The 425,983-nt window shown below is 43.2% G+C and carries 411 protein-coding genes, 9 pseudogenes, 1 riboswitch and 1 other annotated feature (1 of these 422 running past the window's edge); of the genes and pseudogenes, 342 read left to right on the top strand and 78 right to left on the bottom strand.

Going from position 1 to position 425,983, the window contains the following annotated elements; all coding sequences use genetic code 11:
* Positions 1–118 carry the 3' end of a PQQ-dependent sugar dehydrogenase gene (locus tag E4U82_RS00275; RefSeq protein WP_245183476.1) on the top strand. 1,049 nt of this gene lie to the left of the window's left edge, so the window shows 118 of its 1,167 coding nt (coding positions 1,050–1,167); its start codon lies beyond the left edge, outside the window; it ends in the stop codon at positions 116–118.
* A 301-nt stretch (positions 119–419) separates the two neighbouring features.
* On the opposite strand, the gene E4U82_RS00280 is transcribed toward E4U82_RS00275, so the two are convergent.
* From E4U82_RS00280 to E4U82_RS00290, 3 genes are all read right to left on the bottom strand, one after another.
* Complete coding sequence (locus E4U82_RS00280) at positions 420–2,663, bottom strand: outer membrane protein assembly factor BamB family protein (RefSeq protein ID WP_135108035.1); 2,244 nt, start codon at positions 2,661–2,663, stop codon at positions 420–422.
* Positions 2,664–3,326: 663 nt separating this feature from the next.
* Positions 3,327–3,821: a YusW family protein gene (locus tag E4U82_RS00285; RefSeq protein WP_135108036.1), complete on the bottom strand. Its 495-nt coding sequence runs from the start codon at positions 3,819–3,821 to the stop codon at positions 3,327–3,329.
* A 330-nt stretch (positions 3,822–4,151) separates the two neighbouring features.
* A complete protein-coding gene (locus E4U82_RS00290) occupies positions 4,152–5,210 on the bottom strand; it encodes a DUF4097 family beta strand repeat-containing protein (protein WP_167751280.1) in 1,059 nt (352 codons plus the stop codon).
* A gap of 743 nt (positions 5,211–5,953) precedes the next feature.
* On the opposite strand from E4U82_RS00290, the gene E4U82_RS00295 reads away from it, so the two are divergent.
* Together E4U82_RS00295 and E4U82_RS00300 are read left to right on the top strand one after the other, a co-directional pair.
* Positions 5,954–6,337: a UPF0175 family protein gene (locus E4U82_RS00295; protein ID WP_245183477.1), complete on the top strand. Its 384-nt coding sequence runs from the start codon at positions 5,954–5,956 to the stop codon at positions 6,335–6,337.
* Between the two features lie 20 nt (positions 6,338–6,357).
* Positions 6,358–6,678, top strand: coding sequence for a hypothetical protein (locus tag E4U82_RS00300; protein ID WP_135108038.1), 321 nt, complete (start codon positions 6,358–6,360; stop codon positions 6,676–6,678).
* A gap of 143 nt (positions 6,679–6,821) precedes the next feature.
* Here E4U82_RS00300 and E4U82_RS00305 read toward each other — a convergent pair whose 3' ends face one another.
* A complete protein-coding gene (locus E4U82_RS00305; protein ID WP_135108039.1) occupies positions 6,822–8,171 on the bottom strand; it encodes an MATE family efflux transporter in 1,350 nt (449 codons plus the stop codon).
* Between the two features lie 128 nt (positions 8,172–8,299).
* Here E4U82_RS00305 and E4U82_RS00310 point away from each other — a divergent pair, with 128 nt between their 5' ends.
* The 4 genes from E4U82_RS00310 to E4U82_RS00325 all read left to right on the top strand — a co-directional run bounded on the left by E4U82_RS00310 (position 8,300) and on the right by E4U82_RS00325 (position 11,040).
* The gene (locus E4U82_RS00310; RefSeq protein WP_135108040.1) at positions 8,300–8,641 is read left to right on the top strand and encodes an ASCH domain-containing protein; all 342 of its coding nucleotides are present in this window, start codon (positions 8,300–8,302) and stop codon (positions 8,639–8,641) included.
* Between the two features lie 26 nt (positions 8,642–8,667).
* The gene (locus E4U82_RS00315; RefSeq protein WP_135108041.1) at positions 8,668–9,723 is read left to right on the top strand and encodes an LLM class flavin-dependent oxidoreductase; all 1,056 of its coding nucleotides are present in this window, start codon (positions 8,668–8,670) and stop codon (positions 9,721–9,723) included.
* Between the two features lie 201 nt (positions 9,724–9,924).
* On the top strand, positions 9,925–10,668 hold the full coding sequence (locus tag E4U82_RS00320) for a Fic family protein (RefSeq protein WP_135108042.1): 744 nt from the start codon (positions 9,925–9,927) through the stop codon (positions 10,666–10,668).
* A 60-nt stretch (positions 10,669–10,728) separates the two neighbouring features.
* Positions 10,729–11,040 carry a TIGR04104 family putative zinc finger protein gene (locus tag E4U82_RS00325; RefSeq protein ID WP_135108043.1) on the top strand — a complete coding sequence of 104 codons (312 nt, stop codon included), beginning with the start codon at positions 10,729–10,731 and terminating at the stop codon, positions 11,038–11,040.
* Positions 11,041–11,126: 86 nt separating this feature from the next.
* On the opposite strand, the gene E4U82_RS00330 is transcribed toward E4U82_RS00325, so the two are convergent.
* Positions 11,127–11,576: an Lrp/AsnC family transcriptional regulator gene (locus tag E4U82_RS00330; RefSeq protein WP_135108044.1), complete on the bottom strand. Its 450-nt coding sequence runs from the start codon at positions 11,574–11,576 to the stop codon at positions 11,127–11,129.
* A gap of 207 nt (positions 11,577–11,783) precedes the next feature.
* Here E4U82_RS00330 and nikB point away from each other — a divergent pair, with 207 nt between their 5' ends.
* The 16 genes from nikB to E4U82_RS00410 all read left to right on the top strand — a co-directional run bounded on the left by nikB (position 11,784) and on the right by E4U82_RS00410 (position 25,972).
* Positions 11,784–12,725 (top strand): nickel ABC transporter permease, encoded by a 942-nt coding sequence (gene nikB / locus E4U82_RS00335; RefSeq protein ID WP_135108045.1) that lies wholly within the window; start codon positions 11,784–11,786, stop codon positions 12,723–12,725.
* Between the two features lie 15 nt (positions 12,726–12,740).
* Positions 12,741–13,634, top strand: a complete 894-nt coding sequence (locus E4U82_RS00340; RefSeq protein ID WP_245183478.1) for an ABC transporter permease — start codon at positions 12,741–12,743, stop codon at positions 13,632–13,634.
* A 21-nt stretch (positions 13,635–13,655) separates the two neighbouring features.
* Complete coding sequence (locus E4U82_RS00345) at positions 13,656–15,200, top strand: glutathione ABC transporter substrate-binding protein (RefSeq protein ID WP_135108047.1); 1,545 nt, start codon at positions 13,656–13,658, stop codon at positions 15,198–15,200.
* A gap of 8 nt (positions 15,201–15,208) precedes the next feature.
* Positions 15,209–16,210, top strand: a complete 1,002-nt coding sequence (locus E4U82_RS00350; RefSeq protein ID WP_135108048.1) for an ABC transporter ATP-binding protein — start codon at positions 15,209–15,211, stop codon at positions 16,208–16,210.
* Positions 16,173–17,150 carry an ABC transporter ATP-binding protein gene (locus E4U82_RS00355; RefSeq protein ID WP_135108049.1) on the top strand — a complete coding sequence of 326 codons (978 nt, stop codon included), beginning with the start codon at positions 16,173–16,175 and terminating at the stop codon, positions 17,148–17,150. Before E4U82_RS00350 ends, E4U82_RS00355 begins: the two co-directional genes overlap by 38 nt.
* 25 nt (positions 17,151–17,175) lie before the next feature.
* Entirely contained in the window at positions 17,176–18,789 is a 1,614-nt protein-coding gene (locus E4U82_RS00360; RefSeq protein WP_135108050.1) for a gamma-glutamyltransferase family protein, read from the top strand.
* Entirely contained in the window at positions 18,780–19,388 is a 609-nt protein-coding gene (locus E4U82_RS00365) for a chromate transporter (RefSeq protein WP_135108051.1), read from the top strand. Before E4U82_RS00360 ends, E4U82_RS00365 begins: the two co-directional genes overlap by 10 nt.
* Entirely contained in the window at positions 19,388–19,915 is a 528-nt protein-coding gene (locus E4U82_RS00370) for a chromate transporter (protein WP_135108419.1), read from the top strand. Before E4U82_RS00365 ends, E4U82_RS00370 begins: the two co-directional genes overlap by 1 nt.
* A gap of 328 nt (positions 19,916–20,243) precedes the next feature.
* Entirely contained in the window at positions 20,244–20,627 is a 384-nt protein-coding gene (locus tag E4U82_RS00375; RefSeq protein ID WP_135108052.1) for a GntR family transcriptional regulator, read from the top strand.
* A gap of 16 nt (positions 20,628–20,643) precedes the next feature.
* Positions 20,644–21,525 carry an ABC transporter ATP-binding protein gene (locus E4U82_RS00380; RefSeq protein ID WP_167751281.1) on the top strand — a complete coding sequence of 294 codons (882 nt, stop codon included), beginning with the start codon at positions 20,644–20,646 and terminating at the stop codon, positions 21,523–21,525.
* A 9-nt stretch (positions 21,526–21,534) separates the two neighbouring features.
* A complete protein-coding gene (locus E4U82_RS00385; RefSeq protein WP_245183489.1) occupies positions 21,535–21,999 on the top strand; it encodes an ABC-2 transporter permease in 465 nt (154 codons plus the stop codon).
* Positions 22,000–22,235: 236 nt separating this feature from the next.
* Positions 22,236–22,997, top strand: a complete 762-nt coding sequence (locus E4U82_RS00390) for an ABC-2 transporter permease (RefSeq protein WP_135108055.1) — start codon at positions 22,236–22,238, stop codon at positions 22,995–22,997.
* Positions 22,998–23,062: 65 nt separating this feature from the next.
* Complete coding sequence (locus E4U82_RS00395) at positions 23,063–23,782, top strand: ABC-2 transporter permease (protein WP_135108056.1); 720 nt, start codon at positions 23,063–23,065, stop codon at positions 23,780–23,782.
* Positions 23,779–24,483, top strand: coding sequence for an ABC-2 transporter permease (locus E4U82_RS00400; RefSeq protein WP_135108057.1), 705 nt, complete (start codon positions 23,779–23,781; stop codon positions 24,481–24,483). Before E4U82_RS00395 ends, E4U82_RS00400 begins: the two co-directional genes overlap by 4 nt.
* A 177-nt stretch (positions 24,484–24,660) precedes the next feature.
* The gene (locus E4U82_RS00405) at positions 24,661–24,990 is read left to right on the top strand and encodes an ArsR/SmtB family transcription factor (RefSeq protein ID WP_135108058.1); all 330 of its coding nucleotides are present in this window, start codon (positions 24,661–24,663) and stop codon (positions 24,988–24,990) included.
* Positions 24,991–25,033: 43 nt separating this feature from the next.
* The gene (locus E4U82_RS00410; protein ID WP_135108059.1) at positions 25,034–25,972 is read left to right on the top strand and encodes a cation diffusion facilitator family transporter; all 939 of its coding nucleotides are present in this window, start codon (positions 25,034–25,036) and stop codon (positions 25,970–25,972) included.
* 117 nt (positions 25,973–26,089) lie between these two features.
* Here E4U82_RS00410 and E4U82_RS00415 read toward each other — a convergent pair whose 3' ends face one another.
* Together E4U82_RS00415 and E4U82_RS00420 are read right to left on the bottom strand one after the other, a co-directional pair.
* Positions 26,090–26,290 carry a hypothetical protein gene (locus E4U82_RS00415; protein ID WP_135108060.1) on the bottom strand — a complete coding sequence of 67 codons (201 nt, stop codon included), beginning with the start codon at positions 26,288–26,290 and terminating at the stop codon, positions 26,090–26,092.
* Positions 26,291–26,607: 317 nt separating this feature from the next.
* A pseudogene (locus E4U82_RS00420) lies at positions 26,608–26,700 on the bottom strand (YjcZ family sporulation protein); the annotation flags it as partial.
* A 233-nt stretch (positions 26,701–26,933) separates the two neighbouring features.
* On the opposite strand from E4U82_RS00420, the gene E4U82_RS00425 reads away from it, so the two are divergent.
* Positions 26,934–27,656, top strand: coding sequence for a class I SAM-dependent methyltransferase (locus tag E4U82_RS00425; protein ID WP_135108062.1), 723 nt, complete (start codon positions 26,934–26,936; stop codon positions 27,654–27,656).
* A 98-nt stretch (positions 27,657–27,754) separates the two neighbouring features.
* Here E4U82_RS00425 and E4U82_RS00430 read toward each other — a convergent pair whose 3' ends face one another.
* Both E4U82_RS00430 and E4U82_RS00435 read right to left on the bottom strand, forming a co-directional pair.
* Positions 27,755–28,198 (bottom strand): Hsp20/alpha crystallin family protein, encoded by a 444-nt coding sequence (locus E4U82_RS00430; protein ID WP_135108063.1) that lies wholly within the window; start codon positions 28,196–28,198, stop codon positions 27,755–27,757.
* Between the two features lie 205 nt (positions 28,199–28,403).
* Positions 28,404–28,802: a hypothetical protein gene (locus E4U82_RS00435; RefSeq protein WP_135108064.1), complete on the bottom strand. Its 399-nt coding sequence runs from the start codon at positions 28,800–28,802 to the stop codon at positions 28,404–28,406.
* A gap of 239 nt (positions 28,803–29,041) precedes the next feature.
* Here E4U82_RS00435 and E4U82_RS20435 point away from each other — a divergent pair, with 239 nt between their 5' ends.
* Positions 29,042–29,914, top strand: a complete 873-nt coding sequence (locus tag E4U82_RS20435; RefSeq protein WP_135108065.1) for a TetR/AcrR family transcriptional regulator — start codon at positions 29,042–29,044, stop codon at positions 29,912–29,914.
* A complete protein-coding gene (locus tag E4U82_RS00445) occupies positions 29,911–31,383 on the top strand; it encodes an MDR family MFS transporter (protein ID WP_135108066.1) in 1,473 nt (490 codons plus the stop codon). Before E4U82_RS20435 ends, E4U82_RS00445 begins: the two co-directional genes overlap by 4 nt.
* Before the next feature lie 336 nt (positions 31,384–31,719).
* Here the strand turns inward: E4U82_RS00445 and E4U82_RS00450 are convergent, their stop codons facing one another.
* The gene (locus E4U82_RS00450) at positions 31,720–32,673 is read right to left on the bottom strand and encodes a nucleoside hydrolase (protein ID WP_135108067.1); all 954 of its coding nucleotides are present in this window, start codon (positions 32,671–32,673) and stop codon (positions 31,720–31,722) included.
* A 333-nt stretch (positions 32,674–33,006) separates the two neighbouring features.
* Here E4U82_RS00450 and E4U82_RS00455 point away from each other — a divergent pair, with 333 nt between their 5' ends.
* The 3 genes from E4U82_RS00455 to E4U82_RS00465 all read left to right on the top strand — a co-directional run bounded on the left by E4U82_RS00455 (position 33,007) and on the right by E4U82_RS00465 (position 34,893).
* Complete coding sequence (locus tag E4U82_RS00455) at positions 33,007–33,435, top strand: hypothetical protein (protein ID WP_135108068.1); 429 nt, start codon at positions 33,007–33,009, stop codon at positions 33,433–33,435.
* Between the two features lie 64 nt (positions 33,436–33,499).
* Positions 33,500–34,282 (top strand): hypothetical protein, encoded by a 783-nt coding sequence (locus tag E4U82_RS00460; protein WP_135108069.1) that lies wholly within the window; start codon positions 33,500–33,502, stop codon positions 34,280–34,282.
* Positions 34,283–34,344: 62 nt separating this feature from the next.
* Positions 34,345–34,893, top strand: coding sequence for a stage III sporulation protein AF (locus tag E4U82_RS00465; protein ID WP_135108070.1), 549 nt, complete (start codon positions 34,345–34,347; stop codon positions 34,891–34,893).
* A gap of 100 nt (positions 34,894–34,993) precedes the next feature.
* Here the strand turns inward: E4U82_RS00465 and E4U82_RS00470 are convergent, their stop codons facing one another.
* Positions 34,994–35,188, bottom strand: a complete 195-nt coding sequence (locus tag E4U82_RS00470; protein ID WP_135108071.1) for a YjcZ family sporulation protein — start codon at positions 35,186–35,188, stop codon at positions 34,994–34,996.
* 35 nt (positions 35,189–35,223) lie between these two features.
* The gene (locus E4U82_RS00475) at positions 35,224–35,328 is read right to left on the bottom strand and encodes a YjcZ family sporulation protein (RefSeq protein WP_083838364.1); all 105 of its coding nucleotides are present in this window, start codon (positions 35,326–35,328) and stop codon (positions 35,224–35,226) included.
* Positions 35,329–35,528: 200 nt separating this feature from the next.
* Between E4U82_RS00475 and E4U82_RS00480 the strand changes: the two genes are divergently transcribed.
* Positions 35,529–35,801, top strand: a complete 273-nt coding sequence (locus E4U82_RS00480) for a hypothetical protein (protein ID WP_135108072.1) — start codon at positions 35,529–35,531, stop codon at positions 35,799–35,801.
* A 37-nt stretch (positions 35,802–35,838) separates the two neighbouring features.
* Here E4U82_RS00480 and E4U82_RS00485 read toward each other — a convergent pair whose 3' ends face one another.
* On the bottom strand, positions 35,839–36,630 hold the full coding sequence (locus E4U82_RS00485) for a DUF2268 domain-containing putative Zn-dependent protease (protein ID WP_135108073.1): 792 nt from the start codon (positions 36,628–36,630) through the stop codon (positions 35,839–35,841).
* A 470-nt stretch (positions 36,631–37,100) separates the two neighbouring features.
* Here E4U82_RS00485 and E4U82_RS20575 point away from each other — a divergent pair, with 470 nt between their 5' ends.
* From E4U82_RS20575 to dacB, 13 genes are all read left to right on the top strand, one after another.
* Positions 37,101–37,301, top strand: coding sequence for a YppG family protein (locus E4U82_RS20575; RefSeq protein ID WP_425339501.1), 201 nt, complete (start codon positions 37,101–37,103; stop codon positions 37,299–37,301).
* A gap of 38 nt (positions 37,302–37,339) precedes the next feature.
* Positions 37,340–37,780, top strand: coding sequence for a GNAT family N-acetyltransferase (locus E4U82_RS00495; protein WP_135108075.1), 441 nt, complete (start codon positions 37,340–37,342; stop codon positions 37,778–37,780).
* Positions 37,781–38,070: 290 nt separating this feature from the next.
* A complete protein-coding gene (locus E4U82_RS00500; protein WP_135108076.1) occupies positions 38,071–42,012 on the top strand; it encodes a S8 family serine peptidase in 3,942 nt (1,313 codons plus the stop codon).
* 67 nt (positions 42,013–42,079) lie between these two features.
* Positions 42,080–42,628, top strand: a complete 549-nt coding sequence (locus E4U82_RS00505; RefSeq protein WP_135108077.1) for a SipW-dependent-type signal peptide-containing protein — start codon at positions 42,080–42,082, stop codon at positions 42,626–42,628.
* Between the two features lie 28 nt (positions 42,629–42,656).
* Positions 42,657–43,211 carry a signal peptidase I SipW gene (sipW, locus tag E4U82_RS00510; protein ID WP_135108078.1) on the top strand — a complete coding sequence of 185 codons (555 nt, stop codon included), beginning with the start codon at positions 42,657–42,659 and terminating at the stop codon, positions 43,209–43,211.
* 43 nt (positions 43,212–43,254) lie between these two features.
* Complete coding sequence (locus E4U82_RS00515) at positions 43,255–43,842, top strand: CalY family protein (RefSeq protein WP_135108079.1); 588 nt, start codon at positions 43,255–43,257, stop codon at positions 43,840–43,842.
* Between the two features lie 255 nt (positions 43,843–44,097).
* Positions 44,098–44,910, top strand: a complete 813-nt coding sequence (gene fdhD, locus E4U82_RS00520; RefSeq protein ID WP_135108080.1) for a formate dehydrogenase accessory sulfurtransferase FdhD — start codon at positions 44,098–44,100, stop codon at positions 44,908–44,910.
* A 114-nt stretch (positions 44,911–45,024) separates the two neighbouring features.
* Positions 45,025–45,204 carry a YozQ family protein gene (locus E4U82_RS00525; protein ID WP_135108081.1) on the top strand — a complete coding sequence of 60 codons (180 nt, stop codon included), beginning with the start codon at positions 45,025–45,027 and terminating at the stop codon, positions 45,202–45,204.
* A 260-nt stretch (positions 45,205–45,464) separates the two neighbouring features.
* Complete coding sequence (locus E4U82_RS00530; RefSeq protein ID WP_135108082.1) at positions 45,465–46,775, top strand: IS91 family transposase; 1,311 nt, start codon at positions 45,465–45,467, stop codon at positions 46,773–46,775.
* A 259-nt stretch (positions 46,776–47,034) separates the two neighbouring features.
* Complete coding sequence (locus E4U82_RS00540; RefSeq protein WP_135108084.1) at positions 47,035–47,253, top strand: hypothetical protein; 219 nt, start codon at positions 47,035–47,037, stop codon at positions 47,251–47,253.
* Positions 47,207–47,503: a hypothetical protein gene (locus E4U82_RS00545; protein WP_135108085.1), complete on the top strand. Its 297-nt coding sequence runs from the start codon at positions 47,207–47,209 to the stop codon at positions 47,501–47,503. The genes E4U82_RS00540 and E4U82_RS00545 overlap by 47 nt, the downstream gene beginning before the upstream one ends.
* 138 nt (positions 47,504–47,641) lie before the next feature.
* The gene (locus E4U82_RS00550; RefSeq protein ID WP_135108086.1) at positions 47,642–47,884 is read left to right on the top strand and encodes a stage VI sporulation protein F; all 243 of its coding nucleotides are present in this window, start codon (positions 47,642–47,644) and stop codon (positions 47,882–47,884) included.
* Between the two features lie 634 nt (positions 47,885–48,518).
* Positions 48,519–49,874 carry a D-alanyl-D-alanine carboxypeptidase/D-alanyl-D-alanine endopeptidase gene (gene dacB, locus E4U82_RS00555; protein WP_245183479.1) on the top strand — a complete coding sequence of 452 codons (1,356 nt, stop codon included), beginning with the start codon at positions 48,519–48,521 and terminating at the stop codon, positions 49,872–49,874.
* Between the two features lie 58 nt (positions 49,875–49,932).
* Here the strand turns inward: dacB and E4U82_RS00560 are convergent, their stop codons facing one another.
* Entirely contained in the window at positions 49,933–50,220 is a 288-nt protein-coding gene (locus E4U82_RS00560; RefSeq protein WP_135108088.1) for a hypothetical protein, read from the bottom strand.
* Positions 50,221–50,424: 204 nt separating this feature from the next.
* On the opposite strand from E4U82_RS00560, the gene E4U82_RS00565 reads away from it, so the two are divergent.
* Genes E4U82_RS00565 through E4U82_RS00575 form a run of 3 tightly spaced genes read left to right on the top strand, consistent with a single transcriptional unit; the run spans position 50,425 to position 54,051 of the window.
* Entirely contained in the window at positions 50,425–51,903 is a 1,479-nt protein-coding gene (locus E4U82_RS00565) for a spore germination protein (RefSeq protein WP_135108089.1), read from the top strand.
* On the top strand, positions 51,900–52,988 hold the full coding sequence (locus E4U82_RS00570) for a GerAB/ArcD/ProY family transporter (RefSeq protein ID WP_135108090.1): 1,089 nt from the start codon (positions 51,900–51,902) through the stop codon (positions 52,986–52,988). Before E4U82_RS00565 ends, E4U82_RS00570 begins: the two co-directional genes overlap by 4 nt.
* A complete protein-coding gene (locus tag E4U82_RS00575; RefSeq protein WP_167751282.1) occupies positions 52,978–54,051 on the top strand; it encodes a Ger(x)C family spore germination protein in 1,074 nt (357 codons plus the stop codon). The genes E4U82_RS00570 and E4U82_RS00575 overlap by 11 nt, the downstream gene beginning before the upstream one ends.
* Positions 54,052–54,144: 93 nt before the next feature.
* Here E4U82_RS00575 and E4U82_RS00580 read toward each other — a convergent pair whose 3' ends face one another.
* A complete protein-coding gene (locus E4U82_RS00580; protein ID WP_135108092.1) occupies positions 54,145–54,798 on the bottom strand; it encodes a DNA-3-methyladenine glycosylase family protein in 654 nt (217 codons plus the stop codon).
* Between the two features lie 349 nt (positions 54,799–55,147).
* Between E4U82_RS00580 and E4U82_RS00585 the strand changes: the two genes are divergently transcribed.
* From E4U82_RS00585 to E4U82_RS00610, 6 genes and pseudogenes are all read left to right on the top strand, one after another.
* Positions 55,148–56,362: an NAD(P)/FAD-dependent oxidoreductase gene (locus E4U82_RS00585; RefSeq protein ID WP_135108093.1), complete on the top strand. Its 1,215-nt coding sequence runs from the start codon at positions 55,148–55,150 to the stop codon at positions 56,360–56,362.
* 259 nt (positions 56,363–56,621) lie between these two features.
* Entirely contained in the window at positions 56,622–56,873 is a 252-nt protein-coding gene (locus E4U82_RS00590) for a hypothetical protein (protein WP_135108094.1), read from the top strand.
* Positions 56,874–56,975: 102 nt separating this feature from the next.
* Complete coding sequence (locus tag E4U82_RS00595) at positions 56,976–57,800, top strand: VanW family protein (RefSeq protein ID WP_135108095.1); 825 nt, start codon at positions 56,976–56,978, stop codon at positions 57,798–57,800.
* A gap of 130 nt (positions 57,801–57,930) precedes the next feature.
* A complete protein-coding gene (locus E4U82_RS00600) occupies positions 57,931–59,034 on the top strand; it encodes a tetratricopeptide repeat protein (protein ID WP_135108096.1) in 1,104 nt (367 codons plus the stop codon).
* Between the two features lie 518 nt (positions 59,035–59,552).
* Positions 59,553–60,560, top strand: a complete 1,008-nt coding sequence (locus E4U82_RS00605; RefSeq protein WP_135108097.1) for an ABC transporter substrate-binding protein — start codon at positions 59,553–59,555, stop codon at positions 60,558–60,560.
* Between the two features lie 4 nt (positions 60,561–60,564).
* Positions 60,565–62,590, top strand: a pseudogene (locus E4U82_RS00610) (iron ABC transporter permease).
* A gap of 837 nt (positions 62,591–63,427) precedes the next feature.
* On the opposite strand, the gene E4U82_RS00615 reads toward E4U82_RS00610, so the two are convergent.
* Both E4U82_RS00615 and E4U82_RS00620 read right to left on the bottom strand, forming a co-directional pair.
* The gene (locus tag E4U82_RS00615) at positions 63,428–65,386 is read right to left on the bottom strand and encodes an aconitate hydratase (protein WP_135108098.1); all 1,959 of its coding nucleotides are present in this window, start codon (positions 65,384–65,386) and stop codon (positions 63,428–63,430) included.
* A gap of 479 nt (positions 65,387–65,865) precedes the next feature.
* On the bottom strand, positions 65,866–66,402 hold the full coding sequence (locus tag E4U82_RS00620; protein ID WP_135108099.1) for a YceI family protein: 537 nt from the start codon (positions 66,400–66,402) through the stop codon (positions 65,866–65,868).
* Positions 66,403–66,573: 171 nt separating this feature from the next.
* Between E4U82_RS00620 and E4U82_RS00625 the strand changes: the two genes are divergently transcribed.
* From E4U82_RS00625 to E4U82_RS00690, 16 genes are all read left to right on the top strand, one after another.
* Entirely contained in the window at positions 66,574–67,029 is a 456-nt protein-coding gene (locus tag E4U82_RS00625; protein ID WP_135108100.1) for a DUF6884 domain-containing protein, read from the top strand.
* 137 nt (positions 67,030–67,166) lie between these two features.
* Positions 67,167–67,496, top strand: a complete 330-nt coding sequence (locus E4U82_RS00630; protein ID WP_135108101.1) for a hypothetical protein — start codon at positions 67,167–67,169, stop codon at positions 67,494–67,496.
* Between the two features lie 130 nt (positions 67,497–67,626).
* The gene (locus E4U82_RS00635; protein ID WP_135108102.1) at positions 67,627–67,890 is read left to right on the top strand and encodes a phage holin; all 264 of its coding nucleotides are present in this window, start codon (positions 67,627–67,629) and stop codon (positions 67,888–67,890) included.
* Positions 67,891–67,938: 48 nt separating this feature from the next.
* A riboswitch (TPP riboswitch) is annotated at positions 67,939–68,043 on the top strand.
* A 116-nt stretch (positions 68,044–68,159) separates the two neighbouring features.
* Entirely contained in the window at positions 68,160–68,732 is a 573-nt protein-coding gene (thiT, locus tag E4U82_RS00640; RefSeq protein ID WP_135108103.1) for an energy-coupled thiamine transporter ThiT, read from the top strand.
* Between the two features lie 137 nt (positions 68,733–68,869).
* On the top strand, positions 68,870–69,004 hold the full coding sequence (locus E4U82_RS20440) for a hypothetical protein (protein ID WP_280687083.1): 135 nt from the start codon (positions 68,870–68,872) through the stop codon (positions 69,002–69,004).
* A gap of 149 nt (positions 69,005–69,153) precedes the next feature.
* Complete coding sequence (locus E4U82_RS00645; RefSeq protein ID WP_135108104.1) at positions 69,154–70,575, top strand: hypothetical protein; 1,422 nt, start codon at positions 69,154–69,156, stop codon at positions 70,573–70,575.
* Positions 70,576–70,675: 100 nt separating this feature from the next.
* Positions 70,676–72,055, top strand: a complete 1,380-nt coding sequence (locus tag E4U82_RS00650; protein WP_135108105.1) for a Glu/Leu/Phe/Val family dehydrogenase — start codon at positions 70,676–70,678, stop codon at positions 72,053–72,055.
* 17 nt (positions 72,056–72,072) lie between these two features.
* Complete coding sequence (locus tag E4U82_RS19725; protein WP_167751283.1) at positions 72,073–72,246, top strand: hypothetical protein; 174 nt, start codon at positions 72,073–72,075, stop codon at positions 72,244–72,246.
* Positions 72,247–72,654: 408 nt separating this feature from the next.
* A complete protein-coding gene (locus E4U82_RS00655) occupies positions 72,655–73,926 on the top strand; it encodes an L-lactate MFS transporter (protein ID WP_135108106.1) in 1,272 nt (423 codons plus the stop codon).
* A gap of 181 nt (positions 73,927–74,107) precedes the next feature.
* Complete coding sequence (gene fdhF, locus E4U82_RS00660) at positions 74,108–77,059, top strand: formate dehydrogenase subunit alpha (protein WP_135108107.1); 2,952 nt, start codon at positions 74,108–74,110, stop codon at positions 77,057–77,059.
* Positions 77,052–77,519: a helical membrane plugin domain-containing protein gene (locus tag E4U82_RS00665; protein ID WP_135108108.1), complete on the top strand. Its 468-nt coding sequence runs from the start codon at positions 77,052–77,054 to the stop codon at positions 77,517–77,519. The genes fdhF and E4U82_RS00665 overlap by 8 nt, the downstream gene beginning before the upstream one ends.
* 176 nt (positions 77,520–77,695) lie before the next feature.
* A complete protein-coding gene (locus E4U82_RS00670; RefSeq protein WP_135108109.1) occupies positions 77,696–79,441 on the top strand; it encodes a carbon starvation CstA family protein in 1,746 nt (581 codons plus the stop codon).
* A gap of 127 nt (positions 79,442–79,568) precedes the next feature.
* Positions 79,569–79,826, top strand: a complete 258-nt coding sequence (locus tag E4U82_RS00675; protein WP_135108110.1) for a cory-CC-star protein — start codon at positions 79,569–79,571, stop codon at positions 79,824–79,826.
* A 55-nt stretch (positions 79,827–79,881) separates the two neighbouring features.
* Positions 79,882–80,814, top strand: a complete 933-nt coding sequence (locus tag E4U82_RS00680; protein WP_135108111.1) for an ArsA family ATPase — start codon at positions 79,882–79,884, stop codon at positions 80,812–80,814.
* Positions 80,815–80,818: 4 nt separating this feature from the next.
* Positions 80,819–81,802, top strand: a complete 984-nt coding sequence (locus E4U82_RS00685; protein ID WP_135108112.1) for a zinc-binding dehydrogenase — start codon at positions 80,819–80,821, stop codon at positions 81,800–81,802.
* 19 nt (positions 81,803–81,821) lie between these two features.
* Positions 81,822–82,286, top strand: coding sequence for a hypothetical protein (locus tag E4U82_RS00690; RefSeq protein WP_135108113.1), 465 nt, complete (start codon positions 81,822–81,824; stop codon positions 82,284–82,286).
* A 9-nt stretch (positions 82,287–82,295) separates the two neighbouring features.
* On the opposite strand, the gene E4U82_RS00695 is transcribed toward E4U82_RS00690, so the two are convergent.
* The 7 genes from E4U82_RS00695 to E4U82_RS00725 all read right to left on the bottom strand — a co-directional run bounded on the left by E4U82_RS00695 (position 82,296) and on the right by E4U82_RS00725 (position 86,172).
* The gene (locus tag E4U82_RS00695; RefSeq protein WP_135108114.1) at positions 82,296–83,153 is read right to left on the bottom strand and encodes a DUF421 domain-containing protein; all 858 of its coding nucleotides are present in this window, start codon (positions 83,151–83,153) and stop codon (positions 82,296–82,298) included.
* A gap of 237 nt (positions 83,154–83,390) precedes the next feature.
* Positions 83,391–83,594, bottom strand: coding sequence for a DUF1657 domain-containing protein (locus tag E4U82_RS00700; RefSeq protein WP_135108115.1), 204 nt, complete (start codon positions 83,592–83,594; stop codon positions 83,391–83,393).
* 7 nt (positions 83,595–83,601) lie between these two features.
* A complete protein-coding gene (gene spoVAE / locus E4U82_RS00705) occupies positions 83,602–83,952 on the bottom strand; it encodes a stage V sporulation protein AE (RefSeq protein ID WP_135108116.1) in 351 nt (116 codons plus the stop codon).
* Positions 83,949–84,965, bottom strand: a complete 1,017-nt coding sequence (gene spoVAD, locus E4U82_RS00710; protein ID WP_135108117.1) for a stage V sporulation protein AD — start codon at positions 84,963–84,965, stop codon at positions 83,949–83,951. Before spoVAD ends, spoVAE begins: the two co-directional genes overlap by 4 nt.
* A complete protein-coding gene (gene spoVAC, locus E4U82_RS00715) occupies positions 84,965–85,444 on the bottom strand; it encodes a stage V sporulation protein AC (RefSeq protein WP_135108118.1) in 480 nt (159 codons plus the stop codon). Before spoVAC ends, spoVAD begins: the two co-directional genes overlap by 1 nt.
* 16 nt (positions 85,445–85,460) lie before the next feature.
* Positions 85,461–85,916, bottom strand: a complete 456-nt coding sequence (locus E4U82_RS00720; protein ID WP_135108119.1) for a YhcN/YlaJ family sporulation lipoprotein — start codon at positions 85,914–85,916, stop codon at positions 85,461–85,463.
* Between the two features lie 49 nt (positions 85,917–85,965).
* Positions 85,966–86,172: a DUF1657 domain-containing protein gene (locus E4U82_RS00725; protein ID WP_135108120.1), complete on the bottom strand. Its 207-nt coding sequence runs from the start codon at positions 86,170–86,172 to the stop codon at positions 85,966–85,968.
* A gap of 422 nt (positions 86,173–86,594) precedes the next feature.
* Here E4U82_RS00725 and E4U82_RS00730 point away from each other — a divergent pair, with 422 nt between their 5' ends.
* On the top strand, positions 86,595–87,038 hold the full coding sequence (locus E4U82_RS00730) for a hypothetical protein (protein WP_135108121.1): 444 nt from the start codon (positions 86,595–86,597) through the stop codon (positions 87,036–87,038).
* Here the strand turns inward: E4U82_RS00730 and E4U82_RS19730 are convergent.
* A complete protein-coding gene (locus E4U82_RS19730; RefSeq protein WP_167751284.1) occupies positions 87,024–87,194 on the bottom strand; it encodes a hypothetical protein in 171 nt (56 codons plus the stop codon). The two genes, E4U82_RS00730 and E4U82_RS19730, sit on opposite strands and share 15 nt — an antisense overlap.
* Before the next feature lie 222 nt (positions 87,195–87,416).
* Between E4U82_RS19730 and E4U82_RS00735 the strand changes: the two genes are divergently transcribed.
* The 5 genes from E4U82_RS00735 (at position 87,417) to E4U82_RS00755 (ending at position 93,809) form a co-directional block, all read left to right on the top strand.
* A complete protein-coding gene (locus tag E4U82_RS00735) occupies positions 87,417–88,688 on the top strand; it encodes a molybdopterin molybdotransferase MoeA (RefSeq protein WP_135108122.1) in 1,272 nt (423 codons plus the stop codon).
* Positions 88,689–88,753: 65 nt separating this feature from the next.
* Complete coding sequence (gene moaA / locus E4U82_RS00740) at positions 88,754–89,779, top strand: GTP 3',8-cyclase MoaA (protein ID WP_135108123.1); 1,026 nt, start codon at positions 88,754–88,756, stop codon at positions 89,777–89,779.
* 27 nt (positions 89,780–89,806) lie between these two features.
* Entirely contained in the window at positions 89,807–90,217 is a 411-nt protein-coding gene (locus E4U82_RS00745) for a YwpF-like family protein (protein ID WP_135108124.1), read from the top strand.
* 262 nt (positions 90,218–90,479) lie between these two features.
* Positions 90,480–91,841 carry a TrkH family potassium uptake protein gene (locus E4U82_RS00750; RefSeq protein ID WP_135108125.1) on the top strand — a complete coding sequence of 454 codons (1,362 nt, stop codon included), beginning with the start codon at positions 90,480–90,482 and terminating at the stop codon, positions 91,839–91,841.
* Between the two features lie 24 nt (positions 91,842–91,865).
* The gene (locus E4U82_RS00755) at positions 91,866–93,809 is read left to right on the top strand and encodes a sensor domain-containing protein (protein WP_135108126.1); all 1,944 of its coding nucleotides are present in this window, start codon (positions 91,866–91,868) and stop codon (positions 93,807–93,809) included.
* A 58-nt stretch (positions 93,810–93,867) separates the two neighbouring features.
* Here E4U82_RS00755 and E4U82_RS00760 read toward each other — a convergent pair whose 3' ends face one another.
* The 4 genes from E4U82_RS00760 to E4U82_RS00775 form a co-directional block, all read right to left on the bottom strand.
* A complete protein-coding gene (locus tag E4U82_RS00760) occupies positions 93,868–95,010 on the bottom strand; it encodes a S1C family serine protease (protein WP_135108127.1) in 1,143 nt (380 codons plus the stop codon).
* A 22-nt stretch (positions 95,011–95,032) separates the two neighbouring features.
* A complete protein-coding gene (locus E4U82_RS00765; protein ID WP_135108128.1) occupies positions 95,033–96,193 on the bottom strand; it encodes a zinc-ribbon domain-containing protein in 1,161 nt (386 codons plus the stop codon).
* A 268-nt stretch (positions 96,194–96,461) separates the two neighbouring features.
* Positions 96,462–96,989: a signal peptidase I gene (lepB, locus tag E4U82_RS00770; RefSeq protein ID WP_135108129.1), complete on the bottom strand. Its 528-nt coding sequence runs from the start codon at positions 96,987–96,989 to the stop codon at positions 96,462–96,464.
* A 52-nt stretch (positions 96,990–97,041) separates the two neighbouring features.
* Positions 97,042–97,398, bottom strand: a complete 357-nt coding sequence (locus E4U82_RS00775) for a PilZ domain-containing protein (protein WP_135108130.1) — start codon at positions 97,396–97,398, stop codon at positions 97,042–97,044.
* A gap of 120 nt (positions 97,399–97,518) precedes the next feature.
* On the opposite strand from E4U82_RS00775, the gene E4U82_RS00780 reads away from it, so the two are divergent.
* A complete protein-coding gene (locus tag E4U82_RS00780; RefSeq protein ID WP_135108131.1) occupies positions 97,519–97,698 on the top strand; it encodes an aspartyl-phosphate phosphatase Spo0E family protein in 180 nt (59 codons plus the stop codon).
* Between the two features lie 399 nt (positions 97,699–98,097).
* A complete protein-coding gene (locus E4U82_RS00785; protein WP_135108132.1) occupies positions 98,098–98,247 on the top strand; it encodes an FbpB family small basic protein in 150 nt (49 codons plus the stop codon).
* A 350-nt stretch (positions 98,248–98,597) separates the two neighbouring features.
* Here the strand turns inward: E4U82_RS00785 and E4U82_RS00790 are convergent, their stop codons facing one another.
* On the bottom strand, positions 98,598–99,485 hold the full coding sequence (locus E4U82_RS00790) for a DMT family transporter (RefSeq protein WP_135108133.1): 888 nt from the start codon (positions 99,483–99,485) through the stop codon (positions 98,598–98,600).
* Positions 99,486–99,599: 114 nt separating this feature from the next.
* Between E4U82_RS00790 and E4U82_RS00795 the strand changes: the two genes are divergently transcribed.
* Positions 99,600–99,935 (top strand): hypothetical protein, encoded by a 336-nt coding sequence (locus tag E4U82_RS00795; RefSeq protein WP_135108134.1) that lies wholly within the window; start codon positions 99,600–99,602, stop codon positions 99,933–99,935.
* A gap of 35 nt (positions 99,936–99,970) precedes the next feature.
* Here E4U82_RS00795 and E4U82_RS00800 read toward each other — a convergent pair whose 3' ends face one another.
* The 4 genes from E4U82_RS00800 to E4U82_RS00815 all read right to left on the bottom strand — a co-directional run bounded on the left by E4U82_RS00800 (position 99,971) and on the right by E4U82_RS00815 (position 102,869).
* On the bottom strand, positions 99,971–100,174 hold the full coding sequence (locus E4U82_RS00800) for a hypothetical protein (RefSeq protein ID WP_135108135.1): 204 nt from the start codon (positions 100,172–100,174) through the stop codon (positions 99,971–99,973).
* Positions 100,175–100,254: 80 nt separating this feature from the next.
* On the bottom strand, positions 100,255–100,743 hold the full coding sequence (locus tag E4U82_RS00805; RefSeq protein WP_135108136.1) for a YkyB family protein: 489 nt from the start codon (positions 100,741–100,743) through the stop codon (positions 100,255–100,257).
* Positions 100,744–101,100: 357 nt separating this feature from the next.
* Entirely contained in the window at positions 101,101–101,676 is a 576-nt protein-coding gene (locus tag E4U82_RS00810) for an SCO family protein (protein ID WP_135108137.1), read from the bottom strand.
* 332 nt (positions 101,677–102,008) lie between these two features.
* Positions 102,009–102,869, bottom strand: coding sequence for a metallophosphoesterase (locus tag E4U82_RS00815; RefSeq protein WP_135108138.1), 861 nt, complete (start codon positions 102,867–102,869; stop codon positions 102,009–102,011).
* A gap of 162 nt (positions 102,870–103,031) precedes the next feature.
* On the opposite strand from E4U82_RS00815, the gene fadH reads away from it, so the two are divergent.
* The 3 genes from fadH (at position 103,032) to E4U82_RS00830 (ending at position 104,874) form a co-directional block, all read left to right on the top strand.
* Positions 103,032–103,799: a 2,4-dienoyl-CoA reductase gene (fadH, locus tag E4U82_RS00820; protein WP_135108420.1), complete on the top strand. Its 768-nt coding sequence runs from the start codon at positions 103,032–103,034 to the stop codon at positions 103,797–103,799.
* Positions 103,800–104,033: 234 nt separating this feature from the next.
* A complete protein-coding gene (gene cbpB, locus E4U82_RS00825) occupies positions 104,034–104,492 on the top strand; it encodes a cyclic-di-AMP-binding protein CbpB (RefSeq protein WP_135108139.1) in 459 nt (152 codons plus the stop codon).
* A 130-nt stretch (positions 104,493–104,622) separates the two neighbouring features.
* Positions 104,623–104,874 carry a YkuS family protein gene (locus tag E4U82_RS00830; protein WP_135108140.1) on the top strand — a complete coding sequence of 84 codons (252 nt, stop codon included), beginning with the start codon at positions 104,623–104,625 and terminating at the stop codon, positions 104,872–104,874.
* Positions 104,875–104,913: 39 nt separating this feature from the next.
* Here the strand turns inward: E4U82_RS00830 and E4U82_RS00835 are convergent, their stop codons facing one another.
* Complete coding sequence (locus tag E4U82_RS00835; RefSeq protein ID WP_135108141.1) at positions 104,914–105,750, bottom strand: mechanosensitive ion channel family protein; 837 nt, start codon at positions 105,748–105,750, stop codon at positions 104,914–104,916.
* A 144-nt stretch (positions 105,751–105,894) separates the two neighbouring features.
* Here E4U82_RS00835 and E4U82_RS00840 point away from each other — a divergent pair, with 144 nt between their 5' ends.
* The 4 genes and pseudogenes from E4U82_RS00840 (at position 105,895) to E4U82_RS00855 (ending at position 110,892) form a co-directional block, all read left to right on the top strand.
* Entirely contained in the window at positions 105,895–106,347 is a 453-nt protein-coding gene (locus E4U82_RS00840; protein WP_135108142.1) for a redoxin domain-containing protein, read from the top strand.
* A 387-nt stretch (positions 106,348–106,734) separates the two neighbouring features.
* Positions 106,735–108,483, top strand: coding sequence for an ABC transporter ATP-binding protein (locus E4U82_RS00845; protein ID WP_135108143.1), 1,749 nt, complete (start codon positions 106,735–106,737; stop codon positions 108,481–108,483).
* Between the two features lie 17 nt (positions 108,484–108,500).
* Positions 108,501–110,336 (top strand): ABC transporter ATP-binding protein, encoded by a 1,836-nt coding sequence (locus E4U82_RS00850; protein ID WP_135108144.1) that lies wholly within the window; start codon positions 108,501–108,503, stop codon positions 110,334–110,336.
* Between the two features lie 239 nt (positions 110,337–110,575).
* Positions 110,576–110,892: pseudogene (locus E4U82_RS00855) on the top strand (MmcQ/YjbR family DNA-binding protein).
* 106 nt (positions 110,893–110,998) lie between these two features.
* Here E4U82_RS00855 and gltC (E4U82_RS00860) read toward each other — a convergent pair.
* On the bottom strand, positions 110,999–111,901 hold the full coding sequence (gene gltC, locus E4U82_RS00860) for a glutamate biosynthesis transcriptional regulator GltC (protein ID WP_135108145.1): 903 nt from the start codon (positions 111,899–111,901) through the stop codon (positions 110,999–111,001).
* Between the two features lie 139 nt (positions 111,902–112,040).
* On the opposite strand from gltC (E4U82_RS00860), the gene E4U82_RS00865 reads away from it, so the two are divergent.
* The gene (locus E4U82_RS00865) at positions 112,041–112,301 is read left to right on the top strand and encodes a biotin/lipoyl attachment domain-containing protein (RefSeq protein ID WP_135108146.1); all 261 of its coding nucleotides are present in this window, start codon (positions 112,041–112,043) and stop codon (positions 112,299–112,301) included.
* Positions 112,302–112,846: 545 nt separating this feature from the next.
* Here the strand turns inward: E4U82_RS00865 and cydC are convergent.
* From cydC to E4U82_RS00885, 4 genes are read right to left on the bottom strand one after another with little or no spacing between them, the layout of a single operon-like run.
* Positions 112,847–114,565 (bottom strand): thiol reductant ABC exporter subunit CydC, encoded by a 1,719-nt coding sequence (gene cydC, locus E4U82_RS00870; protein WP_135108147.1) that lies wholly within the window; start codon positions 114,563–114,565, stop codon positions 112,847–112,849.
* Positions 114,562–116,295 (bottom strand): thiol reductant ABC exporter subunit CydD, encoded by a 1,734-nt coding sequence (gene cydD, locus E4U82_RS00875; RefSeq protein WP_135108148.1) that lies wholly within the window; start codon positions 116,293–116,295, stop codon positions 114,562–114,564. The genes cydC and cydD overlap by 4 nt, the downstream gene beginning before the upstream one ends.
* A gap of 36 nt (positions 116,296–116,331) precedes the next feature.
* Positions 116,332–117,345: a cytochrome d ubiquinol oxidase subunit II gene (locus E4U82_RS00880; RefSeq protein ID WP_209300518.1), complete on the bottom strand. Its 1,014-nt coding sequence runs from the start codon at positions 117,343–117,345 to the stop codon at positions 116,332–116,334.
* Positions 117,342–118,691 carry a cytochrome ubiquinol oxidase subunit I gene (locus tag E4U82_RS00885; RefSeq protein ID WP_135108150.1) on the bottom strand — a complete coding sequence of 450 codons (1,350 nt, stop codon included), beginning with the start codon at positions 118,689–118,691 and terminating at the stop codon, positions 117,342–117,344. The genes E4U82_RS00880 and E4U82_RS00885 overlap by 4 nt, the downstream gene beginning before the upstream one ends.
* A 216-nt stretch (positions 118,692–118,907) precedes the next feature.
* On the opposite strand from E4U82_RS00885, the gene E4U82_RS00890 reads away from it, so the two are divergent.
* Positions 118,908–119,573 (top strand): potassium channel family protein, encoded by a 666-nt coding sequence (locus E4U82_RS00890; protein WP_135108151.1) that lies wholly within the window; start codon positions 118,908–118,910, stop codon positions 119,571–119,573.
* Positions 119,574–119,813: 240 nt separating this feature from the next.
* Here the strand turns inward: E4U82_RS00890 and rnjA are convergent, their stop codons facing one another.
* From rnjA to def, 3 genes are all read right to left on the bottom strand, one after another.
* The gene (gene rnjA / locus E4U82_RS00895; protein WP_135108152.1) at positions 119,814–121,481 is read right to left on the bottom strand and encodes a ribonuclease J1; all 1,668 of its coding nucleotides are present in this window, start codon (positions 121,479–121,481) and stop codon (positions 119,814–119,816) included.
* A 4-nt stretch (positions 121,482–121,485) separates the two neighbouring features.
* Positions 121,486–121,695 (bottom strand): DNA-dependent RNA polymerase subunit epsilon, encoded by a 210-nt coding sequence (locus E4U82_RS00900; RefSeq protein WP_135108153.1) that lies wholly within the window; start codon positions 121,693–121,695, stop codon positions 121,486–121,488.
* 614 nt (positions 121,696–122,309) lie between these two features.
* Entirely contained in the window at positions 122,310–122,861 is a 552-nt protein-coding gene (gene def / locus E4U82_RS00905; protein ID WP_135108154.1) for a peptide deformylase, read from the bottom strand.
* Positions 122,862–123,040: 179 nt separating this feature from the next.
* Between def and E4U82_RS00910 the strand changes: the two genes are divergently transcribed.
* From E4U82_RS00910 to lpdA, 5 genes are all read left to right on the top strand, one after another.
* Complete coding sequence (locus E4U82_RS00910; protein WP_135108155.1) at positions 123,041–123,772, top strand: YkyA family protein; 732 nt, start codon at positions 123,041–123,043, stop codon at positions 123,770–123,772.
* A gap of 391 nt (positions 123,773–124,163) precedes the next feature.
* Positions 124,164–125,246 carry a pyruvate dehydrogenase (acetyl-transferring) E1 component subunit alpha gene (gene pdhA, locus E4U82_RS00915; RefSeq protein ID WP_135108156.1) on the top strand — a complete coding sequence of 361 codons (1,083 nt, stop codon included), beginning with the start codon at positions 124,164–124,166 and terminating at the stop codon, positions 125,244–125,246.
* 3 nt (positions 125,247–125,249) lie between these two features.
* Entirely contained in the window at positions 125,250–126,227 is a 978-nt protein-coding gene (locus E4U82_RS00920) for an alpha-ketoacid dehydrogenase subunit beta (protein ID WP_135108157.1), read from the top strand.
* 22 nt (positions 126,228–126,249) lie between these two features.
* Entirely contained in the window at positions 126,250–127,548 is a 1,299-nt protein-coding gene (locus E4U82_RS00925) for a dihydrolipoamide acetyltransferase family protein (protein WP_135108158.1), read from the top strand.
* Positions 127,549–127,551: 3 nt separating this feature from the next.
* Entirely contained in the window at positions 127,552–128,958 is a 1,407-nt protein-coding gene (gene lpdA, locus E4U82_RS00930; protein WP_135108159.1) for a dihydrolipoyl dehydrogenase, read from the top strand.
* A 201-nt stretch (positions 128,959–129,159) separates the two neighbouring features.
* Here the strand turns inward: lpdA and E4U82_RS00935 are convergent, their stop codons facing one another.
* Positions 129,160–130,746, bottom strand: coding sequence for a BCCT family transporter (locus E4U82_RS00935; RefSeq protein WP_280687126.1), 1,587 nt, complete (start codon positions 130,744–130,746; stop codon positions 129,160–129,162).
* Between the two features lie 464 nt (positions 130,747–131,210).
* On the opposite strand from E4U82_RS00935, the gene E4U82_RS00940 reads away from it, so the two are divergent.
* From E4U82_RS00940 to E4U82_RS00970, 7 genes and pseudogenes are all read left to right on the top strand, one after another.
* Positions 131,211–132,095 carry a polysaccharide deacetylase family protein gene (locus E4U82_RS00940; protein WP_245183480.1) on the top strand — a complete coding sequence of 295 codons (885 nt, stop codon included), beginning with the start codon at positions 131,211–131,213 and terminating at the stop codon, positions 132,093–132,095.
* A 174-nt stretch (positions 132,096–132,269) separates the two neighbouring features.
* Positions 132,270–132,374, top strand: coding sequence for a GapA-binding peptide SR1P (locus E4U82_RS00945; protein ID WP_135108160.1), 105 nt, complete (start codon positions 132,270–132,272; stop codon positions 132,372–132,374).
* A 106-nt stretch (positions 132,375–132,480) separates the two neighbouring features.
* Positions 132,481–133,437, top strand: coding sequence for an NAD(P)H-dependent flavin oxidoreductase (locus tag E4U82_RS00950; RefSeq protein WP_135108161.1), 957 nt, complete (start codon positions 132,481–132,483; stop codon positions 133,435–133,437).
* Between the two features lie 18 nt (positions 133,438–133,455).
* Positions 133,456–133,734: a UPF0223 family protein gene (locus tag E4U82_RS00955; protein ID WP_135108162.1), complete on the top strand. Its 279-nt coding sequence runs from the start codon at positions 133,456–133,458 to the stop codon at positions 133,732–133,734.
* Positions 133,735–134,292: 558 nt separating this feature from the next.
* Positions 134,293–135,009 carry a dihydropteridine reductase gene (locus tag E4U82_RS00960; RefSeq protein ID WP_135108163.1) on the top strand — a complete coding sequence of 239 codons (717 nt, stop codon included), beginning with the start codon at positions 134,293–134,295 and terminating at the stop codon, positions 135,007–135,009.
* Positions 135,010–135,439: 430 nt separating this feature from the next.
* Positions 135,440–135,568: pseudogene (locus tag E4U82_RS00965) on the top strand (SDR family oxidoreductase); the annotation flags it as partial.
* A gap of 54 nt (positions 135,569–135,622) precedes the next feature.
* Positions 135,623–136,369 carry an SDR family NAD(P)-dependent oxidoreductase gene (locus E4U82_RS00970; RefSeq protein WP_245183481.1) on the top strand — a complete coding sequence of 249 codons (747 nt, stop codon included), beginning with the start codon at positions 135,623–135,625 and terminating at the stop codon, positions 136,367–136,369.
* A gap of 155 nt (positions 136,370–136,524) precedes the next feature.
* Here E4U82_RS00970 and E4U82_RS00975 read toward each other — a convergent pair whose 3' ends face one another.
* The gene (locus tag E4U82_RS00975; RefSeq protein ID WP_135108164.1) at positions 136,525–137,142 is read right to left on the bottom strand and encodes a YktB family protein; all 618 of its coding nucleotides are present in this window, start codon (positions 137,140–137,142) and stop codon (positions 136,525–136,527) included.
* Between the two features lie 310 nt (positions 137,143–137,452).
* Here E4U82_RS00975 and E4U82_RS00980 point away from each other — a divergent pair, with 310 nt between their 5' ends.
* Both E4U82_RS00980 and E4U82_RS00985 read left to right on the top strand, forming a co-directional pair.
* A complete protein-coding gene (locus tag E4U82_RS00980) occupies positions 137,453–137,647 on the top strand; it encodes a hypothetical protein (protein ID WP_135108165.1) in 195 nt (64 codons plus the stop codon).
* Between the two features lie 207 nt (positions 137,648–137,854).
* Positions 137,855–138,664 carry an inositol monophosphatase family protein gene (locus E4U82_RS00985; protein ID WP_135108166.1) on the top strand — a complete coding sequence of 270 codons (810 nt, stop codon included), beginning with the start codon at positions 137,855–137,857 and terminating at the stop codon, positions 138,662–138,664.
* Positions 138,665–138,677: 13 nt separating this feature from the next.
* Here E4U82_RS00985 and E4U82_RS19735 read toward each other — a convergent pair whose 3' ends face one another.
* The gene (locus E4U82_RS19735) at positions 138,678–138,848 is read right to left on the bottom strand and encodes a DUF5325 family protein (protein ID WP_167751285.1); all 171 of its coding nucleotides are present in this window, start codon (positions 138,846–138,848) and stop codon (positions 138,678–138,680) included.
* Positions 138,849–139,009: 161 nt separating this feature from the next.
* Here E4U82_RS19735 and E4U82_RS00990 point away from each other — a divergent pair, with 161 nt between their 5' ends.
* Positions 139,010–139,315, top strand: coding sequence for a YlaH-like family protein (locus tag E4U82_RS00990; protein WP_135108167.1), 306 nt, complete (start codon positions 139,010–139,012; stop codon positions 139,313–139,315).
* 251 nt (positions 139,316–139,566) lie between these two features.
* Here E4U82_RS00990 and E4U82_RS00995 read toward each other — a convergent pair whose 3' ends face one another.
* The gene (locus E4U82_RS00995) at positions 139,567–139,770 is read right to left on the bottom strand and encodes a YlaI family protein (RefSeq protein ID WP_135108168.1); all 204 of its coding nucleotides are present in this window, start codon (positions 139,768–139,770) and stop codon (positions 139,567–139,569) included.
* 134 nt (positions 139,771–139,904) lie between these two features.
* On the opposite strand from E4U82_RS00995, the gene E4U82_RS01000 reads away from it, so the two are divergent.
* Complete coding sequence (locus E4U82_RS01000) at positions 139,905–140,210, top strand: hypothetical protein (protein WP_135108169.1); 306 nt, start codon at positions 139,905–139,907, stop codon at positions 140,208–140,210.
* A gap of 89 nt (positions 140,211–140,299) precedes the next feature.
* On the opposite strand, the gene E4U82_RS01005 is transcribed toward E4U82_RS01000, so the two are convergent.
* Together E4U82_RS01005 and E4U82_RS01010 are read right to left on the bottom strand one after the other, a co-directional pair.
* Entirely contained in the window at positions 140,300–140,902 is a 603-nt protein-coding gene (locus tag E4U82_RS01005) for a YhcN/YlaJ family sporulation lipoprotein (RefSeq protein WP_135108170.1), read from the bottom strand.
* Between the two features lie 114 nt (positions 140,903–141,016).
* On the bottom strand, positions 141,017–141,514 hold the full coding sequence (locus E4U82_RS01010) for a hypothetical protein (RefSeq protein ID WP_135108171.1): 498 nt from the start codon (positions 141,512–141,514) through the stop codon (positions 141,017–141,019).
* Between the two features lie 162 nt (positions 141,515–141,676).
* Between E4U82_RS01010 and E4U82_RS01015 the strand changes: the two genes are divergently transcribed.
* The 3 genes from E4U82_RS01015 (at position 141,677) to pyc (ending at position 147,022) form a co-directional block, all read left to right on the top strand.
* A complete protein-coding gene (locus E4U82_RS01015; RefSeq protein ID WP_135108424.1) occupies positions 141,677–141,958 on the top strand; it encodes an Fpa/YlaN family protein in 282 nt (93 codons plus the stop codon).
* A gap of 448 nt (positions 141,959–142,406) precedes the next feature.
* A complete protein-coding gene (gene ftsW / locus E4U82_RS01020) occupies positions 142,407–143,612 on the top strand; it encodes a putative lipid II flippase FtsW (protein ID WP_135108172.1) in 1,206 nt (401 codons plus the stop codon).
* Positions 143,579–147,022 (top strand): pyruvate carboxylase, encoded by a 3,444-nt coding sequence (pyc, locus tag E4U82_RS01025; protein WP_135108173.1) that lies wholly within the window; start codon positions 143,579–143,581, stop codon positions 147,020–147,022. The genes ftsW and pyc overlap by 34 nt, the downstream gene beginning before the upstream one ends.
* A gap of 368 nt (positions 147,023–147,390) precedes the next feature.
* On the opposite strand, the gene E4U82_RS01030 is transcribed toward pyc, so the two are convergent.
* Positions 147,391–148,296: a COX15/CtaA family protein gene (locus E4U82_RS01030; RefSeq protein ID WP_135108174.1), complete on the bottom strand. Its 906-nt coding sequence runs from the start codon at positions 148,294–148,296 to the stop codon at positions 147,391–147,393.
* A 474-nt stretch (positions 148,297–148,770) separates the two neighbouring features.
* Between E4U82_RS01030 and cyoE the strand changes: the two genes are divergently transcribed.
* From cyoE to E4U82_RS01065, 7 genes are all read left to right on the top strand, one after another.
* Positions 148,771–149,712 carry a heme o synthase gene (gene cyoE, locus E4U82_RS01035; protein WP_135108175.1) on the top strand — a complete coding sequence of 314 codons (942 nt, stop codon included), beginning with the start codon at positions 148,771–148,773 and terminating at the stop codon, positions 149,710–149,712.
* Positions 149,713–149,776: 64 nt separating this feature from the next.
* A complete protein-coding gene (gene coxB, locus E4U82_RS01040; protein ID WP_135108176.1) occupies positions 149,777–150,826 on the top strand; it encodes a cytochrome c oxidase subunit II in 1,050 nt (349 codons plus the stop codon).
* Between the two features lie 33 nt (positions 150,827–150,859).
* Complete coding sequence (ctaD, locus tag E4U82_RS01045; protein WP_135108177.1) at positions 150,860–152,713, top strand: cytochrome c oxidase subunit I; 1,854 nt, start codon at positions 150,860–150,862, stop codon at positions 152,711–152,713.
* 1 nt (position 152,714) lies between these two features.
* Complete coding sequence (locus E4U82_RS01050; protein ID WP_135108178.1) at positions 152,715–153,338, top strand: cytochrome (ubi)quinol oxidase subunit III; 624 nt, start codon at positions 152,715–152,717, stop codon at positions 153,336–153,338.
* 3 nt (positions 153,339–153,341) lie between these two features.
* Positions 153,342–153,665, top strand: a complete 324-nt coding sequence (gene ctaF / locus E4U82_RS01055; protein ID WP_135108179.1) for a cytochrome c oxidase subunit IVB — start codon at positions 153,342–153,344, stop codon at positions 153,663–153,665.
* Positions 153,666–153,849: 184 nt separating this feature from the next.
* On the top strand, positions 153,850–154,776 hold the full coding sequence (gene ctaG / locus E4U82_RS01060) for a cytochrome c oxidase assembly factor CtaG (protein ID WP_135108180.1): 927 nt from the start codon (positions 153,850–153,852) through the stop codon (positions 154,774–154,776).
* A gap of 38 nt (positions 154,777–154,814) precedes the next feature.
* A complete protein-coding gene (locus E4U82_RS01065) occupies positions 154,815–155,270 on the top strand; it encodes a DUF420 domain-containing protein (RefSeq protein ID WP_135108181.1) in 456 nt (151 codons plus the stop codon).
* Between the two features lie 102 nt (positions 155,271–155,372).
* On the opposite strand, the gene ytvI is transcribed toward E4U82_RS01065, so the two are convergent.
* Together ytvI and E4U82_RS01075 are read right to left on the bottom strand one after the other, a co-directional pair.
* Entirely contained in the window at positions 155,373–156,431 is a 1,059-nt protein-coding gene (gene ytvI, locus E4U82_RS01070; RefSeq protein ID WP_135108425.1) for a sporulation integral membrane protein YtvI, read from the bottom strand.
* A 354-nt stretch (positions 156,432–156,785) separates the two neighbouring features.
* A complete protein-coding gene (locus E4U82_RS01075; protein ID WP_135108182.1) occupies positions 156,786–157,151 on the bottom strand; it encodes a YugN family protein in 366 nt (121 codons plus the stop codon).
* Positions 157,152–157,574: 423 nt separating this feature from the next.
* Between E4U82_RS01075 and E4U82_RS01080 the strand changes: the two genes are divergently transcribed.
* The 8 genes from E4U82_RS01080 to coaD all read left to right on the top strand — a co-directional run bounded on the left by E4U82_RS01080 (position 157,575) and on the right by coaD (position 161,781).
* Positions 157,575–158,636: a CAP domain-containing protein gene (locus E4U82_RS01080; RefSeq protein ID WP_135108183.1), complete on the top strand. Its 1,062-nt coding sequence runs from the start codon at positions 157,575–157,577 to the stop codon at positions 158,634–158,636.
* Between the two features lie 100 nt (positions 158,637–158,736).
* A complete protein-coding gene (ylbD, locus tag E4U82_RS01085; protein WP_135108184.1) occupies positions 158,737–159,132 on the top strand; it encodes a YlbD family protein in 396 nt (131 codons plus the stop codon).
* Positions 159,133–159,142: 10 nt separating this feature from the next.
* Positions 159,143–159,376 carry a YlbE-like family protein gene (locus tag E4U82_RS01090; RefSeq protein WP_135108185.1) on the top strand — a complete coding sequence of 78 codons (234 nt, stop codon included), beginning with the start codon at positions 159,143–159,145 and terminating at the stop codon, positions 159,374–159,376.
* Between the two features lie 59 nt (positions 159,377–159,435).
* The gene (locus tag E4U82_RS01095) at positions 159,436–159,870 is read left to right on the top strand and encodes a YlbF/YmcA family competence regulator (protein ID WP_135108186.1); all 435 of its coding nucleotides are present in this window, start codon (positions 159,436–159,438) and stop codon (positions 159,868–159,870) included.
* A gap of 57 nt (positions 159,871–159,927) precedes the next feature.
* Positions 159,928–160,203, top strand: a complete 276-nt coding sequence (locus tag E4U82_RS01100; protein ID WP_135108187.1) for a YlbG family protein — start codon at positions 159,928–159,930, stop codon at positions 160,201–160,203.
* A gap of 167 nt (positions 160,204–160,370) precedes the next feature.
* Entirely contained in the window at positions 160,371–160,559 is a 189-nt protein-coding gene (locus E4U82_RS01105; protein WP_135108188.1) for a hypothetical protein, read from the top strand.
* 173 nt (positions 160,560–160,732) lie between these two features.
* Complete coding sequence (rsmD, locus tag E4U82_RS01110; protein WP_135108189.1) at positions 160,733–161,284, top strand: 16S rRNA (guanine(966)-N(2))-methyltransferase RsmD; 552 nt, start codon at positions 160,733–160,735, stop codon at positions 161,282–161,284.
* Positions 161,285–161,301: 17 nt separating this feature from the next.
* Positions 161,302–161,781 carry a pantetheine-phosphate adenylyltransferase gene (gene coaD / locus E4U82_RS01115; RefSeq protein WP_135108190.1) on the top strand — a complete coding sequence of 160 codons (480 nt, stop codon included), beginning with the start codon at positions 161,302–161,304 and terminating at the stop codon, positions 161,779–161,781.
* A 125-nt stretch (positions 161,782–161,906) separates the two neighbouring features.
* On the opposite strand, the gene ylbJ is transcribed toward coaD, so the two are convergent.
* A complete protein-coding gene (gene ylbJ / locus E4U82_RS01120; protein ID WP_135108191.1) occupies positions 161,907–163,115 on the bottom strand; it encodes a sporulation integral membrane protein YlbJ in 1,209 nt (402 codons plus the stop codon).
* 383 nt (positions 163,116–163,498) lie between these two features.
* Here ylbJ and E4U82_RS01125 point away from each other — a divergent pair, with 383 nt between their 5' ends.
* Positions 163,499–164,521 (top strand): SepM family pheromone-processing serine protease, encoded by a 1,023-nt coding sequence (locus tag E4U82_RS01125; RefSeq protein WP_135108192.1) that lies wholly within the window; start codon positions 163,499–163,501, stop codon positions 164,519–164,521.
* Between the two features lie 63 nt (positions 164,522–164,584).
* Here the strand turns inward: E4U82_RS01125 and E4U82_RS01130 are convergent, their stop codons facing one another.
* The gene (locus E4U82_RS01130; protein ID WP_135108193.1) at positions 164,585–165,793 is read right to left on the bottom strand and encodes a nucleotidyltransferase; all 1,209 of its coding nucleotides are present in this window, start codon (positions 165,791–165,793) and stop codon (positions 164,585–164,587) included.
* A 244-nt stretch (positions 165,794–166,037) separates the two neighbouring features.
* On the opposite strand from E4U82_RS01130, the gene E4U82_RS01135 reads away from it, so the two are divergent.
* The 3 genes from E4U82_RS01135 (at position 166,038) to E4U82_RS01145 (ending at position 167,453) form a co-directional block, all read left to right on the top strand.
* Positions 166,038–166,565, top strand: coding sequence for a YceD family protein (locus tag E4U82_RS01135; protein ID WP_135108194.1), 528 nt, complete (start codon positions 166,038–166,040; stop codon positions 166,563–166,565).
* Between the two features lie 28 nt (positions 166,566–166,593).
* Positions 166,594–166,770 carry a 50S ribosomal protein L32 gene (gene rpmF, locus E4U82_RS01140; RefSeq protein ID WP_135108195.1) on the top strand — a complete coding sequence of 59 codons (177 nt, stop codon included), beginning with the start codon at positions 166,594–166,596 and terminating at the stop codon, positions 166,768–166,770.
* 203 nt (positions 166,771–166,973) lie between these two features.
* Positions 166,974–167,453 carry an RsfA family transcriptional regulator gene (locus E4U82_RS01145; protein ID WP_135108196.1) on the top strand — a complete coding sequence of 160 codons (480 nt, stop codon included), beginning with the start codon at positions 166,974–166,976 and terminating at the stop codon, positions 167,451–167,453.
* 126 nt (positions 167,454–167,579) lie between these two features.
* Here the strand turns inward: E4U82_RS01145 and E4U82_RS01150 are convergent, their stop codons facing one another.
* Entirely contained in the window at positions 167,580–168,059 is a 480-nt protein-coding gene (locus E4U82_RS01150; RefSeq protein ID WP_135108197.1) for an N-acetyltransferase, read from the bottom strand.
* Between the two features lie 247 nt (positions 168,060–168,306).
* Here E4U82_RS01150 and bshC point away from each other — a divergent pair, with 247 nt between their 5' ends.
* The 27 genes from bshC (at position 168,307) to E4U82_RS01285 (ending at position 199,460) form a co-directional block, all read left to right on the top strand.
* Complete coding sequence (gene bshC, locus E4U82_RS01155) at positions 168,307–169,932, top strand: bacillithiol biosynthesis cysteine-adding enzyme BshC (protein WP_135108198.1); 1,626 nt, start codon at positions 168,307–168,309, stop codon at positions 169,930–169,932.
* 406 nt (positions 169,933–170,338) lie between these two features.
* Positions 170,339–170,770 carry a division/cell wall cluster transcriptional repressor MraZ gene (gene mraZ, locus E4U82_RS01160; protein ID WP_135108199.1) on the top strand — a complete coding sequence of 144 codons (432 nt, stop codon included), beginning with the start codon at positions 170,339–170,341 and terminating at the stop codon, positions 170,768–170,770.
* A gap of 89 nt (positions 170,771–170,859) precedes the next feature.
* Positions 170,860–171,840: a 16S rRNA (cytosine(1402)-N(4))-methyltransferase RsmH gene (gene rsmH, locus E4U82_RS01165; protein WP_135108200.1), complete on the top strand. Its 981-nt coding sequence runs from the start codon at positions 170,860–170,862 to the stop codon at positions 171,838–171,840.
* A complete protein-coding gene (gene ftsL, locus E4U82_RS01170) occupies positions 171,837–172,211 on the top strand; it encodes a cell division protein FtsL (RefSeq protein ID WP_135108201.1) in 375 nt (124 codons plus the stop codon). Before rsmH ends, ftsL begins: the two co-directional genes overlap by 4 nt.
* 16 nt (positions 172,212–172,227) lie before the next feature.
* Positions 172,228–174,411, top strand: a complete 2,184-nt coding sequence (locus E4U82_RS01175; protein WP_135108202.1) for a penicillin-binding protein — start codon at positions 172,228–172,230, stop codon at positions 174,409–174,411.
* A 149-nt stretch (positions 174,412–174,560) separates the two neighbouring features.
* Complete coding sequence (locus tag E4U82_RS01180) at positions 174,561–176,495, top strand: stage V sporulation protein D (protein WP_135108203.1); 1,935 nt, start codon at positions 174,561–174,563, stop codon at positions 176,493–176,495.
* A 244-nt stretch (positions 176,496–176,739) separates the two neighbouring features.
* Positions 176,740–178,209 carry a UDP-N-acetylmuramoyl-L-alanyl-D-glutamate--2,6-diaminopimelate ligase gene (locus E4U82_RS01185; protein WP_135108204.1) on the top strand — a complete coding sequence of 490 codons (1,470 nt, stop codon included), beginning with the start codon at positions 176,740–176,742 and terminating at the stop codon, positions 178,207–178,209.
* A 1-nt stretch (position 178,210) separates the two neighbouring features.
* Complete coding sequence (locus tag E4U82_RS01190) at positions 178,211–179,581, top strand: UDP-N-acetylmuramoyl-tripeptide--D-alanyl-D-alanine ligase (RefSeq protein WP_135108205.1); 1,371 nt, start codon at positions 178,211–178,213, stop codon at positions 179,579–179,581.
* A gap of 39 nt (positions 179,582–179,620) precedes the next feature.
* A complete protein-coding gene (gene mraY, locus E4U82_RS01195) occupies positions 179,621–180,601 on the top strand; it encodes a phospho-N-acetylmuramoyl-pentapeptide-transferase (RefSeq protein ID WP_425339502.1) in 981 nt (326 codons plus the stop codon).
* The gene (murD, locus tag E4U82_RS01200; protein ID WP_135108207.1) at positions 180,598–181,947 is read left to right on the top strand and encodes a UDP-N-acetylmuramoyl-L-alanine--D-glutamate ligase; all 1,350 of its coding nucleotides are present in this window, start codon (positions 180,598–180,600) and stop codon (positions 181,945–181,947) included. Before mraY ends, murD begins: the two co-directional genes overlap by 4 nt.
* A gap of 79 nt (positions 181,948–182,026) precedes the next feature.
* Positions 182,027–183,139: a stage V sporulation protein E gene (gene spoVE, locus E4U82_RS01205; RefSeq protein WP_425339496.1), complete on the top strand. Its 1,113-nt coding sequence runs from the start codon at positions 182,027–182,029 to the stop codon at positions 183,137–183,139.
* Between the two features lie 441 nt (positions 183,140–183,580).
* Positions 183,581–184,378, top strand: coding sequence for a cell division protein FtsQ/DivIB (locus tag E4U82_RS01210; protein WP_135108208.1), 798 nt, complete (start codon positions 183,581–183,583; stop codon positions 184,376–184,378).
* Between the two features lie 196 nt (positions 184,379–184,574).
* Positions 184,575–185,855, top strand: a complete 1,281-nt coding sequence (gene ftsA, locus E4U82_RS01215; protein ID WP_135108209.1) for a cell division protein FtsA — start codon at positions 184,575–184,577, stop codon at positions 185,853–185,855.
* A gap of 107 nt (positions 185,856–185,962) precedes the next feature.
* Positions 185,963–187,102, top strand: a complete 1,140-nt coding sequence (gene ftsZ / locus E4U82_RS01220; RefSeq protein WP_135108210.1) for a cell division protein FtsZ — start codon at positions 185,963–185,965, stop codon at positions 187,100–187,102.
* 286 nt (positions 187,103–187,388) lie between these two features.
* Entirely contained in the window at positions 187,389–188,309 is a 921-nt protein-coding gene (spoIIGA, locus tag E4U82_RS01225) for a sigma-E processing peptidase SpoIIGA (RefSeq protein WP_135108211.1), read from the top strand.
* A 72-nt stretch (positions 188,310–188,381) separates the two neighbouring features.
* Positions 188,382–189,101 carry an RNA polymerase sporulation sigma factor SigE gene (sigE, locus tag E4U82_RS01230; protein WP_135108212.1) on the top strand — a complete coding sequence of 240 codons (720 nt, stop codon included), beginning with the start codon at positions 188,382–188,384 and terminating at the stop codon, positions 189,099–189,101.
* Between the two features lie 120 nt (positions 189,102–189,221).
* On the top strand, positions 189,222–190,001 hold the full coding sequence (sigG, locus tag E4U82_RS01235; protein WP_135108213.1) for an RNA polymerase sporulation sigma factor SigG: 780 nt from the start codon (positions 189,222–189,224) through the stop codon (positions 189,999–190,001).
* A gap of 755 nt (positions 190,002–190,756) precedes the next feature.
* Complete coding sequence (locus tag E4U82_RS01240) at positions 190,757–191,029, top strand: YlmC/YmxH family sporulation protein (protein WP_135108214.1); 273 nt, start codon at positions 190,757–190,759, stop codon at positions 191,027–191,029.
* A gap of 56 nt (positions 191,030–191,085) precedes the next feature.
* Positions 191,086–191,898, top strand: coding sequence for a peptidoglycan editing factor PgeF (gene pgeF, locus E4U82_RS01245; RefSeq protein WP_135108215.1), 813 nt, complete (start codon positions 191,086–191,088; stop codon positions 191,896–191,898).
* Between the two features lie 21 nt (positions 191,899–191,919).
* A complete protein-coding gene (locus E4U82_RS01250; RefSeq protein WP_209300519.1) occupies positions 191,920–192,591 on the top strand; it encodes a YggS family pyridoxal phosphate-dependent enzyme in 672 nt (223 codons plus the stop codon).
* A gap of 15 nt (positions 192,592–192,606) precedes the next feature.
* Entirely contained in the window at positions 192,607–193,041 is a 435-nt protein-coding gene (locus tag E4U82_RS01255; protein ID WP_135108216.1) for a cell division protein SepF, read from the top strand.
* Between the two features lie 3 nt (positions 193,042–193,044).
* Positions 193,045–193,308 (top strand): YggT family protein, encoded by a 264-nt coding sequence (locus E4U82_RS01260; RefSeq protein ID WP_135108217.1) that lies wholly within the window; start codon positions 193,045–193,047, stop codon positions 193,306–193,308.
* Between the two features lie 12 nt (positions 193,309–193,320).
* Positions 193,321–194,097, top strand: a complete 777-nt coding sequence (locus E4U82_RS01265; protein WP_135108218.1) for a YlmH family RNA-binding protein — start codon at positions 193,321–193,323, stop codon at positions 194,095–194,097.
* A 91-nt stretch (positions 194,098–194,188) separates the two neighbouring features.
* A complete protein-coding gene (locus E4U82_RS01270; RefSeq protein ID WP_135108219.1) occupies positions 194,189–194,704 on the top strand; it encodes a DivIVA domain-containing protein in 516 nt (171 codons plus the stop codon).
* A 48-nt stretch (positions 194,705–194,752) separates the two neighbouring features.
* Positions 194,753–194,980 (top strand) — a binding site (T-box leader).
* A 225-nt stretch (positions 194,981–195,205) separates the two neighbouring features.
* Entirely contained in the window at positions 195,206–197,962 is a 2,757-nt protein-coding gene (gene ileS / locus E4U82_RS01275) for an isoleucine--tRNA ligase (protein WP_135108220.1), read from the top strand.
* Between the two features lie 132 nt (positions 197,963–198,094).
* Entirely contained in the window at positions 198,095–198,589 is a 495-nt protein-coding gene (gene lspA, locus E4U82_RS01280; RefSeq protein ID WP_135108221.1) for a signal peptidase II, read from the top strand.
* A complete protein-coding gene (locus tag E4U82_RS01285) occupies positions 198,558–199,460 on the top strand; it encodes an RluA family pseudouridine synthase (protein ID WP_135108222.1) in 903 nt (300 codons plus the stop codon). Before lspA ends, E4U82_RS01285 begins: the two co-directional genes overlap by 32 nt.
* A gap of 90 nt (positions 199,461–199,550) precedes the next feature.
* Here E4U82_RS01285 and E4U82_RS01290 read toward each other — a convergent pair whose 3' ends face one another.
* Positions 199,551–200,132 carry a Uma2 family endonuclease gene (locus E4U82_RS01290; protein WP_135108223.1) on the bottom strand — a complete coding sequence of 194 codons (582 nt, stop codon included), beginning with the start codon at positions 200,130–200,132 and terminating at the stop codon, positions 199,551–199,553.
* A gap of 266 nt (positions 200,133–200,398) precedes the next feature.
* Between E4U82_RS01290 and pyrR the strand changes: the two genes are divergently transcribed.
* The 16 genes from pyrR (at position 200,399) to E4U82_RS01370 (ending at position 217,574) form a co-directional block, all read left to right on the top strand.
* Positions 200,399–200,941 carry a bifunctional pyr operon transcriptional regulator/uracil phosphoribosyltransferase PyrR gene (gene pyrR, locus E4U82_RS01295; protein WP_135108224.1) on the top strand — a complete coding sequence of 181 codons (543 nt, stop codon included), beginning with the start codon at positions 200,399–200,401 and terminating at the stop codon, positions 200,939–200,941.
* A gap of 732 nt (positions 200,942–201,673) precedes the next feature.
* The gene (locus E4U82_RS01300) at positions 201,674–203,062 is read left to right on the top strand and encodes a solute carrier family 23 protein (protein ID WP_135108225.1); all 1,389 of its coding nucleotides are present in this window, start codon (positions 201,674–201,676) and stop codon (positions 203,060–203,062) included.
* Between the two features lie 24 nt (positions 203,063–203,086).
* Positions 203,087–204,010, top strand: a complete 924-nt coding sequence (locus E4U82_RS01305) for an aspartate carbamoyltransferase catalytic subunit (protein ID WP_135108226.1) — start codon at positions 203,087–203,089, stop codon at positions 204,008–204,010.
* Positions 203,970–205,253 carry a dihydroorotase gene (locus E4U82_RS01310; RefSeq protein ID WP_135108227.1) on the top strand — a complete coding sequence of 428 codons (1,284 nt, stop codon included), beginning with the start codon at positions 203,970–203,972 and terminating at the stop codon, positions 205,251–205,253. The genes E4U82_RS01305 and E4U82_RS01310 overlap by 41 nt, the downstream gene beginning before the upstream one ends.
* Positions 205,246–206,340 carry a carbamoyl phosphate synthase small subunit gene (locus E4U82_RS01315; RefSeq protein ID WP_135108228.1) on the top strand — a complete coding sequence of 365 codons (1,095 nt, stop codon included), beginning with the start codon at positions 205,246–205,248 and terminating at the stop codon, positions 206,338–206,340. The genes E4U82_RS01310 and E4U82_RS01315 overlap by 8 nt, the downstream gene beginning before the upstream one ends.
* Positions 206,333–209,533 (top strand): carbamoyl-phosphate synthase large subunit, encoded by a 3,201-nt coding sequence (carB, locus tag E4U82_RS01320; protein WP_135108229.1) that lies wholly within the window; start codon positions 206,333–206,335, stop codon positions 209,531–209,533. The genes E4U82_RS01315 and carB overlap by 8 nt, the downstream gene beginning before the upstream one ends.
* On the top strand, positions 209,530–210,282 hold the full coding sequence (locus E4U82_RS01325) for a dihydroorotate dehydrogenase electron transfer subunit (RefSeq protein ID WP_135108230.1): 753 nt from the start codon (positions 209,530–209,532) through the stop codon (positions 210,280–210,282). The genes carB and E4U82_RS01325 overlap by 4 nt, the downstream gene beginning before the upstream one ends.
* Entirely contained in the window at positions 210,279–211,193 is a 915-nt protein-coding gene (locus tag E4U82_RS01330; RefSeq protein WP_135108231.1) for a dihydroorotate dehydrogenase, read from the top strand. Before E4U82_RS01325 ends, E4U82_RS01330 begins: the two co-directional genes overlap by 4 nt.
* Positions 211,190–211,906: an orotidine-5'-phosphate decarboxylase gene (gene pyrF, locus E4U82_RS01335; protein WP_135108232.1), complete on the top strand. Its 717-nt coding sequence runs from the start codon at positions 211,190–211,192 to the stop codon at positions 211,904–211,906. Before E4U82_RS01330 ends, pyrF begins: the two co-directional genes overlap by 4 nt.
* A complete protein-coding gene (gene pyrE, locus E4U82_RS01340) occupies positions 211,890–212,504 on the top strand; it encodes an orotate phosphoribosyltransferase (RefSeq protein WP_135108233.1) in 615 nt (204 codons plus the stop codon). Before pyrF ends, pyrE begins: the two co-directional genes overlap by 17 nt.
* Positions 212,505–213,190: 686 nt before the next feature.
* Entirely contained in the window at positions 213,191–213,817 is a 627-nt protein-coding gene (locus tag E4U82_RS01345) for a TasA family protein (protein ID WP_135108234.1), read from the top strand.
* A 148-nt stretch (positions 213,818–213,965) separates the two neighbouring features.
* Positions 213,966–214,829 carry an amyloid fiber anchoring/assembly protein TapA gene (gene tapA, locus E4U82_RS01350; RefSeq protein WP_245183492.1) on the top strand — a complete coding sequence of 288 codons (864 nt, stop codon included), beginning with the start codon at positions 213,966–213,968 and terminating at the stop codon, positions 214,827–214,829.
* Positions 214,813–215,412, top strand: a complete 600-nt coding sequence (gene sipW, locus E4U82_RS01355) for a signal peptidase I SipW (protein ID WP_135108236.1) — start codon at positions 214,813–214,815, stop codon at positions 215,410–215,412. Before tapA ends, sipW (E4U82_RS01355) begins: the two co-directional genes overlap by 17 nt.
* A gap of 33 nt (positions 215,413–215,445) precedes the next feature.
* Positions 215,446–216,099 carry a TasA family protein gene (locus E4U82_RS01360; protein WP_167751286.1) on the top strand — a complete coding sequence of 218 codons (654 nt, stop codon included), beginning with the start codon at positions 215,446–215,448 and terminating at the stop codon, positions 216,097–216,099.
* A gap of 117 nt (positions 216,100–216,216) precedes the next feature.
* Entirely contained in the window at positions 216,217–217,077 is an 861-nt protein-coding gene (locus tag E4U82_RS01365) for a LysR family transcriptional regulator (RefSeq protein ID WP_135108238.1), read from the top strand.
* A 65-nt stretch (positions 217,078–217,142) separates the two neighbouring features.
* Positions 217,143–217,574, top strand: coding sequence for an organic hydroperoxide resistance protein (locus E4U82_RS01370; RefSeq protein WP_135108239.1), 432 nt, complete (start codon positions 217,143–217,145; stop codon positions 217,572–217,574).
* A 271-nt stretch (positions 217,575–217,845) separates the two neighbouring features.
* On the opposite strand, the gene E4U82_RS01375 is transcribed toward E4U82_RS01370, so the two are convergent.
* Positions 217,846–219,552 carry an Rqc2 family fibronectin-binding protein gene (locus E4U82_RS01375; RefSeq protein WP_135108240.1) on the bottom strand — a complete coding sequence of 569 codons (1,707 nt, stop codon included), beginning with the start codon at positions 219,550–219,552 and terminating at the stop codon, positions 217,846–217,848.
* A 251-nt stretch (positions 219,553–219,803) separates the two neighbouring features.
* On the opposite strand from E4U82_RS01375, the gene E4U82_RS01380 reads away from it, so the two are divergent.
* The 14 genes from E4U82_RS01380 (at position 219,804) to spoVM (ending at position 235,649) form a co-directional block, all read left to right on the top strand.
* Positions 219,804–222,458 (top strand): calcium-translocating P-type ATPase, SERCA-type, encoded by a 2,655-nt coding sequence (locus tag E4U82_RS01380; protein ID WP_135108241.1) that lies wholly within the window; start codon positions 219,804–219,806, stop codon positions 222,456–222,458.
* Between the two features lie 306 nt (positions 222,459–222,764).
* On the top strand, positions 222,765–223,031 hold the full coding sequence (gene remA / locus E4U82_RS01385) for an extracellular matrix/biofilm regulator RemA (RefSeq protein WP_135108242.1): 267 nt from the start codon (positions 222,765–222,767) through the stop codon (positions 223,029–223,031).
* 11 nt (positions 223,032–223,042) lie between these two features.
* Positions 223,043–223,657 (top strand): guanylate kinase, encoded by a 615-nt coding sequence (gmk, locus tag E4U82_RS01390; RefSeq protein ID WP_135108243.1) that lies wholly within the window; start codon positions 223,043–223,045, stop codon positions 223,655–223,657.
* Position 223,658: 1 nt separating this feature from the next.
* Positions 223,659–223,862, top strand: a complete 204-nt coding sequence (gene rpoZ, locus E4U82_RS01395) for a DNA-directed RNA polymerase subunit omega (RefSeq protein WP_135108244.1) — start codon at positions 223,659–223,661, stop codon at positions 223,860–223,862.
* Between the two features lie 101 nt (positions 223,863–223,963).
* The gene (gene coaBC, locus E4U82_RS01400) at positions 223,964–225,172 is read left to right on the top strand and encodes a bifunctional phosphopantothenoylcysteine decarboxylase/phosphopantothenate--cysteine ligase CoaBC (protein ID WP_135108245.1); all 1,209 of its coding nucleotides are present in this window, start codon (positions 223,964–223,966) and stop codon (positions 225,170–225,172) included.
* A complete protein-coding gene (gene priA / locus E4U82_RS01405; protein ID WP_135108246.1) occupies positions 225,169–227,577 on the top strand; it encodes a primosomal protein N' in 2,409 nt (802 codons plus the stop codon). The genes coaBC and priA overlap by 4 nt, the downstream gene beginning before the upstream one ends.
* A gap of 603 nt (positions 227,578–228,180) precedes the next feature.
* Complete coding sequence (gene fmt / locus E4U82_RS01410; RefSeq protein WP_135108247.1) at positions 228,181–229,122, top strand: methionyl-tRNA formyltransferase; 942 nt, start codon at positions 228,181–228,183, stop codon at positions 229,120–229,122.
* Positions 229,123–230,469 (top strand): 16S rRNA (cytosine(967)-C(5))-methyltransferase RsmB, encoded by a 1,347-nt coding sequence (gene rsmB / locus E4U82_RS01415; RefSeq protein ID WP_135108248.1) that lies wholly within the window; start codon positions 229,123–229,125, stop codon positions 230,467–230,469. It begins immediately after the preceding gene.
* 50 nt (positions 230,470–230,519) lie between these two features.
* Positions 230,520–231,275: a Stp1/IreP family PP2C-type Ser/Thr phosphatase gene (locus E4U82_RS01420; RefSeq protein ID WP_135108249.1), complete on the top strand. Its 756-nt coding sequence runs from the start codon at positions 230,520–230,522 to the stop codon at positions 231,273–231,275.
* Positions 231,275–233,308 (top strand): Stk1 family PASTA domain-containing Ser/Thr kinase, encoded by a 2,034-nt coding sequence (gene pknB / locus E4U82_RS01425; RefSeq protein ID WP_135108250.1) that lies wholly within the window; start codon positions 231,275–231,277, stop codon positions 233,306–233,308. Before E4U82_RS01420 ends, pknB begins: the two co-directional genes overlap by 1 nt.
* Positions 233,309–234,190 (top strand): ribosome small subunit-dependent GTPase A, encoded by an 882-nt coding sequence (gene rsgA / locus E4U82_RS01430; RefSeq protein ID WP_135108251.1) that lies wholly within the window; start codon positions 233,309–233,311, stop codon positions 234,188–234,190.
* Between the two features lies 1 nt (position 234,191).
* Positions 234,192–234,854, top strand: coding sequence for a ribulose-phosphate 3-epimerase (gene rpe / locus E4U82_RS01435; protein WP_135108252.1), 663 nt, complete (start codon positions 234,192–234,194; stop codon positions 234,852–234,854).
* The gene (locus tag E4U82_RS01440) at positions 234,832–235,506 is read left to right on the top strand and encodes a thiamine diphosphokinase (RefSeq protein ID WP_280687201.1); all 675 of its coding nucleotides are present in this window, start codon (positions 234,832–234,834) and stop codon (positions 235,504–235,506) included. The genes rpe and E4U82_RS01440 overlap by 23 nt, the downstream gene beginning before the upstream one ends.
* Positions 235,507–235,565: 59 nt before the next feature.
* Positions 235,566–235,649 (top strand): stage V sporulation protein SpoVM, encoded by an 84-nt coding sequence (gene spoVM / locus E4U82_RS01445; RefSeq protein WP_135108429.1) that lies wholly within the window; start codon positions 235,566–235,568, stop codon positions 235,647–235,649.
* A gap of 378 nt (positions 235,650–236,027) precedes the next feature.
* Here spoVM and rpmB read toward each other — a convergent pair whose 3' ends face one another.
* Positions 236,028–236,216 (bottom strand): 50S ribosomal protein L28, encoded by a 189-nt coding sequence (rpmB, locus tag E4U82_RS01450; RefSeq protein WP_010530496.1) that lies wholly within the window; start codon positions 236,214–236,216, stop codon positions 236,028–236,030.
* A 222-nt stretch (positions 236,217–236,438) separates the two neighbouring features.
* On the opposite strand from rpmB, the gene E4U82_RS01455 reads away from it, so the two are divergent.
* Positions 236,439–236,801, top strand: a complete 363-nt coding sequence (locus tag E4U82_RS01455) for an Asp23/Gls24 family envelope stress response protein (RefSeq protein WP_135108253.1) — start codon at positions 236,439–236,441, stop codon at positions 236,799–236,801.
* Between the two features lie 60 nt (positions 236,802–236,861).
* Positions 236,862–238,520, top strand: a complete 1,659-nt coding sequence (locus tag E4U82_RS01460; RefSeq protein ID WP_209300520.1) for a DAK2 domain-containing protein — start codon at positions 236,862–236,864, stop codon at positions 238,518–238,520.
* A 324-nt stretch (positions 238,521–238,844) separates the two neighbouring features.
* Here E4U82_RS01460 and E4U82_RS01465 read toward each other — a convergent pair whose 3' ends face one another.
* The 3 genes and pseudogenes from E4U82_RS01465 to E4U82_RS01475 form a co-directional block, all read right to left on the bottom strand.
* Complete coding sequence (locus E4U82_RS01465) at positions 238,845–240,128, bottom strand: NCS2 family permease (protein ID WP_245183482.1); 1,284 nt, start codon at positions 240,126–240,128, stop codon at positions 238,845–238,847.
* A gap of 192 nt (positions 240,129–240,320) precedes the next feature.
* Positions 240,321–240,746: a site-specific integrase gene (locus E4U82_RS20580; protein ID WP_135108255.1), complete on the bottom strand. Its 426-nt coding sequence runs from the start codon at positions 240,744–240,746 to the stop codon at positions 240,321–240,323.
* 313 nt (positions 240,747–241,059) lie between these two features.
* A pseudogene (locus E4U82_RS01475) lies at positions 241,060–241,556 on the bottom strand (IS1634 family transposase); the annotation flags it as partial.
* Positions 241,557–241,645: 89 nt separating this feature from the next.
* Between E4U82_RS01475 and dapD the strand changes: the two are divergent.
* From dapD to E4U82_RS01495, 4 genes are read left to right on the top strand one after another with little or no spacing between them, the layout of a single operon-like run.
* Complete coding sequence (gene dapD, locus E4U82_RS01480; protein WP_135108257.1) at positions 241,646–242,377, top strand: 2,3,4,5-tetrahydropyridine-2,6-dicarboxylate N-acetyltransferase; 732 nt, start codon at positions 241,646–241,648, stop codon at positions 242,375–242,377.
* Between the two features lie 2 nt (positions 242,378–242,379).
* Entirely contained in the window at positions 242,380–243,591 is a 1,212-nt protein-coding gene (locus tag E4U82_RS01485) for an aspartate aminotransferase family protein (RefSeq protein WP_245183483.1), read from the top strand.
* Positions 243,588–244,721: an N-acetyldiaminopimelate deacetylase gene (locus E4U82_RS01490; RefSeq protein ID WP_135108258.1), complete on the top strand. Its 1,134-nt coding sequence runs from the start codon at positions 243,588–243,590 to the stop codon at positions 244,719–244,721. Before E4U82_RS01485 ends, E4U82_RS01490 begins: the two co-directional genes overlap by 4 nt.
* Before the next feature lie 51 nt (positions 244,722–244,772).
* A complete protein-coding gene (locus E4U82_RS01495) occupies positions 244,773–244,979 on the top strand; it encodes a YkuS family protein (protein WP_135108259.1) in 207 nt (68 codons plus the stop codon).
* Between the two features lie 31 nt (positions 244,980–245,010).
* Here the strand turns inward: E4U82_RS01495 and dapF are convergent, their stop codons facing one another.
* On the bottom strand, positions 245,011–245,880 hold the full coding sequence (dapF, locus tag E4U82_RS01500) for a diaminopimelate epimerase (RefSeq protein WP_245183484.1): 870 nt from the start codon (positions 245,878–245,880) through the stop codon (positions 245,011–245,013).
* 545 nt (positions 245,881–246,425) lie between these two features.
* Between dapF and E4U82_RS01505 the strand changes: the two genes are divergently transcribed.
* Positions 246,426–247,616 carry an AGE family epimerase/isomerase gene (locus E4U82_RS01505; RefSeq protein WP_135108261.1) on the top strand — a complete coding sequence of 397 codons (1,191 nt, stop codon included), beginning with the start codon at positions 246,426–246,428 and terminating at the stop codon, positions 247,614–247,616.
* On the opposite strand, the gene E4U82_RS01510 is transcribed toward E4U82_RS01505, so the two are convergent.
* The gene (locus E4U82_RS01510) at positions 247,611–248,510 is read right to left on the bottom strand and encodes an SDR family oxidoreductase (protein WP_135108262.1); all 900 of its coding nucleotides are present in this window, start codon (positions 248,508–248,510) and stop codon (positions 247,611–247,613) included. The genes E4U82_RS01505 and E4U82_RS01510 overlap by 6 nt on opposite strands.
* A 444-nt stretch (positions 248,511–248,954) precedes the next feature.
* On the bottom strand, positions 248,955–250,217 hold the full coding sequence (locus E4U82_RS01515) for an ammonium transporter (RefSeq protein ID WP_135108263.1): 1,263 nt from the start codon (positions 250,215–250,217) through the stop codon (positions 248,955–248,957).
* 490 nt (positions 250,218–250,707) lie between these two features.
* Here E4U82_RS01515 and E4U82_RS01520 point away from each other — a divergent pair, with 490 nt between their 5' ends.
* Positions 250,708–251,037, top strand: a complete 330-nt coding sequence (locus E4U82_RS01520; protein ID WP_135108264.1) for a MerR family transcriptional regulator — start codon at positions 250,708–250,710, stop codon at positions 251,035–251,037.
* A gap of 141 nt (positions 251,038–251,178) precedes the next feature.
* Here the strand turns inward: E4U82_RS01520 and E4U82_RS20585 are convergent, their stop codons facing one another.
* Entirely contained in the window at positions 251,179–251,472 is a 294-nt protein-coding gene (locus E4U82_RS20585) for a hypothetical protein (RefSeq protein ID WP_425339497.1), read from the bottom strand.
* Positions 251,430–251,671 (bottom strand): annotated as a pseudogene (locus E4U82_RS20590) (hypothetical protein). The gene E4U82_RS20585 and the pseudogene E4U82_RS20590 overlap by 43 nt, the downstream one beginning before the upstream one ends.
* 47 nt (positions 251,672–251,718) lie before the next feature.
* Here E4U82_RS20590 and E4U82_RS01530 point away from each other — a divergent pair.
* A pseudogene (locus tag E4U82_RS01530) lies at positions 251,719–251,931 on the top strand (ammonium transporter); the annotation flags it as partial.
* A 37-nt stretch (positions 251,932–251,968) separates the two neighbouring features.
* On the opposite strand, the gene E4U82_RS20595 reads toward E4U82_RS01530, so the two are convergent.
* The 3 genes from E4U82_RS20595 to gltC (E4U82_RS01540) all read right to left on the bottom strand — a co-directional run bounded on the left by E4U82_RS20595 (position 251,969) and on the right by gltC (E4U82_RS01540) (position 253,541).
* Complete coding sequence (locus tag E4U82_RS20595) at positions 251,969–252,136, bottom strand: hypothetical protein (RefSeq protein ID WP_425339503.1); 168 nt, start codon at positions 252,134–252,136, stop codon at positions 251,969–251,971.
* A 35-nt stretch (positions 252,137–252,171) separates the two neighbouring features.
* Positions 252,172–252,390: a hypothetical protein gene (locus E4U82_RS20600; protein ID WP_425339498.1), complete on the bottom strand. Its 219-nt coding sequence runs from the start codon at positions 252,388–252,390 to the stop codon at positions 252,172–252,174.
* A 248-nt stretch (positions 252,391–252,638) separates the two neighbouring features.
* On the bottom strand, positions 252,639–253,541 hold the full coding sequence (gltC, locus tag E4U82_RS01540; RefSeq protein WP_135108265.1) for a glutamate biosynthesis transcriptional regulator GltC: 903 nt from the start codon (positions 253,539–253,541) through the stop codon (positions 252,639–252,641).
* A gap of 135 nt (positions 253,542–253,676) precedes the next feature.
* On the opposite strand from gltC (E4U82_RS01540), the gene gltB reads away from it, so the two are divergent.
* From gltB to glnA (E4U82_RS01555), 3 genes are read left to right on the top strand one after another with little or no spacing between them, the layout of a single operon-like run.
* The gene (gene gltB / locus E4U82_RS01545) at positions 253,677–258,230 is read left to right on the top strand and encodes a glutamate synthase large subunit (protein ID WP_135108266.1); all 4,554 of its coding nucleotides are present in this window, start codon (positions 253,677–253,679) and stop codon (positions 258,228–258,230) included.
* 45 nt (positions 258,231–258,275) lie between these two features.
* Complete coding sequence (locus E4U82_RS01550) at positions 258,276–259,763, top strand: glutamate synthase subunit beta (RefSeq protein WP_135108267.1); 1,488 nt, start codon at positions 258,276–258,278, stop codon at positions 259,761–259,763.
* A gap of 28 nt (positions 259,764–259,791) precedes the next feature.
* Positions 259,792–261,117 carry a type I glutamate--ammonia ligase gene (glnA, locus tag E4U82_RS01555; protein ID WP_135108268.1) on the top strand — a complete coding sequence of 442 codons (1,326 nt, stop codon included), beginning with the start codon at positions 259,792–259,794 and terminating at the stop codon, positions 261,115–261,117.
* Positions 261,118–261,271: 154 nt separating this feature from the next.
* Here glnA (E4U82_RS01555) and asnB read toward each other — a convergent pair whose 3' ends face one another.
* Together asnB and E4U82_RS20605 are read right to left on the bottom strand one after the other, a co-directional pair.
* The gene (gene asnB / locus E4U82_RS01560; protein ID WP_135108269.1) at positions 261,272–263,119 is read right to left on the bottom strand and encodes an asparagine synthase (glutamine-hydrolyzing); all 1,848 of its coding nucleotides are present in this window, start codon (positions 263,117–263,119) and stop codon (positions 261,272–261,274) included.
* Positions 263,120–263,316: 197 nt separating this feature from the next.
* A pseudogene (locus E4U82_RS20605) lies at positions 263,317–263,541 on the bottom strand (RNA degradosome polyphosphate kinase); the annotation flags it as partial.
* On the opposite strand from E4U82_RS20605, the pseudogene E4U82_RS01565 reads away from it, so the two are divergent.
* The 10 genes and pseudogenes from E4U82_RS01565 to rnc form a co-directional block, all read left to right on the top strand.
* Positions 263,513–263,791: pseudogene (locus tag E4U82_RS01565) on the top strand (transposase); the annotation flags it as partial. The pseudogenes E4U82_RS20605 and E4U82_RS01565 overlap by 29 nt on opposite strands.
* 310 nt (positions 263,792–264,101) lie before the next feature.
* On the top strand, positions 264,102–264,764 hold the full coding sequence (gene sdaAB, locus E4U82_RS01570; protein WP_135108270.1) for an L-serine ammonia-lyase, iron-sulfur-dependent subunit beta: 663 nt from the start codon (positions 264,102–264,104) through the stop codon (positions 264,762–264,764).
* A 146-nt stretch (positions 264,765–264,910) separates the two neighbouring features.
* Positions 264,911–265,786, top strand: coding sequence for an L-serine ammonia-lyase, iron-sulfur-dependent, subunit alpha (gene sdaAA / locus E4U82_RS01575; protein WP_135108271.1), 876 nt, complete (start codon positions 264,911–264,913; stop codon positions 265,784–265,786).
* Between the two features lie 16 nt (positions 265,787–265,802).
* Positions 265,803–267,836 carry an ATP-dependent DNA helicase RecG gene (recG, locus tag E4U82_RS01580; protein WP_135108272.1) on the top strand — a complete coding sequence of 678 codons (2,034 nt, stop codon included), beginning with the start codon at positions 265,803–265,805 and terminating at the stop codon, positions 267,834–267,836.
* Positions 267,837–268,022: 186 nt separating this feature from the next.
* The gene (gene fapR, locus E4U82_RS01585; protein ID WP_135108273.1) at positions 268,023–268,583 is read left to right on the top strand and encodes a transcription factor FapR; all 561 of its coding nucleotides are present in this window, start codon (positions 268,023–268,025) and stop codon (positions 268,581–268,583) included.
* 78 nt (positions 268,584–268,661) lie between these two features.
* Positions 268,662–269,663 carry a phosphate acyltransferase PlsX gene (gene plsX / locus E4U82_RS01590; RefSeq protein ID WP_135108274.1) on the top strand — a complete coding sequence of 334 codons (1,002 nt, stop codon included), beginning with the start codon at positions 268,662–268,664 and terminating at the stop codon, positions 269,661–269,663.
* A gap of 1 nt (position 269,664) precedes the next feature.
* Entirely contained in the window at positions 269,665–270,606 is a 942-nt protein-coding gene (gene fabD / locus E4U82_RS01595) for an ACP S-malonyltransferase (RefSeq protein ID WP_135108275.1), read from the top strand.
* Positions 270,606–271,346: a 3-oxoacyl-[acyl-carrier-protein] reductase gene (gene fabG, locus E4U82_RS01600; RefSeq protein WP_135108276.1), complete on the top strand. Its 741-nt coding sequence runs from the start codon at positions 270,606–270,608 to the stop codon at positions 271,344–271,346. Before fabD ends, fabG begins: the two co-directional genes overlap by 1 nt.
* An 85-nt stretch (positions 271,347–271,431) precedes the next feature.
* Positions 271,432–271,668, top strand: coding sequence for an acyl carrier protein (gene acpP / locus E4U82_RS01605; RefSeq protein WP_135108277.1), 237 nt, complete (start codon positions 271,432–271,434; stop codon positions 271,666–271,668).
* A gap of 94 nt (positions 271,669–271,762) precedes the next feature.
* Positions 271,763–272,446, top strand: coding sequence for a ribonuclease III (rnc, locus tag E4U82_RS01610; protein ID WP_135108278.1), 684 nt, complete (start codon positions 271,763–271,765; stop codon positions 272,444–272,446).
* A 179-nt stretch (positions 272,447–272,625) separates the two neighbouring features.
* Here rnc and E4U82_RS01615 read toward each other — a convergent pair whose 3' ends face one another.
* The gene (locus tag E4U82_RS01615) at positions 272,626–272,850 is read right to left on the bottom strand and encodes a DUF1128 domain-containing protein (protein WP_135108279.1); all 225 of its coding nucleotides are present in this window, start codon (positions 272,848–272,850) and stop codon (positions 272,626–272,628) included.
* 152 nt (positions 272,851–273,002) lie between these two features.
* Here E4U82_RS01615 and smc point away from each other — a divergent pair, with 152 nt between their 5' ends.
* From smc to ylqF, 12 genes are all read left to right on the top strand, one after another.
* The gene (gene smc, locus E4U82_RS01620; RefSeq protein ID WP_135108280.1) at positions 273,003–276,569 is read left to right on the top strand and encodes a chromosome segregation protein SMC; all 3,567 of its coding nucleotides are present in this window, start codon (positions 273,003–273,005) and stop codon (positions 276,567–276,569) included.
* Positions 276,570–276,584: 15 nt separating this feature from the next.
* On the top strand, positions 276,585–277,586 hold the full coding sequence (ftsY, locus tag E4U82_RS01625; RefSeq protein ID WP_135108281.1) for a signal recognition particle-docking protein FtsY: 1,002 nt from the start codon (positions 276,585–276,587) through the stop codon (positions 277,584–277,586).
* Between the two features lie 69 nt (positions 277,587–277,655).
* Positions 277,656–277,973, top strand: a complete 318-nt coding sequence (locus E4U82_RS01630; protein ID WP_135108282.1) for a putative DNA-binding protein — start codon at positions 277,656–277,658, stop codon at positions 277,971–277,973.
* Positions 277,974–277,986: 13 nt separating this feature from the next.
* The gene (ffh, locus tag E4U82_RS01635; protein WP_135108283.1) at positions 277,987–279,333 is read left to right on the top strand and encodes a signal recognition particle protein; all 1,347 of its coding nucleotides are present in this window, start codon (positions 277,987–277,989) and stop codon (positions 279,331–279,333) included.
* 416 nt (positions 279,334–279,749) lie between these two features.
* On the top strand, positions 279,750–280,016 hold the full coding sequence (gene rpsP / locus E4U82_RS01640; RefSeq protein WP_135108284.1) for a 30S ribosomal protein S16: 267 nt from the start codon (positions 279,750–279,752) through the stop codon (positions 280,014–280,016).
* Positions 280,017–280,037: 21 nt separating this feature from the next.
* Positions 280,038–280,265 carry a KH domain-containing protein gene (locus E4U82_RS01645; protein WP_135108285.1) on the top strand — a complete coding sequence of 76 codons (228 nt, stop codon included), beginning with the start codon at positions 280,038–280,040 and terminating at the stop codon, positions 280,263–280,265.
* 323 nt (positions 280,266–280,588) lie between these two features.
* Positions 280,589–280,978, top strand: a complete 390-nt coding sequence (locus E4U82_RS01650; protein ID WP_135108286.1) for a YlqD family protein — start codon at positions 280,589–280,591, stop codon at positions 280,976–280,978.
* A gap of 11 nt (positions 280,979–280,989) precedes the next feature.
* Positions 280,990–281,502 (top strand): ribosome maturation factor RimM, encoded by a 513-nt coding sequence (gene rimM, locus E4U82_RS01655; RefSeq protein ID WP_135108287.1) that lies wholly within the window; start codon positions 280,990–280,992, stop codon positions 281,500–281,502.
* Positions 281,502–282,224, top strand: coding sequence for a tRNA (guanosine(37)-N1)-methyltransferase TrmD (trmD, locus tag E4U82_RS01660; protein ID WP_135108288.1), 723 nt, complete (start codon positions 281,502–281,504; stop codon positions 282,222–282,224). The genes rimM and trmD overlap by 1 nt, the downstream gene beginning before the upstream one ends.
* Before the next feature lie 125 nt (positions 282,225–282,349).
* Positions 282,350–282,694, top strand: coding sequence for a 50S ribosomal protein L19 (gene rplS, locus E4U82_RS01665; protein ID WP_135108289.1), 345 nt, complete (start codon positions 282,350–282,352; stop codon positions 282,692–282,694).
* Between the two features lie 212 nt (positions 282,695–282,906).
* Entirely contained in the window at positions 282,907–283,467 is a 561-nt protein-coding gene (gene lepB, locus E4U82_RS01670) for a signal peptidase I (protein WP_135108290.1), read from the top strand.
* A gap of 11 nt (positions 283,468–283,478) precedes the next feature.
* On the top strand, positions 283,479–284,333 hold the full coding sequence (gene ylqF, locus E4U82_RS01675) for a ribosome biogenesis GTPase YlqF (RefSeq protein ID WP_135108291.1): 855 nt from the start codon (positions 283,479–283,481) through the stop codon (positions 284,331–284,333).
* A 22-nt stretch (positions 284,334–284,355) separates the two neighbouring features.
* On the opposite strand, the gene E4U82_RS01680 is transcribed toward ylqF, so the two are convergent.
* The gene (locus E4U82_RS01680) at positions 284,356–286,224 is read right to left on the bottom strand and encodes a DUF2207 domain-containing protein (protein WP_135108292.1); all 1,869 of its coding nucleotides are present in this window, start codon (positions 286,222–286,224) and stop codon (positions 284,356–284,358) included.
* A 187-nt stretch (positions 286,225–286,411) separates the two neighbouring features.
* On the opposite strand from E4U82_RS01680, the gene E4U82_RS01685 reads away from it, so the two are divergent.
* The 98 genes from E4U82_RS01685 to glnA (E4U82_RS02170) all read left to right on the top strand — a co-directional run bounded on the left by E4U82_RS01685 (position 286,412) and on the right by glnA (E4U82_RS02170) (position 389,099).
* A complete protein-coding gene (locus tag E4U82_RS01685) occupies positions 286,412–287,179 on the top strand; it encodes a ribonuclease HII (protein WP_209300521.1) in 768 nt (255 codons plus the stop codon).
* Positions 287,180–287,193: 14 nt separating this feature from the next.
* On the top strand, positions 287,194–288,669 hold the full coding sequence (locus E4U82_RS01690; RefSeq protein WP_135108294.1) for a hypothetical protein: 1,476 nt from the start codon (positions 287,194–287,196) through the stop codon (positions 288,667–288,669).
* A complete protein-coding gene (locus tag E4U82_RS01695) occupies positions 288,666–288,938 on the top strand; it encodes an EscU/YscU/HrcU family type III secretion system export apparatus switch protein (RefSeq protein WP_135108295.1) in 273 nt (90 codons plus the stop codon). Before E4U82_RS01690 ends, E4U82_RS01695 begins: the two co-directional genes overlap by 4 nt.
* Before the next feature lie 299 nt (positions 288,939–289,237).
* Positions 289,238–290,398: an ADP-forming succinate--CoA ligase subunit beta gene (gene sucC, locus E4U82_RS01700; protein WP_135108296.1), complete on the top strand. Its 1,161-nt coding sequence runs from the start codon at positions 289,238–289,240 to the stop codon at positions 290,396–290,398.
* A 504-nt stretch (positions 290,399–290,902) separates the two neighbouring features.
* Positions 290,903–291,805: a succinate--CoA ligase subunit alpha gene (gene sucD / locus E4U82_RS01705; RefSeq protein ID WP_135108432.1), complete on the top strand. Its 903-nt coding sequence runs from the start codon at positions 290,903–290,905 to the stop codon at positions 291,803–291,805.
* Between the two features lie 75 nt (positions 291,806–291,880).
* Positions 291,881–292,768 (top strand): DNA-processing protein DprA, encoded by an 888-nt coding sequence (dprA, locus tag E4U82_RS01710; RefSeq protein WP_245183493.1) that lies wholly within the window; start codon positions 291,881–291,883, stop codon positions 292,766–292,768.
* 104 nt (positions 292,769–292,872) lie between these two features.
* The gene (topA, locus tag E4U82_RS01715; protein ID WP_135108298.1) at positions 292,873–294,951 is read left to right on the top strand and encodes a type I DNA topoisomerase; all 2,079 of its coding nucleotides are present in this window, start codon (positions 292,873–292,875) and stop codon (positions 294,949–294,951) included.
* A gap of 570 nt (positions 294,952–295,521) precedes the next feature.
* Positions 295,522–296,430 carry a tyrosine recombinase XerC gene (xerC, locus tag E4U82_RS01720; RefSeq protein WP_135108299.1) on the top strand — a complete coding sequence of 303 codons (909 nt, stop codon included), beginning with the start codon at positions 295,522–295,524 and terminating at the stop codon, positions 296,428–296,430.
* A gap of 24 nt (positions 296,431–296,454) precedes the next feature.
* Complete coding sequence (gene hslV, locus E4U82_RS01725; RefSeq protein WP_135108300.1) at positions 296,455–297,000, top strand: ATP-dependent protease subunit HslV; 546 nt, start codon at positions 296,455–296,457, stop codon at positions 296,998–297,000.
* 18 nt (positions 297,001–297,018) lie between these two features.
* Positions 297,019–298,413, top strand: coding sequence for an ATP-dependent protease ATPase subunit HslU (hslU, locus tag E4U82_RS01730; RefSeq protein WP_135108301.1), 1,395 nt, complete (start codon positions 297,019–297,021; stop codon positions 298,411–298,413).
* A gap of 30 nt (positions 298,414–298,443) precedes the next feature.
* Positions 298,444–299,223: a GTP-sensing pleiotropic transcriptional regulator CodY gene (gene codY / locus E4U82_RS01735; RefSeq protein WP_135108302.1), complete on the top strand. Its 780-nt coding sequence runs from the start codon at positions 298,444–298,446 to the stop codon at positions 299,221–299,223.
* A 592-nt stretch (positions 299,224–299,815) separates the two neighbouring features.
* A complete protein-coding gene (gene flgB / locus E4U82_RS01740) occupies positions 299,816–300,214 on the top strand; it encodes a flagellar basal body rod protein FlgB (protein WP_135108303.1) in 399 nt (132 codons plus the stop codon).
* Positions 300,215–300,216: 2 nt separating this feature from the next.
* Positions 300,217–300,675: a flagellar basal body rod protein FlgC gene (flgC, locus tag E4U82_RS01745; RefSeq protein WP_135108304.1), complete on the top strand. Its 459-nt coding sequence runs from the start codon at positions 300,217–300,219 to the stop codon at positions 300,673–300,675.
* 99 nt (positions 300,676–300,774) lie between these two features.
* Complete coding sequence (gene fliE / locus E4U82_RS01750; protein ID WP_245183494.1) at positions 300,775–301,044, top strand: flagellar hook-basal body complex protein FliE; 270 nt, start codon at positions 300,775–300,777, stop codon at positions 301,042–301,044.
* Between the two features lie 204 nt (positions 301,045–301,248).
* Positions 301,249–302,856: a flagellar basal-body MS-ring/collar protein FliF gene (gene fliF / locus E4U82_RS01755; RefSeq protein WP_135108306.1), complete on the top strand. Its 1,608-nt coding sequence runs from the start codon at positions 301,249–301,251 to the stop codon at positions 302,854–302,856.
* Positions 302,857–302,870: 14 nt separating this feature from the next.
* Positions 302,871–303,881: a flagellar motor switch protein FliG gene (gene fliG, locus E4U82_RS01760; protein WP_135108307.1), complete on the top strand. Its 1,011-nt coding sequence runs from the start codon at positions 302,871–302,873 to the stop codon at positions 303,879–303,881.
* Positions 303,874–304,638, top strand: coding sequence for a flagellar assembly protein FliH (gene fliH, locus E4U82_RS01765; protein WP_167751289.1), 765 nt, complete (start codon positions 303,874–303,876; stop codon positions 304,636–304,638). Before fliG ends, fliH begins: the two co-directional genes overlap by 8 nt.
* A complete protein-coding gene (fliI, locus tag E4U82_RS01770) occupies positions 304,635–305,948 on the top strand; it encodes a flagellar protein export ATPase FliI (RefSeq protein ID WP_135108309.1) in 1,314 nt (437 codons plus the stop codon). Before fliH ends, fliI begins: the two co-directional genes overlap by 4 nt.
* Positions 305,948–306,397 carry a flagellar export protein FliJ gene (gene fliJ, locus E4U82_RS01775; RefSeq protein WP_135108310.1) on the top strand — a complete coding sequence of 150 codons (450 nt, stop codon included), beginning with the start codon at positions 305,948–305,950 and terminating at the stop codon, positions 306,395–306,397. The genes fliI and fliJ overlap by 1 nt, the downstream gene beginning before the upstream one ends.
* 13 nt (positions 306,398–306,410) lie before the next feature.
* Positions 306,411–307,001, top strand: coding sequence for a MotE family protein (locus E4U82_RS01780; protein ID WP_167751290.1), 591 nt, complete (start codon positions 306,411–306,413; stop codon positions 306,999–307,001).
* A gap of 31 nt (positions 307,002–307,032) precedes the next feature.
* Positions 307,033–308,367: a flagellar hook-length control protein FliK gene (locus E4U82_RS01785; RefSeq protein WP_167751291.1), complete on the top strand. Its 1,335-nt coding sequence runs from the start codon at positions 307,033–307,035 to the stop codon at positions 308,365–308,367.
* A gap of 9 nt (positions 308,368–308,376) precedes the next feature.
* Positions 308,377–308,862 (top strand): flagellar hook assembly protein FlgD, encoded by a 486-nt coding sequence (gene flgD, locus E4U82_RS01790; RefSeq protein WP_135108433.1) that lies wholly within the window; start codon positions 308,377–308,379, stop codon positions 308,860–308,862.
* Between the two features lies 1 nt (position 308,863).
* Entirely contained in the window at positions 308,864–309,238 is a 375-nt protein-coding gene (locus tag E4U82_RS01795; protein WP_135108313.1) for a TIGR02530 family flagellar biosynthesis protein, read from the top strand.
* Between the two features lie 93 nt (positions 309,239–309,331).
* On the top strand, positions 309,332–310,126 hold the full coding sequence (gene flgG, locus E4U82_RS01800; RefSeq protein WP_135108314.1) for a flagellar basal body rod protein FlgG: 795 nt from the start codon (positions 309,332–309,334) through the stop codon (positions 310,124–310,126).
* A 50-nt stretch (positions 310,127–310,176) separates the two neighbouring features.
* The gene (locus tag E4U82_RS01805) at positions 310,177–310,392 is read left to right on the top strand and encodes a flagellar FlbD family protein (RefSeq protein WP_342447713.1); all 216 of its coding nucleotides are present in this window, start codon (positions 310,177–310,179) and stop codon (positions 310,390–310,392) included.
* On the top strand, positions 310,379–310,804 hold the full coding sequence (gene fliL / locus E4U82_RS01810) for a flagellar basal body-associated protein FliL (RefSeq protein WP_342447711.1): 426 nt from the start codon (positions 310,379–310,381) through the stop codon (positions 310,802–310,804). The genes E4U82_RS01805 and fliL overlap by 14 nt, the downstream gene beginning before the upstream one ends.
* 33 nt (positions 310,805–310,837) lie before the next feature.
* Positions 310,838–311,833, top strand: coding sequence for a flagellar motor switch protein FliM (fliM, locus tag E4U82_RS01815; protein ID WP_135108317.1), 996 nt, complete (start codon positions 310,838–310,840; stop codon positions 311,831–311,833).
* Positions 311,826–312,968 (top strand): flagellar motor switch phosphatase FliY, encoded by a 1,143-nt coding sequence (fliY, locus tag E4U82_RS01820; protein ID WP_135108318.1) that lies wholly within the window; start codon positions 311,826–311,828, stop codon positions 312,966–312,968. The genes fliM and fliY overlap by 8 nt, the downstream gene beginning before the upstream one ends.
* Before the next feature lie 23 nt (positions 312,969–312,991).
* The gene (locus E4U82_RS01825; RefSeq protein ID WP_135108319.1) at positions 312,992–313,354 is read left to right on the top strand and encodes a response regulator; all 363 of its coding nucleotides are present in this window, start codon (positions 312,992–312,994) and stop codon (positions 313,352–313,354) included.
* A gap of 15 nt (positions 313,355–313,369) precedes the next feature.
* Entirely contained in the window at positions 313,370–314,020 is a 651-nt protein-coding gene (locus E4U82_RS01830; RefSeq protein WP_135108320.1) for a flagellar biosynthetic protein FliO, read from the top strand.
* Complete coding sequence (gene fliP / locus E4U82_RS01835) at positions 314,013–314,678, top strand: flagellar type III secretion system pore protein FliP (RefSeq protein ID WP_135108321.1); 666 nt, start codon at positions 314,013–314,015, stop codon at positions 314,676–314,678. Before E4U82_RS01830 ends, fliP begins: the two co-directional genes overlap by 8 nt.
* A gap of 15 nt (positions 314,679–314,693) precedes the next feature.
* On the top strand, positions 314,694–314,963 hold the full coding sequence (fliQ, locus tag E4U82_RS01840) for a flagellar biosynthesis protein FliQ (RefSeq protein WP_135108322.1): 270 nt from the start codon (positions 314,694–314,696) through the stop codon (positions 314,961–314,963).
* A gap of 3 nt (positions 314,964–314,966) precedes the next feature.
* On the top strand, positions 314,967–315,746 hold the full coding sequence (gene fliR, locus E4U82_RS01845) for a flagellar biosynthetic protein FliR (RefSeq protein WP_135108323.1): 780 nt from the start codon (positions 314,967–314,969) through the stop codon (positions 315,744–315,746).
* Between the two features lies 1 nt (position 315,747).
* Positions 315,748–316,833, top strand: coding sequence for a flagellar biosynthesis protein FlhB (gene flhB, locus E4U82_RS01850; RefSeq protein WP_135108324.1), 1,086 nt, complete (start codon positions 315,748–315,750; stop codon positions 316,831–316,833).
* A 508-nt stretch (positions 316,834–317,341) separates the two neighbouring features.
* Complete coding sequence (gene flhA / locus E4U82_RS01855) at positions 317,342–319,375, top strand: flagellar biosynthesis protein FlhA (protein WP_135108325.1); 2,034 nt, start codon at positions 317,342–317,344, stop codon at positions 319,373–319,375.
* On the top strand, positions 319,372–320,481 hold the full coding sequence (gene flhF / locus E4U82_RS01860) for a flagellar biosynthesis GTPase FlhF (protein WP_135108326.1): 1,110 nt from the start codon (positions 319,372–319,374) through the stop codon (positions 320,479–320,481). The genes flhA and flhF overlap by 4 nt, the downstream gene beginning before the upstream one ends.
* Entirely contained in the window at positions 320,474–321,337 is an 864-nt protein-coding gene (locus tag E4U82_RS01865) for a MinD/ParA family protein (protein WP_342447712.1), read from the top strand. Before flhF ends, E4U82_RS01865 begins: the two co-directional genes overlap by 8 nt.
* 148 nt (positions 321,338–321,485) lie before the next feature.
* A complete protein-coding gene (locus E4U82_RS01870; protein WP_135108328.1) occupies positions 321,486–322,256 on the top strand; it encodes a FliA/WhiG family RNA polymerase sigma factor in 771 nt (256 codons plus the stop codon).
* A gap of 18 nt (positions 322,257–322,274) precedes the next feature.
* Positions 322,275–322,712 (top strand): DUF6115 domain-containing protein, encoded by a 438-nt coding sequence (locus tag E4U82_RS01875; RefSeq protein WP_167751292.1) that lies wholly within the window; start codon positions 322,275–322,277, stop codon positions 322,710–322,712.
* A 173-nt stretch (positions 322,713–322,885) separates the two neighbouring features.
* On the top strand, positions 322,886–323,650 hold the full coding sequence (rpsB, locus tag E4U82_RS01880; RefSeq protein ID WP_135108330.1) for a 30S ribosomal protein S2: 765 nt from the start codon (positions 322,886–322,888) through the stop codon (positions 323,648–323,650).
* Between the two features lie 94 nt (positions 323,651–323,744).
* The gene (gene tsf, locus E4U82_RS01885; protein WP_135108331.1) at positions 323,745–324,638 is read left to right on the top strand and encodes a translation elongation factor Ts; all 894 of its coding nucleotides are present in this window, start codon (positions 323,745–323,747) and stop codon (positions 324,636–324,638) included.
* A 95-nt stretch (positions 324,639–324,733) separates the two neighbouring features.
* Complete coding sequence (gene pyrH / locus E4U82_RS01890) at positions 324,734–325,456, top strand: UMP kinase (protein WP_135108332.1); 723 nt, start codon at positions 324,734–324,736, stop codon at positions 325,454–325,456.
* A 2-nt stretch (positions 325,457–325,458) separates the two neighbouring features.
* Entirely contained in the window at positions 325,459–326,016 is a 558-nt protein-coding gene (frr, locus tag E4U82_RS01895) for a ribosome recycling factor (RefSeq protein ID WP_135108333.1), read from the top strand.
* Positions 326,017–326,322: 306 nt separating this feature from the next.
* Complete coding sequence (locus tag E4U82_RS01900) at positions 326,323–327,084, top strand: undecaprenyl pyrophosphate synthase (protein ID WP_135108334.1); 762 nt, start codon at positions 326,323–326,325, stop codon at positions 327,082–327,084.
* 15 nt (positions 327,085–327,099) lie between these two features.
* Complete coding sequence (locus E4U82_RS01905) at positions 327,100–327,894, top strand: phosphatidate cytidylyltransferase (RefSeq protein ID WP_135108335.1); 795 nt, start codon at positions 327,100–327,102, stop codon at positions 327,892–327,894.
* 83 nt (positions 327,895–327,977) lie between these two features.
* Positions 327,978–329,237, top strand: coding sequence for an RIP metalloprotease RseP (gene rseP, locus E4U82_RS01910; RefSeq protein ID WP_135108336.1), 1,260 nt, complete (start codon positions 327,978–327,980; stop codon positions 329,235–329,237).
* Between the two features lie 375 nt (positions 329,238–329,612).
* Positions 329,613–333,905 carry a PolC-type DNA polymerase III gene (locus E4U82_RS01915; RefSeq protein ID WP_135108337.1) on the top strand — a complete coding sequence of 1,431 codons (4,293 nt, stop codon included), beginning with the start codon at positions 329,613–329,615 and terminating at the stop codon, positions 333,903–333,905.
* A gap of 434 nt (positions 333,906–334,339) precedes the next feature.
* Complete coding sequence (rimP, locus tag E4U82_RS01920) at positions 334,340–334,810, top strand: ribosome maturation factor RimP (RefSeq protein WP_135108338.1); 471 nt, start codon at positions 334,340–334,342, stop codon at positions 334,808–334,810.
* A gap of 15 nt (positions 334,811–334,825) precedes the next feature.
* A complete protein-coding gene (gene nusA, locus E4U82_RS01925; protein ID WP_135108339.1) occupies positions 334,826–335,938 on the top strand; it encodes a transcription termination factor NusA in 1,113 nt (370 codons plus the stop codon).
* A gap of 101 nt (positions 335,939–336,039) precedes the next feature.
* The gene (gene rnpM / locus E4U82_RS01930; protein WP_135108340.1) at positions 336,040–336,324 is read left to right on the top strand and encodes an RNase P modulator RnpM; all 285 of its coding nucleotides are present in this window, start codon (positions 336,040–336,042) and stop codon (positions 336,322–336,324) included.
* Positions 336,314–336,613, top strand: a complete 300-nt coding sequence (locus E4U82_RS01935; RefSeq protein ID WP_135108341.1) for a L7Ae/L30e/S12e/Gadd45 family ribosomal protein — start codon at positions 336,314–336,316, stop codon at positions 336,611–336,613. The genes rnpM and E4U82_RS01935 overlap by 11 nt, the downstream gene beginning before the upstream one ends.
* A gap of 20 nt (positions 336,614–336,633) precedes the next feature.
* Positions 336,634–338,787: a translation initiation factor IF-2 gene (infB, locus tag E4U82_RS01940; protein ID WP_135108342.1), complete on the top strand. Its 2,154-nt coding sequence runs from the start codon at positions 336,634–336,636 to the stop codon at positions 338,785–338,787.
* On the top strand, positions 338,784–339,062 hold the full coding sequence (locus E4U82_RS01945) for a DUF503 domain-containing protein (protein ID WP_135108343.1): 279 nt from the start codon (positions 338,784–338,786) through the stop codon (positions 339,060–339,062). The genes infB and E4U82_RS01945 overlap by 4 nt, the downstream gene beginning before the upstream one ends.
* A gap of 35 nt (positions 339,063–339,097) precedes the next feature.
* The gene (gene rbfA, locus E4U82_RS01950) at positions 339,098–339,439 is read left to right on the top strand and encodes a 30S ribosome-binding factor RbfA (RefSeq protein ID WP_135108344.1); all 342 of its coding nucleotides are present in this window, start codon (positions 339,098–339,100) and stop codon (positions 339,437–339,439) included.
* Between the two features lie 167 nt (positions 339,440–339,606).
* Positions 339,607–340,503 carry a tRNA pseudouridine(55) synthase TruB gene (truB, locus tag E4U82_RS01955; RefSeq protein WP_135108345.1) on the top strand — a complete coding sequence of 299 codons (897 nt, stop codon included), beginning with the start codon at positions 339,607–339,609 and terminating at the stop codon, positions 340,501–340,503.
* Between the two features lie 21 nt (positions 340,504–340,524).
* Positions 340,525–341,478, top strand: coding sequence for a riboflavin biosynthesis protein RibF (gene ribF, locus E4U82_RS01960; RefSeq protein WP_135108346.1), 954 nt, complete (start codon positions 340,525–340,527; stop codon positions 341,476–341,478).
* Between the two features lie 277 nt (positions 341,479–341,755).
* Entirely contained in the window at positions 341,756–342,025 is a 270-nt protein-coding gene (rpsO, locus tag E4U82_RS01965) for a 30S ribosomal protein S15 (RefSeq protein ID WP_135108347.1), read from the top strand.
* Positions 342,026–342,145: 120 nt separating this feature from the next.
* Positions 342,146–344,266, top strand: coding sequence for a polyribonucleotide nucleotidyltransferase (gene pnp / locus E4U82_RS01970; RefSeq protein WP_135108348.1), 2,121 nt, complete (start codon positions 342,146–342,148; stop codon positions 344,264–344,266).
* A gap of 368 nt (positions 344,267–344,634) precedes the next feature.
* Positions 344,635–345,588 (top strand): polysaccharide deacetylase family protein, encoded by a 954-nt coding sequence (locus E4U82_RS01975; protein ID WP_135108349.1) that lies wholly within the window; start codon positions 344,635–344,637, stop codon positions 345,586–345,588.
* A gap of 222 nt (positions 345,589–345,810) precedes the next feature.
* On the top strand, positions 345,811–347,040 hold the full coding sequence (locus E4U82_RS01980) for a M16 family metallopeptidase (protein WP_135108350.1): 1,230 nt from the start codon (positions 345,811–345,813) through the stop codon (positions 347,038–347,040).
* Between the two features lie 56 nt (positions 347,041–347,096).
* Entirely contained in the window at positions 347,097–347,339 is a 243-nt protein-coding gene (locus E4U82_RS01985; RefSeq protein WP_209300522.1) for a YlmC/YmxH family sporulation protein, read from the top strand.
* A gap of 153 nt (positions 347,340–347,492) precedes the next feature.
* The gene (gene dpaA, locus E4U82_RS01990; protein ID WP_135108352.1) at positions 347,493–348,380 is read left to right on the top strand and encodes a dipicolinic acid synthetase subunit A; all 888 of its coding nucleotides are present in this window, start codon (positions 347,493–347,495) and stop codon (positions 348,378–348,380) included.
* A complete protein-coding gene (dpaB, locus tag E4U82_RS01995) occupies positions 348,377–348,982 on the top strand; it encodes a dipicolinate synthase subunit B (RefSeq protein ID WP_135108353.1) in 606 nt (201 codons plus the stop codon). The genes dpaA and dpaB overlap by 4 nt, the downstream gene beginning before the upstream one ends.
* Positions 348,983–349,016: 34 nt before the next feature.
* Positions 349,017–350,063: an aspartate-semialdehyde dehydrogenase gene (gene asd, locus E4U82_RS02000; protein ID WP_135108354.1), complete on the top strand. Its 1,047-nt coding sequence runs from the start codon at positions 349,017–349,019 to the stop codon at positions 350,061–350,063.
* 14 nt (positions 350,064–350,077) lie between these two features.
* On the top strand, positions 350,078–351,310 hold the full coding sequence (dapG, locus tag E4U82_RS02005) for an aspartate kinase (protein ID WP_135108355.1): 1,233 nt from the start codon (positions 350,078–350,080) through the stop codon (positions 351,308–351,310).
* A 71-nt stretch (positions 351,311–351,381) separates the two neighbouring features.
* A complete protein-coding gene (gene dapA, locus E4U82_RS02010) occupies positions 351,382–352,251 on the top strand; it encodes a 4-hydroxy-tetrahydrodipicolinate synthase (protein WP_135108434.1) in 870 nt (289 codons plus the stop codon).
* Between the two features lie 127 nt (positions 352,252–352,378).
* Complete coding sequence (locus E4U82_RS02015; RefSeq protein ID WP_135108356.1) at positions 352,379–353,113, top strand: ClpP family protease; 735 nt, start codon at positions 352,379–352,381, stop codon at positions 353,111–353,113.
* A complete protein-coding gene (locus E4U82_RS02020; protein ID WP_135108357.1) occupies positions 353,113–353,316 on the top strand; it encodes a YlzJ-like family protein in 204 nt (67 codons plus the stop codon). The genes E4U82_RS02015 and E4U82_RS02020 overlap by 1 nt, the downstream gene beginning before the upstream one ends.
* A 230-nt stretch (positions 353,317–353,546) precedes the next feature.
* Positions 353,547–355,844: an FtsK/SpoIIIE family DNA translocase gene (locus E4U82_RS02025; RefSeq protein ID WP_135108435.1), complete on the top strand. Its 2,298-nt coding sequence runs from the start codon at positions 353,547–353,549 to the stop codon at positions 355,842–355,844.
* A gap of 233 nt (positions 355,845–356,077) precedes the next feature.
* Complete coding sequence (locus E4U82_RS02030; protein WP_135108358.1) at positions 356,078–356,803, top strand: GntR family transcriptional regulator; 726 nt, start codon at positions 356,078–356,080, stop codon at positions 356,801–356,803.
* A gap of 325 nt (positions 356,804–357,128) precedes the next feature.
* The gene (locus E4U82_RS02035) at positions 357,129–358,253 is read left to right on the top strand and encodes a BMP family lipoprotein (protein ID WP_135108359.1); all 1,125 of its coding nucleotides are present in this window, start codon (positions 357,129–357,131) and stop codon (positions 358,251–358,253) included.
* Positions 358,254–358,428: 175 nt separating this feature from the next.
* Entirely contained in the window at positions 358,429–359,955 is a 1,527-nt protein-coding gene (locus E4U82_RS02040; protein ID WP_135108360.1) for an ABC transporter ATP-binding protein, read from the top strand.
* A complete protein-coding gene (locus E4U82_RS02045) occupies positions 359,955–361,001 on the top strand; it encodes an ABC transporter permease (RefSeq protein ID WP_167751293.1) in 1,047 nt (348 codons plus the stop codon). Before E4U82_RS02040 ends, E4U82_RS02045 begins: the two co-directional genes overlap by 1 nt.
* On the top strand, positions 361,002–361,961 hold the full coding sequence (locus tag E4U82_RS02050; protein ID WP_135108362.1) for an ABC transporter permease: 960 nt from the start codon (positions 361,002–361,004) through the stop codon (positions 361,959–361,961).
* A 118-nt stretch (positions 361,962–362,079) separates the two neighbouring features.
* The gene (yfmF, locus tag E4U82_RS02055; protein ID WP_135108363.1) at positions 362,080–363,369 is read left to right on the top strand and encodes an EF-P 5-aminopentanol modification-associated protein YfmF; all 1,290 of its coding nucleotides are present in this window, start codon (positions 362,080–362,082) and stop codon (positions 363,367–363,369) included.
* Positions 363,362–364,645 (top strand): EF-P 5-aminopentanol modification-associated protein YfmH, encoded by a 1,284-nt coding sequence (gene yfmH / locus E4U82_RS02060; protein ID WP_135108364.1) that lies wholly within the window; start codon positions 363,362–363,364, stop codon positions 364,643–364,645. The genes yfmF and yfmH overlap by 8 nt, the downstream gene beginning before the upstream one ends.
* A 9-nt stretch (positions 364,646–364,654) precedes the next feature.
* Positions 364,655–365,377 (top strand): elongation factor P 5-aminopentanone reductase, encoded by a 723-nt coding sequence (gene ymfI / locus E4U82_RS02065; protein ID WP_135108365.1) that lies wholly within the window; start codon positions 364,655–364,657, stop codon positions 365,375–365,377.
* A gap of 68 nt (positions 365,378–365,445) precedes the next feature.
* Positions 365,446–365,703, top strand: coding sequence for a DUF3243 domain-containing protein (locus tag E4U82_RS02070; RefSeq protein WP_135108366.1), 258 nt, complete (start codon positions 365,446–365,448; stop codon positions 365,701–365,703).
* Between the two features lie 130 nt (positions 365,704–365,833).
* Complete coding sequence (locus tag E4U82_RS02075; protein WP_135108367.1) at positions 365,834–366,622, top strand: YmfK family protein; 789 nt, start codon at positions 365,834–365,836, stop codon at positions 366,620–366,622.
* A gap of 17 nt (positions 366,623–366,639) precedes the next feature.
* The gene (locus E4U82_RS02080) at positions 366,640–367,554 is read left to right on the top strand and encodes a helix-turn-helix domain-containing protein (RefSeq protein ID WP_135108368.1); all 915 of its coding nucleotides are present in this window, start codon (positions 366,640–366,642) and stop codon (positions 367,552–367,554) included.
* Positions 367,555–367,738: 184 nt separating this feature from the next.
* Entirely contained in the window at positions 367,739–368,317 is a 579-nt protein-coding gene (pgsA, locus tag E4U82_RS02085; protein WP_135108369.1) for a CDP-diacylglycerol--glycerol-3-phosphate 3-phosphatidyltransferase, read from the top strand.
* A complete protein-coding gene (locus E4U82_RS02090) occupies positions 368,314–369,561 on the top strand; it encodes a competence/damage-inducible protein A (RefSeq protein ID WP_135108370.1) in 1,248 nt (415 codons plus the stop codon). Before pgsA ends, E4U82_RS02090 begins: the two co-directional genes overlap by 4 nt.
* Before the next feature lie 177 nt (positions 369,562–369,738).
* Entirely contained in the window at positions 369,739–370,788 is a 1,050-nt protein-coding gene (gene recA, locus E4U82_RS02095; protein WP_135108371.1) for a recombinase RecA, read from the top strand.
* Positions 370,789–371,116: 328 nt separating this feature from the next.
* Positions 371,117–372,682 carry a ribonuclease Y gene (rny, locus tag E4U82_RS02100; protein WP_135108372.1) on the top strand — a complete coding sequence of 522 codons (1,566 nt, stop codon included), beginning with the start codon at positions 371,117–371,119 and terminating at the stop codon, positions 372,680–372,682.
* A 176-nt stretch (positions 372,683–372,858) separates the two neighbouring features.
* Complete coding sequence (locus tag E4U82_RS02105) at positions 372,859–373,656, top strand: TIGR00282 family metallophosphoesterase (RefSeq protein WP_135108373.1); 798 nt, start codon at positions 372,859–372,861, stop codon at positions 373,654–373,656.
* 168 nt (positions 373,657–373,824) lie between these two features.
* Positions 373,825–374,085 (top strand): stage V sporulation protein S, encoded by a 261-nt coding sequence (locus E4U82_RS02110; protein ID WP_135108374.1) that lies wholly within the window; start codon positions 373,825–373,827, stop codon positions 374,083–374,085.
* Positions 374,086–374,613: 528 nt separating this feature from the next.
* Positions 374,614–376,194 carry a tRNA (N6-isopentenyl adenosine(37)-C2)-methylthiotransferase MiaB gene (miaB, locus tag E4U82_RS02115; protein WP_135108375.1) on the top strand — a complete coding sequence of 527 codons (1,581 nt, stop codon included), beginning with the start codon at positions 374,614–374,616 and terminating at the stop codon, positions 376,192–376,194.
* A 1-nt stretch (position 376,195) separates the two neighbouring features.
* Positions 376,196–376,624 carry a YlbF/YmcA family competence regulator gene (locus E4U82_RS02120; RefSeq protein ID WP_135108376.1) on the top strand — a complete coding sequence of 143 codons (429 nt, stop codon included), beginning with the start codon at positions 376,196–376,198 and terminating at the stop codon, positions 376,622–376,624.
* 144 nt (positions 376,625–376,768) lie between these two features.
* Positions 376,769–377,335, top strand: a complete 567-nt coding sequence (locus tag E4U82_RS02125) for an outer spore coat protein CotE (protein WP_135108377.1) — start codon at positions 376,769–376,771, stop codon at positions 377,333–377,335.
* Between the two features lie 373 nt (positions 377,336–377,708).
* Positions 377,709–380,279 (top strand): DNA mismatch repair protein MutS, encoded by a 2,571-nt coding sequence (gene mutS, locus E4U82_RS02130; RefSeq protein ID WP_135108378.1) that lies wholly within the window; start codon positions 377,709–377,711, stop codon positions 380,277–380,279.
* A gap of 18 nt (positions 380,280–380,297) precedes the next feature.
* Positions 380,298–382,136: a DNA mismatch repair endonuclease MutL gene (mutL, locus tag E4U82_RS02135; RefSeq protein WP_135108379.1), complete on the top strand. Its 1,839-nt coding sequence runs from the start codon at positions 380,298–380,300 to the stop codon at positions 382,134–382,136.
* 148 nt (positions 382,137–382,284) lie between these two features.
* Positions 382,285–382,644 (top strand): Dps family protein, encoded by a 360-nt coding sequence (locus tag E4U82_RS02140; RefSeq protein WP_342447714.1) that lies wholly within the window; start codon positions 382,285–382,287, stop codon positions 382,642–382,644.
* Positions 382,645–382,664: 20 nt separating this feature from the next.
* Complete coding sequence (gene miaA / locus E4U82_RS02145) at positions 382,665–383,600, top strand: tRNA (adenosine(37)-N6)-dimethylallyltransferase MiaA (protein ID WP_135108380.1); 936 nt, start codon at positions 382,665–382,667, stop codon at positions 383,598–383,600.
* Between the two features lie 37 nt (positions 383,601–383,637).
* Positions 383,638–383,862 (top strand): RNA chaperone Hfq, encoded by a 225-nt coding sequence (gene hfq / locus E4U82_RS02150; RefSeq protein WP_135108381.1) that lies wholly within the window; start codon positions 383,638–383,640, stop codon positions 383,860–383,862.
* Between the two features lie 266 nt (positions 383,863–384,128).
* Positions 384,129–385,049, top strand: a complete 921-nt coding sequence (spoVK, locus tag E4U82_RS02155; protein ID WP_135108382.1) for a stage V sporulation protein K — start codon at positions 384,129–384,131, stop codon at positions 385,047–385,049.
* 85 nt (positions 385,050–385,134) lie between these two features.
* Positions 385,135–386,370 (top strand): GTPase HflX, encoded by a 1,236-nt coding sequence (hflX, locus tag E4U82_RS02160; protein ID WP_135108383.1) that lies wholly within the window; start codon positions 385,135–385,137, stop codon positions 386,368–386,370.
* Positions 386,371–386,377: 7 nt separating this feature from the next.
* The gene (locus E4U82_RS02165; protein ID WP_135108384.1) at positions 386,378–387,625 is read left to right on the top strand and encodes a methionine gamma-lyase family protein; all 1,248 of its coding nucleotides are present in this window, start codon (positions 386,378–386,380) and stop codon (positions 387,623–387,625) included.
* A gap of 136 nt (positions 387,626–387,761) precedes the next feature.
* Positions 387,762–389,099, top strand: coding sequence for a type I glutamate--ammonia ligase (gene glnA / locus E4U82_RS02170; protein ID WP_135108385.1), 1,338 nt, complete (start codon positions 387,762–387,764; stop codon positions 389,097–389,099).
* 417 nt (positions 389,100–389,516) lie between these two features.
* Here the strand turns inward: glnA (E4U82_RS02170) and lexA are convergent, their stop codons facing one another.
* Positions 389,517–390,140, bottom strand: coding sequence for a transcriptional repressor LexA (gene lexA / locus E4U82_RS02175; RefSeq protein ID WP_135108386.1), 624 nt, complete (start codon positions 390,138–390,140; stop codon positions 389,517–389,519).
* Positions 390,141–390,656: 516 nt separating this feature from the next.
* Between lexA and E4U82_RS02180 the strand changes: the two genes are divergently transcribed.
* The 8 genes from E4U82_RS02180 (at position 390,657) to E4U82_RS02215 (ending at position 396,973) form a co-directional block, all read left to right on the top strand.
* Positions 390,657–391,295, top strand: coding sequence for a YneB family resolvase-like protein (locus tag E4U82_RS02180; RefSeq protein ID WP_135108387.1), 639 nt, complete (start codon positions 390,657–390,659; stop codon positions 391,293–391,295).
* A gap of 83 nt (positions 391,296–391,378) precedes the next feature.
* Positions 391,379–391,612 carry a DUF896 domain-containing protein gene (locus E4U82_RS02185; RefSeq protein ID WP_135108388.1) on the top strand — a complete coding sequence of 78 codons (234 nt, stop codon included), beginning with the start codon at positions 391,379–391,381 and terminating at the stop codon, positions 391,610–391,612.
* A 92-nt stretch (positions 391,613–391,704) separates the two neighbouring features.
* A complete protein-coding gene (tkt, locus tag E4U82_RS02190; protein WP_135108389.1) occupies positions 391,705–393,708 on the top strand; it encodes a transketolase in 2,004 nt (667 codons plus the stop codon).
* A 375-nt stretch (positions 393,709–394,083) separates the two neighbouring features.
* Positions 394,084–394,545, top strand: a complete 462-nt coding sequence (sirA, locus tag E4U82_RS02195) for a sporulation inhibitor of replication protein SirA (protein ID WP_167751294.1) — start codon at positions 394,084–394,086, stop codon at positions 394,543–394,545.
* A gap of 44 nt (positions 394,546–394,589) precedes the next feature.
* Positions 394,590–394,814, top strand: a complete 225-nt coding sequence (locus E4U82_RS02200) for a YneF family protein (RefSeq protein WP_090232820.1) — start codon at positions 394,590–394,592, stop codon at positions 394,812–394,814.
* A gap of 233 nt (positions 394,815–395,047) precedes the next feature.
* Positions 395,048–395,755, top strand: coding sequence for a cytochrome c biogenesis CcdA family protein (locus E4U82_RS02205; protein ID WP_135108391.1), 708 nt, complete (start codon positions 395,048–395,050; stop codon positions 395,753–395,755).
* Positions 395,756–395,849: 94 nt separating this feature from the next.
* Positions 395,850–396,275, top strand: a complete 426-nt coding sequence (locus tag E4U82_RS02210; protein ID WP_135108392.1) for a Na(+)/H(+) antiporter subunit B — start codon at positions 395,850–395,852, stop codon at positions 396,273–396,275.
* Between the two features lie 218 nt (positions 396,276–396,493).
* The gene (locus E4U82_RS02215; protein ID WP_135108393.1) at positions 396,494–396,973 is read left to right on the top strand and encodes a CcdC family protein; all 480 of its coding nucleotides are present in this window, start codon (positions 396,494–396,496) and stop codon (positions 396,971–396,973) included.
* A gap of 151 nt (positions 396,974–397,124) precedes the next feature.
* Here the strand turns inward: E4U82_RS02215 and E4U82_RS02220 are convergent, their stop codons facing one another.
* A complete protein-coding gene (locus E4U82_RS02220) occupies positions 397,125–397,601 on the bottom strand; it encodes a DUF2621 family protein (RefSeq protein ID WP_135108394.1) in 477 nt (158 codons plus the stop codon).
* Between the two features lie 269 nt (positions 397,602–397,870).
* Here E4U82_RS02220 and E4U82_RS02225 point away from each other — a divergent pair, with 269 nt between their 5' ends.
* The 6 genes from E4U82_RS02225 to E4U82_RS02250 all read left to right on the top strand — a co-directional run bounded on the left by E4U82_RS02225 (position 397,871) and on the right by E4U82_RS02250 (position 403,507).
* Positions 397,871–398,989, top strand: a complete 1,119-nt coding sequence (locus E4U82_RS02225; protein WP_245183485.1) for an ATP-binding protein — start codon at positions 397,871–397,873, stop codon at positions 398,987–398,989.
* 189 nt (positions 398,990–399,178) lie between these two features.
* Positions 399,179–401,893 (top strand): aconitate hydratase AcnA, encoded by a 2,715-nt coding sequence (gene acnA / locus E4U82_RS02230; protein ID WP_135108395.1) that lies wholly within the window; start codon positions 399,179–399,181, stop codon positions 401,891–401,893.
* A gap of 244 nt (positions 401,894–402,137) precedes the next feature.
* Positions 402,138–402,284 (top strand): FbpB family small basic protein, encoded by a 147-nt coding sequence (locus E4U82_RS20445; protein WP_280687327.1) that lies wholly within the window; start codon positions 402,138–402,140, stop codon positions 402,282–402,284.
* Positions 402,285–402,425: 141 nt separating this feature from the next.
* Positions 402,426–402,644 carry a small acid-soluble spore protein Tlp gene (tlp, locus tag E4U82_RS02240; RefSeq protein WP_135108396.1) on the top strand — a complete coding sequence of 73 codons (219 nt, stop codon included), beginning with the start codon at positions 402,426–402,428 and terminating at the stop codon, positions 402,642–402,644.
* A 138-nt stretch (positions 402,645–402,782) separates the two neighbouring features.
* Positions 402,783–403,208, top strand: a complete 426-nt coding sequence (locus E4U82_RS02245) for an acyl-CoA thioesterase (RefSeq protein WP_135108397.1) — start codon at positions 402,783–402,785, stop codon at positions 403,206–403,208.
* Entirely contained in the window at positions 403,208–403,507 is a 300-nt protein-coding gene (locus E4U82_RS02250) for a hypothetical protein (protein ID WP_135108398.1), read from the top strand. The genes E4U82_RS02245 and E4U82_RS02250 overlap by 1 nt, the downstream gene beginning before the upstream one ends.
* 298 nt (positions 403,508–403,805) lie before the next feature.
* On the opposite strand, the gene yidD is transcribed toward E4U82_RS02250, so the two are convergent.
* From yidD to plsY, 3 genes are all read right to left on the bottom strand, one after another.
* Positions 403,806–404,030: a membrane protein insertion efficiency factor YidD gene (yidD, locus tag E4U82_RS02255; RefSeq protein WP_135108399.1), complete on the bottom strand. Its 225-nt coding sequence runs from the start codon at positions 404,028–404,030 to the stop codon at positions 403,806–403,808.
* 8 nt (positions 404,031–404,038) lie between these two features.
* A complete protein-coding gene (folE2, locus tag E4U82_RS02260; protein WP_135108400.1) occupies positions 404,039–404,980 on the bottom strand; it encodes a GTP cyclohydrolase FolE2 in 942 nt (313 codons plus the stop codon).
* A 97-nt stretch (positions 404,981–405,077) separates the two neighbouring features.
* Positions 405,078–405,659 (bottom strand): glycerol-3-phosphate 1-O-acyltransferase PlsY, encoded by a 582-nt coding sequence (gene plsY, locus E4U82_RS02265; protein WP_135108401.1) that lies wholly within the window; start codon positions 405,657–405,659, stop codon positions 405,078–405,080.
* 174 nt (positions 405,660–405,833) lie between these two features.
* Between plsY and E4U82_RS02270 the strand changes: the two genes are divergently transcribed.
* The 15 genes from E4U82_RS02270 to E4U82_RS02340 all read left to right on the top strand — a co-directional run bounded on the left by E4U82_RS02270 (position 405,834) and on the right by E4U82_RS02340 (position 425,924).
* Positions 405,834–406,901 carry an ABC transporter ATP-binding protein gene (locus tag E4U82_RS02270; RefSeq protein WP_135108402.1) on the top strand — a complete coding sequence of 356 codons (1,068 nt, stop codon included), beginning with the start codon at positions 405,834–405,836 and terminating at the stop codon, positions 406,899–406,901.
* Positions 406,901–408,427 carry an ABC transporter permease/substrate-binding protein gene (locus E4U82_RS02275; RefSeq protein WP_135108403.1) on the top strand — a complete coding sequence of 509 codons (1,527 nt, stop codon included), beginning with the start codon at positions 406,901–406,903 and terminating at the stop codon, positions 408,425–408,427. The genes E4U82_RS02270 and E4U82_RS02275 overlap by 1 nt, the downstream gene beginning before the upstream one ends.
* A gap of 15 nt (positions 408,428–408,442) precedes the next feature.
* Positions 408,443–408,856, top strand: a complete 414-nt coding sequence (locus tag E4U82_RS02280) for a CoA-binding protein (protein WP_135108404.1) — start codon at positions 408,443–408,445, stop codon at positions 408,854–408,856.
* Positions 408,857–409,060: 204 nt separating this feature from the next.
* Positions 409,061–411,013, top strand: a complete 1,953-nt coding sequence (gene parE / locus E4U82_RS02285; RefSeq protein ID WP_135108405.1) for a DNA topoisomerase IV subunit B — start codon at positions 409,061–409,063, stop codon at positions 411,011–411,013.
* Between the two features lie 50 nt (positions 411,014–411,063).
* Positions 411,064–413,508, top strand: coding sequence for a DNA topoisomerase IV subunit A (parC, locus tag E4U82_RS02290; RefSeq protein ID WP_135108406.1), 2,445 nt, complete (start codon positions 411,064–411,066; stop codon positions 413,506–413,508).
* A 427-nt stretch (positions 413,509–413,935) separates the two neighbouring features.
* On the top strand, positions 413,936–414,556 hold the full coding sequence (locus tag E4U82_RS02295) for a TetR/AcrR family transcriptional regulator (protein WP_135108407.1): 621 nt from the start codon (positions 413,936–413,938) through the stop codon (positions 414,554–414,556).
* Positions 414,557–414,625: 69 nt separating this feature from the next.
* Positions 414,626–415,768 (top strand): acyl-CoA dehydrogenase family protein, encoded by a 1,143-nt coding sequence (locus E4U82_RS02300; protein ID WP_135108408.1) that lies wholly within the window; start codon positions 414,626–414,628, stop codon positions 415,766–415,768.
* 97 nt (positions 415,769–415,865) lie between these two features.
* Positions 415,866–417,227: an acetyl-CoA carboxylase biotin carboxylase subunit gene (locus tag E4U82_RS02305; protein WP_135108409.1), complete on the top strand. Its 1,362-nt coding sequence runs from the start codon at positions 415,866–415,868 to the stop codon at positions 417,225–417,227.
* Between the two features lie 3 nt (positions 417,228–417,230).
* Positions 417,231–417,443 carry an acetyl-CoA carboxylase biotin carboxyl carrier protein subunit gene (locus tag E4U82_RS02310; RefSeq protein WP_135108410.1) on the top strand — a complete coding sequence of 71 codons (213 nt, stop codon included), beginning with the start codon at positions 417,231–417,233 and terminating at the stop codon, positions 417,441–417,443.
* A gap of 260 nt (positions 417,444–417,703) precedes the next feature.
* On the top strand, positions 417,704–418,486 hold the full coding sequence (locus E4U82_RS02315) for an enoyl-CoA hydratase (RefSeq protein ID WP_135108411.1): 783 nt from the start codon (positions 417,704–417,706) through the stop codon (positions 418,484–418,486).
* A 21-nt stretch (positions 418,487–418,507) separates the two neighbouring features.
* Positions 418,508–420,037 (top strand): acyl-CoA carboxylase subunit beta, encoded by a 1,530-nt coding sequence (locus E4U82_RS02320; protein WP_135108412.1) that lies wholly within the window; start codon positions 418,508–418,510, stop codon positions 420,035–420,037.
* Between the two features lie 227 nt (positions 420,038–420,264).
* Positions 420,265–420,732, top strand: a complete 468-nt coding sequence (locus E4U82_RS02325) for a CBS domain-containing protein (protein WP_135108413.1) — start codon at positions 420,265–420,267, stop codon at positions 420,730–420,732.
* A gap of 117 nt (positions 420,733–420,849) precedes the next feature.
* On the top strand, positions 420,850–424,497 hold the full coding sequence (locus E4U82_RS02330) for a dynamin family protein (protein WP_245183497.1): 3,648 nt from the start codon (positions 420,850–420,852) through the stop codon (positions 424,495–424,497).
* A complete protein-coding gene (locus E4U82_RS02335) occupies positions 424,494–425,366 on the top strand; it encodes a 5'-3' exonuclease (protein ID WP_135108415.1) in 873 nt (290 codons plus the stop codon). Before E4U82_RS02330 ends, E4U82_RS02335 begins: the two co-directional genes overlap by 4 nt.
* A 138-nt stretch (positions 425,367–425,504) precedes the next feature.
* Entirely contained in the window at positions 425,505–425,924 is a 420-nt protein-coding gene (locus E4U82_RS02340) for a PALP domain-containing protein (protein ID WP_209300523.1), read from the top strand.
* Positions 425,925–425,983 lie beyond the last annotated feature (59 nt).

Raw genomic sequence — 425,983 nt, forward strand, 5'->3', positions numbered from 1 at the left:
GATTGATGAGAATGCATTATTTACCATTACGAATAATCACGATGATCGCGGTAATCCAAGTCAAGAGGATGACCGTTTGATTCATATTTCATTAACCGGTGAAGTGTCCGGGGATTAATTGATTGAATACAGTTTTAATTATCCTCCTTTTTGAACAGTATTTAAACAGGAAAAAGGTTATCCCATTCGTCGGGATAACCTTTTTTGAAAGATAAGAAAGTATAAATTTTTGGCTATATTAAGCTCTTTGTCAGCAATAGCCATGTCCAGCTCCAGCGCCCAGCAACTAGCAAACTTCACACTCCTCCACTACGATAAGTCAACATCGGTTCGCTTCCAGCTCACCGTGTTTCCTTTATCTCATTGCGAAGTGCTCCAGTTTGTACGTTGCTAAACGGGCGCTTGCGCTTTTCTTATAATTAATCGTTTGTTTGCTTAAGGCCTTTTAAATAATCGATAACCGAATTGATTTCTTCTTCGGACAGTGTGCCTTCAAATCCTGGCATTCCGCCGCCACCGTTTTTGATTTGTTTAATCAATTGTTCCTGGTTCATGTCTGTTTGTTGTAAATTTGGACCATTGTGGCCGCCCGAACCATCTTCACCATGGCAGGATAGGCAGTTGTTTTCGTAGACATTTAAGCCTTGATCGACTGCATTGTTACCACTATCCGTGTCTTTACCCTGCTGGAACTTCATTTTGTCCTGTACAGGTGAGACATTGATTTCGTCTTCAGGCATGTCTTCTGCGGATTCATAGTCACCTTCCAATGAAAAGGTGTAGATTTTATCACCATGCTGTGTGCCGGCAAGTGAGTTTCCGGCTGAGAATATGGAAATGTACTGTTTCCCGTCTGCTTTATACGTGATTGGTGGTGCATTGGCGCCGGCATCTGTCATAAACTCCCACACCTTTTCACCATTTGTTGCATCATACGCAATGATACGTCCGTCATTATGGCCGGTGAACATCAGGTTCCCGGCAGTGGTTAAAATGCCACTGTATGCCAGGGTATCCCAATCATTCTGCCACACAATTTCATTGGTTTTCACATCAATGGCTGTGACGGTTCCCCGGCTTGGTGTATTCTCTACAGGCTGCCAGATGCTTCCCAGCCATTCTTTTCCTTGTTCAAATTTATTCTCTTCATTTTCTGCATAATGGGCATAGGAGAAATAGTTGTCATTCCCCAAAACATAGAACAGTTCCGTGTTTGGATTGTAAGCTGATGGCGGCCAGTTTGCACCTCCTTGTGGTGAGGGTTTTACCGTTAGCGGTTCCTCCCAGAAAGGTGTAAAAATGTCACCATATGGTCCATCAAAGTCATCGGATAAATCTTGTTCGATATCTTCCTTTGTAATAGTCTGAGGGACAAAAGAATCTCCTTTTGGAAATGGTTGGGTAGGGGACGTCTTTTGCTTGTCAAGTTGCGGAACCGGCTTTTCCTCAATACCGACGAGTGGTTCCCCGTTGGTTCGATCCAACAGATAGACCCATCCGGTTTTACCGGCTTGGGCAATTCCTTTTCGTGTCTCACCATCCATCTCAACGTCAAACAGCACAACGGGATTGGCCGGATCATAATCCCAAATATCGTGATGGACCTCCTGGAAATGCCATGCATGTTCACCTGTGTCCGCGTTAAGAGCGATTACCGAATCGGCATACAGATTATCACCTTCACGGTTACTGCCATCTAAGTCAGGTGAGGTATTGCCTGCTGCGAAATAAATCAGCCCCTCTTCAGGATCAACTGCCGGTGTCATCCAAATCGGCGCACCCCCGGTCAGCCAGTTTTCATTGTCCTCGGGCCAGGTTTCAGACCCTTCTTCCCCCGGAGCCGGCAGGGTATGAGACTTCCAGATTTCTCTGCCGATAGCTGCATCATAGGCTGCCATATAACCCCTGATGCCGTATTCACCGCCGGCAACACCGGTATAGATTTTTCCGTCATAGAACAGTGGAGCACTTGTAATGGTGTAACCTTTTTCCCATTCATCAACCTGTGTTTCCCAGACGACCTCGCCGGTTTTTTGGTCGAGGGCCACCAGTCGTGCATCCAGGAGCCCAACAAACACTTTTCCATCACCCAGCGCCACCCCACGGTTTGCCCAGCCGCAACAGAGTGTATCCAGGTTCTCAGGAAGTTTGGGTTTGTATTCCCATATCATCTCACCGGTTGTAGCATCCATGGCTACCACATGATTTTCGCCCGTAATATTAAACATCACGCCATCATAAACAAGTGGTGTGGATTCTCCTGAATATTTGAATTCAAGACCTGTTCCCATACGGGTCACCCATTCCAGCTTCAAATCACCGGCATTGGACGTGTCAATCTTGTCGAGCGGGGAGTAGCGGTCATTATAAATCGTTCCGCCATTCGTGATCCAATTATTCGTCGGTTTTTTCGTCAGTTCCTCAGCCGAGAAATCCGGAGCCGCTTCGCCTGGGTAGTCTTGATGCTGAGCGGAAAAGTGGCCGTCTCCTGCAGCATTATTCTGTTGCTTAACGTTCGGTTCCTTGTCGCCATTTTGCTCCTCTTCATCTGGTGGGGATTTTGCGGTTTCATTACCAGGGGTTGCATATTGAAAAATCACGATACCGACAACACCGATCAACAACATCCCAGTGATGATCCATACGGCTATTTTATTGTTCATACATAAAAGCTCCTTTCTCAAGAACGCTATAGTATTGCAGGAAGGAATACTAAACTTTCCTGGCTATAAAGGTGTATTTTAATCCTGGTGATAGCCAGTTTTCTAATAACATGCCCTCGATTGGCAGAAATACTTATCTGAATAGGGAAAGATCTGTTGGTAAATGGAGGAATAGCGAGGTAGTGAGATGCGGAAAATAGAAAAAGGGAAACGGCAGCTCCGTTTCCCTTTTCGTTGAACGATATGAAAAGTATAAAATTTTTGGCTATATGAAGCTCTTTGTCAGTAATAGCCAAGTCCAGTTCCAGTGCCTGCCCCCTCGAGGTCTTAAGCAATCATTTTACGTGGCAAAACCCGCCACTGCAAATTCTTGCTTAAGCTTTTCGGGGGTGAACAAGGCGTCCCGCGCTTTTCTTAAACAATTGCTAAAAGTTGTTCAAAAAGTCGGGTAAAAATGACACGTCGTTAGAGGATCTTCTGCTAAAAACGTCCACGTCAATCGCCAACTGGAGAAGTCACCACATCCTGTGGAGGCCCGTGCTCAAAACTACGCCACTTTGAACTATGACGCGATTGACATAATAATATCGGCGTTGCGACAGGACGTTGCGAACTTAGCCGATGACGGTCCTTTTATCCTCCTTTTTGAACACGCACTTCAAGTTACATTTCATTCTTTTTGACTTCAAAGATTTTTTCAGTTCCATCCTGGAAGATGACAGTTAGTTCTGCCTTCAGAAAATCATCCGGAATGTCAAAGGATTCAAGAGCGGTCGCAACGGCATCCTCATCTGTCATATCCTTGTCGATTTTCATGTCCTGGAAAATGGGGAACAATGCATCAAAAGCAGCGGCTCCACGTTCGTCCATACCGTTAACCGGATCATAAAATTCTGCTTCGATTAACCCGTCGTCTTCTTTGATTTGACCTTCAAATTCTTTCTCAGAATATAAAACATCAAGGTCAATACCGGCATAATCCAGTTCTTTCATTTTCTTCAGCATGTCATCCTGTGTCATGTTGATGACTTGCTCGCTTTTTACCGCTTCATCCGTCTGTTCCTTGTTTTCGGATGTATTCTCATCATCTCCGCCCCCGCAAGCCGTTAAAGCGAGTGCAGCCAGCGAAATGAACATTGCTATCAATGTTTTTCTCATCAATTTTCACCTCTTTAACTTTGAATTGTTAGCATTATGGACAGATTTATGCGAATATAGTCAAAATTTTACAAGGGTAGGGAAAAACTGTGTAAAAAACGTTGGATATGAAAGAAAAAATTCGTTGCTTCATACATATGACGCAGAGTCGTCAGGAAGGTTATAGATGGATTTTTATAATGGATAAAGAAGGGATGAAGGGATACATGTAGGCGTATCCCTTGAATAGAATTCCCAATTGCTTTTGCAAGAACATCACATAACGATGCTTTGCTATTTGAAACTTCCAACTGTTTTTCTGAAAACATGTCAAAACTTGGATTAAGTCATTTATTTATTGCACAAAATCTCCACATCCCCGGAATTGCTTCGCAGGCGGACGGAATGCTTGCCTTCTCCAGTCATCCCGGTCAGTTGTTTGCCGGATTGGCTGGAGATTGTCATAGGAAGTCTGCTTGTGATGTCGCCTGAACGTGTTGTTATATTTACGCTTGCGTCCGGATTCTGCCCGGCAAAAATCATGGTGACATCCCCACTGCTTGTCCCAAAATCAACGGTACCATTTTCGGCAAATGTAAACAGCGCGTCACCTGAACTGGCATGTCCTTTAATATTTCCTGAAAACTTCCGGTATTCGAGGTCACCTGAGGATGCTGTCGTATAGAGTTTTTCTGTTGTCATGTCATCTGCAGCAATACTGCCGGATGTGGCCTGACAGATTGCATGACTCGTCCGGATCTTCCGCAAATGGATATCACCGGAAGTGGTTTTGATATCCAGCTTCTCGCCCTGTAGCGATGACAAAACAACATCGCCCGAGGTGGATGTGCCGGCGGTATTTCCGTATACATTCATAAATTCCACATCACCGGAAGCCGATTGAAATTGCAAATCATTCACTTTTAAGTTTCGCGCCGTTATGTCACCCGAAGCTGTTTTTGCATAGCTTTTCACGGCAATAAGATTGGACAGAATAACATCACCCGAACCGGAATTGACCTCCAAGGATTCAGCGGTAAGATCGCTTAATGATATATCTCCCGATCCTGATTCTGCATCCCATTCCTTGACTATATCACCAGGTACAGCAATGCGCAGTTGACAATAAGGCACTCGCTGGAAAAAAGAAAATGTACGCGGACGCGGACTTTCTACAATGATCTCCCCATTGCGATTGGAAAGGTCCGTCGTTAGTACAGGTCCATTCTCATAAGTTTCCAGAACAACGTCAATAGTCGGATCCTTATGGACGGAGACTTTTATATCCACATCGTTTGTACGAATATGTAAACCTGTCAATTCGCTGATGTCCAGTGTTTCTTTTTCTGTTAGAGTATTCTCGCTGCCCTGCTTATCCATTAAAGTCGGCGTGATTTTTTCTTCTTTCATCGTGTGACATCTCCCTGAATTAAATTTATCCCGCCTTAACGGGCAGGCCGACAATAACGCGACATCCTGTCGCATTGTCGGCACTAGCACGTCCTGTGCGTCGTAAGCCCCCCACTTCAGGATTTCGAGATGGACCCGAAAAAGATAAGTGGGGGCGGGCTTCCCGTAAAGGTCCGATTCTGTTCTGGCCTGCAGGACGCAGGGCACAAAGGCGTTGCAACAGGACGTTGCGAACTTAGCTTTGTTCCTTTACTTCAGTAGGGGAGGAAAGGAAACCCCCACTGAATGAAGTTTCACTTTATGAATTTAATTTTACATGATTGGTTTACTTAGGGAAACATGCTGAGGATGGTTTTTTCCTCCAACCGGAGACTGTCATTTCCATAACCCCTCATACCCCTATAATCGAAACAAATCCGCAAAAGGGGGTATGTCTGGCGAAAATTTTATCGATGTAATCCCACCTGAAGTGTATTATAATAGGGGAGAGTACCTGTTGTAGTGTTTACGGGGGTGAGCAATTTTTCATTTCACAGGCCTATTGGCAGTGAGTCAAGAGTTCACCCAAAAATGAAGAACAATTTATTTCCTATTGAGGAACGTTGTCCGAATGTCAATTAAAAAAATTTAAAGAGCAGGTGTAGGGCAGCCGCTGCTTTTATCAAAGATGTCCCTCATGAAGCATTTAAAGTAAACGACGAATAGGGTGAATCAATATATCAAAAGAATCGTTCCAAGTCGATTTGCCTAAGGAATTCTTATCCATTATCAATACCATGGAGGGAACCGATACTGATAGTAAAGTTAAAGAAACACTTGCAATCGGTTTATTTGTTGAAAAACAGGTGATGCTTGCAAGGGCAGCTGAATTAGCGGGGAAACCCTTGAGTGATTTTATTGAATTGTTGCGTTCAAAAAAATCCCATGGATGGAATATGCGGAGGGCAACTATCTTAAAGAAATGGAACGAGGAGAAAAATCTGAAAACAGGTTTGGCGGAGATTAATGCTCTGACTGGTTATGGAATTGATGACGATGCAGGATTATACTTTGAGAATGAAACACTTTTAGAAACAGAGGGGAACTTTTATACGTTTAGGGTCAGCAGACAATCTTTTTCCGGTTAGTTAAAAAGGTGGGGGTCTAGATGAAAAGAAAAAAATCGACTCAACAACGTTCGATTTTCTTCAGCAAAATGTATTGGATATCACAGATCTCACAAGAACCAACAAACTATCGGAGGTCCTTAATAAATACGTTTTCCGCAAAGGAATCGAATGAAGTTTATATTGTTCAGGATCATAAAAATAAAGATGCTACGGGTGTTCTTGTAGACATGCGGCGCTATGCAGAAGAACGAAAAGACGATGTTGCCGATATTCCACTAAGAGCTGTTATTGAAGACGATGGGGACGTTGACTACGAGTATATTTTTGATAACCTCGATAAAATTGATATAGAGGATTAGAATAGTGGGCTTGACTACGTTTGACCAAAAACCGTGGTCATATAACGCGACGGTTTATTTTAAGCAAAAATGCTTATGGGGATTTCAAATCATTTTCAGTTGATTTGAAAACAAAGTGACTTGTTTTTTTAAAAGATTCGACCTCAATACCCACGCACCCCCAACTGCCGGTTCACCACACCCCGCCTTGCAAACGTCACCAGGAATATTGCCGTCAGTCCTTCTGCAGCCGGAAGCGCAAGCCATATGCCTGTTGTGCCGAGCCAGAGCGGCAGCAAAATAAGTGCGGCAATTAACAGGATGAAACCGCGGAATAGGGTGATGCCGATTGACGGCCGCACATAGGCGGTCGATTGATAATACGTCATGTAGATAAAATTGATTCCCATGAACAGATAGCCTGTGAAGAAAAGCGGGATACCTTTCATCGCCAGCTCTCGTATGGCTTCCGTTTCCACCCCGAAAATTGAAACAAGGCCGCCTGCTCCGAACCAGCCGATCGCGAGAAAACTGACCCCCAGAACAATACCGGTGATTTCAGCAATCCTTACCGTATTTCTGATCGATTCATAATTTTTGGCGCCATAATAAAAACTGATCATCGGCTGGATGGACGTGCCGATTCCGATAAATGCCAGGAACATAAAGGTATGCAAATAGTTGATGACCGAGAATGCTGCCAGACCGGTTGTTCCCGCATAGTAGGAGAGGGCGATATTGTATCCGATCACGAAGACGCCTGTTCCTGCCTCTGACAGAAAGTTGGGGAATCCTAACTTGTTAATCATCTGAATATCGTCTTTTTTCCATACAGGCCTGACGAATGTTAAGCCGGATTCCTTCTTAAAGAAGTGAATGGTATAAATCAGTAAGCCGGCTGCCGTCGCGATGACCGATGCCAACGCTGCTCCTGCCACTTCCATATCCAGGATAAAAATCATCCAGTAGTTCAGGATAATATTGAGTAAAGCAGACACGACAAGACCCGCCATGGCGAGCTGCGGGCTGCCGTCGTTCCGGATGAAAATACTGAGCGCGTTTTCCCAGCCGAGGATCACAGCCCACATAAAAATGATCTGCATATAGTCCACGGCATAACTTAACGTTTCCGCGTTCGCCCCAAATAAAAGCGCAAGCGGTTCAGCGGCTATATAACCCGCCAAACCGATAACTGTCATCACAATCGTTACAAGCACCATAGCGATTGTAAATACCCGCTTCGCCCTGTCAGTGTCGCGACCGCCGGTAGCAATGGAATAGAGTGTTCCTCCGCCAATACCAATCAGGAGCGAAATGGAAATGATGACGGACCAGACAGGGACGGCCACATTGACACTCGCAAGTGCAACCGAGCCAATGCCATTACCGACGAAGATTCCATCAATCACAATATTCGCTGACATCAGCATCATGCCGATAAGAGTGGGAAGTAAATATTGAAAAAAGCTTTTCGTGACGCTCTGGGTTAAGAGCCGTTGTTCTGCTATACTCATAATGTCGCTCCTGACTTTTATACTTTATGTCCATTTTATAATGTTATTGTATGGAAATCCATTACGGAGAGCTGAATCATTCGTTTGACAATGCACAAACCGGGAAAAATACGAAGGGAGATGATAACATGGAAATGAATAAACAAAACTGGCCTGAAAAATATGATATCGCCAAACTCGTCACTATTCAGGAAGATATCCAAAAAATCATGAGCGGCGATAAAACGTCTGTACGGCGCAACGACCGGTATGCTGATCCTGGAGACAGCGTTGAGCTCAACGGACACACCGTTAAGGTTGAAGATGTGTATCCCCAAAAGCTTGGAGAAGTGACAGAAGAAGATGCACAGCAGGAAGGATATGAAAACCTTAAAGAATATAAACAGGGTATTACCAGAATTCATGGCGAACAAGTCTGGAATCCTGACCTGATCGTCTGGGTTCACATATTGAAGCCGGTGCAACATTAATACGGCTAAGAAAGGCTGACAAATAAATGGAAAACTATCGGATTGATCCAAGTAAAGGACTTGAGTTTGGACTTTATACATTAGGTGATCATTTACCGGATCCGGGAACGGGGGAACGCATTTCAGCAAAGCAGCGCATTCATGAACTTATTGAGTTGGCACAGCTGGCTGAACAGGCAGGTATCGACTTCTTCAGTGTCGGGGAAAGTCATCAGGACTATTTTGCCACTCAGGCACATACGGTCGTGCTGGCAGCGATTGCTCAGGCGACGGAAAACATTAAGATTTCCAGTTCCTCAACGATTATCAGCACGCTGGATCCTGTGCGTGTTTATGAGGATTTTGCAACGATTGACCTGATTTCGGAAGGACGTGCCGAGATTGTTGCCGGACGTGCGTCAAGGGTAGGCGTTTATGATTTATTGGGCTATGATCTTCGTGATTACGAAGAGCTGTATGAAGAAAAATTTGATCTTTTGAGAAAAATTAATGAAGAGGAAGTTGTCAATTGGCGTGGCGAATTCAGGGCCCCGCTCAGAGACGCCAGGGTTTTGCCACGCCCGTTGAATGGTTCATTGCCGATTTGGCGTGCTGTCGGCGGGACACCAGCGAGTGCGATAAAAGCAGGACTTGCCGGGGTTCCAATGTATATGGCGCACTTGGGCGGCCCGGTATCTGCTTTCAAACGAACAGTGGATGCTTACCGGGAGGCACTGCAGCAAAGCGGATTTGACCCGGCCCAGCTGCCTGTTGCCACAGCCGGATTTTTCTATGCGGCTGAGACAACACAGGATGCTTTGAGAGAGTATTATCCACATATAAATGAAGGTATGAAGAAAACAAATGGCCAGGGTTTTCCGAAACGGGGATTCGCCCAAGCCATGGATAAACATAGTATCATTAATGTCGGCAGCCCGCAGCAAATCATTGAGAAAATCCTCTATCAGCATGAGCAATACGGGCACCAGCGCTACATTGCTCAAATGGATTTCGGCGGGGTGCCATTTGATAAATTAAAGCAAAATATTGAACTGATCGGCACGGAAATTTTACCGACTGTTAAGAAATATACAGCGAAATAGCGGAACATAGGAACATACCTATCGTACGAATTTTTGCATTGAAAAGGGAGGGCGCTTCCTCCCTGAAAAAATTCTCAAAGGAAAGAACTAAATATTATTGCTATAGGGTATAAAGATTTAAAGGATATGTTGCTTTAACGTAGAATAGATAATGTAAACTGCCAGCAGATAATGAATAAAATGAAATGAGAGCGGGGATTTATGATGAATTTCAGTCATATTAACAAGTTAAAGAACGAATTGGATCAACTTAGACCGCTCCCCCCAGAAGCTATTAAGAATCTTTCAGAAGTATACCGGGTCGAATGGACATATCATTCCAATGCGATCGAAGGGAATACGTTATCACTTAATGAAACGAAAATTGTACTTGAAGAAGGATTAACCATTGGTGGAAAAAGACTTCGGGAACATCTGGAAGTTATTAATCATTCGGAGGCTATTGACTTTGTCACAGAATATGTCAGTCAAAATCAACCTGTAAATGAAAATGCCCTTAGAAAGATTCATTATCTTATTTTAAAAAACATTGATAATAAAAATGCAGGTGCTTATCGGCAAGTTAATGTAAGAATATCAGGAAGTGAACATAAGCCGCCACATTTTCTCCAAGTTCAAAATGAAATTGAAAAACTTTTTACCTGGTATGAAGAAAAGAAAGGTTTACTGCATCCAGTGGAATTAGCAGCGTTTTTTCATTTTAGATTTGTATACATTCATCCTTTTTCGGATGGAAATGGCCGAACCGCCAGACTATTGATGAATTTCATTTTAATGAACAACGGTTATCCCCCTGCTATTGTGAAAGCCGAGGATAAGCAACGGGCCAGGTATTACAAAACATTGGAAATGGCAAGTGTTGATCAAAATGCCGAGCCCTTTATCGGATTGATATCCGAGTGTGCAGAAGACAGTTTGAATGACTATTTGAATACTGTCAGATAGGCAGATGGTGGGGTTAAGCCATTGAATCAGGTTGCATAAAATGCCAAAGGAGTTGATCAAATGCCAACGTGTCAAAGTTGCCATAAAAAGTGGACTTGGAAACAAACGATGAAAGCGATGTCCATCCTGGATATAAGGCTGACCTGCCCGTATTGCGGAAACAAGCAATATCTTACAGCGAAGGCTAGAAAGAAAACCAACATTGTTAATTTTGTCATTCCTTTGGCGATCCTTCCCGGTCCTGTATTTGATCTGGCGCCTTTAGCCAGTATTGGTATTTTTATAGGAGCAGCTATGCTAGTCGTCGTGATAAATCCATATTTGACGGAATTGTCCAATGAAGAAGCACCGTATTGGACAATAAATTCATGATGCATTTAAGGATAAAAATCCACAAAAGGCTTTCCGCTGTTTTCAGAAGTCTTCTGGTCTGAAGCAATGGGGAGCAATATCGTAAGTTACAGTTTAAAGCCTGTCCGGCTCTTAAACCGCTTCAGGATGACACTGCTCTCCACCCGTGTAATCCCCTGCACGGAATACAATTCACTGTTAATAAAATTCTCCAGCATCAAAAAATCTTCAACCAGTACGTGCATATGTAAGGTACTTGGTCCGGTCATCTGGTAGATACTGGCTACATTTGGATGATCGGCAAGATTCTGCGCGACTTCCTGAAACTGATAAGGCTCCACGTCCACCTCAAAAAAGGCTGAAACCGTCTTTCCGAATTTCTCCGAGTTAATGACCGCCGTGAACTTTTCGATAATGCCTTTTTCTTTCAGATTATTAATCCGATCCTTCACAGCTACCCGTGATATACCAACCTTTTCCGACAGTTCCACATATGAAGCCCGTCCATCTTCAACCAGTTCTTCCAGTAACTTTTTATCGATTGCATCTACCTTCATAGGCCACCTCCGGGCATAATCTTATGAATATTATAACATGTACCATAATATGTAACTAGTCAAACATAAAAAATATATAATTGTAAGCGTTTTTTATTTTTATTATTATTTTTGTTGAATAAATATATTGACAACTAACGAATTGTAAAATAAAATAATCTTTAATTTATAATAAAAAATAAGAAAATTGTAAAAGGGGGTGAGTAAATGGTTGGCTTGATAATTCGACGTTTTTTGCAGCTGATATTACTTTTGTTTGGTATTTCATTTCTGGTATTCATGAGTATGCATATTGCACCAGGGGATCCGGCGACTATTATAGGTGGTCCTAATGCTACAACCTCTGATTTGGAAGCAATTAGGGAGGAAATGGGACTTAACCGCCCAGTATTAGTCCAATATGTTGATTATCTTAGAGGAATCTTACAGGGGGACTTTGGCTATTCGTATCAGACAAACCAAGCGGTAACGGAGGCCATTATTACGAGGTTTCCGACCACAGTAAAACTAGCGATAACCAGTATGATTGTGGCAGTCATTATTGGTGTTTTAGCTGGGATTATTTCTGCCAGAAAACAAAATTCCTGGGCTGATGTAACGAGCACTACTTTTGCATTAGTAGGTGTTTCGATTCCTAACTTTTGGTTGGGCGCAATGCTTATTCTTATTTTCGCAGTGAATTTTCAAATTTTACCTGTAGGTGGTTTGAGCTCACCATTTTATACACTTGAGGGCATGAAAGAATTAATATTGCCCGCTATAACATTGGGGACAGCTTCAGCAGCCTTAATTGCGAGAATGACGAGGTCTTCTATGCTTGAGGTTATTCGTTCGGATTATATCCGGACTGCAAAAGCAAAAGGTGTTAGAAAACGGCCGTTAATATGGGTACATACGTTAAAAAATGCAATGATTCCAGTTGTAACAATTATTGGCATTAATTTTGGAACATTGCTCGGTGGAACGATTGTTACCGAACAGGTTTTTGCAATAAATGGTATTGGAAGGTTAATGCTTGATGCTATTGCAGCGCGTGATTTTCCGGTTGTACAAGGTACAGTGTTATTAGTAGCAGCGATATTTGTGGTTGTTAATTTAATTGTTGATATCATATACGCTTTAATTGATCCAAGGATTAGTTATGACTAGAAAGGAGGTATTATAGTGTCTACAGTAGCTGAGACAGAAAATAATAATGTAGAAAAGAAGAATAATAGCCGTCTTGCCGAGATAGCTAAAAGTCTCGTAAAAAATAAACTATCCGTTTTCGGGTTGGTTATTATTGCGTTGATCTTGCTAACAGCGATATTTACACCCTTGATTACGGACTATGGTCCATATGAGCAAAATCTGGAAAACACGAAATTAGGCATAGGTTCTGAAGGACATATGTTAGGTACAGATAATTATGGGCGAGATGTGTGGTCGAGAATCGCGCATGGGGCAGGAATATCTTTACTGGTAGGTTTAAGTTCGGTAGGGTTCGGATTAATCGGTGGCATTATACTAGGCCTACTTGCTGGATATTATCGTAAATTAGACGGGATTGTTATGAGAATAGTGGATTTGTTGTTTGCTTTTCCAGGTATTTTATTGGCGATGTTAGTTATTGCAATGTTAGGAACGAGCCTTGTAAATGTTGTTATTGCTATAAGTATCTGGTCGATTCCCGGGTGTGCGAGAATTGTTCGGGGGAGTGTGTTGTCCATTAAAAGGCAGGAATACATTCTTGCTATGAAAACAGTAGGAGCCAGTGATTGGAGAATACTATTCAAGCATATTCTCCCGAACTGTACGGCCCCATTGATTGTTTATGGGACGATGCGGATGGCTACTGCTATTTTGTCAACATCAGCTCTAAGTTATCTTGGTTTAGGCGCTCAGCCGCCAACGGCAGAATGGGGAGCAATGATAGCAGCCGGACAGGATTTCATGTGGGAAGCACCGCACTTAGCAGTTATTCCGGGGATAGCCATTATGTTAACGGTTTTTTCATTTAATGTTGTTGGTGATGGAGTGCGTGATGCGCTGGACCCCAATATGGATTTAAATAATTAAGATTAGGAGAGGTGTTTTTAAATGAAAAAACAGAAGTTTATTAGTTTAACATTGCTTATTTTTACAGGGATACTTTTAATGGCTGGTTGTAGCGATAAGGGTAGCGGGGAAGGGACCTCAGGTAGTCGTGAGGCACCGTCGGAGATTACATATGCGACGACCTCTGACGCAGCAGGACTCTCACCAATTGACACAAATGATTCGGTTTCTTCCAATGTAACTTATCAGGTATATGAAACCTTGTTCAGACAAAATCCTGAAACGCTTGAGGCTGAACCATTATTAGCCGAATCTTACGAGACCCCTAATGAAAACACATGGGAAATTAAATTAAAAGAAGATATTACTTTTCACGATGGCACACCGTTTAATGCCGAAGCAGTGAAGTATACTTTTGAACAGTTAAAGGACCCTGAAAGGGCTGCCCCGCGTGCGTCATTACTTGAACCGGTTGAATCAATTGAGGTTAAGGATGAGTATACAATCGTTTTGAAAACCGAAGAACCATATGGACCTATGCTGGCTTCTCTTAGTCATACGAATGCTGCAATTGTAAGTCCCAAAGCGGATAAAGAAGGAAATATAAATAAAAAGCCGGTCGGTACAGGGCCATTTGTATTTGAAGAGTGGGCTGAAGGAGACCATATTACATTGAAAAAAAATGAAGATTATTGGCGTGAAGCTCCGGAAATTGAAACAGTTACATTTAAAGTGGTCCCGGAAGTCTCTACTGCCATTTCAATGCTTGAGACCGGGGAAGTTCAATTTATTGATAAAATACCTTCAGACCATATAAGTCGTGTAGAATCAATTAATAATGTGGAAGTACAAAAAGCGGAAGGGACTCGAGTTTCCTATTTAGGATTCAACATGGAAAAAGAACCATTCAATGACTTGAAATTCAGACAGGCTGTTTCCTATGGGTTGAACCAGGAAGCATATGTATCCCAGCTTAATGGTCTTGGACTCCATAATGAAAGCATAATCGGCCCGAAAGTTTTTGGATATAATGAAGAGGCTAAATCAGCTGGTTATGAATATGACCCTGAAAAAGCGAAGCAAATAATTCAGGAAAATGGTTATGAAGGCCAAGAAGTAACACTCCTGGCAGCCAATCGTGATAATTACATGAAAATGGCTGAAATCGTTCAATCACAATTAACGGAGATCGGGATAAATGCTTCCATAGAGACAATGGAATGGGCCAGCTTTTTGGATACTGCCAGACAAGGTGATTATGAGATGACTTTTCTTGGATGGGCTAATAGCACAGCGGATGGCAGTGAACTACTGTATCCAAATTTACACTCTGACAACATTGGTTCATCAAACTATATGCGCTATGACAATAGTGAGTTTGATCAGTTAGTTGAAGAATCCAGAACCTCAGTAGATCAGGAACTTAGGAAAGAAAAATTGCACGAAGCTAATTTATTCGCCATAGAAGATGCTCCTATGATCGTTATGGATCACGGCATGGTGACTTTGGCCCATCACGAATCAGTCGACGGATTGGTTGTCGACCCAACCGGTATGTGGTCTCTATATCCTGTGAACAGAAAGTAGGTGTTGATATGTCAAGGTTACTTAATGTAGAGAACTTAGAAACTAACTTTCGAACAGCTGATGGCGAATTGCCGGCTGTTCGAGATATTTCGTTTTCTGTAGATAAAGGAGAAACACTATGCATCGTGGGAGAATCCGGTTCAGGCAAAAGTATTACTTCATTATCAATCATGGGCCTTCTACCACCGAACGGTTACATTAACGGTGGATCTATCTATTTAGAAAATGAAAACCTTACCGGAAAACAGGAAGAAGAGATGGAACAGTTAAGAGGTAATAAACTCTCCATGATTTTCCAGGAGCCAATGACTGCCTTGAATCCGGTGTTAACGATCGGTTACCAGTTAAGAGAGCCGCTGACCATTCATAAAAACATGTCTAAAAAAGAAGCCAACCAAGCGAGTATTGAACTTCTGGATAAGGTTGGGATACCAAATCCCAACGAAAAATTAACTCAATACCCTCATGAATTAAGTGGCGGGATGAGACAGCGGGTTATGATAGCCATGGCATTGGCATGTGAACCTTCTCTATTAGTTGCGGATGAACCGACCACAGCATTGGATGTAACTATTCAGGCTCAAATATTAGACTTGATCAATGAACTGAAATCCGAAATTGGTATGGGTGTCATTTTCGTCACGCACGATATGGGTGTTGTTGCTGAAATAGCTGATCGTGTTATGGTTATGTATGCTGGTGAAGTAGTGGAGATGGCGGATGTTGAAACCATATTTGAACAACCACAGCATCCATACACACAAGGACTCCTTGATTCGGTACCGGATGTAGATGATATGACTCAAGAATTGAAGGTTATTAAAGGCTCAATGCCGGGTCTCAATGATGAAATAGGGGGATGTCGATTTCATCCCCGCTGCCCGTTGGCGATGGAGGTCTGTAAGCAAAAAGAGCCTCCTGCTTTTGAAGTAACGTCTACTCACTATAGTAAATGCTGGCTTCAGGAGGTGAATCAAAGTGGAAAACCAAACGCAATTACTCAAAGTTAAAAACGTTAAAAAACATTTTCCTGTAAAAGGTGGTGTTTTTCAAAGGCCCAAGTCTTTTGTAAAAGCAGTTAATGGTGTCGACTTAACTGTATTTGAAGGTGAGACTTTAGGAATTGTAGGTGAGTCCGGTTGCGGGAAGTCCACACTCGGTAGGTTAGTTATAGGATTGGAAAAACTTACAGAAGGTATGATCGATTTTGGTGGAGAATCTATCGGTGGTTTGCCGGATCGGCAGTTGAAAAAATACAAAAAGAATTTACAAATGATTTTCCAGGATCCATTTGCATCCCTTAACCCTCGGCAGAAAATCGGTGATGCATTGGAAGAAGTTTTTATTATTCATTCGAAACTAAATAAATCTGAATGTAAGACGAAGGTTAAATCACTCCTAAAGGAAGTTGGACTGAAGGAGGAACATTATGATAGGTACCCTCATGAATTCAGCGGCGGACAACGACAAAGGGTAGGAATCGCACGAGCGCTTGCCCTCAATCCTTCTTTGATTGTGTGTGATGAAGCAGTTTCTGCACTTGATGTGTCTGTCCAGGCCCAGATTATAAAACTTCTAAAAAGTCTTCAGGCCAAATATAATTTGACATATCTATTTATTTCACATGACTTGGGTGTTGTAAGGCACATGAGCGATCGAGTTCTTGTCATGTATTTGGGGGCTCAGGTAGAACTGGGTCATTCAAATCAAATTTATAACAATCCACTCCATCCATATACAAGAGCATTGTTGTCTGCTATTCCGCGGCCGAACCCAAAACATAAGCGGGAAAGGATAAAACTCGAAGGGGATTTGCCAAGTGCCTCTGATTATCCCACAGGGTGTCCATTTCACACGCGGTGTCCAATAGCTCAAGACCATTGCGCGCAAGTTGTACCTGAGTGGAGAGAAATAGAAGAAAACCACTTCGTAGCATGTCACGAAGTTTAATTAAATGAAGGAAGGAAGATGGGGAATGAAAGGTCTAAATCATCTCAATTACCCGTATGCATCGCCAAGATTGTCTGCCTTTGCAAAGAATGGAATGGTCGCGACTTCTCAGCCACTTGCTTCTCAGGCAGGACTGGATATTTTACGAAAAGGCGGAAATGCCATTGATGCCGCTATTGCAACAGCTGCTTGCTTGACAGTCGTGGAGCCGACATCGAACGGGATCGGTGGCGATGCGTTTGCGCTTGTTTGGACGAAAGGTAAATTACATGGGCTGAATGGAAGTGGGCGTGCACCTGAATCCATTTCAATCGAAGCTGTCCAAAAAAGAGGATATGATGAACTCCCCAAATACGGTTGGATTCCAGTAACGGTGCCCGGGGCCCCGGCTGCCTGGGCCGATCTTTCCAGAGAGTTTGGTAAGCTGCCGTTTCGGGATGTTCTGCAGCCTGCAATCGATTACGCATGGGAAGGCTTTCCGGTCTCTCCGACATTGAGCCGATTTTGGAAAAAAGGTTTCAATACATTTAAGAAAAATATGACGGATGAGATGTTTTCCGACTGGTGTGAAACATTTGCACCAGATGGAACGGTCCCGAATCCTGGCGACATCTGGTCTTCACTAGGGCATGCCAAGACCCTGGAAAAGATAGCCGAGTCCAACGCCGAATCCTTTTATCGGGGCGAACTGGCAGATACGATTGCGTCGTTTTCCAGTCAAAACGGCGGATTTCTGTCAGCTGACGATTTAGCCGCGCACCAGTCCGAATGGGTCGATCCAATTAATGTCCATTATAGAGGCTATGATGTGTGGGAAATTCCGCCCAATGGCCAGGGGCTCGTGGCGTTGCAGGCGCTTAATATTTTAAAAGAGTTTGGTTTCCGAGAAAAAGAATCTGTGGATACATACCACAAACAAATCGAAGCAATTAAACTGGCATTTGCCGATGGGCAGGCGCATATCACCGATAGCTATCATATGCGGTATAGTGTAGAAGAATTGCTGAGTGAGGCGTATGCGAGAAGCAGAAAGCAGCTGATAGGTGAGACTGCCGGGCTGCCTGAAGCAGGTGAACCGTCTCAGGGTGGAACGGTTTATTTAGCTTCTGCCGACAATGAAGGGAATATGGTATCATTTATCCAGAGCAATTACATGGGATTTGGTTCCGGTCTGGTTGTTCCGGGGACGGGAATAGCCTTGCAGAATAGGGGGCATAATTTTTCCATGGACCCGAAACATGTTAATGCGTTGGAAGGCGGTAAAAGAAGTTACCACACCATCATCCCGGGGTTCATGACCCAAGGGAGGCAGCCAGTTGGGCCGTTCGGTGTTATGGGAGGCTTTATGCAGCCACAGGGCCATGTCCAGGTTGTCATGAATACCGTTGATTTCGGTTTAACACCACAGGCTGCATTGGATGCGCCAAGGTGGCAATGGTTGAAAGATCGAAACATAGAAGTGGAGAACCGCTTTCCGCATCATCTTGCTCAAGGGTTGGCGGAAAAAGAGCATGACGTGTCCGTTCAGCTGGAGCCAAACGGTTTTGGCAGGGGACAGATTATTTGGCGTGACCCGGATACCGGTGTCCTTGTCGGCGGTACGGAAACACGCACAGATGGCGGGGTTGCTTGTTGGTGAATAACGAAGGGGAAGTGAACGAAAAAAAGAATATCGGAAAAAACCAATTGAATCTGTTTCTTGCTTTTTTCCGAGTCGGCATTTTTGGATACGGCGGCGGTCCCGGGTCAATTCCGCTGATCCATAAAGAAGTTGTGGATAACTATCAGTGGCTGACTGATGAGGAATTCGGTGATGTTTTGGCGCTTGGAAATACGCTTCCAGGTCCGATTGCGACAAAACTGGCAGGCTATATTGGACACCGCGTATCCGGCATTACAGGGATGATCAATGCGATCATTGCTGTGATATTGCCAACGATTTTTTTAATGATTGTCCTTCTGATGTCACTATCATCTATCAGGGACTTTGACTGGGTAAACGGGATGACTGCCGCTGTCCTGCCTGTCGTCGGTGTCATGTTGGCTGTACTGACTTGGCAGTTTTTTAAAAAAGCGGGTAAAGGAATGGGCTGGATACAGGCGATTGTCATGAGTGCAGTGGTTTTGGTCTTATTGGAAGCAGTGGGGGTTCATCCTGGTATTGTCATAGCAGTTCTCATCGCTGCAGCGCTGCTAAAACCTGATAAAGACCGTGCAAAAGAAGGTGATAGGTCATGATGCTTTACTGGAATATTTTCGTCGCTTTTTTTATCCCCGGAATTCTGGGATATGGTGGCGGTCCCGCATCGATTCCACTGATTGAAAATGAGGTTGTCCAGCGTTTCGGATGGATGTCCGTCCAGGAATTCAGTGAAGTGCTGGCGCTTAGCAACGCGCTCCCTGGGCCGCTTGCTACTAAAATGGCCGGGTATATCGGATTTGAGGTTGGCGGAATCCCGGGCGCCATCGTGGCTGTATTTGCAACGGTTGCGCCATCGTTGATACTAATGATTTTGTTGCTCGGACTTTTGTATAAATACAAAAACTCGCCAAAAGTAAAAAGGCTTACGTTATATGTGCGTCCGGTCATTGCCATTTTGCTGGGCATGATGGCATGGCGTTTTTTCGTTGATTCGTATGACGGGATCGGTATCTGGCAGACGGCTTTTCTTATCGTGGCCGGTTACCTGCTGCTGGAGCGGGTCAAAGTACACCCAGCCTTTGTGATTGCGGGAACGCTGGTGTACGGCGGGTTTGTACTGTAATCCATTCACGGTCGATGAAAGTACCATATATGGATGTGGATGGTTCTCACACGAGTTTAAGGGAATCCTGCACGCGTTCGGGGATCATCCATAAGACGATTTGGTCGGGTTTAATTGCTATATTTCCATTCTTGTTTATTGTGTCACGGACGCATTCCTTTTATAGGGAGTGCGTTCTTTTTAATTTTCGTGGCTTTCAGCAACAAAATCATATAAACGTATTGCTTTGTTCTGTTTTATCTTGTATACTGTGTATATCATATAGACACAGAAGAGGATATTTGTGAAAGGATACGGAACGATTTATTTAGCAAGGGGGTGTTCTGATGTGCTGATACATATTTCGCAAACGAGTTCGACACCGATGTATGAACAAGTATTATCGGAAATACAGCGGCTGATTGTCATGGGACATATGAAGCCGGATGAAATGCTGCCTTCGATCCGCGAATTATCAAAAGAGCTGATGACGAGCGGGATTACGATTCGGAGAGCATACCAGGAGCTGGAACGATCCGGGTTTATTTACACACGAAAAGGAAAGGGCAGTTTTGTATCAACATTAAGTGAGGAAAAACTGGCCAAGTGGAAGCTGGATCAAGTGCGGGTACCCCTTTTGGAATCGGTTGTGCAGGCGAAAAAGTTAAACCTGGAGGAAGAACAGTTCCAGGATCTGATTAAACACATATGGCAGGAAACGGATGAACACTGACAGGAGGGAAAAAACGATGAACAATCATGATGAGCGGACTTTATTGGAAGTGAATGGTCTCACTAAATCGTATTTAGATTTTCAATTACGGGACGTTAATATTCAAGTGCCGGCTGGAACGATTATGGGGTTTCTCGGTCGGAATGGTGCGGGGAAGAGTACGATGATGAAAGCCATTATGGATCTAATCAAGCGGGATGAAGGTGACATTCGAGTCCTGGGCATGTCCATGCCAGAAGAGGAGGTGGCTGTGAAAGAACAGGTGGGCTATGTCGGGGATACGCCGCTTTTGAACAATGCATGGACAATGGAACGGACACTAAGTTTTGCCCGTCATTTTTATCCGAACTGGGATCAGGAAGCTGTCGACCGGAATTTAGAGCGATTTCAGGTTCCATTTGATAAAAAAATAAGTGAGCTGTCCAAAGGGATGAAGGTCAAGGCGTCGCTTATACTGGCAATGGCCCACCAGCCGAAATTGCTGCTGCTTGACGAACCGACATCCGGACTGGACCCTGTTGTGCGAACAGAAGTTTTGGAACTTTTACTGGATTTTGTTCAGGATGAAAGCCGGGGTGTTCTGTTTTCATCTCATATAACGTCCGATGTGGAAAAAATCGCGGACTGGGTGACGGTCATTAATGATGGTGAAATTCTTTTTAGCGAAGATAAGGAGTCCCTTTTGGATCGGTACCGGCGGATTGTGATTCCCGGAAACGGTGGTGGAAAAGCGGTGGAAACCCCATTGCTTTTTAATTGTCAGTCAACTATGGGTGGTTATGTTGGCTATACGGATCGTTTTGACAGGTTTCAAAAAGTTGCCTCAGGAAAGTGGCGTTCGGAACGCTTGACATTGGAGGAATTGTTCGTGCTGCTGACGGGACGGAAGGGGGAGTAAACAGTGAACATGTTAATGCAACGGGAAATGGAAGGGGACGTTGCTTCTGGTTTTGGGGATAAAGCTGTAAGCTATATGCTGTTTGGAATCATATCGATTTTATTAACGTGGGTTCTTGGTCCAAAGGTTACAGGTGTATTCGATATAAATAGCATGAATCAACTTGTATCCATTATGTGTCTGCTGATCACGGTCAGTAGTATGAGTAGTAAGTTAGAGGAGGATCACGCCAATCGGCAACTATCCTTTTTACAAACATTGCCCGTAAGTAAACGTCAAATCGTCCATGTCAAGTTTCAGCATTTACTTTTGAACGGGTGTCTTATGTTTGTTTGGCTGTCTGTTGTCACGTCTGTGAATTTGTTTATAAGCAAAAGTTGGACCCTGGAATCGTGGATACAAGTATGGGGGTTTACTGTTTATAGAAACAATGGTCCTGCTTCGCTTTTTTTGGAGAGGTTATCAGGGCCTTAAGGGGGTCTTTTATTTATCCGCAGCAGTTTGGGCGATTCCCTTGGGTCTGACGGCACAGACTGTTCTATCAAGCGGTCTGGTTTGGGGGATGGCTTTCGTAATAGCTGTTATTCTATATCTTTTTAGCTGGTGGCTCGCAGTACGAAAAATTAACGCAAAAGGATTTCCTGAAGAAAACAGCGATAATTCCTCTACAGAAGAGATTTCTTAATTCCGGAAGAAAGGGGGTTTGCCCAATGTGGCCATTAATTCGACGTGAACTTGATGGCATGGTGACCATCAGTTTAAAGAAAAGCTTTCAGACATATACCGTATTTGGCCTCGTATTGGTGCTGCTCATGTGGCTGTTTGGGCCAAGCGCAATAGATTACTTGGAGAAGGACCTTATCAGTCTGCTTATATTTTTAATAGGTATGTTATCGGCTGGAATGAACATGTTATCTGTGATGGAAGATGACGCCGCTAGTAAGCAACTTGCATTTTTGCAAACATTACCGGTTCGGGAATCAGATATTGTTCATGCAAAATTTCTGAGTACGCTTTTGCTGGGCGGTTTTATCTTTGTTTGGGTGTCTGTACTTGTTTCAGCAAATTTAGTTATAAATGACGTTTGGACAATTGAATCGTGGATGGTTGTATTTCTTTTCCTGGCTGTTCTTGTGTTATTGATGGCTGGGAATCTGCTTTGGTATTTTTGTCGGGGTGGTTTGCATAATGGATGGATGAATTACCTTCTGTTAGTCGCTGGAGCATTGGTTTTACTATATTTAGGTTTCTATAGACCATCTGGAATATCGCAACCTTTTTTATATGGAATGTCACTCGGCTTTTCTGTTCTTGCTTACCTTATCTGCTGGTGGGCAGCAACTACAAGGGTGAACAAAAAAGGATTTCCAAAAGAAGTGGACGATCCGGAACGGGAAAAAATGAAAGAACATGCTGAGGAATTGAAAAGACGTTACGCTGAGCGCCAGTCTGAAAAGAACCATGGAAAATAGATTGCAAAATGGGGATTAAAAAAGGCAGTTGTTTTTTTGATAATAGTTTGAAGGAGGCCTAATCGATGGGGGCATTAATCAAACGGGAACTTAGAGCACTAAAGCTAGGAAATGATAACAATCCCGCACTTTATGGATTTTTTGTGATCGGAATTCCTGTTATTATGTGGCTGCTCGGTCCTGAGTTTACAGGTTTTTATGATGCTGAAGGTTTTAAAACATCTATGTCGGTTGTTGGGATGGTTCTCGTTATGCAAATAGTGTCTTATAGTCTGGAGCGAGAGGAAGCAAACCGACAGATGACTTTTTTGCAAACTTTGCCTGTAAAAAAAAGCCAAATTGTGAGTGCCAAGTTTATCAGCGTCCTGTCATTGAGTGGCATAACGATAGTCTGGATTAATCTTGTCATCATACTAACCATGTTCATAAGTGAGCACAGGATGGAAGAATCCGGATTACTTTTGAGTTTTTTCTCTTCGCTGATTATATTTATAGAAGCTTCAACTTTACTGACATATTTTTTCAAAGGTTCACGGGGGAATTTTATAATAGGAATCATTTCCATTTTTATTTGGGGTGGTTTTCATGGTCTTTCAGGGCTCTTTTTGAAAAGTATGGGAATGGAGCCAGGCATTGAAGTTTTCGCAGTATATATGAGTTTATCATTGGCGATCTATTTGATTTGCTGGGGTCTATCAGTACGAAGGGTAACAAAAAAAGGTTTTCCTTTAAACAAAGAGCATAAAACAGATCAGATGAAGCGATCGGGAGGGGGAGCAAAATGAGGTCAGATGTTATTATTAGTTTCATTAAAGAAGAATGGTACGGTCAGCGTCGCATGCTGTTTTGGTATTTCGTTGTATCCCTCGCCCTTGTGTTATTGATGATCTTTCTCAGTCAGCTGGATTGGGTGCTGAACCAGGTGAAGCAGCATTCGGGGCTTGATTTCGGAGAGTTTTCGATGACTGTTTTGGCTCTTATATTTATGCCATATGCGGTAGGGTGGATGATCCTGGTGAACAGGACTGATCGGGAAAATCGAGCTGGGTTTTATGAGTATTTACATATCATGCCTATCACTGTAAAAGAAATTGTCACCGCCAAATATATAGCCGCTCTTTTGATGAACGTGCTGATGGCCGGCTGGCTGTGTGGATTATGGTGGGTTTATGATCTGGTATTTCCGCGCGCTGCATCCGTGACAGCATGGACAGCGCTATGTATGGTCGTTTTTCTTTTTGCATTCAGTGTGCTGGCCCTTCAGCTGGGGTGTTTCTTTCGCTGGGGCAGCAGCAGTTTGGTCTTTTTCTTTATGTTTGTGCTGATTGTGATAGGCCAATTTGAATTCACCGACAAAATAGCTGATCAGACAATTAATTGGATGGATCGGTTTCCATTTCTGTTATGGGGAATTGCTGTGTTCCTAACGACTTCCATTTGGATCATTTGCTGGCGCTGGTCAGTGGCGGCTTACCGGAAATATTAAGATATCTCCTCTTGCGGTTTTCGACATGTTTACCGTCAAGAGGTATTTTTACTTTTGCAGTTGACAACATTCATTAACATTTTTATAATATGAACACATGCTAATATAAGCACATAATATAAAACGGACTGCGAACTTACGTATAAAGAATTTAAAATGGCGAGGGAGGGGATTGTAATGGGTGAATACAGTGACAATACGGGAATTGGCGAAAACGAAGACCTGGATGAAGAGACACTGTTTGTTGTATCACAGACATTCAAGGCATTAGGGGATCCTACCAGAATTCGAATTCTCCATTTGCTTTTCCAGCACGAATATTCGGTTAATCAGATTGCTGAGAACCTGCATCTCAGACAATCAACCGTATCACATCAATTACGGTTCCTGAAAAATTTGCGTTTAGTGAAAAATCGCAGGGAAGGGACGACATTATTTTATTCGCATGATGACGAACATGTTATCAATCTGCTGAAACAAACAATCGATCACGCTTTTCACAGTTAACAAATTCGTTTCATAGTTAAAGTTGTTGATGGGAGGCATGCAAATGGGACACGATCACGGCCATGATCATACACATGGCGCTAACAAAAAGGTATTAGCAATCAGCTTTATCATTATTACGACCTATATGATCATCGAAGTCGTCGGTGGTTTTTTAACCAACAGTCTGGCGTTATTATCGGATGCAGGACACATGTTAAGTGACTCAATTTCCCTTGGGGTTGGCTTGCTCGCTTTCATATTCAGTGAAAAAGTAGCCAACTACAGTAATACGTATGGATATAAGCGATTTGAGATATTAGCGGCGGTCTTTAATGGAATTCTGCTTATATTGATCTCACTTTATATCTTTTATGAGGCATTCCAGCGTTTTATGGAACCGTCTGAGGTGGCATCGGGCGGCATGCTGACGATTGCGATTATCGGCTTGATGGTCAATATCGCTGTCGCATGGATTTTAATGCAGGGCGGTGATACGGAAGAAAATTTGAATCTGAGAGCAGCTTTTCTGCATGTACTGGGTGACTTACTCGGCTCGGTTGGTGCCATTACGGCCGCTTTACTGATTATGTTTTTCAATTGGGGCTGGGCTGACCCGCTGGCAAGCGTTATTGTTGCGGTGCTTGTGTTGATAAGCGGGTGGCGTGTTACCAAAGATGCTCTTCATGTGCTAATGGAAGGTACCCCCAAAAATGTCGATTTGGATGATATTGTTTATACAATTGAAAATCTGCCGGAAATTGTTAATATCCATGATTTACATGTGTGGTGTATTACGAGCGGGCAAAATGCGCTTTCCTGCCATGCAGTAGTCAACGGAGATTTATCGGTCCATGAAAGTGAGCAGCTACTGCAGACTATTGAACATGAACTAGAACATAAAGGCATTGGCCATGTGACCATTCAGATGGAAAGTGAAAAACACCCGCATGATGAAAGACTTTTATGCAATCATGAATTTGAACCACAAGGCGAGCAATAAAATCGAAAAACGTGCACGGAAGTTAAAATGGGCATCCATGCACGTTTTTATTCCGTCAGGGGGGGAGTCGCCAACTGTTGTTGGTTCATTCACGATGGGAGACACAGACTTTTTCGGTTATATGGCGTTGAAGTCATATTCCTGTAATGTGCCAACAATTCGTTTTCCCGAAATTTTTTCTTCATCAAATTCGATCCTTACTTCGCCATCGTCAGTATCCGCTAAGACGCGTTCAATTCCATCCATCTGCATCAAAAATTGCTCAATTTGCTGCAGTCCGGAACCTGTCTTGTCGGTGAAAATGGTTACTTCAGCCATCGTCATCACTCCTTTCAGATTACTTTATTGTTCATTCATTAAAATCGTTAATCCTGAATAATTGCAAGGGGAAGGAAAGGTGTCCAATCCAGAGCGATCCCGTTAATTTTTTCTGGAATTAGTCTTCCTTAATGGATGAAAATTATGTTCCTCGGGTTTAAGATATACGGGCCGTTGCCTTAACCATGTTCATCGTTCCGGAAATGACAAAAGGCTTACGGTAGTGTTCCATAAGCCTTTCGTCATCGTATTCAGTTGGAAAAAAGGACTGACGGGGTAACTTAGCAGTAACCGCCGCCGAAGCCTCCACCGAAGCCGCCACCAGCGTAGGCAGTACCAACGATGATTAGAAGAATAAACAGCACGACAATCAGGGCGAATCCGCCGCCCCCTCCATATTCTGCACTCATGAAAAAGCACCTCCTTAGCGTGGATAGTGTTATACTATGCATGTGTGAACAGATGGTGTGGACAGCAATCCAACACCATTTGAATATCCTCAAATGTACACCGTTCAGGGGATTGTCGATAAGGAAGTGCGTAAGGCATCAGCTTCTCTGCCCGTAGTCAAAGACAGTCTGAGGCACTGAATGGATATCCGATTCATAAAATACCTAAGTAGGCGAATAAAGGCGGAATAGAATTGGAAAATAATCGGTATCTTGAGGCTTTAGCATTAATGGGCGTCGGGGGCGCGCATCCCGGTGGTTTGCATTTAACGAAAAGTAGACTGGCAGCAGAAAACATAGATTCTCGGATGGCTATTCTTGAAGCGGGTTGTGGCACGGGGCAGACAGCGGCTTATATTGCCGAACAATTCCAGTGCCATGTGACAGCCTTGGATGCCAGTGAAACGATGCTGGAAAAGGCGCGGGAACGATTTTTAGCCAAAAATCTCCCTATTGAACTCAGACAGGGGAACATTGAAAACCTGCCATATCCACATGACCACTTTGACATGGTTGTAGCTGAATCGGTCATCGTTTTCACTGACATTGCCCGATCAATTGCGGAGTTTAAAAGGGTTCTGAAACCGGATGGTGTCCTTTATGCTGTTGAAATGGTACTCGAAAACAAGCTGCCAGAGCACGAAATGAAACCAATCCTGGATTTTTATGGTGTTACTCGATTATTAACTGAAACTGAATGGCGTAACCTGTTTTACCATGTCGGCTTCCAGGATGTACGTGCAGAGGTATTCACGATACCATCAGGGAAAACAGGTTTAGACAACACACCAGACTTTTTATTATCGGAAAACGTGGATAGTGGATGGTTTGACGTCATTCAAGAACATGAAGAGCTGACAACGCTATATGAGGAGCGACTCGATTTTCGCATATTCAGATGTTCGCTTGATAACTAAAATCAGTTGAAGCCGGTAACCCAACGTTAAGGTTACCGGCTTCTTAGCGGATGAAGAGGGTTCTGTTCAGAGGCTGCCTATTGATACGCGGGCCTCATCTATTCGTCAATCTCCAGATACTTTCTGTCGGAATCTTTTTTTGGGGCCGTAACTTTCAGCAGCCCATCATGAAAGGACGCTTTTGTTTCTTTTTCCGGAATTGGAAACGGTAGTGTAATGGTTCGCTCCATTCGCTGGAATGATTGGCTTTTGTTGTGACTGTTTGGTTCTTCATGAGTGGAACCGCCCTGTGCAGCAATCCGCAATTGATTTCCAATCATCTCCAGTTCGATTTCATCCCATTTAAAGCCTGGCAGTTCCGCTGTGACGATGACTTCAGAATCGCGCTCATTGACATCAACCCAAAATGGCCGGAAGTTAAAAACAGGATTCATCTGTTTGAACGACTGATTAAAGAATGTGTCCATCTCATTCATCAGATCCCTGAATGGTGACATATCAATATCAAACCGGCCAGGCCGGTTACGCTTGTTTGAATCCACCTTACTCACCCCTTTATGAAAAGTTACACTAATAAAATATGATGAATATATAAAGAGTGGTGGGCGGATAGCAGTTCAGTAAAATGGCTGTCATCTTGTTTAAGATGAACAGCCCGATTTAAGATAAGTCATTTGTTTTGACTATTTGTTGCCGAATATACATTAATGTCAGTCAAAAGTCCTTATTTATTAAAATCCGAACCCGTTATAAAGCATGGTCGTTGTAATTGTATGCATTCGATTCATGGACATTTTTGAAGACGTTGACAATGAAAACCACAACACCTGCTGCAACTGCTGTGCCGCCGCTAAAGGTGAAGATATGCGCAAAAGACAGCGGTATTTGCACCATAAACATACTTAAAAGCAGAACCGGCATGCCCAGATTATATAGCCAGAAGTGCCACTTTCCCAATGTACTGCTGCCGGCTTTCGGGTATATCGAATACACAACCCCCGTGATGCCAATCGATGCCCATCCTGCCAAATTCACATGCGCATGCGCAGCTGCCCACTGGAGTTGAAGCGTTGACGACATAAACATACCAATCGCAATACCTAAAATAAAATAAATTACAGCAATTTTAATCCATTTAGCCCCCATTACGTTCCCCCCTTATTTTAATATTTAGAGACCTTTGATTTAATATAATATCAGCGAAAGTCGCTCATTAGTCAATATATCGAGCAGTTAACAAGAATATGACATATTTAAAAAATCACTTCAGGGTGCTTTTTGAACATCTTCGCTCTGCTTGTTTCTTAAATTCCAGGATGTTATGATAAGCAATGACTGTAAAGTAACCAAAGGTAAATAGCTGGTCAAAAGTCAGGAGGCTTGTAATGGCACAACGAAATGAGGAACTTCTGGATGCAGCGGTTCAGCTATTTCAACAAAACGGTTTTTACACTACTTCTGTGGAAGATATTACGAACGCTTGCGGGATATCAAAAGGTGCTTTTTACAAACACTTTGATTCTAAAGAAAGTATGATTTTGGAGCTTCTCGAGCGCTACTATGATGACATGTTCAGGGAAGCGGACCGGTTTGCCGAAGACTTACAACAGTCCCCGTTATCGGTATTGAAAAGAAAAATCACGGTTGAACTGGAAAAATCAATTGAATACAGGTCTTTTTTTCTTGCTTTAGCAACCGAGTTTTCCCCTTACGAAAAAGGGCAAATACCGGAATTTTTGGATCGGATCCAGAAGACCCATCACCAATGGCATAAACAGGCGTTAATGGATGCATTCGGTCCAAGGGTCAAAGCGTATGTAAATGATATGGCCGTTATTATGGAAGGAATCCTCCATAGTTATTTAATGCGGATTATTTGGAGAGAATCTGCTTTGCCCCTGGATAGATTGGGGGATTTTATCGCTGAATGTATCAAGGCGGTTGTTGAAAATGATGATGCGATATCCCCGATGCTACCGGTTTATAGTGACGATGAATCGCATGCTTCTATTATCGAAGGCATGAACCATGATTTGAATACATTACGGGCAGAACTGGAGAATAAAGCAGAAAGAAGTGGTTCGCTGGAAAAAGACTTACAAACAATTGATGCCCTAACGGAAGAATTCACAAAGGAAAAACCGAGGGAATTTCTGGTGGATGCACTGCTTACGCAACTGCACCGCCGTTCCTATTTAAAAGTACGAACAACAAAAATAATGAGCGTATGGGAAGTATGGAAAGGGGATTTAACATGAGTGGAACAGCAGCTTCCTGGGATTTGCCGTCAAAACAAAAAGCATTAATGATTACGGCTCTCCTGACAGGTGCGTTTATGGGAATTATTAATGAAACATTACTGGCAACAGCACTTCCGTCAATTCAGGATGCATTCTCTATTACACAGGGAGAAGTGCAATGGATGACAACAGCATTTTTAATGACAAATGGGATTATGATACCTGTTTCAGCATTTTTAATTGATCGATTTTCAACCAGAGGATTATTTTTAACTGCCATAGGTTTATTCGGCGCGGGCACGGCCATCGCAGCTATAGCAACTGCTTATCCGGTACTCCTGTTGGGCCGTGTTGTGCAGGCTTCGGGATCCGGGATCATGCTGCCGCTTTTGATGACCGTACTGCTGGCAGTTATCTCCGTTGAACGGCGCGGAACCGCAATGGGAATGATCGGGATTGTGATTGCGTTCGGCCCTGCAATCGGTCCGACACTGTCCGGCTGGCTGCTGGAGCATTTCACCTGGCGTTCCTTGTTTATTACGGTTCTTCCAATTGTAGCGGTAACCATTACGATTGCGGCACTTTTTCTGCGGAATGTGACCGATCTTCGGAAACCAAAGATCGACGTGTTATCGATTATCTTGTCGTCAGTCGGGTTCGGTTCATTTCTGTATGGATTCAGTATTGCTTCTGAGAGTGGCTGGGGCAGTCCAGTGGTCATCACCTCGATTGCAACAGGCATCATTGTGATTGGTATATTCATTTGGCGCCAGCTCGTCCTGGATACGCCCATGCTGGAATTCAGGATATTTCAATTCAGGATGTTTACCCTGGCCATTTTAATCACGATGACGGTTCTGGTTTCACTAATCGGCGCCGAAACATTGCTGCCGCTGTTTATGCAAAATGTCTTACAGTTTTCGCCATTGGAGTCCGGTCTGATGCTACTTCCAGGAGCTATCGTAATTGGAATCCTGTCCCCGATAACCGGCAGGCTGTTTGACAAATATGGAGCAAAGTGGCTTGCTTTGATTGGTCTCAGTATCGTGACCGTTACCACCTTTATGTTTACCAGATTGTCACTGGAAACGTCATTTACGTATCTGGCGGTTATTTATGCCATCCGCATGTTTGGCTTGTCGTTTGCGTTGATGCCGGTGATGACATCAGCATTAAATCAGCTGCCGCCAAAATGGTATGCACATGGATCGGCTATGGCCAATACCTTACAGCAAATTTCCGCATCGATTGGTACAGCGATACTTGTCACACTGGTAGCTATGGGGACCAATCACTTTGTACCGGATTCAAATACATCTCCTGAACTGATTGGCCGGCTTGCACAGGTTGTCGGGTTTGAATGGGCGTTCATGGGAAGCACGATCCTTGCCTTTATCGCGTTAATTTTGGCATTGTTTATGCATCCGCCCAAAAAGGAAAAAGAAATTGTCCGGCAGATTCATGGTCAGGATGCCAGTTTGAGGTGATTTGTACTCCATTTTTCAATGATATGACAGTGACTTGACGGATTTTATAACAATGACGCTTTACTTGGTGAAAAAATCTCTGCCCGGAGTTATTTGAGGTAGTGACCAATGAGTAAAGGCGTTACTTAGGTATTTACTATTTGTAAAGCAAAAGGGCTTATTAAATTATTGAATAGGAAGGCTTCCTTTTCTGAATTGGGAAGAAGAGTTGAAGAAAACAATAGGTGTCCACTACACCCGTCCAAAAGACGGCGGCTAACTGTCCTTAAATGCCCGATTCTGTTCAACTAACAATCAGTGGGGGTAACGTAACCCCCCACTGATTGCAGTTTTACTTTACCTATCATTTGTTAAGATTTTAAGGACGTTCGACACAAAGATATCTTGATTAATTTTCATTGTAATACGTGTACATGTTGGTCCAAAACAATCACCCGCCCCTGGTCGGAAGTCAGCGATGCTTTCACCGTATGCAAAGTTCCCTTCATATTCAACCTTCACCTCTCGTTTTTTGTACTCATACAATCCGTCAATATCAAGTGCAGCCATTAAAGCAGCCAAATCGTGCTGCGGTGTGCCGGCAATGCCTGGCTCTTGTTGTTGATAGACTTCATAATAGTAATCTAAGATCGGTTTGATTAACTCTTCTAATGGAGAATCGGAGCGAGTATCGATGAAATGGACATCTCCTGGCGTCAATAAGGCATTTCTCGTTACATTTAAAGGTACGATTGTCAGGTTAGCTACATGCCGGCAAACATAATTAGCGGCAATCGGATCACCGTAAAAGTTTGCTTCCGCTACTTCGGTCGCATTGCCAGGCTCCAGGAAAGCTCCTCCCATCAGATAGGTTTCTTTTACATCTTCCATCACTTCAGGACTTAAATAATGGGCTGTAGCCAGAGAAGTGCACCGTCCGACATTAACGATGGTTACGTCATTGCGGTTGTTCTTGATTAAATCGAACAGCTTACTGAAATTCGAGCGATTCGAATAACGTTCTTCGGGAATGGGAGGATTAATTGGACCCAATCCTTCGATGCCATGGATGTCAGGAAAAAAGGCAGGCTCTTCACCGCTCAGGGGACGTGTAGCGCCGGCGATAACAGGAATATCTGTTCGGCCTGCCAGTTCCAGCAAGTACTCGACATTCCTATACGTCTTTTCCCGTTCGATATTACCGTAGCCACTGACCACGCCAAGGAGATCTACCTCGGGATTCTTCAGCGCATAAGTCAACGCGATAAAATCATCTATACCTGTATCGGCAAATAAAATTATTTTTTTCATTTTAACCACCTCAACCTACCCTATGAAAAAAAGACAGCTTTGTTTGTATGTTTGTCTGATGAAGTCTTCTAAAGAGGGGAAGATGGTTAAATGAATGAGAATGGGCGCTTTTATTGGATTTTAATCTCATAAAGAAGACTAGCACGATCAGCAGAACATCACCCATCAAGAGAACTGTTCATCTAATAAAATGAACAGTTCTTTTTTTGTGATCTTACCGTTCTTCATAAACAATAATTATCAGCCTGAAAACTAGGAATATTGTTCGGTATCCTGAATACATTTACTCATAGAGGTGGACAAGCTTTACGTAACCAAGAAAGGATGTGTGATTTGCGAAAGTTTAAGATTCCCATTTTAACACTTATTTTATCGTTGGGGTGCGGATCGGCCATGGCATTTTCACAAGCAGAATCAGGTCTGACAGACTGGTTTCAACCTTCATATGAGCACGAAAAACAAGGTGTGACAACAGTTTTAATGGATGACAGCAGCGCTATCGAAGAACAAATGCTGCAGCACCTTGACGCTGAAGTGAATAACATAAAGCAAGAGGCCGACCAGAAGAATAAGACGCATGTATTGCATGCCGAGCAGCAGCTGGATAATTACAAAAAAGACTATTTGAACCATTTGGCAGTAATTCAGGAGACGCTTGAAAACAAGGATTTTGAAACATACAGGAAAAACAAAGAACAGGAAATACGTCAAACGATCAGGACAGATGTTGAAACGTATCTTGATCAATTATTGTCGGACTGATGTATAGGTTGAATCACTTTCGATTTAACGATATATAAAATAATAGACAGGGGGAATTTTTCAAATGAAATTCAATTTAAAGACAGTTAAAGGGAAAGTAATGGCAGGATCAGTGGTAGTTGTTCTGGTATCAGGTACAAGTGTAGCATTGGCAAGCACGGATGCCGGACAAGCACTCAAAAATTGGTATGATCAGGCATTTGGTCAAACTGTAGCAGATTCCACCGAAGAGGCTAGGGAATATGGGGAGGGTAAAATCCCGGGAATTGCTGAAGAGTATGCTGGTGTGAAAGATGACGCGTCAGCTGATATGGATGCAACGAGGGCTGATGAAACGAGCAGCTCACTTCATGAAATCGACGCCGCTAAAGATGGACATATCGAATCAGTTGAAAGCACCAAAGAAGAGATTTTGCAGGGAATGGAAAAGGAATTTTATGATATCTACATGGCGGGATGGCTGGATATTCAAGAACTTGGTGATGAAGCCATTGCATTTGCTGATGACGACCTGACGCAGTACACCGAGGATGCGGGTGACAGAGCTGTGGAACAAGTTACGACTGATTTGACAGATGCTAAGGATGAAGCTGTATCGGAGCTGGAAGACGCGATTGAAAATGCGAAGGGTGAGTTGACAGCAGGTTTGGATACGCATGGTGAAATCCTGACAGGGAATCTGACAAACCAGATTGATTTTGAAATCGAGGAAGTACGGACTGCCGTTGATGATATCGTATCCGAACTTGTCCAGGAGCAGCAAGCTATCATTGCTTCGAAAGCACAGGAATTGGAGGATGATGCCAAACAAGCTCTGGATGATGTTGTGACGGGTATCAGCAACTAATTTGTTGAAAAACGGCAGGAGCTCCTGAGCGGGGTCCTGCCTCTCAGTCAGGAGGGCGTGCCTTGAAAAACAGGTATCAGATTCAGCGGAAAAAACGCCGGTTGAAAGCCATCAGAACCATGTTGGGCCTTGTTTTGATATGCACTGTTCTGGGAAGCAGCATAGGGATCGTTTCTGCTGAACAGGACATTGGTTCCATTTTGTCAAATTGGTTTGATAAAAAAAGTGAGGAATCAATAAGTGAAATTGATGAGGCAATTTCAAAGGAACGAAAAGCGCAAACCGAACGGCTGAAAAAAGAACTAAATACGAATATAGAAAATGCCAATAAGCAATTGGAGATATACGCAGAAGCCGAAGCGGAAAAAGCTGTTTCCGAACTTGAGCAGTACGCTGATAGCTTATTGGCCGATTTGAATGGTGATCATACCAGTGCAGAAAACGAGGTGGCAGCTGAATTGGCCGGTATTGTGCAGGACGCCAAAAATCGGATGGCAGAAGTAAAACGTCATAGGAAACCGACTAACAGCGGGGAAAAGGATGTATCAGGTATGCCGGATACTGATGATTCAGTGGAAAAAACACCTGCAAAGGAGAACGAAACTGAGTAGAAATACTGGACTGATTTAAACAACCTTTATTATAACAAAATAAGCTGCCGGGAGAATCCGGCAGCCCATTTTGTTTATTATGATATTTTCCCGGCTGTTACTAGCACCACGCTGCGCCGACGATGATAAGCAGGATGAATAATACAACGATCAGCGCAAATCCTCCTGCACCGGAACCGCCGCCATAGCCTGCGCCACCATAGCCGAACCCGGCACCGCCTTGGCAGCCACCGCCATAGCCGGCTCCTGCAACATTACCACCATAGCCACATCCACATCTAGGTCCAAATCCCATTTATAGCCCTCCTCAAAGGTTTTGTTTTTATTACATTAATAGCCTACGTAAGCAACGCCTACAATAATTAACAGGATAAATAGAACTACGATTAAGGCAAAGCCTCCACCGTAGCCTGCTCCGCCAACATATTCACTCATTCATCAACACCTCCATTATCGTTTGTTAGTAATATATGTAGTAATAAGCAGATTGATATGGGTACTCTCCCAATTTACGAGAATTGGGCTTAATTTGGGCTGATGTATTTTCCGCCGATGCCTCAGTGTATTTGTCCTTTACTGAAAGCTTTCCACATACATATAATGTCGTATGTTTCAGTGAATATGGAGGTGAAAGAATGTCGGTTGGTCATTTTTATGATTTATGCTGCAAATATAAAGGGCGGCCTGTCAGAATAGCCACACGTGATGGCAGGGTCCACCGTGGTGTCATCAATCACGTCGATCATGATCGTGTGTTCATACAGCCCCTTCGTCATGGTGCAGGTTTAGGCGGCTTTGGATATGGTGGTTTTTATGGACCAGGTTATGGATATGGCACCGGATTTGGCTATGGCATTGCATTAGGAGCGATTGGTACACTGGCTTTACTTCCATTTTTCTTTTGGTAAAGGCTCGTATTCCCTTAACTCGAAAAAACAGACGAAATCAGGATTCGTCTGTTTTTTCGATTATTTTTTCTGATTTAACAGGTAATAACTCTTGTGATGTAACGTCTGCTTTGTTCATATATTTTTTCACCAGGTGATATCCCGCACAGTAGCCTGCCATTTTGGGGTAAAATCCAAGCCCATATAACAACTGCGAATGTTTGTGTCCGGATTTTGGGGTGTCCCGATTGGGCAGTAGCAAGTTTGTGCAGATTTTTTCCAACACGGCATCCGAATAATAGGACGTCCATTTGCCTGTATATTGATCACCGAGTCTTTCACGGACTGCGTTTTCCGCTAAACCTTCCAGAATAACGGTATCCAGTAACGTGTAATCTGCTTCTTTTTTTCCGTATTTGGATAACCGGCAGACGTGATGGTATTCATGTGTAAGTAGTGCGCGGATTTCCTTTTCCGGGTTGTCTTCTGAAATGAACAAAAAGAGTTTGTCAGGGAAGGTTAGTCCTGATTTCCCGTTTTGTTCCTGTCTCAATTTCCGGTTAGTCGGGTCAGCAGGAAATATAAAAATCGGGATATCCGGTCCGTCCCACTCTTTTTGCAGTTCCTTTGCCTCCTTCTGTACAATGTGCCAAATGCGCTGTTTCTGTAATGTTTTAATTAGTTCATCCCCGTTTTTGAGAGGAGCGTGGTACATTCCGTGCATGGTTAAGTGCTGATAGATATCGGTGGCTGAAACCCCTTTGTCAAATAGGCTTTTCAATTTTTCACAAAGATCCAGTGGTTTATCATAATTATCCAGGAGCCATTTGTCGGTTCGAATAACACGCATATGCATACTCCTAACCTGTTCTATCTAAATAGTATGCGTTCAAAAAGGAGAATGAAAAGGACGGTCATCGGCTAAGTTCGCGATATTCCGTCACAACGCCGATATTAACACGTCAATCGCGTCAAAGTTCTAGTCGGTGAAGTTTTAGCGGGCCAAATGTATGCATTTAGATACATGAGTAGCAGAGAAAAAGCCAACGAGCTTCTACACGATGTGGTGACTTCTGCGTTGGTGATTGACGTGGGCGGTTTTAGCAGAAGATCCTCTATCGGTGCGTCATTTTCCCCGGACTTTTTGAACAATCTCTAATAGATTATGTTCTTTACCATGTCCATGTTACAAAACTTTCAACCGGGAAGGACCGTGAGTTAGACAAATACCTTTTCATTTCGTCCGTTGTATGAATAGGATATAGCAAAACGAATCAGGGAGGTGTTAAGATGATATATCTTGGAAGACCGGGGAGACCAATGCCGCCGCGACAACCTCCGATGCGCCCACCCCGCCAGCCGGTGCAAGGGCCGCGGCGTCCAGCAGGGCAAAACATCCTGAATCATTTCCGGGACTCTGAAGGAAATGTTGATATTGACAAAATCACAACGACAGCGCAGCAAGTAGGTAAACTGTATGGTCAGGTCAGCCCGCTAATTACAAAGTTTATAAAACGGTAATTGACGGACAGTTTTTTTCATGGGGGGTGGGAAACCGGATGACCATTCGGAAAGCAACAAAACGGGAAACCCGACAAATTTTAAGCCATTCATTGGAGGTATTAAAAGAAGCAAGCATGGGGTATATCCCGGCGAAACAGGAAAAAGCGCAGCAAATGGTCACTCCATTTTTGGCGTCGGGAGGCTATTATTTGGTTTACACGAAAAATAATAACCTGCAGGGGTGGATAGGCATCGGACGAACAACGGACTATTATACAGACGAACCAGTAGGCATGATTCCGGAACTATACGTGCTGCCGGAACACCGGCACGTGGGGATCGCGAGGATGCTATGTGCGGAGGCATTACGAAGATTACGAGACTCAGGATATGCGACTGTCCAGCTCAATGTGTTCGCCGGCAACTCTATTAGACAACTTTATCAGAAGCTTGGTTTTGAGGAAGTTGCAACATTAATGAAAAAACGGCTGGATTAAACCGATCAGGGACTGTCGTCATAACAAATGACGGCAGTATTTTTGGGCTATGGCCGCATCATGGGGATCTTTCACTGATGCGGCCATAATTAGCGCAATATTCAACTAATATAATTTAAATAAAGCTTTATAACTAGTAAACGCTTTATGAAGAAATATAATTAGTTCTTTTTAATCTAGTATAAAGATTCAAAAATCTATAATATTGAGTTATAACTGAATATTAAAATCCATTATTAAAGGGGGGAGGACTAAAAACTTACGAATTTATTTTGATAAGGGGGAGGAACATGGTTAAGAGAATTTTAGTCGTTTTACTGGCATTTATGCTGACACTCAGTTTTGCCTTGCCTGTGAGCGCTGCGGGAATCACAGGCAAGACGCTTCAGGAGAACACGGAAAAAAAGGTGAATACAGATACAAAAGAGCTGGAAGAAACGACAGACCCGGATGAACAAGTGAGAGTTATTGTCGAATTGAAAGAGGAGGCACCGATCGAGAAGGCAACGAAAAAAGGTGTTACGTTTAAAAGCCTGAAGCCAACTGAAAAAAAGCAGATGCAGAACCAGGCAAAAAAAGCGCAAAAAACTGTTAAAAACGAAATGAATACGGAAAAAATTGAGGCGGATTATCTTCAGGAATTCGCGACAGTTGTCAATGGATTCAGTGCTGAAATCAAACAGGGTGATATTGCGTCTATCGAGAACATATCCAACGTCGATAAGGTACATATCGTCAATAAATATAAACATCCTGAGGCAACACCGGATATGAAGTACAGCAAGGAATTGGTTCAAGCACAAGAAACCTGGCGGGACTATGGTTATAAAGGTGAAGGCATGACGGTCGGCATTATTGATACCGGGATTGACCCGTCTCATCGTGATATGGTCTTGTCAGAAGAAACAAATCCGGCGCACACGGAATCGTCGGTTGAAGAGACCATTGCCGATCAGGACTTACCTGGTCAATTTTATACAGAGAAAGTCCCGTATGGTTACAACTATATGGATGAAACCGATGAAATTATTGATAATGCTGCAGGCGCATCGATGCACGGCATGCATGTTGCCGGAACAGTCGGAGCGAACGGGGATGAGGACAACGGCGGCATCATGGGAATTGCTCCGGAAGCACAGCTGTTGGCATTAAAAGTTTTCGGCAACGATCCGGAAGTCCAGTTCACATATGGCGATGTTTATGTTAAAGCCATGGACGATGCCATTAAGCTTGGCGTGGATGCATTTAACTTGAGTCTTGGGTCACCATCGGCATTCGTGAATGCAGATTCACCTGAGCAGCAGGCAGTGAAGCGTGCGGTTGATAACGGTGTGTTGGTTGCCATCTCGGCAGGCAACTCGAATATGTTTGCTGACGGATTCTATTATCCGCTTGCTTCGAATCCGGACTACGGGCTTCCCGGGTCACCAGGTGTGGCTGAAGACTCGCTGCAAGTAGCTTCATATGAAAACACCTATATGGACGTTGATGCGGTTGATTATGAGATTGATGGAACAGAAGAAAGTGCGCCGTTCCTTTCAGCCGGTAATACACTTCCGTCCGATTATGTAAAGAAATCTTTTGAAGTGGTGGAAGCAGGACTTGGCGCCCCTGAGGATTTTGCAGGAAAGGATGTACAGGGTAAATATGCTCTGGTTCAGCGTGGGGAGCTGGCATTTACCGATAAGGCACTCAATGCGCAAGCTGCAGGTGCTGAAGGTGTGATCATCTATAACAATACGGATGGAATTGTCAACATGGCAACAGACGATGCGATTGAAATCCCGCAACTGTTCATGCTGAAAAATGACGGGGACAAGCTTGCTAAAGCGCTGAAAGACGGCCAGGATGTAACATTACATTTCAATGGCGGCACAGCAACCATCAATAACCCGGATGCTGGTAAAATGAGCGCATTCTCATCATGGGGACTGACCCCGAACCTGGACTTTAAACCTGAAATCACAGCACCGGGCGGGCAAATTCTGTCAACGTTGAATGATGATGAATACGGTCTGATGAGCGGGACATCGATGGCATCTCCTCATGTAGCAGGCGGTGGAGCACTTGTCATGCAGCGGATTGATGAAGCTTTTGGACTTGAGGATGCCAATCGAGTTTCCTTGGTTAAAAATATTATGATGAATACAAGTAAGTTAGTGGAATTGGATGGTTCTTATGTATCACCAAGAAGGCAGGGCGCAGGAATGATGCAGCTGCATGCAGCGATGGCTTCACCTGCAGTCGTAACAGATGCGGAGACAAATGAAGCAAGCGTGGCCTTAAAACAAATTACGGAAAATAAAGCGACATTCGAATTGACTGCGAAAAACCTGAGTGATGAGGCGGTCACCTATGACGTCAAAGCCAATGCTCAGACAGACCAACCTGTTGTGGATGGAGCGGACACCATTGTCGCACCAAATCAGTTTGCGGCACTGGAACTTGACGAAGCAGCTACCGTTAATGGTGAAGATGTGAGTCAAATCGAAATACCGGCCAACGGAGAAACGACCATTACGGTTTCAATCGATGTCAGTGATGCGGATGGCCAGTTAAAAGAATTCTTTACAAACGGCTATTGGCTTGAAGGGTTTGTGACCCTGACAGATCCGAATGATATCAACCCGAAAATTTCGGTCCCTTATGCCGGGTTTAAAGGCGAGTGGGATGATGCGCCGATCATGGACAAGCCGATGTGGGATGAGGACACCTATTACGGGATGACCGGTGTTGCCACTTCAAACGGAACAGACGCAGACGGCGATCCGCAATTTGATTTCCTTGGACAGGACTTTGAGACAGGTGATATGAATCCGGAAAACATTGCTTTCTCACCAGATGGAGATGGCGATCATGATGATGCATTGCTGGTCACATCGTTCCTGAGGAATGCCAAAGAAGTGAAATTTAACGTTTTAAATGAAGATAAAGAAAAAGTGCGAACGATTGCAACCGAGTCGTATATGGCCAAAAGTTACTACGATTCCGGTGCGGCACCAATGTATTCACTGGATGCTTCAAGAATCTGGGATGGTCAACTTGATGGTGAAAAAGCACCGGAAGGAACGTATTACCTACAGGTTGAAGCCATCATCGACTATGAAGGGGCCGAATGGCAATCACTTGAAATTCCGGTTAAATTGGATACAACAGCCCCCGATCTGGATGCTGAATTCAAGGCGGATTCCCAGACAGTGAAGGTTGATGCGGCGGATAATCAGGATGGTGCTGGTCTGGCATACTGGGACGTAAGGGTGGACGGGGAGTCTATACTGGATGATCCGTATGCAGGCGATGAAACCGAGCATCAGCTGACAAAAAAACTGAAGCCGGGACAGACTTTAAGTGTCGTTGCTGTCGACTATGCCGGCAATGAAGCCAAAGAGGTTGCCTCAGAGGGAGCGGACACTACCATACCTGAGCTTCATCTGCAGAGTCCGGAATTCCAGGGAGTCAATACGACAAGGGAAGTGGAATTCTCAGGCTATGTGACGGATCAATCAGCCATTGATGAAGTGACCGTTGACGGCGAGCAAGCCGAGGTTGTCTATAACGAAGCAGAAGAACGCTATGATTTTTCGGTCACCATTGATCATGACCATGACGGCTACTTCCTGAAGCATATCAAAGCGGTGGATGATGCCGGCAACGAAGCGGAAATTGGCCGGAGATATTTTGTGGATACGCAAAAAGCCGGGCTGCAGGTGGATTCACCCGAGAAAACGGAAGCTGGTTCGATTAATGTATCCGCAACCATTACCGACAATTTTGATGATATCCGCTTGTATGTGAACGGCAGCGAGGTCTATCGGCACGATCAGTCCGAGCCGTATGGTATGAACGGTTTTGAAGAGACCATTAACGATATCGAATTGGATCTTGAAGCAGGCATGAATGAGTTCGAATTCAAAGTGGTCGATCTTGGCGGGCATGTGACGACAAAGACGATCGAAATTGAGCAAGAGTCAAGTATTGAGGGAATGCTATCACTCGTCGATGAATATGAAGCGGATGACGAGATTAAGAGTTCTCAGGCAGCAAGACTTATGACCATGCATTTAACGACTGTCGGCCATTTCGTTGACAGTGGGGCAACAGATAAAGCTGTTAAACATATGAACAGCTTCAAGCAAATGCTCAATCAATTTGAGAAAAACGACCAGATCACCGAAGATGCTGCAGCTGAACTGCGGACACACACTGATCGTCTGCTGGAAGAGTGGTCATAAAAATTAACTCACCTCTGCGGTAGCCCTCGTTTACCGCAGGGGCATGCTTTAACTGGAGGTTTTGAAGATGAGACGTTTTTGGCGGAGGAGAAGGGAACTGAAAGGGAATATCATTTTCCCACTCACGGGCTTTTATCTGTTGTTTCTGACAGCTGCTCTCATAACGTCCCCGACAACAGCCTATTTCACCGATACGGCTACTGTGGAAGGGAGTCTGACTGCTTCCGACCAATTTGCTGAAAACAACGTCAAAAACACAGATGAACAGAATGAAGAGGACGAACAAGAAGCCGGGCAACTGGATACAGACCTGAATGGTGAGGCAAAGCCGCAACAAGATGAAAAGCAACAGAATGACAAACAAGAACAAAACGAGCAGGATCAGCGTTCAAAAGAAGAGGCGGAAAAAGAGAACAGCAGCCAGGACACAGACGCTGATTCCGATGCCGAGGCAAGTCAAGAAGAACAGGATAAGGACACACAAATTGAAAAAGGGAAGAATGCTCATAAACAAGAGCGCGGGCAAACAAGTCATGACGAACAAGAGACGGAGACATCACAGTCATCCGGCATAAAAGGCCAAGGCGAAAAAATAGATGACAGCACGAATGAATGATTAAGATTGGTATCGGGGTGAAATGGATATGAAAGGAAAACGAATGTTGAAGGTGCTGAGTCACTTCACAACTACCCTATTATTTATTGTACTGCTCGTTACCTTGTTCTCGGTCATAGCCATGAAAGCATCAGGCGGAGAAGCCAGTGTGTTTGGTTATCAACTCAAGACAGTGCTTTCCGGATCCATGGAACCTGAGATACAGACTGGATCCATTGTAGCCATTAAGAACGCTAATGGACAGGTCACGTTTCAAAAGGGCGATATCATAACATTCCGGACGAATGACGATATGATTGTGACACACCGGATCGCGGAAGTGGAGGATGGGCAGTATGTGACAAAAGGGGACGCGAACGACGCAGCTGACGCAGAGCAGGTATCACAGGAAAATGTTATCGGAGAATATACCGGATTCACCTTGCCATATGCCGGCTATGTGATGAATTTCGCCAATTCCAGTGAAGGCGGCGCCATACTGCTTGTGTTACCGGGTGTCGGTCTGTTGCTCTATTCCATTATCACGATTTGGCGTGCTTTGAGAAAAATCGATCAGTCCGGGCAGGAAGCGAAGACAGATTAGTAGCAGAATGACGATTCAATTAAAACAGAGAGGGGAAATGAAAATGGGATTAAAAAAACAGCTTGGTATGGGTGTAATGTCAGCCGCTTTGGGGTTAGCGTTGGTAAGCGGGGGGACATACGCCTATTTCAGTTCAAGTGAAACGACCAATAATACATTTGCTGCAGGAACATTGGACATGGCCGTGGAGCCGACAACGCTCATTGAGGTGGACAGCCTGAAACCGGGCGATTCAATCACGCGCGATTTCGAGTTGCAGAACAGCGGCTCATTGAATATTGACAAGATTCTACTTGAGACTGACTATAGCGTTATTGACGCGGATGGCGATAATAGTGCGGATTTTGGTGAGCAAATTCAGGTTGAGTTTTTATATAATGCCGATAAGATGGATGAGGTCATTTTTGAGACAACTCTGGCAGAATTGAAAGACATGGAGCCGGAAGCCGTCAATGAGCATATATTTGGGCCGATGTTCGGAGAGGATGGCCTCGAATCTGAAACCCATGATGATTTTGTTGTTGAGTTTAGTTTTGTCGACAACGGCGAGGAGCAAAACCAATTCCAGGGTGATTCATTAAACCTGGAATGGACGTTTAATGCTCAGCAAACAACAGGTGAAGAACAGTAAGAATGCGGGGCTAATCTTTTAATGAAAAAGGCACGTGTATAAAGGTTTACGTCAAAACCGCCGGATCAGGTTCTCTTGAATTTATAACTTGGTCCGGCGAAATGTGTTTGTCCGGTTTTCATAGAATACAAAAAGCTGGATCATTTGCCATTTAGTCTCTTTCATGGTAGTTTTAATTAACAGAATATAGAAAATACGGTGTATGAAGTCTTATGTTTGGACTACCGAACATAAGATAACCTGGAGGATGATTGAATGGACCATACACAGCATAATTGGCAGGTCATCCGGTTTGACGGGCAGGACGCACTATCGCTGGATGACGAAATCGCCATCGAATTTCCCTTGACCGTTATACTAAATGGTGAGGAATTTGCCACAATGGTATGTTCCCCAACAGATTTAGAAGAACTGGCAATCGGTTTTCTGGCTTCAGAAGGCGTCATTCGTTTTTATGATGACATCATCAGTCTGTCAATCGATGAGGGGAAAGGGTTTGCTTATATAGACATCAACCATAACATCGGTTCCATCCAACAAGACCATTCGAAACGTTTTATTGGTTCTTGTTGTGGGAAGAGCCGGCAGTTTTATTTTAAAAGTGATGTCAGGACCGCTCGGACTGTTTACAGCCGACTGTCTGTATCTGCCCGTCAGTGTTATACCTTAATGGCGCAATTGCAATCGGAATCAAAGCAATTCATCCGGACTGGTGGGGTTCATAATGCTGCCCTGGCAACACAGGATGACATGATGGCCATCCGGACTGATATCGGCAGGCATAACGCCCTTGACAAAATTTACGGTCACATTTTGCAAGGACATATTCCTGTGAAAGACAAATTAATTGTGTTCAGTGGCCGGATTTCCTCTGAAGTGTTGCTTAAAGTATCCAAAATCGGAGCAGGGATTTTGCTTTCCAAGTCCGCACCGACTGATTTGGCACTTCAGCTGGCCGATGACTTGTGCATTACGGTGATCGGGTTCGCCAGAGAGGGTAAAATGAATGTATACACGCACCCGCAACGGGTAGTTGAAGCAACAGAGGAAAGGCTTATGGAAGAATAAAACCGTTCGTCCAATGAATACTTGGGTAACCGGTTTTTCGTTTCCCAAAAAGGGTCAATATAACTAGGGATTTTTGCACAACCTAATATAGATAAATCGAATGGAGGGTTATGCATGCCAAAAAAGCGGAATAAAGTAAACCCTGAGAATAGCAGTAACATTGGCGGGAGGAATTATGAACCAGCGTACTATCATGGCAATACACAATTTGAAAAGGGGATCTCGGAAACGTACGAACAAGTATCAGATGATTATAAAGAAGGAACGATTGATCAGAAACTAGAGGACGATTGACTTGCTATTTAGTAAACAATCCAAACCCGTGTGTCAAGCGCCTTTTTTATGGTATGCCACACAATCGCCCTGGCAAAACAACCACTAAGGCGTATCGTATATTAACCGGCTATAGGGCATGAAAGAACAGCGCTCATTCAATTCTCACCTTAACGAAAGATGGGGTCTCTTTTTGTAAAGAGGCTTCTTTTTTTAAAAGATAAGAAAGTATAAAATTTTAGTCCCTACCATGGTGACGTTCACTGTGGTATTTTTAATATATGGAGAAAAACATTTTGAAACGCATTTTATTTGATGAAAATCAGCATTGGGAGTCATTTAAAGAGAAACATGGAGACAGGATCCGTCCAGTAGTCCTCAAAGAGGTGGAGAGGTTTCGTGACTGCGGGAATCCGAAAAATGGATTTAAACTCTTTGTTTGCGAAGGCTGTCATAATGTTCGGAGAGTACCATATCGATGTAAAGGCCGCTTTTGTACAACGTGTTCACTTGGAGAGAGTGAAGAATGGAGCCGTCTACTAACGGAAGATGTCTTACAAGTGAACCACCATCATGTCATCTTTACGATAGATGAGGGGTTACGTGATATATTTTTGTTGCATCGACATCTCTTAAAACCATTAATGGATGAGGCCGCGAAACTGATCTCGGATTATTTTGGAAAGAAGGCCAAAGTTAAGCCGGGAATTATCGCCGGCCTGCATACATTTGGTTCCAGAGTAAACTTCAATCCGCATGTTCATATGTTGGTGACAATGGGAGGTATAACGAAAAAGGGAAAATGGAAAGGATATGATTTTATCCCTTTCAAAATGCTCCGAAAGCAATGGCAGACAGTGGTATTAAAGTTAATTAGAAAAAACCTGACACCGAAAGAAAAGAAACAAGTTCAATCCCGCTTACAAAAGGCTTTTTCCGAAAATGGGGAAGGCTTCTATGTGTATGCGCCAAAACAACGAGGAAAAATAAAGGAACAATTGCGCTACATTGGCCGTTATATGCGTCGACCAGCGATTGGAATCAATCGGATTGAGGCATATGATGGACAAACTGTCACGTTCAAATATATCGATAAACAAGATAAACAGGAAAAACACGAAACCCTGACTGTTGAAGCGTTTATTAGCCGTTTGATCCGCCATATTCCGGATGAACAATTCAAAACGATTCGTTATTATGGTATGTATTCCAGAAGAAGCAAAAGCTTAAGCAAAAAGATGCTGGCTGCGTGGCAGCAAGGGAGAAGACGCTGGATATTAAAAGTGAAGAAAACATTACGACGCCAAACCTGGAGAGAGCGTATGATTGCCAGTGGCCAAAAAGATCCCATGATATGCCCACACTGCGATAATTATTATGAATACATGGGAGAAGTCTGTCCTGAAAATGGCAAGCTGGAATTAAAAGTGGCGTTAACCGCTGAAGCAAGAAACTATTTGGAAAGGGTGATCAACCATCTCGAAGGTATCAGGCAAGAACCGCAAAAAAGACAAGAGAAAAAAGAAAAAAGGAACCAACCACTTACGTCCGAAGAAGACATTCGTCAAATATCATTGTTTGACGTGTCATGAGGAAGAGGAAATCCCATATGACGTTGTGAGGGATTTTGATTTAATGGATGGGGGAGATCCAACCACCCCACCCAGGTTCAGCTGCGAGCAATGTGGAGAAGAAATGTATCCGGCGTATTATAAAGGAGTACATGGACAGGAATACAAATTATCGGATATTCTCTAATGAAGATAGAAAGAAAAGGACCGGGCCGTACTTTGCCCGGTTTTTCTTATGCAAAAAACCGGCTAAAACGAGCAGGAAAGAATGAACATCAAGATGGTGGAGGGTCGAACATCAACGGTGTCGGGAGCCAACATCAACGGTGTCGGGTCGAGCATCAACGGTAGGAGCACCAACATCAATGGTGTCGGGTCGAGCATCAACGGTACGGGAGCCAAGATCAACGGTGTCGGGTCGAGCATCAACGGTACGGGAGCCAAGATCAACGGTGTCGGGAGCCAACATCAACGGTGTCGGGTCGAGCATCAACGGTAGGAGCACCAACATCAATGGTGTCGGGTCGAGCATCAACGGTACGGGAGCCAAGATCAACGGTGTCGGATTGAGCATCAACGGTACGGGAGCCAACATCAACGGTATCGGGTCGAGCATCAATGGTGTGGGAGCCAAGATCAACGGTGTCGGGTCGAGCATCAATGGTGTGGGAGCCAAGATCAACGGTGTCGGGTCGAGCATCAATGGCAGGAGCGCCAACATCAACGGTAGGGCAGCGGTAACCAGGTAATTAGCACATTTTTTTGTGAAGCGACACATGCGCCTTGTCCCTTCTGACAGTGATTCATAGGATACTGTATAACGGTGGATGAAGGCAGTATCTGCTATAACCACTCCTTATGAATCGAATCGGCAGGAGGTGAACGCGATGGATGATATGCTTAAAAAAGTCGAACGGAAAACCGGTGTTAAAGGCAATGATATCAAGAATCTGGCTCAATCGCTGAATGGTACTGATCTATCGAATGAAAAAAATATAAGAAGGCTTGTTAAACAGGTTTCCACAATGGCCAATAAAAAAGTTCCGAAAAGCACGGAAGACATGATAGTGGAAACACTGGCGAAGAAAAAGGGAAAAGTCGATCCTTCGACCATTTCAAAAATGTTATAACTGGAACGGGTCAATAAAAATCCCCCATTATCATGATAATGGGGGATTTTCGATTGGCATTAAAACCTTGTTCTCTCAAATGTATAAACCATTCTATAAACCATTTCACCTGCGTCCATCATTTTGGAGAGATATTATAAAAAGCAGGATTCAATGCCGTCAGCAGCGAAATATATTTATAAAGCAGGGGGGCGATGGAATGACCGCAAAACATCATAGCTTTGGAATGCTTTTTCTTATTCGATTGGTATTGATAGGGGGCGGTCGCTATACATCAACCGGACAGTTAAAACCCTGCCCACATATTATTATGATCATGGTCTAAAATGGTCAAAAGTTTATAATGTCTGATTTTTGCGTGAAACAGACTCGAGACCGTTTCTCGAAGCACTTTTGACATGGATTTTTGCGTGAAACAGACTCGAGACCGTTTCTCGAAGCACTTTTGACATGGATTTTTGCGTAAAACAGACTCGAGACCGTTTCTCGAAGCACTTTTGACATAGATTTTGCGTAAAACAGACTCGAGACCGTTTTTCGAAGCACTTTTGATTTTCTTTTTTGTAAATTGACCGTGAGATAAATTCTTGATATGCGCGTTTATTCAGATCGCGGGGAAGGGGAACACTTTACGATGGAAGAGAAGCTGAATCATTTGATTGAACATGAACTGGAACTGAAGGGAGCCATCGCGGGGGTCAGTATCCGTGATGCGACAACAGGTGAAAAAGTTTATGGTCATATGGGCGATATCAGACTAAGGCCTGCATCCAATATGAAATTATTGACAGCAGCAGCGGCACTGGCTGTATTGGGTGAGGACTATACATTTACCACAGACGTGCTGACAGAAAGTTCCATAATAAATAATCAATTGAACGGAGATCTTTTTCTTAAAGGAAAGGGTGATCCAACATTACTGCCTGAAGACTTTGATAGGTTTGCGAAGAAAGTGAAGGCGAACGGAATCGATGTGATTGACGGGGATATTGTGGCTGATGATACGTGGTATGATGACGTGCGATTGTCGCCTGATCTTGTTTGGAGTGATGAGCACTGGTATTATGGAGCGCAAATTTCCGCATTAACGGCGTCACCTGATGAAGATTTTGACGCTGGGACTGTCATTGTTGAAGTGGCACCGGGGGATGCCGGGGATCTGCCGGCGGTCGCGGTGACACCTGATACGACATATGTGCAGGTCGAAAATAACGCCAAAACTGTTGCCTCAAGTGGTGATGAGGATTTGACACTAAACCGGGTTCACGGTAAGAACACGATTACGATTAATGGTACTATCCCAGCAGGATCTGCCAGTGTAAAGGAGTGGATGGCTGTCTGGGAACCAACCGGCTATGCGCTTGATCTCTTCAGAAAAGCACTCGAAAGGCAAGGCGTCTTATGGACTGGTGAGTTGAAAACCGGCCAGGCTCCGGAAAAAGCTGATGGAATATATACAAACGAATCAATCACGCTTTCCGAACTGCTCGTTCCGTTCATGAAGCTAAGCAACAACACACATGTGGAAATACTTGTCAAAGAAATGGGGAAGGTCGTGCATAATGAAGGCAGCTGGGAAAAAGGCCTTGAGGTTGTTGAAACAGAAATGGAAAAACTCGGACTCAATATGGATACGTCTGTCATTAGGGATGGATCAGGCATCTCGCACATGAATCTTCTTGCGCCTGACGAGATATCTATCTTGTTACATAACGTACAGGGCGTGGAGTGGTTTCAGGCGTATCTGAACGCCCTCCCGGCTGCCGGAAAGCCAGACCGGATGGAAGGGGGGACATTACGCGGCCGGATGAACGATAGGGATGTCCAGGCAAAAACCGGAACGATTGAGGGTGTCAGTACGCTCTCTGGTTACCTGAAAACAGAAGGTGGCGGTGAATTTATCTTTTCGATTATGCTGAATAACTTGCTGGATGAAGAAAATGGTCCGGCGGTAGAAGATAAAATCGTGGCAGTTATCGCCAATCAATAACAATAACAAAAGGGAGCCCATAAGCGGACTCCCTTCTTTAATCCCAGCAATTTCACAATTATTGATTGTTGTTTTGTTGGGCTTGTTGTTGTGCTTGTGTCGCCTGTTGACGAGCCTGTTGAAGCTGCTGCTGTGCTTGTTGAATTTGTTGGTTTTGTTGTGCCTGCGCACTAGCTTGTCCTTGCACATTCTGCAATTGCTGTTCAGCTTGCTGTACCTGCTGCTGAGCCTGCTGCAACTGTTGCGGATCAGCACTGGCTTGAGCCTGCTGTACAGCCTGCTGAGCTTGCTGAGCCTGTTGAACTGCCTGCTGCAGCTGTTGCTGCTGTTGGTTTTGTTGTGCCATACGTATAACCTCCGATTTAAAATATTGAGCCGAAAAAGAGCTCGGTATTTAGCGTGGCTTATTGTTTGGAAAATATGTGTTGAATTTAATACTTTTTTCCATTTGAGGAGGTTTTAAAGTCTATTCATCAATCCAATGAATAATAAATTCCTTAACTTTTCATACTACACGTATCACGCTTATCTATTTCAAGAGGATGTTCCCATGAATAAGAAAACGTCACAGAAAAAAATACAACGGGATTTTGAAAAGCTGTTAAGAGAATTGAAACAGAAAGATGCTTTTATTCATTATCAGCGTGAGCATGAAACAGGCCCGATTCATTTAGGCTATCTAAAAACAGCTATTGACACCGATAAGCTGGAAAAATATATCATGCCGCGGCTCCAGGAATATATGTATCAGAATTTGAACGAACTGAAGGACCATATTCCGTTTACCAAAACCGAATTAACGGATGATGCTGATCAGATTCCGGATAAGCTTGTGAAAAGCTTTGTTTTTATTTACATGGCGAATGTCAGCCCATCGTATTTGCTGATTCCGCTCCCGCTTGACGAAAAACGGCAAGTCTCCGTTCCTGAAGTAGAATTCAGTGTTGTTGGTCCTAAAGAAGCATTTGTTGAAGATATTGATACCAATTTGAATTTGGTTCGAAAACGCTTGGCCATTCCTGAATTAAACGTTAAAAAATTAAGAGTCGGCACCATCACGAAAACCGATGTTGCCGTTGTCTCGATAGCCGGGATAGCCGATGAGGATAATGTGAAGACGGCGGTGCAACGTATTAAGGATGTGGACATCGATCAGGTTGTTGACAGTTCGTTTATCCAGCAGACCATTGCTGATAACAAAAATTCACCCTTCCCGCAGCTGTTGGATACGGAACGGCCTGACCGGATTGCTTCCATATTAGTCGAAGGAAAAGTGGCCATCTTTGTGAACGGCTCGCCGCATGTGTTACTCGGGCCAACCACTTTGATCGAATTTTTTTCCGCATTTGAGGATTACTTTTTAAATTGGTTGACAGCCTCATCATTCCGGCTGATTCGATTAATCGCTGTCTTTTTCTCAATTTTAATCACACCACTGTATGTTGCCGTCCTGACACATCATTTTGAAATCGTACCGCAAACCATGTTGACTACGCTGGTCAATTCCAGAATGCAAGTACCCTTTCCACCAATAATTGAGGCACTCGTGCTGGAGTTTGCCATTGAGTTGTTGCGTGAAGCTGGTGCCAGATTACCGACCAAAATCGGGCAAACAATCGGTATTGTTGGTGGTATCGTGATCGGAACCGCAGCGGTTGAAGCAGGGATAACAAGTAATGTTCTGCTGATTTTGGTTGCCTTGGCAGCATTAGGGTCCTTTACAACACCGGTGTATAAAATGAGTAACACGATCAGGCTTATCCGTTTTCCGCTGATTATTGTTGCATCGGTTTATGGGCTGATTGGTCTGGCGATTTCCATTGCCTATATTATGGTGCATCTCTTAAGACTGACGTCGCTCGGAAGGCCGTTCTTTGCGCCGATTTTCCCGTTCCGGTTTGCTGATTTCAAAGATGCCTTAATCCGTCTGCCATTCAGCATGCAAAACAAACGTCCGTTTCAAGTCCGTCCCAGTAAAGTGAAGCGACCTGTTGCCAATGAAAATGACAAGTTGAGGGATAGCCGATGATTTCACTCGATGATAAAGTATCAGGGCTGATGGTGTTGTTTCTCATCTCAGCCTCGCAATTAGGTGTAGGAGTACTTGGATTTCAAAGTATCATTAACAAATATGCCGGCCATGATGCCTGGATATCTGTAATGATCGCCGGGATTGCTGTCAGTGGCGTCATATGGCTGATGTATCAGATGCTGAAGAACGATGAAAAAGGTGATATTGTTGCAATCCATGAGTTCACGTATGGCAAGTGGCTCGGAAACTTTCTGACCACTCTATTCGCCATCTATTTACTGTTGATGGCCATCGTTGTGCTCCGTACGTACATCGAGATTATTCAGGTGTGGATTTTCCCGCATCTAAAAGTCTGGGCCTTCTTATTGCTGCTGATTCCGCTGTTCTATTATACAATATCCGATCAATTCCGGACGGTTGTCGGGGTATGTTTCCTTGGTGTCGTCTATCCGGCTATTTTAAATCTGGCGCTGTTTTTTTCGGTGCAATATGCTGACATCGACAATATATTGCCAATCCTGGACCACACCATCACGGAATTGCTTCAATCGTCATCGTTGGCCGTCCTTGATTTCATGGGATTTTCGGCACTCCTGGTTTTTTATCCGTTCATAAGGGAAGCAGGCAAATCACAAAAATATGCGCATTACGGCAATCTATATACGACTCTAGTATATACGGCGGTTTGTCTGATTTCATACCTTTATTATAACCAAAGTGAATTGGACAGTGTCATTTGGGCATCCCTGGGACTCTGGAAGATCATTGAAATGCCTTTTTTGGAACGCTTTGAATACTTTGGGATTGCGACATTGTTCTTTATGATATTGCCGAACGTCGTACTTTATATGTGGGCGGCCACACGCACGGTGACCCGCACCTTTGGTTTTGACCATAAAAAGGTGGCGCTTGTTCTCTTGGGGATTCTATTCATCACCTCTGCCATTTTCACGGGCAGGGAAGGTGTTAATCTATTAAATGATTCAGCCTCCAGGATTGGGCTCGTGTTCCTGTTTATTTATATCCCTGTCCTGTTTGTCATCAACTTCATTTGCAGGAAGGTGCGGAAAAATGTATCTTAAATATATTGTTTTTTTCGTGTTTGTGACGGCAAGTTTACTGCTGAATGCTTTTATGCCGTCCAAAATCATCGATCAGATTCAAATGATTACCGTCATCGGATTCGATGCAACGGAAGAGGAAAGAGTGCAGGGAACTGTAGCGTCGCCTAAGTATCAGCAGGAAGGACAAGTTGAAGATTTTATCTATACGGATACCGCTGATACCGTGTACGAAGATTGGGTCAAATTAAATGCGAAAGCGACCGAACGACTCCTGAACGGTAAGATAAAGGTTGTGTTCTATAATCAGAAATTGGCTGCAGAGGGTATCAGTGACTTTATCGGATTTTTAACAAGGGATCCGTCCATTGGCGGCAACGTAAGCCTGGCCGTAACAGAAGGGTCGACACTTGACGTGATCAATTCCGCCACAACCACTAAAGGCAGAGGCATCTTTTTTGCTGATTTATTTGAACACAACATACGGCACGGTAATTTGCCGCAAATAAATTTAAAAATATTTGAATCCGCATTGGACAGTGGAACTCAAGATCCGTTTCTGCCGATGCTAAGTATTGAAAAGGAAAGGCCGGCACTGACAGCGATTGCGTTCTTTAAAGGTGATCAGTATGTTGATAAGTTGCCGATCGAACATGCGGATGTGTTTAAAATGCTGTACGAAAAAAATGTCAGCGATGGCGAATACCAGTATAAAAGTGAGGAGTATATTGCAGCCGTTGAAAATATTGAAACAACCAAAGACGTGGTTTTTGAAACAAACGGTGGAAGCGGCACAGTTACGATTAATGTGAATATTAGGGGTGCAGTCAGGGAATTTACCGGTCAACTGCCAACAACCCAAAAAGAAAAAATTGAACGTGATATAAAACAGGATATTGAAAAGAAAGCGAATCGATTAGTCAGCCGGTTTCAAGAATTGGAAATTGACCCGCTCGGTATTGAAGACGATATTAAAAGTGGTAACAGGACTTACAACCAGAAGCACTTTAAATCGGCTTACCCGGATATGCCGATTCGTGTCAATGCTGAGGTTAAAATTACGGGATACGGCATCATGCGCTGACAGAAGGAAAGGATGATGACCGAAGTCCCAGCGGTATCCCCAACGGTTCAGGGTGCAAATTGATGAGTGCTGGTAACGGATTGCGCAGACACATTAAATCATGTCATCTATCGACTGATATGTTTTATCAAACCCTAAATGAACCACTTCCCATAAATAAAACGAAGCAATGGTCAGATAGGGTTCCCAGACAGGGCGTTTGTCGATTAAAATCCTGCGGCGTTCGGACTTGTCCACTTCATACAGCCATCTAGCCCCACGCTGAATTCCGATATCGTCAACAGCGAGCACATTCTTTCGGCCGAGTGAAAAAATCAGAAACATTTCAGCGGTCCATTTTCCGATGCCCTTAATGCTTGTCAGTTGTTTGAGGACCGAGGTGTTATCCTTATCAGCCATTTGTTCAAAAACAATAAAGTTATTATGCACTTTCGCAGTTAGATCGCGCAAATAGTTGATTTTTTGCCAGGACAAGCCGATCGTCCGTAATTGTTGATCAGATACGTTCAAGATCCCCGCCGGCTCAATCCGATGTTCCAGTAAAGTTTCCAGTCGTCCGAACACAGCACGCGCTGCCGCTACGGAAATTTGTTGGCCAATGATGGAGCGAACCAATGATTTAAAATAGTTTGGTCGCATCGTAACCGTCACATCCCCGACAATGGCAATTAGTTTATTCATTTGGCTATCGGCATTACCTAATGCCATAACAGCTGGATTATTTTGGTCAATGACGAATTGTTCCATAGGTCACCTCGAATCCCAGTTTATCCCGCCTTAACGAGCAGTAAGATCCCGCTTCAGGATTCCATAGCGACCCGGAAGGATAAGGAGGGAAAAGGTCCGATTCTGTTCAACTATAACATTCAGTGGAGAAAAGCGCTCCACTGAATGTAGTTTCACTTTAAATGATGTCTCGATTTTTGACAAAACACGCCTTTGATGTATTGAATTGCTAGCCTAAAAAGAATAGTTTTGATATGATATTCATGATATCAATTAGTTGCATCTTATCGAACAGGGAAGCTTTAAGTGCGTGTTCAAAAAGAAGGATGCTTTTTGAATAACATAACCAATCAGGAAAGGTGGAAGTTATATGTCTAAGCCAAAAATTGTCGTTCTTGGCGCTGGTTACGCCGGAATGATGACCACGAAAAAGTTAATGCAAAAATTAAGCCCGGAAGAAGCGGAGATTGTGCTGGTTAATAAGCATAACTATCATTATCAGACAACATGGCTCCATGAAGTGGCCGCCGGGACCGTCAATCAGAACCAGGCACGTATGATGATCAGCGATGTGATTAATCCAACTCGCGTCAATCTGATTTATGATGAGGTTGTTGAAGTGAAGAAAGACGATAACCGTGTCGTACTGAAGAATAGTGAGATTACATACGATTACCTGGTGATTTCGCTCGGATTTGAAACGAATACATTCGGCATCAAAGGCATGGAGAAAAATGCGTTTTCCATTACAGATATCGATTCAAGCCGTATGATTCGTGAGCATATTGAGTATCAATTTGCCAAATACAGTACTGCCACTAATCCAAAAGACGAGGATCTGGCTATTCTGGTCGGCGGCGGCGGGTTTACCGGAATCGAATTTGCCGGTGAATTGACTGAGAAAGTACCGGAACTGTGCAAAAAGTATGATATTGCCCGCAGCAAAGTCCGTATCATTAATGTTGAGGCAGCACCACGTGTCCTGCCGGGATTCGATGATGATCTTGTCGCCTATGCCAAACAATCACTGTCTGAACGTGGTGTTGAATTCAGGGAAGGCGCCAAAATTTCTGAGTGCAAGAAAAACAGTTTTGTTGTCGGTGAAGGCGATGATACCGAAGAAATCAAAGCTGGCACCATCGTTTGGACAGGCGGTGTGACGGGTAATTCCATCCTGTCGAAATCCGGTTTTGAAATTACAAAAGGTAAAGTGACGGTAAATGGTGACATGCGTGCACCTGGTGAAGAAAATATCTTTATCCTGGGCGACTGTGCATGGGTCATGAACGAGGAAGACGGAAAGCCGTTCCCGCCAACTGCACAGGCAGCTATGCAGCATGCTGATACTTGCGCGAGCAATCTAAAAGCGCTGCTTCGTCATGAACCATTAAGTAAATTCGTATTTGATGATAAAGGTACCGTCGCTTCCCTTGGCGAGAAAGATGCAATGGGAACGGTATTCAATGATAATAAATTGTATGGTAAGCCTGCAGTATCCATGAAAAAAGTAATTGACAACCGCTACCTCTTCCTGCTTGGCGGACCGAAACTTATCTTGAAAAAAGGAAAACTACGCATGTTTTAATTAATCGAGGAGGGACATTTTCATGAAGAACGGAACATTATATGTATTTTTGCTGGCACTGGCGACTATTGTAGGGTATACAGTGGCAACACGTACACTTGAAGACACAAGGGACTTCCGTTAAAAAACGGAAGCCTGCGCAAAAGAACCATCCTAGCCTGACGGGCGGGGGTGGTTCTTTTATTTGTTATGAAATTGTGATATTCATCACTGTTTTCATAATAGAATTCATATATATTAAGGGAGAGGAGGGTTTGTTGTGAGTATTGGATTGCTTATTTTCCTTGTCGTATTATTTATAGCCGCTTTGGGTGGGACGTTTTTTGCATTTAAACAGGAAGAAAATAAGATGAAAAAATATGAAGAAGAAGGGGACACCGTTGAAGATCAGTTAAGGCGGTCACATGAATATGAATCCTCATCTCTTAAATCAAATGTTCCGTTACAGTTGGTTATTTACGGGGTTACCATTACCGCTTCCCTGATTGTTTTTGCCATTTACGTGTTTTAATCTTTTCGAGTGATTTGTGATCATGTTAATGAAGTGATCTTTGAAATACAGCATTCATGTTTTTATCCGATTGCCAAATACTACGGGACAGGAGGTGGTTAGATGCTAGCCGTTATCTTGTCTTTTTTATTAGCGGCAGCTCCTCTGACTGTGACAGAGGATGATCATGTGGTGGACAAAATCGTGAAAGAAGACTTTGAACTGCTTTATGTTGACAGATTATGGGTGGATGACATGAAACTGAAACTGCAAATGGATATACTTGATGAGAAATTGTATGAGAAGCCCACCAATGCCAAATTGGATGACAATGGCCAAATCATAGAAGAAGAACCTGGAAGAGCACTTGACCGGCAAAAGTTCCGTCAATTATTTCTCAATTATTTTTATCAGGGAACTCCCGAAAGGACAGCTTTGCCTGAGCGGAAGATCTATCCACGGGTAGACAGCGAGCTGCTGGCAGAAATCCGCGAACATAAAATCGGAAGTTACACAACGAATTTTAAACAAAGCAATGAAGAACGATCACGAAATATCGAACTGTCAGCAGAGGCAATCAATAATCATGTTGTCTTTCCGGGAGAACAGTTTTCGTTTAATGATGTTGTTGGCAAACGGACAGAAGAGAAAGGCTACAAACGTGCACCAGTGATTGTAAAAGGTGAGCTGGCCGAGGATATTGGAGGCGGCATTTGCCAGGTTTCCTCAACGTTATATAACGCAGTCGACTTAAAAAACATTGAGATTACAGAGCGCTATTCGCACAGCCGCAGTGTCCCTTATGTACCGCCTGGCCGGGATGCTACTGTGAGCTGGTATGGACCGGATTTTGCTTTTACCAACAAGTCGAAACAGCCAATCTTAATACGTGCATCCGCTGACGATGGGAATATGACGATTACCATTTTATCCTCTGAACCGTTATAGTTGACACCGCCTGTTCCGGTTCAGTTACTTGGAGCGCATTTAGGTTGCTTTGACAGACAGGAACCCTCCTGTTTCGCTTTTATTCCACATACAATTTGGTTAAAATTTAAGAATAGAGAGGGGATTGGTTATGGATATATTGAATGTAAATGAGCATTTTCAGGATAATCTGTCATCGAAATATAAAGAGCAGCTTGAGGAACTCTTAGACGAATTTAACCGTGGACACTATCCGAATGTTCTGTCAAAGTCAGCGGTGCTTCGGTCTGAAAGAGATTTGGACAGGCATCTTGCCGATAAACTAAAAATGGTGGACGCGATTTGCCACTCGGAAATTGGGGAAGTAAAGGCAGCATCATCTATCATTTCTGAGTTATATCACCATTCAGACATTGAATGGATGCTGCTTGGTGAATTAGCGTTCATGTGTGACTTTAAGCTGGCGCGCCGTATTTTAAGCGCAGCCGTCAAACAAATGGAAGACGATGGTGAAGCCGATCGGATTAAGCTGGCGCGTGGTTACCTGGTGCTTGCTGAAGCTGAGGAAAACCTGGAAAAATACGTGCGTGCCATTAAATATTTTAAGCAAGGTCTCGGCTATTTTCAGGATGACGAAACACCTGATCAGTATATGATTTTATACCTTCATTTCAAAATCGGCATGATGTATTCCATGAAAAATGAAGCCGAAGAGTCACTACACTACCTGAGTAAGGTGATTGACATGGCCGGTGATACGAATCCGGACCTAAAAATCAACAGTCTGGTGACGATCGCCAAGACCTATGGCAGCAAGGATGATAACGAAAGGGCTTATCCATACCTGAAAGATGCACTGGGATTGCTGGAAGGTTCGTCACTGGAAAATGGAGTGACACATGCAGAGTCACTGACGGAAATGGCGTTCTATTATTTTGACCAGTCCAAACTGACTGAGGCAGTGCCCTACTATCAGGAAGCGATTGCCGTCTATGAGAAGCTGCCACAGACCTCCCATCGTAAGCTTGGTATGGTTTATATGCAATATGCTTTCTGCCTTGAACATATGGAAGAGAACAATATTCGGGAAGCAGGCATTTGTTATGAAAAAGCCATTAAACAGCTAGAACTCACAAAAGATCGGGAACTGCAGGAGAATGCACTTGCTGATGTAATTGCTTTTTTCGATCACACGGACAATCATAAGAAAAAACGCGAATATGAAAATAGATTCGTTAAAATGACGAATGCTTAAAAATTTCTTGACAGGTCAGGTCATCCGACGTAATATTATAATTGATAATGAGAATCTTTTTCATTTATATCACTTTTACAGGCAGCGAGACCTCCGCTTTAATATTTTAAATAAACGAGTAAAGCTAAACAGGGTCAGTTGTCCGTAAATACCCGGAATTAAAACGTGCCCGCCAATCTTATGATCGGTTTTTCCAATCTGTTCCACACCATGCACTTTTCTATATAGAAAAGGAAGACGATGGTGGATACCTGGATGATGAGAATTGTGCAGCGGTATGTGCATTCATTCAGAATTTCCAGCTTGCAGGATGGGCGAAGGGGATTGGGACAATGTGGACTGCCAAACCAACACTTCGAGATTAAGTATTCATCAACGACATCGGCCTGTCACCTGAAAACATCGGCTGGTGGCAGTTGTACAAACTGGTTATCCCAACTAACCCCCCCGCAGCAAAGGCCGGATGCCTGTGGAGGAATCCATCGAATGGTTTAACTACGGTTAGAGGAGCGTGATTCATGAAGAAAATAGCGATTTTAGTTCTATTATTGCTCATCGGGTTGTTAGCTGCATGTGGCAATAACGAGAGCATTGAACGGGAAGACAGTAATAAGGACAGCGGAGGCAGTGAAGACAGCAGCCAGTCAGTAACGATAGAAGATGCGATGGGTACCCAAACGATTGAACAAACACCTGAAAACATCGTTGCACTTGAATGGTCATATGCTGAAAACCTGCTTGCTTTGGGTTTTCAACCGGCAGGTGTAGCCGATTTGGACGGCTTTGATCAGTGGGTGAATATCGATAAAGAATTCGATGAAAGTGTAGAAGACGTTGGGACACGGCAAGAACCAAATCTGGAAGCGATCAGACGCCAGGATCCGGACTTAATTATCGCGGTAAAATTCCGCCATGAGCAATATCTGGATCAGTTGAAAGAAATTGCGCCGGTGGTTACGTTTGCGCCCTATGGTGAAGAGGCAATTCAGGATCATTACGGCAACATGCTTAGTGAATTTAAAACAATGGCAAAAATAGTCGATAAAAAAGATGAGGCTGAGCAGGCTATTTCAGATTTAAATACATTTATCGATGAGCAAAGCCAGCGTGTTGCAGATGCAGGGCTGAAAGGATCGCAATTTGTCGCAACACAGGCGTTCACGGCACAAAATACGCCGACATTACGCTTGTTCACAGATAATTCCATGGTAGGCAAAGTGATGAATAAACTCGGGTTTGAAAATGCTTATTCGGTCGATGAGCCGGAAGTATACGGGTATAGTGAAGTAACGGTGGAAGCACTGCAGAACTTTCAGAATAAAGAGGACCTGCAATTTCTGTATATTGTTCAGGAGGAAGACAATATTTTTGAATCTGACTTTAAAGGAAACCCTGTTTGGGAAAATCTGAGTTTTGTTCAGAACGGCAATACACATCAACTGCCTGGTGATACGTGGACTTTCGGAGGTGTATTGTCAAATCAGGTGTTGGCCAAACAATTGGTGGATGCCATGGTAAAAGAGTGATTTGATGACTAATAATTTACGGAACTTAGTGACAGCGGTTCTCGCCTTTGGAGGTGGAGCCGCGCTTTTGTGCATACTTACATTTATACATATTAACCAGGGAAGTGTCTCGCTAACGCCCAGCACAGTTATTGATGCGATTATTGCCCCTAAGAATAATTTAGAACATCATACAGTCCGCACATTACGTCTGCCGCGTGCTATGATGGGCGTTATTGCCGGTGGTTCGCTTGCTGTGTCGGGGGTCGTTCTGCAAACAGTAACGCGAAACCCGCTGTCATCGGCAAGTACGCTGGGAATTCATTCAGGTACGTATTTTGCAGTTGTATTCTGTACAGTGTTTTTCCCGGCAGCATTAATCGGGAATGGCATTATTGCGGCATTTTCCGGTGGTGTGATGACATTTTTAATTGTATTCATTCTCTCCGGCGGTAACAGGGCATCACCGGTTCGCATGGTATTAGCCGGTATGATTGTAACGTTTCTGTTTTCATCACTGACGAGTGTTCTGCAGATTTTTTATGAAAATGAAACAGCCGGCTTGTTTTTATGGGGATCCGGTACACTTGTGCAAAATGATTGGAGTGGTGTCCAATTTTCACTGCCGATTGCGGCAGCCGGGCTTCTGGTTATTTTATTAATGACTTTCAAGATGGACACGCTTATGCTTGGTGATGATATTGCGACCGCACTGGGGCAGAATGTGCACACAGTTAAATTTATCGCAGTTGGGGTGGCCGTACTGTTAACATCTGTTACAGTCAGTGTTGCTGGGCCGATTGGGTTTGTCGGACTTGTAGCACCACATATCATTAAACTGATCGGCTACCGGAAACATTTGCCGCTTGTGATAGCGTCGTTTATTTGGGGAGCAAATGTCCTGCTGTTCGCGGATGTTTTGGCCCGTATTATTGACCCATCGTTTTCCGAATTGCCTGTTGGTGCCATCACCGCACTTATCGGAGCGCCGTGGCTGATTTATTTGGTTATGCAGATGAAAGGAACTAAGTATGGAGATGAAAATACGTCTGTCATTGCCGGCAGAGCAACGGCAAAGATGTCGCTGAAAGTTGTCATCCCCATTTTAGCTGTTATTATAGCTGTAACGATGTTCGTTAGTCTGGCATCCGGTAATTACGGGTTTGAACCGGTTCTACTATGGAACGCACTATTTGGAGGATCAGACGGTTTTATGCTTGGTCTGGTGATGGATTTACGCTTGCCCCGCGCTTTGGTCGCCTTGATCAGCGGGATGATTCTTGCTGTCAGCGGCTTGCTTTTTCAGGGGGTTCTGAGGAATCCGCTGGCAGATCCCTCGGTAATTGGCATTACTTCTGGTGCAGGAGTCGGGGCGCTGCTGACTATGTATGTCTTCAGTTTGTCAGCTGTCTGGATTCCGATCGGAGCCATGGCCGGTTCATTGGTATTCTTCCTGTTTGTAATGCTTATTGGCCATACGGGCACAATTTAAGCCGACTATCTTAGCGTTGCTCGGTATTGGTGTGTCGGCTTTTGGTTCGGCAATTATTCAAATATTGGTCGTTCAGGCCGACATGGGTGTTGCTTCCGCTTTAACGTGGCTATCAGGAACGACTTATGCCAGAGGTTGGTCAGAACTCATTAATCTATTGATTTGGCCTATTCTCATTTTGGTGCCGTTGTTATTTATGCGGATTCGCATCCTTGATACATTATCTCTCGGGGATGATACGGCGAAAGGGCTTGGGGTCAATGTCATGCGCACACGGTTTCAGCTCGCATTAATAGCGACAGTGCTGGCGGCGTTCAGTGTAGCAGCCGTTGGGTCGATTGGATTTATCGGATTGATTGCGCCACATCTGTCCCGGCTGCTTGTCGGCTCATCAAACCAGCGGCTGCTGCCCGTGGCGATGCTCGTCGGGAGTGCGCTGCTGGTGGTATCTGATGCACTTAGCCGCACACTGCTCGCACCAAATGAAATCCCATCCGGTATTTTGGTTGCCATTATCGGCGCACCATACTTCTTATGGTTAATGCGAAAACGGTCGTAAGTATAGCTGACATGAATAATGGAATTGAAAAACCCGTCTGCTCCCATTGAAAGGGAACAGGCGGGTTTTCTAGGTTAGGCTTTTTTCGTAAAAAGTGTTGCTTCTTCATAGTTGAGATAAACTGCGACGTAATGTTCCATGAGTGTTAAACTGCCGCTGCGGAAATACACTTGGTGCTCGTCGTGTTGGAAGTTATTTCGGGGGAGTAGCACTCCTCGCAACTCGCAGCTAACTCGGCGGATGTTTTGCTCGTCGCTTTCCGTGGGCTCACCACGAGCCTCCTCGCTCGCAAAGACCGCTCACTGCGGGGTCTCTTAGCTCCGACGCACAGGACGCGCTAGTGCAGGCGTTGCGACAGGACGTCGCGGTTTCAGCCTGCCTGTCCCACAGGAGTCTCGCATATTCCAGCTGCTGGGTGTAATGGTTATCAAAACTCTGCGCTATCCATCTTAAAGGATTATCCAGATGCAATGAGCGCAACACCAGCGAAGAAAATATACTGAAACACTTATCGGAAAGAAAAGAGTATTTCCTCCGTTGATTTCCTTTTATAAACGATTAGCTGAGTAGTAATCGTTAAAGGAAAAACATAAAACCACTTCACAAGTCCGGGTGAGCGTAGGGCGGTGACTCCTGCGGGAAAAGCAACAGCTGAAGATCCCGCAGGAAGCGGTTTTTGCTTCCGAGGAAGCTGAAGCGTTGCCCTAAGGTGCGCATCCGCCCGTAGCGATCCCGGACGGTGGACTGAAAAGTTACTTATAGAAAACATTCCAGCACTTGTGTCGCAGTTTATGGACTTTGCGTCAAAGCAACAATTTTTTAGAAAGCAACCTTATATTATGACGTTGTATTTTGCTGGCGCTCTTTGATCCAGTTGATTAATCCGCCTCTCAGGACGACCTCGCGCTGACGTTCGGACAGATTATGTTCTGCAGTAATTTCATCACCGCTGTCTACTACAGTCAGCTTGATACGATCATTGTTTTTCACCTGGCTGCGCAGATTTTCAAAATGGAGCACTGTTTCACTTTCAAGTTTTTCATAATCATCTTCGTTTGCAAACTTAAGCGGAAGGACACCAAAGTTGACCAGATTTTGCCAATGGATCCGGGCGAAGTCTTTTACAATTACAACCCTCAGGCCTAGATATCTCGGTGCCAGTGCAGCATGCTCACGGCTTGAACCTTGACCATAGTTGAAACCCCCGACGATGGCATGCCCCGATTTTTCTTTTGTAACCATCGCTCTGTCAACATATGATGGGTCCACATTTTCATACGTGAACTTACTGATCTCCGGCAGATTGCTTCGATATGGAAGAACCCGTGCACCACCGGCAAGAATCTCGTCTGTTGAAATGTTGTCGCGGACTTTCAGCAGTACCGGTATATCGAGTTCATCAGGCAATTCATCCATGGACGGAATCGATGCGATATTCGGCCCTTTGACGAGTTCTACTTTTTGTGCCTCTTCTTTCGGCAGCGGTTTTTCGAGAAGCCGGTCGTCCACGCTTGGTTCTGCAGGATCATTCACTTTCGGGTATGCGAAATCCATTGTTCGCGGGTCGGTAATCGTGCCAGTCAAGGCAGAAACTGCTGCTGTTTCCGGACTGGACAGGAATACACTGTCTTCTTTTGTGCCGGATCTGCCCGGGAAGTTACGCGGTGTAGTCCGCAGGCTGTTCCGTCCCGTGGCAGGAGCCTGCCCCATACCGATACAGCCGTTGCAACCCGCTTGGTGAAGTCGAGCTCCAGACTGCAAGAGGCTTGCAATGTGCATCTCTTTCACCAGATTTGTGAGCATTTGTCTGGAAGTCGGGTTGATATCGAACGATACGCCGTTTGTGATATTGCGATTTTTTACAATTTCAGCAGCAATCGCAAAATCCCTGAATCCAGGATTGGCTGATGAACCAATGTATGATTGATAGATTGGGGTTCCGGCAATTTCTCTGACAGGAACAACATTTCCCGGGCTTGAAGGTTTAGCGACCAATGGTTCCAGTTGGGAAAGATTGATTTCTTCGTGGATGTCATAGTCTGCATCACCATCTGCGGTCAGTTCGATCCAATCATCCGCGCGGTCCTGCATGCTCAGGAAGTGCTTGACTTCATTGTCTGAAGGGAAAACGGTGGCAGTTGCACCAAGTTCTGCTCCCATGTTGGCGATAACGTGGCGATCCATGACCGATAAGTCGTCAAGCCCCGGTCCGTAATACTCGATAATTTTCCCGACGCCACCTTTAACATCGTGACGTCTGAGCATTTCCAGAATGACATCTTTTGCACTTACCCAATCAGGCAGTTTACCAGTTAACTTGACCCCCATCACATCAGGCATTTTAATATAAATCGGTTCTCCGGTGATGGCCATAGCAACGTCGATTCCACCGGCGCCCATTGCGAGCATCCCCATACATCCGTTGGCACATGTGTGACTGTCCGATCCGAGCAGCGTTTTACCGGGTATAGCCAAACGCTGCATATGAACAGGATGACTGACACCATTCCCGGGTCTTGAAAAATGAAGTCCGAACCGTTGCGCTGAACTCTCAAGAAACAGGTGGTCGTCGGGGTTCTTATTATCTTCCTGGATTAAGTTATGGTCAACATATTGGGCAGAGGCTTCGGTTTTGGCATAGTCCAGTCCCATTGCCTCCAGTTCCAGCATGACCATCGTCCCGGTAGCATCCTGTGTCAGCGTTTGATCGATTTGAAGGCCAATTTCCTCACCAGGTTCCATTTTACCGGATACAAGATGGTCCTTAATCAATTTTTGTGTAACATTCAAAGCCAATGTATATCCTCCTTTGGAAATATGTCTATAATAGTCCATACCTCAAAACTGGTGAAATCAAACAAAAAACCTGGAATGATTATTAAAACTCAACTTTCATAGCGCCAGCTCGAGGAGGCTCATCAGCCACCCACGGAAAGCGACGAGCAAAACATCCGCCGAGTTAGCTGGGAGTTGCGAGGAGTGCCACTCCACTGAAAGCACTTGCAGCATGACGAGCACCAAGTGTATTTCCGCAGCGGCAGTTTAACACTCATACAACGTTACGTCGCAGTTCATTTCTAAAGTGGATAAAAAAAGAGGTTACAAATTTTACCTAAATCAATTACTAACTTTTCTTACATGCCGTAGTTCACAGTTTGAGCTTATTTGATTGACCGAAAGTGGAGTTAAAGCAGGTTCTGTTTATAATGAATGAGTGATTGATAGCATCTATAAAAAGAAAATGCCACCTTCAGGGTGACATTTTTGCCATGGTTTTATGCAGCTTTATGTGCTTCGATTTCGAACGTAATCTTCACGTCTTCTCCAACGAGTACGCCGCCTGTTTCCAATGCAGCGTTCCAAGTCAGACCGAAGTCTTTACGGTTGATTTTTGTTTCACCGCTAAAACCGGCTACAATATTCCCACTCATTGGATCCTTGCTTTGGCCTTCAAATTCAACATCAACTTTAATTGGTTTTGTTGTGCCCATAAGTGTAAAGTCACCTGTTACTTCATAGTTGCTGTCTGATTTTTTCTGAATGTCCGTTGCAACAAAAGTTGCTTTCGGGTAGTTTTCAACATCGAAGAAATCTGAAGAACGCAAATGATCATCACGATCTTTATTTTTTGTATCAACGCTTGACGTATCAATGTTGAATTCAATCTTGGAGTCTGTAAGATCATCAGGATCTGCTTCGATGACAGCATCAAAGTCATTAAAAGAGCCTTTTGCCTTAGAAATCATCATATGTTTTACTGTAAATCCTATTTCGCTGTGTACTGTGTCTACATTGAATGTTTCTCTTGCCATGTAAATAATCCCTCCAATAGTTACTTTATGTAACTTAGTATAGAATAATAAATAAATAATGTCAAGTAATTATTCAATCTTTATTTTTGAATTAAAGTTATTTTTTTGTCCAATTGCCTGTCGCTAAACCGGCTGGCGTGCTATACTGATTATAGATTTGGAGTGACCTGAATGAAGGATTTAAGTATTATCCCGTGCGGCAGGAAAAAAATTTGGGATAAACAGCCTGAACTGGGTGCGGTGCCAGCAAAAAATGCCTATATCGGTACATTGCATAAACGATGCCGGCAATATGCGGAGATGTTCACAGATCAATGGGTGATTTTGTCTGCCAAGCATGGTTTTTTGTTTGCGGATGACATGGTTGACGGTCAGTACGATGTCACGTTTGGTCAGAAAAGCAACGAAATCATAACATTTGATCAGTTAATCGGGCAAATGAAGCGGAAACAGCTGGATCAATTTGACCGGCTTGTTGTTCTGACGGGGAAAAAGTATCGACCCATTATCAACGGAACATTCAGTGAGGATATGCCCAGCATATTTCCTTTATTGGAGTACCGCGGAATAGGCTTCATATTGCAGGCGCTGAAGCAATCGGCAGAAACGCAAACGCCCATTCATTAAAAGTGAAACTTCATTCAGCGGGGCGGTCACTTCTCGCTGAATAATCGTTAAACAGACTCAGGCATTTACGGAGAAATTATCTTCTGTATCGCAGGAGATTAGTGTCCGTTACATGCGGGATAACAGGAGCAGATAACATGACACGACCTTTACTCATCACACTTGTTTTAATTGCTTATATGATATATGTTGCGTTTAAGCATAAGGAAACTTGGAAGAAATTAACAATATTGCAGATGGCTGGTGTTTTCGTCACATTTGTCGGTATCATCAGTGTTGCAGCGGTCATTCTTTATTATGGCAGCCGTTATATCACGTCTATCATTTCGGGTGATATTTTCGCTTTTATCGTTCAGTTCCCAGCCATTATTATCATCATTGCTGCTGCAGGGATTGGATTTGCCGTCGTCGCTAGTAAAATAACGAACGGGGTTATTCCAATTCAGCGAAAAAACTCAAAAAAATAACAAAGAACTTCGTTGAGCGTATGGCTGCGGAGTTTTTTACGATTACTCATTTTCTGGATTTCAGCCGTTCCAGAAAGCTGTCTGTCTGAACAGATTAATAGTAGAATCTGTTCAGGCAGGGGGGACAATCGTGGACAAAGGCACTGTTATACGAACGGCAGTACTGGCCGTAGCACTTATGAACCAGTTGCTCGTCATGTTTGGGAAATCGCCGCTCCCAATTGACGCCGAAATGGTCGAACAGACGATTTCGTTTATCCTTATCGTGGTCACGTCCGTATGGGCGTGGTTCAAAAACAACTATGTTACCAAAACCGGTAAAAGGCAAAAAACGGTTTTAATCGAGAATGATTGTTTCAAGGGCAGCATTAAGTCAAGCCATAAACATTTGTAAATGATCCGGTTATACGTTATAATACAGGTAGCATAAAAAGCATAGATAAAAGCCTGCAGGGGGAGCCGTTTAGGCTGAGAGTGAACAGGTTGCTGTTCTGACCCTTCGAACCTGTTAGTTAATACTAGCGTAGGAATGGTGGCTTTTTTGATGGAATAAATAGCAATGTGAGCGGATTTCCCCATCAGGAAGCTTCCCCTTTGGCATTGCTTTTTTTGTGTACAATTTTAGCAGGTGGTGTGACACCGCCGGCAAAGGGGAGGATTATGATGCGTTCGAAACGTACGTTATTTTTGATTGAAGTGGCTGTTTTTACAGCGCTGGCATTGATGCTGGATATCATTCCATTTTTATCGATCAAGCTTTGGGCTCAGGGCGGTTCAGTGTCGCTGGCGATGATTCCGGTTTTTATTATTGCCTTTCGATGGGGCCTTAAAGGTGGCCTCTTGTCCGGATTTTTATGGGGAATTCTGCAAATAGCTGTTGGCACTGGATATGTGCTGCATCCGCTACAGGGTTTCATAGACTATGCTATGGCCTTCACCGTGATCGGGTTTGCCGGCATTTTTGCGAAACAGGTTCAAGAGGCTGTTCAATCAGGAAACTCCAAAGTCTATCTCACCTATATTACGCTTGGGGTCATTTTGGGGAGTATGCTTCGGTTGGCGGCACACTTTGCGGCAGGGGTTGTTTTTTTTGAATCGGCTGTTGAGGGGCAGTCGGTCTGGGTGTATTCATTCCTGTATAACGTTTCCTATATTGTTCCATCGGCCGTGATTAGTGTGGTGGCGGTCTTTCTGTTATTTCACAAACAGCCGCGGACGTTACTGATGGCTGCATAAACCTTCACAAAGCCGCTCACAATCGGTCGGCCCGGCAGCAAGCCCCGGCGAAGCGTTTAAAATTGCAAGGAAAAATAGCCTTTTGGATGAAAAAGGCTATTTTTTTCGTATATACTGAAAATAGAGGAGGGGATTGCATGCATGAACTTATCGGACAGTGCCAGGAATGTGGAAAAAATGTCTACTGTGAGAATGGTTTTTTTGATGGAGCTCAGGAAAATGGCAAATTGCTGTGCAATGAATGTGCCGATGACAAAGAATCGACATCATAACGACATTCTGGGAGTGACATTTACCCTTCTGTACTGTAGTTCACGCTTCCATATCTGATATTCACTATCCACTTTTGTCCACCACTTTCTCACCGCTTCCTTTCGATGTGCATAGGCTATATTCACAGTTCAGAAAGGAAGTGTTTGTCGTGGAAATAACGCTTTCCCATTGGCTATATGGTCTTTTTACATTAACGATTATTTTAACGATGATTTTCCGTAAAGGGGTTGTCCTGCCAAGCTTGCTTGGAACGTTTGTCATCGCCGGCATTTACCAGGGCAGCCTTGTGGATGGATTCACCGCCATCTTTAATGCCAACCTCGTTGCAGCCAAAGAACTCTTCAACATATTTCTGATCATTACCTTTATGATCGCGTTATTGCACTCGTTGCGCGATCTGGGTGCTGACCGGAAAATGATTCAGCCCATCCAGAAGTTAATGGTCAATGGTCACGTTTCGTTTTTTATATTGGTTGCGGTAACCTATGTCATTTCCTTATTCTTCTGGCCGACACCAGCCGTACCGCTCATTTGTGCACTGCTTGTACCGGCAGCCATCCGATCGGGTCTGCCGGCGATGACTGCTGCTGTGGCAGTCGCGTTGGCAGGTCAGGGGATGGCACTATCCTCCGACTACATTGTGCAGGTAGCACCGAATATATCCGCAACATCCGCCGGCATTGATACAGCCATCGTCACGGATAAAGCACTTGTCTTATCACTTATTGCGGGTGGTGTTGCTATCGGCTTGGCTTACATTTTATATAGAAAAACGATCCGCTCAAAAGATCATGAGCTGAATGAAATTGAAATGAGCCGGATGCAAACAGAAAAGGAATCTGAAAACAAGGCAAAATCAGCCCATTTGAACACGTGGAGCAGAGTATTTGCGGTATTGGTGCCGCTATCCTTGCTGGCTGTGGTTGTTTATATGATGTACTCAAAACTTAATTCAGGGCGAATGACTGGATTTGAAGGCGGTGACGGTGCGGCTTTTGTCGGAGGAGTTGCGGTTATACTGCTGCTTCTGTCAACCATTGCATTCGGGCGACAAAATGCTTTGGATTACATTACAAATCATATTACAGAAGGGTTTGTCTTCGCCTTTAAAGCGATGGGACCGGTTATTCCGATTGCGGGGTTCTTTTTTCTGGGCAGTTCAGATTTCTCCGGAAGCATTCTCGGTATTGAAGAAAAGGCGCCTGGATTCCTGTTTGATATCGTTGAAGCATCACAGGGATATTTACCGCAAAGCGCACTGCTTGCAGCCATTAGTTTATTAGTCATCGGAATCATTACAGGACTTGATGGCTCCGGTTTCTCAGGCCTGCCGCTCACAGGTGCACTGGCAGCCTCCCTGGAAAATGGGGGTGTTGATGCTGGAACTCTTGCTGCCATCGGACAAATGGGGTCAATCTGGACCGGTGGCGGAACGATTGTTGCCTGGTCTTCACTGATTGCGATTGCTGGATTTTGTGGCGTATCTGTTATGGATCTGGTCAGAAAAAACTTTATTCCGGTCATCATCGGGTTGTTTGTTGCCGCTGTATTGGCTCTCGTCATATTCTGATTCTGAATAATCAATCTTAAACATGTTAATCTTTCCGGCAGAATGGTAATATACAATGGGAAGACGGTTTCAAATAACATGGAGAAACGGAGGTCGCAGAATGGGAGACAGTACGAAACAAATTATCAATGAATCATTGGAAGCGCTGATGGATGATCACACTTTTCTGCCGGAGTTAACAGGTTCAGCGCGAAAGAAAGCATTTTCTTCTTTGCTTTCAATCTTATCCACACCAAATCATGTCAGTAAGTCGTTTTTACGTGTGGCACTGGAGGATGGCAGGGTCAAACGTGTCCCGTCATTTCTGGTTCAGCATAATAATATATTAGGGCCTTATAAGGGCGGTATCCGTTTTCACGAATCCGTATCAGAAGCGGAAGTCGAGAATTTGGCTTCACTGATGACCTTGAAGAATGCCTTGCATGAAGTACCGTTTGGTGGCGGAAAAGGCGGCGTTGTCATTGATCCCAGGGAATATTCGGTCAAGGAATTGAACCTGATCAGCCGGAAATATGTTCAGTATTTCAGTGAAATCCTTGGTCCGGATAAAGATATACCGGCACCGGATGTCGGCACGGGCGATCGGGAGATGGACTGGATGATGGGTGAGTACAAAAGCATTCGTCCCGGCCTGCCCTACAGAGGCAGTTTTACCGGCAAAAGTGTCTTGAACGGTGGATCTCTGGGGAGGAAAGAGGCAACCGGTAAAGGTGTCTATTATTCATTGCGCTATATGCTGTATGATTTTGCTAAAGAGCAGGAAAAATGGCTTTCCGAACGCGATAATCCTTTTGCCGAAACCGCTTTAGAACATATTGATCAGACCCTATCCATTGCAATTCAGGGATTCGGAAACGTGGGTTCGACTGCCGCACTTGAGGCATATCAATGTAACTATCTGAAAAATAAAATCGTTGCAGTCAGTGACCGGAATGTAACGCTGTATAATTCGGATGGTCTTGATATCCCGAACCTTGTTGAGTTTGTTCAGACGAATACAGGGGATTTGCCGTCAGATGAGACGCAGCTTGAAGCGGCTGACGTCAAGGCAACAATCCTTGATCGTGATGACTTACTTACGCTTGATGTGGATGTGCTGATATTGGCGGCACTCGGCGGCCAGGTCAATCAGGAAAACATGAAAGATGTGAAAGCACGGATCATAGTCGAAGGAGCCAACGCACCTGTTACAAGTGAAGCGGATAAATTCTTGAGTGAAAATGCTGTGATCATTATTCCGGATATTCTCGCAAACGCCGGCGGTGTCATTGTATCCTATCTTGAATGGCTGCAGGGAAGGGAAACACAATTCTTTAGTGAAGAAAAAGTGTTCGACCGGCTGTTTGAGAAGATGAAACACACGTTTGACACCATTTATCCTGAATTTTTCGGGGATCCTTTTCCACTGCGGCAAAATTGTTATATTCATGCTGTCATGAAGATCTCAACGATTACTTTTCGGCAGGGTAAATTGTACTAAACCATAACAGGAAAGACGTGAGAGGATCAGCATCAATGGTGGAGGTGCTGGTATCAACGGTAAGAGGTGCAGCATCAACGGTGGAGGTGCGTATATCAACGGTGGAGTTGCTTGTATCGACGGTAAGAGGATCAGCATCTACAGTTGAGGCGCCGGGTATCAATGGTAGAAAGCGCACCATCAATGATTGAGGCACGTATATCAACGGTAGAGGACGCACCATCAACGGTGGGGAAGCGAATATCAACGGTAGAAGGTACAACATCAATGGTAAGAGTGCAACCATCCACGGTGAAGTCGCTGGTATCAACGTTAAGAGCACCAGCATCAACGGCAGTGGCGCTACCATCAACGATAGGGAAGATCAACGAGAGTCCTGTGAAGAAAGGCATTCTTTTTTACGGAATGTCTTTTTTTAGTAAGTACTTCCCATGCCATAAATCTCAAGGAGGGGATTGACATATTAATTTTTTGTGATATTGTACTTTTTAAATAGTTTAGAAAATAGGATGTATTGTGAAAACATAATGCTAGAGTGACCTTTTGCAATGAGGTTTGCATTTGGTTATATTGCAATCATTTTCATAGGGAGGGAAAGAATGGAGAAGGTAAAAAATCGGTGGCTGATTGCTTTGTCGGGAGTTGGCATCCATATTTGTATAGGATCAGCGTACGCCTGGAGTGTATTCACCAACCCTATGGCTGATGCGTTTGGCTGGAGCACAAGCCAGATTTCATTAGCATTCAGTATTGCCATCTTTCTGCTTGGATTCTCCGCGGCTTTTATGGGTAAGTTCGTTGAGAAAAGAGGACCGCGGATTTCTGGGATGTTATCCGCCGTGTTTTTCGGTGTTGGTGTTATGGGCACAGGACTTGCGACAGCTTTCGAATCATTAGCTTTAATGTACTTTTTTTATGGTATCGTTGGCGGGATCGGTCTTGGAATCGGTTATATTGCACCAGTATCAACGTTAGTAAAGTGGTTTCCTGATCACCGTGGTCTGGCGACAGGGCTTGCAATTATGGGGTTTGGCTTTGCATCGCTGATCAGCGGTCCGGCGGGTGAGGCTCTGGTCAGTTCAGTTGGTATTTCAAATGCTTTTTATATTTTGGGTGCAAGCTATCTGATCATCATGATGGCTGCATCACAATATCTGGCTCCACCTCCCGAGGGCTGGAAACCTGAAGGGATGCACAAAAGTAAGGCTGGCGAACCAAAGAAAGAAAAAGAAGATCTTTCCCAAATGACGGCCAATGAGGCGATTAAAACCAAGCCTTTTTGGATGTTATGGACGATGTTGTTTCTGAACGTTACCACAGGTATTGCCATTATCTCGGTTGCATCGCCGATCGGACAGGAAATTACCGGAATGTCGGCCGTTACCGCAGCCACAATGGTGGGAATTATGGGGTTATTCAATGGTGCCGGAAGACTTGGCTGGGCAACCATTTCGGACTATATAGGCAGGCCGAATGTGTATACGATATTTTTTATCATCGGAATTGTTTCTTACTTTTTGCTCCCGGTTATTACATCAGTCATCCTATTTCAAATTCTTGTCTATGCCATCGTCTCGTGTTACGGTGGGGGATTTTCGTCCGTTCCGGCTTATATTGGGGATCTTTTCGGCACAAAGCAGTTGGGGGCGATACATGGTTATATTCTAACTGCTTGGGCAGTAGCTGGTGTGGTGGGCCCTATGCTATTGTCATTAATCTATGATAATACAAACAGTTATCACCTGATCTTAGTTATATTCGGTGTCATGCATGTTATTTCGTTACTGATTTCGTTTTGGATAAGGGCAGTTATGCGGAGAATGAAAGAAGAAAAATGGCATGTAGAGACTGAACAGACTTCGAATCTTTAAAACCGGGAATGACATACTTGTACCGAATGTACTTCTGCATAGATCTGAAAAAGGAATATTTTCAGTATAGTTTGCTTTTTCTTTTCTTATAGTATGTTAAGCTATAAAAAAAGTATATTTTGAACTGAAATGATATACACATTTGAAAAGGTTTACGATCATTTTCGGGGGAGGGAATAATATGCAGGAGCAGGAACATGTTGTGGTGACCATTAATGGGGAAGAGTATCTGGCTGCCCCTGGTCAGAATTTGCTGGACTTAATCAACACGACAGGCAAATTTGTGCCACAGATCTGCTATAACGAATCACTCGGACCTGTGCAGACATGTGATACGTGTATGGTGATGGTTGACGGAGAGTTTGCACGTGCCTGTGGGACGACAGTGAAGGCTGGTATGGACGTGAATACCGAGTTGGAAATCGTTAATGCAGCACAGAAGGAAGCGCTTGACAGAATTTTAGAGAAGCATGAATTGTATTGTACCGTTTGTGACTACAATAACGGCACTTGCGAGATTCATAACACCGTGGCGGAATTTGGTCTTGAACACCAGTCAAGGCCATTTGAGTCAAAACCTTATGAAATCGATAATTCAAGTCCGTTTTATCGCTATGATCCCGATCAGTGCATTCTATGCGGACGTTGTGTGGAGGTCTGTCAGGATGTTCAAGTGAACGAAACGCTTCTGATTGATTGGGAGCGTGAACAGCCGCGTGTTGTTTGGGATAATGATGTGCCGATCGATCAATCATCGTGTGTCAGCTGCGGGCAATGTGTCACGGCTTGCCCGTGCAATGCGCTGATGGAAACATCAATGGTCGGAGAGGCAGGCTATATGACTGATCACGAGCCAGGATTACTAAGGTCCATGATTGATGTAACGAAGCAGGCGGAGCCAGGCTATGGACCGCTATTTGCTGTTTCTGATACGGAGGCGTCCATGCGCGAGGAACGTATTGAAAAAACAAAAACGGTCTGTACATACTGTGGTGTCGGATGCACTTTTGATGTCTGGACAAAAGACCGTAAAATATTAAAAGTGGAGCCACAGCAGGATTCCCCGGCGAATGGCATTTCGTCTTGTATAAAAGGAAAATTCGGCTGGGATTACGTGAACTCGGACGAACGGCTGACAAAACCACTCATCCGTGATGGGGAATCGTTTGTGGAGGTTGACTGGGATGTGGCACTTGACTACACAGCTAGACGATTTTCCGAAATCAAGGCTGATGAAGGTGCTGACGCTTTAGGGTTTATTGCTTCATCAAAGGCCACAAACGAGGAATCGTATGTCATGCAGAAACTGGCACGGCAGGTGATCGGTACCAATAATGTTGATAACTGTTCACGTTATTGTCAGTCTCCAGCGACGAAGGGACTTTTCCGGACAGTCGGACATGGCGGAGACTCCGGTTCCATTGATGATATTGCGGAAGCGGATATGGTCATAACGATCGGCTCCAATACAGCTGAGTCCCATCCGGTGTTGGCCTCACGGATCAAACGCTCACAAAAATTATTCGGGCAAAAGCTTTACGTGTTTGATTTACGGAAACATGAAATGGGGCAGCGTGCTGATAAGTTTTTCCAACCAAAAAGCGGAACAGATCTTGTATGGCTTTCCGCCGTCACAAAATACATCATTGATCAGGGCTGGGAAGATCGTGAGTTTATTAATCAATGGGTCAATCATTTTGACGATTACAAACAATCATTGGAAAAATTCACCCTTGACTATGCCGAAAAGCTGACAGGGATCTCCAAAGAAGAATTGGTCAGCATTGCTGAACAAATCACAAGTGTTAATAAGCTTGCGATTTGCTGGGCAATGGGTGTCACTCAGCATCAGCTTGGCAGTGATACAAGTACAGCCATCTCCAACTTATTGCTCGTTACTGGTAATTATATGCGGAATGGCACCGGTGCTTATCCACTGCGCGGTCATAATAACGTTCAAGGCTGCAGTGACTTTGGGAGTATGCCGAATTTCTTCCCAGGCTATGAAGAAGTTGCTGACGATGATGTCCGGAAGCGTTATGAAGACGCATGGGACGTAGAGATTCCTGCTGAGCCCGGCAAAGACAATCACGAAATGATCGGGGCGATTCATGAAGGTGACCTGCGTTCCCTGTATGTCCTTGGTGAAGACACTGGGATTGTTGACGCAAATATTAATTATGTGACAGCCGCTTTTGAAAAGCTGGATTTTTTCGTTGTGCAGGATTTATTTCTAACCGAGACAGCGAAATACGCTGATGTCATTCTGCCTGCTGTTCCAAGTTTGGAAAAGGAAGGGACATTCACGAATACAGAACGTCGTATTCAGCGTTTGTATCAAGCGCTGAATCCTGTGGGCGACGCACGGCCGGACTGGAAAATTATCATGGATCTTGCGGCGAAAATGGGTTATGACTGGCGATACGACAGCCCGGCGGACATTATGGATGAATCAGCTTCCCTTGCACCGTTATTTGCTGGTGTCAGTTATGACAGATTGACCAATTATAACAGTCTGCAATGGCCGGTTGCAGCAGATGGCACGGATTCACCCCTTCTGTTCATTGATGGGTTCCCGTTTACGGATCATAAAGCAAAGCTGTATCCATTGGATTATGAACTGATGTATGATACAAATAACGAATATGATTTACACGTTAATAACGGCAGGGTGCTTGAACATTTTCATGAGGGCAATATGACCTATAAATCAAAGGCCATCTCTACTAAAATGCCGAGTGGATTTATTGAAGTATCACCGGAACTGGCAAAGGAACGTGGTATCAACGAGGGTGCTGAAGTGAAATTGATGTCTGAATCAGGTGAAGTGACCGGGCAGGTCCACATTACCGACAGAGTCAGCGGCAGGGAATTGTATTTGCCATTAAATGATAACGGCAAAACTGCCGTCAACTATTTAACCGACAATCGGGTTGATAAAGATACAGATACACCAGCTTTTAAAGAAATAGCAGTCAAAATGGAAGTCATCAAGAAAAAGGGTAAAAGCCCGCTGCCTCCGAATAATTACCGGCGAGGAAATCCGCAGCCGCAAATTGGAGTCAATCCAGAGCGCAAATGGAATCGCGGGGACTATATTTTCCCGGGAAGTCAGGTGAAACAAAATGGCTGAAAAAATAACCGGAATTAAACGCTTGGAAATTTCTGAACAAACCATTCAGGAAAGGAACCTGGATGATGTTGTAAAGTCCGTCGGTGACAATAAGGAAGCCATTTTAAAGGGGATTGAGTTGCTTAACACCTTGAACCAAAGCGGGACACTGGATACGGTGAATGCCTTTGTTAAGCATCGTGAGGACGCTCTGGAAAATGTCATGCGAGAGTTAAACAAACCGCAATATGCGGGGGTTCTCGAAAACCTGACGAACCTTATATTGTTGCTGGGAGATATGGATATGGCTGAGCTGCAGACGTTTACTGACCGGCTGAATCACGGCGTAAAGGAAGCAGCTGCCTCCGAAGCTTCTGAAAAAACGTCGTATATGGGTTTGATCAAGGCATTGAAGGATCCTGAAATTAACCGGAGTATTACCATGCTGCTGCAATTTTTGCGTGGAATGGGAAAAGAATAGCCAGATTATTGCCTCGACAATGTACCTTTGTTGGGGCAATTTTTAAAACAAAAATAGTTCATAATATTTACTTTTAAAATAAAATAGAGTTATACTAAATATACGCAATTAAGCATAAAATTTAGACGGGAGTTTTGGCTGAATTTTTTGAAAAAACTAAAAGGGAGGCAGGGAAATTGAACAGTATCTTCATTGCAATTATTGGTCTTGCTGTTTTTGCATTCGGTTATCGCTATTATTCTAAATTTGTAGCGGAAAAGATATTTCGGCTTGATCCCGACTATGTGACACCGGCACACAAGTATAAGGATGGCGTCGACTTTGTTCCGACAAACAAGTTTGTCTTATGGGGACACCATTTTACATCTGTTGCCGGCGCAGCGCCCATAATGGGTCCTGCGGTAGCAGTTTACTGGGGATGGCTCCCCGCACTATTGTGGGTGTTACTGGGAACTGTGTTCGCTGCTGGCGTCCACGATTTTGGCACATTGGCTATATCAATTCGCAATAAGGGGCAATCGATCGGAACCCTGGCCAACAAGCTGATTGGACAGCGGGCAAAAATCTTGTTTTTATTTATCATTCTTATTCTCCTATTAATGGTGAATGCCGTCTTTTCCTGGGTTATTGCAAATTTATTTGTTTCCTTCCCGGCAAGTGTCCTGCCGGTGTTCATCCAGATTCCGCTTGCCATATGGATAGGTCATGCAGTGTATAAGCGTAAGACAAAAATGCTTCTGCCATCTGTCATCGCGCTTGCTGTCATGTATCTGGCAGCAATTGTTGCCAGCCGTGTCGAATTTTTGCAGATAGACCTGGTGCAATATTTTGGCGGCGAGGGTAGTTCAGGCATATTTGGACTCGGAGCCGTTAATAGTGCTTTTTTCATTTGGATTCTGGTTTTAATGATTTATGTTTATATCGCGTCGACGCTCCCGGTCTGGAAGCTTCTCCAGCCTAGGGATTTCATAAATTCACACCAGCTTGTCGTCGGGCTTGCCGTTCTATATTTGGGTTTACTTTTTACCAACCCGGAAATTACCGCCCCCGCTACACACTCGGGAGCTGATACATCGTGGTTCCCGCTTTTGTTCATTACGATTGCATGTGGGGCCATCTCCGGATTTCATGGCCTGGTGTCGAGTGGAACATCATCCAAGCAGATCAGTAATGAGGCTGATGCACGTTTTGTCGGATACTTCGGGGCTGTCGGTGAAGGGATACTTGCACTAGTCTCCATCCTGGCGGTCGTGACATTCTTTGGCAGCACTGAAGAATTTTTGGGAACGTACAGCAGTTTTACAGCAGCAAACGAGGCGGGACTGAATGTGTTTGTTGAAGGTGCAAGTGTTCTGGCTTCGGGTCTGGCAATTCCGCCTGATATTGCAACAACAATCGTATCGATCATCGTTGTAAGCTTTGCAGCTACAAGTCTTGATACATCTGTACGACTGATGCGCTACATCGTTTCGGAGCTGGGTGTTGAATATAAGGTGCCGGCACTTTCCAACACGCACGTGGCCACATCTGTCGTCGTTGTTGCAAGCGCGTTTTTGGTCTTGATGCCTGAAGGATCCAAAGGCTTTGGTTCAGGCGGTTATTTGCTCTGGCCGTTATTTGGAACGTCGAACCAGCTTCTTGCAGGGATTAGCCTTCTGCTCGTTTCGATTTGGCTGAAACGGCGGGGAAGCAATTATCTGGTGACACTGATACCGATGATTTTTGTCATGTTTATGACGCTGTGGGCCATGTTTAAACAAGTTCTGTTTGAATGGTCATGGTTTGGCAGTGATCCGCAAATGCTGCTGTTTGTCCTCGGCGCCATTATATTTGTTTTTGCGGTCTGGATCGTTCTGACAGCCTTCAGTACATTAACAGGTCAAATGGATACGCCGGATGATTTAGACCAAAACACCAAATAGACATCCCCGGTTGATGCCGGGGGCCATTTTACTATCAACTCCTTACATATTTGATAGTACTGGCTTACTAAAAAGGGATCATGCAATATGATGATCCCTTTTAGGAATTTTATAAAGAGGTGAGATCATGATTGAGCAGCTGAAGAAACTTGCGGCGTTTTATGAAGAAGTCTTAAGTATGCCGCATCGTCAGGAAATCGCAAGGGAACTGCGGGATCAGGACGATTTATTTTTATTGCTGTTATATTCGGAAATGATCGGTATCCCGAACCCGGTTTATTATTATACGCTTGAATTGTATCCCTATATGATTGAGGATTTTCATGACTGGCATTTGCGGATGGGTATGGATAAATCACCGCTGACCGGAATCCGGTGTTGTTAGCAGATACCACCTGAGTGAACCAAAACCGCAGCGAACAGAAAGGAAGTCTGATGAGATGCAAGTTTTGGATAAAAAAATCATTTTCGTTGGGGGAAAAGGGGGTGTTGGAAAATCGACTTCTGCCGCGGCCATTGCCTGGAAGGCGGCGAATGCTGGCAGCAACACACTCTTAATTTCCACTGATCCGGCCCACAATTTGGCTGATATTTTCGGTGAGCCGATCGGCGGCAGGATAACGACTATTTCAAAAAAACTTGACGCGCTGGAAATTGATCCGGCCGTAGAAACGGAAGAATATATTAAAGGGGTCAAAGACAATATAAAAAATGTTGTGCATTCGAGCAGGATGGAGGAAGTTCACCGTCAGCTGGATACCGCTAAAGCGTCACCCGGTGCAGATGAAGCAGCTTTATTCGATAAACTGATTTCCATTATATTGGAAGAAAGCAATCGCTACGATAAGATTATATTTGACACAGCCCCGACAGGTCATACCATTCGGCTGCTGTCTCTGCCTGAATTGATGGGGGTGTGGATTGAGGGCATGCTGAAAAAGCGGCAAACGACAAATGAAAATTACACCCAGCTGCTGAATGATGGCGATCCTATTGATGATCCAATTTATGATGTGTTGAAAACGCGTAAGGAACGGTTTTCCAAAGCGAGGGAAATCATGCTGGATGGACAGGTAACCGGTTTTGTCTTTGTTATCAACCCGGAACGTCTGCCGATTGTGGAAACGGAAAAAGCGATCAAATTGCTTGATCAATACCACCTGCATGTGAAAACATTAATCGTAAATAAACTGCTGCCTGAAGATGCAGAAGGAGAATTTTTACTGAAGCGGAAGGATCACGAACAGCAATATCTTGATATGATCAAGGAAACCTTTGCTAATCAGGAAAAAATTTATGTTCCTTTATTCCCCCACGATATAACGGATAAAGAGCATCTGGAAGCATTCAGTAAATATTACTTGGAGGGGTAGGAAAATGAAAGCATTTGTACATGAACATGGAAAAATGAAACTGAAGGAGATGACAGACCCGTTTGCCGATCATGGACAAGTTGCCGTTTCCATCCGGACGGCTGGGTTGAATCGCCGGGACGTGGCAGTCCCAGGGCGTAGAGGGGAAGATGCTGATGCATTAATTCTTGGTTCAGACGGGGCCGGCGTGATTCAGTCTATCGGGGAAGGTGTATCCGAGTTTTCAGTTGGGGATGAGGTGATCATCAATCCGGCACTCGGCTGGTATGAAAACAGTGAGGCACCACCGGAACAGTTTGATATTCTGGGCATGCCTGATCATGGGACATTCACAGAACTGATTGTGTTACCGGCAGAACAGGTTGAGAAAAAGCCGGAGCATTTGTCCTGGGAGGAGGCGGGTGTGCTTGTTCTGTCAGGTTTAACCGGGTATCGGGCATTGTTTACAAAAGGGGATATTCAAGATGGTGAAACACTTTTCATGCCTGGCGCCGGAAGCGGTGTAGCAACCTATTTGATTCAATTTGCTAAACAAGCCGGGGCGCGTGTTATTGTGACCTCCCGAAGTGAAGCAAAGCGAAAGCAAGCGATTGAACTTGGCGCTGACAGAGCATTGGATACAAACAGCAGTTGGCCGGATGAGCTTAGGGAGGAAACGATTGATATCGTGATTGACAGTGTCGGTCGAGCAACGTTGAACCGGTCGCTGGAAGTGCTGAAAAAAGGCGGCCGCCTCGTATCATTTGGTGCAACGACGGAAGATACAGTCGAATTGAATCTGCGCAAATTTTTCTATGGACAATATAAGCTGATTGGCTCGACAATGGGAAGTCAGGAAGAGCTCCGCGCCATGCTCGCGTTCATTGACAAATATCAGATTCATCCGATTGTTGATCAGACGTTTTCATTGGATGAAGCCCATGACGCGATGAATTATTTGAAAGACGGTAAACAGTTCGGAAAAATCGCTCTAAGAATTCGTGAATAAGAGGATAAACAGGCTCTCTGTGTCGGAAGGAGCCTGTTTTTATATTTTATCAGAAAAGATGGCAATATCGGCTGAAGAGAGAAAGTATCGGCAGAAAGGAGAAAATATCGGCAGAAAGGAGAAAATATCGGCAGAAGGGAGGAGATATCGGAAGAAGGGCGAAAGTATCGGCAGAAGGGCGGAAGTATCGGCAGAAGAGCGGAAATATCGGCAGAAGAGCGAAGATATCGGCAGAAGAGCGAAGATATCGGCAGAAGAGCGGAAATATCGGCAGAAGAGCGAAGATATCGGCAGAAGAGCGAAGATATCGGCAGAAGGGCGGAAGTATCGGCAGAAGAGCGAAGATATCGGCAGAAGGGCGAAAGTATCGGCAGAAGGGCGGAAGTATCGGCAGAAGAGCGAAGATATCGGCAGAAGGGCGAAAGTATCGGCAGAAGAACGGGAGATGACGGGAAGGAATCAGTGTGCCCGGCCATATAAATAACGCCGCATCTTATTGTAAATACGGCGTTATTTTATCAATGGCCTGCTGCATGCGCTCACTGTTTTTCTGATACAGGTCTTTAGACTCCTGACTTTCTGTTGCCAAAGCGAATAACTCGAGATCAGCCTGGCACTTTTTCATCGAAGCAAGAAGTAGCGGTTTTTCAGTTGGTTCGGGAACAGCAAGTTTATCATCATACAAATCAACCGTTAATTGCCCATCACTGTCAACTTGACCGAGGAAAACATTTTCAATACTGACATTCATTTTAGTTAATTCAGTTTCCAGCCAGTTCGTATTCAGTGAGGCGTTCGCCAAAGGTTCCAATAAGGCATTTCCGTCCATAATCACCGTTTGTGATTCTTTTTCCGGTGAAACGTTTGTACCGAGTATTTTTGGCGTAATCGGCTGGTTCTCTTTTTTAGGGAGCAGGTTGACTTTTCCTGTCGGCTCAAGAACCGCAAACTCGACATCGGCTGCATTGAAGACTTGATTATTTCGTAATTCTTCAAGCAAATTGTCAGTGGTGAATCGCTCTTTCTTCATGTTGTCTTCCATAATCTTACCGTTTTGAATGAGGACGGTTCCTTTACCTTGAAAAATATTACGGAAACCTTTGCTTTTCAGTGCCAGGAATTCCACTGTTACTGGAATCAGAAACCATACCGCCAGTGCAAGAATTCCATAAACGGGATTTGTCGCGACATCTGTTACATGAATCGCAACGATACTGCCAATGACAATTCCTGTAATATATTGAAATATATTCAGTTGTGACATCTGTTTCTTGCCGAGTCCTTTGGTGATCAGAAATAAAACGATTAAAAAAACAAATGAACGAACTAAAATTTCTGCCCATCCTGGCATGAAATCATTCCTTTATTATGAGTGTGCTGATATCTTATATGAGTCAAACAAAGCCTGGTTTTGGCTTCATCCTATGTGTCGGTACTCGAACCGGGGTGGAATAAGGCGCTCCCATTTTTGCACCCGCACCATGCTCGAGCCTCCGGAACATATTCGCGATGTCCCGTAGCCCAGGTTTCTTTTCTCGCCAACCGGTTGTTTACGCTGACGGTACGAAACACTGAAAAAGCGTTACAATCAGCTTTTATATTGCGGTTCTTCTTTCGTAAGGTATATTACCTGGTTTTCTAAATCGTTTTTGACCGTTTTTAATGTATGTTGTACTTCTTTAAAGATCTGTTCTGTCTCTTGATCGTTCGTTTTCACTGCCAGTGTTTCAAGTGTTGCTTCAGCACTTTTAATGGATGAAAAACATCCTTTCACCTGTGAACTGACCGTCATCATTATCCTATCCTTTCGGTTTAAAAATAATCGCACCAATGACACCAAAGATAATAGCAGCTGAAATACCTGCACTGGTCACTTCAAATATCCCGGTTACAACACCAATAATTCCGTGTTGCTCAGCTTCCTGCATGGCACCGTGCACTAGCTGATTACCAAAGTTTGTTATCGGGACGCTTGCCCCTGCGCCGGCAAAGTCAATTAAAGGGTCGTATAATCCTAAACCGTCTAAAATGGCTCCGGCAATCACAAAAATGGTGAGAGTGACGCCTGGATTCAATTTAAAAACATCAAACAAAATCTGTCCGATGACACAAATAGTGCCACCGACAACAAATGCCCAGAAAAAAATCATTGGTTATCACTTCCTGACTCAATCGAGACTGCGTGGGCGATACAGGGGATGGAATCATTCTGCTGTACACTTAATGGCGAATGAAGTGACCCTGTTGCAACAACCAGAATTCGATTTACTTGCTGTTCCTTGATTAACTTTAAAAAATGACCGTAAGTGCCGACCGCTGAACTTGCTGTACCACTTGCACCTGAAAGGACCGGCTGACCTTCGCGGTAAATGGTGAGACCACAGTCCCGGTACATTTCTTCAGGTATATCGATATTTTTTTTCTGTAAAAGATCCATTGAAACTTCCCGGCCGATATGACCAAGGTCACCTGTAATGATCAAATCATAATACGTTGGGTCAACATTGCGTTCTCTTAAATGGGTTTCAATCGTATCAACAGCGGCAGGTGCCATTGCTGCTCCCATGTTAAACGCGTCCGTTATGCCCATATCGACCACTTTGCCAATGGTCGCTGAGGTAACTCTTGGACCTTCTCCATTTTTGGCAACTAATGCACATCCGGCTCCTGTTACTGTCCATTGGGCAGTTGGAGGCTTTTGGCCGCCATATTCTGTTGGGTAGCGGAACTGCTTTTCCGTTGCGGCATTATGACTGGCGGTACCGCTTAAGATATAGTCTGCACCATCGCCGTTGATAATGAATGCACTGAGTGCGAGACTTTCCATTGATGTCGCACATGCGCTGAATAACCCGAAATAGGGTATATCAAGTGTTTTGGCTGCAAAATTGCTTGGGGTTATCTGATTAATTAGATCCCCGCTTATGAAAAATTTGACCTGTTCTTTTTGAATCAGACTATTTTTAATGGCAATTTGAGCTGCTTCCTCCATCATGGTCCGTTGTGCTTTTTCAAACGATGATTGTTTCAGCCACATATCATCATGGAGGATATCAAAAGCATCCGGTATATTGCCATTGGCTTCAAACGGGCCGCCGACAGTTCCGGTTGAAATGATGACAGGCTGATTATTATAAATCCACGTCCGGTGTCCCGTTAACATTATAAGCCACCCCATTGAGTTAGGATTGTTTTAATTAAGGCAATAATAAATGCCGAAAAAACACCATACACGATGACAGGGCCTGCCAGTTTGAAGATATTGCCGCCGACACCTAATATAAAACCCTCTGAACGGTGTTCGATTGCCGCTGAAATGACGGAATTTCCAAAACCGGTAACAGGCACAGCAGATCCGGCACCTGCAAATTGACCAATCCGATCATAGACGCCAAAACCGGTCAGGAACATGGTAATAAAGATGAGCGTGGCAACAGTCGGGCTCCCTGCCGTTTGTTCGGTGAAATTAAAGAAATAAACATATATGGTGGAAATGATTTGGCCGATAAAACAAATAAAGCCACCAATCAGAAAAGCTTTGATACAGTTCTTTAGTAAGGGGCGTTTGACTTCCCGCTGTTTGGCGAATGTTTGATATCGTTGAGCAGTTGGTGGTGAATTTTTCTTTTTCTTATCTGCCATACATCTCACGCTTTCTTCAAGTTTTTTCCTTCATGAGTTTAATCAGGCGGTCAACCTCTTTTTTTAATTTTTTGTTTGAAATTTCGTTTTGGTTGATTTTTTCCTCAAGCTCATCGATTTCAAGAACCAGTTTTTTATCAGTTGAGACCTCAGCCTTATGATCCGAAAATGCTTTTTGCATATTTTTTTGCACTTTTTTTTCGATATCCGCTAACTGAAACCGTTTCTTATGTTCGATTTCAAATGCAATGATTAATTTTTTGTCTGTATTGACGGCATGGACTTCTGTGACTGACGCTCGCCGGTTGATGCGTTTTTTTGCCTGGTTGGCTGTTGATTGGTCCATAGCATTACTGGTCGAGATCATGTCAAAATTGGCATCATGCCTATTTTGCGATGTATCATTATTGGATGTGCAGCTTATCAGGGAAATCGCAATTCCCAGCATCAACAGAATGTTTAGTGCCCTCATAGAATACCTCCAGATTGGCGAGGCTGGCTGATTAGGCCAACCTCGTTACTTAAAATCCTTTGTATTGTGGTTCTTCCTGTTCAATTTGCTGCACACGCGGTTGGACAGTCTGCAAAATGGTTTGCGTTTGTTGGGCTGCATCCTGATAAACCTGCTTTGCTTGTTTGTTTTCAGTCTGGAGGGCGAATTGTTCAAAACTCGCCTGTGCACTCTTCAGACCGGCAATTGTCTGTTTAACCTGGGATGAAACAGTCATTGTGGTGAATCCTCCTTCAATCAGGGAAAGCATTTTTTGTTGTCAAAAGTAAATAGAAAAAACACTTGTCTCTGGACTTGGATTTTTTCTATGCACTTCACTATTTATAATTTTAATGTAAGCCGTTATTTATGCTTTCTATTTTTTACCTTTTTACAGTGATTGTGGAACTTTCGGGCGGGGAAATTCGTCATATAAGTACGTGTTCAAAAAAGCGGATAAATAGAGACCGTCATCGGTTGAGTCCTCGGGTGACAACCGCCAACGCCAATATTAGCGCGTTAATCGTCTCAAAGTTCGAGGCAGCGCGACTTACCGAGTTGGCGATTGATGTGGACGGTTTTGAGCAGAAGATCCCGTATCGAAGCATCATTTTTACCGGACTTTTTGAACAACCTCTATATAAGAGGGGAGAGATGGGTATGCGAAAATGGATCGGTATGATAATTGGGGTAATTTTGATCATATTCGTATCGCTTTATTGGCTTAATGGACAAGCATTCACCGAATTGGCAGACAATAAAACAATGGCGGTACAAGAAGGTGACTTTATTTTACATATTCGAGCAGAGGGCGTTGAGGGCGGTTTTCAAGTATTTAAAGCCATTCAATACGTCGGGGACGAATCGATTGAGATCAAACACCAGACTCCACTCGTTTCTGTATCAGTCAATCATCCCAATCACGATTATACCGGCTCAGAAGTTACCAATATGTTGAATACTGGAAATAGTTACCACCCACAGAAATCGAAAACATTTAAAATACCAGAGGATGGGACTTACACGTTATTTTGCGAGGCGAGATTTGCGGCTGATGGCGAACAAATGACCATTACCCATCAGGCGGAATTAATCTTTCAGTAAAAAAGATTTCCTGTATGGCAGGCTGCTTTTTAGCTGCTTATTTTCCATTCGCGTTAAGTGTGATCTCAACCTCTTTTGTGATTTGACAATCACCGGCTCTTCCGTACATGCAGCCAGGATCGTCAGCATCATAAAAACAGAAATGGTCTTCCACATGTCAGTTCCTCCAATTGCGTCGTGTTTAAGTACATTATACTAAAAATAAATGACGGATGAAGCCTTTAAGAAGAAAAAACAGCCGATTCCACGGGCTTGTTTTTCAACATACCTGTCTACACTGATTCCAAACATTTGATGACAATATGGCGTCGATGATATCAATTTTCTGTCATCTTTGTTAAACTAGTGGTACATACACTTAGGGAAGGTAGATAGCAGATGGTAGAGATGCGAAAACCGATACCGGTTGAAGAAGCGATTCATCGTGTATGGGAGCATCGATTCACAGGTGAGAAAGAATGTGTTTCCATTCATGATTGTGATAATAGGAGACTGTCAGAAACCATTATCGCTAAACACCCTGTTCCGCCGTTTCCGAAATCACCTTATGACGGATTTGCATTAAGATCAGAGGATACCCTGGAAGCAAACCGGAATAATCCGGTGCCATTTAAAGTTGTCGAACATATCGGGGCAGGTCAGGTACCTGAAAAAAGCTTACATAAAGGTGAGGCAACCCGTATCATGACTGGTGCTAAAATACCCGACGGCGCGGATTGTATCGCCATGTTTGAAGTCTGCCAGACGTATGAACAGGATGATCATTCCTATATGTCCATTAAACGAACAATGGAATCGGGTCAAAATATTATCGGGAAAGGTTCGGAAGTTGCAGAAGGCGAAAAGCTGATTGCACAAGGAACTATGATTAATCCAGGTGTAAAAGCTGTTTTAGCCACGTTCGGTTACAGTCAGGTTAATGTTGCGAAAAAACCTGTGATTGGTGTGATTGCTACCGGTACGGAATTGCTGGATGTCGACGAAGAACTACAGCCCGGAAAAATCCGCAACTCCAATGCCCACATGATTGTCTCACAAATCATCAGGGCCGGAGCAGACTATCGGTATTTTGGTAAACTGGCAGATGAATTTGATGAAAGCTACGAAACGATCACACAGGCATTGGAACTGGTGGATGTTCTGATTACAACGGGCGGTGTCTCTGTTGGTGATTTTGATCTAATGCCGGCCATTTATGAAAAACTTGGGGCAGACGTCTTGTTTAACAAAGTGGCGATGCGCCCTGGAAGTGTCACAACGGTTGCGGCAAACGGGGAAAAGATCCTGTATGGCTTATCAGGTAATCCTTCCGCTTGCTATGTCGGTTTCGAACTGTTTGTCAGGCCATTAGTACAACACGGCCTGTCGAATCCAAATGCGTTCCCGAAGCGGATTAAGGCAACCCTGGCAGATGACTTTCCAAAGCCGAATCCGTTTAAACGGTTCGTCCGCATCTATTTAACATTTGAATATGGCAAAGCATATGCGAACCTGGCTGGAATGGATAAATCCAATGTTGTCACCTCACTGGCACACACAACAGGCCTGATGGTACTGCCCGGCGGGAGCCGCGGTTTTCAGGCTGGTGACGAAGCAGAAGTTTTGTTGCTTGATGGTGAGCAGGGTCAGCGTGAATTTCAGCTCATATAGAGAGAGTGTTCAAAAAGTCCGGATCCTCTTTTTTTGAACACGAATGATAGGAAGGAGAGGTTATTATGCAAAATGAACCGGAACCTATCAAAGACCACTTCGGGAGAGTACTTAAAGACCTTCGCATATCGGTCATTGATAAGTGTAATTTCCGGTGTACTTACTGTATGCCTAAAGAAATATTCGGCGAGGACTACGTATTTTTATCGGAGAAAGAGTTGTTGAGTTTTGATGAAATAATCCGGCTTGCCGAAGTGTTTGCAAAGCTGGGCGTGGAAAAAATCCGGATTACCGGCGGCGAACCACTGATGCGCAGAAATCTGGACGAATTAATTGCCAAGCTCTCAGACATTCCAGGCATAAAAGACATCGCTTTAACAACCAATGCAGTTATGTTGTCTAAACAGGCAAAGAAATTGAAAGCAGCGGGGCTGAAGCGTGTCAATGTTAGTCTTGACGCAATTGAAGATGTTGTGTTTAAGGAGATCAACGGAAAAGGTGTTGGCTCCAGTCCAGTTCTGAAAGGAATCGAATCCGCCAAAGAAGCAGGTCTTGGTATCAAAGTCAACATGGTTGTCAAAAAAGGGATGAATGACAGCCAAATTTTACCAATGGCTCGCTATTTTAAAGGAAAAGATATTATTTTACGCTATATTGAATTTATGGACGTTGGCAATCATAATGGCTGGGATTTTAAACATGTCATTTCCAAACAAGACATAATCAACAAGATTGACCAGGAGCTGCCAATTGAACCGGCAGAAGAAAATTATTACGGTGAAGTTGCATCCAGATACCGTTATAAGGATGGCGGGGGAGAGATTGGTGTTATTTCCTCTGTGACCGATGCTTTTTGCGGTACATGCACCCGGATTCGGCTGTCAGCAGATGGCAAATTATATACGTGTCTTTTTGCATCAGACGGGTTTGATATACGTGAAAAAATACGCGGGGATGAACTCTCAGACAGTGAATTGGAACAAGAATTGACCAGTCTATGGGGCAGACGAAAGGACCGTTACTCGGAAGAACGTACAGAAGAGACACGGAAACACCGAAAGAAAATTGAAATGTCCTATATTGGCGGCTAAAACCATTTGAGCCACAGGGGTGATTGTGTGAAAACATTTCAACTGAAATCATTAAAAATCATTGATAACGAAAGTGCTGACATGCTGCAGCAATCGATTCCCCTTGTGGATGGTTTGATTATTGACAAAGAAGATGAAGAAAACCACTGGGTGATCGAAGCATATGTTGAGAAGACATATGCTGATTTTTTTCAAAATCTTCGCAGCCATCATGAAGAAGTCATGGTACAGGTGAAAATTACAAAAGAAAGTAACGATCCTGCAACGTTTATTACAGCCATCACAGGAATTAATGATATCGGAGACAGAATGAATGTTTTGTTTATTGGATCCATTGTCGATCAGCGAAAAGAAATCATTGAAGCAAAGTTAAAGATGTTAATTGATCAGGGGTACCAAGGTGAAGAATTACTGCAAAAGTTCAAGGAACAGATTTAATGTTTGCCTATCCTCCTTCATAAGCTTACCGACGTCCACTTTTAGGGATTAAGTAGAGTGAACGCCGGTTTCTGAATCTCCCTTCCGCTGCTGAATTGTCCTCCCTGGGACCGTAAATCGATGATTACAGGCCTGCCAACTCTCTCATTTATTAGTTGAAATTTGTCGAAACCAGAAGCATTAAACACAATTGACTGTTATAATGGTGTTAAGTTTTTTGGAAAGCAACCGATAATAGGATGGAGGGTGCCAGGGGTATCGTATGTTTAATCATTCGTTTTTTCATTGGATCAATCGGTTATCACCGGTACAACTTATTTTCCTGTTTTATTTTATAGCAGTTATTGCAGCTACTGCAGTTCTGGCACTTCCGGCAGCCCATCAGGATGGTGTCAGCCCGCCATTCATTGATGTCTTATTTACGGCTGTCAGTGCACTTAGTGTTACCGGACTGAGTACGCTAACGATTGCCGATACGTTTAGCACAACAGGCATCATCATGCTTGCCATTATTCTCCAATTAGGCGGGGTAGGGGTGATGGCTGTTGGAACATTCATCTGGATGATCATCGGCAAAAAAATTGGATTGAGAGAACGCCGGTTAATCATGGCTGATCAGAATCAAACCTCTTTTGCAGGCATCGTCCGGCTAGTGAAAGAAATTTTACTGGTTATTTTAATCATTGAACTGATTGGCTTCCTGATTCTCGGGACTTATTTTTTACAATATTTTCCAACGGCGGAAGAAGCTTGGTTTCAGGGATTTTTTGGAGCCATCAGTGCCACGACAAATGGCGGGTTTGATATTACCGGACAGTCGCTGCGAATGTTTCGGGACGATTATTTTGTCCAGTTTATCAATATGCTGCTGATTATTTTTGGAGCAATCGGATATCCGGTTTTAGTTGAAATAAAAGCATTTTTATTTGGAAGAAGTGACAGGCGGAATTCGTTCAGATTTACCCTGTTTACAAAAGTCACGACATTAACTTTTTTAGGATTGGTTTTAGTTGGCGCAATTTTTATCATGCTTTTGGATACAGGTGGGTTTTTCACGGACAAATCGTGGCACGAAGTACTGTTTTATTCCCTGTTCCAGTCGGTTACAACGCGAAGTGGCGGACTAAGTACCATGGATATTAGTCAATTGTCAGAGCCAAATCATTTGTTCATGTCTGCACTCATGTTTATCGGGGCTTCTCCGAGCAGTGCCGGCGGGGGAATCCGGACAACTACATTCGCGTTGGTTATCATATTCATATTTACGTATGGCAGAGGGAAAGGGAATATCCGGCTTTTTAACCGTGAAGTCTATGAGGACGATCTCTTAAAAGCCGTAACGGTGACAATGATGGCCTTTATATTTGTGTTCACCGCAACGCTTATCATGTCAATCGTGGAACCATTTGACCTGACACAAGTCTTGTTTGAAGTAACGTCTGCATTCGGGACGGTCGGGTTATCACTTGGCATAACGGACAGCCTTTCAACCTTCAGTAAAATCGTTCTTATGTTCTTAATGTTTATCGGAAGAGTTGGGATCATTACGTTTCTATTTATTTTCAAAGTTCATAAAAAAAGCGGAAAATACCATTATCCAAAAGAGAAAATTATCATTGGATAATTGCTGTCCATTGGGGAGGATATCATGATCAGGGAAACTGACTTACCAATTAATGATCACATTTTAACAAAGCTGAAAGAAGCTATCGTATTTGTGCGGCAAAATGGTGACATCGTCCGCGGGAATGATGCTGCATATGACTTATTGAAGATGGAGAAGGGGATTGGCAGGTCTGTGCATGACTATCTCGACTTCGGTCTGTTAAAGGAAAATGATGAAACCCATCTGTTAATGGAGATAAAAAATCAACACGGATTATTGGCAGAAGTGAAATCGATTCGTACCGCAGAAGATATGTTTTGTCTGATCATCAGTGAGTTGTCCATCAATGACAAAACAGATGAAATAAAGAAGTATATCAATAGTCAGGTCTATGCTGACTTAGAAGGCATCGTGATGTACGAAAGAGACCGGATTATTGATTGTGATCAGGCCTTTGCAGATATGTTTGGCTATACAGAATCTGAAATAAAAAACATGTCGTTTTCCCGGCTGGTTGACGAGAATAGTTTTTATAAATTTTCTGATATCCATCACTATCCTGACAGGCCGCACGCGTTAACGGGGGTCCGGAAAGACACATCGGTGTTTCACTTTGAAATGATGGGGCATCCCTATAACAATCTTGGAAATATTGTCCGAGTTGCTGTTATAAAAGATGTTACCAGCCGAATCGAAAGTGAGAAACGAATTGAGTATATGGCCTATTATGATGAGCTTACGGACTTGCCCAACCGGAACTATTTCAATAAAGTGTTAAAAGAAGCCACGGCTGAGGCGGAAAACAATCAGGAGATGCTGGCCGTCTATTTTATTGACTTGAATTATTTTAAAGAAATCAATGATACGCTCGGCTATGCTTTTGGTGATAAGTTATTAAACGCTTGCGGGGAACGGTTTAAAACATTTTTGAATTCGAACACATTTATTGCCAGAATGGGCGGGGATGAATTCCTTATTCTGCAGCGATGCCCCAGCGATCAACAGGCGGTTGCTGCATTTGCGGAAAGCTTAATGACGGCGTTTGAGAAACCAATAAAAATTGATGATTATGAGATATTTACATCCATCAGTATTGGAATCAGCATTTATCCTGAAAATGGTAAAACGGCAAATGACCTGATTAAGCATGCTGATTCAGCCATGTACGTGATCAAGGAGAAATATGGCAGCAACTATAATATTTTTGAATCCGCTATTTCGGAAAAATTTAAAGCCATGTTAACGATGGAGAGTGAACTGCGGAAGGCTTTAAAGGATGGCCAGTTTGAACTCCACTACCAGCCGCAGAAGAACCTCAATTCGGATGAAATTGTCGGAATGGAGGCGTTGCTACGCTGGAAGCATCCACTGAAGGGATACATACCACCTGATGATTTCATTGGTCTGGCTGAAAAAACAGGGCTGATTATTGATATTGGTGATTGGGTGTTACAGGAAGCCTGCAGACAAAACAAGGCCTGGCAGGATAAAGGGTTTCAGCCTGTAGTAGTTGGTGTTAATTTATCAGCCAAGCAACTTTATCAACGGGAATTAGTCGGCAAGGTCAAAAAAATATTGGATGAAACCGGACTGGCTCCGGGATATTTGGAACTGGAAATTACAGAGACCATGGCTATGACCAATGAGGAAAATATTCTGGAAACAATACAGTGTCTTCGCCAGCTTGGTGTCATGGTCTCAATTGATGATTTCGGTACCGGCTATTCATCGTTCAAATATTTGAGTGTTTTTCCGGTAACGAAATTAAAAATTGATAAAATGTTTATCAATGAAAATCGGGAACAGAATCAGGCGATTGTCAAGTCTATTATTCACATGTCTCATTCATTGAATATGAAAGTCATTGCTGAGGGCGTTGAAACTGTTGATCAGCTGCGATTTCTGACGGATGAAGCGTGTGATGAAATGCAGGGTTTTTATTTCAGCAAGCCACTGCCCCCGGAGAAACTGACAAAATTGTTATGAACCGTAACCTGAATGAACCGGAGCCACATGTGGTCAGTGCAGGGCTCCGGTTTGACCGTTAATCTTTACCGGATTTGCTGATGTCAAGAATTTTTAGTTGATCATTTTCGTGTCCAATCGTAAGCTGATATGTCATACTATCCTGTTTTGTTTCTTTTTCATCAGGCGATTTTGTCTCTGCGGTAATGGTCACGGTCGTTTTGACCTGCTCATCTTCTGTAACAGTGCTTGACAGTTCTGAATAGTCAAGGTTGTTGTATTGGACATAGTCTTCACGGAAGTCCGAATAAGTGTTGGCTGACTGCATAGCACTTCCCAGCAATGTATAAGCGCCGACATAGTCTCTGATACTGATACTTTCAAAAAAATAATCTGCGACGTACTCTGCATCCTCGGTCAACTGCTCCGGATCATCAGAAGCACTGATATCATCCGCGCGTTTATAGTCCAGCTCGTCGTTTTGTGCTTCGTTTGACCATGTTGTTGCTTGTTCATAAATCTCACTTGCTGGAATACTGAAACCAATTGTGCCGTCGTTTGTGCCGACCGAATTAATACCGATTACATTTCCGGTTCCCCGGTTAATCAACGGTCCGCCGCTATTCCCGTCTGTGATTTGCGCGGAAATCTGGTAAACATTTTCATAATTGAATCCATCAACGGAAAAATTCCGTTCCGTTCCGGAGACAATGCCCAGTGTGACGGTATTTTGAAAGCCATGAGGGCTGCCCAAAGCGATGACTTCATCGCCTATTTCAGCTTTTATGCCCTTTTCGATCGTTAACGTGTTTTGGTTAGCGAGCTGCTGAACACGAATAACGGCAATATCAGTGTTTTCGCCCGTTCCAACGACGGCTGCAGGGTAAATGTGACCGTTGGCTGTCCGAACATTAATCACGTCTGCCTCTTTGACAACATGGGCGTTCGTCATAATATCGCCTTTTTCATTAAATAAAAAACCGGATCCGGTGATCGTTTTCTCGTCATTTTGGCCCTCAATCTGCACAACGCTTTTCTCGGCGTTGTGGATAATTGATTTCAGATCAAGGCTCCCGGTGTTTGATTCCACTTTGTTAATCGTGGGGTTGTTTACCGAAACAGGATTCGATTGCCACACATTATACATGACATACCAAATAATCATTCCGGCTGCAACAAGCAATACCGAAACAATTATCGGCCCCCGCTGTTTTTTGTCCATATGTTCACCCCATTACAGTTATTCACTGATCGGTATACCATCTGATTTGATCCACTTTTATGTCAATATTGTTTGCGTTTTGGTCCACATCAAAATGGGTGAACTCAAATTCACCGGTTTCACCTGGATAAAGTGTCTCCGGGTAAACGTATACTTCGTTTGATAAAAAACGCTCATCATTTGTGAACAATTCATATTCGACCAAAATAGAATTGATCGGAATGGTGGCGACACTTTCTACTTTCCCTTTTATGACAACTTTTCCTTGTTCATCACTTTCGACGTCGACTGAAATTAGTTCAATGGCATCATTTTCATTTAATTTCCGTTCTTCCTCAGCCGAACTGATAGCCTTTTCGATTCGTTGACGCTGCGCCGTTTCAAATGCTGTTTTCTCTTTATCAATGGTTGTCTTCAGACTTTGCAGTTTTTCGGCTTCCGGGGCATATTTTAACCCGTCCTCGACAATTAATTGGGCGTCTGAGAATTGTTTACTGTTTAATTGTTCACTTGCCCGTGAAAAGGTATATTCGACAATACGGCTTCGAATGGCACCCGTGATATCAGCAGCCTCATCAGTAGGAATGCCATCACCTTCCCATAATAACGCTTTTAATTTATTGATGTCTGGATCCTGGTCCAGTTCATATTTAAGCTTTTCCAGTTTTATCATATTTCGTTTTTCTGTCAGTTTATCGATTAGCGGTGTAACAGCGTCACCACTATAATCGCTCAAACTGCTTTCTGCTTCATTGATAAGCGTTAAGGCATCCTGGAATTCCTGATTTTCCAAGTTTTTGGCTGCTTGTTCCATATTTGCTTCGGCGTCTTTTGCGGTTTGGACAAAGCTAAAGGCTATATCAGCTTGGGTAAACGACTGGTTATGTTCAAGGGCAGACTTCAGGGATTCGCCTGCTTCCTGGTATTGCCCTTCAATAGCGTGTTCCTCACCTTTGTTATAAAATTCTTTTGCCTGGGTTGTCTGATGCTGTAAAAATATATAATAAACACCAGCAGTCAGAAGAATGAATGCTAGAATAGCGATTGGAACATACCAGTTTTTATTGAATGCTTTTTTGTTTTCAAGCCGCTCATATCGATCTTCCGGCAGTTTTTTGCCGCATTTTATACAATAGGATTCATTATCCCGGACATTTGTGCCACAATAAGGACAATGGTGCATGATCACACCTGCTTTCGTTGACAGCGGGTTATACGCTTCTTCTGTCTTAAGTTTATCATATTTTTGCTTCCATTAGGATGGGGAAATTGGTATGATAGAAGTGGAAGAAATGGTATTCACAAAAAGGGGGTACACATATATGGAAGTATGGGAAACAGCTTTTGGAATTCTTTGTTTCGGGTTACTTGCCCTTAATATCGGCTATTGTATATTTGATAATGAATAAAAGTAAGGGTCAGACGATATGTGGCATAGTCTGACCCTGTGTTCACTTTGTTAAGGACCATTCGTTTATAGGAAAAATAACAAACTCTGATTTTCCGGCAATGTTCTCTTCACTGATAAAACCGAGCCCGTTTCTGCTGTCTTTGCTTATCTTTCTGTTATCCCCCATCACAAAATAACTGTCTTCTGGCACTTTGACGGGGTCAAAACGGCCAGTTCCATCTTTAAATGTTTCCGTAATAAACGATTGTTCGTATTTCTCACCGTCAATATACAATGTCTGATTCTCTACTGAAATGGTCTCGCCAGGTAAACCGATAATGCGTTTTACATAATTTTTTTTGGATCGATTAATGATGACAACGTCTCCTCGCTGGACATCATTGAACCAATAGGTGAATTTATTGAATAGGACCACCTCTCCATCCTCGAGGGTAGGAACCATACTTTTTCCTTCAACGACTGATGCGACAAAAACAAACGACCGGAGGAAAAAAGCGATTAAGACGGCTATCAGAATCGGCTTCAGCCACTCCCCCCATCCACCATTTTTCTTCTTTGATTTTCCCACATGACGACATCCTTTCGTTGTTTATATACAGTGTGCTAAGGGGATAAAATATTTACTGGTTTTGCTTTTCCTGTTTAGCAATTTGTTTTAGTTCACGTATCATGCTTTCTTTGTATTCATCGTCTGTATTCAAATGGACACCCAATTCAGTAGACCGGGGGAACTTTTTTATCCATACAATGGCACCCATTGCTTGAAAAGGGGTGGCATTCAGGTGAAAAGCAAGGGAGATTTTTGTGTCTTTGGTCAGGCTGAGTGGATTTTGACAATACAATTTTGCTCCCTTGTTACTAACGTCAAGAACTTGTACGTCCGTTGTGACCTTATCGTTTTTTTCGATTTTTGTCAGTCTTCCGGCAACATCCCGGCCAAATGCAAAACGGTAAGATTCATTGCGTTTAAAATACATGTTGATCTCCCTTCAAAATAAAAGAATTTTTTCCATTAATTTGAATTGAAACTTGTCATTTTTTGTTGAAGTGTGCTAAAGTTAAGTAAGCTATATAATGGAGGTGCTATCTAAATCACCATGTGTGCTGCCGATAAACTCTTGAAACGCATCGAATATTTGCGAAACAAAATGACAGATGTTGCCATGGAAAAAGGTTTTACAAGTCCGGAATCCATCGCAATCAGTCAGGAGCTGGACAGGCTGTTAAACCTTTACCAATCCATGAAACAAACGAATAACCGGAAAAAAGTCAAGTGACGTGAAACTCAGATCATTTTTTACATCCTTAAAAATGATTCAAGCGAATCAGGACCTGTCCTAATGGTGTCTATACCATATGCATCTGACAAATGCATAGAGCCTTCCCCAATCGAAGAAAACGAACTGTCTGGCATTAGCGCCACTTTTCCTTTTCGCACCAAATCAATTCCAAACTGTAAAGACGAATAGTTCATAGAAAATGCCGGGAAAATGCGCCGTCCAGTTTATAGGCTTTAAGTCCTATGAACATAGAACCTCCATAAGAAAATGTTAAAAATGTTCAAATAATTTTGATTAGCAAGGTAAAAAATAAGGTATACTATCATTAGGACTGAAAAAGGTTTACAATTTAGTCCCCCTTTTTTGGAACGATCATACATGAAGGAGTTGACTAACATGCGTCCGAAATATCAGAATTTTGAAGAATTGGTTAAACAAAATAAACAAGAACTGCTTGAAGATGAACAAAAAATCAAGCAGATCGAGCAGCGGCTTGATAAAAAAGCTACTAAACAAAAAACTGATAAAATAAACCAACTATCGTAAATCTATTTTATCACAAATCGATGGTGTGAACCATGTTCAAATTTGTGGAAAAGAAAGAGGGGCATCCTGAAATGCTCCCTTTTTTTGTTTAACTTCTCAATTGTTTGAACAATACATGGTTTTCCTGATGGGTGTGCTGGTCTGCCAGCTGCGTATAGGTGGTTCGGCGAAAAAGTGAATCAACAGAAGAGCGGGAGAATCGGCATAAAAGGGAGAACTTCTGCTAAAACAGCTCACGCTCCGTGGCGGGCGCACCAATCACCTCTCGGGCTCGCACCGTCCCAAATTCTGAGGCGATTAAACGTGAGGAATGTGGGTCTTTTTCAATCTCCATTCTGAACTCGCACTTTTTAGGTTGTTTTCGTCTGCCGGGGGTTTAGCTGGATGATGATGACAGCTCCGATAATACACGCCATGCCAATCATTTGTACGGCTGAAAATGCTTCCTGAAAAATAAATACGCCAATCAATGTTGCAACAACCGGTTCTACCGTTGTCAGAATAGAGGCTTGCGATGCTTCAGTCTGGTTCAGGCCATATGTATAAATGATATAGGCGAACGCTGTCGGGAGAAATCCCAGCCCAATCGCGAAAAATAAGACACTCGGATCCATTAGTAAATAAATTTTGTCCTGAAAAGGGAAAAATGGCAACAGTGAAATAGCTGCTATGATAAACGTATAGGCGGTAATACTTAAACTCGTGTATTTTTTCAACGCGAACTTGCTGAAAATGCTGTAAAGAGCATATCCAAATCCGGACCCCAGGCCGAACAAAATGCCGGTCAGCTGAAAAGTGTTCAGATCAAGCGGAATCAGCCCAACGACCAGAGCGCTTCCGATGATGGTAATAATAAGGGCTGTTATTTTGGGCTTTGTTAATGGTTCGTGAAATAAGACGAACGATAATATAGTAACAAACGCTGGTCCCGTATAAAGTAGGGCAGTTGCAATCGGAATAGTTGATAAATCAATTGCGGTAAACATGCAAAAGTTGAAGAAAATAATGCTGAATATGCCAGTTCCAATAAAGTATTTCACGTCATAAAAGGAGGCCAGTTCCAGTTTTTTCGGCTCCTTGATTATTAAAAATAAAACTAATAAAACGGCAGCAGACCATACCCTTAGCGTAACCACTTCCATCGGTGTGAATCCGTACGCATACAAGTTCTTCACATACCAGCCGATCGTTCCCCACAGGGCGGCCCCGAGTATAATGAAGAAAAATGCTTTATTCAAGACAAACCCCCCCCGAACATCTTTATTACAGTTATTATATCAAATAGTTGATACGTATAATACGAAATGGATTGGTTTATATTGAATAGTAACTTGACGGGGAGGATGATGCAAGTGTTTGATTGGTTTGGGACAATGAGGATGGCGGATTTGCTTCCGGAACAAATGGATGTCACATACATATTCGTTTTTACAGGAATAGCTGCTGTCTACTTCCTTATTCGGCCACTCATAAGATGGATTGTTGTATCAAAATCAGTTACATTATTAAACTATGCCATGAGCAGTTTGCTGATATTGGTATTCCTGTTAGGAGGGATGGTTCTGACAACTGTTTTCCAATTACCTTTATTGGAGGTTGCATTGCGCAGTATTGCAGTATTCGGGGGTTCTCTGGGGATTATCCATTTGTTTCAATATATTTTCCGCAACAGAAAGAAGCGCGCATGACCTATACGCACTTCTGCGCTATTCATTTCTGCTTGTCATTCGGTGTTTTTCTGCATTTGTCGAAGCCATTCAACGGCTTTTTGGTGTGCTTCATCGGGCATTGGGCCGTCAAATGGGGCGATAGCGGAAACTTTTTCCCGTTCCGTCGGTGTTAGGCGTTCATAAGCATCCTTGAAAATATGTGTCTGTTCGGTATAATTTTTAAGTTCATACAAAAAGTCCTCCAACTCGATAGTCATCTATGAAACCTCCTTTTTATACTATACCCCGACTGATACAGCGGTTAAACCTGAAAGAAGCACTTGGCAGGCAAGCGCTTTTAACGTGTTCTTCGTTTCGTTTTACCGGGGGGCCAGTCCATTTTTCCCAAAGAAGAAGGGGTGAAATAGGAAGATCTGTATTTTGTCTTTTTTGGGATGTTCTGACGCCTATTATCCGGCTGCCAGTCTATATAGCGGTAGACGATTTTTTTTGCCTGTGAAAGTGACATCTTTGTTGGAGGATTCCGGTAGTTTTGATCCAGTTCACCCAGATGTTCCAGTTTTTTGAAGTCGTCTTTCGTTGGGGGGATATGAAAAAAATACTTGTCCACTTTAACTAAAAGTGTCGAGTGCTGGTTACTGAACCTGGGATTGCTGGAAAAGTGCAAGCCAATTTTTTCGGCACGTTTTTCGTTTAATAAGCGGTTAATTGATTTCTTCTTAATATAATAAAGGTGTTTGGGATCCGGAGCTGTTTTAGCGTGGCGGTTGATGGTAAAAAGCGCCTTGCCTAGCTCGTCAAGCGGTATTGATTCCTTTTTATACATGCAAAGGATGCTCCTTTCTATTTAAATAGTCTTGCTTATCTAGCGTACCTTATTGCCAGTCTAAATTCAATATAAAAAGAGCGGGCAGTTATACCCGCTCAAGACGTATTATGCCGCACGTCCGTTATTGTTTAGCTCTGAACCTGCACGATGCAAGTCACAAAAGCGTTGCCAATCCGGAACTTAGCCTTTGTTCCTTTACTTCAGTGGCGAAGGGCTCCACTGAATGGGATTTCCCTTTTCCCCGCATCTAATGGACAGTAATCCGCCAAAAAACGGCGGCTGACTGTCCATAAATGCCCGATTCTGTTCAACTAGCATTCAGTGGGAAAAGCGCCCACTGAATAAAGTTTCCCTTTATTTCATAGCCTGGATGTCTTCTACTATTTTTTCCATATTTGCAGCATTCCGGCCATCATAGTTTTTAATGGCATTTCCTTCAGGGGTGACGATGAAAAAGCTCGTTCCGTGCATGACCTGATCTGAATCAGGTAGTTGTTCAACCGCTGATTTAAAAGATTTAACGGAAAATTCTTTGATGGTCTCAAAGTCGTAACCTGTAAGAAGGTTCCAGTTTCCAAATGTTCCGCCGCGTGAAGCAGCATATTTTTTTAGAGTTTCCGGATTATCATTAGCAGGATCAACACTGAATGAGACAAGCCTAACATCTTCAAGGCCTGCTTCTTTCAGCTGATCCTGCAAAGACGACATATTGGCGGTCATGGGCGGGCAAACAGTTGTACAATTGGTGAATATAAAATCAGCAACCCAGAATTCGCCTTCCAAGTCACTTTTACTGACTTCTTCGCCATCCTGGTTTGTAAATGCGAAGTCTTGTATTTGATAGGAAAAATCACCATCATATTGATCGCCGCAAGCACTTAAAAATGTAACAAATAATAACAGCGGAAAAACCCATTTCAATTGTGCCATGTGTTTTCCTCCTAAGGATTGCTCAAAAAGTCCGGTAAAAAGGACACATCAATGGGGGATCCACTGCTAAGACCACCCAAGCCAATTGTCAACTGCAGAACTTACTACAAGCACGAGAACCCCGCGTTCGGAAGCTCACGCCGCCTTGAAGTTTGACACAATTGACGTGCTAGTGCTGTAATTGGCGCCCGAGAACTTAGCCTGCCGATCCTTTTTATCTTTCTTCTTGAACCTGCACTTCTAATTGTAACTATTTTTAAGTGTAGCATGTTTTTGGGCAAAAAACTATGAACAAAGTGTTACGAATGTGCGCTGATAAAGAGTTGCAGCTGTTATGTTGTGCCGCCAGCTTTAAGTGTGAACGTATGAATTTCCGGTTTGCACAAAAATCGGTACGGCAGCCGGGTTGTGCCGATACCGCGATTAACAAACAACGTCAGTTTGCTGTTTTGAAATGTGTGTTTACCCTGCACATATTTATGCGCATAAAGCGGGGTATACAGGTGACCAATCAATGGTAAACGGACCTGGCCGCCATGACTGTGGCCTGACAGTTGGACGTCAACAGGGAAATGAACGGTATTATCCGCATAGTCTGGTTCATGCGCAAGCAATAGGGTATATAATTCCGGGTTTGCATTGGATAACGTGCTTTCAAGGTTCGGTTTTCCCAGCATCACATCATCAATCCCTGCCAGCGTAATTTGCTGATTGTCAATTTCTATAGTGGTATAATCATTTTGCAGTAAGTTGAATTCAGCCTTGTCCATCACATTTTTGACAATATCCGTCCCATAACCACCATGGTCATGATTCCCATATATCCAGTACTTTCCATATCTTGCATTTAAATGCCGAAGTAGTTGGATGATTTCGTTATCCCACTGATAGGTATGTGGTTCGTCAACAAGATCGCCGGTAAACAGAATTAAGTCCGGATTTTGAGCATTAATTGTACTGACGAGTTCCGAAAATTGTTCGATTGTGTAATGATAACCGATGTGTGTATCAGAAAACTGAACCATTTTAAAATCATGGAAGGCTTCTGGAATTTTGCCGGATGCAAGGTTGACATGGTTTATGTCAAGCATACCTGGTTCTATATCGTGTGCGTAGTAATACGTGCCGCCGCTTAATCCAAGGAAGGTAAGCAGACTTCCAATTGATCTCTTTAAGAACGTGCGTCTGTTCATACGTTTCTACCTTTCAGAATCAGTATCATACTTATTTTAAATCGAATTGATATAGGATGCCAGTGAAATTTAATAATGTTATAAACTGTTAATATTTTGACTTCCTAATCAGGGGAATTTATGATAATGATAGAGAGATTTAAAAGACAAGAGGTGGATACGATGAAGTACAGCACGGTTATTGTGACAGGCGGCTCAAATGGTATGGGCAAATATATGGCTGCGAAATTTGCTGATGAAGGTGCCAATGTAGTGATAACAGGCCGGGATGAAGAACGGCTGCAGGCAGCACGACAGGAACTGGAAAAAACGGCAAACGGAAAAGTGTATCCGATTTCAATGGATGTGCGTAAGCCGGAAGATGTTGAGCAAATGGTAGCGGAAACGGTCGGCCAGTACGGTGGAATAGACCATCTTGTAAACAATGCTGCGGGAAATTTTATCGCCCCAGCTGAAGACTTGTCTGTCAATGGATGGAACGCTGTCATTGATATCGTATTGAACGGAACTTTTTATTGCAGCCGTGAAGTCGGCAAGTACTGGATTGATCATGATGTGAAGGGGTCTATCCTGAATATGGTTGCGACGTACGCGTGGAGTGCGGGTGCAGGTGTAGCTCATTCATCTGCGGCTAAAGCCGGCGTGCTTAATTTGACACGAACACTGGCGGTCGAATGGGGGAGTAAATACGGCATCCGTGTTAATGCCATTGCGCCAGGGCCAATTGAACGGACAGGCGGCGCTGGTAAGTTATGGCAATCAGAGGAAGCTGCAGAACGTACGATTCGTTCTGTTCCATTGAAGCGACTTGGCAAACCTGAGGAAATTGCGGAACTGGCTTATTATTTATTGTCTGAAAAGGCAGCATATATAAATGGGGAAGTCGTTACAATGGATGGAGGGCAGTGGCTCAATCACCACCCATTTTAGAAATAGGTATACAGGACATTCTTATTTTCAATTTAAATGTGCATAAGATACAGTAAGTGATGATAGAAGTCACCAATGTTATAGCTGAAATATTGACCATTGCTGACTATCGTTTATGGAAGCGATTGCAAAGAAAGCGGATAATGTTATAACGGCATATACTATGGTAAACTGTAAATATGGTCAATATAATAAACGCCTGACTGATTGGGATTTGAAAAGGAGCGTTTTATTATGAGTACAACACAGGATAAGAAATTAACAGATATTGTGATTGACGATTTGATGATCTCCTCAGAAAAAGTAGCACATGTCCAAGTCAATAACCCTTTGGAACATGCTCTGCTCATACTTGTGAAATCGGGATACTCCGCCGTTCCTGTTTTGGATTCATCTTATAAACTGGTTGGCACAATCGGCAAAACACGCATTTTAAATAAGGTGTTGGGGTTGGAGCGGTTTGAAATGGAACAATTATCCGAGATGCAAGTACACGAAGCGATGTACTCGGATATTCCATGTCTGTCAAAATCGGACACGTTTATGGAAGGGTTGAAAGTGGTTATCAATTACCCATTCGTCTGTGTCGCTGATGAGAACGGCTATTTTGATGGCATACTGACCAGACGTGTTATTTTAAAGCAATTGAAACGGGATTATTATACATTTAAATCGTATAGTAACATTCAATAAAAGGCACTCCTGGCGGCTGTTCGTTGGGGGATACGATTCACGCTATTTCCGGTTAGATTCCCGCATATCTTATTCTGTTTGAGAAAAGCTACCTGTGACACGATTTTTGAAACAGAGGAGGTATGGAACAATGGCGCGTATTGGCGTGGAAGAAACACTGAGCGATGTGAAAGAAGCTCTTGCAGAAATGGGACATGATGTGGTTGACTTACAATCAGAGGATGACACCGCCTATTGTGATTGCTGTGTCATTTCGGGGCAGGATAAAGATGTTATGGGCATGTCAACAACGAGTATTGCCGGCACAGTCATCAATGCAGACGGCTATAATGCCCAGGAAGTTTGTCAAATGGTGAATGACAGATTACATGAACAGCAATAGTAAAAAGCTTCGGTTCGATTGCAACCGAAGCTTTTTAAATTATTCCTGATTATTGCGGATGGTAATTTGCTGTGGAAATGGTGTTTCAATACCTGCATGATCAAAAGCTGCTTTAATTTGTTTCCGCATAGCACGTTCACATTCCCATTGAAGGCCGTTCTCAGTCTGGCCGACAACACGCAGTACGATATCAGTTGAACCAAAACTTTGAACCCCGATTGCATCAGGACCTTCCTTGAAACGATCATCTTCTTTGAATTCAGCACATACTTGCTCCAGAACGTTAATGGCTTCATCAACATTGTCATTATATCGAATACTAATGTCGACAAGTGCACGCATGTTGCCGCGGGAGTGATTTGCCACGCCTTCAATATAGCGGTTCGGAACAAAATTCAAGGTCCCGTCAAAACTGCGGATTTTTGATGTTCGTAAACCGATTTCCTCTACAATCCCATCATAGCCTGCTGTTGTTACATAGTCATCGATCTCCAGTTGTCGCTCCAGCAGAATAAAAAATCCGGTAACAACGTCACTGACAAGCCCCTGTGCGCCAAAGCCAATAGCGAGTCCAATAATACCTGCACCGGCCAGCAGTGGTCCGAGTGGGATATTGAATATGCCAAATAGCATTAAAACAAATACAAAAAACATGACATAGGCAAATAGGTTTTGTAATAACTTTTCCAATGTCTTAACCCGTGTTGGGGCTATTTTTTGATTTGATCCGGCTTTATTGATGGCTTTTTTTATCAACTTTTTGCCAATTGGCAGCAGGATAATAAATGCCAGGATTAGCAAACCGATTTTTAATACAGCAGGCACAACAGTCTCCAGTAAGCCTGCTGGACTGATATCAATCCCGAAAATTTCCATATGTATCCTCCTTCAACCTGCATAGATGATAACAATTTACCCTAACTTCAGCAAATAAAAACATGCTCCGAATTTTCAGTTACAGGAATAAGCTATCCAGCATATACAATATAGGAAACATATCAATAAATGGAGGTCATCAAGGTGAGATTAAGAAATGAGATGCCGGAACTGGATGGTGCAACGAAATGGCTCAATAGTAGACCACTGTCCAAACAGGATGTTACCGGCAAGAAACCGGTATTTATCTACATTTGGTCAGTCAGCTGTGATACGTGTAAAAAAACGATACCAAAGGTGAATGAATTGTGTGATTTTTATCAGGGTCAACTAAACACGATTGCTATTCACATGCCACGGACGGAACGCGATAAGGATTTAGCTGAAGTTCGACGTGTTGCAAAAGAACACAACATGTCACAGCCAATATTTGTCGACCATAACGCTACATTAACGAATCAATTCAATAATAGGTATGTACCGGCTTATTATCTGTTTGATACAAGCGGAAAACTAAGATTCCGGCATTCAGGGAATGGCGGAATACAAATGCTCCAGAAACGGGTTAACCGGATTCTTAACGAAACAGAAAATTAAATGATCAAGTGTGTGTTCAAAAGGAGGATGAGAAGGACCGGCAGACTAAGTTCCCGGGCGGCAATAAAAGGTTCCTGCACTAGCACGTCAATCGCGTCAAAGTTCGAGACAGTGCGAATTCTAGGGGTGGCTTGGGCGCTCGTCACAGAGCGTGGGCGGTTTTAGTAGAAGTTATTCTATCCATTGTCATGTTTACCGGACTTTTTGAACAACCTCTAAAAACGAAAATGACGCTTCTGCTACATCAGGCAGAAGTATTTTTTTGCTGCAGCTGCGTGACCTATTATGCAATTAAAAAATTTAAAAAAATGTGTAAAAGGTGTAGCATTTTATTTCGGAACCCGTTATATTAGATATTATGAAAAGTCATCGGGGAGGGAAAACACTATGGACACTTTCAAAAAATTAAAGCAATTCTACTGGCCATACAAAAAATATTTCTTCACATCGCTGTTCTTTTTGTTTTTCGTTGTATCCATTACCATTGTTTATCCGATTGTGTTGCAACTAACGATTGATGAAGTCGTGCTCAAAGAACGATATTCACTGATCCCGTATATTGCAGCAGGATTCTTTTTCATTATGCTTATAAAAGGGGTTTCTTCGTTTTTTCACCAATATCTGGGTGATTTATTTGGAATAACTGTTGTTTATAAGCTTCGGGAAGCATTGTATGAAAAATTGCAGGTGTTATCATTTAAATATTATGATAATGCCAGAACAGGAGATCTAATGTCCCGTAAAACGACGGATGTAGAAGGTTTCCGTAATTTTATTTCATTTGGTATCTCTGATCTTATTGAGATCTCCATGCTTATTCTTCTCAGTTTAGGGGTTATGTTCTATTATTCAATCCCGCTTGCATTGATCACGATGGCTGCCATGCCTTTTTTGGCGATTGTTGTTTATAAATTTGATAAACGGGTTCATCCGGCATTCAGAGGAATTCGTAAATCATTTGGCAGGCTGAACACACGTGTACAGGAAAATATTAGCGGTATGAATACAGTAAAGTCATTATCAAAAGAGGATTTTGAAGTCGGAAGGTTTTCGGATAGCAATGATAATTATCGTCAGAACTATTTGTTTACTTCCAGTATATGGGCGAAGTATTTTCCGGTGATGGAATTCATCGGAAATGCCAGTGTGGTGCTGCTCTTGGCATATGGCGGTTTTCTGGTTATTAACGATGATCTGACGCTTGGTACTCTTGTGGCCTTTTTCAGCCTCGTATGGTATATCATGGGACCGCTGATGAATCTTGGTTTTGTGATTAACATGTTTTCGCAGGCAAAGGCATCCGGGGAAAGGATTCTTGAAATTTTGGAAGCAAAAGAAGATGTGACTGAGAAGGATGGTGCAATCGATAGATCAGTCGCCGGTCATGTCACATTCAAAAATGTCACATTAACGTATACGGAAGATGACGATAAGGCACTTAAACATGTCACTTTTGATGCACCGCCAGGAAAAGTCATCGGTCTAAGTGGACCAACCGGTTCAGGCAAAACGAGTATTACACAGTTGATCCCCCGTTTTTATGAACCTGAAAAAGGTGAGGTTCTGGTTGACGGAAGGCCGGTTTCTGATTATCAGCTAAAAACACTGCGCAGGCATATTGGCTTTGTTCTGCAGGAATCATTTCTGTTTTCAACAACCATTAGGGAAAATATCCGGTATGGCAACCCCGAAATTCCGGAAGAGCAGATTATCGATGCCGCCAAACGAGCACAGGCCCACGACTTTATTATGGAAATGCCGGACGGATACGATACGATGCTGGGCGAACGCGGGATGGGATTATCCGGCGGACAAAAACAGCGCATTGCCATTGCCAGGGCTATCTGTATTAACCCGAGTATTTTAGTGCTTGATGATGCGACTTCGGCGGTTGATATGGAAACGGAATTTAAGATTCAAAAAGCTTTAAAAGAGGTCATGAAAGGGCGGACCACTTTTATTATTGCGCATCGTATCTCGTCGCTAAAGCATGCCGATGAAATACTGGTTCTGGAGGATGGGGAAATCGTCGAACGCGGCAGGCATGACGACTTAGTGCATCATAAAGGCCCATATGAACGGATCTACAATATTCAGTATCAGGATCGGGAGCAAATTATGGACACAGCAACTTAAGAGGGGGGAGAACGCTCATGTCAAAACAAACATCACAGAAAAATCGTCACTTAAATCGGTTTTATTATACGGTCGATCACGCGGTGGAAAAACCGTTCAACTGGAAGCAAATGTGGCGTCTGTTAACGTATTTGAAACCATATTCCAAAACATATCTGCCTGGTGCTATTATCGCAATGTTCATTTCGACTGCTGTACGGCTGATTGTGCCGATTCTGATTGGTAAAATTGTCTTTGATATTGTCATTGCCAATGAAGATCTGACAATGCTTACGTACATGGTGATCGGAATTGCTGTCATGTATCTTTTGAGCTACATTGGAAATGTTTTTCGAATCAAGTGGGTCAACATATTAGGTCAGAATGTTATCTATGATCTGCGGCAGCATTTATTTTCGCACATCCAGCGGCTGTCACACCGTTTTTTTGATAAACGTTCCGGTGGCTCGATTATTGTGCGGATTATGAATGATACCAACTCCCTGCAGGAATTATTTACAAATGGGATCATTAATCTGCTGATGGACGCTGTGACGCTTATCGGTATTATTGTTATCTTATTGGTGCTGAGTCCGAAACTGGCACTTGCCATCATGGTTATCCTGCCAATCATGTTTTATATTTCAACCAAGCTGAGACGGAATATTCGGCGTTCATGGCAGGATGTGCGTATTCAGCAATCACGCTTAAATTCTCATCTTAATGAAAGCATTCAGGGGATTCGGATTACCCAGTCATTCTCTCAGGAAAAAGCCAATCAAGAATATTTTGAGGGCGTAAATACCGATAATTTTAAAAGCTGGCGTATCGCCGAAAAGAAAAGCGCAATGTTCGGTCCGTTTGTTGAAATGAGCAATGCGCTCGGCAGCATTATTTTGATTGCTTATGGTGCTTATCTAATTTTGCTTGGTGAGGCAAATGGAGGTATTGCGATTGGAACGTTTGTATCATTCGGTTTTTATGTCGGTATGTTCTGGGAGCCGATTTCCCGGCTCGGCCAGATGTATAATCAGCTGTTGATGGCCATGTCGGCGTCCGAACGTATTTTTGAGTTTCTGGATGAACAGCCGAACGTTGTAGACAAGGAAGATGGTAAAGATTTAAAGGATATGAAAGGGCACATTGAATTTGATCATGTGGAATTTTCCTATGATGCCAAACGGACGGCGCTGCATGAAATATCATTGGATATTAAGGCAGGGCAAACGGTTGCCCTGGTCGGCCATACGGGGAGCGGCAAATCGACAATTGCCAATCTGATCAACCGTTTCTATGACCCGACAAAAGGTGCTGTCAAAATTGATGGGCACGATTTGCGTGATGTTAGACTAAATAGTTTGCGCCGCGGGATCAGTGTTGTGCTGCAAGATACGTTTATTTTCTCAGGCAACATTATAGAAAATATCCGATTCGGCAGGCCGGATGCAACGGATGAAGAAGTCATAGAGGCGGCCAAAGTGGTCGGAGCCGACGATTTCATCCAGCGACTGGCAAACGGATACGAAACAGAGGTAGAAGAACGTGGCAACATTCTTTCGGCAGGGGAGCGCCAATTATTATCATTTGCGAGGGCATTGCTGGCGGATCCCAAAATATTGATTCTTGATGAAGCGACTTCAAGTATTGATACCGAGACCGAAGTGAAAATCCAGGCTGCCTTGCAAAGACTCTTGAAAGGGAGGACGGCAATCATTATTGCGCACCGTCTGTCAACCATCCGGGAATCCGATCAGATCTTTGTACTGGAAAATGGGAAAGTACTGGAATCAGGCAGCCATGATGAACTGATGGGGCAGCATGGTGAATATTTTGGGCTGATTAAATCACAGTTTGAAATGCTGGATGCGATGTAGGGGGGAGCGCATACATTTTTCATGCCTTGCCTTGCGAAACACTGATAGCTCAAATATTTGCAGAAAATATATAGTGTTTTATAGCGACAAGGTGCGACTACCCTTACTGGATAGTCGCACCTTGTGCTACATGAACTAAAGGGGCAGAGTTTTTCAATTTATTAGCATCAAAGGTATTCTTGATCTGCCACAACAGGGTCATTATTTGGAATAAGATTTAAATTTTTAGGAGGTTCGCTATGTTAACTAGAGAAGATATCTTTAAGCACGTCAAAGAAAACTATGGTACATTGCCTGATTATCCGTTTAAGAAATTTCCAAACTATGCTGTATTGAGACATGCATCCAACGGAAAATGGTATGGTCTTGTGATGAATGTCCTCCCGAATTAAATGGCAGTTTACGAAAACGACGAGATATTTTACCTGGATATCATATGAATAAGGAACATTGGATCACATTTGTTTTAGAACGTACCGATATAAAAGAAGGGATTTATGATTTGATTGAGTTGAGCTATAATTTAACCAGGAATAATGAGGAGTGTTCCTCCTAATCGGGTCTAATGTTGAAAAACCAATTCAGAATCGCAATTCATTTATACTATCGGCACTAATGTATATAGAGTACAAGAAATGCAAATCCCCTAATAGAAAAGGAATCTATTGGAATTGCTGTAACCGTGAGAAAAACTGCTTTACAAAACTGTAAAACACTTCTTCTGATGGTGCCAACGTATGTTTCTTTGGTTTAATGATTCCAACAGTTCGCCTGATTTCCGGAAGCTCGAGTGGTATTTTAACAGTCATTCGTGGGGTGGTCTCATCAAATGTGCTCTCCGGTAAAAGGGTAACACCAATCCCCGCGGAGACGAGCCCTTTAATGGCGTCAAGGTCTTCTCCCTCTGCAGAAATAGCAGGGGTAAAGCCTGCTTGTCTGCACGCATCGATTGTTATTTTATTCAGGACATACCCATCAGGAAAACTGACAAATGGTTCATGTTTCATATCATTAAGAGACACACCTTCTCTTTCAGCAAAAGGGTGATTGATCGGCAGTAATGCCAGGATGTGTTCGGAGTAAAGGATGTGGGATTCGATGTCAGGTTCATTCTTGGGCACCGGCCCAATAAACGCTACTTGTATGTCTCCTCTTTTGACGGAATCGATCAAATAACGATACGAGCCCTGGCGTAATTGAAACCTTGCTTCCGGGTATTCATCTTTAAAAGCTGAAATCACACTGGGCATAAGATGACCGGACAAGCTTGTTGGAAAGCCGATTTTGATTGTTCCGCGTTCAGGATCCAGATATTCATCTATTTGCTTTTTGGCATTGTCAATCGCCTCCATGGCAAACTTTGTATGTGTATAAAAAGTTCTTCCAATCTGGGTTAATTTAATGTTTCTTCCTTCACGCTCGAATAAATCGACTTCAAGTTCGCGCTCCAGGTTGGTAATTTGCCTGCTTATTGCTGATTGGGCAACATGTAAATTGACACCTGCCTCGGAAACGTGTTCCCGTTCTGCCACTTCCATAAAATAGCGTAGTTGACGCAATTCCATCCCTGTCATCTCCATTCATATCATAAACAGATTGATTTAATCTAAATTATATATTGTTTCGATTGATTTGAAAAGCTATAATTATTAATATACAGGAAATATTGAATTGTACGATATTTTTAAAGGAGATGAATCTAAGATGAAATATGAAGTATTCCCGAGACGGTGGGGTTACGAAGAAATTATTACGGCTCCGGTTAAAGGAAATGTGGAAAGTATTAAGGTCGAATCAGGAGAACAAGTTCACGAACAACAATTGTTAGTAATGATTCGTGCAGAACAAGGGCATGTGAAACATATTCTGACGGGGGCAAGCGGAACAGTCGAGTCATTAACTGTGAAAGTTGGGGACAACGTAGTCCAAGGTGATGTTCTCTTTTTTATAAAGGATGATTTATAAAACATATGATTTACCGGCAAGAATACATTTTACGTCAAGTGCCACCAACGCTTCAGAAACATGGCCTGCAGAAATCAATGAAGCGTCGTGATAAAATCTATTCCTCATTGGTGAAACCTTATCTTTTGACCCGAACGTTACTTGGAAAATCAGGAAACTCCTTATTTTTAATGTTGCAATCATTTTACTTATCCCTCACTCACTTTCGCACCAATAAAATAAGCTCAAACTGTGAATTGCGGCGTGCATGCAAAGGTTTTCCTGACAACCTTGGTACAATTTGCAACCCAGTTTTTTTATGCACTTTAGATATATACTGCGACATAAGTTTGAGAAGTTTCACTTAGTGAGGCTTTCACGCCCCGCAGATGGAATATACTTACGTTCCCATTCTTTTTCGCCGGGACAGAGCTTCTCACGATGATTTATAGCTTAAATCGATCTCCTTTTCATCGAGACAACCGGATCAGTATATTATTCACTTCGCCACCAGCACTTTTCTTTCCCGAAACTGATCCTATTATATAAACAGAGAGTTATCTTTTTTACAGCAAATCCTTTTCAATCTGTTTCATTTCATACAAGTATCCTTGCTGCTGCATTAATTCGGCAAATGTACCGGATTCGATGATGGCACCTTGATCCATGACGATAATTTGGTCCATTTCTTCCAGGTTTGCCAGGCGGTGGCTGACAAGGACGAGGGTATCGTGCTCAGCCTGGTTGAAAAGATGCCGGTAAATAGCTGCTTCGGTCAGAGCATCAACAGATGAGGTAGGTTCATCCAATAGCCAGAGATGAGCATCTTTAAGCATCGCCCGTGCTATCGCGAGTCGTTGTTTTTCTCCGCCAGAGAGATTGTCGCCCTTTTCATACACCGCTTCATCCAGTGACAGGTAATCAAGCTCAACCTTAGCTAGTGCGACTTCCATTTCCTGATCGTTTAAAGTATCACCAGCAAGCAGCAAATTAGTCCTGACCGTTCCATAGAAGAAATGGTTTTCCTGGAGGACGGCATTCGAATTTGCCCAAATCGATTCCTGGTCAATTTGATCGATTGACAGCCCATCCAGATGTATAGAGCCCTGATCGGGAGGATTCATGTTCAACAGTAGCTGCAGTAACGTCGATTTTCCAGAACCGCTCGGCCCCACAATGGCTGTCTTGGAACCTGCAGGCAGTGTCAGACTAATGTTTTTAAGCGTCTGACGCGGCTCATCCGGGAATGAAAACGAAACATTTTCCATATGAATCTTGAAGGCCTGATCCGACTGCAATGTCTCTTTATCACCGTCAACGGTGTTACCTTCATTTTCTTGTTCCACGACTGCCGATAGACGGTTAGCGGCTCGTTTACTGTCCTGATAGTGGATTGGGAAAGCAGCCATAGGCCCGGCATCCTCAAAAACCGTTAGGGAAATCATGACAAGCATAGCGAGCAGTACACCTTCAAGCTGACCATCAATCACGAGGAATCCCCCTAATGCCAGCACAAACCAGGATATAATCAAGGTTATGAATGCGTTAACCGATTGACTTGATAGCTTATTCGTATTTTCCTGTTCTTGCGCCCTGATATAGGCATTAGATGACTGAACCAGGTCTTGCTCTTTATCATTCAATTTCTGATATATTTTTAAATCGCGGAAACCGTTTAGGAATTCAGTAGCTTCTGTTGATAATTTACCTCTTTGTTCCCGCACACGGCGATCAATGGTCACTTGCTTTAGTGCAAATAAAGCCGGTATGACAAACACCGTCAACAATAGCCCCACGAACAAAACAATGGCCACATAAATGGAAAAGAACGCGGTAAACAGGATCGTACTTATAAAGACGAGCATCAATACGATAGGTGGGTAAAAGACCCTCAGAAAGAAATTTTGCAGTGTTTCAACATCTCCAACAACCCGGGATAACAAGTCGCCACTTCGATATTTTTGAAAGATCCCGGGAGCTAATGGTTCGAGTTTACTAAAAAATGAAACACGCAAATTGCTTAAAATTGTAAACGTCGCCCGATGAGAAAAATACCGTTCTGCATAACGGGCGATTGCTTTGGTGATCCCGAGCAATTTCACGGCTGATGTTATAATAATCAGTGTATAAAAAGGCGGAGTCAAAGCAGATTTGGAAATAAGATAGCCACTTGCTGCGAATAAGCCGACAGCTGTTATTCCCGCTATAAATCCAAACAACACCGAATAAAGAATATCCTTTTTTTCCACCATCATTAATTTGATAACCATGGTTAAATTTTTCATTCTGCTTTCACTCCCCGCTGTACAGATACCATGTTCCGGTATTCCGGAGTTGTTTCAACCAATTCCTGGTGTGTTCCTTCGCCCACCAAGCGGCCCTTTTCCAGAAATAAAATATTTTCAGCATTCCTGATTGTGTGAAGGCGATGGGCAACAGTAATGACGGTCGCATGTTGTGCCAATTGGTTTATAGATGATTGCAGGATGTGCTCTGTTTCAAGATCAAGACCTGTTGTCGGCTCATCAAATAGAATAACGGCCGGTTGTTTTAAAAATGCTCTGGCCAGCGCAAGACGCTGTACTTCCCCGCCGGAAAGCCCGCGTCCTGCTTCACCAACATCGGTATCGTAGCCATTTTCCAGCGTTTGAATCAGATTGGCGATCCCCGCCTGTTCAGCTGCGCGTTCAATTTCTTTACGGCTGGCGTTGGAGTTACCACCAATTGCAATGTTTTCCGCAATACTCCCCGAAAAAAGATAGGGTTGCTGTGAGATATAACTCAATTGTCCGAACCAGTCGCTTTCAGTGTAATGTGTCAACGGTTCTCCATTAACGATCATCTCTCCTTCTGAAGTGGGGAGGAGGCCGGCAACCAAGTGGAGGAGAGTCGTCTTTCCGGAACCGCTCCGACCGGCAATAGCAATCTGTCCGTAAGGCGGTATGGAGGTCATGATATTGTGTAATGAAAATTGACCATCGCCATAGTTAAAACCGGCATGGTTGAGATAGATAGCAGGCGGCACGGATTTAGCGGGAAGATTTTTTCTACCCCATTGAACTTGCTGCTCTGCCCGGTTCAACTCTTCTGTGATTTTCCTGGCAGCGCCCATGCTGCTTCGGCCGTTATGAAACGTACTTCCCAGCTCTTTTAGTGTTGAATAGAATTCAGGTGCGAGCACCAACAAAAAGAATGCAGTAAAGAACGGTATTTGTTCATAGATGATTAGCTGGATGGCTAACTCAAGGGCAATAATACCAACGCTGAGCATTGAAATCAGTTCCAGCATAAACGAAGATGTAAAAGCGACTTTTAATATTCCCATTGTGGCATCTCTGAAGCTCAGGCTGCTTCTCCGGAGGGTGCCTTGCTGGTCCTTTGCACGTCCGAATAATTTAAGGGTGGTAAGCCCTTGGAGTGTATCCAGAAAGCTGCCGGAAAATGCAGCCAGTTTTTCCTGCTGTTCTTCTGATTTGCTTTTCGTTTGCATGCCGATAATGATCATGAAGACCGGAATGAATGGAGCTGTGATAATCATAATCAGGCCGGTGTTCACATGCAGAGTAAAGACAACCGCTAAAATCAAGAGGGGGATGACCGATGTCTTGATTAGCTGTGGGATGTATGCACTGAAATAGCTGTCCGTTTCATCGACTGCATCCAGCATGACACTGACTTTGCTGCCTGACTGGCCTTCCAGTGATTGGCTGACCGGTGTTTTGGAGAATTTATGCAACAATGCCTTGCGATACGCAGCTTTGACGTTTGCCGCCATTCCGATACCCATACGTCCATTGGCATAGGATGCTGCTGTTCGAAGCAATAAAACAGCTAATAACCCCAACAGCATCCATATGATTTCAGAAAGTCCCTTCTCCTGCAGAAAAATATGATCAACAATCGTTACGAGAAAATACGCCTGCAGAATCACCATTACGGCGGTTATGACAGACAGGATAACCAGGAACGCCATATGCCGTTTATATTTGAAAGCGATCTTTGTCAAACTGTCCATAGTTCTGCAACCCTCCAGGAGACATTTGTCGGTCAGCTATTTTTTACCTTTAACATAGTCAGCGTTAAATAAAAACAACCGCATTAATAAAATCAATGAAGGAACGAGAAGTAGCAAACCGCCTATAAATGCTATGACAAGAGCAATCCCCATCGATTCATGTGTGGCACTTTCATGAATGGAAATATAAGGATCAAGCAAATACGGATAATGCCCGATGCCATAACCGAAAAAGGCGAATAAATATTGCAGCATAATACTGACAAATGCAATACCGTAGAGCTTCCCACGATACAGCAGCCAGATGGCAATCATGAAAAATCCGACAGACAGACCGAACATCCACCACAGGTCCAGCATGCTTTCATAATGCCTTTCGTTATGTTGACTCAAAAAAATTAGTGTCGTCATAGCAGCAATGATAGCGGGCGTACTCCAGAACAAAGCAAAGTTGCGCACCAGTTTTAATGCCGGGTAATCCTTGGCGCGCGCTGCGTAAAATGATAAAAAGGCTGCACTAATAAATAATACGGATACAATCGCAAGGGCGACAATACTCCAGGACAGTGGGCTTGTGAACAATTCCAAGTACTGCAATGAGACGGTTCCGTTTGTTTCCTTAATAAATCCGCCTTCCGACAATGTTAAGGCAACTGACAAAGAAGCAGGGATCAAAAGCCCTGTTGCACCATACAGAAAGGTATAAACAGTGCTTTGTTTGGAGCCGTAATTTTCAAATGCATAAAATGAACCACGGATCGCCAGTAAAATGATGGCGATGCTGCCCGGCACCAATAAGGCTGTCCCATAATAATAAGCCGTTTCCGGGAAGAATCCGACAATCCCGACAAAGAAGAAGACGAAAAACACGTTCGTCACTTCCCATACAGGTGACAAATAGCGTGCGATCAGCTGATTTACCACATGGTCCTGTTTCGTGACTTTCGCATAAAATGCAAAGAACCCGGCACCAAAATCAATTGAAGCGACAATCAGGTAACCATAGAGGAAAATCCATAATACCGAAACACCGATTATTTCATAACTCACGATTTATCACCCTTTTCAACAGATGGATAGAGTTTCTCCAATTCTTCTTCGGCAGGGTTGTCCCGAAAGACTTTTCGCAAAGTCACGATACACAATGTACCGAGGACAACATATAACGCAAGGAAAAGGAAAAACATCAGTCCGATATGAGGTGAGGAGGTAGCAGCTTCCTCTACCGTCATATAGCCTCGTATAATCCATGGCTGCCGGCCCTCCTCGGCATAAATCCAGCCGAATTCAATTGCCAGCATTGCTAATGGACCGCTCAGGACAATCAATGAGAGCATCCCTTTGTTATGCTCATCACGTTTTTTCAGTTTGCTTAAAATCAAATACAGTAAGGCGACAGCAGGCAGGAAGAATCCGATTGTCACCATCAGATCAAACATGTAATGCACCCAAAGCGGCGGCCAGTATTCATCGGGAGTCTCTTCCAGTCCTGCCACTTCAGCATTGAAATCCCCATGGGCAAGAAAACTTAAGAATTTCGGAATGCGGATTTCACCGATTGCTTCGTGTGCATCGTTCAACCAGCCGAACAAAAGCAGATCAGCACCTTCTTCGGTTTCAAAATGCCATTCAGCTGCAGCCAGTTTTTCCGGCTGATGTGCAGCCAGAAACTTGGCAGACGAATCACCTGCAATTGCTGTTATGACGGCAAATATAAACGTTAATGTCAGGGTAAGTTTCAACGCTTTTTTGTAATAAGCCGTTGTTTTCTTTTTCAGAATCATGAAAGCCGTGATGGCGGCAAGAATAGCTGCACAGGTCAAGTATGCTGAACTTAGGACGTGGAACACTTTGGTTGGAGTTGCCGGGTTCAGCATGGCTGTAATCGGATTAACAGCTGCAAACGTTCCATTTTCCACGGTAAAGCCATCCGGTGTGTTCATAAACGCATTGACAGTGGTAATAAAGACGGCAGAAAATCCGCCCCCGATGATAATCGGTAGTGAAAAAAGCCAATGGATATACTGGTTTTTAAACCGGTCCCATGTGTATAAATAAATACCCAGGAAAATCGCTTCAAAGAAAAAGGCAAAGACTTCCATGAACAGCGGTAAGCTGATGACATTCCCCGCAACTTGCATGAAATTCGGCCACACCAGCGATAATTGCAGACCAATAGCAGTCCCGGTCACAACACCGACAGCTACACTGATGACAAATCCGCGGGTCCAGCGTCTTGCCAGAAGCCGGTAGTATGGATCTTTCTTTTTAATCCCAATCAACTCAGCAATCGAAATCATCAGTGGAACCCCTACACCAAGTGTTGCAAAGATGATGTGAAATCCGAGTGTCATGGCGGTAAGTAGCCTGCTCATCAGGACTGTATCTAATTCCATTGCTAAAACCTCCTATTTGACGCATCCTTATATGGTGAACCATAGTTTTCCCTATATATATAGTATAAAACATTACAACGCGGTCACGTACTTATAACTGTGACAACAGAATGAAAACTTTGTAGCAAAATGGTTAACACGAACTCGCTTTGATGTTAGATTGCCGAATAATATGGTAGACTGTAAACAGCTATATTGAAGTATGGGGGGACCGGTATGAAGCGGGATTATGCAGTAATCGGACTGGGCCGTTTCGGTGGCAGCATCTGTAAAGAACTCAGTTCAGAAGGAATGCAGGTTTTGGCCATCGATGCGGATGAAGATAAAATAAATGAATATAAAAATATCGCGTCACATGCGGTTATCGCTGACTCCACAGACGAAGCTACATTAAAGGATTTAGGCATCAAAAATATTGATCATGTGATTGTTGCGATCGGTGATAACATACAGGCAAGTATATTAACAACGGTCGTTCTAACGGACCTTGGTGTCCAATCAATTACTGTTAAAGCACAAAATGACTATCACGAGAAAATTTTAAACCGCATTGGCGCCCATCAGGTTGTTCATCCTGAACGGGATATGGGAATACGGATTGCCCACAATATTATCTCTAATAACATACTTGATTACCTTGAGTTGTCGGACGATCACAGTATTGTTGAGGTAAAAGCAGGTGCAAAAATGGGTGGCAACTCATTAGTTCAACTGGATATTCGGGCGGAATACGGGTGTAACGTTGTCGCCATCAAACGGGAGGGAGATATCAATGTCTCTCCTGCCGCGGATGAGGTGATTAAAGAAGAAGATATTCTTATCGTAATTGGAGCAGACAAAGATATATCCAGATTTGAAAAACACCTTGTCATCGACCGGTAACGGTTTAAATCTGTTTCACCCCTATAATCGTATTGAGAACAGAAAAAGGGACATGAAATTTAATTTTTTTCATGTCCCTTTTTTTAAATTCTTTTCGATTATAGTAGTGAATAAGTGTTTTCGCACGTTCAGCTCCAGCGCCTTAGAGCACATTCGGACGAAGCGAAAGTATCTTCTATTTTAAGAGGACGTGCCAAGCTACCCGGTCGTTCTTGTAACCGGGCGCTTAAGTTTCTGGTATTAAACTTCCATAATAATCGGCAAAATCATAGGTCTGCGTTTCGTTTTTTCAAAGAGGAATGGTGCAATTGTATCGGTTATTTCATTTTTAATTTCAGACCATTGACTTGTCTTCTTCTCCATTACCTTGTCCAGATGTTTTGCAACAAGTTTCTGGGCTTCATTGATCAGGTCTTCTGATTCGCGCATGTAAACAAATCCGCGGGAAATAATATCAGGACCTGATGCAATTTTAAACTGTTTCATGTTAATGCTGACAACAATCATGACAAGGCCTTCTTCGGACAGGATGCGACGGTCACGTAAGACAATATTTCCGATGTCGCCAATCCCGTTTCCATCAACATAAATGGAACCTGACGGAATTTTCCCGGCAATCATGGCATTGTCGTTGCCCAATGCAAGCACATCCCCATTATCCATAATAAATGAATCATCCGGATCAACACCACACGCTTCGCCAAGCTTAAGATGTTCTTTCAACATCCGGTATTCACCGTGGATCGGCATAAAGTATTTTGGTTTCATGAGTCTGAGCATTAACTTTTGTTCATCCTGGCTGCCGTGACCGGAAGTGTGAATATCACTTAAAGGACCATGGATGACATCTGCCCCGGCCCGATATAATTTGTTAATCGTCCGGCTGACACTCACCTTATTTCCTGGGATTGGTGATGATGAAAACACTACCATATCACCGGGGATAATCTGTATTTGACGGTGAGTCCCATTTGCTATCCGCGACAATGCCGCCATTGGTTCACCCTGGGATCCTGTACAAAGGATGGTTACCTTGTGTGCAGGGAGACGGTTGATTTGGTTCGGTTCAATGAATGTATCCTTAGGTGCCTGGATGTATCCCAGTTCCTGACCGATACGGATTGAAGATTCCATACTCCGCCCAAATACAGCCACTTTACGGTCATATTTGACAGCTGCCTCAACGACCTGCTGTAAACGATAGATGTTGGAGGCAAATGTTGCAAAAATTAACCGACCGTCAACCTTTCCGAAAATGTCATGGATGTTTTGACCAACGACACGTTCGGACATTGTAAACCCTGGCACTTCACTGTTTGTACTGTCTGAAAGCAGGCAAAGCACGCCTTCTTTGCCGATCTCAGCCATTTTCGTTAAGTTTGCAGGATCGCCAACCGGTGTAAAATCAAATTTAAAATCACCAGTATGAACGATATTTCCAGGTGGTGTTTTAACTACGATACCATATGAGTCAGGAATACTGTGAGTCGTACGGAAAAATGAAACAGACGTCTTACGGAATTTGATAACATCATCTTCCTGGATCGTGTTCAGTTTCGCATTCCGCAAGAGGCCATGTTCCTCCAATTTATTTCGAATTAAACCGATTGCAAGTTTTCCGGCATAGATAGGCACATTTAGTTCACGCAACAGATAGGGGATCCCTCCGATGTGATCCTCATGCCCGTGCGTTATGAATAATCCCTTAATTTTATCCTGGTTTTGTGTCAGGTAGGTGTAATCGGGAATAACATAATCGATTCCAAGCAGTTCGTCTTCCGGAAATTTAATACCAGCATCGACGAGGATGATCTCATCTTGAAATTGAATACCATATGTGTTTTTGCCGATTTCACCAAGTCCGCCTAACGCAAAAACTGCCGTCTGATCATTTTTGACAAATTTCATTCTATCAGACGGTCTCCAGTTTAAAATGGTCGGATTTTTTCTCGTAGGCTAAATGTGCATCATCCAGTGCCTGGATAAATTCAATGTTATAGTTGCGGCCGGAAAGCTTATTGCGTACATCTCTTTCAGAATCACCTTCTATATAGAGGCTTTTCGTTCGTTCACGTACAGGAATTTCTTCAGAAAGTTCCTGATATAATACTTTAAAAACCATTCTTTATCGCTCCTGACATTTCAATTCTTTTTGGTCAATCACAGTTTGTTTCCGTATTCCTGTTCCAATTGGTAATAATTTTTCTCCATTACAAAACACTGACGGCAGCAGGCTATATAAACGTAGTCTTCCATTATCGCCCATTGTGCGGCCGTACAGTATCCTAATGGACTTTATTTTCGCAGTAAAACGCATTGACTCAGGGTCTATCCTGCATCATTGACCTAATCAAAGTAGTCCTTTTCAAAGGTTGTAGGTACACGTCCTCTTCCCAGAAAATCTTTCAAGCGTTTTTTCAGCTTTTCTCTCAGGCGCTTCAACATGAGATATGCATCTCCTTTCGTTGTTTAAGAAAAGCAATAAAAACGTTCTGCCGATCCAATCCCTCTTATCTATAGTATAATACGATTGGCGTCAATTTGAAATAAAAAACACTGCATTTGTTTGAAAAAGATCTGCTTTTCGCTTTGCAGAGGGTTTCAACGTGAATGATTAATGGTTATTTTGAGCTGTTTACATAAAATTATGCAGGAACCTATGGTTATAGATTCCTGCATCATTCCTCCGCTACTTCCGGCAGCAAGCTCTTCACCAAACGATGATTCACTGTGCAATCACCCGATTGGTTTGGAATGGTCCGGGATGGCAAATGGATTGCTCTGATTAATATGGTCATAGAACATGACACCATTTAAGTGATCAATTTCATGCTGGACAACGATGGCAGCATAATCTCTTAATCGTAATTTCAGTTCCTTGCCATCCAATCCAATGGCTTTAACAGTGATTCGGGCATTTCGGGGCACATAGCCTTCCACATCACGGTCGACCGAAAGACAGCCTTCCCCTGCTGACAGGTAAGCTTGTTCAACTGAATGACTAACGATTTTAGGGTTAATCAACCCATAACTGTACATTTTCCCCTTCAAATCCTCAAAGTGAACAGCACACATCCGTTTATTGATTCCTAGTTGTGTAGCGGCAAGTCCAACACCGGGGCGCAAATGATATTCATCAGCTATTTTTTCATCCTGACTGTTTTTAATAAATGTCAGCATATCATTTAATAATTGTCTATCTTCATCAGAAGGGGGGATGGGTACCTCCTCAGCTTTTTCACGTAAAGATGGATGTCCTTCGCGGACGATATCATCCATTGTTATCATGATTTGACACTCCCTAGTATAATCAGCGAATAATGGTATTTTAACATAATATGCCCTAAAGCATCATAAATTTGCTGTAGGAGAGGCAAAATTCTACACAACTCATCCGAATTTACCGATGATATGTTATACTAAAGTGCAATATATATTCTGCAGCTGAATTGAAGGAGGAAGTGGTAGTGGTATGGAAAAAGTCGTCATATATTAGTTTATTTATCCTGGTTATTTTTCTATCTGCCTGTAATGGTACAGCAACGTCTGAACAAATTTACAATCATCTGGAAAAAGCGGTTGAACTTGAAAACACATTTGAAGAGCAGCAAGACCCAATCGTTAAACTTGAACAGAAAGAGCAGGAAATATACAGCCAAATCATTGATCTGAGCATGGAAAAATTCGATGAAATGAAGAAACTGTCTGGACAAGCTCTCGACAATATTGAAGCACGAAAAGAGAAAATCAATTTGGAAAAAGAAAGCATAGAGGCTTCAAAAGAAGAGTTCTCCAATGTTGAGGGTATGATTAAGGATTTAGAAGAAGATGCTACGAAAGAAAAGGCCGATGATATGTACAGTGTCATGATGGACCGTTATGATGCCTATGACAAACTTCACCAGGTCTATACTGAGTCATTAACGCTGGAAGAAGAACTATATAAAATGCTGCAGCAGGAAGACCTCGAACAGGATAAATTGTCAGAGCACATAACCAAATTGAACGAAAGTTATCAAAAAGTGATTGATGCCAATCAAGCATTCAATGAACTTACAACTGAGTACAATGCTTTGAAAGAAGAATTTTATAAAGCCGCTGAGATTGACGTGGAATATGAAGGGAATGCCCCAAAGGAACAGGAAAAAAGTACAGAGGAGTCAAATGAATCAGGCCAGGAAAAGGACCCGGATGAATAAGTCATCCGGGTCCTTTTTTTTGGATTTTTAATACGATTTACTAATACAGTTTAGTGTTTTGGTTATAACAGATCATTCATTTCAGAGCTCAAAAACAGTGTAAACGCTGCCAACCCCGGGAAAAAATAAAAAATAAAGCAAAGTGATTGACCAAATGGTTATATATGGGCTAAACTTTAAACTGAATCATAAATTGTACCAGTGAATTTTGTCTATAAAGTGTAACAGTTCTTTTGTTTTGTTTGCGGTAGGATTATCATCCGTGAAAAAGGGGAACATGTTTTAAAGGATTTCCCCGCATTTTAAGGCAAATGGGTGCAGATTTTTTCATATTTCGGGAAGACTGGAAAAGAATATAAACAGTTAATCAGAAAGGAAGAGGTGAACCATTTTGAAAGACGTACTTGAAAATATTGAAGGACAGTTCGAAATGTTCCAGGTTCTTGATGAAAATGGTGAAGTCGTTAATAAAGACTGGATGCCTGATCTTTCAGATGATGATCTGAAGGAACTGATGCGCCGGATGGTTTATACACGCGTGCTTGACCAGCGTTCAATCGCTCTAAATCGTCAAGGGCGTTTAGGATTTTATGCACCGACAGCAGGACAAGAAGCTTCTCAATTGGGGAGTCACTTTGCGTTGGAGGAAGATGATTACATTCTGCCGGCGTACCGGGACGTCCCACAGCTGATTTGGCATGGTCTTCCGTTATATCAGGCCTTCCTGTTTTCACGAGGCCACTTCCATGGCAACCAGTTCCCTGAAGGTGTGAATGCTTTGAGTCCGCAAATTATTATTGGGGCACAAATTACACAGGCAGCTGGCGTTGCGCTGGGTATTAAAAAACGTGGCAAAAAAGCTGTTGCCGTTACATATACCGGTGACGGCGGAACCTCTCAAGGCGATTTCTATGAAGGGCTCAACTTCGCAGGGGCGTATGATGCGCCGGCGATCTTCTTTGTGCAAAATAACCAGTTTGCCATTTCAGTCCCAGTTGAAATGCAGACAAATGCAAAAACATTGGCGCAAAAAGGTGTGGCAGCAGGTCTTCCAAGCTACCAGGTTGACGGCATGGACGTTCTGGCAGTTTATGCGGCAACCAAACACGTTCGCGAACGTGCTGTGAACGGAGATGGCCCTGCGCTGATTGAGACGGTAACATATCGTTACGGCCCGCACACCATGGCCGGTGACGACCCGACACGTTACCGTACAGAAGACATGACGAGTGAATGGGAAAAAAGAGACCCGCTTGTCCGTCTGCGCAAGTTGCTTGAAAAGAAAGATCTCTGGTCAGAAGATGATGAAAATAAAGTGATTGATGATGCCAAAGAAGATATTAAAAAGGCGATTAAAAAGGCTGATGATTATCCAAAACAAAAAGTCACAGACTTAATCGATATTATGCATGAAGAACTTCCAAACAACCTGCAGGAGCAAATGGAAGAATATAAAGAAAAGGAGTCGAAGTAAATCATGGCACAAAAAACAATGATTCAAGCTATCACCGACGCGATGCATCATGAATTAAAAAATGATGACAATGTGCTTATTTTCGGTGAAGATGTTGGCCAAAACGGCGGCGTATTCCGTGCTACAGAAGGATTACAGGATGAATTCGGGGAAGAACGGGTATTTGACACGCCGCTTGCTGAATCGGGAATTGGCGGCCTTTCACTTGGTCTTGCACTGCAGGGGTTTCGGCCGGTGCCGGAAATTCAGTTTATCGGGTTTACTTATGAAGCGATGGATGCAATTAATGGCCAAATAGCACGTATGCGTTATCGCTCAGGCGACAGCAAGTCTGCGCCAATCACGATTCGCACGCCATTTGGGGGCGGTGTCCATACGCCGGAACTTCATGCAGACTCATTGGAAGGGCTTATTGCGCAGCAACCGGGTATCCGGGTTGTGATTCCTTCGACTCCTTATGATGCAAAAGGGCTACTGATTTCATCGATACGCAACAATGATCCGGTCTTCTTTATGGAACACATGAAACTGTACCGTTCATTCCGTGATGAAGTTCCCGATGAAGCCTATACAGTAGAACTTGATAAAGCTGATGTTAAGCGGGAAGGCAAAGACGTGACCCTTATTGGATATGGTGCCATGGTTCATACCGCATTAAAAGCCGCCGAGGAACTGGAAAAAGATAATATCGAGGCGGAAGTGATTGACTTGCGCACGGTATCGCCTATTGATACGGAAACCATTGTAGAATCGGTTAAAAAGACAAACCGTGTTGTCGTGTTGCAGGAAGCACAACGACAGGCAGGAGTTGCTTCAAATGTGATTTCGGAAATTCAGGAGCGTGCCATCCTGCATCTCGAAGCCCCGATTCTGCGCGTAACGGCACCTGATACCGTTTATCCATTTTCACAGGCAGAAGAAGTATGGCTGCCAACGCATAAAGACGTAATCGACAAGGTAAATGAAGTCATTAACTTTTAATGAATGATCGGAGGTCGTAAGTATGGCGTATAACTTTAAACTCCCTGATATTGGTGAAGGCATACACGAAGGTGAAATTGCCAAGTGGTTCGTTAAAGAAGGCGACGAGGTTAAAGAAGATGACGTATTGTGCGAAGTTCAGAATGATAAAGCCGTCGTCGAAATTCCTTCACCCGTTGATGGGACAGTAACAAAAGTGCATGTTGACGAAGGTGAAGTAGCTGTTGTCGGAAATACCCTGATCTCATTTGATGCAGAAGGCTATGACGACGAGGAAGATGACGGCGAGGACGAACAGGAAGAAACGGAAAAAACTGAAGCAACTTCTGAGTCAAACGAAGGAACTAAAGATGAAGAAAAAGCAAGTCACGAGCAAAAATCAGATGAAATGAATGAAAAATCTTCTGATGACAAACGCGTTATTGCTATGCCGTCTGTTCGCAAATACGCCCGTGATCATGATGTGACTATCCAGGACGTACAAGGATCTGGTAAAAACGGCCGTATTCTTAAGGAAGATGTCGATAAGTACTTAAGCGGCGACCAGCAAGCAGGCGAGTCCGCTGAAGCCGATGAACCATCACAACAGCCTGCAGCTGCACAATCGTCACAAGGCGATTATCCGGAAACACGCGAAAAAATGAGCGGTGTCCGGAAGACAATTGCGAATGCAATGGTCAATTCCAAGACGAAAGCACCACATGTCACACTTATGGATGACGTGGATGTTACCGAACTCGTGGCTCATCGGAAGAAATTTAAAGAAGTTGCCGCAGAGCAGGACATTAAACTGACTTATTTGCCATATGTGGTAAAAGCACTGATTTCAGCATCGAAGAACTATCCAATATTAAATGCTGCAGTTGATGATGATACGAATGAAATCATCTATAAACATTACTACAACATTGGTATTGCTGCCGATACAGACAGAGGATTAATGGTACCAGTCGTAAAAGATGCGGACCGTAAATCAATTTTCACCATCTCACAAGAAGTGAATGAATTGGCAGTAAAAGCCCGGGATGGTAAACTAACACCGGGAGAGATGAAGGGTGCTTCCAACACAATTTCAAACATCGGTTCAGCCGGTGGTCAGTGGTTTACGCCGGTACTTAATTATCCGGAAGCGGTCATTCTTGGCATTGGGCGCATTCAGGAAAAACCAATTGTCCGTGACGGCGAGATTGTTGTAGCTCCGGTATTGGCAGTATCTCTTAGCTTTGATCACCGTATTGTTGACGGCGCAACTGGCCAGCTGGCACTGAACCAGATTAAGCGGTTGTTGAACGATCCACAATTAATTATGATGGAGGCGTGAGTTATGGTAGTAGGAGATTTTCCAATTGAAACAGACACTCTTGTGGTGGGGGCAGGACCTGGCGGCTATGTAGCTGCCATCCGTGCTGCTCAATCCGGTCAAAAGGTAACTATTGTTGAGAAAGGTGATTTAGGCGGCGTTTGCCTGAATGTCGGCTGTATCCCTTCTAAAGCATTAATTGAAGCCGGACACAAGACACAAGCTGCTCAGGGTAATGCAGATTTGGGAATTACGACGGAAAATGTTTCGGTTGATTTTTCCAAAGTTCAGGAATGGAAAGGACAAGTGGTCAACAAACTGACATCCGGGGTTGAAAGTCTGTTGAAAGGCAATAAAGCGGATATTGTGAAAGGTGAAGTTTACTTTGTCGATAAAAATACGGTCAAAGTAATGGACGAAAAAAATTCACAGACGTACACCTTCAATAACTGTATTATTGCAACCGGCTCGACACCTATTGAAATTCCGAACTTCAAATATTCCGACCGCGTATTGGATTCTACCGGTGCGTTAAATCTTCAGGAGATCCCTGACAAAATGGTTGTTGTCGGTGGCGGCTATATCGGGATTGAACTTGGCACTGCTTATGCAAACTTCGGAACAGAAGTAACCATTCTGGAAGGTACAAAGGAAATTCTTGGGACGTTTGAAAAGCAGCTTAAACAGCCTGTTAAAAAAGGTCTGAAGAACAAAAATGTTAATGTAGTCACCGAAGCCATGGCGAAGGGTGTCGAGGAATCAGATGATGGTGTGAAAGTTACGTATGAAGTCAATGGAAAAGAAGAAACGGTTGATGCGGATTACGTTCTCGTTACCGTCGGACGTCAGCCAAATACAGAGGAGATTGGCCTCGAGCAGGTTGGAATTGACGTAGACGATAAAGGACTTATAAAAATTGATAAGCAATGCCGCACAAATGTGGACAACATTTACGCGATTGGTGATATTGTTGAAGGACTCCCGCTTGCTCATAAAGCCTCTTATGAAGGCAAAGTGGCTGCAGAAGCAATCAGCGGTGAAAAATCAGAAATAGATTATCTTGCTATTCCTTCTGTTGTTTTCTCTGATCCAGAGCTTGCCAGTGTCGGTTATACAGAGACGGAAGCGAAAGATGCCGGATATGATGTAAAAGCATCTAAATTCCCATTTGGAGCTAATGGCCGGGCACTATCACTGAACAATACGGACGGATTTATGAAATTGATCACCAGAAAAGAAGACGGTCTCGTGATTGGGGCACAAGTTGCCGGCCCTAATGCAAGTGACGTGATTGCTGAAGTAGGTCTTGCAATTGAAGCAGGCATGACAGCAGAAGACATCGCTCTTACCATTCATGCACATCCAAGCTTGGGTGAAACGGTTATGGAAGCAGCGGATGTTGCATTGGGAACACCAATCCATACGATGTAAAATAGTAAATACAAAAAACAAGTGAAGACCTGCATATAAAATAAACCCACGTCCCGGTGTTTGACGGGCGTGGGTTATTTTTGTGTAAATGCCTGGTATTTATAAAGTGAAACTTCATTCACTGGGGTTTCTCTCCCCGTTAAGGCGAAACAAATAAAGCTGTCCAGGGGAGGGGCATCCCTCTCCGGACAGCTTTGTGTATTAAAGTTCTCTATCATCTTCAGCATCAGGAAGTGTTTTCTTGAATCCTTTACGCATTTTTCTTAGTTCCTTTTGTTGGCTTTCCCGGAATTCAGGATCATGTTCGCGTTGTTTGTGTTCCATCATTAAAATTCCATGTTCGTTTTTCAATGCTTTGAGTAGTGAAATACACATAAAGATCATTAAAATCGCAAACGGGAAGGCTGCGATCAGCATGGCCATTTGGAGTGCATTTAGACCGCCTGACCACAATAAAACTGCTGCAGTTCCAGCTAGGACAATGCCCCAGATAACTTTAACACTCATGCCTGGATTTAACTTGCCGCCTGTTGTCAGCATACCAAGCACAAACGTGCCGGAATCGGCCGAAGTGATGAAAAAGCAGGAAATCAGGAGCACAGCAATACCGATGATAACTGCTGCCAAAGGTTGTGATTCAAGGAATGCAAACAATGCCACTTCATTTCCCATTTCGTTCATTAACTGATGGATAACGCCGCCTTCAGCTACATCCATTTCCAATCCGGCAATTCCAAAAACAGAGAACCAGAAAGCACTGAATAATACCGGTATGGCCGTTACCCCGATGACAAATTCACGAATCGTCCTTCCTCTTGAAACCCGGGCTATAAAGGTACCAACAAATGGCGACCAGCCAATCCACCAGGACCAGTAAAAGAGTGTCCATGAATTCAGAAACTCCCTGTCACCGGTAAATGCATTCATACCAAATGTCATATTGGGCAAATTTTGTATATAGTTCCCCAGTGTGGTTGTAAACGACTCAATCATTTGTACAGATGAGCCGAGAATGAACACAAAGAGCATCAATGCCACAGCAAGAACAATATTTGTCCAACTAAGATAGCGGATGCCCCGATTGATGCCTGTCGTGGCAGAAAGCATAAATAACAGGGTGATAATTAAAATGACAATCAGATTGGTTACCAGTGTATTCGGAATACCATCGAATGTAAAACTTAAACCGGCTGTAATCTGTGTTGCTCCAAGGCCAAGAGACGTGGCAATACCAAATACAGTAGCGAAAACGGCAAGCGTATCAATCGCAACTCCCAGACCGCCTTTCGATCGGTCGCCGATCAACGGTGCAAAAATGGAACTGATCAAAGCAGGTGCCCGGTGGCGGAATTTAAAATAAGCCAGTGCTAATGCGAGTACTGCGTATGTAGCCCATGGATGAAATCCCCAATGGAACAAGGTGTATTGCATGGACTCTTCTGCAGCAGCTGTGGTTTCAGGATCAGCAGAAGAAGGTGAATAGTAATGTGTTACAGGCTCCGTTACACCGTAGAATACGAGACCGACCCCCATACCGGCCGTGAACAAAAATGCAAACCAGGTGAAATAACTGTATTCCGGCTTGTCATCCGGCTTTCCAAGCTTGATTTTACCGTATGGTCCAAAAATCAAAAACAATGCCAGCACAATGAACCCTGTTGTGACCAGCAAATAAAACCAGCCAAAAGTGTCTGAAATAAAACCGTCAATCAAGCCTAACACATATTCAACATTTGATGGAAAAAACGCTCCCCATATGATAAATACCAGTACGATTGCAATAGACACCCAAAAAACAGATGTAAATGTTTTGGATTTAATAATAAGACCTCCCTGTAATTTAAGTCAAAACTCTTGTAGTATAACATGAATAGACAGCATGTCAATTTTTTCGAGATTGGAAGCCCCGAAATCGAGCCTGTTGTAGCATCTCACTGTATATGTTTGGGATCAGACGCTAATTTGCACCTCCTGTTCATCCATCTTTCTTTTTTATTGTTGCTCAACTTTACCCCTTTTTTTATAACATTAACCTTGGTCCCGGGTAAAATGTTGTACTCGTTCGTCTCTTTATTGATTTTTTGATGGTTTCAACGATTTGAGTGGAGGGTATATTTAGTTTGTCCCAATTGATAAATAATAACCGTTACCGATGATCGGAATAGCAGTTTAAAAAACAAAAACCATAGTCAAGCAGCTATGGTTTACGATATAATGACATTAGCATCGAAGAGTATAAGGAGGACAAAACTGTGAAAAACATCTTGTGGGTTTTATTCGCCATAGTTCTGCTGATGTCCGCCTGTACAGATGATACAACAAGTACAGATAAAACAAAAGGTCAGCAGGATGACAGTGAAAAAACGGAAGAATCAGAAGCCAATACACCAGATTCTGATGAAAATGAAGCTGAAGATACTAAAAAGGAGAACTCCGAGCCAGAGCAGCAGGAACAAGATAAGGAAAAGGTCGCAGAACCGGTTTATAAAATCAATGAGAATTCTTCTATCGTCCCAATCGGTGAGAAAGGCGAAGAGAAAACAGTGTTGTTAACAATTGATGATGCACCTGATGGCCATGCTTTGGAAATGGCAAAAACGCTAAAGGATTTAGATGCAGGTGCGATTTTTTTCGTTAACGGCCATTTTCTGGAAGCGCCAGAGGAAAAGGAAGTGCTGCAGAAAATCCACGATATGGGATTCGCAATCGGCAATCATACATATAATCACGTCTATTTACCTGACTTGCCGACCGATGAGCAAAAAGTGGAAATCACCAGCTTGAATGACACCGTTGAGGATATTATCGGGGAACAGCCGAAGTTTTTCAGAGCGCCAAATGGTGCCAATACTGATTTTACGAAACAGTTGGTTAAAGATGAAGGTATGGTTGCGATGAACTGGACCTACGGATATGATTATTTCGAACCGTATATGGATGCTGAAAAACTGACCAAGGCTATGATAACAGGAAAAGGACCGGAAGTGGATGTTCCTCAAAGTCTGTTGAAACCGGGAGCTAATTTGCTGATGCACGATCGTGAATGGACGGCTGCAGCATTGGAAGACATTGTACAAGGGCTACGTGACCAGGGGTACAAGATAGCAGATCCATCATTGATTCAAACAGTTGAATAAACAACCAAGCCAGCTGCAGCAATTACAGCTGGTTTTTACTGACGACAAAAGCACTATTCTATACACGTTAAAAACATATTTTTGAATATGATATACTAATTAGTATTTGACAGCCGAAATGTGTCATACTATAATTTTATTAAAATAAGTGCTAAAGAAAAGGGGATGGATCAGGTGGGTACAATTGTTTGTCAGGATTGTCAGCGAATCATTGAATACTTTGATGATGAAAAAGTTTCGACCCTTTTTGGTACATGTCCGACTTGCGAGCAAAAATGAGGCCGCTTTCACTTGAAAGGGGGTAGGGACAAATGTCCCGCCCCCTTTTGTATTAGCCGTGATCAATGATTCCTGATATGATAAAGGAAAAAGGGGAGGGTTTTCTGTGAGATGGGAGACAGAGATTACCAAGTTGTTACATATTCAATATCCGATTGTGCAAGGGGGGCTGGCTTATTTAGCTTATGCTGATTTGGCCGCCGCTGTTTCAAATGCCGGCGGGCTTGGGCAAATTACGGCTATGAGTCTTGACTGCCCGGAGGCATTGCGTGCAGAAATACAAAAAGTGAAAACCATGACAGACAAACCATTTGGGGTGAATTATGCTATCGGGCAGCATGGCAGGCCTTACGAGCAGATGGTGCAAGTGACCATAGATGAAAAAGTGCCGGTTATATCCGTCACAGGCGGCAATCCAAAAGGTGTGCTTGACATGGTTAAGGATTATCCGATCAAAAAACTGGTGTTAACAGCAGCTCGAAGACAAGCGGAAAAAGCAGCAGAACTTGGTGCGGACGCTGTCATGGTTGTCGGTCAGGAAGGAGGCGGTCACCTCGGTCGTGGTGATACCGGAACGTTCGTGCTAACGCCACAGGTAGCTGATTCGGTGCCTATTCCAGTGATTGCCTCAGGAGGCATCGTTGATGGTCAGGGGATGATGGCGGCGCTTGCCCTTGGAGCGGAAGGAATTGAAATGGGGACAAGATTTATTGCCACCAGAGAATGTGTTGACGCTAACCCGGCATACAAACAGGAACTCGTTGATGCGGATGAAAATGCAACCGTCGTGATCAAACGGTCACTGGGGACACCAGCCAGAGCATTAAAAAACGCATGGACAGAGGAAATACTGGAACTTGAAAGGCAATATGGTGATTACGAGTCATTGAAAACACATATCAGTGGCGAAGCAAACAAACAGTATATTCATAAAGGGGAAGAGACTGCCGGGTTTGGTTGGGCCGGCCAGGGCGCTGGAAGAATCCACACTATCCCGACAGTGAAAGAATTGATTGATTCTATGGTGGAGGAAGCTGCAGCTATACGCAGCAAATGGTGTTGAATGAGGTGAATAACAACAATGAATTACCATTATCCATTGGATGACGCATGGTCGAAACAGGAAGTTATCGACGTCGTTCATTTCTTTTCGTTAGTGGAGCAAGCATACGAAAAACAGGTGAAACGGGATGATTTTTTAGCAGCATACCAAAAGTTCAAGCAAGTTGTCCCGGCGAAAAGCGAGGAAAAGACGTATTTCAGGGAATTTGAACAAGCATCGGGATATGCTAGTTTTCCGGTTGTTAAAAATGCAAAGAACAGTGACCAAAAAATAATTAAAATGCCGCCCGTCAACTGACCTTTAACTAAGAATAAAAGGTCAGTTTTAGAAGAGAAAATATAACATAACATTATATTTAGGGATACAAAACCACAGATGATTTTGTATCCCTTTTTTGGCTATATGAAGCTCTTTGTCAGCAATAGCCATGTCCAGCTTCGACGTACAGGACGTACTAGTGCCGGCGTTGGCACAGGGCGTGCCGAACTTAGCCGGCCAGCGCCAACCCTCTCGAGGTCTTAAGCAGTCATTTTACGTGGTAAAACCCGCCACTACAAATGCTTGCTTAAGCTTTTCGGGGGTGAACAAGGGACCCGGCGCTTTTCTTATTGTTGTAACAGTCTAATATTTAACTTGTGTAACCATATCATGAACGAATTACCATACCCGTTAGCGGGAGTCTAAAAACTTATGAACATTAGTTTTATACCTGTCAGGTGCAACGCATTTACTGAATTTCGTAAACTTAAGGCACATAAATTATCTGAAACGTTCAACCCTTTTAATTGATAATCGTTATCACTTATTATATAGTATATAGTAACGTTACCTATAATTGAGTGAGGAGAATATAGAATGAAAATATACTGGACGAAAATAAATAAGATCATTGAAGAAACACCTGACATTAAAACATATCTGCTTGATTGCCCGGAAGGCTTTACTTGGGAAGAAGGCTCCCACACTCACTTTGCACTGGAGGGTTTTAATGCCGGAGAACATCCAAACCGCAGCCTGATTCGCCACATGTCAATATCCACTTTACCGCACGAAAATTCAATTGGAATCACTACACGTATTAGAGAGCAGTGTTCTGAGTTTAAAACGATTTTAAGAAATCTTGAAGTCGGCAATAAAGTTGCGCTGTTTAAGACGTATTCGAATGTGCCACTAAAAAGAGAAGACAAAAATGTTTACCTGCTGTCATCAGGTGTCGGCCTGGCCACTTTCAGACCGCTTGTCCTTGATTATTTCCAACGTGCCGACAACGTCAAACAAATTCATTCCCTGAATATCGATTCTTCAAAAGAATTCTTATTCACGAATGTTTTTGAATCCACACCTGACAAGAAGTTCACATCGCGGTTCGTCGATAACCGTAAAGACTACTATGAAGAGTTGAAAAGTCTTGCTGAAGACAAGGAGGGACTCTTCTATGTTGTCGGCAGCGACGAATTCCTTATGCAGAACATTGAAGTATTGCGTGAGCACGATATCAAGCCGGAACAGATGATGCTTGACAAGCACGAACAAGAACTGCCCGAGTTTTTACCTAAGCAAAAAATACTTTAACGGGCGTGAAACATGTTCCGCTATAAACGCTCTGCAGTGTGAATGTGCGGGGGTTTTACCAGAATTTCTCCGTTACAACGGAAGATGGGAATGATGGAACCAATTTTTCTGAAATCATCCCCTCAACAAATCCTGTCTACGCTTACGTTGTCAGGCAATTCTTTAGTAGTCCTCCACACCTTGACTTATAATAGATAGTGTAGACAATCAAAGGAGGAATCACCATGAAAGGCTGGCAGTTTGTTGAAACAAATGAACCGTTAGAATTAGTAGAAAAAGAGGGTCCAAAGGTTGAAACTGACAAAGTTGTCATCAGGCAGTTCAGCAAGTAATGCTTTCCATCCTAAATCTCTTAGAACGCCAACATCAATTTACATAATAGAGGGCGGGACATAGCGAAAAATTCAGCACAAAAACCGGACAGCTGTCGGGGCGTATTGGACAACCAGATGAAATCGCCAAGGCTGTAGCATTCCTTGCTTCTGATGAAAGTTCTTATTGCACGGGCACCGAGATTGTTGTTGATGGGGGAATGACACTTGGAACTGCTGATGAATAAATAAACTTTGTCGAACAGGGTCATTATATTAAATAAATAAAAAGGAACGTTATAATGACAAACCAAATGAAGCGTTTTGAAAACAAGGTGGCATTGGTAACAGGCGGACGGTCGGGGATTGGTCGGGCCATCGCTTGCCGTCTGCGTGATGAAGGGGCAATCGTGGTTACTGCACAGCGCGGTGAGGATGGGGAATTTGACTGGATCGCGGCAGATTTCTCTGATCCTAATACACCGGATCGGATTGTGAATGAGGTCATCGCCCGTACAGGACGGCTTGACGTCTTGGTCAATAACGCTGGCATGATGCAGGAAGCCTTGATAGAAGAAATGAGTCTTGAGGATTGGCAGCGCAATCTCAACGTAAATCTGACAGCTCCCTTTCTGCTGATTCGTGCGGCGCTGCCTCACCTGCGCGAAACGCGGGGTAACATTATTAATATTGGATCGGTTGAAGGATTAGCAGCGAATCCCGAACATGCGGCTTACAGTGCCACTAAGACGGGCATTCATGGATTGACGCGTTCAGTGGCGGTGGATCATGGTCATGAGGGCATCCGTTGCAATGCGGTGGCCCCGGGCTGGATCGACACGGACTTGAATCTTAATTTAATTGAAAGGGAGCCTGATCCAGAGGCGTTCCGACGCGACATAAATCGTATCCACCCTGTAGGTCAGACAGGGACCCCCGAAGACGTGGCGGCGCTAGTGGCTTTTCTAGCTGCTAGTGAGGCTGGGTTTATCACAGGACAAGTCTATACGGTGGATGGGGGCAGGGCATCAAAATTGAGCCTCCCTTAGGAATTTAAAAACGCTCAGAATAGAAGTTTGAGCGTTTTTATTTGCTATATTATTCGTTGACAGATGAAAAGAATGCTAGTTAGTGCGAATTGTTCCTTGATCTTATCATTTTTATCATCCAGAACTGAGTCCGTTACACAAAAAAGGTCTATTATCTAACCCATTGAGATTTTGTAAAGGGGTGTGAGTGTTTCAAATGTGCTCCTGGCTTCGTTTAAAAATGCGCTGCCATCAGAGAGTATTGGGTCATCCGGTTTGAAGGACCTACCGATCAGGAATTCAGCTTTTTTGACATTTTGCAACCGTGTCAATGCTTTTTCTAAGTCTGTTTCAGATAACTTTACGGCTTCCTTTTTGGTATGATCCAGTGAAATGACGTAGTGATCAGGTATAGAACCCCTTATGTCATCTATTTGGTTCAGGAATGACTTAGCAACCTCCTGTTTACCCGGCATTTCATAAATATAAGCAAGCCACATAAATAAATGGTCGTCCCATAGACCAATCTGAAAATGGGGATGTTTTTTATACCCGCGCTTATTGTGGCAAAAAGCCATCCATGTATCAGTCGGCGGGTTTTTGGTTCTTCTGGCGTGCTGTGCTATATGCACATGCATGTCGTTACCAGTCATATCCGACAAGTTATCGGAGAGTTCTTCGCCGATTGTTTTGAATTTAGGCTGGATATTTCCTCGTATAGCTTCCATGCGTTCTTCAAGACCGTCAATGGAGAAAATACTAAAGTCTTTTTCCGTAAAACCTGTAAAATTCATTGATACCATCCTTTCAATCGTATAATGACTGCTGGTCCACGAAGGCGTTGACGAGCTAAGCCTTTGTTCAAAGATAAGAAAGTATAAAATTGTTGGCTTCAGTGGAAAAAAGCGCTCCACTGATTGAAGTTTCACTTTGTAATTATTATTAGACAAAAACGTCATCCGGTCAAGCTTAACATTTCAAATTAAAATGTTTAAAAATTACAAAATAGGGGAATGTTTAAATAGCTGGTTTACGGTGTTCATGAACAAATTACAGCAGGGAAGCATATAAATAATAAAAGCCATTTGAAAGGTTGTGGGTAACATGAAATTTGTCATAGAGGATCTTAGGAAAGACATCGATCGTAAAAGGCTGCCTGTTATCCGTATTGAAATTGATTATGAATTAATGACATTATATGATGCCATACAAGCAAATGATAGCGTCCAAATCATCAAATCAAAGGAAAAGCTGAAACAGTTGCGTCTGCAGTTAATGGAACTGACAGCTGGTGAATAGAAGCTGTTCCAAAGATTTTCTTTTATTCTTGCCTTCTGACTAACGTCTGTCCCCAAAATTTACATACACTGTACTGGTTCATGTACTTATTTGGGGTGGTTTTTTCCTGGGTTTCTGATGTTTTTAAACACATCATGACCCCTGAATATGATTCTTGTCCTTCAATTTGATATCATGGTACCAGACTGAAAAACTGGAGGCCTATAGATGAACGAGACATTTCGCGAAAAATTATATCAGCAGGCAAAAGAATGGGTAGTCGAAGCGGGCACAACAATCCGGGAAAAGATAAATGATCCGCTGACAATCAGCACGAAGTCAGACCGGAATGATCTTGTGACCACGATGGACAAGGACACAGAATATTTTTTTATGACAAATATCAAACGAACTTATCCGGACCATTTCATAATTAGTGAAGAAGGTTATGGTGATGAACTGCAGTCACTCGGTGGTACTGTCTGGATTATTGACCCCATTGATGGAACAATGAATTTCGTACATCAGAAGCGAAATTTTGCCATATCGGTTGGGATTTATCAGGATGGTATAGGTGAAATTGGTCTTATCTATGATGTGATGGCTGATGAATTATACAGTGCGAAGCGGGGGGAGGGGGCCTTTAAAAATAATATGGCATTATCCCCGCTTCCTGAACAGAAAAGTCTTTATGATTCTATTTTGGGCTTAAATCACTTCTGGCTTTGTGAAAATCGGCTGGTTGAAGAAAAGGTCATACAGGAATTGGTGAGGACTGTCAGAGGCTCGAGGACGTTCGGATCAGCGGCTTTGGAATTTGCCTACGTTGCTGAAGGGATAATGGACGGTTATATGACAATGGGTCTCGCCCCGTGGGATATCGCAGCAGGGATTGTTATTGTGAATGAAACAAGGGGCAGAACGACGGATGCATTTGGCGGTTCACTCAATCTTCTGCAGAAAAGTTCTGTTTTAACCTGCAACCCGGCTATACAGGAGCAAATTGTCAATGAATATATGATAAAAGGAAGAAAGTGACTCCGTTGTGAAGTCACTTTCTTTTGCGCTTTAATGATAGCCCGTATCCCATAAAAACGAAACCGAGCACAATAAATAATAAAATAAGCCAAATGTTACGAAGAGCGATTGCAACCCCGACAAGCACAAACATTAAAATAACGAGGGTTGCCAGCAGCAGCATGGGTAAATCAAGTTTTTTCATTATTTACACCCCAATTTCCATAAACCAGTATATAACATTAAGCGTTTATGTTCAAAAGTTGTCGATTTTTCAACTGGCGCGGGAGTAAAAGATTTAGTATGATGGTTAAAGAAAAGATTAAGGCGATAGTAATTTCAATGTTGCGGTAACGGGGGATATCAATGGATAATAGTTTCAGTCTGGTTTTTGAATTTATGGTTAATTATCGGGACAGTATCAATGTTTTTTGGACATTCTATGTGATTAATCTAGTTCTGGCAGCTATAGCTTATAAACTTGGATTCGCCAAAGAATTGCCTGTTTTAAAATCAGTTCTGGTTTACATCATGCTTGCATTTGGAATGCTTATTTTAAATTTATTCAGTATTGTCGGCTATCCGATTACAGACAGTCTGATCGTCATTTGTATTGTTCTGGCTATTTATCGTTTCAGGCTGCATCTTGAGCGCAAATCCAAACAGGCTTAAAAAAACTCCCGGTCAGGGAGTTTTTTAAAAGGCGGTTCAAAAAATCCGGTGAAACTGACACGTTAACAGAGGATCTTTTGCTACACTGGCCCACGTCAATCACCTATTAACGAACTCACCACGCCGTGTGAAAGCCCGGCCGCCAATACTGCACCGCCCCGAACTTTCAACGCACAGGACATGCTGACGCAGGCATTGGCAATTGTCGTCGCGCCGTTGACCTGCCAGCCCCCTCTTTTTGAACATGCACTTTAAATTAAATCTTTTTTCTTTTTCTTTGGGTCATACAGTCGAAAACTGCCTGTCGCATGTCTTCTTTTTGTCTTATCATCAATTCGATCGTAGCATTCGGAGCATAAGTACATATAAATTCTGCGGTTGCGCAGTCTTTTTGCCTGCAATGAGTCATCTTTTATATCGTGTACTGTGTCGCATAACACACATTGTACTTTCATAACATGTCACCTCGAACGTTGGACTCTTCCACAACTATAACATGGCAGAGGGCTTGTATGAAAGTGGATGTTTGATGGTAAGGTCGTCTGGGAATAAGATAATTAATCGTAACGTTAAAGGAAAGGGTGATGATATGAAAAAACGGTATGTTGCTTCAGTTGCCGGGGCGATAGGGGCTGGGATCACCGGATATTTACTGAGAAATGAAGAAAACAGGCAAACGCTGAAATCAAAAGTAAAAAACAACACTGCAAAGATGAGAAATTTTTATGCGGACAATCAAACCGATTCAACATTGGAAGATGCAGGAGCGCCGGATCAGGTGGCATCAAAGGACTTTGCACAGCTGGAGAATTCAAGAATGGTGTCAGAAGGCTCCCAGTTCGGTGTGCAATATTATAATAAAGTGAAAGAAGAAGACGGCAAAATGGATACATGAAATCAACAGGTGCCTTTCGGTTTTATCCGGGCAGGCACCTGCTTTAATGAGTCTCACATTGTTTGCTTTTCTGCATATTCACGTAGTTGCTACTCCTGATTTTGTTGATTGGATTGATTTTCTTCCACGTCATCTAACTGCTGTTCTTTATCTTTCGGGATTGATTTCTTATTTTGATCACCTTCATCCGGTCGGTCTTCATTAATTGGAAAGTCAGGCATGTAACGGCCCACAATGGCTGACAACTCGTCTATAAACCCTTGCACGGGATAGCCTTGTGCTATTTTGTCGCCCATTGACCGGATTCGTTCAACAACATCACCGTCAGCTACTACTACTGCAGTTTTTCCATATGGATCTTTTTGCAATGCTTCAAGAACCGAATATTTGATGGTGCCAACACGCGAACGATCCAGGTCTTTATCGACATCAATGCCAACAACGGCGTATGGACCAGCGACCACAGAGGCTGCATCTTGTACATCAGGGACATCACTTGCCACATTTGCTAAATGGGAGGCAATCTCAGTATTGGATAAATTTTGCTGTTTAACAGGGTTAGAGTCTTCCACTTGGATAAAACGGTCATTATTACCGGTTTCGTCAGGCAATGATTGTTCTTCCTGATTTTGCTGGCATCCAACTAGAAGTGTGAAACACAAGAAAGACAGTATTCCTAAGCGTAGCAGCATGTATACTCCTCCTTTAAGATAAACACGGAATGGACTGTCTTTCTAGTCTGGTTCATCAATCATAAATTATACGAAAAAAAGGCTGTTCATCCCGGAAGAATGAACAGCCTGAAATCAGTTAACAGTAATTTTTTGAATGCCTTTAATCGGATTTTCCTGATTAGACCCATCACTGTACAATAATTGAACGGGGCCCTCCTCTTTCAGTGGTTTACCGTCCAAGGAAAATAACAGATAACTTTTTTCCAGCGTTGTCAACGAAATCGTTTCGTCTCCGTTTGCTGTTTCAAGTGTGACGCTATTGGCATCTTTCTTTACTTCGGCGTAGCCCAGGAAAGTTGCTATTGGCATAACATAAGAATTCTCGAGGATTTTCTCGCGTTCTTTACGTGGTATACCTTTATTAATTTTATTGATGGGCGGTTTAAGATTTTGCTGGAAGACTTCCTGGCTGAAACGGTCAGAAGCCTTGGCAAGGTCATCTTTTTCGTCCTTTTCTTGTACATCGGCGTTAAACGCATCCTCAAGCAGTATTTTCCGGTCGTCAAAGATCCATACTGTCGGATCCAATGTTATCGTGTATGTAACGTTACCAGTTATTGGAACAATCATGCATAATCACCTCTTTTATGACGTATTCTCATTAAGAATAGCAGACATGATATCATTTTTCATCATAAAAACATACCCGCATCCTGAATTTTATTTGCATTTTCGATGTACAAACGGTAATATAAACTATAAGGAAGTTTTTTTAACGGAGGGATATGATTGATTCCTGAGGTGACTGAAACACATCGCGAAAAAGCTTACGCCCTTCTTCAGGCAGATGCTGGTAAGATCCTCAAGCTGATAGAAGTGCAGATCGAAAATTTAACGATGCCCCAATGCCCTCTGTATGAAGAGGTTCTGGATACCCAAATGTTTGGACTTTCAAGAGAAATTGATTTTGCAGTGCGACTGAATTTAATCAGCGAATACGAGGGAAAAGCACTTCTTGAAAATTTGGAAAGGCAGCTCAATAGGTTACATGAAGCAGCACAAAATTCTGTGTGATGATTTTGGTGTGTCACAGTAAAAACTTTGCCTGATTGGATGGTGGCAAGGTTTTTTTAAAAGATAAGAAAGTATAAAATTTTCGGCTATATCAAGCTCTTGGTCAGCAATAGCCATGTCCAGCTCCAGCGCCCAGCAACTAGCAAACTTCACACTCCTCCACTACGATAAGTCAACATCGGTTCGCTTGATAAAGGAAGGCCGACTAAGAACGGCCTTGCCGGCCAACGTCGGCATACCCCTGATGCAGGGGCATGTTTCCTTTATCTCATTGCGAAGTGCTCCAGTTTGTACGTTGCTAAACGGGCGCTTGCGCTTTTCTTATTTAACAGGCCATAGAAATTAATATGGCAGATGGGACGCGTATATGTTACACTATTTCAAAATATGTTATACGAAATAAAATTCCGTTCATCTGCTGTGATTACATATTCTGGGGAGAAGTAGGATGGTTAAGAAATTAAAGAATTATGATTTTACACTGATGATTACACCAATCCTATTAACAGCGTTTGGAATTGTCATGATCTATAGTGCAAGTATGGTTTTGGCAGTAATGGAGGGACAAGGAAGCACCTACTACATGACGAGACAAATCCAATGGTTTTCGCTGGCGATGATTGGATTTATCATGACAAGTATTTTCCCGTATAAATATTATCAAAAGTTAATCAAGATTATTATGCTAGCCGTTGTTGCCTTGCTGGCAGGTGTCCTTATTTTTGGGAATACCGCCAATAATGCCAGATCATGGTTCGACCTTGGACCGATCAGCATGCAGCCGGCGGAATTTGCTAAACTGGGGCTAATAATCTATCTTGCTTCTGTTTATTCCAAAAAACAAGAATATATTAACGAGTTTAATAGAGGTGTGTTACCGCCATTAATACTAACTGCCGTTACATTGGGTCTCATTGTGCAGCAGCCTGATATCGGAACTGCTGCCATTATTTTTCTGATAGCCTGCGCCGTCATATTCAGTTCAGGCATCCGTTTTAAGCACCTGTTTATACTCGCATTTGTTGGATTGGCACTCGTGGCCTTAGCCATCCCCAATATGATAACAGATGAACGAATCAGCAGGTTTGCCGGTGCCTATCAACCATTTGAAGACCCTGGCGATGATGGGTATCATTTGATTCAGTCTTATTTGGCAATTGGCGATGGCGGGCTGATTGGTGAAGGGCTCGGCCAGGGCGTTCAGAAACTTGGTTACCTCCTGGAGCCGCATACAGATTTTATTATGGCTGTCATTGCCGAAGAATTAGGTTTCGTTGGTGTGGTCATTACCGTGGGGATGCTGGCAATCATTGTTTTGCGAGGATTGTTTATCGCGAGGAAGTGCTCGGACAGTTTTGGGGCATTAATGGCTATTGGCATATCGTCAATGGTGGCTATCCAAACGTTTGTTAATTTAGGGGCTATCAGCGGTCTTATCCCCATTACGGGGGTTCCGCTTCCGTTTGTCAGTTATGGTGGTTCGTCACTGCTTGTTATGATGGTTGCAATGGGAATTCTGAATAACATTGCAAAATCAGTTAAACAAAAAGAACAGGAACCTGTACCTGTGAATAAAGAAGGTACTGAAAATAGTATATTTCGTAATAGAGGAGGAAGAACATGGGAGAGAGAAAACGGATCAATAAAGTTTTAGTAGCAAATCGCGGAGAAATCGCTATACGTGTTTTTCGTGCATGTACAGAGCTCAATATTCGGACAGTTGCGGTTTATTCAAAGGAAGATACCGGTTCCTATCATCGGTACAAAGCTGATGAGGCTTATCTGATAGGTGAAGGCAAAAAGCCGATTGATGCTTATTTGGATATTGAAGGAATTATTGAGCTTGCAAAAAACGTGGGCGTCGATGCCATTCATCCGGGTTACGGATTTCTTTCGGAAAATATTGAATTCGCTAGACGTTGTGAAGAAGAGGGCATTATTTTCATAGGACCGACAAGTGATCATTTAAATATGTTCGGTGACAAAGTAAAGGCCAGAACACAGGCAATCAATGCAGGCCTGCCGGTTATCCCTGGAAGTGACGGTCCTGTTTCATCTCTTGATGAGGTGGCCAGCTTTGGAGATCAGCATGGTTATCCGATCATCATTAAAGCATCACTCGGCGGTGGTGGTCGTGGTATGCGGATTGTCCGAAATAAAGAAGTATTGTCGGAAGCATTTGACCGGGCAAAATCCGAAGCAAGAGCAGCCTTTGGCAGTGATGAAGTGTATGTGGAAAAATTAATCGAACGTCCGAAACATATTGAAGTCCAGGTTATTGGGGATACCCACGGAAATACGGTTCATTTATATGAACGGGACTGTTCCGTGCAGCGCCGTCATCAAAAAGTGGTTGAAGCTGCACCAAGTGTCTCCCTGTCCGATGAATTCAGGCATGAAATTTGTCATGCTGCTGTGAGCCTGATGGAAAACGTCAATTATGTGAATGCCGGTACTGTCGAGTTTCTTGTCACGGACGACGCGTTTTATTTTATTGAGGTTAATCCGCGCGTTCAAGTTGAACATACGATTACGGAAATGGTCACAGGTGTCGACATTGTACAGACGCAGATTAAAATAGCGGAAGGGCAAAATATTCATGACACATCGATCGGTATACCGCACCAGGAGGAGATTGCAACGTTGGGATACGCTATCCAGTCCCGCGTTACAACAGAAGACCCGCTAAACAATTTCATGCCGGATACCGGAAAAATCATGGCATATCGGACTGGCGGCGGTTTCGGAGTTCGCCTCGATGCGGGAAACGGCTTCCAAGGTGCAGTTATTTCACCGCATTATGATTCATTGCTGGTCAAAGTGTCAACATGGGCTCTGTCCTTTGATCAGGCAGCACAAAAAATGGTCAGAAACTTAAAAGAATTTCGGATCCGCGGCATTAAAACGAACATTCCATTCTTGGAAAATGTTATTTCACATGAACAGTTTTTATCAGGTGAGTACAGCACTACATTTATTGACCAAACACCGGAGTTATTTGTATTTCCAAAACGAAAAGACCGTGGAACCAAAATGCTGAGCTATATTGGGCATACGACTGTCAATGGTTTTGAAGGGATTCCAAAAAGAGACAAGCCGTCATTGGTTACGCCACCGATACCAAAGATCAATCAACGGGAGGAAATACCTGCAGGAACAAAACAGATACTTGATGAGCATGGGCCTGAATATCTGGCAAATTGGTTAAAGGAACAAGAAAATGTCATGCTGACTGATACAACGTTCCGCGACGCCCATCAATCATTGCTTGCAACCCGAATCAGATCAAAGGATTTAATCCATATTGCGGAGCCGACTGCCCGTTTACTGCCACAGCTGTTCTCAGTGGAGATGTGGGGAGGAGCAACGTTTGATGTTGCCTACCGTTTTTTGAAAGAGGACCCGTGGCAGCGTTTATTAAAACTGCGCGAAAAAATGCCGAACGTTTTACTACAAATGTTATTACGTTCGAGTAACGCCGTCGGATATAAAAACTATCCGGATAACCTAATCAAAGAATTTGTTGAAAAGAGTGCAACTGCAGGTATTGATGTATTCCGGATTTTTGACAGTCTAAATTGGGTGGAAGGTATGAAACCAGCTATTCAATTCGTACGTGAAAATAATAAAATTGCCGAAGCGGCGATGTGTTATACCGGTGACATTCTTGATGTTGGACGTTCGAAATATGATCTGGATTATTACAGAAATCTGGCCGTGGACCTGGAACAATCCGGCGCACATATTCTCGGTATAAAAGATATGGCCGGACTATTAAAACCGGAAGCAGCCTACCAGCTAATTTCGACTTTAAAGGAAACGGTTGATGTTCCGGTACATCTGCATACACATGATACAAGCGGTAACGGCGTTCATATGTATGCACGGGCCATTGATGCCGGAGTGGATGCTGTTGATGTTGCCAATGCACCGATGGCAGGGATGACATCACAACCGAGCGCCCAGTCTCTATATCACGCACTGGAGGGAACGAGTCGTCAGCCGCAATTGAACATCGATTCCTATGAAAAGCTGTCCCATTACTGGGAAGGTATCCGGGATTATTATCAGGATTTTGAAAGCGGCTTGAAAGCACCGCATACCGAAATTTATTTTCATGAAATGCCTGGCGGGCAGTACAGTAATTTGCGACAGCAGGCCAAAGCAGTCGGGCTGGAAGAACGCTGGAATGAAGTGAAATCCATGTACAGACGCGTAAATGAAATGTTTGGTGATATTGTTAAAGTGACACCTTCCTCGAAAGTGGCAGGTGATATGGCATTGTTTATGGTGCAAAATAATTTGACTGAAGACGATATCTATGAACGTGGTGAATCGATTGATTTTCCGGAATCAGTCATTGAGTTTGCGCAAGGTTACATCGGACAGCCATATCAGGGCTTTCCAAAAGAATTGCAGCGGATCATTTTGAAAGGGAAAGAAGCCATTAAAGTGCGGCCAGGTGAATTGCTTGATCCGATTGACTTTACGCAAATGCGTGATTCCCTTTTCAAGTCACTTGATCGGCAGGTAACGAGTTTCGACCTGATTTCCTATGCGCTCTACCCGAAAGTGTTTATGGACCATCATAAATTTCATGAGACATATGGTGATGTGTCCGTTCTCGATACGTTAACGTTTTTCTATGGTATGGAATTGGATGAGGAAATTGAGGTGGAAATTGAACAAGGGAAAACACTGTTTGTCAAGCTTGTTTCCATTTCCGAACCACGCGCTGATGGAACGCGAGTTGTTTATTTCGAATTAAACGGCCAGCAAAGGCAGGTCATTGTAAAAGATGAAAGTGTCCAATCAACCATTGAAACAAGACCAAAAGTTGACGAGAATAATGAAAAACAAATTGGTGCCTCGATGCCTGGTACCGTCGTGAAAGTGATTTGTGATAAAGGGGAAAAAGTTCAAAAAGGTGACCACCTTTTAATCAATGAGGCCATGAAGATGGAAACAACCGTTCAGGCGCCGTTCACCGGTGTCATAAAAAACGTTTATGTCAAAAATGGTGACACAATTGCCGTCAACGATCTGCTGATAGAATTTGAATAAAAAAGAAAAGGGTAACGGGTTATTTCCGTTACCCTTTCTCAAAAGATAAGAATGTACAAAATCTTTGGCTATATTAAGCGCTTTGTCAGCAATAGCCATGTCCAGCTCCAGCGCCCAGCGATTAGCAAACTTCACACTCCTTCACTACGATAAGCCAACATCGGTTCGCTTGATAAAGGAAGGCCGACTAAGAACGGCCTTGCCGGCCAACGTCGGCATACCCCTGATGCAGGGGCATGTTTCCTTTATCTCATTGCGGCTAGTGGGGAGGATCGGCTAACCCCGCCGCGATGCGCGGCAACGCCGACCCACCTGTGATGCACAGGCGCAGTTTGTACGTTGCTATACGGGTGCCCTGCGCTTTTGTTCTATTTGGCACTTCTCGATGAAAGTAATACAAAGTAACTGAGCATCGCAAAGTAACATGAGATAACAAATGCGTGCATTAATGCGATCCACAGATTGACCATTGTAAAGATAATCATGGCCCCGAAAAATGCCTGGAAGATGATCAATAACATGGCAGTGATCCATCCCCAGTACATGACACGATTGGTGTGATACTGTTTCATTAGTCTAACAGCAAGGGAAATTGTCCATATGACGAGGATCCCTGCAGCCAGTCTGTGTCCCATCTGAACCCATTGTTCAAAGCTGTAATTTCCCAATGCCAGTGGAGATTGATTGTTACAAAACGGCCAACTTCCGCATACCATATTCGCCTCGATGTGCCGAACTAATGCACCGGTATAGACAACAATAATGGTATACAGCGTTAGCATGTATATTTCAATCCGATGTTTTTTTTCAATGATTAACGATGATGCATCAAATTTTGTATCGATCTCAAAAATCAACAGCATTAGAAGAAATACAGCTGCAAACGAGATGAGTGAGATTCCAAAATGAGTTGCCATAATAAAATTAGACTGGTTCCACATGACGGCTGCTGCCCCGATTAACGCCTGCAGAATCAGAAAAAACGATGACATGAATGCAAGAAACTTCACTTCTCGTATATGCCCAATAAAGATCCATGAAAGAATTGATAATGCTAAAACAACAAACCCCATGATACCGGAAATCAGGCGGTGACTGAGTTCAATGACCAGTTCAGGTGTCACGTCCGCAGGGAAAAGCTGTCCTTCACAAAGTGGCCAGCTTTCACCGCACCCCAGTCCGGAACCCGTCTTTGTGACAAGAGCACCCCCGATTAAAACAAATACCATCCCCAATGAAGCAACGACAGAGAGCAATTTTAAAGTCTTAATCATAAGAATTGCCTCACTTTATACCAAGATGTATTACACTTCTATCATAATATCATGGTTCAGCCGCATCGGCCAAAATAAATTACTTTTCATATTGTATCTTTATCTGTTATCACCACATAAATATAAAAAACCCTTGCATTACAGGTCGTTCTTTGCTAGAAATAATATAGGGGATATAAGTTTGGCTTCATACCTTCATCCTTGTTTCCATGGGAAAACTACATATGTTGCATGTCATCTCAAAAAAGGCTTTTACAGACTTTCATTTTATTTCGGCATCTTTTTCACAAATTTGTCACATCTATTAAGCCCGAAAAAGTACATACACAATGTTGTTGAATAGATTGCATTTAAATTCCATGGTACAATTAGGATAGTTTGAAGGATATTTTTGGGATTACTTAGCCATGATAAGTATGTTGCCTGTTATTGATTAAGTGCCTCTTGTTGGGATGAAAAGGGGGGATAATGACAATGGATAAAGTGGAGACAACTTCTTCACCGATTATTGACAAATCCGCTGAGACAAGAAAAAAAGTCACCACATTTTTAGCAGAATTTAAAGCCCTGACAAAAGTAGGGATTGTGAATTCAAACTTAATCACAACATTTGCCGGTTTCTGGCTGGCAATTTATTTCACAAACGCTTCTTTTATCGCTAACTGGGATATTTTTTTGTTAACGATGGCGGGGAGCGCACTGGTGATTGCAGGCGGATGTATAATGAACAATTGGTATGATGTCGATATCGATCCGATTATGTCGAGGACAAAAGACCGCCCGACAGTGACAGGGGGTATTTCGCTTAACCGTGTTCTCACGACAGGCATTTCGTCAACTGTTCTCGGGCTGGTTCTTCTGATGTTCACAACAATGGAAGCTGCAATGATTGCGTTATTTGGCTGGTTTGTTTATGTCGTCTTATATACAATGTGGTCCAAACGTAAGTATACATTGAATACCGCAATTGGCAGTTTCTCAGGAGCAGTGCCACCGCTAATCGGATGGGCAGCTGTTGACCCTGGTCTGCAAAGAATGGCTTTCGTATTATTCCTAATCATGTTTATTTGGCAAACGCCGCATTTTTTGGCACTGGCCATGAAGAAAGCCAAGGAATATAAAGCTGCTGGTGTCCCAATGCTACCTGTTGTACATGGTTTTGAAATAACCAAACGGCAAATTGTCGTGTACATTGCATGTTTGTTGCCGCTACCATTTTTCATGGCTTCACTGGGCACCACATTCGTGATTATTGCAACACTACTGAATGTCGGCTGGCTTGTGATGGGCATAAGCGGGCTTTTTATGAAGAATCATCTAAAATGGGCAAATATGATCTTTATTTATTCATTGAACTATTTAACGATTTTGTTTTTAATGATGGTTGTCGTAACATTAGAATTCCCCTTCAGTTAAGCTTGTTTTCGTATAAATACTATATGCAGTAGTAAGTTATAAGGAGAAAGAGAGGTATGAATACATGAAAGGTTGGATGGGAAAAATCCGGGCATTTTGTCTGTTAGGATTGACGGCATTTGTGCTTTCAGCATGTGGTAAGGAGAACTTGACAGCTCTTGATCCAAAAGGTTATGGGGCGGACCAATCATTTAATTTAATTATCCTGACGACCATTGTAATGTTGTTTGTCCTTGCTGTTGTAATGGTTGTGTATACAATTGTGCTGATACGTTACCGTAAAAAGAAAGGACAGAAGGACTATATTCCTAAACAGGTGGAAGGCAATAAAACGTTGGAGACAGTCTGGACGGTTATTCCAATTATTTTGCTGCTCATTATTGCAGTGCCAACTATAACGGCTACTTTTGATTTAGCTGATGAGTCCGCTGCAAGTGACAGTTTGAACGTCCAGGTTACTGGTAATCAGTACTGGTGGCATTTTAATTATGAGGGACAAGAAATTCAAACAAGTCAGGATCTCTATATTCCAGTCGGTGAAAAGGTATACTTAAACATGAAATCTTCAGATGTGATTCACTCGTTTTGGGTACCAGCGATATCCGGTAAGATGGATGTAAACCCCGAAAATGAAAACACGATGTATATTGAAGCACATGAAGAAGGTGTTTACTGGGGTAAATGTGCGGAGTTCTGTGGCCCGTCCCATTCACTCATGGACTTTAAGGTGGTAGCCGTAAGTCAGGACGAATTCGATCAATGGGCGCAGGATATGCAGAACGTTGATCCGGAAGCAGAGCCTGAAGATGCTGTAGCACAGGAAGGCCAGTCATTGTTTCAGGAAAAAAATTGTATGTCCTGTCATGCAATTGGCTCTTCACCTGCACAAATCGGACCAAATCTGACTGACTTTGGAAACCGCTCAAAACTTGCGGGAGTAGAGGATCTGACAAAAGAAAACCTGGTCCAGTGGATTACAGATCCGGAGTCGATTAAACCTGGAAACAAAATGACTGGAAATTATCCGGAAGTTTCCGACGATGAAGCGGGTAAAATTGCAGAATATCTATTGCAATTAAAGCCAACTGACATTACGCCGGAAAGTGCACAATAAAAAGGGATAAAAAATTAGAGGGAGGTTAATATTGTGAGTACAGCAGCTTCTCAAAAAAGGGGTTTCGGCACTGTTTTGTGGGATTACCTGACGACTGTCGATCATAAAAAAATAGCACATTTATATTTGTTTGGCGGCGGTTTTTTCTTTCTGCTCGGTGGACTCGAGGCTCTGGCTATTCGTATACAATTGCTTCAACCGGAAAACGACTTTGTCAGTGCCGGTTTCTATAATGAAATTCTGACAATGCATGGAACAACAATGATTTTCCTTGCAGCCATGCCGCTGATCTTTGCAATTATGAATGCGGTCGTTCCATTGCAGATAGGAGCAAGGGATGTGGCGTTTCCATTTCTGAATTCGTTGGGATTTTGGCTGTTTTTGTTCGGGGGACTTCTCTTGAACTGCAGCTGGTTTCTGGGCGGTGCACCTGATGCCGGCTGGACTGGATATGTGCCGCTGTCGATTACGTCGCCGGGACACGGTGTTGATTTTTATGTGATGGGGCTGCAGATAGCAGGTGCAGGTACATTAATCGGCGGCATTAACTTTCTGGCAACGATTGTTACTATGCGCGCACCTGGTATGACGTATATGCGTATGCCATTATTCTCATGGACGACTTTTATTACAAGCATATTGATTTTATTTGCTTTTCCGGCTTTGACGGTAGGCCTGTTTCTTCTCATGTTTGACCGCATGTTCGGCTCAGCGTTTTTTGATGTCGGTCTTGGCGGAAATGCAATCATTTGGCAGCATTTATTCTGGATATTTGGTCACCCGGAAGTTTATATTTTAATACTGCCACTGTTTGGCGTATTCAGTGAGGTTATTTCGACGTTTTCCAAAAAGCGGTTGTTCGGTTATACCGCCATGGTATTTGCAACAATCCTGATTGCCTTTTTAGGGTTTATGGTTTGGGCACACCATATGTTTGCGGTTGGTTTAGGCCCTGTTGCCAACTCGATTTTTTCGCTTGCAACAATGGCAATTGCAGTTCCGACCGGGATCAAGATATTCAACTGGCTGGCGACGATGTGGGGCGGCCGGATTACAATCAACTCGGCGATGCTTTGGACATTAGGATTTATCCCTACATTTACAATTGGTGGTATGACAGGTGTCATGGTTGCATCAGTTGTTGCTGACTACCAGTACCATGATTCGTATTTCGTTGTGGCACACTTCCACTATGTTATCGTCGGTGGTACCGTATTTGGTATCTTTGCAGCACTTCATTATTGGTGGCCGAAAATGTTTGGACGCGTATTGAATGAAGCCATGGGTAAACTAACTTTCTGGACGTTTTTCATCGGCTTCCATTTGACATTTTTTATTCAGCACTTCCTCGGCCTAATGGGGATGCCACGCCGGTATTGGACATATCTTGAAGGTCAGCAGCTTGATTTAGGTAACCAGATAAGTACAGTAGGCGCCTTCTTTATGGCATTTGGTGTGATCGTATTCGTGATTAATGCAATTTACACAGCTGTTAAAGGTGAAAAAGCAGCCGACGACCCTTGGGATGGACGTACACTCGAATGGTCAATTGCTTCACCACCGGCACATTATAATTTCAAACAAATGCCACTTGTCCGTGGATTGGATGCGTTGTGGATCGAAAAAATGGAAGGAAAGGGTAGATTGACACCCGCAGAACCATTAGGCGATATTCATATGCCGAATTCATCGTTCCTGCCGTTTATGATGTCTCTCGGATTGTTTATAGCCGGGTTGGGTTTCATCTATCAGGTGAACTATAATTGGGCGTACATCCTGCTATTTGGTGGTATGGCCATCATGCTGGGATCGATGCTTGCGAGGTCACTAAAAGATGACCATGGTTACCATATACCAAAAGATGAACTTGAAAGGGAGGTCGACTAATATGAGTCATGATCATTCCTTGAATCCGGAAACGATGCCGAGTGAACCGGAAAAGGCTACACAGGAAGGCAAAAATAAATTCATCGGTTTCTGGTTCTTCCTTGGTGGTGAAACGGTTCTTTTTGCCGCTTTATTTGGCACATACATTGCATTGCGTAATTCAACAGCTGACGGTCCGACGGCCAATGAGTTGTTTGGGCTGGAACTTGTTTTCATTATGACAATTCTGTTATTGACAAGTTCCCTGACAAGTGTTTATGCCATGTATCATTTGAAAAACAATGACTTTAAAAAAATGCAGTTGTGGCTGGGGATAACAGCTATTCTGGGCTTTTCCTTTTTGGCATGTGAAATTTATGAGTTTACGCATTATATAACGGAGTTTGGTTTCACGTTCCGCTCATCTGCATTCGGGTCTGCTTTCTATGCATTAGTCGGCTTCCATGGAGGCCACGTAACGTTTGGCATGGCATGGCTGATTGCATTAATGCTCCGTAATGCAAAACGCGGGCTGAACTTGTACAATGCACCTAAGTTTTATGTGTTCAGTTTATACTGGCACTTTATTGATGTTGTATGGGTGTTCATTTTTACAGTTGTCTATCTAATGGGAAAGGTGGGTTAATGGATGGCAGATAATACAAATTCCAAAGACGTTAATCCATTTCAAAAGCAAAAAAACAAAGAAGAAATGCAAAAACAGCTGATTACGTTCGCGTTGATGATCGTGTTTACCATCATTGCTTTTGTTGTTGTGGCAGCAGGAGTGATGGACAGCATGTTTGTTATCCCTATCCTGTTGATTTTGGCAGTTGTGCAGGTAGGGTTCCAGTTTTACTACTTTATGCACTTGAAGGATAAAGGTCATGACATGCCTGCTGTCATGATTTATGGCGGTATTTGGGCGGCATTGCTCACATTGGCTGGACTGGGGGTTATCACCTGGTGGTAACTGTCTAAAAGATCGGGGGTTAACTCCCGATCTTTTTAAATGCAAGCTGGCTTCCAAAGTAGCAAGCTGGATGAACGCTCACGCCATTGTTCTTAAATTGTCACATGAGCGTTGTGTGTCCTGCAGGAAAATACGTTATAATATAATCAGCTGGATGATATATCCGTATATGGAGTGAGTTTTTATGTGGCTAAATCTGCAGATATTTGGCTTTCGTGGATTATGGAGTCCTTATTATCTCCTGTTTGTTCTGGCACTCGCCTTACTATATTACCTGATCACCGGCCCATATCGTCATAAATTTGGCGGAAAAGGACAGAAAATGCCGTCCGTGAAACAGCATTTTTTCTTTTATGGGGGCCTCGTCTTATTATATGCGGTGAAAGGCGCCCCGGTGGATCTGCTGTCCCATATCATGTTGACAGCTCATATGATTCAAATGGCTATTTATTACATCGTATTTCCTATTTTTATCATAAAAGGGATACCTGCATGGTTATGGGAAAATGTTGTAAACCGACGGATTATTAAACCGGTTTTGAAGTTTTTTTCTATTCCACTTATCTCGCTATTCTTGTTTAATACACTGTTTTCGTTATACCACTTACCAGTTATATTTGATTTTGCAAAGACATCACAAGTGGCCCATACGTCTATATCCACCATTATTTTAATAGCAGCATTTATCGTATGGTGGCCTGTGTTGAGTCCTTTGAAGGAATTTGACCGAATGCCGCCATTGGGTAAGATATTTTATATTTTTGCCAATGGTGTATTGATAACGCCAGCATGTGTCCTGATTATTTTTGCCGATACACCGGTCTATGCAACTTATACACAGCAGGGAGCATGGCTTCAGGCATTGGCGCTTTGTGTTCCGGGCGGTGTTCTGCAGGGGTTGAGTTCAGGGATATCTGGACCTGAAATGTTCTCGCCTATGTCAATACTGGAAGACCAGCAATTAGGCGGTATCATTATGAAAATCATGCAGGAGATTACGTATGGCATTGTTTTGGCAAGGGTCTTCTTTGGTTGGTTTACCAGAGAAAGCCTGCGCGTTGATCCATTGCCTGCGGGTACGAATGAAGTAAGTACGAATGAACACGGTTAGACATTATTCACAATGGGATAGAGAGGGATTATGAATTTATGCCATTTTTGCCTACAATAAGTACGTTCTTTATTGTCCTGAGCGCTGTGCTGGTTGCAATTGGCTGGCGCTTTATATTAAAAGGGAAGCCTAAAGCACATAAAAAAACAATGATTTCTGCCGCTGTGAGTGCCCTGTTGTTTTTTATTATTTATGTGTCGAGGACGGTTTTTATTGGAAACACGAGTTTTGGTGGTCCGGAAGATATTGAAATTTACTATACCATCTTTTTAATTTTCCATATTGTCCTGGCTACCACAAGTGCTATATTCGGTGTGGTTACAATCACTTTAGCGTTAAAGAGAAAGATACGTATCCATCGGAAAATCGGGCCGGTCACAAGTGTTATCTGGTTTTTTAGCGCAGTTACGGGAGTTATGGTCTATCTGCTACTGTATATCATTTATGATGGCGGTCAAACAACCAGTATGATTAAAGCCATATTAGGCGGTTAAGAAAAGCGTGAGGCGCCTTGTTCACCCCCGAAAAGCTTAAACAAAAATTTTATACTTCCTTATCTTTTAAAAAAAGTGTGCTGAACATATTTGTCAGCACACTTAAATTTTAATATTCCATTTGATAATTCCTGCTTCTCTCGCAGAATTGAACGCTATCAGAAGTAACGGCCCAAGGATAAATCCGAGCAGTCCCAGCAGTTTTATCCCCAGAAACATGGCAATCAGGGTGGCAAGCGGTGAAAGGCCAATATGCTGCCCCATCACTTTAGGCTCTACGGTTCTTCGGATAGCCAGCAGAACGATTGCCAGAATCGATAATTGCATCCCCAGTAATGTATCGCCTGCAATGAATGCAAAGACCGCCCATGGACCCAACACGGCAATTGACCCGATAATTGGGACGAAGTCGACCAGCCAAATAATCAGTGACATAATAATGGCTACGTCCGGGGTAAACAGGAACAGCCCGATAAGTGTTACAATAAAGATAATGATACTGACAAGAAACTGGGCTTTAAAGAAACCTAATATAACATCTGAAAGCCGTCTATTCATGAATGAAACTTTTTCAGCGGTCTCTCTTGTCATCAGATTATAAAATTTTGATTTAAGAACCGGCAGTTCAAGCATAAATAAAAATAAAGCAATTAAATAGACCAGAAAACTGATCAAATATTGGGGGATCTCAGCAACAAACTGTGAAATTCGTTCGATGGTAATGGTTTCTTTTAATGTTTCACTCATTGAAGCAAGCTGTGATTCGATTGTATTGGTTACCTGGTCATAAAATTCTTCTGGAAGATTTTCCGTGTATTTTTCAAATCCGGATTCCCATTTGCCATAAATCGTGTTTAATTGCGTCACATATGAAGGAATGTCCTCAACAAAATTAACGACTTGCGTTACTGCCTTCGTTACAATCAGTGTCCCGCTTATCCCCAAAAATACCAAAAATAATAGAAAAACAATAATGACAGCTGACTTTCTGCCTAACTTCACTTTGCTCTGTATAAACCGAACGAGGGGATTCAGAATTAATGCCGTAATCAACGCAAGGACTAAAGGAATGGCTATTGGTAATACGAAGAATAAAATGAGCAGCAGAAAGATTACAAGAATAATGACTGTCCATTGGCGTTTCGTGATCGACCCAATCAATGTAAATGGAACTCTCCTTTCGATCATACATGAATGGCATCATGTATTGTGTCTTTTTAATGTATTTTCATTTAAAAAGTCTTTGCGCTTCTATGATTTACTGTATTGAAAAAACGCTATGAGGCTGGGACATAAGTATTTGTACCAAGCAAAAATCCGAACAACAAAACTGGATAACCCGCTATGGAAATATACTTCGTTAAATCAATTAATTGTCCGGTTTTTGTGCTGAATTTTTCGTTTTGTCCTAGTCTCGTTCAGGTGATTTCGTTATGAAAAAACCAACCGCTCACTCGTTTTAAAGCAGTTGGTTTGGTTAAAACGGTATTCGAAAAGTACCGGCATTTTGAACCGTTATTTTTTATAGTTGTCAATTTCATCTTTAACTTTTTTTACGAGGCTGTAGGCACGATCCACAAGGTTTTCCGGAAATTTTTCATCTTCCCCGTATTCAACACCATGCGGGTAATAGTGTTTGCCAAGAAGTGGTGTCTTCAGCTGAATGACTGCATTTTCCAGATCCACATCTCCTTCGACTGCATAGCCTTGTATCCGAATATAATATGTAATGTTTTTTTCTTTGGACCCAATTTTATAATCGTATGTCACACGTTCATAATCCCATTGTCCTGCTCGGATGAAAGCGTGATTTCCCATCAATCGGTCTAAGGGCTTTATATTGACAATAGCTTCTTCAATTCCTGTGTTTTCCAGTTCCATATTAAACACCTCACAAAGTTATCCTAACATCTTTATCATAATAAAAAAGCGTTCAACATGCAATCGAAAAGGAATGAAATAGTCGTAAAAGATATTTCGCTGTTTATCGAAAGGAATATACGTTATATGAAGTAGGGGAAGCCCCCCTTAAAGACATTTTAGAACGGCCTGCACTCCAATAACCAAGCATGTGGCTGGGGATAAATGTCGGATTCTCATAGTATAATGAAAGCAATTATATAAGCGGTTGTTTTTGTTATAATGTTAAGAAGTCTAAATTACGGAGGCCCTTATAGGGAAACGCCACATTTACTAGAGTACAGGTGAATGCAAGTTTTTCCAATGATTCATACATGTATTGACGGGGCGATACATATAGATAGTTTAAACAGATTCACAAGTTTTAATAGAAGGGGAACTTATATGCGATTCATTCGAATAGCGGTATTATTATTGGTAATCGGGTTCGGCGTTTATTATTTATTAGACAAAAGTGATTTCCTTACAGAGAAGCCTAACGAATATGCCACTGGGGGTTTAGTACAAAAAGATCACAAACTTGAATCAAAGGAGATACCGGAAAATCGTACGGCTATTCCTTTAGAAGGAGATACGTATCAATGGATGAATAAGACAACAAATCAATTGGAGGACCATTTCGGAGAACCAGTGCGGAAGGATCCAAGCGCTTACGGGTATGAATGGTGGATGTATACAAACAAGCAGGGACAGTATATCCAATTTGGAATTGATCATAACAAGGTTAAATCGGTTTATGCCCTTGGTAATGATTTATCACTTGAACCCGCTAAAATTGGACAACAATATGAAGCCGTGAAAGACCAGTTGTCTTTCGAGCGTGAAGTGACCTATAACAAAGAGCTTACCTCTTATACATTCCGGCTGAGTGATGAGGAATTACAGGAGCGCCCTTTGGTAAAGGTGACGGATGATATTTTCCTGCAGCTTTACTTTGATACATTTACAAGGGAATTGTCTGCTATTCGGATGTTATCTGCTGACGTTCTGCTGCTCCATCGCCCGTATGAAATCCAGTATCGCGGGAAGTTGACGGATAAACCGGAACTTTCTGATGAACAGTGGGCCCGAATTGAAGAAGGAGCAGAACAGCAAATCTTTCACATATCCAATGTACTCCGAAACCAGCATGGTAAATCAGATTTGTCATGGGATGATAGCATCAGTGAGGTGGCCTATCTGCATAGTAAAGATATGGCAAAAAATAACTACTTTTCCCATTATGGTCAGAATGGTGTTGGGCTAAAAGAGCGACTGGCTGCGAAAGATGTGTTCTACCAGGCTGCAGGGGAAAATATAGCCGCTCAATATCCGGATGCGCTGGCAGCTATCCATGGCTGGCTGAATAGTGAAGGCCATCGGGAAGCATTGCTGAACAATGATTTTACACACTTAGGAGTCGGGGTTTACCAGTTTTATTACACGCAAAATTTTCTGCAAAAATAATAAAAATAGCTTTGAGAAGAGTGACCGGCATTCGGACACAATGTATGCCCATTATTCATAAAATAATCAGTAACAGACAATGTTACTGAGGTGAGTGGTTATGAGTGATAATCTCCATCCAAGTGTCCAGGAATTTAAAGCATTTCTGCAGCGGCATCCCGAGCTGGTGGAAGAAGTGAGGAAAAACGGTAGAGGCTTTCAGGAGTACTATGAAAAATGGGCTTTACTTGGGGAAGATGATCCGTATTGGGATTCATATAAAAAAGAAGAAACCAGCAAAAAGGACAACAAGACAAAACAGGGAAAAGCAGAATTGATGGAACGACTGGTCAAAATGTCGGAAAATATAGACTTGGATAAATTGCAAAAACAAGTGGGTAACATTAATAATACCATTACAACCGTTCAGGGATTGCTGGGTCAATTCCAATCGACGAAGGGACCTTCGCAACAGCCGTTTAGAAACAACAATCTATTCAACGGTTTCAAGGATTAGGGGTGGTATCATGCAGGAAACCGTCTATCACTATTTAAGCCAGCGCCCGGAATTAGCTCATTTCGTCCGGTTTAATCCTGAGTGGTACCGCTTTTTAACAAGGGAACCGCACAGGGTAGAGGAGTTGGAAAAAGCATCAAAGGTATTTTATGGTAAAACATTTTCCCAGCAGGTTGACAAAATCAGCGGCCATGTACAGATGCTCAATATGCTTATCAATTTTACCGAAGCTATGAAAGACTAAACGCCCCCCCTGTTTTAATCAGGCGTATTCCATGGTAAGATAGTGGTGGAGGTGAAATGATGATAGGCACTATTGAATATGCAGACATCCTTGATCATTCCGAGTTAGTAAGTAATATGGTCTTAAAGTCTGATGTTATGGAATCCTATGAAGACGCCCGGAAAACGCTACATGAAGACACGGAGGCACAACAGCTGATTAAGGCTTTTAATGATATAAAGGAACAATACGAGGAAGTCCAGCGCTTTGGCAGATATCACCCTGATTATAATGAGATTATGAAAAAGGTGCGCTCGTCAAAACGTGAGATGGACATGAATGGTAAAGTGGCGGCATTTAAAGTTGCTGAACGTAATTTACAGAAGATGCTTGACGAAATAAGCGAGTATATCGCTTTAAGTGTCAGTGGTGACGTTAAAGCGCCAAAAGATGGTGCAGCACTGACCGACACAGGCTGCGGCCATGGCGGAAAATGTGGCTGTAAAGTATCTTGATGTCCTAATTAGATTCTGGTACACTGATGGCAAATGGAATGATAGCGAGGATAACTGATGAGAACGAAACGCCGGGGACTGATCGTCTGGTTTCAGCATATGAAAAACATAAAACATATTAAGCGGTACGGCCACTTGCTTTATTCATCCAGAAAACTTAAGTATGCAGTTGTATATGTAGATCAGGAAATTCTGGAAAACGCAGAATCCAAATTGCTGAAACTGCCATTTGTGTCAAAAGTGGAACGTTCCTATAAACCTTTTTTGCGTACCGACTTTGAAAATGCCAAGCCGGATAAGGCTAAACAGTATGATTATAAAATGGGCATTTAACCTTTGCAGTGATACATATCAGAACTGCAAAGGTTTTTTCTGTTTGGGTAAGAAAAGCCAGAGCGTCTTGTTCACCCCTGAAAAGCTTAAGCAAGTATTTGTAGTGGCGGATTTTGCCACGTAAAATGATTGCTTAAGACCTCGAGGGGTAGACGCTGGATCTGGACATGGCTATTGCTGACAAAGAGCTTCATGTAGTCAAAAAATTTATACTTTTTAATCTCTATAAAGAAAAAACCTGCAGAAATATTTCTGCAGGTCCCTTTGTTTTCTTGTCAGAAAACAAAAAGGCAAAGGGAGAGGAGAAACCGGAGGAAGAACTTATGGGGAAGTGTAAGTCTTCTCCGAGTTTTTGAAACAGCCAAGCAATTTTGAACTGCTTCACTAGGTTATTATGGACAGAAGCAATTTTTATATACATATTTTCTTATAAAAAATAGATCTTTTAATGCCAAAGTACCTTTATATTCCTAATTGATGCTTGCGGATTTTTTTTGATGGCATTATTATTAATTATTGAGGTGGTTGTATGCGTGTAATAGCCGGTTTCCATAAAGGACGTCAGTTAGAAGCGGTGCCGGGTAAAATAACCAGGCCCACATCAGATAAAGTGAAGGAAGCTGTTTTTCAGATTATAGGGCCTTTTTTTGAGCGGGGTTTTTGTCTTGATTTGTTTGCCGGCAGCGGCGCATTGGGGATTGAAGCGTTGAGCAGGGGCTTGGATAAAGGGATATTTGTTGATAAACATCCAAAGGCTATACATACGATAAACGAAAATATCCGGAAACTAAAATTGAAAGACAGTGCTGAAGTATTTCGCGCAGATTCTTTTCGGGCGTTGAATGCTGTAGCTAAAAGGGGCCTTCAGTTTAATCTGATATTACTGGATCCCCCTTATCAAAAGGTAAGTTACGAGAAATTGCTGGAAGAAATTGGACAGCTGCACCTATTAAGGGAGAATGGCATGATTTACTGTGAACATAATGCCTCTGAACAATTACCAGGGGAAGCTCGTGATTTGTATATCATGAAACAGGAAACCTATAATGATACCACAGGCATAACCATCTACAAAAGATAAAAGAGGGGGGATTTTAATTGAACCGATTAGCGATCTGTCCAGGGAGTTTTGATCCGGTTACAAATGGCCATCTTGACATTATAGAACGCGGAGCAACTGTATTTGATCAATTGATTGTGACAGTCTTTAATAATCAGTCCAAGGAACCGTTATTTTCTGTTGAGGAACGGGTGTCATTATTGGAACAAAGCACCAATCATTTACCAAATGTTTCAGTTGCTACAAGCAAGGGATTATTAATTGATTATGCAAGAAAACATAACGCAGATGCCATATTACGCGGATTAAGAGCCGTCAGTGATTTTGAGTATGAAATGCAGATAACGGCTATGAACAGGAAACTGGATGATCATATTGAAACATTTTTTATGATGACGAACAATCAGTACTCTTTCCTTAGCTCAAGTATTGTCAAGGAAGTTGCCAAATATAAGGCCGATGTCCATGATTTGGTGCCTCCTCCTGTTGTGGATGCATTGCGGGAGAAGTTTCAATAGTACGTATAAGAGGCTGGGACAAAACGCCGCTAGTGAAACACCTATCATTATATAGTAAAAGTCCGAACAGATTATAAATTTCTCTAAGGATTTTTATTTTGATGCTATAATTTTGTCCCAGCCTCTTATATTTTTCGCAGTCGTCTTATGATGATAAGCGCAGCGATTAATAATGCCGAAAAGGTTATAAAAGGCCCTATATCGGTTAAGTGAAGTAAAAAATCCTGCCATGATGATTGCTGAGCGTCATTTGAGACCGGTACGCCCTTAAAATCAAATGATGTCCGGTTTAAATATAAAGGTGTATAAAATATGACTGTCAGAATAGCCGCAAAAAACCCATGAATGATTCTGGCAAAAAAGTAAGGTGCGAATCGGATATCAGTCGGTGCGATAATGCTGGCGACTTGCGCTTGAACTGAAAGCCCGTTAAATCCCAGTATAAAACTGACAATAATGATTTTCTCCAATAAATTGGCTGTTTCGTCCTGGGAAATTAAATTTGATCCGAGTGTTATTTCAAATAGACCGGATAATAAAGGCAATGCCAGATCCACTGGCAGTGTGAAAAGCTGCAGGATATATTGGAACAGTGATGCAATAATCGGTGACACCCCTGCTATATAAAGCAGCTTTGTGAAAACGGAAAACAGGATAATGAATCCCCCGACCATGACTAAGGTCTTGATTGAATTCAAAACGGCGTCACCCACGACTTTTCCGAAAGGGCGAGGGTCATCGAGTCTGGCATGATGCATTTCCCTGAAGGCTCTGACAATTGATACTTTTTTCTTGGCCGGCTTGGACGTATGCTTCTCGGCTTTCCGTCCGTAAAATCGCATACATACACCGACAAGTGCATTGCCGATATAATGGGAAGCGGCTAATATGACACCAAGCTTCACATCATAGAAAAAGCCGACTGAAACAGCACCAAATATAAACAACGGACTGGAGGCATTCGTGAATGAGACAAGCCTTTCCGCTTCAATTTGCGTCAGTTGTTTTTCCTCCCGGAGGCGAGCTGATATCTTCGCCCCTGTTGGATAGCCGCTTGCCATGCCCATCGCCCAAGCAAAGCTTCCGACACCAGGCACATTAAATAATGGACGCATAATGGGTTCAAACAGCACACCAATAAATTTTACGAATCCGAAACTGATCAAAAGCTCAGCCGTTATAAAAAACGGCAGCAGTGATGGAAACACGACCTCCCACCACATGTTTAAGCCGCGTATGCTGGCCTCTAATGACTGATCCGGGTACTTAATAAGCGAAATGGCAATAAAAACTGTAACGCCTGACAGGGATAGTGTTTTGATGATTTGTTTCAATGTGAAGCCCCCTTTAGAAGCAGTTCAAAAATTTTGGTGAAAAGGACACGTCGATAAAGGTTCTCCTGCTAAGTCCAATCATGGCAATCGCTAACTGCAGAACTCACCACGACGCAAGAAGCCCGCTCTCAGGAACTCATTCTGCCTTGAACTTCCGGGTCCTTTTCATCCTCCCTTTTTGAACACGTACCCATAGAATGATGGGTGGCCCTGTACTTCTCTTTTTGATAGTAGTAAAATAATGCTAGTTTCATTTACGTCAATTGGCAGTAAAATTGTTGTACGAGTCTATACCAATATACGCACATACATCATGTTTTTATGACATACACTTTTGACAGACTGCAAAATAGGCGTGCCATCTGAGCGAAAGGGGTTTTCCGGTGAAATTCACAAAGAAGCATTTGATTTATTTAATCCTGGTTATTGGGATTGCGTTTTTTATTTCAGCATATAAACTTCCCTTTTACATATATAAGCCCGGTGGAGCAGACGCTCTTAATCCGATTGTAGAAGTGGAAGACGGTTACCAGAGTGAAGGGGACATGCATCTTGTTACCGTTCGTGGAGGACAGGCAACCCCGGTCCAGTATTTATGGGCGAAAATACTCCCGCATCAGGAGATCATGCCGCTTCATGAGGTGCGGCCGGAAGGTGTTTCGGAGGACGAATATTTTCATGCACAGCTACAAATGATGGAAAGTTCCCAGGAGGCATCAACCGTTGTCGCTTATCAAGCAGCTGAAGAGGATATTTCAATTGATTACAATGGGGTCTATGTCGTTTCTGTTGTGGAAGGTATGCCGGCGGAAGATTACCTTAAGACAGGTGATCGTATCGTTGGGATTAATGATAGCACAATTGAAGAATCCAAGGATTTAATTGAATATGTTGACAATAAACAAGCGGGAGACACCATAACCGTTGATGTTGTCCGTGATGAAAAACAGCTTGAAGAAGAGATCACACTCAAGGCCTTCCCTGAATTAAACAACAAAGTCGGAATCGGCATCCAGCTTGTTACCGATCGGCGTGTGGAAGTTAATCCGGAGGTGAACTTTTCCAGTGGCAGTATCGGAGGACCGAGTGCCGGGCTTATGTTTTCACTGGAAATATATGATCAATTAACAGAAGAAGACTTAACAAAGGGTTACCAGATTGCCGGTACCGGAGAGGTGGATTATCAGGGAAACATACTGCGGATTGGCGGTATTGATAAAAAAGTGATAGCGGCCGATCAAGAGGGCTGTGACATCTTTTTCGCCGCAAATGAAAAGGGCGCGGAAGATTCGAACTATGAAGGGGCTTTAAAAGCAGCAGAAGAAATCGGCACGGATATGGAAATTGTCCCTGTTGACACATTTGATGATGCACTAAAGCACTTGCAGAATCTTGAACCTGCTTAAAACGGTGAAAGGGGGCGGGTGTTTCTGCCCCCAAATGCGGGATCATGGAAGTGGAGACGAGCTTTACATCATGATTGGCGGTTCGAGTTCCTGATGAAAGAACTTTTTCTTTTCACCGGGAATAATGCTGTAATAGGCACGGCTGGCTCTCTCTTCAATGGTCAAAAGTGAATCCTTTCCCCCGGCAAGTGTCGAAATAAGCGGTACGTTCATCTCTTTTTTTCGGGCATTTAAATAGGTTTGTCCGGTATTTGTCATACCTAAAAGTCTTACATATGGGACGGTTGCAGCTTTTTGGACATGCGCTGCGTCAGTCTTTGTTGTATTTGTTAAAATATGTACAAATATGCGCTGCAGTCTTGTCCATGTATACCGTTTTGTTTTAATCTTGTTGATCCATTCATGAAAAGATGTCGCGTCTCGAGCTGTTTGTTTAATACGATTTTCCAGACCCTCAACAACGCCATGAATAGCTGCAAGTTCCTGTTCAGTCATTGTCATCACGCGATAATGGACCAAATGGAAATAATCTTCCCATGAATGCCACACGCCTGCTTCTTGTTTATACGCCCACAGTTGATGAGTTGTTTCTTCGGGAAGCGAGACGGCTACAGCTTCTGATATGTTCTGTTGTTTTAGAAGCTCTCGGCGAATGCTTGTTGCACTTGCAATCGAACCGGTAATAGTCTGGTCGTGATAATCACTTTTTGTTCGAGTAATGGTCAAGGGATCTATCGACAGCCCATTATCCAAAATCGCTTTCACATAACTGAACCCAAGAATATTATTGGGTTTTGTCAAATCCATCCCCGAGGCGGCCAAACCTATTTCCTGGTAAGCCAGACGGCTCGCTTCCGGGAAGGAAATACCAAGGTCCATTTTTTCCTGAAGGGTTGTTTGGTATGCCGAATTCTTCTGTTGAAAAACGTCATAAGCTCTGGTGAAGCGGGATATATCACCGGATTCGCTTCCAAAACAAATGCTTGAAGCACCAATCTCATGTAAGGTTTGGACAGACCCCTTAGCAAACAAGTCACTGCTCTGGACAGCATACAAGTAAGGAAGTTCCAGAACGATATCCACCCCTCGTGACAGTGCTGCTTTTGTTCGGTGAAACTTGTCGATGATAGCAGGTTCGCCGCGTTGCAAAAATGAACCACTCATCACCGCGATCAGACAATCAGCGCCAGTTGCTTTCCTGGAACCTTCTATATGAAACACGTGTCCATTATGAAACGGGTTATATTCAACGATTAAGCCACAAGCTTGCATATATTCAAATCCTTTCTTACATGTAACGGGTAGTAAGTCCGCCACAATGATATGATGGCGTGAAACGAGGCGGGGGATCATCATCAGTTGAATGTTTTGTATTATTGTATCAAAAAAAATGGTATGACGCATGGTTCTTTGTAAATAAAACGGGTATGCTGATAATAGAGCACCTGTAAAGAAAATATATTGACAAAATGCCATTTTCCTTTTAAAATAACTCTTGTTGCCTTGAGGTGATATGATGAAATTTTCATTAGGCCGAATTAAGCGAAATGCAAGTATTGGACCCTATTCTTTTGATGATCATGTTGATGTTTCCGAATTGGAAGCGATGAATAATGATATCCGGAAAATTGGTTCTGTTCGTGTTAAAGGAACAGCGATGGATGAGGGCGATGACGTCGTTTTTACATTTACAGTTGCCGGAACCATGATATTACCATGTGCCCGTACATTGGTAGATGTGTCCTATCCGTTTGAAATAAACGCGGTTGAAGTATTTTCAGAATCGCCATATGAAAAAGATGATGCAGATGACGACATTCATCCGATTGAAGGAGACGTACTTGACTTAACGCCTTTAATAAAGGAAAATATTTTACTGAACGTTCCTTATCGTGTGTTTTCGGATGATAAAGATGCTGTCAGCCAGGCCCCATTTGAAGGGGAAGGTTGGGAACTTGTTTCAGAGGACAAAAACGAACAAAAACCGGATCCGCGTTTAAAGAAACTGGAATCTTTACTGGAGAAAAAAGAGGAAAAGGAATAGGTTTTCCGTAGTTGAAGGGGGTGTAAGCATGGCAGTACCAAAAAGAAGAACGTCCAAAAAGGTAAAAAACCAACGTCGTACTCATAAAAAATTGCACGTACCTGGTATGGTGGAATGCTCGAATTGTGGTGAATTGACGAAACCACATCATGTATGTAAATCATGCGGGCATTACGATGGCAGGGAAGTCGTAGCAAATGACTAAATGAACAGCAGGTCAGCCAAACAGATCACTGAGTGAAGTGATCTGTTTTTTTTATATTTATATAGGAAACAGTAAAAAAGAATGCTCCGGCAGATCTTTTCTGAACGAAGACCGGATAATATTTTCTGAAAAATTGGCTGTGAACGATTCTATCACACCTACCTTTTGCATACATTGATAGCAAATGCGTAAGGAGGGATGTTATGAATGCAACACGCCAGGATGCATGGACGAAAGATGAAGATATATTATTGGCAGAAACCGTTCTTCGTCATATAAGAGAGGGCAAAACACAGCTTGAAGCATTTAAGGATGTGGCAAAACAGTTATCAAGGACATCAGCTGCATGCGGGTTTCGCTGGAATGCTTCTATCCGAAAGCAATACCAGGAAGCTATTGAAAATGCAAGGGAAGACCGGAAACAGCATAACAGGCAACAGTCGTTGGTTCACTACGACACACAAGCTAACGGAAATCCGGATCCGATAGATACGGCTATTTCCCTGCTTGAGAAGATACGGACTCATCCCAATGGTGATAACCAATTATTCCATAGCGAAGAGGAAACACAAGAACATCTGTTGAAAGAAAATGAAGCCCTGAAAGCACAACTGAGCCGTTATGAACAGGCATGGACAGAAATGGGAAAATTATGGGCCTGGGTCAATGAACCGCAAAACTGAATTAAAAAGACATGAATGATCGTTTGCCATTCATGTCTTTATTTTACGTCAATAGAATTAAACCATATAGATTTGCTGGTGGCTCTCGCATTTCATCGCTTATTTTCACGTTAACAGTTTTGCGAATTAGGCATCTTTTTCTTTAACGCCCTCAGGCATCCATATAAGCGGATTTTCCCCGAGATCTCTTTCCATTTCATATTTTGCTTTTTGGAACCCCATTTTTTCCCAAAACCCGTGGGAATTAATCCGCGGATTCGTTTTGATTGGCAGCTGAAAACGCTTGGCAAAGTCAACCAATGCTTTGCCGTAATGTCTTCCCCGATAGTCAGGCAGTACCTCAAGCTTCCACAGCTCCAGATAATCCTGTGGCGGTTCAAAATAGGCATCATATTTCGCCCTGACCCTATAGAGACTCATGCGTGCGATAAGATTGTGTCCTACATGGATGCCGTAAAATGGCGATTCGCTGTCATTCTCAATAATATTGTTTTGCAAATCCTCTAACATGGAAAGTTCCTGATTCCCATATTCCTTAAACCGTTTAAATTGCTCCAATGTTTTATAATTGATCAAAAGTTTCCCAACATTTATACCATCAGTCATGTTATCCTTCCCCCTTAAACAGAAGTATTTAAAAATCCCTCTATTATTAATTATAATATAAAAAAGCCGGAAATGGAATGAAAGAACATAAGATGGACCGTAAATCACTGTTTAACCAGCGTTGTTCATTCTTTGCAGAAATGGCTTTTTGAACAACCTTTTAAAACAGATTGAATGCAATCCACCTTTGATTTATGTAAAATGTGTTATGGACATATACGATTATGGTTAAAGGAGCATGCGACCAATGCGGATCACGCCCATTACATTACACAAACAAACTGCATTAATAGATGATTACCGGCATCAGCAACTGGAGATTCTGGAACATTTTGATTATGATCCATACCTTGAATCAACCTATCAGCAAAGAGCAGAAGCTTTACAAGACAAACAAATTGACCGTGGCCGGCTGACCGAGGCTTTAGTTACGATGAACAGGCGATGGGATGCTCCTCAATCTGTATATCATAATATCGAACGGTTAAACGAACATAATAGTGTTGTGGTTATCGGCGGCCAACAGGCAGGTCTTTTGACTGGGCCGATGTACACCATTAACAAGATCATATCCATTATCCAATTTGCGAAACGCCAGGAGTCCGAGCTGCAAATTCCAGTTGTACCGGTTTTCTGGATAGCTGGTGAGGATCATGATTTTGATGAAATCAATCATGTTTATTTACCGGAGAAGAATCGTATGAAAAAACACACGTTGCAGCAGCGGGTGACTGATAAGCGCCCCGTTTCAGATATTCCGATTGATCAATTCGCTGCCGTTCAATGGGTGGATCAGTTATTTGGCCAGCTGAAGGAAACTGAACAGACACAAAACTTGTATCGGACCATACAGGATTGTTTGCAGCAATCGGTTACATATGTGGACTTTTTTGCAAGGGTTATTTATCAACTCTTCGATGATGAAGGAATTGTTCTTGCCAATTCAGCCGATCCCGCGATGCGCGAAATGGAGCGGGAGCATTTTATGACGCTGATTGAAAACCAAAGGGAAATCAGCTCGGGTGTCCATAAAGCACTGCAGCAACTGAGTCAAAAAGGGTATACGGTTTCATTGGATACCGAGCCTGATGAAGCACATCTCTTTTACCATCAAGGAAATGAACGGATACTGCTTACACGGGATGATGAAGGGAACTGGGCAGGCAGGCAGCACGAGGTTCTTTTAACAACAGAAGAAATCATGGATATAGCAAAGCATCATCCGGCAAAACTAAGCAATAATGTCGTGTCACGGCCGGTCATGCAGGAAAGTTTATTTCCGACGTTGGCATTTATGGGCGGTCCCGGAGAAGTTGGTTATTGGTCAGCTTTAAAGCCTGCTTTCCATGCAGTTGGTATGGAGATGCCACCGGTGCTCCCGCGGCTATCCTTTACATTGATTGATCGTCATCTGGAAAAATCATTACGTACCTACGGGATTGATGATGAGAATGCTGTGAATCATGGCATCGAATCGCTTAAAATCCGGTGGTTGGCTGGACAGAGTGACCAGCCTGTACAACAGGTTGCTGCCGAAATCAGGCAGGCTATTGAGTCAGCGCACAAACCACTAAGGGATATCGCCCGGGGCATACGCTCTGATTTAGGTGAACTGGCCGATAAAAACCTGTATTATTTGAATGAAGATATTAACTATCTGGAAGACCGTATTATGAAAGGCTTAGAGGATCGCTATACGAAACAGCTGAATGAATTTGACCGGATCCAAAACACTCTACACCCACAAAATGGCCTGCAGGAACGGATGTGGAACCCGTTCATCTGGCTGAACGATTATGGTACCGGGTTTATCAAAGAGCTGACAAGCCAATCGTTTTCATTTCTTGATGGCCACCATATTGTTTATTTGTAGAGACATGAACTTATAGTTTCAGTTAGCCCCTATTTCAAGCTCTTGGAGTGGCCCCCAAAAAGGTAAGCGGGGATCAACTGCTCGCAGAGGCCCGATTTTGTTAACGAACATTCAGCAAGGAAAACAAAACTCCCTGCTGAATGAGGTTTTACTTTATGACTCCCCACCTTCCTCCACTTTATCTGAAAAGTGGAGGAAGGTGGGGAGTTTTTTTATGGTAAATACTCTGAGCGGCTGCTATTGCAGTGTTTGGGGTATGCGACGATACGGTTTTCTCCCGACTGATTTCATTGGACTTTAGCTCGTTAGCCTCATTTTCAACATTCATGGAAAAAAAATTAAAAATTAAGTGGTGAAATGTGGGGGAATGTGGTAACATGGTGTATAAGAAAGTGGGGCATAGGCTATGTTCATGGGCGAATTCCAGCACAATATCGATACAAAAGGACGGATTATTGTGCCTGCCAAGTTTCGCGAAGGGCTTGGGGATAACTTTGTCGTTACCCGTGGACTTGATAAATGTTTGTTCGCCTACCCCATGAATGAATGGAAATCGCTTGAAGAAAAGTTAAAAAAACTCCCGTTAACTAAAAAAGACGCCCGTGCTTTTACGCGTTTTTTCTTCTCCGGTGCTATTGAATGTGAAGTGGACAAGCAGGGCAGAATAAACATTCCGCAGCCATTGCGCCATTACGCCGGTCTGGATAAAGAATGTGTTGTCATTGGTGTTTCCAACCGGGTTGAATTCTGGGCCAATGAAAACTGGGAAGATTATTTCAACGACTCAGAAGAATCGTTCAGTGAGATTGCCGAGAATCTAATGGATTTTGATATTTAACCGAATAAGTTCGAGTTCCACAGAAGGAATTCGGTGTGTGATATTCACCGGACTTTTTTGAACAACCTTTAATAGACAGGGTGTCGTCGATGTTTAAGCATTACAGTGTATTAGAAGAAGAAGTGCTGGAAGGAATGAATATCAAACAGGAAGGGATCTACGTGGATTGTACTGTCGGCGGTGGCGGTCACGCAGAACGTATTGCTTCCCGCTTAAATGAGAAGGGGTTGTTGGTCGCAATTGATCAGGACAAGGAAGCATTGGAAGCAGCCGAGCAACGACTGCAGCCTTTTAAAGACCGGACACTTTTTATCCATGCGAACTTCAGGCAAATCGAGGAACAATTAGCCAGTCGCCAAATCGGATCCGTTGATGGTATTCTGTTTGATCTTGGTGTATCCTCACCACAGCTTGACCATAGTGAAAGAGGTTTTAGTTACCAGCATGATGCCAAACTTGATATGCGTATGGATCGGGACCAGTCATTGGACGCCCGTGAAATTGTTAATGACTGGTCGTATAACCGGTTAGTTAAGATTTTTTTCAGTTATGGTGAAGAGAAATTTTCGAAGCAGATTGCCCGGAAAATTGAGAGCACCAGACAGAAAAAGCGGATTGATACGACGTTTGAATTGGTTGAGATCATTAAAGAAGCCATTCCTGCTCCGGCACGCAGAAAGGGCGGGCATCCGGCAAAACGAGTTTTCCAGGCATTGCGGATTGCTGTTAACGATGAATTGTCCGCTTTTAATGATGCGCTTCACCAGGCAGCACGCGTTGTTGACAGAAACGGGCGAATTGCCGTCATAACGTTTCAATCGCTGGAAGACAGAATTTGTAAACAAGCATTCAAAAAATGGAGTACTGCAAAACCGGTACCCCGAAATTTACCGGTCATTCCGGAAGATCATAAGGCCCCTTTTAAATTAGCCAATAAAAAACCGATTATGCCAAGTGAACATGAACTTGGTGATAATCGACGATCCCGCTCAGCGAAGTTGCGAATTGCTGAAAAAATAGAGCAATGGAATGAAGATTTTACATATGAAGAAGGGTGGAAAAAGTCATGAATGAAAATCTTGCCCGCAGCTGGAAACAGTCATACGTGTCAAACGAAACTAAACAGGAACAAACGGTCATTAAAGTACATAAGAAGAGCTGGATAACAAAAGGTGAAAAATTGTTGTATTCGGCAGTCGGAGGGATGCTTATTGCCGCCAGTATTTATGTCGTATCATTTGCCTCCTCGACAGATACATTGAATAGAGAAATGGAATCCCTTGAACAAACTGTACAGAACCAGGCTGTTACCAATGAAGGTTTGATTTATGAAAAAAAGCAGCTGGAGAGACCTGAACGCATCACTAGAATTGCAAAGGAAAATGGTTTGAAAATACAGGATGCCCGCGTAAAACAAGCAACAGCATATCATAACAACTAATCAAGGCGGATGTATGATGAAGAAAAACAAAAAAACACATGTCATGTCCGGCGTTTTGATCGTTTTATTTGTCGGTATATTCATGATTATTTCCGGGAGATTCCTGTATATTCAGGCTACCGGAGAGATTGCCGGTGTTTCTTTGGAAAACTGGAGCGAAGAAAAACGGACTGCATCTTACACCCTGGATGCAGAACGGGGCAAGGTTTATGATCGGAACGGGATGACGCTGGCATATGATCGCCCTACGTACCGCATTCAGGCTATTGTAGGAGAATCACACACACAAAACGAAGAGGAGCCGCTGCATGTCGTAAATGAGGAAGAAACGGCAGAAAAGCTGGCTCCTTTACTGGATGCGGATGAAAGCTATCTGCTGGACCAAATGGAAGAAGGGGTTCAGGAAGACCGGTTTCAGGTAGAGTTTGGAAGTGCCGGTAAAGAACTGTCTCAGAATACAAAGGAAAAGATAGAGGAACTTGAACTCCCTGGAATCAAATTCACAGAGGAGCCCATTCGCTATTATCCGAATGGTATGTTCGCGTCGCAGATTATCGGGTTTGCCCAAAAGGAAGAAAATACGATTACAGGTGTAACTGGAATCGAAAATGAGATGAACCAATTGTTGAGTGGTAAAGCGGGGTCTATCTCATATGAACGTGATCAGTATAACGCTAAATTATTAAACCCGAATGAAGTGATCAAAGAGCCGGAAGATGGTGGGGATGTTTACTTAACCATAGACCAGAAAATACAGACCTTACTTGAAGATGTTATGACGCAAATGGATGAGGCTTATAACCCCGAACGTATGACAGCTACTGTGATGGATCCCAAAACTGGTGAAATCTTGGCTATGAGTAATCGTCCAAGCTATAATCCGAATAATCCGTCAGACGTTGAAAACTGGTACAATGATGCCATTGCAACACCTTTCGAGCCGGGATCAACAATGAAAATATTTACATGGTCGGCAGCCATTGAACAGGGTGTTTACAACGGTGACGAATGGTTTGAATCCGGCTCATATAAGATAAGTGATCGTGTTGTGCCTGTCAGAGACCATAATGGTGGTGAAGGCTGGGGCTCCATCACATATGATGAGGGATTTGCCAGGTCATCGAACGTTGCCGCGGCCAAACTATTGTGGGAAAAGATCGGGACTGAGGAATATCTGGAATATTGGGATGCATTCGGTTTTGATGAAAAAACTGGCATCGACCTGCCAGGCGAGCAAGCAGGTCAGCTCGTTTATAACTACCCCCGTGATAAAATTTCGACAGCATTTGGTCAGGCGAGCACCGTCACACCGATACAGCAAATGAAAGCGGCTAGTGCTATCGCCAATGACGGAAAAATGGTCAAGCCATATGTCATTTCCAAAACAGTTGATCCGTCATCAGGCAAAGTCATTGATGAAAAGTCACCGGAAGCGGCAGGCGAACCTATTTCAAAAGAGACATCGGAGCAAATGAAGGACCTGCTGGGATCAGTTGTTTCCTCTGAGGATGGTACCGGCGCTGAATATAAGCTTGACGATTATTCCGTTGCAGGAAAAACCGGAACAGCCCAAATCTATGAAAATGGTAAGTTATTAACCGGTCATGGAAATAATATGTATTCCTTTCTTGGCATGGCTCCCAAGGAAGACCCGGAGCTGATGATGTATGTTTCGGTCAAGCAACCTGACATTAAAGTGACTGAGACCGGTTCAGAGCCTGTATCGTTCATATTTAAAAATGTCATGCAGAACGGCCTGCATTATTTGGATATTGAGCCTGATAAAGAAGCGTCCGGACAGATTGATACTGTCCAGCTGCCGGAGATGACAGGACGGGAAACTTCCAAAGTCCAAAATGAGCTGAAAAAGAAAGGTGTGAACGTGTCGGTCATCGGATCTGGGGATACCATTAAAAAGGCAAGTGCTGCAGAAGGTGACGAGTTGCTACAGGGCGACCGGATTCTTTTGATAACGGATCAACCGGAGATGCCGGATATCACTGGGTGGTCATTACGGGATGTCATGCAATTAGCTGATTTGACGGCTTTGGAAGTGGAAGCAATTGGCAATGGTTATGTTGTCTCACAAAGCATTGAAAAAGGCAAGCCTCTTAAAAAGAACGATAATTTAGAAGTTGAGTTTGAACAGCCTGCACTCGATGCGGGAGGGGAAGCCGAATCAAATGGTTCAAGTGAATAGTAAAAACGAATTATCAGTAATGCCACGTCCGGTTTAAAACTTGAGGGCGTGGCTTTCTGTTTCTGCCTGAGGAGATCGTGTTCTATTCTATTTTCAGTATTCATATAGTGTATACAAGCCTATCTATGAATATGAAAAGGGGATAGTATATGAAACGCGTATCTTCTGTCACTGTACGAAAACGAATGATTGCTGCTTTTCTTACTGGTTTATTATTCTTCCTGATTATCGATGCCAGACTTGGCTTTGTTCAGTTTTTGATGGGAGACGAACTGATGAAGCTTGCTGATGAATCATGGAGCAGGGATATCACATTTGAACCTGAACGGGGGAAAATATTGGACAGGCAGGGTGAGGTGCTGGCGGAAAATGTAACGGCCCCATCTGTGATTGTTGTACCAAGACAAATTAAAAACCCTCAGGAAACAGCCGGTAAAATCGCTGACATATTAAACATACCGGAACAGGATGCATATGAATATGTAACAAGGGACGCTGTCTATACACGTGTACATCCGGAAGGAAGAAAAATAAATAATGACCAGGAAGAGGCATTCAGAACGTTGAACATGGACGGTGTCTACCTGGCGAAAGATTCAAAGCGTCACTACCCGTTCGATGATTATTTATCGCATGTATTGGGTTTTGCGGGTATTGATAACCAGGGGTTGATGGGACTTGAACTGTATTATAACGATAAATTGGATGGTGAAGAAGGAAGTCTTTCATTTTATTCCGACGCGAAAGGGACAAAGCTTAAGCAAATAGCGGATGATTATAAAGCGCCGGAAGATGGTCTGAATTTAGAAACGACGATTGATTCCAAAGTTCAGACAATCATGGAAAGAGAACTGGACCTTGCTGAATCACAATATAACCCGGACGGTGCCATGGCAATTGCTGTCGATCCGGATACCGGCGGGGTTTTGGGGATGGCGACGCGGCCGAATTTTCACCCGGAAAATTATCAGAACGTTGACCCGGAAATTTATGATCGGAATATGCCCATATGGAGTACCTATGAACCAGGATCAACCTTTAAAATCATCACATTGGCAGCCGCTCTTGAAGAAAATACGGTAGATCTCCAAAAAGATGAATTTCATGACGATGGTGATATAACAGTAGGCGGAACAGAATTGCATTGCTGGAAGAGCGGCGGACATGGTCATCAAACTTATCTCGAAGTTGTGCAAAATTCCTGTAACCCAGGATTTGTTCAACTCGGAACTGATCTCGGTAAGGAAAAATTGTTTAGTTATATTAAAGATTTCGGATTCGGAAAAAAAACGGGGATTGATTTGCGCGGAGAAGGAAATGGAATCTTATTTGACCCGGAAAATATTGGCCCGGTTGAGGTGGCCACGACTTCTTTTGGGCAGGGCGTTTCCGTAACGCCTATCCAGCAAGTTATGGCCGTTTCTGCAGCAGTGAATGGCGGGAAGTTATATGAACCGTTCATTGCAAAGGAATGGATTGACCCGCAGACGAACAAATCCGTTGAAAAAGTGGAGCCGACGTTAAGGGAAAACATTATTTCCGAATCAACGTCAGAGGAAGTCCGTAAAGCGCTTGAAAGTGTCGTTGCTAAGGGAACCGGCCGCCCTGCATACGTTGACGGCTATCGTGTCGGCGGCAAAACAGGTACAGCCCAAAAAGTCGGTCCTGACGGCAATTACCTGACAGATAATCATATTGTCTCCTTTATGGGATTTGCCCCGGCTGATGACCCTGAAATCGTTGTTTATGTTGCCATTGATAATCCGAAAGGCACGGTGCAGTTCGGTGGCCCTATTGCAGGACCGGTCGTTGGAACCATTATCGGGGACAGTTTACGTGCAATGGGTGTCGAGCCGCGTAAAGGCGGTCTTGATAAGGAATATACCTGGCCGGATCAGCCACCGATTGAAGTACCGGATTTGATTGGTCAGAAGAAGGAAGATTTAATTGAATATCAGACGAACTTGTCGATTGAAACGAGTGGTTCGGGGGACTACATCATTGATCAGGCACCAAGTCCGGGAACAAAAATCGAACAAGGGGAAAAAATAAGAATTTATTTATCTGAGAAAAATTCATCGTGAACAAGCTAAATTTTTGCTATAATGTAAAAGGCTTATCTGTTTTAAGTACACGTTCCAACATCTTGAAACAGTTGCGGATCAATTTAATGTGTGACCAGAGCCGGCTTATGAGCTGGTTCCACGACTTTTTAAGAGATAAGAATGTATGAAATCAATCAGTTTATGCCAGCGGGAGCCATACCCGGCTTCTGCGCCTTTTTTAACTTGTGAACTGAGATTAACATTGCAGAATAGGGTGTTTGAAATGAGATTATCAGATTTACTGACCGTATTACCGTTTTATCATGCTTCAGCAACACTGGACGATATAGAGATCAGCGGGGTTGAGACGGATTCCAGAAATATTGCAAACGGAAACCTGTTTATTTGTATTGAAGGTTTTACAGTTGATGGTCATGATTTTATCGACCAGGCGATTCATAATGGGGCATGTGCCGTATTGACGGAGAAAGAAGTGAAAGCTTCAGTTCCGGTGATTCAAGTTGATGATACATCGCGCGCCATGGCGATCGTCGCTTCAAGGTTTTATGACGATCCGACCCGGCAATTTCCGCTTATTGGTGTAACTGGAACAAACGGCAAAACGACGGTCACTTACCTGTTGGAATCGATTTTTCAGCAATATAAGAAAAAAACCGGTCTTATTGGCACGATCCAAATGAAAATAGGCGGGGATGCTTACCCCGTACATAATACAACCCCTGACGCATTATATTTACAGAAGGCATTCCATCAGATGAACAAGCAAAATGTTGAGACGGCTATTATGGAGGTATCATCCCATGCGCTGGACATGGGGCGTGTTTACGGCTGTGATTTTGATATCGCCGTATTTACGAATTTGTCACAGGATCATTTGGACTATCATAAAGATATGAACGATTATTTACATGCAAAAAGTCTTTTGTTCGCACAGTTGGGGAATACCTATAATGAACGGCAGAAAAAATTTGCCGTCATCAATGAGGATGATCCGAATTATACGTTTCTAAAGAGAAGTACAGCACAGCACGTGATCACATATGGCTGTCAGAACGGTGCGCAGGTAAGAGCAACAAATATACATCTTGATGTTACGGAAACAGCGTTCACCATGGATACGCCAATCGGAACTGTTCAGATAAACAGCCATCTTATCGGCAAATTCAATGTATATAATATGCTGGCGGCAAGTGCGGCTGCCATATGTGCGGATATACCGCTCAAGGTGATTAAGGGTGCACTTGAAACTGTTCAGGGCGTAAGTGGAAGGTTTCAGGCTGTGGATGGCTCACAGGATTTTGCTGCAGTTGTAGATTATGCACATACACCTGATTCACTGGAGAATGTACTGCAAACGATCAAAGGATTTGCGGAAAATCACGTCTATGTTGTGGTCGGCTGCGGCGGCGATCGTGATAAGACAAAACGCCCGTTAATGGCCTCAATTGCGCTGAAATATGCGGATCAGGCAGTGTTTACATCAGACAACCCCCGTACGGAAGATCCGCAGGCGATACTGGATGATATGACGGAGGGCCTGCATGCCGATCATTATCAGGTCATTGACAACCGTAGAGATGCCATATTTCATGCAGTAGATCTGGCTGAAAAGGGCGATATTATATTAATTGCCGGAAAAGGGCACGAAACGTACCAGGAAATCGGCCACACCCGTCATGACTTTGATGACCGTGAAATTGCAAAAGAGGCCATTCAGGCTAAGGAGAATTAACATGTTATTTACCACTCAATGGCTTACAACTCTATTTGCTGATTACCAAGGTGCTGCAAAGGAATGGATTGACATTGCTGAAGTGGCGACAGACACCCGTAAAAAATTTAATCATGCATTGTTTGTTCCGCTAGCCGGTGAAAACTTTGATGGTCATGCCTATATGAAAGATGCCTTTGATCAGGGAGCTGCTGCCGCGCTTTGGGATAAACAGAAGGATCTGCCAGAATTTTTACCGGCAGATTTCCCGGTATTCCTGGTTGAGGATACATTAGCAGCACTACAGGAACTGGCGGCAGCCTACAGGGAAAAGGTGAATCCAACTGTCATCGGCGTAACAGGGTCGAACGGTAAGACAACGACGAAAGATATGACTGCCTCAGTCGTCGGCACAACATTTAAAACGCACCATACAAAAGGGAACTTAAATAATCAGATCGGGGTCCCGCTCACGATTTTATCCATGCCTCCGGAGACAGAAGCATTGGTTGTCGAAATGGGGATGAATCATTTTGGTGAAATTGAAACACTGACAAAAATCGCGAAACCTGATTATGCTGTCATCACGAATATCGGTGAGTCCCATATTGAATATTTAGGGTCTAGGGAAGGAATCGCCAAGGCAAAACTTGAAATCACCAGTGGGATGACTAAGAACAGTTGCTTAATGATTGATGGTGACGAAAGACTATTAAGGGAGATGCGTCACCGCGATCAGGTGATCACATGCGGTTTTGATCCCCATAATGATGTCATGATCAAAAAGGTCACTATATCCCGGGAATCAACACAGTTTGAACTTTCAGATGGTGAGAACTATACGATTCCATTGCTTGGTAATCATCATGCACTGAATGCGGCGTTTGCTATAACCGTTGCCAGTCAGCTTAAGGTAGCAAACGATAAAGTGAAGCAGGCATTAGTAGGATTGGAATTGACAGGGATGCGATTTGAGTTAATAAGCGGTCAAAACGGTTCATCGATTATTAATGATGCCTATAATGCTTCACCAACGTCGATGAAGGCAAGCATCAACGCTGTGAAACAGTTGGAAGGGTTCCGGCAAAAAGTACTGGTGTTAGGTGACGTTTTTGAACTTGGTGTACACGCAAAACCGCTTCACCGGTCGGTTGCAGACAGCATCGATGATTCAGTAACGGCTGTTCTGACGTTGGGCGAAGATGCAGAGGAGATATCATCGCGTGTTAAACAGCAGTATCCGGCAATGGATTGTCGCCATTTCACATCAAAAAATACACTCCGAACGGCTTTGGAGGAATATGTGACAAGGGAAACCCTGATCTTATTCAAAGCTTCACGGGGGATGCAGTTTGAAACACTTGTTCATTACGTGAAAGATCCATCACAATAAATACGGACGGTTGCTGCAAGAGGAGGAGAAACAGTGAATATGTATGTTTTAATCATGACAATCGCCATAGCATTTCTGATTACCGTCCTTCTATCACCAATTTTCATTCCATTTTTACGTCGTTTGAAGTTTGGTCAAAGTATTCGGGAAGAAGGTCCACAGTCACATATTAAGAAAACGGGAACCCCAACCATGGGCGGTATCATGATTGTTGTCAGTGTTGTTGCCACGTCAATCATCATGATCAATAAATATAATGGAGGTTCGATCGGCTACGAAATGTGGCTGCTCATTTTTGTGCTGGTCGGATACGGATTGTTAGGTTTTTTGGATGACTTTATTAAGGTGGCCATGAAACGGAATCTCGGTCTGACGTCTAAACAGAAAATGGCCGGTCAATTAGTCATTGCATTTATCTTTTATTTTATTTTGCACTATAATGATTATGCTACTTATATTCAAATACCAGGAACATCGATCCAGTGGGAGCTTGGTTGGGGGTATGCACTCTTAACGGTTGTTATGCTGGTTGGCGCATCCAATGCCGTAAACTTAACCGATGGACTGGATGGCCTGCTTGCGGGGACTGCAGCCATTGCGTTTGGTGCATTTGGGATTTTGGCCTGGTATGGATTTCCACAAAATGAGATAACTATTTTTTCATTAGCAATGGTTGGTGCCCTCTTAGGATTTTTAGTATTCAATGCTCACCCTGCCAAAGTATTCATGGGCGATACGGGGTCATTGGCATTAGGCGGGAGTCTTGCCGCAATAGCTATTTTGACAAAGCTGGAAATCATTTTAATCATTATCGGTGGTGTATTTGTCATCGAAACGCTTTCGGTCATTATCCAGGTTATTTCGTTTAAGACAACCGGCAAACGAATCTTTAAAATGAGCCCGCTTCACCATCATTATGAGCTGCTTGGGTGGTCTGAATGGCGTGTCGTGACCACCTTTTGGCTTATAGGTCTAATATTTGCGGCGCTTGGTGTTTATATCGAGGTGTGGATAGCTTGAAACAACTGACAAACTTTCCTTATCGTCATGTACTTGTGTTAGGCCTGGCTAAAAGCGGTACCGCTGCTGCCAGACTTTTGCTGGAAAGCGGAAAACATGTCCGTGTGAATGATCGGAACGCGGGTGACGCTGATCCGCTTGTTGATGAATTAACATCAATGGGTGCTGAGGTGGTTACCGGTTCTCATCCATTATCAGTACTGGATGGGATGGAAATCATCGTTAAGAATCCGGGTATCCCTTACGATACACCTTTACTGTTGGAAGCATCCAGGCGCGACATACCCATTATTACTGAGATAGAACTTGCCGGCAAGTTATCAGAGGCGGCTATGATCGGTATAACCGGATCCAATGGTAAAACCACGACAACAACGCTAACGACTGAAATGCTCAAGAAGAGTGACCAGGCCGTCAAAATAGCGGGCAATATTGGCTATGTCGCAACTGAAGTCGCCCAATCACTAAAAAAAGATGAAAAAATGGTCTTGGAATTATCGTCGTTTCAATTGTTGGGTGTTCAAACATTTAAACCGAAAATAGCCGTTTTGTTAAATATTTTCCAGGCACATCTTGATTACCATAAAACATTTGAGAATTATAAAAATGCCAAATGCAATATTTTTGCCAACCAGACAGCTGACGATTATCTGATCTATAACGCAGACGATCCCACTGTGACAGAAGCCGTCATTTCCGCAAAATCGGTTAAAATTCCATTTTCGTTAAAACAACAGGTGGAGAACGGCGCCTGGGCAGACAAAACCAGTGTCTACTTCAAGAAAGAAAAACTGATTGATAAAGAAGACATCGTTCTGGCAGGCGATCATAATCTTGAAAATATCCTGGCCGCTGTTTGTGCAGCAAAACTAAGTGGCGCGACGAATCAAGCCATTTATAACACACTGACGACGTTTTCAGCTGTCAGGCACCGACTTCAATTTGTTGAAAAAATTCATGATCGTGTGTTTTATAATGATTCCAAAGCAACCAATATGCTGGCAACACAAAAGGCATTATTGTCTTTTAAGCAACCCGTCATCCTGCTTGCAGGAGGACTTGACCGTGGTAATGAATTTGATGATTTAAAGCCGTTTTTACAAAATGTGAGAGGGATCGTCCTGATTGGTGAAACCCAGGATAAACTGAAGCGGGTGGCTCATGAAACCGGCGTACCTTCCATAAGAAAGGCTGGAAATATGAATGAAGCGGTCATTCAAGCATATGACCTGTCTGAACCCGACGATGTCGTATTACTGTCTCCCGCCTGTGCCAGCTGGGATCAGTACCGAACATTTGAAGAACGGGGTGACATGTTTATACAAGCCGTGCATACACTAATGTAGGGGCTTGTCTAATCAGAAGTCTGAGGTCAGAAAATGCTGAGAGCCCCTATTCCAATTAATCTGGAAACGGGGTGTTTTTTTGTTTCAAAAACTGTTCAGAACTCGGTATGCACCAGACTATACGTTGTTTGCTGTTATCCTGTTGTTGCTGTTACTCGGCGCTGTCATGGTTTACAGTTCTTCATACGTATGGGCTGAGTATAAGTATGCAGACCAATTTTTTTATTTAAAACGCCAGTTGTTGTTTTGTGGCGTCGGCGTTATTGGCATGTTCTTTTTTATGATCATTCCGTATGGCAACTGGAAGAAATACAGTAAAATCATTTTACTGGCCTGTTTTCTATTATTGCTGGCAGTCCTTATTCCAGGAATCGGCATGGAACGGGGGGGAGCTCAAAGCTGGATAGGGGTTGGTGCCTTCAGTGTCCAGCCGTCCGAGTTTATGAAACTTGGGTTAATCATTTTTCTAGCAGCCTATTTGTCTGTTCAGCAAAAGTATATAACATCATTTAAAAAAGGGTTTCTTCCATCACTTATATTGGTATTTACTGCATTTGGGCTGATCATGCTGCAGCCTGATCTGGGTACGGGTGTTGTGCTGGTCGGAACGTGTATGGTTATGATTTATATTGCCGGAGCAAGACTCTTGCATTTTGTGGGGCTTGGTGCGATTGGTGCTGCAGGGTTTCTTCTGCTGATCCTGTCAGCACCATACCGGATCAGCCGAATTACTGCATTTATAAATCCTTGGGAAGACCCGCTTGGGGACGGGTTCCAGATTATCCAGTCATTGTATGCAATCGGTCCCGGGGGATTGATGGGACTTGGTTTAGGGGAAAGCATTCAAAAATATTTTTACTTACCGGAACCGCAAAACGATTTTATTTTTGCCATCATAGGAGAAGAACTTGGATTTCTGGGTGGCACCTTTGTGATCGGTTTGTTTGCACTGCTGTTTTGGCGCGGAATGAAAGTGGCATTGGAGGCACCTGATGCTTATGGACGGTTTTTGGCTCTTGGCATCGTATCTATGCTGACGATTCAGGTCATGATCAATATCAGCGTTGTCATCGGATTGATTCCCGTCACGGGCATCACGCTTCCATTTTTAAGTTACGGTGGTTCCTCATTAACCTTAACACTTTGTTCTGCGGGAATTTTGTTAAATATTAGCAGGTATTCAAGACTCTGAGCCTCTCTGTATTGAAAAACCACGATGCTCGTTCACCTGTGTAAGGTTGAAGTGATGAAAATTTTATTGAATCTGGTACAAGTTTACTACGTATTCCTCTGAAATCTATGATATAATTCGAATAACAGTTGATGAACGGCATTGCAAGGTGCCGTTTTCTTCTTGGCAACTTTACAAGAGGCTGTTCAAAAAGTCCGGTAATAATGACACATCGACAGAGGATTTTCTGCCAAAACCGCCCACGTCAATCGCCAACGCAGGAGTCACCACATCGTGGCCCGTGCTCAAAGCTACGCCGTCTCTAACTTCGACGCACAGAACGTGGTAATATCGGCGTCGGCGATTGACGTCGCGAATTTAGCCGATGACGGTCCTTTTTATCCTCCTTTTTGAATACTTGCTTTAATGTTTGACAAATGATAGATAAAGGAAGAAATGGAAATGGGGAAAAAGAGAGTTGTTTCAATAGAAGACCGTATACCAACGCTGAAACAAGAGCGTAAAAAGAAAGCGAATCGCCGTCTCATATTTTATCTTTCTATTTTTTTCTTTTTAATCTCCATTATTGTTTATCTTCAATCACCGCTGAGTCATGTGAGAACAATTGACGTTCACGGGAATTCGTTGATACCGGATGAAAAAATCGTTGGGCAAACGAGTATTGCCAAAGGTAAGAATATATGGTCAGTAAGTGAATCGGACGCAAGCCAGGCTATTAGTGATCATCCGGTTATTCAGCGTGCTGAAGTGGATCGAAAACTCCCGTGGGCAATCGAAATCACGATAACCGAATTCGCACATGTCGGTTATACTCAAAAAAATGAAAACTATTATCCCATATTAGGTAACGGCAAGGTTCCTGAAAATATGAAACAACAAACAGTCAGCGGTGATGCGCCGCTTTTGATTGGTTTTTCTGATGAAGCTTACTTAAAAGAGATGACAGAGGAACTGAAAAATTTGCCGGAAAGTATTTTGGAACTGATATCGGAAATTCATTGGCAGCCAAGCGATGAGAATAAGCGAAAAATTGTACTGTATATGAACGATGGATACATCGTTGACGGCACCATCAGAAATTTCGCCGCTAATATGAGCGTTTATCCATCAATTGTTTCACAGTTGGACCCTGAAAGTAAGGGAATTATACATATTGGTGCCGGTGCTTATTTTGAAGAATTTAACACGGCGGAAGAGAATAGCGATACGCAGGAATCCGACGATGAAAATGAACAATAAGCAAAATTTTCCTGAACAAAAATCACGAAAATAAAAGGATTTTACTGGTTTTTTATAGAATTAACCAATAGATATTTTCTTTTTGTACGTATTCCTTTAAAATAATGGATTACAGGCTTTTAAATAGAAGTGAAAAAACCATCTGAATAATTAAAGGCAATATATCAGATGCTTCTGAATCAGGAGGTGCCTTTCCTTGAACAACAGTGAAATACTAGTGAGTCTTGATATAGGTACATCAAAAATTAAAGTTATTATTGGCGAAGTGTTAAACGACTCTCTGAATATTATAGGGGTCGGTACTGCAAAATCGAATGGTATGAAAAAAGGAGCAATTGTTGACATCGACCAAACTGTTCAATCGATCAGAAATGCGGTAGAGCAGGCAGAAAGAATGGTTGGGATGCAAATTGACAGTGTTATAGTGGGTGTTAACGGAAATCATATACAATTGCAGCCCTGTCACGGGGTCGTGGCAGTTCAGAGTGAAGACCGGGAAATCGGTGATGAAGATATCAAACGGGTGATTGACGGTGCACAAGTTGTCTCCATTCCACCAGAGCGTGAAATCATTGATGTCATCCCAAAACAGTTTATCGTTGATGGGCTTGATGAGATAAATGACCCCCGCGGCATGATTGGTGTGAGACTGGAAATGGAAGGGACCATCATTACGTGTTCCAGAACAGTGTTACATAACCTGTTGAAATGTGTGGAACGTGCCGGCTTAAAAATTTCGGATATTTGTTTGCAGCCTCTCGCTGCCGGGACGGTTGCTCTATCCGGTGATGAGAAAAACCTTGGCGTGACATTAATCGATGTCGGCGGTGGTTCTACGACAGTTTCTGTTTTTGAAAATGATCATCTTGCCGGCACAAGTGCTATTCCATTGGGTGGCGACAACATTACCAAGGATCTATCCATTGGATTACGAACATCAACAGAAGAAGCAGAAGATATCAAGTTGAACTATGGACATGCTTTCTATGATGATGCTCAGGAAGATGAGACCTTTGAGGCATCGATCATCGGCAGTAACCATCGGGAAACGTATAATCAACTGCAAATTTCCGACATGATTGAAGCAAGACTTGAAGAGATTTATGCATACGCAGAACGGGAAATACGCCGGATGGGCTACCAGCAATTACCTGGTGGATATGTTCTGACAGGCGGTACAATGAAAATGCCGGGTGTTATGGAACTTGCACAGGACTTATTTCAGTTAAACGTCCGTGTTGCGATTCCTGACTACATAGGTGTAAGAGAGCCACAGTTTACAGCTGGTGTAGGTATCTTGCAATTTGCTTATCGTAATGCGAAAATACAAGGAAAAGAGCTTTTACCTTCTGTAGCAGCTAACCAGGGCGAACCGAAACCAAAACGTACTAAAAAGTCGGGAAGCTCGGATGCACCGGCTAAACCAAAAAAGAAGGAATCCGGGATCGCCAATTTGTTTAAATATTTCTTTGATTAAACAAAATGACATGTACTTAATCTATTAACGCGCTTTTCAGGTATGTCCGGCCATCAGGGGATAGTAGTTAATGCGTTGTAATTCAGCATATTAGGAGGAACGGTTGTATGTTAGAGTTTGAAACGAATATGGACCAGCTGGCAACAATAAAAGTTATTGGAGTAGGCGGTGGCGGCAGTAATGCTGTTAACCGCATGATTGAACATGGCGTTGAAGGTGTTGAGTTCATTGCTGTGAACACAGATGCACAGGCTTTGAATCTATCAAAAGCGGAAACGAAACTGCAGGTTGGCGGTAAATTGACACGCGGATTAGGAGCCGGTGCAAATCCGGAAGTTGGCAGGAAAGCTGCTGAAGAGAATAAAGAACAGCTGGAAGAAGCCTTACAGGGTGCCGATATGATTTTCGTGACAGCCGGCATGGGCGGGGGTACTGGTACAGGTGCAGCGCCTGTTATTGCCCAGATTGCCAAAGAACTTGGTGCACTGACAGTAGGTGTTGTGACGCGTCCATTCACATTTGAAGGCAAAAAGAGATCAACACAGGCAGTATCGGGAATCGAATCACTGAAATCGGGTGTGGACACACTGATTGTCATCCCGAACGACCGCCTTCTGGAAATTGTCGACAAGAATACGCCGATGCTGGAAGCTTTCCGTGAAGCAGATAATGTATTACGTCAAGGTGTACAAGGTATTTCCGACTTGATTGCCAAGCCTGGTTTAATCAACGTGGACTTTGCCGATGTGAAAACGATTATGTTTGATAAAGGTTCTGCTCTAATGGGGATTGGTATTGCAACTGGAGAAAGTCGTGCCACAGAAGCAGCCAAGAAAGCCATTTCGTCACCACTTTTGGAAACATCTGTGGATGGAGCACATGGCATTCTCATGAACATTACCGGCGGCACCAGTTTAAGTCTTTACGAAGTTCAGGAAGCAGCTGATCTGGTTACATCAGCTGCTGATAGTGAAGTGAATGTTATCTTTGGCTCGGTTATTAACGAAAACCTGAAAGATGAAATTATTGTAACGGTGATTGCGACGGGTTTTGATGAAAATCAACGGGACGATAGTCAGCCTCGTCAACGCCCGGTTATCAACCATAATCAACATGCAGCGACAAAGTCAACAGAAGAGCCGCAGCGTGAACAGAAACAACAACAGGTTCACGAAAGTCGTCCGACTACACAGGATGATGAATTGGATATTCCGACCTTTTTACGGAATCGGAATCGGAACCGCTAAAAAGTAATAATGAATTGAGAAAGAGCAATCAGACGCCAACTGGTTGCTCTTTTTGTATTTAATAAACACATTTAAAAACGATGTGACAAATTCATTGATAAGTCGTTAAAATTAGCCCCATTTATCCTTCATGAAATGACAGACTTTGCTCTTCAATACCACTATACTTCCTAGTAGAGACATTCAAAAGTAACTTTCAGTAGAACGAAAATATTGAAGTCTCATTTGTACCGGGTTTTTCGACCATCCGGTGTTAAGAAATTAATAACAGGAAAGGAAGAACAGTGTGACGATCTATCTTGATGCTGTCTGGTTATTGAATTTTCTTCTGGATATGATGCTGCTGATGCTGACACAGGCACTGGCAAAGGACAGCACAAGAAAGCGCAGGGTTATTTTCGGTGCCTTTATAGCTTCATTATTGGTGCCGATCACCATTTATTATCCCGATTCATTTGCTAATAGTATGCCAGGCAAGCTGATCTATTCAGTTATTATTATTTTATGCAGTTTCAACATTTATTCGATCTATCGGATGATCAAGTTATGGCTCTTATTTTACTTTACAACATTTTCGATAGGGGGAGGATTGATAGCGGTACACTTTCTTTTTCAGAATCCTGCAGATGTGTCTGCAAATGGGATTCTCACATTTAACAGCGGTTATGGCGCCCCTGTCAGCTGGCTGTTTGTCGTCATCGGTTTCCCGTTGAGCTGGTATTTCACCAAGAGACGTATGGACAGGCACGCCACCGAGAAAATCCGTTACGATCAATTATGTGCGGTTACGATTCAAATTCAACGGATCAATCACTCAACGTCAGCTTATATTGACAGTGGTAACCAGCTGACAGACCCATTGACCAAGAAACCGGTTATTATTTGTGACGAATATTTTTTAAAACAATGGTTTACGGAAGCTGATTGGGCGATGCTGAAAACAGCTCATGATACGCTCAATTTTGAAATGCTTCCGGAAGGCTGGGAAAAGCGAATACACATTGTTCCGTTTCAGGGCGTTGAAGGCAGCCGCAATTTTATGCTGGCTATTAAACCGGATAACATCACCATTGATTATGACGATAACGAAATTATGACACATAAGGTGTTGATCGGTATCCAATTTGCCGAGTTGACGAAAGACGGGTCTTATCATTGTCTTTTACATCCGCAAATTATAAAGCTGGCCTCATCTGTTTCGGCTTAATATGAGAAAAAACTTGCCAAAGCGGATTAAAATTCTATATATACCAAAAAATCCAAAAAGGAGCGACTTGCATTGAAACTATTCAGACTTCGTATACGTTTATGGTGGTATAAAATACTGTTTAAACTTGGCGTCAAAACAGACGAAATTTATTACATAGGCGGCAGTGAAGCGCTACCGCCGCCTTTATCAAAAGAAGAAGAAAAACGTCTCCTGGAACTGCTTCCTGAAGGTGATAAGTCTGCCAGAGCCATGCTGATTGAACGAAACCTGCGTCTGGTCGTTTATATTGCCCGAAAGTTCGAAAACACCGGAATCAATATTGAAGACCTGATCAGCATCGGTACAATTGGATTAATTAAAGCTGTCAATACGTTTAACCCTGAAAAGAAAATAAAGCTTGCCACGTATGCTTCAAGATGTATTGAAAATGAAATATTAATGTACCTAAGAAGGAATAATAAACTGAAGTCCGAAATTTCCTTTGATGAACCGCTGAATATTGATTGGGATGGCAACGAATTATTGCTGTCAGACGTTCTTGGCACAGAGGAAGATATCATCACAAGAGATATCGAAACAAATGTCGATAAACGTTTACTGAAAAATGCCCTTTCACAGCTGAATGCCCGGGAAAAACAGATTATGGAACTTCGCTTTGGACTGATTGGCCATGAAGAAAAAACTCAAAAAGATGTGGCGGATATGCTGGGGATTTCACAATCTTATATTTCCCGCTTAGAAAAGAAAATTATCAGACGCCTGCAAAAAGAATTTAACAAAATGGTTTGACTTACTCTGACATGATTTGAAAGCATTTTAATACGCTTCATAAGACATACCTGATTGCATAAAAACCCTCCTATGGGGAGATACTTCTCTTGAACAGCATCTCCACCGGGAGGGTAGAATATGACAAAACATAAAGTAGAAATTTGCGGAGTAGATACATCCAAATTACCTGTACTGAAGAACGAGGAAATGCGTGAATTATTCAAACAAATGCAAGCTGGTAATATCACAGCAAGAGAGGAACTGGTAAATGGTAATTTGCGTCTCGTGTTAAGTGTTATTCAGCGCTTCAATAATCGCGGTGAATATGGTGATGATTTGTTCCAGGTTGGTTGTATTGGACTCATGAAATCAATTGATAATTTTGATTTAGGACATAATGTTAAGTTTTCCACTTATGCTGTACCGATGATCATCGGTGAAATCAGACGATACCTGCGTGACAACAATCCAATCAGGGTATCAAGGTCTTTGCGGGACACGGCCTATAAGGCTCTTCAAGTCAGAGAAAGATTAATCAGTAAAACGTCTAAAGAACCGACAGCAATGGAAATAGCTGAAGAAATGGATGTTGACCATTCCGATATTGTGTTTGCGATGGATGCCATTCAGGACCCGGTATCACTATTCGAACCAATTTACAACGATGGTGGCGATCCAATCTATGTCATGGATCAACTAAGCGATGATAAAGATAAAGATTCCCTTTGGGTTGATAAGCTCTCACTTAAAGAGGGCATGTACCAGCTTAATGAACGTGAAAACACAATCCTGAACAAACGATTTTTTCAAGGGAAAACTCAAATGGAGGTGGCTGAAGAAATCGGGATATCCCAAGCTCAGGTCTCCCGTCTTGAAAAAGGGGCTATCGATCAAATGAATAAAGAAATGTTCGAATAAGTAGAAGAACAATATCCGTTGGTTGTAATTGCCGGCGGACATTTCAAAAAACAAGGGGGCTAACCACGACCATCAACACAACCGTATATCTCTACACCTAAAACGACGCCAAATCTTATTTGGGGTCGTTTTTTTAGAAAGATAAGAAAGTATAAAATTTTCGGTTATATCAAGCTCTTTGTCAGCAATAGCCATGTCCAGCTTCGACGTACAGGACGTACTAGTGCCGGCGTTGGCACAGGACGTGCCGAACTTAGCCGGCCAGCGCCTACCCCCTCGAGATCTTAAGCAATAATTTTACGTGGCCAAACCCGCCACTGCAAATTCTTGCTTAAGCTTTTCGGGGGTGAACAAGGCGCCCCGCGCTTTTCCTATTGTTTTTTTAAAATTTGGATCAACATCAAAATCTATGGTTGAAATGAATGAATAAAAATGATAATGATAAGCTGGTTAGCGGAGGAAAAACACGAAGACTCCTGTGGGAATGCGCAGTGTGAAGACCCCGCAGAAAAAGTGCTCTTCTTTTTCGAGGAGGCTGAGGACAAGCCCACGGAAAGCGTAGTGTTTTTCCGTAGCGGTCGCCTACATCAAATATTCATCTAACTTGTCAACCTTAGATTTTGGTTAAGAGCCAAAAATTTTGATTTCTGATGCCCCTTTTTAGGATTGGATTTCGATTATATTAAAAAAGGGAAAACATAATATTTCTGGTATCTGTCTGCATATAAATGTCTAATAAGAGGCAGGTGAGACAGGTGGTAACGTTATCCGAACTGCAAATTAAAGAAGTTATCGTCATGAACGACGGCAAGCGACTGGGCCATATAACTGATTTGGAAATTGACGGGGAGAATGGGAAGATAACAGCGCTGGTGATTGTCGCAAAAGACAAGAAATCAGGTTTTTTCGGAAAATCTGATGAGCTCATTATTCCCTGGAACTATATTGAGGTTATCGGTGCTGATGTCATATTGGTTAAAGAGGTAAAAACGCCTTCGCTTTATTCGGAACAACAATTGCTCGAATAATGGCGAAAATATGATAGAATGGAACAAGCACTTAACGCCGATTAGGAGGAAAGCGAATGACAGAACCATTCCGGCAGCTGACAGCATCAACTTTAGAATTGGGAAAATGGCAGCAGTTAAGATCTGGTCTGAAGGCGGGTTTCACTACAAGAAATGGCGGTGTTTCTGCAGCTCCTTTTGCTACATTGAACCTCGGTTTACATGTACCGGATTACACAGAAGATGTATTGGCCAATAGACGAAAGCTGGCGGAAGCCGTTCATATTCCAATGGCGTCCTGGGTATCCGGAGAGCAGATACACCAGACGAACGTTCATATTGTGACCGATGATGACAAAGGGAAAGGATCACGTCAGTACGATACATCACTAAAGCAAATTGACGGGCTGATGACGAACCGACAAGGTATTTTGTGTACCGCGTTCTTCGCTGATTGTGTCCCGATCTATTTTCTTGATCCATCATCTGGATATGTTGGTATTGCCCATGCAGGTTGGAAAGGAACGGTCAATCGAATTGGGCGAAAGATGGTTGAAGCATTGCAATCGGCTGGGGCAGATCCGGCTGACATACATGTCGCGATTGGTCCAAGCATATCGGGTGATGCCTACGAGGTTGACGAGCGAGTGGTGAACCATATTCCGGACGCATTTTTTGAAAGAACTGTCACCGATCAAGGAAGTAATCGTTTTTTGCTTGATTTAAAGCAATTAAACGTTGAAATCCTTTTACAACAAGGTGTTTTACGTCATAATATAGATATAACACATTATTGCACATTCCGTGACGAAACCTTATTTTTCTCGCATCGGCGTGATCAGGGTAAAACAGGCAGGATGCTCGGCTATATTGGTTACGAAAATGATTGAATGGGGGAGGACAGGGATATAATGGATGTAGCAGATAACTTGACCCATATCAGACAAACGATTGAACAAGCCTGCAAAAATAGTCATCGAAATCCTGATGAAATAACCATAATTGGCGTAACGAAATATGTTACAATAGAGCGAACAGAGGAAGCCATCAATGCAGGAATCAAAAATCTTGGCGAAAATCGTATGGAAGGATTACTGGAAAAACACGATTACATACAGGACAGAGCATCTTGGCACTTTATCGGCACATTGCAATCGAGAAAAGTGAAAGACGTGATTGGTAAAGTTGATGCCATTCATTCGTTGGATCGGCTGTCGCTTGCCAAAGAAATTAATAAGCGGGCAGCAAGACCTATTGATTGTTTTATCCAGGTGAATGTCAGCGGTGAGGAATCGAAACATGGTCTTAGCCCTGAAGATACGCTTTCATTTATTAAACAATTGGAACGGTTTAAAAACGTCCGGATCGTCGGATTAATGACCATGGCTCCACATACTGACGATGAAGATCGGTTGCGGGCGATTTTTAGGCGATTGGTCTCGTTGAGGGAGACCATAAAAGCCGAACATCTGGCATATGCGCCATGTGATAACTTATCTATGGGCATGAGCAATGATTACCGGATTGCTGTAGAAGAGGGCGCCACACATATCCGAATCGGGTCTGATCTGGTTGGATCCTAAAAACGGGGTGAAATGATGAGTATTAAAAACAAACTTAAAACCTTTTTTACAATGGAAGATGATTATGAGTATGTTGAGCAGCAAGACGCTGTTAATCAGGACGCTGCGACACATCACACGAACAATAACGGGAATGTTGTCAGTTTAACCAGTATGCAGGGACCGACATCAAAAGTCGTGTTATCCGAACCGCGCAATTACTCAGAGGCACAGGAGATTGCTGATAATGTTGTTAATAAACGGGCGGTCGTCATTAATCTGCAGCGGGTTGACCATCAGCAGGCTAAACGTATTGTTGATTTTTTGAGTGGCACCGTGTATGCGATTAATGGTGATATTCAAAAACTTGGTGCCGGGACATTTCTATGTACAGCAGACAATGTTGATGTGTCAGGTTCCATAACAGAATCACTTGTTGAAGAAGACGAATATAATAAAGGATGGTCGTAAACGATGCAGTCATTACTTGTTCTATTATCACTGGCATTGGAACTGTACAGCTTTGCCTTGATTATTTATATCTTTATGTCCTGGTTTCCGGGAGCTCGTGAATCGTCATTTGGCGGCTTTTTAGCCAAAATATGCGAACCTTATCTTGAGCCATTTCGTAAAATCATACCACCGCTGGGCATGATTGATCTCTCCCCGGTAGTGGCCATACTTGTCCTGTTTTTTGCCAGAACGTATGGGTTGAGTGTTCTGTTCAGTTGGTTTTGATGGGTGAAACTTATGGAAATATATCAACATTTCAGAAAAGATGAGCATCCATTTATTGACCAGGCTTTATCCTGGGTTGATCATGTCGAAACAACCTGGCAGATGAAAGTGAGCGATTTCCTGGACCCGCGGCAACAGCAAATTGTGGACACGCTCGCAGGGACAAGTATGGCGGAGCTGAAGGTGTACAAACACGGAGGCAGTCACAATGCTGAAAGACAGCGCGTGATTATCGCGCCGTTCTATGAAGAAGTGACAGAGGATTCTTTTCAGCTTACATTACTGCAAGGCTCCTACCATGACAACTTTGTATCGATTAGCCATCGGGATGTCATGGGGGCATTTTTGTCTTTAGGGATTAAGCGTCAAAAGCTGGGTGACATCATGGCTGAAGACGGATTGGTTCAAATTGTTATGGCTAGTGAAGTCGCGCCATACGTGCTTACTAATTTGACTGCCATCAAAAAAGCCAGGATAAGGCTGGAAGAACAGCCGCTTTCATCTGTTGTGGAAAAGACGGTCAATTGGGTTGAATCCGATCAAGTCGTATCTTCACTTCGGCTAGATACCATTGTCAAAGCGATATACCATTTGTCCCGGAAAGATGCAGCAGAAATGATTGGAAAAGGTCTTGTTAAAGTAAACTATAGGGTTACCGACGACCGCAAATTCATTTTGGAAGCCGGTGACATGCTTTCTGTGCGAGGGAAAGGGAGAAGTAAATTGACCGGGGTCAATGGCCAGACCAAAAAAAATAACATTAGCATCACAACTGCTCGTTTAAATTAATAGAAATAATTTTGCAGGATTTTTGGTCTTTTTGTCGAAATAACATACTATATGGATTTATAATAAAGTTGTACTTAAGGAGGTGGCCTGTGTGTCATTAACACCACTGGATATTCATAATAAGGAATTCACAAGAAGTTTTCGCGGCTATGATGAGGATGAGGTTAATGAATTTTTGGATCAGGTTATCAAAGATTACGAAATGACCATCCGCGAAAGAAAAGATTTACAGGAAAAAGTTGAACAGTTAAACGAAAAACTGGGACACTTCACGAATATTGAAAGTACATTGAATAACTCAATTCTGATTGCACAGGAAACGGCAGAAGAGCTTAAAGGCAATGCCCAGAAGGAAGCCAAATTAATTATAAAAGAAGCCGAAAAGAATGCAGATCGGATTGTGAACGAAGCATTAAACAAATCCCGCAGAATTGAAATGGATGTTGAGGAATTAAAAAAACAGGCTAAAGTGTTCCGCACCCGTTTGAAAATGCTGGTGGAGGCACAGCTTGACGTCATCGATGCAGGGGACTGGGAGGATTTATTTGACGAAGAAACGGATGCCGAAGCGGATGAAGCGCCGGATTACGCCGAGACAAAGGCATAGGCCTTGACGTCCTGTGGCATTTTACATATAATTTCTATATATCGAATATGCTTTATGATGACGGAGATAGTATGGATGTATTCCAGTTCAGCGAATCAGGGGTCGGTGGAAGCCTGATATGGTAAGCATCTTGAACATCACTCCTGAGTATCCATTCTGAACCTGAGTAGGAATGGACGGATTATTCACGTTACGAATCACGAGTGAATTTAAAATGAATCGACAGCCGATTTTTAAATTTATAAGGGTGGTACCGCGAGTCTTCTCGTCCCTTTTCAGGGATGAGAAGACTTTTTTATTTTTTACTTTGTTAATAATAGTTGATTTCAGCTCTGGACGCTCACTTTCCGTGGGTTCGTGCCAAGCCTCCCCGCCAGCTCATTACTTCGCTGCCTCGGAGACTTGGACTGTCTCGCTTTCCCGCAGAGTCTCGCGTCTTCCGCTTCAATCAAGTTCGTTTAACATCGCTTAACTTACAGGGACGATAAGGAGGAAAACAGATTGGACTATAAAGATACTTTACTGATGCCAAAGACGAAGTTCCCGATGCGCGGCAATTTGCCGAATAAAGAACCTGAGCGACAGAAGCAATGGGATGAGAATCGCATTTATGAAAAGGACATGGAACGCACGAAAGGACGGCCATTGTTCATTTTGCACGATGGCCCGCCGTATGCGAATGGTGATCTGCATATTGGCCATGCGTTGAATAAAATATTAAAAGATTTTATTACACGGTATCGGTCAATGAGCGGCTATCACGCGCCATATGTACCCGGCTGGGATACACACGGTCTGCCGGTTGAAACAGCATTAACCAAAAAGAAAAAAGTTGACCGCAAAAAGATGAGTGTTGCCGAGTTCCGGGAAAAGTGTGCCGAATATGCCATGGGACAGCTCGATAATCAGCGCAACCAGTTTAAAAAATTCGGTGTCCGCGGTGATTGGGATAACCCATATATAACGTTGAAAAAAGGTTATGAGGCGGCGCAAATCAGGGTGTTCGGTGAAATGGCCAAAAAAGGGTATATTTACCGGGGGCTTAAACCTGTTTACTGGTCACCGTCTTCTGAGTCGGCGCTGGCGGAAGCGGAAATTGAATACTATGATAAACGTTCACCTTCCATCTATGTGGCATTTAACGTCAAGGATGGAAAAGATGTACTTGATGGTGATGAAAAAATCATCATCTGGACAACGACACCATGGACAATCCCGGCAAATCTGGGCATCGCCCTGCATCCGGAGCTGGAATATGCGGTCGTTGCTGTTCGTGGTGAAAAATATGTGATTGCTCAAGAGCTGCTGGAGACGATTGCCAAAGAACTGGAATGGGAAAACCCGGAAGTTGTTAAAACATTCCAAGGTGCGGAAGCGGATAAAGTCGTTGCCAAACATCCGTTTTATGACCGTGATTCACTTGTGATGCTTGGGGACCACGTGACAACAGATGCTGGTACGGGGTGTGTTCATACAGCGCCTGGTCACGGGGAAGATGACTTTTATATGTCACGATCGTACGGTATTGAACCACTGTCACCTGTTGACGATCAAGGTTATTTTACTGACGAGGCACCAGGCTTTGAAGGCGAATTTTATGATAGAGCCAATAAATCGGTAACGAAAAAGCTGGATGAGACCGGCTCACTCTTGAAGCTGACATTCATTACACACTCGTACCCCCATGACTGGCGTACAAAAAAGCCGACCATTTTCCGGGCAACGTCGCAATGGTTTGCATCCATTAAGGACTTTCGACAGGATATTCTGGATGAAATCAATCGGATTAGCTGGTATCCGGCCTGGGGTGAAACACGACTGTATAACATGGTTCGTGATCGTGAAGACTGGTGTATTTCCCGGCAGCGGACATGGGGCGTACCGATTCCGGTGTTCTACGCAGAGGATGGTACACCGATTATTAATAATGAAACGATTGACCATGTTTCCAAATTGTTCGCTGAGCACGGTTCGAATGTCTGGTTTGAACGGGAAGCTGTTGATCTTTTGCCTGAAGGATTTGCGTCCGAACATAGTCCAAATGGCAAATTCACGAAAGAAATGGATATTATGGATGTCTGGTTTGATTCCGGCTCTTCCCATGAAGCTGTGTTAGTGGAACGGGAGGATCATAGACGGCCGGCGGATGTTTATCTGGAAGGAAGCGACCAATACCGCGGTTGGTTCAACTCATCCATCTCAACAGCTGTGGCAACTACCGGCAGGGCTCCATATGAGGCGATTATTAGTCATGGGTTTACGTTGGACGGTAACGGTCGGAAAATGAGCAAATCACTTGGCAATGTCATGGATCCGTTAAAAATTCAAAAACAACTTGGAATCGATATTCTGCGTTTATGGGTTTCATCGGTTGATTATCAGGCCGACATGCGGATTTCCCAGGAGATTTTGAAACAAATTTCCGAGGCTTATCGTAAAATCCGTAACACGGTCCGGTTTATGCTTGGAAATTTAGCTGACTTCGATCCGGAAAAAGATGCGGTGCCTGAAGCGGAAATGGAAGAGGTCGACCGCTATATGCTGCACCGGCTGCAGAATTTAGTGAAGAACGTCCGTGACAGCTATGATCATTATGAATACTCGCCGATTTATTCGTACATTCATAATTTCTGTACGATTGACTTGAGTTCGTTCTATCTTGATTTTGCCAAAGATATTTTGTATATCGAGGCAGCGGACAATCATCGCCGCAGAAGCATTCAGACAGCTTATTATGAGATTGTGACAACGCTGGTGAAGCTCCTGACACCGATCATTCCGCATACGACTGATGAAATGTGGGAGTACATTCCCGGCGTTCAGGAAGAAAGCGTCCAGCTGACCGACATTCCGGACCCCCGGCAAATATCCGGCTTTGACAAACTGTATGAAAAATGGGATCACTTCATGAATGTTCGCGATGACGTTCTGAAGGCATTGGAAGAAGCAAGAGAAGATAAAGTCATCGGGAAATCATTGGAAGCGAAAATTACGGTCGTGCCGAAAGACAGCCACACAAAAGAAGTGCTTAATGGCATTGCCAACGTCCATCAGCTTTTCATCGTTTCAGATGCAGAGATAACGGATGATGCATCAGATGCGAAAGAGTACCGGTATGTAGACGTTAACGTTGAGAAGCACCCTGGTGATAAATGTGCGCGCTGCTGGACCGCCGCAGAAACAGTAGGCCAGGATCAGAACCATCCGGATTTATGCTCACGGTGTGCGGCTATTGTGAAAGAACATTACAGCGCATAAACCTGAACACATCGGAGGCGCCTGTCCCTTTGAAAAATTCATTCAAGGGGTAAGGCGCTTTCTGTTTTTTTGTGGTAAAATGCAAAAGGAACCCTTAAAATGTTAAAGGATAAGATAAACGGAGGAACCGGCATGTACCTGTATTACATAGTGGCAATACTTGTAATTGCGCTCGATCAACTGTCCAAGTGGGCTGTCATTAAAACCATGGCGCTTGGTGAACAAATAACGGTCATCGGGGATTTTTTCTATTTAACATCACATCGGAATAGTGGGGCGGCATGGGGAGTCCTTCAAGGGCAAATGGGCTTTTTTTACGCTATCACAGCCATTGTTGTTGTTGGCCTGATTTACTTCATGCAAAAATATGCCAGGGAGAGTCAATTGCTGGCGATCGCTTTAAGCCTGATTCTCGGCGGTGCGATAGGAAATTTCATTGACCGCCTGTTCCGGAAAGAAGTGGTTGATTTTTTTGACTTCATTATTTTCGGGTATGATTATCCAATATTCAATATAGCGGATTCTGCTCTGGTCGTCGGTGTGATTTTGGTCATTATTATCACCATTATGGATGAACGAAAGGAAAAGCTGCAAAATGACACAACAGCACAACGTAACGGAAAGTGAAGCGAATATACGGGTTGATAAATTGCTGTCCACAATGATGACGGATGCCTCGCGTTCAGAAATTCAATCATGGATAGCAGATGGGTGCGTAAGAGTCAACGGGCATCACGTAAAGGTGAATTATAAATGTCAGAATGGTGATGTCATCGAATGGATGGTCCCTGAACCGGAAACGTTGACGATTGAACCGGAGAACATCCCGCTCTCGGTGGTTTATGAGGATTCTGATCTTCTTGTTGTCAATAAGCCAAGAGGAATGGTTGTCCATCCTTCCGCGGGCCATCATCATGGGGCCCTTGTGAACGCACTGCTCCATCATTGTGACAGCTTATCACATGTGAATGGTGAGGAGCGGCCGGGCATTGTTCACCGGATTGATAAAGATACGAGCGGACTGTTGGTGGTCGCCAAAAATGACGAGACACATATTCATCTCGCCGAACAACTGTCTGCCAAAGAGATGGAGAGGCAATATGAAGCGATTGTCCATGGCGTGATTGAACATGAAACAGGGATGATTGACGCCCCGATTGGCAGAGACCCAAATGACCGGAAAAAGATGGGCATTGTCGGAAACGGGAAATCCGCCATAACGCATTTTCGTGTGTTGAACCGTTATAGAGATTTCACCCATGTTGAATGCCAGCTGGAGACAGGTCGTACCCATCAGATTCGTGTCCATATGAAATATATCGGATTCCCGGTTGTCGGCGATCCCAAATATGGGCAGAGAAAGACGAGGGCTGTCGGTGGTCAGGCGCTCCATGCCAAGTCTCTTGCATTCAAGCATCCGACAACCAATGAGCAGCTGCATTTTGAAGTAGAAGCACCGGCTTATTTTCAGGAGCTGCTGTCAGAATTTGAGAGCTGATTGCGGTAAACGGGGATGCTTAAAGTGATGCCAAAGAAAGGCGGAGACGTCCCCGTTTTTTTATCTGCTCGAAGGTTCTCAAGGCTAAAATCACTTCCGAGAGCCATCGGATAGTCCGATAGACGCTAAATCCACCTGAAAGCCAGCAAACAATTTAGATACAACGTGACCTTTATTAATTTGCATATCATACTGCTCATACATATTTTCGTCATCGAGAGCATACACCGTAATTGCGTTCAGCATCGGGTTAACAACCCAATATTCCTTGACACCATAATTCATATAAAGGTTCAACTTTGTAATAAGATCATGCGACTGATTGGAAGGACTTAAGATTTCAACGATCAGGCTGGGGACACCAACATATCTGGCATCTGTAAATCCACCTTTATCACATATAATGCTAATATCAGGGATAATAATTTTCGATCCCTCCATATTTTCATTTTTTAACTCAATGTCATAAGGTGCAGAAAATAATTCGCAGGACCCCCCTTCAAGAAAATTTCCAAATTTAATTTGCAGCCTGCTTGATATACGCTGATGTTTTGTGGATGGCGATGGTGACATGTAAACCGTTCCATCGATATATTCCAGCAATGCTTCTGAGTTTTCGCGGATTTGAAAGTACTCATCAATCGACATAACATCATTACGATATGGACGCATTTCGTTCATCCCCTTTGGCTTCCATTGTTCATTTTATTTTAACATGTTTTGCATTGGATGCGTACGGTGGAATGCTCCGTTACGCTAAAAAAACCGTTGACAGGAGACAAGAAGTCTGACATAATAAACAGAAATGAATAGCGACCCTTTAACATAGTCCAGTGAGGCTAAAAAGGTACCGGAAAAGTAACTTTACTTGTTACGTCTGCCCAAATCCCTTATCTTCACTGGAGAAAAGGGATTTTTCTATGTCTGGAGTGATCGATTTGCAGAAAAAAACAGTATTGCTGGATGGGGCAGCAATGGGGAGAGCCCTGACGCGGGTTGCGCATGAAATCGTCGAGAAAAATAAAGGCGGTGACAATCTGGTACTGGTTGGAATCAAAACGAGAGGCGTACCACTGACAAAACGGCTCCAGGAAAAGATTAAACAAATCGAAGGCGTGACGGTGCCGACTGGTGAGTTGGATATCACTTTATACCGGGATGATTTGGAAAAGGTGACATCCAATGAAGATCCTGAGTTGAAGGCAACGAGAATTGATGTCGACTTGAAGAATAAACATGTTGTTTTAATCGATGACGTACTCTATACAGGGAGGACAGTCCGGGCAGCAATGGATGCTGTCATGGATATTGATCGCCCGTCATTGATTCAGCTTGCGGTCCTGGTTGACCGGGGCCATCGTGAATTGCCAATAAGGGCAGATTACGTCGGCAAAAATATTCCGACGTCTGAAGAGGAAATCATCGTTGTTCAACTGGAAGAAATCGATCAGCTCGAAGAAGTGAGCATTTACGAAAAATGAATTAATTGACCTTTAATTAGATCCCGAGAGATTTACAAGGTCGCTTTGGAAGACGTGTATTCACAACACGTATACCTCTTTGCGACCTTTCGCAAAGAGGTTTTTTTGTGGGAAGGTGTATTTATGAAAAAAATTTTGTTATAACGGCACATTCCATAAATCTTGTTGCTTATAAAGTCCCACAGTCGAGACAAACAGCGACGTAACGTTTTATGAGTGTTAAACTGCCGCTGCGGAAATACACTTGGTGCTCGTCGTGTTGCAAGTGATTGCGGGAAGCAGCACTCCTCGCAACTCGCAGCTAACTCGGCGGATGTTTTGCTCGTCGCTTTCCGTGGGCGGCTGATGAGCCTCCTCGAGCTAAGCACTAAGGGGTCTCATCCAGGCCTTTGCTCCCACAGGAGTATCCGTGTATTTCCTCCGCTGGTTTTATTGACTGGTCCAGGGGTCGTGATAGAAATACGTTTAAAACCACTTCACTAGTCCGGGTGAGCGGAGGGCGGTGACTCCTGCGGGAAAAGCAACAGCTGAAGATCCCGCAGGAAGCGGTTTTTGCTTCCGAGGAAGCTGAAGCGTTGCCCTAAGGTGCGCATCCGCCCGTAGCGATCCAGGACGGTGGACTGAAAAGTTACTTATAGAAACCATTCCAGCACTTACGTCGCAGTTTATGAATTTTGTGTTAATAAGACTTTTTTAGCAAACTGTACTGAAAACAAAATGGAGGGTATCAAGATGAATAAACAGGAAATGGTCATGGATGTTCAGGAAGCACCAAAATTACAAAAATGGATAATGTTGAGTCTGCAGCATTTATTTGCGATGTTCGGGTCGACGATTCTTGTTCCGTTCCTGACAGGGTTGTCACCTGCGGTCGCGCTGATATCCAGTGGTCTTGGAACGATTGCTTATTTACTGATCACCAAAGGAAAAATTCCGGCATATTTGGGTTCAAGTTTTGCATTTATTGCCCCGATCATTGGAGCCAGCACTGCCGGCGGTCCGGCGGGCGCGATGATCGGCACATTTTTGGCAGGAGTTGTATACGCGGTGGTGGCCTTATTCATACGATTTTTAGGCTTAAACTGGCTGATGCGGATTTTGCCACCGATTGTTGTCGGTCCTGTCATTATTGTGATCGGCCTGGGCCTTGCATCAACTGCAATTGATATGGCCATGTATGTCCCCGGACTGGATGAAAATGTGTACAGTGGCACACATTTTAGTGTCGCGCTGTTCACGCTTGGTATCACCATTATAGCGTCGATTTTTTTCAGAGGGTTTCTGGGGCTGATTCCGATATTAATTGGCATTGTTTCCGGGTATACGTTTGCCCTATTCCAAGGAGTTGTTGATACCGCGGCAATCAAAGCGGAATGGCTTGCCATAACGTCGGCCGGGTCAATCGGTGAATTCTTTACGGCGGTTTTTAAATCGCCTGACTTTATTGTACCGTTTGTGGATTACGCGCCGTTTGACATCATTAGTGGTGAAATTGTACTGCTGATGGCACCTGTCGCACTCGTCACGATTGCTGAACATATTGGTGATCAGATGGTCCTCTCTAAAGTTGTCGGGAGAAATTTCATTAAAAAACCCGGCCTGCACCGGTCTATTATGGGTGATGGCGCAGCAACTGTAATTGCTTCTTTTCTTGGCGGACCACCGAATACAACATACGGAGAGAATATCGGTGTCTTGTCGATTACGAGGGTGTTCAGTGTGTTTGTTATTGGCGGTGCTGCAGTTTTCGCCGTTTGCTTTGGATTTGTCGGCATTATAACAGCAACAATCAGTTCAATTCCATCGGCCGTGATGGGCGGTGTTTCGATTTTGCTGTTCGGGATTATTGCCTCAAATGGTCTGCGTATGCTAATTGATAACCAGGTGGATCTGAGTGATAAACGGAATCTTGTCATTTCATCTGTGATACTAGTCATCGGTGTCGGTGGCGCATTTATCCAACTGTCAGACAATCTGCAAATTGCCGGAATGGCCTTGTCAGCAATCATTGGAGTTTTACTAAATCTGATATTGCCCGGAAAAGAAAGCGGATATGGAAACGGGATGATGTTTGCTGACAGTGAACTCAAACAAAACAAGAAGCAGGACAGTGCAGCCTAGACTGAATGGAAAGGATGATGCATGATGTGGGATTTTCTATCAACACGGGATCTGTCAGCTGCCTCGATTGATAACATTTTGAATTTATCTGAGGAAATGCGGTGTAATCAAGTATCACTTTCTGGAAAATATTTTGCCGCCAACCTGTTTTTTGAATCGAGCACACGGACCAAAATGAGTTTTCAAGTTGCCGAAAAGAAGTTGGGAATGGATGTCCTGGATTTTCAGATGGAAACTTCCAGCATGGCAAAAGGTGAATCTCTTTATGATACGGCGCGAACGTATGAAGCCATCGGGGCAGATCTGTTAGTCGTCAGGCACGCGTTTGACCACTGGTATGGTGAACTAGCCGGAAAACTATCAATCCCCATTATCAACGCTGGTGCCGGTAAAGGAGAGCATCCGACACAATCAATGCTGGATTTGTTGACCATCTACCAGGAGTTTGGTTCATTTAAGCATTTAAATGTTGCGATAGCAGGGGATATCAAGCATAGCCGTGTAGCACATTCCAACGCGCATGCCCTGACAACAATGGGTGCGAATGTATACTTCGCGGCAGCTCCGGGATTTGAAGATGATTCACTGGATTTTCCATACGTGTCAATCGATGAAGCATGTGGCATGTGTGATGTGCTGATGTTGCTCAGGATTCAGCATGAACGGCATGCAGCAGCATCCTATCAAGCGACGTCATACCTTGCTGACTACGGTCTTACGATGGAGCGTGAACGACGCATGCAGGACCATGCCATTATTCTGCACCCGGCACCTGTCAATCGCGGTGTTGAAATGGATACCAGATTGGTAGAGTGTGCGCGTTCCAGGATTTTTAAACAAATGGAAAATGGTGTTTATGCACGAATGGCCATCATGTCAATTTTATTAAACGAATGGGGGGTTAATCATGAAAATATTACTGAAAAATGTCAGGCGATTGCTACATGACAGTCAAACAGAGCCTTGCGATATTTTCATTGAGAACGGAAAAATCAAGAGACTGGGAGCTGATCTCAATGAATATGCCGATAAACGGATAGATTGCGAGAATCATATGGTGTTTCCGGGTTTCATCGATGTGCATGTTCATTTGCGTGAACCGGGCGGCAAGCATAAGGAAACAGTTAAGACTGGCACAAAAGCAGCTTCACGGGGCGGCTTTACGACCATATGCGCGATGCCGAATACCAATCCTGTTCCGGATAATACCGGGACATTTCGAGCACTACTGGAAAAAATCGGACGGGACGCCTGTGTACGTGTGCTGCCGTACGCATCGATTACGAAAGGGTTAAAAGGTGAAGAACTGACGGACATAACCGGCCTTGCCAGGACGGGCTCTTTCGCTTTTACCGATGATGGTGCTGGTATTCAGACAGCTGATAAGATGCTTGCGGCTATGCGTGAGGCGGCTGCTGCAGGACAGCCGATTACAGCACATTGCGAGGATAATTCACTTGTGCATGGCGGTGTTGTTCACCATGGTCTGGTAAGTGAACGATTTGACTTGCCGGGTCTCTCATCATTGAGTGAGTCGGTCCAAATTGCCCGGGATGTGCTGCTGGCTGAAGCAACCGGATGTCATTACCATGTCTGTCACGTCAGTGCAAAAGAATCGGTCAGAGTGATCAGGAATGCCAAGCGTGCTGGTATTCATGTAACTGCTGAGGTAACACCGCATCATTTGCTGTTGAACGAAGAAGCAATTAAAGAGAATGACGCTCAATTTAAAATGAACCCGCCATTGCGCAGTAAAGCGGATCAGCAGGCATTACTCGAGGGTCTCCTTGATGGGACTATCGATGTAATCGCAACCGACCATGCACCTCACACAGAAGCTGAAAAAGCCTCAGGTTTGCGTGAGTCCCCATTCGGGATTGTCGGGCTGGAGACAGCTTTTCCCCTCTTATATACATACCTGGTCAAAACGAAAAAAGTGACGTTAAGCGCTTTAGTTGACTGGCTGACTGTTCAACCGGCTAAAACGTTTCAGTTACCTTATGGTGTTTTACAGGAAGGAGCTGCTGCCGATCTTACGATAGTGGATTTGAATAAAACAGCCTGTTTAGATAAAAACACATTTTATTCAAAAGGAAAAAATACGCCTTTCCATGGCTGGCAGGTGCAGGGCATTCCTTTAGTGACCATTGCACAAGGAGAAATTGTTTACAGGGAGGGGTTGGATGCCTAAACGGCAGCTGATTTTAGAAGACGGGACCATTTTCAACGGGAATGGCTTTGGAGCTGAAATGGAGTCGGTGGGTGAAGTCGTTTTTAATACTGGCATGACGGGGTATCAAGAAGTTATAACAGATCCGTCATACTGTGGTCAGATCGTGACGATGACCTATCCGCTCATCGGGAATTATGGCATTAATCGTGATGATTTTGAAACCGTAACCCCATTTATCCATGGGCTTGTGGTTAAAGAGCTAACGGAGTACCCGTCCAGTTTCCGCAGTGATGAAACATTGCATGGCTACTTGCAAGCAAACGGTATTCCCGGTATTTCAGGAATTGATACACGGAAACTGACGAAAATCATCCGCAGACATGGAACCATGAAGGCAATGATGACAGACGCGGATAGGCCGGCTGAAGAACTCATAGAAAAAGTGAAAGAACAGCCACACTATACTGATCAGGTCAAACAGACTTCAACGGTAAAGCCTTATGTCGTTCCCGGCCGCGGCAAACGAATCGTGTTGGTGGATTTTGGCATGAAGCATGGCATACTTCGTGAATTGACGAAACGAAACTGCCATGTGACCGTTGTGCCATACAATTATAGTGCTGGAAATATTCTGCGTCTAAAACCTGACGGGGTCATACTGACAAACGGGCCGGGTAATCCCAAAAATGTCCCTGATTCGATTGCAATGATCAAGGCCATTTTAGGGGGAATTCCTCTCTTTGGCATTTGCCTTGGCCATCAGCTGCTGGCGCTTGCCTGTGGAGCGGATACGAAAAAAATGACATTCGGCCACCGTGGTGTCAATCATCCGGTTAAGGATTTGGAAAAAAATAAAACATTCATGACGTCACAAAATCATAGTTACGCGGTAACACATGAATCGTTGAAGAGGACAGAACTGACCATAACACAATTTGCCCTGAATGATAACTCAGTGGAGGGGATCAGACATAAACTATACCCGGCGTTTTCCGTGCAGTATCATCCGGAAGGTTCGCCAGGCCCGGAAGATACCCCGCAATTATTTGATGATTTTTTACTGATGGTGTCCGAATTCAGACGGAAGGAGCATATCTATGCCTAAGAATCCCAGTATTGAAAAAATTCTTGTTATCGGGTCAGGACCGATTGTGATTGGACAGGCAGCCGAGTTTGACTACTCCGGCTCACAAGCTTGTCAGGCGCTGAAAGAGGAAGGTTATACGGTCGTGCTGGCCAATTCCAATCCGGCAACCATTATGACGGATGAAACAGTGGCGGATCAGATTTACATGGAACCTTTGACAACCGACTTTTTAACGAAAATTATCCGGAAAGAACAACCTGATGCAATCCTCCCGACGCTGGGCGGGCAAACGGCTCTCAATCTAGCGGTGGAATTGGAACAGACAGGAACATTAGCCGAATACGGTGTGGCATTACTTGGAACACCGCTCAATGCAATCGAGCAGGCGGAAGACCGGGGGAAATTCCGTGTTTTAATGCGGGAACTTGGTGAACCTGTACCTGACAGCGACATTGTCCAGTCCGTTGATGAGGCCTGTGCATTTGCACGTGACATCGGCTATCCGGTTATCGTACGTCCTGCTTATACATTGGGTGGGACCGGCGGGGGTATGTGTTATAACGAACCGGAACTGCAGGCGATTACGCGCAACGGATTGGCCTTGTCGCCGGTCAACCAATGTTTAATTGAAAAGAACATCGCGGGATTCAAGGAAATCGAATATGAAGTCATGCGCGACAGACATGATCAGGCAATTGTCGTCTGCAATATGGAAAATGTTGATCCGGTCGGCATTCATACTGGTGACTCTGTCGTGGTTGCTCCATCACAAACGCTCAGTGATCGAGAGTATCAGCTGCTGCGGAATGCATCACTGAAAATCATTCGCGCATTGGATATTGAGGGTGGGTGTAATGTCCAGTTGGCACTCGATCCGGACAGTTTTACCTACTACGTGATTGAAGTGAACCCGCGTGTCAGCAGATCGTCAGCACTGGCGTCGAAAGCAACAGGCTATCCGATCGCCAAAATGGCGGCAAAAATTGCAGCAGGTCTAACGTTGGATGAGATCGTCAATCCCATCACAGGAACGACGTACGCCTGTTTTGAACCGGCGCTCGATTATGTGATCACGAAAATCCCGCGTTTTCCGTTTGATAAATTCACATCCGGTAACAGGCATCTCGGAACTCAAATGAAGGCAACCGGCGAAATTATGGCAATCGGACGTCATTTTGAAGAATCACTTCTGAAGGGTGTCCGTTCGCTTGATACCGGAGCAGAAGGACTTTTGTCCCCAGACCTGGCTGATGGAACAGTTGAAGAATTAAAAACCCGCCTGCAAAAAGCAGATGATGAACGGTTATTTGTACTGGCGGAAGTCTTTCGCCGCGGAATGACGGTTGAAGAGGTATGGCAGCTGACAAAAATCGACCGTTTCTTTTTAGTCAAAATTGAGCAGTTGATCCACTTGGAAATGAGATTGACCGCAAACCAATTGGTCCCAGAAGTATTAACTGAAGCAAAGCACAAAGGGCTGTCTGATGCTCATATAGCACAACTGTGGCACACAACGGCCGATAACATCTATGAACTGCGTATGAAACACGTTATTACACCGGTTTATAAAATGGTTGATACATGTGCAGCGGAATTTGAATCGGAAACACCTTATTTTTACAGTACATTTGAGGAAGAAAATGAGTCTGTTTCATCCGGCCGGGAGAAAATACTTGTTCTCGGATCAGGCCCAATTCGAATCGGGCAGGGGATTGAGTTTGACTATGCAACGGTCCATTCCGTTTTGGCAATTAAAGAAATGGGTTATGAAGCGATTATTATGAATAATAACCCGGAAACGGTCTCAACCGATTTCAGCATTTCAGATAAGCTTTATTTTGAACCATTGACGCTTGAAGATGTGATGCATGTGATAAACCTGGAACAACCTAAAGGAGTGATTGTGCAGTTTGGCGGTCAGACAGCTATTAATCTGGCAGAAGGGCTCGAACGCCGGGGAGTGGCGATTTTGGGGACAAACCTTGAGGCGATTGGCAAAGCAGAAGACCGTAATCAATTTGAACAGCTTTTGAATGATCTGGAATTGCTGCGTCCTGAAGGAAAAACCGTCTTAAAATTTGATCGAGTGGAAGAAGCAGCACATGCTATCGGCTATCCTGTGCTGGTAAGGCCCTCATACGTCATCGGCGGCAGCCGTATGGAAATCGTTTATGACGATGATGAGCTCCGTCACTATTTAGCGAAATCAAATGGTGCGGATGATACACATCCTATCCTGATTGACAACTATATGACGGGCATCGAAGTGGAAGTGGATGCTGTCAGTGACGGCGAAACGGTTATCGTTCCCGGGATTATGGAGCATATTGAACGTTCGGGCGTCCACTCGGGAGACTCAATTGCTGTCTATCCACCACAGCGGCTCAGTCAATCTGTGAAACGGGAATGTATGCAAGCAACAGAAAAAATAGCCCGTGAGTTACAGGTGAAAGGACTTATCAACATTCAATTCATCATTCGCGATGACGGCGTTTATGTGCTTGAAGTTAATCCGCGGGCAAGCCGGACGATTCCATTTCTGAGTAAAATCACCGGTGTAACAATGGCTAATCTGGCAACCCGGTGCATTCTAGGTGAGACATTATCAGGCATGGGATATGATTCCGGGATTTTACCCGAACGTGATTTCGTGTCTGTCAAAGTACCTGTTTTCTCATTCGAAAAACTGCGCAGCGTCGATACCACACTCGGACCTGAAATGAAATCAACCGGTGAGGCAATCGGGCACGACAAAACATTGGAAAAGGCATTGTACAAAGGTTTGATAGCTGCCGGGTTATCGGTCCCACAAGAAGGGGCGGTGCTCCTGACGGTGGCGGATAAAGATAAAGCTGAAGCACTGACGATTGCCGAACGGTTTCACCAGCTCGGGTTCAAATTGTATGCAACGGAAGGAACGGCAGCATATATGGATGAAGCGAATATACCCGTCACGAAAGTCGCCAAAATAGGCTCATCGGAACGAAACGTCCTGTCCATTATCGAAAATGGAGATGTCCAGTTTGTAGTCAATACCCTTACATCAGGTAAACAACCGCGATCTGATGGGTTTATGATCCGTCGAGAAGCAGTGGAGCATGGCATCGCGTGTTTAACGAATCTGGATACAGCTACGGCTATTTTGAATGTGATTGATGTGACAACGTTCAGTGCTAAGCCAATGATGAACAAAAGGAACGTTTTATCATGAAAAAATGCGTTGAAATGACAGTTCACTCCATACAACAGGTTGCCTTTAATACGTTTGAAATGACATTAAAAAATACTTATATTGCCCAAGTAGCTATGCCTGGCCAGTTTCTGCATTTAATGGCGGAAGGCCATACGTTGCGAAGGCCTCTTTCCATTGCGGATATTGACCGGCGGCAGGAAACCATTACCATTTTGTTTAAGCAAATTGGTCAAGGAACGAAACAATTAGCTGACTGTCGGGAGGGGATGAAACTGGATGCCATCGGACCCGCCGGGTATGGATTCTCGTATGATAAATCTATGAAAACAGCTTTACTGATTGGGGGCGGTGTTGGTATTCCCCCTTTGTATTTTCTTGGAAAAGAACTTAGAAGGCACGGGGTACATGTGAAAGCTGTGCTCGGTTTTCAGTCAGAAAAGCACGTATTTTATGAAGAAAAATTCCAGGGAATGGGGGAAACATATGTGATGACCAATGATGGCAGTTACGGAAACCGGGGTTTCGTGACGGATGGGGTGGACCTGTCCGGCACCTTTGTACAATATTTTTCCTGTGGCCCAATTCCAATGCTGCAAGCCATTACGAATAAACTGAAAGATCATCCAGGATCCATTTCACTTGAAGCACGTTTGGGATGCGGTGTCGGTGCTTGCTTTGCCTGTGCCATTCCCGCGAATTTGGAAGGCGGCTACCGGAAAATTTGTACGGATGGTCCGGTTTTTGCAGCAGGTGAGGTGGTACTATGACGAATTTGGCTGTTGACCTGCCGGGCTTAACCTTAAAAAATCCGGTCATGCCTGCATCAGGGTGTTTTGGTTTTGGCAGGGAATATAGCGAATTTTACGATTTGAACCAGCTTGGTGCGGTCATCATGAAGGCTGCAACAGGAGATGCCAGGGATGGGAATCAGATACCAAGGGTTGCGGAAACAGCATCAGGTATGCTAAATGCAATCGGCCTGCAAAATCCGGGCGTGGAAAAAATTATTGCGAATGAAGTGCCTTTTCTGTCTGGGTATGATGTGCCGGTTGTGGCAAATGTAGCCGGGAGTACAGTTGGCGAATATGTGGCGGTGGCATCAACCTTTAACAAGGTAAAGTCAGTGAAAGCATTAGAGCTGAATATTTCCTGTCCAAATGTGAAAGACGGAGGTATTCAGTTTGGCACAAATCCCGACATGGCTGCCGGGATAACAGAGAAGGTAAAGGAAGCCAGCAATCTCCCGGTCTATGTTAAACTTTCACCAAACGTATCGGATATCGTGGCGATGGCAAAGGCAGTTGAGCAGGCAGGAGCGGATGGACTATCGATGATAAATACGATAACTGGCATGCAAATTAACCTGTCCTGTGGGAAACCTTTATTGGCCAATCAAACAGGCGGACTGTCCGGTCAGGCGATTAAGCCAATCGCGATCCGAATGATCTACGAAGTCAAGCAACAAGTTAATATTCCAATTATTGGAATGGGCGGTATATCCACTGCAGAGGATGTCCTGGAATTCCTGCTGGCTGGGGCTAGTGCTGTAGCTGTCGGGACAGCTAATTTTCAAAATCCATATGTCTGCCCGGAAATTATTAAGGATTTACCAGATATTTTGCAACAATATGGTTTTGATTCCGTAAATGATGCTATTGGAAAGGGGCATGTGGCATGAAGGGGAACGCTTATCTGGCGTTGGATTTTCCGGCATGGCCGGAAGCGAAGGATTTTCTTGAGCGGAATGGCCTTCAAGGTGTGCCTGTCAAAGTGGGAATGGAACTTTTTTATAACGAAGGCCCTCGCTTCATTGAATGGTTAAAAAAACATGATCATGACATTTTCCTTGATTTAAAACTTCACGACATCCCGACAACTGTTAAGCGAAGCATGAAAAATCTTGCCGGCCTCGGTATTGATATGGTAACTATTCACGCGCTTGGGGGCAGTGAAATGATTAGGCAAGCGAAAGACGGGTTAATGGCTGGTTCATTAACGGGTTACAAGCCAAAATTGCTTGCCGTTACCATACTGACGTCATTCGATAACAAAACTGTGAATGATGAGCTGGGGTTACAAGGAGAATTGCAGGACAATGCCGTGCGCTTTTCCGAATTGGCTTGTCAAAATGGTGCGGACGGTGTTGTCTGTTCGGTTCATGAAGCGAAAAAGATTAAGGTGGTTTGCGGTTCACCATTTTTAACCGTTACCCCGGGTATAAGATTGCCGGATTCTGCGGGTGATGATCAAAAACGCGTTGCGACACCGGCACTTGCCCGTGCAAATGGGGCAGATATTCTTGTTGTTGGACGGACCGTTACAAATGCCGATCATCCAAAGGCAGTGTACGAACAAGTGCAAAAGGAGTGGGAACATGGGAGTAAGCCATGAAATTGCTAGAGATCTGCTCAATGTAAAGGCTGTGCAGATCAGTCCTGATAATAATTTTACCTGGACGTCGGGAATGAAATCACCGATCTACTGTGACAATCGGCTGACGATGTCGTATCCGGGAATACGGGATAAAATTGCTCGTGCATTTGTTCAGCTGATTGAGCAAATGGAATGGAAACCGGATATGATCGCCGGGTGTGCCACAGCAGGTATTCCGCATGCTGCCTGGGTAGCAGATAAACTTAGTCTGCCAATGGTCTATGTCCGTGCAAAGCCAAAAGGACACGGTAAAGAGAATCAGATTGAAGGAAGGTTTGAAGCGGGACAGCGCGCCGTTGTCATTGAGGATTTAATCTCGACAGGAAGTTCCTCAATTGAAGCGGTCAGCGCATTGGAACGGGAAGGTGTTGATGTATCAGGAGTGCTTGCTATTTTTACATATGGACTAAAAAAAGCGAAGCAGCAATTTTCAAATGCCAGATTAACGTGCCAGACAATCACTGATTATGATGAAATTCTAAAGCTATTGGTTGAAGATGGAACAATAAGTATTGCTGAACGCCAACAACTGGAAGAATGGCGCCATAAGCTTTAATTAGCTTGAGTCGTGACCGGTTTGCGCCGGTCATGATTTTTTTAAAAGATAAGAATGTATAAGATTTTTGGCTATATGAAGCTCTTTGTCAGCAATAGCCATGTCCAGCTTCGACGTACAGGACGTACTAGTGCCGGCGTTGGCACAGGACGTGCCGAACTTAGCCGGCCAGCGTCTACCCTCCCTCGAGGTCTTAAGCAATCATTTCACGTGGCAAAACCCGCCATTACAAATGATTGCTTTAGCTTTTCGGGAGTGAACAAGGCGACCTGCGCTTTTCTTATCTTGCGAAAATATAACCCTTCTAATGAACTCTCCTATTAAAGCCTTTTCGATTCTTTTCATTATACTATAATATGTTTGTAATCTTTATATAGAACAAATTGTTCTTAAAAAAGTATAAAATTGTACGAAATAACGAGCGAATGCGAGATAATTGCCGTAAAATGTTCTTGATAACGTATATTTGGCTGATTTTGAGGTTTTGCAAAAGCGTATCAAAAGATTATACTCATAACAGCAAATTCGTAATAAAGAACAGTGGTGCATGATCAAAGCAATATTCAGCACCAGCCAACCATATTTATCTGCTTTTTGTTCTTTATAAAATTACGAATTCATTACCATTGATTTTGTCTCTCTCAGAAGAGTTCAAAATAAAAAAATAAATTTAGGGAGGAAACAAAATGAGCTTTAAGAAGAAACTTGGTCTTGGCGTGGCATCAGCAGTACTCGGAATTTCACTAGTGGGAGGAGGGACATTTGCGTATTTTAGTGATACAGAGGCATCCGAAAATACGTTTGCAGCAGGTACACTTGATTTGACACTTGATCCAGTGGAAATTTTTAATGTAGATAACTTAAAACCGGGGGATTATATGCCGAGAACTTTCCAATTGGAAAACAGTGGATCTTTAGACATTGCGAAAGTTCTTTTGGATACGTCATATACTGTTAATGACGCAAAAGGAGACAATGGTAATCAAGATCTTGGTGAACACATAGAAGTAAAGTTTATTAAGAATGAGGGGCATTCTGAGCACTGGTTCGATAATGATGAATATACAGTTGTTGCTAACAAAAACTTGAAAGAACTTTCGCAGTATACACCTGATGAACTCGCCGTAGAACTGGAAGACGGTGGCATATTCTGGGATTATAAAAAAGATGGAATTCCGGCTGGAGGAGCAGATGACCTGCGTGTGTTAATTGAGTTTGTTGACAATGGGGAAGACCAAAATATTTTCCAAGGAGATTCCCTGGAGCTAACATGGGAATTCACTGCTGAACAGGAAGACGGAGAGCGCAGATAAATGAAGGAAGGAGAAAGGTAGGGTCTTTCCGCCTTTCTCCCTACATATCATTAACTGCATTTATTTTGTTTTATTAACTATTTCAATAGGCTATTGAATGTTTAATAAAGCAAAATAATATACCAATTTAGGGGGGAACACATTGCGCATGAGCCGCCTGCGGAAATTTAAGAAAAGAAAAAAGTTGATATTAGCAAGCAAATTGTTGGTCAGCTGTTATATGTTAATTTTTGCATTTGGGTATCTGACTTCCGGCACCGGTGCTTATTTTAATTCCCAAAGTAATGATAAACAAGTGATACAAGCCGGGACATGGTGGGATGGCAGTGAACTTGTATTCCCAGGGTCAAATACACAAAATATTAAAGCCTGCCCTCCCGAAAAAATAGCGGTCGATATTAAAAACAAAGGATTCAGCATGATTCAGTCCAGTGATTATGAGGTTTATTACGTTAAAAATGGAAATCCGGGAAATAATGGAAGAAAAATTGCGAATGGAACGATTGAACCTATCAAAGAAGGCGAAACCATCTCCCTGATATTTGAAGCTGATCAAGTAGGGAGTTATATGCTTAAAGTCTCTCAGCATCCTGAATATAACGGGGATAATCAGGATCCATGGAGTGAAAAAATTATGGTGAAATGCATTGAAAATAAACCGCAAGCGGAACAAGAAGAGAAAAAAGGGACGGATGAACAAAATACGGCAGCAGATGAACCGAAGAATAGACCTAATCAGGAACATGGCGATGATGAAAGCAAAGGTGCAGAAGAAAAAACTCAGGAAAACACAGAGGTAAAAGATGAGCAAAACCAAAAAGATGATCGGGAAAAGGATAAAGACCAAAAGGATGATGAACAAAGTAACAATAAACCAGAAGAGAAAAAAGGCGTCAAAGAAAACGACGAGACAATTAATGAGAACAAAAACTCAAATGAGAAATCTAAGGATGGAAGCAAAGCTTCAGAACAGAAACCAGAGGGGAGGCCGGGAGATGAAGAAGCTCAATAAGAAAAAACTGTTAAACTGGATCAATAACATCGCAACCACCATATTATTTGCTGCTTTAATCGGAATGCTATTCGTGGTTGTTTCTGCCAAAGCGTCCGGGGGTGAGCCAGAAATCTTTGGCTACCAATTAAAAACGGTCCTTTCCGGATCGATGGAACCTGATATCCAAACAGGGTCGATCATTGCCGTCAAGCCTGGTGGCGATATGACGCGCTTTCAAAAAGATGATGTCATCACATATATGGAGGAAGAGGGGAAACTAATCACCCACCGTGTTGTAGAGGTTATGAACAACGGAGAACATGTCATGTACCGAACGAAGGGGGATAATAATGACGCCCCTGATTTAACCCCCGTTCTTTCTGAAAATGTCATGGCGGAATATACCGGTTTTACGATACCTTATCTCGGTTACTTGGTCAGCATGTCTCAATCACAGAATGGTGCATTTCTGTTGCTGGTACCGGGCCTTCTACTGCTTTGTTATTCCGGGTTTATTATCTGGAAAGCTTTCAAAGAAATCGAACCTGACAAATCCAGGGAACAACATCAGGACAGAGAAAACGAAAGCCTTTCGTCATAAAAATACCGTTTTGACCTGATGGAGGGGAATGGGATGAAAAAATTTATATATGTGATCACTTTTCTGGCTGTTATCAGTCCAGTGGTTTTGCCGGCCATGAGTGACCCGGCGGCAGCTGCACCAAATGCCGAAATTGATATCAATGTAAATCCCGAAGAATACTTATTTAATATAACGAATATGAAGCCAGGAGACTGGGCACCCAGAACCATTCAAGTTCAAAATGAAGGTACGAAAGCATTTAAATACGTTGCAACCGTCCAAAATAATGGTGGTTCAGAGAAATTGTTTGATGAATTATGGCTGGAGGTAAAGGGTGCAGATAGTGATTTATATGACGGGAAACTTGCGAAATTCGATGGGTTTTTGCCAAGAAATCTGTCACCTTCAAGTGAAGAAGATTTAACCTTTTTTATCAGATTTCCGGAACATCTGGGAAATGAATTTCAGGGTCTTGAAACGAATTTTATACTGACCTTCCAGGCAGAAGGCAATGTCGATCATGATCAGGCTGCCAGCGCGGGAAAAGTTGGCGACGGGGGCTCTCCATTACCGAATACAGCAACAGATATGTTCACCTGCATGCTCATTGGAATCGCATTTGTTGTCACTGGGGGAATCGTCTATTTTCTGTATCGAATCAGACAAAACAATCGAAAAAGCCTGGCTGGCCCTGATATACAATGATGGGGGGTCAGCTTTATTTTGGTTCGAAACCGCCCGGAGTAATCCGTGTGCAATAAGCTATATCTTACGTTACAATAAAAACGGATAATGATTACTTATTAAATGAGGTCCTTTTTCATGAAAATAGACGATTATGAATTATTATTAAAACTCAATGATATTGGCACTATCCGCGGTGCAGCAAAAGCGATACTTATTTCCCAGCCTGCTGTGACACAACGGCTGAAATATATTGAAGACTACTTCGGGGAGACAATCTTTATCCGTACTTCTAAAAGTCTGGTGCTCACGCCGGCTGGTGAACTGATTCTGGAGCATGCCAATAAGGTGATCCAGGAAGAAAAGGTGATAAAGAATGCTCTTGCACAGTCGAGCGGGGAAGTGCAGGGCTCGCTATCGATTGCTTGTTCGTCCCTTGTGAGTCAACGTTTTTTGCCCGCAATTCTCGGCGATTACACGAATGCATATCCAAAAGTTGCGATTGATCTGGTAACCGGCATCAGCGAGGATATTAAACGGGAGCACAAAAACTATCATGTTTGTATCATTCGTGGTGAAAGGTTAAAAGAAACGGTAAGTGAACTATTATTTTCAGACCCATTATACATGTTTGATACCGAGCCGTTTCCCACAGACAAGCTGAAGGAACGTCCGTTGATTTCGTTTAAGACCGATGACAGCATGCATGAGCTGGTCGACAATTGGCTTTACCATCATCAAAAGCAAATTAAACCGATTAAAATGCTTCATGTCGATCAGATTGAAACGTGCAAGCAATTTATGCAGCAGGGACTGGGCATGGCAGTACTCCCGAAAAGTGTGTCTGACAGCATGATGGATGATTATCCGCATATTCCGCTCCAGCTTGACGGTGATCCTGTCACCCGTGACACATGGGTTTCTTATCAGGAAGGTGTTCGCAAGTTGCCTCAAGTTGACCAATTTTTATCAGCAATCCTGGATAAAAAATTCCTTTGAGTGTTTAAACTGTTGAAAGAAAAGGAAGACAGGTTATATACAAATCGTTAAAGGAGTGAACATCCATGAGTGATGTTATTTTCACATCAAAAGCGACGGCAAAAAATGGACGGGACGGACACGTTCGGTCGGCTGACGGGTTAATCGATCTGGAACTGGTAAACCCTGCAGAAAATAAAGAAGACAAGGGTTCCAATCCGGAACAGCTTTTTGCGGCAGCTTATTCAGCATGTTTTGATGCCTCTCTTCATCTGGTAGCATCTAAACAAAATAAAAAAATTGACTCGGAAACGACCGCAGAGGTTAGTTTTATGAAGGATTCAGAAGATAATGGCTTTAAAATAGCCGTTACGATGAATACTGAAATCGAAGGGGTTAATCCGGAAGAAGCGGAAGAACTGGCTGAGGATGCACATCAGGCTTGCCCGTATTCGAAGGCAACACGCGGCAACATTGAAGTAACGTTAAACCCTAAGGCAATGGAAAAACCGAGCTGAGTCAGTATTAAGAAAAGCGCAGGGCGCCTTGTTCACCCCAAAATGCTGAAGCAAGCATTTGTAGTGGCGGGTTTTGCCACGTAAAATATTGCTTAAGACCTCGAGGGTGGGTAGACGCTGGCCGGCTAAGTTCGGCACGTCCTGTGCCAACGCCGGCACTAGTACGTCCTGTACGTCGAAGCTGGACATGGACATGGCTATTGCTGACAGAGAGCTTAAGCCGTGATGGTTTCTTATCTTTAGAAAAAGACGGAGGGTCCATATAAGTGGGTCATCCGTCTTTTAAGTTTTCAGCCGTATCTTTTTCAGGTGTCACAAATAATGTTTTTTGGCTGTCGTATGTCACATAACCTGGTTTTGCACCGTTCGGCTTACGCACGTGTCTGACTTTAGTATAGTCCACAGGTACAGATGATGACTGGTGTGATTTACTGAAATACGCGGCCAGCTGGGCTGCTTCCAGTAGTGTCTCTTCACTCGGTTCGCTTGAACGAATAATGACGTGTGAGCCTGGAATATCTTTTGTATGGAGCCACATATCATCACGGTGGGCCAGTTTCATGGTCAAATACTCATTTTGTTTATTATTTTTGCCGACAAGTATGGTGGTTCCGTCAGTTGCCATAAATTTCTCAGGGGTCGGCTTTTTAGGTTTCCGTTTATTTTTCCCTTGCTTTTGCTTCTTCAGGTAGCCTTCCTCACGCAGCTCATCACAGATTTCTTCTATATCAGCTTCCCGTGCAGAATCAATCTGTTGAAGCAATTGATCCAGATAGGTGATTTCGCGATTGGCTTTTGTGATTTCATGTTGGACTTTTTCTTTTGATGTTTTCAATTTCTGATAAGTTTTGAAGAAACTCTGGGCGTTTTCACTTGGTGTCTTATTCGGATTTAACTCGATCATGATTTCATTTTGATCAGGATCATAATAATCAATAACGTTCGCTGTTGTATCGCCCTGCTTCACCTGGTGCATGTTTGCTGTCAGCAGTTCGCCGAGCCGCTGATAGGTGACCGCGTTTTCCGCTTTGTTTAATGTCTTGTCGTGTTTTTTCAGTTTTCGGGTGTTTTTATCCCGTTCATTTTTAATAAATTGATACAGGTCTTTTGCTTGCTGTTTGACCCGGTCGCGTTCAGCTTTACCAGAATAAAAGGAATCGAGCATCGTATTGGTGCTGGTGAACGTTTCCTGCTGGCCCTCCGGATGTGTCATCGGCAGCACATGAAAATCTTCTTTGCCGTTTCGATAAATGGCCGGTGAATAACGATTGTACCTGACCATCTCCTGTGTGTATTCAAATTTCTCTTTATATGCTTCGATGGCGCTAAGCTTCGCCTGGTACACAATTTCGTTAGCTATGAACGGGGATATGCCAGTCAAAGTCCGAACAATTTGTTGACCCATTTTTCCTGCATTGAAGTCCATTTTACGAATAAACGTTTCACTGTCGATTTCCAACGGATTTAACTTATTTTGACTTGGAGGAAGCTTGTATGTGAATCCTGGAAGTATCGTGCGGTAGCGGTTTTGGGAAGCAGAAATATGCTTCATGCTGTCCAGAATATGTTCTTTTTCCCCATCGATAAGCATCACATTGCTGTGTTTCCCCATCAGTTCGATTATAAGCTTTTTGGTTTTGACATCCCCGATCTCATTTCGTGATTGGACCGAGAATGTGATAATGCGTTCCATCCCGTATTGGGTGATAGATTCGATAACCGCTCCTGAAAGATGTTTCCGGAGCAGCATGCAAAACATTGGCGGTTCCTTAGGGTTGTTATAGGAGTCCTTTGTTAAGTGCATCCGTGCATAGACAGGGTGTATTGATAACAGAAGTGAATGGTTCTGCCCTTGGCTTCGTATGGTGAAAACCAGTTCTGTATCTGTTGGCTGATAAATTTTGGCAATTTTTCCTGGTATGATATCTTCATTTAGTTCGTTCGTTACGGCGCGAGTAACGATTCCATCAAATGGCATACAATCACCTCTTTCTGCATTTGGCGCACTCCATTCAGCTCCAGCGCCTACCCCCTGGAGGTCTTAAGCAATCATTTTACGTGGCAAAACCCGCCACTACAAATTCTTGCTTAAGCTTTTCGGGCGTGAACAAGGCGCTTTCGCTTTTGTTCTTATTATAGCATTTTTTCGGACGAGTCTGCATAGATATCGATATATAAGTATTGTGCGTAAAAGAGATTTCATGTGGATGAATCTGGAGGGAATGCAGGATGAAATGGTATCAGATGGACGTTGATGTAGTCGAGCAAAAATTGCATGTCACAACAAAACATGGTCTGACAGATAAGCAAACGGACGGGCGCCGGAAACAATATGGGCCAAACCGGTTGGAATCCCAAAAAAATACATCCAAGTGGCTGATTTTCCTGAAACAATTTCAGGATTTTATGGTGTTAATTCTGCTTGCCGCCACATTAATCGCAGGAATGCTGGGTGAATATGTCGATGCAATAGCGATTATGGTCATTGTTCTGGTAAATGGTTTTTTGGGTTATTTTCAGGAACAAAAAGCAGAAAAGTCATTGACCAAATTAAAAGAAATGTCAGCACCTGTCGCAAGTGTGCTGCGTGAGGGCAAGTGGGAGAAGATTCCGTCTCAGGAAGTGGTTGTTGGGGATGTTGTTCGGGTCAAAAGTGGTGACCGAATTCCTGCAGACATCCGAATAACCAACTCAAGCAGCCTGGAAACGGAAGAATCAGCACTGACCGGTGAATCACTTCCGGTCATGAAACATGCAACAAGCATCACAGGGGACAAGCTTGATGCCCAGGATCAAGTCAATATGGGTTTTATGAGCACATTAGTTACGCGAGGCTCAGGTACAGGCATTGTCGTTGGAACTGGCATGAACACAGTCATGGGGCAAATCGCCTCATTAATGGTCAAAACGAAAAAAACGACCACGCCGCTTGAACACAAGCTGGCTGAATTGGGGAAAATCCTGATTGCTGTTGCACTGCTTTTGACCGCTTTAGTTGTACTAGTGGGGGTGTATCAGGGCCATCCGGTATACAATATGTTTCTAGCGGGTGTTTCGCTGGCTGTCGCAGCCATTCCAGAGGGGTTGCCTGCGATCGTAACCGTTGCATTGTCATTGGGCGTTCAGCGTATGATCAAAAAGAAAGCAATCGTCCGGAAACTGTCAGCTGTGGAAACCTTGGGATGCGCCTCGGTCATTTGTTCGGACAAGACCGGAACAATGACGGAAAATCAAATGACAGTGAAAGAAGTGTTTTTGAATGGTAAATTGTTATATGTGACAGGGGACGGCTACGATGTAAAGGGAACCGTTTATCTGAACCAGGATGTACTCGACCGGGATTACCCGAATCTTGAATCAATGTTTTTATATGGCATGCTTTGTAATAATGCATCATTAATGACCAAAAAGGGAAGGTACTATGTTGATGGTGACCCAACTGATGGTGCTTTGCTTGTTGCGGCACGGAAGCTGGGCCTGTCGAATCAGCTTCACGACAATTACCGTATTGTCCAGGAACTGCCATTTGATTCCGAACGAAAACGGATGAGTATGGTCGTGGAAGATGATAATAGAATGCGTTTTTTGATAACGAAAGGCGCACCGGATGTACTCGTTCCCCGCTCCAATTATGTCATGAAGGAGCAGGGAAGAAAGCTGATGCGGTCTGAAGATAAACAGGAAATCAACCAATCAATCAATCATATGGCAGATAAAGCTTTACGGACATTGGCCATTGCTATGAAACCATTGGCAAAAGACGAATCATTGAATTCTGCAGCATTGGAAAAAGACTTAACACTTATCGGTGTATACGGGATGATGGATCCGCCAAGAAAAGAAGTGAAAACGGCTATTGAAGAATGCCGTGAAGCCGGAATCAAGTCGGTGATGATTACCGGTGATCATGAAAAAACCGCCCGCGCTATTGCAACACAGCTCAACTTGCTTCCGGAAGATGGAATGGTTTTGGACGGGTCACAGCTGAATAATACGTCTGTGGAAGAACTGCGCGATATCATCGATCAGGTTTACGTCTTTGCCAGAGTCACCCCTGAGCATAAATTAAAAATTGTGAAGGCATTTCAGGAAGAAGGGCATATTGTCGCTATGACAGGTGACGGTGTTAATGATGCCCCAGCGATAAAAGCCAGTGATATCGGCATCAGTATGGGGGAAAGCGGGACCGACGTGACCAAGGAAGCTTCTTCACTCATCTTGATGGATGATAATTTTGCCACCATAAAATCGGCCATAATTGAAGGACGTAATATCTATGAGAATATCCGAAAGTTTATCCGCTATTTATTGGCATCCAACGTCGGTGAAATATTAGTGATGCTGTTTGCGATGCTGCTTGCTATGCCGCTGCCGCTGGTGCCCGTTCAAATCCTATGGGTCAACCTTGTCACAGACGGACTTCCCGCTATGGCACTCGGTCTGGATCAGTCAGAAGATGACGTGATGAAAAACGGACCAAGAAATTCAAAAGAAGGTATTTTTTCCAGAGGGTTAGGATTCAAAATTGTCAGCCGTGGTATAGTGATCGGTCTCGTTGCATTAATCGCGTTTATGATAGCCTATCAGGGCGATCCGGATAACCTGAATTATGGACAGACAGTCGCGTTCACCACATTGGTGATGGCTCAGCTGATTCATGTGTTTGACTGCCGGAGTGAACATTCGATTTTTTCACGGAACCCATTTGAAAATAAATACTTGGCTTTATCTGTCCTGTCATCTGTTTTGCTATTGTTAGTGGTCATCTACTGGGAACCTTTACAGCCCGTTTTCCATACGCTAGCCTTAAGTTTCAGAGACTGGATGCTGATTCTTGCCTTGAGTTTTCTGCCAAGTGTTCTCTTTGGTTTCACCAAAAAGTAGGTATTATCAAGCCCTTCTGTCAAAGAAGGGTTTTTATTTTTGCTGCGGAATTGTTATAATGACATTTCAGATGTGCGTAGCAATTTCCCAATTTGCTGACCGATAAGTCCTATAATAGGACGTCATGTCGAGAAAATAAAAGAATAAGCCCAAATTACACAGCAAATGGTTGTGTTTTCGTTTTTATTTACACTATAATGGATTTATCCCACATGTTATTGGGAGTAAGACACGCGTGCGTAAAGCTTCACGTAATGATATTTATAGACTAATATGAATGGATAGTGTTTTGAAGGGGGAGCCAATTTGAGTTTAGCGTTAATCAATATAGGGTTTGGGAATGTGGTGTCGGCCAATCGGGTCATTTCGATTGTTTCGCCGGAATCAGCACCCATTAAGCGAATTATAACAGTTGCTCGTGACAATAATAAATTAGTGGATGCAACTTACGGAAGACGGACAAGGGCTGTTATCATCACAGATAGCGATCATGTTGTCTTGTCGGCTGTACAGCCGGAAACGGTCGGGCAGCGTGTAATCAGTCATGAGGAAGATTCAGACGAAAATAACTAGGAGGAAGCGTTGTGATTGATGAAAACGGCATTTTGTTCATTTTATCCGGACCCTCAGGTGTCGGTAAAGGCACTGTCAGACGGGAACTTTTCGAGCGTGCAAATGACCTCGCATATTCCATTTCCATGACGACAAGGGAAAAACGCCACGGAGAATCAGAAGGTGTGGATTATTTTTACAAAACAAACGCGGAATTTGAGCGGATGATCGAATCGGGTCAGCTTTTGGAATATGCCCGTTTTGTCAACAATTATTACGGAACACCGAGAAAATATGTGGAAGACACATTACACGGCGGTAAAGACGTCTTTCTGGAGATCGAAGTGCAAGGAGCCATGCAGGTGAAGGAAAATTTCCCGGAAGGTGTTTTCATCTTTTTATTTCCGCCGAGTCTTGAAGAATTAAAAAATCGGATTGTCGAGAGAGGTACCGAATCACAGGAATTAGTGCTGAAGCGTCTGAAAGAAGCCCGAAAAGAGATTGAGATGATGGACGCCTATGATTATGTTGTTGTCAATGATGATGTTGATGCAGCCGTCACGAAAGTTCAATCAATCATTCAAAGCGAGCACTGCAAACGGGATCGAATTGCAAAACAATATAAACAGTTATTGGAGGATGAATAATATGATGCTTGAACCGTCCATTGATGATTTACAGACAAAAATAAAATCCAAGTATACACTCGTTACGATAGCTGCCAAACGGGCGCGTCAAATCCGGGAAACGGAAAAAGTGCTTGTTGATAACCCGAAATCAAATAGATACGTTGGGCTGGCGCTTGAGGAAATTATGGCTGAAAAGCTGTTTGTAAAAGAAGATAGTAAGTAATGCTGATGACCCTCGCTTCTTGATTTCGTTTGCGGGGGTCTCAACTTTTTTCGGTGGATGTTGACCGGCAGTGATATTTTCAGGGAACGAGGGGATGTAAAATGATTCAGAATAAACATGTACTGCTGGGTGTTACGGGCGGTATCGCCGCGTATAAAGCGTGTGCTTTAACAAGTAAATTGACGCAGCAGGGGGCAGATGTAAAAGTCATCATGACCGAAAATGCAGCGAAATTTGTGTCCCCGCTGACATTTCAGGCTTTATCAAGAAACCCCGTCCATATGGATACGTTTGATGAAAAAGATCCTGCGAAAATTGCCCATATTGATCTGGCTGACTGGGCTGATATCACCCTGCTTGCTCCGGCGACGGCCAATATAATCGGCAAACTGGCTAATGGGATTGCTGATGATATGCTTTCAACTGTACTGCTTGCCACTCAGTCAAGTGTTTATATCGCACCGGCCATGAATGTACATATGTACGCACACCCTGCCGTTGTGGAAAATATGAAACAGCTTGATGCCTGGGGTTACCATTTTATCGAACCTGGCGCAGGATACCTCGCCTGTGGGTATGTCGGCAAAGGGCGGCTGGAGGAACCGGAAAGCATTATTGCAGCAGTTGCACAACATCAGTCCGGACAAACTTTGCTTTCAGGAAAAAAGGTACTGGTATCTGCAGGCCCAACGCAGGAAAAAGTGGATCCGGTCCGGTTTTTCACGAACAGGTCATCAGGCAAAATGGGATTTGCATTGGCTGAGGCAGCGGCGAATGCAGGTGCTGATGTGACATTAGTTACAGGTCCCGTTAGTCTGGAGGCTGAGAATAAACGTATAGAGCGGATCGATGTTGTGACAGCCGAGGATATGTATCAGACTATGCACGATCACTTCGGGACGAGTGACATTGTCATTAAAGCTGCTGCTGTTGCCGACTACCGGCCGAAACAGATTTATGATGAAAAGATGAAAAAACAGCCTGATGACTGGCATGTTGAAATGGAACGGACACAAGATATTCTGATGTCGCTCGGTGAACGAAAGGAGCACCAATTTCTGACGGGGTTTGCGGCTGAAACCACCAATCCGGTTGACTATGGCATCAGCAAATTACGGAAGAAACATCTTGATGCGATCATCATTAATAACATCGCAGCTGAGGGGGCCGGCTTTGGCGGTGATACCAATATGGTCACGTATGTGAACAAATCAGAGGAAAAGGAAGAGATGACACTGCGTTCAAAACAGGAAATCGCCGATGAAATCGTGATAAAGATCGCCCGTGATATGAAGGATGAAACAACGTGACTATTGCAAAAGTGATTGTTGATGTTCCGGCTAGTTCCATCAACCAGACCTTCGATTATATAATCCCGGAACGATTCCAGGATATACTGCAACCGGGGATGCGGGTTATCGTTCCATTTGGACCGAGGAAAATCATGGGATATGTCGTTGCAAGAGTAAGTGAATCTTCTTTCAATCGGTTAAAAGAAATTATTGATATACTTGATTTAACACCAATTCTGACACCTGAATTGCTTGATTTGGGCAAATGGCTGGCAGAAAAGACATTAAGTCTGTACATTACAGCTTTTCAGGCCATGCTGCCACAGGTACTGAAAGCAAACTACAAAAAAGAATTGGAACGGCTGACCGATGCTCCCCTTTCCGAAAAGCTCGAAATATTTTTTGCCGGGAGGGATTTTGCCTCCTATGAGGAACTGGAAAATGGCGGAGTCAGCTTTTATCATGTGCAAAAAGCGATCCAGGCGGGTGACATTGCTGTTCATTACTTGGTCAAATCAAGAGTGACGAAAAAGTATACAACATTTCTGAAACCGGCACGTGATGGACATTTGCTGGAAGAGGCATTACAGGATATGTCCAACAAAGCCAAAAAACAGCAGGAAATACTTGCTTTTTTTATTGAGCATCCAGAAGAAATCGAGCTTAATAGCGTCATAAAGCAATTTGAAACAACGCGATCGGTTATAAACGCATTGCTGAATAAAGGATTCCTTACGCTATTAAAGAAAGAGGTCTATCGAAATCCGTATGATGACGATCAATTTGAACAGACAAATCCTTTAGAGCTGACGGAACAGCAACAAGCTGCTATTGAACCAGTCAAGCAACACATTAAGGACAACGTGCATGATGTATTTCTACTACATGGTGTAACAGGCAGTGGAAAAACAGAAATCTACCTGCAGGCCATCCAGGATGTGATTGATAAAGGTGAAGAGGCGATCGTACTTGTTCCGGAGATCTCCCTGACACCGCAAATGGTCAGAAGGTTCAAGGGGCGCTTCGGATCAAATGTGGCTGTCATGCACAGTGCATTGTCCCATGGAGAACGATATGACGAATGGCGGCGGATTCACCGTAAAGAAGTGCAAGTAGTAGTTGGTGCCAGGTCAGCCGTCTTTGCGCCGTTTGAAAACCTTGGCATCATTATTATTGATGAAGAACATGAAAACAGTTATAAACAGGAAGATTCACCGCGCTATCATGCACGTGATGTGGCCATCCAGCGCGGAGAGTATCACCGGTGTCCGGTCATCCTTGGCAGTGCGACACCGGCACTGGAGTCATATGCCAGGGCTCAAAAGGGTGTCTATAAACTGTCGACTTTGACAAAACGTACTAATGAAAAGGCGATGCCCGAGGTCAATATTGTGGATATGCGGGACGAACTGCATGCCGGCAACCGCTCGATGTTTTCGCGTAGCCTGAAAGATAACATTGCGAAACGCATCAGTCGCGGCGAACAGGTTGTCCTGCTATTAAACCGGCGGGGCTATTCAACGTTTGTGATGTGCCGGGAATGTGGTCACGTGCAAGAATGCCCGCATTGTGATATCGCACTGACTTTCCATAAGCATAGCAACCAGCTTAAATGTCATTATTGTGCGTATGAAGAGCCAATGCCAATGGATTGCCCGTCCTGCAGCAGTGATTTAATCCGCTTTTTTGGAACGGGAACACAGCGCATAGAAGAGGCACTGACGCAATTGATTCCGGAAGCAAGAGTATTACGGATGGATGTGGATACAACACGGCGAAAAGGTGCACATGAAAAACTGTTGAATCAATTTGCCGAAAAGCAGGCAGATATATTGCTGGGGACTCAAATGATTGCCAAGGGGCTTGATTTTGAAAATGTGACGCTTGTCGGCGTGCTGACTGCCGATTCCATGTTGAATCTGCCGGATTTTCGTTCATCTGAAAAAACGTTCCAGCTCCTGACACAAGTGAGCGGTCGGGCAGGAAGACACGATTTGCCTGGTGAGGTCATTGTCCAGACCTATACACCGGAACATTATAGTATTGAATTGGCAGGTCATTATAATTTTCTGCAGTTTTATCAGCAGGAAATGCAAGTGCGCAAACAATTTCAATATCCGCCATATGTGTATTTGGCATTAATAACGGTGTCCCATCAGAATCATGTCAAAGCCGTTCAGTCAACCCAAAAAATCGTGAAAAGCTTATGGAAACATGTGCAGCAGGATACAGTCATTTTAGGGCCGACACCATCACCGATATCGCGGATAAAGGATAGATATCGGTATCAATGCATGGTAAAATACAAGCAAGAACCCGGATTAAGAACGTTACTCAGTAAAATTATCCGACAATTTGATGACGACGTGCGTAAAGATGATTTACAAATCTCGGTGGATATGCAGCCATACCAGTTGATGTAGCCATACAATGCGAATTGCCCATTTAAAAAGTTGGGTTTTTGACACAAAATCCATAAACTGCGACGTAAGTGCTGGAATGTTTTGGATAAGTACGTCCGCTTTTCACCACCGTCCGGGATCGCTTCGGGCGGATGCGCACCTTAGGGCAACGCTTCAGCTTCCTCGGAAGCAGAAACCGCTTCCTGCGGGATCTTCATCTGTTGCTTTTCCCGCAGGAGTCACCGCCCTACGCTCACCCGGACTAGTGAAGTGTTGATAAACGTCTTAGACCAGTCAATAAAACCAGCGGAGGAAATACACGGAGACTCCTGTGGGAGCAGAGGCCTGGATGAGACCCCTTAGTGCTTAGCTCGAGGAGGCTCATCAGCCGCCCGCGGAAAGCGACGAGCAAAACATCCGCCGAGTTAGCTGCGAGTTGCGAGGAGTGCTACTCCCCCGAAATAACTTCCAACACGACGAGCACCAAGTGTATTTCCGCAGCGACGGGAAGTGAACCAACTTGAACCTAGACTTACGTCGCTGTTTATCTCAACTGCGTATAAAGCACCAAAATTTACGATTAGCATCTTGTGAAAACGACTAAAAAGAAAGGAGCAATAGATGATGAAAAGACTTGTTTTTATGGGGACCCCGGATTTTTCTGTGCCTATTCTGGAAACACTGATACAGACAGGGTATGAACTTGTTCTGGTCGTCACACAGCCGGACCGTCCCAAAGGCAGGAAAAAAGTCATCACTCCACCTCCTGTTAAAGAAACAGCTGAAAAATATAATATTCCGGTGCTGCAACCTGAGAAACTGAAAGATGACTATGAAAAAATTCTTACTTATGAACCGGATATCATCATAACGGCAGCCTATGGGCAAATTTTGCCGAAAGAACTGCTCGAAACACCTGAATTCGGCTGTATTAATGTCCATGCATCATTATTGCCCGAACTCAGAGGTGGTGCGCCGATTCATTACGCTATATTACAAGGAAAATCCAAAACAGGTATTACTCTCATGTATATGGCAGAAAAACTGGACGCCGGTGATATTATCGCACAGCAGACAGTACCGATTACGGCTGTTGAAAATGCCGGGACATTGCACGATAAACTATCCGCGGCGGGCGCAAGTCTTTTGACGGATACATTGCCTAAACTGTTCGCCCGGGAAATAACACCTGTCAGTCAGGACGAACGTCAGGCAACATTTGCTTCCAATATCAAACGCGACCAGGAACGAATCGATTGGCAAAATCCAAACGATATGATTTATAATCACATTCGGGGCTTGCATCCTTGGCCAGTCGCATTCACGACGTATGACGGCAAGGTGATGAAAATCTGGTGGGGTGAAATGGATGATCATACTTATCAGGGAACACCTGGTGAAATTGTTGAAGTCATTGACCACCAGGCTTTCGTTGTCGTGTGCGGCGATCATAAAGGAATCCGGGTGACAGAAATACAGCCTGCGGGGAAAAAACGCATGACGGTGAAAGAGTATTTGCAAGGATCGCCGGATCGGATTCAAACAGGTATTGTAATGGGTGATTAGATGGAAAATGTTCAGATAAGGGAAGTCATTGTTGAACTGCTCGTGCGAATTGAACAGGATAGTGGTTTCAGTCATTTATTAATTGATCATGAAATCAAATCCAAGAACATACCACCAAAAGATGAAGCGCTGATGACGGAGATTGTCTATGGTACCATCCAGCGTAAATTAACTCTGGATTATTATCTGGAAGGTTTCGTGAATACAAAGAAAACATTAAAGCCATGGGTGCGTATGTTGTTGCGTATGTCCGTTTATCAGATGCATTTTCTGGACAGAATCCCGGCTCATGCCATCATTCATGAAGCAGTTGAAATCGCCAAACACCGTGGACACAAGGGAATTGCTTCATTTGTTAACGGGGTGCTCAGAAATATGCAGCGTAAAGGCGTCCCGGATTTGGAAGCAATAGAAGGACAAGCAGAACGGCTGGCAGTTGAAACGAGTCATCCTGAATGGCTTGTGAAGCGATGGATAAACATGTATGGTTATGACATAACTAGCGGGATGTGCCGCGCTAACTTAGAGCGAAAACTCTTGTCAATCCGTGTTCAACCATTAAAAATAACACGACAGGCGGCAATGGACGAACTTCGAGAACTTGGATTTGAAACAAGGATGTCCGACTTTTCCAGCCAGGGGATTATTGTGGGCCGAGGCAATATTTTGCGGTCAAGACTTTTCAACGAAGGTTATGTCACCATCCAGGATCAAAGTTCAATGCTGGTAACGGAAATGCTTCATGTCGAACCTGGCATGACCGTTCTGGATGCCTGCAGTGCACCAGGAGGCAAAGTGACACATACAGCTGAAAAAATGCAAAATGAAGGTTCTATTTTCGCATACGACCTGCATGCCAAAAAGGCACAACAAATTCAAGAAAAAGCCGCTGCACTTGATTTAACGATCATCAATGCCAAAGCCGGCGATGCACGAAAGCTGCAGCAAAAACATGAAAAGGAAAGTTTTGACCGTATATTGATTGATGCCCCATGTACAGGCTTTGGTGTGATACGCGGTAAGCCGGATATTAAATATAATAAAAAAGAAGACGATATTGCCCGTTTAGCCAGCATTCAGACAGATATACTGAATCATGTGGCACCGTTATTGAAAAAGGGCGGACTGTTGATATACAGCACTTGTACGGTTGACAAAACGGAAAATGACGGTGTAACAGAAACCTTTTTGGAACAACATCCAGATTTCGCATTGGATTCGACTTTTTTTGATCAATTACCATCAGTGATTCAACAGTCACCAGATTGTTCCGAATTCGGTTTGCAATTATTTCCACAAACATTTTCGACTGACGGGTTTTTTCTAACAAGAATCAAACGCGTGTAACCAGCTGAACTGGATAAAAGTGGACTACCAGCTGTTGAGAGGTGAAAAAGGTGAAAGCACATTTTCAGACAGATCAGGGACAAATCAGAAGTCACAATGAGGACGCCGGGGGGGTTTTTTATAATCAGACAGGTCAGTTGCTGGCGGTGATTGCTGACGGTATGGGCGGCCACCAGGCTGGCGATGTAGCCAGCCAGATGGCAACCTCCATGATTCAGGTGAAGTGGGAGAATACTAAGGTTTTCCATTCTTCCGAAGAAAGTGAATCATGGTTAACCGAAATCCTTCAGGAGACAAACCGTACCCTGTTGGATCATGCCCAGAATAATGAAGCGTGCGCAGGAATGGGGACTACCGTGGTTGCTGTTATTTGTACAGACGAATTTTTTGCTGTTTCGCATGTTGGTGACAGTCGATGCTATAAGCTGGATGATGACGGGTTCAGACAAATAACGGAAGATCATTCATTGGTCAACGAACTTGTTCGCTCCGGGCAAATCAGCAAAGACGATGCTGAACAACATCCACGTAAAAATGTTTTGCTGAAAGCGCTTGGAACTGAAGCAGATATAGCTGCTGACAGCCAATCGATTGAATGGGAATCAGACAGTAAGCTTCTGCTATGTTCGGATGGATTGACCAATAAACTGACAGACGATGAACTTTCATCGTTTATTCATACAGACCGGGATCCGGAGTCAATCAGTAACAGGATGATTGAACTCGCTAATGACCGGGGCGGTGAGGATAATATATCCCTCATTATTGTCCATCATGATACAGTCATGGAAGAGGGTGAGGCATAATGCTGGACGGGCGTCTGCTGAATGAACGTTACAGGATAAAAGGATCGATTGGCGGCGGTGGCATGGCCGACGTTTACCTTGCAAGAGATACGATTCTGGACCGTGACGTGGCGATTAAGGTATTGCGTCTTGATTATGCCGACGATGAGGAATTCATTGCGCGGTTTGACCGTGAGGCACAATCAGCAGCAAGTTTGTCCCATCCGAACATTGTCAGCGTATATGATGTAGGAGAAGAAGACCGTATTTTATTCATGGCGATGGAATATGTGGATGGAATGACGCTTAAAGAATACATACAACGCTACGCACCACTTGATGTAGGCGTTGCGTTGGACATCATGAAACAGATCGCATCAGCTATCGCACACGCTCACGCAAACGATATCATACATCGGGATATTAAACCGCAAAATATTATGATTGATACATACGGTCAGGCGAAAGTGACTGATTTTGGGATTGCGATGGCATTGAGTTCAACGGCTTTGACCCAAACCAATTCAATCCTTGGTTCGGTCCATTATTTATCTCCTGAACAGGCACGCGGGGGTACGGCAACAAAAAAGTCGGATATTTATTCGCTGGGGATTGTTCTATTTGAATTATTGACAGGAAGACTGCCTTTTTCTGGTCAGTCACCTGTTTCAATTGCGTTAATGCATCTGCAAAGTGATACGCCATCTGTTAAACGGTACAACCCGGATATTCCGCAAAGTGTTGAAAACGTCGTGCTAAAGGCTACTGCTAAAGCCCCCTTTCACCGTTACGACTCAGTGTATGACATGGAAGATGGCCTCGAAACAGCACTTGATCCTGACAGGCTGGATGAAGAAAAATTTGTTCCGCCGGCGGAAGAGGGAGAAGAAACGAAAGCCATTCCCATCATAACTGACGATCAAACCGATGAAAATCCGAATGGGGATACGATTGTCAGTCAGCCGAATGAAAACGGTAATACCAAGGCACATACTGCTAAGGGTAAAGCTCAGGATGTAAAAAAGGGAAAAAAAGGAAAAAAAGGAAAAAAGAAAAAACCGGGCAGAAAAAAATGGCTGATCCTATCCGGTGTTTTATTAATATTATTAGCGGCAGGCATTGCGGCACTATTAATTCCTGGACTTTTCCAGCCCAAAGATGTTGATGTCCCTGATGTGAGCGGTCTGGAATATGAAGAAGCTTTGGCCGATTTACAAGAGTTGAATCTGGATACAGAACGTGAAGAAGCGTATTCAGATGAAGTCGATGAGGGTGTTGTTATCCAAACAGATCCGGAAGCTGGAAGTACTGTACAGGAAGAGGATACCGTTACAATCGTTGTCAGTCAGGGAAAAGAAGCAGTCGCATTCGAGGATTATACCGGTCAAAACTTTGATCAGGTTAAACGTATTCTTGAAAATAAAGGGTTTAAAGATATTACAGCTAACGATGCCTATTCAGGTGACTACAACACAGGTGAGGTTATGAATCATGTTTATCCTTCTCCGGGTACAGAAGTCATCCCGGACGAAGCTGAAGTGATTTTTGAAGTCAGTAAGGGACCTGAACCAATCAGTTTAAATAACTTGACAGGCATGGCGGAACAGGAAGCCATTAATTCTTTGGAAAATCAGGGCTTAAACGCTTCGATCAGCGAAGAGAACTCTGACAGCACACCTGAAGGCGAGGTGATTCGTCAGGAACCAGAAGCTGGTGCTGAAATGGCAGAAGGTGATACGGTTAATGTATATATTTCGACTGGTCCTGAGGAAAAGCCGCCGCTGAATCATGAAGAAACGTTCACGGTTTCTTACAATCCACCTCAGGAATCTGATGATAGTGATGAGCCGGTTGAACAAACGGTAAAAATTTATATCGGGGATAATAACCGTTCGATTTCAGAGGTCTATGATGAATATACCATAACCGAAGACAGGGAGTTTACAATCCCGCTGACGATAGCACCCGACAGTGTCGCGGATTACCGGGTTATCCGTGATGATGAAGTGGTCATTGATAAGTCGATTCCATATGAGAAAGTGGAAGGTGAATAAATGGCTGAAGGCAGAATTATGAAAGCAATAAGTGGATTTTATTACGTGAAATCCGATGATACTATTTTTCAATGCCGGGGAAGAGGTGTATTTCGCAAGCAAAAGATCACCCCGCTTGTCGGTGATTTTGTGGAATTTGATGCTGATAACCCTGAGGAAGGTTATGTTCTTTCCATCGAATCAAGACGGAATATGCTTGTGCGTCCTCCGGTAGCGAATGTTGATCAGGCTGTTATTGTCAGCTCAGCCGTTATGCCTGACTTTAATCCACTCTTACTGGACAGATTCCTTGTTCTAATTGAATCGAAGGACATCAAGCCGGTTATCTTTATGACAAAGAAGGATCTGCTGGCTGCACAAAACTTGGAAAAGATTACCGAATACCAAACGTTATATAAAGAAATCGGGTATTTAACTGAACTCGTTTCGTCTAAGGGGTTAGAAGATCCTGAGCATTTAAAAAGTTATTTTACTAATCATGTCTCTGTCATTGCCGGACAATCCGGTGTCGGCAAATCATCGTTATTAAATGCTGTCAATCCCACGCTCGAACTAAAAACGGATGACATATCTGAAAGTTTGGGGAGAGGAAAACATACAACAAGACATGTCGAGCTGGTTGAAGTGGGCGGCGGACTTGTAGCTGATACACCAGGGTTCAGTGCACTTGATTTCAGCGACATTGCAGCCGATGAATTAGGTGATTATTTCCCAGAGATAGCCGAACGTAAGGCAGATTGCAAATTTCGCGGCTGTCTTCACAACAAAGAGCCAAAGTGTGCGGTTAAACAGGCGGTCGAGGACAAGCAAATTGCCTCCAGCCGCTATGACCATTATCTGCGTTTTTTAAATGAAATCCATTCACGAAAGCCGAGGTATTAGTATGACAAAAATAGCACCTTCTGTTCTATCATCCGATTTTTCGCAGTTGGGTAGGGAAATCCAGGACGTCGACAGAGGTGGTGCGGACTATATTCACGTTGATGTGATGGATGGGCATTTTGTCCCAAATATCACGATAGGGCCACTGATTGTTGACGCCGTTAGGCCGCATACCGAGTTGCCATTGGATGTGCATTTAATGATTGAAAACCCTGATTCCTATATTCCAGCCTTTGCCGAGGCAGGTGCATCGATCATCTCGGTTCATCAGGAGGCTTGCCTGCATCTGCACCGAACGATACAGCTAATCAAGAACAGCGGAGCAAAAGCTGGGGTGGTCATAAACCCGGCTACACCTGTTGACATGATCCGGGAAAGTTTACACGATGTTGATCTTGTATTACTGATGACTGTTAATCCAGGGTTTGGCGGACAATCGTTTATCCCACAGGTCCTTCAAAAAATAGAGCAGGTTGCCTTGTTGAGAGAAAAACAACAATTACGATTTGAAATCGAAGTTGACGGCGGCGTCAATCGTGACACGGCAAAATTATGTGCGGATGCCGGGGCAGATGTACTGGTTGCTGGGAGCGCCGTTTTTAAACAAGGTGACCGTAAGCAGGCTATTCAGGAAATTGCCCTTGCTGCTGGAAGGACGGAGTAGTACCGTGTCATATGTTGCCATTATAGGAAACGGCCCACAGGAGTTGATGCCTGATCTCTCTGGATACGAAGCCATTATAGATGTGTGGATAGGTGCTGATCGAGGTTCCTTGACATTGGTGGAAAACAACATAACACTGGATTATGCTGTGGGTGACTTCGATTCCATGCGTGCAACAGAAAAAAATATCGTGCAGAGTCAGGCTGACGTATTCGAACAACACCCCTCTGAAAAGAATCAGACTGACCTGGAAATTGCACTGGAAAAGGCATATGCATTGAATCCGGAAAAAATTTATTTGTTCGGGGTGACTGGGGGACGCTTAGACCATTCATTAATCAATATTCAGCTACTTTATTCAATAATGGGAAGGGGTATCCAAGGGTTCATTGTGGATGGTCAAAATCAACTTACATTATCAGAACCCGGCAGGCATAAAATCTGCCATGATAAAAACTATTCGCACATCTCCTTTATTCCATATACCCGATATGTAACAGGCCTGACGCTGGAAGGATTTTATTATCCATTAGCTGAAGAAACGATTTCCTGGGGTTCAACACGCTGTATTTCAAACAAGCTTATTTCAGATTTTGGTACTTTTTCGTACAAAGAAGGCATACTATTAGTAATAAAGAGTCGTGATGTTTAGTCAATGCGATGTCATTTTCTTTGAAAGCTTTGTTTGTAAACAGAGGAGGCGGAGAACTCATGAAATTTTATACTATTAAGCTCCCGAGGTTTATCGGCGGATTTGTCAGAGTTGTTGCAGGCGTTTTTAAAAAAGATAAGTGATCATGTCAATTCGCTTTTGTCATATTTTTGGCAGAAGCTTATTTTTTGGCAGTTAGGAAGCATAGATGGACATTTCTTCTGATGCCAACATAGCCCAATAAAAAAAGTTTGTTCACCCCCGAAAAGCTTAAGCAAGAATTTGTAGCGGGTTTTGCCACGTAAAATGATTGCTTAAGACCTCAAGGGGGGAGGCGCTGGCCGGCTAAGTTCGGCACGTCCTGTGCCAACGCCGGCACTAGTACGTCCTGTACGTCGAAGCTGGACATGGCTATTGCTGGCAAAGAGCTAAATATAGCCGAAAATTTTGTGAATTCTTGTCTTTAAAAAAAGCATCCAGTCTTAGGGATGCTTTTTAGTCATGCACTTCATTTGTATTCATTAAACGCGTTGTACTTTGCCTGATTTTAAGGCACGGGCAGATACATAAACACGTTTTGGTTTCCCGTCTACCATAATACGAACTTTCTGTACATTCGCTTTCCAGTTGCGTTTATTTGCATTCATAGCGTGGGAACGATTATTTCCGCTGCGGGTTTGTCGTCCGGTCACGGTACATTTTCTGGCCATTGCAATCCCTCCTGTAGATACTAGTGTCCTATAATTACTTATCCAATTTATCATAATTGACTCTGTTATGCAATTGCCGCTGAATAACATAAAGAAAAACTGCTTGACAGAACGGTATTAATCATCCATTGTAATAAGAGGCGATAGCGCATTAAATGCTTTTAATCATCGTATGCTTATAGTAAAATATCCTTATAGTGCGTGTTCAAAAGGAGGATCATGATGTCCATAGAATTGAATACAAACGATGGTCAGGTAACGATCACGAACGATGTGATGTCTGCAATTGCCGGTGGTGCGGCTGTTGAATGCTATGGAATTGTCGGGATGGCATCGAAGAGTCAAATCAGGGATGGTATTGCTGAGATTCTCAGGAAAGAAAACTTCTCAAAAGGTGTTATTGTCAGGCAAGAGGACACCCACCTCCATATTGATATGTATATTATTGTCAGTTATGGTACGAAAATTTCAGAGGTTGCGCATAATGTCCAATCACAGGTGAAATATACGTTGAGTAAGTCATTAGGTCTGGAGATTGATTCAGTGAATATTTATATTCAGGGTGTCCGGGTCGCAAAAGATTAACCACAGCACCCCCAGGCTACGTGCTTTTGGCTTATTGTTGTTATGAGGGAGGAAAGTATTGTGACATCAGAAACGTTAAATGGTGCGACCTTCACGCAAATGGTATTGGCGGGGGCGCACCATCTGAAAAACAATGCGGAAAAAATAGATACATTAAATGTTTTCCCTGTTCCGGACGGGGACACCGGTACGAATATGAATTTATCGATTACTTCCGGAGCTGATGAAGTCAAGAAATTAAACAGTGGTAATATATCAGAGGTTGCCACCGCTTTTTCCAAAGGATTGCTGATGGGAGCACGCGGGAATTCCGGTGTTATTTTATCCCAGCTTTTCCGTGGATTTGCAAAAGGGATCGATCAGAAACAGTCACTTTCAGCAGAAGACTTTGCCAATGCGTTTGACAATGGCGTTAATACAGCTTACAAAGCGGTCATGAAACCAGTGGAAGGAACGATTTTAACGGTTGCCAAAGATGCCGCAGAGACAGCAGTCATTGAATCAGAAACCGAAAAGGATGTAACCGCTTTAATGGAGAAAATCGTTAAAGAAGCAAAGGCGTCATTGAAACGAACGCCGGAGCTCTTGCCTGTCCTGAAAGAAGTGGGTGTTGTTGATTCGGGTGGACAGGGCCTTGTGACGATCTATGAAGGTTTTCTGGCGGCACTGAAAGGTGAAGAAGTGCCTGAACCGGATACCGACGATATTGAGATGGACGCAATGGTCAATGCTGAACACCATAAAATTGCTCAGGATTTCATGGATACTTCTGAAATTGAGTATGGCTATTGTACGGAATTCATGGTCAGATTTGAATCGGACAAGCTTAAGAAACATCCATTTGATGAAGAAGCTTTTCGTCAGGAACTGAGCGAGCATGGTGATTCACTGCTGGTTGTTGCAGATGACGAATTGGTCAAAGTGCATGTCCATGCGGAATACCCAGGTGAAGTGATGACCCTTGGGCAGCGTTTTGGTGCGCTGACAAACATGAAAATTGAAAACATGCGTGATCAGCACACGGCCATTGTCGGTGAAAATAGAACTATTCCACAGGAGAAAACGGACTATGCGATTGTAACCGTAGGAATGGGTTCGGGTGTAAAAGAATTATTTCAAAGTCTTGGGGCAGCAGTTGTCATTGAAGGCGGCCAGACGATGAATCCAAGCACTCAGGATATCACCGGCGCTATTCAGGAAGCGAATGCAAACAATGTCCTGATTTTGCCGAACAACAAAAACATCGTCATGGCGGCAGAACAGGCAGCAAAAATGGCTGAGGTGAATGCGGCGGTTGTACCGACGAAGACGATTCCACAAGGAATAAGTGCGATGCTCGCTTTCCATCCGGAAGCAGCCATTGATGAGAACCGGCAATCGATGGAAGCGGCCGGCAAAGAAGTGAAAACCGGACAGGTTACATATGCCATCAGGGATACGACAATTGATGGTATGACAATTGAAAAAGATCATTTTATGGGACTGGCCGATGGGTCGATCAAAGCTTCCAATCAGGATAAACTCGAAACAGTTAAGTCATTGCTCGCTGAAATGATCACCGACGATGATGAAATCCTGACGATTCTTCAGGGTGAAGATGCCAGTGATGAGGATGTCAACATCATTGAGCAATATGTTGACGAAACATATGAGGATATTGAAGTGGAAGTTCACAAAGGCAACCAGCCGATTTATGCGTTTATTTTTTCAGTGGAATAGAAATAAAAAAGAGGCTGGAACAAAATATCCTTAAGTTGGTGCATATAACCCGCTCCGGAAATATACTTCGCGCACCTTAGGGCGACTGGTGAGCCTCCTCGTGCTGGCGGGGGTGCTCGTCGTGTTGCAAGTAATTTCCATGAAGCAGCACTCCTCGCAACTCGCAGCATACTCGGTGGAAGTAACGCTCGTCACTGCGGGGTCTCACCTATGCCTATCCTCCCGCTGGGGTCTCCGTATATTTCCTCCGCTAAAGCGGTTTAATGTTCCTCTTTATAGTTATGTTTAATAAAAAATGGCCTCCCTAGCATAAGGAGGCCATTTTTAAATGCCGATTATTTTCATGATAAAATAAAACAGGAACAAGGCAGAAGTCGTCAGCAATATTCCGGATAGTTCTTTCTGTTTGCCCATAGCTGCTTTCACAACCGGGTAAGCGATAAATCCGAATGCCATACCATCAGCAATGCTGTACGTGAACGGAATCATGGCAGCAATCAGAAAGGCAGGAAGCGCTTCTGACAGATCATCCAGGGGCACATTCCGGAGATTTTGTGCCATCAGGACGCCAACAATAATTAATATGGGGCTGATCGCCGCATTTGGAATCATGGAAATCCACGGTATAAGCAGCAGCGTTGCCAAAAATAACAGGCCCGCTGTTACAGCAGCTTTTCCCGTTTTCCCGGAGGAGGTAATGACAGCCGCATTTTCTGCTGCTGATACGGTTGGCGATGTTCCGAAAAACGCACTCAAGAGTGACGAAAAGGCTGTCGTCCTGTAAGCCTGATTATAGCTGTTTTGCCGTTTCAGCATATGAAGTTGACCGTGCAGGAGTCCCATATTTTCAAAAATAAGAATAATCGTCAGCGGAAAAACAGCCAGCCAAAATTCCGGATCATTCACTGCTGAAAACGAAGGGATGAACAACATATCGTTCATACTGATTTGAATTGAACGTTTTGTTGTCTCAAGCACGCCAAACATGTAAGCAAGAATCGTTCCGACAATCATCGTCACAAGGAAATTGGCCCGGATATTTTTCATGAATAAAAATATCGCAATAAATAATGTCAGCAGGCTGACTATAAACTCAGGTGATGTGAAGTCACCGATCGCTATAATTGTTTGCTCTCCGCTCGTGACCAGACCGCTTTTTTCCAGGCCAATCAAAATAAGGAAAAAGCCGAGTCCAACTGTAATCGCGTGTTTTAACGATTCAGGGATGGCCGCTTTTAGCACACTCCCAAGTTTTGTGAGCGCTGTTACCATAAACAGGACAGAAGCAACGAGAACAACTGCCAGACCTTCCTGAAATGAAAGCCCCGTGCCTTCAACAATGGAGTAGGCAAACAAGGCGTTAATCCCCATTCCCGGAATCAGGATTAATGGCAGCTTTGCGTACAGACCCATGAGAATGGTTCCGGCAAAACTGGCAAGGATGGTAGCCGTCATCCCGCTTTCCAGCGAAACACCGGCCTCACTGAGTATCGACCCATTGACCACCACAATATAGACAGTCGTCAGATAGCCGATTAATCCGGCAGTCATTTCAGTAAGCCATGTTTTTCTCTTGTTTTGTAACGTCCTGCTGTCTTGATAGGACATGTGAAGTCACCGTTATTCGATTGTCCCTCTCCCGCCCGATCGTACATTTTTCTGCTATACAATCCACAAGTGAATATTATAGAGGTATGATATTAAGAAGTCAATCATATCAGTGTTTATGAGGGCTTTAGAAGTTAAAAATTAGCCGTTTGCCACCGTCCTGCCATCGTAATTAGTTTTTCGATGGCACGTCTAATTGTTCATGATATCTACGGTTTTATCACTTATTTTTTCGGTTAGATGTGAATAAGTATCTAATGTAAGACTGGTTTTCTTATACCCTAACCGTTTCTGTATATCTTTAATGGGCGCACCCTGCTCTAATAACAAAGTAGCATGGGTGTGCCGCAACCCATGGAAGTGTAAATCCGTACCAATTTGCTTATTCATTTTATTTAAATAATATTTAACATGTGTCGGGCTGGGAAAATACCCGTTTTCTTTTGTGCAGAGGAAATCACTGTCAAAATAAAACTCACCGTATTTTAGCTTGTTTTGTTTCTGCCATGTCTTATGGCGTTTTAGTATACTAATGAGTGTATCCCCTATTTTAATATCGCGATACGACGACGCTGTTTTAGGGGTTCCAATATCCCATCTGCCATTATGGTCTATCATCGTACTGTCAATTGTAATAGTACCTTCCTCCTAATCTACACAGCGCCACTTTAAAGCACAGACTTCCCCGAGCCTTGCGCCGGTATTCAATCCGATGTGAAAAGGCAAACCTCATTTAAATAGCTTATAATCTGTTTAATGGACTGCATGTCCAGTATCTTCAAATCATCCCGTGTGGACTTTCTCTGTTCCTGTCTGGGGAGTTGGACATATTGAATCGGATTATCTCTCAATAACTGGTACGGAAATACAGCTGCTTTAATGTTCGTTGCATTACAGCGCGTATTAATCAATGTCCGGTGTTTGTATCATGCGCGCTATCGCAATTCCAATCAAGATCAAACCGACCGTTTCTTTTTTCATACACTGACACATTAAGAATACGGTTACATTGTTATCCTTGTATAATTCGTTCGATTTCCTGGTCAAGTGGTTCTCTTTTTCGTTTGCGAGCTCGTGGATTGTTCAATTTATCCTTGAGTTCCTGCAATTGCTGTTTTTTTTGCTCAACGCTTGATACAGTCCGTGAATCTGACCCGCACGTAATCGTTCACTAACATATAGAACCAGAGATTTTTCTTTGCCCCACACCTCCTTTTTTGCGAGATAACAAGATACTTTCTTTTCCCCAACGTCAAGCTGTGTATAATCCGAAATGGGGATGTTTAACAAATCCTCATGATACGCTGGCGACAACGATGCCACATAAGGAACTTCGGAGGCATCCATTTCTGCAAAGTTCTTTTTTGTATTGCTCCCTTTGTCAAAGACGACAGTAAATTCCTCAACAGCCAGCTGTAATTCGGTCAATGGTAGCGGTCGGTTCATTCCATGGACCTCACCGCCAATTTTTGGTACGATGAATGAAGCAAGAAAACGAATGGGAAGGATGAAAAACAATAAAAATGATGGATGCAGAAGAAATTATCTCTTTTATACAAAACAGTGAAAAATCGACGCCGGTAAAGGTACATATAAAAGGGGACCTGGATGGAATCGATTTCGGCGAAAATACAAAGGCGTTCATTACCGGAAACACGGGGGTGCTTTTCGGGGAGTGGAAGGAAATTAAATCGGCGATTGAAGCAAACAAAGATAAAATAAAGGACTATGTGGTAGAAAACGACCGTCGCAACTCGGCGATCCCGCTGCTTGATCTAAAAGATGTGCCCGCGCGAATCGAACCGGGGGCGATTATTCGCGATCAAGTGGAAATCGGTAAAAACTGTGTCATTATGATGGGGGCTTCTATTAACATCGGTTCTGTCATCGGCGAAGGAACGATGATCGACATGAACGTGGTTCTTGGCGGGCGAGCAACAGTTGGAAGAAACTGTCATATAGGAGCGGGCTCGGTGTTGGCCGGTGTTGTAGAACCACCTTCCGCCAAACCAGTCATTGTGGAGGATGAAGTCGTTGTCGGTGCCAATGCTGTGATTTTGGAAAGAGTTACCGTCGGAAAAGGTGCGGTCGTGGCTGCCGGTGCAGTGGTAACAGAAGATGTACCGGAAAATGCGGTCGTTGCGGGCGCCCCTGCACGCATGATCAAGCGAATGGATGAACAAACCCGTGGCAAGACGGAGATCAAGCGGGAACTTCGGCAGTTGAAAGAAGATGAAAGGAGAGACTAACTGTGACAGACTGGCAGGAGCTTGACAAAGCTTATGTTATGCCGACGTACAGCCAATCAAAACTGCCGATTGCCATCGAAAAAGGCGAGGGCAGCTATTTATACGACACAGAGGGAAACCGTTATCTCGACTTGTTTGGGGGACTGGCCGTGAATGTTCTTGGCCATTCCCATCCAGAGGTCGTTAAAACGTTGAAGGAACAGGGCGAAAAATTCCTGCACATTTCCAACATATATTTAAACCAGCCTGCCATTCAGTTGGCGAAAACACTTGTTGACCATTCAATCCGCGGGAAAGTGTTTTTCGCCAATTCGGGTGCAGAGGCAACTGAAGCTGCGGTCAAGCTGATTCATAAATGGAGAATGAAGCATGCACCGGAGCGAAACGGGATCGTTGTTCTGGAAAAAAGCTTCCACGGACGCACGCTTGGCGCATTGAAACTTACACGCCAGCCCGGTGTGCAGCAGGACTTTCCGCAGCCAGATTTTGAGGTCATCGAAGTTGAAAAAGAAAATTTAACAGAAATGGAAAAAGTGATCCAGGAGCGTCAGCCGTTGGCGGTACTGATGGAACCTGTACTTGGTTCCGGCGGCATTTTGCCCCTTTCGGAAAAATATTTGCAAGAAGTTGAGAAACTTTGCCGCCAATATGAAGTGCTGTTTTGTATGGATGAAATTCAGACGGGTATGGGCCGAACCAGCAAACTGTTCGCTTACCAGCATGCCGGGGTGAGCCCCGATTTAATTTTATTTGCAAAAGGGATTGGCGGTGGTTTGCCGCTCAGCGGTATCATCGCAGGAGAAAAGCTGGAAAACAGTTTCAGCTCGGGCGATCATGGTACGACGTTTGCGCCGTCTCCACTTAGTGCGGCCCTCGGAAATACTGTCTTACGTATTTTGCTTGAGGAAGGACAGTTACAAGACGGACGTGAAAAAGCCATCTATTTATGGGACAAGTTGACGGACCTGAAAGAACAGTTTCCGGAAACCCTCGCTAGCATCCGCGGAAGGGGAATGATGATCGGCATTGTTTCGAATAAAGATGCCGAGTTCGTCGCCGAATTAAGAAAAACCATGGTTGAAAAAGGTTTTTTGATTGATGTGACACAGAAAACAATCATTCGGCTTTTACCGCCACTGACTTTGACGGAAGAGGAAATTGACACATTTATTGCGGCCTTGCAGCAAACGATCACGGAGTTGATATCGTCATGAAGTATGATTGGATCGAAATCCGCCGCCAACTGCATCAAATTCCTGAGCTCGGTTTTGAGGAAGTGAAGACACAGGCGTTATTGCTCGATAAGATCAGGCAGTTTCCGCAAAAGCATCTGGAGATACAAACGTGGCAGACGGGGATTTTTGTGAAAGTGAACGGAACCAATCCGTCAAAAACCATAGGTTGGCGTACCGATATGGATGGGCTGCCGATTACCGAGGAAACAGGCTTTGATTTCGTATCGTGTCATGAAGGTAAGATGCACGCGTGCGGGCATGATGTTCATATGAGTATTGCACTCGGGGTATTGGCACATTTTGCCCAACATCCTGGCCGGGATAACCTGCTGTTTCTATTTCAACCCGCTGAGGAAGGACCGGGCGGGGCACTGCCGATGATTGAAAGTGTGCCGTTCAAAGAGTGGCGTCCGGATGAGCTGTATGCATTGCACATTGCGCCTGATTATCCGGCAGGAACTGTAGCAACGAAGAAAGGCTTATTGTTTGCAAACACCTCAGAGCTTTTTATTGATTTGAAAGGCAAGGGCGGGCATGCAGCCTATCCGCATACAGCCAATGACATGGTGGTTGCCGCCAGCCATCTCGTTACACAGTTGCAGACCATTGTCTCAAGAAACGTTGATCCGCTTGATTCAGCTGTTGTAACCATCGGAAAAATTACAGGTGGCACAAGACAAAATATCATTGCCGAAAAGGCCCGCATTGAAGGGACCATTCGCTCGTTGTCGCAAGAATCGATGAAACAAGTCAAACAGCGGATTGAAGCACTTGTTGGTGGAATTGAAGCCGGATTTTCCTGTGAAGCTGTCATTGATTATGGATCCAATTATCTTCAGGTGACCAATGATTCGGAGTTGACTCATGATTTTATCCTTTTTTGTGAAACGTACCCGGACATGACGCTTCATATTTGTGACGAAGCAATGACTGGCGAAGATTTCGGTTGTTTTTTAGATGAAATTCCCGGGATGATGTTTTGGCTGGGTGTTCATTCAGAATACGGCCTACACTCCGCAAAATTAAACCCGAAGGAGGCGGCTATTCCGAAAGCTATCGGTTTTCTTACGGGATTTTTGACACATAAAGCCGATGGAGGGAATAATTGAAAAAACGGTTGGAGCATTAACGATTGAGCACAAAAACAGGAAGATGATAGGATGGCCAGAGTTTGGCGTAGAACAACCGATGTTCAACAACCCCTGAAGGAACGGGAATTTGATGTGGTGCCCTTACAAAGTGAAAACGATGCAGGCGAATGTGATAATTACGGACAAGATATTCAAAACGTTGCAACGCAAGGATTCGTAATTGAGGTACGAGGCTTGCGCAAGGAAGACGTTTGCCAGGAAGTGGAGACCGAATGATAACCCGATGAACGTGACGGTATGCTGAGCGTCACGTTCCCATTAAGTAAAGACCTTCACAAATTGTTACCGCTGGGCCCCTCATATACACTGAACCTTCATTTGACCAAAAGATTTTCATGTCTCCACCGAGCAAATGGACGGTGATTTCTTTACCTTGCTCTACATAATTGTTTAAAACGGCAGCGACGACGGCGGCACATGCTCCGGTTCCGCACGCCCGGGTAATGCCCGATCCGCGTTCCCACACACGGAATTGCAGTTCATGAGAGTTAACGACCTGAACGAATTCAACATTAAGTCCTTCGGGAAACAGCCGATGATGATCAGCCAGAATCGGTCCGTACGATTTCACGGGTGCCTCCTCAATATCATCGACAAAAAATACTCCGTGAGGGTTTCCCATAGACACACCTGTCATTAACGCAGTGTCCCCATCCACTTCAATGGGCACACTAACAAGGTCCTTCTCAGTTGTTCCACCGGTCATTGGCAGGTCACTGCTTTTCAACTTCGGCGTCCCCATGTCCACTGTAACTTCATCGACTGTTCCGTTTACCACATGTACGTTGACTCGAACTAATCCGGATAACGTTTCAATGTGGAATGTCGTATTTTTAACCATCCCCTTTTCATAGACATATTTGGCAACACAGCGCAGGGCGTTGCCACAGTTTTTCGCCTCAGACCCGTCTTTGTTAAAAATACGCATTTTTACCTCAGCCGTCTCCGAGGGAGCCATAACAATCAAGCCGTCAGCACCAATGCCGGTATTTGGGTCAGATACGTTTCGAGCCAGTTCGGGCAGCCGTTTCCCTGACAAAGCTTGTTCAAAGCCGTTCACATAAATATAGGAATTTCCCAGTCCATGCATTTTTGTAAAGGATAATTGTGCTGGCATTTCTCTCACCTCTAAATATAAAGAAAACGCACTGTCCATACAGTGTCGCTAGATGTTCAATTATTGGATATTCTTAAAGTATACTTAATCTGCTTGTAATAAGTCAATGATACGCAATCACTCATGTAAAATGTTACTTAAAGGAAAACGGCCAACTCACATCGAAATGTTACCGAGGGGATGTGAATGAATATGTCGTATTCCAGCCGACAAGAGTATCTGAATGTTCAAAGAAGCCGTTATGCCAAGGCTTCATCTCGTCAGGAAAAAAGTCGAATAATCGATGAAGCAGTCAGTACACTTGGATACCATCGCAAACATGTGACCCGTGAACTAAATCGCTCTTTTGCAAAACGTGAAATAAGATCGAGCTTATATACAACAATTTTGTCACCACTGCGTGAGAATTTAAAGGATCTTCTAGTTGGGCTTATCTGTCACTTTGGATGTTATTTTTGCCCGTTGATGAAATTGCTATCTGATTTCCTACTCTCATGTCTATGTTTCGAGGTCGTTTCATAAAGTATACAAGAAGGGGAACTAAGGTGAAGTGTGGATTTCCAAATTTTTCATCAACATATTTTCTAACACAGCATATCCTTGATACGGTGAACTTCTATGCACCTCGATGTATAGATAACGTTTTCGGTGGATATATCAACTGCATTCTCGATGACGGAACAATATGTGATTATGAAACTAAACAGCTTGTGGGTCAAGCAAGGTTTGTGTTTATTTTCAGTGTGGCATCGATGTTGATGCCTACCCAAGAGTACCGAAAACTAGCAGAGCACGGTATTTCATTCTTGCAAAATCATCAACGCGACCGCAAGCATGGTGGGTACTATTGGGAATTGAAGGGCCAATCTGTAAATAATTCAGCTAAAAAAGCATATGGTCATGCCTTTGTTCTGTTAGCTGCAGCTATGGCATCTAAAGCAGGTACACCATCCGCTGTTTCCATTATAGATGATACATTCGATGTATTAGAACGCTACTTTTGGAGGGAAAAAGAGGGGCTTTATCTTGATGAAATCTCAGCCGACTGGTCCGAAATATCTCCTTATCGTGGGCAGAATGCTAATATGCATCTATGCGAGGCCATGATAACAGCATATGAAGCAACCGGGAACAAGCGGTATCTTGAGCGGGCGAAACGCATTGCTGAGTCGGTAATGTTTCGTCTTATTCCTCAATCAGGAGGCCTAATTTGGGAGCACTACCATGAAGACTGGGAAATCGATTGGACGTACAATTATGGAATGACGAAAAGCGAGCTTCGTCCCTATGGCTTTATTTTGGGTCATTCAATTGAATGGAGCAAGCTGTTGCTGCTTATTGAACGACTTGATCCCAGCAATTGGCGTGGACCGATGGCGAAATCCTTATTTCAGTATGCTATTCGCTTGGGTTTAGATCGTAAAAATGGCGGGATATACTTTAGCATGGCTCCTGATGGGCGCATCATCGACTCTGATAAGTACTACTGGGTTATGGCAGAAGCGTTAGGAGCATCAGCCCTGTTTGCTGTATATGACCGCCACGAACTATATCTGTACAATGATTTATTTGCCTATAGCTGGACACATTTTGCAGATCAACAAAGAGGGGGGTGGTATCAGCTGCTTAACAGGTTCAATCACCGTTACAGCAATATAAAAAGCCCGCCTCCCAAAACAGATTATCATCCCATAACGAATTGCCTTACAGCATTAACGTCCTTTTACCGACTATGAACCGACAAAACCACCACCGTTAATATGAATTGTCTGTCCCGTTATATATGAGCCATCGCTTGAAGCAAGCAACACATAGACAGGCGCAAGCTCATATGGCTGGCCTGCTCGTTTCATTGGTACATCACTTCCAAACGTTTTAACCATATCAGGTGTAAAAGTAGCGGGGATAAGTGGTGTCCAGATTGGGCCTGGTGCAACAGCGTTCACTCGAATGCCCTGGTCGATGATATTTTTGGCAAGGGCTCGTGTAAAGCCAACGATTGCCCCTTTTGTCGTCGTGTAATCAATCAAATCCTTCCGACCAATATAAGCATTAATCGACGTTGTATTAATAACGCTGCTTCCTTCAGTCATATGAGGGAGCGCAGCCTTCGTCATGTAAAAAAACGGATGTATATTTGTGTCAAACGTCGTATGCCACTGTTCATCGCTAATATCCAAAAAACGATCCTGAATAAATTGAACTGCTAAATTATTGACGAGAACATCTATTCTGCCGAACTTTTCAAGGGTACAAGAGATAACATACTTACAGTGACTCTTGTTGCGCAAATCTCCCGGAATTAAGAGACAACGCTGTCCCAATTGCTCAATTGCCTGTTTAGTTTCTGTAGCATCTTCATGTTCATCAAAATAGGCGAGGACTAGATCTGCTCCTTCTTTCGCAAACGCTACTGCTACAGCTCTACCGATTCCACTGTCACCTCCACTGATTATCGCAACCTGGTTGTTTATTTTTCCGGTTCCAATATAGTGGGGGTTATCATAAATAGGTCGAGGAATCATTAAATATTCCAATCCTGGTTGTCTGGCCTGTTGTTGGGGTGGAAATGTATTAGAGACTTCTTCACATTTAACTTCTGATCCGAAATAGGTGTGCCTTGAATCCATGATAACACCTCTTTATCATTTTACCTGTAGTATATTCAGATTAAAAAATAACGTTAATGCACCCAGACTATGACATATTAATGGAGTATGGATAATCACAGACTACATCTAATACTTTTGGAAAAAAGGGGCAGGGAGAGCCGGCTTACATACATTGGTCACGAAGATTAAATTAAAAAAGTTTCCTGCGACGCAGAAGGAATAAGGAAAATGTTATATGCGGTACACTAAATTAAATACTATTCTGTTCAAGGGGCGGTTTTTCAGGAATATTTAATAACTCCATCCTTCAGCTTAATATTTATCCTGCCAAATAAAAAACTGTGTGAGCAAGAAACCATACGCATTTTCTCGCTTACACAGTTTATATGACAAACTTTCCTGTTACAATGCTTTCTGTTCATATTTTTCCAAACGAACATTATCCCTGGAACGTAAAGTACTCTAGGCACTAGATCTATCATACGGTTTAGGGATGCTCTCTGGGTACCCATAACTACCGTGTTCACTTAAATCAAGGCCAACAATTTCTTCTTCCTTCGATACACGCAAGCCACCCATAATTTTATCCATCACTTTAAGGATTATAAACGCTACTACGAACGCATAAATGCCACTGCTAACGACACCCAACGTTTGAACACCCAATTGTGTAAATCCGCCGCCATAAAATAAACCTGCCTGTCCAACGGTAGCTAATTCAGGTGTTGCAAAAAGACCATTGGACAATGTTCCCCATACACCCACCACACCATGAACTGATAAGGCAAAGATAGGGTCATCAATTTTAGCTTTATCAAAGAATCTCATACTAAAGAAAACAATCAGTCCACCGACTAAACCAATTATGGCTGCTGCCCAGGGTTCCACAAACGCACATGAAGCGGTAATAGCCACGAGCCCGGCCAGCGTACCATTTAAAGTAGTAGGAACATCTGCCTTTTTTGTCACTGCCCATACAATAAGCACCGCACCAATTGCCCCCGCACCAGCAGCCAGTTGTGTATTAAGAGCAACATAGCCAAAAAATGCATCAGCTACTCCAAACGTACTGCCCGCATTAAATCCAAACCAGCCTATCCAAAGAATAACCACACCTAAAACAGTAAACACTTGGTTGTGGCCAGCTATATCATTGGAAGTACCATCTTTGTTATATTTGCCAATGCGTGGTTTTAATATTATTGTTGCAGCTAATGCAGCCATCGCTCCTGTTAAGTGTACAACCGTGGACCCTGCAAAGTCTTGTTTTCCATGCTCAGCTAACCATCCACCACCCCAAATCCAGTGGGCAATCACAGGATAAATTAATACTGAAAATAATACGGCGAAAATAACATAGGCGGATAACTTGGCCCTTTCAGCAAAGCCGCCGAATGCGATAGTCATTGCAATTGCCGCAAAAGCTAGTTGGAAGAAAAAGTCAGTTGATCCGGCTAAACCTTCTCCCATTGTTGTTGCATCACCAAAAAAGAATTCTGAAAAGCCTATGAAAGCATTTCCTTCACCATAAATTAGTCCGTAACCGAATGCCCAAAAGATTATAGAAACAATCCCCACTGTAAAAACTGTTTTACTTGCGATATGGCCGGCATTTTTCATCCGGACCGATCCAGCTTCAAGTAAAATAAATCCACCCTGCATCAATAAAACTAAAACTGTACAAACAACGATCCATACATTATTCATTAGAAAAACTGTATCCATTGTATTCAATTCCCTCCTGTTTGATAAATATAATGTACCAATCTGAAAATTTTTAGGCAATCCTCTTGTTAGATTATCTGACATGGTTTTTGAGAAACGAGGAAATGGCTATTAAAAATTCTGTAGTTCTTTTGTGTTTTTAAAAAAAGAGATTATGAAATTGATTCACTGTCAAAAAAGATGAGATGAGGTTAAATGTTTAGAATATAATTAGGGGTTTACGAAAAAATTATTCTTATCAAAAAAGTATCAAACCTCTTATAATAATCTGCGGTGTGTTTTTATGAATAGTAGGAAGTAGTTCATTACTTTTAAACGCGATTTCAGGGTAACTCTAATTTTTGAATAGTATGGTATGACAATACCAAGGCTAGCATACCTGAGCTTTTTTTCCTAAAAAAAATATATTTGTTAGATTATCTTACATAACAATGGTGTTACATCGGAGTATCCACTATAATCATGGAAAGACCTTTTGTGAGGTGAAAAAATGACAGGTCAACTTTCTTATAAAAACAGCAAAGTCATCACGATAGGAATTGTCAGTGAATTAACTGGATTGACAATAAGACAAATCAGGTATTATGAGAAGAGGAAATTAATTTTTCCAGAAAGGTCAGAACAGGGCAATCGGAAATATTCCTTTAATGATGTCGAACAACTGATCAATATCGCCAACAAACGAGAAGAGGGAGTGCAGACGTTTGAAATTCGTCAGGACATGTTGAAGGAGAAAAGAAAGAAAAGTGGCAGCCAATTAAGAGACGAAATGCTGCGGGGACAAATCAATGCCCAGTTTGGTGTTAACAAAGACAGGTAGATCTTCCCCTTCAGACCACCATAAAAAGGAGCGGGTAGGTATGCCCGAACCCGCACCTTCAAAATAGCCATCATTTGCTTTTATCACAGAGCTTCCGGGGAATGGTTTTCAAAACGAAAATAGTCCTGGATGCAAAATGTTTTAAGCATTGGATAGATCATACGATTGAGGGATGTTCGCCGGGTACCCGTAACCACCGTGTTCGCTTAAAACAAGACCAACCATTTCTTCTTCCTTCGATACACGCAAGCCACCTACGACTTTATCCATCACTTTAAGGATGATAAACGCTACTAGGAACGCATAAAGACCGCTGCTGACGACACCCAGTGTTTGAACACTCAATTGTGTGAATCCGCCGCCATAAAATAAACTAGCTTGTCCAACGGTGGCTAATTCAGATGTACAAACAGACCATCTGACATTGTTCCCCATACACCAACGACGCCATGAACTGATAAGGCAAATATAGGGTCATCAATTTTAGCTTTATCAGAGAATCTAATGCTGAAGAAGACAATCAGTCCATCCATTAAACCAATTATAACGGCTGCCAGGGTTTCACAAAAGCACATGAAGCGATAATGGCAAAGAGACCTGCCAGAGTACCATTTAAAGTAGTCGGGACATCCACTTTTTGTTACAGCCCATACCACAAGCGCAGCACCAATCCAACCGCCAATGGCTGCATTTGCCGCAACGATTATATTGAAACCACGCATTGGTAAATATAATAAAGATGGCATATCCAATGAAATAGCTGGTCACAACCAGGTATTTACTGCATTGGGGGTTACTATTCTTTGGATAGGATGGTGATTTAATGCGGGAAGTACCTTTGGCGTAGTTGATGCATTTTTTGGCTATGTTGTTCTTAATACACAATTGGCTGCCGGCTTCCGTGCTAGGCTAACCATCCGTCGCCCCAGATTCAGTGGGCAACCACAGGATAAATCAGAATTGAAAATAGTACCGCGAAAATAACATAGGCGGATAACTTTGCCCTTTCAGCAAAACCGCCGAATGCAATAGTCATTGCAATGGCAGCAAACGCTAATTGGAAAAAGAAGTCTGTATATCCGGCTAATCCCTCTCCCATTGTTGTTGCATCACCATAAAAGAAATTTGACAAACCTATGAATGCAATGCCCTCACATAAATCAGTCCGTAACCGAATGCCCAAAAAACTAAAGAAACAATACCAACTGTAAATACTGTTTTACTTGCAATGTGGCCAGCGTTTTTCATTCGTACCGATCCAGCTTCAAGTAAAATAAAGCCGCCCTGCATCACTAGAACTAAAATGGCACAAATGACAATCCATACATTATTCATCAGAAAAATTACATCCATTGTATCCAGTCCCTTCTGTAATGATTGTTAAATGTAATTTGTCAATCTTAAAATTTTTGGACAATTCCTTGCCAGATAATCTAACATAGTATTTAAATAAGAGTGAATGGCATCATGACATTATTGATAAGTTGCAGACTATCAGTATTTTACAAGCTAAGAATTGATTCGGAGTAGAATTGCACACCGCAAACAGGAAGGTCTTTATGCTTTACGTCCAAATCGCCCAAACCCACATCTGAAAAAATCTATTGAAATTGCTGTAACCGTGAGAAAAGCTGCTTTACGAAATCGTAAAATACTTCTTCTGATGGTGAGAGTGTTTTTCCTTTTGGCTTAATGATTCCCACTGTTCGATTGACTGCCGGAAGCTCGAGTGGTATTTTAACGGTCATTCTTGGGGTTGATTCATGAAATGTGCTTTCCGGTAACAGTGTGACACCAATCCCTGCAGAGACGAGACCTTTGATGGCGTCAAAATCTTCTCCCTCGGCAGAAATCGTTGGATTAAAGCCTGCTTGTCTGCATGCATCGATCGTTATTTTATTCAGGACATATTTTTCAGGAAAACTGACAAATTGATCATGTTTCATATCAGTGAGTGATACACCTTTTCTCTCGGCAAAAGGGTGATTAATCGGCAGCAATGCCATGATCTGTTCGGAAAATAAAATGTGGGATTGAATGTCCGGTTCATCCTTAGGGACCGGTCCGAGAAATGCTACTTGTATGTTACCTTTTTTGACGGAATCGATCAGGTAGCGATACGATCCCTGGCGCAATTGAAACCTGACATTCGGATATTCATCTTTAAAAGCGGAAATCACACTGGGCATCAGGTGATTGGATAAGCTTGTTGGGAAGCCGATTTTGATTGTTCCTTGTTCAGGGTCGAGATATTCATCTATTTGCTTTTTGGCATTTTCAATCGCTTCCATGGCGACCTTTGTATAATCATAAAATGTCTTTCCGATCTGGGTTAATTTAATATTTCTGCCTTCACGTTTAAACAAATCGACTTCAAGTTCACTTTCTAGATTGGCAATTTGCCTGCTTACGGCTGACTGAGCAATATGTAAATTAAGTGCAGCTTCCGAAACGTGTTCCCATTCTGCTACTTCCATAAAATAGCGTAGTTGGCGCAACTCCATTCCTATCATCCACCTTTATAACAATAATCGATTAATTATATCTAAATTATATATTGTTTCGATTAATTTGAAAACCTATAATGATCAATACACAGTAATTACGGAATTGAATGACAATCCTGGGAGGGATGAATGATGCATTACAATCAAATACCAAAAGCTCAGGGTTTGTATCGCCCCGAATTGGAACATGATGCATGCGGCATTGGGCTATACGCGCATATGCGTGGTATTCCCACTCATGACATCGTTAAACAAGGCCTGCACATGCTGTGTCAGCTTGACCATCGCGGTGGCAATGATGATCCCACAATGGGAGACGGCGCCGGATTGATGGTCCAAATTCCGGATAACTATTTCCGGCAAGTTTGTCCGGATATAGGTCTGCCGGAAAAGGGCCGCTATGGTGTTGGAATGATTTTTTTCCGGAATGATACGGACAACCGCGCATTTTTGGAGAATGAAATCAATAAGCTGATTGAACAAGAAGGGCAGACGGTTCTCGGATGGCGAACAGTCCCTGTGAACGTTAACACAATCGGTGAAAAGGCGATTGCAAGCTGCCCGGTCACACGCCAAGTATTTATTGGGGCTGATGATACCGCTGGTGAGACAACCGCGTTTGAACGAAAATTATATGTTATCCGTAAACAGGCGGAAAAAATAGCACTGGAACAAAACGAGTCGATTTATTTTTCGAGCCTGTCGAGTCAGACGCTTGTGTATAAAGGTTTGCTGACGCCTGGACAGCTGGAAACCTTTTATATCGATTTGCAGGATGAACGCTTTACATCGGCATTTGCGTTAGTCCATTCCCGTTTCAGCACGAATACGTTTCCGAGCTGGTCGCGTGCACACCCGAACCGCTATTTAATGCATAACGGGGAGATTAATACACTTCAGGGGAATAAGAGTTGGATGCAGGCACGCGAGAAACAGTTTGTGTCGGAAGCGTTTGGCGATGATCTGGAAAAAGTGCTGCCGATCCTGGACACTGAAGGAAGCGATTCGGCGATGCTGGATAATGCACTGGAATTTTTGGTTCTTGCCGGTCGAAAACTGGCTCATGCTGCCATGATGCTTATTCCAGAACCATGGGCAAATAATTCGTCTATGTCAAAAGAGAAGAAAGCATTCTACAAATACCACAGTACGCTGATGGAGGCTTGGGACGGACCTACCTCCATATCGTTCACTGACGGTAAACAAATTGGTGCGATATTGGATCGTAATGGGCTGCGTCCAGCGCGCTATTACGTCACAAAAGACGATCACTTAATTTATTCCTCGGAAGTGGGCGTCATTGATGTTGGGGAAGACGAGGTTCTGTATAAAGACCGTCTCAGCCCCGGAAAGATGCTGCTTCTTGATATGGATGAAGGGCGCATTATTTCCGATGAAGAAATTAAAGAGGAAATGGTTGCTGAAAAACCGTATCAAAAATGGCTGGATGAGCAAATGATAACCATTGATAATGAAGCGGAAGTAACGGAACCTCATCAATTCGCTGATTTAGCCAAACGGCAAAAAGCATTCGGTTACACTTATGAAGATGTCCACAAATATATCAACCCGTTGATTACAGGTGAGAAAGATCCAATCGGTGCCATGGGAAATGATGTCCCGCTTGCGGTCTTATCCGATCACCCGCAATCACTTTTTTCTTACTTTAAACAGTTGTTTGCGCAAGTGACGAATCCACCAATTGATGCCTATCGTGAGCAGCTTGTCACCTCGACAATGACAATGCTCGGATCGGTTGGCAATATTCTTCACCCCAATGAGGTAAATTGCCGTAGACTTCAGGTCGATACACCGATTTTGTCCAACCATCAGCTGGACTTATTAAAGGACGACAGCTATGACGGTTTCAAAACTGAGACGATCGATACGTTATTGGACGCTGATTTGGAAACGTCATTGGAACGTATTTTTCAGCAAGCAGACCAATTGATTGCTGATGGGGTAAGTATTCTGGTCTTGTCAGATAAGAATATGAATCACCAGACACCTGCGATTCCGTCGCTGTTGGCCGTAAGCGGCTTGCATCAATACCTTATCCGCACCGGCACGCGTACGAATGTGAGTATCATTGTTGAAACAGGTGAGGCAAGGGAAGTGCATCATTTTGCTGCATTAATCGGTTATGGAGCGGATGCGATTACGCCATATCTCGCTTATGCGACATTGAATCAAGCGATTGATGATGGCCACCTATCACTCTGCTACCAAGATGCTGTTAACACCTATATTAAAAGCGTGACAGAAGGTATCGTCAAAGTCATGTCCAAAATGGGGATTTCAACCATTCAAAGTTACCGTGGCGCACAAATATTTGAAGCGATCGGTATCAGCAAAGACGTCATTGACCATTACTTCACCGGAACGGCTTCCCAGCTTGGCGGAATAGGCATGGATACAATTGCCAAAGAAGCACGTATGCGGCATAAAACAGCCTATGAAAACCACGTCGATTTTTCATTGGATCCGGGAAGTGACTTTCAATGGCGAAAGACTGGGGAGCATCATGCGTTCAACCCGACAACCATCCATAAACTGCAATGGGCATGCCGCAGAGGCAATTATGATTTGTTCAAGGAATATTCCTCAGCAGCAAACGAGGAACGGCTTAATTTTTTGCGGAACCTACTGACATTTAAAGATCGGCGTGGGATTTCAATTGATGCCGTAGAACCGGTCGAGTCGATTGTTAAACGGTTTAAAACAGGCGCCATGTCATTTGGTTCTTTAAGTGAAGAAGCGCATGAATCATTGGCAATTGCCATGAACCGCATCGGCGGCAAAAGCAACAGCGGGGAAGGCGGTGAAGATTCACGCCGCTTTGTCAAAGATACAAACGGTGATCTGAAGAGAAGTGCCATTAAACAAATCGCATCAGGCCGATTTGGTGTCAAAAGCCATTACCTGGTCAACGCAGATGAACTTCAGATTAAGATGGCTCAGGGTGCCAAGCCGGGTGAAGGTGGACAGTTGCCTGGAAGTAAGGTGTATCCATGGGTGGCTGGTGTGCGCGGTTCAACCCCTGGTGTTGATCTGATTTCACCACCGCCGCATCATGACATTTATTCCATTGAAGATTTGGCACAGTTAATTCACGATTTAAAAAACGCGAATCGAGATGCTCGCATCAGTGTAAAACTTGTGGCCAAATCCGGTATTGGCACCATCGCATCAGGTGTTGCCAAAGGGAAAGCCGATGTTATTTCCGTCAGTGGTTATGATGGCGGAACCGGTGCTTCGCCGAAAACAAGTATCAAGCATGCGGGACTGCCGTGGGAACTCGGTCTTAGTGAAACGCATCAGACGCTGAAATTAAACGATCTAAGAAAGCGGGTGGTGTTGGAAACGGATGGCAAATTAATGACCGGTCAAGATGTGGTTATGGCAGCCTTGCTCGGAGCCGAAGAATTCGGATTTGCAACAGCACCACTGGTTGTGCTTGGCTGTGTCATGATGCGGGTGTGCCATAAGGATACATGCCCGGTTGGCGTGGCCACTCAAAACCCTGAACTCCGCAAAAAATTCATGGGTGATCCTGATCATGTCGTCAATTTCATGTTTTATATCGCCGAGGAAGTGCGGGAGATTATGGCTCAACTTGGCTTCAGAACGGTTGAAGAAATGGTCGGCAGGTCTGATGTTCTAAAAGTCAGTGATCGAGCGAAGGCACACTGGAAAGCGGGTGAATTGAATTTATCAGCGTTGCTTCATCGGATTGAGGGGCCATCGACCTGTCAGACAAAACAGGATCACGAGCTTGATAAGTCATTTGATTCGAGAGAAATTTGGCCGGATGTTAAACAGGCAGTTGAACTCAAGCAAAAAGCAGACTTTTCCTATTGGATTAAAAATACGAACCGTGCTGTCGGGACGATTACAGGAAGCGAGATTTCCAAGCGATATGGTGAACAAGGAATGGAAGAAGATTCAATCACATTGCGATTCACGGGCTCAGCGGGCCAGAGCTTTGGTGCTTATGTACCAAAAGGTATGTCACTCTATTTGACTGGAGATGTCAATGATTATGTCGGAAAAGGCTTATCCGGCGGGAAAATCGTTGTCTCATCGCCAGCGGAAGCGCAAATCGCTGAAGCGATCAATGTGATTGCCGGGAACGTCGCATTATACGGTGCTTCATCAGGTGAGGCATATATTAACGGTTATGCCGGCGAACGGTTTGCAGTGCGCAACAGCGGCGCGCATGTCGTTGTTGAAGGCATCGGTGATCATGGCTGTGAGTATATGACAGGCGGACGTGTCGTTGTCTTGGGCGAGGCTGGTAAAAACTTTGCAGCCGGTATGTCGGGCGGCATCGCCTATGTTTATGCCAAAGACAAAGAAGCATTCAAGCAGCTGTGCAACCAGGAAATGATTGGATTTGAAACGCTGTCTGATCCTGCTGAAGAAAAAGAAGTCAGACAGATGATTAAGAAGCATTTTCATTATACCAACAGCCAAAAAGCCCAACATGTTTTGGAATACTGGGAACGATGCTTCGACGATTTTGTTAAAGTAATTCCGAAAGATTATAAGAATATGCAGAACACCATACAGACTTATAAAAATGACGGCTTGACAGATCAGAAAGCAGCAATGCGTGCATTTCAATCAAAAAACGAGGAAACGGCTCCTGGGAAACCAAAAGAACCGGAAAAAATACCATTGTAATCCGGGATTCCAGAACCGGAAAGAACCAACGAAAGGGGCGATGACATGGGAAAAGCGACAGGATTTATGGAGTATCAGTGTGAGGAGACCCAAAGACGCGATCCGCTTATTCGGACAAATGACTGGCGTGAGTATGATACCTCCTACTCTGATGAAACATTGATGACTCAGGGCGCCAGATGTATGGATTGCGGCACGCCTTTTTGTCAGATTGGAGATGTCATTAACGGTGCCACAACCGGCTGTCCGATTTACAATTTAATACCGGAATGGAATGACCTGGTCTATAAGGGCAGATGGAGAGAAGCGCTGGAGCGGCTGTTAAAAACGAACAACTTCCCTGAATTTACGGGAAGAGTATGTCCTGCACCGTGTGAAGGATCCTGCACACTTGCCATTTCAGATCCTGCCGTTACCATTAAGAGTATCGAACGGACGATAATTGATAAAGGATTTGAAAATGGCTGGATTACACCGCGGGTTCCGGAAAACAGAACATGGAAAAAAGTTGCTGTCATTGGTTCCGGTCCAGCCGGGCTGGCCAGTGCCGACCAATTGAATCAGGCCGGCCATCACGTTACCGTATATGAACGCCAGGACCGGGCGGGAGGCCTATTGATGTACGGTATTCCTAATATGAAACTGGAAAAAGAAGTGGTCGAGCGCAGAGTCCGGCTTCTTGAACAGGAAGGGATTGATTTCATTCTGAACACAGAAGCGGGCAAAGACATCTCCTTTGAGGCATTAAACCGTCAATATGATGCGGTTATCCTATGCATCGGTGCACAAAAACAGCGTGATTTGCCTTTGGAGGGAAGAGACACAGAGGGTGTTCATTTTGCGATGGATTATCTGACAGCTTCCACGAAGCAATTGCTGCAGGATGAAGACTATATCGATGCTAAAGGGAAAGATGTCATCGTCATTGGCGGCGGTGACACAGGGGCAGACTGCATCGCAACAGCGCTTCGTCAAGAGTGCAACAGTGTGGTGCAATTCGGAAAACATCCAAAACCGCCATCAGCAAGAACCGGAAGCAACACGTGGCCTGAATTCCCAAATGTTTTCACCGTCGATTATGCTCATAAAGAAACAGCCGCTAAATTCGGGGAAGATCCGCGTCAATACTGTATTCAGACAAAGCGATTTGTTACCGGTGAAGACGTTACGCTGAAAGAAGTGCATACCGTGGAAATGGAAAAAACAACTGATGAAAATGGCAAGGCAACATTTCGGGAAATACCCGGAACAGAACAGGTTTGGCCGGCCCAGCTTGTCTTTATTGCCATCGGTTTTGAAGGCCCCGATGCAAAGCTGAAGCAGTATGGCCTGCATACTGAAAATGGTAGCGTGAAAGCAACATACGGTGACTTTAGGACCAATATCGATAACGTCTTTACAGCAGGTGATGCCAGACGCGGCCAAAGCTTAATCGTCTGGGCCATCAATGAAGGGAGGGAAGCAGCGTATAAAATTGATGACTATTTAATGGGAAGCTCCGCACTTCCGTCGTATCTGAAAAAATCAGTGTAATATTTTGTAGAAAAGGATGAATACTGTTATGAACAAACAAGATATTTATAAAATAATTGAGGAAGAAAATGTGCAGTTTATCCGGCTGCAATTCACGGATATGCTTGGGACGATTAAAAATGTCGAAATCCCATTTAGTCAGCTGGAAAAAGCATTTGACAATAAGATGATGTTTGATGGGTCATCAATCGAAGGATTTGTCCGGATTGACGAATCAGACATGTATCTCTACCCTGATTTGGATACATTCGTTGTATTTCCGTGGACAGCGGAAAAAGGGAAGGTCGCCCGTTTTATTTGTGATATCTATAATCCGGATGGAACGCCGTTTGAAGGCTGCCCGCGTTATAATTTAAAGCGTAATCTAAAACGTATGGAGGAATTAGGCTATTCGGCATTTAATATCGGAACCGAACCAGAATTTTTCCTGTTTAAATTGGACGAAAAAGGTGACCCGATGATGGAGCTGAATGACAGGGGCGGCTATTTCGACCTGGCACCAACTGACTTAGGCGAAAACTGCCGGCGTGATATCGTCCTGGAACTGGAAGAAATGGGATTTGAAATTGAAGCATCCCATCACGAAGTTGCCCCCGGCCAGCATGAAATTGATTTTAAGTATTCCGATGCTGTGAAACATGCGGATGACATTCAAACATTTAAATTAGTCGTGAAGACGATCGCCCGGAAACACAACTTGCATGCAACCTTCATGCCAAAACCGCTATTCGGTGTTAACGGATCCGGCATGCACGTGAACATGTCGCTGTTTAAAGACGGCAGGAATGTGTTCTATGATGAAAAAGGCGATATGCAGGTTAGCACTACACTGAAGCAATTTACAGCAGGCATTATCAAGCATGCCACGAATTTTACAGCTGTCACCAACCCAACGGTCAATTCGTATAAACGGTTGGTTCCCGGCTATGAAGCCCCTTGTTATGTGGCGTGGTCAGGACTGAACCGCAGCCCATTGGTTCGAGTGCCGTCCTCACGAAGGTTAAGCACCCGGATTGAAGCGCGGAGTGTGGATCCTGCAGCCAACCCTTATATGACGCTTGCAGTCTTATTGTCTGCCGGACTGGATGGGATTGAGAATAAGCTGACACCACCAGAGCCAGTTGATCAAAATATTTACGAAATGGATAAAGCAGAACGTGAGGAGCATGGCATTAAAAGCCTTCCAGCGACCTTAATGGATGCACTTGAGGAACTTGATAATGATCCGGTCATTACAGAAGCGCTTGGCAACCATTTGTATGAACACTTTGTTGAAGCGAAACAAATTGAATGGGACATGTTCCGGACTGCTGTACATCCATGGGAGCGTGAGCAGTACTTAACATCTTATTAATCAATTCCAAATAAACAAACGAAGAGCCTTCTTGAAGCAGCAGCTCCAAGGAGGCTCTTTGTTTTATTCTAACGTCAGAAAGTCTACATTAGAGGATGTTCAAAAACTTTGGCACGCGCTATAAGACGAGGCGAATGCCGAGTTTCTATACTACTTATTCACAGACTTTAACGTCATATGTTCTTAGCCAGTGATCAATTTGGCATAAATGAGCAATCAGCTGCGGCCCCGTCATCAGCTGGCCGTACCATGGCTCAGTGAATTCGTTTCCTTCACTTTCGACAATAGCTTTGATCTGGTCCCGCTTTACAAAATGAAATAATGGCGACTTACTGTCCGCTAGTATGTTTTTCATCCAATTCACGACCTGACGCGTATATTCGGGCTGAAAGGTTTTAGGGTAGGGGCTCTTCTTTCGGTATAAGACGTCTTCCGGCAACAGACCTTCCAATGCTTTTCGTAAAATACCTTTCTCCCTGCCATGTAAATTTTTCATATCCCATGGAATATTCCACACGTATTCGACGAGTCTGTGGTCTGCAAAAGGCACTCTAACCTCAAGGCTGGCCCCCATACTCATCCGGTCCTTGCGATCTAATAATTGAGCCATAAACCAATGCATATTTAAGTAAAACAGTTTCCTTCGTCGTGCACCTTCTTCACTTTCTCCGGCCAAACGGGGAGTCTCGTGAATGGTTTCTTGATAGCGATCCCTCACATAGGATTTTAGATTGAGTTTGTGTTGCCACTCAGGCAGCAGTAAATCATTTCGTGCATCCAATGATGTCATCCAGGGAAATACCTCTTCCTGCTGACTGGAAGTGTCATGAAACCAAGGGTAGCCTCCGAAAATTTCATCGGCACATTCGCCTGATAAACTGACGGTTGTATGCTCTTTGATTTGGCGGCAAAACCATAACAGCGACGAATCAATATCGGCCATGCCGGGTTGGTCACGCAGCTCCACCGACTCTTTTAATAAATCCGCCAGCTCAAATCCGGTTATCGTTTCATGATGTTGATCTGTTTGGAAATGATCGGCCACTTTATCAATCCAATCCTGATCACTGGAAGGCTGAAATGAACTGGTCTTGAAATAGCGGTCATTCCCTTCATAATCAACCGAAAATGTCGTTAATGGTCCGCTCTCATTCGCCTTAAAATCGTTTGCTGCAATGGCGGTAATGGCACTGGAATCCAAACCGCCTGATAAGAATGCAGACACTGGAACATCCGCGACTAATTGCCGCTTGACCGCATCAACGAATAAACGCCGGATGTTTTCGGCTGTTTCATCTACCGTGTCCGTGTGTTCACGGCTTTCCACATTCCAATAACGCCAAATGTTTAATCCCGCTTTTGAAAAGGTTAAAGCGTGGCCTGGCCTGAGTTCTTTAATCCCTTTAAATATGCCATGCCCGGGTGTGCGTGATGGACCTAAACCAAAGATTTCCGCTAGGCCAGAATAATCGACTTCGGCATGCACATCATCATGTGCCAAAAACGCTTTTAATTCTGATCCAAATAGGAAACGTCCATGTGATTCCAGAAAAAATAATGGTTTAACACCAAGTCGATCACGTGCCATAAATAGTTGTTGTTCAGCTGAATCCCAAATGCCAAAAGCATAGATGCCATTTAAATACCGGACACACGCTTCTCTCCATTCGATATAGGCTGTCAGCAAAACTTCTGTATCAGATGACGTTGTAAATTGATATCCCTTGCTTTTGAGTTCCTGCCTCAATTCTTGTGTATTATATAATTCGCCATTGTAGACAAGTGTGTACGTCACGTTGGCATGGTTCTTGCTCATCGGCTGTTTTCCGCCGTCAGGATCGACAACAGCCAGTCTTTTATGACCAAAGCCGGCGTGTTCACTCAGCCACACCTGTGAATCGTCAGGGCCTCTTGGAGTCAATGTGTCCGCCATTTTTCTTAGTGTTGCTTTTTCCGCTCTCACATTATGCTTCCAGTTAATCATACCGGTAATGCCACACAAAACACTTCATCCTTTCCAAAGTATTCCCCATGTTAATATATGCTATAACCACGGTGGGTGTGACAAATAATAGATATTGCAGAGCGACAGGTTCCGACCTGTGGCAAACATGTTTTAAATTTGGGTAAAGATGTTATTTTCGTTTGTTGTTACATTTTATAAGACAGTTTTGTTTCGTTTCAGATTGTTAAAGTGAAGAACCTTCCCTTCAGTTCAATCAAAACAGTGACCTGCTTGTCATTTCAGCCGCCCGTTTTAATCCTTTCCTATAATCGGAGAATCTCCACTGACCCTGTATAATGTTTGCTTAATCGCTAACACGTCAGGTCGCCCGCCCCATCAACGTCCATAACAACAACCGATATGAATGAATCGTAGGGATGGTGCAGAAACATATCCCGCTTGACTGCAGCCTCAAACACACTCCCCCAGGGGAAATATGAGGCCATCATTTCCGCAATTGATCTGGATGCCATTTATCACGAAATTACCAAAAAATCGCGATTTGGCGCACCTGAAGAACTGAATTATGCAGCAATGATTATTTCCATTTTCATTCGCTATGTGGAACGCATTCCGATCATGAAGGATCTGATAAAACGTCTGCGTGACGATATTGGCTTCAAACTAAATTGCGGATTCCTTGTTTCGGATGATATCCCTTCTGAGGCTATGAGACGCTCGGGGAAGAATTGGAAATTGAATTGAAGTAAAAAAAGAAGAGGCTTACTAACCTCTTCTTTTTTTCCGCCACCGTCCTGCCACCATAAATATTGAATATTATATGTTATAAATAGATACACAAAAATATAATTTAATAAAAACAACCCTATAAAACACTGATATGGCAATGATTAACAAATATAACCAAATACATAAATATGCGTCTGAATACAGACATTATTTAAGTGATTATTATAGAGGTTTTTGTTATAATTAGCAAAGAAGAGAAATACCAGACGGGGAATAGGCGGTGTGTGTTGTGAAATTTAATTCAGTATTTGACATAATCGGGCCGGTCATGATTGGACCGTCCAGTTCACATACGGCTGGCGCGGCACGAATCGGAAAAGCGGCACGGAATTTATTAGGAAAAGAGCCGAAATGGGCAAAGATCCATTTGTATGAATCATTTGCGAAAACATATAAAGGTCACGGGACGGATTTTGCTTTAGCAGGTGGTTTATTGGGATTTGAAACGGATGACCCGCGAATGAATCAGGCACTTGAAATGGCTGAAGACCGGGGGCTCAGCATTCAATTTATTGAAGACAGCGCCGGCGTCGATCACCCGAACACAGCAAGGCTCATTATCGGTGATGACACGGAACAGATTGAGCTCACCGGCATTTCAATCGGCGGGGGAAAAATAGAAATCACCGAATTGAATGGCTTTGAATTGCGTCTGTCCGGCAACCATCCGGCGATTTTAATTATGCACAATGACCGGTTTGGGGCCATTGCATCTGTTACGGAAATTTTGGCAAAGCATGAAATCAATATCGGTCACATGGAAGTGAATCGCAAAGATGTCGGGAAAGAAGCACTAATGGTTATTGAAGTTGACCAGAATGTGGAGGACAGTATCCTAAAGGAATTGGAAAATGCCGACCATATCGAGCAGATTGCCAAAATCGTCAGTTAGGGAAATTTAAAATGGGATGATTTTCTTGCTGCAGCTGCATTATACAAAATTGAATAATTTGCGCGATATCAGGAAAATCGCGCAGTCATTTTTGGCTTAGGCGTTTGCGGCATCGTAAAACAAGCTTCCGGGGAGGAGAAAAATACATGTTTCGGACAGTTGCCGAATTAGTGGAGGTAGCCGAAAAGGAAAATAGATTAATCTCAGAAGTCATGATTCTTCAGGAAATGGATGTAAAAGAAAAGTCACGGGAAGAAGTCTTTTCTGAAATGGAAAAGAACCTTGATGTGATGGAAAAGGCTGTTGAGGACAGTCTGAAAGGTGTTAAATCCGTAACAGGACTGACCGGCGGTGACGCAGTCAAGGTTCAGGAATACATGAAAAATAATACACCATTGTCAGGCAATATCGTGTTGGATGCCGTCAGCAAAGCAATGGGCACGAATGAAGTGAATGCCGCTATGGGAACGATTTGTGCGACACCAACAGCAGGCAGTGCAGGCTGTGTGCCTGGGACGTTATTTGCGGTTAAACATCAGTTGAATCCTACCCGCGAACAAATGGTGCGATACTTGTTCACAGCAGGGGCGTTCGGATTTGTTGTCGCTAATAATTCGTTCATTTCCGGAGCTGCCGGCGGTTGTCAGGCTGAAGTCGGGTCAGCCGGTGCCATGGCATCAGCGGCCATCGTGGAAATGGCAGGCGGCACACCGCAGCAATCAGCTGATGCATTTGCCATGACGCTTAAAAATATGCTTGGTCTCGTTTGTGATCCGGTTGCCGGTCTTGTCGAAGTGCCATGTGTCAAACGGAATGCCGGGGGATCGACACTTGCTATTGTGTCCGCTGATATGGCTTTGGCCGGTGTCACGAGCACAATTCCATGTGATGAAGTGATCGGTGCCATGTACCGGATCGGTAAACAGATGCCTTCAAGCCTGCGTGAAACAGGTGAAGGCGGTCTGGCGGACACTCCGACTGGACGACTTTTAAAAGAGAAACTATTTGGAATGTCAGTTTGAGAAAAGGTGATCGAACATGCTGAGTGATCCAGTAACAACCGTTAAAGGTATCGGAGAAAAATTCGCGGCCGATCTGCGGGAAATGGGCATTCAAACCGTAGAAGATTTGCTTTATTATTTCCCTAACCGCTATGACGTATTCGAAATCAGACCATTGAGCGAACTAATTCATGATGATAAAGTCACGATTGAGGGAAGGATTCTCCATGAGCCTTCTCTTCATTTTTACGGCAAAAAAAAATCAAGATTGTCGTTTAATGTCGAGGTGGAAGGCGTCGCGGTCAAGGCAGTCATGTTCAACCGGGGATTTGCCAAAAAGCAGCTGAATCCGGGGGACACTGTAACGTTAACGGGAAAATGGGACGCCCACCGGCTGCAAATAACAGTCGCTCAATACAAAAAAGGTCCAGCAAATGAGCAGACGGCCATCCAGCCGATGTATTCATTAAAAGGTGATGTGACCAATTATAAAGTAAAAAAAGCTGTCAGGAACGCTATCAATACTTGCCTGGATGACATAACGGAATTGTTGCCTGAACGTTACCTTGATTCCTATAAACTCCCTGATCGAGCTGCGGCAGTTTCCACCATGCATTTTCCTGAAAGCAGGGTTGATCTGAAACATGCCAGACGACGGTTTACATATGAAGAATTTTTATTGTTCCAGCTTAAAATGCAACTCCTAAGAAAGATAAAACGAGAATCCACGACCGGGAACGCCCAGCATTATGAAGCGGCCAGTCTTAACGCATTTATCAGCAGTTTCCCGTTCTCCCTCACACAGGCACAGCAAAAGGCACTGAACCAAATTTTGGCGGATATGAAATCATCATACAGGATGAGCCGATTGCTACAGGGGGATGTCGGGTCAGGCAAGACAGCCGTTGCAGAAGTCTGTCTTTATGCTTCGATTACGGCAGGCAAACAAGGTGCTTTGATGGTTCCGACTGAAATATTGGCAGAACAGCATTTCCAATCATTAAACAATACGTTTGGTGACAAGGCCTCAATCGTTTTATTGACTGGATCTGTTAAAGGAAAAAAGCGGAAAGAAACTATCCAGGCCATTGAAAATCATGAAGCCGATATTGTTGTTGGGACGCATGCATTGATCCAGGCAGATGTTCAATTCAATGATTTGGGTTTTGCGATTGTCGATGAGCAGCACCGGTTTGGGGTTGAACAACGCCGGGCATTACGGGAAAAAGGACTTCATCCGGATGTATTATTCATGACAGCAACGCCGATTCCACGGACGCTTGCCATAACCGCATTTGGTGATATGGATGTTTCGGTCATTGATGAAATGCCATCAGGGCGAAAAGCAATTGAAACGTATTGGGCACGGGAAAATACATTTGAGCGTATACTGCAATTCATTGCCAAACGGGCTGAACAGGGTGAGCAGGCATATGTGATCTGTCCGCTTATTGAGGAATCGGATAAGCTTGATATTCAGAACGCAGTTGATTTATATCACCAGCTTGAAGAATTTTATTCAGGTTCACAAAGGATTGGACTGATGCATGGCCGCCTTACAACCGATGAAAAAGAAGATATCATGAGACAGTTTGCCAATGGTGATGTGGATGTTCTTGTCTCAACGACCGTTGTGGAAGTGGGTGTCAACGTCACTGGCGCAACCATCATGGTCATTTATGATGCAGAGCGCTTCGGCCTTTCCCAATTGCATCAGTTGAGAGGCCGGGTTGGCCGCGGTGAGAAGCAAAGCTACTGCATTCTGATTGCCGACCCAAAAGGAGAAACCGGAAAAGAACGGATGCGGATCATGACCGAAACGAACAATGGTTTTGAACTGTCCGAACAGGATCTGAAATTGCGCGGTCCTGGTGACTTTTTTGGAAAGAAACAAAGCGGTCTTCCCGAATTTAAAGTAGCCGATATGATCCATGATTACCGGGCGCTGGAAACTGCACGCCGGGACGCCGGGGAGATGATTGAAAACGGCATGTTGGACAACGACCCTTCTTTCCAGCCATTGCAAATCTATTTGGAAAATAACACTGTTTTTCATGAGAAATTGGATTAAAGAAAATACGCAAACATCCGATATTAATAATAATAACTTGCATATCCGAACATGGTATTATATATTACTATTAGTACCAAGTCATAGGATTAACATGTGATTGTATTGATTAATTACAGGGAAAACAAGTTGCCGCCAGTTATAGTCCGGCGAATACCGTGTTTTTCCTATTGGACGGTGCTGGAAATGAAAATCAGTAAAGTGGAACGACAGCGGTTATTAAAAGATACAATTGAAGGGACACCCTTTATAACGGATGAGAAATTAGCGGAAAAATTTAATGTCAGTATACAGACAATCAGGCTTGACCGTATGGAGCTTGCTATCCCGGAACTCCGTGAACGCATTAAATCTGTCGCCCGAGACCAATGGAATGAGACGGTCAAAGCGCTTCCTTTAGAAGAGGTGATCGGTGAAATTATCGATCTGGATCTCGATAAGCGCGCCATTTCAATTCTGGAAATTAAAAAAGAACACGTTTTTTCCCGGAATAAAATTGCCCGGGGGCATCATTTATTTGCCCAGGCTAATTCGTTAGCAGTGGCGATCATGAATGATGAACTCGCGCTGACGGCAAAATCCGAAATTAAGTTTACCAGGCAGGTCAAAGCAGGGGAACGGGTTGTGGCCAAGGCATTCGTGGAAGATGTGGATGAAAAAGGGATGACAGTGGTTGTGGTTGACAGCTTTGTTGACAATGAGAAAGTGTTTACTGGCTTATTTCATATGTATCGCTCTAATTCATAGCTCCCTTATTAAGTCATGGAGGAGCTGCGATTAAGGTTTGTTGACATCATTTAGCGCATCCAAAAGGGGAATAAAAAAATGAAAATAGCGATTGATGCGATGGGTGGCGACCACGCACCTGAGGCAATCGTCAAAGGTGCAGAAGAGGCAGTAGCCAACATCGATAATTTGCATATCACGTTAATCGGTGATGAAGAAAAAATTAAGGCCTGTCTGTCCGATCCAAGCCGGATTGACATTATCCATACTGATGAGGTCATTACGGCTGATGATGAACCGGTCAGGGCAGTCAGAAGCAAAAAGAATTCGTCTTTAGTTCTGATGGCTAAGGAGGTAAAAGAAAACCGTGCGGATGCCTGTATTTCTGCAGGAAACACCGGTGCTTTGATGAGTGCTGGCTTATTCGTTGTCGGGAGAATCCGGGGCATTGACCGGCCAGCATTAAGCCCAACTCTTCCAACGATTGACGGGAGGGGGTTTCTGTTGCTCGATGTCGGCGCGAATGTTGATGCCAAACCTCATAACCTTGCTCAGTATGCCATCATGGGCTCGATCTATACAGAAAAGGTCCGGTCCATTCCAAATCCGAGCGTCGGACTTATGAACATCGGAACCGAAGAGGGAAAAGGAAACGAATTGATGAAAAAGGCGTTCAGCCAATTAAAAGAAGCGCCGATCAATTTTATCGGAAACGTGGAATCACGTGATATCCTCTCGGGTACCGCTGATGTTGTGGTCACAGATGGATTCAGCGGGAATATCGCTCTAAAAACGATTGAAGGAACAGCGATGACGATGTTTTCGATGCTGAAACAAACATTCATGTCGTCGGTCAAAACAAAAATCGCTGCCGGAATGGTGAAAAGTGATTTAAAAGGGCTGCAGCGTCAATTGGACTATTCGGAGTATGGTGGGGCAGGATTGTTCGGTCTTGCCTCACCAGTGATTAAAGCCCACGGATCGTCGAACAGCCGTGCAGTGTTTAACGCTATCCAGCAGGCAGCACATATGGTCGAAAACGATGTATCTGATACGATTAAAACGACGGTAGAATCGATTGATTGGGACAAGGGGGATTAACATGAAACGTGTAGCATTTTTATTTCCCGGCCAAGGTTCGCAGGTGGTAGGTATGGGGAAAGCTTTGTATGATGAATATCCTGACGTAAAAGCACTATTTCAGCAGGCGGATAAACTGTTGGATAAAGAGCTGACAACGTTAATGTTTGAAGGTCCGAAAGAGGAACTGACCGAAACGGAAAATACACAGCCTGCATTATTGTTGTCCGGCGTCGCTGTCCAAAAGTTGCTGCAAAAAGAAAACGTCCAACCGGTGATGGCAGCCGGGCACAGCCTTGGCGAATACAGTGCACTTGTCGCTGCAGGCGCCATATCATTTGAGGAAGCATTGCCACTTGTCGCCGAAAGAGGCAGACTGATGGAAGAGGCATTTCCAAAGGGAAAGGGTTCGATGGCAGCGGTACTGGGCATGTCACAAGATGATATTGAACATACCCTAGAGCAGTTAAATGACGACGAGATTGTGGATATCGCCAATTTGAATTGTCCTGGTCAGATTGTCATTTCCGGATCAAAAGAAGGCATTGATGCAGCATCGGGTCTTTTAAAGGAAAATGGCGCCAAGCGGGTCTTGCCGTTAAACGTAAGCGGGCCATTCCATTCCAGACTCATGAAAACGGCCAATGAGCAATTTGCAACAGAACTGGACCGTATAACATTCAATGATGCGGATCTCCCGGTTTATGCCAATGTGACAGCTGAACCTGTCACTGATAAGAACAGTGTCAAAGATTTGCTGATCAGGCAGTTGTATTCACCTGTCCGCTTTGAAGAATCTGTTCGTCATATGCTGAATGAAGGTGTTGATGCCTTCGTCGAGCTCGGAACCGGAAAAGTGTTAAGCGGACTTGTGCGGAAAATCGACCGTAAAGCTAAAACGTTTGTCATACAAGATCCGGATTCATTAAATGCATTTTTAACATGGTATAGGGAGGAAACCTGATGCTGGAGGGAAAAACTGCGTTAGTCACCGGTGCTTCGCGTGGTATAGGCCGTGCGATTGCCCTGGAATTGGCAAGACAGGGCGCAAACGTTGCCGTCAATTACGCCGGCGGTGAAGACAAGGCACAATCTGTTGTTGAAGAAATCAGGCAAATGGGTGTACAATCGTTTAAGATTCAGGCAAATGTCGCAGATGAACAGGAAACAAAGGTCATGGTAAAAGAGGTTATCAGCGAATTTGACAGTCTGGATATTTTAGTGAATAATGCGGGTATTAATCGGGATAACTTATTAATGCGAATGAAAGAAGATGAATTCGATCAAGTGATTGATACGAATCTCAAAGGTGTCTTTCAATGTACAAAAGCTGTTTCCAGGCAGATGATGAAACAAAAAGGTGGTCGTATTATCAACGTCTCATCGATTGTCGGTGTCAGCGGTAATGCCGGCCAGGCGAACTATACAGCTGCCAAGGCCGGTGTCATCGGTTTGACAAAGTCGACCGCCAAGGAATTTGCCTCACGCAATATTCTTGTTAATGCGGTTGCACCGGGCTTTATTTCGACTGATATGACTGACGAACTGACTGAGGAACAAAAAGAAGGCATGTTATCTATGATACCACTGGAGAAATTGGGTGAGCCGGAAGATGTTGCCCGTGTCGTTCGTTTTCTCGCCTCTGAGGACGCCAAATACATCACCGGACAGACGATTCATATTGATGGCGGAATGGTGATGTGAAACAGAATTCAGAGGCTGGAAGTCAAATTAGATAAGAGCGTTGAATTTACCGATTTCTATACGAATTGAAAGGGGGTGACGAACCGTGGCAGACGTATTTGATAAAGTAAAAGATATTATTGTAGATAAACTTGAAGTAGAAGAATCACAAGTGAAAATGGAAGCTTCTTTCAAAGATGATCTTGAGGCTGATTCACTTGACGTGGTAGAGCTTGTTATGGAACTTGAAGATGAATTTGACATGGAAATCGCCGATGAGGAAGCTGAAAAAATCAATACGGTTGGTGATGCTGTCAATTACATAAACAGCAGCCAGTCCTGATGTTATATAGTTTTGGAGAAAGTCCCGTATCACATGGGGCTTTCTATCCATTTCAGTAAAGGAATCTAATCTTAATGTTAAGTGGTGATAACGCATGTCCTTTTCACAATTGGAAAAGCAGCTGGACATTACGTTTCATGATCATGACCTGCTGAAACAGGCTTTTACACATTCATCATATGTGAATGAGCATCGGGACAAACAATTTTCGGATAATGAACGTTTGGAATTTTTGGGTGATGCCGTTCTTGAACTGGGTGTGTCCCAATATTTATACAAGCAGAAGGAACGCTTGGCAGAAGGAGATTTGACTAAATTACGTGCTTCGATTGTCTGTGAACCGTCTCTCTTTGAATTTTCCCGGGACATGAATTTCGGTGATTATTTGTTGCTTGGCCGGGGTGAGGAGCAGTCCGGTGGCCGTGAGCGTCCGGCGATTCTGGCAGATGTATTTGAAGCATTTCTCGGGGCATTGTATCTTGATCAGGGTTACGATGTCGTTATCCAATTCCTGAAAACTTATGTTTATCCGAAAATCACGACAGGTGCTTTTTCGCATGCGATGGATTATAAAAGCAAACTGCAGGAATATGTGCAGCAGCACCGCAACCACAGCATTGATTATGTGATTGCCGATGAAAAAGGACCTTCTCATGATAAGGAGTTCGTTGCACAGGCCATTATAAATGGTGATGTAACAGGCAAGGGGACAGGCCATACTAAAAAAGAGGCTGAGCAGCGTGCTGCGAAACACGCGCTGGATACACTGGAGGAATGAATTTTAAAAGGCTGCGTGCTTGTGGAATAAGCACCAGCCCTTTTATTTGGTTAACGTAGTGCCCCGCGCTTTTCTTAAGCCGCATTTTTCCTCAGAAGAATGCGGCTCCACCTCGTTAACTGTAAACGGCTTTATATTCATCTAACATGAATGTCGGTTTTGCTCCTGCCTTTTAGATGTTATGCTTTCCTAACAGACCGCAGTTCAGCAATAAACGCCTGTGTTTCGGACGCGCTCAGCTGCCCTCTTTGTTTCACCATATCATACATAAATTTGATTTCCCCATATTTGTCCAGATCATAGTCTTCCGCGTCCATTACCTCGCGATTGACGACACTTAATTGTTCAGCCAGTTCATCCAGCATAAATTTTAGATTTTCCTGTGTTGGATTTTCCAGGTTCATATGAATACCCCCTTCTCAAATAGCCCCATAAAGCTTATGTATTGGATTAAGCCTTCTTTTACGCTTCTCTTTATGATAAAATAAATGCGTTAAAATGCCAACAGGCTGATACATATTTTGCAGAATCCCTGAATGACATTAGGAGAATGGTTATGTATTTGAAACGATTGGAAAGCGTGGGCTTCAAATCATTTGCTGAACGGATCAATGTGGAGTTTGTTCCGGGTGTGACAGCAGTGGTCGGCCCAAATGGAAGCGGAAAAAGTAATATTACCGATGCGATCAGGTGGGTGCTGGGTGAGCAGTCGGCCAGGTCATTGCGCGGCTCGAAAATGGAGGACATCATTTTTCAGGGCAGTGACACAAGACGTGCGCTTAATTTCGCTGAAGTGACACTTGCGCTGGACAACAGTGACAAGGAACTTCCGCTCGATTACGAGGAAGTTAGTGTCACCAGACGTGTCTATCGTTCCGGTGAAAGTGAATTTTATCTCAATAAACAATCCTGCCGCTTAAAAGATATTATCGATTTATTTATGGACTCAGGGCTTGGGCGTGAAGCATTCTCAATCATCAGTCAGGGAAAAGTCGAAGAAATACTCAGTTCTAAAGCAGAAGAACGTCGGACGATTTTTGAGGAAGCTGCTGGTGTATTAAAGTACAAGCAACGCAAGAAGAAAGCTGAGTATAAATTAGCCGAAACACAAGAAAACTTAAATCGTGTGGAAGATATTATCCATGAAATCGAACAGCAAATTGAACCATTGAAGGAACAGGCTGAAACCGCACAAACATATCTGGATAAAAAGGAACAATTGAAGCAGTATGAAATTTCGCTGCTTATTACGGAAATCGAAAAGCTTCATGGTGAGTGGCAAGCGCTGCTGGATGAATTGGAGAAAGAAAAAACAGATGAATTGAACCAGAAAACAGCCATACAGACTCATGAAGCTGAACTGGAACAAGAGCGGCAGGCACTGCAAAAGCTTGATGCTGAAATCGAACAGCTGCAGACACAACTGCTCACAACAACGCAGCAGCTTGAACAATACGAAGGTAAAAAGCAAGTGTTCAATGAACGGGTCAAACACTTTGCCGAGAACAAAGAGAAGCTGGAAGCACAGAAAAAAGAAACGGCAGAACGGATTGAAATGCTCGAATATGAACTCGGTCAGGAACAAGCGAAACTTTCATCCTTGCAGAAAAATCGTAACGCCACGAAAGAGCACGTGAAGCAGCTGAAAACGAAGCTGACGACAGACAGGGAAAACATTGCCGGACAGATTGAGGAGCTAAAATCCGATTATATTGAGTATTTAAATGAACAGGCTGCCAAACGGAATGAAAAACAATCGATTCGGCAGCAGCTTGAGCAAATTTCCGGCAAGAAAGAAAAACAAGCCGGCAAATTTGAAGGCTTGCTGGCGGAAAGGAAAGAACTCAGCGAGAAAACGGAAAAATTGAAGGCGGATTATGCTGAACAGGACACAAGTTGGCAGGCAAAATCACAGGCTGTGCAGCAGATGAAAGACGACCTGACACATAAACGCAATGATTTTCAGGAAGCGCAGACAAAACTGTATCAGGGCTATCAATATATTGAAAAACTGAAGTCCAAAAAAGAAATGCTTGCCGATATGAAAGAAGATTTTCAAGGTTTTTTCTATGGGGTTAAAGCAGTCCTCAAGGCCCGAGAGGATTCGAAACTTGACGGGATCCGCGGGGCTGTTATCGAGCTGGTTGATGTTCCGAAACACTATATTACGGCAATTGAAACCGTATTGGGCGGACAGGCTCAACACGTTGTTGTTAAGGATGATCAAGCGGCCCGACAGGCGATCAGCTGGCTAAAAAAAACAAACAGTGGCCGTGCCACCTTTTTGCCGCTCAGCTCAATCCAGGAGCGGTTTGTTCCGAAAGGGATGCTGACAAAGGCAGAGAATCATCCAGGATTTGTCGGAGTCGCCAGTGATCTCGTATCAGCAGCACCCGAATTTCAAACAGCTGTTAATCATTTAATGGGGCATGTCCTCGTGGCTAAAACATTGAAGGATGCCAATGCGATCGCAGGGCTGGTCAATCGTAAGCACCGGGTCGTTACGGTTGAAGGCGATGTGGTTAATCCCGGTGGTTCCATGTCCGGAGGTGCGCAAAAAAAATCTAAACAATCATTATTTACAAGAGAAAAAGATTTGCAGGAAGTGACTGAAAAACTGACCAGCTTCCAACAAAAAGCAAACGCCTTTGAAGTTCAGGTTGACAAGCAAAAGCGACAGATTAGCCAGCTTGAGACGGAACTTCAGGCCGAAGAGGAAGCACTCAGCCATGAACAGGAAAAGCTTCAGGAAATTCGAACATCCTATAAAGAAGCTGAAATGAAGCTGGCCTCATTGAATGACAATCTTCAATTATATGATCAGGACAAACAGCAGTTTGACCAGGATACGAGTGAATTAAATGCACGTGACAAGGAGTTGACAAAAGCACTGGAAGTCATTTCCGGCCAACTCGAATCCCAGCAGCAGGAAATTGATAAGTTATCAGAGCAGGAAGAGACATTTCAGGAAAATCAAGAACAGCTGAAAGAAGATTACCAGAAGGCACAAGTTACTCTCGCTGAGCAGGATGAACGGTTGAAAAACCAGCGTGAAAAAACAAATGACTTGGAAACACAGTTGAGCGATTATGAGGAGCAGAATGAGATTTATGCCAACGATTTGAGCGAGCTGTTGGATATGCAGAGCACTCAGGAAACCGAGGAACAAATTGAAACGCATATTTCCTCGGCCAAAACAGATAAAGAAACCATTACTGAAAAAATCCAAACAATGCGCGCCAATCGTTCCGAACGTACTCAAGTTCTGCAGGATCAGGACCGTGAACTGAAAGAAGAAAACAAAAGACACCAGGCATTTAAGGAAGCGATTCAGGAAAAAGAAGTCAAAGCGAACCGTCTCGATGTCGAGCTTGAGAATCGTCTGTCCAAGCTGCAAACGGAGTATACAATGACATTTGAAAAGGCCGGACAGAGTTATGATAAGACCGATAATATCGAGGAAACGCAAACAATGGTCGCGCAAATAAAGCAGTCCATCGACCAATTGGGCACAGTCAATTTGGGGGCTATCGATGAATACGATCGTGTTTCGGAACGTTATGACTTTTTATCTAAGCAACAAAACGATCTTGTTGAAGCAAAACAGACACTGCACCAGGTCATTGCCGAAATGGATGAAGAAATGGAAAAACGGTTTGGCGATACGTTCGGAAAAATTAAAGAGGAATTTTCTATCGTCTTTAAGCAATTGTTTGGTGGTGGCCAGGCCGAACTGAAACTGACCGACCCGAAAAACCTGCTTGATACCGGCGTGGATATCATTGCTTCTCCACCCGGCAAGAAGCTGCAGCACCTCGGACTGCTTTCAGGCGGGGAGCGTGCTTTGACTGCCATTGCTTTATTGTTTGCGATACTGCGAGTCCGTCCTGTGCCATTCTGTGTATTGGACGAGGTTGAGGCGGCACTGGATGAAGCCAATGTCGTGCGGTTTGCCAAATATTTGAAAACATATAGCGAAAACACGCAATTCATTGTGATTACCCATCGCAAGGGCACCATGGAAGAATCGGATGTACTGTACGGTGTGACCATGCAGGAATCCGGTGTCTCACGTCTCGTCTCGGTTCGGCTTGAAGAAACTGAAGAACTCATTAATGCATAAGGAGGTATTCGTATTATGGGGTTCATGGATAAATTGAAAAATAGGTTTAAACAGAATGAAGATGAAACAGAAGACGTTTCCCAAAAGTATAAACAAGGGATGGAAAAAACCCGTCAATCGTTTTCCGTGAAACTGAACGATCTGATAGCGCGCTACCGCAAAGTAGACGAGGATTTTTTTGAAGAACTTGAAGAAGTGCTGATTGCGGCAGATGTCGGGGTTAATACCGTTATGGATCTTGTCGATGAACTGAAAATGGAAGTAAAACGACAAAACATTAAAGACACAAAAGAAATCAAAGATGTTATTTCCGAAAAGCTGGTGGAAATCTATTACGGTGATGATGACGAAGAAGTTGAGAAACTGAACATACAGGAAGACGAGCTTTCCGTCATTCTTGTTGTCGGTGTCAACGGTGTCGGTAAAACAACGTCAATCGGTAAATTGGCCCATCAATTAAAACAGGAAGGCAAAAGCGTTATGCTGGCTGCAGGCGATACCTTCCGCGCAGGGGCCATCGAGCAACTGGATGTCTGGGGGGGAAGAGCCGGTGTTGACGTCATCAAACAAGGTGAAGGCAGTGATCCGGCTGCGGTTATTTTCGACGGAATCAAAGCGGCGAAATCGCGCAACGCTGATGTTTTGATCTGTGACACTGCCGGCCGGCTGCAAAACAAAGTTAATTTAATGAACGAGCTTGCGAAAGTAAATCGGGTGATCGAACGGGAAGTGCCCGGCGCACCGCATGAGGTACTGCTTGTATTGGATGCGACGACCGGTCAGAATGCCATGAGCCAGGCCAAGACGTTTTCCGATGCGACCGATGTATCCGGAATTGTTCTGACGAAGCTGGATGGCACAGCAAAAGGTGGCATTGTACTGGCCATTCGCAATGAGCTGCAGATTCCGGTCAAATTCGCCGGTCTGGGTGAAGGAATTGAGGATCTGCAGGCGTTTGACGCACATGCATTTGTCTATGGATTATTTGCGGATCTCCTTGAAGAAGATGCTGAATGATGGTAAACTTTTGTAAAGGAGTTTCACTTAACAAGAGACAGAATACATATCTGACAAGGGGTGGATGAATTGCTGGAAAAAACAACACGCGTCAACTATTTATTCGATTTTTATCAGCCGCTGTTGACCCCAAAACAACAAAGTTACATGGATATGTATTATCGTGAAGACTACTCGCTCGGTGAAATTTCCGAATTATTGCAGGTGACACGACAGGCCGTTTATGATAATATCAGACGAACCGAAACGATGCTCGAATCGTATGAAAAAAAGCTTCGATTATATGATAAATTCCAAAAGCGCGCAGCTATTTTGGAGAAGATGGATCATTCAGCAGAAGATAGTGAAATAAAAGCGTTTATCCATCAACTACAAGAATTAGAGTAGGGGGACACCTTCTATGGCATTTGAAGGACTGGCCGAGCGCCTGCAAAGTACCATGAAAAAAATTACCGGCAAGGGAAAGGTTTCCGAGCAGGATGTAAAAGAAATGACGCGGGAAGTCCGTCTTGCCTTACTTGAGGCGGACGTAAACTTCAAAGTTGTCAAAGATCTGATCAAACGCATTAAAGAACGTGCTGTCGGACAGGAAGTAATGGAAAGTTTAACACCTGGTCAGCAGGTTATTAAAGTTGTCAAAGAAGAACTATCCGACCTGATGGGTGGTGAACAAAGCAAGATAGCTGTCGCCGATCGACCGCCAACCGTTATTATGATGGCCGGTTTGCAGGGCGCTGGAAAAACAACGACAAGTGGCAAACTGGCCAATCATTTGCGGAAAAAACACAACCGTTCACCCCTATTGGTGGCAGCTGATGTGTACCGACCAGCAGCCATCGACCAACTTGAAACGGTTGGTCAGCAGCTCGATGTACCTGTGTTTTCCAAAGGAACAGATGCCAATCCGGTTGATATAGCACGTGATGCACTTGAACAGGCGAAGGAAGAACACCATGATTACGTGATCATTGATACGGCTGGCCGGCTTCATGTTGATGGTGATTTGATGGCTGAGCTGGAACAAATCAAAGCGGTGGTTGATCCAGATGAAATTTTTCTCGTTGTCGACGCCATGACCGGTCAGGATGCTGTCAACGTCGCGGAAAGTTTCAATGAACAATTGGAACTCTCGGGTGTTGTCCTGACCAAACTTGACGGTGATACACGCGGGGGTGCAGCACTTTCCATCAAAGCGGTTACCGGTAAGCCGATTAAATTCGCGGGTATGGGAGAAAAACTGGATCAGCTCGAACCCTTCCGACCGGAAAGCATGGCATCACGGATCCTTGGCATGGGTGACGTTTTGAGCCTGATTGACAAAGCGGAAACGAACGTCAACGAAAAGCAGGCGAAAGAACTCGAAGAAAAAATGCGTACGATGTCATTCACGTTTGATGATTTTCTGGAGCAAATGGGACAGGTTAAAAAAATGGGCCCACTGGAAGATCTGATGAATATGATTCCGGGCGCCAACAAGATGAAAGGCTTGAAAAATGCACAACTTGACGAAAAACAGCTTGTCTATGTCGAAGCGATCATACAATCTATGACGAAAGATGAGAGGCAAGATCCGGGCTTAATGAATGCAAGCCGGAAAAAACGGATTGCCAAAGGATCCGGAACTTCTGTCTCACAGGTGAATCGACTATTAAAGCAATTTAATGAGATGAAGAAAATGATGAAACAGATGACCAGCATGCAAAAAGGTGGCAAAAAAGGGAAAGGCATGAACCTGCCGTTTATGTAAACTGAAGGGCACCGCTCCAGAAATACGCTCAGTTGTGCTTTATAATCCCGCAAGACATTTGTTTATTACTTCTTGAAGGGGATATTAAAGCATGTAAATCCTTACTGGCAGCCCGTACACACGTAGACTCCTGGGGGAGCTGAGGTATCGGTGAGACCCCGGAGCGCGTCAGCGCGAGGAGGCTCACCAGCCGCCCCCGGAAAGCGAAGTGTGTACGGGCTTGCGGGGCAGAAAGCGACAAAAGAAGCGGAAATATGTTGCTGTATATATCGACTGCGTGGGAACAAATCAACAATGTTCACGTGAAGTGCTGCCGATTTAAATTTATATGTTCTGTAATGCAAAAACACTTTACAGACGTCACTTCATCTGTTAGAATCTAAAACTGTGAAACAAAAGACATTGGAGGTGACATCATGGCGGTTAAAATTCGTATGAAACGTATGGGATCGAAACGTAATCCTTTTTACCGTATTGTGGTAGCTGATTCACGTTCACCAAGAGATGGACGTTTTATCGAGCAAATTGGAACGTATAATCCTGTTGTAAGCCCGATTGAAGTAAAGATAAATGAAGAAAAAGCATTGGATTGGATGACAAAAGGTGCGAAGCCGAGTGATACAGTCCGTAATCTTTTCTCAAAACAAGGCATCATGACAAAATTTCACGAACAGAAAAACTAATCGTAAAGTAGTGTGATAATCATGAAAGCCCTGATTGAAACCATTGTGACACAGTTGGTTGATTATCCTGATGACATCGTTGTGACGGAAACGGAAGAAGATGCAAAAGTCGTCTACCATTTGACCGTCAACCAAAACGATGTCGGTAAGGTAATCGGAAAAAATGGACGAATTGCCAAAGCAATCCGTACTGTCGTTTACGCAGCAAAGTCAGACACAAACAAGCGTATTTATTTGGATATTATGTAAAGGGAGAGGGTAGACCTTTCCCTTTTTTACAAATGAAAGAAGTTGTTCAAATAACCCGATAACAATGACACAGCGAAGAGGACCTTCTGCTAAAACCACCCACGTCAATCGTCAACTGCAGAAGTTATTACGACGCGCGAGAAGCCCGATCTCGAATCTGCGCCGCCTCGAAGTTTGACGCGATTGACATGCTAGTGCGCGTTGGCAATTGACGTCGTGCAGTTAGCCTGCCGGTGCCGGTCCTTGTTATTCTCCTTTGTGAACATGTATTTGAATGGATTCATCTCTATACCGAGACCGTCCGGAGAGAGTGGGGAGCCAATATGCAAATCATTAAAAAGGTCCTGATTAAACAAACTGTCACGGAACAAAGCAAGGAAAAACTACGGAACAGTTTTAATGACCATAAAATGCGGCTTGAACAAGAGTGTCAACAATTAAGGTTCGAACAGCGCAAATTAGAAAATAAACGGAGCATGTCCAAACAGGAACTGTCCCAGCGGTTCCATCAGGAAATTAAGAATCGCAAAGAAAAAATCAAACTGGCTGATTTCAAAATCGAGCAGTTGGATATTCTGGAAACCGGCAGTGAGATTACGGAAAAAGAAGTTGAAGCTCTTGTTGAGGTCAAAGAAGGTACGCATTGGAATAACATTATGGAAGAATCAGCCATTGTCATAAAAGACGGCGTGGTTGTGCGAATTGATGAATAGCAGGTGATGGCATGGGAGACATGTTTAATGTAGGCAAAATCGTCAATACACATGGCGTAAAAGGCGAAGTTAAAGTAAAGCGGATGACGGACTTTGATGACCGGTTTGAAAGCGGCAATACTTTATTCCTGGAAAAGGGAAACGGTGAGCTACCGGCCTTGGAAATTGATGGACACCGGATTCACAAAGGGTTTGATTTAGTTCATTTTGAGGGCTATGACAATATTAATGATGTTGAATACTTTAAAGGTTTTTACTTGAAAATCGGCGAGGATCAGCTAACCGAACTGGAGGAAAACGCGTACTATTATCATGAAATTATCGGTTCCTCTGCTTACCTGACAAGTGGAGAGAAACTTGGGATTATTAAGGAAATATGGTCTCCCGGCGCGAATGATGTGTGGGTTGTTAAACGGGAAAAAGGAAACGACGTATTGGTTCCTTATATTGCGGATGTTGTAACAGAGGTAGACGTTTCCGCTCGAAAAGTAGTGATCGAACCAATGGAAGGACTGCTTGACTGATGCATATCGATGTTTTGACGTTATTTCCCGAAATGATATCCGGCGTTTTTAATACCTCGATGTTAAAAAAGGCACAGGAAAAAGAAAAAATCAGTTATGATCTGGTGAATTTTCGTGATTACTCCGCAAACAAACATATGAAAGTGGATGATTATCCATATGGTGGCGGTGCAGGCATGGTATTGACACCACAGCCAATTTTCGATGCAGTGGAGAGTGTCATTAGCGCGAAACAAACAAAGCCCCGTGTGATCTTAATGTCTCCTCAAGGCGAGCCGTATCATCAGAAAAAGGCGGAGGAACTCTCCAAAGAAGACCACCTCGTATTCATTTGCGGCCACTATGAAGGGTATGACGAGCGAATCAGGGAACATCTCGTAACCGATGAAATATCCATTGGCGACTATGTGCTGACCGGTGGGGAGCTTGGCGCTATGGTTGTGATAGACAGTGTAGTCAGATTATTGCCGGATGTACTCGGAAATGAAGAATCCGCACCGGAAGATTCCTACTCTACAGGGCTCTTGGAACATCCGCACTACACACGTCCCGCTGATTTCCGTGGCATAAAGGTCCCGGATGTGCTGTTATCAGGCGACCATGCCAAAATTGCCGAATGGCGCAGGAGGGAGTCGCTTAAGCGGACTTATGAACGGCGGCAGGATTTGATTGAAGAACAGGACTTATCAGAAGCAGATAAGAGACTATTGGAAAAAAAATAATGTTGAACTCACTGGTTTAGTATGGTATATTTATGATTGTGCTTAAGTACGCTTAGAGCGCAGATAAACGATGTTCCGCTGTCCGTAGCGAGATAAGAACATTGGTTTGGAAGGAGTGAAGCAGGATGCAACATATTATTGAAGAAGTGACAAAAGATCAGCTTCGTACCGATCATCCTGAATTCCGCCCTGGTGACACTGTTAAAGTTCACGTAAAAGTTGTTGAAGGAACCCGTGAACGTATTCAGGTATTTGAAGGTGTTGTCATCAAACGTCAAGGTGGCGGAATCAGTGAAACATTTACAGTAAGAAAGATTTCTTACGGTGTTGGAGTGGAGCGTACATTCCCGCTGCATTCACCACGTGTTGCGAAAATTGAAGTTTCCCGCCGCGGTATTGTTCGTCGCGCGAAACTGTACTATCTTCGTAATCTGCGCGGAAAAGCAGCGCGTATCAAAGAACGTCGCTAATCCGCCAATTGATATTGTTAAGGGAGAGGGGCTTGTTACATTTATGCAAGCCCCTTTTTACTTTTAACGTCACACCGGAACGCATTAAAAGGTGGGCCACGATGATTCAGGGCCTGGGTTTTTCTACTGATACATATCAAAACAACATGATATAATAAAACTGTCAAGAATAGATAAGTTATACATATACTGTTGCAGGCGGTGGGGAACATATGGAGAAGCTGAAAAGTGAATGGTTTGATTGGATCAAAGCTCTGTTAATTGCATTTGGTTTGTTTTTTATCATCAGGACGTTCTTTTTTGCTCCGATTGTTGTAGATGGGCCATCGATGATGCAAACATTGCATGACGGTGATCAAATGATTGTCAATAAATTCATCTATCAAATGCATGAGCCGGAGCGGTTCGATATTGTTGTGTTTCATGCTTCCGATCGAAAAGATTTCATTAAACGGGTTGTTGGTTTACCAAGGGAGCATGTGGCAGTGGAAGACGATGTATTATATATCAACGGTAAAAAAGTGGAAGAGCCATTTTTGCAGGAACGAAAAGACAAAATGCCATCCTACCAGCCTTTAACAGGTGATTTCCAGTTGGAGGGCCTCCCTGGCGGATACGAAACGATCCCGGAAGGTCATGTGCTGGTGTTGGGAGACAATCGGAATAACTCTACAGATAGTCGCATACTGGGATTAATCTCGATGGATCAAATCGTGGGAAAAACTGGTCTGATTTATTGGCCGCTCGATCGAATACAGATTCTGCATGATTAGGATGATTTAAAATGGCGATACAATGGTTTCCGGGACATATGGCAAAAGCAAAGCGTGAAGTGGAAGATAAACTGAAATTGGCTGACTTTGTGATGGAACTCGTTGATGCACGCCTCCCATTGTCATCACAAAACCCAATGCTTCAGGATGTGCTGCAGCAAAAGCCTAAAATGATAGTCATGATGAAAAAAGACCTCGCAGATAATAAAATAACTGCTAATTGGCTGACTTATTTTAAAGAACAGGGGACACCGGTCATTGCTATTGATGTCAATGATAAAGTGGACATTAAACGTGTTATCCAAACCGGTAAAGAACTTGGCCAGGCAAAAATGGACAAATTGAAAGAAAAAGGTGTTAACCCGCGTCCTGCCCGTGCCATGATCATCGGTATCCCAAATGTTGGGAAATCAACTCTGATCAATCGCCTGGCAAATAAAAAAATAGCGCAAATCGGCGATAAACCAGGTGTCACGAAAAAACAACAATGGATTAAAGTGAAAAATGACTTTGAACTGCTTGATACACCAGGAATATTATGGCCTAAATTTGAAGATGAATTGGTCGGCTACCGGCTTGCGGCTATCGGCACTATTAAGGATCAGTTATTGCCGCTGGATGATGTTGTTGCCTTTGTTATTCAGTACATGCAAAAACACTATCCAAAGCAGCTGGAGGAACGTTACGGGGTTGACCACGACATGGAGGATATGTGGAACATATTCGTCTCCATTGGAAAGCAGCGCGGTGCACTGGAAAGCGGCGGAAATGTCAATATTGATAAAGTGGCCGATCTTTTCATTCGTGACCTGAGAACAGGAAAACTTGGTAATGTTACACTAGAGGCACCCCCGGATACAGTGTGATTCCGAGGGTGTCCTTTTACTTTTAAAAAGCTCCGGCTCCACCACCGCCAGTAGCAGACGTGGTTGTGTTACTGCCGGCTTGAATGGCTACACTATAAAGTGCTAAATGACTTACACTAAACGATGTTGTCGCATAAACCGGATTTTGCAGCAGCGGATAATACGTTTCCAGTGTGGAAAATTGTACTTCACTTCCACACCGTATCCCGTAATCTTCTCCGACGCCCAGAACAATGGCAGATTCCAGTCGGCGTTCGATTGTGGCGGAATCGTTTCCAATTGGATAACGTTTATCCTTAAACGAATCAACTGCCTGATGGATGGCGTACTTCAGACGCCTGATCTCCTTATTCCAGTAAAATGCCGGTATCAGCAACAGTACAATGATTGACAACCCATAAAAAACCAAGGTTAGAATGACGGCTGGCATCAACGTGAACCCTACAGCTGTCATTACCAGCATGATAAAATAATGTGCGGACAGCACCCATTTGTTTTTGTTGAATAGAAGTCCAAGCACTGTGATAGCGCCAGCAATGCTTGGTAATACCCATTGCTCCGTCGGGCCGATTGTGTCTATGGTTGTAAAATAGTAGAACAATCCAAACGCGGCTATTAACATCGGGACCGAAAGAAGCGAGAACCCTTTGAATGGTTTTCGTAAATGTTGGTAAGAATCCCTGTTCTTCACTTTATCAGCCCACTTTTCAAAGTTGGCATTAAATTGTTCGGCCTTTTTTTCTTTCACTTCAGTGGATTCATCATTATAATCGATCAATGATTCTAACAGAAAATAGTTTCCGCCTTCATCCGATTCTGTGAACAGCCACTCTCGTAAAAATTGATCGGCATTATCAATTTTAGCCTGTTCATTCACCCAAGTGAAACGATAAGTGCTTTCGTTTTCTTTGATTGGCGATGGGACTTTTTCAAGCTGCACAATTCCTCGCTGTTTCAATGAAAATAAACCGGCAATAAAGCTGTCATCTGGTAAATGCAAATTCCCGTGTAAATATTTGATGAATAGCGGATCGTTTTCTTCAATTAAGCGGCGCAATGAATCCTGATCCTTGTTCCCGCGATATCGATTAGGATGGATAAATGGAATGGAAATCGATGCTGCGACCATCGCAATTAATAAACCCCAGATAACCGGCGTTGCTTCGGACATGTTGGATTCAAGATTTTCAGCACGTGCAGCAAGTTCCTGTTCTGTCGCCAGAATTTCAGATTCTATTGGTTTATCACGGGTAAGTTCCATTTCCGTCAGTTGATTGGAAGGAAATACAAACCGGATGGGTGAACTGCTTCCAGCCTCGATTAGAGAACTTTCATACTGAATCCCATTTTTTGAGGTCGTTAGGTTGCCGCTCTCATCGCCGTGTAAAAAGAAATGCCGATTTTTAGCACCGGTTCCTTCCGGTGGTTGTATCGTGATAGCTACATCATGCAAATCTGTTTCATTCGATTCATCAAAAAATGCATACGTTAAATCTGCAACATCGGTATATTTCTTGACAGACCCTTCGACATTGTAGCTGTAGAGCACATTCTTAGTTTCATTGTCTGAATCCGAAAATATGCTATACGTATTATCCTCTTCTTCAACATCCAATGGATCGAGGTTTTTTGTCGAAACAGTCGGGTCCGCGCCCCCATTTTTCAAAAGAAAGGCATGAAAATTTTCCGAATCTGATTCAATTGACCTGGTCATGCCCTCATATGAGCCATTAAATGTGTAAGTGAATAATTCACGGACATGGATGGAACCATCCTCCTGAATCTGTGCATTGATTGTCACCTCATCTATCGAAAAAGAGCGGTCGTCTGAACAGGCCCCTAAAATAGATATGGTGAATAATAGAATGAGTCCTGCAAATAATTTTTTCATAAATGGTGTTCCTCCTGATTAGCTTCTGGTTATTATACGGTTAGGAGTGAAAAAAGTTTCAAATTATTTAGCACCCCGGACGATTCACTTTTCATTCCGCTCTTGTCAATGTAAACTATTAGATGTTCAGATATATTTAATTTCACGCAAGTTAAGCCGATATCACTATAGAATGCAGGTGAATAATGTGGAACATCAATCGATCGCAGTGTTGAAGCAATTATTTGAAGCCGATAAATTGGATGAAACCTACATAAATGAACTAAAGTCAGACGAGCGAAAGGGTGTGCAGCACCTCATTGAACGATATGAGCGGCAAAAGTTAACTGAAAGAGCATTGGAAGAAAATTTTATCCGCATGAGCCGTCATGAACAAACACGTTATGCTGAAGGTTGCCGGTATATTGCTGGTATAGATGAAGCTGGACGCGGTCCGCTGGCGGGTCCTGTCGTTGCAGCTGCAGTCATTTTGCCCCGGGATTTTCGACTACTTGGGTTAAATGATTCCAAACAATTAACTGAAAAAAGCCGTGACAATTATTTCACAACCATCAAAAACGAGGCTGTGAGCTATGGGATTTCCATTGTAGACAGTCAGAAAATTGATCAGGTTAATATCTATGAAGCTACAAAACTGGCAATGTATGATGCGATCCATCAACTGGCCCCGTTTCCTGACCATGTACTAATTGATGCTGTGCCGCTTGATCAGCTACCCTGTACGTCCGAGGCAATAACCAAAGGCGATCAGGAGAGCGTATCCATTGCAGCGGCGAGCATACTAGCGAAAGTAACCCGGGATCGCCTCATGAAAGACTTGCATCAGAAATACCCGATTTATGGTTTTGCATCGAATATGGGCTATGGGACGAAACACCATACGGACATGCTTAGAGAACATGGGGTTACACCATACCACCGAAAGTCATTTGCACCGGTCCGCAATGCTGAATAGGGGGAGGGTTCTTCATGAATGTTCAATACTTGTCAGGGAAGCGCATCACATCGTCTGGTATTACCAATACACCACATACTTTAAGACCCGGGCAAATCATTCAGGGCAACGTTTTGAAACTGTACCCTAATCAGAAGGCGCAAATCCGGCTCGGTTCGCATAAGATCGTTGCACAGCTGGAAGCGTCTCTGGCAGTCGGTGGGAAGTACCATTTTCAGGTACAGCCGTCAGATGATGTTGTTCATTTGCGGGTGCTCGGATATTCGCTGCAAAATCAGGGTAGCGGGAGTATTATGGAATTGTTGCAACAGCTTGGGTTAAAACCATCGAAAGCCAACGCTGCATTTACCCGGTCACTGATCAAAGATAAGATTCCATTTACAAAAGAACAACTGCAGCAGGCTCTTCAGTTGCTGGACACGAGCAAAAACAGTCCACAAGCACTAGAAGCCATCAAAGGTATGATTTCTGCTGGGCTTCCTGTTACCCACTCAGTCTATCAGGCGCTGACCACTGTCAATTCTACCGGAATGACAGAGCAAATAGAGTCGCTCGTTTTCCAATTAAAACAGAACCCTGACCAAACTAAACTGCAGCAACAACTGGTGCATCGACTAGACCAGCTGATCAAACCATCATCAGCCAGCCAGGCATTAGCCAAACAAATTATGACAGAGGCTTCAACTGACAACCAACAGCTTTTTCGAATGTTAAAAGCTGCCGGTGTTGTCGATGCAGAGGTGGATTTTCCCACGTGGAAAGCTGAATGGGCAATGTTTGCCAGGCAAGGCGGCAACGTCACTGGACAACTGCCGTTTCAGCTGAATCATGCCGAAATGTTAAAAATGGACCATACCCTACTTTTTTCATCACCGAAAGAGCAATTCCTAAGTCAGATCCAGCAAGTGCTGCAATCTACCGGTTTAAATTATGAAAATCAGCTTGCTGCCAATCGATTCCATGAACAGCAGACGACCATTAAATCCCTGCTGCTTCAACTGATGCAGCAAAGCGACTCTGCCGTTCATGAACGCTCGCAGCAGTTCTTGCATTTTCTGAACGGCATGCAAATACAATCGGTCAACGAAACGGCAGGCGGTATCCAGGCAAATCTGCAAATGCCGGGTCAAAAGTTGGGTCTCCCGGATGATGTACAGATGGAATTTTTCGGCCATAAAACGAAAGATGGAACCATCAGCCCTGACTCCTGCCGTGTTTTGTTTCACTTGAATCTGGCACGTTTAAAAGAAACGGTTATTGATATGCATGTACAAAAACGAGCTGTTTCGATAACCGTATACAATGACCATGAGAATCTAACAGAACAGTTGACGGGATTTCAATCAATATTGGATGAAGGACTGGCGTCGCTTCATTATCAGCTATCCATGGTGACGTTTAAACCGATGCATGAAAAAAGTGAGCCTGCTCAGCAAACCGTTAAGACAGATTATCACAAACCTTATCAAGGAGTTGATTACCGGATATGACAGAAAACCGACATAAAGCTGTTGCGATGCGATATGACCAGGATCATGAACAGGCTCCGAGAGTGACGGCAACCGGCAAAGGATTAACCGCAGAAGCCATTATTCAAAAAGCAAAAGAAAATCATGTTCCGGTGCAGGAAGACGAATCACTGGTTGAACTTCTGGGTGAATTAAATATCAATGAAACGATCCCTGAAGAGCTTTATCAGGCGGTCGCTGAAGTGTTTGCTTTCGTATACAGGATCGATCAGCGCTTGGGGGATAGCTAACGAATATCCCTGTTCATATATATAATCGTTCGAAATGGCCGAAAAGGGGCATTGTTTTTATAAATTTCATGCCCCTTTTGGCGACCTGTGAACGATTAGTATAGCAGGCTCTTAACCGTGGGCTTGTGCCCAGCTGCCTCTAGTTAGCTGATCGTTATCATTTTTATTTATTTCTACCGTAGATTTTGGATCGATTTGTATTAAATAGAACAAGTTTTGCCATAAGTCGCTAATTCTTGTGAAATCCGTAGTTTTTTTATACAATGGGGATGCACTGAAAATTGATGGGAGGATGAAAGATGAACATTCATGAGTATCAGGGCAAAGATATTTTGCGCGAATCCGGCGTAAATGTTCCGAATGGGCATGTTGCATATACGATTGATGAAGCCGCCCGCGCTGCTGAAAAGCTGGATAGTGACGTTTTTGTTGTCAAAGCACAAATTCATGCTGGCGGACGGGGCAAGGCCGGGGGTGTCAAAATCGCCAAAAATTTGGATGACGTGCGTACATATGCAGACGAAATTTTAGGCAAAAATCTGGTGACACATCAAACTGGTCCTGAAGGTAAAGAAGTAAAACGTTTGTTGATTGAAGAAGGCTGTGACATTCAAAACGAATATTATGTGGGACTTGTGCTTGACCGTGCGACTTCACGGGTTGTTATGATGGCATCGGAAGAAGGCGGTACAGAAATTGAAGATGTCGCTGCCGAAACACCGGAGAAGATTTTTAAAGAAGTCATCGATCCAGTCGTTGGACTTACCGGTTATCAAGCTCGCAGACTCGCATTTAACATTAATATTCCCGACGAGTTGATCGGCAAAGCAGCGAAATTCATGATTGGTCTTTATAACGTATTTGTTGAAAAAGATTGCTCTATTGCTGAGATCAACCCACTTGTTACAACAGGTGATGGTCAGGTCATGGCACTCGATTCTAAACTTAATTTTGACGATAACGCATTATTCCGTCATAAAGATATTGTTGATTTGCGCGACCTGGAAGAAGAAGACGAGAAAGAAACTGAAGCTTCCAAGTATGATTTAAGCTATGTTTCACTGGACGGCAACATCGGTTGCATGGTTAATGGTGCAGGACTTGCTATGTCGACAATGGATATCATTAAACATTATGGCGGCGACCCAGCGAACTTCCTTGATGTTGGCGGCGGTGCGACTGCTGAAAAGGTGACTGAAGCATTCAAAATCATTTTGTCCGATTCACATGTTAAAGGTATTTTTGTAAACATTTTCGGTGGCATCATGAAATGTGATGTGATTGCTGAAGGTGTTGTGGAAGCGACGAAACAGGTAGGACTGGATATTCCGCTTGTAGTAAGACTGGAAGGTACGAATGTTGATTTAGGCAAGAAAATTCTTGACGAATCAGGATTAAACATCACATCAGCTGGATCCATGGCTGACGGTGCAGAAAAAATCGTTTCCGCAGTTAAATAACTAGGCTTTTTTCGTAAATTTTGTTGCTTCACGTAGTTGAGATAAAATGCGAAGTAACTTCTGGTGGAAGTCAGTGCGTCTTCTACCGCTCCGGAAATACACTGCGCATTCCGCGGGTGTCCCGTGAGCCTCCTCGCTCGTTCCTCGCTGCGGGGTCTCACTTTGGCCACTAGTCCCGCAGGAGTCTCCGTGTATTTCCTCCGCTAGTATTGTGCTTTGTATTCTGTTTGCTTTTATTTGTTGCTTAAGCTCACTTGTGATTGTTGATTGGAGTGGAGGGCAGTCGACTCCTGCGGGAAAAGCAACAGCTAGACCTGAGCAGGAAGCGGTTTTCTTCCGAGGAGGCTGAAGCGTTGCCCGCGGAAAGCGACTGCCCGGAACGGAAATCAACAAAGCACTTACTTCGCATTCTATAGATTTTGTGTCAGAAACAATAACCTTTTAGAAAATAGCTAATAACTATTTTTGAAAGCGGGTAAATTATCAATGAAAGGACGGACGAAAATGGGTGTATATGTTAATAAAGATACAAAAGTAATTGTCCAGGGAATTACCGGCGGAACAGCCAAATTCCATACAAAGCAAATGCTTGAATATGGTACCAAAATCGTTGGTGGTGTCACACCGAAAAAAGGCGGTACAGAAGTGGAAGGGGTACCTGTATTTAACACTGTACAGGATGCTGTTGATGAAACAGGAGCCAATGCATCCGTTGTGTATGTGCCGGCACCAGCTGCAGCAGACGCTATTTTGGAAGCGGTGGATGCCGAATTGGATCTTGTCATCTGTATTACGGAACACATTCCCGTCATGGATATGGTCAAAGTAAAACGGGCAATGGAAGGTAAAAAGACACGGCTTGTAGGTCCCAATTGCCCAGGAGTCATCACGGCAGATGAATGTAAGATTGGTATTCAGCCGGGGTATATTCATAAAAAAGGCCATATCGGTGTTATTTCCCGTTCAGGTACACTGACATATGAGGCGGTACATCAATTATCTGAAGCAGGTTATGGCCAAACAACAGCCGTTGGAATTGGCGGCGACCCTGTAATTGGTACAAGTTTTATTGATGCCCTGTCGGCTTTCAATGAGGATGCGGAAACAGAAGCCGTTGTGATGATCGGTGAAATTGGCGGAACCGATGAAGAGGAAGCAGCTGAATGGGTCAAGGCCAATATGGATAAACCCGTTATTGGTTTCATTGGCGGAGCAACAGCACCTCCGGGAAAACGGATGGGCCATGCTGGTGCTATTATTTCCGGCGGCAAAGGAACAGCTGATGAGAAAATTCGCGTTATGAACGAGTGCGGCATTAAAACAGCTGATACGCCTGCAGAAATCGGCGAAACAATGATCAATGTTTTAAAGGAAAATGGTTTGCAGGAAAAATGTAAAACCCACTAACTTGGTAATTGTCGGGAACCCAAAAATACATGATTTTTGGGTTCCAAATTAATATAAGGGCGTGATAGATTGGAAATGGTTCGAAAGCGTTTAATCCACATTAGCCGTTGCCGCGGTGTTACCCGGAGGACAATCAGAAGGTTTGCTCATCATGACCGCACATTGGAAACGATCTATCGTCTCACTGCTTCCGAAATCAGTCAGTTTTTTTCCCTGCCTTTGAAAAAAGCCTCTTTATTTCATACGGATCTCCGCAACACAGCATTAAAATCCCAAATTCAACACGACCTTAAATCAGTGAAGGTCATAACAGTAGTTGACGATATCTATCCGTTTGTGTTAAAAACTATTAAAGATGCGCCACTGGTATTATATGCGATTGGTGATATTCACTTACTGGCACAAAATCCAATACTAAGTGTGATCGGTACAAGAAGACCATCACGTGAAGCCATGCTGAAAATGAAAAAATACGTGCTGCCCTTCGTACAACAAAACTGGGTCATTGTCAGTGGTATGGCTGCGGGAATTGACAGTTATGCTCACCAGCTCGCAGTTCAAAATAACGGGAAAACGATTGCTGTCATGGGCAGCGGTTTCAATCATATTTATCCAAAACATCATACAAACCTTTTCAAACAGATTGCAGCAACAGGGTTACTACTATCCGAATACCCCCCGGACGTCCCACCCGAACGATTTCACTTTCCCGAACGCAATCGGATTATCAGTGGATTAAGTTTTGGTACATTTGTTATTGAAGCGACTGAAAAAAGCGGTACACTTATTACGGTTGATCAAGCACTGGATCAGGGGAGAGAAGTGTATGCACTTCCGGGATCACCGTTAACGCCGCATACAGCAGGCTGTCACAAAATGATACAGGATGGTGCAAAGCTGGTGCAGCGGCCGGATGATATTTTGGAAGACTGGGTCCGAATCGAACCAAATTGGGTCATATGAACCGAACAAATTTCATAACATGTTTGACAAACACAGTGTAACTATTTAATATTAGTGGAGATTTTTGAATTCAATTTATGGATGCAAATCTGGGAGGAAACGATATGTCTGATTACCTCGTGATCGTTGAATCGCCGGCAAAAGCGAAGACGATCGAACGTTACTTGGGGAAAAAATATAAAGTAAAAGCATCGATGGGTCATGTCCGTGACTTGCCGAAAAGCCAAACGGGTGTCGATCCGGAAAACGCGTTCAAGCCAAAATATATTACGATTCGCGGTAAAGGCGATGTATTGAAAGAGTTAAAGTCAGCTGCCAAAAAGGCAAAAAAAGTATATCTCGCAGCCGACCCTGACAGAGAAGGTGAAGCTATTGCCTGGCACTTGGCGTACGCACTGAATATCGATGAAAACTCCGAATGCCGGGTTGTTTTCAATGAAATCACGAAAGACGCGATCAAAGAATCCTTCAAACATCCGCGGTCGATCGATCATGATTTGGTGGACGCTCAGCAGGCTCGGCGAATACTTGATCGCTTAGTCGGGTACAACATAAGCCCGTTACTATGGAAAAAAATCAAAAAAGGGCTGAGTGCCGGAAGAGTACAATCGGTGGCCTTAAAATTGATCAGTGACCGCGAAAAAGAAATTGAGAATTTCAAACCGGAAGAATACTGGTCCATTGATGCTCATTTTCAAAAAGATGATGATATTTTTGAAGGTGCATTTTATGGCGTCGACGGCAAAAAACAGGAGCTGAAATCCGAAGCGGATGTAAATAAAATCACTGAAAAGCTGGAAGGGAAAAGATTTTCAGTTGATAAAGTGAATAAACGTGAACGTAAACGGAATCCGGCAAAACCATTTACAACGTCATCATTACAGCAGGAAGCGGCCCGTAAGATTAATTTTCGAGCCAAAAAAACTATGATGGTTGCTCAGCAATTATACGAAGGAATCGATTTGGGTAAAAAAGCAGGCGGGACCACCGGGCTCATAACGTATATGCGTACTGATTCCACAAGAATTTCTGAGACTGCCAAACAGGAAGCCGGCAGTTATATTGAAGAACAATACGGCCAAAATTATAAGGGTTACGCCAAGAAAGCTAAAAAGCAAGAAGGTGCACAGGATGCACACGAAGCCATAAGACCTACTTCAGTCACGCGTGATCCCAAATCATTGAAAGCGGTTTTATCACGGGATCAATTTCGCCTTTATAAACTTATCTGGGAACGGTTTCTGGCAAGTCAAATGGCACCGGCTGTCATGGATACGATGACCGTCCATTTGTTGAACAATGGTGTTGAGTTCCGTGCTTCCGGGTCCAAAGTAAAATTTAAAGGGTTCATGAAAGTCTATGTAGAAGGAACGGACGACAAGAAAAAAGATGAAAACAAATTTCTGCCTGATTTGCGTGAAGGTATGGTTGTGGATGCGAATGACATCACACCAAACCAGCATTTCACCCAGCCACCGCCGAGATATACGGAAGCGAGACTGGTCCGGACAATGGAAGAGCAGGGGATTGGACGGCCTTCAACATACGCCCCCACGCTCGATACAATTCAGCGCAGAGGTTATGTACAGCTTGACAGCAAACGATTTGTACCGACCGAACTGGGTGAAATTGTGATTGATGTCATGAAAGAATTCTTCCCGAAAATCATTGATATTGGTTTCACGGCTAAGATGGAAGAAGATCTGGATGCCATTGAGGAAGGCAAAACAGAGTGGATCAATGTTCTGGATGACTTTTACGGAGGGTTCAAAAAGCGTTTGGAAATAGCTGAGCAGGAAATGGAAAAAGTCGAAATTCGTGATGAGCCTGCCGGTATTACGTGTGAAAACTGCGGACATGAAATGGTTTATAAAATGGGGAGATACGGTAAATTCCTGGCATGTTCCAATTTTCCGGAGTGCCGCAATACTAAACCGATTCTAAAGAAAATTGGTGTCACGTGCCCAAAATGTAAAGAAGGCAATGTCGTTGAACGGAAGTCGAAAAAGAACCGGAAATTTTATGGGTGTGACCGTTATCCTGAGTGTGATTTTGTTTCCTGGGATAAACCTGTTTCAAGACCATGTCCGAAGTGCGGATCATTACTGGTGGAGAAAAAGACAAAAAAAGAAACTCGCGTCCAATGCACCAATTGTGATTATAAGGAAACTGCACAAAATTGACTGCCTGCAAATGACAGGCAGTTTTCTTGTTGTCCAGGAAATTATATTTTTAAAAGCGCTGTGGATAACTGGTAACCTAGTCAGTCACGTCCAGCTCCAGCGCCTGCCCCCTTGAGGTCTTAAGCCATCATTTACGTGGCAAAACCCGCCACTACAAATTCCTGCTTAAGCTTTTCGGGGAGGGTGAACAAGGCATCCCGCCGCGCTTTTCTTTATGTTCTGTCAGAAATATTAAAGAACACGTTTACCCGTCGATAGTTGGGGTAATGGTATCAGAAAGGATTTTTTGTGATGAAACTTTCACATTTTGTTCATGAAAATGGCAGTTTTTTGATAATTCAATTCTTAGCTGTTGACTATTTAAAACGAAACAGATATAATTGCGCATTGGTAAGGTAATTTTACTTGACAGTTATGGTGATGCGTATTCGTAAAGATTGGTTGATTTGAAAGACTTATTTTTTCGAAAGGTTTAGGTTCGTTTCTGAATTTTATCATAATTTTGTGAAGTCCATTGCATTCAGATAATTTGTATGGTATGCTTTATTCGCTGTTAAGCGGGGTGTGAAATTGAGTAACTTTGCAGACGTCAGTAAAGCATTTAGAGAGTATTTGCAAATTGAAAAGAATGCTTCACCATATACCGTTGAATTTTATATGGATGACTTGGAGAGTTTTTTTGCTTTTCTGGATGAGGAAGCCATCAGCCGTCTTCAGGATGTCGATTATCAAATAATTCGCGTGTACCTGACAAGATTGTATGACAAAAAACTGGGGCGCAGATCTGTGTCCCGAAAAATCTCCAGCCTGAAAAGTTTTTATCGTTTTCTGGAACGTCATAATCGCGTGGCAGATAACCCGTTTATCTATGTGAGCATCCCAAAATCCGCGAGGCCTATACCGGGGTTTTTGTATATGGAGGAATTGGAAAAATTATTTGAAGTAAACGATTTAACTGATCCGCTTGGACAGCGTAACCAAGCGCTAATCGAAACGCTTTATGCAACAGGCCTGCGTGTCAGCGAATGTCAGGGATTAAAGCTTTCGGATATCGATTTTACCATCGGCACTATGTTCATCAAGGGGAAAGGCAACAAGGAGCGATATATGCCATTTGGTCGTTTTGCCGAAGTTGCGCTTGAGACGTACATAAATGATGGGCGAGAAAAACTGTTGGATAAAGCAGATTCTGCTCGTGACAATGTCTTTCTGAATGCCAGAGGCGGTCCGTTAACGGCTAGGGGAATTCGTAAGATCTTGAATAAAATGGTTGAAAAAGCCGCCATGACCGTTCATGTGCACCCACATAAATTACGTCATACATTTGCTACCCATTTGTTGAACGAAGGTGCTGATCTTCGTACGGTCCAGGAGTTACTTGGGCATGAAAATTTATCGTCGACCCAAATATATACTCATGTGACCAAGGATCGGTTGCGTCATGTCTATATGAATAGTCATCCGAGAGCAAAAGAATAATCTTCCTGGGAAGAGGTGATGAATGTGGCAGCTGAGATGCATGCGACAACCATTTTTGCTGTAAAACATGATGGACAGTGTGCGATGAGCGGTGACGGTCAGGTCACACTGGGCAATGCTGTTGTTATGAAGCATAAAGCACAAAAAGTCCGTACGCTGTATAAGGGCCAGGTTCTTGCGGGGTTCGCAGGTTCTGTAGCCGACGCGTTTACATTATTTGAAAAGTTTGAGGAAAAACTGGAAGCTTTCGATGGCAATCTTGCCAGGGCTGCGGTGGAGTTGGCGAAAGAATGGCGAAGTGATAAGGTGCTTCGCAAACTGGAAGCGATGCTTATCGTCATGAATAAGGAGAAAATGTTCCTTGTATCAGGAACCGGTGAGGTTATCGAGCCCGATGATGGTATTCTTGCAATTGGCTCCGGCGGGAATTATGCGTTGAGTGCCGGCAGGGCGTTAGTCAGACACGGAAACGATCTTTCAGCAAAAGAAATTGCCAGGTCAGCTCTTGAGATAGCTGGTGAAATATGCATCTATACAAATGACCATATTACGCTGAAGGTACTTGATTAATAAGGAGGCCATTGTTGAATGGGGATTGATTATACTCCAAAACAGATCGTGGAGCAGCTGGACCACTATATAGTCGGTCAGACAGATGCTAAAAAATCAGTTGCCGTGGCATTGCGGAACCGTTACCGCCGCATGAAGCTTGACGAGAAAATCAAAGATGAAATTGTGCCGAAAAATATTTTGATGATTGGTCCTACCGGAGTCGGCAAAACTGAAATTGCACGTCGGCTGGCAAGTATGGTGAACGCTCCATTTGTAAAAGTTGAAGCGACCAAATTTACTGAAGTCGGTTACGTCGGACGTGATGTCGAATCAATGGTTCGCGATTTGGTTGAAATGTCGCTGCGCATGGTAAAAGAAGAAAAAATGAATGAAGTAAAAGGCCGTGCTGAAAAAGAAGCCAATAAAAAACTGGTCGAGCTGCTCGTTCCACAGGAAAAAAAGCAAAACAATATGAAAAATCCGTTCGAAATGTTATTTTCGGCGCAGGATGAAAATGATGACGAATCTGATTCAACGAATAACGACGAGGAAATTAGAAATAAACGAAAGCGGATTGAACATCAGCTGGCATTAGGGGAACTGGAAGATAAGATAGTAACAGTGGAGATTGAAGAGCCCCCTCCATCGATGTTTGACATGCTGCAAGGTTCAGGCATGGAGCAAATGGGAACAAACATGCAAGATGCCCTTGGTCAGTTTATGCCGAAAAAAAAGAAAAAACGAAAGCTCCCCGTATCAGAAGCGCGGAAAGTCTTAACAGCCCAGGAAGCCCAAAAGCTTGTTGATATGGAGGAAGCCGCACAGGAAGCAATCAGTCACGCCGAACAGTCGGGGATCTTATTTATTGATGAGATTGATAAAGTTTCCGGCAAACAGGACAATTCCGCAAATGTATCACGTGAAGGTGTTCAAAGGGATATTTTACCAATTGTGGAAGGGTCAACGGTTGTGACCAAGCACGGCCCTGTTAAAACAGATCATATGCTGTTCATTGCAGCAGGTGCATTCCATATGGCAAAACCATCTGACTTGATACCGGAGCTGCAAGGACGATTCCCGATACGGGTGGAACTGGAAAAATTAGTTGTTGAAGATTTTAAACAGATTTTGAAAGAACCGTCTAATGCTCTATTGAAACAATATTCGGCATTATTAAAAACAGAAGGTATAAATGTTGTGTTTACAGACCAAGCTGTAAATAGATTGGCAGAAATTGCTTTTCAGGTTAATCAGGACACGGATAATATCGGTGCCAGGAGACTTCACACAATACTTGAAAAATTGTTGGAAGACTTGTCGTTTGAAGCTCCTGATATTAACATGGAAAGAATTGAAATTACAGACGATTATGTTGATAAAAAATTAAGCAATATCATAACAAATAAAGATTTAAGTCAATTTATTCTTTAAATGGAATGAATGAAATGGAGGATATTTAAAATGGAACTTTTAGAACGCGCACGAAAAATTAATGCGATGCTGCAAAAGACAACGGGCAAATCAGTGAATTTCAACGACATGTCAGCAACACTCAGAGATGTCATCACAGGAAATGTGTTTATTCTCAGCAGAAGAGGCAAGCTACTGGGCTATGCGATTAATCAGGAAATTGAAAATGAGCGTATGAAATCAATGCTCGAGGAACGACAATTTCCTGAAGAATATACACAAGGGTTGTTTAATATTTTTGAAACAACTGCTAATCTGGATATTGACAGTCCATTTACGGCTTTCCCTGTTGAAAATCGCGAATTGTTCAAAAACGGTTTGACGACGATTGTTCCGATTATTGGCGGTGGTGACCGTTTGGGTACATTGGTTCTGAGCAGGCTTTCGGACAGTTTCAATGAAGATGATTTGCTCCTTGGTGAATATGGTGCGACTGTTGTCGGTATGGAAATCCTGCATGAAAAAACAGAAGAAATTGAACTCGAAGCCAGAAGTAAAGCAGTTGTCCAAATGGCGATTAGCTCACTTTCATACAGTGAACTGGAAGCAATTGATCATATCTTTGAAGAGTTGAATGGTCATGAAGGCTTGCTAGTAGCCAGTAAAATAGCTGATAGGGTTGGTATTACCAGATCCGTCATCGTCAATGCTTTAAGAAAACTTGAGAGCGCTGGTGTTATTGAATCCCGTTCACTCGGTATGAAGGGGACATACATTAAAGTGTTGAACGATAAGTTTCTTGTTGAACTGGAAAAATTGCGTTCCAGATAAGACCGGCATTATCGGAGATTCAAAAACGGTTATCCCAGCGATAACCGTTTTTTTATGTCCAGGATATGATGGATTGAAATCGTTTTGAATAACGGACAGCCTTATCAGCCACTTCCAGATCCAGCGCTAAAGCTACAGCTGAGAACTTGGTGGGACGAGCATTTGGTGTTGTCCGAAACGACATATTCTCCACTGTGATAAGCAGGCTTTTGCTCCTCCAGGCACACCATGTTTTCCTATGAGGACAGATTAATCCAGCAGCGAGTCAGAGCATCTGCAACACCGAGTTCAGTTTGTACGTCACTAAACGGGTGTCATGCAATTTGTGTGAAATGTCACCGTTGGATTTTGGTGAAGAGCTTCATTTTACAGTTAAAAATGGAAAAAAGACATGAGAATTTACCATTATAAGGTATAAAATAATGTCGAAAGTCCTAGGTAAATAGAATTAAATATTTTCCCCGAAATGAAAACTGTCGAAATATGATGGACTTTGAAGGTATTTTAAATTACAATATTCGTATAGATACAGTTGTTTATGACCGTTGTTTTTTATCCTGCATCATAGATAACAACGATAGGAGGAAATTATGTGGCTCTCTTTTCCGGCACTATCCAGACGCTTGAATCTTCTCTGAATTATGCATCTGCTAAAAACCGTGCGATTTCCAATAATATCGCAAATGTGGATACACCAGGGTTTAAGGCGAAAAATGTAGAATTCAGGAATGTTCTGAATGATGAAATGACTGCTTCACTCGAGTCAAAACGTACACATGAAAAACATCTTCCCTTTAACCACCTGAATACGGATCAACCATTCCGCACAGTATCACGTCAGCATACGTCGTATAACCATAACGGGAATAATGTTGATATCGATAAGGAAATGGCGGAACTGGCTAAAAATCAAATTTACTATCAAGCCTTGGCGGATCGAATAAGTGGTAAATTTAACAGTCTGAAAACGGCAGTTGGAGGAGGAAGATAAGTATGTCGATTTTTAATGCCATGAATACGAGTGCAAGTTCATTAACAGCACAGCGGCTCCGTATGGACGTTGTTTCTTCCAATATAGCGAATGCACAGACAACAAGGGCTGTCATGAATGAAGATGGTAACTATGAACCGTACAGAAGAAAAATGGTAACGTTGAGACCATCCGAACATGACTTTAAATCCTATCTAAATCATGCCGTTCATTCAAATAACACGGACGTTGGTAAAGGTGTGAACGTATCACAGATAACGGAGGATGAATCACCATTTAAAGTAGTTTATAATCCAGAGCATCCAGATGCAAATGAAGCTGGATATGTTGAGATGCCAAATGTGGATCCTTTAAAAGAAATGGTGGATTTAATGAGTGCAACAAGGTCTTATGAAGCGAATATCACATCGTTAAATGCAAGTAAGGGTATGTTGATGAAAGCACTTGAAATAGGTAAATAGTGACCGCACAACTATACATAGTCAACAGATAGAACAATGTACATAAGGGGAGATATCATGAGTTCGTTTTTGAATGGCGTCACCGGCAGCCGGGCAGTCATGCCAAATTCTGAAACAGCAAAACAAACCGCCTCACCGAATGAGGCGCATCAACATTTTGCGAACAAACTTAAATCGGCAATCGACCAAGTCAATGAAGCCCAGGTTGCCTCAGATAAAAAAACAGAGGCATTGGCTAAGGGTGAGATTGAAGATTTGCACAATGTCATGATTTCAGCTCAAAAGGCAAGTGTCACACTGGAAACCTCTGTACAAATTCAAGGTAAAGTCACGGATGCTTATAACAAAATCATGCGGATGCAAATTTAGAAAGCTGTATGGTCAACTTGTATCCATGTTCTAAAAAGCATGCGATTTTACTTAGGTACTAAGAGTTGCTATTATACCCAGGTTTTTGTTCGATTTGTTATAACGTTCTGCAGTATGTGTTTTGGGTGTCCGTAAAGAAAGACGACTCGTTTACTAAAGGACGAATGAATGCGCGTTTTTTAAGAGAACTTGGCGGGGGAATATATGAAGAAAAAAATAATTGAATTCAAGGATACAGCTAAATCTTTTTGGACGGACCGCTCTAAAAACCAAAAAGGTATTCTAATAGGCTCTGCTGCAATCGTTGCTGCTTTGGCTTTAGCCATCATACTATTTTCCTCTGATTCTGAATTTGTTCCATTGTATAATGATTTGTCAGTGCAGGAAGTCAGTCAAATTAAGGAGGAACTGGATTCCAGAGGTGTACCGTATGAACTCAAAAATGGCGGGAAAACAATTGAAGTCCCGGGATCTGATGTTGATTCACTGCTTGTTGACCTTGCAGGCCAGGGGATTCCCAACAGCGGAAATATCGACTATTCATTTTTTAGCGAAAATGCCTCCTGGGGGATAACCGATAATGAATTCAGCATGATTAAACTTGACGCTATGCAATCGGAACTGGCGACCTTGATCCAGGGGGTTGAAGGTATTGACGATGCTGAGGTCATGATCAATATGCCGGAAGAGCCCGTTTTTGTCAGTGATTCTAAGCAGGAAGCCAGTGCTTCAATTGTCATCCATACAGACCCCGGACATCATTTTCAGGGCAATCAGATTAACAGCTTGTACCACATGGTTTCAAAAGCAGTACCAAACCTGAATGAAGAAAATATCGCTATTATGAACCAGTATTTTGAATACTATGATCAGGATTCACCAAACGGGATCAACCAGGAGAATACCTATACATATCAGCAAAATGTCAAAAAAGATATCGAAAAGGACGTACAACAGCGTCTTCAGCAAATGCTGGGTGCGATGGTCGGTATGGAAAATGTGATTGTCTCAGTTACAGCAGATATTGATTTTACCGAGGAAAACCGTGTGGAAGAATTAGTCGAGCCGGTGGATGTCGAGAACATGGAGGGGCTGCCGGTTAGCATTGAAAGCGTTGAGGAAACTTATGAAGGTAATCCGCCTGTCGGTGGTGAAGGCGGGACAGGTGATGAGGATATTCCCACCTATGAGGCTGCCCAAGAAGGGGGAAACGGAGAATACGAATCATCAAAAGAGACGATTAATAACGAGTATAACCGGGTCCGAAAAGAGATTACGGAAAGTCCATATAAAGTCCGTGACTTGGGTATACAGGTTGCTGTTGATGAGGTGAAAGGTGAACAGGACGGCGACGTACAATACCTGTCAGCACCAGAACAGGAAACAGTGAGTGCCGGCATCGCCTCGATTTTGGATTCGATTATCAGTACAACCATTGATGGCGAATATGATGGCGACATAGAGCCTGAGGAGAAAACGTCTATCGTATTTCAGGAGTTCAGTGAAAGTATCGGATCGCCACAGGCCTCATCTCCCGTAATACCGTTATGGATGTATATCGCAGGCGGTGCACTGCTGGTTATTATCATTGTTCTGATTATTCTACTGTTACGCAGCAGAAAAGCAAGTGATGAAGAGAACATCACCGAAGAAACCGTGTCAGATGAACCGGAAATAACAGCCGGTGTGTCGGAGATAGATGATGTTGAAGAATCTGAATCGGAAAGGCGCCGAAAACAATTGGAAAAATTGGCGAATGACAACCCGGAAGATTTCGCCAAGCTGTTAAGAAGCTGGATTGCAGATGATTAAGGGGTGGGACTTACATGTCTAGACAAGACACACTGACGGGAAAACAAAAAGCGGCCATTCTATTAATCTCGTTGGGACCGGATGTATCTGCACAGGTATACAAGTATTTATCGGAAGAAGAAATTGAAAATCTGAGTCTGGAAATCTCATCTGTGAAAAAAGTTGAATCACATTTGAAGGAAGATGTGCTTGATCAATTTCACCAGACTGCGATCGCACAGGATTATATTTCGCAAGGTGGGATTGGATACGCAAAAACAGTGCTGGAAAAAGCGTTTGGGGATGAGGAAGCCAACAGTATCATCAAGCGTCTTACTGCATCATTGCAAGTCCGGCCGTTTGATTTTGCTCGAAAGGCAGACCCCCAGCAGGTATTGAATTTCATACAGAATGAGCATCCGCAAACCATTGCCCTTGTATTATCGTACCTTGAGCCGGAGCAAGCCGGTCAGATATTATCCGAATTGCCACAGGAAATGCAGGCGGAAATTGCAAAACGTATTGCCACAATGGATTCGACCTCACCGGAAATTATCAGTCAGGTGGAACAAGTGCTTGAGCGCAAACTATCATCTTCCATTACGGAAGACTATACGCAGGCGGGTGGCATTGAATCGGTTGTTGATGTGTTAAATGGTGTTGATCGCAGTACTGAGAAAACGATACTCGATGCCCTTGAAATACAGGATCCTGAACTGGCAGAAGAAATCAAAAAACGTATGTTTGTATTTGAAGATATTGTCGTTCTGGATAATCGTGCCATACAGCGTGTGATACGGGAAGTTGAAAACGATGATTTACGTCTGTCACTTAAAGTTGCCAGTGACGAGGTGAAAGAAATTATCTTCAAAAATATGTCGCAGCGAATGGCAGAAACATTTAAAGAAGAGATGGAATATATGGGGCCTGTTCGCTTACGTGACGTGGAAGAAGCACAAACAAGAATTGTTGGGGCGATCCGCCATCTCGAGGAAATTGGCGAAATTGTCATTGCACGCGGTGGGGGTGACGATATCATTGTCTAGTATTGATTCAAATCAATTACATGCTCTGAAAGAAAAACGTATCAACGTCAGACCGATTGAATTGCATGAGTCGGCTGAATCGGGTCATGCCACTCAGAGAAAAGATGAACAGCACCGTTTACAGGCAGAAGTCAATCGGGCACAAGCTGAACTTAAGCAAATTAACGATCGGCAGGCAGCACGATTACAGCAAACAAATGACGAAATCGAGGATGCAAAAAAGAAATGGGAAACCGAAAAACAGCGTTATATTGAACAAGCTCAGCAAGAAGGCTTTGCAACAGGCATTGAACAAGGTAAACAAGCAGGGCTTGACCAGTATCAACAATTGCTGACAGAGGCAAATGACATCGTAACGTCTGCAACAAACGATTATTATTCTACCATTGAGCAAAGTGATGAGACGATTTTAGACCTTGCCATCACTATTGCAGGGAAAATTATTCATCAAGAACTGGCTGAAAAACCGGATGCATTTATCTCGATTGTTCATGCAGCCATAAAGGAAATTAAAGATAAATCGGACATCGCTATTTATTTGCACCCGGACAATTACGATTTGGTTGTTCAACAAAAAGATGAGATGAAGCGCCTTGTTGATAAAGATATAAGAATAGCTGTTTATATCGATGACGATTTAAACGCAGGAAGTTGCCTGATCGAACATCCTTCCGGTCAAATTGATGCTGGAATTGATACACAGCTGAAGGAGTTGCGTGAGACATTGCATGAAATCAGTATGGAGAACAATCAATGAATGTGGCAAAATATCGTGAGGCCATTCATCAGGCAGATACATTTAAACGGTATGGGAAAGTGCTGCGTGTGGTCGGGCTTATGATTGAATCGCTTGGGCCGGAAGCGAATATCGGCGAAGTTTGTTGGATACATAGTTCTAAAAACAAAAACCCAGTCATAGCTGAGGTAGTTGGGTTCAGCAATGAAAAAATCATTTTAATGCCATATGCGGAAGTGGCAGAAATCGGCTCCGGTTGTTTGGTAGAATCAACCGGAAAGCCGTTAACCGTTAAAATTGGTCGAGGTTTAATCGGAAAAGTCGTTGATTCGCTTGGGAAACCAATGGATCATTCCAGACTGCCCAAAGGATTATCAAACTATTTGACGGAACAATCGCCGCCGAATCCCTTATCACGCCCCCCCATTTCGGAGCCATTTCAAGTGGGGGTCAAGGCGATTGATTCTTTGCTGACCGTTGGAAAAGGGCAGCGAATCGGGATTTTTGCCGGAAGTGGTGTTGGAAAAAGTACGTTACTTGGTATGATTGCCCGCAACAGTAGTGCAGATATAAACATTATTGCCCTGATTGGGGAAAGGGGCCGTGAAGTCCGGGAGTTCATTGAGAATGATCTCGGGGAGGAAGGACTTAAAAAATCTATCGTTGTTGTGGCCACTTCTGATCAGCCGGCTTTAATGCGAATAAAAGGTGCCTATACGGCGACGGCTATCAGCGAATACTTTCGGGATTTGGGATTTCAAGTAAACATGATGATGGATTCCGTCACACGGGTAGCTATGGCACAACGTGAAATTGGTTTAGCTGCGGGTGAACCGCCTACAACGAAAGGTTACACGCCATCGGTATTTGCCGTACTCCCTAAATTGCTTGAACGAACAGGAACTAGTAAGGATGGATCCATAACAGCTTTTTATACTGTATTGGTTGATGGCGATGATATGAATGAGCCGATCGCTGATACTGTTCGGGGCATATTGGATGGCCACTTCATCCTGGATCGTAAATTGGCTGAACAAGGACAATTTCCGGCTATCAATAGTTTAAAGTCCATCAGCAGGGTCATGAATAAAATTGTCAGTCAAAAACATTTGGAAGCAGCTCAGCAAATCAGGGAACTGATGGGGCGGTACGAGGAGAATCGTGAACTGATTCAGATAGGTGCCTATAAACGGGGGACGAACCAGGAAATTGATCGTTCCATTTCATATCACCCTAAGATCATGTCATTTTTGAAGCAGGGTGTATCGGACTATCACCCGCTGGAAGATTCGATTGCCCGGATGCAAAAGCTGCTTAATGGAGGAATATGATGGCAGGAACAGCAGCATTCTCCAGGATTTTACATGTGCGTGAGAATGAAAAGAAAAATGCCCAAAAAACCTATCAGAAGTCTATTGATATATTCGAGGAAGTGGCGACACAACTATATAGTTTATTGAGAAAGAAAGAGACAGCAGAACAATCATATGAAGAGTATCTGCAACAAACGATACCAATTGACAAGATAAGAGGGCAGTTGACCTATATCGAAAAATTAAATCATCAAATCGTGGAATTACAGCGCGATGTACAAAAAGCCCGAAATGAAATGGACGCAAACCATGAACGGTTGAACAATGCCCATGTCGAAGTGAAAAAGTTTGAAAAAATAATGGAACACCGGCAAGAGAAAAGCCGGGAAATGACCAAAAAACATGAAAACGAATCAATGGATAACATATCCATTCAGCAATATTTAAGCCGGAAACCAGGTGATTAGTATGGCGGCCGATATGAACTCAAAAAAAAAGAAAATGAATCCGATTCTGTGGTTCCTGTTTACAATCGTTGTTCCATTCATAGCAGTGATGATCCTGGCGCTGATTATATTAACGGTCACCGGCGTTGATGTAGCGGGCTGGGCTAAACGGACCGGGAGTAGCATTCCTGTTGTTTCCGATGTCATTTCAGCAGATAAGGAAGAGGGAGAACAACAAAAGAAAGCTACACTGCAGGAGACGATTGCTGATAAAGATAGTGAAATTAATCAATTGAATCAACAAGTTTCCAGTTTGGAATCAACCATTGATGAAATGGAACAGGAAATTTTAAAACTTGAACAAAACGAAACAACTGGAGACGAGATGTCATCAGAACATGAGGGAAAGGAAACATCTCAAACGGATTCCATTAAAACAATGGCGTCATCCTTTTCCGATATGGATAACGAAAAGGCAGCTCAAATCTTCCAAAGTATGGAGGAGGATTTAGTCATAGCCATTCTGGAGCATTTGCCGGATGACGCTCGTGGTGAAATTTTTGAAGCGATGGAACCTGATGCGGCTGCGGAATATACACAGCAGTTCGTCAATCAGACAGAATAGAAAAAAGGGACACTTGGAAGGGGGTGAGCAATTGAATGCGGTCGGAATGATGTTTCAGCAAGTCACAAAAACAGGCAACACGTTTCAGCAGAATCGTGCCGAATCAGCTGGAACGGACGAGACAATGGATTTCGAGAATCTATTAGCAAACGCAGGAATCAGTACGGATAACCAAAAAGATGGGCAGGAAAAAATGTCTCCGGAAAACATGCTGCGGGGTTTGGATGGGTTAAATCAATTGATGGATAGCTCCATTGCAAAGGAAGAATTACTGCAAACGTTAAACGAGATCATGAACAGTTTTGTTATGGACAAGAGTGGGGCACCGGTTGCAGGGCAGAACGACAAAGCATCAAAAGAAGCCATCGTGAACCTATTAAAAACAGCAATAGGCAAACTGGAGTTGGAACATGGCAGTAAAACAGAAGAAGAAAATATGTCTGCACCATTTCTTGTGACGATGCCGCCATCACCAGGATGGTTGAATAACGAACCTCTTCAAAAACAATTTGATGCGATATTTGCGAAAGCTGAAAGGCTGTTATCACAAATAACCGGTCAAAAAAGCATAGCCAAAGCGGCTCCGGAGCTATTGAAATTACTGGAGCAATGGACGGTATTGGAGAGGAAAAGCAGCGGGCCATTCAATATGGTAACATCATCTGTTCATACAAATAAAGAACAAACTACTTGGAGAGAGTTGGTACATGCTTTTCAAAAAAGAAATCAGCTCGTCACCAAGCAGCAATACAACTCAAGTGCGAAAGTAACAAGTACGGATGTTGCTAAATGGCTGCAGCATGCACTGAATAACCAGGGGTCAGTTGAAAAGGCATCTAGTCAGCCGTCCAGCATGTTTACAACGTCAGCGCCATTAACCAAAGCAGAGCAATATGTCATCCATATGAACCAGACACAAAATACCCGGCCCGCTGGACAGCAATTGATGGAACAGTTCCAAAAGGTTATGAAAACGAGCAAGTTTTTAGCGATGAATAATGGAACATCACAGCTTAACATAACATTGCGTCCGGAAAATCTTGGCGACATGATGGTTAAGTTCACACAGATGAACGGTGAGATGACGGTGAAAATTGTTGTGACGTCGACAGCCGTAAAGGAAATGCTGGAATCGAACATGCATCAGCTGAAGCATATGTTTTCACCACAACAGGTTGTGATTGAAAAGCAGGAAGCCGCAACCCAAACACAAACTTATCAGCGTGGGCAGGGTGAACAGTCAATGGATAATCACGATGATCAGGAACAGTCAGGTCATTCTAAGCAACACGATGGTCATCAGGATGAAGATGAGGAAAGTTTTGAATCGTATTTGCAGCGCACATTCATGAACGAGGAGGTTTAGGTGAATATTATGACAACAATTGATTCGTCGCTTTATTTGCATAATAAGCCGACAGAGCGGGCTCCAAGTCCTGAACTCGGTAAAAATGAATTTTTAAAAATATTAATGACTCAGATGCAAAATCAGGACCCGACCAGCCCGATGGAAAACACCGAATTTATTTCACAAATGGCGTCCTTTTCATCACTCGAACAGATGACGAATATGACAAATTCCATTGACAAGCTTGTGCAAAACCAAACCGTTTCGCCGATTCTTCAACACAGTCATATGATTGGTAAAGATGTCTCGTATCAGGCATATGACAAAGAAACCGGAGAAAAGCTGGACATCCAAACAAGCCATGTACTGGCAGTCAGTCAGTATGAAGGTCGCGCTGTACTGGAGCTTGAAAATGGTGAAAAAATTTATGCTGATGCGATTACCCGGATGATTGGGGAAAATGCTGGTACGGGAGACGATATGGCGGATTCAAGTGGTAAAGGAAGTGCATAAAATGGACCACCGGGTTCATCAATTACAGCAGCAACACACGATGCCGCTGCCGTCTGTCAAAAAGTCAGCCGAAAGGAAAACCAAAACAAATTTTCGAGATGTGTTAGCCGATTTACAAGATGTGAAAATCAGCAAACACGCGAAAAAACGATTAAACGATCGGAATATCACCATCAACGAAAACCAGTGGCAGGCTATTTCAGAAAGAATGGCTGACGCCAGAGAAAAAGGAGTAACCGACTCACTCGTCCTGACCGATGACGCAGCATTACTTGTCAGCACTAGGAACAATACGGTCGTAACAGCTATGAATAAAGCAGAGGCATCAAGCAGAATTTTTACAAACATTAACGGCGCGATTCTGATTAATGAATAGGCTGGACCCGATTGGGATGCCTTCACGTTGTTGACTGATTGATACAGCGTGGAATCAGAAACCAAAAACCAATAAAGGGGAGAAATAATAACTATGTTACGTTCCATGTATGCAGGCATATCCGGAATGAAAGGATTTCAGACAAAATTGGATGTGATTGGCAACAATATTGCCAATGTCAATACGGCAGGTTTCAAAAAAGGGCGGGTGACATTTCAGGATCTTTTGAGCCAGACGACAACAGGGGCATCTGGGCCAACTGATGATCGCGGTGGTGTGAATCCTTCCCAAGTCGGGTTAGGCTCACAATTAGGTTCAATCGATGATATTCATACGCAGGGATTCAGCCAAACAACCAGCAACCCATTAGACCTGCAGCTGGAAGGTGACGGGATGTTTGTGCTGGAGACACCAAATGGACAAGCATATACTCGTTCCGGAAATTTTTATCTGGATACTGACGGCAGCATTGTGAATTCTGATGGCTACTATCTGGTAGGAAGTGATGGAAACTCACCATTGACAATCCCGGATGACGCGACAAGTATTAACATTCAAAAAGATGGTACAGTTTCGTATGTTGACGGACAAAATAACGTGGTAAATGACCAGCAAATCGGAGTTGCCGTTTTTTCGAATCCGGCTGGTCTGCAAAAAGATGGCGGGAATACTTACCTGGAAACGGACAACTCAGGTGAGGCCAATATAGCAGCGCCGGAAGCAAATGGCGCCGCAACGATCGTCAGCGGGGCACTGGAAATGTCCAATGTCGATCTTGCTGAGGAATTCACGGAAATGATTACAGCACAGCGTGGATTCCAGGCAAACACGAGAATCATTACAACATCAGATGAGATTCTGCAGGAACTTGTCAACCTAAAACGCTAAAATAAGGAGGCAGGGAGTGCCTGGCAAAAAGGCACTCCCGCTACCATATGATGAAGCTTACCAGATTAAATGGGAACTCTTTTACATTAAATGCATCTATGATTGAGCAGGTACAGTCGCTTCCCGATACGACGATTACGTTAACCAGTGGAAAGAAGCTCCTTGTGAAAGATTCCGAAGCCGATGTTTCAGACCTTGTAACAGATTATTATAAGCAAATCGGACTAAATGGCAAGTTTTATAAGGCGGGTGATGTCAGTGAGTAGCCTTGCGAAAACAATGCTGACTTCATTTGTTGTGTTACTCGTGGCTGGGGGAGTTGCACTCTTAATTGTTCTATACATAACGGATGACCATAACGACGGTAAGGCACAGTCGATTGATGAAGTTGCTGAACACTCGTATGAAACACCGGAAATCACGACTGATTTACAAAATGGCAGTTTTGTACGAATCCAGTTTCAAATCGTCACAGATGGCAAAAAAGCAAAAGAAGAGGCTGAAAAGCGGGAGTTCCAGTTGAAAAATATCCTTATAAAAGAACTTGCCAAAATGGATGAGGAAGATTTTAAAACAGGCTTGTCTGACCTGGAAGATGTAGTGCAGCTAAAGTTAAATGAGGTTATGACTGAAGGTATGATCACAGAAGTCTATACCATCAGTAAGATTTTACAGTAAATCGAAAAAGCTCCGAAATGGAGGTGAGGTTTTTTGGTAGAAGAAGTCCTTTCGCAAGAAGAGATTGATTCACTGTTATCTGCTATATCATCCGGTGAAATGGATGCAGAAGAACTTAAACAAGAGGAAAAAGAGCAGAAGGTCCGCGTATATGACTTTAAGCGGGCACTTCGATTTTCGAAAGATCAGATTCGAAGTTTATCCAGAGTTCACGAAAATTATGCCCGTCTGCTGACGACATACTTTTCGGCGCAATTAAGAACGTATGTCGATATCTCTGTTGCGTCTGTAGACCAAATACCTTATGAAGAGTTTATCCGCTCTATTCCCAGGATGACGATATTAAATATATACAGTGTTCAGCCACTGGATGGCAGAATCTTAATGGAGGTTAGTCCAAATATTGCATATGGCATGCTTGACAGGGTTCTTGGCGGAAAAGGAAGCAGTCTGAACAAGGTGGAAAATTTAACTGAAATTGAAACGATGTTAATGTCACAGCTGTTTGAAAAAGCGGCTGTCAATTTGCGGGAAGCATGGTCCTCCGTGAGTGAAATTGATCCTGTTTTAGAGGACTTTGAAGTCAATCCGCAATTTTTACAGATGGTCTCACCAAACGAAACCGTTATTGTGGTCTCATTAAACACAATCGTAGGAGACGTAAATGGGATGATCAATATTTGCATACCACACATGGTATTGGAACCAATTATTCCAAAATTATCTGTTCATCACTGGATGCAGACAACAGCAAAAAAGCGGGATGCTGAAGCCTATCAAAAATTAACGCATAACATTCAACAAGCAAGAGTGGAAGCGAAGACGCCGCTTGGTGAGACGCACATTAATCTCCGGCAATTATTAAATTTGAATATGGGCGATTGTATCGCATTAAATCAGCCGATTGACCGTCCATTATTTTTAGAGATAAATAACGAACCGAAGTTTTACGTACAGCCTGGCACTTTTAAAAACAAAATGGCTGTTCAGGTGCTGGATGATTTAGCAAGGGGGGATGACAATGGATGAAGGAAAACTTTCACAGGATGAAATTGATGCGCTGCTGAAAATTGGCGAAGAAGAGGATGACTTGGATAATCCCGGAATAGAAGGAGCGGATACAGATCACTTTTTGTCAGCGATTGAAAAAGATACGTTAGGTGAAATAGGCAATATTTCGTTTGGTTCCTCAGCGACTACTTTGTCAACGCTGTTAAATCAAAAAGTTGATATTACAACACCTGAAGTTTCGATTATTACAAGTGAAGCATTAGAAGATGGGTTCGAGTTTGAGCACATTAACATCCATGTCCATTATACAGAAGGATTTGACGGACAAAATGTTCTCGTGATGAAATCTGAGGATGCAGCGATTATTTCGGATATCATGATGGGCGGAGATGGCACGTCACCTGATCAGCAATTAGAAGATATCCAATTAAGTGCTGTCCAGGAAGCGATGAATCAAATGATGGGGACCGCTGCTACCAGCATGTCGACTATTTTTAAAAAACGTGTTGATATCTCCCCGCCAGCTATTAAACTCGAAAAACCGGAAGCTGCCGAGAATACCGAGGGTATTTCTGGTGTCGACTATTTGGTAAAAGTGTCGTTTCATTTAAAAGTTGGGAGATTGATAGATTCGTACATTATGCAGGTCATCCCGCTTCCGTTTGCCAAACAATTAGTCGATCAGTTGATCAAGTCTTCAGCTGCTGACGGAGAGAAGGAAACAGCTGCGACGGCAGAATTGGAAAAGCCACAGGAACAGCCGTCTCAACAGCAGAAGACAACTAATACCGGCAATCCGCAGTATATGGGCGATAAGATTAATCAAGATACATCGTCCATTCAACAGGCCACTTTTTCGGAATTAGAGCAAGTTAGCTTAAATAAAAACGAAAAGCAAAATCTTGATATGCTTCTGGATATCCCGCTTAAGGTGTCCGTTGAACTGGGACGCACGAAAAGAACCATCAAAGATATTCTGGAGTTATCAGCCGGATCGGTTATTGAATTGGACAAGCTTGCCGGCGAGCCTGTAGACATCCTGGTGAATGAAAAATTGATTGCTAAGGGGGAAGTTGTGGTGATCGATGAAAACTTTGGTGTCCGTGTGACGGATATTATCAGCCAATCAGACCGGCTCATGAAACTTAAATAACATATGCGAAGGGATGGTCCAATTTGGGACAAAGCATCTTAATAGTGGATGATGCGGCATTTATGCGTATGATGATTAAAGATATTTTAGTTAAAAATGGCTTTGAGGTTGTTGGTGAAGCGATTGATGGCCTCCAGGGCGTTGAGCAATACAAAGAATTGAAACCTGACCTCGTTATACTTGATATTACGATGCCGGAGAAGGATGGTCTTACCGCATTAAAGGAAATGAAGGAAATTGATCCCTATGCAAGTGTCATTATGTGTTCAGCGATGGGACAGCAGGAAATGGTGATTGATGCCATTCAAGCCGGTGCGAAAGATTTTATCGTCAAACCATTTCAGGCTGATCGTGTTGTAGAAGCAATCCGGAAAGTACTTGGCTAGAAAAGAGTGAGACATGTGAAACAGAAAATTTTAATAAGTGTGTGTGTGGCAGCACTCTTTATAGCTTTCTATACGAATGGAACTGTTCAGGCTGAATCCGCAAATGTGAAAGACTGTATCCAGGACGAGGACTGTATGAAGACAGATGAAACGCCCGCAAATGAAACGGATAATAAACAGGATGAAACTGCTGATATTGGCGTGGGAACTGGATCATTATTCGTTAATTTAGTCAAGATGGTATTTGCACTGCTGCTGGTGTTAGGACTTATCTATGGGCTGGTCAAGTTTTTGAATAAACGCAACAAACTGTTTCAGCAAGTTAAAACATTGGAGAACATGGGGGGTATTTCGGTTGGTCCCAACAAGTCGATTCAGTTGGTGCGGATTGGCTCGAAGTTATACGTGGTCGGTGTCGGTGATAATGTTGAACTGCTTCAAGAAGTGACGGAAGAAGAAGTGAAATCAGAACTGTTGGAAAAAGACGCTCGTGATGCAAGATCTTCATCACTGCTGTCACCATTGTTTCAACAGAAAAACGGTCGGAATGATCAAACCACATCAAGGAATGAATTTAAGCGTCTGTTTTCAACAGAACTGGAAAAATTGAAACGCACCAGGCACTCTATGATCCGGCAAAAACAGAAGGACGATCAACATGAATGAATTGATGAATATGTTTTCCGATTCCGACCCTTCAACTGTCTCGACATCAGTCCAATTATTACTTTTAATGACTGTTTTATCGCTGGCACCAAGTATTTTAATTTTGATGACGAGTTTTACCCGGATTGTGATTGTGCTGTCGTTTGTTAGAACATCATTAGCCACACAGCAGACACCGCCGAATCAAGTTTTAATCGGGCTGGCATTGTTTTTGACATTTTTCATCATGGCTCCGACATTTCAGGAAGTGTATGATGAGGGCCTGCAGCCGCTTTTTAATGAAGAAATTACACTGGATGAGGCCTATGACAGAGCCAGTGCACCAATGAAAGACTTTATGGCAGGACATACCAGACAAAAAGATTTACAATTGTTCATCGACTACTCAGGAGCGGAACAGCCGGAAACGGTTGAGGATATTCCGCTTACGACATTAGTACCGGCCTTCGCTATCAGTGAGCTGAAAACCGCTTTCCAGATGGGTTTCATGATATTTGTGCCATTTCTGATTATCGACATGGCTGTCGCAAGTGTTCTGATGTCAATGGGGATGATGATGTTACCGCCCGTTATGATATCTTTACCGTTTAAAATACTATTATTCGTGCTGGTGGACGGATGGTATTTGATCACCCAGTCCCTATTGCAGGGTTTTTAAGGCAGGTGTCGCTATATGAACAGTGAGTTTGTTTTAATGTTAGCCGAACGTGGCGTGTACGTGATCCTGCTTATTTCGGGTCCAATACTTATATTGGCGCTGGCTGTTGGACTTTTAGTCAGTATATTCCAGGCAACAACCCAGATTCAGGAACAGACACTTGCGTTTATTCCAAAAATTGTTGCGGTGCTGGTCGGGATTGTTTTCTTCGGACCATGGATGCTTTCGCAAATGATCGAGTTTACGGTTGATTTATATCAAAATATGAACCAGTTTGTAGGGTAACTTATGATCGATCTTATTAACTTTTCCGCCGTTCCAGTGTTTATACTTATCTTTGTACGAATTGCAGCATTTTTTGTGACATTGCCGTTATTTTCATATAGTACAATACCAACACCGTTTAAGATTGGATTTACATTTTTTCTGGCGCTGATCATGTATTATACAGTTGATGCTGCAGACGTTCCGGTTGATGAAACGTATTTACTGCTTTTAGTCAAGGAAGTGATGGTCGGTCTTTTAATCGGGCTGCTTGCCTATATCATCTTATCAGCGGTTCAGACCGCCGGCGGTTTTATAGATTTTCAGATGGGGTTTGCGATTGCTAATGTCATCGATCCACAAACAGGCGCCCAAAGCCCGTTGACCGGACAATATTTTTATACCATTGCTCTGTTATTTCTATTATCGGTTAATGGGCATCATTTATTAATAGATGGTATCTATTATAGTTATAACTTGATCCCGGTAGAGACGTTTATACCGTTTGAAGATGGCGCCCTGGCGGAATTTGTGATTGAAACTTTTAATCAGATGTTTGTGATTGCTTTTCAGATGGCCATCCCGATTGTCGGCTGTTTGTTTTTGGTCGATGTGGCTCTGGGTATTATCGCTAGGACGGTTCCACAATTGAATGTGTTTGTGGTCGGATTACCTTTAAAGATTTTCGTCAGTTTTGCAGCTATTCTAGTTTTCCTCAGTCTCTATGTAGTACTGGTGGAAAGGCTTTTTTCGACTATGTTTACGGCTATGCGTAATTTAATGCATTTGTTCGGAGGTGCTTAATGTGCCATTAAAATTGGATTTACAATTTTTTGCAGGTTCTGAGGAAAAAACCGAGAAGGCGACTCCGAAAAAACGGCAAGACGAACGAAAAAAGGGAAAAGTGGCTAAAAGTCAGGATATCAATACTGCTTTTTTATTGTTGTTTTGTTTTACGATTCTATTTATTTCGGGCACGTTTATGAAAGATAATATGATGGCACTTTTCAGGCATTCGTTTACAGAATATATTCACTGGAATGTGAGCGTCAATTCGGTCCATCAGGTGTTGGTGGAGTCGTCTGTTGAGATGGCGAAACTGCTTGCACCAATCATGGCAATTGCGATTGTTGCCGGCTTGGCGGCCAATTTTACGCAAATCGGATTTTTGTTTACCACAGAACCATTAAAAATGGACCTTAAAAAGATCGATCCGATTCAAGGAGCTAAAAAAGTGTTTTCGGCACGGGCATTAGTTGAATTGGTGAAGTCATTGTTAAAAATTGTGTTTATCGGGGCCATCACGTTTCTTGTCATTTGGATTTACAAAGATGATATGATGATGCTTGCGTTTAAGACAGCTGAAAATGCCATTGGTTTTTTTGGTGAAATTACGATAATTATGGGCATCTCTGCGGCCATTGCTTTGCTGTTTCTCTCTGTGTTTGATTATACATATCAGAAATATGATTTTGAAAAGAATATTAAAATGTCCAAAAAAGACGTTAAAGATGAACATAAAAACATGGAAGGGGACCCGCAGATAAAATCGAAAATTAAAGAAAAGCAACGTGACATGGCAACTCAACGAATGATGAGTGAAGTGCCTGCAGCTGATGTTGTGATTACAAACCCGACGCATTATGCCATTGCGGTTAAATATGATGAGGCAAAAGCGTCAGCACCCTATATCGTTGCAAAGGGTGCTGGCCAGATTGCGCTAAAAATTAAAGAAGTGGCTAAATCAAATGAGGTCGTAACCGTTGAAAATAGACCATTAGCAAGGTCATTATACGAGGTAATAGAAATCGGCGATGTCATACCGGAAGAATTTTATCAGGCAGTAGCCGAAATCCTGGCTTATGTATACAGGCTGGAGAAAAAAATTTAGACTGCCTTCTAAAGGTTGTAGTTTTTGACACAAAATTCATAAACTGCGACTTAAATCAAAATGACGGAGTTTTACTGCCGCTGCGCAAATACCCTTCGCTTTCCGCGGGCGGCTGGTGAGCCTCCTCGCGCTGACGCGCTGCGGGGTCTCACCTATGCCTGTTTTCCCGCTGGAGTCTCCGGGTATTTCCTCCGCTGGGTGATGTGTCTTTTTAAAGCAAACAAGCGCTATCCACTATGTAGCTAGTTGATTGGAGCGAAGGGAAGCCGACTCCTGCGGGAAAAGCAACAGCTGAAGACCCCGCAGGAAGTGGTTTTCTTCCGGGGAGGCTGAAGCGTTGCCCGCGGAAAGCGGCTTCCTGTAGCGGAAATCAACAAACACCAACGTCGCAGTTTATCTCAACTAAGAGGTTGGAAAGCAAAGTTTACGAAAAACTGATAGCAGTTAGGCTATTCACAGTTTATACAGAAAGAATTCGAATTTACGTGGGTTGGGGGAGTCATCAATCATGAAAGCACGTGATTTATCTGTACTGTTAGGCGTCATTTTAATTATCATTATGCTCGTTATCCCACTGCCTGGATGGCTGTTAAGTGTACTCATTTTATGTAACATATCCCTGGCACTTATCGTCATACTCGTGTCCATGAATACACAAGAAGCACTGCAATTTTCGATATTCCCCTCACTCTTATTGCTGTTGACCTTGTTCCGGCTTGGACTGAACGTATCCACTACCAGATCAATTTTATCTGAAGCTGATGCCGGTGGAGTCATTGATACGTTTGGTTCCTTTGTGATCGGAAATAACCCGTTGGTCGGATTTGTCGTATTTGTTATTCTGGTTATCATCCAATTTTTGGTTATAACCAAAGGTTCTGAGCGTGTATCTGAAGTGGCTGCGCGATTCACTCTTGATGCGATGCCTGGTAAGCAGATGAGTATTGATGCCGATTTGAATGCCGGATTAATTTCTGAACAACAGGCGAAAGAACGCCGTGAAAAAGTGGAGAACGAAGCTGATTTCCACGGTGCGATGGACGGAGCCAGTAAATTTGTTAAAGGGGACGCAATAGCAGGTATTATTATTGTGTTGATTAATATTGTGTTTGGTTTAATTATTGGTATGGTTCAGATGGGATTCACCTTTACGGAAGCTATCAATACATATATGCGTCTGACGGTCGGTGATGGGCTCGTCAGTCAAATACCTGCTTTATTAATCGCAACAGCTACAGGTATTGTCGTTACGAAAACAACCACCTCTGGTAACCTTGGTAGTGATGTGACGGGGCAACTACTGCAATATCCTAAATTACTGTTTATTGCAGCAGGGACGGTATTCTTTCTTGGACTGACACCGATCAATTTCTTTTTAACGACGGCCATTGCCGGTATTTTAGCGTTAGGCGGCTATGCACTGTTAAGGCAAACAAACGAAACAGACGAACCGGATATCGAGGAAGAAGTCCAGACGGAATCATCGGCCATGAAGTCACCTGAGAGTGTCGTGAGCCTTTTGAACATGGATCCGATTGAATTTGAATTTGGCTATGCGCTTATACCACTGGTCGATACAGACCAAGGTGGTGATTTATTGGACCGGGTTGTGATGATACGGAGACAATTGGCGATTGAGCTGGGAATTGTTGTGCCAGTCGTGAGGATTCGTGACAATATTCAGCTGGAGCCGAATAGTTACCGTTTGAAAATAAAAGGAAATGAAGTTGCTGCGGGCGAACTGCTGCTGGACCATTATTTGGCTATGAGCCCTGAGATGGATGAGGATGACATGGATGGTATTAATACAAAAGAACCGGCATTTGGCTTGCCTGCTAAATGGATCAGCGAGGATAACAAGGACGAAGCAGAGCTATCGGGCTATACGGTTGTTGATCCGCCGTCTGTTGTTTCCACCCATATAACAGAAGTGATTAAACGGCACGCGCATTCACTTTTAGGACGACAGGAAACTAAACAATTAATCGATCACTTACAGGAAAGTTATCCAATCCTTGTTGAAGAAGTGACACCAGAACCATTATCAGTCGGTGATGTGCAAAAGGTTCTGGCAAAGTTGCTGCGCGAGAACATTTCAGTACGTAACATGCCAATTATATTTGAAACATTGGCAGACTTCGGCAAGATGACAAACGATACTGAATTGCTTGCCGAATATGTCAGACAAGCATTATCTGCGCAGATTACCAAACAATATGCCGGTGATGATATGGCCTTAAACGTTATTACAGTATCAGGTAAAGTCGAAAAAATGATTGCCGAAAATATCCAGCAGACAGAATTCGGTAACTATTTGGCGTTGGATCCCGAGTCACAGGAACAAATTATTAAAATGCTTCATGAAGAGGTAGAAAAAATATCATTACAGGAAGAAACAGCTGTCGTATTATGTTCACCTGCTGTCAGAATGTATTTGAAGCAGCTTTTGGATCGCTTTATGCCGCAAGTTGTTGTGTTGTCGTATAACGAACTGGAACCCAATGTTCATGTACAAAGTGTCGGGGTGGTGAATATCGCATGAAGGTAAAAAAATATGTTGCACCGACAATGCCGGAAGCTATGAACAAGATTCGTAAAGAACTTGGCTCTGATGCTGTCATTTTAAATTCCAAAGAGATCGACAAGGGCGGGTTTTTAGGTCTGTTCAAAAAACGGCATATTGAGGTTGTTGCCGCACTGGACCCGCAGCCGAATCCGGAACGAAAACAGGATGCGGCAAAACGTCCGCCTATAACAAGGAATCCAAAAACGGCTGACGATTCGGTTATAAACGAGATACGGCAGTTAAAGAAAATGGTGGAACTTCAAGCAGGTAATGATCGTGATTACTCAGCTGGGTACCAGGTCGTATACGACTATCTGATAAATCAGGAGATAGACGGTTCCCTTGCTAAAGAAATCATGGATAACGTGGTTGGAAAACACGCCGAACAAGACACTGAGTCGCTCGGCCAGGAAACTATTTTACAGGATGTGGGGCATGAAATAGAGAAAAGATTAAGTGCTCATCGTTTTAGTGGTGTTTCAATTGACAAGAAACTGGTTCAGTTTGTCGGACCGACTGGTGTCGGCAAAACAACCACCATCGCAAAAGTTGCGGCATCCAGTATGCTAAAAGAAAATAAGCGGGTTGCGCTGATCACGGCCGACACATATCGCATAGCTGCCATCGAACAATTGAAGACATATGCCAACATACTCAATGTCCCATTAGAGGTTGTGTATGATTTGAATGATTACCAGGCCGCTGTCGAAAAGTTTGCCTCCTATGATCTGGTGCTTGTCGATACAGCCGGGCGTAATTATCGCGATGAAAAATATGTAAAAGAACTTCAAAAGACACTTCCGTTTAATGCTGAAATCGGGACTTGTCTTGTCCTGTCACTGACAGCCAGAAATCATGATATAATGGAAATATATGAGCAATTTCAACATTTACCGGTTGATGATGTCATTTTTACGAAAGCAGACGAAACAGGACAATATGGCAGCATCCTGAATATAGCGCTTATAAAACAGACAAGCATCGCGTTTATAACAAATGGTCAGGATGTTCCAGATGATATTGTTGAACTGTCATCAAAACATATTGCAAACTTGCTTACAGGTGGCTGTTATGATGTGTGATCAGGCGGAGAAACTCAGACGGAGACTTCAGGACGTTACCATCCCCGTACACGGCAAAACAATTGCGGTTGTAAGTGGTAAAGGCGGTGTAGGGAAATCAAACGTAGCCCTGAATTTTTCGCTGGAATTATTGAACCGCGGAAAAAAAGTCCTGTTACTTGACTTGGATGTCGGGATGGGAAACATTGACATTTTACTTGGGCTTAGCTCGGAGAAAACCATTGTTGATTTGTTCACGGGTCATTTATCCATTCACGATATCATCGAATCAGGTCCGCGTGGATTGGCATATATTGCGGCAGGATCCGGGCTGGATCATTTTTTGACATTGGATGCGGCAGAAAAAGAATCATTTTTTCTGCAATACGAAGAACTTATAACCTTATATGACTATATCGTTTTTGACATCGGTGCAGGTGCAACAGAAGATAGTTTATCATTTGTTGTTGCATCTGATGAGTGTATCGTAGTGACAACACCCGAACCGACATCTATTACGGATGCCTACAGCATGATTAAACATATTGTGATTTACCGGCCGGACATGCCGATTTCCGTCATTATGAACCGTGCCAAATCCGCGAAAAGTGGTGAACAGGCTTTAAGCAGATTTCAACGCGTCATTAAGCAATTTTTAAATACAGAGATCCAGAAGCTGGGGATACTTCCGGACGATAAAACGGTTTCCGATGCTGTCATTCGACAAATTCCGTTTATTCTGTTGAATGAAAAATCCCATATTTCCAGAGCGGTCAAAGGAATCGTCGATGATTATCTGATGGAAAAATCAAACCTGTCGAAAAAGGCATCTGCTTCTTTTGTCCAACGCTTAAAGCTACTCATGTTGGGAAGGTAGAGCAGTAGACCTATGAAACTAATACGCATGGCCGTCATGAATGATTCAGTGTTTATGCACAGAATAACCCAATATCAGGCACCCTGAAAGTACGAACGGCTCATAAAGGTGAAACGATGATTTAATCAATGAAGGGGGCGTCAACAATATGACAGCAAATAAATCTCCTCTCGTCCCAACATTATGGAAAAAATGGCTTGAAGACAACGATGAATCCGCAGCAAATGAATTGATTGAAAATTACATGTATCTGGTAAGTTATCATGTCGAAAGGATTTCAAATAACCTTCCTAAAAGTGTCCATAAAGATGATTTAATAAGTTTCGGAATGACTGGGTTATTCGATGCGTTTGGTAAATTTCAGCATAGCCGTGATTTGAAGTTTGATACATATGCATCTTTCCGTATCCGTGGTGCAATTATCGATGGCTTGAGAAAAGAAGACTGGCTGCCAAGGACCATCAGGGAAAAAACAAAAAAAGTGGAAAGAGCATCACAGGAATTGGAGCAAATCTATCAACGTTCCCCTTCATCTGAAGAAATTGCGGAAAAATTAGAGATATCGGCAAAAGAGGTTGAGGAGCACACGCGTGACTCACTCATGGCCAACGTATTGTCAATTGAAGAAAAGCCACATAACCAAAACCACAAAGAAGGCATTGGTTATACCATACCTGATCACACGTCAGTTTTACCTGATGACTATATGCTTCAATCAGAACTAAAAACAGAACTGATTAAAAGCATTCAATCGCTTAATCAAAATGAACAGATGGTTATCAGTTTGTTCTACCAGCAGGAATTAACGTTTACTGAAATTGGGCACGTTCTGGAATTAACAACATCCAGAATTTCGCAAATACATCGTAAGGCTATTTTTAAGTTGCGGAAAATGCTGGAAAAAATCCAATCCGATTAGAGGGATGTTATGACTTCGATGTTATTGCTTTTAAGTTTTTTAGTACACATCCTCACATTAGCTATCATTTTTTTATTGTTTAAGCAGATACAATCTGTAAAACAACATAACCAGCAAGAATGGATGAAATGGATGGATACGTATTTGGAGGACATTAAAAAAGAGAACCGTCATCTGGAAGAGACACTCTCGGGAATAGCGTCACAGCCTGAAAAAAACATGCAGCCAAAAACAGACAGCGAACCGGCAGTGGAATCGAATGAACAAATTGCAGACGATTTTACACCGGAAGTTGATCATATCGCCGATGATTCACATATGTCCCTTGAGGCCCAAGTTTTGCAGCTTCATGATGAAAGAATGACAGTGGAGAACATTGCCCGCAAACTAAACTGCGGCAAAACGGAAGCAGAGCTGATTATAAAAATAAACAAGCAAACGCACAATAATCCTTGATTGGTCATGATTGTTATGATATATTTACTTTTGGTGTGAAACTGTGTTTACAAGAAAATGTGAACATAAATACACACGCTCAGTGATTTGTATGCTTGGTGCCGTTTTAAAGAATGGTCTTTATGCAAAGATGATCTGAAGCGGAGGAAAAAAACCATTAGGAGGAATTTTTAATGTCAGTCATTTCAATGAAGCAATTGCTGGAAGCTGGTGTGCATTTCGGACACCAGACACGCCGTTGGAACCCAAAGATGAAAAAATACATCTTTACAGAACGTAACGGCATTTATATCATCGACCTGCAGAAAACGGTCAAGAAGGTTGATGAAGCCTACAATTATGTAAAAGACATTGCAGCGAACGGTGGCTCTCTTCTTTTCGTGGGAACGAAAAAACAGGCACAGGATTCTGTTCGCGATGAAGCAACCCGCTCCGGTATGTTTTACGTGAACCAGCGCTGGTTAGGTGGAACGCTAACGAACTTCCAGACAATCCGCAAGCGTATCAATCGCCTGAAAGATATTGAACGTATGGAAGAAGATGGTACTTTCGATGTGCTTCCTAAGAAAGAAGTTGTTGATCTGTTAAAAGAGAAAGACCGTCTTGTGAAGTTTCTTGGCGGAATCAAGGAAATGAATAAACTACCGGATGCTATGTTTGTAATCGACCCGCGTAAAGAACGGATCGCAATTGCTGAAGCACATAAATTGAACATCCCGATTATCGCAATGGTTGATACGAATTGTGACCCGGATGAAATTGACTATGTGATCCCGGCGAATGATGATGCCATCCGTGCTGTCAAACTGTTAACATCCAAAATGGCAGATGCTGTTCTGGAAGTAAAACAAGGCGAAGAAACAGAAGAAACGCCGACTGAGAATGCACAGCCGGAAGAAGAAACCGTTGAAGCAGAAACTGCAACAAATAAAGAGTAATATGTGAACAAAGGACAGGTGATAAGGGGACACGAGCCTTTTATCACCTTTTTTTCAAGCAATTAAATGATTTACAATTTAAGGAGGATTCATAATGGCGATTACGGCACAATTAGTGAAAGAGCTTCGTGAAAAAACCGGAGCTGGTATGATGGACTGTAAAAAGGCACTTCAGGAGACGGACGGCGACATGGAAAAAGCAATCGAATTCCTGCGTGAAAAAGGAATGGCGAAGGCTGCCAAAAAAGCTGATCGTATTGCAGCTGAAGGGTTAGCGCATATTGAAGTGGACGGAAATATTGCGGTACTGCTGGAAGTCAATTGTGAAACAGATTTTGTCACCAAGAACGATCAGTTTAAACAATTACTGTCGGAACTTGGTACTCATATCGTGCAACAAAAACCTGAAACAGTTGAGGATGCATTGCAGCAAAAACTGCACGGTGATGGCGATACAGTTGAAAATTATATCAATGCGACAGTCGGTAAAATCGGTGAAAAAATTTCGCTCCGACGCTTCACATTGCTAAATAAGACTGATAACGATGCATTTGGAGCCTATCTTCACATGGGTGGAACGATTGGTGTGTTGACATTACTTGAAGGTACCTCTGATGAAAACTTTGCAAAAGATATCGCAATGCATGCAGCTGCAGTCAGCCCGCGTTATGTTTCAAAAGATGACGTTCCGGAAGATGAAGTGAATAGTGAGCGTGAATTACTGAAGACGCAAGCACTGAATGAAGGTAAACCGGAACACATCGTGGAGAAAATGGTGGAAGGCCGTCTTGGGAAATTCTTTGAAGAAATTTGTTTACTTGAACAGGATTTTGTAAAAGATCCGGATCAAAAAGTTAAGAAATATGTTGCTGATAAAAATGCTTCCGTCAGCACGTTTGCCCGCTATGAAGTCGGCGAAGGTATGGAAAAACGTGAAGAAAATTTTGCTGAAGAAGTCAAGAATCAAATGAATAACCAGGCAAATTGACTCGAAAATAGGGAACACGATGTGGTTCCCTATTTCGCTGAATAAGATATGCCAAATCTGTTTGAAAACAATCTAATATGTCGATGGGGGTAATTATGTCAACAGCTCGATACCGTAGAATTGTGTTAAAATTAAGTGGCGAAGCATTAAGTGGTGAACATGGCTATGGTCTTGAACCGCAGATCATTCAGTCGATTGCATCACAAGTAAAAGAAATTGCTGAGCTCGGTGTGGAAATAGCTATCGTTGTTGGCGGCGGTAATATCTGGCGCGGCAAAGTCGGAAGTGAAATGGGGATGGACCGTGCAACGGCTGATTACATGGGGATGCTTGCTACGATTATGAATTCCCTGGCACTTCAGGACAGTCTGGAGAATAACGGGATTCCCACACGTGTGCAGACATCGATTGAAATGCGTCAGGTTGCAGAACCTTATATAAGGCGAAAAGCAATACGCCATCTTGAAAAAAAGCGTGTTGTCATTTTTGCTGCAGGTACCGGGAACCCTTATTTTTCAACTGATACGACAGCTGCCTTACGAGCTGCTGAAATTGAGGCTGAAGTTATTCTAATGGCTAAAAATAACGTGGATGGCGTCTATTCCGATGATCCAAAAATAAATCAAGGAGCTGAAAAGTACACAGAAATTTCTTATATGCAAATGCTGAATGAAGGTCTGGGGGTTATGGACGCCACTGCATCATCCTTGTGTATGGATAATGACATTCAATTAATTGTATTTTCCATAACGGAAGAAGGCAACATTAAACGTGTTGTGCAAGGTGAACCGATTGGTACAACAATAAAGGGGGACTAATCATGTCCGATCAAATTATCAAGGAGACTCGAAGTAAAATGGAACAGGCTGTGCAGGCTTTTTCTAAAAGTCTGGCAACCATCCGGGCCGGCCGGGCAAATCCGTCAATTCTGGACAGTGTTGTCGTCGATTATTATGGTGCTGCAACCCCGCTGAACCAATTGTCGACCATTTCTGCACCAGAAGCAAGACTACTGGTTATTACACCGTTTGACAAATCGTCAGTAGGTAATATTGAAAAGGCTATTCAAAAAGCTGACTTAGGATTATCCCCGTCCAGTGACGGCAACGTGATCCGCATTAATATCCCGGCATTGACGGAAGAACGTCGTAAAGAATTGGTAAAAGTTGTCGGGAAGTACGCTGAAGAAGCACGTGTACAGGTGAGAAACGTCCGTCGCGAGTCTAACGATCAACTAAAGAAATCGGCGAAGAATGGCGATTTGACAGAAGATGAACTAAAAAAAGAACAGGAAAATGTACAAAAAGAAACAGATAAACATATTGATAAAATCGACCAGCACGTTAAAGACAAAGAAAAAGAAATATTGGAAGTCTAAGGATGAAGGTTTGATTTAAATAATATGCTGCTGCCCTCTTGTCTAAGAGGGCTTTTGTTTCCAGCGTCATTTATTCGACCAGATCACGAAGCATAGTTCCTTAAAATAGAAGAAAAGGGTTACTTAGTGCTGATAAGCAAGGTTTTTCTTTTATTTTAAGGAATTCATGATAAAATGTATGGATTAAAGTGATATAATGATAATTCAACGTAATAGGATCATAATATCGTGTGCTCTTTTTGACGATTAGATTATGATGATTGTATAAGATATACAGGCTTCATCAATGATATCGGAGGACAAATTATGTCAATGAAACTTCCCTTTTTCAAAACTAAAAAAACGAAGGTTGAAGAAGAAAATGAACTTGATAATATACCAAAACATGTAGCCATTATCATGGACGGAAATGGACGGTGGGCAAAAAAGCGGGGGCTTCCCAGGCTTGCTGGTCATAAAGAAGGTATGGAAGTTGTCCAAAAAATCGTTAAGACAGCTGTCAATTGTCATGTTGACATCCTGACATTATACGCTTTTTCAACAGAAAATTGGCGGCGGCCAAAATCGGAAGTTGATTATCTTTTAGGACTGCCCAAAGAATTTTTACATATTTACTTACCCGAACTGATCGAAAATAATGTCAAAATTGAAACCATCGGCAATATGGATGTGCTTCCGGGTCATACCAAAAAAGCTGTACGTTATGCTAAAGAAAAAACGGAAGATAATGATGGATTATTATTAAATTTTGCTTTAAACTATGGTAGTAGATTTGAAATAATACAAGCTATCAGAAGGCTTGTAACAGATATTGACAGTTCTAAACTGACATTGGATAATTTGGATGAACATATATTCTCGGAATATCTCTATACAACCGGGTTGTCGGATCCGGATCTGTTAATTCGGACAAGTGGTGAACAGCGGTTAAGTAATTTTTTGTTATGGCAGCTGGCCTATACCGAATTTTGGTTTACGGATGTATTATGGCCTGATTTTTCAGATGAAACATTTAAGAAAGCATTGTATGATTACCAACAGAGGAAACGGCGTTATGGAGGCGTATAAGGTGTTGAACAAGGTATGAAAAAGCGAACCCTGACAGCATTTCTGGCATTTCTCATATTTATTCCTGTGGTTGTGATCGGTGGTGTCACTTTCCAATTATTTGTTTACTTGTTAGCATCGATCGCGTTGTTTGAGTTAATTCGTATGCGCAAAATAGACAAATATTATATCATGGTCATATTAGCGCTTCTCTGTTTATGGTTGCTGCTGCTGCCAGCGTCTTCCGGTCTTTCGTTTGGTTTTGAAAAATGGGAAGCGTTCATGATATTTGTTTTGCTTCTTTTGTCATATACCGTTATGGTGAAGAATAAATTTACATTTGACGATGCTGGTTTTGTCCTGCTGGCGATTACCTATGTCGGGATGGGCTTCTTTTACCTGATGGAAACAAGGGATGGCAGTGCTGCTGCGGGTTTAGCAAACATATTTTATGTATTGGTTGTGATTTGGGCAACAGATACCGGGGCGTATTTTTGTGGACGTGCTTTTGGCAAACGTAAATTATGGCCCGAAATAAGTCCGAATAAAACGGTTGAGGGAGCTGTCGGGGGGATTATACTAGCCGTTGCAGTCGGTGTGATTTTTCATGTGGTCTTTCCGTTCTCATATGATATGATTATTGTAATAGCCGTTACTGTTCTAGTCTCGGCTGCCGGCCAGATTGGGGATTTGGTCGAGTCGGCGTTCAAACGGCATTATGGTGTTAAAGACTCGGGGAACTTATTGCCAGGCCATGGCGGGATCCTTGATAGGCTGGACAGTCTTTTATTCGCCGTACCGCTTCTCCATTTCATTAATTTTTTTACGTAATCAGGGCATAAAAGAATAGAACGGAATAGATCAGAAGACAATAGTTTGTAACGAAAAGTGCGTGTTCAAAAAGGAGGCTTCTTGTGACCACAGTTATAGCTTTTGTATTTATGTTTGGCCTGCTTGTGTTCATTCATGAATTTGGTCATTTAATCTTTGCAAAAAGGGCAGGCATGTTGGCTCGTGAATTTGCCATCGGGTTCGGTCCAAAGGTTTTTGCTTTTACAAAAAACGAAACGGTTTATACAATCCGTCTGTTGCCGATAGGGGGTTATGTGCGGGTAGCCGGTGATGATCCGGAAATTATTGAATTGAAACCTGGTCAGCACATTGGTTTGGAGTTCAACGAGGATGACAAAGTGAATAAAATCATTGTCAATAATAAATCAAAACACCCTAATGCCCGCGTTATTGAAATAGAACATAGCGATTTGGATCATGACCTGGTTATCCAGGGTTATGAACCGGATGAAGAAGATCAGAAATTAAACTTTCAGGTCGATCGTCAAGCATTCTTTGTTATGGATGAGGAAGAAACACAAATTGCCCCATACGACCGGCAATTTGCTTCCAAGAGTACCGGCAAACGGGCCATGCAATTATTTGCTGGTCCGATGATGAATTTTGTGCTGGCAATCGCTATTTTCGTTATTGTTGGACTGTTCAATGGTGTGCCGGTCGATGAAGCCAAAATAGCCAATGTACAGCCGGATAGTCCCGCTGATGAAGCGGGATTCCAGGTGGGTGATGAAGTTGTCCAAATTGACGGGAACACTATTTCAACTTGGGAAGAATTTAACGAAATCATTTATGACAGTCCTGAAGAGGAACTGAGCATGACTGTACAGCGTGACGATGGAACAGAAACGCTGATCATCACTCCTGAAAAAATGGAAGAACAGGGTATCACGTACGGACAGGCAGGCGTCCGGCAGGCATCTGAAAAAACATTCTTCGGGTCATTCGAGTACGGTTTTGAACGAGCATACGATACGACAACTTTAATTTTGACCAACCTGCTCAAGCTGGTAACGGGTCAATACTCGATTGAAGTCCTATCTGGCCCTGTAGGAATCTATGATGCAACAGACCAGGTTGTCCAGTCCGGTTTTATAACGTTCCTGATGTGGACTGCGATATTGAGCGTTAATTTGGGGATTGTCAATTTAGTACCGCTTCCGGCACTTGACGGCGGCAGGCTACTATTTGTCGGTATTGAGGCAGTCCGCGGAAAGCCGATTGATCCACAAAAAGAAGGGATTTTTCATTTTGTCGGCTTTGCTTTGCTGATGCTTTTGATGATTGTTGTCACATGGAATGATATCCAACGATTATTTTTATAAAGCCCAAGAAGCAGGGAAGCTGATGGGAAGCCCTGGCTAGGCTATGGCGAGTGTATGGAAATGACACCAAAAAAAGATAAACCGACTAAAAGTGTAAAACCCTTGTCTATTTATTTTTCGGCAGGGGTTTTCCATCATGCTCCCGCTTTAATAGGCTGTAATTCCCACCGTACCCAATCCGAGTGAAAAGGTATAAAAGTATGGCGGGACAACTGACTGTAAGCTTCCAAGCCTGTACGGGGCCTGATCGATTCAGGTTTCGAGAGGCGATGCAACAGGGAGAGGGAAGGCTGTGTGAGTGATGCATTCTTCATGATAAAAAACTTTCCTTTTTCGCGGACGCCGGGATTTAACAATATTCAGGAGGAAACTGTGATGGGTATTTCAAACAAGGAAAAAATGAATTTGCTGCTGGAACAGATGGGAATTTCCAAGGAGCATATAAATGCTTATTTTACTGACAGCCAATTAGTTAAACTTGAAGTATATAAGCAAACCAAAACGTGGCATTTTCATATTCGTCTTACCCAAGTACTGCCAACAGAAATATATGCACTGCTTTCTGCTAAATTACAGGAGACGTTTGAACAGTTTGCCCAGATTGAGTTGACGTTATATACAGATAATAAGGAGTGTGCAGACGAGACCATTTGCGCGTATTGGCAGCACTTCCTCCAGTCAGTATCAAACTTATCTCCAGCCTATAAAGATCTTGTATTTGACCAGATCCCCGGTATTAACAATAATAACATTATGTTAACTGCAAGAAATGAAGCTGAAGGCAACGCATTGAAAAAACGGCTCGAAAAACCGTTTCAGGATTTCTGCCGTAAGATTGGGGCGCCCCCTTTTTCAATGGAAATCGAAGTTAAAACAGAAACGGCAGATTTGAAGAAATTTAAAGAACAAAAGGCGCTGGAAGACCAGGAATTGGTTTTGAAAACAATGAAGCAAAAAGAAAGTCGTGAACAGAATAAGGTGCAAAGCGAACAAAATAAGCCAGTAATGCTTGGTTACAAAATCCAGGATGAGCCGCTACAAATGGAAGAGATTCAAGAGGAAGAACGGCGTGTCACGATCCAGGGCTACGTATTTTCCTCAGAAATCCGTCAGCTGCGTTCCGGAAGAAGTCTATTAATTGTAAAAGCGACTGATTATACGGATTCCTTGCAAATTAAAAAGTTTTCGAAAGGTGACGATGACGCGGCAGCTTTTGAGCAATTAAAGGCAGGTATGTGGATTAAGGCAAGAGGAAGTATTCAGACGGATATGTACACGAACGAATTAGCCATGATGGCCAATGATATACACGAGGTCAAGGTTGAGACACGCAGGGATACAGCGCATGAAGACGAGAAACGTGTCGAATTTCACGCTCATACGACAATGAGTCAGCTTGATGCAGTTGTTTCACCGTCAGCGCTCATTGAGCAAGCGGCCAATTGGGGACATAAAGCAATAGCAGTTACGGACCATGGTGGCGTGCAGGGCTTTCCGGAAGCACAAGCCGCCGGGGAAAAGCATGGTGTGAAAGTGATATACGGGGTAGAGGCCAATTTGGTGAATGACGGAGTCCCGATTGCATACAACGAACATGATACTGGCTTGGCCGAGGGGACATATGTCGTGTTTGACGTTGAAACTACAGGACTTTCTGCCGTTTATGACACGATAATTGAACTTGCAGCGGTGAAAATTCATCAAGGTGAAGTTGTTGACCGGTTTGAATCATTTGCCAATCCGCATCATCCCCTGTCACAAACGACAACAGATTTGACCGGCATCACGGATGATATGGTAAAAGATGCACCTGAAATTGACGATGTGTTAAAAGATTTTCATAAATGGATGGCTGACAGTATTCTGGTAGCACATAATGCAAGTTTTGATATCGGATTTCTAAACCAGGGATTTCAAAAGAGTGATTATGATAAGACGGTTAATCCTGTTATCGATACGCTGGAACTTTCGCGGTTTTTGTATCCGCAGCTGAAAAATCATCGGCTCAATACGATGTGTAAGCACCTGGATATCGAATTGACCCAGCATCACCGTGCCATCTATGATGCGGAGGCTACAGGGTATTTGTTATGGAAACTGGTTAAAGGCCTGCTTGCTGAAGATATTATCAATCATAATCAATTAAACAATCATATGGGCGAGGGAGATGCCTATAAACGATCACGCCCGTCACATTGCACACTGATAGCTAAAACACAGGAAGGCTTAAAAAATCTTTATAAGCTGGTATCCTATGCGCACGTCAATTATTTTTATCGGGTGCCACGTATTCCGAGGTCCCTATTGCAAAAATACCGGGAGGGCATCCTCGTCGGTTCGGCCTGTGACCAGGGTGAAGTGTTTGAGACGATGATGCAAAAGTCCGCAGATGAAGCGGAAAAAGCGGCGGCATTCTATGATTATATTGAGGTTCAGCCGCCTGCTAATTATGCCCATTTAATAGAAAAAGAGCTTGTTCAGAATGAGGCGCAGATCCTTGATATCATTGTAAAGCTAACCGAGATGGGAGACCGTTTGAATAAACCGGTTCTGGCTACTGGAAATGTTCACCATCTTGAGGCCCATGATAAAATTTACCGGCAAATTCTGATCGCATCACAATCCGGTAATCCATTAAACCGACAAACACTGCCGGACACATCATTTCGAACGACAAATGAAATGCTTGGTTTCTTTCAATTCCTTGGTGAAACGAAGGCAAAAGAAGTCGTTGTGGACAACACGAATGCGATGGCAGATAAAATCGAGGAACTGTCACCGGTTAAAGATGGCTTGTTCACACCAACCATAGAAGGTGCGGATCAGGAAATGCGTGATCTTTGCTATAACCGTGCGAGGCAGATATATGGCGATCCAATTCCGGAAATTGTGACGGATCGTCTGGAAAATGAACTTTCCAGTATTATTGGTCATGGATTCTCAGTCATCTACCTGATTTCACATAAGCTGGTTAAAAAATCACTCGATGATGGCTACCTTGTAGGTTCTCGCGGGTCAGTGGGCTCATCACTTGTTGCGACGATGTCGGAAATAACCGAAGTAAATCCCCTGCCGCCGCACTATGTTTGCACAGAATGTCATTATCATGATTTTATAACGGATGGCTCGATTGGCAGCGGCTTTGATCTGGATGATAAAGATTGCCCCAACTGTGGTTCGCCTTTAACCAAGGATGGACAGGATATTCCATTTGAAACGTTCCTGGGTTTCAAAGGCGATAAAGTTCCAGATATCGATTTGAACTTCTCGGGAGAATACCAGCCAAGAGCCCACAACTATACAAAGGTTCTGTTTGGCGAAGATAATGTTTATCGGGCGGGAACTATTGGAACGATTGCCGAAAAAACAGCCTATGGTTACGTGAAAGGATATGCCTCAGACAAGCAGTTGATTTATAAAAATGCGGAAGTTGACAGGCTTGTTCAAGGGTGTACAGGGGTTAAACGGACGACTGGACAGCATCCGGGCGGAATTATCGTTGTACCTGAAGACAAGGAAATCTTTGACTTTACCCCGATTCAATTCCCGGCTGATGACCGAAACAGTGAATGGCAGACGACGCACTTTGACTTCCATTCCATCCATGACAACTTATTAAAGCTGGATATACTTGGTCATGATGATCCGACTGTCATACGGATGCTGCAGGATTTGAGCGGAATTGATCCAAAGACCATTCCAACGGATGACGCGGAAGTGATGAAAATATTTTCTGGCACGGATTCACTTGGTGTCAGTCCTGAACAGATCAACTGTCAAACAGGTACATTGGGGGTTCCGGAATTCGGTACCCGTTTCGTCCGTCAGATGCTGGAAGATACGAAGCCTGATACATTTGCTGAACTTGTCATTATTTCCGGTTTATCACATGGTACAGACGTATGGCTTGGTAATGCCGAGGAACTTATTAATGACGGCATTTGTGAACTGCCGGATGTTATCGGCTGCCGTGATGATATTATGGTATACCTGCTCCATAAAGGACTTGAAGCGTCTCTCGCTTTTACCATTATGGAATATGTCCGTAAAGGAAGAGGGCTTAAGGACGAATGGATTGACGAAATGAAAAAGCATGGCGTACCGGACTGGTATATTGAATCATGCAAAAAGATTAAATACATGTTCCCGAAAGCCCATGCTGCTGCTTACGTTCTAATGGCAGTACGAATTGCGTATTTTAAAGTGCATTACCCGATTTATTTCTATGCAGCATACTTTTCAGTGCGGGCCGGTGATTTTGAACTGGATACAATGGTTAAAGGATCCAATGCCATCAGACAACGGATTGAAGCTATTACGGCCAAAGGAAATGATGCTTCACCGAAAGAAAAAAATCTTCTCACCGTATTGGAAGTTGCGCTGGAAATGTGTGAACGTGGCTTTTCATTCCAGAAGGTTGATTTATACCAATCAAAAGCATCTGAGTTCATCGTAGACGGTAACTCATTGATTCCACCATTTGACGCAGTGGATGGTCTCGGGACCAATGCAGCGATTAATGTCGTTAAAGCGCGTGAAAATGGTGAGTTTCTGTCCAAAGAGGATCTTCGTCAGCGGAGCAAGATTTCAAAAACAGTATTGGAATATCTTGATAACCATGGCTGTCTGGAAGGAATGGCTGAAAAAAACCAATTATCGTTATTTTAAGAGGTTGTTCAAAAAGTCCGGTGAAAATGACACGTCGAATTTCGTCGTTGGCTTGTTTTGGCGCTACTCATATTTGAACACGCACTTTAACGAACCGTTCAATAAACTCCGGGTGGCTTCACAATATTGTTGCAACATAATGATACGTGTGATATATTAATAAAGGTATGAAGTGACTCGGACGGTTAAAGAGTGGGCATCCCCCACTCTTTATTCATACGGCCATCTACTGCGCCACTTAACTTCCCTTGCCACGTCGGCAGGGGTTTTATATTACAAAGGCGACAGGAGCCTCTCCTGTATGCGTATGAAGATGATTGAAAACAGCTGTGGAGTTTACTCAGATGCAACGTTTTGAATACTGCGTGCAAATGAAATGGCCGAGTATAGTCCATACTAAGCCGTAATGACAATCGAATAAAGGAGGATATGTATTGAGCTCCGAAATCGTGAAGACAACCGAAGAATTAATCGAACCGATTTTACAGGAAAAAGGATTAGAATTAGTGGACATTGAATATGTAAAAGAAGGCAAAAATTGGTTCTTGCGGGTTTATATTGATAAAGAAGGCGGTGTCGATATTGATGAATGTGGCACCGTGTCAGAACAGCTGGGTGAAAAACTGGATAAGAACGATCCGGTCAAAGGAGCCTATTTTTTGGAAGTATCGTCACCAGGAGTTGAACGCCCGTTGAAGTCCAAAGCGGATTTCGAAAAAAATATAGGCAGCCGTGTTCATTTGAAGCTCTATGAACCAATTAATGGTGAAAAAGAATACGAAGGAACATTGGTGGCGTTTACGGATGAAAAAGCAATCATTGCTTATAAATGGAAGACCCGTGATAAACAGGAAGAAATACCGTATGGAAAAATAGCTAAAGCAAGACTCGCGGTATCATTGTAAAGGGGGAACAAAAAAGTGAGCGATCAGTTGTTTGATGCGATTGATTATTTGGAAAAAGAAAAAGGAATTGACAAGGATGTCCTAATGGAGGCATTGGAAGCTGCCTTGATTTCTGCTTATAAGAAGAATTTCAAGTCTGCCACAAACGTACGTGTGGATATTGATGAGGACTCGGCATCAATGCGTGTTTTTTCCCGAAAAACGGTTGTTGAGGAAGTTGAAAACGACCTTGAGGAAATAGCGCTTGAGGAAGCGAGAGAAATGGATCCGAACTATGAGCCGGACGATGTGATTGAAGTCGAAGTGACACCAAAAGATTTCGGGCGTATTGCTGCTCAGGCAGCGAAACAAGTTGTAACGCAACGTGTTAGGGAAGCGGAACGCGGTGTCATTTTCAGTGAATATGTTGACCGTGAAGAAGATATCATGACCGGTATTATTTCCCGGAAAGATCCGCGGTTTGTTTATGTCAATCTGGGTAAAATTGAGGCAAAACTGGCTGAGTCGGAACAGATGCCTACTGAGGATTACTATGTGCATGACCGCCTGAAAGTGTTTGTCAATAAAGTCGAAAACACAAGCAAGGGGCCGCAGATTTATATATCGCGTACACACCCAGGGTTATTAAAACGCTTATTTGAAATGGAAGTGCCGGAAATATATGATGGTACGGTTGAAATCAAATCAGTCGCGCGTGAAGCGGGAGACCGCTCTAAAATATCCGTCCATGCTGATGATCCGGAAATCGATGCTGTCGGTTCTTGTGTCGGTCAGAAGGGTCAGCGGATACAAGTGATCGTAGATGAATTGAAAGGTGAAAAAATTGATGTTGTTGAATGGTCGGAAGATCCGGTTGTTTATGTTTCCAACGCACTAAGCCCATCGAAAGTTGTTGATGTTCTGGTTAACGAAGAAGACAAGGCAACCACCGTCATTGTACCGGACTATCAATTATCACTGGCAATTGGGAAACGTGGACAAAATGCTCGTCTGGCTGCAAAATTAACCGGATGGAAGATTGATATCAAAAGTGAATCACAGGCTCGTGAAGAGGGGCTTATAACCGATTATGACGAAGATGAGCAGGATGACGATTCTTATTCCGACAACGACGAAGATTTGTTTTAACATCAGTGTTATAACTGATGGCAAACCTTATAAGAAAAACTTTAGCATTCCCTATATACCAGTGAATAGCGAGTTTTTCCAGGAATGGGGAGGTAGCCCGGATGGCCAAAAAGAAGCGGAAAATACCACAGCGGAAATGTGTCGTAACGAATGAAATGAAACCAAAACAAGAATTGATCCGCATCGTCCGGAATAAAGAAGGTGAGGTCTTTGTTGACCCATCAGGCAAAAAAAACGGACGCGGAGCTTATGTAACGAATGATTCAGCGGTGATAGAGCAGGCCGAAAAAACCGGGATTTTAAGCCGACAGCTGAATGCTGAAATCGGTCCTTCGATTTATGAAGAATTAAAACAGTTCGTTACAGGTCATACAAATGAAGGCTGATTATTTAAATCTGATTGGGCTGGCTTATCGCGCCAGAAAGTGTTCACTGGGGGAAGAAACGATTGTAAAAGCTATCCAGCAAAAAAAAGCGAAACTTGTTTTGCTGGCAAGTGATGTAGGACCCCGGACACGAAAAAAAATCATAAACAAGTGCAAAACTTATGAAGTGCCTTTTGAAATAGTTGATGATAGGGAAACCTTATCAAATGCTATCGGAAAACCTCAAAGAGTGGCTGTAGCTATTTTGGATGCGGGATTCGCTGCCAAAATCAACTCGCTGCTGGGGTAATTAATCTTGGGGGTGGACATATGAGCAAAATGCGTATATATGAATATGCAAAACAAAATAAAACGACGAGTAAAGAAGTCATTCAACATTTAAAAGATTTAAACATTGATGTAAAAAATCACATGTCGACGGTTTCAATCGAAACCATTGTGAAATTGGATGAAAAGTTCGCACCAAAACAACAATCCAATAAAAGTACAAATTCCAATCATAATCAGCAACAACATCAGAATAGACCCAATCAAGCGAAGAACGGTTCAAACCGGGGAAAGAATGGAAAACCGAACAGAAAGCGAAATGATCAGAACGGGCGCCGCAACCCACAACAGCAAAATAAGAATAAAAAGCATCAAAACGGCAATAAACGTCATCATAACAAATCCGCGTCCAAGCCGCAGCAACAGAAGCCGGTTAAAGAAACGCCGTCCAAAATTACTTATAGCGATACATTAACGGTAAGTGATTTAGCTGGGAAGTTAAACAAGGGCACTTCAGAGATCATTAAAAAACTGATGTCTCTGGGCGTAATGGCCAACAAAAATCAGGATCTTGATGATGACACGGTTGAACTACTGTGCGACGAATTCGGTGTGGAGGTTGAAAAAGAAATCATTTTGGAAGACACCGATTTTGATAAGTACCTTAAGGAAGATAATCCGGCTGACCTGGTCGAACGCCCGGCTGTTGTCACGATTATGGGCCACGTCGACCATGGTAAAACGACACTGTTGGATGCCATCCGTCACACAAAAGTAACGGAAGGTGAAGCAGGCGGCATTACCCAGCATATTGGTGCCTATCAGGTTGAAAATGACGGCAAAAAACTAACATTTCTTGACACTCCTGGTCATGCTGCGTTTACTAGCATGCGGTCTCGCGGTGCACAAGTTACCGACATTGCTGTTTTAGTCGTTGCTGCAGATGATGGTGTTATGCCGCAGACTGTTGAAGCCATTAATCACGCAAAAGCAGCTGACGTACCGATCATCGTTGCTGTTAACAAAATGGATAAAGAAGGGGCCAACCCTGATCGTGTCATGCAGGAACTGACGGAATATGAACTGGTTCCTGAAGACTGGGGAGGAAAAACGATCTTTGTTAACATGTCCGCCTTCAAACTGGAAGGGATCGATAGCCTTCTGGAAATGCTTCAGCTTGTTTCGGAAATAGAAGAACTGAAAGCAAATCCAAAAGCAGCTGCGTTCGGCACTGTTATCGAAGCCCAGCTTGATAAAGGCAAAGGACCTGTCGCAACCTTGCTTCTCCAGAACGGTACATTGCATGTCAGTGATTCCGTCGTTGTCGGCAATACGTTCGGACGTGTTCGTGCAATGGTCAATGATGAGGGAAGACGCGTTCAAGCAGCAGGCCCATCCACACCTGTGGAAATAACCGGACTAAACAGTGTACCGCAAGCCGGTGATCAATTTCTTGTATTTTCGGATGAGAAAAAAGCGCGTCAGGTCGGTGAAGCGCGTGAAGAGAAGCATATTCGGGAAAATCGGTCCGAATCATCTAAGGTAAGCATTGATGATTTATTCGAACAGATTAAACAAGGCGAAATGAAAGAAATTAACGTTGTCATTAAAGCAGATGTTCAAGGATCCGCTGAAGCATTGGCATCATCACTTGAAAAAATTGATGTGGAAGGTGTCAACATCAAGATCATTCATACTGGTGTTGGTGCCATTAAGGAATCAGACATCATTTTGGCCTCAGCATCGAATGCCATTGTGATCGGATTTAATGTACGGCCGGATACCAATGCGAAAAAAGCCGCAGAATCCGAGAAAGTCGATGTACGGTTACATCGTGTTATTTATAAAGTGATTGAAGAAATCGAGTCTGCCATGAAAGGAATGCTTGATCCGGTATATCAAGAAAAAGTCATCGGGCAGGCGGAAGTCCGTGAAACGTTCAAAGTATCTAAAATCGGGACTATTGCCGGCAGCTATGTAACCGACGGTAAAATCACCCGTGATTCAGGCGTACGTCTGATCCGTGATGGCGTGGTTCAATTTGAAGGCGAAATTGACACACTGAAACGCTTTAAAGACGATGTCAAAGAAGTCGCGAAAAATTACGAGTGCGGGGTAACGATTAAAAACTTTAACGACATTAAAGAAGGCGACATACTCGAAGCATTCGTTATGGAAGAAATTGAACGGACATGATCGTTTATGCTGAAGTGGAATGCATGCTGTATGAAGGTCAATCTCTAAAACAAAAGCGCTCCATCATGAAACGAATCATCGCTAAATTGCGGAATGAATTAAATGTGGCCGTTACAGAGCTGGACTATCATGATTTATGGCAACGAATGAAGCTTGGCATTGTCACACTGTCGAATGAAAAAATACATGCTGAGCAGGTAATTCAGGCGGCATTAAAAACCGTTGACACATTTACAGAACTTGAACGTACGACAACGAATGTTGAATTCCTATAGCATGGGGGAAGACCATCCATAAGAGGTGATTCAAAATGAGTGATATCCGTGCAAATCGAGTAGCAGAACAGATAAAAAAAGAACTGGGCGAACTGATAGGTCAAAAAATTAAAGATCCGCGCATCGGATTTGTCACAGTTACCGATGTGGAAGTTACCGGGGATCTGCAGCAGGCCAAAATATTTATTTCCGTTCTTGGCAGTGAAGATGAAAAACATGAAACACTTGTTGGTCTTGCTAAAGCAAAAGGGTTTATCCGCTCGGAAATCGGCAAACGTATACGGCTGAGGAAGACACCGGAGATAACATTTGAATTCGATGAAGCATACGAATACGGCAATCGCATTGAGAAAATACTGCGCGATTTAAACCAATGAGCGACAAGATACCTCCGTTAATCTGACTTATTAACGGGCAAATTTTCCCTGATAGTGTCGGAAATGAGTTTTGATCCTGATTCCACAAATAAACAAAGGCTTTCACTGGGATGTCTGGTTAAGCCTTTGTTTTCAGCATGTTTAGAGAGATTATTGGAGCTGATAGTATGAATGGCATTTTACCCTTATGGAAACCAAAAGGAATAACGTCACATGATTGTGTCCTGAAAACACGTAAATTATTACACTTAAAAAAAATCGGACATACTGGGACGCTTGATCCGGACGTTGAAGGGGTTCTGCCTCTCTGTATTGGCCAGGCAACAAAAATCGTACCTTTTCTGACAGACACAAAAAAAACATACATAACAGAAGTGAAGCTTGGGATATCAACAGAAACTGAAGACAGCCAAGGGGAAGTGGTCGAAACGAAACATGTCATCCATCCCCCGTCTCAACAAAAAATTGAAAACGTGTTACAATTGTTCCAGGGAGAGATCATGCAAGTGCCCCCAATGTACTCTGCTGTGAAGGTCAACGGGAAAAAATTGTACGAATATGCTAGGATGAATGAGCATGTTGAGCGCCCGAGACGCACGGTTTTTATCTATCAGCTTGAGCAATTGAAGAAGAATTGTCATCATGACCGTTTTTGGCTGAAAGTGGTATGTTCAAAAGGTACATATATACGCACGCTATGTGTCAATATCGGCAATTTGCTTGGGTATCCTGCACATATGTCTGACTTGTATAGAATGGAAACAGGTGCCATCAGTCAAGAAGATACAAGTACATTTAGCGAGATTGAACAGGCAGTTAAGGAAGAAAGACAGAATGAATTACTGTTGCCAATCGGGAACTGTCTGAGACATATGCCATCTATTGATGTGGATAAAGACACACGAAAACGAGTTCTGTATGGACAAAAACTGCCAAAGCCCCATCACACGCCTGAAACAGAACCTTTTTTGGTCAGGTTTGATAAACAAGTCATAGCAGTCTATAAGACACATCCGGATAATGACACTATCATGAAGCCGGTACGCGTGTTTAATCATGAATAAAAAAAGTGCAGGTGACGTCATTTGCGGACAATCAAATTAGCTTATCCTCATACACTAATATTGGATGAACTACCCGAAACAGCTGCTGCCATCGGGTTTTTTGATGGGATTCATAAGGGCCATCAAAAGGTGATTAGAACAGCAGTAAATGAGGCGAAGTCCAGAAATATGGAAAGTGCTGTGATTACGTTTCATCCGCATCCATCAGTTGTATTGAAGAAAGACATCCAGCATGTCCAATACATTACACCGCTCAGGGAAAAGCAGGAAATACTGCAGCAACTTGGTGTTGATCGGCTCTATATCATTACATTTAATAAGGAATTATCGTCACTTGAGCCGCAGACATTCATCGACCATTTCATTATCAACTTAAATATTAAATTCCTTGTCGCCGGATTTGATTATACGTATGGCCATAAGGGCAAAGGGAATATGCAGGTGATTCATGAACATTCAAGAAGATTATTTGATGTAACCGTGATTGATAAAGTTCAATCAGGAGATCTGAAAATAAGTTCTACGAGGATAAGAGAACTGCTGAAGTCCGGCCAAATCGGAGAAGCCAATGAACTGCTGGGCAGGCCGCTGGTGATCCGGGGTATTGTCAAAGAAGGCGATAAACGCGGAAGGGAAATCGGGTACCCGACAGCTAATTTAGAAATCGACTCTGACGCATTGTTGCCAAAAATAGGGGTCTATGCTGTCAAAGTACGCTTTAAAAATGAAGTATACGAAGGAATGGCCAGCTTAGGTTATAATCCAACGTTTACACTGGATCGGGACGAGCCCATCATTGAGGTTAATATATTTGATTACAATAATGATTTGTATGGTGAAGAACTTGTCCTGGAATGGCATCAATATATGCGCGAGGAAATCAAATTTAACAGTGCCGAAAAACTTATCGAACAAATTGAAAAAGACGAGGAGCAGATTCGCAACTATTTCGGTTCTGTATGTAACGGACACTAAAGTTTCCGTGAATATTTGATTCGGTTCGGTCCTGCACGATGCAGGTCTTGAGGGACGTTGAGGCTTGCCGTGGCGTTTATAGTCTTTGTTCCACTATGTGGCAAAAACATCCATGAGTGAAGTTTCGCTCTATCTCACATCATAAAATGTATGCTTTCTCTTGCATTTTATTAAAAAAAGATGTAATCTTGAGTACGTAAACCATCGCTTGGCAAATCGTAACTCCGACGATTGCTGGGGGATCGGGGATATTAATCAATTAATGGAGGTGAGCCGAATGGCTATCACAAAGGAACGCAAGAATGAGATTATCAGTGAATATAAGGTACATGATAATGATACTGGATCCCCGGAAGTACAGATTGCTGTATTGACCGAGGATATTACAAAACTAAACGAGCATCTGCGCGTTCACACGAAAGATCATCATTCACGCCGCGGCCTTTTGAAAATGGTAGGTAAGCGCCGTAACCTGCTGAACTACCTGCGAAAGAACGATGTTACACGCTATCGTGACTTAATTAAAAAACTAGGCCTACGCAGGTAAGGATAAAAAAGCAGGAGAAATCCTGCTTTTTTCTTCTTCCTGCATACATAAAATTTACATTTACGCTTATTAACTATAAAATGAAAGCAGTAAGTGTTTCAGAAAGGAGTTTTATGACGAATGACAGAAGAGAAAAAAACGTTCTCCACGGAAATAGCAGGAAGCACATTCACTGTAGAAACCGGAGAACTGGCGAAACAGGCAAACGGTGCATGTATGATCCGCTATGGCGATACATCCGTATTGTCAGTGGCAACGGCATCTGATAAACCAAAAGACCTGCCCTTTTTCCCGTTAACGGTAAATTATGAGGAGCGGTTATATGCGGTAGGGAAAATTCCGGGAGGATTTATTAAACGGGAAGGACGTCCAAGTGAAAAAGCGACGTTAACATCCCGGTTGATTGACCGTCCGATCCGACCGCTTTTTCCTGATGGGTATCGCAATGAAGTGCAAGTTATCAGTACGGTCATGAGTGTTGATCAGGACTGCTCAACCGAAATTGCGGCGATGATTGGTTCATCGATCGCACTTTCTATTTCCGATATTCCGTTTTCAGAGCCGATAGCAGGTGTACATGTTGGACGCGTTGATGGTGAATTTGTTATTAACCCGACGGTCAAACAGGAAGAGAAAAGTGATATCGATTTGACCGTTGCCGGAACAAAAAGTGCGATAAATATGGTGGAAGCAGGAGCAGAAGAAGTTCCTGAAGACATCATGCTTGAAGCCATTATGTTCGGACATCAGGAAATCATTCGCCTGATTGAATTTCAGGAGACAATCATTGAAGCAGTTGGAATGCAGAAACTGGAATTCAATGCTGACTCAGCAGCTGACACGCTGGTTGCCAAACTTGAGGAACAGGCCAGAGGCAGATTGCTTGAAGCGATCCGGACAGACGGCAAAAAAGCCCGGGAAGAAGCGATAAGTCAGGTCAAAGAAGATGTTCTCGCCTCTTTTGAAGAGGAAGAAGAGGAGGTTGTGAATCAGGCTAAATCCATGTTGGACGGCATGGTCAAGGAAGAAGTCCGCCGCCTGATCACAAAAGAAAAAATCCGTCCTGACGGGCGCAAGGTTGACGAGATCCGGCCGTTATCATCAAAAGTTGGTATCTTACCCAGGACACATGGCTCCGGTCTTTTTACGCGTGGACAAACTCAGGCATTAAGTGTTTGCACACTTGGCGCATTAGGGGATGTTCAAATATTGGACGGGCTGGATTTGGAAGAGTCGAAGCGGTTCATGCACCATTACAATTTTCCACAATACAGTGTTGGTGAAACGGGCCCGATCAGGGGACCGGGACGCAGAGAGATTGGTCATGGGGCGTTGGGAGAACGTGCTCTTGAAAAAGTCGTCCCGTCGGAAAAGGACTTTCCATATACCATCAGACTTGTATCCGAGGTATTGGAATCGAACGGTTCAACGTCTCAAGCAAGTATCTGCGGCAGCACACTGGCCATGATGGATGCGGGAGTGCCGATTAAAGCCCCGGTTGCAGGTATTGCAATGGGACTTGTTAAATCGGGTGATGACTACACGATTTTAACAGATATACAAGGCATGGAAGATGCCCTTGGTGACATGGATTTTAAAGTAGCCGGAACCGAACAGGGTGTAACCGCGCTGCAAATGGACATTAAGATCGCCGGACTATCCAAAGAAATTTTGGAAGAGGCATTGTCACAAGCCAGGAAAGGCCGGATGCAGATTCTGGAATCAATGCTGGCTACAATAAATGAACCACGAACAGAATTATCGCAGTATGCGCCCAAAATTATGACGATGAACATTAATCCGGATAAAATCCGCGATGTTATCGGGCCAAGCGGGAAGCAAATTAATAAGATCATTGAGGAGACCGGGGTTAAAATTGATATTGAACAGGATGGCAGTGTCTTTATTTCCTCTCCAGACGCGGATATGAATCAGCAAGCAAAACAAATCATTGAAGATCTTGTGCGTGAAGTACAAGCTGGTGAGATGTATCTGGGAACCGTGAAGCGGATTGAAAAATTCGGTGCATTTGTTGAATTGTTTAAAGGAAAAGACGGTTTGGTTCATATATCTGAGTTACAGGAAGAACGCACGAAAAAAGTGGAGGATGCTGTTTCCATTGGTGATCAGATTATGGTGAAAGTGAAAGAAATTGATAACCAAGGGCGTGTCAATCTTTCACGCAAAGCTGTCTTAAAAGAAGAACGGGAAAAACACGAAAAATCACAATCACAATCATAGTCGTTGTAATAAGAAGCTGGAGAACCAGTTTCTTTTTTATTGTTTCAGACAGTATAGGTTATGGCTGCCCCACAAGAAATAAGGCTCTTTCACCGGAGAATGAGTGATGTGGGTTTTTCTAAAAAGATAAGGTGTAAAATTTCTGGCTATATGAAGCTCTTTATCAGCAATAGCTATGTCCAGGTCCAGCGCCTGCCCCCTCGAGGTCTTAAGCAAGCATTTTACGTAGCAAAGCCTGCCACTACAAATGCTTGCTTAAGCTTTTTAGGGGTAAACAAGGCACTCTGCGCTATTCTAATGTCTGGTGACAGCCTCTTTTCATAACCTGTCCATTCCCCTCATATGGATTAGTGAGGGGGGTTATGGAGATGCATCATCGCTTTCGATTGTTTGTACATATAGGGGTATTTGTTCTGCTTGTCGCAATTTCGTTTGATTTTACGTATAAGCCGTTTGAAATGAATGAATCCGCAACATTTTCCAGTGTGGTCAGCGATGTCACGAAGGATCCGCTGTATGAAGAGATACAGAGGAAAAGTGCGGAATACGAGGAAGCACCTGAAAACGCTGTTATTGATAAAGTCTGGAAAAAGATACCCGGCCGTAATGGTGTGAAGGTGAATATTGATAAATCATATGAAAAAATGAAAAAGCATGAAACATTTGACGAGTCGCTGCTTGTGTTTGAACAAATTCCTCCCGAAAAAACCGTGGATGATTTACCCGCTGCCCCAATTTACCGTGGGCACCCGGATAAAGATATGGTTTCATTCCTAATTAATGTATCATGGGGAACAGAACACATCCCAGCCATCCTGAATATTTTAAAGGAACACCATGTAAAAGCCACTTTTTTTGTTGAAGGAAAATGGGCCATGAAAAATACGGATACCGTTAAAATGATTCATGATCAAGGCCATGTAATTGGAAATCATGCCTATGATCACCCGGTTATGTCACGCCTGTCCAAACAGGATACACTCGAACAAATAAGCCGGACCAATGAAATACTTGAAGCTATTACGAGTGAAACGCCTCGTTGGTTTGCTCCGCCAAGCGGTGATTTTAATGATCAAGTAGTCGAAGCAGCAGCTGATCAGGATATGCAAACGATTCTCTGGAGTGTCGATACCATTGATTGGAAGAATCCATCTGTTTCTGTTATGATGAATCGGGTGAACAGCAATATTCATCCCGGTGCCATGTTGTTAATGCATCCAACTTCTCCAATAGTAGAGGGACTGGATTCACTGATTAAAAATATAAAAGAAAAAGGATATGAAATCGGAACTGTCAATTCGTTATTAAGTTCTGAAAGATGACGAAAAGTGCGTGTTCAAATAGGAGGATGAAAAGGACCGGCAGGCTAAATGCTTGCGGCAATGACGGACGCCTGCATTAGTATGTCTCCTCGCACGTCGTGGTGTCTTCTGTACCCGCCATAGCCTGGAGAGTATAGTAGAAGAGCTCCTATCGATGCGTCATTTCACTGGACTATTTGAACAACCTCTAAAAACGTAGATAAGGATTTAGGAGGAAATACATTGGTAGAAAAGCATACGAGTGAAAACGGACTGCGGATCGTTTCAGAAAGTATACCAGCTGTCCGGTCTGTCACAATCGGTATATGGGTGAAGACTGGCTCACGCAATGAGACCGAAGAAATAAATGGTATTTCACATTTTTTGGAGCATATGTTTTTTAAGGGGACCAACACCAGATCTCCTCAGGATATTGCTGAAGCATTTGATGCAATTGGTGGGCAGGTCAATGCGTTTACGTCAAAAGAGTATACATGTTTTTATGCAAAAGTAATGGATACACATAAAGAAGAAGCATTGGAGATACTGGCTGACATGTTTTTCAATTCTTCTTTTGATGAGGAAGAAATGGAACGTGAGAAAAAAGTCGTTTTAGAGGAAATTAAAATGTATGAAGATACCCCGGACGATATTGTCCATGATATTCTGGCGCGCGCATCGTTCGGTGACCATCCATTGGGTTACCCAATACTGGGAACCGAAAAACAATTGAAGTCATTTACCCCGGATACATTAAGGAATTATATCAATGAGCATTATACACCTGAAAATGTGGTTGTTTCGGTTGCCGGCAATGTGGATGACTCCTTTATGCAGACAGTAGAAAGCTATTTTAACGGGTTTCAAACAAACGCCGGGTATGTAGAAGTTGAGAAGCCGGCATTTTTAGGCAATCAAATTGAGCGTCATAAGGACACAGAGCAGGCGCATTTATGCCTGGGTTATAAAGGTTTGCCGGTAGACGATGAAAACATGTACAGTCTGATTATTTTAAACAACGTCTTGGGCGGCAGTATGAGTTCACGGCTTTTTCAAGAAGTCCGGGAAAAACAGGGGCTGGCATACGCTGTTTTCTCATATCATGCATCATTTTTGGATAACGGCTTATTAACGATCTATGCCGGTACCGGAAAAGAACAGCTGCCGCAACTAAAAGATATCATTAGCAGAACGGTTGAAGATGTCATCCAAAATGGGCTAACGGATAAAGAATTGAGAAACAGCAAGGAACAATTGAAAGGGAATCTGATGCTGAGCCTGGAAAGTACCAGCAGCCGGATGAGCCGCAATGGAAGAAATGAATTACTGTTAAACAAACATCGTTCGATGGATGACATGATTACAGAGATTGATGCGGTTGACCATGAAAAAATGCAGCATGTCATTGACTCTGCATTTCAGTATGCACCATCAAGTGCTCTCATTGCACCGGAGACGAGTTCTCAAGCATAGTTTCGAACCCCTGATCATATATATGTGTAAAACGGGTTATCTTGGGGGCGTTTTTGTTGCGTTATAAGGACATTAGTTCCAAGGAGATCGTTGATGTCAATCAGGGAGCGCGACTTGGTGTGCTGGGTCAGACAGATCTTGAAATCGATGAAAAAACCGGACAAATTGAATCTTTTATTATACCGAATTATAAATGGTTCGGTCTGAAGAAAGAAGGTGCCGAAACGAAAATTAGATGGCGATCGATCCGGAAAATCGGCGAAGATATGATCATGATTGAACCACATGATTACACGTAATAAATTGGATAGAAGAGCTTTTAAACGAAGGCTGGTGTCATATTTTTATGATGCCGGTCTTTTTTTGTTTTGATAATCACTAACTTGTAATAAACACATAAACTATTTTGAACACCTATTCAGAAGAAGGAGTACGGAGGGATTTTTTCAGTCATGACGCAACAAATTGCTGTAATAGGCGGTGATGCACGCTACCTGGAATTGATACGCCAGCTGCAGGCATTGCCTGACACCACGATTTCATTAGTAGGTTTTGACAAACTGGAGCAAGGATTTACCGGATTAAACCAAACCGACTTTGCCGATTTGGAACAGAGGAAGATGGATGCGATTATTTTACCTATCACAGGGACAGATTCCGAAGGCTATGTGGAAACCGTATTTTCAGATCAGACCATTCAACTGACAAGCGAATGGTTTGATGGATTAAATGATACAGCGGTTGTTTTTACCGGCATTTCGAATCAGTATCTGGATGCTGTGAGTGAAGCGTCAAATGTAGAACTCATTCTGTTATTAAGCCGGGATGATGTGGCGATTTATAATTCGATTCCGACAGCTGAGGGAATGATTATGATGGCCATCGAACATACGGATTATACGATTCATTCGTCCCGGGTGATGGTTGTGGGATTTGGCCGGGTCGGCAATACAGTGGCCAATAAATTTGCAGCACTTGGGGCGAAGGTTTCCGTTTGTGCCAAAAGTATTATGGATTTGGCCAGGATTACCGAACTGGGACATACCGCTATTCCGTTTGATCAATTGCATAACTATACAAGTGAATGCGATTTATTAATTAATACAGTCCCGGCACAGGTTGTTACGAAGGATGCTATTCAACATCTCCCGCCACATGGGATTATTTTTGATCTCGCCTCTAACCCTGGCGGTACTGATTTTGATTATGCCAAGCAGCGAGGTATTAAAGCGATTTTGGCTAAAAGCCTGCCAGGTATTGTCGCTCCGAAAACCTCCGGAAAAATCCTGGCCGATGTGATTAAACAATTGTTGCTTGAACGAGAGGAGAAGATAAGATGACATTAGAAGGAAAACGGATCGGATTTGGCGTAACCGGTTCACACTGCACATATGAGAAAACTTTTCCACAGCTGGAGAAACTGATGGAGGCCGGAGCAGATGTTATACCAGTTGTGTCCTATACGGTGCAGAATACGGATACCAAATTCGGGAAGGCGGATGACCATGTCGCTAGAATTGAGTCCATTACCGGAAAACGTGCGATTAAGACCATCCCTGAGGCAGAACCGCTGGGGCCCGCACTACCGTTGGATTGCATGGTTGTTGCACCGTTAACCGGGAACTCCATGAGCAAGCTCGCCAATGCGTTGACAGATACTCCCGTTTTGATGGCTGTGAAGGCAACAATACGAAATCAAAGCCCGATTGTACTGGGCATATCGACGAATGATGCGCTAGGCTTAAACGGTGTTAACCTGATGCGGCTGATGACAAGTAAATTCTTTTACTTTATACCTTATGGGCAGGATGACCCGTATAAAAAACCCAATTCACTCGTTTCCAATATGGATTTACTCTCTGATACCATTGAGTCGGCATTAAACGATCAACAACTTCAGCCCGTGATTATTCCTCATAAAGATGATAATATGATAGAATAAGTGAAAATAATCTTTTAGCGAGGTGTCATACGGAATGGCAGAAAATAATCCAGTTAATGTTGCAGTAGTTGGTGCTACCGGAGCCGTCGGAGAAAAAATCATCAAGCTGCTGGAAAATAAGGACTTTCCGGTGAAGGAACTGAAATTGCTGTCCTCACAACGGTCAGCGGGCAAAAAGGTTTTTTTTAATAATCAGGAATTGACGGTAGAAGAAGCTAAACCGGAAAGTTTCGATCATATAGATGTTGCTCTGTTCTCGGCTGGTGGATCTGTTTCTAAAAAGTTAGCTCCGGAAGCAGTGAAACGCGGTGCGGTTGTTGTTGATAATACGAGTGCATACAGAATGGCTGAAGATGTACCATTGGTTGTGCCTGAAGTAAACGAATCAGACATTCAATCACATAACGGTATTATTGCAAATCCAAACTGTTCCACAATTCAAATGGTAGCGGCTTTGAAACCTATTCAGGAAGCATTTGGATTGAGCCGTGTTATTGTATCCACCTATCAGGCGGTATCCGGTGCAGGAAACCAGGCAAACGAGGAATTGAGCAACCAGACAAAGCAATATTTGAACAATGAAGAGATGACCTCAGAGCTGCTGCCTGTCAAAGGGGATGAAAAACATTACCCGATTGCCTTTAACGCACTTCCGCAAATCGATGTGTTTCAGGATAATGGCTATACATTTGAGGAAATGAAAATGATTAATGAATCTAAAAAAATCCTTCACGCCCAGGATTTAGCTATCGCAGCAACTTGCGTCAGGCTGCCGTTTTTCACGTCGCATGCAGAAAGTGTTTATGTCGATGTTGAACAGGACGGTTTAACAGTGGAGGATATATGGGATGTATTAAAAGGAGCTGAGGGTGTCACGCTTCAAGACGACCCGGGTACGCAAACATACCCGACGCCGCTGAGTGCATCCAATCAGGAAGATGTGTTTGTCGGGCGTGTCCGTCAAGACCTCGATCATGATAAAGGCTTCCATTTGTGGGTTGTGTCTGATAATCTGATCAAGGGTGCTGCATGGAATACCATTCAAATTGCAGAACGTTTAATTACCAATAAATGGCTTTAGATAGAGGTGGTACAATGCAGCTATTAGTCCAAAAATTTGGTGGAACTTCTGTTCAGACAGAAGAAAACCGCTCTCATGTTATCCGACACATTAAAAATGCCCTCATGAACAATTATAAGATAGTCGTCGTTGTATCTGCTTTAGGACGAAAACCTGCACCCTATGCAACTGATTCGTTGCTGGATTTGGTTGATTTTCCGAAAAATTATAATTCCAACCGTGAACTGGATATACTCATGTCGTGTGGTGAGACAATCGCATCGGTTGTTTTATCAAATGAGCTGCAAAAAAGTCATATCAATGCCACTGCTCTGACAGGGGCACAGGCAGGCTTCATTACAAATGATGATTTCAACCAGGCGAAAATCAAAGAAGTCAAGCCGGACCGTGTGCTTCAAGAATTCGAGGATCATGACGTCGTAGTTGTGGCTGGTTTTCAGGGGCAAACAACTGAGGGTGAAATGACAACGATTGGGAGAGGTGGCAGTGACACAACTGCTGCTGCCATAGGAGCTGCTGTAAACGCGGAACGGATCGAAGTTTTCACCGATGTTAACGGCATTATGACCGCTGATCCGAGCATGGTTTCATCAGCAAGGCCGCTGGATATTGTTACCTATACGGAAATATGCAACCTTGCTTATCAAGGCGCCAAGGTTATCCATCCAAGGGCTGTGGAAATTGCGATGCAAGCAAAAATACCCATGCGTGTGCGGTCAACGTATGTTGAGGATGAAGGAACGCTGATTACCGCATCCAGGGTTCAAGAGAAGGGTACAGATATTCCGGATCGCCTGATTACCGGCATTGCCCATATGGCTTCCATAACACAAATTAGTGTCCAGACGAAAGAGGAAACACACCGGCTGCAGTCGGAAGTTTTTAAAGCCATGGCTGAAGCGGGCATTTCCGTGGACTTTATTAACATTTCCCCAACTGGAGTCCTTTACACTGTTCCGGATACGCATGCGGAAAAAGCTGTACACATTTTAAAAACGCTGGGCTTTTACCCGGAAATCACCGAAAACTGTGCCAAAGTTTCTGCGGTTGGTGCAGGGATGACCGGTGTCCCGGGTGTCGCATCAAAAATCGTCCAATCGCTGACAAATGCCGGGGTTCAAATATTACAATCAGCAGACAGCCATACAACCATTTGGGTGCTTATTCACGAGAAAGATTTAAAACCGGCAGTCAATGCCTTACATGATGTTTTTACCTTAAATACTGCGGATAAAAACCCTGTATAGCACTTGTGCAAAGAGACGATCATGACTGGTTTTGCTTATTGTGTATGATTAATTAGATAAAGAAGGTGTTTATCATGGACTTTGGTAAAGTATTAACAGCGATGGTGACGCCATTTGATGCGAATGGACAGATTGATTTTGCCCAAACAACGGAACTGATTGAATATTTGCTGGACAATGGAAGTGAAGGGTTGGTTGTCGGCGGGACGACAGGTGAGTCACCGACACTTTCGAATGATGAAAAGATAGCTCTTTTCAGGCATACGGTAAAAATCGCCAATAATCGGGTGCCAGTAATTGCGGGCACAGGGAGCAACCATACAGAAGCATCCATTACATTGACAAAAGCAGCAGAAGAAGCCGGTGCAGATGGTGTTATGCTCGTGGTCCCTTATTACAATAAACCAAACGAGGAGGGACTTTATCAGCATTTCACGGCAATTGCTAAAGAGACAACACTTCCGGTGATGCTCTACAATATCCCTGGACGCTCTGTGGTCAAAATGAATGCAGACACCATTGTTCGGTTAAGCGAAATCAATAATATCGTGGCTGTAAAAGAGGCAAGCGGGGACCTTGATCAGGTTTCGGAAATTATTGAACAGACATCAGATGATTTTCTTGTTTATAGTGGTGAGGACAGCATTACTCTGCCAATGCTTTCCCTTGGGTCTGATGGCGTTGTATCGGTGGCATCCCACGTGGCGGGAAATGAGATTCAGGATATGGTTCGTGCCTATCAGTCAGGTGATGTGACCACAGCAGCTTCCATGCACCGCAGACTGCTGCCGATCATGAAGGGTTTATTCGCGCAGCCCTCTCCCGTACCGGTTAAAACAGCACTGAACATGAAAGGAATTGATGTCGGCAGCGTTCGTCTGCCATTGGTTCCTCTGACGGATCCCGAAAAAGAAGCATTAAAAAATTTAATGCAATGTTAAGAATATCGGCATTTTTTACTGCCGATATTTTTATGGATTCATTTGCATGGTTCATCCCCATAACGTTCATACTAAATGACAGGTGTCATTCCAAATGGAAAAGTATGAAAAAAAGGAGTGTCCATAAATGGAAAAGGATCCATCAAAGAAAGAGGATAAAAATCAGGAGGAGCAGGCCAACAATTCATCCCTGGTTCAAAAAATTCAGCAATTAGGTCAAAGCAATGTTCCGACAGCCCCTGATTCCAATACTCACGTGCTGTCGATTATCGGACAAGTTGAAGGACATGTGCAGCTGCCGGCACAAAACAAAACAACCAAATACGAACACTTGTTACCACAGCTTATAGCGGTTGAACAAAACCCTAAAATAGAAGGGCTGATTATCCTATTGAACACAGTCGGAGGGGACGTGGAAGCGGGACTTGCTTTATCTGAGATGATCGCCTCCATTTCCAAACCGACTGTTTCGATTGTTTTAGGGGGCGGACATTCGATTGGTGTACCAATCGCTGTTTCCGCGGATCATTCCTTTATAGCCCCAACGGCGACCATGACCATCCATCCAATTCGATTAAATGGTTTAGTCATCGGCGTCCCGCAAACATTTGAATATATGGATAAGATGCAAGACAGAGTGATCGATTTTGTTGTCCAACACTCAGACATTGAAGAAGAAAAGTTTAAAGAGTTAATGTTTGCAAAAGGAAACCTGACTAGAGATATTGGAACGAACGTGATCGGAACGGACGCAGTTGAGTACGGATTAATCGACGGGGTAGGCGGTGTCAGCCATGCCATGCTTAAGTTAAATGAAATGATTGGAGATCATCAGGGACCGGAAGAACAGGTGATTCAGTAATGTTATACACCCCGTTATCGATAACAGACATTTTCCCATCCTCAGAACAAGAATTTCAGAAACGGCAGTGTGTTTCCTATAATGGAAGACAGTTATATGTTGAAGAAATGGAGGATGGCCAATTTCAGGTGTTACAATTGCTTTCCACTGACCCGCAGGATTTTATGAATGCTGACTTTATGCCGGGGACAATTTTGCGTTAATCAGCGCTAAACGTTGAAAACTGTGCTATAATGGAACTAATTGTATAGAAAAAATTGGCTTTCAGTAAGGCTATTTTTTGTAGTGGGAGACTTCGTTTTTCTTATCATCTGGAATCAGTTTTTCTGTGACGGTACAAGCACCCTTGCCTGCTGTTTGGCAGGGGTTTGCTGTTACAGGGGAACGACAACATTTTAAAAACATCATGTCTATGGCAAGTGAGGTGATTCGTGTGGCAAAGAAAAAAAGAAGGAAAAAGAAAAATCAATTAAATAAGCAAGTGAAATATGAATTGCTGGGACTATTATTTATATTTCTGGCCATTTTTGGCAGTGGTGCCAGTGCTATTAGTGATGGGGCAATTCCTGGTGGTCTTGAACATATTTTCAGGTTTTTTCTTGGGATCTGGTATTTTATCGCTTCATTATTTTTACTTGTGACCGGGATCGTTTTAATGGTAAAACGTCGGTTCCCCTACTTTTTCAGTAAAAAATTAATAGGTTTTTATATCATATTTGGAGGCGTCTTATTACTGACGCACATTCAAACATATGAAAGATTGCTTGTTTCCTCAGAAGAAACGTCGATTCTCCAGGCAACATGGAATCAGTTCTTTGCTTTTGTAGAAGGCAGTGCTGATTCTTTACAGACAGGCGGCGGAATGCTGGGAGCTATTCTGTTTACATTTTGTTATTTTTTATTTTCTTCCGTTGGCGCCAAAATCGTGGCTGTTTTTTCAATTTTAATCGGTATTATGTTTATGACTGAGTTTTCATTGGGTGAATTCTTTTCTAAGTGGAGTAAACGCCTGACAGAGATGGTCAAATCGATTAAAGAACGCATGACGGCAGCCCGCGAAAAACGTCTGGAGTCCACTCAGAGTGATGGTTATGAAATGCAGCCGGAACCCGATCATGAACCAGCGCAAGATAAGGAGCCTGTTATTCAGGATTTTACGGATGTGGCTTATTCTTTCGACACGCGTGAACCGGAACATCATACGGATGCTGTACAGGAAACAGCTAATACGGATGATACGGCCAATACAGAAATACAAGTGCAAGACGATAGTCCACTGCCGATGACTGAAGCTGAAAATCATGAATATGAATTGCCATCATTAAACTTGCTTGCTGAACCAACGCATAGCTCACAACAGCAGGAAAAGTCACAAATTCAGGCGACAGTCAGAAAACTGGAACGAACATTTAACAGTTTCGGGGTTAAAGCTAGAGTAACTAAAGTACATGTCGGCCCTGCCGTTACGAAATATGAAGTATATCCTGAAGCCGGTGTAAAAGTCAGCAAAATTGTTAATTTACATGACGATCTGGCACTTGCCTTAGCAGCAAAAGATATTCGCATTGAGGCGCCGATACCCGGTAAATCCGCTGTAGGTATTGAAGTGCCTAACCAGGAAATAGCGATGGTCTCACTAAGAGAAGTACTGGATAATACATTCTCAAAACAATCTTCCAAACTATTATTTGCACTCGGTCGAGATATTTCCGGGGATGCTATCGTCTCCGAACTGAGTAAAATGCCACATATGCTGATTGCCGGCGCAACTGGAAGCGGGAAAAGTGTTTGTGTGAATGGAATCATTACAACGATTCTGATGCGTGCCAAACCACATGAAGTTAAAATGATGATGATTGATCCGAAAAAAGTTGAATTGAATGTGTATAATGGCATACCACATTTATTGACGCCGGTTGTCACCGACCCGAAAAAGGCTTCAAGAGCATTGAAAAAGGTCGTAGCTGAAATGGAACGACGATATGATTTGTTTTCTGAAACAGGAACCCGTAACATCGAAGGTTACAACGAGTACATTCACAGGTATAACCAGACAGCGTCGGAGGAAGAAAAGCAGCCAAACTTGCCGTATATTGTTGTATTGGTGGACGAGCTAGCTGATTTGATGATGGTTGCTTCCAATGATGTTGAAGATGCTATTACAAGACTAGCCCAAATGGCACGGGCTGCCGGGATTCATTTGATACTTGCAACACAGCGTCCGTCTGTTGATGTCATTACAGGTGTCATTAAAGCAAATATCCCATCCCGTATAGCATTCAGTGTCTCATCTGCTACGGATTCACGGACTATTTTGGACTCCGGTGGTGCTGAGAAATTGTTGGGCCGCGGTGATATGTTGTTTATGCCTGTGGGGTCCTCTAAACCTACCAGAGTTCAGGGTGCATTTTTATCTGATGAAGAAGTGGAGCGGATTGTTGACCATTGCATTGATCAGCAAAAAGCTTCGTATCAGGAAGAAATGATTCCCGAAGAAACAAGTGAAGTGACCTCAGATGTTGATGATGAATTATACGATGATGCTGTGCAAATGATAACAGAAATGCAAAGTGCCAGCGTATCCATGCTGCAGCGGCGTTTTCGGATTGGCTACACAAGGGCAGCGCGCTTAATCGATGCCATGGAGGACCGCGGTATTGTCGGACCTTATGAGGGAAGTAAACCCCGAACAGTCCTTGTATCTCAGTCCAGTGATGAAAAAACCTCATAATTCACCAATTGAACGGACATGATCCATAAAGGCTGTCCGTTTTCAATGAATCTTTGGTCCTGCCAGTTGTGGTGGGATCAAATAAATTTTGAGAAACTTTGCCTATAACTATTTATTTATTCTGTAGAACGTGTTATATTTATGTCGAACTATAGATTAGTCATACGTCAGATGTCAGATCTCTGATAGATTGATATATATCTGAGAAACGTGAATTAAGGGGGAGGGACATCGTGTCGCTTAAGATCGATTCGCGTCATTTATACTTACAAGTTATTGATCAAATCAAACGTGATATTGAAAGCGGTAAATATAAAACAAAACAAAAACTCCCATCAGAATTTCAGCTTTCCAGGGATCTGGGAGTCTCCCGTGCGACACTGCGTGAAGCATTAAGGATTCTTGAAGAGGAAAATATTGTAACGCGCCGGCATGGTGTCGGTACATTCGTCAATCCCAAGCCTATTTTTTCGTCGGGGATTGAACAACTGAACAGTGTTACGAATATGATTGAGCAGTCCGGGAAGATGCCTGGATCTCAATTCCTGTCCACAGAAATCCAGGAACCTACAGAAGACGAGCAATTGAAATTTTCACCAAAGAAAATGAATACATTAGCAAAAATCGAACGTGTCCGGACTGCAGATAATGTACCTGTCGTGTTTTGTATTGATAAACTGCCAGTGGGTTTAATACCATTGGATTGTGTACACAAAGCTGATTCATTATTTAAATTAATGGAAGAGTTTTCCGGGAAACATATAGCTTATGCCGTTACATACATTGAGCCTGTCAGCTACCACGATCGAATCTATGACATTTTAAAATGTGATCCAGAGCAATCATTGTTGTTATTGAAACAAATGCACTATACCGATGAAGATGAGCCGGTGTTGTATTCTGCAAACTTCTTCCGTTCAGATTTATTCAGTTTCCACGTTTTAAGGAAACGTGTGTAAGGGATTTCATTTAAGAGCAGGTGTAAAAAGATTGGTGAAAATGACACGTCGGAATAGTACTTCTGCTAAACCCCTTCACGTTAAACGCCGGCGAGGAATTCAACGTGTATAAGTCGATGCACGGGAACTCGCACTTCCTTGAACGTTGACGCGATGGACGTGTTAATGGAGAGGCCCGTAATTGTCACACGGGGACTTCGCCTGGCGGTCTTTTCTCCTCTTTTTTGAACACGTACTTTAAGGAGGTGATCGTGAAATAAAGTCAGTCAATATCTAAGTATGTTAATTTGCCATCCATCTTTTTTAAAACCAGGGGGTATTAAGTGTGAAAAACCGGAAATTTGTTTTATTATTTGCTTTGTTGCTGAGTCTTGGAATGCTACTGGCAGCCTGTGGTGGCGGTGACTCTGGAGAAGGAAGCACTGATTCTGAAGCCGCCTCAGACAATGAAGGCAATGAATCGGGTGAAGAAGCATCAACCGACTTTTCGGCCGGAATGGTAACGGACGTTGGCGGTGTTGATGACAAGTCGTTTAACCAGTCTGCATGGGAAGGACTCAAGGCGTGGGGAGAAGAGCACAGTCTGGAAAAGGGAAAAGGGTTTGATTATGCTCAATCAAACAGCGACTCAGACTATTTGCCAAATTTGAATACACTTGTCCGTGAAGAATATAATTTGGTGTTTGGGATCGGGTACAAATTGGAAGATGCCATTAAAGATGTCGCAGAGCAATATCCTGACACAAACTTTGCGATTGTTGACTCTGTTGTTGAAGGCGATAATATCGCAAGTATTACGTTCGCCGACCATGAAGGTTCATTCCTTGCCGGTGTGGCAGCTGCGAAGAAAACAAAAACAAATAAAGTTGGCTTTGTAGGTGGTACGGATTCCGACCTGATTAATAAATTCGAATCCGGCTTCAGAGCGGGTGTGAAAACGGTGAATCCTGATATTGAAATTGATGTTCAATATGCGGGCGCTTTCGATGCTCCGGATGATGGAAAGTTGATTGCAAGCAACATGTATTCCAATGAAATCGATGTTATTTACCACTCGTCTGGTGCGACAGGCAATGGGGTATTTGCACAGGCAAAAGACATTAAAAACAATGAGCCTGACCGTGAAATCTGGGTGATCGGGGTTGACCGTGATCAATACGCAGAAGGTGAGATCGGTGATCATAACGTCACATTAACATCAATGATTAAACGTGTGGACAATTCCGTGCAGGAAGTAAGCAATCAAGCCATGAATGGTGATTTCCCCGGCGGTGAGGCATTGGAATTTGGGGTTGAAGACGAAGGCGTCGGACTTGCTGACACTAATGAAGAGGCCTACACGGAGGAAATCTCCGGGGCCGTTGATGAGTGGAAACAGAAAATCATTGACGGTGAAGTAGAAGTACCACAAACACATGATGAATTGGATGACTATCTAGATTCACTTTAAAATGATTGATAGAAAAAGGCTGGTCCAGGCCAGTCTTTTTCTTCTGAATTGAACAGCCCAAAAAGTAAAAATTTTCAAATGAAGTGTTACCTCCTCCCCCTTTTCATTTGGCAATTTTTAATTGAGCTATTCGTTGATTTCACAAAATCAACTTCAACCTAAGGAGTGATCAAACGTGGATTATGTCGTTGAAATGTTAAATATACGCAAAGAGTTTCCCGGCGTTGTTGCCAATGATAATGTGACGTTACAGCTTAAAAAAGGTGAAATTCACGCTTTGTTAGGTGAAAATGGCGCTGGAAAGTCGACATTGATGAATGTGCTATTTGGCTTGTATGCGCCGGAAAAAGGGCAAATTCGTGTTAATGGCGAAGAAGCCAAAATCACCGATCCAAATGTCGCCAACGAACTGGGAATTGGAATGGTTCATCAGCACTTCATGCTGGTCGAACCATTCACAGTTACTCAAAACATTATTTTGGGGAGTGAGCCGACAACATTCGGCAAAATCAATCTGCGAAAGGCAGAGCAAGAAGTTCAGGCGTTATCAGACAGGTATGGCCTGAAAGTTGATGCTACCGCGAGGATTAGAGATATATCGGTTGGGATGCAGCAACGGGTGGAAATTTTAAAAACACTTTACCGTGGTGCAGAGGTCTTAATTTTTGACGAGCCGACCGCCGTGTTAACACCACAAGAAATAACTGAGCTGATGCAGATAATGAACGCGCTGACCGATGAGGGCAAATCCATTATTCTAATTACGCATAAATTAAAAGAAATTATGGAGATAAGTGAGCGGTGTACAGTGATTCGCAAAGGGAGAGGAATTGACACGGTCAATGTAGCTGACACTTCCGTTACAGAGCTTGCTTCGCTTATGGTCGGCAGAGATGTCAGTTTTGAGGTGGAGAAGAGGCCATCTGAACCTGAGGAAACAGTGCTGAAAGTCCGGGATCTGGTGGTAAAAGACAGCCGCAAAGTCGAGATGGTAAAAGGAATGAATCTGGAAGTGCGCGCCGGTGAAATTGTTGGAGTTGCTGGTGTAGACGGTAACGGCCAATCCGAATTGATCGAGGCGATCACCGGTCTTCAAAAATCCGAATCCGGAAATATTTTAGTGAGAGATAAAGAAATTACTAATCTCTCCCCTCGAAAAGTCACCGAAAGCGGAATAGGCCATATTCCACAGGACCGTCATAAATATGGTCTGGTCCTGGATTATACGATTGGCGAAAATATGGTGCTGCAAACCTATTATAAGAAACCATATTCAAAATACAAAATATTGAACAAAAAAGAGATTTATAAAAAGGCGAATGCATTAATTGAGGAATACGATGTCAGAACTCCAAGCGCCTATACGAAAGCAAGTGCTTTATCCGGGGGTAATCAGCAAAAAGCCATTATCGGTCGGGAAGTGGACCGGTCACCGGATTTGCTGATTGCAGCTCAACCGACAAGAGGATTGGATGTCGGAGCAATTGAATTTATTCACAAAAGATTGATAGAAGAACGGGATAAAGGGAAAGCCGTGTTATTAATTTCGTTTGAGCTGGATGAAATACTGGATGTCAGTGACCGGATTGCTGTCATGTTTGACGGAAAAAATGTTGCGGAAGTTAAACCTGATGAGACGGATGAAAATGAGCTTGGTCTGCTAATGGCGGGAAGCAAGAAAGAAAAGGCAGGTGGAAAATAATGAATTCCAATAGACTTTTTAATATTCTTGTTCCACTTATTTCTGTTTTGATTGGTTTGTTTGCCGGGGCACTTATCATGCTTGGCTTTGGTTATAATCCGATTACAGGATATGTGGCATTGTGGAATGGCGCATTCGGTGATTTATACTATTTCGGTGAAACAATCCGACAAGTGACGCCCTACATATTAACAGGTTTGGCGGTAGCATTCGCCTTTCGAACTGGCCTTTTCAATATTGGTGCTGAAGGACAGGTGATTGTCGGATGGCTTGCTGCCGTATGGGTTGGTACAACAATTGAAGCTCCCATGTATATTCATTTGCCTTTAGCGATTATTGCTGCAGCTGCTGCCGGGGCATTATGGGGGTTCATACCAGGTCTTTTAAAGGCAACCAGAGGCGTGCATGAAGTGATTATAACCATTATGTTAAACTACACGGCATTATATTCCGCCAACGCGATTGTCAGGAATGTTCTGTCGGACAATGAAGATAAAACACCAGATGTTGCCGCGACAGCATCACTGGCATCAGAGTGGTTTCAAAACATGACGTTTTTTTCCCGTATGCATTACGGGATATTCATTGCCCTGTTTGCGGCTGTTATTATGTGGTTCCTAATTGAACGGACAACGATAGGGTATGAGCTTAAATCAGTCGGTTTTAATCAACATGCTTCCAAATATGCCGGTATGAGTGTAAAGCGGAATATCATTCTGTCCATGGTTATTGCCGGGGCTTTTGCTGGCATGGCCGGTTCAATGGAAGGGCTGGGAACCTTTGGTTATATGTCTGTGCAATCGGGATTTAACAATCTTGGTTTTGACGGGATAGCTGTTGCTTTGTTAGGTGCCAATACTGCTTTAGGTGTTGTGCTGGCCGCCCTTTTGTTCGGTACACTCAAAGTAGGTGCTTTAAATATGCCAACCGAAGCAGGAGTGCCGACCGAATTGGTTGATATTATTATCGCGCTGATTATTTTCTTTGTTGCGTCAAGTTATATCATTCGCTGGGTTATACTTCGCTTTAAAAAGGAGGAGAAATAAATGGGACTTGTTGATCTCTTGCAGTCGATTATTCCACCGGCATTGTTCTTTTCAGCGCCTTTAATATTTACAGCATTAGGCGGAGTATTCAGTGAACGTTCCGGTGTTGTCAACATAGGACTGGAAGGCTTAATGGTCATGGGAGCATTTGTCGGCATTATATTTAATCTGACATTTGGTGATGCGCTTGGCGTCTGGGCGCCATGGGTATCCATATTTGTTGCAATGGTTGTCTCAGCCCTTTTCTCTGTTATTCATGCTGTTGCTGCCGTGTCATTCCGTGCAGATCAGGTTGTCAGCGGTGTGGCCATCAACTTCCTGGCTTTAGGTTTGGGAGTGTTTCTAACTAAACAATGGTATGGAAGGGGCCAAACGGACATGGTGTCCCACCAGTTTTTCACCCGGGACATTCCATTTCTTTCTGATATACCAGTGATAGGCGACATATTCTTCCAGGGTATCTATTGGACGTCATATTTGGCAATTGCTTTGTCATTTGTGGCATGGTACGTCCTTTATAAAACGCCCTTTGGCCTGCGTCTTCGTTCGGTAGGGGAACATCCAATGGCTGCAGACACAAACGGAATAAGTGTTTACAAAATGCGTTACATCGCTGTTATCCTCTCGGGTGCACTCGGCGGTTTGGGCGGATCGGTGTTTGCGCTGACGATCGCATTGAACTTTTCCCATGCGACCATCGTCGGGCAGGGCTTTATGTCATTGGCGGCCGTCATTTTCGGAAAATGGCATCCGCTGGGGGCGATGGGAGCTGCGTTGTTTTTTGGCTTTGCTCAAAGTTTGAGTGTCATCAGCGGCGGTGTCCCAGTACTTGAAGATGTACCACAAGTATTCCTGCTGATCGCTCCATATATATTAACGATTTTGGCATTGGCTGGGTTCATTGGGCGTGCTGAAGCACCAAGAGCCAATGGTGAGCCATATATAAAAGGGACACGCTAATACTGTGCCTGAGTTGCTTTTATAATAAGCAGCTCAGGTTTTTGCTATAATATAATAAGGTATATAAGCCACACTAAGGAAGAACGGATTAAACGGTTTACATAAGGGAGGACCCTGAATGAATGAAACCTATGAAGAGGTCGTGTACAAAAATGGAATCAATTTTCATTTTGTGCCAACTGAAAAATTCAAAACGATTTCTATAACAGCTAAGTTTATGGCCCCATTGAAACAAGATACGATAACACAGCGTGCGTTGCTGCCATATGTACTGCAGCAGGGCACATCATCCTATCCTGATCGGAGTACTCTTCAGAAGAAATTGGATCATTTATACGGTGCAGTCCTAACAATGGATGGTTCCAAAAAAGGTAATCATCATATTGTGACAATTCGTCTTGAAACAGCCAACCAAAAATTTATTTCAGAGGAATCTGCCATCATCGATGAGGCCGTTACGCTGTTCAAGGAGATTATTTTCAATCCCAATCATCCGGATGGTGCTTTTCCTCCTGCTGTTGTAGACAGGGAAAAGAATACATTGAAACAAAAAATAAATGCTATTACAGATGATAAAATACATTTCGCCAATATGCGGCTCATCGATGAGATGTGTCATGATGAACGGTATCAACTGCACGTACACGGATATGAAGACGATTTGGAGTGGATAACGGCCGAAAACTTATATGCGTATTACCAGTCCCTGTTACAAGAAGATCAGCTCGATATTTATGTCTCAGGGGATATTGACTGTGACGACATGAAAGCGAAACTCTTTTCAGCATTTCAGCGTGAGGGTAGCTCGATGCTGCAAGAAGATGTACTGGAAGTGGAAAAACAAAAGGAAGAGCCACATGTTGTCATTGAAAAACAGCGCATTCAACAGGCAAAATTACACTTCGGCTATCGGACCCATATTACGTTCCAGGATGATGACTATTTTGCGTTGCATGTTTTTAATGGATTATTTGGCGGGTTTCCAAGTTCTAAATTGTTTATCAATGTCCGGGAAAAAAACAGCCTTGCTTACTACGCGGCGTCACAATTTGAAAGTCATAAAGGATTATTGTTTGTGTTCAGTGGCATTGCACCTGAAGATTATCAGCAGGCAAGGGAAATCATTGAACGGCAAATGGATGCCATGAAAAAGGGTGATTTTTCCGAAGGAGACATGGCCAATACAAAAGAACTGATCATTCATCAGATGCTTGAAACAACGGATCATTCGAAAGGATTGGTTGAATTGCTTTATCAGCAGGTTGTCGGCGAAACGGATCGGTCCCCGGATACCTTAATGGAAGGTATTAAACGTGTCAGCAAAGAAGATGTCATACAGGTTGCCAGTAAACTGGAGTTGGACACCATTTATTTATTGACCGCTCAAGGGAGTGATTCAGATGAATAAACAGTCATATGGCCATATTGAAGAGACTGTCTATAAAGAAAAACTGGAGAATGGTTTGACCGTTTTTCTGTTGTCTAAACCAGAGATGGCCAAAACGTATGGCATATTTTCCACCAATTTCGGATCGATCGACCAGACTTTTGTTCCGATTAATGGAACCGAACAAGTCACAGTCCCGGAAGGGGTCGCCCATTTCCTGGAACATAAGATGTTTGAAAAAGAGGATCGTGATGTGTTTGCTGACTTCGGCCGGCAGGGAGCATCAGCAAATGCATATACTTCTTTCACCAAAACCGCCTACTTATTCACAGCGACGAATCAAATTGAAAAAAATGTTGAAACACTGCTTGATTTTGTCCAAGACCCTTACTTTTCGGAGAAATCGGTAGAAAAAGAAAAGGGCATTATTGCTCAGGAAATCGAAATGTACAATGATCAGTCTGACTGGCAATCGTTTATGGGGACGCTGAGAGCCCTGTTCCATAAGCATCCGGTGAAAATTGATATCGCGGGTACGGTCGATTCCATTCAAACGATTACAAAAGAAGATTTATATACGTGTTACAACACGTTTTATCATCCGGAAAACATGACGTTGTTCATTGCCGGTAATTTTGACCCGCAGCAGATGATGGGTCTGATCCAGCACAATCAAGGGTCGAAACACTTTGACCAATTGGATCACATCAGGCGTGAATACCCTCAAGAACCTGCTTCAGCAGCCAAAAAAGAGAATAAAATGATCATGCCTGTGTCGATTCCAAAATGTACGGTTGGTATCAAAGAGTCAGCATCTGGACTGAGCGGTGAAGCATTTTTGAAGAAAGACCTGCTTCAAAGTATGATTGTTGATTATTATTTTTCCAGGGGTGGCCCATTTTATCAACAGCTGTATGACCAGCAGCTGATTGATGCCAGCTTTTATTTTGAAACAACGTTGGAGAAAAATTTTGGCTATACATTTATTGGCGGTAACACGAGTGAACCAGATCATTTTGCGGATACGGTGCGAGAGTTGCTGAAATCTGCCGATGGGACTGTGTTCACTCCTGAAGAAATTGACCGTATGAAGAAAAAGAAAATCGGGCAATTACTGCGGGCGATGAATTCACTGGAATTCGTGGCCAATAAATATATTTATTATGATACGGTGGATGTTGATTTATTTAATATAATTCCTGCCATCCAGTCATTAACGGCCGAAGACTTTAACATTTTCGTACAGAATTGGATTGATGATGATCGGATAGCGGTGTGCAAAATAGTGAACGAATAGGGGATTTTAATGGAGAAAAATGTATTGATTATTGGTGCCAGCGGCGATATTGGCAGATCGATTGTCATGCGGCTTGCCAAGGAAGGCTGGCAGCTGATGCTGCATTATAACCGGAACATTCGCGCCATGGAAGCCAATCGGAGACGTTTGAATAATCAATCCATCCTGATGGAAATACAAGCTGATTTAAGTGATCAGGCCGGTATAAATCATCTCTTAAATCAGCTCGTGTTTCCGGTTGATGCGGTCATATTTGCGGGTGGCAGTGCGTACTACGGATTATTCCAGGACACGGATGAACAAACAATGGAATCCATGCTGACGTTGCATGTGAAGGCACCATGGACGATTACAAAGCACGTTCTTCCTTCGATGATACGGGAGAAACATGGCAGGATTCTTTTTATTACGTCTGTATGGGGGGAAGCTGGTGCAGGCAATGAAGTGGTTTATTCATCTGTTAAAGGCGCCCAAAACAGTTTTGTTAAAGCTCTGGCCAAAGAAGTAGCGACTTCCGGTATAGCCGTAAATGCGGTGAGTCCCGGTTTTATCGATACAAAAATGAACCAGCACTTGTCGGCTGAAGCAAAAGAAGAGATTATTCATGACATCCCGGCAAATCGGGCCGGAACTTCAGAGGATGTTGCCAATACCGTTCGTTTTCTGATGGATGAACGGTCAGATTACATCCACGGAGAGATTATTCATGTGAGTGGTGGCTGGAGGTCCTAAAATCCTATGTATAATCAGGACTATAAAACAAATACTATACATGTAAAAAATTGAAGGAGGCAGATGAAATGTCCGTTCTCGATAATTTTGACTCATGGAAGGGATTTTTGGCCGACAGACTGCAGCAGGCACAATCTCAAGGAATGGGGCAGCAAACGATATCGAACATGGCTTATGAGGTTGGTGACTATCTGGCAGCGAATACAGATGCCAAGAACAATGAAGAAGCTGTTCTGCAGGAGATTTGGACTGCTGCATCTGAGGATGAACGACATGCAATTGCCAGTGCGATGGTTAAGTTAGTACAAAACCAGGGAAACGCATAAATGTAAAATAAAGAAGCTGCAGGAGGCAGCTTCTTTATTTTTTCCCGATTATCTTTACAATCTCCTTTTCTTCCTTCATAAAATACTTTATTATAGTACTATACTAGTTAAATCGTATAAGGGGTTTGTTATGGAGAAAACAGAATGGTACCTGGAATATGAGATACAATATAATCGGCCTGGTTTATTAGGAGACATTTCCTCCCTGCTTGGTATGCTTTCCATTAATATTCTATCCATTAATGGCGTGGCAGAATCGCGAAGAGGCATGTTGCTGCTTTCCAGGGAAGATGAACAGATTACAAGATTAAAATCAATTATGCAAACAATGGATACGATAAAAATTAAAAAAGTCCGCAAACCAAAGATGCGTGATAAACTTGCCGTAAGACATGGCCGGTATATCCAGAGTGATGCGGATGACAGAAAAACATTCCGATTTGTCAGGGATGATTTGGGTATTTTAGTCGACTTTATGGCAGAACTGTATAAAAAGGAAGGACACAAATTAATTGGAATACGCGGAATGCCACGGGTTGGAAAGACGGAATCGGTTGTAGCAGCCAGTGTCTGTGCTAATAAGCGGTGGCTGTTCGTTTCAAGTACATTACTTAAACAAACCATTCGAAGTCAGCTTATTAAAGATGAATACAATCATGATAATTTGTATATAATTGATGGAATTGTTTCAACGCGCCGGGCTAATGAAAAGCATTGGGAGCTTATCAGGGAAATTATGCAGCTTCCCGCCATCAAAGTTGTTGAACACCCTGATATGTTCGTCCAGGCCACCGAATACAAACTGGATGATTTTGATTATATTATTGAGCTGCGCAGTGACGAACATGAGGAAATCACATATGAACCGGTAAACAACACTTTTAGCCAAGAAAACGGATTTTCGATGTTTGACTTTTAAAATGGATGGTGTTAGCGATGGAGATCGGAGAAAGACTGAAAGAAGCAAGAGAAGAGCAAAATTTGTCGCTTGAAAGTTTGCAGGAGACAACAAAAATACAAAAGCGATATCTAGAGGCCATTGAGCAAGGAAATTTCAAAATATTACCGGGAACGTTTTATGCGCGTGCGTTTATTAAAGAGTATGCTGCAGCAGTTGGACTTGATCCGAATGAATTGCTGGAAGAATATAAAGCGGACGTACCCCAGCCCGAAGAGGAAAGGACACCTCAATATTCACATATTCAACGATCACGCAAAGATAATAACCCGGCCAAAAGCACTGCTGTGTTTTCCTTCATTCCGACAGTCATTGTCGTGTTGCTGGTGATTGGCATCGTCTTTGTGGTATGGTTTTTCCTACAAGGTTCAGCCTCTGAGGAAAGTAATGAACCTGCTCAGCCACAGGATGATAACGAGGTAACCTATAATAGCGATGAAGACAGTCAGGAAAATGCCGGGGCAGAAGATGATGGTTCCAGCGCGGGAAGTGATTCCGAATCAGAAGAAACCAATGAAGGGAACGCGGATGCCAAATCTGAGAAAGAGCAGCCTGAATTGACCGTTGAGGAAGAGGGCACAGGTAATTCACCGGAATCAACCCTTAATCTGAAAAATGCGGGCGATGATGTTACCGCTACAGTCGAGGCGGAAGGAGACTCCTGGCTCGAAGTGGAAAATGACAATGGGGAGTCTTTGTTTTCAGGTATGGTTAGTACCGACAATTCGCCGGTTGAAGTGGATTTGTCCAGTACGGATCGTGTCTGGTTCAGTGTCGGGAACGCACCAGCTTTAGATATCACAATCGATGGGGCTGCACTTGAATACCCTGTTAACCCTGATGAAGAAGTGTTTCAAAAAATTTGGGTTAACATTAATCATGCAGGTGAATAGTCGACTAAACCGAAACGATGGTTGTTTCTGCTCAATGTTGGTTGAACAGAATAGACTTCGTATAGGCAGTTGCTCCCCGCGTATGTGTATACTGCCCGATAAGGCGGGGAAAATGGAAGTTACTTGTTCAAGCCTTTCCTTACTGATAATGAGGGAAGGGTTTTACATGCAGGAGGGAAATCGTGTGAATATACCTAACAAGATGACGCTTTCACGAATTTGTTTAATCCCTATTTTTATTATTTTGCTGGCTGTTCCGTTCAATTGGGGAGAATGGAGCACTGGGGAAACAGTTTTACCGGTTGCGCATTTTATTGCCGCTTTATTGTTTATCATTGCAGCGGCAACTGATTGGGTTGATGGGTACTATGCTAGAAAATATGATTTAGTAACGAATCTGGGGAAATTTCTGGATCCCCTGGCTGACAAGCTGCTCGTTGCTGCAGCATTGATTTTGCTGGTAGAAATGGGAATGGCCCCGGGATGGATTGCGATCATTATCATCAGCAGGGAGCTTGCTGTAACGGGTTTACGTCTTGTGGCAGCAGGTGAAGGAATTGTGCTTGCGGCAGGAAACATGGGAAAACTAAAAACCGCTACCCAAATGATCGCCATTGCGCTATTATTATTACATGATTTTCCATTTTCTTATGCCGGTCTTCCACTCGGGATGATTATGCTGTATATATCGTTATTTTTTACCGTTGCATCAGGATATGATTATTTTGTGAAAAACTGGCATGTAATGAGGGATTCCAAATGATGAAAAACATCAATGCCGAAATTGTTGCAGTCGGCACAGAGTTATTATTGGGACAGATTGCCAATACAAATGCACAATGGATATCGGAAAAATTAGCTTCGATTGGAATAAATGTTCACCATCATGCTGTTGTCGGTGATAATCTCAAGCGGGTTGAAGAGCAGTTCCGAATTTCCGGCAATCGGTCTGATGTCATGATTGTTACGGGGGGGCTGGGGCCGACAGAAGACGACCTGACCCGCGAAGCTTTTCAGCAAATTACTGGAGCAGATATTGTTGAACATGAACCAGCCATGAAGAAGATTGAAGCTTTTTTTCAAAAGCAAAAAACGGACATGACGCCCAATAATAGAAAACAGGCACGTGTTTTTGCAGGGAGTGACGTGATCGAAAATAACACAGGCATGGCAGCAGGCATGTCGCTTTCCCACGAGGGTAAAACGTGGTTTTTTTTGCCGGGTGTGCCACGAGAGATGAAGCAGATGATGACGTATAGTGTCCTGCCTCAATTGCAGCAACTAGCAGGGGAAAAGATGGTGATCCAGTCAACCATGCTCCGTTTTACCGGCATTGGTGAATCTCGTCTTGAGCATGAACTGCGGGATTTAATTCACGAGCAGACAAATCCAACAATCGCCCCTTTAGCACAAAATGAAGGTGTCGCCATCAGGCTCACGTCCAAGGCAGCGACAAGTGATGAGGCAACTGACGTGATTAATCGGACAAAGCAGGAAATTCTCGACCGGGTTGGCGGCCATTATTACGGGGTCGATGATCAGACGCTGGAAGAAAAGGTTTTGGCATTGCTGAAAAAGAAGGATGTGTCCGTGGGAGCTGCTGAAAGTTTAACGGGCGGTATGTTTACTGACAAACTGATATCAGTACCCGGGGCTTCTGATGTGTGCCGCGGCGGCATAGTCTGCTATGATACAAAGGTGAAAGAAAACGTCCTGCACATCCCTGAAGATCTTATTCGGCAATATGGCACCATTAGTGGAGAATGTGCTGCAGCTATGGCTGAAAACGCCTGTTCACTACTGAAGGCTGATATCGGAATCAGTTTCACCGGAGTGGCCGGCCCTGACAGCATTGAGGGTCATCAGGCAGGCACGGTATATATTGCCCTGCATGATCAATCAGGGAAACAGTTGACCCGAAAATATACCTTCGCGGGTAACCGGCAAACCATTCGGAGACGGACAGTCACAAAAGGATATGAGCTTTTATTTAATTTGTTAAATTAAAGTTATTGGCCAGGTTTTTTCCTGGAAATTAATTTTTTGTGTCTCGTTATCTATTAAAATCCCTTTATGGAGAAAAGAACACCTGAAAAATATGAGAACATTTATTCGTTTTATTCTTGGCAAATCTCCACAAAAGGAGTATGATGTAATTAGGTTATTCATAAGGAGGAACGTGCATTGGGAGATAAAAAACAAGCTTTAGATATGGCGTTAAAACAAATTGAAAAACAGTTTGGAAAAGGTTCAATTATGAAACTGGGTGAGCAAGAGGGCCAAAAGATTGCAACGATTCCAAGCGGATCACTTGCTTTGGATGTCGCTTTAGGTATTGGAGGTTACCCGCGGGGGCGTGTTGTCGAAATTTACGGTCCAGAATCTTCCGGTAAAACAACTGTTGCGCTGCACGCGATTGCTGAAGCTCAACAGCAGGGTGGTCAGGCTGCGTTTATTGATGCTGAGCATGCACTTGATCCGACATACGCACGGGCGCTCGGTGTTAATATTGAAGAATTGCTTTTGTCACAGCCGGATACAGGTGAGCAAGCACTGGAGATTGCCGAAGCACTTGTCCGGAGTGGTGCCGTTGACATTATTGTAGTGGATTCGGTAGCCGCACTGGTTCCGAAAGCGGAAATCGAAGGTGAGATGGGAGATGCACACGTCGGGTTGCAGGCACGTTTGATGTCTCAGGCACTGCGGAAGCTTTCCGGGGCTATCAACAAATCGAAAACAACGGCCGTATTTATCAACCAGATTAGAGAAAAGGTAGGGGTAATGTTCGGTAATCCGGAAACAACACCGGGTGGACGGGCTCTTAAGTTCTATTCATCTGTCAGATTGGAAGTACGCCGAGCAGAAACGTTAAAGCAAGGGAATGAGATGGTAGGAAATAAAGCCAGGTTGAAAGTTGTTAAAAATAAAGTAGCCCCTCCGTTTAAACAGGCGGAAGTTGATATTATGTACGGTGAAGGTATTTCCAGGGTAGGCGAAATACTGGATATAGGTTCAGACCTTGATATTGTTCAAAAAAGCGGTGCATGGTATTCCTATAATGGTGAACGGCTTGGACAAGGCAGGGAGAATGCCAAACAGTTCCTGAAAGAAAACGAAGGTATTAAAATGGAGATCCACCAGGCTATCCGCACACATTATCATATGGACGAGACACCGGAAGAAGAAACTGAAGAAGGATCCCAAGAAGGGGATCAGGAAAGAATGGATGTTTAACTGGTGTTCGTTTGAATAAGTCCTTTGCTGACAAGGATTAGCAAAGGACTTACTTTATCCGCCTCAACGAGCTATACGACCACACTTCAAGATTTTAAGATGGAAACAAATAAAATAAGCGAAGCGGAAGGAAACCTCTGCTGAACGACGCTTCACTTTATTTTTATGCAATAACTATTACGATTTCTTGACATTAGCCAATGGGATCAGTAAAATTAAGTTGTATAATTTTCTATTATTATACAGCTTAATTATTTATTATTGAACATTGTACATGCCGACAATAATGAATCAATTGTACAACTTTATAGCAATAGGAGGTGAAATCATGGATAATCCCTTAATCATCTCCATTTTGCTTGCCTTAATCCTGATCGTCGGTATTGTTGTTGGTTATCTGATTCGTAAATCTATTGCAGAAGCTAAAATTTCCAGTGCGGAAAACTTGGCCAAACAAATAGTAGATGAGGCACATCGGAATGCGGATGCTGCCAAGAAAGAGGCACTTCTTGAGGCGAAAGATGAGAATCATAATCTTCGTCAGCAGACAGAAGAGGACTTACGTGAACGGCGATTGGAAGTACAAAAGCAGGAAAATCGTCTAATGCAAAAAGAAGAAAATCTGGATAGAAAAAACGAAACGCTTGATAAGCGTGAAACGATGCTGGAGGGAAAAGAAGAATCATTAACAGAAAAACAACAACAAATTGAAGAAATGGAAAGCAAAGTGGAAGCGATGCTTAATGAGCAGCAAACGGAGCTTGAGCGCATTTCCGGTTATACAACTGACCAGGCTAAACAGATTATTTTGGAACGGGTTGAGCAAGAGGTTAACCACGAATCAGCGTTAATGGTGAAAGAAGCTGAAAACCGTGCCAAAGAGGAAGCGGATAAAAAGGCTAAAAGCATTCTTTCGCTTGCCTTACAGCGTTGTGCTGCAGATCACGTTGCCGAAACAACCGTATCTGTTGTAAACCTTCCAAATGATGAAATGAAAGGCCGGATAATCGGTCGCGAAGGACGCAATATTCGTACGCTTGAAACATTAACCGGAATCGACTTAATCATTGACGATACACCGGAAGCTGTCGTTTTGTCAGGGTTTGATCCAGTACGCCGGGAAATTGCCCGTATGGCGTTGGAAAAACTTGTACAGGACGGGAGAATACATCCGGCCAGAATCGAGGAAATGGTTGATAAGGCGAGACGTGACGTTGATGACTATATTCGCGAAGTTGGCGAAGAGACAACGTTTGAGGTCGGTATTCACGGACTGCATCCGGATCTTGTTAAAATCCTCGGCCGTCTGAAATATCGTACGAGTTATGGTCAAAATGTGTTGAAGCACTCCACTGAAGTAGCGTATCTTTCAGGATTGCTTGCTGCAGAGTTAGGTGAAGATGAAACCCTGGCTAAAAGAGCCGGCTTGCTTCATGATATTGGTAAAGCAATTGATCATGAAGTTGAGGGTAGCCATGTTGAAATTGGTAAGGAACTTGGGGTTAAGTATAAAGAACATGAGGTTGTCATCAATTCAATTGCTTCTCACCACGGTGATGAAGAGGCGACTTCCATCATTGCTGTTCTGGTTGCTGCGGCCGACGCGTTATCAGCTGCCAGACCTGGAGCCAGAAGCGAAACGTTGGAAAATTATATTAAACGTCTCGAACGACTGGAGGAAATTTCAGAGTCTTTTGCAGGTGTAGAGAAGTCCTTCGCCATCCAGGCCGGCAGAGAAGTTCGAATCATGGTTAAGCCCGATGAAATTGATGATATTGACTCTGTTCGAATCGCACGTGATATCCGTAAACAAATTGAAGGCGAACTTAATTATCCTGGACATATCAAAGTAACCGTCATCAGAGAGACAAGAGCAGTAGAGTATGCAAAATAACATTAAAAGTGTAAGCACCCGATTAGCCGACTCCCCTTATGAAGCAAGGTGAAGGAAGTCGACTGACCCGAGGAAGCTGAAATAAAAGCGGCCATACTGTGCCGCTTTTATTTTTCTTTACATTAATAATGGAATATGCAACACTGTGACTAATTCATACAGATAGGATGAGCACTATGAAAATACTTTTTATTGGTGATGTTGTCGGGTCTCCAGGCCGGGATATGGTTCAGACATATCTCCCTAAATTAAAAGAAAAATACCGGCCAAATGTTACCATTATTAATGGAGAGAACGCAGCGGCTGGCAAAGGTATAACGCAAAAAATTTACAAACAGTTTCTCGAATGGGGCGCCCATGTCATTACAATGGGGAATCACACATGGGATAAAAAGGAAATATTTGAATTTATTGATGATGCGAATAATATGATCCGACCCGCCAATTATCCGGAAGGCACGCCGGGAAAAGGCTTAACTTTTGTGAATATAAACGGTACTGAGATTGCGGTTATTAACGTTCAGGGACGCACTTTTTTACCCGCGATTGATGATCCATTCCGCAAAGTAGATGAACTGATTATACAAGCCAGAAAACGAACGGCTATTATTTTTGTAGATTTTCATGCTGAAGCAACGAGTGAAAAACAGGCAATGGGATGGCATCTGGATGGAAAAGTCAGTGCTGTTGCAGGAACGCATACGCATACACAGACAGCGGATGAACGGGTCTTGCCGAATGGCACCGCCTATATTACGGATGCTGGCATGACAGGCCCTTATGATGCCATATTGGGTGTGGATCGGGAAGCTGTCCTGAAAAAGTTTTTTACCAGCTTGCCGGTACGATTTGAAATTGACAAAAAAGGGAGAACGCAATTAAATGGTTTAGTCGTTACGGTTGATGAAAAATCAGGAAGCGCTTCCAAAGTTGAACGTATATTAATTAATGACGACCACCCGTTTATTGATTGAGAGGAAAATAGGTTATGACACGAAAAAATATCGATGGCACCTGCCGGTTAGATCAGCAGATAATATTTGAATGTTTAGAATTATTGGTGCATAATAAGGTAATAAGCTAGCATCTCCAAGAATATAGTAACATTAGAACTACAATAGTTAATGAAGGAGGAACCAGCAGTGGAAGTATTAAAAGTGTCAGCTAAATCCAATCCAAATTCAGTAGCAGGGGCATTAGCGAATGTTTTACGGGAACGGGGGTCGGCGGAGATACAGGCAATCGGTGCCGGGGCGTTGAATCAGTCTGTGAAGGCGGTAGCCATATCAAGAGGATTTGTCGCTCCAAGCGGTGTTGATTTAATATGTATACCGGCATTCACCGATATCATGATTGAAGATGAAGAACGAACAGCCATTAAGTTGATTGTCGAACCGAGATAATTTCAAATCATTCATTTCCAGTGTTGTGCTTTTGCACAGCACTTTTTTAAAAAACTGAAATTTGCGTTTTTAACTGTTTAAACCATGCAATGATTGATGGTGATATTAAAATTGGAAGATCATTAATTATTGGAAGGGGGATCACAATCTGATTCGAGTCTTGTTCATGGTCCTTTTATCTTTAATCATTTTAGTTGCGTGTGAACAAAACAAAAATCAAACAGAGAGTATGAAGAGTGCATCGGATAACCAGAGCGGTATTAATGTTGGGGAAGGTGAAACGCTTGCTTCCGAATTTATCATTTGTCTTTACACTATAAATAATTATCAGGAAATTCCCGATATTAGAAATAAGTCTAAAAAGTATCCTGATGTTTAGGTGAAACCTGCCTCCCCAAGTTTTTACGGGAGGTTTTTAAATTTTGGTTTACAGATGGATGGATTGTTTAATTTGTCTGTAGCCTTTATAATAGTACAGTGTATAACTAAGATATAAAACGCTTTTTATATAAGGAAAGGAGTTGCCATATGAACGAACAGCAACGGAAGCAGCAGGCGCAAATTAAACAGCCCGAAAATCCGTCGGACATAAAATCCGGTTCGGTTAACATGGAACGGCTGAAAAAGACATCCAGCGATGATATGATTGCCAAATATTTTGAAACGACATATGAACCGCCAAATCTGAACAAAGCAAGGAAACGCGGCCGCGATGATGTGGAAGTCCACTATGATTTCGGCATTCCGGAAGATATGGAAAACATCGGAGAAGGCCGGAAATTTATGATCCGTACATATGGCTGTCAAATGAATGAACATGATACCGAAGTCATGGCTGGAATTTTGAGTGAAATGGGTTATGAATCAACCAATGATACCGAAGAGGCAGATATTATTTTGCTGAACACCTGTGCCATCAGGGAAAACGCGGAAAATAAAGTGTTCGGTGAAATTGGTCACTTAAAAGCGTTGAAACGGGAGAAGCCGGACTTAATCCTCGGTGTTTGCGGCTGTATGTCCCAGGAAGAGAAAGTCGTTAACCGGATTATGAAAAAGCATCCGCAAGTTGACCTGATCTTTGGCACGCATAACATCCACCGCCTGCCATACCTTGTGAAAGAAGCCATGTTCGGCAAGGAAAAAGTGGTGGAAGTTTGGTCCAAGGAAGGGGATATCATTGAAAATCTACCTAAAGCGCGGAAAGGCAAGGTTAAAGCATGGGTTAACATCATGTATGGCTGTGACAAGTTTTGCACGTACTGCATTGTGCCAATGACCCGCGGGAAAGAACGAAGTCGTCTTCCGGAAGACATCATTCAGGAAGTACGCCAGTTAACGGCACAAGGTTACAAGGAAATTACATTGCTTGGTCAGAATGTCAATGCTTACGGCAAGGATTTTGAGGATTCCGATTATGGTCTTGGCGATTTAATGGATGCTCTTCATAAAATTGACATCCCAAGAATCCGATTCACCACATCACATCCAAGGGATTTTGATGATCGTCTGATTGAAGTGCTTGCAAAAGGCGGTAACCTGCTTGACCATATCCATCTCCCTGTCCAGTCCGGCAGCAGTGAAGTTCTCAAGAAAATGAATCGCCGCTATACACGCGAAGAATATCTGGAACTCGTCAGAAAAATTCGGGAAGCGATGCCGAATGCGACACTGACAACTGATATTATCGTCGGATTCCCGAATGAAACAGCAGAACAATTTGAAGAAACGATGTCACTGGTTGAAGAAGTTGGTTTTGAATCGGCATTTACGTTCATTTATTCACCGCGGGAAGGCACACCTGCCGCCCGAAAGCAAGATGATGTGCCTGAAGAAGTGAAAAAACAGCGCCTATACCGTTTGAATGAGCTGGTGAATAAACAATCCGCTGAATCGATGCAGCACTATAAGGATGAAGTTGTGAAAGTCCTTGTTGAAGGTGAAAGCAAAAAAGATCCTGATGTATTGGCCGGTTACACAGAGCGAAATAAATTGGTTAATTTCAGGGCACCTAAATCATTAATCGGCAAAATTGTTGATGTAAAAATTACAGAAGCCAGAACATGGTCGTTAAACGGCGTCTTGGCAGAAACGACAGCAGAGGTGAAATAAGATGGCAGAGTACACACGCAAACAAATCCTGGATGAAGCTAAAAGACTGGCGAACATGCTTGCCGATACAGAAGAGATTGACCGCTTCAAACAGGTCGAAGCCAAAATAAATGATAATCAGAAGGTACAGAAGTTAATCACGAAAATCAAAACATTACAGAAACAGGCAGTTAACTTTCAGGCATATGGAAAAACGGAAGCATTGAAGAACGTTGAAGAAGAAATTGACCGATTACATGCCGAAGTGGACGAAATACCGGTTGTCCAGGAATTCAAAGAAACACAGGGTGTTGTCAATGACGTCCTTCAGCTTGTTTCCGGAACGATCTCACGTGAGGTTACCAATAATGTGATTACCTCAACCGGCGGTGACCTGCTGTCGGGTGAAACCGGCACAAAAGTTGAGAGTGAATCACAAGAACGGCAATAGTTAGGGCCAGGCAGGTTAAAACGCCTGGCTCTTTTATATCTTGAATTACGAAATCGATTATCTTACCTCTTTCATTATTTCATTATGCACTTTAGGTATTTGTCTTGCATAAAATGACTATGAGTAAAAGGAGGTAACGAATAAATGTCTTTTCTTGATCATGAGTATAGAGAGATTATAACGAAAGCGGTTTGTGGCAAAGGCAAAAAATTTACGCAGGCAACGCACCATGTATCGCCATCACATAGACCTACCAGTATACTTGGCTGCTGGGTGATTAATCATCTGTATAACGCTAAGAAAAAATCAGAAGATACGGTGGAAGTCAACGGCAGCTATGACATTAATATCTGGTATTCGTACAATGATAATACGAAGACAGAAGTGGTTACGGAACGCGTAACGTATACTGACTATGTCCCTCTCTCAGTACAGGATGACAATACGTTGAATGATGATTATGATGTGATTGCCAAGGTAGTTCAGCAGCCAAACTGCCTGGAATGCGAAATCGCTGAGCATGGTAATAAAATCGTTGTGGATGTCGAGCGTGAGTTTGTTGTGCAGATTATCGGCGAGACAAAAGTTGCTGTTAAGGTAGATCCAAAAGGGCACACCTATGATGATGACGATGACTGGGGTTTTGATATTACGGATGGTGAGCTGAGCGATGTAAAACCCGATTTTGTCGACAGCAAGGGTAAAGATTAAAAAACTTACGAGGGGAGACTCTCGTAAGTTTTTTTGAAAGATAAGAAGGCTCAACACCAAAATCTACGGTTACCAAACTAGACTGGGTTATAGTGTCCGCTGCGGAAAAACACTTGGTGCTCGTCGTGTTGGAAGTCAGGCCTGCACTCATCCAGGCCACCGTGTAACCTTTATCTCATTGCCCCTCATGGGGAGGAGACCGGCTAGCCCCCGATCCGATTGCGTGCAGGCGCCGACTTACCTGTGTTACACAGGCATAGTTTGTATGTCGGTAAACGGGCGCTTCCGCTTTTGCTCTGATATTTCGGTTCGCCGTCGCCCTGCAAAATATGCTATAATGGAACAATATGTTGCAAGTTTTGGAGGATTCATTATGGTCGAATATACACCAATGATGGCGCAATATTTGAATATTAAGGCTGAGCACAAAGATGCTTTCTTATTTTTCCGGCTGGGTGACTTTTATGAAATGTTTTTTGATGATGCCATCAAAGCCGCCAGAGAGCTGGAAATTACCCTGACAAAGCGGGATGGCGGAAAAGAGAAGCCCACTCCGATGTGTGGTGTGCCATACCATTCCGCGGCTAATTATATTAAAAATTTAATTGATAAAGGCTATAAAGTGGCAATTTGTGAGCAGGTAGAGGATCCTAAAACCGCTAAAGGTGTTGTGAAACGGGAAGTGATTCAATTAATCACGCCTGGTACCGTTATGGAAACCAATATGCTGACGGAGCGTGACAACCATTATATTGCTAGTCTATCGCATTTTGAAGATGGATCCTATGTGATTGTCTATAGTGATTTATCGGTTGGTGAGAACAATATTGCTCTCATTTCCGGGGGCTGGGACGCTGTTATGCATGAACTGTATAATCAGCCGGTTAAAGAGATGGTGGTTTCCCCTGAGCTTCCTGAAACACAACAGGAAGAGTTAACCAAAACATTAAATATAACGCTGTCGTATCAGGACGAGATAACATTTAATGCAGAATACCGGAGTTTGTGTGACAATTTGAATGATGAGCGCCTTGTGCAAGCATTCAGCCGACTGTTGAATTACATAGAGGATACACAAAAACGCTCGCTTGATCATTTACAGCCTGCTCATGTGATCGAGCTGGACAACTTTTTATCCCTGGATATGTATTCAAAACGGAACCTGGAATTAACGGAGACTATCATGAAGAAGGGCAAGCATGGAAGCCTCCTGTGGGTACTTGACCAGACTGTTACGGCAATGGGCTCGCGAATGCTGAAAAAATGGCTCGACCGTCCTCTGTTAAATCAGCAGCAAATTGAAGCACGGTTTGATGTTGTGGAAGGATTTCTGCACGGTTTTATGGAACGTGATGCATTGCGTGAGACCCTCAAATCAGTCTATGACCTAGAACGTCTTGCTGGCAGGGTTTCTTATGGGAATGTCAATGCGCGTGATTTGGTTCAGCTGAAACAATCACTTGAAAAAATCCCCGACTTAAAAGCTATCTTGAGGCAGTTTGATCATGAAAAAATAACTCAATTAAGCAGTGAACTCTCGTCTCCGGAAGAGCTTGTTTCGCTGCTGAGTGCCAGTTTAGTAGACGACCCGCCAGTGTCTATAACGGAAGGTTCGATTATTAAGGATGGCTATCATGACAAACTGGATACGTATCGCGGGGCATCGCGAAACGGGAAACAATGGATTGCAGAATTGGAACAGAAGGAAAAGCAGGAAACAGGGATTAAATCATTAAAAATAGGTTACAACCGTGTATTTGGGTATTACATTGAGATAACCAAAGCTAATCTGCACCTGCTGGCCGAAGACAGATATGAGCGGAAGCAGACGCTTGCAAATGCTGAACGCTATGTAACTCCTGAGCTGAAGGAAAAGGAACAACTGATTCTGGAAGCAGAAGAACAAAGCGTGGACTTGGAATATAACCTCTTTCTCGAAATCCGTGATCAAGTAAAAGAACATATTCCGGAAATTCAACATTTAGCGGAGGTTGTCAGCCAAATCGACGTGCTCCAGGGGTTTGCGACAGTCAGCGAGGCAAACCAGTATAATCGGCCGAACTTTTCAAAAGACCGGCTATCTATCAGAAGTGGACGCCATCCGGTGGTTGAACAGGTCATGAAACATGATGCCTTTGTTCCGAATGATATTTTACTTGATCAGAAGACTTCCATTCTTCTGATTACCGGGCCGAATATGTCGGGGAAAAGCACCTATATGCGACAGCTTGCCTTGACGGTTATTATGGGGCAAATCGGCTGTTTCGTCCCATGCGAAGAGGCGGAACTGCTATTGTTCGACCAGATTTTTACACGAATCGGCGCAGCGGATGACCTCGTGTCGGGGGAGAGCACGTTCATGGTAGAAATGCTTGAAGCCAATCATGCCATTGCCAACGCCACTGAAAACAGTTTAATTTTACTGGATGAAATTGGACGTGGCACAAGTACGTATGACGGGATGGCGCTGGCCCAGGCAATTGTTGAGCATATTCATGATCATATTCACGCCAAAACGGTATTTTCGACACATTACCACGAATTGACAGCACTTGAGGACACCCTCGACAGGCTGAAGAATATTCATGTCCGAGCGGAAGAATATGAGGGGAATGTCGTTTTCCTTCATCAGATCAAAGAAGGGGCAGCGGATAGAAGTTATGGCATTCATGTTGCAAAACTGGCTGACCTTCCGTCACCGCTGATTGAACGGGCAAGCACTATTTTGAAACAATTGGAAAACAGCAGTGAAGCGAATGCAACTGACAACAGTCAATTATCATTTTTTGCAGAACCAGAAAACCTTCAACCGGAGAAGAATACGGTCAGTCAATCGGCGGCCAGCGTGATAAATGATTTAGAACATATGAATCTATTTGAGATGACCCCAATGGATGCCATGAACGCATTATATAGCCTGCAAAGACAGGCGAAAGAAGAATAGAATGAAAGGACTGTTTCCATGGAAGTTTTTCAAATGCCGGATGCACTGGCCAATAAAATAGCAGCTGGGGAAGTCGTGGAACGTCCTGCTTCGGTTGTTAAAGAATTAATTGAAAACAGCATTGATGCCAATAGTTCATGGATCAGGGTGGAAGCAGTAGAGGCCGGACTGCAAAGCATTAAAGTGATCGATAATGGGAATGGTATGTCTGAAACTGATGCTGAGAAGGCTTTTTTGCGCCATGCTACAAGTAAGATTAAAGATGAAACGGATTTATTCCGCGTCAACACCTTAGGCTTTAGAGGGGAAGCACTGGCGAGTATTGCGGCGGTCAGCAGGTTGACGGTGAAAACCTCACAGGGCGACAGCGCCGGTACGTTTTTGTCGATCGAAGGTGGCGTGATTACGGACAGGACAAAAAGTGATGCACGGAAAGGAACGGAAATCGTAGTTGACGATTTATTTTTCAATACACCGGCGCGATTGAAGTATATGAAAACAATTCATACCGAGCTTGGACACATTACCGATCTGTTAAACCGTCTGGCATTATCTCATCCATCTATTCGTTTTGAGGTCGTGCATAATGGAAAGCCGTTATTCAACACTGCGGGAACCGGTGATTTGCTGCAGGTGATCAGTCAGGTATATGGCATGAGTGTGGCCAGGAAGATGATTCCAGTCAAGCATGAAACACTGGATTTTTCGATCGAAGGTTATATCGCAAAACCTGAAGTCACCAGAGCATCCCGAAACTATATATCGACGATGGTTAATGGCAGATACATTAAAAGTATGCAGCTCTCGCAGGCTATTATCAGAGGCTATCATACATTGCTCACGGTTGGACGTTCTCCAATTGTTGTCCTGTCCATCGATATGGACCCGGTTTTAGTAGATGTCAACGTCCATCCAACCAAACTGGAGGTTCGGTTCAGTAAGGATAAGGCGCTGGCTGCGGCCATTGAAGACATGATTCATGGTGCATTCAGAAGCACTTCACTCATACCGGAGATGGAACCAAAACAGCCGGCTCCGGAAAAGCAAACGGTGCAGAATACCTTGACATTTGATGAACCGGAACGGGAAACACGATCATGGCCGGTTGAACAGCATGTAAGTGAATTTAAACCAGAGTTCAGAAGCAGTATGACGGAGCAGAACTTAACCGGCAGTTATTCGGAAAAAACAACGGATGATCTACCGGATATTGATTCAATCGGGACAACAGCAAGCGATACGTATAGATCAATGGAGGAATCCGACGATGCGCCCCGGGTGCCTGTCATGTATCCAATTGGCCAGCTTCATGGGACGTACATTCTGGCTCAGAACGAAGCCGGCTTTTATATGATTGACCAGCATGCAGCTCAGGAACGAATCAAATTTGAACGCTTCAGAAGAAAATTGGGTCATACAACGAATGAAGTACAAGAGTTATTGATTCCATTAACATTTGATTTTTCAAAACAAGAGTCCATTTTTATCGATCATCATATGGAGGACCTTGCCAACGTTGGTTTGTTTTTTGAGCCATTCGGTAATCAGACTTATATCATCCGTTCCCACCCCAATTGGTTTCCAAACGGTTATGAGGAAGAGGTTATCCGGGAAATGATCAATCAAATTGTACAGGATGAGAAAGTTGATGTTCAAGCCATCAGGGAAGACGCTGCCGCTCTAATGTCCTGCAAGCGATCTATTAAGGCTAATCATCATTTAAACCAGGAGGACATGTTCAAGTTGCTGGAAGGATTGCGGAACACAGCAGATCCATTCACATGTCCGCATGGCCGGCCGATTATGATTCATTTTTCTTCTTATGAACTGGAGAAAATGTTTAAACGCGTGATGTAAATGTATAAAACGGGCGCACCTCGTAGAAACTAACATGAAAAGAATGCGGGGTGTTGTTTATGGATAATCAAAAGCTTATCAATTTTTTAAATCAGCTACTATCCAATTCTTTTGTTATGTATGTCAAACTTCATGGTATCATTGGTACATCCAGGGAAAGCATTTCTTTCAGCTTCACGAGGTATTTGAAGACATGTACTCAGCGTTTGCAGCAGATGCTGATGCCATTGCTGAACGCGTTTTAATGATTGACGGAAAACCATTGGCAACCATGATTAAATACATAAAAGAAGCAACATTGGAAGAAGCAACAGCTGACGATAAAGAAGATGAAATCATCGCAAGGCTGACGGAGGATTATCAGCAGATTATCAACGAAATAAAAGACGAAGGGATTCCGCTTGCATCTGAAAGAAATGACGAACCAACAATGGACTTGCTTGTTACCCTTCAAGGCAAATTAGAAAAATATGTCTGGATGCTGTATGCGTATCAAGCGTATGAATAAAGTTATGTAGGGGAATGCTGATGAAAACGAAAGTGATATCAATTGTAGGCCCAACAGCTGTTGGGAAAACACAGCTGAGCATTGAAATCGCCAAGCGGTTCGGTGGAGAAATCATTAGCGGGGATTCCATGCAGGTTTATAGAGGAATGGATATTGGGACTGCGAAGATTGCTGAAGAAGAAAAACAAGGAATTCCCCATTATATGATTGATCTTAAACATCCTGAGGAACCCTTCTCGGTCGCTGAATACCAAAAATATGTCCACCAGTATATTGAAGAAATAGATTCGCACGGAAAACTGCCGATTATTGTCGGTGGGAGTGGTCTATATATCCAGTCGGCTTTATATGATTATCATTTTTCCGATCAGGGAAGGGATGAGCAGGTAACTAGACGGCTGGAAAGCGAACTGAACGACCAGGGAGCCGATATCATGCATAAACGTTTGGAAGAAATAGATCCTGACCAGGCTGCAAAAATTCATCCGAATAATCACAGACGCCTTATCCGTGCATTGGAAATCTATGAAACAACTGGAACCACGATGTCAGAATACCAAAAAAAACAGCCAGTGAATTCACCTTATCATCCTATTTTTATAGGATTGGAAATGGACCGTCATCTCTTATATGAGCGCATTAACGACCGGGCTGACCTTATGCTGGCGCATGGGCTGCTGGAAGAGGTCAAAACCCTGTACGATCAGGGCTATGAAAATAATCAGGCAATGCGTGGTATTGGTTATAAAGAATTTATCCCTTATTTTAAAGGCGAACGAGCATTTGATGACACTGTTCAAGTGCTGAAGCGCAATTCCAGGCGTTATGCAAAGCGGCAGTATACCTGGTTTAAAAATAAAATGGATGTAAATTGGTATGCGACCACATCAGAGTCACGCGAGGAAACGATTAGAATTATTTTAACTGACTTAGCAGGAATGTTACAACATATATAGAAGTAATAAATATAGATAGAAAAGAGGAGGACATACAATGGCACAGTCGGTAAACATTCAGGATCAGTACTTAAATAAACTCAGAAAGGATCATGTTTCGGTCACCGTGTTTCTGACAAATGGTTTTCAATTACGCGGGGTTCTGAAAGCATTTGATAATTTCACGGTGCTATTGGAAACAGACGGGAAACAGCAGTTGATTTTCAAACATGCGATTTCCACATTTGCTCCGGTAAAAAACGTGTCACTGGAAAAGGAATAATGAAGCGGGCGCTCTCATGCGTCCGTTTTCATTTGTTAACAACATCCTTCACTCCTATAATCGAAAGTCTCGTCAAGATGGGGGCACCGAAATCAATCATTAATTTAAAATTTCATGCCCCTAAATTGTATCTGATTTCGATTATAGTTAAAACAGCCCTGCTTAAAGCTTCCTACTCCGGGCGTCTGGCCCCCGATTTCTGATATGGGCGTTTGTCACAGCCGGCCCTTTTATCACGTATACTACCGTGATGAAGGAGTGATCACGTGGATACGCAAAAACTTCGAAATAAAAACGGACAAATTAATATTATACTTGAGGATAATCACCATAAAGCCCCTGAAGAAGGCAGTCAGGGTTTAACGGCCCATCATACTTTTTCACATATTGATGCTGAATTTTCCTCATTCATTGGCATGAAGCGGCTAAAGCGAACCATAAAAGAAATCTATGCTACCATTGTCATTAATGAAAAACGGGGAGAAGTGGGGCTAGCCGGTTCAAAACAAGTGCTCCATATGTTATTTAAAGGCAACCCTGGTACAGGTAAAACCACGGTGGCCAGGAAACTTGCCCGTATGTATTTTGAAATGGGCGTACTTTCAAAAGGACATTTTATTGAAGCTGAGCGCGCAGATCTGGTTGGTGAATATATCGGTCAAACAGCACAAAAAACGCGGGCTATTATCCAAAAAGCAATGGGTGGCATTTTATTTATTGATGAAGCTTATTCTTTGGCACGGGGTGGGGAAAAAGACTTTGGCAAAGAGGCCATTGACTCACTGGTCAAACATATGGAAGACAATCACAATGATTTTGCATTAATACTAGCCGGGTATCCATATGAAATGGACCGTTTCTTGACACTGAATCCCGGGCTGAAATCCAGATTCCCGTTCATACTGGACTTTCAGGATTATGATACGGATCAGCTCATGAAAATTGCGAAACAAATGATTCAGAGTCGGGAATATGAATTGACGAAAGAAGCAGAATGGAAGTTACGGTCACATTTATATAAGCAAAAACGGCAGGCACAGTACAATTTCGCCAATGCACGATATATTCGAAATGTTATTGAGCAATCAATCAGGCTTCATGCGATGCGTTTATTAACGAAAGAAAATTTTTCAGTCGATGATTTGATTTTTTTAACAGGAGAGGATTTGTCACTCGATGTTGACTAAATGAAACTGAATTGTCGTATGAACGGTTCTTTGCTATGATAATAGCGGGTTTCGCAAAATGATGGGTACAGGAAGAGGTTTTGATATGTCAGAAAGCATCATAATAATCGCCGTGAAAATGCCTGGAGACAATGATATGCGTTTTGAATCATCGCTGGATGAACTCACGTCTTTGTCAAAAACGGCAGGTGGTTCTGTTGAAAAAGTAATCACCCAAAATCGGCAGCGTATCCATCCTGCCTATTATATCGGCGAAGGAAAAATGGATGAAATAAGAGAAGCGGCAGAGGAGCTAAAGGCTGACATCGTTATCTCAAACGATGAACTTTCAGCCGGACAGTTGCGTAATTTGAGCGATCACATCGGCATTCAAGTGATTGACCGAAGTCAGTTGATTTTGGATATTTTCGCTCAACGTGCTCGGACGAAAGAGGGTAAATTGCAGGTTGAGCTTGCTCAGCTGGAGTACACTTTGCCAAGATTGCGCGGCAGGGGCGAAGAGATGTCACGTTTAGGAGCGGGGATTGGAACTCGTGGTCCCGGGGAGACGAAGCTTGAAACAGATCAACGGCATATACGAAGCCGGATTGATGATATTAAACGGCAATTAAAACAGGTGGTACGGCAGAGGGAACAATACCGCCGGCGCCGAAAAACAAATGATATTTTTCAGGTCGCCGTTGTCGGTTATACCAATGCCGGGAAATCGACGTTATTTAATCAGTTGACACAAAGCGATGCGATGGTGGAAGACCAACTGTTTGCCACACTTGATCCATTAACACGCAAAATCCAGCTGCCATCAGGTTTTCAAGCATTGATAACAGATACGGTAGGGTTTATCCAGGACTTGCCAACATCACTGATTGCATCGTTCAGATCAACGCTTGAGGAAGTGACGGAGGCGGATTTTATTCTGCATGTGGCTGATGCAGCCGATCCTGATTTAGAACAGCACCAGCAGACAGTAAATCATTTACTGCATGATCTGGATGCTGAAACGATTCCGAAACTGACGGTGTATAATAAAAAAGATTTGATCGATGAAGATTTTATTCCGATGTATCACCCCAATATTTTCATCAGTGCACTCGACCCATCAGATGCCGACCGCCTTTTGATAAAGATAGAAGAAATGTTGAAGGATGAATGGGAATCATATAAAGTGAATGTCAGCCCCGACCAGGGGAAAATATTGCACCAACTGGGACAGGAAACAATCGTCACGGAGCGGTTTTATCAGGAAAACGAGAACGTATACGTTATTAGTGGGTATATACGGCGCCATCACCCGATGAAAAGTTTACTGAAGGAGGCTTAGAATACCGATGTTAAAAAGTTTGATAACACAAGCAGAACATGACTGTACACAACAGCACGCAAATATATCAGCAATTATTGAAGTGAATCAAAAACGAGTACTTGACGCTTTCAAAAATAACCGTGTCAGTGACAGTCATTTCTATTCGACAACTGGTTATGGCTATGATGATTTAGGACGTGAAACATTGGAGGCAGTTTATGCCGATGTTTTTGGAGGGGAAGATGCACTCGTCAGGCCGCAAATTGTTTCTGGCACACATGCTATATCAACGGCCCTTTTCGGTCTTTTGCGGCCAGGGGATGAATTGCTCTACATTACCGGCAAGCCTTATGACACATTAGAATCGGTTATCGGTGTTCACGGTCAAAAAAACGGTTCGTTGCGGGAGTTTGATATTACTTATAACCAAGCAGATCTATTGGAAGATGGTTCAATTGATTATTCTGCAATCAGCCAAAAAATCTCCCCGAAAACGAAAGTCATCGCTATACAGCGTTCTAAAGGCTATGATGACCGACCATCCTTTACGATTGATGACATCGGGGAAATGGTCGATTTTATAAAAGCGATAAATGAAAATCTGATTATTTTTGTTGATAATTGTTACGGTGAGTTTGTTGAGGAACAAGAACCACTGCATGCAGGTGCGGATCTAATCGCCGGGTCGCTGATTAAGAATCCGGGTGGGGGAATCGTACGTGCCGGTGGCTATATTGCCGGTAAAGAAGCGTTTGTCGAACAATGCGCCAACCGTCTGACAGCACCGGGTCTTGGAAAAGAAACCGGTGCAACCTTCAATACACTCCAGGAGATGTTTCAGGGATTTTTTATGGCACCACTAATTGTTGGACAGGCGTTAAAAGGGGCTGTACTGACGGCGAGATTCCTGGATTTAGTTGGTTTTCAGACAAGCCCTGGTTATGAAGTGAACCGGACAGATTTGATACAGACGGTGACATTCAATAACCCGGATAATATGATTGCTTTCTGCCAGGCAATCCAGAATAATTCACCGGTGAACGCTTTTGTGACCCCGTATCCAAGTGGAATGCCTGGTTATCAGGACGACGTCATCATGGCTGCCGGTACGTTTATACAAGGAGCAAGTCTGGAATTCACTGCAGATGGCCCGATCAGGGAACCTTACACCGCATTTGTACAAGGTGGCTTAACATACGCCCATGTAAAAATTGCGCTTGAAGCAGCTGTTCATGATTTAATTAAAAAGGGAATGATAACAATACAGCGCTGAAAGTGACTTTATCTATAACTTTACATCCAATGTTTTTAAAACTAATATAGAGGGGAAAGGCTTATATGGACGGTCGTTCTCCCGTTCGATTCCTGTGATTTTTTGAAATGCTAAAAACAACGTAGGAGGAAGCTAAATGGCATCAGGCTTAACGAAAGCGCAAATCATGAAACAAATCGAGGAGGATAATGTCCGATTTATCAGACTCCAATTCACCGACATGCTTGGAAACATCAAAAATGTCGAAATTCCGCTCAGTCAATTAGACAAAGCATTGGACAATAAAATGATGTTTGACGGGTCATCCATTGAAGGATTTGTCCGCATCGAGGAATCGGACATGTATCTGCATCCCGATTTGGATACATTTGTTGTATTTCCATGGACCTCTGAAAAAGGGAAAGTAGCCCGGTTTATTTGTGATATTTATAACCCCGACGGAACGCCCTTTGCAGGCTGTCCACGCTATAATTTAAAACGCAATCTCCAAAAAATGGAAGAACTGGGATTTGATGCATTCAATATCGGAACAGAGCCAGAATTTTTTCTGTTTAAACTTGATGATAGTGGCCAGCCCTCGCTGGAGTTAAACGATCGCGGGGGTTATTTTGACCTTGCACCAACAGATTTGGGTGAAAACTGCCGACGTGATATCGTTCTGGAGTTGGAAGAAATGGGATTTGAAATTGAAGCATCACATCATGAAGGAGCACCTGGTCAGCATGAGATAGATTTCAAGTATTCTGATGCAGTTAAACATGCGGATGATATCCAGACGTTTAAACTGGTTGTTAAAACAATTGCCAGAAAACATAATCTGCATGCGACATTTATGCCAAAGCCACTTTTCGGTGTAAATGGTTCCGGCATGCATGTCAATATGTCTTTATTCAAAAATGGCAATAATGCGTTCTTTAATAAAGATGGTGATATGCAATTAAGTGATGTGGCTTATCAGTTTACGGCGGGGATCATCAAACATGCCACAAATTTTACAGCCGTTACCAATCCGACAGTTAATTCGTTTAAACGACTTGTGCCGGGATATGAAGCGCCATGTTATGTTGCCTGGTCGGCAGCAAACAGAAGTCCGCTGGTGCGCATTCCATATTCCCGTGGGTTAAGCACACGAATTGAAGTCAGAAGTGTTGATCCTTCTGCTAATCCATACATGGCGATGGCTGTACTGCTTGCCAGTGGATTGGATGGCGTTGAAAACCAATTAACACCTCCTGAATCTGTGGACAAGAATATTTACGATATGGATAAAACCGAGCGTGAGGAAAATGGTGTCAAAGATTTGCCTGCAACGCTAATGAATGCTTTATTGGAAATGCAAAAGGATGACACGGTTGTTGAAGCATTAGGTGGACACTTGTATGAACACTTTGTGGAAGCAAAAGAGATCGAATGGGATATGTTCCGGACGACCGTCCATCCATGGGAGAGAGAGCAGTATTTAACGACCTATTAAAATGATAAAACTATTTTGGATCAGCATCAAAATCTATGGTTGTAATGAATGAATAAAAAAGATAATTATAAGCTAGCTAGCGGAGGAAAAACATGGAGACTCCGGTGGGGATGCGCAGTGTAGACCTGAGCAGAAAAAGTGCTCTTCTTTTTCGAGGAAGCTGAAGACAAGCCCACGGCCAGTGTAGTGTTTTTCCATTGCGACCGTCTACATCAAATATTCTTCTAATTTGCCAACCTTAGATTTTAGTTAAGAACCATTATTTTTGATAAAAATAAAAAACAAGGCTTTCGTTATCATAGATATAACGGAAGCCTTGTTTTTGTATAAAACAATAAATTGCCGGAGCCTATTCTCGCGCAAGGCGTATGCAAACTAAAAACTGGCGATTGCCGCTCCAATTTATATGTGAAGTAATCACTCAATATGACGATAAAGACCAATCACTTTGCCTAAAATCGTCACATTTTGATAAATGAGAGGCTCCATTGTCGCGTTTTCAGGCTGAAGACGGATGTGGTCTTTTTCTTTAAAGAACCGCTTAACAGTGGCTTCATCTTCATCAGTCATGCCGACAACAATATCGCCGTTTTGTGCTGTACTCTGCTGTTTAACGATGACCATATCACCATCCAATATTCCAGCTTCGATCATACTTTCGCCTTCGATGACCAGTACAAACAAATTTTCATCGGTCCCCGTAATGGCCCCAGGCAGTGGCACAAACTCCTCGATATTTTCCACAGCGGTAATTGGAATACCGGCTGTTACTTTCCCGATCACAGGCGCATACCGTGGTGCCTCTCTCGGAATGTTGCTTTCTTCTGATTGATCTAAGACTTCTATTGCTCTTGGCTTAGTCGGATCACGTCTGATAAAACCCTTACTTTCCAGACGCGCCAAGTGACCGTGTACGGTTGAACTGGAGGCAAGCCCTACTGCTACAGCAATTTCCCGGACAGACGGCGGATACCCCTTCTTGTTTACCTGTTCTTTAATATAGTCGAGAATTGCTTCCTGCCGTTTAGAAAGTTTCGTCATAATTAAACACCTCCCACATAATATTTACTTAAAGTCAGTATAGCATGTTTATATCAGCATAGCAAACGTTCGTTCGAAAAACGGTTGACAAGATCGTTTGTTCGTATATAATAGTAAATAGATTCGAACAGAAGTTCTTACGTGCAATCAGAAAGGATGATCTTATGTTTGACAGAATAACGAAAACGGATATATTCTATTTAATAGCTTTTGCATCCGCACTGATATTTTTATATTTTTCAATGGTTACAAGTGCGTAACACGGGAGTATGTGTTCAAAAACAAGGTTGAAAAGGACCGGCCTGCTAAATTCTCGGCCGACAAATTACGGGGGCCTGCATGAGCGCTCAATCGCATCAAATTTTGAGGTTGCGTGAGTTCCCGAGTGTGAGCTTCACGTGTGGTGTGAGAGATTCTGCAGTTGGCGATGGACGCGGGTAGTTTTAGTAGAAGTTCCGCTATCGACGTGTCATTTTCACCGGATTTTTTGAACGACCTTTATAAGGGGACATTAGGATGAGAGCCATAATCTATTGCCGTGTAAGTACTGATAAAAAAACGCAGGAAACGTCATTGCACAGGCAGAGAGAAGAATTGTTGAAGCTTGCTGGAGACTATGATTTGACAGTGGTGGATTGTATTGAGGAACAGGCAAGCGGATATGAAATAAATCGGGAAGGTATTTTTCATATGCTGGATTACTTTTCTGATAAACAGGCGGACTGTCTGCTGATTCAGGATGAAACAAGACTGGGGCGGGGCAACACGAAAATCGCTTTATTCCATCAATTGCAGAAATTGAAGGTCCGCATCTACAGCGGTTTGTACGCTGGCGAACTGGAACTGTCCGAAGCAGATTCAATGGTGCTGCAAATTGTCGGTATTGTGGAGGAATATCAGCGTCAAATCCATAATGCGAAAATTAAGCGGGGAATGAAGAAAGCGGTTGAAAATGGATTTGATCCGACCAGAAATTTGTCTAATCGTCACAAGGCCCCTGGAAAAGAACGAAAATCATTTCCGATTGAAGAAGTGGTCCGGTTAAGGCAGCATCATATGACGTTCCAGGAAATTGCTAATACCTTGAATGGAATGGGACATGCTGTTTCAAAAGCAACTGTCCATCGCAGGTATCAGGAATATTTGGAAACTTGAATATGAAGCAGCAGAAGTGTAGTATGAGTAGGCAGGAGCAGTTATATTGTTCCTGCCTTTGTTTATTCTCAGGAGGTTTCAAAATGATATCAAAAGAAAAACTTAATCGCATCAATCAATTGGCGAAGAAATCGAAAAATGAAGGTTTAACGGTGAAGGAGCAAGCAGAACAAAAAGACCTTAGAGAGGAATATTTGCAAAATGTCCGCAAATCATTTAAAAACCAGTTTAAGTCCATGACGGTAAAGGATCCGGAGGGCAATGATGTTACACCACAAAAAGTACGTGATCTACAAGATAAAAAAAAGAAGCATTAACATGTTATGACTTGTTACCATCATCGTTTCATTATAGAATTAAGAAGAATGTAATCATTGTTAACATGTAAACAAGGGAAAGGGGTATCGCTTTGTCAGAAACGATCGAACAGCTATCCATTAACACAATCAGAACATTGGCAATTGATGCAGTAGAAAATGCAAACTCTGGTCATCCTGGTCTTCCAATGGGCGCTGCACCAATGGCGTATACATTGTGGACGGACTTCATGACCCATAACCCGGGTAATTCCAAATGGTTTAACCGGGATCGGTTTGTCCTGTCTGCAGGTCATGGGTCCATGCTTTTGTATGGTCTGTTGCATTTATCGGGGTATGATGTGACCATTGATGATCTGAAGTCATTCCGCCAATGGGATTCAAGAACACCTGGACACCCGGAAGTGCACCATACTGACGGGGTTGAGGCAACAACCGGACCGCTTGGACAAGGTATCGCCATGTCAGTCGGAATGGCGATGGCTGAAGCTCACCTTGCAGCCACATATAATCAGGACGGTATGCCGGTTATTGATCATTATACGTATGCGTTGGTGAGCGACGGGGACCTTATGGAAGGGATTTCTCATGAATCTGCATCACTAGCCGGCCATTTAAAATTGGGCAAGCTGATTGCGCTATATGACTCAAATGATATTTCGCTTGATGGTGAACTGAATCGTGCATTTTCTGATAACACGGAAGAGCGATTTAAAGCATATGGCTGGCAGGTCCTTCGGGTGGAGGACGGCAATGATTTGAGTGAAATCCGCAGGGCTATCAAGGAAGCCAGAGAAAATACTGATCAGCCTACTCTGATTGAGGTAAAAACCGTCATCGGCTACGGTGCACCAAATAAATCAGCATCCGCAGCTTCACATGGTGCTCCTCTCGGGGAAGATGAAGTTAAACTGACCAAAGGGCACTATGGCTGGGAACATGAAGATTTTCATGTACCTGATGAGGTTTATGCCGATTTCAGAACAAAAATCGCTGAGGATGGAGCAAAAGCTGAACAAAACTGGAATGATTTATTGACAGCCTATAAAGAAAAATATCCGGACGCCGGTGTTGAACTGGAACATGCTATACAGGGGGAGCTGCCCGAAAACTGGGACCAAAATCTGCCTGTATATAACCCACAGGATGATGCAAAAGCTACACGTGCCACATCAGGTGATGTACTGAATGAAGTCTCCAAAACAGTTCCGTATCTGTTTGGCGGTAGCGCTGATTTGGCAGGTTCCAATAAAACAACGATTAAGAACGAAGAAGATTTTTCCCGGAGTAACTATGCTGGTAAAAATATCTGGTTTGGGGTACGTGAATTTGCAATGGCTGCCGCAGCGAATGGCATGGCATTGCATGGCGGCATCAAGCCATATGCCGGAACATTCTTTGTATTTAGCGACTATTTGCGTCCGGCATTAAGGCTCTCAGCTATCATGAATAATCCGGTGACCTATGTGTTTACACATGATTCAATCGCAGTGGGAGAAGATGGTCCCACACATGAACCGATTGAACAACTGGCATCCTTGAGAGCTGTGCCTGGTCTTTCGCTTATCAGACCGGCAGATGGCAACGAGGTACGAGAAGCCTGGAAACTGGCGTTGGAGTCAAACGATAAGCCTACTGCGCTCGTTCTGACAAGACAGGGTCTTCCTGTATTGGAAGATACGAAAGAGAAGGCGCATGAAGGCGTGCAAAAAGGTGCCTATGTTGTCAGTGAAACAGCTAAGGATTCACCTGATGCACTCTTATTGGCAACAGGATCAGAAGTTCAGCTTGCTGTAAAAGCTCAAGTTGCATTGCGTGATAAAGGAATCGGCGTTAACGTTATCAGTATGCCATCCTGGGATCGTTTTAACGAGCAGAGTGATGCTTATAAAAATAAGGTACTTCCACCAAATGTCAGGAAAAGACTTGCCATTGAAATGGCATCACCATTTGGCTGGGAAAGATATACGGGAGACCAGGGAGATATCCTGGCTATTGATCGATTTGGTGCATCTGCCAAAGGGAATAAAGTTGTTGAGGAATACGGCTTTAATGTTGAAAATGTCGTCAATCGTGTCGAAGCATTGTTAAAATAAGTTTTTATAGAGGTGGCTTTCCTTAACTGGGAAGGTCACCTTTTTAAAAATAAAAAAGTATAAAATTTTGGGCTGTATTAAGCTCTTTGGCAGAAATAACCATATCCGGCTTCGACGTACAGGACGTACTAGTGCCGGCGTTGGCACAGGACGTGCCGAACTTAGCCGGCCAGCGCCTACCCCTTGAGGTCTTAAGCAATCATTTTACGTGGCAAAACCCGCCACTATAAATTCTTGCTTAAGCTTTTCGGGGTGAACCAGGCGCCCCGCGTTTTCTTATGGTTCAACGACAAAATTAGTACTTCTTTGCGGCATAGTGTGACAACCTTTTATATATGAATCGGTATAATAATAAATAAAAGAGGAGGGTTTTTGTTGAATCATTACGCTATTTATTGGGTGAAAGAAGAATTTGCACATTTCTTCTATTATCGTAGTGACATATTATGCCGGTTTATTAAAAGTTATTATCGAAATCCAAACAGGGAAGACCTGAAGCGGCAGTTTCAATATATTACTATGGACATGCCGGAAAGTTTACTTGTATCTCATATAATGAAACACCAGTCTCCCCACGTCGGCTTCAAAAACGAAAATGGGTTATTATACATTCACGAGGGAACAAACATGATTTCTTTACATATAGAGCAAAAACGGATAAACTTTCGGGGTGACATTATTCATGATGCAGAGGGGCTGCTTTTCCCCGCTTTACGAACATACCAGCCCTATTTTTTCGTTGTCGGGGATCAACCATATGACTTTGGCTGGATTAGCCCGGTCCTTCAGTTAAAGGGACATGACAAGTCCGGTCAAGTATTGTATTCTTATGTTTGATTTACTATACTGTATGAGAGACAACTTGAAGGAGGAAAGCTTTGATGGACGTGATTTGGGTAGTGTTAATAGCTATATTAGCATTGATTGCGGGTGTTGCACTTGGATTTTTTATCGCCCGAAAATACATGATGAACTATTTAAAGAAAAACCCGCCAATTAATGAACAAATGCTGCGTACACTGATGATGCAAATGGGCCAAAAGCCATCACAAAAGAAAATTAATCAGATGATGCGCCAGATGAATAATCAACAGCAAGGAAAATAATTGAATGTATTCATCATAGAAGCTTATAAAAATACCCTTGGATTATGATGCATAACAAGGGTATTTTGCTCGTTTTGGCAAACCTCTTCTATCAGTATCTAATTAAATGGGGCTCTTTGTCCTCTGTATGAAATTTGTGATGCTTCAACTGTTGGATTATTGTCAAAAACAGGTTCGGGTTTCTTGTTGTTTTCTGGTAAAATATAGTCAGTAGGTTGTGTAGGAGGATGATCATGTCAGGAGAAGTCAATATTTTTATTGCATTCGGAGCAGGATTTCTGTCGTTTATCTCTCCTTGTGTACTTCCGTTATATCCGGCGTTTCTTTCGTACATTACCGGAATGAGTGTCAATGAATTAAAAAATGAAAATAAAATGCTGACGAGAAGAAGCCTACTACACACAGTTTTCTTCCTTATCGGGTTTTCTTTGGTGTTTATTATGATGGGATTCGGTTCATCTTTTATTTCCGAATTTCTGGATTCAAATCGGGATATCATCAGGCAAATCGGTGCCATTTTGATTGTGTTTTTCGGCCTTGTGGTTGTCGGCGTATTTAACTTTGAATTTCTTATGAAAGACCGGAAGATTACGTTTAAAAACCGTCCGGCGGGTTTTTTCGGGTCTTTTATAATCGGCCTGGCTTTCTCGCTGGGCTGGACGCCCTGTATGGGACCAATTTTGGTGATTGTTATTTCGCTGGCGGCAACCAATCCTGATCTGGGCTTGGTTATGATGATCAGCTATATACTAGGCTTTTCTATTCCATTCCTCATATTATCTTTTTTTATTGGAAAACTAACATGGATTCGACGCAACAGTGGAAGGATTGTCAAAATCGGTGGCTATATTATGATATTGATGGGAGTCGCCCTATACTTTGACTGGATGACTGATTTGACAGCGTTTTTAGCAGGTTTGTTTGGATTTGCGGGTTTTTGATGTTTCTGCGCGAACTGGATTTTTATAATCATTTATAATAAACTGAATGCTGAAGCTGCTTTACGGCAACTGATGTGGAAAAGGGGCATATGACATGTATAAACCTAACGATCTAATATTTCGGACGACAACATCGCTCATTGCGTTTATACTGCTGGGTTTTTCAATTTATTTGCTGCTCGCGGGACATAATTCACCTGGCGGGGGGTTCATTGGCGGATTAATGACGTCTGCTGCCATCATATTGATGTATATGGCATATGGTTCAGACATATTGAGAAAAATTTTACCGGTCAATTATCGCATGCTGATACCTACCGGGTTACTCATTGCTGCGGGTACCGGAATCGGTTCATTCTTATTTCAACAGCCATTTTTATCACATACATATAATCATTTTCACTTACCAGTTTTTGGTGACTTGGAGCTTGCTACTGCTATGTTATTTGATTTTGGGGTATACTTCACCGTTCTGGGTGTTACCGTCACCATTATTTTATCGATTGCCGAGGATCGCTGACGATACATAGGGGAATTCTCCTTTAGTTGATAACGCTGATGTCATGCGGGCTACACTTGGGGATCGTTAAACATTGGACAAACATGGGAAAAACAAAAAAGGGAAACTTATTTATCAGCTCTGTAAAAGTCGTTGAAAGTCAGGTTTTAGAAACAGCCAATCATGGTTCTGGGTGATGCAGGACTGATTAAAGAGATGTGGGAGAAGAGTGATCGTTTATGTTTTGGCTGACAGCAAGTACTATTGTGGCAGCTTTAATGGCTGTTACCATGATATTCGTTCGGTTAAAGGCAGCGAAAAAACCGGCATCCGTTAAAAAAATTATTTTGCCTCCATTATTTATGAGTACAGGAGCGTTAATGTTTTTAGTTCCTGTGTTTCGGGTTGATTTTCTCCAGGTGCTGGAAGCGATTTTAGTCGGCACTATTTTTTCAATTTTCCTGATTAAAACATCGAAGTTCGAAATAAGGGACGAGAATATTTACTTAATTCCTTCCAAGTCATTTATTTATATTTTATTTGGCTTATTGCTGGTCAGGATTATTATTAAGATCGCCATCGGGTCAACAATATCTTTTGGAGAAACAAGTGGCATGTTTTTTCTGCTTGCATTTAGCATGATTATCTCATGGCGGCTGGCAATGCTTTATAAGTTTAAGAAACTGGAAAAAAAGCTGGAGCAATCTGAAGGAACATGAGGGTCACCATACAGGGCTATTTGCGACGCAGCCGATAACATTATAAAATGGCAGCGAACTGACCGGGAAGGGTTCGCTGCCATTTTACGTTTATGGTAAGGTAGCTTATATTTTCACTGCTTTGGCACTGTAGCGACTTTGGTTGTCCTGATCAGCTTTTCTTATAGCGGGACTTCCAATTTTTAGCATAGTTGTTACGGGATAATTTAAATAAGTGTTCATAAGGCGTTACATCAATGGCTTTCTCTTTTAATTTTTTCCGTAAAAATTTATGATCCCGTTTCGGGGTTGCCAAAATATATCCTTCAATGACGATTTCCTGGGTTACGATGGTATATTCTTTTTTTAAAGCGACTTCACCGATTTTACCAACAATACGTTGCCTTGCTACATCTCTGAATAATTCAGGAACAGGGGTAACTAATTCTTCAAGCAATAACTTTTCTTTATCTCTCCACATATGTTTGGTTTTATCGACATAGTATTCTTCCCAGTCCATATTTGATTTGCCATCTTCCTTTGGCAATTGTTTCAGGAATTTACGGAACATGAAAAATCCGCCAATCCCCATGAGACCTATCATCAAAAATCCCCATAAAACGACAAATAGATCATCAATGACTGACATATTATCACCTGTTTTGTCCTTAATAATAAAAGCTATAGAAATTTTTTCCTTTTAATTTTAATTTCAATAGGCTATTATAGTATCATGTGAAAACCTGCAAATTGCAAGTATTATCTGGTAACATTTTTTACATTCCTTATCAATTGTACTATAATTTAAAATAATGACAATCTTGCTAATGCCATCATACTTATCAATATCTTAGCATATTTTCATTCAATTTGTCATATGAATCACTACGGAGAAACAATCACTAAGGAGGGAAAAGGATGACCAATAATTATGGCGAAAAATCTCCAGAAATCTGCAAAAATGAACAATGTTCTACAATATCCCCGAAACATCAGGAATTTAATAATATGGCTTCGTTACCCTCCTCAGTCCTTAGATGGATAGATCGTCATATGGGGGGATTCATTACCTTATGGGATGAAAATGGGACACTCATTTATATTTCAGAAGCAGTAGAGCAATTACTAGGCTATATGGTTTCAGACCTTCTTGGAAAAAAGTGGTATGAGCTGATCCCTTCAGAAGATGCTTCACATATCAGACAACACTTGGATACAGCGCAGCATATAAACCAGGTATTTAATATTAACGTTCAGAACATTTATAGCAAGAATATCTGGACTGAGAATCTGGTGACAGGTATCCAGGACGAACAGGGTAATCGTTATTATATTTCCGCTACAAAGGATATTACCGATAAAAAAGAAGCTGAGGAGATGATGATCCGGTCCGAGAAAATGTCGGTCGCCGGACAGCTTGCTGCGGGAATCGCCCATGAAATCCGTAATCCGCTTACCTCGCTGAAGGGTTTTTTGCAACTGCTGCAAGCCGGTGTCAACAGGAAAGATGCCTATCATAAAATCATGGTTGATGAGATCGAAAAAATGGAATCTATTACATCGGAATTGTTATTTATTTCAAAGCCGATGACAGAACATAAAGAAATGGAAAGCTTATCTGAAATGATTGAAGATGTCGTTACTCTGTTAAAACCACAAGCCAGATTAAAAAGTATTGAGATATTAATGGGTCAGGAAATCAATCAGGATGTCAAATGTGATCGTTCTCAAATTAAGCAAGTCTTTATTAATATATTGAAAAATGCTATTGAGGCAATGAATGATCCCGGCTGCATCAAGATCAGCAGTCATTTGCGTAAAGAGGAAATTCTGATTGATATGATAGATGAAGGTCCGGGGATACCTGAAGAAGTTATACATAAATTAGGAGAACCTTTTTTTACTACGAAACAAAATGGAACCGGTCTTGGTCTGATGATTTCGCAGCAAATTCTTGAGCGTCATGAAGGAAAGCTCGAAATTCTGCAAAATGTGAACACTGGGAGCACTTTTAGAGTAATTTTACCATTACCGTAATATAAATATAGGTTCGATGGATATTCAGAATATATAATTTTTGCTTATTACCTTTAATAACTTATTAATATATACCGGCATCCCAGAAACGATTGTTTTATAGAGACATTTCATATAAGATATATTTGTAGACTTTTATCAAAGTTGATGGCTGTTTTACAGAAAGAGAAAGAGAGGAGTACAGTTTACATGGAAATTGATACGAAGAAGCAGTTTGATGTGAATGGCAAGACATACAACTTTTACCAGTTACAGGCAATTGAAGATGCCAATCTGGGCAAAATTTCCCGTCTTCCTTTTTCAATCCGTGTTCTTCTGGAATCACTTATTCGTCAAAAGGACGGTCATGTGATTAAAGATGAACATATTGCAGCTTTGTCCAAATGGGGTAGTGATGAAGAAGGGATCGACGTTCCATTCAAACCATCTCGGGTGATCTTGCAGGATTTCACTGGGGTACCGGCAGTAGTGGATCTTGCTTCATTAAGAAAAGCAATGGTTGATATGGGTGGCGAACCGGATAAGATTAATCCGGAAGTACCGGTTGATCTGGTTATCGACCACTCCGTACAAGTGGATCAATACGGTACACCTGGTGCACTGAAAGCAAACATGGAACTAGAATTTGATCGCAATATGGAACGTTATGAATTTTTGCATTGGGCGCAAAAAGCGTTTGATAACTATCGCGCAGTACCGCCTGCAACTGGTATCGTTCATCAGGTAAACCTGGAATATATCGCAAATGTTGTTCATGGACTTGAAAACGAAGACGGTACTTATGATGCATTTCCGGACACACTTGTCGGGACTGACTCACATACAACGATGATCAATGGTTTAGGCGTTCTTGGCTGGGGTGTTGGTGGTATCGAAGCTGAAGCGGGAATGCTTGGCCAGCCATCGTACTTCCCTGCACCGGAAGTGATTGGTGTTAAATTTACCGGCAGTTTCCCGCAAGGAACGACAGCAACAGACCTGGCTTTAAAGGTTACGCAGGTGCTCCGTGAGAAAAATGTTGTTGGTAAATTTGTCGAGTATTTTGGTCCTGGATTAGCAGACATGCCGCTTGCCGATCGGGCGACGATTTCCAACATGGCTCCTGAATATGGGGCAACATGCGGTTTCTTTCCGGTTGATGAAGAGGCATTGAGTTATCTTCGTTTAACGGGGCGCAGCGAAGAACAAATTTCGCTGGTTGAAACGTATTGTAAAGAAAATGATCTCTGGTATTCAGCTGACCAGGAAGATCCTGAATATACCGAGCTTGTTGAAATCAATTTATCAGAGCTTGAACCAAACCTTTCCGGGCCGAAACGTCCTCAAGATTTAATTGCATTGTCAGATATGAAAAAAGAATTCAATAAAGCTGTTACGGCTCCATCCGGAAATCAGGGCCTTGGCATGCATAAATCGGAGTTTGATAAAGAAGCAACCGTTGACCATCCAAATGGTGAAACGTCGGTCATGAAAACAGGAGCACTTGCTATTGCTGCGATTACATCCTGTACAAACACGTCCAATCCATATGTCATGCTAGGGGCTGGATTGCTTGCGAAAAAGGCTGTTGAAAAAGGCCTGAAAGTACCTGAATATGTTAAAACATCATTAGCACCAGGATCGAAAGTCGTTACACGTTATCTGGCTGATTCTGGCCTGCAACAATACTTGGACGTTCTTGGTTTTAACCTTGTTGGGTATGGATGTACGACATGTATCGGAAATTCCGGACCGTTGCGCCCAGAAATTGAAAAAGCAATTGAGGACAGTGACTTAACCGTTTCTTCTGTATTGTCAGGTAACCGTAACTTTGAAGGCCGGATCCATCCACTCGTTAAAGCCAACTATTTGGCATCACCTCCACTGGTTGTTGCATATGCTTTGGCAGGAACGGTTGATGCTGATCTGACGAAGGAAGTACTTGGGACAGACGCAGACGGGGAGCCGGTTTATTTGGATGACATCTGGCCATCAATGAAGGAAATTAAAGAAGCTGTTCAGTCTGTTGTGAAACCGGAAATTTTCCGTAAAGAATATGAAAGTGTATTTAATTCCAATGAAAAATGGAATGAAATCAAAACGACTGATGAACCACTATTCAAATGGGACAGTGAATCAACCTATATTCAAAATCCGCCGTTTTTCGAAGGGCTATCAAAAGAAGCGGGCACTGTAAAGCCGCTGAATAACCTTCGTATGATCGGTAAATTCGGCGATTCGGTCACAACCGACCACATTTCACCAGCTGGAGCAATCGCCAAAGACATGCCGGCAGGACAGTACCTGCAGGAAAAGGGTGTATCACCACGTAACTTTAACTCATATGGCTCCCGCCGAGGTAATCATGAAGTGATGATGCGTGGTACATTTGCCAATATTCGTATCCGCAACCTCCTGGCTCAGGGTAAAGAAGGCGGCTATACCACATACTGGCCAACTGGTGAAGTAATGCCATTTTATGATGCTGCCATGAAATATCAGGAGAATGGCACGGGATTAATTGTTGTCGGTGGCAAAGATTACGGGATGGGATCCTCCCGTGACTGGGCGGCTAAGGGTACAAATCTGCTAGGTATTAAGACAGTCATTGCCGAAAGCTTTGAGCGTATTCACCGCTCGAACCTGGTCATGATGGGTGTCTTGCCATTGCAGTTTGAAAAAGGCGACAGCGCCGATAAACTTGGCCTGACCGGTAAAGAAACATTTAATGTAGAAGTTGATGAAAATGTGAAGCCGCATGACCATATTAAAGTGACAGCTGTTGATGAAGATGGCAAATCAACTGAGTTTAATGTAATTGCCCGCTTTGACAGCGATGTGGAAGTTGATTACTATCGTCACGGTGGTATTCTGCAAATGGTACTGCGCAATAAAATGGAATCCACAAATCGTGTAACGCAATAAGTTGCAAAACAGGAGCCAATACATCGGATTTTCCCGGGTATTGGCTTTTTTTGTGCAGCTATCTTTTTGAACAACTTTTGACAATTGTTGCTGGAAAAATTCAAGAACCACCAAAATTCTGCCCCCTGACATACGATGATTTGGTTGACATGCTGATACGTTAACATAACGAGTTAAGCCCTGTTAAATAGGGGATAAATTTTCACAGAAATGGTAATACTGTTCCTAAAAGGAGTGGATTACAATTTCGCTTAAAAAGAAATTCACATTTGATGAACTTGTTCAGGAGAACCGCAGACAAATCTTGCAGGATGATTCGTTTTTAGAGAGATTTGAACAAAATATGGAAAGAAAAATGCACCAATCTTTAGATAAAGAGCGTGCAGAGTAAAACCATCCTGTCCGTTTGTATTTCGGACAGGTATTTTTGTATTCCTTCGCAGTTGAACCTTTGTATATTATCCGGATTTACGTAAAAAATTCAACTAGAGCCACCTTTCAAGGTGACACTATTTTACAAAGGAGACTAAAAGTGACTGACAAATACAAACCTAAACCCGACGACCGCAGTGATAATGTCGGAAAACTGCAGGATATGGTACAGGATACGATTCAAAACATTGAAGAGGCACATGATACGATGCAACATTCCTCAGGTCAGGAAAAAGAACAAATCAAAGAAAAAAATAAACGCCGCGAAGAAGCTATTGAGGGCATGCGGCAGGAAATGAAAGATGAAGCAAAGCAGTAGTTTGACACCTCAAACCATTCATGAAATGGTTTGAGGTTTTTCCTCTTGCATAGTGGAAGTTGTCGTTTTTGAACACATACTAAAAGGTAAAAATATGATAAAATAATGATATACTAACGTTACATAGGGGGAGTCAGGTTGCATAAGACACATACACCAATTGAAGTAAGATACCAGGAAACAGATCAGATGGGCGTTGTTTATCATGCCAATTATCTGGTCTGGTTTGAAATTGGCAGGACAAAATATATCGAAAGTCTGGGTTTAACCTATACCGATATGGAAAAGAATAAAGTCGTCTCCCCGGTCGTTGATGCTCAAATAAGCTTTAAAAAGCCTGTTCTTTATGGCGAAAAAGCGGCAGTTGAAACATGGATTGAAACGTATGATGGTCTTCGGACAGTATACGCCTATCATATTGTTAAAGAAAACGGCGAGGTTGCTGTAAGCGGAACGACAAAGCATGTGATTGTTCACAAGGAATCATTCCGTCCGTTATCATTGCGCAAAGCTTTTCCCGAATGGCACAAGAAATATTTAAAACAAGTGAACGGGGAATCCTGATGGCTTTTGGAATTAATCGAAATGAATTAAAAAGATGGAAAGCTGAGGTTGCACATGGCCGCATTAGTTTTTTAACCCATTATTGGATTGATGACCGTTTTCCCGGGTGTGACACCGTAACAAAAGTTGGATGTAATGATCTGGACAAATTGACTGCCTGGGGGAAGAGGCACAATCTGAACCCGGCGTGGATCGACGCAGACAAGGACTATCCACATTTTGATCTGTTTGGTGAAAAACAAGCCAGTATATTAAGAAAAGAAAAGCAGTGGGGTCAAATAGAAAGATTTGATTTATAAATTCGCAAAGAGCCCCGCCTGACGTCTTAACGTTTCCCGCGGAAAGTTTCCCTTAATGGTTGTCAGGAAGCAAATAAAAGAAGCTGGAGCAAAAGTACAGCTTCAAAATAAAAATCCGAACAATGATTGAAAATTCCTGAGGTAATCTTGAATCTGTTCGGATTTTAATTTTATAGTGATGTGTTAGGGAAGTAATTTTCTGGAACGATGGTTAACACACCCTAACTCATTCGCTTTTTATAGTAAATAGTTGAATTTTGTCCCAGTTCCTTACGGTGTATAAGTCCCGGTTCTTTCTTTATTTTTCCCGTTTTTCCGGTACTAAATCTACGCCTCCAGCATGAAAGGGATGGCATTTACTGATGCGCCGGATGGTCAGATAACCACCTTTAAAGAAACCAAAGCGTCTAAGAGCCACCAGCCCATATTCCGAGCATGTTGGGAAAAATCGGCATGTCGGTGGTTTAAAAGGGCTGATAGCTTTTTGATAAAATTTTATCAGCCCAATAAAGATATACTTCATATCGTTATTTACCCTTCCTGCGACTCACTCTGCAACTTATCATACGTTATCGATGCTACAGCATCATGCATATGAATCGATTCCTCGTTTCGACAGTGAACATGGAACTTGTTGACAAACGACATTTCATATAAATCCGCCGCAACCAGCCGTGCCAAGTCCTCCACAAAACGGGGATTTTCATAGGCATGTTCTGTGACCATTTTCTCATCAGGCCGTTTTAACACGGGATGTAACCTGGCGCTGGCATTGCTTTCTGCGGCGTCCAGCAACCATTCTTTCCAATCCATTGATTCTTCGTCAAAGTCCTCTGCCAATGATACAGTTATCGTAACCTCTCCGCGTTGATTATGGGCACTGTATTCACTAATTTCCTTCGAGCACGGGCAAAGCGTCGTGACGAGCGATGATAAGGAAACTTCGATTGTGTAACCGGCTTCTGTATCATACTTCACACGGATTGTAATATCCGCATGGTTCATTCCGGAAAGGCCTGACTGTGGTCCGCGTCGTTCATAGAACCATGGAAATTGCACCTTGATTTCGGAATCTTTCTGGTCCAAGCGCTCAGCCAGATTTTTTGTGAATCCTTTGAGTGTTTTCAGGTCAATAACGAGTCCTTTTTGATAAAATTCCTGAAGTTGTTCAGTGAAACGGCTCATATTCGTGCCTTTACTGGACTTTTCAATACTTGACGAAAATTCAAATGTACCAATCGTTGTTTGTGTTTTCGGTTCCTGATTGCTTGCAATGGTAATCGGATGCTTCACGTTGGCAATACCGACTGCGTCAAGATCAAATAAAAAGTCTTTTTTTGTATTTTGTAAATCCGCCATTTGGCTTTTTTTACTTGGTTTTGTTCTGGGACCGGGCTCGACAGAACCAAATAGTTTATGACGTTGGGCTTTGTCCGGTAACTGTTTCTTTGCAATTGTCCTAGCTTTGTCCATAACGCTCCGTGACCCCTTCCAATTTGTAGCTGTTACTACCATAGTATACTAAACGTTCGACTAAAGATTCAATTTATTGGCTTCATCCCACATGAAGCTACATCCATTTAATTTTCGGCTCGGTTTTATTTTTAATCCGTTTGATATTTTCCCAATGCCGGTAAAACACAAAAATGGTTAATGCTGAAATCACAATCGCCAGTGCCCAATCACGGAATATAATGGAAGTAATCACGGCCACAACACCAGTCACGATCGATGAAAGGGAAACATATTTGGAAATGTATAATGTAATCAGGAATGAAATGATCATAATAGCAAATAGTACTGGATTGATTCCTAAGATGATCCCGCCTGATGTTGCAACCGCCTTTCCGCCATTGAGTCTTGCAAACAGCGGGTACGTGTGGCCTAAAACGGCAAATAATCCGATTCCAAGCCGAAATACGTCGGCATCAAAAAATAAAGGAAGTGCCGTTGCTAATGTTCCCTTAAGGATATCGGCTAATATGACAATTGTACCGGCTTTCATCCCTAAAACCCGAAATGTATTCGTAGCGCCAAGGTTGCCGCTGCCATGTTCCCGAATATCAATATTGTACCCGGCCTTTCCTACAATTACTCCTGACGGGATGGACCCCAATAAGTACGCGATAACCGCAAATATTAAAAATTCCATAACGTTTCCCACTTTCCAATACAGATTTGGCTTTGTCCTATTTTACCATGAAGTGACACCTCATAGAACCTTTATTGATTGTTGTGCTGGAAAAAAGTTTCTATAATGACTATAAAGGGTACCGATGAATACTTATAGCAGAACATAAAAAAGTTGATTGAAAGGGAGCAGCATATGATTGAATTCAGTGACGTGAAAAAAGTATTTCCTGATGGAACGAGGGCGATTCACGATTTTTCATTAAAAATAAATGATGGGGAGTTTGTCACATTAATTGGCCCGAGCGGCTGTGGAAAAACAACGACCATGAAAATGATCAATCGGCTGATTGAACCGACAGCAGGCACGATTTACATAAATGATACGGATATAAATGATTATAATATTCACGAACTGCGCTGGGACATTGGATATGTTCTTCAGCAGATAGCATTGTTTCCACATATGACCATTGAGGAAAATATTGCAATCGTTCCTGAAATGAAGAAATGGAAGCGGAAGCATATTCGGGAAAGAAGCAAAGAATTGCTTGACATGGTCGGGCTTGATCCGGACACTTACATGCATCGGAGGCCGGGTGAACTCTCAGGCGGTGAACAGCAGCGGGTGGGGGTCATCCGTGCATTGGCTGCTGATCCGGATATTATTTTGATGGACGAACCATTCAGTGCGCTGGACCCGATTAGCCGTGAACAATTACAGCGTGATATCAAACACCTGCATCAGGGAATCAAAAAAACAATTGTCTTTGTGACACATGATATCGATGAAGCACTGGCACTTGGCGATAAGGTTTGTTTGATGAAACAGGGGCAGATCGTCCAGGCAGATATGCCGCAGCAGTTGGTTTTGCATCCTGAAAGTCAATATGTAAAAGATTTTATCGGGGAACGTCAATCACCATGGCAGACGGCCGTTGATGTGATAGTCGGGCAAACGGACTCCAATATTATAACGAAAACGGCGTATGAAGCAGGCAATTATCCTGAACAGGGGATTGTTATGATGAAAGATCAGGAAAATAAGTTCTCAGGGGCAGTTGTGAACGGCCAACAAACGGATAATGTCACCATACTGGAAAATAATCTGCCGCTGTATAAGGCTGTAGATATAATGCAGGACGGACATCAGGATGTGTATCCGGTATTAAAACAAGAACGTTTGATCGGCACACTAACCTATGAGGGTATCGTGTCATACTTACGGCGTGAAATGGCCGGGAAAGACGGGGGTGTCCAGTAATGGAAGCTTTTCTTTCCGTTTTTCAAAACAGACAGGATATGCTGCTTGAGACCATTTGGGAACATTTGCAAGTTTCATTACTGTCATTAATCATTGCGATCATCATCGCTGTTCCATTAGGGCTCTTTTTAACCCGATATCCGCGTGTTGCTGAACCTGTTATCGGTTTATCTGCCATTATGCAGACCATTCCGAGTTTAGCTGTTCTGGCATTTCTAATCCCGTTCTTTGGGATTGGTACTACACCGGCAATTATCGCATTGACAGTATATGGATTATTGCCTATTTTAAGAAACACGTATACCGGGATAAATGAAGTGGAACCGGCTTTAAAAGAGGCCGCAACAGGAATGGGGATGAATTCCCTTAAACGACTTTCTAAGGTGGAACTGCCGATTGCCATCCCTGTTATTATGGCAGGGATCCGAACGTCTATGGTATTAATCGTGGGGACGACGACGATTGCTGCGTTAATTGGTGCCGGTGGCTTAGGCGAGCTTATTTTGCTGGGGATTGATCGCGGGGCAGATTTGAATCTTATTTTGCTTGGTGCCATTCCGGCTGCGTTATTGGCTATTTTATTGGATTTTATTTTACGGGGGTTGGAACGACTCTCCAGACGAGCAGGGTTCAAATCCTTTGCGGCGATGCTTATCATTGCGGTCTTAATCGTTGCGACACCATTTTTTGTTTCACCCACAAAACAGGCTGACCTTACTATTGGCGGGAAACTTGGTTCCGAACCAGCCATCTTAATCAATATGTATAAGCTCTTAATTGAAGAGGAAACAGACTTGACGGTTGAACTCGAATCGGGATTGGGGAAAACTGCTTTTGTGTTTAGCGCATTAAAAAATGGCAGTATCGATATTTATCCTGAGTTCACCGGTACAGCCATTGTCACGCATTTAGAACAGGAAGCGGACAGTAATGAAAAAAATGAGGTATATGAGCAGGCAAGGCAAGGAATGGCAGAACAATATGGTATGGTTATGTTAGAACCAATGGCATTCAACAATACATATGCTGTCGTAACTAAGCAGGAACTGGCGGAAGAGCATCATCTTGAATCAATCAGTGATTTAAAACGGATTGAAGATGAGACTACTGCAGGCTTTACGTTGGAATTCAAAGACCGTTATGATGGTTATGTTGGTATGCAGGATGTTTACAACCTGGCTATTTCTAATGTCCGGACGATGGAGCCAGGAATTCGTCAGGATGCACTGGGTAGTGGGGAAGTTGATGTCATCGATGCCTATGCAACAGATAGTTATATGATCGAAATGAATCTGGTGACATTAGATGATCCCAAAAATCTATTTCCGCCTTACCAGGGGTCCCCACTGATGCGTGAAAAAACCTTGGAAAAATATCCTCAACTGGAAGAGATATTGAATCAGCTTGGCGGTAAAATAACGGATGATCAGATGCGTGAGATGAATTATGCGGTCGATTACGAAGACAGAGATCCGGCTAATGTAGCTCGTGAATATCTGATGGAAGAAGGGTTGATTGAAAACTAGAAGGAGGGATGCCACGTGGCGTGGGAAAATCCGTCAAATGAGGTAATAAAGAGAATCTTGGAGTCAGCTGGAACAGTTGCTGTTGTAGGTCTATCTGACAACCCTGAGCGAACGTCTTTTCAAGTTTCAAAGATTATGCAGGACCAGGGGTATAAGATCATTCCGGTAAACCCTACGGTTGATGAGGTGTTAGGCGAAAAAGCATACGATTCCCTGACAGAAATAGATGAACCGATCGATATCATCAACGTCTTCCGCCGGTCTGAATTTCTTCCTGCGATTGCAAAAGAAGCGGGGGAGACGGAATGTCGCGTCTTCTGGGCGCAACAAGGGCTTGTCAGTCAGGAAGCATATGATTATTTACAGCAACAGAATTTTACGGTCATCATGGATATGTGTATCAAAGTTGCCCACTCTGTTCTTGTTTAGCTATTGGCTGAATGGCCTTTCCAGGTCATTCTTTTTTTGTACTCAAGTAAAATTATAGTATACTAATAAACGTGTTTTACGGTAATATAGGTATAATTGAATAGGACAGCTGAATATCGTTTACATTTGCAAACGTTTGTTCTATTATTGGAATAATCATGGAAGAACATGTATCCTAGATAGGAAAGAGAGGAGTCAGGCTGCATGGCTAAAGAGTCTTTACAATATACAGATGATTCGATTCAAGTGCTTGAAGGTCTTGATGCAGTAAGGAAGAGACCTGGAATGTACATTGGCAGTACCGATCAGCGGGGGCTGCATCACTTAGTGTTTGAGATTGTCGATAATGCTGTTGATGAAGCTTTGGCAGGCTTTGGGTCGGCGATTAAGGTTACCATACACCAGGATAACAGTGTTTCTGTGGAAGATTCAGGCAGAGGGATACCCACAGGACTTCATTCAAGCGGTAAGCCGACAACTGAAGTGATTTTTACTGTCCTGCATGCGGGCGGAAAGTTTGGACAGGGCGGCTATCAAACAAGCGGCGGTCTGCACGGGGTAGGTGCATCCGTTGTCAACGGCCTGTCTGAATGGCTGGAAGTAACGATTTATCGTGATGGGTTTAAATATCGCCAGCGGTTTGAAAATGGTGGAAAACCTGTCAGCTCTCTCGAAGAAATGAGCAAAACGAATAAAAAAGGAACGGTTATTCATTTTAAACCGGATCCGGCTATTTTTTCGACGACTGTCTATAATTTTGAGACATTATCTGAACGATTAAGAGAAGCAGCCTTTTTGTTAAAAGGATTAAAAATAGCGTTAACCGATGAGCGGAATCAGCTGAAGGAAGTATACCAATTCCCGGACGGACTGGAATCGTTCGTTGCTTATTTGAATGAAGAAAAGGATACATTGCATCCTGTCGTTTCGTTTGAAGGACTGCAGCAGGGAATTGAGGTTGATTTTGCCTTTCAGTTTAACGATGGATTTGCTGAGAGTATCCTGTCGTTCGTGAATCATGTCCGGACGAATGATGGCGGGACACATGAATCCGGTGCACGAACTGCCATAACACGGACTTTCAACGATTATGCCAGGAAAAATACATACCTGAAAGAAAAGGATAAAAACCTGGAAGGATCGGATATACGGGAGGGGTTCACAGCTATCGTATCTGTCCGGATCCCCGAAGAGATGCTGCAATTTGAAGGACAGACGAAAGATAAATTAGGTACGAGTGAGGCACGGTCTGTTGTCGATGCTGTTGTATCTGAAAACCTTAGTTATTTTCTGGAGGAGAATCCGGATGCTGCCGAAATGCTGATTCGTAAGGCACTCAAGGCTAAAGAAGCGCGGGAAGCAGCACGAAAAGCCCGGGAGGAATCCAGGTCAGGGAAAAAGAAGAAGCGAAAAGACACATTATTGAGTGGTAAACTGACCCCGGCCCAATCGAAAAACCCGAAAAAAAATGAACTGTATCTGGTGGAAGGAGATTCTGCCGGCGGTTCAGCCAAACAGGGGCGTGATCGTAAATTCCAAGCAATTCTGCCGTTACGCGGAAAAGTTATCAATACCGAAAAAGCCAAGGTCCAGGATATACTAAAAAACGAAGAAATATCCACCATTATTCACACAATCGGTGCTGGCGTTGGCGGCGATTTTGATTTGAAAGATGTTCAATACGATAAAATTGTCATTATGACCGATGCTGACACGGATGGTGCACATATTCAGGTATTGCTTCTGACTTTTTTTTACCGGTATATGCGACCGCTCGTAGAAGCAGGAATGGTTTACATTGCTTTACCGCCGCTTTATAAAGTAACGAAGGGGAAAGGCAAAAAGGAAAAAACGGTTTATGCATGGAACGATGATGAAATGAAAAAAGCCGTTGCCGCGTTTAAGAATGGATATATCCTTCAACGCTATAAAGGTCTTGGTGAAATGAACGCTGATCAGCTGTGGGAAACCACGATGGATCCTGAGACGAGAACGTTGATCAGGGTGACGATTGAGGATCTTGCTCGTGCTGAGCGAAGAGTAACAACGTTAATGGGTGACAAAGTGGAACCGCGGCGAAAGTGGATTGAAGGCAACGTTGAATTCGGGATGACCGACGATGCAAACATATTGGAAAATGATAAAATTCACTCGTAAGCAAAAATAATCCTGAAATACGTTGCAGTAGTTAATATGGGGGGATTGGTTTGGCACAAACTGAAAACTTTTTGGATCTTCCACTTGAAGAAGTTTTGGGTGATCGCTTTGGAAGATATAGTAAATATATTATTCAGGAACGGGCTCTGCCGGACGCCCGGGATGGATTAAAACCTGTTCAGCGCAGAATTTTATATGCTATGAACGAGGAAAAAAACACCCACGATAAACCTTTCCGTAAGTCGGCGAAGACGGTGGGAACGGTTATCGGTAATTATCATCCGCACGGTGACAGTTCGGTGTATGAGGCGATGGTCCGGTTAAGCCAGGATTGGAAAGTCCGCAGCAGCCTGGTTGAAATGCACGGAAATAACGGAAGCATTGACGGAGACCCGCCTGCAGCCATGCGTTATACTGAAGCAAGGCTGTCAAGCATTGCTTCTGAAATGCTCCGTGATATTGAGAAGGAAACAGTCGATTTTATACCAAATTTCGATGATACGATTACGGAGCCGGTTGTCCTGCCGGCAAAATTTCCGAACTTGCTTGTGAATGGTTCAACAGGCATTTCCGCAGGCTATGCAACCGATATACCACCACATAATCTGGCAGAGGTAATTGATGCGGTCATCATGAAAATTGACAACCCGTCGGTGACAGTGGATAAGTTAATGGAGGTCATGAGCGGCCCTGATTTCCCGACGGGTGGAATCATTCAGGGTGTCGACGGTATCCGGAAAGCATACGAAACCGGGAAAGGAAAGGTTGTTGTCCGTGGCCGAGCGGCTGTTGAAGATATCCGTGGAGGCCGACAGCAGATTGTTATCGACGAGATCCCGTATGATGTGAATAAAGCAACTATGGTCAAGAAAATGGATGAATTGCACATTGACCGCAAAGTCGAGGGAATCGCAGAAGTCAGGGACGAAACAGACCGCACTGGACTGCGGGTTGTGATTGAATTGAAGAAAGCAGCCGACAGTGAGGGTATTTTAAATTATTTATACAAAAATACGGACCTGCAAGTGACCTACAATTTCAACATGGTTGCGATCCAGGATAAAACACCTAAGCAGTTATCATTGCCACAGATACTTGACTCCTATATTGCACATCAGAAAGAGATCGTAACAAAACAAACGGCTTTTGATTTAAATAAAGCAAAAGCTCGTGCTCATATTGTGGAGGGTCTGATAAAAGCCGTTTCGATTCTGGATAAATTGATTGCAACCATTCGTGCATCTCAGGATAAACAGGATGCCAAAAAACGTATCATAGCCAACTATGGGTTTACGGAAGCACAAGCGGAAGCCATTGTCACATTGCAATTATACAGGCTGACAAATACCGACGTGACGTCACTGGAACAAGAAGCAGAAGAGTTGAAGAAACGAATTAGCGCTTGGGAAACATTACTGTCAAGTGAGAACAAGCTTCTGCAGCATATTAAAAAAGAGTTAAGACAACTCAAAAAATCATTTGCTGATGAACGGAGAACGATTATAGAAGAGGATATCGAGGAGTTAACATTTAACATTGAAGTAACCGTGGCAAGTGAAGACGTTGTCGTATCCACAACGAAAGATGGATACGTTAAACGGACAAGTATCCGATCATATGGCGCATCCAACGGTGAAGATCCGGGAATAAAAGAAGAAGATTATTTAGTTGGCTTATTTGAATTGAACACAACTGATCATATCCTTTTGTTTACGAACAAAGGAAAATACATCTATCTGCCTATACATGAATTACCGGATATCAGATGGAAAGATATCGGACAGCATATATCGAATCTTGTTTCAATCGGAAAAGATGAACGCATCATCCAAAGCTTACCCGTACGCACGTTTGAGAATGGTCAGTATCTAGTCTTCTTTACCAGAAATGGAATGGTGAAAAGAAGTGAATTGGCTTTGTATAAGGCACAGCGGTATTCGAAAGCACTGATTGCTCTGAATCTTAAAGGTGATGATGAAGTAATTGACGTATTCCAGACCAGTGGAACAAGTGATGTGTTTATTGCTTCCAATAAAGGGTTTGGTCTATGGTATCACGAGTCAGAAATATCCGTTGTCGGTCAGCGTGCTGCGGGCGTAAAGGCCATTAAGCTGAAAGACGATGAATATGTTGTTAACGGACAGGTATTCGATGAATTGTCTGAGCCTTCCATTGTTGTAGTCACACAGCGTGGTGCCGCAAAACGAATGAAACTGAAAGAATTTGAGAAATCCAGCCGGGGTAATCGTGGGCTAATCATGCTACGCGAACTGAAAACTAAAGCCCATCGCCTAAAAGGATTTTATTTGATTAACGAAAATGACACCATTTATTTTCAGACAAAAAATGGCAACAACCATCGGCTATTTCCATTGGAACTATCAGTCAGTGATCGGTACAGCAATGGTTCATTTGTAATTGACAGTGACAATCAAGGCGAGGTCACCGAAGTATGGAAAGAACCGATCTATTACAAACCTTTTGACGACGAATAATTCTGCAGCGAGGCTGGAACAAAACTCAACTTATTGATATGAAAAACGAATGATCATTTGTTATTTTAGTTTAAAGTTAGGATGTGTTAACCATCGCTCCGGAAAAATACTTAGTGCTCGTCGTGTTGGAAGATGTTGCGGGGAAGTAGCTACTCCTCGCAACTCGCAGTTTACTCGGCAGAAGGTTTGCTCGTCGCTTTCCGAGGGCGACTGACGAGCTCAGGCCAACAGGACGTGGTCACAAAATATAATAATAATCCGAACAGATTATAAATATTTTACATAACTGTTCGGATTTTTCATTTGATGCTATGATTTTATCCCAGCCCCGCTATTTTAGAGATAAAATTTTCCTTTTGATTTTCTGAAAAGTATGATATAGTAACAATGAAAAGTGAAGGGAGGGGTCAGAACGGCTTTACGACAAATGATCATAGATGAGGCTTTGATTTTGTTTGAGAAACACGGGTTTCACGGTGTTACCGTCAACCAGATTGTCGATAAAACGGGAACTTCCAAGGGCGGTTTCTACCATCATTTTACCAGCAAGGATGAATTATTGTTTGTCATTCACGATGCGTTCATCACGTATGTATTAGAAAAGGCAACCATTGCAACGGAAACGTTTGCTAATCCGACAGAAAAGCTTCAGGCAATCATCAAAGTGTTTGTTAAAACGTTTGATCTCTACAAAGCGCACATATCAGTTTTTTACCAGGAAACGATTTATTTGAAACCGGCGTATGAGAATCGCATTAAGAAAAAACGGGATCAGTTTAAACAAATTCTTCTGAATGCCATAAGAGAAGGAAAGGAAGCCGGTGAATTTCGGGATGATATACCGGTGGATATAACGACCATGGCGATATTGGGAATGGTCAACTGGACCTATAAGTGGTATCAGCAACCCGGAACGAAAACCATTGATGAGATTGGTTCGATTTATGTTGACTTAATTTTACACGCTGTGTTGAAAGCGGATTCAATTTCAGGGGATACATACCAGCAGCTATTGATTAGCAGCGTCAAGCAGGACTTTCACATATAAAGCTGTTTTTTTATGACGTATACAGACCAACCAGTCGGTCTTTAAAAAGGGAACATTAGGAGGGGCGTAATGGATTTCGAGCTGACAAAAGAACAGACGATGATACAAAAAATGGTGCGGGAATTCGCTGAAAATGTCATTAAACCGAGAGCCATTGAAATTGATAAAGAGGCATTATTTCCGCTTGATATCTTTGAACAAATGGGGGAACTGGGTATATTGGGTATCCCATTTCCCGAAACGTACGGCGGATCGGGCGGTGACACGCTCTCCTATGCCATTGCCGTAGAAGAGGTCGGAAGGGTGTGCGGCAGTACAGGTCTAAGCTTTGCAGCAACCGTCTCACTTGGCGCAAGTCCAATCTATTATTTTGGGACAGAAAAACAGAAGGAAACGTTTCTGAGGCCAATGGCGGAAGGAAGGGCGCTTGGTTCTTTCGGCCTGACGGAGCCAAATGCCGGTTCAGATGCTGGTGGGACGAAAACAACAGCAGTAGAGGACGGCGACGACTATATCATTAATGGTGAAAAGTGTTTTATCACCAATGCGAGTTTCGCCAAAACCATCATTGTCACCGCTGTTACCGGCAAAAATAATCGGGGGAAAAATATCATCTCTGCCATCATCGTTCCAACGGATACCAAAGGTCTAACCGTCACTAGCAACTATGATAAGATGGGCGTCCGCGGTTCTGACACAGCCGAGATTGTGCTGGACAATGTCCGGGTACCGAAAGATAATCTTCTCGGAGACCCGCAAAAAGGTTTTAGCCAATTTTTATATACTTTGGATGGCGGTAGAATATCAATTGCTGCGCTTGGATTGGGGATCGCTCAAGGATCGCTTGAAAAAGCGCTCAGTTATGCGAAAGAACGTAAACAATTCGGCAAACCAATATCAAACTTTCAGGCGATCCAATTCAAACTAGCCGACATGGCAATGGAAGTGGAGCTTGCCCGTAATATCGTTTATAAAGCTGCCTGGTTGAAAGATCACGACAAACCCTTTTCAAAAGAAGCCGCGTACGCCAAGCTTTATGCGACGGAAACAGCATTTCGTGCAGCGAACCAGGCCGTTCAAGTTCACGGTGGATATGGCTATATGCGTGAATATGAGGTGGAAAGATATTTGCGTGACGCGAAATTGCTTGAGATAGGAGAAGGCACATCTGAAGTGCAGCGCATGGTGATTGCAAGGCAATTGGGGTGCTGAATTGATCCAAAATTGCCGGAACTGGTTAAGAACCACCACGTGTTGAAAACAAACATTCAAAGATGTCATGGCAGAAGTAAGACTTGGGGGAGATTCGATGATTAATAAACTATTGATTGCCAATCGGGGTGAAATTGCGACACGGGTTATCCGTACTTGCAAGAAGTTGAATATTAAGACGGTCGCTGTTTATTCAGAAGCCGACCAGAAAGCGCCATTTGTATTGATGGCTGATGAAAGCTTTTTACTGGGGCCAGCGCGTGTTCAGGATAGCTATCTGAATGCGAAAAAAATTATTTCAATTGCTCAAGAGTCGGGTGTTGATGCCATTCACCCGGGTTACGGTTTTTTAAGCGAGAACGGTGAATTTGCAAATAAATGCGAGCAGGCAGGTATCCAATTTATCGGCCCTTCTGCTGAAGTGATGGAAAAGATGGGGAGCAAAATTGCTGCCAGACAGGCGATGGAAAATGCGGGGGTTCCTGTTGTTCCAGGTACAGACGGCGCTGTTGTATCGTCTGATGAAGCAATCGAAATAGCCGGTGATATCGGTTACCCGATCATGCTTAAGGCCTCAGCGGGTGGCGGTGGAATAGGTATGCAGGTCGTTAATTCCGATGATGAACTGATAAAAGCATTTGAAAGTAATTCCAAACGGGCCCAGAGTTTCTTTGGTGACGGTGCCATGTTTATGGAGAAAAAACTGGATCATGCACGGCATATTGAAATACAGTTGCTGGCAGACAGCCATGGGAAAGCGATTCATTTGTTTGATCGGGAATGTTCCATTCAGCGCCGCAACCAAAAGGTAGTGGAGGAAGCACCGTCGCCATTTATATCGGATAAAACCCGGATACAAATGGGGAAAGTGGCTGTAAAAGCCGCTGAATCGCTTGGATATACCAGTGCCGGGACCATTGAATTTCTCGTGGATGAACAGGAAAACTATTATTTTCTGGAAATGAATACACGGATTCAAGTAGAACATCCGATTACAGAGGAAATAACCGGATTGGATATTGTTGAACAGCAAATTCACATTGCGGAGGGTAAGAAACTTACATTCGGTCAATCAGATGTCAAAATGGATGGTCATGCCATTGAAGTGCGGGTTTATGCAGAAGATCCGGTAGCGTTTTTTCCATCTCCGGGTCATATCTCCGAATTTAAGCTGCCGAATGGCACTCACGTCCGTAATGAAGTTGCTGTAACAGAAAACGCTGATGTAACACCATATTATGATCCAATGATTGGCAAACTCATTGTAAAAGGTTCTGACCGTAACGAAGCCATTACTCTCTTAAAAGAAGCACTATTAACCTATAAAATTGAAGGGATTAAAACAAATATTCCAATGTTGAAACAAGTGATTGATCACGAGGAATTTAAAAAAGGGAACACCACAACAGCATTTGTGGATATGTTTTATTTGCCCTTGATAAAAAACAGGAGGTCGTAAAAAATGACAGAAATTAAAGCATCAATGGCAGGCAGTGTGTGGAAATTAACAGTTGGAACGGGTGAAAAAGTGGAACCTGATCAAGATATTGTTATCCTCGAATCTATGAAAATGGAGATACCGATCGCGACTGAAACGGGTGGCACCGTGAAGGAATTGAAGGTTACAGAAGGTGACTTTGTCAATGAAGCGGACGTCATTGCAATCATTGAATGATTCATGTTCGCTGGTCCGGGTGAGCGGAGGGCGGTGACTCCTGCTCAGAACAACGTGTCCGAAGACCCCGCAGCGACGGTTTTCCACGAGGAGGCCGAGGCCGTGCCCTAAGGTACGCATCCGCCTGTAGCGATCCCGGACGATGGGCTAAAAGGTAATACTTATAGAAAACATACCGGCACTTACGTCGTAGTTTATCTCTACCATGAGGTTACAGAGCAAGAAATTTTACGAAATGAGACCAAAAAAGGAGAATGATTGTGGCGTCACGGATAGAATTTGACGTAAAAGATGATCACATTGCTGTCTTAACACTGAATCGGCCGGAAGCTATGAATGCGATGTCAAAGGAGTTACTTAATGAATTAAACGAATTGGTGCGGAAGATTAATGCAGATCAGTCAATCCGATGTACGATTATAACCGGTTCAAACGATAAAGCATTCTGTGCCGGTGCCGACCTTAAAGAACGAAAAGGGATGACGGAAGAGCAGGTAGTTGACGCTGTTCACTATATCGGAAGTACTGTCACAAACATTGAAACGATGAAAATGCCTGTTATAGCAGCAATTAATGGAGCTGCTTTTGGAGGAGGGCTGGAGCTGGCATTGGCTTGTGATATCAGAATTGCTGCAGAACATGCAAAACTGGGGCTCACTGAAGCATCTTTGGCGATTATTCCTGGAGCTGGCGGGACCCAGCGACTGCCGCGATTAATCGGACTGGGACAGGCGAAACGGCTTATTTTTACAGCAAAACCCGTAACGGCCAGTGAAGCTGTTAACCTGGGGCTGGTTGAACAAATTACATCATCAGGTGAGCTGCTCCAGGAAGCTATGGCAACCGCCCGCTCGATTATAAAAAATGGGCCGGTTGCACTTCGTCAGGCAAAGACGGCCATTAACCAAGGTCTGCAGACTGATATTGTGACCGGGCTGTCTATTGAGCACTTATGCTATAAAGAAACCGTGTCAACAGATGACCGGCTCGAAGGACTCCACGCATTTAAAGAAAAACGCAAACCCGTTTACCAGGGAAAATAGCCGAAGTAAGGAGGAAGAATAATGACCTATACGGACGATTTACAAAATCGTGTGGACCAAATTAAAAAAGGCGGACAGGAAAAGTATCATCGCAAAAATGAAGAAAAAGGAAAACTGTTTGTACGCAGACGTCTTGAGCTGTTATTTGATGAAGATATGGACATAGAAGATGCATTGTTTGCGAATAACATGGATGATGGTCTCCCGTCCGATGGTGTTGTGACGGGAATTGGCCGGGTTAATGGCCAGGATGTTTGTATCATGGCCAATGACTCCACTGTAAAAGCTGGTTCATGGGGTAAGCGAACGGTTGAAAAAATTATCCGCATTCAGGAAACAGCAGCAAAATTGGAAATCCCAATGCTTTATCTTGTTGATTCAGCAGGTGCGCGTATTACGGATCAAGTCGAAATGTTTCCTGGCCGCCGCGGGGCTGGCCGTATTTTTCATAATCAGATAAAACTGGCCGGACGGGTGCCACAGGTTTGCCTGCTTTTCGGCCCGTCAGCTGCAGGTGGCGCTTACATACCAGCATTCTGTGACATCGTTGTTATGGTTGACGGCAATGCCTCGATGTATCTGGGATCACCACGTATGGCTGAAAAAGTGATTGGGGAGAAAGTTAGTCTGGAGGAGATGGGCGGTGCAAACATGCATTGTTCGGTATCAGGAGTTGGAGATGTGTTGGTGCAATCAGAGGAGGAAGCGATTACATATACGCGCAGTTATCTGACTTATTTCCCGGCGAACTTCCGAAATAAGCCGGGTGTAACTGATCCAGTTGATGTGCAGGCATTTGAAAAGTCGATAACAGATCTTATTCCGGAAAACCAGAATGCACCGTTCAATATGTATGATTTTATCAATCGGATTATCGATGAGGACAGTTTTTGTGAAGTTAAAAAGAAATTTGCCCCGGAACTGATCACCGGACTGGCCAGAATAAACGGTAAATCAGTCGGAATCATTGCCAACCAGCCACGGGTGAAAGGCGGCGTGTTGTTTCCGGATTCGGCGGATAAGAGTGCCAAGTTTATTCAATTATGCGATGCTTTTAATATCCCCTTGCTCTTCCTGATGGATATTCCTGGTTTTATGATCGGAACAAAAGTGGAACAGGCAGGGATTATTCGGCATGGAGCCAAAATGCTGGCAGCAATGAGTGAGGCGACTGTACCGAAGATATCTGTGGTTGTACGCAAAGCTTATGGCGCAGGGCTGTATGCAATGGCTGGCCCCGCTTTTGAACCGGATGCCTGTCTGGCGCTTCCGACTGCTCAAATTGCCGTGATGGGACCTGAAGCAGCTGTGAATGCCGTTTATGCCAATAAAATAGCCGAATTGCCGGAAGAGGAACGGCCTGCATTTATAAAGGAAAAGCAAGAAGAATATAAAGATAACATTGATATTTACCGATTAGCGTCGGAAATGGTTATTGATGCTATTGTCGAGCCGAATGACCTAAGAAATGAATTAACTAAACGGTACAAAATATATGAAGCGAAAAATGCAACATTCACAGACCGTAAACATGGTGTATATCCTGTGTAGTGTTACGACCCCTGGTATTCGTATGAATACCAGGGGTTTTCATTAAACGGGTCGCTGTACCCCCCCACAAAAGTTAACTATAATTATATTATGTAAATATAGTAAATATTACAGCATGAAAGCTGGAATATGATATGATAAATATGAAAATTATTTTAAATATGTATCACTGAAGGCGAAAATAAATAAATTGAAAAAAACCATTATGAAACAAAGAGGTGGTAAGGTTGAAAATTAAAGAATTTATGATTCCCGACGTGATTTCGGTTCGTAAAGATATGAAGATTAAAGAACTGTTAAAGACAATGGTTGAACATAAGATTGGCGGTGTCCCGGTCGTGGATGAACATAACCAGCTGATCGGAATCATCAGTGACGGAGATGTTATTCGTTATCTGCAGCCAAATGGACGTACCATTTATGATGCCTTTTCCATGGTGTTTGTCACTGAAATGGTAGGATTGAAACAAAAAGTAGAAACAAGCATTGAACATCATTCTGAAGAAATCATGAAGAAAGGTGTCTATACGGTTCGTCCGGATGATGAAATTGAAGTAGCAGTGTCGATTTTCTCACGCTATCATTTCAAAAAAATCCCCGTTGTGAATGATTCGGATCAAGTTTTAGGTGTTATCAGCCGCGGAGATATTATTCGATCCATTTATAATAAAGCCATTGCTGAAATGGATGGATGATCTATCATGAATTTCACATGAAAGGTGTTTTATTTGTAAAGGCTGTCGACGCGAATGGTGCTGCTTTGCTATAATACTCCTCAGAAGTGCTTGTATGGAAAGGAAACGAACAACGTGATGCTAACCGAAGTGAACCAAACTCAATTTACCCAGCAGCATTTGGCAGGCCTTTATCAAGCAATGGTTGAAAATGGCGATGCCAAAAGTGCTGATAAGCTGTTGCAAATCTATGAAAAATGGACTGATCAGGCTTTTATGATCGGTTTTACCGGTCATTTTTCTGCTGGTAAATCATCCATGATCAATTACCTTTTGGAAAAATCGATTCTACCGAAAAGTCCGGTACCAACAAGTGCCAATGTCGTTAAAATTAAATCCGGGAAAGGCGTGGCCCGCGTCTATACGAACGACGGAGAAGTATTTGAATATGAAGAACCATATGATATTGATATGATCAAGGAGTACGCGAAAGACAAGGCCGGTATAAGGGAAATGGAGATCAATACGAAAGAAACTATTTTGCCTGCTGGATGTACGGTTATTGATACACCGGGTATTGATGCGGCGGATGATGCAGACAGGCTGATTACCGAATCATCACTGCACCTTGTAGATGTGCTGTTCTATGTCATGGACTACAATCATGTTCAATCAGAAGTGAATTTACATTTCCTGAAAGAAGTACAAGATTTTGGGATACCCGTGTACATGATCATCAACCAGATTGACAAACACAATGACCAGGAATTGACATTTGAAAATTTTACCGGAAACATTAAGCGAACGTTTGATCGATGGTCTATTTATCCGGAAATCATCTATTATTCTTCTTTGATGAACAGCGATGCACCGCATAACCAGATAGATGATATTAAAGTGAAATTATTTTCACTGCTGAATACCGAGAGGGATGCATTATATAGTATTGAGCGATCTGTTTATCAGGTGGTCCAGGAACATAAGGACTATTTGCAGCAGCTGTATGAAGATGAAACAACAGATATGGAAGGGCAGGATGGCGAACACTCAACAGATGTTGCAGCGCGGTTAGACCAATTGCACACTGCAATCGCGCGTTTAAACAGTATACCGGATCAACTGGGGACAGATTTTCATAAAGAAGTAACCACCACTCTGAACAACGCCTACCTAATGCCCGCAACGTTGCGCGATACGGCACAATTGTTTTTGGAATCGCAGCAACGTGATTTCAAAGTCGGGCTGTTGGCATCAAAGAAAAAAACGAAGGAAGAACGTCATAAACGTGAGAATGATTTTTTGATTGGGTTACAGCAATCGATTGAGACATCCGTCAAGTGGAGACTCCGAGACAAATTGCTTAATTTACTGCAAGACTATGAACTCTACAATCAGGAATTAACCGAGCACATACAAAATATGTCGATTACGTACGACGCCGGCAAGCTGAAAGCATTAATCAAGCCTGGTGCAACGGTGAATGGAGACTATGTTCTGCGCTACACCAATGATATTACGCAAGACGTAAAACAATCATATAAACGGGAAACACAGAAGCTCTGGAATTCCATTCATGAGGCGATCACCCAAAAAACAGCAACTGATTTATCTGCCTGCGAGTCTGAACGTCATGATCTCGAGCAATTCTATGAGCAGCACAAGAAGCATGAAACCTTGAGGAATGACCTACAGGAGAAACACCGTAAATTGGACATGGCTTTAACAGATCCAAAACCGGATTCGAATGTTTGGAGAAAAATGGATGATGCGTTGGCAGCAAATCACGTATCTGTTAAACAGACCACATCTTTACCTGTGTGGCAAACAAGTGAACCTGCTGCGGTAGAAACGACAGAAGAACCGGACGAACGGCTTTCTGAAAAAGCAACATACCCGGTTGATCATATTTTAGCTGATTTGGTCAAAACAACTGAGACGATTTCTGACTTGCCTGGATTCCAGCCCATTACCGGGGACTTGCAACGGAAATATGAGCGTCTGAATGATCGGACATATACGATTGCTTTATTCGGAGCATTCAGTGCGGGAAAATCATCACTGGCCAATGCATTAATCGGGGAGCCTATTCTGCCCTCAGCTCCAAATCCGACGACCGCTGTTATTAATCGTATCCATCCGGTAACAAAGGGAAAGGAACATGGGACAGTAGTCGTGAAAATGAAAGATGAGACAACGCTCGTGCATGACCTGATGTCACTAATCAGTCAATTTTCACCTGAAACGGGCAGTCTCGACGAATTGTTGAATTGGATAGCTGCGCGTCATATACATCAGAGTAATCACTTGCCTAAAACTCATCAGGCATATGTAACGGCTATATTAGATGGATATGATCACATGAGAGCTGTAATCGGGCAGGAAATGACGATTGATCTCAATGATTTTGTTACTTATGTGACGGATGAAACGATTGCTTGTTATCTTGAGTCGGTTGATCTCTATTATGATTGTTCCCTAACCAGGGAAGGGATCACACTGGTCGATACTCCCGGAGCTGACTCAATCAATGCTAGACACACTGATGTCGCTTTTGATTATATCAAATATGCTGATGCGATTCTTTATGTAACCTATTATAATCATGCGTTTTCACGGGCTGATCAGGATTTCCTGATGCAGCTTGGAAGAGTAAAAGATTCCTTTCATCTGGATAAGATGTTTTTTATCATGAATGCATCCGATCTTGCGGAGGACGCTTCAGAACTCCATATGGTACAACAATATATTCGAGAGAAGCTGACAGGTTTAGGCATCCGTTTTCCACGCTTGTTCCCGGTATCGAGTAAACAATCAATGGATGAGAAACGGAACCATAGGGCGTTAAACAGCCAAATGAAGACATTTGAAGCGGCATTTAATGATTTTATTCATCACGAATTAGCTTCGATCACCATCAAAGCAGCTATTAGAGACATTCAACGGGCAAAAAAGGCCGTAGAGCAGTACTTGGATTCGGTACAAATGAATGCTGCGGAAAAAGAACAAACACGTGCGGATTTAATGGAAAAGCAATCATCCCTGAAACAGTTGGTTGATGACATCGACAACGATTTATATCAGCAAAAAATCAGTCAAAAACTGGAGAAGCAATTATATTATGTGCTTGAACGTCAGTCGATCCGTTTTCATGATTTATTTAAAGAAACATTTAACCCAGCAACCATAACTGGTTCAGGCAAAGAGGCACAACAGCAATTGAAAAACAGTTTAAGGAATCTCCTTGACTATGCCGGTTATGAGCTACTCCAAGAATTACGCGCTGTATCCCTGCGTATGGAATCATTTATCTATGAATTGAAGCAAAAGGTTTATCTTGATTACACCAGTAAGAGCTATCATATCGACAGCGCTTTTTTGCTTCCGGACTTTGAAGAATCAGAGTTGATAACACCTGAATATGAACAAGCATTTTTGAACCTTGATACACAGACATTTGACAAAGCGTTGAAGCAATTTAACGGAACGAAGGCATTTTTCGCCAAAAATGAAAAAGAATCTATGAAAGAGAATCTATTAAAGTGCTTATACCCTTTCGCGACTGATTATATTGCCGAAAATCAGGAAAAGATGCGCGTGTCTTACAGTCGTCAATGGAATGGTATGATGGATACGATCAAATCATTTATTGTGCAGCATGCCGAAAACTATATTGATAACCAATTACAAATGATAAGTGATCAGTCGATTGATCCTGGCACGTTAAGCCAAAAACATGAAAGACTTACGTCGATTTTAAGGCAATATGAGGAGATGACAGAAGAATGACGACAAAGCGGGATACCGTAATGCTGGTGGATGGAATGGCGTTACTCTTCCGGGGATTTTTTGCCACAGCATTCAGGGGGAACTTCATGGAAACCAGCAATGGCATTCCAACTAATGGCGTTTATCAATTTATGCGATACTTTCTTGATGCTACAGATAAATTTTCACCAACCCATGTTATTTGCTGCTGGGATATGGGAAGCAAGACATTCCGGACTGATTTATATGAACCTTATAAGGCTAATCGTTCGGCGCCGCCTGAAAAGCTGGTTCCACAATTTGATCTCGCCAAGGAAGTGGTTGAAGCGTTCGATATTCCCAACATTGGTTTGGAAAACTTTGAAGCGGATGACTGTATGGGGACACTGGCAAGGCAATACGCTGAAGATCACGATGTTCTCATTTTAACCGGTGATCAGGATATATTACAGCTTGTTGATGATGGGATTCGTGTCGCGATTATGCGTAAAGGGATCGGCAACTATGAAATCTTTGAACAGCAAACGTTCGTGGAACAAAAGGGTATACGGCCTGAACAAATTGTTGATTTAAAAGGACTGATGGGCGATACATCGGATAACTATCCCGGCGTCAGGGGGATTGGTGAAAAGACGGCTTTAAAGCTTATTCAGGATTATGAATCGATTGACCAGGTTCTTGAACATATGGACAAACTACCAAAAGGTGTCCAAAAGAAAGTCCAGGAAAACATGGAGATGCTTCATCTGTCAAGACAACTGGCTGAAATCAAGTGCGATGTGTCAGTCGGTTGCACACTTGAAGATGCGTTATGGCAATATGATAAAAACGCCGTCGAGGAAAAATTTGCGGAACTGGAGTTTGGCAATTTGATCAAACTTGTTAATTAAAATGGAACCCATCATCAGAGTTCCATTTTTTGCTTTTCGTTTACTGATCATCTAAGCGCGTGAATGTGCTTTCATAATGATTGACATCATGATAAGCTACCTGTAAGGGATAGTAATCATAAAGAGAACGAAAAGAAGGTGATCACCATCATTTTTACTCAGCGGGAACTCGATGATTGGAAACAACAGAATCCGATACTGAAAGATATAACCGATTTAAATCCTGTCTTTTGGATGAACCCGAATTTAAAAAAAGTGAGTGAAGCTTCACTTCCATTAACGCGTGATGATATGGAAGAAGCCGAATTGCTTTGGCAGCGTTTTGCTCCATTTTTGAAGAATGAATTTCCTGAAACGAACGAAACGAATGGGGTAATTGAATCTCCTTTAAGGCAGATCAGCCATATGAAAAAGAACGACTTACCTATGATGGCTGGTGAGTTTTATCTGAAATGTGACCATGAATTACCAATTGCCGGATCCGTCAAAGCTAGGAGCCTTGGACAGAAGTATTTCAAAAAATCCCGCTTCATTTCACTACAACCTATTTTTATGTAAAAAAATGGAAATGATTTAAAAAAGGGTATGCCAAATAAGCTTCACGTTTATGTCATTTT

The sequence above is a fragment of the Lentibacillus salicampi genome (assembly GCF_004565465.1).
Taxonomy (GTDB): Bacteria; Bacillota; Bacilli; order Bacillales; family Amphibacillaceae; genus Lentibacillus; species Lentibacillus salicampi.

Excerpts from the sequence above, each read along its gene's own strand:
- thiT (WP_135108103.1), top strand. The coding sequence starts at position 68,160 with ATGCGTTCGAAACGTACGTTATTTTTGATTGAAGTGGCTGTTTTTACA.
- frr (WP_135108333.1), top strand. The coding sequence starts at position 325,459 with ATGTCCGATCAAATTATCAAGGAGACTCGAAGTAAAATGGAACAGGCT.
- glnA (WP_135108385.1), top strand. The coding sequence starts at position 387,762 with ATGGCATCAGGCTTAACGAAAGCGCAAATCATGAAACAAATCGAGGAG.
- E4U82_RS00995 (WP_135108168.1), bottom strand. The coding sequence starts at position 139,770 with ATGAAAGTACAATGTGTGTTATGCGACACAGTACACGATATAAAAGAT.
- E4U82_RS01050 (WP_135108178.1), top strand. The coding sequence starts at position 152,715 with ATGAGTCATGATCATTCCTTGAATCCGGAAACGATGCCGAGTGAACCG.
- rplS (WP_135108289.1), top strand. The coding sequence starts at position 282,350 with ATGCAACATATTATTGAAGAAGTGACAAAAGATCAGCTTCGTACCGAT.
- rbfA (WP_135108344.1), top strand. The coding sequence starts at position 339,098 with ATGAGTGATATCCGTGCAAATCGAGTAGCAGAACAGATAAAAAAAGAA.
- E4U82_RS00625 (WP_135108100.1), top strand. The coding sequence starts at position 66,574 with ATGAAGGATTTAAGTATTATCCCGTGCGGCAGGAAAAAAATTTGGGAT.
- E4U82_RS00865 (WP_135108146.1), top strand. The coding sequence starts at position 112,041 with ATGAAATATGAAGTATTCCCGAGACGGTGGGGTTACGAAGAAATTATT.
- E4U82_RS01130 (WP_135108193.1), bottom strand. The coding sequence starts at position 165,793 with ATGCAAGCTTGTGGCTTAATCGTTGAATATAACCCGTTTCATAATGGA.
- cbpB (WP_135108139.1), top strand. The coding sequence starts at position 104,034 with ATGAGTACAACACAGGATAAGAAATTAACAGATATTGTGATTGACGAT.
- pnp (WP_135108348.1), top strand. The coding sequence starts at position 342,146 with ATGACAGAAGAGAAAAAAACGTTCTCCACGGAAATAGCAGGAAGCACA.
- acnA (WP_135108395.1), top strand. The coding sequence starts at position 399,179 with ATGGAAATTGATACGAAGAAGCAGTTTGATGTGAATGGCAAGACATAC.
- plsX (WP_135108274.1), top strand. The coding sequence starts at position 268,662 with ATGAAAATAGCGATTGATGCGATGGGTGGCGACCACGCACCTGAGGCA.
- E4U82_RS01865 (WP_342447712.1), top strand. The coding sequence starts at position 320,474 with ATGTGTGATCAGGCGGAGAAACTCAGACGGAGACTTCAGGACGTTACC.
- E4U82_RS00695 (WP_135108114.1), bottom strand. The coding sequence starts at position 83,153 with ATGCCAGGATGGGCAGAAATTTTAGTTCGTTCATTTGTTTTTTTAATC.
- E4U82_RS00575 (WP_167751282.1), top strand. The coding sequence starts at position 52,978 with ATGTATCTTAAATATATTGTTTTTTTCGTGTTTGTGACGGCAAGTTTA.
- rny (WP_135108372.1), top strand. The coding sequence starts at position 371,117 with ATGGATAATCCCTTAATCATCTCCATTTTGCTTGCCTTAATCCTGATC.
- E4U82_RS01250 (WP_209300519.1), top strand. The coding sequence starts at position 191,920 with ATGGATGTAGCAGATAACTTGACCCATATCAGACAAACGATTGAACAA.
- E4U82_RS00850 (WP_135108144.1), top strand. The coding sequence starts at position 108,501 with ATGTCAAAACAAACATCACAGAAAAATCGTCACTTAAATCGGTTTTAT.
- hslU (WP_135108301.1), top strand. The coding sequence starts at position 297,019 with ATGGGGATTGATTATACTCCAAAACAGATCGTGGAGCAGCTGGACCAC.
- E4U82_RS01935 (WP_135108341.1), top strand. The coding sequence starts at position 336,314 with ATGAAGGCTGATTATTTAAATCTGATTGGGCTGGCTTATCGCGCCAGA.
- E4U82_RS00800 (WP_135108135.1), bottom strand. The coding sequence starts at position 100,174 with ATGACTATCGAGTTGGAGGACTTTTTGTATGAACTTAAAAATTATACC.
- E4U82_RS00505 (WP_135108077.1), top strand. The coding sequence starts at position 42,080 with ATGAGACGTTTTTGGCGGAGGAGAAGGGAACTGAAAGGGAATATCATT.
- cydD (WP_135108148.1), bottom strand. The coding sequence starts at position 116,295 with ATGGACAGTTTGACAAAGATCGCTTTCAAATATAAACGGCATATGGCG.
- E4U82_RS00475 (WP_083838364.1), bottom strand. The coding sequence starts at position 35,328 with ATGAGTGAATATGTTGGCGGAGCAGGCTACGGTGGAGGCTTTGCCTTA.
- E4U82_RS00890 (WP_135108151.1), top strand. The coding sequence starts at position 118,908 with ATGAAGCGGGATTATGCAGTAATCGGACTGGGCCGTTTCGGTGGCAGC.
- fliY (WP_135108318.1), top strand. The coding sequence starts at position 311,826 with ATGGATGAAGGAAAACTTTCACAGGATGAAATTGATGCGCTGCTGAAA.
- E4U82_RS01100 (WP_135108187.1), top strand. The coding sequence starts at position 159,928 with ATGAGAACGAAACGCCGGGGACTGATCGTCTGGTTTCAGCATATGAAA.
- plsY (WP_135108401.1), bottom strand. The coding sequence starts at position 405,659 with ATGGAATTTTTAATATTTGCGGTTATCGCGTACTTATTGGGGTCCATC.
- pknB (WP_135108250.1), top strand. The coding sequence starts at position 231,275 with ATGCTGGACGGGCGTCTGCTGAATGAACGTTACAGGATAAAAGGATCG.
- rnjA (WP_135108152.1), bottom strand. The coding sequence starts at position 121,481 with ATGAAATTTGTCAAAAATGATCAGACGGCAGTTTTTGCGTTAGGCGGA.
- ffh (WP_135108283.1), top strand. The coding sequence starts at position 277,987 with ATGGCATTTGAAGGACTGGCCGAGCGCCTGCAAAGTACCATGAAAAAA.
- E4U82_RS00755 (WP_135108126.1), top strand. The coding sequence starts at position 91,866 with ATGATCAGGGAAACTGACTTACCAATTAATGATCACATTTTAACAAAG.
- E4U82_RS02080 (WP_135108368.1), top strand. The coding sequence starts at position 366,640 with ATGGAGATCGGAGAAAGACTGAAAGAAGCAAGAGAAGAGCAAAATTTG.
- moaA (WP_135108123.1), top strand. The coding sequence starts at position 88,754 with ATGCAAAATGAACCGGAACCTATCAAAGACCACTTCGGGAGAGTACTT.
- E4U82_RS01875 (WP_167751292.1), top strand. The coding sequence starts at position 322,275 with ATGTTATTGCTTTTAAGTTTTTTAGTACACATCCTCACATTAGCTATC.
- infB (WP_135108342.1), top strand. The coding sequence starts at position 336,634 with ATGAGCAAAATGCGTATATATGAATATGCAAAACAAAATAAAACGACG.
- truB (WP_135108345.1), top strand. The coding sequence starts at position 339,607 with ATGAATGGCATTTTACCCTTATGGAAACCAAAAGGAATAACGTCACAT.
- fliF (WP_135108306.1), top strand. The coding sequence starts at position 301,249 with ATGAAGAAAAAAATAATTGAATTCAAGGATACAGCTAAATCTTTTTGG.
- E4U82_RS20595 (WP_425339503.1), bottom strand. The coding sequence starts at position 252,136 with ATGGGAGAGGGATTAGCCGGATATACAGACTTCTTTTTCCAATTAGCG.
- E4U82_RS00410 (WP_135108059.1), top strand. The coding sequence starts at position 25,034 with ATGGGACACGATCACGGCCATGATCATACACATGGCGCTAACAAAAAG.
- E4U82_RS00985 (WP_135108166.1), top strand. The coding sequence starts at position 137,855 with ATGAACGAGACATTTCGCGAAAAATTATATCAGCAGGCAAAAGAATGG.
- ctaF (WP_135108179.1), top strand. The coding sequence starts at position 153,342 with ATGGCAGATAATACAAATTCCAAAGACGTTAATCCATTTCAAAAGCAA.
- carB (WP_135108229.1), top strand. The coding sequence starts at position 206,333 with ATGCCTAAGAATCCCAGTATTGAAAAAATTCTTGTTATCGGGTCAGGA.
- E4U82_RS00735 (WP_135108122.1), top strand. The coding sequence starts at position 87,417 with ATGGTAGAGATGCGAAAACCGATACCGGTTGAAGAAGCGATTCATCGT.
- E4U82_RS01695 (WP_135108295.1), top strand. The coding sequence starts at position 288,666 with ATGACAGAAAACCGACATAAAGCTGTTGCGATGCGATATGACCAGGAT.
- sdaAA (WP_135108271.1), top strand. The coding sequence starts at position 264,911 with ATGTTTCGGACAGTTGCCGAATTAGTGGAGGTAGCCGAAAAGGAAAAT.
- E4U82_RS01915 (WP_135108337.1), top strand. The coding sequence starts at position 329,613 with ATGGGTATTTCAAACAAGGAAAAAATGAATTTGCTGCTGGAACAGATG.
- E4U82_RS00405 (WP_135108058.1), top strand. The coding sequence starts at position 24,661 with ATGGGTGAATACAGTGACAATACGGGAATTGGCGAAAACGAAGACCTG.
- E4U82_RS00900 (WP_135108153.1), bottom strand. The coding sequence starts at position 121,695 with ATGGTTTTTAAAGTATTATATCAGGAACTTTCTGAAGAAATTCCTGTA.
- E4U82_RS00500 (WP_135108076.1), top strand. The coding sequence starts at position 38,071 with ATGGTTAAGAGAATTTTAGTCGTTTTACTGGCATTTATGCTGACACTC.
- sucC (WP_135108296.1), top strand. The coding sequence starts at position 289,238 with ATGAACATTCATGAGTATCAGGGCAAAGATATTTTGCGCGAATCCGGC.
- E4U82_RS01345 (WP_135108234.1), top strand. The coding sequence starts at position 213,191 with ATGAGCTTTAAGAAGAAACTTGGTCTTGGCGTGGCATCAGCAGTACTC.
- lpdA (WP_135108159.1), top strand. The coding sequence starts at position 127,552 with ATGGTAGTAGGAGATTTTCCAATTGAAACAGACACTCTTGTGGTGGGG.
- rpsO (WP_135108347.1), top strand. The coding sequence starts at position 341,756 with ATGGCTATCACAAAGGAACGCAAGAATGAGATTATCAGTGAATATAAG.
- flgC (WP_135108304.1), top strand. The coding sequence starts at position 300,217 with ATGTCGATTTTTAATGCCATGAATACGAGTGCAAGTTCATTAACAGCA.
- E4U82_RS00815 (WP_135108138.1), bottom strand. The coding sequence starts at position 102,869 with ATGAACAGACGCACGTTCTTAAAGAGATCAATTGGAAGTCTGCTTACC.
- E4U82_RS02205 (WP_135108391.1), top strand. The coding sequence starts at position 395,048 with ATGTCAGGAGAAGTCAATATTTTTATTGCATTCGGAGCAGGATTTCTG.
- E4U82_RS00760 (WP_135108127.1), bottom strand. The coding sequence starts at position 95,010 with ATGGACAAAAAACAGCGGGGGCCGATAATTGTTTCGGTATTGCTTGTT.
- rpoZ (WP_135108244.1), top strand. The coding sequence starts at position 223,659 with ATGATGCTTGAACCGTCCATTGATGATTTACAGACAAAAATAAAATCC.
- E4U82_RS01870 (WP_135108328.1), top strand. The coding sequence starts at position 321,486 with ATGACAGCAAATAAATCTCCTCTCGTCCCAACATTATGGAAAAAATGG.
- E4U82_RS00650 (WP_135108105.1), top strand. The coding sequence starts at position 70,676 with ATGGGAGACAGTACGAAACAAATTATCAATGAATCATTGGAAGCGCTG.
- E4U82_RS00305 (WP_135108039.1), bottom strand. The coding sequence starts at position 8,171 with ATGAGTATAGCAGAACAACGGCTCTTAACCCAGAGCGTCACGAAAAGC.
- E4U82_RS00315 (WP_135108041.1), top strand. The coding sequence starts at position 8,668 with ATGGAAAACTATCGGATTGATCCAAGTAAAGGACTTGAGTTTGGACTT.
- parE (WP_135108405.1), top strand. The coding sequence starts at position 409,061 with ATGGCTAAAGAGTCTTTACAATATACAGATGATTCGATTCAAGTGCTT.
- E4U82_RS01145 (WP_135108196.1), top strand. The coding sequence starts at position 166,974 with ATGAATGCAACACGCCAGGATGCATGGACGAAAGATGAAGATATATTA.
- hfq (WP_135108381.1), top strand. The coding sequence starts at position 383,638 with ATGGCACAGTCGGTAAACATTCAGGATCAGTACTTAAATAAACTCAGA.
- smc (WP_135108280.1), top strand. The coding sequence starts at position 273,003 with ATGTATTTGAAACGATTGGAAAGCGTGGGCTTCAAATCATTTGCTGAA.
- E4U82_RS20440 (WP_280687083.1), top strand. The coding sequence starts at position 68,870 with ATGCATGAACTTATCGGACAGTGCCAGGAATGTGGAAAAAATGTCTAC.
- flhA (WP_135108325.1), top strand. The coding sequence starts at position 317,342 with ATGAAAGCACGTGATTTATCTGTACTGTTAGGCGTCATTTTAATTATC.
- E4U82_RS01365 (WP_135108238.1), top strand. The coding sequence starts at position 216,217 with ATGAAAATAGACGATTATGAATTATTATTAAAACTCAATGATATTGGC.
- E4U82_RS00580 (WP_135108092.1), bottom strand. The coding sequence starts at position 54,798 with ATGGAACAATTCGTCATTGACCAAAATAATCCAGCTGTTATGGCATTA.
- fdhD (WP_135108080.1), top strand. The coding sequence starts at position 44,098 with ATGGACCATACACAGCATAATTGGCAGGTCATCCGGTTTGACGGGCAG.
- flgD (WP_135108433.1), top strand. The coding sequence starts at position 308,377 with ATGACAACAATTGATTCGTCGCTTTATTTGCATAATAAGCCGACAGAG.
- E4U82_RS02275 (WP_135108403.1), top strand. The coding sequence starts at position 406,901 with ATGGAAGCTTTTCTTTCCGTTTTTCAAAACAGACAGGATATGCTGCTT.
- E4U82_RS02320 (WP_135108412.1), top strand. The coding sequence starts at position 418,508 with ATGACCTATACGGACGATTTACAAAATCGTGTGGACCAAATTAAAAAA.
- rnpM (WP_135108340.1), top strand. The coding sequence starts at position 336,040 with ATGGCCAAAAAGAAGCGGAAAATACCACAGCGGAAATGTGTCGTAACG.
- E4U82_RS00730 (WP_135108121.1), top strand. The coding sequence starts at position 86,595 with ATGCGAAAATGGATCGGTATGATAATTGGGGTAATTTTGATCATATTC.
- E4U82_RS01805 (WP_342447713.1), top strand. The coding sequence starts at position 310,177 with ATGAAGCTTACCAGATTAAATGGGAACTCTTTTACATTAAATGCATCT.
- E4U82_RS00785 (WP_135108132.1), top strand. The coding sequence starts at position 98,098 with ATGCGTCCGAAATATCAGAATTTTGAAGAATTGGTTAAACAAAATAAA.
- E4U82_RS01515 (WP_135108263.1), bottom strand. The coding sequence starts at position 250,217 with ATGGATACAGTTTTTCTAATGAATAATGTATGGATCGTTGTTTGTACA.
- E4U82_RS01065 (WP_135108181.1), top strand. The coding sequence starts at position 154,815 with ATGCCATTTTTGCCTACAATAAGTACGTTCTTTATTGTCCTGAGCGCT.
- E4U82_RS01360 (WP_167751286.1), top strand. The coding sequence starts at position 215,446 with ATGAAAAAATTTATATATGTGATCACTTTTCTGGCTGTTATCAGTCCA.
- sipW (WP_135108236.1), top strand. The coding sequence starts at position 214,813 with ATGAAGAAGCTCAATAAGAAAAAACTGTTAAACTGGATCAATAACATC.
- E4U82_RS00885 (WP_135108150.1), bottom strand. The coding sequence starts at position 118,691 with ATGGAATTAGATACAGTCCTGATGAGCAGGCTACTTACCGCCATGACA.
- E4U82_RS20435 (WP_135108065.1), top strand. The coding sequence starts at position 29,042 with ATGGCACAACGAAATGAGGAACTTCTGGATGCAGCGGTTCAGCTATTT.
- spoVM (WP_135108429.1), top strand. The coding sequence starts at position 235,566 with ATGAAATTTTATACTATTAAGCTCCCGAGGTTTATCGGCGGATTTGTC.
- E4U82_RS01455 (WP_135108253.1), top strand. The coding sequence starts at position 236,439 with ATGTCCATAGAATTGAATACAAACGATGGTCAGGTAACGATCACGAAC.
- fabD (WP_135108275.1), top strand. The coding sequence starts at position 269,665 with ATGAAACGTGTAGCATTTTTATTTCCCGGCCAAGGTTCGCAGGTGGTA.
- asd (WP_135108354.1), top strand. The coding sequence starts at position 349,017 with ATGGCAGAAAATAATCCAGTTAATGTTGCAGTAGTTGGTGCTACCGGA.
- E4U82_RS00990 (WP_135108167.1), top strand. The coding sequence starts at position 139,010 with ATGGATAATAGTTTCAGTCTGGTTTTTGAATTTATGGTTAATTATCGG.
- ftsZ (WP_135108210.1), top strand. The coding sequence starts at position 185,963 with ATGTTAGAGTTTGAAACGAATATGGACCAGCTGGCAACAATAAAAGTT.
- E4U82_RS01900 (WP_135108334.1), top strand. The coding sequence starts at position 326,323 with ATGTCAATGAAACTTCCCTTTTTCAAAACTAAAAAAACGAAGGTTGAA.
- E4U82_RS00775 (WP_135108130.1), bottom strand. The coding sequence starts at position 97,398 with ATGTATTTTAAACGCAATGAATCTTACCGTTTTGCATTTGGCCGGGAT.
- rpe (WP_135108252.1), top strand. The coding sequence starts at position 234,192 with ATGACAAAAATAGCACCTTCTGTTCTATCATCCGATTTTTCGCAGTTG.
- E4U82_RS00300 (WP_135108038.1), top strand. The coding sequence starts at position 6,358 with ATGAAAAGAAAAAAATCGACTCAACAACGTTCGATTTTCTTCAGCAAA.
- E4U82_RS01010 (WP_135108171.1), bottom strand. The coding sequence starts at position 141,514 with ATGATTGTTCCAATAACTGGTAACGTTACATACACGATAACATTGGAT.
- E4U82_RS00435 (WP_135108064.1), bottom strand. The coding sequence starts at position 28,802 with ATGGGGGCTAAATGGATTAAAATTGCTGTAATTTATTTTATTTTAGGT.
- E4U82_RS00310 (WP_135108040.1), top strand. The coding sequence starts at position 8,300 with ATGGAAATGAATAAACAAAACTGGCCTGAAAAATATGATATCGCCAAA.
- E4U82_RS20600 (WP_425339498.1), bottom strand. The coding sequence starts at position 252,390 with ATGGATGTAATTTTTCTGATGAATAATGTATGGATTGTCATTTGTGCC.
- yfmH (WP_135108364.1), top strand. The coding sequence starts at position 363,362 with ATGAATAAACAGTCATATGGCCATATTGAAGAGACTGTCTATAAAGAA.
- E4U82_RS02020 (WP_135108357.1), top strand. The coding sequence starts at position 353,113 with ATGTTATACACCCCGTTATCGATAACAGACATTTTCCCATCCTCAGAA.
- E4U82_RS01005 (WP_135108170.1), bottom strand. The coding sequence starts at position 140,902 with ATGCTGCTACGCTTAGGAATACTGTCTTTCTTGTGTTTCACACTTCTA.
- dprA (WP_245183493.1), top strand. The coding sequence starts at position 291,881 with ATGGTTCGAAAGCGTTTAATCCACATTAGCCGTTGCCGCGGTGTTACC.
- mutL (WP_135108379.1), top strand. The coding sequence starts at position 380,298 with ATGGAAGTTTTTCAAATGCCGGATGCACTGGCCAATAAAATAGCAGCT.
- E4U82_RS01175 (WP_135108202.1), top strand. The coding sequence starts at position 172,228 with ATGAAGAAAAACAAAAAAACACATGTCATGTCCGGCGTTTTGATCGTT.
- E4U82_RS01510 (WP_135108262.1), bottom strand. The coding sequence starts at position 248,510 with ATGGATTCAAGGCACACCTATTTCGGATCAGAAGTTAAATGTGAAGAA.
- E4U82_RS00655 (WP_135108106.1), top strand. The coding sequence starts at position 72,655 with ATGGAGAAGGTAAAAAATCGGTGGCTGATTGCTTTGTCGGGAGTTGGC.
- E4U82_RS02225 (WP_245183485.1), top strand. The coding sequence starts at position 397,871 with ATGACCAATAATTATGGCGAAAAATCTCCAGAAATCTGCAAAAATGAA.
- E4U82_RS00780 (WP_135108131.1), top strand. The coding sequence starts at position 97,519 with ATGTGTGCTGCCGATAAACTCTTGAAACGCATCGAATATTTGCGAAAC.
- E4U82_RS00565 (WP_135108089.1), top strand. The coding sequence starts at position 50,425 with ATGAATAAGAAAACGTCACAGAAAAAAATACAACGGGATTTTGAAAAG.
- fabG (WP_135108276.1), top strand. The coding sequence starts at position 270,606 with ATGCTGGAGGGAAAAACTGCGTTAGTCACCGGTGCTTCGCGTGGTATA.
- E4U82_RS00390 (WP_135108055.1), top strand. The coding sequence starts at position 22,236 with ATGTGGCCATTAATTCGACGTGAACTTGATGGCATGGTGACCATCAGT.
- E4U82_RS01310 (WP_135108227.1), top strand. The coding sequence starts at position 203,970 with ATGAAAATATTACTGAAAAATGTCAGGCGATTGCTACATGACAGTCAA.
- E4U82_RS00290 (WP_167751280.1), bottom strand. The coding sequence starts at position 5,210 with ATGAAAGAAGAAAAAATCACGCCGACTTTAATGGATAAGCAGGGCAGC.
- E4U82_RS00725 (WP_135108120.1), bottom strand. The coding sequence starts at position 86,172 with ATGACTGTTTCATCCCAGGTTAAACAGACAATTGCCGGTCTGAAGAGT.
- E4U82_RS00685 (WP_135108112.1), top strand. The coding sequence starts at position 80,819 with ATGAAAGCATTTGTACATGAACATGGAAAAATGAAACTGAAGGAGATG.
- E4U82_RS00415 (WP_135108060.1), bottom strand. The coding sequence starts at position 26,290 with ATGGCTGAAGTAACCATTTTCACCGACAAGACAGGTTCCGGACTGCAG.
- E4U82_RS01265 (WP_135108218.1), top strand. The coding sequence starts at position 193,321 with ATGGAAATATATCAACATTTCAGAAAAGATGAGCATCCATTTATTGAC.
- E4U82_RS00960 (WP_135108163.1), top strand. The coding sequence starts at position 134,293 with ATGAAAATATACTGGACGAAAATAAATAAGATCATTGAAGAAACACCT.
- E4U82_RS01645 (WP_135108285.1), top strand. The coding sequence starts at position 280,038 with ATGAAAGCCCTGATTGAAACCATTGTGACACAGTTGGTTGATTATCCT.
- lspA (WP_135108221.1), top strand. The coding sequence starts at position 198,095 with ATGTACCTGTATTACATAGTGGCAATACTTGTAATTGCGCTCGATCAA.
- E4U82_RS00515 (WP_135108079.1), top strand. The coding sequence starts at position 43,255 with ATGGGATTAAAAAAACAGCTTGGTATGGGTGTAATGTCAGCCGCTTTG.
- dpaA (WP_135108352.1), top strand. The coding sequence starts at position 347,493 with ATGACGCAACAAATTGCTGTAATAGGCGGTGATGCACGCTACCTGGAA.
- E4U82_RS01090 (WP_135108185.1), top strand. The coding sequence starts at position 159,143 with ATGCAGGAAACCGTCTATCACTATTTAAGCCAGCGCCCGGAATTAGCT.
- E4U82_RS00400 (WP_135108057.1), top strand. The coding sequence starts at position 23,779 with ATGAGGTCAGATGTTATTATTAGTTTCATTAAAGAAGAATGGTACGGT.
- E4U82_RS01795 (WP_135108313.1), top strand. The coding sequence starts at position 308,864 with ATGGACCACCGGGTTCATCAATTACAGCAGCAACACACGATGCCGCTG.
- E4U82_RS00970 (WP_245183481.1), top strand. The coding sequence starts at position 135,623 with ATGACAAACCAAATGAAGCGTTTTGAAAACAAGGTGGCATTGGTAACA.
- E4U82_RS00920 (WP_135108157.1), top strand. The coding sequence starts at position 125,250 with ATGGCACAAAAAACAATGATTCAAGCTATCACCGACGCGATGCATCAT.
- bshC (WP_135108198.1), top strand. The coding sequence starts at position 168,307 with ATGCGGATCACGCCCATTACATTACACAAACAAACTGCATTAATAGAT.
- gltB (WP_135108266.1), top strand. The coding sequence starts at position 253,677 with ATGCATTACAATCAAATACCAAAAGCTCAGGGTTTGTATCGCCCCGAA.
- fdhF (WP_135108107.1), top strand. The coding sequence starts at position 74,108 with ATGCAGGAGCAGGAACATGTTGTGGTGACCATTAATGGGGAAGAGTAT.
- E4U82_RS01305 (WP_135108226.1), top strand. The coding sequence starts at position 203,087 with ATGTGGGATTTTCTATCAACACGGGATCTGTCAGCTGCCTCGATTGAT.
- fliR (WP_135108323.1), top strand. The coding sequence starts at position 314,967 with ATGATCGATCTTATTAACTTTTCCGCCGTTCCAGTGTTTATACTTATC.
- E4U82_RS02015 (WP_135108356.1), top strand. The coding sequence starts at position 352,379 with ATGGAAAAGGATCCATCAAAGAAAGAGGATAAAAATCAGGAGGAGCAG.
- yfmF (WP_135108363.1), top strand. The coding sequence starts at position 362,080 with ATGAATGAAACCTATGAAGAGGTCGTGTACAAAAATGGAATCAATTTT.
- ylqF (WP_135108291.1), top strand. The coding sequence starts at position 283,479 with ATGGCGATACAATGGTTTCCGGGACATATGGCAAAAGCAAAGCGTGAA.
- mutS (WP_135108378.1), top strand. The coding sequence starts at position 377,709 with ATGGTCGAATATACACCAATGATGGCGCAATATTTGAATATTAAGGCT.
- E4U82_RS02305 (WP_135108409.1), top strand. The coding sequence starts at position 415,866 with ATGATTAATAAACTATTGATTGCCAATCGGGGTGAAATTGCGACACGG.
- E4U82_RS02120 (WP_135108376.1), top strand. The coding sequence starts at position 376,196 with ATGGCAGAGTACACACGCAAACAAATCCTGGATGAAGCTAAAAGACTG.
- flhF (WP_135108326.1), top strand. The coding sequence starts at position 319,372 with ATGAAGGTAAAAAAATATGTTGCACCGACAATGCCGGAAGCTATGAAC.
- rsgA (WP_135108251.1), top strand. The coding sequence starts at position 233,309 with ATGGCTGAAGGCAGAATTATGAAAGCAATAAGTGGATTTTATTACGTG.
- fliQ (WP_135108322.1), top strand. The coding sequence starts at position 314,694 with ATGAACAGTGAGTTTGTTTTAATGTTAGCCGAACGTGGCGTGTACGTG.
- E4U82_RS00540 (WP_135108084.1), top strand. The coding sequence starts at position 47,035 with ATGGTGGAGGGTCGAACATCAACGGTGTCGGGAGCCAACATCAACGGT.
- E4U82_RS01080 (WP_135108183.1), top strand. The coding sequence starts at position 157,575 with ATGCGATTCATTCGAATAGCGGTATTATTATTGGTAATCGGGTTCGGC.
- trmD (WP_135108288.1), top strand. The coding sequence starts at position 281,502 with ATGCATATCGATGTTTTGACGTTATTTCCCGAAATGATATCCGGCGTT.
- E4U82_RS01260 (WP_135108217.1), top strand. The coding sequence starts at position 193,045 with ATGCAGTCATTACTTGTTCTATTATCACTGGCATTGGAACTGTACAGC.
- miaA (WP_135108380.1), top strand. The coding sequence starts at position 382,665 with ATGAAAACGAAAGTGATATCAATTGTAGGCCCAACAGCTGTTGGGAAA.
- ftsW (WP_135108172.1), top strand. The coding sequence starts at position 142,407 with ATGGTTAAGAAATTAAAGAATTATGATTTTACACTGATGATTACACCA.
- fadH (WP_135108420.1), top strand. The coding sequence starts at position 103,032 with ATGAAGTACAGCACGGTTATTGTGACAGGCGGCTCAAATGGTATGGGC.
- pyrE (WP_135108233.1), top strand. The coding sequence starts at position 211,890 with ATGGGAGTAAGCCATGAAATTGCTAGAGATCTGCTCAATGTAAAGGCT.
- E4U82_RS01300 (WP_135108225.1), top strand. The coding sequence starts at position 201,674 with ATGAATAAACAGGAAATGGTCATGGATGTTCAGGAAGCACCAAAATTA.
- dapF (WP_245183484.1), bottom strand. The coding sequence starts at position 245,880 with ATGCCAGCACAATTATCCTTTACAAAAATGCATGGACTGGGAAATTCC.
- E4U82_RS01210 (WP_135108208.1), top strand. The coding sequence starts at position 183,581 with ATGGGGAAAAAGAGAGTTGTTTCAATAGAAGACCGTATACCAACGCTG.
- lepB (WP_135108290.1), top strand. The coding sequence starts at position 282,907 with ATGGAGAAGCTGAAAAGTGAATGGTTTGATTGGATCAAAGCTCTGTTA.
- E4U82_RS02185 (WP_135108388.1), top strand. The coding sequence starts at position 391,379 with ATGATATCAAAAGAAAAACTTAATCGCATCAATCAATTGGCGAAGAAA.
- rpmB (WP_010530496.1), bottom strand. The coding sequence starts at position 236,216 with ATGGCCAGAAAATGTACCGTGACCGGACGACAAACCCGCAGCGGAAAT.
- E4U82_RS00600 (WP_135108096.1), top strand. The coding sequence starts at position 57,931 with ATGGATATATTGAATGTAAATGAGCATTTTCAGGATAATCTGTCATCG.
- ftsL (WP_135108201.1), top strand. The coding sequence starts at position 171,837 with ATGAATGAAAATCTTGCCCGCAGCTGGAAACAGTCATACGTGTCAAAC.
- E4U82_RS01325 (WP_135108230.1), top strand. The coding sequence starts at position 209,530 with ATGAAAAAATGCGTTGAAATGACAGTTCACTCCATACAACAGGTTGCC.
- rsmD (WP_135108189.1), top strand. The coding sequence starts at position 160,733 with ATGCGTGTAATAGCCGGTTTCCATAAAGGACGTCAGTTAGAAGCGGTG.
- E4U82_RS01615 (WP_135108279.1), bottom strand. The coding sequence starts at position 272,850 with ATGAACCTGGAAAATCCAACACAGGAAAATCTAAAATTTATGCTGGAT.
- rpmF (WP_135108195.1), top strand. The coding sequence starts at position 166,594 with ATGGCAGTACCAAAAAGAAGAACGTCCAAAAAGGTAAAAAACCAACGT.
- nikB (WP_135108045.1), top strand. The coding sequence starts at position 11,784 with ATGGTTGGCTTGATAATTCGACGTTTTTTGCAGCTGATATTACTTTTG.
- E4U82_RS02075 (WP_135108367.1), top strand. The coding sequence starts at position 365,834 with ATGGAGAAAACAGAATGGTACCTGGAATATGAGATACAATATAATCGG.
- E4U82_RS00830 (WP_135108140.1), top strand. The coding sequence starts at position 104,623 with ATGGCGCGTATTGGCGTGGAAGAAACACTGAGCGATGTGAAAGAAGCT.
- E4U82_RS00460 (WP_135108069.1), top strand. The coding sequence starts at position 33,500 with ATGAAATTCAATTTAAAGACAGTTAAAGGGAAAGTAATGGCAGGATCA.
- E4U82_RS00360 (WP_135108050.1), top strand. The coding sequence starts at position 17,176 with ATGAAAGGTCTAAATCATCTCAATTACCCGTATGCATCGCCAAGATTG.
- E4U82_RS01780 (WP_167751290.1), top strand. The coding sequence starts at position 306,411 with ATGAACTCAAAAAAAAAGAAAATGAATCCGATTCTGTGGTTCCTGTTT.
- coxB (WP_135108176.1), top strand. The coding sequence starts at position 149,777 with ATGAAAGGTTGGATGGGAAAAATCCGGGCATTTTGTCTGTTAGGATTG.
- E4U82_RS00720 (WP_135108119.1), bottom strand. The coding sequence starts at position 85,916 with ATGAGGGCACTAAACATTCTGTTGATGCTGGGAATTGCGATTTCCCTG.
- fliI (WP_135108309.1), top strand. The coding sequence starts at position 304,635 with ATGAATGTGGCAAAATATCGTGAGGCCATTCATCAGGCAGATACATTT.
- fapR (WP_135108273.1), top strand. The coding sequence starts at position 268,023 with ATGAAAATCAGTAAAGTGGAACGACAGCGGTTATTAAAAGATACAATT.
- E4U82_RS01185 (WP_135108204.1), top strand. The coding sequence starts at position 176,740 with ATGAGATTATCAGATTTACTGACCGTATTACCGTTTTATCATGCTTCA.
- E4U82_RS02310 (WP_135108410.1), top strand. The coding sequence starts at position 417,231 with ATGACAGAAATTAAAGCATCAATGGCAGGCAGTGTGTGGAAATTAACA.
- E4U82_RS01315 (WP_135108228.1), top strand. The coding sequence starts at position 205,246 with ATGCCTAAACGGCAGCTGATTTTAGAAGACGGGACCATTTTCAACGGG.
- coaBC (WP_135108245.1), top strand. The coding sequence starts at position 223,964 with ATGATTCAGAATAAACATGTACTGCTGGGTGTTACGGGCGGTATCGCC.
- def (WP_135108154.1), bottom strand. The coding sequence starts at position 122,861 with ATGATAACAATGGATGATATCGTCCGCGAAGGACATCCATCTTTACGT.
- fliG (WP_135108307.1), top strand. The coding sequence starts at position 302,871 with ATGTCTAGACAAGACACACTGACGGGAAAACAAAAAGCGGCCATTCTA.
- E4U82_RS19735 (WP_167751285.1), bottom strand. The coding sequence starts at position 138,848 with ATGAAAAAACTTGATTTACCCATGCTGCTGCTGGCAACCCTCGTTATT.
- E4U82_RS01680 (WP_135108292.1), bottom strand. The coding sequence starts at position 286,224 with ATGAAAAAATTATTTGCAGGACTCATTCTATTATTCACCATATCTATT.
- fliL (WP_342447711.1), top strand. The coding sequence starts at position 310,379 with ATGTCAGTGAGTAGCCTTGCGAAAACAATGCTGACTTCATTTGTTGTG.
- E4U82_RS01945 (WP_135108343.1), top strand. The coding sequence starts at position 338,784 with ATGATCGTTTATGCTGAAGTGGAATGCATGCTGTATGAAGGTCAATCT.
- E4U82_RS01000 (WP_135108169.1), top strand. The coding sequence starts at position 139,905 with ATGAAAAAACGGTATGTTGCTTCAGTTGCCGGGGCGATAGGGGCTGGG.
- cydC (WP_135108147.1), bottom strand. The coding sequence starts at position 114,565 with ATGAAAAATTTAACCATGGTTATCAAATTAATGATGGTGGAAAAAAAG.
- E4U82_RS02270 (WP_135108402.1), top strand. The coding sequence starts at position 405,834 with ATGATTGAATTCAGTGACGTGAAAAAAGTATTTCCTGATGGAACGAGG.
- E4U82_RS02200 (WP_090232820.1), top strand. The coding sequence starts at position 394,590 with ATGGACGTGATTTGGGTAGTGTTAATAGCTATATTAGCATTGATTGCG.
- E4U82_RS01330 (WP_135108231.1), top strand. The coding sequence starts at position 210,279 with ATGACGAATTTGGCTGTTGACCTGCCGGGCTTAACCTTAAAAAATCCG.
- E4U82_RS00955 (WP_135108162.1), top strand. The coding sequence starts at position 133,456 with ATGAATTACCATTATCCATTGGATGACGCATGGTCGAAACAGGAAGTT.
- E4U82_RS01975 (WP_135108349.1), top strand. The coding sequence starts at position 344,635 with ATGCATCATCGCTTTCGATTGTTTGTACATATAGGGGTATTTGTTCTG.
- E4U82_RS00480 (WP_135108072.1), top strand. The coding sequence starts at position 35,529 with ATGTCGGTTGGTCATTTTTATGATTTATGCTGCAAATATAAAGGGCGG.
- E4U82_RS01180 (WP_135108203.1), top strand. The coding sequence starts at position 174,561 with ATGAAACGCGTATCTTCTGTCACTGTACGAAAACGAATGATTGCTGCT.
- E4U82_RS02105 (WP_135108373.1), top strand. The coding sequence starts at position 372,859 with ATGAAAATACTTTTTATTGGTGATGTTGTCGGGTCTCCAGGCCGGGAT.
- E4U82_RS01030 (WP_135108174.1), bottom strand. The coding sequence starts at position 148,296 with ATGATTAAGACTTTAAAATTGCTCTCTGTCGTTGCTTCATTGGGGATG.
- mraY (WP_425339502.1), top strand. The coding sequence starts at position 179,621 with ATGTATGTTTTAATCATGACAATCGCCATAGCATTTCTGATTACCGTC.
- rsmB (WP_135108248.1), top strand. The coding sequence starts at position 229,123 with ATGGAAAATGTTCAGATAAGGGAAGTCATTGTTGAACTGCTCGTGCGA.
- E4U82_RS00975 (WP_135108164.1), bottom strand. The coding sequence starts at position 137,142 with ATGAATTTTACAGGTTTTACGGAAAAAGACTTTAGTATTTTCTCCATT.
- E4U82_RS01290 (WP_135108223.1), bottom strand. The coding sequence starts at position 200,132 with ATGCGTCCATATCGTAATGATGTTATGTCGATTGATGAGTACTTTCAA.
- E4U82_RS00765 (WP_135108128.1), bottom strand. The coding sequence starts at position 96,193 with ATGCACCATTGTCCTTATTGTGGCACAAATGTCCGGGATAATGAATCC.
- E4U82_RS01905 (WP_135108335.1), top strand. The coding sequence starts at position 327,100 with ATGAAAAAGCGAACCCTGACAGCATTTCTGGCATTTCTCATATTTATT.
- E4U82_RS01150 (WP_135108197.1), bottom strand. The coding sequence starts at position 168,059 with ATGACTGATGGTATAAATGTTGGGAAACTTTTGATCAATTATAAAACA.
- miaB (WP_135108375.1), top strand. The coding sequence starts at position 374,614 with ATGAACGAACAGCAACGGAAGCAGCAGGCGCAAATTAAACAGCCCGAA.
- E4U82_RS00330 (WP_135108044.1), bottom strand. The coding sequence starts at position 11,576 with ATGAAGGTAGATGCAATCGATAAAAAGTTACTGGAAGAACTGGTTGAA.
- ymfI (WP_135108365.1), top strand. The coding sequence starts at position 364,655 with ATGGAGAAAAATGTATTGATTATTGGTGCCAGCGGCGATATTGGCAGA.
- E4U82_RS02125 (WP_135108377.1), top strand. The coding sequence starts at position 376,769 with ATGTCTTTTCTTGATCATGAGTATAGAGAGATTATAACGAAAGCGGTT.
- E4U82_RS01375 (WP_135108240.1), bottom strand. The coding sequence starts at position 219,552 with ATGCCATTTGATGGAATCGTTACTCGCGCCGTAACGAACGAACTAAAT.
- E4U82_RS01490 (WP_135108258.1), top strand. The coding sequence starts at position 243,588 with ATGAAGTATGATTGGATCGAAATCCGCCGCCAACTGCATCAAATTCCT.
- E4U82_RS00980 (WP_135108165.1), top strand. The coding sequence starts at position 137,453 with ATGAAATTTGTCATAGAGGATCTTAGGAAAGACATCGATCGTAAAAGG.
- E4U82_RS01650 (WP_135108286.1), top strand. The coding sequence starts at position 280,589 with ATGCAAATCATTAAAAAGGTCCTGATTAAACAAACTGTCACGGAACAA.
- E4U82_RS00570 (WP_135108090.1), top strand. The coding sequence starts at position 51,900 with ATGATTTCACTCGATGATAAAGTATCAGGGCTGATGGTGTTGTTTCTC.
- fliE (WP_245183494.1), top strand. The coding sequence starts at position 300,775 with ATGCCAAATTCTGAAACAGCAAAACAAACCGCCTCACCGAATGAGGCG.
- rimM (WP_135108287.1), top strand. The coding sequence starts at position 280,990 with ATGGGAGACATGTTTAATGTAGGCAAAATCGTCAATACACATGGCGTA.
- hflX (WP_135108383.1), top strand. The coding sequence starts at position 385,135 with ATGTCAGAAAGCATCATAATAATCGCCGTGAAAATGCCTGGAGACAAT.
- E4U82_RS01690 (WP_135108294.1), top strand. The coding sequence starts at position 287,194 with ATGAATGTTCAATACTTGTCAGGGAAGCGCATCACATCGTCTGGTATT.
- ctaG (WP_135108180.1), top strand. The coding sequence starts at position 153,850 with ATGTGGCTAAATCTGCAGATATTTGGCTTTCGTGGATTATGGAGTCCT.
- E4U82_RS00700 (WP_135108115.1), bottom strand. The coding sequence starts at position 83,594 with ATGACGGTCAGTTCACAGGTGAAAGGATGTTTTTCATCCATTAAAAGT.
- E4U82_RS00665 (WP_135108108.1), top strand. The coding sequence starts at position 77,052 with ATGGCTGAAAAAATAACCGGAATTAAACGCTTGGAAATTTCTGAACAA.
- dacB (WP_245183479.1), top strand. The coding sequence starts at position 48,519 with ATGGAAGAGAAGCTGAATCATTTGATTGAACATGAACTGGAACTGAAG.
- E4U82_RS00370 (WP_135108419.1), top strand. The coding sequence starts at position 19,388 with ATGCTTTACTGGAATATTTTCGTCGCTTTTTTTATCCCCGGAATTCTG.
- E4U82_RS00835 (WP_135108141.1), bottom strand. The coding sequence starts at position 105,750 with ATGGAAATTTTCGGGATTGATATCAGTCCAGCAGGCTTACTGGAGACT.
- E4U82_RS00380 (WP_167751281.1), top strand. The coding sequence starts at position 20,644 with ATGAACAATCATGATGAGCGGACTTTATTGGAAGTGAATGGTCTCACT.
- E4U82_RS00350 (WP_135108048.1), top strand. The coding sequence starts at position 15,209 with ATGTCAAGGTTACTTAATGTAGAGAACTTAGAAACTAACTTTCGAACA.
- fliJ (WP_135108310.1), top strand. The coding sequence starts at position 305,948 with ATGGCAGGAACAGCAGCATTCTCCAGGATTTTACATGTGCGTGAGAAT.
- E4U82_RS00495 (WP_135108075.1), top strand. The coding sequence starts at position 37,340 with ATGACCATTCGGAAAGCAACAAAACGGGAAACCCGACAAATTTTAAGC.
- sucD (WP_135108432.1), top strand. The coding sequence starts at position 290,903 with ATGGGTGTATATGTTAATAAAGATACAAAAGTAATTGTCCAGGGAATT.
- E4U82_RS00385 (WP_245183489.1), top strand. The coding sequence starts at position 21,535 with ATGTTAATGCAACGGGAAATGGAAGGGGACGTTGCTTCTGGTTTTGGG.
- E4U82_RS01520 (WP_135108264.1), top strand. The coding sequence starts at position 250,708 with ATGACAGGTCAACTTTCTTATAAAAACAGCAAAGTCATCACGATAGGA.
- E4U82_RS01370 (WP_135108239.1), top strand. The coding sequence starts at position 217,143 with ATGAGTGATGTTATTTTCACATCAAAAGCGACGGCAAAAAATGGACGG.
- sipW (WP_135108078.1), top strand. The coding sequence starts at position 42,657 with ATGAAAGGAAAACGAATGTTGAAGGTGCTGAGTCACTTCACAACTACC.
- E4U82_RS02335 (WP_135108415.1), top strand. The coding sequence starts at position 424,494 with ATGACGACAAAGCGGGATACCGTAATGCTGGTGGATGGAATGGCGTTA.
- fmt (WP_135108247.1), top strand. The coding sequence starts at position 228,181 with ATGAAAAGACTTGTTTTTATGGGGACCCCGGATTTTTCTGTGCCTATT.
- E4U82_RS01075 (WP_135108182.1), bottom strand. The coding sequence starts at position 157,151 with ATGGAACTGGAAAACACAGGAATTGAAGAAGCTATTGTCAATATAAAG.
- E4U82_RS19730 (WP_167751284.1), bottom strand. The coding sequence starts at position 87,194 with ATGTGGAAGACCATTTCTGTTTTTATGATGCTGACGATCCTGGCTGCA.
- rpsP (WP_135108284.1), top strand. The coding sequence starts at position 279,750 with ATGGCGGTTAAAATTCGTATGAAACGTATGGGATCGAAACGTAATCCT.
- E4U82_RS00445 (WP_135108066.1), top strand. The coding sequence starts at position 29,911 with ATGAGTGGAACAGCAGCTTCCTGGGATTTGCCGTCAAAACAAAAAGCA.
- E4U82_RS01190 (WP_135108205.1), top strand. The coding sequence starts at position 178,211 with ATGTTATTTACCACTCAATGGCTTACAACTCTATTTGCTGATTACCAA.
- spoVAC (WP_135108118.1), bottom strand. The coding sequence starts at position 85,444 with ATGGCAGATAAGAAAAAGAAAAATTCACCACCAACTGCTCAACGATAT.
- E4U82_RS00750 (WP_135108125.1), top strand. The coding sequence starts at position 90,480 with ATGTTTAATCATTCGTTTTTTCATTGGATCAATCGGTTATCACCGGTA.
- E4U82_RS00595 (WP_135108095.1), top strand. The coding sequence starts at position 56,976 with ATGCTAGCCGTTATCTTGTCTTTTTTATTAGCGGCAGCTCCTCTGACT.
- tsf (WP_135108331.1), top strand. The coding sequence starts at position 323,745 with ATGGCGATTACGGCACAATTAGTGAAAGAGCTTCGTGAAAAAACCGGA.
- pgeF (WP_135108215.1), top strand. The coding sequence starts at position 191,086 with ATGACAGAACCATTCCGGCAGCTGACAGCATCAACTTTAGAATTGGGA.
- topA (WP_135108298.1), top strand. The coding sequence starts at position 292,873 with ATGTCTGATTACCTCGTGATCGTTGAATCGCCGGCAAAAGCGAAGACG.
- sigG (WP_135108213.1), top strand. The coding sequence starts at position 189,222 with ATGACAAAACATAAAGTAGAAATTTGCGGAGTAGATACATCCAAATTA.
- spoVAD (WP_135108117.1), bottom strand. The coding sequence starts at position 84,965 with ATGTTAACGGGACACCGGACGTGGATTTATAATAATCAGCCTGTCATC.
- E4U82_RS00805 (WP_135108136.1), bottom strand. The coding sequence starts at position 100,743 with ATGTATAAAAAGGAATCAATACCGCTTGACGAGCTAGGCAAGGCGCTT.
- E4U82_RS00585 (WP_135108093.1), top strand. The coding sequence starts at position 55,148 with ATGTCTAAGCCAAAAATTGTCGTTCTTGGCGCTGGTTACGCCGGAATG.
- E4U82_RS00345 (WP_135108047.1), top strand. The coding sequence starts at position 13,656 with ATGAAAAAACAGAAGTTTATTAGTTTAACATTGCTTATTTTTACAGGG.
- E4U82_RS01465 (WP_245183482.1), bottom strand. The coding sequence starts at position 240,128 with ATGTCCTATCAAGACAGCAGGACGTTACAAAACAAGAGAAAAACATGG.
- E4U82_RS01095 (WP_135108186.1), top strand. The coding sequence starts at position 159,436 with ATGATAGGCACTATTGAATATGCAGACATCCTTGATCATTCCGAGTTA.
- E4U82_RS01285 (WP_135108222.1), top strand. The coding sequence starts at position 198,558 with ATGACACAACAGCACAACGTAACGGAAAGTGAAGCGAATATACGGGTT.
- glnA (WP_135108268.1), top strand. The coding sequence starts at position 259,792 with ATGAACAAACAAGATATTTATAAAATAATTGAGGAAGAAAATGTGCAG.
- codY (WP_135108302.1), top strand. The coding sequence starts at position 298,444 with ATGGAACTTTTAGAACGCGCACGAAAAATTAATGCGATGCTGCAAAAG.
- gltC (WP_135108145.1), bottom strand. The coding sequence starts at position 111,901 with ATGGAATTGCGTCAACTACGCTATTTTATGGAAGTGGCAGAACGGGAA.
- pyc (WP_135108173.1), top strand. The coding sequence starts at position 143,579 with ATGGGAGAGAGAAAACGGATCAATAAAGTTTTAGTAGCAAATCGCGGA.
- pyrF (WP_135108232.1), top strand. The coding sequence starts at position 211,190 with ATGAAGGGGAACGCTTATCTGGCGTTGGATTTTCCGGCATGGCCGGAA.
- E4U82_RS02180 (WP_135108387.1), top strand. The coding sequence starts at position 390,657 with ATGAGAGCCATAATCTATTGCCGTGTAAGTACTGATAAAAAAACGCAG.
- rnc (WP_135108278.1), top strand. The coding sequence starts at position 271,763 with ATGTCCTTTTCACAATTGGAAAAGCAGCTGGACATTACGTTTCATGAT.
- E4U82_RS02300 (WP_135108408.1), top strand. The coding sequence starts at position 414,626 with ATGGATTTCGAGCTGACAAAAGAACAGACGATGATACAAAAAATGGTG.
- E4U82_RS02330 (WP_245183497.1), top strand. The coding sequence starts at position 420,850 with ATGCTAACCGAAGTGAACCAAACTCAATTTACCCAGCAGCATTTGGCA.
- folE2 (WP_135108400.1), bottom strand. The coding sequence starts at position 404,980 with ATGGACAAAGCTAGGACAATTGCAAAGAAACAGTTACCGGACAAAGCC.
- E4U82_RS00320 (WP_135108042.1), top strand. The coding sequence starts at position 9,925 with ATGATGAATTTCAGTCATATTAACAAGTTAAAGAACGAATTGGATCAA.
- E4U82_RS02165 (WP_135108384.1), top strand. The coding sequence starts at position 386,378 with ATGTTAAAAAGTTTGATAACACAAGCAGAACATGACTGTACACAACAG.
- E4U82_RS20575 (WP_425339501.1), top strand. The coding sequence starts at position 37,101 with ATGCCGCCGCGACAACCTCCGATGCGCCCACCCCGCCAGCCGGTGCAA.
- E4U82_RS00845 (WP_135108143.1), top strand. The coding sequence starts at position 106,735 with ATGGACACTTTCAAAAAATTAAAGCAATTCTACTGGCCATACAAAAAA.
- E4U82_RS02220 (WP_135108394.1), bottom strand. The coding sequence starts at position 397,601 with ATGTCAGTCATTGATGATCTATTTGTCGTTTTATGGGGATTTTTGATG.
- E4U82_RS02070 (WP_135108366.1), top strand. The coding sequence starts at position 365,446 with ATGTCCGTTCTCGATAATTTTGACTCATGGAAGGGATTTTTGGCCGAC.
- dapG (WP_135108355.1), top strand. The coding sequence starts at position 350,078 with ATGCAGCTATTAGTCCAAAAATTTGGTGGAACTTCTGTTCAGACAGAA.
- E4U82_RS02045 (WP_167751293.1), top strand. The coding sequence starts at position 359,955 with ATGAATTCCAATAGACTTTTTAATATTCTTGTTCCACTTATTTCTGTT.
- lexA (WP_135108386.1), bottom strand. The coding sequence starts at position 390,140 with ATGACGAAACTTTCTAAACGGCAGGAAGCAATTCTCGACTATATTAAA.
- spoVAE (WP_135108116.1), bottom strand. The coding sequence starts at position 83,952 with ATGATTTTTTTCTGGGCATTTGTTGTCGGTGGCACTATTTGTGTCATC.
- E4U82_RS00550 (WP_135108086.1), top strand. The coding sequence starts at position 47,642 with ATGGATGATATGCTTAAAAAAGTCGAACGGAAAACCGGTGTTAAAGGC.
- E4U82_RS00325 (WP_135108043.1), top strand. The coding sequence starts at position 10,729 with ATGCCAACGTGTCAAAGTTGCCATAAAAAGTGGACTTGGAAACAAACG.
- fliP (WP_135108321.1), top strand. The coding sequence starts at position 314,013 with ATGAATGAATTGATGAATATGTTTTCCGATTCCGACCCTTCAACTGTC.
- E4U82_RS01105 (WP_135108188.1), top strand. The coding sequence starts at position 160,371 with ATGGCTATTGCTGACAAAGAGCTTCATGTAGTCAAAAAATTTATACTT.
- rpsB (WP_135108330.1), top strand. The coding sequence starts at position 322,886 with ATGTCAGTCATTTCAATGAAGCAATTGCTGGAAGCTGGTGTGCATTTC.
- E4U82_RS00560 (WP_135108088.1), bottom strand. The coding sequence starts at position 50,220 with ATGGCACAACAAAACCAACAGCAGCAACAGCTGCAGCAGGCAGTTCAA.
- E4U82_RS01495 (WP_135108259.1), top strand. The coding sequence starts at position 244,773 with ATGGCCAGAGTTTGGCGTAGAACAACCGATGTTCAACAACCCCTGAAG.
- E4U82_RS00395 (WP_135108056.1), top strand. The coding sequence starts at position 23,063 with ATGGGGGCATTAATCAAACGGGAACTTAGAGCACTAAAGCTAGGAAAT.
- E4U82_RS00680 (WP_135108111.1), top strand. The coding sequence starts at position 79,882 with ATGCAAGTTTTGGATAAAAAAATCATTTTCGTTGGGGGAAAAGGGGGT.
- pyrH (WP_135108332.1), top strand. The coding sequence starts at position 324,734 with ATGTCAACAGCTCGATACCGTAGAATTGTGTTAAAATTAAGTGGCGAA.
- gltC (WP_135108265.1), bottom strand. The coding sequence starts at position 253,541 with ATGGAGTTGCGCCAACTACGCTATTTTATGGAAGTAGCAGAATGGGAA.
- E4U82_RS02250 (WP_135108398.1), top strand. The coding sequence starts at position 403,208 with ATGGCTTTTGGAATTAATCGAAATGAATTAAAAAGATGGAAAGCTGAG.
- recG (WP_135108272.1), top strand. The coding sequence starts at position 265,803 with ATGCTGAGTGATCCAGTAACAACCGTTAAAGGTATCGGAGAAAAATTC.
- E4U82_RS01255 (WP_135108216.1), top strand. The coding sequence starts at position 192,607 with ATGAGTATTAAAAACAAACTTAAAACCTTTTTTACAATGGAAGATGAT.
- ylbD (WP_135108184.1), top strand. The coding sequence starts at position 158,737 with ATGAGTGATAATCTCCATCCAAGTGTCCAGGAATTTAAAGCATTTCTG.
- mraZ (WP_135108199.1), top strand. The coding sequence starts at position 170,339 with ATGTTCATGGGCGAATTCCAGCACAATATCGATACAAAAGGACGGATT.
- E4U82_RS00810 (WP_135108137.1), bottom strand. The coding sequence starts at position 101,676 with ATGGCACAATTGAAATGGGTTTTTCCGCTGTTATTATTTGTTACATTT.
- E4U82_RS20580 (WP_135108255.1), bottom strand. The coding sequence starts at position 240,746 with ATGATAGACCATAATGGCAGATGGGATATTGGAACCCCTAAAACAGCG.
- E4U82_RS00470 (WP_135108071.1), bottom strand. The coding sequence starts at position 35,188 with ATGGGATTTGGACCTAGATGTGGATGTGGCTATGGTGGTAATGTTGCA.
- E4U82_RS00285 (WP_135108036.1), bottom strand. The coding sequence starts at position 3,821 with ATGAGAAAAACATTGATAGCAATGTTCATTTCGCTGGCTGCACTCGCT.
- E4U82_RS00525 (WP_135108081.1), top strand. The coding sequence starts at position 45,025 with ATGCCAAAAAAGCGGAATAAAGTAAACCCTGAGAATAGCAGTAACATT.
- flgG (WP_135108314.1), top strand. The coding sequence starts at position 309,332 with ATGTTACGTTCCATGTATGCAGGCATATCCGGAATGAAAGGATTTCAG.
- E4U82_RS00530 (WP_135108082.1), top strand. The coding sequence starts at position 45,465 with ATGGAGAAAAACATTTTGAAACGCATTTTATTTGATGAAAATCAGCAT.
- E4U82_RS20585 (WP_425339497.1), bottom strand. The coding sequence starts at position 251,472 with ATGGGGAACAATGTCAGATGGTCTGTTTGTACATCTGAATTAGCCACC.
- E4U82_RS00485 (WP_135108073.1), bottom strand. The coding sequence starts at position 36,630 with ATGCGTGTTATTCGAACCGACAAATGGCTCCTGGATAATTATGATAAA.
- E4U82_RS02210 (WP_135108392.1), top strand. The coding sequence starts at position 395,850 with ATGTATAAACCTAACGATCTAATATTTCGGACGACAACATCGCTCATT.
- E4U82_RS00675 (WP_135108110.1), top strand. The coding sequence starts at position 79,569 with ATGATTGAGCAGCTGAAGAAACTTGCGGCGTTTTATGAAGAAGTCTTA.
- E4U82_RS01550 (WP_135108267.1), top strand. The coding sequence starts at position 258,276 with ATGGGAAAAGCGACAGGATTTATGGAGTATCAGTGTGAGGAGACCCAA.
- tapA (WP_245183492.1), top strand. The coding sequence starts at position 213,966 with ATGAGCCGCCTGCGGAAATTTAAGAAAAGAAAAAAGTTGATATTAGCA.
- rsmH (WP_135108200.1), top strand. The coding sequence starts at position 170,860 with ATGTTTAAGCATTACAGTGTATTAGAAGAAGAAGTGCTGGAAGGAATG.
- E4U82_RS00450 (WP_135108067.1), bottom strand. The coding sequence starts at position 32,673 with ATGAAAAAAATAATTTTATTTGCCGATACAGGTATAGATGATTTTATC.
- E4U82_RS00280 (WP_135108035.1), bottom strand. The coding sequence starts at position 2,663 with ATGAACAATAAAATAGCCGTATGGATCATCACTGGGATGTTGTTGATC.
- E4U82_RS00925 (WP_135108158.1), top strand. The coding sequence starts at position 126,250 with ATGGCGTATAACTTTAAACTCCCTGATATTGGTGAAGGCATACACGAA.
- dpaB (WP_135108353.1), top strand. The coding sequence starts at position 348,377 with ATGACATTAGAAGGAAAACGGATCGGATTTGGCGTAACCGGTTCACAC.
- E4U82_RS02050 (WP_135108362.1), top strand. The coding sequence starts at position 361,002 with ATGGGACTTGTTGATCTCTTGCAGTCGATTATTCCACCGGCATTGTTC.
- E4U82_RS01380 (WP_135108241.1), top strand. The coding sequence starts at position 219,804 with ATGAAATGGTATCAGATGGACGTTGATGTAGTCGAGCAAAAATTGCAT.
- E4U82_RS02295 (WP_135108407.1), top strand. The coding sequence starts at position 413,936 with ATGATCATAGATGAGGCTTTGATTTTGTTTGAGAAACACGGGTTTCAC.
- E4U82_RS00620 (WP_135108099.1), bottom strand. The coding sequence starts at position 66,402 with ATGGCAAGAGAAACATTCAATGTAGACACAGTACACAGCGAAATAGGA.
- ftsY (WP_135108281.1), top strand. The coding sequence starts at position 276,585 with ATGGGGTTCATGGATAAATTGAAAAATAGGTTTAAACAGAATGAAGAT.
- E4U82_RS00605 (WP_135108097.1), top strand. The coding sequence starts at position 59,553 with ATGAAGAAAATAGCGATTTTAGTTCTATTATTGCTCATCGGGTTGTTA.
- E4U82_RS02215 (WP_135108393.1), top strand. The coding sequence starts at position 396,494 with ATGTTTTGGCTGACAGCAAGTACTATTGTGGCAGCTTTAATGGCTGTT.
- E4U82_RS01135 (WP_135108194.1), top strand. The coding sequence starts at position 166,038 with ATGAAATTTTCATTAGGCCGAATTAAGCGAAATGCAAGTATTGGACCC.
- E4U82_RS00630 (WP_135108101.1), top strand. The coding sequence starts at position 67,167 with ATGACACGACCTTTACTCATCACACTTGTTTTAATTGCTTATATGATA.
- cyoE (WP_135108175.1), top strand. The coding sequence starts at position 148,771 with ATGGATAAAGTGGAGACAACTTCTTCACCGATTATTGACAAATCCGCT.
- E4U82_RS02090 (WP_135108370.1), top strand. The coding sequence starts at position 368,314 with ATGATGAAAAACATCAATGCCGAAATTGTTGCAGTCGGCACAGAGTTA.
- yidD (WP_135108399.1), bottom strand. The coding sequence starts at position 404,030 with ATGAAGTATATCTTTATTGGGCTGATAAAATTTTATCAAAAAGCTATC.